Here is a 461,373-nt window from a genome sequence, read left to right as displayed (position 1 = left end):
TGGTGATGGCATCTAAAACCGGCATTCCAAAGGAGATATTCGGGACAAAAACGCCGTCCATAATATCAATATGAAACCAGTCGGCCTCACTGTTGTTAATCATTTCGATGTCACGTTGCAGGTTGGCAAAATCCGCTGCAAGGACAGAAGGGGCAATTATGTTATGTTTCATTGTGTTGTGTTTGTTTGCAAAGATAACGAAATGTTGGATTATGATTGCTGGAGAACGAAAGAATTGCGAAAGAAGAAAAAGGGTAAAAAAACAAAACTCCGGTAATCAGCCGGAGTTTCAATCATCAATCAAAAAACGAACAGTTATTGAAACTGTTGTTGCGTTTAATATTTTTAGTACGAATGTTCAATTTTATAAAGATAATAAACATTCTGTTTTTTCCTAATTTTTATCCTAAATATGTTTTTAGGATTTTACTTCTGGATGTATGTTTTAATCTGCGGATCGCTTTCTCTTTGATCTGACGAACACGTTCACGTGTCAGGTCGAAAGTTTCACCGATTTCTTCCAGTGTCATTGGGTGCTGATCACCTAAACCGAAGTAGAGACGAACCACATCAGCTTCACGAGGTGTTAAGGTTTCTAACGCTCTTTCGATTTCGGTACGTAACGATTCGTGAATCAATTCCCGATCCGGGTTTGGTGATTCACCGGAACGCAATACGTCGTAGAGGTTAGAGTCTTCTCCTTCAACTAACGGAGCATCCATCGACAGGTGACGACCGGAGTTTTTCATACTCTCCTTAACGTCATTAACGGTCATGTCCAGTTCTTTTGCGATTTCCTCTGCAGAAGGAGCGCGCTCGTTAGACTGCTCTAACAAGGCATACATTTTGTTGATCTTATTGATCGAACCAATTTTGTTTAAAGGAAGCCTTACAATACGGGATTGTTCCGCTAAAGCTTGTAAGATCGACTGACGAATCCACCAAACGGCATAGGAAATGAATTTGAAACCACGTGTTTCATCAAAACGTTGTGCCGCTTTAATTAACCCCAAGTTCCCTTCGTTAATCAAATCGGGCAAAGTCAAACCTTGATTTTGATACTGTTTAGCTACCGAAACCACGAAACGCAAGTTTGCCTTGGTTAGTTTTTCTAAGGCTCTCTGGTCTCCGGCTTTAATTCTTTGTGCTAATTCTACCTCTTCATCGGCGGTAATCAAGTCAACTTTTCCAATTTCTTGTAGGTACTTGTCTAAGGAAGCAGTTTCACGGTTAGTAACCTGCTTGGTAATTTTAAGTTGTCTCATTTAAGAATCTCCTCTTTTTAAGTATTCAGTAATTATACGTAACCGGTTGTAAAAAAGTTACACAATTTTTAAAAATATTTTAAAATAGCGTAAATTCTGTGTAAAGCACTTATTTTTAGCTGGTTGTTTTTGATGTTTGCAGCATTTGATTACCGCTTATCAGACAAATATTGGTAGCCTTTTAAAAATCGATGGTAATCTCGTTTTTTAAACGCTCGATGTAGAAATCAATTTTGTGTAGTGATTTGTTAAAGAATTGTTTGCGGTCTTTGGTACCGGATACGTTGAGTGATTTAGAGTTTTTAAGCTGATTTAAAAAGAAACGGAGCGTACCGGAACAGGTTTCCTGATCGTCGGTTATAAAATACCCCAACATGGTATAGGGAATAAATAATGCCTGTTTTTTAGGATCCGTAACTAATACATTATTATTTAAAATCAGCAATTCATTATAATAGATATTGTATCGTGGATCCTGAACACATTTTTCTTCGGCTTTCTGTATAATGGCTTTTAAATCGTCATATAGCGCAATTGCATTTTGTAAGTTAACCAGTCCGGCTTCAAAGAAATACAGGATTTGTTGTAGTGTACTGTTGATAGTCGTATCGTTCCAGATTTCATGTACTTCAACGGATTCGTATACTTTTTTCAGCGTTTGCGTATATTCGGACAACTGACCGTCGATTGAAAATTTCTCGAACGATTCCTGATTTTGATCCCCATTTAGAAGATTCATCCATACATATAGTTTGAATTTGGACAATAAGGTACCATCTGCCGTATAAAAGAGCGGAATATCTTTGGCCGAATAATACATTTTGGTTTCGGAAAGAGACTTGAATAACTGTAATTTTTCGGACGAATGTTTGAAATACGCAATCATATCGGTCATGGAATGGATCTCTCTGGTTTTTTCGACGATTACTTTCTGATCCTGAAAAAACAATTTATCCATAGAGATTTTATAATGCCCACAAAGGGTAACGGTTTCTTCTATGGTAAATTTACTTTTTTGTGAAATCCGCCGATGTGCGGCATCATAGCTGATATTTAAAACGGAAGCGAGTTCGCTAATGAGCGAAGTGTGATCCGATAGTTGTTTTCGGATTGCTTTTAAAAGGATTTCCTGTTCTTTCATGATTTGCGATAATCACAAATTTAAAATTTTTAAATAACATTAAGTACAATTTTGTGTGTGAAAAATGCAATAGGTTTGACTATCAATTTTAAACCCTAAAATTATGAAACTACAATTCACCGCTTTTTTGATGCTGTTGCTTTCCAACATGGTTTTGGCACAGGATACGATAACGGTTACTACCGAAAATCGAATGCTACCATTGGCAGGTGAGGAACATAAGGAAGTATATGCTAACGAACAATCTGAAAGTATGAACACGCGGGACAGTATTCGGATATTTAGTCTTTCTCCGATTCATAGACGTGTTAAAAAAGTAAACGGATTGACTTTAGGTGTGGGGCATTTTCGAAACAGTAGGATAAAATTTCAGGAAGTAAATGGTTTGAATATCGAGGCAAGTCCTATAGCCGCAGGGTTGATTACATTTGGGATTGGTATTACTATTGAAAGTTTTTTTGTGGCGGCAAGAAAGGATCCTTTTGAAAGTTTTTCTTTAAGTAGGACTGTTTTGAAGCAGGATGATGATATACTAAACATCCGGGTTAACGGATTAAATATAAGTTCGGGTGGATTCCTGCAGGGCGCGCAGGTTAATGGTTTTAATATTTGTGTGGTTTCGGTAATGAATAAGATGAATGGTGTTTCGGTTACCGGAGCGATTTTGAGTGCGGGAAAGATGAATGGGATTTCGGTGTGTGGGATTGCAAACATGGCCGAAACCGGGAATGGATTGCAACTGGCTATTTCGAATGTGGCCAGAGATTACCGCGGATTGCAAATCGGTTTGTTTAATAATGCTAAAAACCTGAGAGGCGTTCAATTTGGCTTATGGAATACAAACGGAAAACGAAGACTCCCTTTGGTGAACTGGCAATTTAAAAGTTAGACGATGAAAAAGATTCCTATTCTACTGATCGTATTCCGACTCCTTTTAGGGCCGGTTATGATTGCGCTGACGTATCGTTTTGGAGCAACCATACGTTTTGAGTTGGTTGTTTTAATCGTTCTGGGTTTGCTATCGGATATTTTCGACGGAATCGTAGCGCGAAAAACAGGCGTATCGTCTGCGCAATTACGACGTATGGATAGTCAGACGGATTTGGTTTTTTGGTTGTGTGTGGGATGGTGTTCGTGGTTGCTACATCCGGAAATTATCCTGGAACACAAAATTCCGATAGCAATTGTCTTTGTGATGGAAGTAATGACCTATGGGATTAGTATCGCAAAATTTGGAAAAGAAACCTGTACGCATGCTTTGTTGTCGAAATTATGGGGATTGACGTTACTCACGGTTTTTGTTTCAATCATTGGTTTTGGCTATGGTGGATGGTCGATGAAAACAGCGGTTTTTTTCGGATTACTATCGCATATCGATGTCTTTTTGATCATTTTGTTATTACCCAAATGGACCTATGACGTTCCCAGTTTTTATCATGCGTATTTAATCCGGAAAGGGATTGCTTTTAAAAAGAATGCCCTTTTTCATGAATCGGAAAAATAAAAAAGGCTAATACAAATGCAGTACTAGCCTTTTAATAAAACGTTGCTATTCCTATTCTACCCAGAAAGGAGGTATTATATTCGACGAGAAAGACGTACAATCACCACATGCTGCGGGCGTTAAAGTATAAGAGATTGGTGCATTATGAAAATCATAAATAGTCATAAGGTTATTAGTCAGAAAGGAATTTACAGCAGGAGCAGAACATAGACCACCTCCATAACAATATAAAAATTCTGTGAGATAACAATCTACTTTGTAAGGCGGTAATGCCTCGCCCGGGAAAAGATCGGCATAGTTAAAGAAAATTCGCTTGGATGAAACGGTTGAAACATCGAAGAAACCGATTGCTTTTTCATTCGGATTATTTACCGATGTAATATTTCCGCGGAGGTATCCGGGTTGATTCGGTGAAAAGATAGTTCCGCCATCGGATATTTTTTTTAAGTTTTTGTAATAATTGTACGCATGTAGGTTTTGTACATATTGCCGCACCAGAATCGTATAGCGGTGACTCATAATATAATTCTGGTTACTGATAAAACGCACCGGGAAATCGACACTGTTTTCTATGGTTTTGCCTTTGTCAAACAATAAGATTTCGGTGGATTTATCGGTACTGTAACAAATTCGGGCTTCTTCCGTACGCGGAACCATCGTTATTTCAAGTTCATACAGACTTGGACCGTGAACAAATGCTTTAACAGTTAGCCATCTTGGTGCGATCACTTTATAACTCTCTTCATATTCGTAACGGTAAAATTGCGACGCGTTATTCGGATCTGGACTTTTCGCCCGAATTTCCACGCCTCTTATATTGTCAATGGTTGTTACATTGGCGGTTACGTCTTCTAACGGATTGTCTGGCGGCAAAATCTCTTTAGTGGAGACATATTTTTTACCGTCGCTGGTAATCACCGTTAGTTGGTACTGTTTTCCGGGAACGGCCTGAAAAGCATTAACTGAAGTATAGGTACGGTTACTTTCTGCAAAAGGATATTCATTTCCGTCGCTGTCGGTTATCGTCACATCGGCATTTTCTTCAAATACCGGTCCGAAATCTTCAAAGCGATAGGTTCGGAATACTTTTACGGTTTGTTTTTCAAGAATATTGGTGATGGTGGCTTCAATCACCACGGCATCTTCAAAAGTGTCCGTTTTCATTTTATACGGATCGGTACAATTGGTCAGACCAAAACCGATCAGTAGCAGGAATACAAGTTGGGTTACAAATTTTGTTTTCATAACGTATGGGTGTCATTAAATGGTGAAATATAGGGAATAGAGGAGCCCGGACATTCCGAAAACGGAACATCAATTATGATTTACGCTATAGATAAGATAAGCCGGTTTATATGGCCGGCTTATCTGTAAGATTGAAATTCTAAGAGAATATTATGGTACTTCGATATACTCTTTGGTATAAACCGGTTCACCTTTTTCGGTAAAACCTTCCAGAATAATTTCGAAAACCCCTTTTATGTCAGAAGTGTAAAAAGAAACGTTCATCGGTTCCTGAGCAACGTTCAGATTTGGGAACCAGGCTAACTGGTAGCGATAATCCGGAATTCGGTCCAGATTTTGCGTTCCGTCGTATTTCGGACTGTAATAGGTTTTCTTTTTCTGAGGTCTGTTGATTTCTGTTTTTTTAATAAAATCACCCGAAGCTTTTGTCTGATAGTCGAAATTTTTAGTAATGATATTTACAACACCACTATACATAATTGGCCCATAGATGTATGCCTTATTGATAAGGGATATTTTATGAATATTATAGGTGTTGTACTGAAATAATTCATCACTATTCTGAAGCAACAATCCATCAACCATGATCAAAGGATTATCAATCGAACCATCGTTAGTCGAGGTATTACGAAGGTGAAGGGAATACTTACCGCTATTTTCGCGGAAAAACAGTTCCGGTACAACTTCGGTTACCGTTTCTTTAAAAGAAGAAAAACGGGTATAATCGTCCAGGAAATAATCTTTTTGCAACGGATGGTAAAAAGGCTGCGTACGCGGTGCTATTTCGAGACTATCTCTTTTTCTGGCGTAATAGGCATTTTCCACCTGATTGGCAGTAGAACGCTCTTCGATAGCGGCTCGATAGGCGGGATTCAGCATAAAAGCTTCCGGAAAACGCAACTGCGACAGGTCGACATTTTGCATATCGGTTAGTACAACGCTGTAGTCATCATGTTCGGCGTCGACCACTTGTATTACTGCATTATTGGTATTTGGAAAACGATCCAGTGTAAAAAAGAAATTTCCGTCTTTATCGGTAACGGCCATCTTCATTTCGAACGATTTTCCGGGCAATGATAGTGCTATGTTTTTATTTTGTACTTCCTGGTTGCTTTTCGACGTAATTTTACCGGTAAGCAATTCACCTCTCAGTTCCGGAATATGGACAGTTCCACCGCCGGCCACAGGTGTGTTATTCGCATTCGAAATAAAAGATTGCGGTGTTGCTTCGGATGGGTTTGTAAGTGCATCTACTTTTCGTACTGAAAGCGAATAAATACCTTTGCTGCCATTGGTCAGCGGATTAATGGTAAGATTGATCTTTTCGCGATTTCCATAGCTTTTTTTATCACTGTTAAGTGCGATAAAATTGCTGGAAACTTTGTCATAGGTGTTTTTAAGGGGCAGATTTTCTTTGGAAACCGGATTTTTTCCTGTCAGAAATGGATTGATCACCACCAGATCCTGTTGGAAAAATGCAGCTGCATTATTGTTGAGCATCCAGTTGGTATAGGCAATTAGCTTATAGTTCCCGGTTTTTAAGGTGGTAGGGATAAAGAAATCGCCCTGAGCCACACCATTGTCCAAATGTATTTTTTGTTTTAAAACACTTTTTTTATCGGCATCGATTACTTCGATATAGGCGATTTTACTAATCGTACTGCTCGTGTTATTACCGGCATTAAGGCAATACAGATTATAAAAGCAGGATTCGCCGGATAAAAGCATGGTAGTATTAGCGTGCACATAAATACGTTCCAGAGCCGCAACGGTCAGGTTACTTTTTTTGGAACTGCCTTGCGCGATACTGTTATGACTAAAGAAGCAGCTTGCTCCTATTAAAATCAGGGGTAAAATATTTTTTCTCATTCCCAGAATGAAGGTATTACGTTAGACGAAAAAGAGGTGCAATCACCGCAGGGTGCTGGTGTTAAAATATAAATAGGAGCGTCATCGAATTTATAGATCACCATGACGTTGGTATTGATGTAACCTACAACCGAAGGACCATTACAGGAGGGATCTAAAGTAGAGAAACAATATTTTTGTGACAGCTCAGTGCAGTTTACTTTGTAAGGAGGTAAAGGTTTACCCGGAAACAGATCGGCATAATTAAAGAAAATTCGTTTGGTGGAAACCGCCGATACGTCAAAATAACCGATTACTTTTTCACTTGGATTGTTTACCGATTTAATATTTCCGATTAAAAATCCCGGCTGATTAGGAGACAGGATAGTTCCGGAACCGGATAGTTTTTTTAAGGATTTGTAATAATTATACGCATGTGAGTTTTGAACGTATTGACGTACCAGAATACTGTAACGGTGACTCATAATATAATTCTGATCACTGATAAAACGCACCGGAAAATCCACGCGATCTTCTGTGGTTTCATTGGAATTAAATAATAGAATTTCCGTTGATTTATCCGTGCTGTAGCAGATTCGGGCTTCTTCCGTACGCGGCAACATGGTTAATATGGGCTGATTCGGATTTGGTCCGGAAAAATAGGCTTTAGAAGTAATCCATTTCGGGGCTACAATTTTATAGGTCTCCTCATATTCGAAACGATAATATTGAGAAGTGCTGTTTGGATCGTAACTTTTTGCGCGAATTTCAACACCGGTAACGTTATCGATGGTTTGTACCGTGGCGGTCACATCGTCTAACGGATTATCGGCTGGCAAAACCTCTTGGGATGAGGTGTATTTTTTACCATCGCTGGTAATCACCGTTAGTCGGTATTGTTTACCGGGTTCCGCCTGAAAGGCATTCACCGATACATAGGTGTTGTTACTTTGTACAAAAGGATATTCATTTCCGTCGCTATCGGTTACGAGAACATCGGCATTTTCCTCAAATGATGGCCCGAAATCTTCAAAGCGATAGGTTCTGGAAACTTTTATGGTTTGCTTTTGAAGTACATTGGTAATGGTCGCTTCCACTACTAAAGCATCTTCAAAGGTGTCGGTCTGCATTTTATACGGATCGGTACAGTTGGTTAAGCCGATACAAATCAGTAGCAGGAATGTTAGTCTGGTTAAAAATATTTTTTTCATAACGTATTAATCGCGTTAAAATCTGAAATTATAAGTAATAGTAGGAATAGGGATAGAGAAAATAGAAGTTTTATATCCTTTAACCTGTCCGTCTTCAGTTACAAAGTATACGGAATACGGGTTGTTACGTCCCAGAACGTTGTAAACCGAGATATTCCAGAAACTGTGTGCCAGTTTTTTAATTTTATGATTGCCTTCAATGTTTATACCGATATCCATACGATAATAATCTGGAATTCGGAATTCATTTCGATCGCTATATAAGGTGTATTCTGCATTTCCAAACTGGTACTTTCCTACTGGATAGGTAATGGGTCTACCGGTTTGATAAATGAAATTCATAGATAAGCTGTAACGTTTTGTAAATTTATAATTTAAAACGGCACTAAAATCATGTGGTTTATCAAAATTAGCAGCAAAGAAAGCTCCGTTGTTTACTTTTTCGGCATCAAACGGACTATCCAGTTTGATCAAGGTTCTGGAATAGGTATATCCAATCCAACCGTTCAGTTTTCCGGCCGTTTTCTTTAGTAACAATTCCACACCATAGGCTTTTCCTTCACCTTGTAACAATTCGGTTTCGATGTTTTTGTTTAACATGATTTCGGCTCCTACTTTATAGTCCAGAATGTTGTTCATACGTTTGTAGTAACCTTCCAGGCTCACTTCATACATTTCATCTTTAAATGTTTTGTAAGCACCCAGAGAGAACTGTTGTGCATCCTGCGGTTTTACATTCAGATCGGATAATTTCCATACATCGGTTGGCGACTGAGTCGTGTTACTCGATAAAAGGTGCATGTACTGATACGTTTTATCATAACCGGCTTTGATCGAAAACTCGTCGGTAAAGGCATATTTAATGGCTAATCGAGGCTCAAAACCGCTATAGGTCTTTACCACTTCATTGTTACCAAACGTACGAACTTCGGCAACGGTTTCATTACTTTTTGGTAATCCGTCTTCATAAATACGCTGGTTAGAAGCGCCTAAAGCAGCAAACATGGAATAACGTAAACCAATATTAAAGGACAACTTGTCATTGAATTTAAAGTTATCGGCAATATAAATAGCCGATTCCAATCCTTGTTGTTTGTCGAGTGCAATAGGAACCAACTTCGAATTTTCGCCGATAGGATCCAGGAATCCTGGGTTTACACCATACAATTTACTGGCGATACCATAATTGAAAGTATGTTTTTTATTGTAATCATAGTTAAACTTCAACTGCAATTGTGTTTCGTCAATTTTATAACCATAGTTAAACGCTTTCTGACTTTCGGCTTTGTCAAAATCAATATTGAATTTATATTCCGAATTGGTCAGGACTAAAGCCCCTTTGTGTTTCTCATTAAAATTGTGATTCCATCGCAACGTCGCCAGTCTGTTACTGTATTTGTAAATCGAATCGGAAGTAATACTAAAAGCATCACGGCTGTAATAAAAAGTCGCCTCAATATCGTTATTGGCGTTAATTTTATGATTGTATTTTGTAATAACGTCATAGAAATTCGCCTGACTGTTTTTTAAAGACGGCTCGTTAAGCGATTTTAAAATCCAATCGGAATAGGTCGCACGACCACCAACCAATAAGCTGGATTTCTCTTTTACAATCGGAGTAGTGACCATTAAATTACTGGTTACAGGACCAATACCACCTTCTCCGGAGAATTTGGTTGTATTTCCGTTTTTAGTGGAAATATCGAAAACCGACGACAATCTTCCTCCGTACTCAGCCGGAATACTACCTTTATAGATATCGGCTTTGTTAATGGTATACGGATTGATAGCGGAGAACAAACCGAAGAAATGCGCCGGATTATACAATGTGGCATCATCCAACAGGAAAAGGTTTTGGTCTTCTTTACCACCGCGAACGTTAACGCCTGAAGAACCTTCACCAGCCGATTTAATACCCGGAATGGTTGTGGCAATTTTCAGGATATCCCGCTCTCCCAACACGGTAGGAACGTTTTTAAGATCTTTTATGTTGATCGAGGTTACACCGGCGATAGCACCTTTAACACTCTCCCTTTTTTTACCGCGTACGTTCACTTCTTCCAATAGCGTAACGTTTTCGGTGATGTTTAAATTAAGTGTACCGTTATTGTACATCATAATCTTCCGTGTCACTTTTTTATGGGTAAACGATTCTACTTCCACCACATTTAAACCCGACGGAAGTTGTAGGCTATAATGACCGGTATCGTCGGTCATTGCTGTAGCTTCGTTATTTGGTGTTTTTATGATCACATTGGCAATAGGCTCTCCGTTTTTGGTGTTTTTGATATAACCGGAAAGCTCAAACGTTTTTCTTCCGGTTACTTGTGATTCCTTTCCGATTAGTGAAACGGAATTGCCTTTAGAATCGCCACTGGTAGCGTCGTCATATTGTTGGTAAAATACGGGATCACCCTGAATCACCACTTCGTCACTTTTACGCGTAGTGGTTTCACCGAAATAATTGTCGGCCAGTTTGGAATAAATAATACTATTGTTGGTAAGAATCACATTATTCTTATCTACAAAAAAGTTAAGGTCGGTATCGCTGAAAATTTCAGTCAGGATTTCATCCAGAGATGCCTGATTAAAATTTTTGGTGATCCGTATGTTTTTATAAATCTCCAGCCAGGAGTTGTCGAAATAGAATTTATAGCCTGAGGTAGCTTCTATTTTGTTCAAGGCAGTCGGGACATCAGAATTGTTCAGTTCCAGGGATAATTTTTGTTTTTCCTGAGAAAAGGCAGCCTGACTGTACACGAGAATGAACAGAGCAAGTAAAATTTTCTTCATTACGGATGGTTAGTTTCGAGTAGGGAATTGATTTTGTGGATTAGATCGTCATAGAAAAGATATTTGTTTTCCTTTTCCTGAGACTTGTTTTGACTGTATAAGTCGTTAATTTTCTTTTTCAGATCGGGAAACAAGGCGATAAGATCGCTCTTGGAAGCTATTTTGTGGTAGGTGTCATTACGATAGATATAGTAGTCATTATTATCTTCAAACTCATTATAGGTACGGGTACCATTTACAATCTCGCGTCTGTCTTTATGATGTTTGATATAGAAACTAAAATTGTTTCCTTTTAGATTTTCTTCATAATAGCCTTTTATAAAAGTGATCATTGGAGAAACTTTTTTTCCAAGGTTGACAAACTTTTTGTTGTTGATTGTAAACGCATCTACATTTTGCTGAATAAGTTCGATTCCTACATTTCCGGATTCGGCCGATGGTTTGTAAACTAAATTATCCTGATATAGATCGTATTTTATGTCTATGTCATAATAATATTGATTTTCATACAAAACAGATGCCTTAAGCGGTGTGTCTGATAAATAATAGCGATGCTTCCCGTTTAAAAGAGGATAGGGATTGGTGTGATAGTAACCATTGTTAATGGCTAAGCCTTGTTTACCAACAAGACTGTCATGCATTTTTGTAATGTACCGTTCTTCAGATTGTGCCTGGGTTTTATAAAAACCAAAAAATAGGGTATAAATTATTATAATGCATAATTGTTTGGGTGGGTTTTTGAGGATCATTTATAAAATAAAAGTTTTGATTGATAATATAGCAGATTGCCAAAAGTATAAATTATATCGTCTCAAAAAATTATTTTGAAAACTTTAACATTTATTTCCCGATCTAGTGAAATAAAGTAAAAGCCCCGACTCAATTAAGAGTCAGGGCTTTTTATGAATTAATTTTATAAAAATTAACCTTGTTGTGGCGTGTCTTTTTTCTCCTCCGGTTTGTTCTCTCTCGGAGGTCTTGGCAATAAAGCTTTCTTAGAAACTTTAGCTTTTTTAGTTTTCGGATCGATACCCATGTATTTAACGTCAAAAACATCTCCGATTTTAATGACATCGGCTACATTTTCTACGCGTTTCCAGTCTAGTTCCGAAACGTGAAGTAAGGTTTCTTTACCCGGTACAAATTCAACAACTGCTCCGAATTCAAGAACTTTAACCACTTTTACAGTGTAGGTTTCGCCTTCTACAGGAGCGAAAATTGTATTTTGGATCGAGCTGATTGCTTTTTCCATTCCGGCAGCATTGGTTCCAAGGATTTCAATGATACCAAGATTACCTTCTTCATTGATAACGATAGTGGTTTCGGTTTCAGCTTGTAAAGCCTGGATATTTTTACCACCTGGTCCGATAACAGCACCGATGAAATCTTTAGGGATTTCAATTTTGATGATTTTCGGAGCTTTCGGTTTAACGGTAGGGTTTGGCTGCGCAATAGTTTCGGTAATTTTACCTAAAATATGCAGACGTCCGTCACGAGCCTGTTCAAGGGCTTTCTCCATGATGTCGTAGGCCAATCCTTCGATTTTGATATCCATTTGACAAGCCGTAATACCATCGGCAGTTCCGGTAACTTTAAAGTCCATATCCCCTAAATGATCTTCATCACCAAGGATGTCGGATAATACAGCCCAACGGCCTGTTTTATCGTCTGAGATAAGTCCCATTGCAATACCCGAAACCGGCTTGCTGATTTGAATACCGGCATCCATCAACGAAAGGGTTCCGGCGCAAACCGTAGCCATCGAAGAGGAACCGTTCGATTCCAATACTTCTGATACCACACGAATCGTGTATGGACAATCGGCAGGGATCATGTTTTTTAAAGCACGTTGTGCTAAGTTTCCATGGCCTACTTCTCGACGGGAAGTTCCTCGTAAAGGTTTTGCTTCACCGGTTGAGAATGGTGGGAAATTATAGTGAAGATAGAATCTTTCTTCTCCTTGTTCAGAAGGTAAATCAATAATATTCGCTTCTCTTGAAGTTCCAAGAGTAACGGTAGCTAATGCTTGTGTTTCACCTCTGGTAAATACAGCCGATCCGTGTGTTGATGGTAGATAATCTACTTCACACCAGATAGGACGGATTTCAGTTGTTTTTCTTCCGTCAAGACGTAATCCTAAATCTAAAATTACATTACGAACGGCTTCTTTTTGTGTTTTAGAAAAGTATTTGGAAACCAAATCTCCGTTTTCTGCTAATTCTTCTTCAGTAAACAGGGCGATTACTTCTTCTTTAACAAGGGCGAATTTCTCACCTCTTTCTTGTTTTGAAGTTCCTTCTTGTGCGATTGCATAGCATTTGTCGTAGGCCGCTTCTTTTACTTTTGCATAAATAGCCTCGTCATTTTTCTCTTGCTCATACGTACGTACTTCGGTAAGACCTAAAGCGGTACGTAGTTTGATTTGTGCGTTGATTTGTGTTTTAATGGCTTCGTGTGCAAATTTGATTGCTTCCACCATTTCTTTTTCGGAGATTTCTTTCATTTCTCCTTCTACCATGGCAACGGAATCCAAAGAAGCTCCGATCATCATATCGATGTCCGACTTTTCTAAATCCTGTTTGCTAGGGTTGATGACCAATTTTCCGTCAATACGACCCACGCGTACTTCAGAGATATACGTTGTAAATGGAATGTCGGAAACAGCTAATGCAGCAGAAGCAGCCAAACCGGCTAATGAATCGGGCATTACGTTTTCGTCGTGCGACATTAATTGGATCATTACCTGCGTTTCGGCATGGTAATCGTCCGGGAATAACGGGCGTAAAACACGGTCAACAAGACGCATGGTTAAAACTTCGCTATCGCTTGGACGTGCTTCACGCTTAAAGAAACCACCCGGGAAACGTCCGGCTGCGGCAAATTTTTCGCGATAATCTACTGTTAACGGTAGGAAATCTACTGGACTGGCGGTACGGGCAGATACAGCAGTTGCTAATAACATTGCATCGCCCATACGAACCACGACAGAACCGTCTGCTTGTTTGGCTAGTTTTCCTGTTTCGATAGTGATTGTTCTTCCATCACCTAAATCGATAATTTCTTGGGTAACCTTAGGAACCATAAAATTAATTTTAATTCTTAATTAGACAAATGGGTTTTAGTTGTGTTGTTGTTGTCGTTGTTGTTGTAGTTGTCTAATACCCAATGAAAAACCAAACTTTTTTCTGTCAAAATATACAAAACAAAAAGAGGCGCGCAGGCGCCTCTTTTCAGTGATTATTTTCTGATGTTTAATTCTTTGATAATCTCACGATATCTGTTGATATCTTTTTTCTTTAAGTAGTCAAGAAGACTTCTTCTTTTACCTACCAATTTCACTAGCGAACGCTCGGTGTTATAATCATGACGATTAATTTTTAAGTGTCCGGTTAAGTGGTTAATTCTGAATGTGAATAACGCGATTTGCCCTTCTGCAGAACCTGTGTTAACTGCGGCTCCACCGTGTTTTGCGAAAATATCCGCTTTAACTTCTTTAGTTAAATACATGCTAATATTATTTAAATGATTATTATGTAGTGAATTAGGAGTGTTCCTATTTCGTGTGCAAAGGTAGCTTTATTTTTGGAACTAACAAATAAAAACAGGAAACAATGTTAAAAAAGTTGTGCAACCTCCTGATTTACAAATTCCAGAAAACGCTCATCTGCAGCTGTAAACGGATCCAGAACATGCGAGTCGATGTCGATCTGACCGATGTTAACACCATTTACAAAAAGCGGTACCACGATTTCGGATTTTACCGTAAGGCTACAGGCAATATAGTTGTCCTGTGCTTTTACGTCGGGAACCACAAAATTCTGATTGGAAACCGCCACTTGTCCGCAGATACCTTTTCCAAACGGAATCACGGTATGGTCGGTTTCAGCACCTACATAAGGTCCTAATACCAGTTCTTCTTTATCGCCGTTGCGGAAATAAAAACCAACCCAGTTGTAATATTCAATATGATCCTGTAAAAGCTGACAGATGTTTTTTAGTTTTTCATCCCGGCTACTATGGGTGTCGGCAACAATTGCGGTCACTTTTGGTTCTAATTCTTGAAATTTCATAACATTCTTTTTGCAAAAGTATTTATTCGGAGCGTTTTAATTTTTATATTTTTGTTAAAAATAAAGCGGTTTGAAAAATCTATTCTTCCAATATAAGCCATTTTTTATCTTTCTGATAAAATTTCTATTGCTCTATGTTATATTGACAGTAGTGTATAAAGGATACCTCGGACAGTATGATGCCGAAAAATTTCAAACCGATGGAATTACGACTTCAGTGGCTCTTCAGGTCGAAAAAACACTGTACTTTTTAGGGGAACCGGTAACAACGGCTCCAAGCACTCAGGATGCATCGGTGGTAATCCTGTTACGCGACAAACCGATTGTGCGAATCATCGAAGGTTGTAATGCGGTGAGTATTATGATACTTTTTGCGGCTTTTATTTTTGCCTTTTCTTCCGGATGGAAAAAGACCTTCCTTTATATTGTTGTTGGAATTATCCTGATTCATATCCTTAATGTGATACGAATTGTATTGTTAACGATGGCTATAGATCGTTATCCGGAACAGGAACATGTACTACACGGCGTGATTTTTCCGTTGTTTATCTACGGCGTTGTTTTTTTGTTATGGGTACTTTGGGTTCAAAAATTCTCCGGTTATGCTACAAAACGTGTGGAAAAATAAACAAACCATTTTAGGGATCGTGTTGGCGGTTATGTTACTGGCTGTAATCCGAGCTTTCGAAAACCAGCTTTTTTACGATCCGTTTTTGGCTTTTTTTAGAGGCACTTTTCAAAATGCAGTTTTGCCAACCTACGAAACCGGCCGATTAATAATTAGTCTGTCGCTACGGTATTGGTTAAATACTGCAATATCTTTAGGTATTATTTATATCGTTTTTAGAGAAAAATCACTACTCCAATTATCTGGGTTGCTTTATGTATTCTTTTATATAGGATTGTTAACTGCTTTTGTAATAGTGTTAAAAAGTTCCGACAAACCGGATTATATGACCTTGTTTTATATCCGTCGATTCTTAATTCAGCCATTGTTACTGCTATTATTCCTACCGGCATTTTATTATCAAAAGAAAAAATCGTAATATTTTTTGTACCTTTAAAGAAGTGTAAAAAGCGATTTAAAGGATGAAAGTTGTAAAACAGTCGGGAGATATCGTAAAATTCGACAGTGAAAAACTGAAACGTTCCCTGCAAATGTCCGGAGCCAGTCCGGAAAAGATAGAGGAGATTCTCAATATAATTGTCAATCAGCTTTATGATGGTATGCCTACCCGGAAAATAAACCGTCAGGCTTTTCAGTTGTTAAAAAAAACATCAAAAGTACATGCGGCCCGTTATAATCTAAAAGCGGCAGTTCAGGCTTTGGGACCAGCTGGTTTTTTCTTTGAAAAATATGTAGCATTATTGTTTGAAAACGAAGGATATGTTGCCAAAACCAATCTGGTTTTAAACGGGAAGTGTGTGACACATGAAGTAGATGTGTTGATTAAGAAAGATCAGCGGATCGGAATGGTTGAATGTAAATTTCATAGCCGGAATGATATTAAATCGGATGTAAAAGTACCGATGTATATTTTGTCCCGGTTTAACGATTTGAAAAGTAAAACCCATTCTATTTTTAGTCAGAGCGATACGATCACCCGATGTTGGGTGATTACCAATAACCGTTTTACAACCGAAGCGCTACAATTTGGCCGGTGTTCCGATTTAAGGATGGTGAGCTGGGATTATCCTGAAAAGGAAAGTCTGAAATTTAAGATAGAGGAAAGCGGACTTTTTCCGATTACCTGTCTGACCACCCTGACACAAAGTGAAAAGGAGAAATTATTGATCACGGGAGCTTTACTGGCATCAGATATATTGGATAATAGTCAGTTACTGGAAGATATAAATATACATTCGAGCCGTATTAAAAATATTATCCGCGAAGCTTCAGCCTTATGTGAACACCTCGGGAATCAATGTAAAATTTTTAACGATTAGCGTATGAAAGTTCAGTTTTTAGGTGCCGCTGGTACGGTAACCGGTTCCAAAACACTTATCGAAAGTGATAATGGTACCCGTATTTTAGTAGATTGCGGTTTGTTTCAGGGTGGAAAATTATTGCGGAGTTTTAACTGGAATCCGCTATCCGTATTGCCGTCCACTATCGATTATGTATTGCTCACACATGGCCATTTGGATCATTGCGGATGGTTGCCACGATTGGTTAACGAAGGCTTTGATGGGAAAATCTTCTGTACCGGGCCTACAAAATCGATCAGTAATCTGATTTTACAGGACAGTGCCAAGATTCAGGAAGAAGAAGCTGAAAAAGCCAATAAAGAACATTATTCAAAACACGATCCGGCCGAACCGCTCTATACAGTTGAACAGGCCGATAAAGTGCTGCCGTATTTTAAAGTCATCGCCATCGATACGCCTTTTGAATTGGAAGAAGGTATAACGGCTACCTATTTTTATGCGGGGCATATTCTGGGGGCTTGTTCCATTACATTGGAGATTGATGGAAAGAGACTCGTGTTTTCAGGCGATATCGGGCGCGACAATGATGTGTTGTTGTATCCGCCCGTACATCCAAAACAAGCCGATTATATTTTTCTGGAAAGTACCTACGGAAACAAAAAGCATCCGGACAACGATCCGAAAGCCGAACTGGAAGCCTGTATTAACGAAACCTATGAACGTGGTGGTAATGTCGTGATTCCGAGTTTTGCAGTCGAAAGAGCACAAAGTATCATGTATCTGATCTGGCAACTTAAAAAAGAAGGGCGAATACCCGATATGCCGTATGTTATTGATACGCCGATGGGAATAAAAGTACTGGATATTTTTACCGATAACGGAAAATGGCACAAACTGAAATGGGAGGAATGTACCGCAATGTGCGAAATGTTTACGATGATCTCCAATTATGAAGAAACGATCGAAGCAATTTACGACGATCGCCCGAAATTAGTCATTGCTGCAAGTGGGATGATCACCGGTGGACGGGTTTTAAGTTATCTGGAACGGTATATCGTCCGACCGGAAACAACCGTTGTTATTGTAGGCTATCAGGCGGAAGGAACCCGTGGCCGAAAATTGTTGGAAGGCGAAAAAGAAATAAAAATTTACGGGCGCTATTATCCGGTGGAAGCAAAGGTTATTGAAATTGAAGGATTATCGGCACATGGCGATCAGGACGATTTGGTAAACTGGCTGTCGGAACTGGAGAATAAACCGAAAAATATATTTCTGGTACACGGCGAAGCGGATAGTTTTACCGAATTAAAAGCGACCATCGAAGCACGGTATGGTTATGAATGTATCATTCCGGAACTGGAACAAAGTGTCGAATTATAAAGGTATTAACACACTACTACAAAAAAAGTACTATTTTTGTGGCAATGAAAATTAAAAAGCACATTAGTTTATTGATAGCGATGCTGATATTGGTCTCCAATGTCGGACTGGCTTTTAATGTGCATTATTGTGGTGGTGAAATCGCCTCGGTTTCATTGGCCTACAAATCGGAAATGCCATGTATGGAGACCTCCGATTCGGAAAGTTCCTGTTGTGCCGCCACCGAAAAAAAAGACAGCTGTTGTTCGAATAGTAAAGTCGACTTAAAGAAAAATACTACCGATAATATTATCGTAAAAAGCTTCCAGCTTGATTTGGGGTCTTTTACAATAGTCGATAACTGGAAACCGGTAGTCGATAGCGAAGAGGAGGAAGTAATCGTAAAAAGTGATGTTGCGTCTTTTTACTGCGATAGTAATGCGCCGCCGCTTTTTAAACTCTACTGCCAATATATTTTTTACGCCTGATTTTTAATGCTTTGAAATCCTGCGCACGCTGCGCATACCTTACATTCAAACATTAAAAATTAAATTATGCACAAGAACTTTATGTTTTTTCTGTTGCTGTTTGTCAATTTTATAACAGCACAAGAAAATGTAACAGGTACGATTACCGATGAACACAATCTGCCTGTAATTGGAGCTTCCGTTACCTGGAAGGATACCACAATTGGAGTAACCACCGACGAAGATGGAGCTTTTAGTCTACCGTATTCAAAAGAAAACCATTTATTGGTGATCAGTTATGTGGGTTATGAAACGCAAACAGTTGAAATTCACGAACCGAAAGCGGTTAAAATAAATATTAAACCCACCAAAACACTGGGTGAGGTTGTCGTACAAACCAAGCGAAACAGTTTACAGAAATCCTATGTAAAAACGGCAAATGTTGTTACGATGAGCAGTAAAGAACTGCTTAAAGCGGCTTGTTGTAACCTTTCCGAAAGTTTTGAAACCAATCCGTCGATTGATGTAAACTTTTCAGATGCGATTTCCGGAAGCAAACAGATCAAAATGCTGGGACTAACGAGCCCGTATATTCTGATTGCCGAAGAGAATATTCCTTCTGTTCGTGGTGCCTCGCAGGCCTACGGGTTATCCTTTACACCGGGAACCTGGGTTGAAAGCATACAGGTAACTAAAGGAGCCGGAAGCGTGGTAAACGGATATGAGAGTATCTCCGGGCAGATTAATACCGAGTTGATCAAGCCTGCTAATGATATTCCATTCTTTCTTAATGCCTATGGTTCGACCGACAGTCGTTATGAACTGAATACCCATTTCAATAAAAAAATATCCGATAAATGGAGTAGTAGTCTTTTCCTGCATGGGAATGCCCGTGTTGCCAAAAACGATATGAACCACGATGGTTTCCTGGATAATCCTTTGGGAAAACAAATTAACGTACTCAATCGTTGGCAATATAGTGATGCCGAAAAAGGATGGGTAAGCTTTATTAACCTACGGTATATGCGTGATGAAAAGCAAACCGGACAGGTAGAATTTGATCCGAACCGGGATAAATTTACCACTAACTATTGGGGATCCGAAATCAATACCGATAAAGTAGATCTTTCCACAAAAATCGGATATGTATTTCCGGATATGCCCTACCAGAGTATCGGTTTTCAGAATTCCTTTAATTATCACAAACAGGAATCTTATTTTGGTTTTAACCAATATAATATCCAACAAAACAGCTTTTATTCCAATTTGATTTTTAACTCGATTATCAGTAATACGCTGAATAAATTTTCAACCGGGTTAAATTTTACGTCCGATGATTATAATGAATATGTATTTGTTGGATCGGGTATGGATGTGAGCCGTCGCGACAATTCCATCGGAGCCTTTTTCGAATACACTTATGACAATACGGATAATTTTAGTCTGGTAGCCGGAGCGCGTTATGATATTCACAACCGGTTGGGTGCTTTTTTTACACCGCGTTTGCACCTGAGATACAATCCGTGGGAAAAAGCGGTTTTCAGAGCATCGGCAGGAAGAGGAAAAAGAAGCGCGAATATCTTTGCCGAAAACCAGCAATTATTTGCTACATCACGAGCGTTTAACATCCTGAATACGGGTGGAAAAATTTACGGATTGGATCCGGAAATTGCCTGGAATTATGGAGTGAGCTTTATGCAGGGCTTTAGTCTTTTTGGCAAAACAGCTGAGGTAAGTGTCGACTTTTATCGTACCGATTTCGAAAATCAGGCGGTAGTCGATTTATATGCGAGTCCGCAACAGGTATTATTTTATAATTTAGAAGGGAAGTCGTATGCAAACAGCTTACAATTGGAGTTTAACTACGAATTTTTCAAACACCTGAATCTGCGTACGGCCTATAAATATTATGACATCCAGACGGATTATTTAAGCGGAGCCAAAGAGCGTCCATTGCAAGCCAAACACCGTGTTTTTGCGAATCTGGCTTACGAAACGCATATCAAAGAAAAAGGGCAGCAATGGAAATTTGATTTTACCTATAACTGGATGGGAGAACAACGTTTACCAAATACAGCCGATAATGCTTTATTACGGGATCGCCTGCCGGATTATTCACCGTCATTTTCGGTAATGAATGCGCAAATTACCCGAACATTTTCGAGTACGTTTGAAGTATATGTAGGAGGTGAAAACATTGGAAATTATAAACAGAAAAAAGCTATTTTAGGGGCAGAAAACCCATTTGGCCCGTCGTTTGATAGTTCAATCATCTATGCACCGGTATTTGGACAGATGTATTATGCCGGATTGCGATTTAAAATTAAATAACTAAAATTAGAAACAATGAAAAAAATAATAGTAATACTTTTGGTGTCGTTAGTAGGATTTGTGGCACAGGCACAGGAAAAGAAAAACAAAAATGCAAAACACGATATTGCAGTAAAAGGAAACTGCGAGATGTGTAAAAAACGTATCGAAAAAGCGGCTTATGGTGTTCCGGGTGTTAAATCGGCGATATGGACAGCCGATAGCCAGTCGTTACATGTGATTATGAATGAAGAAAAGGCGACGCCGTTACAATTACAGGAATCGATAGCCAAAGCAGGACATGATGCCGGCGAAGTTAAAGCCAGCGCTGATGATTATGGGAAGCTGCACAGTTGTTGCCAATATGAACGATAAAATAAAAATCCCGATTCGAAAGAATCGGGATTTTTTTATGAAAGAAGCGAAATAACAATACTGTGACTAAATCATCATTGTAAAGGACAAGAAGGGAATTGCGTTGTGTCGAGCTGTTGTAAATGAATATATTGTATTTTGCTTTAAGATGGACGGAGTGTTAAATGATTTTAAAAGTTCGGATAATTACAGAACTTTTTGTACTTTTGAGATGAGGATAATAGGACGGAAAATAATTTTAAAATTAAAATGGAAGAATATCGGAAATAAAAAACTGTGCAACGCAATTGATCAATTACTCGCAGATTTAGAAACATTCGATTTTAAAGTAGCGACTATAACGGATATTAGAAAAGATGCAGATTGTGTACATAACGAAGGTTTTTATTTTTTTAATATTCATATCCATAGGACGTTAATTTTAATCGAAATGGATGATGAAGGAGAGGCAACCATAGTTTGGGCCGGATCGCATCAGGAATATGAAAGGACTTTTAAAAACAATAAAGTGACCATTACAAAATGGTTGCGTACTAAAAATTATATCGAATGATGAATACCGATTTTACAATAGACGAATTTATAAGAAAAGGCATCATTACCGATGAACTGGAACTGGAGCGTGCGCTAATTGCCGATCGGAAATTGCGACTGCTGGCAAAAGACAACCTGCATTTTAAAAACCTTAGAAAAAAACTAAGAAATTTAATTGAAGCATACGAACGCAAAGAATGGTCGGATGTGGGACAACTAACAGACGGCAAACTGGCGGAAAGTAACTTTTGGGAAACTGTAGCGGAACAGGAACGGATTTTTATGGAAAAAAGAAAACACCTTATTCGAAAAGAATTAAAAATTCGGAAGCTGACGCAACAAGATTTAGGACATCTATTAGGGCATAAAAGTAAAACACATATGTCGGAATTAATGAACGGAATAAAACCGTTTACGTTAAAAGATTTGGTGTTGATAAATCAATTGTTGCGGATTGACATAAAAGAATTGATTCCAGTTTTTTTGTCAAAAGAAGATAGGATTCGGGTACAATCAGCGATAACAGAACTCGGAAAACCACAGATCAAATTATGCGGTTAGAATACAATATTGAATAAACAACAGCTACTTGTTCTATAATATAAACGAGAGACCGTTATCCTAGTGCAGGAATGAAAAATAAAAATCCCGATTCTTTCGAACCGGGATTTTTGTTATAAAAAACATAAAAACACCTGAAAAGTAAAGATTGCGACTATGCTTTCCATGGCTTTTTGCTCTGAAAAAGGTATATTTGTGACAATAGGTCGGGTGTGATAAAAATCCATTTTTAGAGGATCAATGTTATGGAGAGGGATTTTCAAAACCGACTGCCTATCGCCTGAAAACTCACTTTACTACATTATGAAAACAACTAACATTTTAGCGACAGGATTGCTGCTGCTAGGGTTTTGTATGCCACAACACTTGCAGGCTCAGGACTTTTTTAAAGACAGGAAGCTTAACCTGAACGAAGACGGTTCGAATTATGTGAAATTTACATTTCTTACGCAAGCCTGGTTACGCCATCAGGATTTTAACCCAGGATCAACGATCAACGGAGTAGCGCAGGATAACGGTACTGATATTGGGATCCGTCGTTATAGAGTACAAATGTACGGTCAGTTAACCGAACGGGTCTTTATCTATACCCAATTTGGGGAAAACAATTTTAACAATATGTCCGATCGGAAAGTAGGCTTTTTTGTACATGATGCGATGGGAGACTATGCGATAGACAAAGAAAAGCTATCTTTGGGTATGGGATTATCGGGCTGGAGCGGACTGGCGCGTTTTGCATCACCTTCGGCCGGAACGATTCTAGGCGTAGATGCGCCTTTATACCAACAAAGTACCAACGATGTAACCGATCAGTTTTTACGGAAGTTATCGGTATTTGCCAAAGGTAAACTAGGAAAACTGGATTACCGAATTGCGATGGCCAAACCAATGAATATTCAAAAATCGGCAAACTATAATCCAACTGTTACGGCTAATGCGACTTTTTCTTCCGAACCGCCCAATATGCAATGGAACGGATATTTTCAGTATCAGTTTAAAGATCAGGAGTCCAATCAGACGCCTTATATGACCGGAACCTATTTAGGAAAGAAAAAAGTGTTGAATGTTGGTGCGGGATTTATCTACCAAAAAGACGCTATCTGGCGACTGGGAATAACCAATGATACGATTCGTGAAAATATGGTGCATTTGGCGGCAGATGTATATTACGATGCTCCGATAGGAAGTAGCGGGGAAGCGATTAGTGCTTATGGTAGTATCACGCATTATGATTTTGGTAAAAACTATACCCGGAATGCGGCTGTAATGAATCCTGCAAACGGTACCAAAGACCCGACTATTTTAAATGGAAGTGGTAATGGTTTTCCGATGTATGGAACCGGAACCATTTTGTATGGTCAAATCGGATACAAGCTAAAAGACAATTTGATTGGAAAAACGACTTTAATGCCGTATGCTTCGTTGCAACACGCGAATTATGAACGACTCCATCGTGCGATGCAGTTTTACGATGTAGGTGTCAACTGGTTATTGTCCGGGCATACTTCCAAGTTTACCGTTGCTTATCAAAGTCGGCCGGTTTACCATACAAACGGTGATTACCTGGATCGAAAAGGTGCGATCATTGCGCAATATCAGGTGTTCTTTAATTAAGACTATAAAAAAAACCGAAGTGCAAGCTTCGGTTTTTATTTTATAACTGGATTGTTTTTTCTTCGGAAATAAGTTCTCCGTCAGGACCAATGCCTTCAATCTTTACTTTAATGCTTTTCTGGTTGTAATTCGGAATAGAAAAAAGGAAATCCCCATTTTGATCCGTTCGTACATCCGGAATCCAGTTAATCGTTCCGTAGTTGATAAACCCTTCACCATAATCCTGATAATACGGATTTTTAAAATCTTTCGGATCCTGAGCGGCTCTTTTTACAACATAAGATTGGGCTTTTGATGCTGCTTTATCAGTTCCCATATAACGCTTGGTATAAATACGAATAAAACCGCTTCCGCCATCTATGCCCATTCCATAGCCACTTTTACTGATATAGATTTCGTCGACCATATCCAATGACATTCCAATAAGCATTGTTAAATCCGGTTGTAATGGTACATCATCTACAAAAACGGCAGGTGAAGGATTGCCTCTTAGGGATCGGGTAATTCGGTTGTTGATATAAACAGAACCGTTTTTATAGACCACATCAAAACCGTTGGCACCGATAAACGAAAGGATTTCGCGATACGAAGCAAAATCACCACTGCTGATTTTGTAGCCTCTGGCCATGGAGTTGTTATACCGGCCTATGTTTTTTAAAGGAGGTGGTGTTTTGGCTTTTTTCTTAATAATCACATTATCCAGCTGAATTGCTTTTTTATTTTGAATTTGGGGTATTGCGAGCGTTTCAGTTTCCATAATTGCATCGGTAGGACATTGAAAATCTGGTTTTGGAAGCGGTTTTAAAAACGGACTTTGTCCGTCGAGAACCTGAATGGACATCGGGAGATTTTCGGTCATCCCATTTTTGTTATATAAGGTTAAGGATACGGAAGCCGAATCGTACAGGATAGCATTGTTAAAAATAAATTCGTTTTTATCGTTGATAGCCGATTTTTTTCGGACACTATTATAAAAAGACCCCATTTGTACGTAGTAGTCACTTTTATTGGTGATTTTTTTATTGATCGTTCCTTTGATTGTAACTCCAACTTCAGATTTATAGGTTTCGATCGGAATGGGAGATTTTGATATTGTTTCAAAATCGTATTTCGATTTTTGTGTGATCAGATATGTATCCAATTCGTAGTGTTTCCCTTTTGAAAAATCGGAAAGATAATAGGATGTATTGGTTATCATAGGGTTGTCCAGATAGGTCGAAAATACAAAGTTGTCGTATAGGGATCGTGCATTTCCGATAGCGGCTGTTTTTTCGGGCAAGACAGATATGCTTAGACTGCCAAAAGGAATAGGGGACTTGCCTTTAAAATAGAGTGTATCATTTCGGGTTTCCGACAAGGATATTGTTGCTTTTTTAACCAGGTCATACGGTTTAAAAATAAGGCGCTCGGCTAATTTTTTATTGTTGGCATCAATCAGAGTCAGCGTGTTGATTCCGTTGTAAAAATACTGGTTATCGATAGTGAATGTGTCTTCCGTTATGCCTTTTTTAAGAGTAAGTTTTTCAATCAGGGAAACTTTTTCATCCTGTTGGATTATAAGCGAAAGTGTCACATCGGAATAGGACGGACTTGAGGTTTTGAGTGTTAAGAAAGCTCTTTCGGACGATGTATAATTATTGATGCTAAATGTAAAATTTGAGGTTTTAAAAGACGGTAATGCAAAAGTTTGGGTGTTGTTTCCGATGGTAAAAACCGCTTTGTAAGGCGCATTATAATTTTGCAGTAAGTCAAATCGGCCGATACCTTTTTCATTAGTCGAAAAACTGGTTACCACAATTCCTTTGGCATTTAAGACAGAGCCGTTTTTAATGGCAATGGGATTTCCGTTACAATCGGTTATTTTAATAGCGATTGTGTTCGAATTGTTTTCTAAAAAAGCACCGCTTTCAGGGAAGAATTGTACTGTAAGCGTCTTCGGGTTCGCAACGGTATTGGTGTTGAAAGTAGTTGCATCAACGGGATTTAAGATCGTAATGGGGTATACCGTTGATTCATCTTCCTGAAAATTATTCATAAAGTTTGTATACGCCCTGATATAATACTTTCCGGATTTCATTTTTTTATCCGGACGAATATAGCCCTCGAAGGTTCCATAACCGAGATAGTACAATTTTGATTGTATTTTAAGGCCTTGTTCGTCTAGTAAATCAATATAGATATTGGTTGTTTTGGTGGATGGGATTTTGCTTTTTTCTTCGATAAAATAGCCTTTAAACCAAATACTTTCTTCATTCAGATATACCGTTTTGTTGAGATGCAAGTGAATTTTTTCCCGATCGGATTTAAAATAATTAGTGTAGTTTGTTGTAATCTCTTTTTCCCTTTCGGTTTCCAGTGTAGTTTGTGCGAGACTGCCGTAGTGTGTGAACATGGCGAGTATAAAGAAAACGGAAAATTTATTCATATTTATTTTTTTTCTCTGTATTGTGAAAATAAATATACAAAAAAAACCGCCACAAAATTGTGACGGTTTTTGAATATAAGTTATTTGGAATTTTACATCATTCCTGGCATTCCGCCACCCATTGGCATGGCACCAGCAGCGTTTTCCTCTTTGATTTCAATTAAGGCACACTCCGTGGTCAGGATCATACCCGATACCGAAGCAGCATTTTCAAGTGCCACACGGGTTACTTTTTTCGGATCGATAATTCCGGCTTTTAGCATGTCTACGTATTCGTCTGTTTTAGCGTTGTATCCGAAACTGTCTTTACCTTCGGCTACTTTTGCTACAACAACCGAACCTTCCAATCCAGCATTTTCAACAATAGTACGTAACGGCGCTTCAACAGCACGGGAAACAATCTGAACTCCGGTTGCTTCGTCAGCATTGTCGGCTTTAATATTTGCTAAAACCGTTTTAGCACGTAGTAAAGCAACACCACCACCGGCAACAATTCCTTCTTCTACTGCTGCACGAGTTGCATGTAAGGCATCATCCACACGGTCTTTTTTCTCTTTCATTTCCACTTCAGAAGCCGCACCAACATATAATACCGCTACACCACCAGCCAATTTAGCAAGACGTTCCTGTAATTTTTCTTTGTCGTAATCGGATGTAGTTGTTTCCATTTGAGCCTTAATCTGGTTCACACGGTTTTTAATCATATCCGCTTCACCGGCACCGTTTACGATAGTCGTATTGTCTTTGTCGATGGTTACTTTTTCACAGGTTCCCAACATATCCAACGTTGCGTTTTCCAGGTTGTATCCGCTTTCTTCCGCGATAACAGTTCCACCTGTCAGGATGGCAATATCTTCCAACATCGCTTTTCTTCTGTCGCCAAAGCCTGGTGCTTTAACGGCAGCGATTTTTAATGCACCTCTTAGTTTGTTTACCACCAAAGTAGAAAGCGCTTCACCATCTACATCTTCAGCAATGATCAATAGTGGTTTACCCGATTGTGCCACTGGTTCCAGGATCGGTAATAACTCTTTTAAAGACGATACTTTTTTGTCGTATAAAAGAATATACGGTCTTTCTAATTCCACTTCCATTTTTTCCGGATTGGTCACGAAGTAAGGTGATAAATACCCTCTGTCGAACTGCATTCCTTCTACCACATCCACGTAAGTGTCGGTACCTTTTGCTTCTTCAACGGTAATAACACCTTCTTTTCCAACTTTTCCGAAAGCAGTAGCGATCAAATCACCAATTACATCATCGTTGTTGGCAGAAATTGAGGCAACCTGTTTGATTTTGTCGGTTGAGCTGCCTACTTCCTGTGCCTGTTTCTGAAGATCGGCTACAATAGCTTCTACCGCTTTGTCGATACCTCTTTTTAAATCCATTGGATTGGCACCAGCTGCTACGTTTTTAAGACCTTCTTTTACGATAGCCTGTGCCAAAACCGTTGCAGTGGTAGTACCGTCACCGGCTAGATCATTTGTTTTGGAAGCTACTTCTTTTACCATTTGTGCTCCCATGTTTTCCAAAGTGTCTTTTAATTCCACTTCTTTTGCTACAGAAACTCCATCTTTTGTTACGGTTGGTCCGCCAAACGATTTACTGATGATTACATTACGTCCTTTAGGACCTAAAGTTACTTTTACTGCGTTTGCCAATGCGTCTACACCGCGTTTTAAACCATCGCGTGCTTCAATATCAAATTTTATATCTTTTGCCATTTTATGTATTCTTTAATTTTACGTATTCGTTTTTATGGTTTGTATTAGATGATCGCTAAAATGTCATCTTCTCTCATAATCAGGTAGTCCTTACCTTCGAATTTTAAATCGGTTCCAGCATATTTTCCGTATAAAACAGTGTCACCAACCTTAACGGTTAGCGGTTCGTCTTTTTTACCGTTTCCAACAGCTACCACAATACCTTTCTGAGGTTTTTCCTTAGCTGTATCAGGGATGATAATACCGGAAGCGGTTTGCGTTTCAGCAGCCGCAGGTTCCACGATAACGCGATCTGAAAGTGGTTTGATGTTTAATGCCATAATACTATATTATTTTATGTTATGATTATTTAGATGCAAATTACTTTTCAGAAAGTATGCCAATTGCTAAAACTGACAGTTTTTTGTAAAAAAAAATGCCAGCACTGACAGGCTGGCATTTTCTAGGGATTGTTATATCTTATTTTTTAGCTTCTTCAGTCGGAGCTGCGGGAGCTGCTGCGTCAGTCGCTGTCGGAGTTTCAGATGCTGCTGCCGGAGCCGCTGCTTTATCAGCTGCTGGTTTTGCCGGAGCCGGAGCTGCTGGAGCTGGTGTACTATTGTCAATTAATTTAGAACCGTTATCTCCCATGCTTCCTGTAAAGCTCAAGCTGGATAATAAAATCAATACGATTAAGGCTGTAGCCAACGTCCAGGTACTTTTGTCAAGGAAGTCATTTGTTTTCTGAACACCACCCATCATTTGAGAACCACCAAGGCTTGATGATAATCCTCCACCTTTAGGGTTTTGAACCATGATAACCACAATAAGTAAAAAACAAACGATTGTTATTAGTACTAAAAAAACTGAAAACATATTTTAATTTTTTAATTGTTATTTTGTTGTAATATCTTAATATCCGAAATTCGGTCTGCAAAGAAATGACTTTTTTCTGGATATTTCAAAATTAATATTTCATAAGCTTGAATTGCTTTCTGATATTTTTTTTGTTCAAGGTAAACTTTAGCCAGTGTTTCGGTCATCAGATAGGAGGTGTCTTGTGAAGATTTCTCAATGTTTACGGGAGCTGATGGCGTATTTTTGACTGGCGTTATTTTTGGATTTGTCTCGATAAATTTGTCGATTAAATCTGATTTTTTCTTTTTCTCCGGATCAATTTCTTCTAAATCGGCCGGCTTTTCACGGTCAATAGGGCTGAATTTGGCCAGTTGTAGCCATTCCTGGAACGAATGTTTTTCTTCTTTTGAGAACTCCAACGGCTTGCCGATTTCGAGTTTTTCCGTAGCTGCTTCGATTGTTGCAGCTTCTTCAATGATTGGTTCCGGTTCCGGCAATACGACTTCTGCCACAGGTTCGGGTTCGGCTACGCGTATAGACGAACGAATGGATTGCTCCAATGCTGTTTCGACTTTGGGTTGTTCGGTAACGGAAGGTTCTGCTTCCGGTATTTCAATTTCCACTTCGGCTTCCTTAATAGATGAGCGTATGGATTGTTCCAGAGGATCGACCTCGGGGATGGTTATTTTGTCTTCTTCCGGTATAATAACTTTATACTGGTTGACAATAATATCGTGGATTGCAGCTTCTTTTTCTTCAAAAAAGGCCTGTTGAATTGCAGTGAAATTTTTCGAAGTAATAAATTCAAACAGAATACTACGGTCGGTAGTATAGGCGGCTGTCTTTTTTAACTCCTGATTATAACGATAACTATTTTCGTCGTAAAGCCCTTTAAGATGTATGGCACGAGCCGCCTGGAAATAGGGGAACTGATGCAAAACCGCCTCCAGTTCGACAGTTTGCCGGGACCGGATGTTTTGGGGGTTATTGAGTAAATATGATAAATCGTTTACGTTCAAAATGACAGATTTAGAGTGTTACCACTTTGCTAGTGACTGGTTGAATACATCCTGAGTAATCCTTTCGAAAACAACATTCAGGGCTTCCGATAAACGGGAGCCTACTAATTGATCATTAGCCGGGAAATCATAATAGAAAGAGAATTTTCTTTCGAAATCATCGTCCGATTTATTTTTATTGGTAAAGCGTACGTTAATTGTGATCGACAGTCTGTTCTGATCGGCGCCCTGATTGGCGTTCGACCCCATAGGTGTAATACGGTAATCGGTTATTTCACCTTCATAGATCAGGTCACCACCGGTATTGGTAAGACTCAGGTTAGTTTGATTCTGAATAATCTTTTGCAGTTCGAGTGTAAAAGTTCGTTCGATACCCGGTTCAACCAAAGGAGCATTATTTTGAAAATAATTCACCTGAAATGTTTTGGCGTCTATTTTTCCGGTTCCGGTAAAATTATAAACGGAACAGCCGGTTAATACTAACAGGATCGGTATAATTAGGATGTATTTAATAGCTTTCATGGTATTACAAATCGAATTGCTTGATTTTTCGGTATAAAGTTCGTTCGGAAATTCCCAGTTCGTCTGCGGCGGCTTTTCGTTTTCCTTTGTTACGTTCCAGTGCTTTTTTGATCAGTTCGATTTCTTTCTGATCCAGTCGAAGGGAATCTTCTTCCTCAATAGCCTCAGCGATAAGATAATTTTCATCATCATCATCGTCAAATTCTTCCTGTATGGTTTCCGATGGCATTGGAATGACTTCCAGACTGGTTTGTTTTTCAAACGGAATCTCGTTTTCTTCTGTGGAGCCGTAAATACGTTGAATCAGGGTTTTATTACTTTCCTGTACCTTGTTGGTATTTCCGTTTTGCATTAATTCCAACGTCAGTTTTTTCAGATCGTTCAGATCGCTTTTCATGTCGAAAAGAATTTTGTACAGGATTTCCCGTTCGGAACTGAAATCACTGTCGGCTTTTTTCTCGCTGATCACTGAAGGCAGATTACTACCTTCCATCGGTAAATACGATTGTAAGGTAGCGAGTGAAATATCACGGCTAGTCTCCAGTACAGAAATTTGTTCGGCTACATTTCGCAATTGACGGATATTTCCGCTCCAGCGGTATTTGGTGAGCCATTGGACAGCCCCTTCGTCTAATTTTAAAGGCGGCATTTTGTATTTATGGGCAAAATCGGATGCAAATTTTCGAAAAAGCAGATGGATGTCTTCTTTTCGTTCGCGTAAGGGCGGAAGATTAATTTCTACGGTACTCAAACGATAATAAAGATCCTCCCGGAATTTTCCTTTATCGATAGCGCTAATCATGTTAACATTGGTAGCCGCAACAATTCGCACATTGGTTTTTTGTACCTGTGAGGAACCTACTTTGATAAATTCTCCGTTTTCCAGTACCCGTAGCAAACGCACCTGAGTGGTTAGTGGTAATTCGCCTACTTCGTCAAGGAAAATCGTACCACCGTCGGCCACTTCAAAATAGCCTTCACGGGTAGCGGTTGCCCCGGTAAACGCCCCTTTTTCGTGTCCAAATAATTCGCTGTCGATCGTTCCTTCGGGAATAGCACCGCAGTTTACGGCGATATATTTTCCGTGTTTCCGGTGGGAAAGGGAATGGATGATTTTCGGAATACTTTCTTTACCTACACCGCTTTCACCGGTTACCAATACCGAAATATCGGTTGGAGCTACCTGTATGGCTTTTTCGATGGCGCGATTGAGTTTCGGGTCATTCCCGATAATCTCAAAACGCTGTTTTATGGCTTGGATGTTTTCCATGACAGAGGTTGTTTGGGTTATATTGATGAATGGACCGGTTTACAATTAATTCATGTCGGAATAACCGGTTGCTTCTCCTATTAGTGTAGCGGTAGTACAATCGTTGATTTTTACCATAACAAAATCACCTACTTTGTAGTTTTCTTTCGGGAAAACAACGACCACATTCTCAGAATTTCTTCCGGACCAATGGGCGTCCGATCTTTTGGATGTTTTTTCGATCAATACTTCTACCGTTTCGTTTAGGAAACGCGAGGTTCGTTTATGACTTAGTTTTTGTTGTAAATCAACAATTTCCTGTAAGCGACGTTTTTTAACTTCTTCCGGAACGTCATCTTCCATTTTACGGGCTGCCAGTGTTCCTGGTCTTTCGGAATAGGCGAACATATAACCAAAGTCATATTCTACATATTCCATCAGGCTTAAGGTATCCTGGTGATCCTCTTCCGTTTCCGTTGGGAAACCAGTGATCATGTCCTGAGAAATAGAACAACCCGGTATAATTGTTTTGATTTTATCGACCAATGTCATATACTCTTCACGGGTATGCTGACGGTTCATTTCCCTTAAAATTCGAGTACTTCCGGATTGTACCGGTAGGTGGATATAATTACAGATATTTGGATGTTTAGCAATGATGTGTAATACTTCTTCGTGCATATCCTGTGGATTGGAAGTCGAAAAACGGAAACGCATTTTGGGATGTGCGATGGCACACATGTCCAATAACTGAGCAAAATCGACTGCAGTAGCTTTTTGCATTTCGGTTGCTTTTTCAAAATCTTTTTTCAATCCGCCACCATACCATAAATAACTATCCACATTCTGACCTAAAAGCGTTACTTCTTTGAAGCCTCTGCTGGCCAGATCGTTTATTTCTTCGAGGATACTTTGGGGTTCACGGCTACGTTCGCGACCACGGGTAAATGGAACTACGCAAAACGTACACATATTGTCGCATCCTCTAGTGATGGATACAAAAGCGGTAATTCCGTTACTGAGTAAGCGGACAGGAGAGATGTCTCCATAGGTTTCATCCTTAGACAAAATAACATTGATAGCATCACGACCTTCGTCTACCTCTTTTAAAAGGTTTGGAATATCTTTATAGGCATCCGGACCAACCACCATGTCCACGATTTTTTCCTGTTCGAGGAACTGACTTTTCAGACGTTCGGCCATACAACCTAAAACGCCGACTTTCATACCCGGGTTTATTTTTTTTACGGCATTGTATTTTTCAAGACGTTTACGCACGGTTTGTTCTGCTTTGTCCCGAATAGAGCAGGTATTAACCAGAACCAAATCGGCCTCTTCCAGTTTTTGGGTTGTATTATACCCTTCGTTGGCCAAAATAGAGGCAACGATTTCACTGTCGGAAAAATTCATGGCACAGCCATAGCTTTCGATAAAAAGCTTTTTAGAATTTCCTTCTTTATTTTCGAGAACAAGACTGGTTCCCTGTTTATTTTCTTCAATAATCTTTTCCATATAGCACTATAGAGTGAAAATCTTCATAATCTGCAAAGATAGTATTAAATTTTATTTTCTGACAAGATGACAGATTTGTTTAACACAGATTTTCAATTGTGCTGAAAAAGGCCTGAAATGACTATTCCGGCTATCTTCTGAAAAGATCCCGGAACTGATATAACAGGCGTTCCAGTAGGCGAAGATCTTCGGTGATAATATCAGCAGTTCCACCCATTTCCTGTTGGAAGGTAATTTTTTTATGGTAGGATGTATTTAAACCTTTAGGAAGGGAAACATCAATTAATAAAAGGCCATCTTTGTCGGGTGTTAACGAAATGGATTTTACTTTTCCTTTCACAACACCGAATTCGCGATCGGGATAATTTAGTAAACGAATATTGACATCCTGATTGGGTTTTAGTTTTCCGGCATTGACTGTTCTCGCTTTGACTTTACCGATATATTGAGTAGAGGATTCCGGAATAACGGTAAATACATTTTCGCCCACATTGATCGTTTGGTTTTCCTTCCAGATTTGCAGATAGGACACTTCGCCCGGAATGGACGCCCGAAGTACATACGCCAGATCCCAGTCGGCAATAGCCTTTCGTAACTGATTATAGGATTGTGCCATATTCCGGAAAAAAATGATCTGATCTTTAGTCTCGTTGATCTTCGTTGTTTTGCTACTGCGATTGAGTTCGTTTAATGATGAATGCAATTGTGAGATCTGAGAATTCAGGCTTTTTATGTTTTTTTCGTTCTGTAGGTAATCGATATTTTTGGTTTCCCACTCCTGTAATGCGATTACACCATTGTCGAATAGTTTTTTATACCGCTCCAGTTCTTTTTTCTTAAGCTGTAACTCGGTTTGTGCAATCGATGCCTGTTGTTCCAAAAGCCCTAAGCGTTCTTTTAGCTGAATGGCTTCATACCGTTGCGCACTGTTTTCCACACGATAGGGTTGTAAATCTTTATTCAGTTCGTAATTGGCATAGTCTTTTTCGAAAAGAGCAAAAACGCTGGAAATATCACCTAGTTGTAAGGTGGTTAATTTTTCAAAAGGAAATTTAAACTCCGGATTGATTTTTAACGTATCGGTAATGCTTTTTAAAAGAAAAACATCCGGATAACTGGCCGTATTTTCAATAACGGCCAAAGGAGTGTCTTTTTTAACTTTGCTACGATCCGGAACCAATATTTTTTCGATTCGACCCGAGGTTCGGGCGATCAGTTTTTCGGGAGGTGTTTGCGTTGTTATGGAAATTTCGGCAGTCACGATATCCGGATAACGGACAAACCAGGACAGGATTAACATTAATGATAGGATAATGAAAATAACAATATTGCCCCATCGGATCATCCAATGTGGTACCTGCGATAGTATTTCCTGAACTTCTTCGCTTCTTAACTTTATATCTGTATTTCTATGTTGCGGCATTTGATCGATTTTTATTTTAATTGCCCAGTTGTAACTGGTTTTTAACCAAGCGGTAGTAATTTCCGCGACTATCAACAAGCTCGTCGTGACTTCCGACTTCAATAATCCGTCCTCTGTCCAATACCACAATCTGATCGGCATTCATAACAGTACTCAGCCGGTGAGCGATTACCACTACGGTTTTATCCCGAAAAAAGAGATCCAGTTTTTGCATAATTTCCCGTTCGTTGTTAGCATCCAGAGCGGAAGTTGCCTCGTCAAAAAACAACATCTCCGGATTTTTATAAACGGCACGGGCAATTAGTAAACGTTGTTTTTGTCCGGTACTCATTCCGGTACCTTCCATCCCGATTTTAGTGTTATAACCCAATGGAAGTTCTTCTATAAATTCCTGTATATTGGCCACATCGGCGGCATAGGCCAAACGCGCTTTATCCACTTTATCGACTCCGAGTGCAATATTATTCGCAATCGTATCGTTGAAAATATAACCTTCCTGCATCACAGATCCAATATGCGAACGCCAGGTTTTTTGAGACATATTTTTAAGATTGGTCCTGCCTAAAAAGATCTCCCCGGAATTCGGATCGTAGAACTTTAATAAAATTTTCATTAGTGTAGTTTTTCCGCTACCACTAGCCCCTACAATGGCGGTTACCTTTTTGGCCGGGATAGTCAGGCTAACATCTTCCAGCACCGGAACGTCGGAACCGGTATAACGAAACGAAAGATTTTTGATATGCAGCGTCTCGTCTTTTGGGAAATCGTGAATTTTTTCATCTTCATCCTGAGTTTCATCGTCTTTTTCGTGTATTTCCGATAAACGCGCCAGGGAAATCTTCGCATCCTGTGCTTCCCGAATAAAACTGATCAATTGTATAATAGGACCATTCAAGCTTCCTACGATAGAACTGATCGCCATCATCATCCCCAGCGTAATAGCCCCGTCGATAACCAATTTGGCCGAAAGGAAGATGATCAAAATATTTTTAAGCTCGTTGATAAAATTGGACCCAATCGACTGGGTTTGTTCCAATACCAGACTTTTCATAGACACTTTAAACAAACGCGCCTGTATGTATTCCCAACCCCATCGTTTTTGTTTTTCGGCATTGTGGAGTTTAATCTCCTGCATTCCGTTGATCAACTCAATGACTTTACTCTGTTCCTGGCTGACTTCCGAGAAGCGTTTGTAATCGAGATCCTCCCGTCTTTTCAGGAAAAGTGTTACCCATAGGAAATAGAAAAAACTACCAATAAAGAAAATGGCAAAAATGGTCAGATTGTAATAAGCCAAAACCGCTCCCATGATGATCATGTTTACAAAAGAAAACAATACATTTAGGGAAGATGTGGTTAATATCCGTTCGATCCGGTGATGATCACTAATACGTTGCATAATATCCCCGGTCATTCGTACGTCAAAAAATGAAATGGGCAGATTCATCAGTTTGATAAAGAAATCCGAGATCAGGGAGATGTTAATGCGAGTAGAAAGATGCAGTAAAATCCAACCTCGGATAAACTCCAGTCCGGTTTTTCCGAAAAACAAAAACAACTGCGCAAACAAAACCATGTAGATAAAATGGATGTTCTGATTTTGTATTCCTACATCGACCACACTTTGGGTTAAAAAGGGGAAGATCAGTTGTAGGCAACTTCCGGCCATTAATCCAATGATCAACTGAACAAGAAAGGTTTTATAACGTAGGATATATTTGGAAAGTAATCCGAAACCAAAAGCTTTATTATTGGAGTCGGATTCAAATTCACTCTGGTAAAACTTCGGTGTTGGCTCGATTAACAATGCAATTCCTTCTTCGGTTGTTTCAGTAACATTATTGCCGATCCAGAATTTAAGAAATTCCTCTTTATCGTACTCCAAAAGTCCATGTGCCGGATCGGAAACATAGAGTTTGTGTTTTTTTACTTTATAGAGCACCACATAATGGTTGTTATTCCAATGCAAAATACAAGGAAGCGGTACTTCCTGTAGTTTTTCCAGCGAAATACGCACACCCAATGTACGGAAACCGATTCTTTCGGCGGCATCACTCAATGATAACAAATTGCTTCCTTCCCGGGTTGTTTCGGAAAGTGCTCTTAGCTTCTGAATATTGATAACCTTTTTATAGTGCTTGGCAATTATTTTAAGACATGTAGGACCACAGTCTTTGGAATCGGCTTGTTTATAGAATGGGAATTGCGACATTATTTGTTTGTGTTGATTCTAATGATGCATAATGCGATCATGTTTGTGTTCATTTTGCGGATAATTCTCCATATTCACAAATATATAAATATTGTTAAGGAAAGCTTTAAATTTATTTTTTTTATTCAAAAAGTTAAATAGTATCTTTTGAGTTGAACTTTATAAGGAATAATGTTTTATAGTGTTTTGTTTTAATGGGTTTTATGCATGTTTAACCAAAGCTGTTTTCATAAGATTTATCTACAGTCCCAAAAACCGGAAAAAAGTTTAAAGCCATATTTTATTTCATAGTCCTTCTTTTTGGCATCAACCATGGTTGAAACAATAAGCATTTTCTTTCTCATTGCATTTACTGTATCTAAGTTTATGTTTTTTATATGCCCTAAAGCCGCGGGATTTAAAAGATAGGCTCCAGTTAATTTAATTTTGTCACAGTAATAAGGGAATTTGGATTTATAGCGGTAGGCATTATCATAAATAAGACCAACATCTCTTGGGTGAATATTTCCTTTTTTGATTTCGTTTAATAAGGTTTTTTTTAGGAGGTAATACGAGCAAGGGTTGTGTACAAGGATGATTTGTGCCCATACTGTGGATAAACTTTCTTCTTCTGAGTTCATATAGAATAGTTCTTTATGTTTTTTTCGCTGCTGATATAGATCCAAGTACGATTTTCCAATTTCACGAAAGATAGAGTTGTCTTCGATGCCGATTAGTTTATCACCCGGAAACCCTTTGTTTTTTTATGTACTTGAGAAGTTTTTGTGTGGTTTGGTATACAATGTTATGGTATTTAGGTTTCTGTTTGTTCAATTGATCTTTAATAGCGAGGTAATAAATAGTATTTCGATAATAAAAGTCAATTCGGGCAATATATTTTTTCTGTTTTGATTATACGTTTTGATGAGTTTAGTGTCTTTTTGTAATTTCTGCAATTCTTTTTTAAAGAGCGGATAATAGTTTAAATGCGCTATTTTTAATCCCTGTTCAAACCCCTTTTCAATATAAAAACGATAGGGTCTTTTTTCGAAAAGAGCGATTTGAGCAGCGTTGACCAAATCTTTAACATATATAAAGTTGTATTCTTTAAAAACCTGATTGTAGTAAAACAGAGTGCTATCCGTTTTGTGTTCCATAAAGTAAAGTTCCTCGGCTTTATTTATCAGGGTATGATACTTGGTGTAATCATCGGTTTGAGAAAAAACAAGGCAAGAATAGAGACCCAATAAGAGTAGTACCTTTTGTTTCATAACAAGCTATTTGAACTGATAACGTTGACAATATCAACGCTATCAGTTATTAATGTTAGCATTCCCGATACCAAAAATCCCGGGCAGCACCACCTCCATCAACGGATCCGGTTTCATTTGTGCGGTAATCGTAACAATCCGGATTACCACCTCCATAGGTTGTAGCTACTTTTGCACCTCCAATAATTGATTTCATTTTCTTTAAAGGATTGAAATCGATCCTGTTCTAAACTTTCTAATTTTTTCATGATGCGTAAACTTTATAGATTGTTTTTTAAAATAAATGTTTAGATATTATATATTCATTCAGTTGATAATAAACATTCAAGAATAGACTTAAAACAAGTTTTGTTGGCATCCTCATATTCCAAATGTAGGAACAGTTTTTTAGCATTTACTAAAAGAGTACTACGCAAAGACACGCAGCAAAACACGCAAATGCACTCAGTAACGCAGCAAAACGAAAATAAAGCTATAGATGTAGCTAAAAGAGAAGTGAGAATAAATAAGAAACCCTATAAACCGTGTTCGGCAGTTTGTAGAATTTGAAAGCTAAAATTATAAGGGAGAAAGGGAAGCGTTAATAGTAATAAAAAGTTTTTATATCTGCTTATATTGAGTTTATCCATATATCAGTATTTGTTTTTTTTACTTTTTTCAGATCTATTGAAAAAAATATCTTATTGGAAATTACTCCAATTTCTTCTAACGATTTGTAATCTTTGTCTCCTTTCCATTTCGAAATGTAGGGGTTATAGGGGCATTCCTCTTCAAAATAATAGGCTTTGTTGTTTCTTTTTTTTGGAGTTCTATTATCAATACACATATATCGGAACTCACAGTCTTTACAAATATCAATTTTATCTTTGTTAATATTCCATAAGTTTTTGTAGTTCTTGCTTTGAACTATTTCTGCCAAATCGACATTTTTAGTAAGATTTGAAAAAATACGTTTTCCTTCAATACCATTCTTGATGTTTCCATCTTTGTCAATGTATAGTTTTCGATTGTAATAAGAATTAAATCGTAGCGATTCTGAAAAGATATTGATGTTAATGAGGAAAAAAGGGCTAAAAACAGAAGGAATAGTGTCTCGTTTTTTATTGTAGAAATTAATATCCGTGATTTGTTTTATTTCTTTTTTAATACTCTTCTTAAAAGATGAAAAGCTTGTGTCAGGTTTTTTTCTAATGTGTAAATCAATTGATTTAAAGGTTGTAGTACCGATTTTTTCTTTAAGTAATGAGTATAATGCTTCCAGATTTTCGTAATTATCAATTCTAATTAATACATGTTTGCAGTTAAGTTCTTCTACTATTTTAAAATCAAAACCAGAAGTTGTTTGACTGATGTCGATGATTGTATTACTTATTAATGAAGGATTAGTCCATTTGAAATTTATTTTCGGAAATGCATCTTTGAATTCTTGAGGTATAAAAAAACAATATTCTTTTTCGATTAAATAGTTTAGCCATAATTTTTCATTGGTATCAAGTTGATCAATTATAGTGTCCCGATTCATGTTTTCAAAAGAATAAAGTTTGTTTACAATGGCTAAAGGCAAAAAATCATAAGTATTTCTAGGTAGGTCATATATACATGATCTGTTAAAGCCATTAATAACTGGAGTTTCGGCATGAAACTTTAAAATCATGGCATTTGTAAAATTAGTGGTTTGTGATACTTCATTTTTAAATAGAGATCGGTTGCGTATGATTTCGATACAATGTAGTTCTCTGAGTATATCGATTTTTGATTCGGTTCAAATTTTCCAAGCCTAAAAAACAATGGTAATGATTCAATTTGTGAGTGTTCCATATTTTGAGATTTTATTCAATTCTTTAGCGATCTGTTTTTCGAGATAATAATTACAAGGTTTTGAAACTTGTCCAAATTGCCCAATAGGGTTGACTTCCAAAAAAACGTATTCATTATTTGAAGAAACAAGCATGTCTATAGAGCCGCTGTTTAGTTTTAAGACTTTCATTAGTTTTTTTAATTTTATTTCTATAGTTGCAGGTAACTTAAATGGAGGAGTTCTATTCGGTTTTTCCTTATTATAGTTTCTAAAATCTACGGATGTTTTTGGGTCGTTTTGAGAAAATATGGCGCTTGAATAAAAAGTACCCATTAAGTAAAAAACCCGTAATTCAAATAATTTATTAATATGTTCTTGAAATAAACTGGGAAAAAAATATTCGGGTAATAAATTGAAAATTTCTTCAGTGACAATGTTTGTTATTGCGTTAAAAGATTCGGTTTTATTGTGAATGAAGATTCCCTGAGAAAAATTTTTAGTGATAATTTTTGAATGTCTTCTCATAAAATGAGAAACGGCGGTTCTTTTGGTAGCGATTATGGTATCAGGAATTTTTAAACCAATAGTAGTCGCTAGTTTCAAAACAGCTAATTTGTTAATCGTAATATCACGGTGATTATTGATTGATTTTTTACAGATATAATTTGTGAATAGTTTGTGAATTTCATTTGCTTCAACTTGCAAGTGCCTGTTGATTTGTTTACTAATGATATCGTTCTCAATAATTTTAGGAATGAAAATACTGTAATGACTTCTTCTGTACCAAAAAGCGGTGAAATCGTGCAGATTATAACTTTTTTTATTAATCGAAAATTCAATGTCAAATTTAGAATTACCAATAGTAACCGACTTATAGGTTATAGTGTCATTAACCGAGATTCGTAAAAAAGGAATATTGTAATGCCTTAACCAGTCGATTACATCATTCGTCGACAAATCATCGGGTGAACTTAAAATCAGTACCATTTAAATTCGGATTTAATTTTTTTTGCAAAATCAGGATCTTTTATAGGAATTTCGTCATTGCTTTTCCAATGATCCGGTATGTTTTTAATACTGATCAAGCCGAAAACCTGATACCCATAATGCAAATAGGAGAGGTTGTCGTAATTTCTAAAAATCATATAGTCAATCTGATCTTTTAAATAGGCTTTCTTGTAATAGGGATAAAATAAGGTCCAATAATTATCGTAATTAGCCTTGGCCTGTAGATTGTGGATTGTAACGATCCCATAACCGTTTTGAACTAAAGCAAACGATTTAGCGGTTGGTAGATTATGGTATTTTAGGCTTACATTATGTAGCGTACTGGCATTCTTGTAGAAATAGCTGGATAGTAATTCCATATTTCTTTCTTTCTGAATGGAGTCTAAACCTGGTATTTGCGAAACATTAGCGGCATAACTATTTACAAGCTGGTCTTTCATAGCCAACTCATTTAATATTCGAAGGTCAATCTGTTTTTCAAAATTATTTTTCAACCATTTTGTATGACATTTGAGATACATTTTTTTAAACCATTTTGATAAATCACCTTTCATTATGGCATTATAATACTTTTCGTCTCCAGACATATAGGCCACATTAAAACCGTATTTTTCGACTAATAGGGACAATTCCTTTTTAAAAAAAAGAATGTCGTTATGGGTAAAACTGCTATTTAATAACCTGTATTTAAAATCTGGCTCATAACCGCCGCTTTGTCCTTCCAACTTTAAAATATTTTTTTTCAGTATGGCATATTCTATTTTACTTGAAATAGAATCGTGTATAAAAACATCTCTTGTGTTTTGACTTACGGAATAGAAACAGATAAAACATAAAATGAGTGTGAAGTGTGTTTTTTTCATAAATTTTTTCGTCTCATTTTGAATGTTAATAATGCATTTTGTTAATCACACCAATCTTGTCCTACTTGTGTAGGTGTCGAATCGGAAAAAACATCAGTGCTTCCAACATTGTCTCCGCAGTCTTGTCCACCCATCGTACACTCTGTATCCCCGGTTGCTTCTGATTCCACTGGTCCTGATAACATATGACCACCATTGATTTTCTGTTGCGATTGTTTAAGAATTCTCGCATCTTCAAACTTTTCGAATAATTTTGATCCAAATTTTTCCATAACATATAGATTAGATTAATTAATGCTTTTTATCACCAGTTTTGAGGTACTCAGCAAAAAAAACAGGGTTTAGTTAGTCCATTAATATTTATTGTGGACTAGAAATTAATTCAAGAAAATAAAATAGATTGGAAGGAATAAAACTAGTTCTACCCAAATGTAGGAACAGTTTTTAAGCATTTACTAAAAGAGTACTACGCAAAGACACGCAGCAAACACGTAAAGACACTCAGTAATAGTGTGAAACGAAAATAAAGCTATAGATGTAGCGAAAAGAGAAGTGAGAATAAATAAGAAATCCTACAAGCCGCGCTCTGCGATTTGTAGGATTTGAAAGGTGAAATATAATGTAACGTTATCCGACTTTAATTCGGATTAACTAAAATGCCGACTCCTCGAAATTCCCCGATCATTTCATCGGCAAATAATATAAACTCCTGTGTTTTGTATTCATTTGGATACTGATAGCTATTGATAAAGGTAGCTGGAGTATATAAAATTCCATTGGCATCACACCAGGAACGATGGGACTGAAGCAACTGTAACTTTTCCGGACTTGGATTCCCGGATTTATGTTCCCATTCCGAAATATTCTTTTTCTCAAACCAATCCTTTAATAGGAGTAAAGCCTGTTTTGGATTCTGAGAATAGGCTTCCAATACCTCCAATACAATTTTGGTCGAAAGGTTGTCGGGTTTCTCATACGGAACACTAAAAATAAATTGGATCTGAATATCCGTTCCGTGTTTTTCCAATAACGAGAAATAGGCTTTAAAAGCGTCAGTACAATAACCGCATAAAGGATTGGTAACCGCCTGGATCGTAAGAACCGGATTATCGGAGCCAAATCGTACTTCATGATGTTGTGGAATAGGACTAGTATTCGGCAATTGTTTCTTATATAATAAGGAGGTGAAAAGTCCGTAGTTGCGTTTGAATTTAAAGAAATCCATTTCACTTTTCTTTAAAGCGATGTTTTTTTCGATTAGCACTTTTATATAGTGTATTCCTAAACCAACCAGTGTAATACATAATAACGCTTTAATCCAGTAGGTCGCGTTAAAGGTTAAAAGGAGTGGTGTTGTAAAAACAACGCCCATTTCCAAAAAAAGTAGCAAAGCAGTTGCTAAACAAAGGGCGCACCATTCTTTTAAAACAAACGCCTGACTGTATAAGGAATACAAAACGGCCGGTATTGCGGCTAATAAAGCAATTGAAAAAAAAGTGACGTCAAAACCGATAAAGAGTAAGATCGGCAATTGGGATGTAAAGAAGATACCGGTAGCGGTACTAAGTGAAATCAGTCCCAAAAAACGGACTTTAGAATTAATGATGTTCGAGCAACTCCCTTTTTCGTTTAGTGTGCTACACAAAGTGGCTGTAATTGTGTCCCGGATGCCCAATTCTTCTTTGGTGATCAGCCAGCTTATATAAATGCCGATAAGTGTCAACAAACCGATAAGTGCTGATATAAGTGAAAAGGGATAGAGTAGCGTCAGTAGTGTTAAAGCAGCAGCGATTCCTAAAACGACTAATATTTGTCTGTTTTTGGCGTTTGATGGCACCGTATTCTTTTCTACAACGATAACCGTTCCGGACCAAATCGTCTTAAAATCGGCATAGCTATATTGTTGTGATTTCTTTTCCGTGCTCTTACAACTAATGCGGTTTTGGGTTTTATGTACCGAAACAAAAATGCTTTTACCTTCCATATTGATTAAGGTCAGGAAAAACTCTGGAAGTTGTTCTAATGCTTCAACAGGGACGGTAGCGGCCAGGTTTTCAATGCCGAAATAATCGAATGTATCCGAAACCGATCGAAAACTAGGGTAATCCTCATGGGATAATAGTTGGAGATTCAGATCCTCTTTATTTAAGGAGTGTGAATTTTTGAGTAGAAAATCATTTATAAGGTTTATGAAAGAGGGCATATTGTAATTTTTTGGTAAGAAATGTGAATTATTTTTTCAAAAATCATCATAAAGTGCGTTTGTCCAAAATTTTAAATGTTAATTTTTTTAACTTTTTTGGATTATTTATAAATAAAAGTGGCGATAATGTGTAAAATGTATTCCCGGCGTTGTTTTTGGAAGTCAGGTGGGATAAGTGGTGGTTTAATTTTTTTAAATCAGGTGGTTTAAAACGACTATCGGAATGGAATAATTGCTGTTATTACGGATCGTTATTAACAAAGAAATGGGAATAAATAAATAGGTTTTAAAAAATCAAAAAATGTAATATTTAAAAAAATCATATACTTTTGCGGAACAAACAGAAGAAGTATGGCAAAGAATTTAGTGATTGTGGAGTCGCCTGCCAAGGCAAAAACGATAGAAAAATTTCTAGGAAAAGACTACCAGGTGGAATCAAGTTACGGACATATAGCCGACTTGCCATCAAAAGAAATCGGTGTAGATATTGACAACAATTTTAAACCGAAATATGAGGTTTCCTCCGATAAAAAAGCGGTAGTAAAAAAACTAAAAGATCTTTCCAAGTCAGCAGAAATTGTTTGGTTGGCTTCCGATGAAGACCGCGAGGGAGAGGCTATTGCATGGCACTTGGCGGAAGAACTAAAATTGGATCAAAGCAAGACAAAGCGTATCGTTTTTCACGAAATCACTAAAACAGCTATTCAAAAAGCAATAGAAAACCCGAGAGGAATCAATTACGACCTTGTAAATGCGCAACAGGCGCGACGTGTTCTGGATCGTTTGGTAGGATATGAATTGTCGCCGGTTCTTTGGAAAAAAGTAAAAGGGGGTTTATCAGCCGGACGGGTACAATCGGTTTCCGTACGTTTAATTGTAGAGCGCGAACGCGAAATTCAGGACTTTAAAGCGGAAGGATCTTATAGTGTTACGGCCGAATTTGCTAATGAAGCGGGAAAAGCATTTAAGGCCAAACTGCCACATAATTTCAAAACAAAACAAGAAGCGGAAAACTTCTTAAAACAAAATATAGGATCGGACTATAAAGTTTCCGATCTGGAAACAAAGCCAACCAAGAAATCGCCGGCTGCACCGTTTACCACATCAACCTTACAACAGGAGGCGGCTCGTAAGCTGTATTTTCCGGTAGGAGTAACCATGATGTTGGCGCAACGCTTGTATGAGGCCGGATTGATCACTTATATGAGAACGGATAGTGTAAACTTGTCGCAGGAAGCTATGGCGGCAGCCGAAGCAGAAATCATCCGTTCTTATGGAAAAGAATTCAGTAAGCCGAGAAACTATGCGACCAAAACAAAAGGAGCGCAGGAAGCACACGAGGCGATCCGTCCTACGGATATGTCGTTGCATTCGGTAAATATCGACCGTGATCAGGCGCGTTTGTACGACCTGATCTGGAAACGTACACTGGCGTCGCAAATGAGTGATGCGCAGTTGGAACGAACCAATGTGAAAATTGTAGCAAGCAATCATAAAGAAGTATTTGGAGCGGTAGGCGAAGTGTTACTTTTTGAAGGCTTCCTAAAAGTATACCTGGAAGGAAATGACGAGGAGGAGGAAGAACAGGAAGGAATGCTACCGGCTTTAAAAATCAACGAAAAGTTAACGAACAATTATATAACGGCAACCGAACGTTTTTCGCGACCGCCGGCACGCTATACCGAGGCGGCACTGGTAAAGAAATTGGAAGAATTAGGTATCGGACGTCCGTCGACGTATGCACCGACCATTTCAACCATTATCAACCGAAATTATGTTGAGAAAGGAAGTTTTGAAGGTCAGGAGCGTAAATATGTCCTGTTAACATTAAAAGGTAATAAAATTGCGGATCAGGAATTAAAAGAAAATTTTGGTTCGGATAAAGGAAAATTAGTCCCAACCGACATCGGGATGATAGTAAATGACTTTCTGGTTAAAAACTTCGAAACCATTTTGGATTATAACTTTACAGCCAAAGTAGAGCAGGATTTCGATGAGATAGCAGCCGGAAATGAAGATTGGGCAACCATGATGCGTGTTTTCTATGATCATTTCCATCCCACCGTGAAAAATGTCGAAGAAAATGCAGAAAGAGAATCCGGGGAACGTATTTTGGGAGTTGATCCAAAATCAGGAAAACAGGTAAGTGTTCGTTTGGGTAAATTCGGACCGATGGCACAGATCGGAGATGTGGACGATGAAGAAAAACAATTCGCCAGTTTACGACCGGAACAGAATATTGGAAACATTACATTGGAAGAAGCTTTAAATTTATTTCTGCTACCTAAAAATCTGGGTACCTATAAAGGAGAAGAAGTAGAGGTGAATAATGGCCGTTTTGGACCTTATGTTCGTTTTGGAAGTGTGTTTATTTCGTTGCCTAAAGGCGAAGAACCATTAGATGTTTCATTTGATAGAGCTGTAGAGTTGATCAAAGAAAAAGAACAAGCTGATGCGCCTATCGGGATCTATAAAAACGAACCGGTACAAAAAGGGGTGGGACGTTTTGGGCCATTTATCAAATGGAATGGAATGTTTATCAACGTAAATAAAAAATACAATTTTGATAACTTGTCACAGTCGGATATTGTAGCATTGATCGAAGAAAAATTGCAAAAAGATATCGATAAAGTACTACATAACTGGGAAGAAGAAGGTATCCGTGTTGAGAAAGCACGATGGGGACGTTCGGTAATCCTGAAAGGAAAAGTAAAAATTGAGCTTCCGAAAGATGTGGATGCGTCGAAGTTGACTTTGGATGAGGTAAAAGAGATGATCGAGAAAAAAGCACCGGCCAAAAAAACAGCTGCTAAGAAAACAACGGCCAAAAAAGCAACAACCAAGACAGCTACCAAAAAAGCAACAACAACGGCAAAAAAGAAATAAGCAATGGCATTTGATTATATTCAACCGGTAGATGCCGATTTTTTAGAATTTATACAGGGGCTAAACGTCCAGACCTTAGGTCGAAAAGTGGTATTCCATACCGAAACGGAATTTCCTAATATTGAAAGTGCTGCGATAGCTATTATCGGAGTGATAGAAAACAGAGGATTTGCCGGTCATAATGATACGATTGAACTAACCGCGATACGGAAAGCGTTTTATCAGCTTTTTCCCGGAAACTGGGGTGCCGAAATCGTAGATCTGGGGAATATTGTTGCCGGAAGTTCTTCCGAAGACACCTATTATGTATTGAAAACAGCAGTCGCACACCTGATCAAAAATAAAGTAATTCCGGTAGTGATCGGAGGTTCTCAGGATCTGACTTATGCAATCTACAGAGCATACGACCAGTTGGAGCAAATGGTAAACCTTGTTGCCATTGACAATCGTTTTGATTTTGGAAAAGAAGAAGAGCAATTGGCTGGTCATTCGTATTTGACGAAAATGATTGTTGAAGAGCCCAACAACCTCTTTAATTATAGTAATGTAGGGTATCAGACCTATTTTAACTCACAGGAAGAAATTGACCTGATCGAGAAATTGTATTTTGACGCCTATCGATTAGGAGAAATCAGTAATAATTCGACTATTGCAGAGCCGGTTTTCCGCGATGCTGATTTGGTCAGTTTGGATCTGACTTCGGTCAAATCGAGTGATTCGGGGAACTTTACTCAATTTATGCCGAATGGATTTAACGGTAAAGAAATCTGTATTCTTTCCCGTTATGCCGGGATTAGCGATAAGGTGTCTTCTTTTGGTATTTTTAATCATAACAGTACCGAAGGAGAAGCCATGTTGGTGGCGCAAATTTTATGGTACTTTATAGAAGGCTATCATTACCGTTCGAAAGAATATCCATTTGGAAGTCGGGAGGAGTATTCCCGCTATATTGTGCCGTTGGAAGACGAAGAATTGATTTTCTATAAAAGTGATAAAACGGACAGATGGTGGATAGAAATACCCTTTTTAACAAGTTTTAACAATAAATTAAAAAGAAATACGTTATTACCTTGCACATATGAGGATTATTTGGGCGCAACAAACCATGAAATCCCGGAAAGATGGTGGAAGGCGCAACGTAAAAATATGGTTTAATTAACATGTTCGTAACGTTGAATGTTTAAAAAACGTTTATTTAAACCCTAAATTGTGTTTTATTGTTTTTTTTAAGTTTTTTTTAATAAATTTTTTGCTTTTTAGAAAATAAATAAATAGGTTTACGCCCTTAAAAATATAAATACTATTAACCCAAATTTATATGAAGAAGTTCATTGCATTAACAGCTGTTGTATCCTTGTTTTTCAGCTGTGGTTCTAACGACAGAGGTGAGCTGGTAGGAGTTAAAGGAAAGAAATGGCATCCGGAAAAGCCGTATGGTATGACTTTGGTTCCTGGTGGCGCTTTTATCATGGGTAAGTCAGATGATGATTTAGCCAACGTTCAGGACGCACCGACAAAAACGGTAACAGTTCGTTCCTTTTACATGGATGAGACGGAGATTACGAATAGTGAATATCGTCAGTTTGTCGAATGGGTAAAAGATTCTACAATCCGTGTTCGTTTAGCTATCTTGGCTGATGAGCAAGGGATGAAGCCAGGTTCTGGAGGAAATAAAGGTGGAAGTATTGGAGATTTCGCTTTTAGTGACCAGGATCCTGCAAAAATGTCTGCATACGACAAATACATGTATGAGAATTATTACAGCGTAGGAACGGATGAGGATCCTTATGCTGGAAGACGTCTTAACAAAAAAGTAAAGTTACATAAAGACCCGCAAAAATACCCGGATGAGTATTATGTTGAGGTTATGGACTCTTTGTATTTGCCTGCAAGCGAGTCGTATAACGGTTTGAGAACTTTCGACGTTTCGAAGTTGAAATTCCGTTACACCTGGATGGATATTCAGGCGGCTGCTAAAGATAAAAGCACTACGAGTAGCAGATCGAAAAGAAGTAAATTTATCAAAACAGAAAATCAGTTAATCTATCCGGATACTACCGTTTGGATTAAAGACTTCGCGTATTCGTATAACGAACCAATGCACAATGATTATTTCTGGCACCAGGCTTATGGAGATTATCCAGTAGTTGGAGTTAGCTGGAAACAGGCGAAAGCTTTTTGTGCCTGGAGAACGTTAAACAAAAACTCCTATATCAAAAAGAAAAAAGGAAGAGATCAGGTGAACTCATTCCGTTTGCCAACAGAGGCAGAATGGGAATATGCTGCCAGAGGTGGTTTAGAATCTGCAACCTATCCTTGGGGAGGTCCATATGCTAAAAATGACAGAGGATGTTATTTGGCAAACTTCAAGCCAAGCCGTGGAGATTATGCTGCTGACGGTGCACTTTACACTGTTGAGGCCAAATCATACGAACCAAACGATTTCAATTTATACAACATGTCGGGTAACGTAGCCGAGTGGACGGATTCATCTTACGATGCAGCTGCTTATGACTATGTTTCGACAATGAATCCAAATGTACCGGATGCTAAAAACCAACGTAAAGTAGTTCGTGGTGGATCTTGGAAAGATGTATCGTACTACCTGCAGGTAGGTACCCGTAACTTCGAATATGCGGATACAGCGAGAAGTTATATCGGATTCAGAACGGTACAGGATTATATGGGAGCGCAAGCTACCGGAAACAGACCGAACTAAAAATTCACAAAATAATTCAACTTAACTCAATTTTAAAATTTAACCAATTTTTATTTATAATTAACTTAACTAACTAAAATTTTATTTTATTATGGCACTACCTAAAAAAGTTATGAATTTTGCCTATGGTATGGGGGCAGCAGTGGTAATCGTTGGAGCTTTATTCAAAATTATGCACTGGCCAGGTGCGAGCCCGATGCTTATTATTGGTCTTGGAGTTGAGGCGTTCATCTTCGCATTATCAGCTTTCGATCCAGTTGAAAAAGAATTAGATTGGTCTTTAGTTTACCCTGAATTAGCAGGTGGAGAAGCTAAAAAGAGAGATGTGAAAAAAGCGGATAACCCAACTGAAGCGCAAGGATTATTATCTCAGAAATTAGATAACATGTTAAAAGAAGCTAAAATTGACGGTGAGTTGATGTCAAGCTTAGGTAACAGCATCAAAAACTTCGAAGCTGCTGCTAAAGGAATCGCTCCAACTGTTGATTCAGTTGCTTCTACTAAAAAATATGCTGAAGAAATGTCATTAGCTGCGGCTCAAATGGAATCTTTAAACAGCATGTACAAAGTACAATTAGAAAGTGCTACTCGTAATGCAGAGATCAACAAAGAAGTTGCTGAAAACAACTTGAAATTAAAAGATCAAATGCAATCATTGACTGCAAACTTATCTTCATTAAACAACGTTTACGGCGGAATGCTTTCTGCAATGAGCAACAGAAACTAATTAGTTGCATTATTTATTAATCTTTAAAACTAATTAGAAAGAAATGGCAGGAGGAAAATTAACCCCTAGACAGAAGATGATTAACCTGATGTACCTGGTTTTCATCGCAATGTTGGCATTAAACATGTCAAAAGAAGTATTATCCGCTTTTGGTTTGATGAACGAAAAATTCGAAACAGCTAATACAGCTGCTACAGAAACGAATTCACTTACATTAGGCGCGTTAGGTACGAAAGCTGCTGATAACCCGACGCAATTTGGAGAAGCTAAGAAAAAAGCAGATCAGGTAGCGGTTATTACTAAAAATTTCTACGATTATATCGGAAAATTAAAAGCTGATGCAACCGCAGGAGTTGAAAAAAACAAAGACGGAAAATTGCCTTACGAAGCAATGGATAAAGGTGACAAAATCGACGAAGGTTGGTTTAGTGGTGACGGATATTCTGCTAAAGGAAAAGAAATCGTTAGCACTATGGACAAGTACAGAGCTGATATGAAAGCAGTGCTTGGAAATGATCCAAAATACAAAGCAATCATTGCTGAAATCGATTCTAAATTCAATACAGCTGATGTAAAAGACGGAGAAGGTGTCACTAAAAAATATTTAGATTACAACTACAAAGGATTCCCATCAATCGCTTCTTTAACGAAGTTATCAGCATTGCAGAATGATGTAAAAGTTATCGAAGCAGAACTTTACAACGCATTTTTAGGAAACACTGCAATGGCAGCGGCTTCTATGAAAAACTATAAAGCGTTCGTAATGATGGATAAATCAGCGTTCTTCCAGGGAGAACAAGTTACAGGACGAGTAGTATTAGGTCGTTATGACGAATCTACTGTGCCAAAAGCAGTTTCTGTAAACGGTGCTACTACTTCAATTGAAAACGGATCTGCAGTATTCAAAATGGCTGCTGGAAGCGTTGGAGATAAAGATATCAAAGGTAAGTTTACTTTCATGGAAGATAACAAACCGGTTGAAATCGAAATCGCAGGTAACTATGTTGTAGTTCCTAAGCCAAACCAGGCTATCGTTTCTGCTGATAAAATGAAAGTTGTTTACCGTGGTGTACCAAACCCTATTTCGGTTTCTGTACCAGGTATCTCTTCTGATAAAGTAAAAGCGTCTGCTCCAGGTATGGCTGCTGCTGGAAAACCAGGTCAGTATAACCTTACTCCAGGTGCTGGAAGTGATGTAACGATCAACGTTACGGCTACTATGCCTGACGGAAAATCATTCAGCAGTAAAGAAGTATTCCGTATTAAAGGATTACCTTCTCCAACTGGAAAAATCCGTGGTGAAGTTGCTGCTAAAGGAGCGAAATCTAACTTAGAGGTTTGTACAATCTCTGCTGAATTAGAAGATTTCGACTTCCCGGTTACTGTTAACGTTACACAATTTAACATCAAAGTTCCAGGTCAGCCAACTATCGTGGTTTCCGGAAACAAAATGGATGCACGTGCAAAGGCAGCAATTGCTAAAGCGAGCAGAGGTGATATCGTTGTTATCTCTGAGATCAAAGCTAAATTCGTTGGTTTGGATCAAATGCCAAAAAGAGTTGCACCTTGTACATTTGAAGTACAATAAAAACGACCAGGTTTGAGTTTATAATTACTTAAATAGTATATAAAGAATAAAAAATGAATTGGAGAAATTTTTCATTAGTAATTGCATTTACTTTTAGCTCAATTGCAACTTTTGCACAGTCTAATCTTTTAAATGCAAAAACCCCGGCTGAAATCGGTAAAAAAACCGCAGCACAATTAAATGCAGATAACGACAAGCCGCTACCATACGGATATGTGGATGACCGTGATGTATTAATGGGGAAAAAGATTTGGGAAATTATCGACCTTGATGAAAGAGTTAACTTCCCGTTATATTACCCTATAGAAGGAAACTTAGGTCCGGATAGAAAACCATTATACGATGTGTTGGTAGAAGGAATTAAGTCAGGTAAGCTTACCGAAATCTATGATGATAGTTATTTTACAACTAAAAAATCATTAAAAGATATCGAAGCTTCCCTATTCAGAATCGATACAACTGATGCCGGTAAAGAGCAGTACAACAGCTTCACGGCAAAACAGAAAAAAGCAGGTGCTAAAATTTCTGAAGAGTATATCAACAAAACAGAAATCGCAGCTGTTCACGTATCCGATTATAAAGTTGTAGGATACTGGTATTTCGACACCCGTCAGGGCGAATTAAAATACCGTATTTTAGGAATTTGCCCAATTGTTCCGGACGTGTATACAATGGACAAAGAGGAGAAAGAATACATCGAATTGTTTTGGGTTTACTTCCCATCGGCAAGAGATGTATTACACGCCAGCAAAGCCTTTAACGATAAAAACTCGGCAATGCCAATTACGTTCGACCACCTGTTAAATTCAAGACGTTTCAACGGTGTGATTTACAGAGAAGAAAACGTTTATGGAGACAGACAAATTGACGAGTACGTAAAAGAAAATGCACAGATGCAATTATTGGAATCAGAACGTGTAAAAGAAAAAATCCGCAATTTCGAGCAGGATATGTGGAATTACTAAAAAATAATTTCTCCAATTTCATAAAAACTCTTACCCAACCGGTAAGAGTTTTTTATTTTTGTAGTATGGTAGATTATTTGATTGTAGGTTCCGGAATTGCCGGTATTTGTTTCGCAGAAACATTATTGCAAAACGGAAAAACCTTTAGGGTTTTGGAAGATAATTCCACATCGTCGTCGCGAGTGGCGGGAGGATTGTATAATCCGGTTATTTTAAAACGTTTTAGCCAGGTTTGGATGGCTACGGAGCAATTGGACTACGGTTTGCCTTTTTATGCGGCTATTGCCAAAAGAATCGGTGCGGAATTTGATTTTAAAATACCGATCTACCGGAAGTTTGCTTCCATAGAAGAACAGAACAATTGGTTTCATGCGGCCGATAAACCGAATCTGGCTCCGTATCTTTCATCTGATATCATCCATCGGAAATACCAATCGATTACATCCGATTTCGGTTTTGGTGAAGTACGTATGACGGGTTATGTCGATACGGCCGTACTATTGAATTCCTATAATGATTACCTCGACGAAAACAACTTGTTACTTAAAACACATTTCGACCATTCGAAATTGGTAATCAATGATGATTTTGTGCAATATGAGACACTATCCGCGCGGCATATCGTTTTTGCCGAAGGTTTCGGGATGATTCACAATCCGTTTTTTAATCATCTGCCATTAGATGGAACCAAAGGCGAATTACTGGTCATTAAAGCGCCGGATTTAAATCTGGATGTAGTTTTAAAATCCAGTATTTTTATCCTTCCTATCGGTAACGATTTGTTTAAAGTAGGGGCGACCTATAATTGGGATGATAAAACCGATTTGCCTACCGAAGCCGGAAAACAGGAATTAGTAGAAGAGCTGAAAACGCTGATCGATTGCGAATTTGAAATTGTCGACCATTTTGCCGGTGTACGACCAACGGTAAAAGACCGGCGTCCGCTCATCGGAACGCATCATGTATATCCTAATGTACACCTGTTAAACGGGCTGGGAACCCGTGGCGTAATGTTAGGGCCATTTCTGGCGGATAAACTCTTTGAATCGATCGAACAGAAAACAGCATTAGATGCTCAAATTGACATCAAACGTTTTTATAAAAAATTAGGAATCCGTTTGGATTCCTAAGCTTATATTGTGTCGTTTTTATCGATATGTTGTCTCCAGTTTTTGTCATAATGCACAAAAATGTTAATCCAGATGTTTCGGGACAAACGCATGATTACCGGCATAAAAACGATTAAGGTTGCTATAATAGCTATAAATGCAGTTTTAAGACTGGTTCCCAGAAAAATATGGGAAATAACAAAAGCAGCTACTCCAAAAGCGATACCAACACCATAACTCACATACATGGCACCGTAAAAAAAAGAGGGTTCGATTTTATAATAGATTCCGCAATGACTGCATTTTTCGTGCATGGTAAAAACATGGCTTAGTTTATACGGATTTTTCTCTACATACATGTTTTCTTCCTGGCATTTTGGGCAACTACCCGTTAAAATGCTGTTGAGTTTGCTTCCTTTTTTAAACATTTGTAAAAATTTTTGTAAAGGTACATCTTTAAAAAATTACCTTTGTAACCTTTGTAACAAAATTATGCTAAATATACACAATTTATCGGTTTCTTTCGGGGGCACCTACCTGTTTGAAGAAGTAACTTTCCGATTGGGAGCAGGGGATCGCGTTGGGCTTGTAGGAAAGAACGGAGCCGGAAAATCGACCATGCTTAAAATCCTGTCACGGGAATTGGCTCCCGATTCAGGAAGTATAGCTACAGAAAAAGAAGTAAAACTTGGTTTTCTAAAACAGGACATCGACTTTGTAAAAGGAAGAACCGTTCTGGAAGAAGCCTATCAGGCCTTTGAGGATATAAAAAATGCAGAGCTAAAGATGGAAAAAATCAACCATCAGTTAGTGACGCGTACCGATTATGAAAGTGAAAGCTATTCGGAACTGATCGAACAGTTAAGCGATGTAACCCATCATTACGAAATATTAGGTGGTTATAACTATGTAGGTGATACCGAAAAAGTATTGCTGGGATTGGGTTTTAAACGCGAGGATTTTGATCAGCTCACGGATACCTTTTCCGGAGGATGGCGTATGCGTATCGAATTGGCCAAACTATTATTGCAAACCAACGATATATTGCTACTGGATGAGCCTACCAACCACCTCGATATCGAGAGTATCATCTGGTTGGAAAGCTTTTTGCGAAACTTCCCGGGCGTAGTGGTTATCGTTTCGCACGATAAGATGTTTTTGGATAATGTAACCAATCGGACCATTGAAATTTCATTAGGAAAAATATACGACTTTAGTAAGCCTTATTCGGAATACCTGATACAACGTCAGGAAATTCGTGAAAAGCAGTTGGCTACGCAAAAAAACCAGGCTAAAAAGATCGAAGAAACGGAAAAACTAATCGAAAAATTCCGGGCCAAAGCCTCAAAAGCTTCGATGGCGCAATCGTTGATCAAAAAGCTGGATAAAGTGGAACGCATTGAAGTTGACGAAGATGATAACTCCGTAATGAGTATTTCGTTTCCGGTTTCGGTTACGCCGGGTCGTGTAGTGGTTGAAGCCGAACACGTGACCAAAAGCTACGATGAGAAAACCATCTTAAAAGACATTTCGTTATTGGTCGAGCGTGGGAGTAAAATCGCATTTGTTGGACAAAATGGTCAGGGGAAATCGACTTTTATTAAAGCGATTGTGAATGAATTCGAATACGAAGGAACCGTCAAACTCGGACATAACGTACAATTGGGGTATTTTGCGCAAAATCAGGCCGAATATCTGGATGGGGAGAAAACCCTTCTCGATACCATGATCGAAGCGGCAACCGATAGCAATCGGTCGAAAGTACGCGATATGTTGGGCGCCTTTTTATTCCGTGGTGATGATGTTGAGAAAAAAGTAAAAGTATTGTCTGGAGGTGAACGAAACCGATTAGCCCTTTGTAAGTTATTGTTACAACCGATTAACGTGTTGGTAATGGATGAGCCGACAAACCACTTGGATATTAAGTCTAAAAACGTTTTAAAAGCCGCTTTACAGAAATTCGAAGGAACGTTATTGTTGGTGTCACACGACCGTGATTTCTTACAGGGAATGGCGAATATCGTTTATGAATTCAAAGATCAAAAGATACGCGAATACCTGGGTGATATTAATTTCTTCCTGGAACAGCGCAATGTGCAAAACATGCGTGAAGTAGAGAAGAAAGATATTGCCAAAGAAACAGTGGTACAGAAAGATAATAAAGCCCTTTCGTATGAGGAGCAAAAGAAACAAAAAGCACTTCAGAACAAGCTGAGTAAAATTGAAAGTCAGGTTCAGGAACTGGAAAAGGAAATCCGAAAAGACGATAAAGCTTTGGCGGAACACTATGAAAAATTAATGCAGGATGCGTCTTTTTTTACAGCTTATGAAAAGAAGAAAAAAGAATTGGAACAGCTTTTGGAAGAATGGGAAAATGTTCAGGCAGAAATAGAAAGCAATAGCTAAAAATACAGAAAGAGTGGTTTACAGCCGCTCTTTTTTATTTAAACGGATTGCGTTCCTGCCAAAGTGTTTCCGGTTCCAGTGAACGGAATAGTTTTGAAATATAACGGTTGATAAAAGAATTTTCGTGTTGAATATAACCAAACATTTTCTCCGGTTTTGCACCTACGGAACTCTTGATTTCAAGAGCCGTACGGGCAAAAACAATTTTTGTAAAGCCTTTATTCACCGAATAGCCAATCATATCGTAAAGCATATTCAGATACAACATTTTGTCCCGTTGGTATTCGTCGTCATATCCCAGAAAATACGTGTCGATGGTTGAACCGTTTTGGATCAATGTATTAAAACCAATCAGTTTATGATCCAGAAAATAACCGTAAAATAAAAACCGATCACCCAGTAATTTTTTGAGCTTAAAAAAATGATTTTCGGCCAGGAAAAAAGTATTAAAAGGCGCATTACGCGCTACATTCTGATACAAACAATGAATGGTATCGGAATGTTTTTGGATGTCATCCAGACTAAACTTTTGTTTAACAATGTCTGTTGCCTTTTTTCGCGCTCTTTTATATTGATCCCGGTATTTTTTAGTCAATGCCTCTACATAATCCGTTTCGTAATTCCAGTTTTCCGGGATGTTAAAAAGCATATTGGGTTGAGTGGTGAACCGGTAAAATGAAGCGAATTCGGGAATTGCAAAAGAAACGGTATCATATTCGGAAAAATCCTTAAAAACAGTCAAATGGATTTTTGTTTTTTGTTTTCGGAAGTGTTCCTTTAATGCTTCTGTTGCCTGTAGTAATAGTGTAATAGCCTGCGACGGTTTCATTTTTTCGTTTAAAACAAAAGCATTCTGACCGGTAAGCATATTATTTCCAATAAAAAGCACATGAGCGCTAAAGTTTCGGAATATAAAATTGCGGGCTGACGTTTTAAGACAACTATCTCTTTCGCCAAATGATTCGACTTTGTTTAAATCCAAAAACTGCGATAAGGCAATTCCGCATAATTCGTCTTGTCTGAATAAACCGATATAATGGCAAACCATATTGGCTGGAGCCGATTTCTCCAGGACTTTAATATACGCTTTGCTAAGAAAAATATTGGTAACAGCGATATCATCCCAGTTTTTAGGGAGTTCGCCGGCAGTAGTATAAATTTTATAGGTAAAGTCTGTTATCACAAAATAAGAATCGCTCCACAAATGTAGAGCGATTAGTATATAAATAAGTGTTAAAAGATAAAAATTTCTATTTCATAGCACAAATTATTCCCCCCATAATCATACAGCTAACCACCCAGAAACCACCGGCGATTAAAGTATATTTCCAGGATCTGCGTTCAAAAAGGGCGCCGGTTCCTACTACTGGTAAAGCAAAAAATAATCCTGAGAAAAAGCCGTGTAGCATTCCGTGTTTAAAAGTGCGGAAAGCCTCGCCATAATCGGCCATAAAAGCTTGGTAGGACGGTTTTGCAACAGTAGGATCACCTCCAATCATTCCCAATGCTCCGAATTGGTGAATAGTCAGCATCTGAAGAATAAAAGAAATAAAAAAGGCATAGACAATAGCCATCCCGAATATAACAGCCATATTGCCTGTTTTTACCTGTTCTTCTGTTAAGTGTGCTTCTTTCATCCAGATAATACCGAAAACTTTAGGATTGTACCATATAAATCCAACTACAAGAGTGGATAATGCAGCTAATAGTAGCGCTAAAAAGTTAATTTCCATAATTTTTTGTTTTTTGTTGTATAAAAGTATGAAAATTAACACATTCTTTTTGATATTTTGTTTTAAATGATTTTTTTGACTGAAAATAGAATAGTTTAATAGCTATTTAACAGACAGGAGTATTACAAAATCAGTATACGCAAATCCACTCAAAAATTGATAAATTAAGTATATAATATATTGATTTTTAGTATGTTATTGTTTTTTTTTACTCTTGAGTATAGGTGCGTAGTTGAATTTTTTTTTCGCTGTTTTTTTTGCTATTACTTTGCTCTGTAAATGATTCGGAAATCACGTATGGATTATACAAGATTAAAGATTTCGGAGTCAGAGCGTTTATTAAAAGAGTGGAACACGTTGGAGAGTGAGTACCTTCTATACTAAATCTGATTTTGTTACAACTTAATAAAGAACAAAAGATGTTCTTTAAGGTGATTGTTATGTAATTATTTAAAATTAAAGTTTTTAGGGTTAAGTTGTTAATGAGTTGCCCATGTGAATTCTTGAAATTGATTGGAGGAATCAGTTTTGAAGTAAGGGAGTCTCTTAACTATTTAAATTATAAAAATTGTATCACCTGAAAAAAGTAAATAAGACAGTTTTATAGATGAAAAACAGATGATTTGAAAATAAAGTTTTTTGGAGTTAAACAGTTGTTAATGAGGTACCCTTTAGATTTTTAAAATTGATTGGGGAGTCAGTTTTGAAGTAAGGGTGTCTCTTAACTATTTAAAATGTAAAAATTGTTATCATCTAAAAAAGGGAATACAGTTTTTATAGATGAAAACAGATGATTTGAAAATAAAGTTTTTTGGGGTTAAACAGTTGTTAATGAGGCACCCGTTAGATTTTTAAAATTGATTGGGGAGTCAGTTTTGAAGGAAGGGTGTCTCTTAACTATTTAAAATGTAAAAATTGTTATCACCTAAAAAAAGGAATACAGTTTTTATAGATGAAAAAAACAGATGATTTGAAAATAAAGTTTTTTGGGGTTAAACAGTTGTTAATGAGGCACCCGTTAGATTTTTAAAATTGATTGGGGGAGTCAGTTTTGAAGGAGGGTGTCTCTTAACTATTTAAAATGTAAAAATTGTTATCACCTAAAAAAGGGAATACAGTTTTTATAGATGAAAAACAGATGATTTGAAAAATAAAGTTTTTTTGGGGTTAAACAGTTGTTAATGAGGCACCCGTTAGATTTTTAAAATTGATTGGGGGAGTCAGTTTTGAAGGAGGGTGTCTCTTAACTATTTAAAATGTAAAAATTGTTATCACCTAAAAAAGGGAATACAGTTTTTATAGATGAAAAACAGATGATTTGAAAAATAAAGTTTTTTTGGGGTTAAACAGTTGTTAATGAGGTGCTCTTTAGATCTTTAAAGTTGATAGGGGAGTCAGTTTTAACGAGAGAGTACCTCTTAACTATTTTATCTTAAATGATTTTTGCGAGGCAAAGGTATATTCTTTTTTTATATACTTCTAAAGAAAGATATTGTTTGTCGGTAAGTGACAATAGAATGTCTCGAAATGACTTTAGTGGTTGTGGTGTTGAAGGTTTTATTTCTTCGACTAAAAACCAGGTGAATTTCATTGCATTTGTTCGGTAATCTGATAGTTGGTTTCAGGAATAATACGACGTAGTTTCAAAATAATTGTTGGGGAAAGAGTATGGTTTTTTTACGATAATAGGTGCGATGGCTGTCGATGCAATCATAATGCTGTTTTAAAATGTAGGTTCGTTGCTATAAGTGTTGCTTTTAATTTGGGTAAAGAATGCTCACGCATACCATGAAAAAGCATCATTTTTTTTCGTTACAATGAGACAGATATTTAACCGAATTACTGTTGTTTTCCAGAGTTCATCTTTCCGGAGCCGAAAATTGTGCTAAAAATTAATTTTTAGTTTTTTGGATTTTTTTACATACAGCGTACACCAGATAATCGTTTTTTTTTGTAATAACGTTACCCGTTTTTACAGGTATGAAGTAACTTTTTCACGACTGCTTTTTCAGTATTTTTTCTTGTTTTGAAAGCAACAATAGTTTTGATATGCATCAAAGATAATTGTATCGATCTTTTAGTACTCTTATTAGGTCGAAAATTCGTTTTTAAAAGGCTTAATTCCAAATGGTTCTGGAATAGAAGCCTAATGATATTGGTATAGGCAGCAAAATACACTACATTTCTATGTGATTTAAAGTAGACATACTATAGCTGATTACTTCTTCGGCTACTGGTATAACATCTTTAGTCGTATTGTGAAAATGATTTAGAAGTAGCTGAATTTTATTTGGAAAATCCTTGATATAATGGGCAATTTCTTTCAATGGTTTCAGAACCGGTAATTTTTAAGTTATAATTATAAAAATTTATATTCGACAGCCATTTTAATGAGCTCTGCTACATTTTTAGCTCCGAATTTCTGAAGCAGATTGCGTCTGTGAGTTTCAACTGTTAGCGGACTTACGAAAAGTTCATCAGCAATTGTAACTGTAGTTTCGCCATTCGCAATTTTCTGTAAAATCTGTTTTTCTCTTTTTGTCAATGTTGGAATCGCTTTCCATTCGTTTTGCGATGGTTTCATTATGATTTCTTTCGCTTCTTTGCTAAAAGCCAGTTTTCCTTCCAAAGCTTCGGAAATACAGTTTAAAAGTTCGTTTGCATCCGCATTTTTTAGTACATAACCACCGGCACCGTTTTGAAGTAGTTGCATCATAATGCTTCGTTCCGCCTGATTACTCAAACCTAAAATAACCGTTTCTGGTGTTTTTTTCTTGATGATTTTGCAAAGCTCAATCCCATGGTAGTCGGGGAGCATAATGTCAAGCAATACAATATCCACCTCATTACTTTCGAGAAAATTGATAAAAGACTCCCCATTAGTAAAACTAACAGCAGTAATGCGTAAATTACTCTTTAATAATGTTTTCAGGCCTTCAATAACAATTGGATGATCATCTACAATGGCCAGGATAATTTTTGAAGTATCAGACATATAATTCGATGTTTATAGTGGTTCCCTCGTGAGGAGCCGAATGAATTTCAACAGTTCCATTTAGGTATTTAGCTCTGTTTTCAATATTGGTAATACCTATTCCTTTCTTCTGATCCAGAATATTTTTATCAAAACCGTAACCATCGTCTTCAACAGTGATGAAAAAAGTTTTTCCATTCTGACTGCATTGTACCATAATATTTTGGGCGTTTGCATGGCGGATGGCGTTGGATAGTGCTTCCTGAATAATACGGTAGATGATCACCTGGGTAGAAATCACCATTTCGGTATCCAAATTAAATGACTCATAACTAATGGAAATGTTCTGAGATTCTAGGGATTCACATAGATCTTTCAGGGCAGTTTCGAGACCAAAACGAAGTAATGTTTCCGGCATCATATTACGAGCTATACGACGTAATTCGGTAACCGCATTGTCGAGCTGACCGATGATTTTATGAATTTCTATGGGATTGGGATTTTTATCACCACGGCTCATTTCACCGGATAATTTTATTTTTATTCCGGCCAGCATTCCGCCTAAACCGTCATGAAGGTCGCGCGCTACCCTTCGGCGTTCCCGTTCTTCGCCTTCCAGCATGGCCTCGGTTGTAGATAGAAGTTGTTGTTGGTGTAATTCTTTTAATTGTTGCTGGTGATTGATTTCTTTTTGTTCCGATAGTTTTTTCTGATTTCTATAGAAAGCAAAAGCCAGTAAGGCGATGGCCAGAAAAAATAATGTTGATGCGCCAAGCAAACTACTAAAAAGCCGATTGTTGCGTGCTGCCAAGTCGGCTTCTTTTTTATCGGTTTCCAAAGCGGTGATTTTTTTCTGATTTTCTGCGTTTTGAAACTGCACTTCCAGCTCATTGATTTTCTCTTTGAGCTTACTGTCGTTAATACTATCACTCAGTTTACTGTATTGTGTCTGCCATTGATATGCTTCTTTCAGGTTTCCCATTTTTTCATTAACAGCGGCCAGTTGGGTATAAAACATTTTCCGATTGTTTACTTCGGCGGACAGATTGCCTTCCTTTAAAAGTTTTACTAACAAATCCCGGGCATTTTTATATTCTTCCAATTGCAGGTAAATATCATACTTTCTAAACGTAAGCATTTGCAATAAAGTCGGTTGGTTTAGACTTTGAGCCAGTATAATTCCTTTATCGATACTTTTGATAGCATTGTTAAAATAGCCTTTCGAAATAAGATACAACCCTTCGTTGTAATAGTAATAGGGATACTGTGTCGATTCTTGATGCGGCTCCAGGATAACTTTAGCCTTGTCCAATAAGATTTTAGCGGTTTCACTATCACCTTTGTAAATGAAATTACTTACCGCACCGAGGTAGGCGAGCATAAGTTCGGAAGATCCCGGTTTCTTTTTTTCGAGCAAATCGATAGCCTTTTTATTATAAACTTCGGCTTTATCAAATTGGGCGTTATACATAAAAAGAGTGCCCAATTGTGAATAATAATGTGCCATTTTTTCGGATTTACCGGATTGTTGTGCAAGCGGAATTGATTTGTTTAATAAAATATTAATTACGAATGGATCTCCTTTTTTATTTCGTTGCAATATACCATAGTTGTACCAGGCTGCTGCTGCTGCTTCATAACTGGCTGCTGTACGGAAGGCCATTAGTTTTTGAGTGGCTTTGTATAGGGATATTTGTGCCTTTTCCGGATGGATTGCCGATAGATGTTGGCCTTCATAAAAAAAATACAGCGCATTTAGATAGGGATTTTTAGCACTCAGTTGTTTGCCTTTGGTTAGGAACATCCGACTTTTTACAGTGTCTTTTGCCCGCCAGTAATCGGAAAGCAAAAAACTGGCATTGGCTTTACTACTATCGGCTGATCTGGAATAAACAATCTGACGAAGACTATCGGCATAGTTTTTTTCGTTGACGGGTAATAACTGTTGTGCAGTAACGGAAAAGAGAAAACCGTGTAGTATTAAAAAAAGCCATAAAAGCTTGCGGAGGTATGAGGACCGTTGCATGGGAGTGTATTGATTTTTGAGTAATAAACAAGAATTTTCTTTCTAAAAATATTCTTTTAAAAGCAAATTCTTTCAAAGATTGTAAAAACATCGCAAAAAGCCATGTGAATGTGATAAAATACCGGAAAACCATTAGAAAAAAATACTCATTTCCTGTTATTGTTGCTGTTTTGGCGGGAATCTAACTTTGCTTCAGAAAAAGATTGTTAACCATTTAGACATTTTATATTATGAGAAAGAAGATTTTAGCGACGTTAGTATTGACCATGGCCTTCGGATTAATTTCCACATCGTGTAGCAGCGATAGTGACGGGTCGGGAAATGGCAGCGGATCCGGAGGAACCAACAAAATGGTGCGTTATAAAGCAATAGCATCCGATAATGCCACAATTGATGTAATTGCCTATACCAATGCGCAAGGGGATATGACGACCCATACGGATATAAATGCAACTACTTGGGAAAGTCCGGAAATTAACATGCCGGCATCGGTACAGGCCATTTCGTTTGGAGGATCTGCCAATGTAGCGACACAAGGAGAAACAGGCACACTAAAAGTACAGATTATTATAAACGGCGAGGTGGTTAAAGAAAATAGCTCAACCGGATCGGTTATGTCGGCATCGACAACATTATATTAATATAAAAACAATACTACCCTCCGTTTATTTTTATCCGATAAAAAAGCCGCTTTACTAAAGCGGCTTTTTGGTTTTGTGGTATGTCCAATTTAGAATATTATTAGGAGCCATGTTTTGCGCTATATAAATTGTTCAAATTGTAGATTTTATTTTTTTTCGACCGTAAAACGCACATAAGGACTGTCGCCTGTGCTAATGGATCCGGTTATTCCAAGTCCTGCGGATTTTCGATAGATCCAGGGGCGGGTACTATTGTAGTATAAATTGTTATAGTCAATTTCTTTAAAATCGACCAATACATTATTGGTGTATACCCACGACCATGGGACATATGTTCCAAAGCTAATTTTTTGATTGTTATATAGATAGGTTAGCTGGTTGTATACTCCGGTTGCTTCCCCAGTATCGTGTGACGCTAATATAAGCCCATACTCTCCGGGAGGGATGTTGGGAGGTGAATTAAAAAAGGTGCTGTTGTACCAAGTAGCTTTACTTTTAAAAGTAAGTGTTTTGTCCGTTTTATTGTGGATTAAAATTTTTGCTGTTAGACCAGTCCCATATCCCGCCTTTAGATGGTCAATTTTTTTTAGAGCCTCCTGATAGCTTTTTGCCAGGTTTGAGCGGAAAGGGAATACGGTGTTTTTTATAAGGATAAGCTGACTTTCAAGCCCATAATGATCAGAACAGGATGCGTTAGCTATTAGAGACTCTGAATAATAACGACAATGTTCGATTACTTTAGAAGAATGAGCCGTCCATCCACTCGAAAAGAGGATATAATCTAAGCGTTGTTGATAATCATTGGACGAGCAATAATAGTGTGCCAAATGATTTGTTGCGCTGTTATAAGTATAGCCGGGGTTGTTTGGATTACTTTTTCTATAGGAATCCTGATAGTCAGGGAATACGGATTTTAAAATGTCATAATATTCATCAGATTCTCCGATAATATTTAAATCACCAACAATAATACTCGGAACCTCTAAATCGGACATATGATTTCTCATTTGTTGCAATTGTTTTTTGCGAGTAGCACTGTATGTTTCATCAGACTGGGTATGGGTAAAAAAAGAGACGAAATCCCCAAATGGAGTCGTGAATCGGGTTTTATGAAAGCCTTTTGGTGCAAACCAATCCCAACCGGCTCCATTGCCAAACACGGTAAATTCATTATCGGATATTGGAAATTTGGATAATACTAATAGCCCATCACCCTGATTGAGATTACACGCATTAGAATGGATGGAAAATGGAAACAATTCTTTTAAATTATTGAGCATACTGTTTTTGGTCCAATCGTTCCAGACTTCGGTTAGGAAAAGGACATCAATGTGAGCAAGGGAAGACTTAATAAACGTTTCAATTTGTTCCTGACGTACGGCGTCTTCAAAAGGAGCGGGTCCTAAATATAAGTGGAGGTTATAGGTGGCAATTTTTAGGGTGTGGTTCTGATTATTGAAAGCAGTTTTGGCTTTCAAAGCCATTATGGATTCACCTTCTTTTGAAAATGACGGTTCATCCTGACAGCCAATAAACACAAGTATACACAATAGCGCTGCAAAGAATAAAACTTTAGACTTCATAATATAATAGTTATAAAAAAATAAAATGAAGGGGATAGGTACGTTTAAAACCGGGTTTTTTAAGGGGAATTAAAAATTGATTGTAATCACTATTCGATCTCCAGAAATCGGAATAAAATAAATTGTAATTTCGAAGGTGAAGGTAGCTATAAGTGGTTAATAGAATGGGATAAGAAGTTTTTTTGTGTATCGGTGACTCTATTTGTCCTTAGTATTCCACCTGACTTTTGTATATTTAGTATATAAAACCGCAATAATGAAAATATACATAGGGTTGTTCGTACTGGTATTAACGTGTCTGGCTTGTCAGAATACAGAAAAAACGAATCCGATCGAAAGGCAAAAAGAAACCAGAAAGGTCATGTCTTTTGATAAGGAAAAATGGGCGGTTAAAAGTGATGCCGCCTATGCTTATAGGGCGATGATGCTTCAGGATTTGATCGATAGTAAGCGGTTAAAACAGCTCAAAAAAGCAGCTGTTTTGGAATTATTAGGAACACCCGACCGAACGGATAGCTTATATCTCTTTTATACCATTCTACAGAAACGGGCACTGTTTTTTCCGTTGCAAACCAAGTCGATGGTTATAAAACTAAAGGAAAATGATAGTGTCGAATGGGTAAAAATACACGAATAGTAAAATAAAAAACGGTAGATTTTATACTAAAATAAAGTAGGATGCCATTAGAAATAAGGAAAGAAGATAAAAATGATTTTGAGGCAGTTTCTAATCTCATTGAAAATGCTTTTAAGAATGTCGTATTCAGTGACCATCAGGAACAATTTTTAGTGGAACGCCTGCGGAATTCGGATGCTTTTGTTCCGGAATTGGCTCTTGTTGGAATTCTGGAAAGGAAAATAGTGGGGTATATTTTGCTAACGAAAATAGTAATCAAAGCCAATAATGGAGTTGAAGCCGAATCGTTGGCATTGGCGCCTGTAGCGGTTTTACAGGATTTTCAGGGAAAAGGTATTGGAGGACAGTTGATTCGGGAAGGACATCGTATCGCAACAGAAATGGGATTTGGATCGGTGATACTGTTGGGACATGAAAAGTATTATCCAAAGTTTGGTTATCAAATGACAAGTCAATATGGAATACGATTGCCTTTTGATGTGCCTCCTGAAAATTGTATGGTGATTGAACTGATCCCCGGAGCACTAAAGGACGTGTCGGGAGTTGTGGTATATCCAAAAGCGTTTTTTGAGTAGAAATGCGTAGTATGTCCGGGTGAAATTGTAATAACTACGAATTTCGGTTTTCCGGATTTAATAAAATAGTAATAGCATTTTCAATGTCCAGAATTGTTCCGTTGTCGGATTGTTGGTTGTAGAATATTACTTTGGCGTCATAATGTGCTACAAAATTATAAACGGGCGCTACTATTATTTTATTGCTGTTAGATATAAGCCCCCATTTTCCGCCTTGAACACCCCAATGCCCTTTATCGTCTTGTATATAGCGGGAATAATAGAGCAGACCGGTTGGATTAATTAAAAACAAGGTACTGTCAAAGGTTGGTTCTATCCAATTGTATACAAGCGGGATTTGTAAATTTTGGTTATAATCAAAAACAGCGCATTTGCCACCGTCTAAAACAAAAAACGAATCCAACGATGGTGAGTTTACAAAATCATGATCAAAATTGGGTGCTGCATTTTTCCGATCGTATACAATAATGGAGGTACGCCCTTGAAAAATCATATCATAAACAGGAGGGATGATCATATTAAAATTGCGATCCAAAAGTCCTCGATTTCCGATCATATCCGTATGGTCATAATAAACATCAGAACGGACTTTAGTATCATAGATCGTATAATAGGAAGGATCGTTTTCAAATGTAACCAGACCGTATTCAAGCTTTTTTAAAAATCTTCCAGTTTGATCAAAAAGATGATAAACAGCATGATCTCCATTGTTAATCACTTCCCGGGCTTTAAAAACTTCTAATGTCTCATTATATTCGATTTCCCGGAATGTAAGAGGGATGATCATTTCAAAAGTGGTCGTCATAACGCCGCAAAACGATCCGTTGGAAACCCGAAAACTTTTAGGATTTAGCTCCTGAAAGCTGTCAAAAATAGCGGGTAATATGATTTCAAAATTTTCATCGAGAATACCGGTTTTGGTTTGGGAATATCCGTCTGTTTTTTCAACAAAAGCACTAAAAAACAAAATGTTTTTTTTTGGTGTGCGACTGATTAATGGAATAATAATCGGTTGTGTCGATGAGTATTTCGCCCCCTTCCGATACTTTTAAAGCCCGGTTGGTGTTTGTAATTGTATCGAAAAGGTTTAAAACCGCAAATCCCCGGGTGTCATAAAACCCGAAAAAATCCCCTTGTTTTAAATTCAGTTTTTTACAAATAGAATCAAACACCTTTCGGATGCGTTCCATTTCAAGGAACTTTTTTTCGGCAATTGCTATTTCTTCCGGATTCATGATTTCTGAGGTTTCAGGTAATCTCAAAAATAAGGTAAAAAAAGGAGAAAAAGAGTGCTGAAGGCTGTTTCTTTTAGGGGAAAGGGGGGAGGTTTAAATCAAAAAAGCCCCTATAAAAATATAGGGGCTTTCTGAGTAGCGGGAACAGGACTCGAACCTGTGACCTTCGGGTTATGAGCCCGACGAGCTGCCTACTGCTCTATCCCGCGCTGTGCGTTTGTATTCTCAGTATGTTTTCTTAGTAGCGGGAACAGGACTCGAACCTGTGACCTTCGGGTTATGAGCCCGACGAGCTGCCTACTGCTCTATCCCGCGATGTTTCGAGTGCAAAACTACAACGAATATTTGGATTGACAAGGCTTTTTTTAAAAAAAATAAAAATTTCACTCTTATTCGCCTGATATGCCTACCTTTGTAGGCTAAAATTTTTACTATGGCACACAAAGCAGGTTTTGTTAACATCATCGGGAATCCCAATGTCGGTAAATCGACATTGATGAATGCCTTTGTTGGCGAACGCCTTTCTATTATAACGTCTAAAGCACAAACCACCCGTCACCGTATTCTGGGAATTGTAAACGGAGACGATTTTCAAATCCTGTTTTCCGATACACCGGGAATCATCAAACCGGCGTATGAATTACAGTCGTCGATGATGGATTTTGTAAAATCTGCTTTCGAAGATGCCGACATACTGGTATATATGGTCGAAATAGGAGAGAAGGAATTAAAAGACGAAGCGTTCTTTAACAAGATCATCCACGCCAAAATCCCGGTATTGTTGTTGTTAAACAAAATCGACAAATCCAACCAGGAACAACTGGAAGAACAGGTAAACCTTTGGAAAGAAAAAGTGCCGAATGCCGAAATTTATCCAATTTCAGCCCTTGAAAATTTTAACGTAAGCACCGTATTCGACAGAATTATTGAATTATTACCGGAATCGCCGGCCTATTATCCGAAAGATGCGTTAACCGATAAGCCGGAACGTTTCTTTGTAAACGAAACCATTCGTGAAAAAATTCTGTTGCATTACGAAAAAGAAATTCCGTATTCCGTAGAAATCGAAACCGAAGAATTTAAGGAAGACGATGATATCATACGGATCCGGGCGGTGATCATGGTAGAACGCGATACGCAAAAAGGAATCATCATCGGACATAAAGGTGCTGCGATCAAAAAAGTAGGAATCGAAGCCCGACAAGACCTTGAGAAATTTTTTGGAAAGAAAATCCATATCGAAATGTTCGTAAAAGTGAACAAAGACTGGAGAAACAGCAGTTACCAGTTACGTCGTTTCGGATACAACAATAAATAAAAATACCAAAATAGAAACAGTGTTGTAGTTGGGATAAGGCCGCTACAATTAAAATAATGTACTTTTGCAAAAAATAAAGAAAGATGAATAATATCGTAGCCATAGTAGGAAGGCCCAATGTAGGAAAATCCACTTTTTTCAACCGATTGATTCAGCGTCGTGATGCCATTGTCGATTCGGTAAGTGGTGTTACCCGCGACCGTAACTACGGAAAAAGTGAATGGAATGGAAAAGAGTTCTCGGTGATCGACACCGGAGGATATATTAAAGGTTCCGACGATATTTTTGAAGGCGAAATCCGCCGTCAGGTAGAATTGGCTATCGATGAAGCCGACGCGATCATTTTTATGGTCGATGTGGAAGAAGGCATCACCCCGATGGACGATGAAGTGGCAAAACTGTTGCGTAAAGTGACCAAACCCGTTTTGCTTGCCGTAAACAAAGTAGACAATGCCATGCGTGAAAAAGACGCATTCGAATTTTATAACCTTGGGCTGGGCGAATACTATACTATTGCCGGGATGAACGGAAGTGGAACCGGTGAATTACTGGACGCTTTAGTCGAATTATTACCGGAACTTCCGGATGCAGTGGAAGAAGAAAATCCGCTACCGCGTTTTGCTGTAGTAGGACGACCAAATGCCGGAAAATCGTCGTTTATCAATGCGCTGATCGGTGAAGACCGTTTTGTGGTAACCGATATCGCCGGAACAACCCGTGATGCGATCGACACCAAATACAACCGTTTCGGATTTGAATTTAACTTAGTAGATACGGCCGGAATCCGTAGAAAAGCCAAGGTAAAGGAAGATTTGGAGTTCTATTCCGTGATGCGTTCCATTCGTGCGATTGAGCACAGTGATGTTTGTATCCTGATGATCGATGCTACCCGTGGTTTTGAAGGACAGGATCAGAGTATTTTCTGGTTGGCCGAAAAGAACCGAAAAGGAGTGGTAATTCTGGTAAACAAATGGGATTTGGTTGAAAAAGACACTATGTCAACACGTGATTATGAAGCGAGAATCCGTCAGGAGATTGCACCGTTTACCGATGTGCCGATCCTGTTTGTATCTGCATTGACCAAACAACGACTTTTAAAGGCTCTGGAAACCGCTGTTGAGGTTTATGAAAACCGTAAGCAACGTATTGCGACTTCAAAATTCAACGAGTTGATGTTGCCTATTATCGAGCATACGCCACCACCGGCTTTAAAAGGGAAATACATTAAAATTAAATACTGTATGCAGTTGCCAACACCAACGCCTCAGTTTGTGTTTTTTGCCAATTTGCCACAGTATGTTAAAGATCCGTATAAACGTTTTATTGAAAACAAATTACGTGAGAATTATAACTTTTCAGGTGTTCCGATTGATATTTATTTCAGACAGAAATAGTTTGTTAAAGTTTCTATAAGGGCTTCTGTTTTTATATACGAAATCATTTCTTTTGCGGTTATTATGTTTACATATTAACCGCAATTTTTTTTATACAAATGCAAAAATTCACCTTACTTTTTGCGTTTTTGTTGATAAGTTGCCTGTCTTTTGCTCAGAATAATATGATGTTAAAAGGAAAGGTAATAGACAAAAACTCAGGATTACCAGCCGAATCGGTTACCGTTTATCTTTCGGTTGCAAAAGATTCTACACTTATTGACTACACGATTACCAACAAATCGGGTAATTTTGAATTTAGCGTTAAAAAAAATAGCCAACCGGTTTTTCTAAAGGTATCGATGATCGGGTATCAGGATTATAAGCAGGAATTGGATGGGATAACTGCATCCCGGGATTTTGGAACCATTGCAATAGTCGAATCGTCTAAAGTACTGGATGAAGTGATTGTAAAAACCGAAGCACCGCCCATTCGGATTAAAAAAGATACTTTAGAATTTAATGCCGCCTCGTTTAAAGTGCGTCCGGATTCCAATGTCGAAACATTATTAAAACAATTACCGGGTGTTGAAGTCGATAACGGCAAAGTAACGGTCAATGGAAAGGAAGTTAACCAGATATTGGTAAACGGCAAACCGTTTTTCGATAAAGACGGTAAGATTGCTTTACAGAGTTTGCCATCCGAAATCATCAATAAAATACAGGTAACCGATACCAAAACGAAAAAAGAAGAGCTCTCCGGACAAAAAGCCAGTTCGAATAATGCTACAATTAACCTGACGATAGATGAAGATAAAAACAAAGGATTTTTTGGAAGGTTTACCGGGGGATATGGAACTGACAGCCGCTACGAAAGCAGTGCGTTGATCAATTATTTTAAAGGAAACCGTAAAATCAGTTTTTTAGGATCATCAAATAATATCAATTCGGCCGGATTTTCAATGAATGAAATTTTCGACAATATGAGTGGCGGACGTAATGCTTCGGTGAATATTGGTGGAGATGGCAGTTTTGGAGTGAACGGAATGAATTTTGGTGGTGGAAAGGGAATTACCCAATCCAATATGGCGGGGTTAAATTATGCCGATCAGTTTTTCAAAGGATTTGATGTAAGCGGTAATTATTTTTATACCGATGCCACGTCAAAGAATGACAATAAAAGCCGGTATCAAAACTTTCTTCCGGATCGGACAATTATAACCGAATCAGTCGGAAACACGCGTGAAGATAAGTATATGCATAATGGAAGTCTTATTATCGAATATAAGATCGATTCGACGGCTACTGTATATGTTTCGCCACGATTTTCCAAAGGCAACACCAAATACAAAAGCCAGTCGGAAGAGGCGACGATGAACGAAAACAATCGTGTTTTGAACGATAGTGACAGTAACTTGTATAATGAAAGTGATAGTCAGAATTTTTCAAATTCCATTAGTTTTAATAAACAATTTGCAAAAAAAGGAAGAAGTCTTGGGATTGATCTCGATAATTCCAATTCCAAAGACATCGGAAGCAATCTCAACCAATCGAAAACCCGTTTTTATGACGACAACGGAGCTTTGCTTCGAACCGATAACCGGGATCAGATTCGGTATAACCGGAACTTTAACGACCGTGTGGAGATCGACCTGGAATATCTGGAACCGGTTATGGATTCCGTACGTTTAAAGCTGGCGGTAGATTATAGCTGGAATAAAGTATTGGATAATAAAACGGCGTATAACTATGATGCGACTACGGAAGATTATACGATACAAAACGATACGCTTTCCAATTTCCTTCGATCTACAACGACTACGATAAGTCCGAAAGCCGGAATCAATATCGAAAAAAATAAATTCTTCCTGAGTAGTTATTTCGGGACCAATATTACCCGTTTGGATAACGAATCGTATTACCTGTATCGAAATACCAAATTGATACGGGATTATATACTGCCCTCAGCTTCGCTATATATGAGCTACAAACTGTCGAAAGCCAAATCGTTTTCGATGAACTATTCCTATCGGGTTTCATTCCCGTCGGCCGTTCAGATGTTACCGGTAGATGACCCGTCAAATGCTTTGGTGAGTTATATTGGAAACCCGGATTTAGATCCGGCCACAAGCCATTCAGCGGGAATTTATCTTCGAAATTATAATTATGCTACCCGATCGGGTTATAGCTTTTCGGTTACAGGTCAGTATTACGACAGCCAGATTATAGCGTCAACCATTTATGATGAAAGCGCGAAACGTTATACAACTTATCAGAATATATCCGGAGGATTTAATCTTACAGGAGGCGGAAACTGGAGCAAAAGCCATATCATTGATATGCATAAATTCCGAATGGGTATTTCTCCGAGTCTAAGCCTTACAAAAGATAAAGGCTATACTAACGGAGAACTGTTTGATGCGTTCAACTACCGTTTTCGTACCCGACTTAATTTAAACTGGGATTATGGCGAATTATTGACGGTAACGCCATCGTACACGTATTCGTATAACGTGACGAATTATACCAATTACACAGTTAATTCGGCATCCAACTACACGCATCAGTTCAATCTGCAAACCACAAGTTACTGGCCTAAAGGATTGGTAATTGGAAATGATTTTGGATATACGTATAACTCGGCTATTTCCGACGGTTTTAAAAAGGATTTTTACCTGTGGAATACCAGTGTGGGCTATAATTTCTTTGATGACAGAATGTTGTTTAAAGTTAAAGTTTATGATTTGCTAAACCAAAATCAAAGTGCCATCCGAACAATTGGAGCCACCAGTATCCGGGATGAGGAGAATACGGTATTAAAGCGTTATGCGATGTTTTCGCTGACCTATAAGATTGAAAAATTTGCCGGAAAAGAGAAAAAAGGCAGCGGAAGAAGACCGGGTGCCTTTTAAGACAAAAAAAGAAGCTCAGAAAACGGCTTCTTTTTTCTGTTAGTCCCGAAGTATATTTGCAAAAAAATTGAAAAAGAAAGATGAAATATTTTTATGCCGGAATTGTGCTCTCCACCTTATTTGGATGTGAGCCCGAACGAAAGAACTACGATCTCAGGATGTTGCCGCGGGAATGGGTGCGGCTCACCAAAACAGCAAAAGGTCTGGTAGTCTATAATACCTGTGATTCCGGGAATTTATTGCTAACGATTACACATACCGGTGAAAATTCGGAAATCTTCCTTCACGGTCAGCAGGAAGATCAGGAATATCAGGTTTTAAACACCTACCAGTCGGGCGATACGATAGTAGCGGTAACAAAATGGAAAAACGGAAAAGAGGTACAGAGTTTTAAATTCCTTCCGGCCGAGAAGGAAAAACACCTGGGACGTTGGATGACAACGTTTCCAACCGGATTTACATCCGATAATATGTTTGTAACCACCGAAAAACAAAATCATTATCCCAAAGTCGACCAACCCTGCCGGGAATGTTGGGGTGATGAATGTGATTAGCCTACAGTATAAAACCTCACAGGTCTCAAAGACCTGTCAGGATTGTTATAGATATAGAAAGCGACTTAAAGTCGCTTTTTCCGTATAAATACCTGTTTTTAGATGGTAGCGACAACAGTATGGAAGTATTTTCGAAATGGATTAATATTGATCCTATAACTTGTTGAATAGAAAATGCCATGACAAAAAATACAACACGATTACTTTCCAATTTGCCAATTGAAGAATTAACTTCAGAAACCGATTTTTTAAATATTCTGGGTAAAGGGATATTTACGGTTTGGATATCGAAATTATTACCAAACAATCAGAGCAATTATAGGTAAAAACAGTTCATTGATTAGTGAAATATAGAATGGAAAATAGAAATTAGAGCACGAATCAAAATTGTATAGTAATGAATCTAAAACTATTTTTAATTACGTTACTCCTTAGCATAGGAATATTGAGTAATGCACAAACCAGAGCAACTGTTCTTTTCGAGGACGATTTCGAAAAATATGATGATTTTATTATTTCGAATATTGGGTCTTGGTTAACATTGGATCTGGATAAAACGAGAACACTACATCTAACCCAAAATTGGAAGAATTGCGGAAAACCACAGGCTTTTATTATTTTTAATCCATCCGCTTCGGGAATCGAAATGGCACGTTATACTACAAAAAGTGGTGAAAAATATGCTGCTTGCTGGACTTCGGAAACAAAGAAAAATGATGATTGGCTAATCAGTCCGCCTATTGCATTAGGAGCTTTGGCTAATGAAGTGAGTTTTTATGTAAAATCACCATATCAGGCTTATCTTGAAGAATATGAGGTAGGCATATATACCGGTACTGGTACGCCATCTGGTTCAGCGGATTTTACGATAATCTCCGGGAATACACCATTAAGGGCACCATTGAATTGGGAACAAAAGAAAATGAGTCTGGATGCCTATGCCGGGCAAACGGTAAGAATTGGAATCCACTGTGTTTCGCATAATAAAACCTGCTTTATGGTTGACAATTTTAAAGTTACTACAGATAAAAAGCTGACAACGGTGGATTTTAGTACAGAAAATTTTTCTGTTTTTCCCAATCCGGCTCAAGAAGTATTATATCTCCGATCAAAAAGCGGAATACGGATTAACGATATACGAATTTTAGATATAAACGGGAAAACAATTAAAAAAGTACCGCAACAACAGGAATCGGAAATACAAATCGCTATAGCCGACTTAACTGCCGGGATTTATTTTCTTTCCATTCAAACTGATGAAGGATTCGGGAGTTTCCGGTTTTTAAAAGAATAAAAGTTCAAACCCGACAGGTCTTAAAGACCTGTCGGGTTTGTGTTATTTAGATCTTTTTGAATTACCACTTTTTCGGGTTGTGCTATAAGTGGTTGAGGGGTTCTTTTCTGCCTGTTTTTTTGTTACATATCTGCCAGATTCAGCACTTCTGTATTCTTTTTTTTTCTCTTGAGCATTTGCTGTAACTGTAGCAAATGTGGTCAAAGCAATAAGTAAAATTAATTTTTTCATATTCGTTGTTATTTTATTGATTTTAAGTGAATTTACGAAAAAAAAGTAAGATCACTATACCTTAGTGATTTCAAACCTGACAGGTCTCAAAGACCTGTCAGGTTTAGCAATAAAAAAGGGTTGTTTCACTTTGGAGGCAGCCCTAACTTTTTAAAATTTATTCTCCTTTGAGTATTCTAAATATTCATAGAAATAGCCGTTTTCCAGTATAAAAAAATAAGCATGATTTTTATACCCCATTTCCTCTTCTAATGTCTTAGATAACGTGTTGTTTACTTTTTGCAGTGCTTCCACTACTGTTTCCTGTCGCATCAATACTTCTTTGAAAGCATCTTCGTTGTTTTTAGAATCCATATTTTAAGAATTTAAAATAAAACCCCCATACTTTAGCAGTCCTACACTTCTCACGGTGTTACGGTTGTTTCCAATACCGTCTGCATGGCATGAGGGAAATTTTTTGTAACTCTAAAGTGAGAACTTAGGAATCATTAAATTTACCATTTTTAACTTATTTTTTATTGTAATGTATTGATATATAGCGATTTTTAGATTAAATATAAATCAAGCCATTTTAATAAAAAGATATACAATAAAGCTGCTTTTTGAACCAGAAAAAGAAAAGGAAAGAATAAATATAGTATATAATTCGCAGTATGATTTTTAGGGAAAAATAAAAAGCCGGAACTTGTCCGGCTTTGTCTCATATTGTTTCAGTATGTTACCTTAAAACCTGAAAGATCTAAAAGACCGTAAGGTTTAGAAATAAAAAGGGCTGTTTTACTTTTGGAGCAGCACTGACTTTTTAAAATTCATTTTCTTTCTAGTATTCTAAATATTCATCGAAATACCCTTTTTCGGGTATAAAAAAATAAGCATGATTTTTATACTCAATCTTCTGTTCCAACACCATAGATAAATTGTCGTTTACTTTTGGTAAGGTGACAATCATAGCTTTTTGTCGTATGGGGAAATCTCTTGATGATTTTTGTTTTTTTCTTAGAATCTATATTTTGAGAATTTAGGAAATAACCACACCTACCTTATCTGCCCTACACTTCTCACGGTGTTGCGGTTGTTTCCAATACCGTCTGCCTAGCATGGAGCAATTTTACACTTAAAATGGATAGTTTTTCAGTAAACAAAATGAATAGTAACGGGGGATGACCTTAAAAAATCATACTTATTAAAGAAATATTTCTTCTCGGCATCAGAATCAGTACACAATATTTTGGATACTATTTGATATGTTGTTTTAATGATCAAATTATTGATGACAATGATAGTGTTATCGATTTTTTTGATTTTTAAATGTTTATAAACTATTGAGAGGTCAAAGCTATACAAAATGGGTTCAAGTATAGATGTACTTGGATTTTCCGTCTACGGGTTTTGTAAATTGATGATAGGTATAAAGTGCTTTTATCACTGTTTTGTTTGTTTTTCTCTAAATATAGATATGAAATTTTTAAACATTTAATATGAAAACAATAGTACAAAAAATTAAAATTGGAGTTGTTGTTTTAAGTACAACAGTATGGTGTCTTTCCTGTAGTAATGAGATGGAGAATTACAAGGAAAATCAGCAAGATCAGTTAAAATCGGCTTCAGGCAGGTTAATTGAAAGGGAATCAGTTACGGAGACATTAAATAAAGAAGAACTGGATAGGCTTTTGGAAGGAATGAAATTAGAATTTATATATACAGTTCCTATTATTGCAGAATATCGTCTGAAGGTACCTGAGAGTAAGGGTAGAGTAGTTCTTAGGGAGAAAGTGACACCGGATCATATCAAGCAATTGGGGTATACTACCGAAGAACAAGTATTGGAAGTCTTTAAAGTTAAAAGACACCAAATGGAAAAACCGAGTGGAGTTACGATTAATGATTATCAAACCTGTGCTATTCGTGAAACACCTATAGCTGTTAATGGAGGTCCTTGTAAAATTTTCGAACCATGTAAAGATAATGGTGGAAATTATTGTGTTTATCTAACAATGGGAGTACCGAAAATTACCCCTATGGGTGATGAAAATTCGGAATATAAAACAACCAGAACCATCATTGATAATGATTCGGATGAGGAAGATTTGTTTAAAAAAACGTACACCATTACTCAGGGGACATCTACAAAATGGGACGTAGAAAGATCTATCGGACTTAAATTGGGATTGAAAGTAGGGATGTCATTAGGAGAAACTTCTATAGAAGTTTCTGTAGGGATGACGACGAAAAAAGGAGGAACTAAAGACGAAAAAAGAGAAATAAAAGAGGAGTATACAACTAGAATACCCGCAAGAAAGAAAAAACAAATTCTTATAGTAGAAGAAATAAAAACACAATATCTTAATTATCAGATTCCGGTTAAAATGAATGGACTTGCAGGGTTACTAATGCATCGACGACCTTTTAGAAGATTTGCTCGGGCGTCAACTTTATTAAAAGGTAATAACATGATAGAAAAAGGAACCATTAAGGTCGAAAAGGCAACCGATTTTTATATTTATTCTAAAATACTCCCCTAAAGAATGTCTTTTCATTCTGAAAATAGAAATGCAGAATGTTATTATTCAGGGAGAGCCTATTAGAACAAAAGCCGGAACGAGTCCGGCTTTGTCTTATATTGTTTCAGTATGTTACCAACTTCCTCCGGCTCCGCCACCGCTAAATCCGCCGCCGCCAAAGCCGCCACCGAATCCACCGCCGCCAAAACCGCCACCGGAACTTCCGCCTCCAAAACCACCTCCGCCACCACGGCCAAGGCTGCTCAGGATGATCATGTCCAGTAAATCAGGTCCGCCACCACCGCCAATGCCTCCATTACCGCCACCACCGGACTTACGTCCACGCGCTAACACGATAATCAGGATAATGACAATAAAGATAAAAATAAAGATACCAGCTACACCATCGTCGGATTTATCCCCTTTTCGGGTGCCTTTGTATTTTCCTTTCAGTACCTCCACAATTGCGTCGGTGCCTTTATCGAGTCCGTTATAATAACTACCGGCTTTAAATTGCGGGATAATGACTTCCCTCGTGATTTCGCCAACGATACCGGCAGTTAGCCGATCTTCCACGCCATAACCCGGGGCAATCCAGATACGGCGCTCGTTTTTGGCTAACAGTATAAAAACACCATTATCCTCTTTTGCCTGTCCGATACCCCATTGATGTGCCCATTTCGGGGTTAATATCCCGATATCCTCGCCTTTTAACGACTCGATAGTAGCGACTACAATCTGTGTTGAGGTCGAATCGGAATAACGAACCAGTTTTTCTTCCAGGCTTTGTTTTTCCTGCGGACTTAAAAGATTAGCATAATCGTAAACGCTCGTTTGAAATTTTGGCTTTTCCGGTATGGTAAACTGTGCCGAAACCGGTTGCAGCAGTAAAAAGAATACCGGCAACAACAGGCTTTTAATAAATTTAGCAATACAATGTGTCATTTATCCTTTGGATATTTCGTTCGATAATTCGTTGGTATCGTCACTTTCAAAAGGAAAATACTGTTTTAAACGTTCGCCGGCTTTGATGATACCATCTACCAAACCGTCTTTATAACGTCTGTTTTTGAAGTGTGCTATCACGATGTCTCTGGTACAGTCCCAAAAATCGTCTTCCACGACCTTATGAATGCCTTCATCACCGATAATGGCAAAAGTATGATCGGAAACCCCTATGTAAAACAAAACGCCGTTTCGGGCTTTGGTTTTGTCCATGCCAAGGGAGTAAAAAACCTCCTGCGCTCTTTCGACCGGAGGTTTTTCGCTATGATCTTCCAGATGGACTCTGATTTCCCCGGAAGTATTTTGTTCGGCAATCTGAATCGCGTTCACGATTGCACGTTCTTCTTCTGGAGTCAGGAAATTTTCAGTAGCCGACATCATTTTTAGAATTTTACTTCAACCGGTTTTTCAGCACCTTCTACGGCATTGAAATACGCTTTTTCTTTAAATCCGAACATTCCGGCAAAAATGCTGTTCGGGAACATTTTAATATGACTGTTGTAGCCTTTAACCGACTCGTTAAAACGGGTTCTGGCTGTTAAAATCTGATTTTCGGTACTCGCCAGCTCGTCCTGAAGTTTTAAGAAGTTCTGGTTCGCTTTTAAATCCGGATATTGTTCAACGGTAACCAATAAACGCGATAAAGCCGAAGAAACACCGCTTTGCGCTTTGTTAAACTCCGCCAATTGTTCTGGTGTAATATTCGAAGGATCGATTGTAGTTTTGGTCGCTTCCGAACGGGCTTTTACTACTGCTTCCAGCGTACTTTTTTCGAAATCGGCAGCCCCTTTAACCGTGTTTACCAAATTACCGATCAGGTCATTTCGTCGTTGATACGAGGTTTGTACGTTACCCCATGCTTCCTGTGAAGCCTGGTCCATTTGAACAGCAGTATTGTTGATGCCTTTAGCCCAAAAATAGACTACAATAATCAGGAATACAATAATTCCGGGAACTAACCATTTTTTCATAATTACTTTTTTTAGATTGTTTTTTGTACTATTAGTCGTATGTTGGCCTGATGCGTTACAAACAGGCTTTCTTAAAGAATTGTTATAATTCGTTTTTAATATTCAATAATTGAATTTTGATAGCTTCTAATTTACGAATGATTTCGAATTTATCCAGCGTTTTTTTCTGTGCTTCCTTTAAATGGATTTTGGCTCCTTCGAGTGTAAAGCCGCGTTCTTTTACCAGATGGTAAATCAATTGCAGATTTTTGACATCTTCCGGCGTAAACATCCGGTTTCCCTTTGCATTTTTTTTCGGCTTCAGAATATCGAATTCCTTGTCCCAAAAACGAATCAGGGAAGCATTTACGTTAAAGGCCTTGGCGAGTTCGCCAATACTGTAATATCTCTTTTCTGGTAAGTCTAAATGCATTAGTCGAGCGATTGGTTTTCTTGGTTAGCTAATTGTGAAATTAAAACATATTCTTTGGCCGAAATCGAGCCGTAATAGAAATTCAGCGGGTTCACCACTGCTCCGTTTTTATGAACTTCATAATGGAGGTGAGGTGCTTCCGAACGTCCGGTACTCCCCACATATCCGATAATGTCGCCTCTTTTAACACGTTGTCCCGGTCGAACATTGTATTTGCTCAAATGGGCATATAAGGTTTCATAACCATAGCCATGGGTGATTTCGATATGATTCCCGTATCCGGAAAGGGAATTATCGGCTCTGCGCACCACTCCGTCGCCGGTAGCAAAAATCGGAGTTCCGGTTTTAGCTGAAAAATCCATTCCGGCATGGAACTTCCGCACTTTGGTAAACGGATCACTCCGGTATCCGAAACCGGACGCCATATGTTTTAAATCTTCATTTTTTACCGGTTGGATAGCCGGAATAGCCGAAAGAAGCTTCTCTTTGTCTTTGGCCAGTTTTAATATTTCGTCGAGCGAACGCGATTGAATTACCAATTGTTTGGTGATCACATCCACACGGCGGGTGGTATTCATCACCAAATCCGAATTGTTATAGCCTTCCAATGCTTTGTAGCGATTGATTCCGCCAAAACCGGCGCGACGCTGCTCATCGGGAATCGGAGAACTGTTAAAATAAACCCGGTAAAGATTGTTGTCACGCTCTTCCAGATCGCTTAATACATCGTCCAACTGATCCATCTTTCGGTTCAGAATGGCATAATTGATTTTTAAATTCTCGATTTCACGGGCTTGTAATTTATCTTTCGGCGTTTCGAAAAAAGGGGTGTTAATCAGTACGACAAAACACAAAAAACCGAATAAAGCCGATGCGACTAAAAACAAACTGATATATCCCACACGGCGCCCTTTTTTGGGTTTGATTTTTTGATAGGCTAATTTTTCAGAATCGTAATAATATTTTACCTTCGACATTTTCTAAAATATACTATTTTTGCACCTTATAAAAAGTTAAACGGCAACCTTTTGTAAGGTTAGACGAACAAATTTAATAAATGTTTCTGTAAAATACTTTCCCGAAGCAACATTTAGCTTGTTTCTTGCGTGTTAGGTAATGGTATGTTAAGTGTAAGTTGATGATAACAGGAGGTATAGGTCGGAAGGTTTATTTAATTTTAAGAAGAATTTAATACAATACGGGCGAAGTCAATTCGCGTCAAACAATGCAGTATATGAAATCACAAGACGTCAGAAAACAGTTTCTCGACTTTTTTCAAAGCAAAGGCCACCTGATTGTGCCTTCGGCTCCGATCGTTCTAAAAGACGATCCTACTTTGATGTTCAACAATTCCGGAATGGCTCAGTTTAAAGAGTTTTTCCTGGGGAATGGAACACCAAAAAGCGCCCGTATAGCCGATACACAGAAATGTCTGCGCGTATCCGGGAAACACAACGACCTGGAAGAAGTAGGAATCGATACCTACCACCACACGATGTTCGAAATGTTAGGAAACTGGAGTTTCGGCGATTATTTTAAAAAAGAAGCGATCAATTGGGCCTGGGAATTATTAACCGAGGTGTATAAGATCGATAAAGATATTTTATATGTAACGGTTTTCGAAGGTAGCAAAGAGGAAAATGTTCCTTTCGACCAGGAAGCCTACGATATTTGGAAAACCCTTATTTCGGAAGATCGTATCCTGTTAGGAAACAAAAAGGATAACTTCTGGGAAATGGGCGACCAGGGACCATGCGGACCATGTAGCGAGATTCACGTGGACATCCGTTCGGCAGAAGAAAAAGCTAAAGTTGCAGGGAAAGATTTGGTAAATGCCGATCATCCGCAGGTAGTAGAAATCTGGAACAACGTATTTATGGAATTCAACCGTAAAGCCGATGGTTCTCTTGAAAAATTACCGGCACAACACGTCGATACCGGAATGGGATTTGAGCGTTTGTGTATGGTATTACAAAACGTAAAGTCGAATTATGATACCGATGTGTTTTCGCCGCTTATTGAAAAAGTAGAAAGCCTAACCGGTGCAAAATATACGATTAAAGCAAAAGACGAAGACGAAGAAAAAATAAACATTGCCATCCGCGTTATCGTGGATCACGTGCGTGCGGTAGCCTTTGCTATTGCCGACGGACAATTACCGTCTAATACCGGTGCGGGTTATGTAATCCGTCGTATTTTACGTCGTGCAATCCGTTATGCGTTTACCTTCTTAGATAAAAAAGAGCCATTCATTTATGAATTGGTACAGGTGTTAAGCGATCAGATGGGCGCATTCTTCCCGGAAATCACGGCTCAGAAAACATTGGTGATGAATGTGATCAGAGAAGAAGAGGCGTCGTTCCTTAAAAAATTAGAACAAGGATTACATCTGTTGGAAAACGTAATTGCCGAAACAAAAGGTATTGTTATTTCCGGAGACAAAGTATTCGAATTATACGATACATTCGGTTTTCCGAAAGATTTAACCGAGTTGATCTTACGAGAAAGAGGTTATAATTATGATGAAGCCGGTTTTGAAGCGGCAATGAAAAAACAAAAAGACCGTTCGCGTGAGGCTTCCGAAGTTTCGACAGATGACTGGACGATTTTGGTAGATGGAAATGTTGAAACCTTTGTAGGCTATGATCAAACGGAAAATGAGGTTAAAATCACCCGTTTCAGAAAAGTAGACAGTAAAAAAGACGGAAAATTATACCAGATTGTTCTGGATAACACGCCTTTCTATCCGGAAGGTGGTGGACAGGTTGGTGATAAAGGTGTTTTGGTATCGGCAAACGAAACCATCGAAATTATTGACACCAAAAAAGAAAGCAACCTGATTCTGCATTTTACGAAAAAATTACCGGAAAATATAAACGGTACCTTTGACGCAAAAGTTAATAAAGAACTACGCAATCAGTCGGCAAATAGTCACTCGGCGACACACTTATTGCACCAGGCTTTGCGTTCGGTTTTAGGAACGCATGTGGAGCAAAAAGGATCGTTGGTCGCTCCAAATTACCTTCGTTTTGACTTTTCGCATTTTGCAAAAGTGACCGACGAAGAATTAAAACAGGTTGAAAATTTTGTAAATGCGCGAATCCGCGAACAATTGCCTTTAATCGAAAGAAGAAGCATTCCGTTTTCACAAGCGATCGAAGAAGGCGCAATGGCTTTATTCGGTGAAAAATACGGTGATAACGTACGGGCCATTAAATTTGGTGAAAGTATGGAGCTTTGTGGAGGAATTCACGTGCCGAATACCGCCGATATCTGGTATTTTAAAATCACAAGTGAAGGTGGTGTTGCAGCCGGAATCCGTCGTATAGAAGCGATCACAAACGAAGCCGTAAAAGACTTTTTTGCATCGCAGGAAACTACCTTAAAAGAGATCAAAGAAGCGTTGAAAAATCCACAGGATACGATTAAAGCGGTTGTTTCGTTGCAGGATGAAAATGCGAAACTGAAAAAACAGTTGGAAGCCTTATTAAAAGAAAAGGCGAAAAACCTAAAAGGAGCATTAGTTGGAGAACTTCAGGAAATCAATGGTGTTCAATTCTTAGCGAAGCAGGTAGATTTAGATCCAAACGGAGCGAAAGACCTGGCTTATGAATTAGGAAACTTAGGGACTAATCTATTCCTATTATTGGCAACTGCCGACGAAGGGAAGCCGATGTTAACCTGTTATATTTCGAAAGAACTGGTAGCCGAAAAAGGACTTAACGCCGGACAAGTAGTACGCGAACTTGGAAAATACATCCAGGGTGGTGGAGGTGGACAACCATTCTTCGCAACGGCAGGAGGGAAAAACCCTGGCGGAATTAAAGAAGCCTTGGAAAAAGCCATTGATTTCATAAGATAGATTTAAGATCACTAAAGATAAAAAAGACCCGAAGCATGCTTTGGGTTTTTTGTTTGCGTTAAACTGAGGTAATATCCTTAAGTTTGTAAAAACAAATACAACCATGCAATTCAGAACCCAAATACCCATTTGCAAGAGTGATAATCCGATCGATTATACGGCGCGGGTGGTGTCTTTGGGTTCGTGTTTTGCGGTGAATATGAGTGAAAAGCTGGATTATTTCCGATTCCGGAATTATTGCAATCCGTTTGGGATCTTATTTCATCCGCTGGCGATCGAAAAAAGCATTGCTTTCGCCCTACAGGAAAAACAATTTACCGAAACGGACATCTTTTTTCATAACGAACAATGGCATTCTTTTGACGCCCATTCGGACCTGAATGCAACCGATCCGGAAGTTTTGTTGGAAAACCTGAATCGCGCCACTTCCGTAACCCGAAACCAGCTTACCCATGCGACACACGTTTTGATTACATTAGGAACGGCTTGGGTGTATCGAAAAATAGAAGATGGTAAAATAGTTGCCAATTGTCATAAAGTCCCGCAAAAGCAATTTAAAAAGGAATTGTTGACAGTGGAAGCCATTCGGGAGAGTTTAGAAAAGATAATTGCGGGTGTTTCGCAATTAAATTCCAAAGTGAACTTTGTTTTTACCGTTTCGCCGGTACGCCATATAAAAGACGGTTTTGTAGAAAATCAATGGAGCAAAGCCAATTTGATCACGGCTGTTCATCAGACGATTTCGGAAGTACCCAATGCGGTTTATTTTCCGAGTTATGAAATCATGATGGACGAATTGCGTGACTATCGTTTTTATGCCGACGACATGCTACATCCCAATGGAATTGCGATCGATTATATCTGGCAGCGTTTTACCGAAACCTGGATCGCAGAAACGACCTGGCCGGTTATGAAGGAAGTCGATAGTATTCAAAAAGGACTGGCGCATCGTTCGTTTAATCCCGATTCGGAACAACACCGCCGTTTTCTGGAAAACCTAAACGGAAAGATTACTAAATTAGTAGCAGAATATCCTCATATTGCTTTCGGATAGTTATTCGGAATTTTCCGTAAAATAAAAGACCTATCATTACAATATGACAGGTCACTTTACCGACCGGGAGACACCCCAATCCATTACAAATGGAGCGAAATATATTCAGGAAACCAATTTTTGATTACCTTTAAAGTCAGGTAGATTAAACTCTTTTAAAGCTATGATGGTAGTGGAAAAAAGAGGTTCGTTTTTTACAATGCCGTATCGATTATATATAATTATTGCGTTTTATTATGCCACGAAAAACTTCAGAAGAAACACAGATCAAAAACATGTTAGTGCCCATAGTACAGGCGATGGCGCGTTCCGGGAAAATTATGTATTTGCTGATTTTTATCATCATCGGATTTGTAATCTATAAATGGGTGACTTCTGAAAAGAATACCACTTCGACCGAATACAATACCAATTTGATTCAACAGCAGATTAAAAATGTTGGAAAGCTGGTGGTGACAGAAGGGCATTATGCCCAGGTGATGACCTATAAAGACCAACAGAAATACCTAATGAACCTGTTGACGTTCGAAAAGAAAGCTTTGATCGTGATCAATGCGGATGTGACGGTGGCTTACGATTTACGTCAGGTAAAGTACGATATCGATGAAAAGAATAAAACCATTACGATCGTCAATATTCCGAAAGAAGAAATCAAGATTAGCCCGGATATTCAGTTTTATGACGTGGATCAGAGTCGGATGAATCCGTTTACCGGAGACGATTACAATAAAATCAGCAAAAAAGTAAAAGCGGACTTGGCGCGTAAGATGGAAACATCGACCTTAAAATCGAATGCCAAAAACCGATTGATCAGCGAATTGTCTAAAATTTTAATTCTAACCAATTCTTTGGGATGGAAATTACAATATGAAAATCAGGTGTTGGAAAACGAACAACAATTGAGCGAACAAGTGCAATTATAAAAGAAGCTTCTTCTAATAAAAATCCCTGTTAGGAATTAAAACGAACAGGGATTTTTTATACATTTTAAAACGAAAATGGCATTATAGTTTGCTTTCCAGACTATTCCAGCCACCACCATTAATCACTTCGATATTGTTTTGCTTTAAGACTGTCGCGGCTTGTGCGCTTCGCATTCCGGAACGACAGCAGGTAATCACTGGTTTGTTCCATTTTTTGATGGTAGCGATTTCGGTAGTGATCCGTTGTAACGGGATATTTTTCGAATTTGAAATATGTCCGCCGGCAAATTCTTCCGGTGTTCGTACATCAAGAATGATTGCACCTTTGGCTACGAATTCCCGAATCATCTCGTTTTTATTACCCAATCCTAATAAATCTAAAAGTCCCATAACTTTAATTTTTATCAAAGGTACGGGACTTTCATGTATAGGGTTGTAACAAATGTTACGGATTTATTTTACGCTTTCGTTTTCGAAAATCAATTCGAGTCCGTTGCTGATCAACAGTGCTACTTCCGGACGTGTTGTTTTTAACTGTTCCAAATGCGCCAAAACCTTGCTTTCCAAAGTGTGGTCGTTGTTTTTATGGGCCAGTTCGGCAATTTCAACAGACAATAACCAATCTTTCGGATGTTCGCTTTGTAGCGTCTCGAAAATGGCATCCGGGTTTCCGGTTGTTTTTCCTTCGCGGATATCGCGGATATCTTGGTATAACGCTTCCAGTTTTAAACGTTCGGCTGTTTTTTGTGCTTTAATGGTTTGCGAGGAGGGCACATGTGTGATCAAATCAAAACTTCTAACATCGGCCGGACCTGAAAAAGCGGAAGTGATTTTCTTTCCGACGGCCATATCATAAATGCCCCATTCCGGATGAAACAATACGGTATCGTTATGTGTCACCGTGCAGTTTTTAAAGCTGATGGTGATGATTTTTCCCTGTAAGTTTCGGGAACCAGTAATGATTTCTCCGGAAACTTTGATATTTCCTTCAAATTCCAGTGTAACAACCTGTCCTTCGAATATGGCATAGGCACTTAAATCCCTTGGACTCATATCTTCGATAGCCAGATTGATTCCTTTTAATTTTCCAACCGGACTTCCGAAACCTTCGGAATGGTATTCGGTACCATGACCAACCAGTTCTTTCTCGCGGTAGGATAAGGCTGTTTTTCCGGTTGTCTGAATATAAACCGGTTTGCCTTCGTGTTCGATTACATTGGTAAAAACACCGGAAACCTGAATGCCGGTGCTCAATTCTATGGTTCCTAAGGCTTTGGAATGAATTAATTTCTGAATCCCGGATAATCCGCCGGTGCGCAATGCCATTTTATTAGCAAACTCTTCCAGTACCAGATTGAGGTGCGCAAAATCAGGAGTGACATACAATTGCGGTTGCGGTTTGGTGATGTCAAAACTCTGATTGGCCGCACTAATATCGTAAGGAATTTTGGTTACATTATCGGTCATACACCAGGCACTTTCTCCAATAGAGGATAAAAGTCCGGCGCCATAGATTTTCGGATTGTCTACGGTTCCGATTAAACCGTATTCCACGGTCCACCAGTGTAAGTTTCGGATCTGTGCCATTTCAGACAATTCACCCATATCGTTTTGTAATTCATCGACACGTTTTTCGGCGGCTTCGATTTCGTTTTTCGGCGTACCTTCGGCTTCTTTCAGAATCGAAAGTAAACGGATCGCTTCATACATTTCGTAATCCCGTGCCGATGAAATAGCCTTACATCCGATTTCACCGAAACGGCGCAGGTATTCGGCATATTCCGGATTGGCAATAATAGGGGCGTGGCCGGCTCCTTCGTGAATAATATCGGGAGCAGGTGTATATTCGATATGTTCCAGCTGACGGATATCGGACGCAATAACCAATACGTTATACGCCTGAAATTCCATAAAAGCATTGGGCGGGATAAAACCGTCTACGGCAACAGCGGCCCAGCCGATTTCTTTTAGGATACGGTTCATGCCGTACATATTCGGGATGCTTTCTATAGAAATTCCCGTTTGGCGAAGACCATCCAGATACGAGCTGTGGGCTACTTTTCCGAGGTAATCCACATTTTTACGCATCACATAGCGCCAAACGGCCTGATTAATCGGAGTATACTCGTCATAATCCTGCGGTTTGATAAATTGCTTCAGATGCTTGGGTAAGCGCTCAATTAAGGGATTGGTTTCAAACGATGGATTCATGATTACAAATTGTTGCTGTTTGGTGTAAAATTACGAAATCTTTAGGGAGTTAGCAATTGGAATTTCAATCCCGGAATTATATTGTATTATTTTTAATGTATTCTATTTTAGAGTGAAACATAGCTGCCATTTTTGCAGCCCTTTCTTTGGCTTCTTCGGCAATTGGTCCGACAAAAAGGGAATCGATCGTAGTGGTAAATAGGGTAAGCCAACGGTTAAAATGTGTGGCATCTACGGGTAAAAGTGCATGTGGTGGGAAAGGTCGGCCGGAATAGGTATGGTTATCCAGTAAAATACTTTCCCAAAACCGATACATTTTGGCCAGATGTTCCGGCCAGCGATCCTGTATTTTACGATTAAAAACCGGTCCGATATAATCGTCCTGCTGAACTTTTCCGTAGAAAGTATTCACCAGTGCTTGTATATCCTCAAAAGTGCTGATATCGTTCATAATAGTTATAAAAAAGCCTACACAACAGGGTAGGCTTTATAGTTTTATAGTGAATTACATTATTTTTTTTGCGGTGGAAACTGCATCAGAATTTTAGAAACAAATTCGTTAATGCGCTCTTCTTTTCTTTCACGGTCTCTGGTTAAAACACCGGTTCCAATACCTTGCCAGATCAATTCTTTTTTACGGGCATCAATCAGGTCGATATAAAGTGTTCCTTCGGTAGTGGTGCTAACAGTACTGTAGGAAGGACCCCATCCCCAGCCATAGCCCCATCCGCCGTAACCCCAACCATAGCCGGCATTAAACTGGCTTACGTTGACCTGTTCACTGGATTTGGTGAAAATATTAACCAACATATCCGGATTGTCGCTTTTTGTAAAGCCTTTGGCAGTCATCTGATCGTCAATAGCGCGAAGGATACGTCGTTTGTCTAAATCGGAGATCTCAACTTTATCGATTCCATCTTTATGAAAGGCATAGGTTTTATACTGACTAAAGTCGGTTCTGTTGTCAAAATCGGATGCTACTCTAACGGAGCTACAAGAGCTGATGACCAAGAGCAGTAGTATCGGAAGGTATTTTATTGCTTTCATAATGTAATTAGGTTTTATGATTAACTAAAATAAAGATTCATCAACAAAATTCGGGAGAGTCACTTTTAGTAATGGCTGCGATTCCATGGCTCTTTTAATAGCAAAAACTGCGCCTTCGTTTCGCGCCCAGCTTCTTCTGGCAATCCCGTTGTTAACATCCCAGAAAAGCATTGATTCTAAACGTTTTGATGCTTCTTTAGTACCGTCAAGAACCATGCCAAATCCACCGTTAATTACTTCGCCCCATCCAACGCCACCACCGTTGTGAATGGATACCCAGGTTGCTCCCCGGAAACTATCACCGATTACGTTGTGAATCGCCATATCGGCTGTAAAACGGGAACCGTCATAGATGTTGGATGTCTCGCGATAAGGAGAATCGGTACCGGATACATCGTGGTGATCGCGTCCTAAAACCACATATCCGATTTCGCCACGGGCAATCGCCTGATTAAAAGCCTCGGCAATTTTGGTGCGTCCTTCGGCATCGGCATACAAAATACGCGCCTGCGAACCAACCACCAGTTTGTTTTCCTGTGCACCTTTGATCCAACGGATATTATCGGCCATTTGTTGCTGGATTTCGGTAGGAGCGGTTTGCATCATTTCTTCCAAAACCTGACAGGCGATAGCGTCTGTTTTGGCTAAATCGTCCGGATTTCCGGAAGTACAAACCCAACGGAACGGTCCGAAACCATAGTCAAAACACATGGGTCCCATAATGTCCTGAACATAGCTTGGATATCTGAAATCGATACCGTTTGGCGCCATGACATCGGCACCGGCTCTGGAACTCTCCAAAAGGAAAGCATTTCCATAGTCGAAGAAATAGGTGCCTTTGGCAGTGTGTTTGTTGATTGCTGCCGCATGTCGGCGTAAGGTCTCCTGTACTTTTTCTTTGAAAAGTGTCGGTTCGTTAGCCATCATGTCGTTGGCGTCTTCAAAAGAAATTCCGACAGGGTAGTAGCCACCTGCCCACGGATTGTGTAAGGAAGTCTGATCGGAACCTAAGTCGATATAAATATTTTCGTCGTAAAAACGCTCCCAAACGTCTACCACATTACCAAGGTAGGCAATAGAAACGACTTCTTTGTTTTGCTGTGCTTTTCGAACGCGGATGATCAGTTCATCAATATTTTCGATTACCTCATTGATCCATCCCTGTGAGTGACGGATATGGGTGATTTTTGGATTTACTTCGGCACAAACGGTGATACATCCGGCGATATTACCGGCTTTAGGTTGTGCACCACTCATTCCGCCCAAACCGGATGTCACGAAAACTTTACCGGCCAGATCTTCGCCTTTTTTAGCGATTTTTCGTCCGGCATTCAATACGGTAATTGTCGTTCCGTGAACAATTCCCTGTGGGCCGATATACATATAACTACCGGCTGTCATCTGACCGTATTGTGTAACACCTAAGGCATTAAAACGTTCCCAATCGTCCGGTTTGGAATAATTCGGGATCATCATACCGTTGGTTACGACCACTCTTGGTGCTTCTGCGTGCGAAGGGAATAATCCCATCGGATGACCGGAATACATTACCAATGTTTGTTCGTTTGTCATTTCGGCCAGGTATTTCATGGTTAGGCGGTATTGTGCCCAATTGCTAAAAACCGCTCCGTTGCCACCATAAGTGATCAATTCGTGTGGATGTTGTGCCACGGCATAATCCAGGTTATTCTGGATCATTAACATGATGGCTTTCGCCTGATCGGATTTACCCGGATATTCGGATAACGGTCGGGCATACATTTTATAATCCGGACGAAGGCGGTACATATAGATACGACCATAGGTTTCCAATTCGTCCGAAAATTCTTTGATCAATTCGGCGTGATGTTGGGGTTCGAAATAACGCAGGGCATTTTTTAGTGCCAGTTTTTTCTCGTCGTCCGTTAATATTTCTTTACGCTTTGGCGCGTGGTTTATAGTGCTTTCGTACGGTTTTGGTTGTGGTAATACAGAAGGAATTCCTTCTAAAATCTGTTCTTGAAACGTCATGATTGTTGTGTGAATTTCGTGTATTATAAAATGATAAAAATGCGCAGGTAATTCCCGGCTATGGATAGCGGATATCCGACCTGTGGTAGGATTTGTAAATTTTGATCTTATAGCGGACTAAAATGGCATCCATTTTTTATTTTTTTATCGTTCCGGTGTTTTTGTTGAATCCATACGGACAATGGCGGCATCCGTTTTTACAGCAATAGCCTCTTTTTAAATGAAAGGCTTCTGTGAACACTTTATAGCCTTCCGGGGACAAATAATAGTCTTCTCCGGGGATTAATTTATTTTTAGTATTTTGGTTGTCCATACGGACAAATTTAGGAACTTTACCGTTAATGATTGTACTTGTATTAAAATATTTAACGCCAAAAGGGTTTCGGGGCATTACCATTTTTCCTTTTGTGTTTGTGGCGAGGAAGGAGGATAAAAATGATGCAGTATTTCTGAATCATGAAAAGATCCATATCCGGCAACAATTGGAATTGCTGATTGTTCCTTTTTTTATTGGGTATGGGATCGAATTTCTGATCCGATGGCGGCAGTATGGTAATCGGCATACGGCTTATCGGAATATCAGTTTTGAACGGGAAGCCTATGCGAACGAAGCCAATCCGGATTATCTGTCGAAACGACCATTTTGGCATTTTATAAATTACCTAAAAAACCAATAACCCCGATGATCGATCATCGGGGTTATTGGTTTTTATTCGGAAGTTATTAGAAAATCGTTTTACGATCTACCGTAGCTCCGTTTTCAAGTGTGATTTTTAAGAGAACAACACTTGATGATTTTTTTACATTTTTCAAGGCGATTTCGTTTTCACCTACATTTTTATACTCGTCAATTTTTCGTCCTAAAACATCGAATGCGGTGATGTTTTTGATTCTTTCGTTAGCCGAGTTTACAGCCAATTCGTTTCCGCGTAATACTTTGATGCCATTTTCAAGACTAAAGTCACCGTTTCCTAATGTACCATTGTTAAAACGCAATACAAAACGTTCGTTAAAAGTACCGGCAGCCGATGTGAACGAGTATGGTGCTGTTCTTAAATCGTGGATTGTATTGGTTGTTTTATCTTCCAGATAAATTGCATGTGTATCAAAAATTCCATCTAAGTGATCAATTCCGATTTGGTAGGTATTCTGAGCGTTGGCATTGAAACCTAATGGAATCTGATCGGCTTGGTTAAACGGTAAAGGACGTGCCTGAATGGTCAGGTTCATGTCTGGAATAGTCGAGTAGAAGGTTACACCGTTTCCACCGAAAGACTGTCCATCAAGACCTCTGTCGAAATCCATAGTTGCTTCTTCATCATATCCTACTAAGATTTGGCTAAAAGCACCATTCTCATTCGCTAAATTCAACCAAATACGGTGTTTTTCCGATTCCCCACCGGCAACCGATTGTGTTTCCGGATTGATTGGTGTACCACCGTTTTTCATGAAATTATCATTCTTACCAGTAACACGCATACTGTTTGTAAACTTCGCATTTCCGTTGGCTAAACCTTTTACGAAGAAAGCCTGTCCGGAAGCGATATAACGGCTTGGTGCGCTTCCACCGGTTGCAGCGGTTGCTGTTGCTCCGAATTTATTTACGGTAGCATAATCAGCAGCAGTATAGTTATAGGCATATGTACCATAGAACGGGCTAGGGTTTGTGTTGCCTATAGGTGTATTGTGCGTCCAGATATAAACCGTACCGTCTACCAATGTTTTGTTGGTGTTGTCTGTCAGGAAAGACACCACATCGATAGCCGATGCATAAGGGTTTCCGATTAAGTTCCACTGATCATCATCTACAGTTACACCTCCGCCAACGTTTGCGTCTGTTCCGATAGCAATTGGAATTGTAATATCTCCATTGTTTGGTGTTCCTACGAAAGTAGCCGTATAGGTAGTTTTGTTGTTTGGATTAAGATCGAACGTTTGTGGCGCTCTTACGATGTAACCCATTCTTGGATCCATAGCGGTCGAATTGTTTACGCTAATCCAGTTTCCGTAACCACCATTGATAGTTGGTTGCCATTTCATGTATTTGTCACCCAATGTGTTTGGAGATAACATTGCTAATGTATATCCGGAAGCTAATGTTACCGGTGAATTCCAGTAGGTGAAATCATAGCGATACATCGGTTTTGTTGTACGTCTGATATTTACATTTCCAGAATTTTCTACATTGTCTACCTGTACGATACTAGCGTTATTGTCTATATTTAAGGTACCGTTATTTTTTACGTCAATTTTATTAACCACTTTGATTCCGTTAGTTGCCGGAATATCCAAACGACCATTCGTACGAACCGTTAAGGTTTTAGCCTGCGCTTCATAATTGGTTCCATTAATGGTTGAGGAATTGCTGGTTGGCTTAATGATCACACAGTTATCACTTGTAGGAACTCCTACCGGTAACCAGTTGTTCGGATCATTCCAGTTGCCATTATTACCCTGCCATACTTTCGATTTGTTAGTAACACTCACCGGTTTAGAAGCAGTACAACCATTGGTTAATTGAACATTAGCTGTAAAGGACCAGTTACTTACTTCTAATTGTGCTGTAGAGGGTTTGATGTATACCGTGTTTACAGCCTGATTGGTATAAGGTATTGTTCCGTTGGCATCGATATACGCATCGATAGTTGCTCCCGACCATGTAAAGTTGGAGGTTAACGGACGGTGTCCTGATAAAACTACGTCGTCGATAGCCCATCCATCGCAGTATCCTGCCTGGTAACGGAATCTGATTTTTAGATTGCTTACTCCGATATAGTCGTTTAAGTAAATAATAGTATTCACAAAACGGCTAGGAGCACCTTGGCTATTCGTATAACTTACCACTCTGTTCCATGTGGATCCATTGTCTTTTGAAACTTCTACGCTGGCAGTCTCTCCATTTCCATAGTACGAATAATACTGACGGAACGTTAAGGTTAAATCCAGATACGTTGAAGTATTATATGCATTTGTTGTTGTTAAGATAATGTCTTTTCCGCTAGTGGATACATCGGCAGTTGTGAAGGCAAATTTATTACCTGTAGTTCCAGTGCTTGAATTAATCGCAGGTTTCCAGTTGGCCGTTGTAGTGGTATAAATACTGGTTTTTTGTTGCCATTCGGTAGTGCTGGTTCCATTACCGGATTTAGTGAAAAGACCCAATCCGCTACCTTCAAAATTTTCATTAAAAAGCTCTACCAATTCTGTGCTACCTGCAGCAGAAATCTGTACAAAGTTATCATCACCACAAATTTCCGGAGAAGAAGGTGTGATGGTAACGTTTGGTACCGGTTTGATTTTTGCGGTGATAGCTCTTCGAACCAACGATTCGCAAGAACCGTTTACAGCGGTAACATAATAAGTTGTCGACATTGATAGCGAAGGTGTTGTATAACTTGCTGATGTTGCACCTGCAATTGGAGAACCACCGGTTTCGCTGGTGTACCAACGATAAGAAGTTACTCCTGCCGATCCAGTTACGGTTAAGGTTACAGGACCTTCGCCACAAGATTCTACTGTTGGTGCAGTAAGGATTTTTGCAGGACAATCGGCAATAACAGTAAGGATATAATCTTCGGTTTCTCCATTTGAATAACTTCCACAAGGAGCAATACCACCAGCATTAGCCGAACGAATACGTAATCGATAGTTACCCGGAGTTGTTCCTGCCGGGATTACAAATCCGAAAGTAGTCGATAAAATACCAGTACTTGAAGCATATACTTCTTCTCCGCTATCGGTGAAATCGTTGTTTTTGTTCCAGTCAACCCAAGCCTTGATAAATTGTCTGTCTGTTCCAGGGCTTGTTAGCACCACACTGATGTTAAGGTCACCACCGGCAATTTGCTGCGCAGCGTCCAAACTGGTAAAATCACCATATCCAGAAGTACTGTATCCGGAATTGTTGTTTACAGCATCTACAATAGCACCTGTTGTTTTAAAACTGGAGATATAGTAATTGCTTGATGTTGATGTAGCCGTACAGTATACGAATGTTTTAGCATTTCCGGTTAAAGGAGACGTTGTTCTGTATTTTGTACCTCCTGTACAGTTTGAGTTAAAAGAGTATACAAAGAAATAATACGTTGTATTGGCTGTAAGTCCGGTAGCGCTAAAAGTAGTATTGCCGTCGTTATCGATTACAATATTAGTGCTTCCTAAGTTTTGTCCGATAGAATAGTTCGTTCCGTTGGTAATTGTTGGAGCCGTACCGGTTGTATTGGCAATAACAAGGTAGTTGTCCGGAGCAGATGCTGCTGCGGTAAAGGAACCGTTTATAGAATTAGCTGTGATGCCATTTAACGTAAGTGCTGAAGGTTGTGCGGTAGGAGCAGTACAAGCCGCTGCTGGAGTCCAGGTATACAAAAGATTTGTATTTGGATATACATTGTTACGTGTTCTTACGGTTGCATTATTGGCTGTTCCGGCAGATGTATTTCCAGCCCAGGTATTGTTGCTTGAAAGGGATCTATTGTTATAATCGCTGTTGTTGCTTCCTCTTAAACCAACCTGAACATTCACATTGTTGTTGTTGGATGGATCACAAGAACCGTACGAAATGGATACAACATTTGTCGTCTCACTTAAACGGATCTGAAAATTAAAATCACCACCACGGGCACTACGCTCAGCATTAGTCCACTGTACTACAAAAACACGGTTTGGTGCGCTTCCAATCGTTTTATAGGTAATCGCATTTCCGTTGTTTACCATGTCAATACCCACAGCACTTACCGCACCGGCATATCCGGTACTAGAAGAAATAGGACTGTATTCTGAAGATGATGAAGTTGTTGATCCGAATGTGATAAACCCGTTTGAGTTAATCGAACAGGTGGTATAGTTGGTTCCGTTAAAATTAAACGTAAAACCAATTGCGATATTGTTTGCGGATACGTTGTCGTCCCAGTTGCTGTTAAAAACAGTAGTAGCACCGGAAAGAGCTGTGTAATTTGATGAGCTTTCGGAAAAAGTATAGTTGCTTACCTGACTGAAGCCGGTAGCGCAAACAAGTAAAAGCAGCAACGAAAGTAGGTTGCTTTTTGAGTTGAAAAAATTTTCAATTTTAAACGTAAATCGGGGGCGAATTAACATACTAAAAAATCTTTGGGGTTATTTTTACGGTGCGAAAATATGTACTAAGAAGCAGACAGAAGGTGTCTCGGAACCGAATTTCGATGAAGGTTTCTGTTTAATCGATAAAGTGCATTTTTGACCTCGACATGACCTTTTATGATACAGCCTTATTTTTGATTTGTATTGTTTTTCTGATGGTTATCTGTTTTTTGGATTCGGAGATTTGGGCGGTTTGTTTTTTGCTTTTTACAAGGTTTTTCTGTGTAAAAAAAACGTAGAAAAGGGTTTGGATGGAGGAGTTTGAGGCACCATTCCAAAAGATTATTTTGTTTGAAACAAAACGAAATAAAGTGGATTTGTTACAAAATAAAAATCCCCTGAGTAAACAGGGGATTGGTCTTGAAATGTTGTTAATTGTTTAGAAAATCGTTTTTCGGTCTACGGTAGCACCGTTTTCCAATGTGATTTTTAATAATACCACGCTGGACGATTTTTTAACGTTTTTCAATATGATATCGTTTTCATTAGTGTTTTTATATTCATCGATTTTACGGCCTAAAAGATCAAAAGCTGTAATATCTTTGATTTTTTCGGTAGCCGAATGTACTGCCAATTCGTTGCCGCGTAATACTTTGATGCCGTTTTCAAGGCTAAATTCACCGGTTCCTAAAGTACTGTTCGCAAAGCGCAATACAAAACGGTTGTTGAATGTTCCGGCAGCGGAAGTAAAGGAATACGGCGCTGTTCGTAAATCAAAAATCACGTTTAGCATTTTATCTTCCAGGTAAATGGCATGGGTGTTAAAAATGCCATCCAGATGATCAATACCAATTTCATACGTGTTTTGCGAATCGGCATTAAAGCCTAATGGGATCTGATCCTGTTCGTTAAACGGTAAGGCACGGGCCTGAATGGTCAGATTCATTTCCGGGATTATTGAATAGAAGGTAACCCCGTTACCACCAAATGACTGACCGTCCAAACTTCTGTCAAAACCCATTGTAGCTTGTGCATTATAGCCAACCAAAATCTGACTAAAAGCGCCGGATTCATTAGCTAAGTTTAACCAGATACGATGTTGTTCCGGTTCGCCTCCGGCTACACTTTGTGTTTCCGGATTGATTTTGGTGGTATCGGCCGCTTTTAAAAAACTGTTATTTTGTAAACTCACGCGCATGCTATTGGTAAATTTGGCATTTCCGTTTGCCAGACCTTTAACGAAAAAGGCTTGTCCTGAAGCGATATAACGGCTTGGCAGACTTCCTCCTGTGGCAGCCGTAGCAGTTGCACCGAATTTGTTTACCGTTGCATAGTCGGCCGACGTATAATTATAGGAATACGTACCATAAAACGGACTTGGCGACAGTGCAGATGGCGGAGTGTTATGCGTCCAAAGATATACGGTACCATCCATTAAAGCACTGTTGGCAGGGTCGTTTAAAAAGCTTACAATATCGATTGCAGACGCATACGGATTACCGATCAGATTCCATTGATCATCATCTACGGTTACACTACCGCCAACATTGGCATCGGTTCCCACCGCTATGGGAATAGTGATGTCGCCATTGTTTGGTGTTCCGATAAAAGTTCCGGTATAGGTCGTTTTAGTAAGTGGATTAACACTGAAAGTTTGTGGTGCCCGTACGATATATCCGATTTTTGGATCCATAACGGTGCTGGAGCTTACTGTAGCCCAGTTTCCGCTTCCACCACTAATAGTGGGCTGCCATCTCATGTATTTATCGGATAACGTATTGGGAGATAACATTCCCAAAGTAAATCCGGAAGCTAAGGTTACCGGTGAATTCCAATAGGTATAATCGTAACGATACATCGGTTGGGTAGTACGTTTAATGTTAACAATACCGGTATTGATAGTACTGTTTACCTGTACGATGCTTGCGCTGGTATCCAGGTTAAAAGTTCCGTTTGTCACTACATTAATTGTGTTAACCACTTTAATGCCGTTTCCGGTTGGGATATCCAATCGGCCATTAGCCTGAACGGTTAGAGTTTTGGCTTGCGCTTCAAAATTAGAACCGTTTACAGTCGAATAATTCGTCGCTGGTTTAATGATTACACAATTATCATTTGCCGGTACACCCACTGGTAGCCAGTTGTTCGGATCATTCCAGTTGCCATTAATTCCCTGCCATACTTTTGTTTTGTTGGTAACAGTTACGGGTTTCGTTGCGGTACAACCATTGGTGAGCTGTACATTGGCATTAAACGACCAGTTGTTCACTTCCAGTTGGGAAGCCGATGGTTTGATATACACCACGTTTACAGCCTGATTGGTATAAGGAGTGGTACCATTGGCATCAATATAGGCATTGATCGTTGCTCCGGTCCATGTAAAATTGGACGTTAACGGACGGGTACCGGATAGTACCACATCATCAATGGCCCAACCGTCGCAGTAATCGGCTGCATAACGGAAACGTATTTTTAAATTGGCAACACCTACATAAGCGTTTAGTGGAATACTTTCGGATGCGAATTTACTGGGATAGCCTTGTGTGGAGGTATAGGTTTTTACGGTTGTCCAATTGGTTCCGTTATCGGTTGATACCTCGATATTAGCTGTTTCACCACTTCCATAGTAAGAGAAATAGTGTCTGAAATTAAGTGTCAAATCGATAAAATTAGTGGTGTTCACCGAATTGGTTGTGGTCATAATCAGAATTTTACCGGTAGTGTTTACATCCGATGTGGTAAACGCGAATTTATTGCCAACCGATCCGGAGTTGATAGCCGGTTTCCAGGTAGCCGTTGTCGTGGTAAACACACTGGTTTTTTGCTGCCATTCGGTAGTGGTAGTTCCATTACCCGATTTGGTAAAACTGCCCAATCCGGTACCTGCAAAATTTTCGTTTAACAATTCGACTACTTCCGTGCTACCGGCTGCCGAGATTTGTAAATAATCGGAATCGCCGCATATTTCCGGAGACGCCGGTGTAATGGTGATATTCGGAACCGGTTTTATTTTAGCGATAATGGGAGTACGGGTAAGCGATTCGCAAGTGCCGTTTAAGGCTGTCACATAATAAGTTGTCGTAGTACTTAACGATGGCGTTGTATAGGATGCAGCGGTTGCGCCCGAAATAGGAGAACCTCCGGTATCGGTAGTATACCAGCGATAGGATGTTACGCCCGATGATCCGGTTACCGATAAGGTTACCGGGCCTGTGCCACAAGATTCAACTGTTGGAGCACTGGTGATTTTAGCACCGCAATCCGGAATTACTTTGATCAAATAATCTTCTGTTTCACCATTGGAAAGACTTCCGCACGATGAAAACGAAGAGCTTGATAAATAAGATCGAATACGTACACGGTAATTACCGGGATTGGTTCCGGCTGGAATCACAAACCCAAATGTTGTAGAACTGACACTAATCGTAGGCGAAAAGACCGTTTCTCCGGCATCGGTAAAATCACCGTTTTTATTCCAGTCGACCCAGGCTTTAACAAATTGAGTAGTACCGGAACTTCCGGATAGTATTAACGAAATATTGATATCCGATCCGGCAATTTGCTGAGCCGGAGCAAGACTGGTATAGTCACCATAACCACCGGTACTGTAACCGGAAGTGTTGGACGCCTCCACAATAGCACCAGTAATTTTATAACTGGAAATATAATAGGTCGACGAGGTAGAAGCCGGCGTACAGTTGGTGTAGGTGTAATCCGGCGGATACCAGGAATACACCAATCCGTTGTTCGGATAACTGTTACTTCGGGTTCTGTTGGTGTTGGTGTTGGAAGTTCCGCTTGACGTATTACCATACCAGGTGCTGTTTGAACTCTGTGATCGGTTATTATAATCGGCATTGGTAAGACCTCGCAATCCTACTTCGGCATTTAATGTCGTTGTGCTGCTTGGCGAACAGGAACCATAAATGATTTGTATGATATTGGTTGTTTCGCTTAATCGGATTTGGAAATTAAAACTCCCGGACTGAGATACGCGTCGTACATTATTCCATTGTACGATAAAAGTCCGGTTTGGAGCGGTTCCGGTAGTGGTATAGGTAATTGCATTCCCGTTGTCTTTAAGATCCATCCCCAAAGCACTGATTGCTCCGTCAAAACCGGCTCCGTTTACCGAAATCGGGTTGTATCCGGCTGCATCGCCTGCTACAGTAGTTCCAAAAGTGATAAAACCATTGGACAAAATAGAACAGGTGGTGTAATTCGTGCTGTTGTAATTAAACGTAAAGCCGATAGGGATGTTAAGGGCGGCGTTATTATCCCATGAAGTGGCAATGGCGGTCGTTCCGGATATGGACGAGTAGGTCGCGGTATTTTCCGAAAAAGTATAATAACTTACCTGTGCCTGTCCGATTTGGAAGCACAATAATAAGCCGGCTACTATTTTGAATAATGGAGTGTTTTTAACGGTAAGAGGAGTTGCGTTAAAAGCACCGGAAACTTTAAAAAAGTTGCCGGTTTTTTGGTTGTTTTGGTAGCTGTTTAACATACTTGAAAATATTAAGTGGTTCATTTTCAATACTAATTTAGCTACTAAAAAGGGGGTGATAAATGCGTTTTGACCGAATTTCGATAAAGGTTTCCGTTTAATCGATAAAGTACGTTTTTGTCTACTTTTTGACCTTTTGTTTCCGCATGTTAATTGTGATTTTGAGTATGTTTTTTGTATTTATTTATGATTTTTGGTTTTAAAATAATAGTGTTAATTGTTTTTAGGTGTTTATTTTTTAATTTAAGAAAGTGCTTTTTTTAGCGAAAAGTACCAGAATAGCAGGTGTAGGAAGCTATAAACAGATCGGATTTTAATATGCCTAAAAAGTTTAGATTGCAGAAAGAATAATAGCAAAGTTGCGATATAAAAAAAGACATCCTTTACGAAACAGAGGATGTCTTTTACTTTATTCATTAAAAATTTTAGAAAATTATTTTTCGATGCAGTATGCTATTGTCATCCAATGTTATTTTGAGGAGTAATATGCCAAACGTTTTTTTTATGTTTTTCAAAACAACTTCATTAGCGGAAACATTATAATATTGACCGATTTTACGACCTAGTAGGTCATATATGACAATATCTTTAATTTTTTTGGATGCTGAGCTTATGGTCAGTTCCTCTCCGCGTATGATTTTGATGATACTCTCCTGACTAAACTCCGGGGTGTTTAAAGAGTTACTGTTAAAACGAAGTACAAAACGGTTATTGTGAACCCCGGCTTCTGAAATAAAAGTATAGGGTGTAATTCGGAGGTCATGTATGCTGTCGAGTAATTTGTCTTCCAGATAAATTGTATGAGTATTGAAAATGCCGTCCACATGATCAATTCCGATTTGGTATTTGTCATGTGCGGTGGCATGATACCCCAAAGGAATCTGATCCTGATCGTTAAAGGGTAACGGACGTGCCTGTATGGTTAGATGCTTATCCGGGATGGTTGAATAGAATGTGACATGGTTTCCACCAAATAATTCGCCATCCAGTCCGCGGTCAAATGCCATGGAGGCATCCGAATGATACCCTACCAGGATCTGGCTAAACGCACCGGATTCGTTTGCTAAATTCAGCCAGATACGGTGTTCTGTAGGAGCAGGAGTATCCTGAGGTTGACTTTTGAGAGTCGTTTGGGGATGCTGAGCAGCTTTCATAAAGTTGTCATTCCGGCTACTCACCCGCATATAGTTGGCGAATTTAACATTTCCGTTAGCAAGACCTTTTACAAAAAAAGATTGACAGGAAGCGATAAAGCGGCTTGGATAGGAACCTCCGGTTGTTGCTGTAGCAGTTGCTCCAAATCGATTAACAGTAGCATAATCGGCCTCGGTATAATTATAAGTAAAAGAACCGTAAAAAGGATTTGGATTTGCTTCCGATGTTGGGGAGTTATGCGTCCACAGGTAAATAGTGCCGTCCAAAAGCGAACTGTTATCCAGATCGTTGAGAAAAGAGAGCACATCAATAGCCGAAGGATAGGGATTTCCAATTAAATTCCATTGATCGTCATTTGCTGTCACATTCCCGCCCACATTGGCATCAGTTCCGACCGCAATGGGAACAAGGATGTCACCATTGTTGGGAGTACCGCTAAAAGTTGCGATATAGTGAATTTTGTTGGCCGGATTGGGATCGAACGTTTGTGGCGCACGAACGATATATCCCATTGTAGGATCCATTGGAGTTGCAGGACTAAGCGTGATCCAGTTGCCATTACCTCCGTTAATTGTTGGTTCCCAACGCATATATTTATCTGATAAGGTATTGGGCGACAACATGGCGAGCGTATACCCGGAGTTTAGTGTAACGGGCGAATTCCAATAGGTGTAATCATAACGGGACATAGGCTGGGTAATCCGTCTGATCGTGACCATTCCGGAGTTGGGAACGTCATTCTCCTGGATTATTCCGGAATTATTGCCAACATTGAAAATACCATCACTTTCCACATTGATGGTATTGACCACCCGGATGCTATTGCCATCGGGAATTTCCAGATGACCATTTGGTTTAATCGTTACACTCTTTGACTGAGCCTCAAAATTGGTGCCGGTAATAGTGGGATAACTCCCGGCAGGTTTAATGATCACGCAATTAACATCGGTAGGAGTGCCCAATGGAAGCCAGTTGTACGGATCATTCCAGTTACCCGTGTAACCCTGCCATACTTTCGATCTGTTATTCACGGTTAGAAATTGTGAAGCGGTACAGCCATTGGTTAGTGCTATATTGGCGGTAAAAGACCAGCTGTTTACCTCCAGTTGGGAATCGGTAGGTTTTATATATACCACATTGGTCGGTTGGGAAATATAGGGAATGGTACCATTCGGATCAATAAAGGCATTAATAATTGCCCCGGTCCATGTGAAATTGGAAGTTAGCGGTCGGGTACCAAATAAAACGATGTCGTCAACGGCCCATCCGTCGCTATAATTGGCAGCATAACGGAAACGGATTTTTAGATTAGCCACATTTATATATCCATTTAACGGAATACTTACAGCAGCAAATTTACTGGGATATCCCTGACTGGAGGAAAAGGTTCTTACGGTTGTCCAGCTGGCTCCGTTGTCTGTCGAGATATCAATGTTGGCTGTTTCGCCTCCATCATAGAAAGAAAAATAATGTCTGAAAGTAAGAGTCAGGTCGATGAAATCGATTGTGCTAAACGAATTGGAGGTAGTCATGATCAGGTTTTTACCATTCCCGACAACATCAGACGTGGTAAAAGCAAATTTATTACCAATGCCTCCGGAATTTATGGCTGGTTTCCAGGCAGTGGTAACGGTGGTATACACACTGGTTTTTTGTTGCCATTCGGTTACCGAATTTCCGTTTCCGGATTTGATAAAACTTCCTAAGCCGGAACCTTCAAAGTCTTCGTTTAAGAGTTCCACGATTTCGGTACTTCCGGCAGCCGAAATCTGAAGGAGATCCTTGTCGCCACATATTTCAAGGGTTGTAGGCGAAATGGTAATATTTGGAACCGGTTTTATTTGGGCAATAATAGGCGTGCGGGTTAGTGATTCACAGTTGCCGTTTAGCGCAGTAACATAATAAGTAGTCGTAGTACTTAGTACAGGAGTGGTGTAGGTAGCTGTGGTTGCGTCTGGAATTGGAGAACCTCCGGTTTCGGTGGTATACCAGGCGTAAGAAGAAGCACTTGGAGATCCGGTTACCGATAAAGTTACCGGTTCGGCGCCACAAATGGTTACAGTTGGGGCATCGGTTATTTTGGCAGGGCAATCTGGAATGACTTTTATAATATAGTCTTCTGTTTCACCATTTGTCTGATTGCCACAAGGGGAAGGGTTGTTGAATAAACTGGCCCGGATTCGCAAACGATAATTCCCCGGATTAGTTCCGACAGGAATAACAAAGCCAAATGTAGTCGAGTTAACAGAAACCGAAGAAGAAAAAACGGTATCGCCAGTATCGGTAAAGTCTCCGTTTTTATTCCAGTCGACCCATGCTTTGATATATTGTGTTGGAAACGGTACCGGGCCACTTGCAACAGCGATCGAAATATTAATATCGGATCCGGGGATTTGTTGCGCAGGTGTTCGTCCGGTATAATTAGCGTATCCACCGGAAGTGAATCCGGAATTATTTGACGCTTCAACAATAGATCCGGTGATTCTGAAACTAGAGATGTAGTAGGTCGAAAAATCTGAAGACGGATTACAACTGGCAGTAGTATAATCAGGAGGATACCAGGTGTATGTTAAACCATTATTAGGATAGCTGTTATCTTGAGTTATACAGGTGTCGGTATTGGAAGTTCCTGGATTGGTGCTGCCATACCAGACAGCATTGGTGTTCTGGATCCTGTTATTGTAATCGCTGTTGGAAGCGCCTCGTAGTCCTACTTCTGCATACAAAGGGGTTGAGCCGTTAGGAGAACAAGAACCGTATACGATTTGTATTAGGTTGCTGCTTTCTTTTAATTGGATCTGGAAGTTAAAATTTCCCGATTGCCCAATTCTCCGAACATTTGCCCATTGTATGATCAGGGTTCGGAAAGGAGAAGAACCAGTAGTGGTATAGGTAATGGGAGATCCATTGTCCCGGATATCCATAGTCAGAGCGCTAATGGCTCCGCTAAAACCAACACCATTCACTGAAATGGGATTGTAACCCAGAGCATCATTAGGAACGGTAGTCCCAAACGTGATAAAACCATTTGACAGAACCGAAAATGTAGTGTAATTTGTACCATCATAATTAAAAGTAAAACCAATAGGGAGGTCAATAGCTGAGGCATTATCCCATGGAGCCGCTATTGCGGTTGTGCCACTTATGGAACTATAGGCCGAAATGCGTTCCGAGAAGTTATAATAACGCACCTGTGAGTGTCCGGTATGGAAGCATAATGATAGGCCTGTTATTGCATAAAATAACAACATGTTTTGAATTTTCGAAGCAATAACATAAAATCGAACGAGAACTTTTGAAAAGCCACTCGAACCTCTTTCTTTTTTGTAGCTGTTTGACATATATTTAAGTGTTAAGTTGTTCATTATCAGTTCTAATGTAGTAATTAAAAACAGCTTTTAAAGAGGGCTTTGAATGAATTTCGATAAAGGATTTTGTTTAATCGATAAAGTACGATCTTGAAAAAAAAGGAAAAAAAGGGGTGAGTGTAAACCTGCGATTTATCTTATTTTTTTAGTTAAAAAAGAGATTATTTTAGAGCTATTGTTATAAAATTATTTGTGTTAAAATAATTTTTTATGATAAAAAATAATTAATTTTAATGAATAAGGGAAGTGTCGTGGAGTTGGTATTGTGATGATTGTAAAAAGGAAGGTGGATTATAGGTGAGATGACAATTTTATCCCTTTTTTGTGACAGTTTATCCCTTGATAATAGATGACGAGTTTAATAGTGTATATTTATAACTACTTAAAAAACAATGATCATGTTACGAAAAGGTCTTTTACTTATAACAGTATTGGGTAGTACTTGTTTAAGTTATGCCCAGGTTTATGTAAGTCCCAGCAGTTATGTTTTTGTAAATAATGAATTACTATTTGTAAAACAGGATGTGGTTTTGGCCTCAACAGCCGGAAATGAGGGCAATATTTTTCTTAGGAGAAACGGACAATTACTACAGGGAGTAGCAGGGAGTACTGTAAATAGCGGAGGAGGAAAAATTTCTGTTTTTCAGGAAGGAACATCCGATAATTACGACTATAACTACTGGTGTTCTCCGGTTGGGAGTATTGCTTCCGGACAGGAAAGTTTTCTTGGGAATGTAAATGGAAATGTAAACAATCTTTTTTATCGGGCAGTTGATATTACCAATAGTACAACGGCAACTATTCTGCCTTGGGGATCCCATGACGGACAGGCCAATCCACTGAGTATTTCTTCCCGCTGGTTATGGAAATTTATCAATGGTACGACATATTCCCAATGGGTTCATGTGGGTAACGGTCAGCCAATTGCTCCGGGTGAAGGCTTTACAATGAAAGGAACAGCCGGTACAGATGCCAATAATGTAGACGGGATTGTAGCGAATAATCCGGGTAGCCGGCAACGAATCGATTTTAGAGGACGTCCCAATGATGGCAATATTATAATCCCTTGTCTCGTAGGACAACAAACTTTAACCGGAAATCCATACCCTTCGGCAATTGATTTGAGTTATTTTCTGTTGGATAATACAGCCTGTAGTGGTACTGCCCAGTTTTGGGAACAGGACAAAACAGTAAATTCGCATACACTGGCAAATTACAAAGGCGGTTATGGAACATTCTCACCAGCAGCAACACTTTCGCAGGTAACAGCCGGTACGGCCGGAATGGGAATTTATACTCCTGCGATTTTTTACTCGTATGATTCAGGCGGAAATCAGGGGCCGATAGCTTCAACTCCCGGTAATCAATATAAAAGACGCTTTTCTCCTGTCGGGCAAGGATTTCTTATCACAGGAGCGGGTGTGGGTGTAGTGACGATGCGAAATCAGTACCGTGTTTTTGTAAAGAAAGGAGCGGCGAATAACTCAGAATTTGAAAGAAATGTAACTCCGGCAACATTGGCAAATGTGAATGCGACTTCTTATGATCCGCATGTGGCAGAACTGGCCTTTCCGGTAGTTTTATCGGTTTCCGGTATCGACTATACCACCGAATCGATCCGACCACAACCACAGGTTCGTATGAATACGCTAATCGATAATCAGGGAGTTCGGCAAAGTGTAATCGGTTTCCATCCTGAAGCTACCGATGGTGTCGACAGAGGAATGGATGCGATTTCTTCCGATGATGGATTGCCTTCGGACATGTTTTTTGTAATTGATGATAAAGAATACATAATCAACATGGTGGCTTTTGATGAAAATAAGCGTCTTCCGCTTGGTTTTAAAAATACAGCGCCGGCAAATTATAAAATAACGGTACAGGAAATTATTAATGCCGATGATGTCGAAAATGTATACCTGCACGATAAAGTAAACAACCTGTATTATGATATTAAAAATGGGGTACATGAGTTGAATTTACCTGCTGGAACAAATAAAACAGGTTACGAAATTACCTTTAAACGGGATAGTAATCTGGGATTGGGTGAAAATATTAAAAATAGTTTCCAGGTATATCAGAACAATTCCGAACATGCTTTACAGGTTTCCAATCCAATGGCTTTAGATTTGAGCGCAATAGTTTTATACGATGTGGTTGGAAAAGTTATCTTCGAAAAAACGAAACTGGGTAATAATACATCCTATTCATTTCCAACGGCAAACCTGAGTGATGGAATATATATAGTAAAAATGGTTACAACGGATAATCAGGAAATAAGTAAAAAAATCATAATAAAAAATTAAAATTTATAGATGATATTTAAAAACAGCTCCGTATTTGGAGCTGTTTTTGTTTAAAATGATATTTTTGCAATTATGAAAAGTTACAACCAGGTATTGCCTTTTTCATTTCCGGACGGAATTACGCTTACGGTAAAAAGAGAAGACCGGGTGCATCCTTTTTTATCCGGAAATAAATACCGGAAAATGAAGTACAATCTCGAGCAGGCCCGAAAGGAAGGCTATACAAAGTTGTTGACTTTCGGTGGGGCATTTTCAAATCATATCGCAGCGGTAGCGGCGGCAGGAGCACATTTCGGATTGGAAACCATTGGTGTGATACGCGGCGAAGAGCTGGAAAGCGAAATAGAAGCCAATGCAACCTTGCGTTTGGCGCAGGAACAAGGCATGAAATTTGATTTTGTATCGCGGGAAAGCTATCGCGCTAAAGAGGATCTGATTTTTTTAGAGAAACTCAAGGAAAAGTACGGTGCTTTTTACCTGTTGCCCGAAGGCGGAACCAATACGTTGGCGGTAAAAGGATGTGAGGAAATATTAGAAACAACCGATAAGACACAATTTACCCATATTTGCTGTGCCGTGGGAACCGGAGGGACTATTTCAGGTTTGATCAATTCCTGTGGAGAAAATCAAAAAGTAATTGGCTTTCCGGCGTTAAAAGGTTCGTTTTTATCTGATGAGATTTGTAAATTTGTAAACAACGACCGTTGGGAACTGATAAATGACTATCATTTTGGAGGTTATGCAAAAATAAATGAGGATCTGATTCGTTTTAATAATGACTTCTACGCTCAGACAGCGGTGTTGTTAGATCCGGTATATACCGGGAAAATGGTCTATGGAATAATAGATCGGATTAAAAAAGGATATTTCCCTGGCGGATCCACAATTTTAATGATTCACACCGGAGGATTACAAGGGATTGAAGGAATGAATAAGATACTGGCTCGGAAAAAGATGCCGTTGCTTATAGAAAATATAGTCTGTAAAAAAGAGAATAATGATTAAAAAAATTTGCCTGCTGCTAACGCTTGTATTGCTTTATAGCTGCGGATCTTCGTCAAAAGTACGTACGACACCAACGAAGATTACGACAACCAAGAAAAACACAACAGTAAAAACACACTCGGGTTCAACGAGAACCAATGCTTCATCTTCGGAAAATTCCAAACCATCGGAAGTTCTCGAAGCGACTTCAAAGATAAAAGTAACGACTGAGATCGTAAATGCCTATATCGGTAAGTTTAACGAAACCGCAAAAGAAAACATGCGAAATCATGGTGTTCCGGCGAGTATCACACTGGCTCAGGGGATTTTGGAATCCGGTGCCGGAGTGGGAACCTTATGCGTAAAAGCAAACAACCATTTCGGAATCAAATGTCATACCGGTTGGACGGGAGATAGTGTACGCCATGACGATGATTCCGAACAGGAATGTTTTCGTAAATATAGTGACCCGGCCGAATCGTTTCGGGATCATTCATTATTCCTGACAACCAGAAGCCGTTATTCGGCCTTGTTTAAATTGCCAAAAGGCGATTATGTAGCCTGGGCAAAAGGACTTAAAAGTGCCGGATATGCCACCGATCCGAAATACCCGGAAAAATTAATCGGACTTATCGAGCGTTACGAACTCTACAAATACGACTCGGAAGTTATTGGTGGTGGCTATACAAAACCGGTGATCAAAAAAGATACCGCTACGGTAAATGCTGAAGTAAGCGGATCGACTTATAAAGTAGCACAAGGGGATACACTATATTCCATTTCCAGAAAATTCAATGTAACGGTAGACGAATTGATAAAAATCAATAATCTTACCTCAAACGCAATAGCAATAGGACAAATCATAAAAGTAAAATCATAATGTTATATACAAGAAGCAGTCAGCTGTTTGCTGAAGCGTCAGAAGTGTTACCGGGCGGTGTGAATTCACCCGTTCGTGCCTTTAAATCGGTTGGAGGAACACCAATTTTTGCCAAAGAAGCCAAGGGGGCCTATTTGTATGATGAAGATGGAAATCGTCTTATCGATTATATCAATTCCTGGGGACCGATGCTTTTAGGGCATGCCTATGAACCCGTAGTAACGGCAGTAATTGAAAAAGCAAAAAAAGGAACCTCATTCGGAATGCCAACAGAATTGGAAACGGAAATCGCCAAACTGGCCATTTCGATGGTACCCGGAATCGAGAAAATCCGATTTGTAAATTCCGGAACCGAAGCCTGTATGAGTGCTGTCCGACTGGCACGTGGTTTTACCAATCGCGATAAAATCATAAAATTTGCCGGATGTTACCACGGTCATTCCGATTCGTTCCTGATTCAGGCCGGAAGCGGCGCCATTACATTTGGAGCTCCAAACAGTCCCGGAGTAACACAGGGAACCGCAAAAGATACTCTTTTGGCCCGTTACAACGATCTGGATAATGTACGTTCGCTGTTGGAAGCCAATAAAAACGAAATCGCGGCCATTATTATAGAACCGGTTGCCGGAAATATGGGATGTGTGCCGCCACAGGAAGGCTTTTTAAAAGGATTGCGGGCACTTTGCGACGAACATGGGGCTTTGTTGATATTTGATGAGGTAATGACCGGATTTCGTCTGTCAAAAGGTGGTGCACAGGAATTGTTCGGAATTAACGCCGATATCGTAACATTTGGAAAAGTAATCGGTGGTGGTTTGCCGGTGGGTGCTTTTGCCGCACGAAATGAAATTATGAATTATCTGGCGCCATTAGGACCGGTATACCAGGCGGGAACTTTGTCCGGAAATCCGTTGGCAATGGCGGCAGGTTTGGCCATGTTACAGGATATCAATACCAATGAAGGACTTTTTGAACGATTGGAACAAAAAACGGCTTATCTGGAAAAAGGAATCCGTGAACAGTTGGAAAAAGCAGGTGTTGTATTTACGATTAATCGTGTCGGTTCAATGATTTCGGTTCATTTTGACGAAAGACCGGTAGTGGATTTCGATACCGCTAAAAATGGCGATAATGAAAGCTTTAAAAAATTCTTCCACGGATTGTTACAGGAAGGAATCTATATCGCACCGTCGGCCTATGAAACCTGGTTTATTACAGATGCATTGACCTACGAAGATCTCGATTTTACAATTGCAGCCGTAGGAAAAGTAGCCGCGACACTTTAAAAGAAAATAGCTATAAACGAAAAACGCACCTTTACGGTGCGTTTTTTATTATTCGGAAACCAGTTGTTTTACCAACTTCGGATTCGCGTCCAGTTTTTGAAGTTGTGCTTGTGTTAAAGGGGCACGTAAATAGTGATCCACCACTTTTACCAACTCTTTTTTTCGTCCTTCCGACAACTCCGGGCTCAGATTTTGATGTTTCATTACCAATCCTTTTTCGATCTCAACTTTTTGTGCATCAGATAGTGGGATATATGCGGTAAGTGCCGTGATGTCGTTTTGAACTTTTTTAGCGATTTCTTTTTGACGATCCTGCGCATTGGCAGCTACCGAAAAGGAAACAATCATAAAAAATAACGCAATAAATTTTTTCATTGTCAGATAGATTGGCTGATTATAGAGCCAAAGCTAATTTATTTTGCGATATATTGCTAAAAAAACAATCAAAAATTATTCAGGAGCATTGTTTTTAAAGTTTCGGGTTCTTTTTGTGATTTTTTCCTGGCGCATTTCACTCTGTTTTTCCCATTTCTCCATCTGACCGGAATTCAGGATTTTTTTCATTTCGCCTTTAAACGCAATTTTGTCGTCCATACGTTTGTTTTGAAGCGCAAAACGTTCGTCGGCAGTCATCTCTTTGTAATTTTTTCGGACATCACCCTGTGTAGCTCGTGCTTCTTCGCGTTTTTTGCTCTGATCCATTAATAGCTTTTCAACCTCTTTTTGTTGTTTGGCTGTCAGATCCAGATCCAAAGTCATTTTTTTAACCTGTAACTGTACTTGTCGTTCCGGAGCCATACGCTCGCGACCACCTCTCGATTCTTTTTCCTGTGCAAAGCCTAACATAGTTGCGCAAAGGCAAACGGCTAAAACTAATTTTTTCATAATGCTTTTCTTTTAAAGTTGTTACGATGCTTTGACCGCGGGAATTTCAAAAGGTTTAAAACCTGTCGCTCTAAATAAAAGTTAAAAAAAGGCTGAAATGTTGGACTTCTGTTAAAATAGAGCCGGATATTTTTTGGAGTTACCATTTTTGGGGGTTACCTTTGCCACGTGAAAAAAGGAATTGTAATACTCGTTTTTTTTGTCCTCTTTAAACCGATATTGCCGGTTTTTGAGTATATGATCAATTACGAATATATTACGAAAACCCTTTGTGAAAACAAAGCCAAACCTCAAATGGCCTGTAACGGAAAATGTCACCTGATGAAAGAGCTGGCCAAAGCTTCCGAATCGGAAAAACCGTTGTCTACCGACAAAAAAAATGTAAGAGCCGAAGTAGAAGTGCTCTTTTGCGAAATCCAGAAAAACTTTGATTTTAATCCGGCGTCAGTAACCGAAAAAGTTGCGGAAAACTTTTCGTATACCAATCTGTACCAACATCTGAACGTGGAAGGAATCTTCCATCCGCCGGCATTTATTTTTTAAAATTCAACCCGTTTAAGCGTTTTTTCTTTTTGACAGGAAGTCAAGAGGATCGCTATGTCGTATTTTAAAAAATAAAAAAAATGAAATTCAAATTATTAAACACTGTTATAGCGGTAGCATTGGCTATTGCATTGGGATCTTGTAGTACTGATAACGATGTGGTAAACTCCACCGAAGGAAGCGGAAGCTTAAAAATAAAATTTGACCACCGTTATGGGGATGTCGATTTTATCATGGGCGCGCCGTATACCACCTCTCAGGGTGAGACGATTAAAGTAGATAACATCAAATATATTGTAAGCAATATTGTGCTGACAAAAGAAGATGGATCGGTCTATGTATACCCAAAAAGCAAAAGCTATTTTATTATAAAAGAACAAACGCCAAGTTTGTTTACCATCGAATTAACCGATGTTCCGGCGGGGAATTATAAAACCGTAAAATTCGGTATTGGTGTCGATCAGGAGCAATTTAACTTAGGAGCTGCCGGTCAGGGCGATTTTCTGGCACAAGCACAATCCGAAGGCATGATGTGGTCGTGGAGTGCGGGTTATAAATTCCTGGCTTTCGAAGGTAATTTTACCTCGGCTACCGTAACCGATCCGACACTATTTAAAGTACATACGGGACAAACCGGAACGAACTATAACTACACAGAAGTTTCCTTAAACATGCCGGATAAAGCATTGGTACGACCAACCATTACCCCGCAGGTTCACGTGATGGCCGATTTGTCGAAAATCCTGGATGGAGCCACAAAAATCAACTTGTCACCACAACCAAATATCATGGGTGGTGCTGTTTTGGCTTCGATTACAGCCAATGTGGCTACCATGTTTTCTGTTGATCACGTTCATAATGACTAAATAAAATCAAAAAAGCTGTCGGTAGTGACTATTGACAGCTTTTTGAAAAACAAATCATTATGAAAAGAATCAGAACACTACTATTCCTGTTGCTGCCGTTTTTATGGAGCTGCTCGAATGATGATAGTCCTGAAGCCTACCAAAACATTCCGATCGATTTTAAAGCACCGACCAATTTCCCGGCCTTGAGCTATAATTTGCAAAACAATCCGCTAACGGAAAAAGGTTTTGAATTAGGGAAAAAACTGTTTTACGACGGTCGACTGGCATCGGACGGATTGGTATCCTGTGGTTTTTGTCACATTCAGGAAGATGCGTTTACACATCACGGACATTCTTTTAGTCATGGTGTGGGCGATAATATCGGAACCCGTAATGCACCACCGATCCAAAACCTCGCTTTTCAGCGGGCTTATATGTGGGACGGAGCAACAACACATCTGGATTTACAACCGTTGATTCCGCTAACCAGTGAAATCGAAATGAACGGGAATCTGGCGGAAATTGTCAGTATGATGAAAGGCGATGCGACCTATCAGAAACTATTCAGACAGGCGTTTCCCGACGGAATGATCAATTCTGAAAACATGCTCAAAGCATTGGGGCAATTTATGGTCATGTTGACCTCGTCCAATTCAAAATTTGACAAATTCAGAAGAGGAGAACCGGGCGGGACTTTAAGCGCTGACGAACAGGATGGCTATGGGATTTTTAAGCAAAAATGTGCCGGTTGTCATGCTACGGATTTATTTACCGATGATACCTATCGTAATAACGGTTTACCGATTAACCCGATGATCAATGATGTGGGGCGCTACCGCGTAACCGAGTTGCCACAGGATAATTACAAATTTAAAGTGCCAAGTTTGCGGAATATCGAAAAAACGGCACCTTATATGCACGACGGACGTTTTTCGACACTGGAAGCGGTTTTAAATCACTATTCCAACGGTGTGTTGGATTCGCCTACATTGGATCCGGCATTAAAGGCTAATGGCGCTTTAGGAATTCCGTTAACGGCAACTGAAAAAACGAAACTTGTAGCCTTTTTGAAAACACTAACGGACCACGAGTTTTTAACGGATCGCCGGTTTTCGGAATTTTAAAAATAACAAACACTTTTCTAAATTTTAGAAATAAGATTTGGATTGAAAAGAAAAATAAAATGAAAAAATATTGTCTATTAGTAGTACTTTTTTGGAGTGTGTTTACCTACGCGACAGAGAAGGATAGTTTGGGGATAAATCCGTATCAAAACTATTTTCGCTCACTCGAATATTTCGAAGAATGTGATGCCTGTGGTTGTTCGGCCAGTGGTGGAAGTCTGGGGTTTTCGTCGATGCTGAATACCAATTTTGTAGGGATACGCTATTTTAACCAGCGGTATAAAAGTAACGACGGATTGTTTTCGGATTCGCCGTGGTATGAAGAGAATTTTAATACCATTCAGGTGTGGGGACGCATTCCGATTGTGAAAAAAGTTCAGGTTTCCGTATTGGTGCCGTATCATTTTCATAATCGGGAAACCGTAACCGGCAAGCAGGATATATCCGGTTTGGGCGACCTTACGGTATTGGGGATGTACACGGTATATGAAACGGTTAAAGATAGCGCAGTGTTTTCGCATTCGATACAATTAGGTGCCGGAGTAAAAGCGCCTACTGGAAAATATCGCGAATTTACCAATGGAAGTGTAAACCCGAGTTTTCAGGTGGGAACCGGAAGTTGGGATTATATTTTTGCGACAGAATATGTGTTAAAAAAGGGGGCTCTCGGATTAAACACTATGGGGAGTTATACCGTTAAAACTGAAAATGAGAAATATTATCGTTTCGGAAATCAGTTTAATTATTCGTCAACAGTATTCTATTTTTTAAATAGTGAGAAGTATGTATTTGTACCGCAATTGGGTGTTGCCGGAGAAGTGTACGGGAACAATTATCAATACAAACAATTGCTTCGAAATACGGCGGGAGATATCCTTTTTGGAAAAGCGGGAATCGAGATCGGACGGGATAAGTTTTCGTTTGGCGCCAATCTGATGGTACCGATAAATCAAAATCTTACCGGTGGCAGAGTGGAAGCACAATACCGTTGGAGTGTGAACTTAAATTATACTTTATGATTTACACCAGACAGGTTTTTTAATACAACGCTGATAAACCTGTCAGGTGTTTTTGGATAAGTGTCGCCAGATAGGTTTTTCGAGGCGAGAACAGAAATCTGTCTGATATAGTAAATACAAACACCTGACAGTTTTTAAGTGAGAAAATGCTAAGACGGTCAGGTGTAGGCAACCGGATTAAAGTATAATCCGGTTTAGTGTAACAGAAACAGGCTGTCTCGAAAAAGAGGCAGCTTTTTTTTAAGGCTTATTTTGGGTAGTTGCTTTTTGCGGTTGATTTTGGAATCGTTTTTTATAAACGGCATCCCATTTGTCTTGCTGTTCCTGAGTGAGAATTGCTTTTAGATTCGTTTTCAGGGTTTTTAGACTTTCGATATATTCGGTTTTTAAAGCCTGATTTTCTTCCGGTTTAGCCGATTGTAGGCGTACTTTAATATCGTCGGTTTTTCGGTTATTTTCCGTGAGTACTTTTTCGAGTTGTTGCTGTTGTGTGGTCGTCAGGTTAAGATCGGTTGTCATACGTCTGACTTCCAGTTTGGCTTTTTGTTCTGCCGTCAGGGTTGGTTGCGCCTGTTCGGACGACTGGGCGTAGGTTGCCAGTGATAAAAAACTTACAATCAGGATAAAGAATGCTTTCATAATCCTATCGGTTTAAGTGGTAAACTCCGTGATATGTCTATTAAAAGTAAGGAATAAAACCGAAAAGGATGATGATTTTCTGTAAAGTACGATTTTTGTCGATAAAGGTCGTTTTCAGGGCGTTAAAAATAAAAAGGCCGACTAGTACTAGTCGGCCTTTTGGTTGTATATCGAAAACTTAGGATTGTAATTCTACGACTTTACTGTCGCCGGCTACAACCACTTTGGTTAATCCGTGTTGTGCTAAAGCTTTCATGGCTTTATCCCATTTTTTACCACTTAATCCGGCCTGATTTTTTAATTCGGCTAATTCCAGTGTGTTGGCATTTTTCTCTAAGATCGCAATAATTGCTTTTTCTTCGTCTTCCAATTCGATTTGTACGGCTTTTTTCTCCGGACGCATTTGTGGGAAAAATAGCACTTCCTGAATCGATGGATTGTTGGTTAAAAACATAATCAGACGGTCCATACCGATACCTAAACCAGATGTTGGGGGCATTCCGTATTCTAATGCACGTAAGAAATCGTTATCAATAAACATCGCTTCATCATCACCTCTTTCGGATAAGGCCAACTGCGATTCAAAACGTTCCCGCTGATCGATTGGATCGTTTAGCTCGGAATATGCATTGGCGATTTCTTTTCCGCATACCATCAATTCGAAACGCTCGGTTAATTCCGGGTTGTCGCGGTGTTCTTTGGTTAGCGGACTCATATCTTTCGGATAATCAGTGATAAAAGTTGGCTGGATAAAATTACCCTCACATTTTTCACCAAAAATCTCGTCGATCAATTTTCCTTTACCCATCGTATCATCTACGGCAATTCCCATCGATTGGGCTGCAGCCCGTAATTCGGTTTCTGTTTTTCCGGTAATATCAAAGCCGGTAAAATGTTTGATGGCATCTGTCATCGAAACACGTGCATAAGGTGCTTTAAAATCAACCGTATGCTCGCCGAAAGTAGCTTTTGTAGTACCGTTCACCTGAAGGGCGCAATATTCCAAAAGATTTTCGGTAAATTCCATCATCCAATTGTAGTCTTTATAAGCTACATAGATTTCCATAGCGGTAAACTCCGGGTTATGGGTTCGGTCCATTCCTTCGTTACGGAAGTTTTTGGAGAACTCATATACACCGTCGAAACCACCTACGATTAGTCTTTTTAGATACAATTCGTTGGCAATTCGCATATATAGGGGAATATCCAGGGAATTGTGGTGCGTGATAAACGGTCTTGCGGCCGCACCACCCGGGATTGACTGTAATATTGGCGTTTCTACTTCAAAATAACCTTTGTCGTTAAAAAACGTACGCATCGCATTGAACAATTTGGTTCTTTTGATAAATACTTCTTTAACCTGCGGATTTACAACCAAATCGACATAACGCATACGGTAACGCAATTCCGGATCGGTAAAAGCGTCGAAAACATTACCATCGGCATCTACTTTAGGTAATGGTAAAGGACGTAAGGTTTTGCTTAATAACGTGATGTTTTTGGCGCGTAAGGTTTTTTCGCCTACCTGAGTGGTAAACAATTCTCCTTCGATCCCGATAAAATCACCCAGGTCGATTAGTTTTTTGAAAACCTCGTTGTAAAGTGTCTTGTCATCGTCCGGACAAATCTCATCGCGGTTAATGTATAACTGGATACGGCCTTCGCTATCCTGTAATTCGGCGAAAGAAGCTTTCCCTTGTACGCGGGCAGACATCAGACGGCCGGCCACAATTACCTTCTTTCCTTCCTCAAAAGTTTCCTTGACCTGCTTCGACGTGTGGTTCACGGGAAACAAATTGGCGGGATATGGGTTTATTCCAAGTTCTTTCAACTTACCCAGTTTTTCTCTTCTGATGATTTCTTGTTCTGAAAGTTGCATAATTGTGATTTTTTTAAGTGGGCAAAGATAGACATATTTTAAAAAGGAATCAATTTCAAATTTTGAAAATGATAATAAAGGTATTGCAGATGGAAAATCGTATCTTTGAAAGCAAATTTGAAGCCTGAATTTATGAAGAAAAAAATCCGATTTGTCCTTACTTTGGTTGTTGCAGTTGTGATGACTGCGTGTAATTTTACAGAGACTATTTATTTGAATCCCGATGGAAGCGGTAAATTTTCGTTGGATGTCGATGCGTCGGCGATGATGAGCATTGCGGCTGAACAAGGCGATCGGAAAATTGATTCGACGTTTACCTTAAAATCATTGATGGACGAACGAAAAGATAGTATTGCCAAATTGCCATTGGCAGAACAGCAACGTTTGAAAAACCTGGAAAGCTTTTCGGTTCGGACGCATGTGGATCAAGTGGAAAAATCATTTTTGTTTACACTTTTCAGTGATTTTAAAAAACCATCGGATTTGGTTGATGCGTTGTCGGTTGTAAAAACGATGGACGATTTGAAAACGAATGGAAGCGGAGAGAAAGGCAGACTATCGGATATGGATAAGATGACTACCGATTTAAAGTATTCGTTCGACGGGAAAAAATTTACCCGTAAGGCGGCGGTAAAAGATCCGGCCATTCAAAAGCAGCTCACGGATAGCCTGGCGACGATCCGGCCGATGATAGAGGCTTTTACGTATACCGTAAAATACCATTTTCCGAAAAAGATAAAATCGATTACCGCAAAAGATCCGGTTTTTAGTGACGACAGAAAAACGGTAACCTTGCAATATCCGTTTATAGATTATATAGAAAGACCCGAAGTGATGAACTTTGAGGTGGTTCTGGAGAAAAAATAATGACGATGAACAAACAGATTGTATTACGGGATCTCGGATTAAAAGATTATAAAGAGGTTTGGGATTATCAGGAATCTTTATTTAAAGAGATTCTGGATATCAAGATTGCTAACAGGAGAGAAGAAAAAGAGGAGGTAACGCCCAATTATTTTTTATTTGTAGAACACCCACATGTGTATACGCTTGGGAAAAGTGGTGACTTTGCGAATCTGTTGCTTAATGAAAAACAGTTGGCCGATAAAGGTGCTTCTTATTATAAAATTAACCGTGGCGGTGATATTACCTATCACGGACCGGGACAAGTGGTTGGTTATCCGATTCTGGATCTGGAGAACTTTTTTACCGATATTCATAAATACCTTCGTTTTCTGGAAGAAGCTATCATTCGAACCCTTGCAGAATACGGATTGCAGTGTGAGCGAAGCGAAGGGGAAACCGGAGTATGGCTTGGGGTAGGTACGCCGTTTGCGCGAAAAATATGTGCGATGGGAGTGCGCGCTTCGCGATGGGTAACGATGCATGGGTTTGCGCTAAATGTAAATTCTGATTTGGGTTATTTTGATAATATCATCCCATGTGGCATAAAAGACAAGGCGGTTACTTCCTTACATGTAGAGTTGGGTGTTGCAAAAGTGGATGAGGAAGAAGTAAAGGCAAAAATTAAAAAACATTTTGCGGCCTTGTTTGAGGCAGAAATCAAAGACTAAAAATTATAGTATTTTATAAAGAAAAATCCTGATAAAATTTTATCAGGATTTTTTTTGTGGTTATAATTCCAGTTTTAATTGTTCCGGAAGTAGGCGAAACGACTTCCGGTGATAAGGTGTGGTTCCGTATTTTCGAATCGCTTCCCGGTGTTCGATAGTAGGGTAGCCTTTGTTTTTTTTCCAGTTGTACATGGGATATTCTTCATGTATGCGATTCATATATTCGTCGCGATAGGTTTTGGCCAGAACCGAAGCAGCAGCAATACTTAGGTATTTGCTATCGCCTTTAACGATACAGCTATAGGGAATGTCCTGAACCGGTTTAAAACGGTTGCCGTCCACGATAATATAATTGGGAGTTGGGTTTAGGTTGATAAGGCAGGTTTGCATGGCTTGTATCGAAGCATTGAGGATGTTGATCTCGTCGATAATCTCGGGTTCGAGGTGAATTACTTTAAAACACAGCGCTACTTCTTCTATTATGTGTTTTAGTTTTTCCCGTGTAATTTCGGACAATTTCTTCGAATCGTTTAGCTTTTCGATGATCACATTATCCGGTAAAATCACGGCTGCAGCGGTAACAGGACCGGCTAGACAGCCTCTTCCGGCCTCGTCGGTTCCGGCTTCCAATGTTAACTTAGAGTAATTCTGTAGCAGCATTTTTGTTTTTGGTAAATGTACAAAAAAAACACAAATATTTTGAGTAAACCGCAGTATAATAAGGGAGTTTTTTTGATATAGTGTATTTCTAAATGGCTTTTTTTAACACAAATAAAATGCTATAATTCCTATATTATATTTGTTTATTTAAGAAATTATTAAGAAGTTTGCGGAATAACTAACTCAAATAAATTTAATATGAGATCGAAGTTTAAATGGATTTTTACGCTTTTACTAGCGTTTTCGATGCAGTTTTCGTTCGCACAACAGGAGAAAACTGTTACAGGTACAGTGACCGAAGGAGGTTTACCGTTACCTGGTGTTAGTGTTGTTATTAAAGGAACAACACAAGGCACACAAACTGATATGGATGGTAATTACTCCATCAAAGCAAAACAAGGACAAGTGTTAGTGTACACATTTGTTGGAATGGAGACTTCTACTGTAACAGTTGGAGCTTCAAACAAAGTTAACGTTGCGTTGCAATCAGAAGCAAAACAATTAAACGAAGTTGTTGTTGGAGCTTTAGGTATCAAAAAGAGACAGGATGCAATCACTTCAGCTAACCAGGTTGTTAAATCGAAAGAGTTAACACAGGCAGCTTCTCCGAATGCGATTCAGTCATTAACTGGTAAAGTATCTGGTTTACAAATCAACCAGACGAACTCTGCAGTTGATGCAACTACAAGAATCGTTATCCGTGCTCCTAAATCAATCACTCAGAACAACCAGGCTTTGGTTGTAATTGACGGAGTTATCTCTACTGCTGCTGTATTACAGCAGTTGCCAACAGAGGTTATCGAGTCGGTTAATACAATTAAAGGTTCTCAGGGAGCTGCGTTGTATGGATCTGATGGTGTTAACGGGGTATTGATTGTTACTACTAAAAAAGGATCAACTCAAGGTCAGAAAATGTCAATCTCGGTTAACTCTTCAATTGACTTTTCTACAGTTGCTTACCTTCCGGAAAGACAAACAAGATACGGACAAGGATGGGATGGACAACACTATTCTTATGAGAATGGTACTTGGGGACCAGAATTTGATGGTTCTATCCAGCCTACAGGTTTGCCACAGGCAGACGGTAGCTTCTTTATGTTGCCTTACCGTTCTTTAGGAAGTGATAATATCAAGAAATTCTTCAAAACTGGAGTGTTAACACAAAATGGTGTTTCATTATCTTCAGGAAACGAGGATGGATACCTTTTCTTTACAGCTAACAAATTAAGAAACGAGTTTATCGTTCAGGATGACGTTTTGGATAGAACAAACTTCCAATTCAAAGCTGGTAAAAAAATCGGAAGATGGAATGTTGAGGGGAATGCTCAATATACTACACAAGAGTCTAGAACTACAAGTTCAAGTTTATACTATGATTTATTACAAACGCCAACAAACGTTCCAATCGAAATGTTTGAAAACGGAGGTAACTTACATGGATATAGCTACTATATGAGAAACCCTTACTGGGTACGTGATAACGTAAGAAACCAGTCGAATGCAGACGTTTTCAACGGAATTGGAAAAATTGGTTTTGAAGTAAACAAAAACATCAACGTTTCGTACACTGCAGGTGTTAACCTTTCTAGTACTAAAACGTTAGGTTATACCAATGATTATGTTGATCCATACCGTTACGGAAATGGTAACCAGTCAGTTATTTCTTCATTGTCTACATCTAACGGATCTACAAGAAGATTGTATGCTGATTTATTGATCAACTTTGATTATGATTTAACAAAAGACCTTAACTTAAAAGTTAATATTGGTAACAACGTACAAGATGTTTATGCTACTTCAACTGGAGCATCAGGATCTCAGTTAGCAATCCCTGGATTATACAATATCTCTAACGTATCAAGTGTACCGAATGCTACAAATTCATTCGCTAGATCAAGAAGATTTGCATTCTTTGGAAACGTTGACTTAGGTTATAAAGATTATTTATTCTTGAACTTAACAGGAAGAAATGAGTGGGTATCTTTCTTAGATAAATCGAACAACAACTTCTTCTATCCATCTGCAGGTTTATCTTTCATTCCTACAAAAGCGTTTGAATCATTAAAAGATAACAACGTTCTTTCTTACGCTAAAATTACAGCGAGTATCGTAAAAGTAGGTAGTGCAAATAATATTGCTGCTTATGAGATCAATAACCTATATACAAGAAGTACAGGTTATCCATTCAATGGAATTAACTCTTATGTGCCAAACGTACAGCCAACAATCGCTTACAACTCAAGAACGAATCCTTATATCAAGCCAGAGTTTTATGTAACGAAAGAGGCTAGTATTAACTTAGGTTTCTTAAAAGATAGAATTACTTTAGATGTAGCAGGTTATTTAAGTGACAATACTGATTTGATCACAACAACAAGTGCTTCTTACGCTTCTGGTAACCCTAACTATACAACAAACATTGGTGCTACTAAAACTAAAGGTATTGAGATTGACTTAGGTATTACACCTATCAAAACGAAAGATTTCACATGGGATGCTAAATTCAGCTTCTCTAAAACGAAAACTACAGTAGAAAAAGTTGCTGACAATACAAACTCAGTAGCAATCTACTCTCCTTATGGAACTTACGGTATCTTCGCTGAAGAAGGTGAAGAATATCCAATCATCAAAGGTTTCGGATACCAAAGAGATGGAGAAGGACGTATCATCGTTGATCCAAACACTGGTAACCCACTTAAATCTACGGAGTTAATGAAGTTAGGTAAAACTACTCCGGATTACATCTTAGGTTTAAATACCTCTATTGATTTCAAAGGATTACGTTTAGCAGCTGTAATGGATTACAGAACTGGACACCAGTACTATTCAGGTACTAAAAATACATTAACTAACTTCGGTTATTTAGTTGATTCAGCTGAAAACGGAAGAGGTGGATTCATTATTCCTAACTCTTCTTACTTAGATGCTAACACTGGAACTTACGTGGCGAACAACTCTGTAGTTACAGGTGGTGGTTCTTCAATCGGAGTACAACAGTATTATGCAAACATTTATTCAAACATCGATGAGAACTACATTTTAGATGCTACTGCTTTCAAAGTACGTGAGTTATCTTTAAGCTATGCAATTCCAGCTAAAATGTTAGAAAGAACAGGTTTAACTAGCTTAAGAGTTGGTGTGAATGCGAGAAATCCATTTACAGTATTAGCTAGAGAAAACAGAGGATATGACGATCCTGAATCATCAATTAATAATGGTAATGCTGTAGGTTTAGCTTCTGGTACTAGTAATAGTGGAGCAGGAGGAACTAACCAGTATCCAAACACTAGAACTGTTGGTTTCAGTCTTAACTTAACGTTTTAATTAAAAGAAGTATGAAAAAGTACAAAATACATTTATTTTCATTAGTAGCAGCATTAGGATTGTCCTCTTGTGACGATTACTTAGATATCAATCAGTCACCTAACAACCCTACTTATGAAAACGTAACGCCGAACTTAGCTTTAAGTGGAGCGATCACTCAGCCTTACCGTTCATTTTCTACAATGCCAAATGCATTAGGAAACTTATTTATGAACAGCTGGGGTGGAAACGTTAACTCGGTAACGGGTATTTATACTGTAGAGTTTGACTTAAATATCGATAACTCATTCTATTCAAGAATTTGGGAGAATTTGTTTTTAACGACTTTAGGTTTAACAAACATCCAGAATTTCCCTGCTGATAATTACGACAACCACAAGGCTATCGCAAAAATCATGAAAACGTTCTACTTCCAGTATTTAGTAGATTTATATGGTGATATGCCTTATTCTCAGGCGCACAATCCATTAAACACTACACCGGTTTATGATAACGCACAAACTATTTATAGAGATTTAGTGGTACAGTTAGAGGATGCAATCGAAATGATTGATAATGCTCCTGCCGGAACAAATGCAGTTGGATTAGAAGATCCTGTATTTAAAGGAAACATGACAAACTGGAAGAAATTAGCAAACACAATCAAATTAAGATTGTTAATCAGAGAATCTGGTGTTGCTGCTAGTCAGACTTACTTAAATGCTGAGTTCGCTGAATTAGCTGGTGCTGATTTCATCACAACTGATGCTACGGTTAACCCTGGTTATTCAAATGCGAATAACGACAGACAAAACCCGTTCTATAACACGTACGGATTCCAAATCAACGAAACTACAGAAAGAGCTTCTTATACTTCTACTGTAGCTACGGACAACGCGATCAAATCGCTTAACGGTAGTAAATATGGTGTGCCAGACGGACGTTTAGCTAGATTATTCAAACAAAACGGTGGATCTTGGGCTGGAGTTATCCAGGGGCAAACTGGTATCGAAGCTCCGGACAACTTAGCGAATCTTGGTCCTGGTTTGATCAAAAATTCTGCGCAAGACGGATATATCTTTACTGCTGCTGAAAGTTATTTCTTGCAAGCTGAAGCGGTACATAGAGGTTACCTATCTGGTTCTGCTCAAGGCTTATTTGAAGAAGGTATTAAAAAATCTTTCGTTCTTTTAGGATTAACAACAGCGGATGCACAGACTTATATCGATCTTTCAAATGCAGGAGGTGCGGTTAGCCCTAAAATTGGATGGGTAAATTCAACTAATAAAATTGAAACCATTATGATTCAGAAATGGATTGCTTTAATGGGTATCAATGGTATCGAGTCTTGGATCGAGTATACAAGAACTGGTTTCCCTGTAACGGATTTAGCTTTAACAGCTACAAGACCTGCAAAACCAGTACGTTTAATGTACCCGAACTCGGAGTATACTGCAAATGGTAACAACGTACCTAGTCAGTCTCAAAATGATGCATTTAATAATAAAATCTTCTGGGCATTACCATAATTGGTGATAACCTCAAAATACTATTAAATATGAAAAAAATTAAATTATTATTATTGTTTGTTGCAACTGCCGCTGTGTCGGTATCGTGTGACCTAGGCGATGAAGCACCATACTTTGGTGATTCAAGAGCTATCGTTGGATTTTCCAAAACTTCTCAAAGTAATGGAATCGTAACTGACGGAACTGATAAAACGGTTAATATGGTTGTCGAATTAATCGGAGGTAACCAAAGTTTACCTGCTGATAGCGATATCGCTGTTACGTATGATTTTGATGCAACTAGTAGTACTGCTACATTAGGACATGAGTTTGATTTTGCTTCTGCTAATCATACTGCAATTATTCCTGCTGGAAGCAAATCGGTTGTAATTCCTATTACGGTTCACAGTAACAATGTTGTTGTAAACGATGATAAAACTATTGTAATTAAACTTACAGGAGCTTCTTCTTCTAGCGCAACTGTTGTAGGATCAAACTACAGCAAATTAACAATTACTTTAGTAGGTTCTTGTTTCTCTAACTTAGCAGGTAATTATTCGGTATCATATACTTCAGGGACATTCCCGATTGTAGTTACGGAGGTTGGAGTAGGTTCTTACAAATCTAATATTACACCGGGTTATACACAGTATGATATGTTTTTCTCAGATCTTTGTGATACATTAACAATCACTGATTGGTATGCTAATAGCCAATACCCAATCTCTGGAACAGGTACAGTTGAGGCAAATGGTGATTTAAGATGGACTAGTGTTACAATCACAGGTATCTACTCAAACAGAGCGTACCTATTCAGAAAAGTGAATTAAATAATAATAGAGAAATATGAAAAAAAATAAAAGATATTTAAGTTCAGCTTTTGCATTATTGTTCACAGGATTAGCTTTTGTATCCTGTAACGATAATGATCCGGACTTTGTTTACAACGAAAAACCAGCAATTTCCCCTGAATTTTCTGCCTATACGGTAAATGAAGGTGATGCGGTTACGCTTGTACTTAAAACGAGTAAAGTGTCTAACGTTCCAATGGAAGTTAAACTGGAAGTTTTAGGAAACAGTACGGCAACTATAGATGATGATTTTACATTACCTGGAGTAGCAGTTGGAGCTGAGGATGGATTAGGAACGGATGGGTTTTTAGTAACTTTCCCGGCTAACACATCTACCTATACAATTACAATTCCAACTGTCCTTGATGATGAGTATGAGCAAGATGAATTACTTGCTTTAAAACTTACAGGGGCTCACAACATGAACGGAACAATTGACCAAACGGTTAATATTACGATTAAAAACGTAGTGAAAGACGAATTAGACTTAACACTTGCTTGGGATAAAACATTCGAAGCTGGAGGTCAGACGTATTCACTTTGTGATATCGAGTATGACGTAGACATCTTGGTTTTTGATTCTGGTTTCAACCCAGTTGGAGACGGAGCACAAACTGGTGACTGTCCGGAGCATTTAGTAATGCCATTGGCTGATTATCCAAATGGTACTTACTTAATCGTTGGATACCTTTATGGTGATGCAGGAGTTCCTGCTGCTGGTTTACCAGAATTCAACATTCCAATCACTGTTGATTATATCAGAGGTGGTTCTGCTACTTTACAGGCAGGTTCTTACACACAAACTACAGGATTCCTGACTTCGAACTCAGAAGGTGAGAATACTGCAGGTGCTGGAAACGGTGATATTACTATCATCGCTGCTGTGAAAGTAGAAAATGGTGTGTTCACGATCTTAAATCCAAATGACAATAGTGTTATTGCTCAAGGTAGATCTGCATCAACTGTTAACAAAATGGCTGCTGCTTTCAAAGCAAAAGCTAGTTTGAAAAAGAACAAAAAATAATTTTTAAATAAATATATTTTTAAGCGCCCCAATCTGGGGCGCTTTTTTTTTTGACAAAGCGATAAATTATAGCTCATTTTACAGAATAGCTGCATTATTTGTAAATTTCTAATACCTTTGCGATTCTAATATAGAATTATGAAGCATCTTTTTATAGCGGTAGTACTGTTATGTTCTTTTGCGATGTTGGGTCAGGAGCAGATAAAGGATTCAATAAAGCCGAAAAAATCACTTCGGGGCTCGGACAATAAAACCCATTTTGCGCCAATCGACCAATATAAAATTATTACGTTGGATCGCGATACTACCTTTGTGGATACTTCATTAACCATTAAAAAGGATTATGAACTAAACTACCTGCGTAAGGATATTTTCGGATTGATGCCGTTTCCAAACGAAGGACAAACCTATAATACACTGGACTACGGTCTGACCGCTTATAATGCTTATCCGGAATTCGGATTTAAAGCCAAGACATTCAATTTTATGCGGGCCGAGGATATTAAATACTATTCGATGCCCACACCAATGACCGAGCTTTACTATAAGTCGGTCATGGAACAGGGGCAAAACCTGGACGCTTTTATCTCATTGAATACCTCTAAGAATCTGAATTTTTCCATTGGGTATAAAGGACTGCGTTCGTTGGGTAAATATGTGAACCAGCTTTCGAGTACCGGTAATTTCCGATTCATAACCAGTTACCATACTACCGATAACCGTTATAATTTAAAATTTCATGTAGCCATCCAGGATATCCTGAATCATGAAAACGGAGGCGTAAAAAATCTGGAAGAATTCGAAAACAGTATTCCTCCTTATGACGACCGTGCGCGTCTGGATGTATATTTTAGCGACGACACCAAATCGTCACTCGAAGGAAAGCGGGTGTTTTTTGATCATAGTTTCCGACTCAATAAAAATAATCCGAACAGTCTGGTTTTTTTGCATCGTTTTAATTATGAATATAAATTTTTCGATTATTCGCAACCAACCGCCAACGAACGTTTCGGCGATTCCTATACCAGTACCATCAGTAATAAAACAAGATTTAACAGCCTCTATAATAAAGTTGGGGTAGCCTATTCCAATCAAAGTGTTGGTGATCTGGAGTTTTATCTGGAGGACTATCGTTACAATTATTTTTATAACAGTACGGTTATGAATGACGATGGCTCGATTAAGGTGCCAAACCGTCTGAACGATAAGATCAACTCCTATGGCGCACAATATACCTACTATAAAAACAAGTGGAAGGGAACCTTGTTAGTATCCAATTCTATAACCGACCAGTCACTGGCTAAAATAGAAGGTACGGTTCGTTATAACTGGGATACACGTAACGTTTTTACATTGCGTTTCCAAAACATGAACAAACTGCCCGATCTGAACTACAATTTATATCAGAGTGGTTATATCTTCTATAACTGGACGAACAACTTTAAAAACGAAAAAATTAAAAACGTTGAATTTGATGCCAAAACACAATGGTTGGATGCTTCGGTAAAATATAGCATTTTGGATGATCATTTGTATTTTGCAGATACGAGTACCGATGCGACTCAAGTGCTGGTTTCGCCACAACAATACGGAAATACGATCAATTACTTCTCGGTTAAAGTGGGACGTGAATTTAAAGTTGGTAAATTCGGTTTAGACAATACCTTTTTATACCAAAAAGTAGATCAGACAGACAAAATACTAAACGTACCGGAATTCGTTACGCGTAACTCCTTATATTTTAATGATCACTATTTCTCAAAAGCCTTATACCTGCAAATGGGAATAACCTTAAATTATTTTACAAAATATTACGCGAATACCTACAACCCATTATTGGGCGAATTCTATATCCAACAGGAAAAAGAAATCGGAAACTTCCCGATGCTCGATTTCTTTATCAATGCAAAAATCAAACGCACGCGAATTTATTTAAAAGCAGAACATTTTAATTCCAGCTTTACAGGCTACAAATATTATTCCGATCCGAATAATCCGTATCATGATTTTATGGTGCGATTCGGACTGGTATGGAATTTCTTTAGTTAAGGATGCGTTCGTAACATTTTATAATACGCCAAATAGCAATATCTTTGGCAAACAAAACAGACTTTTTTAGAAATTATAGACTAATGAAATACGCAAAAAACATATTGGAAACCATAGGGAACACACCTTTGGTTCAACTAAATAAAGTAACCAAAGAAGTAGATGCCCTGGTATTGGCAAAAGTAGAAACCTTCAATCCGGGGAATTCGGTAAAAGACCGTATGGCCGTAAAAATGATCGAAGATGCGGAAGCCGACGGACGTTTAAAACCGGGCGGAACCATTATCGAAGGAACTTCCGGAAATACCGGGATGGGATTGGCTTTGGCTGCGATTGTAAAAGGATACAAGTTGATCTGTGTGATTTCGGATAAACAATCCAAAGAGAAAATGGACATCCTTCGTGCTGTGGGAGCCAAAGTAGTGGTATGTCCTACAGACGTAGAGCCAACGGATCCGCGTTCATATTATTCGGTATCAAAACGTTTGGCCGAAGAAACACCAAATGCATGGTATGTAAACCAATACGACAATCCGTCGAATGCGATTGCACATTACGAACAAACCGGACCGGAAATCTGGGAACAAACCGAAGGGAAAATCACACACTTTGTAGTAGGTGTAGGAACCGGAGGAACCATTTCCGGAGTAGCAAAATATTTAAAAGAGAAAAACCCGAATATTAAAATCTGGGGAATCGATACATATGGTTCGGTATTTAAAAAATACCATGAAACGGGTATTTTCGATGAAAACGAAATTTATTCCTATATCACCGAAGGAATCGGAGAAGACATCCTTCCTAAAAACGTTGACTTTTCACTAATCGACGGCTTTACCAAAGTAACCGATAAAGATGCTGCGGTGTATACCCGTAGAATTGCATTGGAAGAAGGAATCTTTGTAGGAAACTCAGCCGGAGCCGCTATAAAAGGACTGATCCAGTTAAAAGAGCACTTTAAACCGGAAGATGTGGTAGTAGTGTTATTCCACGATAGTGGTAGCCGTTATGTTGGAAAAATGTTTAATGACGACTGGATGCGTGAGAGAGGTTTCCTGGACGAAGAAATAACCAAAGCAGAAGACTTGATCAAAGAGCATATCGATAAACCATTGGTTGTGGTACGTACGGAAGAATTAGTATCGCATGCGATAGAAAGAATGCGCAAACACAAAATTTCGCAGATTCCGGTAATTGATGTTACAGGATTTGTAGGTTCTGTAGACGAAACGGATTTATTCCAGAGTTATGTAGCCGATAAAAATGTAGCGGATAAACCAATCCGTGAAGTAATGGGGGCTGCTTTCCCGATTGTAAAACTGGGAACTCCGATTGACGAAGTATCAAAACTGATCAATAAAGATAATCAGGCAGTTTTGGTTGATTTAGGAAATGGGAAACACCATATTATCACCAAACACGATATTATCAATTCGATAAAATAATTACAACCTGACAGGTTTCGAAAACCTGTCAGGTTTATAACGATAAAAAAGTGCCGTTTGTAATTTACAAACGGCACTTTTTTAATTTCCGATCAGGACTCCCGAAACATTCCACGAACTGAAACTATTTCCTTCCGGTGCGCCTTGCGGAATCCGAATCTGTATCGTATGTTTACCCGCTTTCAGATCGCCCAAAGCTATCATAACCGGATTGGTTACGGTTCCCGGACACCAGTTCGAACGACTGTAATCGGATGAAGACAAGCCGTTGTTAAAATTCCCCGAAGCAGGATTAAACAATCGGTACGAACCACAATCCTGTCGCCAGGGTATAAAAGCAAATACTTCCTGTTGATCCAGGAAAATCCGGTTCTTTTTAGGGACAAATTCATCACCGTTTTCCCAACCGCCATGACCTGTGGTTATATAGCGAAGCTGTGCATTCGCAACATCGTTCGGTAAATCGAACGTAACCTCGAGGCCTTTGTCGGTATTAAACAGGGTCGCATAATCCTGTCCTGCCATTTCCATCACGTTAGTGGTATTAAACAACGGTAAAACAAAACGATTGGCAGTTGCTGGCTTATCTCCTTTATGGATGGTAATGTCCAAACTGATTTTATGACCGCCTTTATCGTAGTTCCCGATAAAAGTTCCAATCCATACCGTTTTAGTACTTAAAGTACTTTGTAATTCCGAAATATCCTGACGATACGGGACAATCTCATGCCATTTTTTATCTTTTAAGGCGATATGATTGTATTGTTGGATACCAAACGGAGTAAAGAAACGCATCAATTCCAATAACGGACTATAATTAGTAGTACGAACAATGCCCTGATACTGTTTTCCATTTCCGTTGTCATAAACCGGAAGGGATTTTACACCATTTTTCAAACCGTCTAAAAAGGAATGCGGCTGATCTTCCGGAATCACAAAAACGGAACCGGTACGATCGTAAGCATCACCATTGGATTGTTCCTGTAATTCGGTAAAAATCAGACTACCGGCAGGAATCTCCGGAAAGCTTACTTTTTTCAGAATAACGGTACCATTGGCATACCGGAAAATGCTATCATTAGATTTGGACTGATCGGAGAAATTGATGATCTCGTTTTTAAAAACAGCTATCGTGGTAAACCGACTTTTCCAAAGTAAATCGCGATAGGTTAAGAGATCGGTTTTCGGGCCGTTAAAATTATTAAAGGCCATCTGGTAAGGTGATATTTTCTTTTGTTTTTCAATTTTAGTAGCGGTAATCACATAATTATTGTTGCGTACCATTTCCAGAACCAATCCCAGGTCGGCTCCCAATACGGTTGGCGCACCTTTTACTTTTAAGTCGGTGGTGAACCAAAGTTCTATCGTGTTGGAATTGATAATTGTTTTGGCTTTTCGGCATTGGTAGCCCAGTATTATCTTGGTTTCCGGGCTAAGGTCAAATGTTTGCTTGGATAGTGAAATACTATCAGTAGTCGCTGCATTTTTAGCCTTGTTCCAAAAGGCCAGTTGTGTGAAATTACGGGTGTTCAGATCGATAAACGTTTGTTCATAAGGAAAATCCGCTTTACCGGATTGAATGCTGGTACTCGAGAGTAAAGTTGTTTGATCAGTTGCGGCAAAAACCAGAATCGGATCCTGATTTTCGAGTGCTTTTCCATTCGAACTTTTTAAGTAGGTTATCCTATAACCGTTGGACGGGATTATATCCCGTTGTGCGTACAGTATTCCGAAATGTAATACTAATACGATCGCGAATAATTTTTTCATTTTTTGTTGGTCGAGACACAAAGATAATTTTTTCTTAAATTAGAGATTTACTTTATATGCCATGCAGGAGATTTTTTTACATTATATCTGGCAATACCAGAAGATTACCGCATTGCCGCTAAAAACAATTCAGGGGGAAGCACTACAAGTGCTCAATCCCGGGTACTACCATAAAGAAGACGGGCCGGATTTTTTCAATGCCTGTTTAATTATAGAAAACCAACGATGGGCGGGTAATGTGGAGATTCATTTAAAATCGTCCGACTGGTACCATCACCGACACGAGATTAATAAAAAATACGACAATGTAATTCTGCATGTGGTCTGGGAACATGATATTGCTGTTTTCCGTCCTGATGGTTCCGAAATTCCGGTATTGGTACTAAAGACATATGTTCCGGATCATTTTTTAGCGGATTATTATCGATTGATGAAAGAGAAAAACTGGATTCTCTGTGAAAAAGACCTGCTTTTGGTCGAACCGATTTTCTGGATGAAATGGAAAGAACGCCTTTTTTTAGAACGCCTGGAGCAAAAAGTAAAACCAATTGAACTGCTTTTAAAAGAAAATAAAAACGATTGGGAGGCAACGCTGTTTTGTTGTCTGGCCAAAAGCTTCGGATTAAATACCAATAGTGAAGCTTTTTATCAGATTGGGAAATCCATTCCGTTTACCATTGTACAAAAAGAACGCTATATCGAAGGTAATCTGGAGGCGCTGTTTTTAGGAATGGCAACATTATTAGATGACAATAAGGAAGATCGGTATTTTTGTAGTCTTAAAAGAAAATGGAAGGAACTAAAGAAAAAGTATGGGCTTAACCGGAGGAGTAGGGTTCCATTGCAATTTTATAAAGTACGACCCGATAATTTCCCAACGATCCGATTGGTACAGCTGGCCGGATTGTATCAAAAACATTCGAATTTGTTCGATACTGTAATGCGACAGCATACACTCGCAGCGTTTTATGAAACTTTCAATATTGAAATGCCGGAATATTGGAACACCCATTATCGGTTCGATACGATGAGTTCGGGAAAAAGAAAAGTCAAAAAAATGAGTACTGCTTTCAGGCAACTGTTGTTTGTAAATGCCATATTGCCATTGCGTTTTTTGTATGCCCGTTATCAGGGAGAAGATTTTTCCGAAGAATTACTGGACATGGCTCGGCAAATCGTGCCGGAACAGAATAGTATAACCGACCGTTTCAAACAATTGGGAGTGAAAATTGAAAGTGCTTTCGATAGTCAGGCCATACTACAGTTAAAAAAAGAATATTGTAATTATAAACGATGCCTGCATTGTGATATCGGAAAAAAGCTATTGGGATAATCAACAGGAAAAACGTATTTTTGAATCAAATTAAAAACAGATGAACCTGATCACCAACATACGTCATTTTTTTGAAAAGCACGGATTCGAAGTGTCGTCACGATTAGCCGACCGGTTAGGGATGCGGGCAACCAGTGTTCGCCTGTTTTTTATTTACCTGTCGTTTTTTACGGTCGGCTTGTGGTTTGGCGTCTATCTGACGCTGGCATTCTGGTTGCGCTTAAAAGACATGGTTTATACCAAACGGAGTTCCGTTTTTGACCTCTGATAAAAAATGGACAGCAACAACAAATACGGGCTAAAATTCACGCGGGCGCAGCGAAGTGGTGTTTTTGTATTGTTGCTACTACTACTGGGAATACAACTTCTGATTTATTTTACCGGACAATTACAAGACACTCCTGAGATAAATCCGGAAGCCGAAAAATGGTTGTCACAGCAAATGGCGATCGACAGTCTCAAACGGGAAAATCAAACATCCAAAATGCAACTACAACCGTTTAATCCGAATTTTATTTCCGATTATAAAGGATATATTTTAGGAATGACGGTAGCCGAAATCGATCGGTTACAGGCTTTTCGGGCCCAAAATAAATATGTCAACTCAGTAGCGGAATTTCGTCAGGTTACCCAAATGGACGAAAAACGACTTGCCGAAATAGCACCCTACTTTAAATTCCCGGAATGGGTTAATCAAAAAATACACAAAACACAATCCGTTTCATATCCGATAGCAAAGCGACAGGAAAAAAAAGACTTCCAAATCGATATCAACAAAGCCACCCGTGAAGAGCTGCGAAAAATATACGGAATAGGGGAAGCTTTATCCGAACGGATTCTAAAAGAAAAAGAAAAATTCGGTGCCTTTGTCAGTGCAGAGCAATTCCGTTATATCTGGGGATTGTCGGATGAAGTGATCGAACAACTGATACAGCATTTCCCGGTGATCAATTCACCGGAAATAACAAAGATTGATATTAATAACGCCTCACTGAAAGAATTGGCACAGTTTCCGTATTTTCGATACGGGATTGCAAAGCAGATTATCACCTATAGGAGTATGACTGGCCCGATAAAATCCAAAGAAGACTTAACAAAAATTAAAGAATTCCCAGTTGAAAAAGTTGATATAATTGCCTTATATTTGGATTTTTAAACAAACAAACAGCAAAATGAATTTTGAATACAATGAAACGCAAGCTATGATCGCTCAGTCGATCAGAGATTTTGCCGAACAAAACATTCGTCCTAATATTATGGAATGGGACGAAGCGCAGACTTTTCCTGTCGATTTATTCAAAAAATTAGGAGAAATGGGATTCATGGGGGTTTTAGTACCGGAAGAACTGGGCGGATCCGGTTTGGGTTACCATGAATACATTACTATTGTAGAAGAAATATCAAAAGTAGATCCTTCAATTGGTTTATCGGTAGCAGCACATAACTCGCTTTGTACAAACCATATCCTGACATTCGGAAATGAAGAGCAGAAAAAGAGATGGATTCCAAAATTAGCAACCGCCGAATGGATTGGAGCTTGGGGATTAACGGAACACAATACAGGTTCGGATGCAGGAGGAATGAATACCACTGCGGTTAAAGATGGTGATGAGTGGGTGATCAACGGAGCAAAAAACTTTATCACACATGCGAAATCGGGTAACGTTGCGGTAGTAATCGTTCGTACCGGTGAGAAAGGGGATTCCAGAGGAATGACAGCTTTTGTAATCGAACACGGAACACCGGGATTCTCAAGTGGAAGAAAAGAAAACAAACTGGGAATGCGTGCCAGCGAAACGGCAGAGTTGATTTTTGACAATTGTCGTATCCCGGATGCAAACCGATTGGGAGAAGTAGGCGAAGGATTTATCCAGGCTATGAAAATTTTGGATGGCGGACGTATTTCAATTGGAGCTTTATCGTTAGGAATTGCGAAAGGAGCTTATGAAGCGGCTTTAAAATATTCGAAAGAGCGTCACCAGTTTGGAAAAGCGATCAGCGAATTCCAGGGGATTTCCTTTAAGCTGGCGGATATGGCGACCGAAATTGAAGCATCGGAATTATTATTACACAAAGCGGCGTTCCTTAAAAACAACCACAAACCGGTAACAACATTAGGAGCTATGGCTAAAATGTATGCATCAGAAGTGTGTGTTAAAGTAGCCAACGAAGCTGTTCAGATTCACGGTGGTTATGGGTATACTAAAGATTTTCCGGTTGAGAAATTCTATAGAGATTCCAAATTATGTACAATCGGAGAAGGAACCACTGAAATTCAGAAACTGGTTATCTCCAGAAATATCTTAAAAGGATAATAAATTGATCATATTATATTAAAAACCCGGTCTGCAGATCGGGTTTTTTATTGTGCCTGATTTTGCACCTGACAGGTTTTAAAAACCTGTCAGGTGTTTTTAATAAGGTCGGATACGTTATTTATAAGCTAAAGAAGAGTCATGTTTGACTAAGAAAGTTTAATAAAAGTTGTTTTCTGTTTTGTAATCAAAAATAAAGTTATACTTTTGCACCCATTAACGAGAGGAGGTGTTATATTATGTTGATTATACCAATTAAGGACGGAGAAAATATTGATAGAGCGTTAAAACGTTACAAAAGAAAATTCGACAAAACGGGAGTTGTTAGACAATTAAGAAGTCGTCAGGCATTCACGAAACCGTCAGTAACAAGAAGAGCTCAAATTCAAAAAGCAGCTTATATTCAGACACTAAGAGATTCTTTAGAGAATTAGTAGTTTTTGAATTTTACTATAGCCGTTAGTAGCAAAGTTTTTTAACTTTGTTGCTAACGGTTTTTTTTATTTTTATGCGAACAACTTTACAGGCCTATCAGGACTATCTTCAGAAAGAGAAAAACTACTCGCGACATACATTGACGGCTTATGTGAATGATGTACAGTTTTTTACAGCCTTTCTGGAAGAACAGGGTTTTGGGGTGACACTGGAAAAAGTGAACTACAGTCATGTCCGATCCTGGATTGTAACGTTGGTCGAATCGGGAATGGCAACACTCTCGGTAAACCGCAAAGTGTCTTCTTTAAAGTCGTTCTATCGGTTTTTATTAAAAACGAAACAAATAGAAGTTAATCCGCTTCAAAAACATAAGGCGTTAAAAGTGGCGCGAAAGGTTCAGATTCCGTTTTCGGAAAAAGAACTGGATCGGGTTTTTGAGGTGTTGGGAGAAGAGGATGGGTTTGAGGAAATCCGCAACCGTCTGATAGTAGAGCTTTTTTATACGTTGGGGTTAAGACGTTCGGAATTAATAGGGTTAAAATGGGTGGATTATAATGTGCATTCGAAAACGTTAAAGGTTTTAGGGAAGCGCAATAAAGAGCGTTTGTTGCCCGTTTTAGATTGTACAGACAGGTTAATTAATCGTTATCTTACGGAAAGAAAAAAGTTAATTTCAATAGTGGATAATGATTTGTTAATATTGAGCCAAAAAGGGAACAAAGTCAGTGAATCGTTTGTTTATCGATTAATAAATGATTACTTTAGTACTGTCTCTGAAAAGGTAAAAAAGAGTCCCCACGTTCTTAGGCATACCTTTGCGACGCATTTGCTGAACAATGGTGCCGATATAAATTCAGTTAAGGAATTGTTAGGACATGCTAGCTTGTCGTCGACCCAAATTTACACGCACAGCAGTCTGGCTGAGTTAAAAAAAGTATACCGGGACGCGCATCCCAGAAGTCGTGATAATTCCGAAAATTAACCCATTAAAAGTTTTTATTATGAAAGTAAATGTTCAGGCTGTCAATTTTAATGTTGACAAAAAGCTAATTGGTTTTGTTCATGACAGATTAGGGAAATTAGAAAAGTACTACGACAAAGTTGTTTCTTCCGACGTGTTTTTGAAAGTTGAAAATACCAGCGATAAAGAGAATAAAATAGTGGAAGTAAAAATCAGTGTTCCTGGAGATGAATTTGTGGTGAAAAAACAAAGCAAAAGTTTTGAAGAGGCAGTCGACCTGTCTGCGGATTCTTTAGAGCGTTTATTATTAAAAAGAAAAGGTAGGATAAGAACACATATTTAAGCAATGGGATTCTTTTTGAGGGCTTTATGAATTTGTTTCTAAAATAAATTTAAGAAGAAATAAAAAAAAGATGAAAAATGTTTTGATTAAAAAATAAATTCTATACATTTGCAGTCCGTTAGAAATAGCGGACTTTTTTATTACTGATGCCGGTGTAGCTCAGCTGGCTAGAGCAGCTGATTTGTAATCAGCAGGTCGTGGGTTCGAGTCCCTCCATCGGCTCAAAGTTTGGTAACTGTAATAAAATTGTAGGGGAGATACTCAAGCGGCCAACGAGGGCAGACTGTAAATCTGCTGACTAAGTCTTCGCAGGTTCGAATCCTGCTCTCCCCACCAGGTTCCGGAAACGGAAAACACCAGCCGGTGTAGCTCAGGGGTAGAGTGCTTCCTTGGTAAGGAAGAGGTCACGGGTTCAAATCCCGTCATTGGCTCAAGGTTTAGAAGAATTTGAACACTAATTATATAACTAAGATTAAATTATTAAATCATGGCAAAGGAAACTTTTGATCGTTCCAAACCCCACTTGAATATTGGTACTATTGGACACGTAGATCACGGAAAAACAACTTTGACTGCTGCTATTACTAAAGTATTGGCTGATGCAGGTTTATCTGAGGCAAGAAGCTTCGATCAGATTGACAACGCTCCTGAAGAGAAAGAAAGAGGTATTACTATTAATACATCTCACGTAGAATATGCTACTGCTAACCGTCACTATGCGCACGTTGACTGTCCAGGTCACGCGGATTACGTTAAGAACATGGTTACAGGTGCTGCTCAGATGGATGGTGCTATCTTGGTAGTTGCTGCTACAGATGGTCCAATGCCACAAACTCGTGAGCACATCCTTTTAGGTCGCCAGGTAGGTGTTCCAAGAATGGTTGTTTTCATGAACAAAGTAGATATGGTTGATGATGCTGAGTTGTTAGAGCTTGTTGAAATGGAAATCAGAGATCTATTATCTTTCTATCAGTATGATGGAGATAACGGACCAGTAGTTAAAGGATCTGCTTTAGGAGCTTTGAATGGAGAGCCTAAATGGGTTGCTACTGTAATGGAATTGATGGAAGCTGTTGATAACTGGATCGAATTACCACAACGTGATGTTGATAAACCATTCTTGATGCCGGTAGAGGACGTATTTACAATTACAGGTCGTGGAACTGTTGCTACAGGTCGTATCGAAACTGGAGTTGCTAATACTGGAGATGCTGTTGAAATCATCGGTATGGGAGCTGATAAATTAACTTCTACAATTACAGGAGTTGAGATGTTCCGTAAAATCCTTGATAGAGGTGAAGCTGGAGATAACGTAGGTTTATTATTAAGAGGTATTGACAAAGCTGATATCCGTCGTGGTATGGTTATCGTTAAGCCAGGATCTGTTAAACCACACGCTAAATTCAAAGCAGAGGTTTATATCTTGAAAAAAGAAGAAGGTGGACGTCACACTCCATTCCACAATAACTACCGTCCACAGTTCTACGTACGTACAACTGACGTAACAGGTACTATCTCTTTACCAGCTGGTGTAGAAATGGTTATGCCTGGGGATAACTTGACTATCGAAGTACAATTATTAAGCCCAATCGCATTAAGCGTAGGTTTACGTTTCGCTATCCGTGAAGGTGGTAGAACAGTAGGTGCTGGTCAGGTAACTGAAATCTTAGACTAATTTCATTTTGAAATAAAAAACCAGTGTCGTTAAACGACGACGCTGGTTTTAACAAACGGGTGTAGTTCAAGGGTAGAATAGCGGTCTCCAAAACCGTTGATGGGGGTTCGAATCCCTCCACCCGTGCAAAAACAGAATATGATGACAAAAGTTGTTAATTACATATCGGAAGCATTTGTGGAATTAAAATCAAATGTGACCTGGCCAGAGTGGTCTGAAGTACAACGATTAACCATCATTGTTGCGATTTTCTCGATTTTATTCGCGTTGGCAACATGGGGTGTAGATGTTGTTTTCGCCAAAGTGCTGGGAGGATTCTTTAATTTATTAAAAAAGGCTTAATTTTTTTGATATGACTGATAATAATGTCAAAAAGTGGTATGTAGTTAGAGCGGTTAGCGGTCAGGAGAATAAAGTTAAAAACTATATCGAGACGGAAATTAACCGTCTTGGTATGAGTGATTATATTTCTCAGGTGCTTGTTCCTACAGAAAAAGTAGTACAGGTACGTGATGGTAAGAAAATAAGCAAAGATCGTGTTTATTTCCCGGGATATGTGATGATAGAAGCAAATCTTACGGGAGAAATTCCGCATATAATAAAATCAATAACAGGAGTTATTGGATTTTTAGGGGAAACAAAAGGTGGTGATGCAGTACCGTTACGACAGTCGGAAGTAAACCGTATGTTAGGTAAAGTAGATGAGCTTTCTGTGAAAACCGATACCGCTGCAATTCCGTACTCAGTAGGAGAAACGGTAAAAGTAATCGACGGACCTTTCAATGGTTTCAATGGAACGGTAGAGAAAGTGAACGAAGAGAAGCGTAAACTTGAAGTAATGGTTAAGATTTTCGGAAGAAAAACACCATTGGAATTAAGTTTTATGCAAGTAGAAAAAGTATAAATTTTTGTTACATACAAACCACATCATTCGCTTCCAATGAAGATGTGCTAAATTTTTTTAAAAAATGGCAAAAGAAATTAGTAAAGTAGTTAAACTACAAGTTAAGGGAGGTGCTGCGAATCCGTCGCCACCGGTTGGACCTGCTTTGGGGGCTGCTGGGGTTAACATCATGGAGTTCTGTAAGCAATTTAATGCGAGAACACAAGATAAACCTGGCAAAGTATTACCAGTACAAATTACTGTGTATAAAGACAAATCTTTTGAATTTGTTGTTAAAACGCCACCTGCTGCAATTCAGTTATTGGATGCTGCAAAGTTGAAGTCTGGTTCAGGTGAACCGAATCGTAAGAAAGTAGCTAGCGTTACTTGGGATCAAATTAGAGCTATTGCTGAAGACAAAATGCAAGATCTTAATGCTTTCGAAATTGAGAAAGCAATGAGTATGGTAGCAGGAACAGCTAGATCTATGGGGATAACTGTATCAGGAAACGCTCCTTTTTAATCGTAAAAAGAAAAAGACATGGCAAAATTAACAAAAAAGCAAAAAGAGGCTGCTTCAAAAATTGAGAAGAACAAATTATACAGCTTGAAAGATGCATCTGCATTGATCAAAACTGTTGCTTCTGCAAAATTTGATGAGTCTGTTGATATCGCAGTTCGTTTGGGAGTAGATCCTAGAAAAGCGAATCAAATGGTTAGAGGTGTGGTTACATTGCCTCACGGTACAGGAAAAGACGTTCGCGTTTTAGCATTAGTTACTCCGGATAAAGAAGCAGAAGCGAAAGCTGCTGGTGCTGATCACGTAGGATTAGACGACTATTTGCAAAAAATCAAAGACGGTTGGACAGATGTTGATGTAATCATCACGATGCCGGCTGTAATGGGTAAATTAGGACCATTAGGACGTATTTTAGGTCCAAGAGGTTTAATGCCAAACCCTAAAACCGGAACGGTTACTATGGACGTAGCGAAAGCAGTTCAAGAAGTGAAAGCTGGTAAAATTGACTTTAAAGTTGACAAAACTGGTATCGTTCACGCTGGAATCGGAAAAGTTTCTTTTGAGGCTGATAAAATTTCTGAGAACGCTCACGAAATTATTCAAACGTTAATCAAATTAAAACCAACTGCAGCAAAAGGTACTTATATTAAGAGTATCCATATCTCATCAACAATGAGCCCTGCTATCGCCTTAGATCCTAAAGCGGTATAATTGGTAGTTAAAAATTTTTAGTATGACTAGAGAAGAAAAATCAATCGCGATTGAAGATTTAACTGCACAGTTAGCTGGTGCTAATATTGTTTATTTAGCAGATATTTCTGGTTTAAACGCAGATACTACTTCAAACTTAAGAAGAGCTTGTTTTAAGGCAGGTATTAAATTGGAAGTTGTTAAGAATACATTGTTGGAAAAAGCAATGGAAGCTTCAGATAACAACTACGGTGAATTACCAACAGTTTTAAAAGGAAACACTTCTATTTTAATTGCAGACATCGCAAATGCTCCTGCAAAAATTATCAAAGAATTCCGTAAAAAATCAGATAAGCCTTTATTAAAAGGAGCTTATATCAACGAGGAAATCTACATTGGAGATAACCTGTTAGATTCATTAGCTTCTCTTAAATCGAAAGAAGAGGTTATCGGAGAAATCATCGGATTACTTCAGTCTCCGGCACAGAGAGTTATCTCTGCTCTTAAAAATCAATTTAAGGACGAAGAAGGAACTGAGGAATAGTATTCCAACGAACGCGCATAATAAATTATATAATTACAAATCATTTTAAAAGATAGAAAAAATGGCAGATTTGAAACAATTCGCAGAACAACTAGTTAACTTAACAGTTAAAGAAGTTAACGAATTAGCAACGATATTAAAAGACGAGTATGGAATTGAGCCAGCTGCAGCTGCTGTAGTTGTATCAGGTGGTGGTGATGTTGCTGCTGCTGAAGAGCAAACAGAATTCACTGTAGTATTGAAAGATGCTGGAGCTTCTAAATTAGCAGTAGTTAAAGCTGTTAAAGAATTAACAGGTTTAGGTCTTAAAGAAGCAAAAGATTTAGTAGACGGTGCTCCTTCAAATGTTAAAGAAGGTGTTTCTAAAGACGAGGCTGAAGGTCTTAAAAAATCTTTAGAAGAGGCTGGAGCAGTAGTTGAGCTAAAATAAGCTAAGCTTACTCTAAAAAGCTAGGTTTAGGCCTTGAGAAAAAATCTCAAAGGCCTAAACCATTTTGCGTATAATAAAATTATGGTAACTTCCAGAGTACAATAATTTAAAATACAATCCCTTTTAATCGGTACGAAGAAAGAAAATGAAATATAACTTTCTGTTCATTTTCAGAGATGTATCGGTTTAAAAAAGAAAGTACAATTACACTGTGTATTTACACAAAATTACTTTTTTTTAATCAAAATTTTGTCCATTGATGTTAACAAATCAGACTGAAAGATTAAATTTCGCCTCGACGAAAAACATCCCTGACTATCCGGATTTCCTTGATATTCAGGTAAAATCTTTTAAAGATTTCTTCCAATTGGAAACCAAATCTGACGAAAGAGGTAACGAAGGTCTATATAATACCTTCATGGAAAACTTCCCAATTACAGATACAAGAAATCAATTTGTATTGGAATTCCTTGATTACTTTGTTGATCCGCCACGTTATACTATTGAAGAGTGTATCGACAGAGGATTAACCTACAGTGTGCCGTTAAAAGCACGTTTAAAATTGTATTGTACCGATCCGGAACACGAAGATTTCGAAACGATTGTTCAGGATGTATATTTAGGTACAATTCCATATATGACACCAAGCGGTACATTCGTAATCAACGGAGCCGAGCGTGTTGTTGTTTCTCAGTTACACCGTTCACCGGGTGTGTTTTTCGGACAATCTTTCCATGCGAATGGAACAAAATTATACTCTGCCAGAGTAATTCCTTTTAAAGGATCTTGGATTGAATTCGCTACCGATATCAACAGCGTTATGTACGCCTATATCGATAGAAAGAAAAAATTACCAGTAACGACTCTTTTCCGTGCTATCGGATTTGAAAGAGATAAAGATATCCTGGAAATCTTTGACCTTGCTGAGGAAATCAAAGTTTCTAAAACAGGTCTTAAAAAATATATTGGTCGTCGTCTGGCTGCACGTGTATTGAATACATGGCATGAAGACTTCGTAGATGAGGATACAGGAGAAGTAGTATCGATTGAGCGTAACGAAATTATCTTAGATCGGGATACGATTTTGGATAAAGACAATGTAGAGGAAATTATCGATGCCAACGTAAAAGCCATCTTGTTACACAAAGAAGATAACAACCAGGCCGATTACGCGATTATCCACAATACCTTACAAAAAGACCCTACCAACTCTGAAAAAGAAGCCGTAGAGCACATCTACCGTCAGTTGCGTAATGCAGAACCGCCTGATGAAGAAACTGCTCGTGGTATTATCGATAAATTATTCTTCTCCGACCAACGTTATAACTTAGGTGAAGTGGGTCGTTACAGAATGAATAAAAAATTAGGTTTGGATATCCCAATGGAAAAACAAGTGTTGACCAAAGAGGATATCATTACAATCGTAAAATACCTGATCGAATTGATCAACTCTAAAGCAGAGATTGATGATATCGACCACTTATCAAACCGTCGTGTACGTACCGTTGGTGAACAATTGTCGGCACAATTTGGTGTAGGTTTAGCCCGTATGGCCAGAACCATCCGCGAAAGAATGAACGTTAGAGATAACGAGGTGTTTACACCAATCGATTTGATTAATGCGAAAACATTATCATCGGTGATCAACTCTTTCTTCGGTACCAACCAGTTATCACAGTTTATGGACCAAACGAATCCATTGGCTGAGATCACACACAAAAGAAGACTGTCTGCCCTTGGACCTGGAGGTCTTTCGAGAGAGAGAGCCGGTTTCGAGGTACGTGACGTTCACTATACGCACTACGGACGTTTATGTCCGATTGAAACACCAGAGGGACCAAACATTGGTTTGATTTCATCTCTTGGGGTTTATGCGAAAGTAAATGGAATGGGATTCATCGAAACACCGTACCGTAAAGTAGAAAACGGTAAAGTGAATCTGGTTGAAACACCAATCTATTTAAGCGCAGAAGAAGAAGAAGGTAAGATGATCGCACAGGCGAATATCGAAATGGACGAGAACGGAACGATCACTGCCGACAGAGTTATTGCCCGTGAAGAAGGTGATTTCCCGGTTGTGGAGCCAAACGTTGTTCACTATACCGACGTAGCACCGAACCAGATTGCATCGATTTCGGCATCGTTAATTCCATTCCTGGAGCACGATGATGCGAACCGTGCGTTGATGGGATCGAACATGATGCGACAGGCAGTTCCTTTATTACGACCGGAAGCACCAATTGTTGGTACCGGATTAGAGCGTCAGGTGGCGTCTGATTCCCGAGTATTGATTAATGCGGAAGGAAGCGGAACTGTTGAGTATGTTGATGCGAACATGATTACCATTAAATACGACAGAACCGATGCGGAAAGAGCGGTTAGCTTCGATCCGGACGAGAAAACGTATCAGTTAATTAAATTTAGAAAAACCAACCAGAGTACGTCAATCAACCTGAAACCAATCGTAAGAAAAGGAGACAGAGTGGCAAAAGGACAAGTACTTTGTGAAGGATATGCAACGCAAAACGGAGAGCTTGCTTTAGGACGTAACCTACAAGTAGCGTTTATGCCTTGGAAAGGGTATAACTTCGAGGATGCGATTGTAATTTCCGAAAAAGTAGTTCGCGACGATATCTTTACGTCAATCCACGTAGATGATTATTCATTGGAAGTGCGTGATACGAAATTGGGTAACGAAGAGTTAACCAACGATATCCCGAACGTAAGTGAGGAAGCGACTAAAGATTTGGATGAAAACGGTATGATCAGAATCGGAGCCGAGGTAAAACCTGGTGACATCCTGATCGGTAAAATCACACCAAAAGGAGAATCGGATCCAACTCCGGAAGAAAAACTTTTACGTGCGATCTTTGGAGACAAAGCGGGTGATGTAAAAGATGCTTCATTAAAAGCGTCTCCATCATTACACGGTGTGGTATTAGACAAAAAATTATTCGCAAGAGCGGTAAAAGATAAACGCAAACGTTCTAAAGATAAAGACGATTTAGCACTATTGGAAACCCAATTTGAAGTGAAATTCAATGAATTGAAAGACAGATTGGTAGAGAAATTGTTCGACATCGTTAATGGAAAAACATCTCAGGGTGTAATGAACGATTTAGGTGAAGAAGTATTACCAAAAGGTAAGAAATTCTCACAGAAAATGTTGTATGCAGTTGAAGATTTCGCACACTTAACAAAAGGTCAGTGGACTACAGACGATGAAACCAATGCCATGGTGAACGACTTGATCCACAACTATAAAATTAAGTTAAACGACCTTCAGGGTGCTTTGAGAAGAGAGAAATTTACCATCACTGTTGGAGATGAATTACCATCCGGAATTTTAAAACTGGCTAAAGTTTACATCGCTAAGAAACGTAAACTGAAAGTGGGTGATAAAATGGCGGGACGTCACGGTAACAAAGGTATTGTTGCTAAAATCGTTCGTCAGGAGGATATGCCATTCTTAGAAGACGGAACACCGGTAGATATCGTATTGAATCCACTAGGGGTACCTTCCCGTATGAACATCGGTCAGATTTATGAGACCGTATTAGGATGGGCAGGACAGAAACTAGGTAAGAAATTTGCAACGCCAATTTTCGACGGAGCTTCTTTGGAAGAAATCAATGCCTTGACAGACGAAGCCGGAATTCCAAGATTCGGACATACCTACCTGTATGACGGAGGAACCGGAGAACGTTTCCACCAGCCGGCAACGGTAGGAATCATCTACATGTTGAAATTAGGACACATGGTTGATGATAAGATGCACGCACGTTCTATCGGACCGTACTCATTGATTACGCAACAGCCTCTTGGAGGTAAAGCGCAATTCGGAGGTCAGCGTTTCGGAGAGATGGAGGTTTGGGCACTTGAAGCATATGGTGCTTCCAGCACATTGAGAGAAATATTGACTGTTAAATCGGATGACGTTATTGGTAGAGCGAAAACTTACGAAGCTATCGTTAAGGGAGAAACTATGCCGGAACCAGGATTACCGGAATCATTCAATGTATTAATGCATGAATTGAAAGGTCTTGGATTAGACATCAGATTAGAAGAATAAATTTACACGGGAGTAGTCTTCGGATTACTCCCTTTTATAGCGTTTTAAATAAATCGATAGTATTCATATCATGACGAGATTAAAAGATAAAAATACCGTTAAAAGATTTAACAAAATTTCGATAGGTCTTGCTTCTCCGGAATCTATTTTGGCAGAATCAAGAGGTGAGGTTTTAAAACCGGAAACCATCAACTATCGTACCCATAAACCAGAGCGTGATGGTCTTTTCTGTGAGCGAATTTTCGGTCCGGTAAAAGACTTCGAATGTGCCTGCGGAAAATACAAAAGAATCCGTTATAAAGGAATCGTTTGTGACCGTTGTGGAGTTGAAGTTACTGAGAAAAAAGTACGTAGAGACCGAGTAGGACACATTAACCTGGTAGTGCCAATCGCACACATCTGGTATTTCCGTTCCCTTCCGAATAAAATCGGTTATATCCTTGGATTACCATCCAAAAAACTGGATATGATTATTTACTACGAAAGATACGTAGTAATTCAGCCGGGTATTGCAAAAGGACCAGACGGAGAAACCTTAAAGACCCTGGATTTCTTAACGGAAGAAGAATACCTGAACATTCAGGATAGCCTTCCAATGGAAAACCAATATTTAGACGATACCGATCCGAACAAATTCATTGCTAAAATGGGTGCGGAGTGTATCATGGACTTATTAGCACGTATTGACCTGGATTCGTTATCCTACGACCTACGTCACGCGGCCAATAACGAAACGTCTAAACAACGTAAAACGGAAGCCTTAAAACGACTACAGGTAGTAGAATCGTTCCGTGAAGCGAACAACAACCGCGAAAACCGTCCGGAATGGATGATTTTAAAAGTAATCCCGGTTATCCCGCCAGAATTACGTCCGTTGGTGCCGCTTGATGGAGGACGTTTTGCAACATCCGATTTGAACGACCTTTACAGACGAGTAATCATCCGTAACAACCGTTTAAAACGATTAATGGAAATCAAAGCTCCGGAAGTGATCTTGAGAAACGAAAAACGTATGCTACAGGAATCGGTAGACTCGTTATTCGATAACACCAGAAAAGCTTCTGCAGTAAAAACAGAATCAAACCGACCATTGAAATCCCTATCGGATTCCCTAAAAGGAAAACAAGGGCGTTTCCGTCAGAACTTATTAGGTAAACGTGTGGATTATTCAGCGCGTTCGGTAATTGTTGTTGGACCGGAAATGAAATTATTCGAATGTGGTCTTCCAAAAGATATGGCTGCCGAGCTGTACAAACCATTCGTTATTCGTAAGTTAATCGAAAGAGGAATTGTTAAAACGGTAAAATCAGCGAAGAAAATTATCGACAAAAAAGAGCCGGTAGTATGGGACATCCTTGAAAACGTAATTAAAGGACACCCGGTATTACTAAACCGTGCTCCTACGTTGCACCGTTTGGGTATCCAGGCATTCCAGCCAAAACTAATCGAAGGTAAAGCGATCCAGTTACACCCGTTAGTGTGTACGGCGTTTAATGCCGATTTCGATGGTGACCAGATGGCGGTTCACTTACCGCTTGGACCGGAGGCTATTTTGGAAGCACAATTATTAATGTTGGCTTCACACAATATCCTGAACCCGGCGAACGGAGCCCCGATTACGGTACCTTCTCAGGACATGGTTTTGGGTCTGTACTACATGACCAAAGAACGTTTGTCTACGGAAACGCACAAAATCTTAGGAGAAGGATTAACATTCTATTCTGCCGAAGAAGTAAACATCGCGTTAAACGAAGGAAAACTGGAATTAAATGCCCGCGTTAAAATCCGTGCAAAAGATTTTAACGAAAACGGAGAATTAGTATACAAAATCATCCAGACAACTGCAGGTAGAGTACTATTTAACGAAGTAGTACCGGAAGCAGCTGGATATATCAACGAAGTATTAACTAAGAAAAGCTTACGTGATATTATCGGTAAGATTTTAAGTGTTACCGATGTACCAACAACGGCTGCCTTCTTGGATAATATGAAAGATATGGGATACCGATTCGCTTTCAAAGGAGGATTATCCTTCTCATTGGGAGATATCAAAATCCCGGATCAAAAACAAGATTTGATCGCCGATGCAAACAGTCAGGTTGAAGGAATTTCCATGAACTATAACATGGGTCTTATCACCAACAACGAACGTTACAATCAGGTAATTGACGTGTGGACTTCAACGAATGCATTATTAACGGAGTTAGCGATGAAAAACATTAGAGAAGACCAGCAAGGATTCAACTCGGTGTATATGATGCTTGACTCTGGGGCGAGGGGATCGAAAGAGCAGATCCGTCAGTTAACCGGTATGCGTGGATTGATGGCAAAGCCTAAAAAATCGACTGCTGGTGGTGGTGAGATTATCGAAAACCCGATCTTATCGAACTTTAAAGAAGGTCTTTCGATCTTAGAATACTTTATTTCGACGCACGGTGCCCGTAAAGGTCTTGCGGATACGGCTCTTAAAACGGCCGATGCCGGATACTTAACCAGAAGGTTACACGACGTATCTCAGGATGTAATCGTGAACTCAGTGGATTGTGGTACATTACGCGGTGTTGAAGTATCGGCATTGAAAAAGAATGAAGAGATCGTTGAAACATTAGGAGAAAGAATCTTAGGTCGTGTAGCGTTACAGGATGTAATCAACCCGCTAACAAGCGAAGTATTGGTTGCTGCTGGTGAAGAAATCACCGAAGCTATTGTAAAAGCGATCGATGCCTCTCCGGTTGAAAAAGTAGATGTTCGTTCGCCATTAACATGTGAAGCCGGAAAAGGAATCTGTGCGAAATGTTACGGACGTAACCTGGCTACCGGAAAAATGACTCAAAAAGGTGAAGCTGTCGGAGTAATCGCAGCACAGTCTATTGGGGAACCGGGAACACAGTTAACACTTCGTACATTCCACGTGGGAGGTACCGCAGGTAACATCTCGGAAGAATCAAGCATTGTAACGAAATTCCGCGGAAGATTAGAAATCGAAGATTTAAAAACGGTTAAAGGTGAAGACAACGAAGGTAACACTACCGATATCGTAATTTCACGTTCTACCGAGTTGAAATTGATCGACGAAACAACCGGAATCGTATTAAATACACACAATATTCCTTATGGATCAAGCATCTTTGTAAAAGACGGAGATATTGTGGAAAAAGGAACAACCATCTGTAAATGGGATCCATATAACGGGGTAATTATTTCCGAGTTTACCGGTAAAGTAGCTTATGAAGATATCGAGCAAGGACAAACGTTCATGGTTGAAATCGATGAGCAAACCGGATTCCAGGAAAAAGTAATCTCTGAGGGAAGAAATAAAAAATTAATCCCTACCTTATTGATCTACGGAAAAGACGGTGAATTGATCCGTTCGTACAACTTACCGGTGGGTGCCCACCTTATGGTTGATGACGGAGAGAAAATTAAAGCCGGTAAAATTTTAGTAAAAATCCCACGTCGTTCGTCTAAAGCGGGTGATATCACGGGAGGTCTACCAAGAATTACCGAGTTATTAGAAGCACGTAACCCATCGAACCCGGCTGTAGTATCTGAAATCGACGGAGTAGTATCTTTTGGAAAAATCAAAAGAGGTAACCGTGAGATCGTGGTAGAGTCGAAATTTGGTGAGATTAAAAAATACCTGGTAAAACTATCCAACCAGATTCTGGTTCAGGAGAACGATTATGTAAGAGCGGGTATGCCATTATCGGACGGAGCCATTACTCCGGATGATATCTTGAGAATCCAGGGACCATCGGCTGTACAACAGTACTTGGTAAATGAAATCCAGGAAGTATACCGTTTACAAGGGGTAAAAATCAACGACAAGCACTTTGAGGTTGTAATTCGTCAGATGATGCGTAAAGTACAGATTCAGGATCCGGGAGACACCCTGTTCTTAGAAGATCAGTTGGCTCATACCAGCGACTTTATCGTAGAAAACGACAAATTATACGGAATGAAAGTGGTGGAAGATGCCGGAGATTCCGATACCTTAAAAGCAGGACAAATCGTATCGCCAAGAGAATTGAGAGACGAAAACTCAATCCTGAAACGTAACGACAGAAACCTGGTTGTAGCAAGAGACGTAGTTCCGGCAACGGCTACTCCGATTCTTCAGGGTATCACAAGAGCTTCGTTACAAACGAAATCGTTTATCTCGGCAGCATCGTTCCAGGAAACAACAAAAGTATTAAACGAAGCCGCAGTAGCTGGAAAAGTGGACGGACTGGAAGGACTAAAAGAAAACGTTATCGTAGGACACAGAATCCCTGCCGGAACCGGTATGAGAGATTACGATAACATCATCGTAGGTTCTAAAGAAGAGTTCAACGAATTGATGGCTGCTAAAGAAGAATTTAATTACTAAGCATCATGAGTGAGAATAAGCAACAAGGTCAAATCAATATTGAGTTGGATGAACAAACGGCAGATGGGATTTATTCCAACCTGGCGATCATCAACCACTCGAATACCGAATTTGTAATTGATTATATCAATATCATGCCAGGTGTGCCAAAAGCGAAAGTAAAATCCAGAATTATACTAACGCCACAACATGCCAAGCGTTTATTGGGGGCTTTAGCCGAAAATATCAATCGGTTTGAAGCCGCTCACGGTGAAATAAAAGAAGCAGAAATGCCTTCTATACCATTAAATTTCGGACCAACAGGTCAGGCATAATAGAAAGCCTCTCAGTTTTGAGAGGCTTTTTTTTTTGATACACCTGTCAGGTTTTTAAAACCTGACAGGTGTTTTTTTATTACAAAATGCATTGTTTTTTAAGAGTTTTATTTTTAAAAGATCAGGTATTATCCTCTTTTTATCAGAATGTAGTCACAAAAAGAATATTTTTTTTAAACTAATTGTGAAAAATTAAAAATAATAAATATTATTTGTGATATGCTTTGTGTAATGTTAATGTTATTAGAAGATGTTTAAAAATTTAGTAATTTAACCTACTAAATTATTTTGTATGAATAAAAAATACTATTCATTAGGCAATGAATCCGATTCATTGTTTAATCAAAAAGGAAATCGTAATTATTTACGGCTTAAGAACATTCGACAGCAGGCCTGTTTAATGTTCTTTTTGTTTTTAGCTGCGTTTGTAGGCCATGCACAGGTTACTACAAACGGGGGCTCGGGACTTAATCCTACCTATCCGTCATTAGCAGCGGCTATAACGGCATTAAATGGAGCGACAATTACAAGCCCGGTGGCCATTACGTTAACCGGAAATGAAACTGCTCCGGCAGGAGGATATGTAATTACAGCCGAAGGAAGTTCGACAAATGTAATTACCATTTCAGGAAGCACCAGTACGATTATGGCACCTACGCCACAAACATCCGGAGCATTAAACGATGCCATCTTTAAATTGGTAGGAGCCGACTGGGTAGTAATTCAGGGTTTCACCATGACCGAAAACCCGGCGAATACCACAACAACAGCCGGTACGAACAACATGACCGAATGGGGAATCGCCTTACTTTATGGTTCTGCGACAAACGGAGCGCAAAATAATGTTATTCAGAATAATACCATCAGCTTAAACCGTACCTATCAGAATACTTTCGGAATTTACAGTAACTCGACACACTCGGCTACAGCTGTAACCACTTCCAATCCGGCTACGGGAACAAACGGAGGGAATCACAATTTAAAAGTCTATACCAACGACATCAGCAATGTAAATATTGGAATTTTGGTTGTAGGACCTTCGGCTGCTGCCGACCATAATATGGGGCTGGATATCGGAGGAGGAACAACAGCAACGGGAAACAGCATTACGAATTTCGGAACAACCGGAACGTTTTCAAGTTATGCTAACGTATCGGGTTCTGTAAACGGCGTTTTAGTGCGTAATACCCGAAACCTTAACGTTTCCAATAATATCATCACCAGTTCAAACGGAGGGGTGACATCGGGAACCTTACGAGGCGTATATGTACCGTCATTTTCAAATACGCCAACCGGTACTACATTGATCGTAAATTCGATCGATGCCAATACCATTTCACTGCGAACGGGCACTGCTGGAGGTGTGATCATGGGTATTGCCTACGAAGGCTCTACCGTAAATACAAACACCACGTTAAATATCAATAATAACGACTTCAATACGTTTGGACATACAGTCGCCGGAACAGGAGCTATTACCCTGATTAGTAATACTGCGGCAACACTTAACACGAATATTGGTGCCAATAAATTTACCAACCTTTCGGTAAATACTACTGGAAACTTCACCTTTATCAGTAATAGCGTAACGCACGCAGCCGGTTCGGTGACCAATGTAAACAACAATCTTATCGTAACGGCTTTTAGTAAAACAGGAGCCGGTGGAACAGTATATTTTTACGATTCCTTCGGAAGTACCGTAGGCGGAACCGAGATCAACCAAGGGAACAACTTTTCCAACGTAACCCTTACCGGAGCGACTACTTTAGGAGGTTTCCGTACGGCAGATGGAAACACGCCAACCTATCCGACGAAAATTGTAATGAACAATACGTTCAATAACATTACAACTGGAAACGGAACGATGACCATCTTAAACGCGGGATACAGTTTAGTGGGCGGAACGAGTAACGTATCCGGAAACGTGATCAGTAATATCACCGGAGCCAACTCGATTGTAGGGATTACTTCCGCAGCCGGAGATCAGAATTTCTTTAATAATACCATTTCGGGTTTAACAACAACCGGAGGCAGTACCGTGAGTGCGATAGCAATTACCGGTGGGACATTACAAAATATATATAAAAATAAAATTTACAATATCGAAGCCAATAATGCTTCGGGAGTTGTAAACGGAATTTTAGTAAGTGGAAGTACCACTGTAAATCTGTCTAATAATATCATTGGCGATTTAAGAACACCAATTTCCAATGCAGCCAACCCATTAGTGGGGATTAATATTACAGGCGGAACAACGGTCAATGCGTCTTACAATACCGTACGATTAAATGCAACCAGTACCGGAGCATCGTTTGGATCGAGTGCGATTTCGGTATCTACAACACCAACCGTATCATTGCGCAATAACATCTTTGTAAACCAGTCAACGCCTAATGGAACGGCATTAGCAGTGGCTTTCAGAAGATCGGGAACTTCATTGACAACCTATGATGCAGTATCGAATAACAACCTGTATTTTGGTCCGACATTATTTGCCGATGGAACCAATACCGATACTGTATTGGCAACCTTAAAAACCAGAATGGGTGCACGCGATAGTGCTTCGATATCAGAAAATCCAACATGGACATCTACCACAGGAACGAATGCAGGCTTCCTACATATCAATACAACGGTGCCAACTCAGATTGAAAACGGAGGAACACCAGTTGTTGGAATTACAGACGATTTCGATGGTGATGTTCGTAATGCTACGACACCGGATATCGGAGCCGATGAATTTGCGGGAGTTCCTATGGATCTTACACCACCGGTAATTGCACATACTGTTTTGGCAAATGTTTGTACCGTTGGAACCCGAAACATTACGGCAACTATTACAGATGCCAGTGGAGTGCCTACATCAGGAGCCGGATTGCCGGTAGCCTACTGGAGAATTAATGCCGGAACGTATACAGCAGCTACAGCTACGAGTTTAGGAGCCGGACAATATCAGTTTGCAATTGGAACCGGAGCAGTCATAGGCGATACGGTAAGTTATTATTTCGTAGCTCAGGATAATGCCGGTACACCAAATGTAACCGCATTGCCGGCACCGGGAGCAGCTTCATTTACGATTAACCCGCCAGCAGCCGGTACGCCGCCAACAACACCATTCTCCTATAGTCTGACAGCGCCGTTAAACGGAGTGTACACCGTTGGAGTAGGTGGTGCTTATACAACCATTACGGCAGCTGTTGCCGATTATAATACACGATGTTTATCCGGTCCGGTTACCTTCTCTTTAATAGATGCAACCTATCCTGCAGAAACCTTCCCGATCACGATCAATTCCAATGCTGATGCTAGTGCTGTCAATAGATTAACAATTGTACCGGCTACAGGAGTGACACCAACAATTACAGGGTCGAATGCCACAACAATCTTTAAACTTTTCGGAGCGGATTATGTGACTTTCGATGGAAGTAACAACGGAACGACAACACGTGATTTAACAATTGCCAACACCAACGCAGGAGGTGTAATCGTATGGGTGGCATCGGTAGATGCATCCAATGGAGCAACGAATTCGATTTTCCGAAATATAAAATTCGTAGGAAATGCATCAACAACAACGGTAGCTGGTTTGGTAGTGAGTGGATCTACTTTAGGAGCCGCAGCAGAGTCGCCAAATACAAGCTTTACATCGATTAATAATACCTTTAACAAAATGCAGAATGGAATCTTTGCTATTGGAAATGCAACAACGCCGGATCAGGGATTTGTAATTTCCAATAACGTATTTGGTTCTACTGTTACAGCTGATAAACTTGGTTTCCGAGGTCTTGCAGTGCAAAATGCACAGGCGTTTGTGATTTCCGGTAACGATATTAAAGGGGTTATTACGACAACAACAAGTACTTCTTCCGGTATTTTGGTGGGAGGAGTTGCGATAAACGGAAATGTATTTAATAATAAGATTGCGGATGTTAAGAATACCAATTCAACCGGATATGGATGTAACGGTATTTATCTGAATTCCAATAGTGTGATAGCAGCGATCAACGTATATAACAACTTCGTTAGTGATATAGCCAGTTATGGATATTCTGCCGGAGGTGCCGTTGCGGATAACGGTTATGGTATTATTGTCGGACAAGGAGCGGGGTATAACATTTACCACAACACGGTGGCGATGAATACCAACCAAACCGTAAGTGGAAGACCGGCAGCAATAAACATTACTTCGGGTGTAACCTTGCCGGGAGCAATCAACCTGAGAAATAATATTTTTGCCAACTCGCAAACACAAAGCGGAGCGCGTTATGCGATCTATTCGGAGGCTGCGAACACGGTTTTTGCAGCAATCGATTATAACAACTATACGTCAACAGGTACTAACCTGGCCTATATCGGATCGGACAGAGCCGATTTAGCCGCATTGGTAACGGGTTTTGGTGGAAATGTGAATTCGAAAAACGTAGTACCGGTATTTACATCGGCAACCGACTTACATTTGGTTCCGGCATCGAATATTTACCTGGATAACACCGGAACACCAATTGCAACGGTAACAACCGACATTGACGGTAACACCCGAAGCATTACCACTCCGGATATGGGAGCGGACGAATTTACGTCGCCGGTTTGTACGGCAGCGGTTGGAGGAACGGCTACTGCTACGGTAACAGCCATTTGTACTTCTGGTACTTCAACAATTCAGGCAACCGGATATTCAACGGGTGAAACCACAACGTATCAGTGGCAATCGTCTTCCGATTTAGCCTTTACAGCACCGGTAAACGAAGGAGCAGCTACGGCAACGTATGCTGATCTGACAACCGGTACCCTTACACAAACCACCTATTACCGTTTGGTCGTAACCTGTGCAGCATTGGGATTACCGAGTTTTTCCAGCGTAGCGACAGTAACGGTAAATGTAACAGCATTACCAACAGCTGCGGCACAATCGTTTTGTAGTGGTGCGACAGTAGCCAACCTTGTTGCTACGGGAACCGGAATTCAATGGTATGATCAACCAACAGGAGGAACCGCTTTAGCGCCAACAGCAGCTTTGACAACAGCACCATACTATGTGACACAAACCATCGCAGGATGCGAAAGCGCCCGATTCCAGGTAGATGTTATTGTAAATGTAACGGCACAACCAACAGCAGCGGCACAATCGTTTTGTAGTGGTGCAACAGTAGCCAATCTTGTTGCTACGGGAACCGGAATTCAATGGTATGATCAACCAACAGGAGGAACCGCTTTAGCGCCAACAGCAGCTTTGACAACAGCACCATACTATGTGACACAAACCATCGCAGGATGCGAAAGCGCCCGATTCCAGGTAGATGTTATTGTAAATGTAACGGCACAACCAACAGCAGCGGCACAATCATTCTGTAACAGCGCGACCGTAGCCAATCTTGTTGCTACGGGAACCGGAATTCAATGGTATGATCAACCAACAGGAGGAACGGCTTTAGCGACTACAGCTACTTTGGCCACCGGTACGTATTATGTAACCCAAACCATCTCTGGATGTGAAAGCCCAAGATTAGCAGTAGCGATCACCGTAAATGTAACGGCACAACCAACAGCAGCGGCACAATCGTTCTGTAACAGCGCGACCGTAGCCAATCTTGTTGCTACGGGAACCGGAATTCAGTGGTATGATCAACCAACAGGAGGAACGGCTTTAGCGACTACAGCTACTTTGGCCACCGGTACGTATTATGTAACCCAAACCATCTCCGGATGTGAAAGCCCACGATTAGCGGTAGCGGTTACAATAAATACGGTAGGTGCGCCAACAGGAGCGGCAACGCAAGTTATCGCGGTAAATACACCGGCAGAAGCCACGATTGCCAGTATTGTAGTAACCGGAACCAATGTAATCTGGTATCCAACTTTAGTAGATGCTATGGCGGGAACAAACCCGTTGGCTGTAGGAACACAATTGGTGAGTGGAACAACTTACTATGCGATGCAAACCGTAGGTGGCTGTACGAGTGCGGCTCCATTAGCCGTAACGGTAACCGTAACCTTAGGTACTTCGTCATTCGACAAAGCCGCGTTAAAATACTATCCTAACCCAGTATTGGATATCATCACGATCAGCTATTCCGAGCCAATCAGTAATGTGACGGTATACAATATGTTAGGACAGAAAGTGATTGTTAAAAATAGTGTGGAAACACAAGTTGCTATCGACATGAGCGACCTGGCATCAGGAGCGTATATTGCCCATGTAAAATCGGGCGATGCGATGCAGGAAATCCGTATCATTAAGAAATAACCACTAAATTAACGTATCCGATATGAAATCGCCCGGTGAGAAATCGCCGGGCGATTTTTTTTAGAAAAAATTGTAAAATATATTGTGAAATTTAAAGTAGATATGATTTGATTTTAACTTTAAGAAGTTATACTGTTAAGAAAATGCGAGGTTTTTATTTATTTCAGATTTTTAATTGTTAAAAAATATTTGAATCCTTTTCAGTGTTATTATTTTGTTAAATTAGCTGCCTGTAAAAACTAATGACACTATTATGAAAAACTCTACTTATTTAAGTACGTTTCGATGGCGTAATGCATTGAAACTGCACTTTAAACTAAGTTGTTTGTTACTGATGGCATTGCTGGCGGGACACCAGGCAAATGCACAGGGGACACAAACAACCGTTTTGATTAATCCCAATGCCGAAGGAGGCTTTGAGAATGGTAGCACATTCGCCGCAAACGGATGGACTACTGTAAATGCATCCCTTAACACCTGGAATGTAGGAACCGTTCCGGGGTGGTTTACGGGTACTGGAGGTGCTTATGTTTCCAACAATTCGGGTACCGCATGGGCCTATGGAAACGGAACGGCAAACCGTTCTCATTTCTACAGAGATGTTACGTTTCCCGCTGGAGTATCCGTGGTAAACCTAAAATTCGACTGGAGAGGTAACGGTAACGACGGAAACTACGACAACCTACAGGTGTATATTGTAGACACCAACATTACTCCAACTACATCAGGACCAACAGGTACCAATACGACTACTACCGGATGGACAAACTATACCGATGGTACTACCGGATACTATTTGTTAAGTCAGAATGGAACCGTAGCACCGACTACTACCACCAACATTACGTTTAACCTTACTGCGGCGCAACTTGCTTATGTAGACGGTAAGACCAAACGTTTGGTTTTTGTATGGAAAAATGACGGATCGGGAGGGACAAATCCACCGGCTTCTGTAGATAATATTTCCTTAACCGCAACCGTACCAACGTGTTTAAAAGCATCAAACGTATTGATTTCGGCTATTACGACGACTTCAGCAACGCTTAACTGGACGGCTTCGGCATCGACTCCTAGTGGCGGATATGAATATGAAATCAGAACCAGTGGTGCTGCGGGAAGTGGCGCTACAGGACTAGCAAACAGCGGAGCAACAGCAGCAGGAGTAACTACTGCAGCGATTACAGGATTGGCTACTTCAACGAATTTTTCAGTATATGTGCGTGCCAACTGTGGCGGAGGCGATATGAGTGACTGGACAACGGCGGCAACGTTCCGAACCGGACATTGTGTGCCTTCGTCAACATCATCTGCGACCTACATCAACAGTTTTGTAACTACTGGTGGCGCTACGAATATTTCGAATACCGCTTCCGGATATACAACCGGAGGGTATCAGGATAATTATGCTACGGCAACCGTTAGTCAGTATGCTACGGGATCGATCGGTTTTACAACTACCATTACAGGTGGAACTGTAGGAACTGCAATCTGGGTTGACTGGAATAACGATTTAGTATTCGATACAACCGAACGCGTATATGTTACGACAGCCTATGGAAACGGTCAGACAGGAAGTTTTGTAGTACCGGCAGGAACAGCACTTGGAGACTACAGAATGCGTGTACGTATTGACTTCAACAGCATTACTCCGGATCCATGTTCGAATGTAAATGCAAGAACAGAAGCGGAAGATTACAAACTAACTGTAATTGCAGCACCATCATGTGTGCCACCTACAGCCGTTAGCGCTGTTGGCAACACGACTACAACGGCAACCGTAAACTGGACTGCATCGACTTCGACACCGGCAAACGGATACGAAATTTATTATGCGACAACCAACACAGCGCCAACAGCGGGTTCAACCGCCAATGCAACGGCAGCAGCGGGAGCTGTAACCGCACCACTTAGCGGATTGACACCTTCTATGACGTACTACGTTTGGGTACGTTCTAATTGTGGATCAGGAACCTATAGTACCTGGGCAGCCGGAGGATCATTCTATACCGGATACTGTGTACCTTCGTCGACCTCATCATTGACTTATATCAACAACTTTACCACTACAGGTGGATCGACCAATATTTCGAATCTTGCTTCCGGATATACAACCGGAGGATACCAGGATAACTATGCTACGGCAACCGTTACACAATACCCTACAGGAACAATCAACTTTACGACTGCTATTGTAGGAGGAACAGTTGGAACCGCTATCTGGGTTGACTGGAATAACAATTTAGTGTTCGAAACAAGCGAACGCGTATATGTAACTACTGCTTATGGCGATGGTCAGACAGGAAGTTTTGTAGTACCGGCAGGAACTGCTTTAGGAGACTACAGAATGCGTGTACGAATTGACTATAACAGTTCTACACCGGATCCTTGTTCGAATGCAAATACAAGAACAGAAGCTGAAGATTATAAATTAACAGTAGTAGCGATCCCATCGTGTATGCCTCCAACAGCAGTAACTGCAACGGCAAACACCGCTTTTACAGCCACTGTAAACTGGACCGCTTCGGTATCGACACCGGCAAACGGATACGACATTTATTATTCTGAAACGAATACAGCGCCAGGAGTAGGTACAACACCGAATGCAACGGCTGCTGCTGGAGCGGTTACCGCACCATTATCCGGATTATCGGCTTCAGCAACTTACTATGTTTGGGTGCGTTCTAACTGTGGAACTGGTAACACCAGTACCTGGACGACTACAGCGGTAACCTTTACAACGCCATGTAATCCACCGGTAATTTCGGCTACAACGCCAGCAAGTATTTGTGGACAGGGAACAGCAACTTTAGCGGCAACAGCCAACGAAGGAAATATTAGTTGGTATGCAGCACAAACAGGAGGAACGGCGCTTGGAACAGGAGCTTCGTTTACAACACCAGTAATTTCAGCAACGACATCCTACTGGGTTGAATCCAGCCGAGTAAATGGTACTGTAGCTGTAGGACCGGTTTCGCCAACTGCACAGGGAGGAACAATCGGAGTACAAACAACGGCGTGGGAAAATAACTTTACCGTTTTAAAAAGCACGAAATTAACTTCAGTAGATATCTTCCCGGTAACATCCGGACAAACCGGAGCGATTATAGTTCGTAGTTCATCAGGAGCAGTAATTGCAACCTATCCGTATACGACAAACGTAAGTGGAGGAGCAACAGCACAAACCATTACGTTAAACCATGCTTTAGCGCCAGGAAACTACCAGTTATATCCAACATTACCAACAGCTGGAGTAAGCCGTAACACTACAGGGGCCGTATATCCGTATACTTCTTCGGTAGCAAAAATCAACGGAAACGGTTACGACCCGGCTTATTTTATGGGAATGTATAACTGGAAATTCGAAGATTCTTGTACATCAGCCAGAACAGAAGTAGTAGCAACGGTAACGGCACCACCGGCATTAACCCTAAGCACAGCCAGTACAACAGTAGTTTGTAGCGGATCATCCAGTGCAGCAGTAACGATTACTGCAGGTGCTTCAGATTATGATACCTATACCTGGACACCGGCAACCGGAGTAACCGGAGATGCAACAAACGGATGGACATTTAATCCAACTGCAACAACTACGTATACCTTAAAAGCAGTTAACACTACCAGCGGATGTAATATCGAAGCTACTGTAGTAGTAAATATTAACCCGGCACCGGTAGTAAACGTTTCGGGAACACCATCTACAATCTGTGAAGGAAGTACGGCTACCCTTGTAGCAACGACTACTACATCGGCACCTGGGACCATCACAATTGGAACCGGAACCACATTAACCAGTGAAACTGCACAACCAACAGCATTCTGTAACCGTTGGGCACAATACTGGAATCAAACAGTATTTACAGCAGCTGAGTTAACAGCGGCTGGATTAAAACCTGGAAACATTACTTCGATCGCTTATAATATTACCACATTAGGAAGCGGAACGAACGTAACGAACTTCACAGTTAGAATGGGAACGACCACCAATACTGCCTTAACAGGATTTACAACAACCGGATTAAACTTAGTTTACGGACCGGCAACCTATACGCATGCAGTAGGAGTTAACACCATCACGTTTACCACACCATTTGTATGGGATGGAGTATCGAACATCATTGTAGATATCAGACAGGATGGAGCCGATTCAACAAATAATGCGATTACGTATTATACGGCTACAACCGACAATACTACGGTATCGGCTACAACCAGTACATTATCATCTACAACCGTTTTAGCAACAACTAATCCGACACCAAGTTTGTCTAAAAACAGATTAAACGTAGTATTCGGAGGACAGATAGCTTCAACAGGAGCAGGTAACTTAAACTGGACCTGGATGCCGGGTAACTTAACCGGAAGTTCTGTAACAGTAACACCAGCTACAACGACTACTTATACGGTAAGAGGAACAAACCCAACAACAGGATGTTATACCGAGTCTACCGTAACTGTAAACGTTAACCCTGCACCGGCAGCGCCAACAGGAAATGCGACACAAATAATCAATGCGGATACAGCAGATCAGGCTACTATTGCCAATCTTACAGCAACCGGAACAGCAGTGGTATGGTATGCTACCGAAGCAGATGCTTTAGCAAATGTAAACCCATTAGCGTCGACTACGCAATTGGTGAACGGAGCTACTTACTATGCAATGCAAACCGTAGGTGGATGTAGAAGTACTGCACCATTAGCGGTAACCGTAACGGTAACATTAAGAACAGGATCATTCGATATGCCAGGATTGAAATACTATCCAAACCCGGTAGTAGACGTATTTACGGTAACGTATACGAACGACATTACTTCGGTTGAGGTATTCAACTTAGTAGGACAACGCGTAATTTCAGTTCGACCAAATGCTACCACAGCATTAGTAGACATGAGTGTGTTGCCAACTGGAGCTTATATCCTTCAGATTAAAGCAAACGGACAATCACAATCTGTAAAAGTGATTAAGAAATAACATATTCGTTATGTGATGAATACGAAAGCCTCCCATTTGGGAGGCTTTTTTTGTACTCTGGATTTTGAAATTTGGTTCGGCAGGCGTTTATAGGATTTCTGATGTTTGTTTATCGGTAATAAAAAATTAAGCAACAAAAAATAGTTTTAAATATAACTTTATGTTTTGTTTTTACGGTTAATTGTTTTAAACTGGTATTTTTGTAACACTACTGGAAAGCACGTTGTGTTAATAACCATAAATAACCTAATATTTAATTTTTATGAATACAATTACATTATCATTACACCGATTTAGAACCAATAAAAAAGAAACCTTTAAACGAAGTGTTTACTGTTGGGTGGTATTGCTTTTGGGATTGAGTCAGTCGATAAATGCACAGGAGGCACCTTGCGACAATTTGCCGTCCTTGCTACTAGAAACCAATTCAATCACAATATGTAGTGGCAACGCTACTCCCGTAGTACACCTCAAATCCAGGGTTGGTGATTATGATAGTTATGTCTGGTCGCCGGTCGCCGGCGTAACAGGAAATGTTTCCACAGGCTGGGTATTTGATCCGGCAGAAACGACTACCTATACCTTAACCGGATCACAATTTGAAGAGGGTTGTACTAAAACAATTACAATTAAAATATACGTTCTGCCTAATCCGGACATGAATATTTTACCGGTTCCGACGATCTGTAAAGGGGGAGCGGCTAATCTGGTGGTTACAACAAATGGTAATGTACAGGTAGGAAGAGGTCAGAGAAAGACAATGGGATTTGAAGAACATTCGGCTTTTTGTAGTAATAAAGCGCAGTATTGGAATCAGACAGTCATTACGGCTGCAGAGTTAAGATCAGCTGGATTAAGACAGGGTACCATTACCGCGATTGGCTACAATCTTGCCGATAGTGGCAACAATGGACAGGTAAAAAACGTTACTGTTAATATGGGAACTACTACCAATACAACCTTATCCGGATTTGTAACGACAGGATTGGTTCAGGTTTTTGAACCTTCTGTTTACAACTATCATAAGGGCTGGAATATAATTCCCTTTTCAACACCCTACCTGTGGGATGGAGTGTCTAATATTATTATTGATATCAGACAGGAAGGTGGAGACAATTTCCGAAATCCGGCAACCTATTATACAGAAGCCGAAAATACAACGGTATGGGCTGCAACCGATATACCATCATCATCAAGTGTACTGACGGCAATGACCCCAACACCTACTCTATCCAAAAAAAGGTTTGATGTGCGAATTGAAGGACAGGTAATGACAGAGGGCACCTTATTTGCCTGTAATTGGACACCTGGTAACTTAACGGGAAGTCCTGTAGTAGTTTCTCCTTCAGAAACGACAACTTATACTGTTAGGGGAGTAAACAGTTCGGGATGTTTTGCTGAGAAAACAGTTACAGTACATGTGAATGCTACCGAAGCGCCGGAATCACCAACCGGAGCGACCGAACAAATCATCAATGTAGACAAATTATCCCAAGCTACTATCGCAGGAATTGTGGTCGCCGGAAAAAATGTATTATGGTATGCTACTGAAGAAGATGCCTTAGGGAATGTTAATCCGTTATCTGCGGATACGCCATTATTAAATGGTAGAACCTATTATGCGGTGCAGACTGTGGGGAGTTGTAGTAGTACTCCATTGGCGGTAACAGTAAAAGTAACGTTGGGAGCAACTTCGTTTGTCATCCCGGGATTGAAATACCATCCCAATCCGGTAACCGATCTATTTATATTATCCCATACGGATGCTATTGTTTCGGTTGACATATTTGATTTCGTTGGACAACGTGTGGTTTCCATTCGGCCGGATCAAACAAAAGTATCGGTTAATATGAGTGCTTTGCCAACTGGAGTCTATATTGTAAAAGTCCAGGCCAGTGGGCAATTCCAGTCAATAAAGGTGATTAAAAATAAGTAATCCGTTTTTGCTATAAACAAGGGCTGTATTTATGAACTGCCTCCAAATAGTGTCTAACTTTTTGGGTGCACTCTATTACGACAGCTCTTTTTTATTGAAATCGATTCGTAAAAACGGGCAGCGGGTTTTTTGAAGTGATGGTAATGTTTGTTTGTAAGAGAAGTCTTTTTAGAAAAACCAGATTTATTATAAAATAAACAATAAGTTAATATAATATATATAGTGTTTTTATTTTGTTATAATGTTGTTTTTTATTTATTAAAATGCTAATTTTTTATAATATATGATCAATATTTGCTTACATTGGTGCTAATAAACTGTTAATATTATATTTATGAAAAAAACTACTTTATTAAGCAAATTTGGATGGCATAAAAAACCGACACAGGGTTGGAGTGCTTTTTGTTTGTTTATGCTAACGCTTTGGCTAGGACAGTTACAAGCCCAGACGGTTTTAATTAACCCTACGGGAGATGGCGGTTTCGAAACCGGGACCACACTGGCCGCTAACGGATGGACGGCTTTAGATGATACAACCAACAAATGGGCTTTAGGAACAACTCCGGGATGGTTTACCGGAAACAGAGGAGCCTTTATTTCCAATGATGGAGGAACAACCTGGAATTACAATACAACCGCTACCAGTAGATCCTTTTTCTATAGGGATATTGCATTTCCGGCCGGAGCGACGGCGGTAAACCTTTCGTTCGACTGGCGTGGAAACGGAAATGACGGAAATTATGACAACCTGATGGTTTATATTATCGATACGAATATCACGCCAACCAATGTTGGACCAACCGGAACCAATACCACTACTACAGGATGGACAGGGTATACCAATGGAACAACAGGTTATTATCTGTTGCAACGTGCGGGAACAGCCAATCCGACAACAACAACAGCGGTAGCTTATGCGTTCACTACGGCACAGATGAACTATGTGGCCGGAAAAACAAAACGATTAGTATTTGTATGGAAAAATGACTCGTCCGACGGAACCAATCCACCGGCATCATTGGATAACATTTCATTGACCTCTACGGTACCAACTTGTTTTGCACCAACAGCGATTGTGTCAAGTGCGATCACCAAAAACAGTGCTACAATTGCGTGGACAGCACCGGCAACAGCACCGGCAAGTGGTTACCAATACGAAGTAAGAAGTAGTGGTGCGGCAGGAAGTGGTGCAACCGGCTTGGGAGCATCGGGAACTTCACCGGCAGGAGTGGTAACACAAAATGTTACCGGACTGGCACCATCAACAACCTATACGGTTTATGTGCGATCCGACTGTGGAAGCGGCGATTTTAGTGCCTGGACAGCTTCTGCTACCTTTACAACCAAATGTGATTATTTTGATATAACCGGAACAACACCGGGAACGGTATGTGGAACCGGATCGGCAGTACTTACGGCTACAGCCAGTGGCGGAACCATTAACTGGTATGCAGCACAAACCGGCGGAACAGCTCTCGGAACAGGTGGAACGTTTAATACGCCGGTAATTGCAACAACAACATCGTTTTGGGCAGAAACAAGTGTTCCGGGTACTACAAGTGTGGGGCCGGTTTCACCAACAGCACAAGGCGGTACAATTGGAACACAAACCATCGAGTGGGAGGTAAACTTTACGGTTTTACAAAATACAAAACTGATTTCAGTTGATGTTTTCCCGCAAACAGCTGGACAAAACGGAGCTATTATTGTTCGTAGCTCATCAGGAACTGTAATTGCTACCTATCCATATGTAACTAGTGTAGGAGGAGGAGCAACAGCACAAACCATTACGTTAAATCACACGTTAACACCAGGAAGCTATCAGTTATATCCAACGTTACCATCTGGTGGAGTAAGTCGTAATGTATCCGGAGCAACATATCCGTATACATCTGCGGCAGCAAACATCACTGGAAACGGATACGATCCAACCTATTTTATGGGCTTCTATAACTGGAAATTCGACCTGTCATGTGCTTCTCCAAGAACTGAAGTAGTAGCAACGGTTACTTCGGCACCGGCTATCACGTTAAGTGCAAACAGTACAGCGGCAGTTTGTAGCGGATCATCAAGTAGTGCCATTACACTTGCAACAGGAGGATCAAACTACGATACCTATACCTGGTCGCCTGCAACCGGAGTAACCGGAAATGCGACAAATGGATGGATATTTAACCCTGCGACAACTACAACCTATACGGTAACAGCATCGCAATCGGCGGGAAGTTGTGCTACAACTGCAACAGTGGTTGTAAACATCAATCCGAATCCGGTAGTGAATGTTGCAGCAACTCCGGCAACAATTTGTGAAGGAACATCATCATCATTAGCAGCGACAACGCAAACAGTAGGTCCTGGAACGGTAACCGTTGGAACCGGAACTACGTTAACAGGTGATACAACACAACCAACAGCTTTCTGTAACCGTTGGGCACAATACTGGAATCAGACGGTATTTACGGCAGCCGAATTAACGGCAGCCGGATTAAAACCAGGAAATATTACGTCACTTGCTTACCGAATCACATCATTAGGAAGCGGAACGAACGTTACCAACTTTACAATCCGAATTGGAACAACAACCAATTCATCGTTAACAGGATTTACAACAACCGGATTAAACCTGGTTTACGGACCGGCGACTTATACGCATGCGATCGGATTAAATACCATCACTTTTACAACACCATATGTATGGGATGGAACATCTAACATCATTATTGATATCAGACAAGATGGTGCAGATTTAACGTATAATGCGATCACGTACTATACAGCAACAGCCGATAATACTACGGCATCGGCTACAACAAGTGTATTGTCATCGACAACGGTATTGGCAACAACAAACCCAACACCGGCTTTATCTAAAAACAGATTAAACGTAGTATTCGGAGGTCAGACAAATACAACAGGACCTGGCGACTTAAACTGGACGTGGATGCCAGGAAACTTGACCGGAAGTACGGTATCGGTATCACCGGCTACAACAACTACTTACACTGTTAGAGGAACAAACCCGACTACAGGATGTTATACCGAGTCGACTGTAACTGTAAACGTAACAGCGGCGCCAGCAGCACCAACAGGAAGTGCAACACAAACGTTCAACGTAAATGCACCGTCTGACGCTACTGTAGCGAACCTTGTAGCAACAGGAACAGCAGTAGTATGGTATGCTACTGAGGCAGATGCTATCGCAAATGTGAACCCATTGGCGCCAACGACACAATTGGTAAACGGAGCTATTTACTATGCAATGCATACTGTTGGAGGGTGTAGAAGTTTAACGTCACTGGCTGTAACGGCTACGGTAACGTTAGGATCGGCTTCTTTCAACATGCCAGGATTAAAATACTATCCTAACCCGGTAGTAGATAAGTTTACAGTAACCTATACAAATGACATTACTTCAATTGAGGTGTTTAATTTAGTGGGACAACGCGTAATTGCGGTACAGCCAAACGCTACAACTGCCTTAGTAGACATGAGTGTGTTACCAACAGGAGCTTATATCCTACAGGTTAAAGCAAACGGACAATCACAATCTATTAAAGTGATTAAAAAATAATAGTTTTTTGAATAGCATGCCGAAGAGCCTCTCAATTGAGAGGCTTTTTTTATGGATTTATGCGATGAGTTAACAGAATGATAACCTTATGCATAGTATATGATAATGTGGTAATTAGTGTCTGGTTATTAGGGTTCTATATTTTTGTATGGCTCAAAATGAATGGGTAGAATACAATAAAAAAGAACTTATTTGAATGAAATTATTACAATTCAACATATCAAAATTAATTTGTAAACAAAGCTTTTTCGGAGTACTGGCATTAATGTTGTTCGCGGTGAACACCACACAGGGACAGGCAATTTTTAGCAATCCGATAACCGGGACAAATCCGAATACGGCCAATCCGTATACGACCGGGCAAACGGTAAGTCCAAATATTACCGTTTCGGGTATTGGCCGCGGATCGGGAATTACCGGAACCAATACCAACAACCGGTATAATGCTACGGGTTGGAATTCCGGAACCCTTTCGAATACCAAATATTTTGAATTTACACTCACACCATCGTCGGGTTATCTTATAAAATTTGTCAGTTTTGAATACACGGCACAAGCTTCCGGAACCGGGCCGACATCCTTTTCGTTTCGATCGTCATTAGATGGTTATGGAACCAACATCGGTGCGGCAAATGCAAACGGAACGACCATCAGTTTGGCGGCAGCAGCCTATCAGAACGTTACAGCTCCAATTACCTTCCGACTTTATGCCTGGGGCGCTTCTGCGGCTGGAGGAACGTTTAGTATAAACGACTTTGCTTTTAACGGAATTATAACCACAGCTTGTACGCAACCCACAGTAACCAGTTTTCTGCCAACATCGGCACCGGTTAACGCCCTGATCAAAATCAACGGTAGCGGATTTATGAATGGATCCGGAACTTCGGCAGTTTTGTTTAACGGTGTACCGGCAACGTCTTTTACCGTTATTTCAAATACGCTTATCGAAGCCGTAGTACCGGTTGGAAGCACCACGGGTGCGGTGAGTATCACGACCAACAACTGTACGGGGACTTCACCGGTTTTTACCGTACTTCGATCGACTTGTACCATGTTGTATTCCGATATTTTTATTTCGGAATTATACGATGCGGATCGTGGTGATGGCGGAATTATCGAACTGTATAACGGAACAGGAGCAACCGTCAATTTATCACAATATGCTGTTCTACGATACGGAACGGCCGGTGATCCGGTGCCTTCCTATACGATAAACCTGTCCGGAAATTTAGCATCCGGAAGCCTGTATCTGATCCGAATTGGAAACGATGCTCCGATTTGTACGTTTCCGCAAAATATAGCATACCAGACCGGATTTAATGCAGACGACGGCTTTGAACTGGTTAAAGGTGGAAATGTAATCGATGCGGTTAATGCGCCGGATAATACCGGGTATACCATGATCCGCAGAAACGACGTAGTAGCGCCAAACAGTGTTTATGTGCCGAGTGAATGGAATTCGTCATCAATAGAAAGTTGCGACGATATTGGGATTCACAATTATACGGTATCCAATACCACCTCAATAACCACGCAACCGATAGTACGTATGGTATGCGAAGGACAATCGGCTACTTTTTCGGTGGCCATGAATAATCCAACAGGAGTAACCTATCAATGGAAAATGCTAAATAGTGCCGGAGTCTGGGTAAATGTAACCAATGCAGCGCCTTATTCCGGAGCGACAACAGCAGTATTAACGATCAATAATGTTCCAATCGGATTTAACGGGAATCAGTATTACTGTTTTGTGACCACGCCGAGCTGTCAGGAACATTCCTATGCCGCAACGGTAAAAGTAGTGCCAAAACCAACTACCATGGGGATTTATTACAATTAACAAGAAACTCATCAAAAAACTCAATAATGAAAAAGAACTATTTTAAAGCATTAATTTTCACGATAGTGATGTTGGCTACCTTAGGAACGTATGCGCAACAAACCATCTGCGTAGGCGCAACAAAGAATTATAGCGTAAATACTCCGGGTACAGGGCCTGCGGGATCGACTTATACATGGACGGTAACACCGGCCACATTTGCCGGAACTATTACCGGAACACCCAATGTAAATACCAACGCGATCACGATTAACTGGGGAACCACCCCGGCGGGCGTATATACCCTTCAGGTTATCGAAACCAATGCTTCGGGATGTCCCGGAACGCCAGTAAACCTTACTGTTACGATAGAAGCGGCACCAGCCAATCCGGTTGTAACATTGGTTCAGCCAACCTGTACTGTAGCAACGGGAACCATTACGGTAACACCGCCAGCCACAGGAACCGGATATACCTATAGTATTGATGGTGTAAACTACCAGGCATCAAATGTTTTCAATAACGTAACAACAGGATCGTATACTGTAACCATCAAAAGTGCCGGAGGATGTATTTCAGGAAGTACACCAGCTGTGATCGATCCGCAACCGGCATTGCCATCGGCACCGGTAGCTTCGGTAACACAACAACCAACCTGTACGGTAGCTACGGGAACGATAACGGTAACCGCACCAACCGGAACGGGTTACGAATACAGTGTTGACGGAACAAATTATCAGACAGGAATGCAGTTCACCGGGCTTACGGCAGGAGCAACGTACAATGTTACGGTAAAAGCACCGGGCGGATGTATTTCTACAGCAACGACAGTAACCATCGATGCACAGCCGGTAGCACCGGTAACACCTGCAGTAATAGTAACACAGCCTACGTGTTCGCAACCAATGGCTACTATTGAAGTGACCGCGCCACTGGGAACCGGATTAACGTATAGTATCGATGGGGTGAATTATCAGACCAATCCAATTTTTAATAACGTAGGACAAGGTTCGTATTCGGTAACGGTACAAAACGCTGGCGGATGTTTTTCACCGGTACAAAACGAAACCGTAAACCCGCAACCATCGGCACCAACCACATCAGCAATCATTTTCAATTAGTAAACCGATAGCGATCGGCAGATTGGAAAAAAACAAAAGAATGAATCAAAAAAGAAGTCATAAAATAATACGCGCTGTGAATCCGAAACTACGAAAACTTGTTCTGAATACCTGTAGTAGTATCCTGTTGGGTATGGGGATTACAGGTTATGCCCAACAGGTCATCTGTCAGGGGATGAGTTCTTCGGTATATAAAGTCGATGCTGCCGAAAACAACGGATTGGGAACACCGGGTTCGGTATATAGCTGGACCATTCCGAATCCGAACTTTTCCGGAGCAATAAGCTTTTCGAATCCGGCGGGTACCAACGAAATAAAAGTCAACTGGGGGAATTCACCGGCGGGAACCTATACGATACAGGTTCAGGAAAAAGACGCGGCAACAGGATGTTTGGGGCCGATGCAACAACTAACCGTATCGTTGAAAAATGCCCCGCAACCTCATTTAGGAAACCAGTCGACTTGTGTAAACCCGGTAACCGGAAATCTGGTGGCTCCTGTTATTTTAAATCCGGGAATTCCGGCAAGCGGTTATACTTTTGTATGGACGTTTAACGGAGGAACCTTACCCAATACCACGCCAACCCTTTCGGTAAACCAACCGGGGAATTATACGGTTACGGTAACCGATACCGCTACCGGTTGTCAGGGAGCAGCTTCGGCAACGATCACGGTTTCGTCGACGGCTGTCGTACAGGCCATCGTAAAAGAAGCATTCGATCTGGATCAGATCATCGTAGTTTCGGCACAGGGATCGGGAGATTACGAATACCAGTTAAACGATGGACCGCTCCAGGATAGTCCGGTTTTCCAGGTAAGCACGGCGGGTTATTATACCGTACGGGTACACGATAAAAAAGGATGTGGCGACAGTCCGCTACGTGTATTGGTGTTGAACTACCCGCGTTACTTTACGCCAAACGGGGATTCGTACCACGATTACTGGAATATAAAAGACTTACCCAATCCGGAGAAGGCGACTATTACCATTTTTGATCGTTACGGAAAGTTGATCAAGCAACTTTCTCCTAAAGAAAGAGGGTGGGATGGTACCTATAATGGTTATCCGCTGCCTTCGACCGATTATTGGTTTGTATTGCATTATTATGACGAAGGAGTGCAAAAAGAATTTAAGGCACACTTTAGTATGAAGCGATAGTTTTTATTTTTGAGAGGAATAATTATGATCCTGTTAGAGAACCATTATGGATAATCTGACAGGATTTCCTTTTTTAGGCTGAAAAAAAATCGAATATCATAATGAAATAATGCGATAAAAAGCATGAAAAATGCGATAAAAAGTATTTTTGGGTGTTAATTAATATATTGGTAACATACTCATTTTCAAAATAGGTAACATCTTTATATCTTTGAAGTCTCAAAAAAACAAAAGTAAATTTATGAAACAAAAACTACATCAATTCTCATTGAAATATGCCCTATTCCTCGTGGTATGCTTTATGGGACTTAACACGTGGGGGCAGGTGAGTATTACTGCTTTACCTTACACCAAATCGGACAATTTTGATGCTTACAACCCATCAAATGCAACAAATGCGACTAATACGCTTCCAGCAGGTTGGTCTTTATCAGGTCCTACATCTTATAACGGAAGAAGTACGGGTACAGCAAATGGAGGAGGATTTTATGCCTATGGCGTAACAACTCCATCAGTCAACTTTAGTTTGGGGGCTTTACCATCGAGTACTAATACATACACGTACACCGTGAGTTTTGTAAATAATTCAGGATCTGCTATTACCTCATTAAAACTTTCCTGGGATTATCAGCAATGGCGTTATGGAGGTGCCAATACTTCCGGATGGGATCTTACCGGTACCGGAGCATTAGCTACGAATACAACTTTAAATGGAAAAGATTTCTCAGGAGTAGCGACAGGGACAAATGGTAACGTTGCTACAACACCAGTAGCTGAATTTACCTTAACCGGATTAAATATTGCTCCCGGAGCATCTTTTGGTATGTCTTGGGTATCGACAAATCTTTCAGGAACCGATAACGGAGTATCGATCGATAACTTTAACATGACCGCTACAGGTTTACCACCAGTGGCGCCGGTAGTAACAGGAGCTACTTTTAACGGAACCGTAGCAACCGCTTTTAGTCAGACGATTTCGGCTACAGGTAACCCAACAAGTTATACCTTGTTAACAGGTACTTTACCAGCTGGATTATCTTTAAATACAACAACAGGAGCGATTACCGGAACACCAACAGCAGTTTCATCGGCTTCGGTAACAGTAAAAGCAACCAATACTGTCGGGGATAGTGACCCGGCAACGATCAATTTTAATATTGGAAAAGGAAGCCAGACGATAACCTTCGCCAATATTAACAAACAATATGGTGACGCGGATTTTGCCTTAACAGGAACATCCAGTTCCGGATTGGCGGTTTCGTATAGCAGTAGTAATCCGGCAGTAGCAACTATTTCCGGAACTACCGTAACGATTATCGGAGCAGGAACAACCAATATTACTGCTTCTCAGGCAGGTGATGCCAATTATAATGCGGCTACCGATGTAGTGCGTACTTTAACAGTATCTAAGAAAAATGCAAACATTACTGGTGTAACGGCAAACAATAAAGTAGCCGACGGAACTACAGCAGCAACCTTATCGGGAACGCCAACACTAACAGGAATATTAGCAGCAGATGTAGCCAATGTAACTTTAGGAGGAACTCCGGTAGCGACATTTGCTTCCTCGGCGATTGGAAACGGAATTGCTGTGACGGTAACCGGATATACCATCTCCGGGTCGGCAGCAGCCAACTATAACGTAGTACAGCCAACCGGACTTACGGCTAATATTACAGCAATTGCTGAGCCGGTAGCAACAGCAGCAACGGCAGTAAACGCAAACGATTTTACAGCACATTGGAGTGCGGTTCCACAGGCTGATGCCTATCTTTTGGACGTGAGTGAATACGCTTCATTTTCAACTTCGGCAACTGCTAATATTTTAGAAAAATTCGAATCAGGATTAAGTACCAGCGGTTACGGGTTCGGAACTGTAACACTTACATCAGGAGTCTGGAGTATAAATGCGGTTCTACGAGCGGCTGTGTCTAGTGCCTATGATGGATATGGAGCACAATTACGAGCTAGTGATGGTAAAATGACATCACCAAGTTTTTCAAAAGTAACGTCGGTAACGTTCTTTGCTAAAAGAGGATCAAGTGCCAGTACTTTAAAAGTAAGTAAAATCGTAGGCGGGGTTACCACTTTATTGGAGTCATTCCCGTTAGATAATCTCGGATTTGATGAATATACCGTAGCGGTTAACGAAACGGCAAGCGATGTGAAAATCGTATTTGAAAACGGAAGCGGTGTTGGTTATATCGATGAGGTAACCATTAACTACACTACTACAGCACCTTCGTTTGTAACCGGGTATGACGGCAAAAACGTAGGGAATGTTACTTCTTATGTAGTAACCGGATTAAACCCAAATACAACCTACCACTACAGAGTTCGCGCAAAAAACACATCGACAACATCGGCCAATTCCAACGTAATTGATGTAACAACAGCTTTGACAACCGTAACCTGGAATGGAACGGCATGGTCGAATGTTTCCGGACCAACAGCAACAATCGAAGCCGTTATTGCCGGAGCGTATAACACCAATACGAACGGCGTGTTTACCGCTAAAAAACTAACGTTAAACTCGGGATCTTTCCGTTTGGCATCTGGAACCAATATTACCGTTGTTAACGATGTGGTAAACAATATGACGGCAGCAGATTTCGTAATCGAAAACAACGCCAACTTAATCCAAACAAACGCAGTAGCAAATACAGGAGCGGTAACCGTACATAGAAATTCTGCACCGATCGTAAGACTTGATCATACATTATGGTCAGCACCGGTTGAAGGACAAAACCTTTTTGGTTTCTCACCAAATACGCTGACAAACCGTTTCTATACCTATCAGACTACAACGAATACTTATGTGAATACAGGTTTAACCGCTTCTTCTACATTTGTACCGGGTAAAGGATTTGCAGTACGAGCGCCAAACAATTATCAAACATCTCCGGCTGCAGCTTGGGAAGGAGTTTTTGTTGGAAAACCAAATAACGGAAACGTTACGTTTACTTTAGAAAACACCGGAACAGGATACAACCTTGTAGGAAATCCTTACCCATCGGTTATCGACGGAACGGCTTTCTTAGGTGGAAACGCAACAATCGACGGAACATTATATTTCTACGCACATACCTTAACGATGAACGCTCAGGGACAATTTCCGGCGGGAACCAACTATGCTACATGGACACCGGGATCGGGAGGAGTTGCGGCTACTTTGGGAACTTCGGGAGTTCCGGCCAATGTGCCAAACGGTAAAATCCAGGTAGGACAAGGATTTATTGTGAAATCCATACCAGCTGGTGGAAATGTGAGCTTTGTAAATACGATGCGTTCGACTGATAATAATGATCAATTCTTTAGAGGAGTGGCTGGTGCTACTACCGCAACACCGGAAGAAATCGAAAGACACCGTATCTGGTTAAATCTAACCAATGATTCCGGAACGGCTTTCAATCAAATCTTAGTAGCCTATGCACAAGGTGCTACAGAAGGAGTAGACAGAGGATACGACGGATTGGCTTTTGGAAACACGGGAAGCAGCTTGTCTTCGAAAATTGAAGCAGCCGATTATACCATTCAGGGGCGTGCGTTGCCGTTTAATGACAACGATGTGGTAGCCTTAGGATTTAAAGCGGCTACTGCTGGAAACTACACCATCACCTTGTCTTCATTCGACGGATTGTTTGCTGGAAATCAGGATGTTTATATTAAAGATAATGCCAACAACGGAGCATTACACAACCTGAAAAACGGAGCGTATACCTTTGCATCGGCAGAAGGAACTTTTGATAACCGTTTTGAGATAGTGTACAAAACTACCTTGGGAACAATCGATGCTACATTGGATGCCAATGCAGTGGTTGTATACAAACAAAATACAAGCTTACATATCGAAACGAAAAATACTTCAATCAAAGAGGTAACCATTTTCGATATCAACGGACGTATGGTATATCAAAAAGCAAAAGTGAACAACAACACCTTGGTGATTTCAGATCTTTCTGTAGCGCAACAAGTGTTATTGGTTCAGGTAACGGCTGAAGATAACAAAACGACAACAGTAAAAGTAATTTATTAAATAAAATAGAAATCGGGTATGGTAAATATGTTACTTTACCCGATTTAATCCCATATATTATGAAGAAGATAGGAGTATACAGCTACATTTTTATTTTTACATTATTAGCTAATGTGGTAGCATTTGCAGAAGAAGATCCTGGAGATTTTGGTGGAGATCCTGATGATAACCCATTGGATACGCCAGTGGTGCCAATTAACGGATACGTGATATGGATGGCATTTATTGCAATCGCTTTTGCGATATTTGTGATCAATAAAAGAAGAGCAGCATTGCGTAACTAGAAATAAAAAAACCGGCTTAACTAGCCGGTTTTTTTATGCCTTGTTTGTATTTGCTTTTCGATAGTATTTTCGGATGAGTGAGAACGCTAGAATGATCGCCATAATAGCCAATAGTAAAGTGTATTGGTTTATCGGAACCGGTACTACAGGGTCTTCCTCACCCGGAGGATCATTAGGGGATAATTCATCAGCAAATAATGAAATGTAAGAAAATAATGAAAAAATAATCATCCATTTTTTTTGTAAAAGTGCGCTCATAAAACTTAATTAGGGAGCATAAAAATAGGAAAAATCCGGATAATATGTTAAATTTTACTATTAAATTAAGTGTCTTGTAAAATAAAAAAGCGTAAACTTTTGGTTTACGCTTTTTGGATATAAAGAAGTCTTTTTTAGTTTAATTCCGATGTAAAATGAAGTTTTACGGTAGGATATTTACTCTGTGTCATCTGAATTGAGAAATCCGAATCGGCAAGAAATACCAGTTGTCCGTATTTGTCTTTTGCCAGGAATTTTTGTTTGATTCGTTTAAACTCGGCAAATTCTTCGTTTTTAGTGTCTTCCGGACGTACCCAACAGGCTTTAAATGCCGGGAAGTTTTCGTACGAACATTTAGCGCCATATTCGTGTTCCAAACGGTATTGGATTACTTCATACTGAAGTGCGCCTACGGTTCCGATCACTTTACGGTTGTTCATTTCCAGTGTAAACAACTGTGCCACACCTTCATCCATAAGTTGATCAATTCCTTTTTCAAGCTGTTTGGCTTTCATTGGATCGGCATTGTTGATATAACGGAAATGCTCCGGTGAGAAACTCGGGATTCCTTTAAAGTTCATTAATTCTCCTTCGGTCAGGGTATCGCCGATTTTAAAGTTTCCGGTATCGTGTAATCCCACAATATCACCCGGATACGAAATATCCACAATCTCTTTCTTTTCCGCAAAAAAGGCATTCGGACTTGAGAATTTTAAGTTTTTACCCAAACGCACGTGTAAATACGGTTTGTTTCGTTCGAATACACCCGATACGATCTTAATAAATGCTAGTCGGTCACGGTGTTTCGGATCCATATTAGCGTGAATTTTAAACACAAATCCTGAAAATTTGTCTTCGTCCGGTTTTACGTTACGCGTATCCGAATCTTTCGGTCTTGGTGATGGCGCAATCTCGATAAAACAATCCAACATTTCGCGAACCCCGAAATTGTTTAAAGCCGAACCGAAAAATACCGGTTGCAGGTTTCCTTCAAGATAGGCATCGCGATCAAACGGAGGATATACTTCATCGATAAGCTCCAGTTCTTCACGTAATTTATTCGCCGGTTTTTCACCGATTATCGTTTCCAGTTCCGGACTGTTGATATCCGAAAAAGCAATGGTTTCTTCTATGTTTTTACGGCTGTCACCTTCAAAAAGATTGATGTTCTTTTCCCAGATGTTATAAATTCCCTGGAAATCGTATCCCATACCGATAGGGAAACTAAGCGGTGTTACTTTTAAACCCAGCTTTTTTTCCACTTCGTCCATCAGGTCAAAAGCATCCTTACCTTCACGGTCTAACTTATTGATAAAAACGATCATCGGGATATTACGCATACGGCATACTTCCACGAGTTTTTCGGTTTGTTCCTCAACCCCTTTGGCCACGTCAACCACCACAATCACACTGTCGACTGCTGTTAAGGTACGAAAGGTATCTTCGGCAAAATCCTTGTGACCCGGAGTGTCCAGGATATTGATTTTTTTGTCTTTATAATTGAACGCTAAAACGGAAGTTGCCACCGAGATCCCTCTCTGGCGCTCGATTTCCATAAAATCCGAAGTTGCTCCTTTTTTGATTTTATTGCTTTTTACAGCACCCGCTTCCTGAATAGCACCACCAAATAGTAACAGTTTTTCCGTTAATGTGGTTTTTCCGGCATCCGGGTGAGAGATAATACCAAAGGTTCTTCTGCGTTGAATTTCTTTTTGAAAGCTCATTTTAACAAAAATTAAGGACTGCAAAAGTAGCTATAATTTATGAGAACTTTTTAATCGGTTTAAAAATAAGAGCCTTACATCCCGCGATAATTTTTTGTTAATAGTAAAACGCATAGTTGTATAATGTAATTGAATTGTTATTTTTGTTGATTGCTAATCAACTAGTATAATGGCAATCGCTTTGGTGGTTGTAGATTTTTTTCGAGACTATAAATTATTTAAAATATTTTGAAAGAATGAGGTTAAAATATGTTCTGTTAGGTCTTTGTGTAGCAGCGACTGCCATGTCGTATGCACAGGATAAAACGAAAAAAGTACTTTTCAATATTGATAATCATCCTTATTATACCGACGAATTTAGCCGGGTGTACAAGAAAAATCTGGATTTGGTAAAAGACGAGTCACAAAAAAATCTGGATCAATATCTGGATTTGTTTTTGGGATATAAACTGAAAATTCAGAAAGCCAACAAGCTGGGATTACAAAATGACGCCAATTATTTAGCGGAGTTAAAATCGTATCGTACGCAATTGTCGCGTAACTACATGACCGATACTAAAGTGACCAAAGAGCTTGTAGATGAAGCCTATCAGCGTTCCCTAAAAGAAATCAAAGCTTCTCACATATTGATTACGGTCGATGAAAATGCATCGCCGGCTGATACATTAAAAGCCTATAATCAAGCTATGGATATCCGCAAAAAAGCGGTGGCAGGTGAGAGTTTTGACGATCTGGCGACACGTTATTCGCAAGATCCTTCTGCAAAAGATAACAAAGGTGATTTAGGTTATTTTTCGGTTTTCAGAATGGTATACCCATTTGAAACGGCAGCCTATAAAACCAAAAAAGGAGAGGTGTCCCTACCGGTTCGTACGCGATTCGGTTATCACCTGATCAAAGTAAACGATATCCGCGATAACAGAGGACAGGTTTCCGTAGCACATATTATGTTGATGAAAGCCGAGAATCCGGTTGAAGGCGAATCGATTAAAAACAATATCGACGACATCTATAAAAAAATCAAACAGGGCGAAAACTTCGAAAGTTTGGCACAACAATTCTCACAGGATCGTTCTTCTGCCGGAAAAGGCGGGCATTTACAACGTTTCGGATCGGGAGAGTTGAGTTCTGAAAAATTCGAAGACGTTGCTTTTTCACTTAAAAATCCGGGTGATATCTCCGAACCATTTCAAAGTCAGTTCGGATGGCATATTATCAAACTGATCGAAAAAACCCCGGTTCGCAGTTTTGCTGATGTACAAACGGAAATGGAATCCCGAGTACGTAAAGACGATCGTTCCAAACTGATCGATGCTTCGTTAAGTGAAAAACTGGCTAAAAAATACAATATAGAGAAAAATCCAAAACTATATGCAAAAGCAGCCAAATTAGTAACCGACAAATTTTATGAAGAGGCTTGGGAAGTTCCGGCTTCCACTCCGGAATTGGAAGGTACTCTTTTGGTGATCAATAAAGATAAAAAAGTAAGTGCGCTTGACTTTTTAGATTTTGTCAACACACAACAAAAAACAAAATGGGGTATCCGTCCGATCGGAAAAGTGGTTGACCAGTTGTATGGTAAATTTATCCACAACCAGTTAATGAACTATTACAACGACAATCTGGAAAAAGAGAATCCGGAATTTGCCAACGTAATGGACGAATACCGCGACGGATTGCTATTGTTTGATTTGATGGAAAAAGAAATCTGGAACAAAGCGAAAACCGATACCTTAGGGTTAAAAGCATTCTACGAGAAAAACATTGCCAATTACCAATGGCATCCGCGAGTAGAAGCTAATGTGTTTTCCTCGACCCAACAGGATGCAATCCAGCAGACCTTAAAATTTCTGAAAAAGAAAAAATCCATCGATTTTATCAAAGAACAACTGAATAAAGACAACAAAGTGTCTATTATGGTGAAGACTGGCGTTTTCGAAGAAGGAAGCGAAGCCTTACCAAAATACCCGAAACTAAATGTGGGGATTTCGGATGTGATCAAAGACGGAAATTACTATTTCGTAATCGACGTGCTTAAAAAAATGCCAAAAGGACCGAAAACATTTGAAGAAACCAAAGGGAAAGTAATTAACGATTACCAGCAATACCTGGAAAGCAAATGGGTGGACGAACTGAAAAAAGAGTTTACCATCAACATTGATAAAGGTGTATTTAGCGAGGTAAAACAGGAATTACAGCAATAAATAGATGAATAAAGCCGCTGTACTGTTTTTAATAGTGTTTTCGGTTTGGTCCTGCGACTATATCCGACCGAAACAAAAGCCCGAAGCAATTGCACGGGTAAACGATTCCTATCTGTATGCAGACGAAATCAAAGGATTGGTTCCTGCCGGAACCTCCAAAGCGGATAGTCTGATGATTGTTAAAAATTATATCGACAGATGGGCAACGCGTACACTATTGATGGATGCGGCCGAAGTGAATCTTAGTGATAAGGAAAAAGCCTCTTTTGACGTTTTGATCCAACAATACACAACCGATCTGTATACGGGTGCTTATATTGAACAAGTCGTGAAACAGGCTATTGATACGACGATAACAAAAGACGAATTGTTGCGTTATTATCAGGCAAACAAAGAAAATTTCAAAACAACCGGGACATTAGTCCGGTTAAAATATATCAATCTGACCAAAGATAATCCTAAATTTGCAGTCATCAGAAGCCGATTCAACTCATCCCGTAAAGAAGACAAAAAAGCATTAGAAGGAATGACGATACAATTTAAGAGCTATGCTTTTAACGACACGGTATGGGTCGATATGAATCAGGTGTATCGAAACCTACCGTTTGTAAACCCGGATAATCGGGACCGTTATATAACCGACGGAATCTCGTATGAATATCAGGACAGTCTTTCGGCCTATCTGGTAAAAGTGAATAAGGTTTTAGATCGGAACCAAACGGCGCCGTTCGAATATATAAGCCCAACGATAAAACAAATATTATTAAATAACAGAAAATTAGAATACATTAAGAAATTTGAAAAAGAGATCACTAATGATGCCATTAAAAATAAGAAATATGAAGTTTATAAATAAAAAGGCGGCTTTGATTTTCGGGTTGTCTCTGGCGTTCTTCGGAACAGCTCAGGCGCAACAAACCCCGAAAAAGAAGATTGACGGAGTGGTAGCCGTAGTTGGGGAATATGTTGTATTGGATTCGGATATCGACAAAACATTTGTCGAGTTACAGGCACAAGGGATTGACATCAAAAATATCACGCGTTGTGAAATGTTCGGGAAACTTTTGGAAGATAAATTATATGCCCATCAGGCCGTTCAGGATAGTATCGTGGTGACCGATCAGGAGGTGCACGACTTTATGAACTCGCAGTTAGACCAGATGGTAGAGCAGGTAGGTTCGATTGATAAAGTAGTGAAATTCTACAACAAAAAGAATCTTGAAGAATTTAAAACCTACTTTTTCGACATCGTAAAGATGAACAAACTAACCTCGCAAATGCAACGTAAGGTAGTGGATGCGGTAGAGATTACTCCGGAAGAAGTGCGTACGTTCTTTAAAGGGATTCCAAAAGAAGAATTACCGGTTTTCGGAGCCGAAATGGAAGTAGCGCAAATTGTGATTAACCCTAAGATTTCCGATGCTGAAAAACAAAGGGTAATGAATCAGTTACGCGAAATTAAAAAAGATGTAATGGATAATGGTGCCAGCTTTTATAGTAAAGCGGTATTGTTTTCGGATGATAAAGCGTCGGTACCAACAGGAGGTTTTTATAAAATCACCCGAAAAACACCATTCGTAAAAGAATTTAAAGATGTGGCTTTTAGTTTGGCGGAAGGAGAAATTTCCGAACCGTTTGAAACTACTTATGGGTATCATATTATCTACCTGGAGAAAATCCGTGGTCAGGAACTGGATTTAAGACATATTTTGATCATTCCGAAAGTATCGGATGAGGCAATGAAAGAAGCTAAAGAAAAAATCGAAAAAATCCGTCAGCGTATTGTAAGCGGAGAGATTAAGTTTGCCGATGCGGCGCGCGCTTCTTCCGATGAAAAAGAAACCCGTAACAGCGGTGGACTTTTAGTAAATCCAAGAACGTTGGAAACCCGTTTTGAGTTGACTAAAATGGATCCGGCGCTTTACAGCCAGGTGGCCGATTTAAAAGATGGAGCGGTATCGTTGCCGTTGGTGGATGCAGATGAAAAAGGAATGAAGCATTACAAATTATTGACGGTTACCAATCGTTATGATGAGCATACGGCCGATTATGCTAAAGATTACCTTAAAATCAAAGAATTGGCTTTAAAGGAAAAACAAATTAAAGCCATCGCCAAATGGACCGAAGAGAAAATTAAAGAAACCTATATTAAAATCAACGGAGATTACAGAGACTGTAAATTCACGAATAACTGGTTGAAAAAATAATTTTTAAAAAATAATTAAAAGAGTTAGTTTTATGAATTTAAAGCTAACTCTTTTTTAATTTAACAGATACGAATAAAATATTATGTCAGACGTTGCAGCAATTCAAAACCTGGTTCAGAAACAAAAAGCCTTAAAAGAGGAAATCGCTAAAATTATCGTGGGTCAGGAAGAAGTGGTGAACCAGATTGTATTGAGCATTTTTGCCGGAGGACACGCCTTGTTGGTAGGGGTTCCGGGATTGGCCAAAACATTAATGGTAAACACCATTTCACAGGCTTTGGGATTGGACTTTAAACGAATTCAGTTTACACCCGATTTAATGCCGTCTGATATTCTGGGAAGCGAAATTCTGGACGAATCGCGGACTTTTAAGTTTATTAAAGGGCCGGTTTTCTCCCATATCATCCTTGCCGATGAGATCAACCGTACACCGCCAAAAACCCAGGCGGCACTTTTGGAAGCCATGCAGGAAAAAGCGGTAACCATTGCCGGGCATCACTATAAATTGGATTTGCCGTTTTTTGTATTGGCAACCCAAAACCCGATTGAACAGGAAGGTACCTATCCGTTACCGGAAGCGCAGTTGGATCGTTTTATGTTTGCGATCAAATTAAATTACCCGACTTTTGAAGAAGAAGTACAAGTAGTAAAAAGTACTACTTCGGATGTAAGTGCTACCATAAATCCATTGTTTACCGCTCAGGAGATCATCGATTTCCAACATTTGATCCGTCGTATTCCGGTAGCGGATAACGTGATCGAATATGCCGTTACTTTGGTAAGTAAAACCCGACCGGATAATGCGTTGGCAACCGATTATGTAAAAAATTATCTGGATTGGGGAGCTGGCCCACGAGCTTCGCAAAACCTGATTTTGGCAGCGAAAACAAACGCCGCTTTAAATGGAAAATTTTCTCCGGATATCGAAGATGTAAAAGCGGTAGCTACCGGAATTTTACGTCACCGTATTATTAAGAATTATAAAGCAGATGCCGAAGGAATTACGGAAGAGATGATTGTTGCGAAATTATTATAATTTTTTTTGATTTATTACGTTTTTGTTAGGACGAACCAGAAACTGTTATCAAATGAAAAATATTGTAAAGAATCTGCCGGAATATGCCTTGATGGGATTGGCGGTTTTCAGTTTTGTAGAAACGCTAATTGTAAAAGGGCAAATCAGTTACCTGATGATTGTAGTGCTGACCATTATGGCGGCGCAAGTCGTCTTTAAAAACCGCTATCTCGGAATTTTTATTGGACTGATCATGGGATTGGTGTCTTTTGGATTATTCCTGGCCGTACTATCCGATTATCGAAAGTTTCCGGAAGTGACCACGAAAGCTATCGAACTGATAACAGTGGGAAGTTTACTATCGTTGACCGGAGCAATACTTGCAGCGGTGATGATTTTTAAATATTTTAATCAGGAAGAAAAAGTAGCGGTAACGCAATAAATAAATCAAAATAAAACAAAAAGCGCCTTTTCAATACTTTCGAAAAGGCGCTTTTTTGTTTGTAGAGAAAATCTATTTTGAGGTGATTTTCTGTTCCAATTCGCGGTCGTAAAAAAACAAAAACATACTGCCCATCATATCCTGTTCGGATGCGGAAGTGTTGTTGACATTTAAAACCAATTCGTATTCGTGGTTGCTGTAAAGCCACACACCGGTTTCGGAGTGGAATGGCTGGATTTCCTTTAGTCCAATCTTGTCTTTATAGTTGGTCACCTTACAGCTAAAAACGGTTTTGCCGGTTGTCTTGTCGTAAATGCCGATCGCGGTTGCAAACGGATGTACGTGCGGTGCCGAAAAATGCAAACGCGCACTATCTTGAATTTGTAATTGTTCGGTGATACTGCTTCTATAGGTAGCGATACCGGTCGGAATTACCCAATGACCGGACAATTTGTTTCCGTTTTTATCTTCATATGTGTGATTTTTGGTTTCCACGGGAATACATTGGTTACTTCCCGGATCCAACGGACCTTTAAAGGGATCGTGCTTGTCGAAAGGTAATTGTATAAAAACGGTTTTACTCATCAACGGTTTTATGGCTTTTGGCGAAGCCTCGTATTTTACGGTGATTTTGTGTTTTACCTTTTTAAAGATATCCGGTATATTCTGATTCAAAGTCTGCGAGGTCACAAAAAGAAAATCATTACCGATAATCGGAACGCCATAGCCTTCCGGAAAATCAAAACGCTCCAATCCTTGCGATAAAGAAGTAAGGCGCGGATATTGTTTGCCGATGCGGTCGTCTAACTGCCAGTGGTTATAATAGTTTACATCGTTAATATCAACATTCATATGACAGATATAATCATTGGATAACGGCGCATTCGTGTTGGCATCAAACGCCTGTACGTCAAAACCTTTAATCCATAATAATTTTTCGGTCTGATTCAGTTGGATATAACGGGAGGCTTTCGGACCTTCCATTGATTTGTAGATGCCGTCAATAAGAAAAGTGGGCGATAGCATTTTGTACTCCTGTATGCCATTGGTTACTATCCAATCACTGTCCAGTAATCCGGTAAAATGTAAAACCTGTGTCTTTACAATTGCCTTATGCCGGTTGGTGAGTTGGGAGTATACGATTCCGATCACAGCTAAAATAAAGACAATCAGGATTGTGAAATATTTATATATCTTTGATTTTTTCATAAGAAAATGCAGTATAAAACAAAAATAGATAAATAAAATGAATGCGACCACAATAACAGGAACGGAACGTATTTTCGGATTGGATGTGATGCGGGCTACGGCAATCTTAATGGTGTTGGGCGGTCATTTGTTGTGGATTTATCCGGATTGCCCGGGAATTTTAGGACAACTCTTTACGCTGTTTGGGTTTTGGGGTGTGGAATTGTTTTTTGTATTAAGCGGATTTCTGATCGGAGGTATCTTATACCGTCTGTTTGTAACGACGGATTTTAACCGTACTACTTTTTTTTATTTTCTGCAACGAAGAGGATTTCGAACATTACCGAATTACTATTTAATATTGCTACTGAATTGCGGTTTGGGACTCTTGTTTGGCTTTCAAATGGAACAGGCGGGCTATTATTTTCTATTTCTGCAAAATTTTGCGACCACCATGCCGACCTTTTTTCCGGAATCCTGGAGCTTGTCGGTGGAAGAATTTGCCTATCTGATTGGCGCGCTGGCATTTTTTATAGCTGCCTTGGTGTTTCCGCGGAAAAATAAATCCCGTCTTTTTTTAGCGGTGGTTTTAGGATTGATTCTATTGTTTATAGGTGCCAAAGTCGGATACTATTTTTGGACTTCCAATACCACTTTGATACAATGGAATGTATCGTTAAAAGTAGTCGTAATTTATAGAATAGATTCTATTTTAATCGGAATGGCCTTTAGCTGGCTGTATATTAATTATTCGGAATTCTGGCTAAAACACAAACTGAAAATCGCCGTTTTGGGTTGTGTGCTGATGGTGTTTATGTTTGTCGGCGTGGGATTTTTTCAGATTTTAATCGAAAACTATCCGTTCTTTTGGAATGTACTTTATTTGCCCATTACCTCGTTGACCTTTGCGTTGTTTCTGCCACTTTTGTCCGAATGGAAAACGGCACCATCCTGGTTTGCTAAGCCTGTTACCTTAATAAGTCTGATTTCATATTCAATCTATCTGATTCATTACAGCCTTGTTTTACAACTGCTTAAATATTGGATCGATACGGTTTCTTTATCGGGTTGGCAATTGCATCTTTTTACAGTATTCTACCTTACGATTACTTTTTTACTGAGTTATCTGTTGTATCGTTATTATGAAAAACCGATAATGGCGCTCAGAAAGTAAAATACGGATCGACTTTAAAATTTTTTTTCATTTTTTTTGACGGATAAAAACACTTGTTTCGACCTGTTTATGGGCTTTTTCGGGTGTCCTGATTTTGGAATTTATTAGTAAATGAGTGGTTTTTTTTAGGAATCGACAATATAAAATTAAAAAATTATGAATTTATCGCTTTTAGGGGTTATTTCTAGGAATCGTTGAAAAATATTCATCAAAATAGAATGTTTATAAATAATAATTCTTTGAATTTAAAGAAATACTAAAAATTTTCAAATCTCATTAGGATTGATTAAATTTGTACCGCTTTAAGTAAACAAACAAATAATAACATAACTCATTCATAGTATGGCTTTTGATATAGAAATGATTAAAAAAGTGTACGGAAACATGGCTGAACGTGTGGATAAAGCACGGGAACTTGTTGGTCGTCCGCTAACATTATCTGAAAAGATTTTATATGCTCATCTTTGGGAAGGAACCCCTTCTCAGGCATTCACAAGAGGTAAGGATTATGTGGATTTTGCACCGGATCGTGTTGCTTGTCAGGATGCTACGGCACAGATGGCTTTATTGCAGTTTATGCATGCCGGAAAAAACAAAGTAGCGGTTCCAACAACGGTACACTGTGATCACCTTATCCAGGCGAAAGTAGATGCTAAAACCGATTTGGCAAGAGCAAAATCACAAAGTAGCGAAGTATTCGATTTCTTATCGTCTGTTTCAAATAAATACGGTATCGGATTCTGGAAACCGGGAGCGGGAATTATTCACCAGGTAGTATTAGAAAACTATGCTTTCCCTGGAGGGATGATGATCGGAACCGATTCGCATACGGTAAATGCCGGTGGATTGGGAATGTTGGCCATCGGAGTTGGTGGAGCGGATGCGGTAGACGTAATGTCCGGAATGGCCTGGGAATTAAAATTTCCGAAATTAATCGGTGTTAAATTAACCGGTAAATTATCAGGATGGACAGCACCAAAAGACGTAATCTTAAAAGTAGCCGGTATCCTTACTGTAAAAGGGGGGACGGGAGCTATCGTGGAATATTTTGGAGAAGGAGCAACGTCAATGTCATGTACAGGTAAAGGTACTATCTGTAATATGGGGGCTGAAATCGGAGCGACAACTTCAACTTTCGGATACGACGAATCTATGGATCGTTACCTGCGTTCTACAGGACGTGCGGAAGTTGCTGATGCAGCCAATGCAATCGCAAAATATTTAACGGCTGACGAAGAAGTATATGCGAACCCGGAACAATACTTCGATCAGGTAATCGAAATCAACCTTTCGGAATTAGAGCCACACTTAAACGGACCATTTACTCCGGATTTAGCGACGCCAATCTCTAAAATGAGAGAAGAAGCCGAGAAAAACAACTGGCCTTTAAAAGTTGAAATCGGATTGATCGGTTCTTGTACGAACTCCTCTTACGAAGATATTGCACGTGCTGCATCTTTAGCAAAACAGGTAGCCGACAAAAAATTAAAAACAAAAGCACAATTCACCATCACACCGGGGTCGGAGCAGGTGCGTTACACGATCGAGCGTGACGGATTTATCGATACGTTCGATAAAATCGGAGCAACCGTATTTGCCAATGCATGTGGACCATGTATCGGTATGTGGGATAGAGAAGGTGCTGAAAAAGAAGAAAGAAATACAATCGTTCACTCGTTCAACCGTAACTTCTCAAAACGTGCCGATGGTAACCCGAATACATTAGCATTCGTAGGATCACCGGAATTGGTAACGGCTTTGGCTATTGCAGGAGACTTAGGATTTAATCCGTTAACCGATAAGTTAATCAACGAAGACGGAGAAGAAGTAATGTTAGACGAGCCAAGTGGTGATGAATTACCAAAACAAGGATTCGCAGTAGAAGATGCCGGATATCAGGCACCTGCTGAAGATGGATCTGGAGTTCAGGTAGTGGTTGCGCCAACATCAGAGCGTTTACAGTTGTTAGATCCGTTCCAGCCTTGGAATGGTGAAAACATCACCGGAGCGAAGTTGTTGATCAAAGCTTTTGGAAAATGTACAACGGATCACATTTCCATGGCAGGTCCTTGGTTACGTTTCCGTGGTCACCTGGATAATATTTCCAACAATATGTTAATTGGTGCGGTGAATGCTTTCAATCAGAAAACAAACAACGTGAAAAACCAATTGACAGGTGAATACGGTGAAGTACCGGCTGTACAACGTGCTTATAAAGCGGCTGGAGTACCTTCAATCGTTGTGGGTGACCATAACTACGGTGAGGGATCTTCACGTGAGCACGCTGCAATGGAACCACGTCACTTAGGTGTGAAAGCGGTATTGGTAAAATCGTTTGCCCGTATCCACGAAACCAACCTTAAAAAACAAGGTATGTTGGCATTAACGTTTGCTAATGAGGCCGATTACGATAAAATCCAGGAGAATGATACTATCAATTTCTTAGATTTAAAAGAATTTGCGCCAGGTAAACAATTAACGTTAGAGTTTGTTCATGCCGATGGTTCAAAAGATATCATCATGGCAAACCATACCTACAACGAAGGTCAGATTGGCTGGTTTGTAGCAGGTTCTGCTTTAAATTTGATCGCCGCTGGTAAAGCATAGTCAAATCATAACTATAGTAAAAGGGCTGTCTGAAAAGATGGCTCTTTTTTTGTGTGTAACATCTGACAGGTTTTTAAAACCTGTCAGATGTGGAAAAAATAAAGGAATAAAAAAAACGCCCCGAATTTAATCGGGGCGTTTTTATAATGTTGCAAAGCAAACGATTAATAATACATATAACGTCTTACTTTGGCGATATATTTTGCCAGACGAATTACCTGGTGGCTGTAACCGTATTCGTTGTCGTACCAAACATATAATACTACATTTTTACCATCGGCAGAAACAATTGTCGCATTACTGTCGAAAATTGACGGAGCAGAAGTTCCTACGATGTCCGAAGAAACCAACTCATTGTTTAATGAATATTTGATTTGCTCAACCAATTCACCTTCCAGAGCATATTGTTTCATGATGTCGTTAACACCTTCTTTAGAAGTTTCTTTTCCAACTTCAAGATTCAATACCACTAATGAACCGTTTGGAACCGGTACACGGATCGCGTTTGAAGTTAATTTACCGGCCAATGCAGGTAATGCTTTGGCAACGGCACTTCCGGCACCTGTTTCGGTGATTACCATATTTAAAGCGGCAGCTCTTCCACGACGGTATTTTTTGTGCATGTTGTCAACCAGATTCTGGTCGTTGGTATACGCGTGGATTGTTTCTAAATGTCCTTTTACTACTCCTAAAGTGTCTTCAACAGCTTTTAAAATTGGCGTGATTGCATTCGTAGTACATGAAGCAGCCGAGTAGATTTTTACTTCATCCGGATTGTAATCCGTGTGGTTTACACCGTATACGATGTTTGGAACACCTTTACCTGGAGCAGTAAGTAATACTTTGTCGGCTCCTTTTGAAGTCAGGTGACGGCTAAGTGCTTCTTCGGTTGTAAAAGCACCGGTATTATCGATGATCAACGCATCGTTGATACCGTATTGTGTATAGTCGATTTCTTCCGGAGCATTAGCCGTAATAATATGTACGGTTGTTCCATTGATGATCAATGCATTGTTTTCAGGATCTGCGGTAACCGAACCTTCGAAATCACCATGAACAGAATCGTAACGCAATAAAGAAGCGCGTTTTTCTAATAAAACAGCATCGTTTTTATCGCGGGTCACAATCGCACGCAAACGCAATTGTTGTCCTTTTCCGATTTTCGACATTAATTCACGGGCTAATAAACGTCCGATACGTCCAAAACCATATAATACCACATCTTTTGGTTGGATATCTTTGGTTTCTTTTGCATGTTTCAGTTTGTCTACTACGAAAGCAGTAGCGTCGTTATATTTATCGTCTTCTAAATGGTATTCGTATGTTAATTTACCGATGTCAATTCGGGAAGGAGGTAAGTCCAAAGCTTCAATAGCTCTGGCGATCTCCACAGAATCAAAAATGTTGATTGGTTTTTGAACAAATTCACCGGCATATTCATGTAAGTTGATGATGTCGCTTACATTTCGGTCGATCAATTGGTTTCTGAAAAGAACCAATTCAATAGACTTGTCATACCATAGGTCGCTAATGATTTTGATAAATTCAACGCCGGCTCTTCTTCTGTCTGCCTGAAAAGCCAACTCTTTCTCGTAAACAGCACTGTTGTTGTTCATTATAGTTAAAAAGTTAGGATTGTGTTGTTAAATAAAATTGGTGCAAAAGTATTGATTTTTACTGAATTTATTTTTGCAAAAAGCAACTTTTTTAAAATTAAAAACCCTGCTTTTTAGCAGGGTTCATTTTGGGAGGATTTTTACTGGGTAATCACCTGTACTAAGGCTCCTTTTCGGGTAATCAGTTCCATTCGAACCGATTGTCCTTCGCCTTTTCGGGACAACGCTTGTGACACCGTTTCGATGTCGGTCGCCTTCGCACCGTCTACATTCAGGATGATACTTCCTTTAAGGTCATTCGCATATTTTAGCAGATTGCCACTGGTGATGTCTTTTATTTTGACGCCATAATTGATGTTAAACATTTTTTTCTCTGCCGGTCCGATATCTTCCAGTTCCAGACCGTTAAAATCATAGTTGAGTAATTCGCGTTTGGTCAGTTCTATTTTGATGTCTTTACGGCTTCCTTCGCGGATGATTCCGGCAATCACTACATCATTCGGACGTTTGGTGTTTACATAGGACGACATATCGGCATACGAATTAATCGGTTGATTGTCGAGTTGTACGATAATATCACCTTTTCGCAATCCGGCTTTTTCGGCACCCGATTTTTTAGAAACAGCGGTTACGTAAAAACCTTGAGTTAGTTTTACACCAAATTCTTTAGACGCTGTGCTGTTGAGTTCGGCACCTTCCACACCCAATACACCGCGTTGTACGTTACCGTATTCCATCAAATCCTCAACAATTTTACGGGTGATGTTAGAAGGAACGGCAAAAGAGTAGCCGACATACGATCCGGTTACCGATGAAATCATGGTATTGATTCCAATTAGCTCACCACGGGTGTTTACCAGGGCGCCACCACTGTTACCCGGATTAACAGCGGCATCGGTTTGAATAAAAGACTGAATGCCATTATTAGCCAAATTACGTGCTTTTGCAGACACGATACCGGCTGTTACTGTCGATGTCAGGTTGTATGGATTACCAACGGCCAATACCCATTCGCCTACCTTAATATTATCGGAGTTTCCGAAAGTGGCATACGGTAGTTTTTCGTCGGAATCAATCTTAAGTAAGGCAATGTCCATTTTACTGTCCGTTCCAACCAGTTTGGCTTTATAGGTTTTATTGTTGTTTAAGGTAACTTCCAGGTCGGTCGCATTCTGAATTACGTGATTGTTGGTCACGATATAACCGTCCTGGGTAATGATAACACCCGAACCGGTTCCGATCTGAGTTTGCTGCTGGTCACCGCGGTAACCGTAGAAAAACTCCATTAAAGGATTCGTTGGGATTTTAGATACAGAAACATTTTTCACGTGTACAACCGAATGTACGGCACTTTCGGCAGCAGCGGTAAAGTCTAAATTTTCGGCAGCACCAAGGCTAACATTTCGGGTATAGTTGGGCGCGATAGAAAGTTGGGAATCAGCTGGAGCAGATGGGTCAAAAAAGAGTTTGTAAGCTCCGAGGGTTGTAGCTCCACTTAACAGGGAGACTAAGAATAAACTTGATAATCGTTTCATATTCGCTGGCATATTTAATTATTTAACAGTAAAATTATAAACTTCAACAATTCGAAAAAAGGGTTTAACTCTCGTTTAACAATCTTTAACGTGTCATTAATATTTGTACTTTTGTTTATCCGTAACTTCGTAATAATAATAAGGAACAGACGTTTTTAATAATACAGAATGCGCCTTGAAAAAGCCTTACTTGTCAGGACAAATGAAAATACAATTTTATAAATATCAGGGAACCGGAAATGATTTTGTGATGATCGATAACCGGCAATTAACATTCCCCAAAAATGATACCAATCTGATTAATACTTTGTGTGACAGACGATTTGGCATTGGTGCCGATGGATTAATACTGTTGGAGAATGACGAATCGACCGATTTTCGTATGGTGTATTATAATTCCGACGGAAACGAAAGTTCGATGTGTGGAAATGGTGGCCGTTGTTTGGTTGCTTTTGCCCGTCAGTTGGGGGTTGTTGATAATCAGGCGACCTTTATTGCGACCGATGGTCTGCATCATGCTTCAATTGATGATAAAGGAATCGTGTCACTGCAAATGAAAGACGTGGATACGGTCGAAGAACATTCGAATCACGTATTTCTAAATACGGGCTCGCCGCATCATGTGGAACTGGTAGATGACCTAAAAATATTTGATGTAAAAAACGAAGGCGCGCGTATCCGGTACAGTGAGTTGTATGGAAAACCCGGGAGTAATGTAAACTTTGTTTCGCAACTCGGGAACGATCGTTTTGCGGTGCGAACCTATGAAAGAGGCGTGGAAGATGAAACCTTATCCTGCGGAACCGGAGTGACAGCAGTAGCTATCGCTATGAAAGCGACCGGAAAAACCGATAGTTCCACAATCACGCTTGATGTGGAAGGCGGGCAATTGGAAGTGAGTTTCCGGGAAAAAAACGGATTTTATACCGATGTTTTCCTGAAAGGCCCGGCTACATTTGTTTTTAACGGTGAAATAAATCTGTAAAACGTGATAACTTTAACCGGAACTACCATTTACCTGCGGGCACTTGAACCGGAGGATCTGGAATTTGTATACGCGATCGAAAATGATGAAAGTATCTGGGAGGTGAGTAATACCCAGACACCCTATAGTCGTTTCCTGATCCGACAGTATCTGGAAAATGCACAACAGGACATTTACGAGGCCAAACAACTGCGACTGGCAATCTGTCAAAAAGGGACTTTTGAAGCCATTGGGCTAATCGACCTTTTTGATTTTGATCCGAAGAACCAAAGAGCTGGTGTTGGGATCGTTATAAAAAGTAGCGACGACCGTAACCGCGGAATCGGAAAAGAGGCTTTGCAATTGCTTATCGACTACGCATTCAGTCAGTTACAACTGCACCAGTTGTATGCAAATATTAGTCAGGAAAATGTAGCGAGTATCAAGCTTTTTACTACTTTTGGCTTCCAATGTATCGGAGTAAAAAAAGACTGGGTGCGCACAGGGCGTCAGTTTACCGATGAAGGGATATATCAGTTAATTCATCAATCTTAAATCGTATCTTATTTTGAAAGTAAAAAAAATCATCAGCATTTTTTCGGTAGTATTGCTATTCGTTGCTTTGATTTACGGTTATGTACTGTATAACAAAGTATTTTCTGCCAATACAAAATTCTCCGAAAACGAAACATTTGTCTATGTTCCGACAGATGCAACCTATCCGCAAGTGCAAAAAATACTAGAACCTTATATTGAGAATATGGAGCATTTTGACTTTGTAGCGTCCAAAAGAGGCTATGAGCAAAACGTGGTTTCCGGAAAATTCCTGTTAACAAAAGGAATGAGTAGTTTTGATATTGTACGTTCGCTTCGCAAAAACGTACCGGTAAAAATGGCGTTTAATAACCAGGAATCGCTAGGGAAACTGGTACAGCGTTTATCGAGTCAGATTGAACCGGATAGTCTTACTTTGACCAATACCTTTACCGATTCGACTTTTATGGCTGAAAACGGTTTCAATAAAGAAAACATCCTGAGTATGTTTATTCCAAATACCTATGAGTTTTACTGGAATACAACCGCTACTAAGGTACGTGATAAGATGATCAAAGAATATCGCAGATTCTGGAATGAGGATCGCTTGCAAAAAGCCAAAGCTTTAGGGTTAACACCAATTGAAGTATCAACTTTAGCAGCGATTGTGCATAAAGAAACGGCCAAAGTTGATGAGCGTCCACGTGTAGCCGGAGTATATCTGAACCGTTTAAAAGTAGATATGCCATTACAAGCGGACCCGACGGTTATTTTTGCGGTAAAAAAAGAATCCAATGATTTTGATCGTGTGATCAAAAGGGTGTTGTATGAAGATCTTAAAATCAATTCGCCTTATAATACCTATATTCATACCGGTTTACCTCCGGGGCCAATTGCAATGCCGGATATCAATGCTATTGATGCGGTTTTAAATGCCGAAAAACACGATTATATCTATTTCTGTGCGAGCGTGGAGAAGTTCGGATATCACGAATTCGCGTCGACTTTAGCGCAGCATGGTGTTAATAAAAAGAAATATGTGGAGTGGTTGGCCAAGCAGGGTATCAACCGATAACCAAAATAGCTAAAGCAAAAAAAATAAGGCCTTCTGATTCGTTCGGAAGGCCTTGTTTTTTGGGAAGTTAGCAGTGTTATATTTATTTAGTCCAAATCTTTATTCCTGCTGTAGTTGCATGGCAAAAACCATTTTTTGTCTCTTTTTTGGTTTTTTTGGGAAGCGTCAAAATGACGGCTCATCCATTGGGAGTCAGCGGTATCAGGGCGTTAAGCAAGCGTTAGCTTGTTGTTAAGTTTATTTTTGGATAACTTTAACAGCTTGATTTTCAGGTTTATAAAAAATGTCTTATATTTGCAATCAGAAATTTCAAGATGGTGACAGGGCTTGAGAAATCAAAATTTATGATAAAAAAATGGACGTACTTTTTAGGATTGATACTCCTAATCACCTTAATCAGTTCGGGATTTAAAGTCTTCGAAGTAGAAAAGTTAGAAGGATTCCATATTGAGGATGATGAAGTAATCACGTATTTAGTTCCCACCGAAGAAGAAACCAGCAAAGTATTTTTTAATTTCCCGTTTACCGGAAAATCATATGTAGGTTTTAAGCAGGCGATCGCTATTAAAGAATCGCTCGGATTATATAACCTGGTGAATCCGTTTGGTTATATGGGGAAATACCAGTTCGGAAAGAGCACTTTAAGAACGGTTGGTATTTATGATGTTGCCGGGTTTCTAAAAAACCCAAGAATGCAGGAAAAAGCCTTTAAAGCACTTTTAGCGCGAAATAAATGGGAGCTCCGTAAGGAAATCGACCGTTATGAAGGAAAAGTGATTAAAGGGGTGAAAATAACCGAATCGGGTATTCTTGCTGCGGCTCACTTAGGTGGTGCAGGTTCGGTGAAAAGCTTTCTTAAGAGCAATGGTAATAATGGGTTTACCGATGGTTTTGGAACCTCGTTAAAAAGTTATCTTAGAAAATTCGGAGGGTATGATACCTCAAACATTGTGGCCAATCCCAATGCAAAGGTTAAAATGAATTAATTCATTTTGTGAATAATAAAAATACAAGGTCGATTGTGTAAATCGGCCTTATTTTTTTTCCATTCATTAACCGTGCGGGTTTTGATAAATTCGGTTGGTAATGTAATGTCGCAGGCGATACACAGGTGCGTGCCGGGTTGTAAGGTCTGCAATAAATCTTCAAAAAGTTTGTTGTTTCGATACGGTGTTTCGATAAAAAGCTGAGACTGGTTTTTATCGGATGACAGCTTTTCGAAATTTTTAAGAGCCTGTTTTTTATCCGATTTATCAATTGGAAGGTAGCCGTTAAAGGCAAAACTCTGTCCGTTCATTCCGGAAGCCATAATGGCCAGTAAAATGGAAGAAGGACCAACAAGAGGTACTACCTGAATTCCTTTTTCGTGCGCCAGTTTTACAATTGCAGCACCGGGATCGGCCACACCGGGACAACCGGCTTCACTCATCAATCCGATATGCTGACCTTCTAAAAGCGGCTGGATAAAAGCATAGTGCTCCGAAGTTTCGGTATGCTTGTTCAGTACGGAAATTTTTAATTCCGGCTGTTTTTTTTCAGGATACACGCTTTTAATAAAACGACGGGCTGTTTTTTCGTTTTCAACGATATAGTGATCAATAAAGTCGATACTTCTTTTTATGGTTTGTGGCAAAACATCTTCCGGGTTCATTTCGCCCAGAGTGGTAGGGATGAGATACAGTTTGCCGTAAGAAGTAGCCGCTTTCATAGATGTTGTGTTTTTAATTTATTGGCAATAATGTCGCAGGCTTCGTCAAGTAGGTTAAAAACCTGTTCAAAGCCGTTTTGTTCGCCATAATAAGGATCGGGAACGGGGATATTCTCGCCGGGATATAATTCGTTTAGGATAAGACGGACTTTGTTTTTGGAAGTCTCGTCTGGTGCCAGTCGGATAATGTCCTTATAATTGGAATTATCCATGGCGAAAATATAGTCAAAATTCTGAAAATCGGCCAGTTTGAACTGTCTGGCGCGTTGCTTGGAAATGTCAATTCGATGATTTTTAGCCGTAAGAATCGAGCGCTTGTCCGGATGTTCGCCGGCATGCCATCCTCCGGTTCCGGCAGAATCGACTTCAAAAGCATCTGCTGGGAGTTTGCTTTTTAAGATTCCCTCAGCTAAAGGGGATCGGCAAATGTTCCCCAGACAAACCATCAGAATTTTTGTAGGCATGGGTTATAGGGATAACTTTTTGTGTATATCGTCTACGTATTTTTTAAACTGTTTATCGGTGGCAACCAGATTGTCAACCGTTTTACAGGCGTGCAATACAGTCGCGTGGTCTCTGTCGCCAATTTGTGATCCAATATTAGCCAAAGAAGCCTTGGTGAATTTTTTAGCAAAAAACATGGCCAGTTGTCGCGCCTGAACCACGTCGCGTTTTCTGGTCTTCGATTGTAAGGTTTCGATATCCAACTGGAAATAGTCGGATACAACTTTTTGAATATAATCGATGGAAACTTCTCGTTTTACATTTTTCACGAATTTTTCCACAACCTGTTTAGCCAGTTCGGTCGTTACTTCCCGTTTGTTAAATGACGATTGTGCAATTAAGGAAATAATAGCACCTTCGAGTTCCCGTACGTTGGTTTTGATATTTTTGGCTACATATTCTACGATTTCATCCGGCATTTCAACTCCGTCACGGTATAAGATGTTTTTTAGGATGGCGATTCGGGTGTCATAATCCGGTTGTTGGATTTCGGCCGAAAGTCCCCATTTAAAACGCGAAAGCAAACGCTGTTCGATATCCTGCATATCTACCGGTGCTTTGTCGGAAGTCAGGATTACCTGTTTACCATTTTGGTGTAAATAGTTGAAAATATGGAAAAATACGTCTTGTGTTCCTGCTTTACCGGATAAGAATTGTACGTCGTCAATGATCAATACGTCAATTAATTGGTAAAAATGGATAAAGTCGTTACGGGTATTCTTTTTAACGGAATCAATATATTGTTGTGTAAACACTTCTGCTGAAATGTATAGCACGGTTTTTTCCGGGTGTTTTTCTTTGATTTCAACACCAATAGCATGAGCAAGGTGTGTTTTACCTAATCCCACACCACCAAAAAGCAATAGTGGGTTAAAAGAGGTTCCTCCGGGTTTGTTGGCTACGGCCATTCCGGCAGAACGCGCCAGGCGGTTGGATTCCCCTTCCAGGAAATTGTCAAAGCTGTAATTGGAGTTTAACTGGGATTCGATTTTTACATTTCGGATGCCCGGGATAATAAACGGATTTTTAAGTTCCGGGTTTTTATTTTGAATCGGAACGTCAACTTCCTGAGGTTTTACCTGCGGACGGCTAACACTTGGCAATTGTTCGGTAAACGGTTGTTTGTTGCCATAAGTGTTTTCCATTTTGATTTTATAAAGTAACTTTGCGCTCGCACCAAGTTCTTTTGTCAGGGCAACTTTCAGTAATTTTACGTAATGCTCCTCCAACCATTCATAGAAAAATTTACTAGGAACCTGAATATATAATGCGTTATCAGTAAGCTCAACAGCTTTGATTGGCTCAAACCATGTTTTATATGCTTGGTCCTGAATATTGTCTTTTATGAACGATAGACAGTTATCCCATACCGATTGCGCAGTTTTATTCATATATTCGGGCATAATTAACGTTTTTTTTATGTTGAATGCAAAAAGCAAAAGTCAGATACTTTCGCTGAAATTGGAGAGACAAATATGTGGACAATTTTCCCAAAAAAAAAATATAAGTCATATTGATTTTGTGAAAAAAAAATTGTAAGTACATTTAAAAATCTTTTTAAAATAAATTAACAAAAAATTAATATGAAAGAATATCAATTTCAGGTTCGCGTCCGTTATGCCGAAACGGACCAAATGGGAGTCGTTTATCACGGTAATTATGCGCAGTATTTTGAGATGGGACGCGTGGAATGGCTTAGAAATCTGGGACTTTCTTATAAATGGATGGAAGAAAACGGAATTATGCTTCCGGTGGTTTCGCTAAGTATGAATTATCGGAAACCGGCCCGTTATGATGATCTGCTGACGGTGAAAACAATCTTTAAAAGTCAGATCTCTGTAAAGATCGAATTTGACTACGAAATATACAACGAAGCAGGTGAGTTATTAACAACCGGGACCTCCGTTTTGGTGTTTGTGGACATGAAAACGGGAAGGCCGACTTTGCCTCCGGCCTATGTTACGGAAAAGTTAACCGCCTTTGTTGAAAATTAAAAAACTTATTCTTTTTCGAGAATTTCAACCTCATAAAGATTCGAAAAAATGTCGAAAATCATTTCGGCATTTTTTTTTCGCGTAGCGATTTCGATCTCGCAACTCATCTCCATTTTCTGTGAAATAATGTCCAGGTTTTTTTCTTTTATGACCCGCATGACCTTATTCATGTTTTTATAGTCAAAACGAATCAGGTAGTGAATGTCTATCGTTTTTTCGACAATGTCTGAAACTTCCAGAGCCATTTGCGCTGCTGTTTTATAAGCAGCGATTAATCCGCCAACACCCAGTTTGACCCCGCCAAAATAACGAACAACAATAACCAGTACATTAGTTACCTCAAAGGACTGTATTTGCCCGTAGATAGGCATACCGGCCGAGTTGTTGGGTTCGCCGTCGTCATTGGCACGAAAATAGACTTTGTCAGTACCGGTTTGAAAGGCATAACACCAATGGCGTGCCGAATGATGCTGCTTTCTAAGATCATCCAATAGGGGCTTGACGTCGTCTTCCGAAGTGATCGGAAAGGCGTAACCAAAAAATTTACTGTTTTTTTCTTTATAAAGAACCGCTTCCGAAGGAGCGGCCAGGGTTTTGTATGTATCTTTTTCCAATGCTAAAAATTACCAGTTTTTATCCAGCAAATCAACGACATCTTCTTTGCCAACCTGTAAGTTCCAGATGTTAAGACCTAAATTGGCGGCCACATCGGTATTGTGCTTGTTGTCGTCTACAAAAAGGGTTCTTTTAGGGGATAATTCGTGTTTGTTGATGATGTAATTGAAGATCTCAGGATCGGGTTTTCTAAGGCCGATTTCGAATGAAAAATAGACTTTTTCAAAGCATTGGTAAAACTCGCGACTAAATGTTTCTCCGACCTTATTTTCAAACTTTTCAATATGTGTGGCGTCGGTATTACTCAAAAGGAATAACCGGTATTTGGCCGATAATTTCTGTAAAAACTCCAGTCGGTATAAAGGGAAATCCAGCAAAATGGCATTCCAGGCATCACGGATCTCGATCAGACTTTTGTTCGGGATATATTTTTGCAATCCGCCAAAAAAATCGGATTCTTTTATTTTTCCTTTTTCATAGCGTTTGTTCAGGTTGTCCAGATCTTCATTCCAGCAAACCAGCCCGGCTTTTCGCATATGTTCAAAAGGGGCTTCTTCGGCCAGGTTGATAAAAACATTACCAAAGTCGAATATAATAGTATCAATCATGGTGTCTGAAAATTAGAAGTTCGTCGTTCATAATCTGCTGTCGGTTGCTCATCGTACCTTTTAAAACCGGTGCTTTTATACCTTCGTTTAGCATTATAGCGCCTTTAAAAACACGTGCTTCATCCCATAATCCGGCATCAATAAACAACTGCAATGTCTTTTGACCGCCTTCTATCTGCAACGACTGAATATTGTGCCGGTATAGTGCTGCCATGATCGTATGGGGAAGTTTCATATCAAAGATACAATTTTCAAAAAAAAGGGAAGCGGTATTTTGCATATTTTCAACCTCGGTAAAGATGATGGTCTTTACAGACCCGTCTTTTACGGCAGCATTGTCAGGAATCCGTCCTGTTCTGTCTAATACGATGCGGATCGGATCGTTACCGGACCAGTCTCTTGTATTTAATTTCGGATTGTCGTCTATAACCGTTTGTGTGCCAACCAGAATAGCCTGTTCTTCACTGCGCCATTTGTGTACCAACTGTCGGGAATAGGTGTTCGAAATCCAAACCGGTTTTTGCTCGTCTTTATGTAGCGGAGCGATAAAACCATCCTGACTTTCGGCCCATTTTAGGATGATATACGGGCGTTTTTTTTGGTGGAAGGTAAAAAAGCGTTTGTTTAGTTCGTTACAGTTGTCTTCCAATATGCCAACGGTAACGTTTTTTCCGGCTTCTACCAATTTGCGAATGCCGTTTCCGGCGACTTTAGCAAACGGATCTACCGTGCCCACTACAACATTCGGGATTTTATGATGAATGATCAAATCACAACACGGTGGTGTTTTTCCAAAATGGCTACACGGTTCCAGGCTTACATAAATAGTGGCTTCCGATAGTAGCGATTTGTCCTGTACTGAATTTACAGCATTGACTTCCGCATGGGCTTCGCCGGCTTTTTGATGCCAGCCTTCTCCGATAATGGTACCGTTGTGTACAATAACACTGCCCACCAGCGGATTCGGATAGGTTGTCCCCAGTCCGTTTCGGGCCAGTTCGATACAACGGTTGATATACTGTTCGTGCGTTTTCAAGAAAATGTCCTGTTGTTATTATAATTTTTTTGTAAATGTTTATGAACTGTCAGCCAAGCTGCTTACATTCGCTACGATTTGCAACAGGCAAATGTAATTCCTGTAGACTAATCTGCAAAAAATAAGTTACTCAAAAAATGAATACAATCGAAATACGAGTCCTAAAAAAAAGTGATAATGCTACAGTAGCGGCACTAATCCGAAATGTTTTATTGGAACACGATGTCCCAAAAGTGGGTACAGCCTATGCCGATACGGCTTTGGATTGTATGTTTGAAACCTATGCGGTACCGCGGTCGGTTTATTTTGTAGCTTTGGTAAACGGAAAAATCATCGGAACGGCCGGAATAGCGCCTTTGGCAAATGGATCGGCAACTGTTTGCGAATTGCAAAAAATGTATTTCCTTCCGGAATCCAGAGGATTGGGATTGGGAGCTACGATGATTAAAAAATGCCTCGAACAGGCAAAAGCACTTGGATTTGCGCAATGCTATCTGGAAACGCTGCCCAATATGAAGGCCGCTCAAAAATTATACGAAAAAACCGGATTTTATTATTTGGATGCGCCACTGGGAAATACCGGTCACAGTTCGTGTCCGATTTGGATGATCAAAGATTTATAAGATGCTGTTAAAAGAATACCGAGATTATTTTAAAACCGAATTAAAACCGATTTACGACGAAAAGGAAATCGATAGTTTTTTCTATATCACGTTGGAGGCGTTTCATCAGATGAAACGAGTGGATCTGGCGTTACAACCTGCTTTCGAATTGGATGGTATGCAATTGTTGCAATGGGAAACCGTATTACATCAGTTAAAAGAACAGAAACCAATCCAATATATTTTTGAGGAAACCGAATTTTTCGGGCTGTCGTTTTATGTCAACGAAAATGTGCTGATTCCACGGCCGGAAACGGAAGAATTGGTCGAATGGATCCTGAATTCGGTATCCGGATTGTCCAGGGATCGGAAAATAAGAATACTGGATATCGGAACCGGAAGCGGTTGTATTGCGGTTTCACTGGCTAAAAATCTGCCGGAAGCCGAAGTGTATGCTATCGATGTTTCGGAAAAAGCACTGGAAGTTGCCCGGAGAAATGCCCGACAATTGGAAGCACCGGTTACTTTCTGGTATAAAGATATTCTGGAAACAACAATCCTACCGGAAATGTTCGATATTATTGTGTCGAATCCGCCCTATGTGCGCAACCTGGAAAAGCAGGAAATTTCGAAAAATGTATTGGAATTTGAGCCACATCTTGCTTTGTTTGTGGACGATCACGATCCATTATTGTTTTACCGTAAAATAACCGAACTGGCGACAAAAAACCTGAATCGCGACGGATTATTGTTTTTTGAAATCAATCAATATCTCGGGTCGGAAATGCAACATTTATTAGAGTCCAATACGTTTTTACAAATTGAACTCCGCAAAGATATTTACGAAAACGATCGGATGACCAAAGCCGTTTGGGGTTCTTATTCGTAGCGCAAGGCTTCTACCGGATCCAGCTGAGATGCTTTAATGGCCGGGTACAATCCGGAAACGATTGCGACAATAAAGGTTGTAGCAAAAGCAGCAAAAATAGCCATCCATGGAACGACAAAGCTAAACTTGATGGCAACCGATATCAGAAAACCTACGGAAATTCCGAGTAGGATACCAACCAGTCCACCCAATTGACCGATAACAAGTGTTTCGGTAAAAAACTGCCACGCAATCGTACTTTTTTTGGCACCGAGTGATTTACGAACTCCGATTTCACGAGTTCTTTCGGTAACCGATACCAACATGATGTTCATCAAAGCGATAGACGAACCAAAAATGGTAATCACACCAACACCCCATGCAATATAACCTAAGAATTGTGTATTGGATAATAAAGTATTGATCAAATCATCACTGCGTTCGATTCCAAAGTTGTTTTCCTCTACCGGGTTTTGTTTTCGGATTTTGCGCATGGTAATAATCGCATCGTCCACAGCCTGATCAATCATTTCTTTCTGACCGATCATAACGCTTAGGTCGTAATTGATATTTGGTGTGGAAAAGATCGAACGGGCAATCTGATTGGGAATTAACACTCTTAAATCCTGACTGTTTCCAAAAGTGGAACCTTTTTCTTTTAATACGCCAATCACTTTAAAACGAGCGCCACGAATGGAAATCGTTTTATCGATGGCATTGGTGTCTTTAAAAAGGCCCTTTTCAAAATCGGAACCTAAAATGCAGACAAAATTGTTGTTTTTGATGTCAAAACCGGTAAAATTCCGTCCTTTTGTTGCTTCCAGTCCCTTGTTTGGCAGGAAGTTTTCATCGACACCTACAATAGTGATTTCCGGATCGGTTTTTTGAGATTCGTATTTTACTTCGGCCTTGCTGGTTGCGGTAAACGAAAGCGAAGTGGTCGATAACGGATAATTGTATTTTTCCTGAAAAGCACGGGCTTCCGGATAACTGATAATCGGATTTATTTTTCGATTCGGATCGTTGTTGTTAATCTGCGACGACATATCGTATTGACTGATCGAAAAGGTGTTGGCACCCATCGAGGCAAAATCTTTTGCAATTGTATTTTCAAGGGCCGAAACCACCGTTAGGATTCCCACCAAGGCGGTGATTCCGATTGCGATAATCATTACGGTAAGAATGGTACGCAACAACTGACTTTTGATGGCACCTAAGGCGATTTTTGTATTTTCTTTAAATAGTCCGAACATCATGCTAATTTGTCACTAAAATACAGATTTTGTTACATACTATCCGTTAAAAAGTGTAGGAATACTATCCGGATCAGATGGAAGCGGTAAAACAACCCGAAATGTGTTGCTTTTTTTTAAAAAGGGAACGGAGATCATTTGAAAAAGTAAGATATTTGCAAAACACGAGAACCGGAAAGCATTTGCTGTTTTTCCGATGTTTTTCCAATTCAAATTTCAATTCTAAAATGGCACAGAAACCAAGTATACCGAAAGGAACCCGCGATTTTTCACCGTTAGAGGTAGCAAAACGGAATTATATATTCAGTACGATCAAAACCAATTTTGAACGATTCGGATTCCAACCGATCGAAACACCTTCTTTTGAAAATTCCGAAACCCTTATGGGGAAATACGGCGAAGAAGGGGACCGTCTGATTTTTAAGATTCTAAATTCAGGCGATTTTCTGGCTAAGGCTAACGATGCTTTTCTGGAAACAAAAGACAGTTTAAAACTAACGGCTCAGATTTCGGAAAAAGCCTTGCGTTATGACTTGACAGTTCCGTTTGCGCGTTATGTGGTACAACATCAGAATGAAATTGAATTCCCGTTTAAACGCTATCAGATTCAACCGGTTTGGCGAGCGGATAAACCTCAGAAAGGACGTTTCAGAGAGTTTTACCAATGTGATGCCGATGTAGTCGGATCAAATTCCTTATGGCAGGAAGTAGAACTGGTACAATTGTATGACAGTGTGTTTTCGGCTTTGGGATTGGATGGCGTAACAATTAAAATCAACAATCGTAAAATATTATCGGGTATTGCTGAGGTGATCGGAGCGAAAGACAAACTAATCGACTTTACCGTAGCATTGGATAAATTGGATAAGATCGGTGAAGATGGTGTGAAAAAGGAAATGTCCGAAAAAGGGATTTCTGAGGAAGCCATCGCAAAAGTACAACCGTTGTTCCACTTTACCGGATCGATTTCCGAAAAGATCGAAAAATTATCCGCTTTGCTGGCGACTTCCGAGGAAGGATTAAAAGGAGTGGAAGAGTTGCGATTTATTTGTGAAAATGTAACGACTTTAGGTTTGGATAAATCCGCGTTGGATTTGGATGTAACGCTGGCTCGTGGTTTAAATTATTATACCGGAGCTATTTTTGAAGTATCGGCACCTAAAACCGTAAATATGGGATCTATAGGCGGTGGTGGCCGTTATGACGATCTTACCGGTATTTTCGGATTGAAAAATATGAGTGGTGTCGGAATTTCTTTTGGATTGGATCGTATTTATCTGGTATTGGAAGAATTAAACCTGTTCCCGGAAACGGTTACGGCGACTTCGCGTGCGTTGTTTCTGAATTTTGGAGATGCGGAGGCATTATATGCGATGCGTGCGATTGGACAATTGCGCAAAGCGGGAATCAAAGTAGAATTATACCCGAGCAATGCTAAAATTGGAAAACAATTTCAATATGCCGATAAGCGCGGTATTCCTTACGCGGTTATTGTGGGTGCGGAAGAAATCGCGAATAACGAATTTGCGGTAAAAGATCTGGCCTCTGGTGAACAGACTAAAGTGAGTTTGGAGGAGTTAAAAAATAGGCTACAATAAAAAAACACCAAACACCTGGCAGGTGTGGGAAATAAAAAAGGCTGTCGTACGACAGCCTTTTTTATTTGGAGTTATTTCTATTTCCGAACTTGTTTTAGCATCCAGTCATAAACGGCATCTTTTCGGAAGATGTTTTCCACATTACTGTGATTTCCGCCCGGGATAATCGTAAACGTAACATCGGCATCGGGTTTACAGGCTTTGATGGCTTTTACAATTTTTTTGGATTCCGATAACGGAACAATAAAATCTTTATTTCCATGCTGAATCCATAACGGGATCGTAGCCAGTTTACAGGCATCGTTTACATTACCACCGCCACAAATAGCCACGGCAGCGGTAATTTTATCGGCATATTTTCCGGCAAAATGCAGGGTTCCGTATCCGCCAAGGCTCATTCCGCAGACATATATGCGCGACGGATCGGTGTTATAATTTTGTTGGACATATTCCAATACGTTTAAAACTTTATCGGGATCCCAGGGACCGGAAGGCAATTGAGGTGCTACTACGATAGCCGGGATTTTTTTACCGTTTTCAATTGCTTTTAATACGCCGTAACGCCGTACTCTTTCGAGATTGGTTCCTGAAAGACTTCGGCCGTGTAAAAAAATGATAACCGGTGCTTTTTGATCCAGGACTTCCTGTTCCGGCAGGTTGATATAAAACGGATACTCGGTTTTATCGGTAATGGCTTGTAATTGTGCCCGTGTCAGGGTGATTGAAAAAAGACAAAAAAGGATTATAAAACAGGTTTTCATGCGAATAGGGGATTGGAATGCAAAGGTACTTGATTACAATAGAAAAATCAAAGTGTGTAAAAGTAGAAATCCTTTAATGACGCTTAGTTTTTATATTTAAAATTTTTCCCACCTTCCTGCACTTCAATTTTTGAGATGCTGTCGAGAGGAATACTCTTGGTTAAACTGGGTATAAAACGGGAACGAGATGCTTTTAAAATATCGTTTTCTAAAACGACTGTATCAAAGTAAAAAATATATCTTTTTCCGTTTTTATGGGTTATCCGCATCTCGAGTGAAGGCGAATTGGGAATCGTTAGGAAATTACCTTCTTTATCACGTACGACAAGATTCTTAATATTATTCGCTTTATAGCTTAAGTTTCCATATAACAACGGGTTGTTTATCTGGACTTCTTTGGTTTCGAACTGTTCGGTTTTAGTGAATTGTTCTTTAAAACTGTCTGTAGGTATTGTATAGGTTTTACAGGAAACAAAAATAAATAAGGATAATAGGATTAGGGCTTTGAATCGCATTTTGAATGTATAAAGAATGAGCAGTTTTTATTTGAATCACAAAGGTACAAAAGTAACTCTGATCTAAAATGAGATCAAAAAATAAGCCTCAATTATTGAGGCTTATAATAAGAGTTATTTAATGATGGTTTTCCTACTGATCGAACCTTTGTTGGTGTCGACTTTAATAATATAGGCTCCGGTGCTGACATTATGTACCGGTAACAAAATTTCACTCTGTTCCAGCGTGTTGGTGCGCCACGAACTGATTTGTTGGCCTAAAATAGTATAAAGACTTACGTGTTCAACTACGGTATCGGCCAGATCGTTTTTAATACGGATCTGATTATTCCCCTGCAGATACGTTACATTTATGTTTTCGAGCGTGTTATCGGTAACCGAAAGTCTTTTTATTTCGAAGCATAAGTAGAAACGATTGTTGTTTTCGCCAGCTGGTATGGCTATTTCAAAAGCCGAGTTACGAATGTCATAGTAATGACCGGTGCTGTTATCATGAATGTAAATCGGTTGCTCCGGATTGAAATTTTCCAACGCATCCACTTCGATTTTTATCATACCCGGGTTGTCCGTTTTTACGTATAGCGGGTAGAAAGAAGCACTATTAAAATGACCAACTCCCTGAATTACCAGTTTTTTGTCGCCCAAAAGGAATAACATATCCTGCGGTAAATCCTCGTCGATTACAATACCGTCATAACCGTAATCCCAGCCATCGGTAGCCATATCGCCCATAAAAGCCAATAGAATCTGACGGTGGTTACCGGTATTCGACGTAAAGCCTAAACGGATTTTACTGTTTGAAGTCACTGTTACCGGATCGTTATCGTTATTGTTAAAATGATCCGAAGTTGGCATGGCTGTTATGGCGGTATTCGTATTGCGGAACATCACGTTCGATGTGGCAGCATCTTCTTTTACAAAAGCCCTTTGGTTGTTGTTAAATACAATTGTTCCGCCCGTGGCATTGGCGCGTATAAAAAAGCCTAATCCTACAGGGATAAAGCGTCCCGGTATGCGGGAACTGGAACCTTGCCCGCTGATACCCGGAGGAGAAACCGGAGGTGTTCCACCGGAAAGATTACGAGTTGCGTAGCCACCCTGATACTGTTGCAATATGTGGGTTGTATTGGTAGAATAATGTTCCCAGAAATAAATTGTACCGTCGGTCGTTGCTGTATTGTCTGTAATAAATTGCTGCGCATCTAAAGCCGAAGCATATGGGTTACCGCTCAGATTAATATTGTTTGGCGTTATGGTATTGGTAATACGACCGTTATACGGTTTTCCGACAAATACATAATTCTGAGTAGCTGTAGCGGCACCACTTCCTTTTAGAGTAAATCCGCTGGAAGGTGTGAGCGTACCGGTTTCGAATATTTGTGTCCAGTTGGCATACAAATCGGAAAGGTTCTGAAATTTATAAATCCAGTATCGCGCCAGACTGATCGGTGTGGTAGGAGAACCGTCATATCCGTTTACCCAGTTGATAGTAGCCGGAGCCGCCGCATTGGTACCGTCTCTTAATATACCCGTTACGGTATAATTATTGTTATTGGTAGTGGCATTGATAGGACCAACCGGCGACGACCAATAGTTGTAATTGTATTTATTAGACTGTCCCTGTTGATCCCGTTCAATCGATCCGGAACTGGTTGGATCCAAATCGGAGTTATAGGTTTGTACCAATTGGGAACGGCCTTGCAGGTCAATTTTACCGTTTAATCGTAAAAAGTGACTTACCTCTATTTTAGAATCGTTGGTTGCAAAAACTGTATTGGCGTTTACAAAAAAGCCTAACATGGTTTTATTCCCGGTAGACGTTATATCGTGGGATGTTCGTACAATATTCCAGTCGATGGAGGTCGTACCATCTACGATTGATAGTGAATACGGTAAATCCTGAGTTGTACCATTAGTCCACGTAGCGGTATTGCTCCACAAACCGGTTGCATTACTGTCGTAAGGCATTGGTGCCGTTTGCGTGTTGATATCGATCTTACTTGGATTCACAAGGTTCCCCCGGTTCTTATTTAAGGAATTATCATTGATATGCGTTCCGATATACGAATTCATCGAATAGTAGGCCATTAAACTCGCCCATGTTAGCATGCTGATATCATTTTTCGTCACCGTCGACGGCATGATTTTACCCAATGTATTCGCTCCGGAACTTGTAATTTCCTGATTCATAATATAGCGAATTTCACTTACAGATAGTCCACGGTTCCAGATACGCAATTCGTCGATATCACCTTTAAAGATATTGACAATACTGTTTTTATTGCGGTATTCCGCACCAATGGTAAAAATACTGGTGGTAGCTGTAGGAGCCGCCATTGTTGCGGATCGATCCAATACCCCGTCGATATAAAGACTTAGCGTTCCGGCATTGTAAACCGTCGCGATGTGATGCCAGCTATTATTCGGAAGCGTCGTATTCGATATCAGGGAACTACCGTTCCATTCCATACGGATTTTGTTATCGTTTTGGATAACCAGTCGGTAGCCGGTTGTTCCATTGTGTTTGGAAACAATTGTCTTGTCGGATGCGGCATTATTGGCTCCCGTAGGACGTGCCCACGCCATGATGGTAAACGCACCGGTAAGGTCGTTTTTGTTGTCTACGCGAACGGCATCGTCTATACCGTCAATAGTGATATGACGTGATAATGTTACTTCGTGTGCCACACCAAAAGCGATGTATTTGGTTCCGTCGAAATCGTAGAAACATTCCTGATTGGTTCCATTGGTGTTTAGAAAAACCATATCAATACCGGTTGTAAAGGCCGCATCACTTGCGATGATCATCACATAAGCATCATTTCCGGAAAGTGCCGGCAAGCTGGCAAGATCAGTGGTTGCTAAGGATACTTTTACAGTGGCTACATCACCACCGGTTTCCACGACTTTCCATCGTTTGTTGGTGATATCGGTTGTGGTTGTCACCGTCGAAGGGCCGAACGTAACGGTTAACGGTGTGGAGCTGGTTGTCATACTCTGACCGTTGCTTCCCCAAACCAGATATTTTCGGTCGGCATCAAAGGTATTGGTATTGGCCGAATTGGTGGTTAAGATATCGCCCAATCCCATTGTAATTACCGCACCGGAATTGATACTTTTGGATTGTTTCTGATTTAATTGTGCCGCATCGTCGCGTCCGATTCCGGCAATATCATAGTTAAAACCGGTTGGCGCAATGTTCCAGATCGTGGTTCCGGCGGAGTTTACATAATTCTGGCTCACACCGTTTGTTCCCAAGGTTATTCCATATTTTATAGCCAGATAGGATTCGATACGGTTACGTTCGGTCGCATCGTTTTTTCGTGCCGAATAGGAGATTACCTCAGCGATACGACCACCAAAACTACCGTCAAAAACCTGACTTCTTCCCAGCCAGTAACGACGGTTTTGTAAGGTAATCCATTTTGGAACACCTACTTCGGTATTCGAAATACTCAAAGCATTACTGTATAATTCCTGTTTGGTAGCGGTACTGTTGTGACGACTGTTAATAATGTTAACTCCGGTATACGTACCGTTTAATTGAGCCAATCCGTATCCTCTCTCGTTGACATCGGTGGGGGTTGGTTCCGGTGTGCTTCCGATACAATAACTAACCACCTCATTATCGAAGCGTATGGAATATTTTCCAAAACCAATTCCGGTACCATCTTTTTCGTAAGGGTTTGTAGCTGAAGACTGCGCGCAAAATAAATCGACACTGGGCGAATTGGGATCAAGAATGGCCGGATTGTCATTGATCACCACAATAAACAGGTCGTGGGAATAAAAACCGGAGGTACTCTGCATTTCGGCTCTGTTCGAAAGATAGGTATAGTTGGAAGCAGAAGTAGCAGGATTATTTCCAAATTCCACTACGGGATTGAAATTAATGTTTTTGGTTGCACTGTTACGGTAAATCGGACGTACGGTTAGTGCGGCATTAGAGGCATCGATTACTTTGGCATCGTTACCTTTACCGCGATCGGTCCAGATATTCACATTGGTACCATCGGTTCCTACGGTCGATCCATTCACCTGATCGGCCCGTAACCAGGTTTCCAGATTGGCGGTAATTCCGCCCGGACCGGTAGCAATGGTATTGTTAATAGTCCCGGTGATGGTTACATAATCTATAAAGAACTGCCGGGAAGTACTACCGGTAGTCGTTACAAACCGAAACTGACTTGTTGCCGAAAAAGTTGATGAGGTCGAAAAAATGGTTCCGAACAGGGCATGATAATTGGTGTTGTCATTAATGTCCCGAACATTGGTACCCCCTCTTTCGACTACTCTCACATCGGTCCAGGCTGCAGTGGCATTGTCGCGGTATTGCAGCGTTATTTTATCTGCGCTATTGAGGTTATTTCCTCGGACAAAGAAACTGACATCTATTTTATTATAACCACTGGTACTAATAACCGGAGAAGTGATAGAACTCCCGTTAACCGGGATCTGTGCTTTATAAGTTCCTCGGTAGGCATTAGTAGTCGTTAGGGTTGCTCCGGAGAGCGTCCAGGTTGAAGTAACTTCGAAATTCTCCTGATGGAGTTGCGTGGTTTGTCCCGATACTAATTTAGGTAAAAGGATGATTACCAATAGCAGTAATTGCCTTGTAATAGATTTTGTTGATCTCATAGGGGTAAGTAGTTTTGTTCATAAGTTTATATTATTGGGGCTTTAGTTTGGTTGTCTATAGGCTCCCTTTTCAGAGAGCCTGATAGTTATAGTACTTTTTTGAAAATAGTCTGGTTGGAAGTAGTAATTACTTTAACCAATAAAACGGCTTCGCTGGTAAATAGGTTGGTTGTAAAAGTCGCCGTACCAATTTTCGGAGACTGATAAATCAATCTTCCTAATAAATCATATACCGATACCGACTGTAAATCTTCTTTAGCCGATTGTACCGTTATGGCATTGTTGTCTTTGTAGATACTGATGGGAGCATTATCGGCATCAAAATTCGGGTTGTTTAGTAAAGTATTTTTAAAGACCAGTTCAAAACGGTTATTTGTGACACCTTCTTCAGTTGAAAAGCTATAATTGTTCAGCTTCAGATCGTGTACGATATTCAACAGCTTGTCTTTTACAAAAATAGTTTGCGAACCATTGAACAATCCGTCGAAATGATCAATAGAAATAGTATAGGTTCCGGAAGCAGGTAGGTTAATCCCTAACGGAACACTGTCGTTGTCGTCAAACGGAACCGGACGTCCCTGGATGGCATAGGCGTCGTTTCCGATTGTACTGTATAAAGCAGCACCACTGGCGCCAAAATCTTTTGCATCGATACCATAATCGGCTTCAAAAGTCGCTCCGGTCATATAACCGATCAAAATCTGACTAAAGGCATCGTTTGCACCGCTCATGTTTAACCAGATACGGTGTTTTTCAACAGCATCCTGCTCCACCATTGCCAGGGTGTGGTTGCTTTTAAAGAATTGATTTGCATTATTGATCAATCTCATGTTGTTACGGAAAGCAATACTTCCGTTGGTTACGGCATTCACAAGGAATCCCTGTCCGACCTGAATAATACCGTTTGGAACAGCACCACCGGCCTGAGCCGCAGTTCCACCCAGTTTGGTGTATTTCGCATAATTGTTAAGCGGATATAAACCGGTTGAAGGACTGGAAGGGGTGGCATGTGTCCAGAAATATAAACTTCCGTCGATAGTGGTGTTTACTGTTCCGGTACCGCTAATATTGGCGTTGATAAAATCAATCGCATTTATTGTAGAGGGATAAGGATTTCCAACCAGATTATAACCGGTAGTCGCACCGCGCTGTACGGCAATATTGATGTTTCCGTTGTTTAAAACACCGGTAAAATGACCTGGATAAACGGTTGGAGTGGTTGCACTCCAGTTATTCGGCGTACGAATCAGGTATCCTTTGGCCGCTGTAAAGGAATTGGCACTCGGATTAATCGTTTCATATGCACCGATTGGTCCGTTTAGCGGATTATAAATATAAAAACGGTTGGTCAGGGTTTGTGGTGAAAAAGCCAGTAGATTCTGAGCCGCCACTGGCGAAGCCCAATTGGTATAATCCAAACGGATCATCGGGGAACTGTTTCGGTAGACATTACTGTTACCGGTATTGGTGGCATTTTCCACCTGTACCAGATTGGCATTATTCTGAATAATCAGATTGGCAGTAGGCGCCACGGCAACTTCACGGTTGATGATAAAGTTATGACCCGATTGGATCGTAACAACAGCCGTGCCGTTAATGGTAAGCGAGCAGGCTTCCAGATTGGCCGATGAGGTGAAATTCCCGTTTATGATCGCGTGTACGTCGTTATTCGGAGCATTATTACTCCAGCTACTGCCATTCCAGGTGGTAGAAGTAGCGCACGGAACACCCTGTATCGTAAAGTTGGTAGTTGGGGTTACGAAGTTGTTACAGGTGTTGATCACACTTACAGTTGCGGTACCGTCATTGGCGATATCGGCAGCGGTAATAGTAGCCGATAATTGTGTATTGCTGATAAAAGTAGTGGCTTTATTGACACCATTCCATCGGATAATCGATTCACCGCTTACAAAATTGCTTCCGTTTACGGTCAGCGTAAAGTTGGAGCCACCTTCCAAAGCAGTATCAGGCGTTATTGAAGTGATAGCCGGATCCGGTTTTACGGTTACCGGAACTTCTTTTCGGGCACTTTTTAGTGGTGCGAATTTCCAGTTGAAAAACTGAAAGAACGTTCCGGTTCCGCTATTACTTTTAATACTAACGATGTTGTTGGTCATCGGATAGGTAATACCGGATGTGGCAACAGTAAGGTTAAAACCATTGATCTCACGGGAAACCAGTCGCAGGTTGTTTTGAGCCGGGAGGTAAAAATCCAGATCAATCTCCTGTGTTGAGGTGGCAGTAATACGGATCACTTTCGATTCCAACATCGCACCCGAACTATCCTGTAGTTCGACTAATATTTCTCCGATTGCACTGGCTCGTACACTAACCGATTTTAATCTCGTTGGCGTTGTACAATCGAATACAAGATATTTGTTGGCTACGGTTGCTTTAGCAGTTGCTGTCCCTGTTGGTGTAGCTGGTCCTACATTTGAAAGCGCCACTTCACGTTCCACAAAATACGAACGCGTAGCGGTTAAAGCCGGAGTAGTATAGGAAGTCCCGGTTGCCAGCGCTGTTGTACTGTTTGCGGTATCATACCAACGGATTGTACCGGAATCGGCTGTAGACAAACTGGCTGTTTTTCCTTTACAGATTGTAGGACTGGCTACAGTTGGTTCGGCGGTAGTAGCTACCATCTGTACATTTAGAATGGTCGTCGCATTATTCGTAACTGTTGCCGCTAAGGTTTGTGAAACATAACCCGGAGCTTCAAAAGTGATGTTGTAATTTCCGGCGATCAGCAATTTGTAATAATCACCGTGAAGGGAACCGGTTTTAACCCAGGCACCTTTTAAATCGTAACCCGGAATATAAACTTTAGCGTTAATCGGATTACCGGAGGCATCGGTTACTTTTCCTTGTACGCCATAATTGGCCTGTTTAATATGGTCTAAAAAAGCTTGTTTATTATAATTCCAGAAATTAGGAAGTTCGGAAGCGGCCGGAAACTTCGTAGTCGAGATCTCGATGGTTACTTCTTTATTGTGCATATAATAATTGTTGTAATCCTGACGGCCACCGCTTACGGTATACCAAAGCGAACCATTGGTAGTTCCGGGATACTGACCGGCAAATACGTCGTCCATATAGCCGTTGTTATTACTGGCGGTCTGACAGGATTGTGCATAATTTTTGGAGATAAACTTAAAATAATTATCGTGCGGATGCAGGTGATTAGGCGAAGCATAGGCGTCCCAAGGATAATTCACTACCTCAACACCACCGTGGAAATTGGCTGCCATCACAAAATTTCTGGTTTTTTCAAAAGCAAGGAAGGCCAGTGTTTCCGGCTGATACGCATAGGTATCCGGGTGTAACCCGTTTAGCGGATCCGGATAATTTCGGTTTAAATCCCTTCCGTTAGCATTGGCTCGGGTAGCTGTGTTGCCGGTTGAATTCATCACATCGTTCCCGGCGGTTTTAAAAGAGCCATCCGGATTGGAAAGCGGACTAATATAAATTTCGGTGGTATTGACCAAGTTGGTTGCTTCCGGGTCGGTTCCGTAACGGGTAACCAGATAATCGATCAGACGCATCATCAACGGGAAACCGGTGATTTCGTCACCATGCATGGACGAAGAATAGAAAAATTCCGGTTCGGCCTCATCGGTCTGACAATTGTCGGATATTTTTAAAATCCACAAATTACGGCCATTAGGAGTACTACCAATGTTTTCCAGCTTACATAAATTGGGGTATGTATCAGCATAATACTGCATTTTTGCGACATATTGGGAATATGTCGGATAGGCATCCCAGGTAGTATCCCATTGTGCATTCGGAGCCATGGCACTTTTGCTGGCTTCAGCACCTGGAATTTCATTATCTGCAGTGCTAACCTGAAACGGAATATTGTATTTGAGGAATTTTTCAAAATCAAGTTTATCGGCATAAGCCTCAGCTTTCAGATCGTCTTGATTGACCCTTTTGTGACTTAACGACAAAAAAGAAGCCAGCTTTTTAAACTGCAGTTGGTTGGCAGCCTGAAAAGTGAAAATAACTTCTCCTTTGGTTTTTAAATAATGTTGTGCTTTGGCAAGATTTGTTTCTGTTTGGGCAAATACATTAGTTAAGGAGGATAGTAGAAATAAAATAATTAATGTAGTTTTTTTCATATAATTATGCTTTTGGGTTTTCAAAATTAATGAAAAAAAATTAACATAACTTTATATGTAAGTATTGTTTATTAAATAAAAAAATACAGATAGTTGTGTTATTTTAAATAAATGATGTTTTATTGTTATCAAAAGGTTATTTTAAGATTCAACAGTATGTATAGTAAAAACAACAAATTGTAACAATGTGTTATTACAAAATGTGATATATTTTTATAAAAATACAAATTTGTTTGATGAAGTGTGCTATGTTTAAGTGTTAAATGCTAACTATTACGGTAAAATGAGAATAAGAAATAGTATGATAATCGGAGTTATTTAACCCGTTCGATTTTGATGCTTTTTAAATTTTTTACATAACGTCTTCCGGTGGCGAAATCGGTCGGTGTAAGAATCACGATGCCGTCTTTTTGAGATGAAGTGGGAATGCCGTTAACTTCGGTTAGAATTAAGGTATGTTCGCCGGTAGGACTGTTAAAAAGTTCATTCCAGGAAAAAACGACTTTGTATCCATCGGACGCAATACAAACAATGTAGTATTCACTTAGTGCTTTTGGTGATGGAGTATCAAATGCTACGTCGCTTAATAGTTCTTTAAGAAGTACACCTTTACAGTTTTTTAGCGTGCTTTTGTATTGAAGTATATGATTCAGTATTCGAAGGCTGTCCAATGAATGCATAGTATAGGTTTTAAGATGCTCGTAAGTCACAATAACGGGTTTGGCGGTTGGTGTTTCCAGAGTAATGCTATTGGAATTCTGAGCGATACCGCTAAATCCGAGAAGAAGGAGTAATAGTAGTAGTTTTTTCATTGTTATGCGGTTGTGAATAATAATTTGTAGGAAGCCATTACCAATACTGTGACAAGCAGATATTTTAATGCGTCCTGATTGAATTTTCGGGCACCTAGATAAGCACCCAACATTCCTCCGGTAAAAGCAATAATGATATAAAAAGTCATGTCGGTTGTAATGGAAACCTCCTGAGTGAGCATTCCGGCCAGTCCGGCGAGGGAGTTTACAAATATAAAAGCAGCACTAATGGCTGCGGTTTGTTTTTGGTTGGTCCACTGTAATAACAGTAAAATAGGTGATAAAATGATGCCGCCGCCAATACCAATCATTCCGGAAAACAGTCCGATGCTACCTCCGGTTATAATCGCTACAGTCCGATTGCACGGTTTTAGATGTGTATCAGGCGTGTTTTTAAAAAAGAAAAAACGCAGAATTGGAAATAACAATAAAAAACCAAGTATGCGTTTGTAGAGTGTTGCTTCTAAGTGAATCATACCGCCAATAAAGGCCATTGGGATGGAAGCGCTGGCAATGGGAAGAAATATTTTTTTTAGAAAATAACCCCGTTTGTGATATTGGATAAAAGAAGTGAGTGATACAAAAAGGTTTAAAATAAGTGCGGTTGGTTTCATTTCTGCCGGAGTAATACCATATAACGCCATTAACGCGAGATAGCCACTGGCACCGCCATGTCCAACCGATGCATATAAAAAGGCAACGAGGAATAGGATAAGATAAAAAACTTCCTGTGGCATGACTGGGTATTATACAAGTCTGCTAAATTTAGTGCTTTCGTAGATAAGGAAAGCAGGAGCGGTTTAAATTGAACTTAATCTGACCGTAAATGTCTTTTTGTGCGGTATGATACTTTTAACGGTTGTTTTGATTAAAGGATGAGGTGTTGGTTTTATTCTAAAAAAAAAGAGCTCACAGTATCACTGCAAGCTCTTTTACTTTTGTAGTCCGTAGGGGAATCGAACCCCTGTTACCAGGATGAAAACCTGGCGTCCTAACCCCTAGACGAACGGACCGTAATCTCAATAAAAACAGTATTAACCGCGTAATACTTTTCGTAGCGAAGACGGGAGTTGAACCCGTGACCTCAGGGTTATGAATCCAAATAAAAAGCCTTTACGCTTGTAAGTAATTGGAAATCAATAACTGTTTTTATTGAGTTTTGCACAAAATGTATGCGGCTTTATATTCAGTTTTAACTATATTATTTTGTAAGCTATGTTTTTTAAATTCATTGTATTAGGCGCCGGAAGCGTATATCGAGTAGGTTGTTTTACCCTTTTACATTACGCGGCTTGCCTTTGTGTTTTTTTATTTTTTTTGTTGTTGTCCTGGGGGAGTGGCCTGCTTTCTGTGTAAACACTATTCTAAATAATTGGGGATATTCAAAGTATTTTTGTCAACTCATGGAATTAATCCGGATACTTGCTTTGACTAGCGCCATGGCATTAATATTAGCAATTGATATATCCTTGTCGTCGTAATTTGTATTTTGACTTACCAATTTTACAAAATCGTCTCCGCGGTCGCTCTTTTGTACGTACTTAATCGTAATCATCTCGTCGCTTTCCGTCTTAAAGCTGATTAGGTACATTTCGCCAAAAAATATACTTTCCCGGATATTATGAACCTGTTTGTACATGATTATATCTCCACTTTTTAAGAGCGGGTACATAGAATCGCCGGTTATGTAAATTGCGCCGTCGCACTTTGGCAAGTTGGGGATTTGGATATGATTGACCGGCTCGTTTTCATACGAGTCATTAAATAAAGCAACTATCCCAGCGGAAGCTTCTATATTGTATAGCGGTATTGCCTGGTTGTCAACTAGGTGATCTGATTTTGATTTAAAAACATTTGTAGAAATGTTTTTTTTCATATCTCCGTTACCGGTTAGCAGCCATTCGATACTTATATCAGGATAATTTATCAAAATCTTCTCTATAGCATCGGAATTTAAACTCCCCTCTTTAGCTTTTCCTTTAAAACTACCATAGGTCATATCTATAGACTTCAGGAAAAACTCTATACTAATATTTTGCTTTTTGGCAAAATACAGCACCCTTTCTTTGATGTTATTTTTTTTCTCTAAGGACTGTTTAAGCTCCTCATTGGTAGTCATTTCTCCTTTTCCGGTTAATATCCAGTTAGGGTTATATTGAGGAAAGGTTTCGACAAGTTTAATCAGCCACTTACACTGAATGTCTGTGCTGTTAGCTATAGCCTTGGACAGAACCCCCTTGCTTGCTCCAATTTTTTGTTCAAGCTTGTAAATTGTAATGCCTTCGCTGTTGGCTATTTGTGAAAAAACGTCTAACACGTTTCTCTCGGGTAAGGTCTTTGGTTTGATATTTTTGAATTCTGTATTATTTATCATCTCTCCATGTCCAGTTAGCAGCCAATGTGCATTGAGGTCTTCGCATGAAAACAACAATTTAGACACGTTGTCTAATGATAAAAAACCTCTTTTTCTTGCTTTTCCTATCAGGCCGTTTGATAGGCCGCTAATTTTAGTTAGCTTATTATCATTTAGCCCTTTGAAATCAATGTATTTATCCAGTCTTTCGAAAAAATCGGTCATTTTGTAGTTTTTAAGAAATATAGACGGCTTTCAGCTTGTGAGTAAGGGTTTACTTGAATTTTATTAAAATTCCTTTAAAATTTTGGCCGGTTCCGTCATCTTCTAGAATTATTCCATCAAACTGTATGCTTGATTTTTGTGTTTTTTTTACTAGTTTCTTTTTTAGTGTTTGATAACTCATGCCATTGTAAAGTGTTCCTAGTTTTTCCTCTCCAACAATTTCATAATTTTTATTTGTTGGTTGGCAGTCGGAAAAGATCAATTTGCCTTCATATTCGTTAACCTCTGCTTGTTTGTTGGGGTTAAACACGTTGAAAGCTAAAATGAAACTAACGCTTAAGCCGAGCGTAAAGAAAAGTATGTTTTTTTTCATAAATTATATTTATAAAGTTTTTCGAAAGTTATGCAATTCTGATTAAAAATGCCTATTGTTAACTCATAGAGTTTATTCGGATACTAGCTTTGACTAATGCCATCGCGCTAATATTGGCTATTTGTATATCCTTGTCGTGATGGTATTTATTTTGACTGACCAGCTTTATGAAATCATCTCCTCGATCGCTCTTTTGCACATACTTAACTGTAACCATTTCGTCCCCCTCCACGTTGAAACTGATTAGGTACATTTCACCAAAAAATATATTTTCTCGGATATTATGAACCTGCTTATACATGATTATATCTCCGCTCTTTAAAAGTGGATACATTGAGTCTCCAGTCACATAGATAGCTCCATCGCACTTCGGTAAATTAGGAATTTGAATATAATCGACCGGTTTAGCTTCTGAGGAATCGCTAAACAAAGTAACTATTCCTGCCGAAGCCTCTATATTGTAAAGTGGGATTGCTTGATTTTTAATTGTTCTGTCGGATTTTAGTTTAAAAACAGAGGCGTTCTCAATTTGTTCACCCCTTTTGCTTTTTAACATTTCTCCTTTGCCAGTCATGATCCAATCCGCGGAAACATCTACAAACTTGTTTATAATCGCTTGTGTTATTTCGAATGAAACAAGTGGGTATTTATTGCTTCTCGAATCAATGCTAAACAATCGATTAATTCTAGGTTGACTTACGCCTATTTCCCTGCTAAATTGCAATTCATTACCGTTGCAATAATATTTTATTATCTCCTTAATTCTTTGATTTTCAATAGGTAATGACATATGCTATAAAAATGTTTATATATTTGCTTTGAAATTAAAAACTTGTTTATATATTTGTATTGTAAAACTGAAACAATACGGAATTGCAACAACGGCAATTCCGATAAAAAACGGAAAATAAAAGTAAGCTATTTGTACCAAAATGTACCAATAATAAAAATTTTTTTTCCGCTCAAAAAAAAGGCAATGTAAAGCCGTTGGAAAGCACCGTTTAAAAGGTGTTTCCAATTGAACATTTTGATTTTTTGTAAGACAACTATTATGCCAATAAATGTATGATTAGTAGAGTAGAGCAGGATAAGATAAAAAAAGTACTGGGTTCGAAATATTCCCCGGTAATTATCGACCGCTTAAACAGGCGGAAAATTACAAACACAAAGGGTAATCCATATTCCCCGGAATCAATTCAAAAGATTGTTACCGGAAAAATAGAAAACCAACGTGTTGAACTTGAGATTGCAAAGCTTGTTTTTGAAACGGCAGAAGCAAAAAAGAAAACGGAAAAAGAAAAACAAAGGTTATTAAAATAAAATGATACAAGCAGAAACCGCATATAACATCGTTCAGGCGCTCACTCCCAGTGAGTTTGAAAGATTATGCGGAATGATGCGAGTTGAAAAAATTGATAAACCTAAAAGAAAAATAAAAAAGAAAGCCTGTCCTGTAGAAGCGGCCGGCTGGACCAAAGAGAATGTCATTAAAATGTTGTTGGCCAATTTCGCTAACAAAAAACGTTAATTGAAATCTTGAACCGCTATAGACAAAAAGAACGGGATTGCTTCGATATGTAATAGACATGATGCTGTCGCATTACGTTGAGATGGGCCTCTTATTGAATCGTTTTTTTAGTGCATTCATGATTTAATGGGGCGAGTGGTTGGCAGACCCGGCTTTCAGATATAGCGGTTTGTTTTTTATTGAAAGAAGTTATTTGAAATACTTGGAACCGCTTGAAAAGGATAGAAACTACCCTTTTCGTTTATTAGATTTTATTTCGGTTGTTGGCAATAACAATTCCAACAGCAATACCTAAACAAAGGACTGCCAACGCTTGCGATGTGCAAACTGTAAACCTGAAATTAAAATCGTTGCTAGTAATACTAATTTGAGTAGTATACATAGTCGAGTACCGCAAGGTTTTGGTTCTCCTTGCGTATTTTTTAAAAGCGGTTTCAAGTTTTTTTTGAGAATACAAGCAAAGGTTTTGCAAAGACAGGTTCGAGTCCTGTTATTCTCACATCGGGCGCAATGCGTTTTTTAATTCCCCTAAGCATGGGAGTAGCTGAAAGTTTGGACGCCGACACTACTCCCTACGCTATGGGTTAACCATCTAAATATTGACAAGTAAATGGAAAAAATTTTACATCAAAGTATTGCAAAGCTTTTGCAACTGGAATTTATTGTTGGTTGTTTAAACCATGATTGGAACTTTGAACAAAAAGTTGTTCAAGTTTCTTTTACAAATATAGACGAATTTGACTTAAAAGCAACGCTTAAATGTATTCCGGTAGAATGTATCTACTCAATCCGGATAATACCAGGCACAAATACCGCATTCATCTACCTTAACGCTTTACCTTAAAATTTATAGTTATGGAATTTACAGACAACTTCAATTGTCATGTTATGGCATGGCCTACATCGGAAAAAGAATACAAGCTAAGGTCTCTAATTTCTTTTTTAGTAAAGAAAAATGAAAAGGTAAATCTTAACGATACTGTAAGCATTGTAAAAGCCAACACAAAAGGAAAACAAAACACTACATATCGTATTTGCGAGATTCAATCGGATAGTAAAAGCCATCGCACCGGCTATCGTCAAATCATATGTAAAATAGAGAAGCTTAATTAACATGTCAAATAATATCGATCCCAACGCTGTAATCAACAGCAAAGTCTTTGCAATGCTTGGCGGAATCGGCTCAACCGAGAACCGTGGTAAAGGCGCGCAAAACGATGCCGACAAGCAAAGCATTGCCGAAACAAACAATACTTGCATCATGGCCGTTTACCCGGCCATGACCAGCGAGTGCATTGCGGCTACAATGGATAATTTCCGCTTGTTTGTGCCAGGTTACAACGCTAAGGTATTTGAAGAAAATATCGCCATTGCCAACCATAATAGCGAGGTTATTGAAAACATAAAAGACCTAAACCCGGTACAAGCCGGATTTAGACGCGTCTTTATGCTTAAATACGGCCGGTGGACAAAGTACCTGGATAAAAAAACACTTGAAATCAAAGAGCGTTACCAGCTTAATGATATGAATGCGCGCGAGTACAACGCCCTTGCAACGGAGTTTTGCAACACCTACGGCAACATCGTTGAACTAATGCCTTTGCAGACCATAAAATACGCTACGGAAATGTTTTTCATGCAGTTCCTGCATGCCTACAACGGCCAGTTGAGCAAGAAAAACGCGATCCATATGAAAATGAACATCGCTTATAAAAAGCCACTGCCGCCGGTAGAGATCAATAGCTTGCAAATAACGAGCCTTACCCGAAATGGAGTAAAAAGTATCAACGTGTGCAAGAAAACCGTTAGAAACCACCGCAAACGCCTTGAAGAAGCCGGAATATTGCTTGATTATAAATATCAAGGCTTTTACCGAGGTACTTTACACCAATTCAACCCGGAAATTTTGCAAATCATTGACCTTGCAACCGGAAAAAATGCCAACACTGAAAATCAGCGCTTTACCTCCCCGAAAAGGAAAGAACTTACTGAGTTCAATGATACTACTGGAACAATAAAAGATCAGTATGAAATAAAAGAGAATGTTGATAACAGTTCTCTGTCCAAAAGGAGTTCGCTCGGTTCCTCGCTCACGAGTTTTAATTCTACTTTCTACCGGAACACCGGGTGCAATGTGCTGAATATTTCACCAGGGGGCGCGGCCGAAAATGTTAAAAATGATGCGGTTGACACGGTAGAACTGACAGTGAGTGAAAAATTACAGCGATCGATCATTCACCCGCAGCAATTGGCTGAAGAATTAGCCAGCGGTGAACATTGGGATTATTCACCGATAGATATCCGGGTATTAAAGGATGAAGCTTACGGAGGAACAATGACTACCGATGAGTTTAAGCAGTTATTGATCCAAGACTTTTTAAAAACGTCAGCGAAAATATGGCGTGGAAAACGGGTTTATGTTGGCTCTTGGAAAAATGCGATCAATATTTTTTATGATCAATTTTTTGTGAATGGTCAAAATAAAACATTTGCCAAACAATACCAGTTTGATTATCTGCAGGAATACCGCTGGCGAATTAACCATGCTCGTAAATGGTTCCTGTCTAAACCGGATTTTAACCCGCTATTCCCGTCCGATTATTTCGACCGTACTCGAACCGATCGTAAAGAAGTTGGTTTCGGCTACACAACAAAAGCCTGGAACCGCCATTTAAAATACATGGAAAACCGTGCGGTCAAGCAGCGCAAAGCGGAAAATAAAACACAAACCCGAAAACAAAGCCTATCCGCTGCCAAAGCGGTTGAAACGAAAATCAAGCTGTATCTGAAAGGACGTGTATCGGTTGAGAACCTATACAGCTTTGTTCAAAATAAATACCCGGCATTCCTTGATAATCTTTCGTCGATGGTTTGGAAAATACAAAGTTATAACCTCAAAAACAATAATTAATCAATGGCCTTTGCAAGTAAAGAAAAATCACGTATTAAGATGGTTGCATTAACAATCAACGGTGTGGACAACATCACCTGGTATTCGCCGGAGCGCGGCAATTCAAAACCGGATGATGTGATTATAAACGGAATGTTGTCGCGATTTAAAAACCGGCCGGAAATTAAATACGTGAACAAAATCCAATTTTTCAATAATACGCCTGGTGGCGCGATGATTAGAGAGTTTCAGGTACGATAAACTAAAAAAAAACGGTAGTAATGAAAAAAATCACACTTCAAAACCTTGCGGTATGCGATTTATGGTTGTTGCAAGATCGGATAAATCAAAAAATAGAATCCCTAAACGCTAAATCGCTCGATGATTTATTGAAAATGGACCTGTTACGAGACTTGTTTTTTGATTTGAGAAGAAAACAGGAACAGTCAAAAAACAAGCAAAAAAATACAGTTTCCCTACGCGTGAGTATTGCCGTTGTTTTATTGGAACTCCTTTGGGAATTAAGAAAAAATAAAAACAGAGGTGAATACGAAAAATATTTATTCAATGATCTATCCGATAAAATCTATAATCAAATAGTCAATCTGTAAAAAGTAGATTTTTTATAGTGCTGCCCAGCTGGATATCCAGGATAAAAAAAATAAAAAAATCTACAATTCAATAACCGTAATTGAAAATGATAAAAGAAACAGCATACATCCGAAAATTTTCTGAAAGACAAAAAGCAGAATTGCAAAGGATTTCAGATCAGACAGGGATTAAATCAGTGACCAAAATTCTTTTCTACGTCTTGGAAAAATTTTCAGAGTTGCAACAAGACAAAGCCAGGTTGCAACGGATAATCGAAATGAAGCAAAAAAAAATTGAACAAAAACAAAACGAAATAGACTTCTATAAAAGCCACGCAAAAGCAATACAAGAATTAAGCGCGAAATTAAATATGTAGAATAACCACCCAAGCCAGCTGCCAAAAATGAAAGAATTATACAATATCAGAACCAAGTCCCAACTATACCGGCTTTATCGATCGCAAATGCCGGAACGGGAAATAAGAGCCGAGATCAACGAAATAATACGCGAACACCGCCCGAAAAATACCTTTCCGGATCGGCCGCATTTTGCTCGCGCACTCAGAACGATAGAGGTAATTACTTTCATTGATGTAAATGGTACGCCTGACGGTTATAAGCTGTCGGAAGAACTGCAACACAAACTAACCGAGTACCGGAAAGAAGTTTCGGCCGGTAAATCAGTTTTAAAACAAAAAAAAATCTAAAACCATGAAAACAGCAACAGCTTTGGAAAAGCAAACGGAAAAACAAAGATTAAGCAAAAGTCCATTGTATGGATTCAGGAGACCAATAACGAATGATTGCGGTACTTGGTGTAATTGTTTTATTCCGAACCTTGTAAAGTCAGGGGTTGAATCAAAACAAGCTTATTGTTTACGATGTGGAAATTATTGGTATAACTAAAACTGCAAATTTTGCAAAAACCGAAAAAAAAACTAATCAGACTTATGACAAAACAAGAAAAAATACAGCATGCTTACGGCGGCCAATGGGATCGCTTAAAAGACAAGATCGACGATAACGGTTGGTCGACTGAAAAATTAAGTTACGAAGGCTCCGACGGTGATACTTATGGCTTTTTCGATTACGATTCGAAAGACTTTAACGGTAAAACAATGTACCGGCCATTTGATTTAAGAGGTATTGAAGATAACAACGGTTGGTTTGAAATAAATGAAAACACGGTTTTCTCACCTGGGTTATATTGGATTGTATGTGAATTTTATTTGTTTGGAACTTTAGATCGTAAATGCATTGCACATTATGTTGATAAAAGTAACCCTAAGTTTTATCAAAACAACGATAAAACAACCAGATACACGCATTATAAAAAAATACCTGAACCAACAAAACTACCACTTTATTAACCAATAAACATTTAAAACTATGTTAGACTTTTTATATCCTTTAGGCCTTTTTTTATTAATACTCGTATTAGGGTGTCTGTTTGTTATTACTGTTATTTTCATTCTTGCAAGTGCTGGCAGAATACTTGAAAAAATTTTAGAAAAATATGATATGTAATCTTATCCTCTAAAGTTGTTGGAATTAAAATTACCGATGGTATAGCCAATAATAGAACCAAACAAAGTACCAAGAGTGCAATTATCTATTTTGTCGTAATAAGACAGTAATAATACAGAACCCATTATTATGATTAGTATTATTACTTCCTTCCAAAATTTTCGGGTAGTAAACTGTAGGTTTAATTTGTTGAATTCATTCTGTGCCTTTAATTTTTCAACCTCGAGAGTTTCTCCTATTTTCTCTCGTTCAATTTGTGACCTTGCCTCTCTATCAGCTTTTTTGTCAAAGAAATTGGTAATTGTTTCAACCAAGGCATTTACGTTTATACTCTTTAAGAGTTCAATTAGCAGTGTGGAATTATTGTCTTTAGACTCTGTATTTTCTGTATTGTTTTCCATGTTTTTTTTATTCAAAAAAAGCATTTTACCACAATAAAGACAAGAGGTAAACATCTAAAAATATCAAAATCAGTAATAATACGCATCGAAATCAGTGTTAACCCTTAATCAAAAAAAAACATGCTTGAAAACGTTCTAAAAATAATCGACAACATCTATTTCAAAATGATCTACTTCCTGTGTTTAGGTTATACAGTGATGTATATACAGTTTTGGTTCAACAATCTTAACGATCCGCCATTTGAACAATTATCGGCGATCGTGATAAAGTTTACCGTAGCCGCAACGGTGTTTGCAATGATCATTGCAAGTGCTGTTTTGATAAAAGAAAAAATAATTAATCAACAAAAAAGAAAAGGTGGTCGCTAGGACCACCTGGTTTCAGGGAGGAATTTAACTCAATGGAGTTTGCCTTTTTATTTTAAATGATTTCTAACAAAAGTTAGACTAAGATAATAAAAACGCTTAAAAAACACAACTTTTTTAAAAATTAAACTATTGAAAATATGTTATTTACAATTTATTTGCTTCATCGGTATGTTTATCCTTGTATTTGGAGTATTCTTTCAAAAAGAGATAAAGAAGTAATTATTAATCAATAAAATCATAAAATATGCTACTTACACTTTCTTTGCCGAGTAATTCTCATTTTGAACAAAATCCTGAAAACGCTGATATTATCATATTCTGTACTGTAATGCTTTTACTTCAAGGTTTATTGACTCTGCATTATTTTAAACATCGTTTTTGTGGTTGTAAAAGAGACTTCTGGCCGGTTCTCAGAGATTCTTTTTTTGTGGTGCTCGCACTTTATCTTCTGCTTATTTTCCTTTTGTATTTCAGGTAATCGATGTAGGCTAAAAACCTAAGAAAGCCTATAAAAGCAAAAATTATAAAGATAAAATAAAAGATATGCACCCTAATAAAGCAATTAATAATCATAAATACTAATAGAAAAAAAATGGAATCAACCGCACTTCTTTTGAATATCGTTTTAGGATCAGGACGTTCGTATTTTATATAATCGGTTTCTTTCATATCATTTGGTGCCTTCATTAATGCGCTAGTTAACATTAAATAATTTGTTCTGTAAACATTCATTATGTACCAAAGTGCAGAAACTACAATACATAAAATTAAAACTATATAAAAATCAATATCGCTAAACATATTGTCTCCAATAGGTTTTATCATACTTGGCCAAAAAAAATAAGCGCTGACAAAAAAAAGTGGAGTTAACAAAAGTGTTGCTATGATGATTGCTTTGTATTTGTACTCCAAGCTAGTAAAATCTTCAAATTTAAACATGTTCTTATTTTTTAAATTTCACTCGCAATTTCAACAAACCTTTGCAAAGTTGAAATCAGTATTTATACGTAAAAAAACAAGTGAGAACACGTATTTTTTCACTTAATAGTTAATACTACTTTTGGAAAAAATACGTGTTTAACTTTGTATATTTATAAAAATTATAATCCAAAAAATGGAAAAGCAAATTGTGTTTGAAATCTATAGGTTTCATTTGTTACCAATATCAACGAATCAGATATCATTATTTAGTGAGGAAATAACATATGAAGAATTAGTAAGTAAAAAGAATGCTTTTTTTGACGAAATCATTCAAGACTTACAAAATAAGCAAGAAGATTTTCCAATTGAACTTTATAGCACTGAAGATAAGAGCTATCTTTTTAGGCTAGCTAACCCTAAAACAACCAAGATTTATAGGAATTTCTCTGAGATTGAAGAGAATACAGAACCGTACATATATATAATTTTTAATACTGATCCGAATATCCAAAAAATAGCTATAAGTAGAAATACTGATGCTTTTTCCACTCCTAATGCCTCTAAAAATGTTTTACTCAAGCTTTTGAATAAATATTTATCGCCATACAAGTTAGTTATAGAATTCGAGCAGCTTTTTGAGTCAAACACTTTTTGGAATTATGCCAGAAAATACGATGGACGAATCAAATCAATAGACTTTGAAATAATTAAACCGAATTTATCTAAAATCTCTTATACAATAAAAGATACTTTGAAGCCATTAATTGAAAGTACAAATAGTCATAAAACACATTTAAAACTTGATGCTCCAAAGGAGGGGGTTTTGGAACACATAAACAAAGACAATAAATTGATTGATGGATTAGTTAGTTATTCAAGTGAGGGCGGAGGCAATATATCATTGAATATAATTGGTATGAAATCGAAAATTAAAACTGATAAAATGTCAGAAACTAAAAAAATTAATGAAATACAAATAAAAGGATCTCCCGATCAGGTTATCAAGATGTGGAAAGATATAACAGAATAATTTGAGCTACATAAAAGACATATCGCTTTTTTTGATAATAGCATTAGCTATAAATATTTTATCTCATTTCATTGGGACGGATTTTTTATTGGAATATTTAAAAGGCAATTTAACAACCGTTCAATTAGGTCTTATGGCTATAAATACAGCTACCTGCGGGCTGGTTGTTTCAAAATTACAAGAGATTAAAGATAAATATAAGAGCTTAGATATTAAACCTATTACAAAACAACTTCTACTCTCATTAAAGGAACAAATTATATTAATTATTGTCGGAGTCATTATATTGTTATTGATAAACAGTGATATTTTTAATACGCTTACATATTGTGAATATATCAAGTTTGGTTTAAATAACTTACTAATAGCGGTTTTTATAAATTCAGTCCAGGTTTTGTGGGACACCGGTAAGTCTATTTTTGTATTAACTGATATAATGGATGAAATCGGTAAAAACGAATAAAAACAAAGCAATGAATTTAGAACAACCCTTCTCTATCAAATAACAACAAGCGGCAAATTAGCCGCTTTTTTTATACCACAAAGGTCAATTGCAACAATTGTTGCAATTGACCTTTTCTTTTTTATAACAATCCGTTGATGTAAAGTTACAAAAACACGCTCTAACCTGACGTAACCTGACATAACGTGACCTATCGTGACGTAACCTGACGTATCGTGACACGCTTAATCCGGCTTATCCCAACTTTGCAATGTAATCATTAAGGATAAAAAAGAGGTGAGCGATAACTTGTACAGGCCATTACAGAACGGGAGTCAATACGATCATTTAATACCGTTGAGATTTTGCGAAGCAACTGATCTCGGTACCGGTACTACTGCCTATAGCGTTGACCAAATGGCTGCCTGGATAAAAAAACATTTCAGGCAAATGGAAAAAGTCGCTCCTCTTCTTTTGCAACCAACATTGCAACAAACCGTTGCAACGGTTCATTACTGGGCTTACAGTCACTTTCAATACAAGAGAGATAGTACAGAACAGTTATTGAAATCACCGGCCTGTGCATGGTTCTCCCGCACAAAGGGTATGGATTGCAAAAGCTTTTCAATTGTTTGCTCATCGATCTTGCTTAACCTCGGAATCAAGCACTATATCAGACGAATCAAGCAACCTGCAAGCAAATACCCTAATGATTACACACATGTATACCTGATTGTTCCTGTGGATCAAAAAACAGGCAAATTAACAAGTGGGTATTATACACTTGATGCGACAACAATAGAAAATAAAGAACCATTATTCACAGAACCTAAAGATTTATTTATGGATTTTCCACACACAGGTTTAAATGGCGTCGCACGCCCGGGTCCCGGAGGCCTCGGAATCTCTCTAGGAGATATTAAAAGTTTCAATTTCGGAAATGTATTCTCCGGAATGTCTTGCTGGGGCGGTTCAGCCTACAACGCAAGCGACGTTCAGGCAAAAGTTCCCGGAATCGTAAAGAAATACGAGAAAATTTACAACGATGTAAATATCGCCGTTGCAACAAAAGACATGGCGAAGTTGTCCCAGGCGGTTGCATATGCTATGGCATGGCCGCACGCTTGTTGGAATAAGTTGCAAAACATTTTCATGGGCAACAATTGGAATGTATGTACCGATGATAGTATCCGCATTACACAGCAAGTACACACGGATTTTAACAACAAGGTAAACACGTTACTGGCGGCCTATATCGAAAAGTACTTTATCAAAACCTTATCAGGAACCGCTAAAGTAACCGCATGTGCCTACGACGTTTACCCGGATGAGTACGCCGCTATGTTCTTTTCGGATATCGGTCCTGATGGTTGTCATACCGTTGATGTGTATACCTACATGGTAAAACCCGGAATTTCAATTGTTCCAAAATTTGAAATCACTCCGGATTTGATAGCATCAATTAATAACGGGACAGCGCCGCCGCCGGCACCAACGTTTTTGCAACAGTTGCAAAACGTTGCTGCAACCTTTGGAACAACGGCGCCACCAACCGGCAACAGTTCAACTCCGGGCGGTAATTACACGCAAGACCCGGCAGCAGGTGGCGCGCAAACACCCGGAACCGGCACGCCAAACAATGACGATAACAAAGGTATTGGTTTGCTTGGATGGACTGCAATTGGTGGAGTCGTAATCGGCGGAGCGATCTTGATTTCTAAACAAATGAAGAAAAATGGAGCAAAGTAAGTTTTTTGGTAAAGGAGGTTGGTTGGCTCGGCAGTTTAGAAGAGCATCTAGTTTTATAAGGGATACCCCGATATTAAGAGATTTTTTCGGACAAGTAGCTATGGGATTAGATTTTGCCGCAGATGGTGCAGAAGCTATGGGTTTTACAGGTCTTAAAACATCGGTAGCCAATATTGATTTAACACCTCTCGAAGAACAGCAATTAGATCAATGGATTAACAATTTCACGGCGCAACTAAAACCAAAACTGGAACAGTTTGCAAGGTATAACGATCAGTACACGAATCAACAAAAAATCGATTCGATAAACGATATGTATAGGCAGCTGGGGGCGATTCAAGCACACTTTTCCGCTCCGGTTGCTGGTTATTCAACAAACCAAATCGCAGCCCGGAAACAGTTTGTCGATGAGTTAACCAAGCAAATCAGGTTAAAGGTTGAGTTTTTAACGACGGACTTGCCATTTGCAATTTCGGTTTCAAATAAAAACGTATTCATGAGTTCAATTGATACAGGTGGAATTACATCCGGTTCACCGGTGGTTAGCGTTGTTGTACCACAAATAACAACGAGTGTAAAAACCACAACATCAAGTCCGGAACTTATTGTTCCGAACATTCCAAATACAGGAATTTATTTCAATCCCGAATCACCTGTTAAAGATGTCGCAACATCGGAACCAATTAAGGTTGATCCTTCAAACCCCGTTGCAACAAACCCAACAAATGTTGCAACGGGTGGTAAAAAAAGCAATGTTCTGTTAAAAGGATTGGGACTTGTGGCAGCTGGATACGTACTGTATAAAGTTATCGTAACGGACGAAAAACCAAAAAACAAAAAGAGCAACAAAAAATAAAAAAAAAACAACTTTTAAATCTGAATATAAAATGAGTTTAGTAAAAAACCTAAAACAAAATGCTGGTATGGCTTTGGTTGCGGGAGGAGCGGGTGTCGGTGGTGCTTTTGCTGGTCGTATGCTTGCGGATTCCATTGGCTCACCAAATGGAGGTCAGGTCACTGAAACCTTCCTGGCAAATGCTAGAAAAAGATTAAACATTACTCGCGGTGTAATGGTCGCGTTTGGTATTGCTGGTTTTGCAGCTGTCAAAGGTACTGACACTGTTTCAACAGCTATAAAATCAGCCGCGCTCGGAAATGCAATTGTAAACGGTCTTGACTTAGCTGCCGACCTATTAAAATCAGAGGCAAACGCGCTTCCGAATAATACAGCAGGAAAGGCTTTACGCGCTGGCTTAGGCCTTGGTTGTCCTTGCAACAGTGGTGGAGCCGTTGAAAATCGCTACTACCCTTCACTTGCACAGCCTATCATTGACCCGATGGAAGGAATGACAATGAGTGAAAGAATCGCCTACCGCGATGCTATGCTAGGAAGAAACAGTGGTAATCCATTATTGCAAGTGAACGAAAACGCATGGCAAACGGCTATTGCATCTTAAATCAAATATCAACTAAATAAAAATTTAAAAAATATCTCAAATGGGACAAGATAGACAGGCGGCTTTAAACCGCGCGATTGCGATCGCTCAATCAAAAGGAATTGATGTACGTACAGCAAGATTTGTAGACAAAACTGTTTACGTAAATTTTGATGCGAAAGGGTTAGGAGGTTCTTACGAACTTGTAGATTCAACTACTAAAAAAGAAAGAGGGATTACAAATCTTGACGGTAATGTGCTGAACAAAGGAAAGTATGTCATCATTGATAGTTTCCGTGCTTTGGGCGAAAATACAGCAACAGAATTTGCAGACGCTAAATGGAGAGATGAATTACACCCACGTCTTAAAAATTGTGATTTAAGCCTTGTTCAAAGAGGGGTTTTAATCGACGATATGCCTTTAACGGATGTTCAAAACTCTGGTAATTCATCTAGTAACGATGATGATTTCAGAGTCCTTGCTACCGCTCCGTGTATTGAACCGGAATTAGAATACAGAATGACGTTGAATTTTGTTAAAGGACAAGGTGTTCCGAGTTCAGTAACTTCAGCTTTAACGAGATTAGAATTCAGAATTTTCGAAGTATTCACAGCTTAGTATTGTTTTCGTATTAATTGAATTATTGGTTAATGTAAAAGCCCTGGTTACCGGGGCTTTTAAAACAAAAAAAAACTTAAGCTATGACTAAAGAAGAAGTACTATCATTTAAGGTTCCGGCAGGTCAAACCTTCGATGCTTTCAAACAGGTATTACCTGCTGGAAATTTGCTAGGGGTTGTAATTTACCACAACGATACAAACAGTAATTATATCCAAGCATCAATTAAGGACGATGCTTCTATCGAAATGAGCAAAATGCAGCACATTGACAATTACAGATCGAGAAATGCGCCTTACGAGCAAGGGATGAAGCCAATCCCAATGAACCCAATGGGAAAAACCTATACCCTTGAAATCAAACTGGCGGAAGCCCTTACAACCGATTTTATTGGACAGGTAATTTTTATCTACAAACAAAACGAGTGTTATTAATCTATGGACAAAACAGGCTACAATTATCGTCGGGTAACCCGAAACGAAAGATTCGTTCTTAAAGGTGTTACCAGTATTACAATTTCCAACTGCGGAGATTCTGATGTTGATGTTTTCGGAAGAACCTTACCGGCAATGGTTGGGGTAAATCCGGCCTGTTTTAAAATAGATGGGGACGGAAGTCAGACTGACCTTGATTTTACTATTGAATTCGATGGTGATAAAGGTGGTTTGGTGTACATCGATTACCGAGCAATCATAAACTGTTAATTAAAAATGCGACAACAAAAAGAACAGCAAATGTTAGATATAATCCACAAACTCGAAACAGACCAGTATTACGCCGTAAAGGTGGTTGATACGAATACTAATGAAGAGTTGGGAAACAATCTAACAGGACAAAAAATGATTTCAGACTTTGGAAGTGTTGAAAGCTTTTTCAAATACCTGATTTCAAAAGGTATCAATCGAATCACAGTGTATCCAAAGCGTAAAAACGGATCGACGTTCGTTTTTAAAGAGCATCCGATTATTTTTAAAATCAGCGACAGCAATGACTATCAAAGGGAATTGCAACCAGCTGCAAAGCCTTTGCAACAAACGCCTGAACCTTTGCAACAAAATGTAATTCAGATGCCTATGCCAGCAGTACAGCCAGCTTTAAACGGTCCGTTTGGACTTGGTTTTCCTGAGTATGTTGGACTGCATGTAGCAGCCAACGACAAAACTCGCCTTGAAACCGAAAACGAATTCCTTAAAAAAGAAAATGAACGGTTAAAGAATGAAAACCAAGAACTAAAGGAAGAACGCCTCAAAAAAGAGTACGACACCGCTAAAGCTACCGGTAATAAGGAACTCCTTATGGGGCTTGGGGAAATTTTAGGCCCTATCGTTGGTAAGTTTATCGGCGGTGGCGCTGCGGCTCCATCCGGCTTAAACGCTCCGGAATACAATCCACAACAGGCTGTTCTTAACGAGTCGCCGCAACTGGCTTATCTAGCCAAGCAATCGCCGGACTTTTTACAGTATATAACAGGAATCTGCCACGCGATAAACACGCTACCAGGCTTCTATGATGAATTAAATCAGTTAATCGAAAAATATCAAACCAATGACAGTAACGATACAAACACAGGCAACTAATCCAGTTGACCTAAAAGCTATAGAAAAGAAATTAACAATAATCGCCCAATTGCCGGCAGATGACCTGGACAGGCTTTATCAGATTGCAGAAAATCCAAAAGCACGAAAGGCATTAAAAGACAGATGGGCCGCGCTAAAAACAGCGGTAACTTTTATGTCTTAGTATGAAATTTAAAAAAAATACAGGGCTTAACGAACCGGTTGACGTTGAAAATGTTGTCGCATACGGCTCAACCGGGGAGGCGCCCCAAAAATTAGGCTTGGGTAATCCCGAATCACAAAGTCCGGGCGCTCGTGAAAAAGCGTTCGATAAAAGTCTTGATGTTTTGCCTTGGTTAATCAAAACCGGGGTGATTGTAAGTTTAAGTTCTCTTACGATTTACTTGATCTACCGCGCGGTTACCAACCGATTTGAAAAAAAGGCTTTTGTTAGTAGTTATCCGCCTGCCAATATTAGTGACTCTGAGGCTGAAACACGGGCAAATGCATTATTTCAGGCCATGCTTGGACCCGGTAACAACCTGGATGCTGTTGCTGATCAAATCATCGGTTTGAATTACAATGCATTCATTAAGGTTTATAACGCATTCGGTAAAAGGCAGGGTGTTATTCCTTTTTCAAAGGAAATGACACTCACAGAGTGGATTTTGGACGAATTCAACGAGACGGATTTAAGCTATTTACGTGGTCTTATGGGTGGATTTTTCAGAGGTGTAGGTACAGCTAGTCCGGTATTAACAATAAAACAATAACATCAATGCAACTAACAGACAAACAGAAAAAATATGGCTTAATCGCTATCGGTGTGATTGTTATTGGTACCGGTGCTTATTATATATACCAAAAAACAAAGTCGGCTAGTCCTGGCGCAGCAGCTTCCGATCCAACTGGAAACGGAACTGTAACCAATCCGACATTGCCGACACAGACGTTTAATCCGGCGCGAATTGCTGATGATCTATACAATGCGATGAAAAGTTCAGGCTATGCGTCGTTTTTAAATCCTAATGAGCGTGACCAGATTTTCAAAGCATTAGAATCTGTAAAAACAGAGGCTCAATTTCAACAAGTGTCTGATAAATTTGGATTGAAATCATATAATACTACCTACGGAAACCAAATTAATTTTAATCCATTTTCCTCGTTACCACTTAAACCGCTTAAGGTTTGGCTGGAAACTGAACTGGAGTATGAAGATTACTTTAGATTAAAGAAAAAATATCCTAATAAACTGTAACAATGAGTGAGAAGCAAATTTATATCGGAATTGGAGTGGCTGCTGTAGTTGTATTGGGGGGTTATTATTATGTTAGATCAAAAAAAAATCAGTCCGCACCTACAACCGATCAACCGGTTATAATTCCTACAAGTCCAACGCCAACCACGCCAACACCAACGGTTATTGATCGAAATAAGGTGTTGAAAAAAGGCGGTACCGGCGCGGAAGTTAAAGAACTGCAAAGGTTGCTAGGTGGTTTAACGGTTGATGGTTCGTTTGGGACAAACACCGAAAACAGGTTGAAAACGGTTAAAGGGGTTACTCAAATAACCTTAAATCAATACAGTGCAGCACCAAGTAATAACACCAATGTTTATCCTAATGGTACGACAGTTTATGCTGCAAAATCTGCTGGTGCAATCCTTACTACTGCTAAAGTGCGTGAAGATGGCGCTTTTTTAGATACAGGAGCGGTTTACCGAACCATACCACGTGGAGATGTAGTAGGTGTAATTGTTTCGAGAGTGCCATCCGGTAATTACTATGTGGTTCGTAGACCGTATTTAGATGTGTTTGTTTTTGTTGCGGCGACAGATGTGACTAAACTATAAAAAAGACAATGAAAGGATTTTACATTTTCACAGGGACGGCGGCAGTGTGTTTGCTAGGGTATTGGATATACAGTAAATCTAAAACACAATCAAATGCAAACGATACCGTTTCCCCAGGAGCGCAATTAGATTACAATAAAGTATTGAAATCCGGTGTACGCGGCATTGAAGTTTCTGAAGCAACAACGTTTAGGCGGTCTTGCAGTAGACGGGATATTCGGACCAAAAACCGAAGCGCGATTAAAAGCGGTAAAAGGAGTAACACAAATCACTTTAGCACAATTATAGCATGATTATTAGCGGAACAGTTTTTTTGAAAGACGACGGAAAGTCGGTGTACGATGGAACGGTAACGGTTAAGTCAACTGGCCAAACTGTTCGTACCAATTTAGATGGAACGTTTTCCGTTAATGTTCCTGATTTTGATAGTGTTTTGGTGTTTGATTTTGCAGGGCTTACGCTTCCAAAAGAATTACCTGCGCGCGATATTGTTGGTCAAGTGGTTTGGCTTCAACTCGACCCAACTGACCCAGGCGCGCAAATTCAGGTGAAAAAGGATTACAAGCTTGCATATTGGGGAGTTGGTATCGCTACTGTACTAGGAATTACCGCATTGATTTTAGTAGCAACAAAAAGCGATTCAAAACCCGAAAAAAAAGAAGTTAAACCAGCTAAAGAAGTCGAAGTATAAAAATTATGGCAAAATCATACTTAAATCAAGCCGGCTTACCTCTAGGATTGAGAAATAATAACCCGGGTAATATTGTAAAAACAAATATTGCATGGGACGGAAAAATACCGGTATCGCAAAACCCGGGAGCATTCGAACAATTTTACGAATTGAGATACGGTGTTCGTGCGCTGTTAAAACAGTTGGTTACCGATATGAGCCGTGGATTAACAACTATTTCTTTGATAATCAATAAATATTCGCCGCCCCATGAAAACAACACGGCCGGTTATATTCAAACGGTTTCTAGTGCAATGGGAATTGGAGCGAATCAGGCGATTACTACGCTTAATAAAGCTTTTTTATTAAAGCTGGCTAAAGCTATTGTATCGGTTGAAATCGGAGCTAATTATGCGAGCTATGTGACTACGCAAGATTACGAGGACGCTTTTGCGATATCGGGTTTAAACCTTGCAAATATTAAGCTTCCGGCTCCAAAAAAAAAATTGATTTAATCATTCCGATTGCTTTTGCATCGGTAGCGCTTTTTTCCATTTATAAAATTTTCAAATCCGCAAAAGAATGATAGGTGTTATTGTGCCGGAAGCTGCTTCCGATAACAACAAAGAAGATAAGGTAAATAAAGTGTATGATTGGGATATCATACAGCCGGAGTTGTACCCATCGGTTCCATTAACTTACGAATCGATTAAGGATTTACAGAACCAAATAGATAATATTTGGACACCTCGGACGCACACACTTCGTTATACGGCTAACGCAGTGTTATCTGCACAAACGCTATGGCAGACTCACATTAGAGATTCAGCACATTTTCAGAACCCGGCTTTTACCTATACAAATTTCAATCCGAATAATGTTAATGGTACATCTTTCGATTGGCGAACGTTCAATGATATCGTGCCGTTTAACTGTAAAATCAAATCGGCGCGTGTAAAATTTCAATCAGGAACAACGGCCGCGGTAGATTTTGCGGTTTACACAGCCAACCTGCCGCAAGGTAGCGCATTATACCCGACGGAACAAGGTACTAACCGTACTGTCAACGTCCGGGAAACCTTGTCCCTAACGGCTACAAATGCATTTTCGCATAAGATCATTAGTCCGACCAATATTACTGATAGCATAATTCGAGAAGGTGCATTTTTAACTGTCTTATTTAATACCGGAAATCTCGCCGTGAATCTCTATTCGTTCACGTTAATCCTTAACCTTGAAGAAATACAGTTATGATGAGATATGTTTACAATGAAGCCGGTTTTTACGTCGAGTCAGTTACCTCAGATGAAATCGTTGGAAATTCTACTTCGGTAACACCTGTGGGTATTATAAAACCTAAAATCGAGGTTCCTGGTGATCCTGACAGTAATTGGATCGATGGCCGCACACCTGATGAGATTAAGGCTTACAAAGCCTCTCAAATTTTACAAATTGATGATAAATATACCAAGTTAATTACCAAGTTATTATCCAAACATATTGAGAAGAAATTAATTGAGGGAATAGATATTCCTGAAGAAATTCTAACAGAGCGACAACGCCTGATTGATGAATGCAATTTATTGATATCGGAGATTGATTCCGATGGCAATGAGTATAAGTGAGAATAAAACCAACCAAAACCAAAACCAAAAATGCCAATAGAACAAATCACCTTATTGCTAAACTATATTCTTGGTAGTACGACTATTATTTCTATTTACATCGCGTGGAAATCGCGTAAATCAGAAGTAAAAAAAGCGGAAGCGATTGCGCTTGAAAACATGCAGACCGTTTACGATAAGTTTACAGAGCAAACCGATCGAAAATTTGAAGAAATGCAAACCTTAATCAATAAGCAATCGGAAGAAATTAAAACTTTAAAATCACAAATCGCGGACTATGAAAAACGATGCAAACACTGTCAGAAGTAGGTTAATAATTGGGGTGTGTTTTTGGATATTGGTTTTTGCCGCTTTATTCGCAATGATCAGTTGCGGAACCACACGAAAGAAAACGGAAATCACCGACTTATCAAAAATCACTGATACGACGGTTTATAAGAAAACAATCGTTCCAAAAGATTCTTCGATCGTAATACCTGGAGCAATTTTAAAAGTTTCGGTTCCAACAGCACAGATTGACAACGGCCAGCCGGTGGAAACGCAAACAGATCGCGGACGGGTAATACTCCAAAAAAAAGGCGAAAATATTGAGGCGACCTGTATGATCGATGATCTGGTTAAAGTGATTCAATTGCAAAACACTGTAATTGAGAATTACCAAAAAATATCCAGCGAGAAAACGAAAACAGAGAAAACAGAAACGGTTAAGGTGCCGTTTTGGACTTCACTTTTTTCGGATTTAGGGGTTGCTTTATTGCCTATTTGTGTTGTACAATCAATAATCATGGTATGGATAATGAGAAAAAAAACAACTACTTAGTCCCTGTTTTTTGGGGAATCACAGTAACAGGATTAATAATACTATTAACTATGACAGCAAAAAAAGCATTCGCGGCCATCGTGCCAAATCAAAAAATAAGAGGTTGTGACGCTTACGGTTGTGGTTCCTTTGGTGCATCCCGAGGCGGTCGTAAACATGAAGGTATTGACATTGTAGTAAGTCCGGGAACAAAAATTTTATCTCCAATAACAGGCAAAGTAATTCGATATCCGTTTCCTTATCCCGGAGATATTTTTTACAAAGGTATCTTAATCGAAAACGAACAGTATAGCGTTAAGATTTTTTACTTGAATCCAACCGCTATTCAGAACACAACAGTAAAACAAGGTGGTGTTATCGGAGTCGCGCAAAATATTGCGTCAAAATACAGTCCAGGCATGACAAATCATGTGCATATGGAGGTTCGTGACGCAAAAGGAAATTTACTGAATCCAACAAATATGTTTATCTAATGGGAACTGCAAAAAAAATATTGATTACCGGTGCCGTTATTCTTGGCGGACTTATGCTTGTTGGATGGAATAAGGCCAAAAACTTAACGAAAGTTTTTTCAAAAATGGACATTTTTCCGTCAGGAATAAAAGGTATTGATTTAAACTGGAAGCGTTTGTTTTTTAAACTGGACGTAACCTTTATGAACGGCTCAAATGAGGACCTATCGTTAAATGGGTATGTTGTAACCTTGAAACGGTTGGATATTTACTATAATGGTAAATATGTAGCTTCCGCCTACCCGTATTTAACATCAATCTCAATACCGGCAAATAATTCACTAATTGTACATGATATTCCAGTGGAAATACCACTAACAGCGCTGCCGAATATTTTACTACAAATCACTGATTTCAATGTTTCGTTGTTAAAGGTAAACGCAACAGTAGACGTCTTAGGTAAGGAATATTTAATAACCCAGGATTAACGAAAAGATATGAGTGCGACAACAGAATTTAACGCCTTAAATGGTAAAGAGGTTTCCCGGGTGTATTTAACCGGATTAATCAGCCGCGGACGAAAGGAAAAGAACTCCGATGTAGTTACCAGGCTAACGACTTTGTTAAAAAATAACCCGGGTATTGATCGATTTGTAATTAAAATCACAAATCAAATCAAAGAAAATCCGGCAAAGAAAAAACTAAAACCCACAACGGTTAAGCGTAAGCCGGCACCAAAACAAAAGCCTGTTGCAAAACCATTGCAAAGACCTGTTAGAAAGCCAAAAAAAACCGGTTTAAATAGCCCGGAAGTTCAAAATAGCAATCCTAATTCATTAGCATACAGATTGGCTAATAAGCCGGAAAATGTAGAGTATTACAATATAGCTGATCACGATATCTCCGAATATTTAGGCGAAATTGAAAAAAAGGAAAAGGAAAGTGTTGTGATTTCTCTTACTGGTGGACAAGGGTCAATGAAAACCCGTCATTGTTTCCAACTTATGAATGCTTTCGGGCAAAATTACAAGATCGGCCATGCTTCTATTGAGGAACACCCGGAAAGTAAATTATACCTTGACAAAGCGACACAGTATCTTAATAACCAGGCTTTGCAAAGTATTGTTGCTCCGGAAATCAAAACAATGTCCGATCTGGACAAACTTATCCGGGAGAACGATGTAATCATTATCGATTCGTTTACCAAGGTTCAAGAAATTTGCAAAGGTTTTGAAGTTGATAAGGATCTGCGTAAAAAATACAACGGCAAATTATTCATTGTCATTTTTCAGCAAACAACAGACGGGAAAATGCGAGGTGGATCCAAAAGCCAATTTGATGCGGATATAGTGTTATTTACGGAAAAGAAAGATGATTACCGGGATAACTACATATATGCCGACAAAAACAGATACCAGGACAAGCCGCTTGATGGTTTGCATTATAATATTTTTTCCGGTTCACTAATCAGAAAACCGGAACCAAATCGAAAACTATCGTTTAACGTAAATTAAAACAACCATGAAGAAAAAAGCAAAGACAGCCCCAAAAAAGAAAACAGTAACAGTTAAAGGTGTCGCTGGAAAGAAAAAAGCAGCTGCGAAAAAGAAAAAATCAACCGGATTAAACGGACCAGCATCGTCCACGAAAACCGTAAAGGTTTCGAAAGCTGCCGGAACCCGAGCGGATGGAACTTTGAAAAAAGGACATCGATACGTTAAAGGTGGTGGTGTTGTTAAAGTGACTAAAAAATAAAACCTCGGAATTCCGAGGTTTTTTATATTTAACAATTGTATAACTGGACTAACCAATTATACCCCATCGTAATCTAATTTGAATGCGTTCGTTTTCATGATTTTTTTTTTAAAGAGTTAGAGGCTAATTTTTATCAAAAATACAATTTTTTTTAATGCTTTGTTTCTTCTTTCCATTTTTTAACAAGCTTTTGGTAATTAGCCCAGCTTTTAGGACTTTCTTCTTGTCGATATGATATATAGTCTTGTAAAAGAATATAGTATCGGCCAAAAAGACTTCCAAAAAGCCTTTGGACTATTTCGTTATCTAAATCTCCGGCTAAAACCATTGCGGAAATGCTTTCAAAATAATTCAAAGTAAGAACCAGAGATTTTCTATATTTTATATTTTTTTCTTTATTTAAAAATTTTTCAAATTTTTTTATTCTTCCTTTGGAAAGGTTTTTTGTTTGTAAACTCACTAGCAGCTTTCTTACATCCTCGTTGATATCCATCATCATTGGTCTTCTAAAATCAGAGCATATATCATAAGTATGTTTCGCTAAATTTTGCTTATTACTTTTTTGTTGTGTTTTTATTTGATTTTCTAAATTGTGGAGATGATACAAAAGAGTGCATAATGCCAAAATTGTTAAAGATATTTTTGAGGTATAATCAAAAGAATCTTTATAACTCCATCCTAATACAAATTTAAAGGTTATAGCTAGAATGATTACAAAAAAAATAAAAACGACAGTTATAAGCCATACTAAGCGAATAGAATACCTTCTGTTAAAAAAATTTTCCATATTTAAAAATCTCCATTTGCGGGTAAATGTATTAAACTTAATTATAAATAATTTACGTATTAATACGTATTTTTTCACCTGTCAAGAGGCTTGTTTTTTTTAGAAAAGCTGCAATGCAAATCTATTAAATGGGATTTATTGAGTATGCAATTTTAAAGCCTTAAAACCGTCTTTGCAGTAAGTGATTTTAGGTATCTTCAGGCAAAGGGTTCTTAGTAAGCCACTCATTGGCTTTTATTAGCGCAGTGGAATAGTCATCAGGTAAAACAGCATCAATGTCGCGTAAGTACTTTTCAAGGGCCAGCATTGTAGAGTGACCGGTTATCAGCATTAGCTTGCTTTTTGCTTCAAAAGGAGTGCTTTCGCGGACAAATTCATAATACAGCTTAGTTATATATGTGTGTCTCCAACTGTATAGGCCGTATTCTTCTCCTAAATCAAATTTTTCCTTTACTTTTTTAAATCGTTTTCCGAAATAATTACGACGATTTGTTTCCGCTGTATCCCAGTCTAACCCAAAACCTTCAGGGGTGAAAAAATAGTTTGAAGGATTTAGGTTTTTTAAGTCGGGCAACTCCTTAAGCAGGATATCGGGAATAATCTTAGTTTTTACCGGTTGGTTCTTTGCCTTAAAGCGCATCTTTTTACCGATCACATCGATATCCATTACACGTAGTCTTGAGGCTTCAACTGGTCGTAAAAAATTATAGCTGATAAACTTTATGAATAGATCAAGAATTTTGTCATTGTGAAACAAATAATTTAATATTTCTCTTTCTTGGGTTGGGGTATAGGTCCTGTTTTTTTTAGGTGGTGCCGAAAGTACCTTTATATCGGCTACAAAATTAGAATCTGCATATTCATCCTCTTTCAATAGTCCAAAAAAAGCAGACAAAACAGCTCGATGGTTGTTGCGATTTTTTGGGCTTGTTCGGGAAAGGACGTCGTTAAGGTAGTCGACTACAGTTCTTTTTCTGATTTTTGAAATACAAACTTCGTTATGATTATGTTCGATTAGCCACTTTTCAAATTGGTTTATACGCCCTTTGTAATCAGGGTAGGTGTTTTCACTAAGAGTGCTTTCCCAAATTTTTAAAGCATACTTAATAGCTTCAGAAATAGTAAATGTTTTCGCGCCTTCCTCTAATGTTGTTTTTGAAGCGGTAATGTTAAGTTTTTTCAATATAGATTCTACATCTATGTTTGCGTCATAAGGGTTAAAATCTGCCTCCAGTAATGCCGACATAGCTTCTTGTACTGTTTTGGCAGCTTTCTTTCTGTCTCTAAAATTGTCCCAGCTGTTTATGTTTAAATAAATTGGCGCTTGCCGCACTAAATTCCCGTTAGGTTTCGGTCTATAGCTATAATACACGTACCAGCGAACTTTTAGGCTTCCGCCGCCGTCAAAAATCTTAGGGTTTGAATATCTTTTTTTCAAATCGTATTCATTTTTGTATTCATTTTTACAAATAGCATGTAAAAGTGCGGTGATTTTAGACATAAAAAAAGCGGTTTTAAATTTCTTTAAAACCGCATACTTTTGTAGTCCGTAGGGGAATCGAACCCCTGTTACCAGGATGAAAACCTGGCGTCCTAACCCCTAGACGAACGGACCGCAATCTCAATAAAAACAGTATTAACGACTTAATACTTTTCGTAGCGAAGACGGGAGTTGAACCCGTGACCTCAGGGTTATGAATCCTGCGCTCTAACCAACTGAGCTACCTCGCCATTTTGGTTTGTGTTACATCCTTGAATGCGGGTGCAAATATAAGACTAAATTTGAACCTTCCAAACATATTTTGAAAAAAAATATTTTTTTTGAATTTCTTTTTTTTTGTATGTATTATTCTATATATTTCCGGAAAATTTTAATATATGGAAGGTAAAATAAAATATGAATTGGAGTTCCCGATAATGTCTTCTCCTCAATTATTGTATCAATATATTTCAACACCTTCCGGTTTATCAGAGTGGTTTGCAGACAATGTGAATTCAAGAGGCGAATTTTTTACATTTATTTGGGACGATTCTGAAGAAAAAGCACGATTGGCTTCTAAAAAGTCAGGCGAAAAAGTAAAGTTTCGCTGGGTGGACGATAATGATAAAGACAGTGAATACTATTTTGAATTGCGAATACTGGAAGATGAAATTACCAAAGATGTTTCGTTAATGGTTGTGGATTTTGCCGAACAAGGCGATTTGCACGAAGCCAAACTGTTATGGGAAAATCAGATTTCCGATCTGAAACATGTGATCGGTTCCGCGTAGTTTTTAAGATATATAAAGTATATTTGCCCTGAAATAAAAATCAGGGCTTTTTTTATGGTTAATTATAACGGTGCGATAGTTGAAAATTCCGAAGTACTCATCGAAGGGAACAGAGGATTTCTATATGGAGATGCTATTTTTGAAACGCTAAAAGTATTGGATGGTAAGATCTTGTTTTTGGAAGATCATTATTTCCGATTGATGGCTTCTACGCGAATTGTACGGATGGATCTTCCGATGAATTTTACGATGGAATATTTCGAAGAGCAGGTAAAAACACTATTGCAGTCAAAAGAAGCTGCTGCGGCCTACCGTGTACGATTTACAGTTTTCAGACAAAGCGGAGGGTTTTATTTGCCCAAAACAAACGAAACGGCCTTTCTGGTTACTGCCGAACCGTTGGAAAATCCAATGTACGTTATTGCAAACAATACCTATGAAGTGGAATTGTTTAAAGATTTTTATGTCACCAAACAATTGTTGTCTACGCTAAAAAGTACCAATAAAATGGTGCAGATTACCGGAAGTATCTTTGCCGATGAGAACGGTTATGACAATTGTTTGCTGTTAAATGACGAAAAAAATGTAGTGGAGGCTTTACAGTCCAATCTTTTTATGTTGTTAAACGGAAAATTAATTACACCGCCGGTAACAGACGGATGTTTAAATGGAATCATGCGGAAGCAAATCCTGGCATTAGCCCGTAAAATGGAAGGTATTGAAGTGCTAGAGGAATCCGTTTCGCCGTTCGAGCTACAAAAAGCGGACGAAATTTTCCTGACAAACGTTATCAAAGGAATTCAGCCGGTTACAAAATACCGTAAAAAAGAGTATAAAACCGATTTGGCAACGGAACTGCTTAAAAAATTAAACGCCCAGATCCGATTGGGTTAGTTTAATACCGGATTTTCCGGAGCATTCGACCAAATCAGGTAATCGCCACCCTGTTCCATGATCTTTTCTTTCCAGAAATGAGCGGTCGGTTTGCCGATGATTTTGTTTTTATAGCTATTTTCGCTAACAATCCATGCGTTGTCTTCCAGTTCATCTTCCAACTGATGACTGTTCCATCCGGTATATCCCAAAAAGAAACGGATGTTGTTTTTCTTGATTTTTCCTTCGTTAATCAGTTCTTTGGTTAATTCGAAGTCGCCGCCCCAATAAATTCCATTGGAAATTTCGATACTGTTGGTGATCAGTTCCGGGACATTGTGAATAAAATACAGGTTATCCTGTTCTACTGGTCCGCCGTTGTAAATTTTAAAATTGGCATTGATTTCGGGGATCAGGTCATGGATCGTATAGCCTAAGGGTTTATTTAGGATAAATCCTACCGATCCTTCGCTGTTGTGATCGGCCAATAGAATAACGGATCTGTTAAAAGACAAATCTCCAATTATCGAAGGTTCTGCAATGAGCAGGTTTCCTTTTTGAGGCTTAACTGAAATCATTTTAGCGATAGTTTAAAATTAAATTTAACAAAAAAAAGGCAATTGTACCAAAAAAAAACGTTGAAGGAATAAAAAAAACCTCTCAAAGAGAGGTTTTCTATTTTTTTTTAAATGTATTTTATTTATTTACAGAACCTTCCAGTTCAGCACCCGCTTTAAATTTTACAACATTTTTAGCGGCAATTTTGATAGTTTTTCCTGTTTGAGGATTTCTTCCTTCTCTTGCAGCTCTCTTAGAAACTGACCAAGAACCAAAACCTACTAAAGATACTCTTCCACCTTTAGCTAAAGTTCCTTCAACATTGTTTAAAAAAGATTCCAAAGCTAATTTGGCGGCTGCTTTAGTGATACCTGCATCAGCAGCAATTGCATCGATTAATTCTGATTTGTTCATAATTCTAGTTATTAATTGTTTGGTTAAAATTAATTAAATGTCTTACAAATTTATGCGGATTTACCAATTACGCAAGTCTTTTCGATCTTTTTGCATAAAAATGTTGATAACTAAAGCTGTTTGTTAATAAACTTAGTTGCTTTTTTCGTTTTTTGTGCAACTATTAGTGTTTGTGCGGCTTAGAAAGCGATGGCGCTTTCCGAAAGAATAATTCCGTTTAGCAATTCGGAGGCTTTCATTCTTTTCTTGCCTGGGAACTGTAATTGTAGCAAATTGATATAACCGTTTGATACGGCAACTTTAATTTCTTTTTTGGTCGTTTGAATGGTTCCGGATGCCAGCGAATGATTTGCCGTTTCGAAGGCTGTTTCGTAAATTTTGACGTTCCATTCCTGTCCGTTATCTTTAATATAACACCAGGCGGCTGGGTACGGACTAAGACCGCGAACCAGATTGTGAACGGTTGCCCCGTTTTGATTCCAGTCGATTTTGCAATTGTCTTTGTTAAGCTTATAAGCGGTTTTGATTTCCGGGCTATCGGATTGTATCGTTGTAGTGGCTTCTCCTTTTTCGATAAGCTGTAACGTCTTTAAAACAGTATCCTGCCCGAGTACCATCAGGCGATCGTGTAACTCACCGGCGGTTTCGTTGGCTCCGATTTCGGTTTCACCGCGTAAAATCATCGCTCCGGTATCGATTTTATCATCAATAAAGAAAGTGGTTACACCTGTTTTGGTTTCTCCGTTGATCACTGCCCAATTAATAGGTGCTGCCCCACGGTATTCCGGTAATAAGGAGGCGTGAAGGTTAAAAGTACCCAATGATGGCATTTTCCATACGGCCTCCGGTAGCATTCTAAAAGCAACCACAACCTGTAAGTTGGCGTTAAGGCTTTGTAATTCTGCCAGAAACTGCGGATCTTTTAAGTTGGTAGGTTGTAAAACCGGCAATCCTTTTTCGAGGGCGTATTCTTTTACAGCCGAATATTTGATTTTTTGTCCTCTTCCGGCCGGTTTGTCCGGAGCAGTAATTACGGCTGCAATGTCATAATGGTTTTGATATATGGTGTCGAGAATTCCAACGGCAAATTCGGGAGTTCCCATAAATACGATACGTAATGCCTTCATTATTTTAGAATGTATTGGTTTTGTTTGTTAATGGTGATGCGGTTGTGTTCCAGTAAAAGCTGGAGTACAAAGATAGTCGCATCCGGACTTATATCCAGCGTGCTTTCGATTTCTCTTGAAGTCAATGCGCCGTTTTGTAATAGTATGGTGATTTTTTCGGCCAGTGCAGCCGGATTGGCATATTCCTGTTTTTTGCTCATGCATACCGAACAAATACCGCATTCCGGAATGTCGGTTTCTCCAAAATAATGGAGTAGAAACTGACTTTTGCACTGTTTTTTGTCGGATATATACGCGATAACCGAATCGAGCTGCGTTATTTTTAGCTGGTTTTGCTTTTCAAGGAATTTCGCAAGTCGGTTAATAACCCGATCGTCTTCGCGCACTTCGTTAAAGGTAAGCTGACTATCATTGGCCTGACTTTTATAGTTGATGATGGCTTTTTCCTGTAAAATGTTTAAAACATAATGCACCTTGTCTTCGGAAGTGTTGGCTTTCCGGGCAATTAAATGGGTGTTGATACCCACTTCCATATCGTACACACCGGGATAATTCCGTAAAATAGACACGATAATGTCCTCATGTGACTTATTTAAACTGATATACCGGATGATTTCCTTGCTGGGTAATAAAAACTGAATGCTGATCTTTTCGGAGAAATTGGCCGAAAGACTTAAAACGCCCTGTCGGTCCAAAAACTGTAAAGCGTTGAATGTTTTTAAAACCGGAAGTTGGTATTGCGCGCAAAACCGATTGAGGTTAAAAGCGAATGTCTCGTTATAGCCTTCACCATAAGCAATCTGGAAATAATTATTTAGTTTTCGGTAAACGGTTTTCAGATAGTCCTTATCGGGAAGTACTTCAATAAACTGGCTTTTAGAAGTGGCAATATCCGATGGAGCCACCAATAATACGGCAAAAGCTTTGGCGCCGTTTCGTCCGGCGCGACCGGCTTCCTGATAATAATTTTCAAGATTGTCCGGTAATTGGGTATGAATGACTGTCTTAACGTCGGGTTTGTCAATTCCCATTCCGAAAGCATTGGTGGCAATCATAACCTGAGCGGTATTGTTAAGCCAGCGTTGCATTTGTTGTTCTTTGTCTTTGGAGGGTAAGCCTCCGTGATAATAGGCGGTTGTAAATCCAAGGCTATTAAGCTGAGAAGCCATATCGTGACAGGCTTTCCGGTTTCGGACATATATAATGGAAGACTCCTGATTTTTGGTCAGTATTTGTTGTACCCGGTATAATTTGTCTTCTGTTTCGAATACCATATAAGCGATATTCGGACGGGTAAACGAGCTTTTAAAAATCGCAGGTTGATCCAATCGGAGTTCTTTGCAAATATCCTCCTGTACTTTAGGTGTAGCCGAAGCGGTAAGTGCGATAAAAGGGACTTTTGGAAAAAAATCTTTTAAATCGGAAACCTTTAAATAGGCTGGTCGGAAATCATGTCCCCATTGCGAAATACAATGTGCTTCATCTACGGCAATAAGGCTAATGGGTAAACTTTTAATGCGTTCGACAACCCATTCCGATTGCAGGCGTTCGGGTGATACATACAGGAATTTGTAATTTCCAAACTGGCAATTATCCAATAAATCAATAAGTTCATCGGTTGGAATTCCGCCGGTTAAGGCAATCGCTTTGATGTCTCTTTTTTGCAGATTTTGCACCTGATCTTTCATTAGTGCTACCAAAGGGGAAATTACCAGACATATTCCCGGCAATACCATAGCAGGAACCTGAAAACAAATCGATTTTCCACCACCGGTTGGCAATAGGGCAAAAGTATCCTTCCCGTCGAGAACAGACTGAATAATGGCGTCCTGCGGGATCCGAAAACGATCGTATTTCCAGTATTTCCGGAGTATCTGTAAAGCTTCGGACATCAAATTAAATAGTATGGAAAACCTTTAAACGGATTGGTAAAGGTCCATCTGTTGTTATGAAAGTTTGTCTAAGATAAAAAGAATTCTGTTATCTACAGTATCGCGCGGCACTTCAATCAGGTTATAACCGTATTTTTCGTAGGTTTCTACCAAATGCTCGTGAATTAAAACCGCTTGTTCGTAATTTTCGTAACGGGCGTCGTCACTGATATAAATGTCTTTCCAGGGTGGAAGGATAAAGATTCGGGTGTAAAGGTGTTCGCGACAGGCAGCATCGAAAAAAGCCGGATACGAATCGCCGATATAATGCATATAAGCCAGAACATCGGGAATGCCGCGATCCAAAAAAACAATATCGGCTGCTTCTTTGGTAGCGTTGATAAATTGTTTTTTTCGACCTTCCAATAGTAATTCGCTGAATAAAAGTGGTTTTTCAAGAAAAAGCTGTTCGATTCCTTGCTTGCGGGCTTCCAGGGTTACCTCACGTGAGATCTCGGGATAACAGGTGTATCCTTTATCCGTAAGTCCATTAATCAGTGTGGTTTTCCCCGATCCAGGTCCGCCAATTATAACGATGATTTCCTTATCCACTTTTTGAAAATAAGGCGCAAATTTACATTTTTTTGTGGAAACAACAGAAATAGTTTCTAAATTTATGATTTCGGTCGGCTTCAAATTATAGGAGCAGACCTTGATTATTCACAACTCTACCGTATATTTGCTTTTATTTTTATGAAGATGGATAAAAAAACCGAGGAATTTTACCACAGACTTAAAGAAGAGTTAACCAACTCGACACTATGGCCTTCCGAATATTTGTTTAAGTTTATTGTGCCAACCGATACAGAAAAAGTAAGCACTATAGAAAAATCGTTCGACGGGATGGGTGCAGTAATCCAGACCAATCATTCGAAAACCGGGAAATACACCAGTGTTTCGATAAACGTAACGATGCCGAGTGCACAAAGTGTAATCGATAAATATTTAGAACTGACAGCAATCGAAGGCATCATTTCGCTATAAAGACAAGGAATTATGAGATACAATCCAGAAGAGGCAATACATTTTCTTGAATACAATGCCGAAAGGCCCCATTTGATCATTCCGGAATACGGACGTCATTTGCAAAAGCTGATCGACCAGGCTACGGCGATTGAAGATCGCGACGAACGCAACAAAGCAGCCAAATACATTATTTCGGTAATGGGGAGTTTAAATCCTCATTTACGGGATGTGCCCGATTTTCAGCACAAGCTTTGGGATCAGTTGTTTATCATGTCCGATTTTAAATTGGAAGCCGATTCACCGTATCCGATTCCGAATAAAGAAGTATTGAATCAAAAACCGGAAAAACTGGCCTATCCGCAAAATTTCCCGAAATATCGTTTTTATGGGAACAATATCAAATACATGATCGACGTTGCCAATAAATGGGAAGATGGTGAATTAAAAAGCGCCCTGATCATGGTTATTGCGAACCATATGAAAAAATCGTACCTGAGCTGGAATAAAGACACCGTAAAAGACGAGGTGATTTTCGAACACCTGTACGAATTGTCCGGAGGTCAGATCAACCTGCTTAAAACAGATGAGGAGTTGTCCAACACAACCGATCTGATGCGGGTAAACAAAAAACAATCCAATAAAACACAGTTTGGAAGTAAGCCGAATAATAATAACAACAATAACAAAAAGAATTATTCGAACCCGAAAAACAATAATAACAACAAAAACAATAACCGAAAAGCTTAATTTTCTTTCGAAACATGGGAACATTTAAAATAGAAGGGGGAATCAAATTAAAAGGAGAAATTACCCCTCAGGGAGCCAAGAATGAGGCTTTGCAAATATTGTGTGCAGTATTGCTAACGCCGGAAAAAGTGACTATTTCGAATATTCCCGATATCATTGATGTTAATAAATTGATCACCCTATTAGGGAATCTGGGTGTAAAAATCCAGAAAATCGGATCGAATGCCTATACGTTTCAGGCCGATGAAGTGAACCTGAATTACCTGGAGTCCATTGATTTTAAAGACGAAGGAAGAGCCTTACGCGGTTCTATCATGATCGTTGGGCCGTTATTGGCGCGTTTCGGAAAAGGATACATCCCGAAACCGGGTGGAGACAAAATCGGACGTCGTCGTTTGGATACCCACTTCGAAGGATTTATCAATTTAGGAGCAAAATTCCGCTATAATAAAGAAGACTATTTCTACGGAGTAGAAGCCGAAAAACTAAAAGGTACCTATATGCTTTTGGATGAAGCTTCTGTAACCGGAACAGCCAACATCGTAATGGCAGCTGTTTTGGCCGAAGGAAAAACGACCATTTATAACGCTGCGTGTGAACCGTATTTACAGCAATTGTGTAAAATGTTAAACGCGATGGGCGCTAAAATCACCGGAGTAGGTTCCAACCTGTTGGAAATCGAAGGAGTGGAACGTTTGGGCGGATGCGAACACCGAATTCTTCCGGACATGATCGAAATCGGTTCGTGGATTGGTTTGGCAGCGATGACACAAAGTGAAATCACCATTAAAGACGTAAGCTGGGATAACCTGGGTGTTATTCCAAATACGTTCCGCAAACTGGGAATCACCTTAGAACGAAAAGGAGACGATATTTATATTCCGGCTCATGTGGACGGCTATGAAATCAAAACCGATATCGACGGATCGATCCTTACGATTGCCGATGCACCTTGGCCGGGATTCACACCCGATTTGCTAAGTATTGTTTTGGTTGTGGCAACACAGGCTAAAGGAGAAGTACTGATTCACCAGAAGATGTTCGAAAGCCGTTTGTTCTTTGTCGATAAACTGATCGATATGGGCGCTAAAATTATCCTTTGTGATCCGCACAGAGCGACTATCATCGGACATAACTTTAAATCGCAGTTAAAAGCAACTACAATGTCCTCACCGGATATCCGTGCCGGTATTTCATTACTAATCGCGGCATTATCAGCCAAAGGAAGCAGTATCATTCAGAATATCGAGCAAATCGACCGCGGATACGAAAAAATTGACGAAAGATTACGCGCCATCGGAGCCAACATCGTTCGCGTATAATATAATTAAAGCAGTATAACAAAAGAGCTGAATCCAAATGAGGATTTGGCTCTTTTTCTTTTGGAATATGGAAACGATTACTATAGTATTACTTTGTGTAGCTGCCTTTGCGGCTGGTTTTGTAGATGCCATTGTGGGTGGTGGTGGATTGATACAAACTCCGGCGGCTTTGATCTTGTTACCACATTATGCGGTATCATCGGTGATTGGTTCGCTCAAAATACCGGCCTTTTGCGGGACATCATCGGCAGCGTATCAATATATTAAAAGAGTAACGGTTAAATGGCGGTTATTGCTCTTAATGGCTGTTTTGGCCTTTGTATCGGCTTTTGCCGGCTCGCAGGTACTTACAATGGTGAGCAATGATTTTATGAAACCGTTGTTATTGGTGATTCTGATCGCATTGGCGATTTATACCTTTCTTAAAAAAGACTTTGGTCAGCGTAAGGAACAGGCAGCAATCAGCCCTCGGACAATCGTAATACGTGCCGCGATCATTAGCTGCATTGTTGGATTTTATGACGGATTTATCGGCCCCGGAACCGGAAGCTTTTTTGTGGTCGGTTTTATTTCCCTGTTGGGAATGGATTTTTTACAAGCCTCAACCAATGCCAAACTGGTCAATCTGGCAACCAATTTCGGATCGATATGTCTGTTTTTATTAAAAGGAAAAATTATCTGGATGATCGCTTTGCCAATGGCGGCCAGTAATGCTTTGGGCGGATGGGTTGGCGCCAAACTGGCACTTAACAAAGGAAACGGTTTTATCCGGATCTTCTTTTTGGTTGTTGTTATCGGAACACTGATCCGTTTTGCATATGATATCTTTATAAAAAAATAAAACCTGTCGGATATAAATCAGACAGGTTTTAAATAGTATTGTTATTCGACTATATTAAGGATCTTCAGACCAAAAACAACACCATCGGTTTGGAAACCATTCTGATAGGAGCGTACATAATCCACACGGAACATACGGAATTTACCCCATCCGATATTGTCGAAACCGGCAGTAAACTCCTGATACGGTTTGGTATTCGGTACATTAATCTGATGAAATCCAACTACCAGATTCCATTGTAATTTGTTTAACAACGGGATTTTATTCATAATATACCCTTTAAAATCGTGTTCGATATGCGTTTCTAAATACGCATCATTCGTACTGTTGGAATAGTACGGTAACAGGTTGAATACATTCAGATAGCGGTCGCTGGTTCCGATATGCGTCTGATTTCCGTTAAAATGTTTATAGTCGACAAATGAAATATTATCGGCATTAAAAAATTTACCAGCTTTAAAACGGATTCCCAAATCCCCTTTATTTCCCAATCGGGTGTTGTAATCGATAGCTCCGGAAACAAGGTCGTAATTGTAATTGTCGGAACTTCCGGCAAACGCTTTTTCATAAGCCAGCGATAGTGTCGGATATTTTTCGTTCGGAATGTTCACTTTTCGATCGGGTCTGGAGATGTATTTCTGACCAAATCGGATTCGGGTGGCAATACTTGCTTTTACAAGATTGTGTTTTTCCAGTGCTGCGATCGTATTGTCATCCGGAAGTAACGGATTGTTTGAGGTATACGGTTTGTCGCGTTTAAAAATAACATAATCCGTATTGTTGAATAACGGTTTTCGGGCGGAATACTCCAATTTACCATTTAAGGTAATACCATTAACAACCTCTTGTCCGTAATGGATACTGATAAACTCCTTATTATAGAACTTCGCAAAGTTGTTTTTAAAGAATAAGGTTGTCACCGAATTCAGGATATTGCTAATCGGTTGTGCCGCGTTAAACTGCTGGATACTGCTTCCTCCGGTAATATTTAGCGACGCATTATTAATCGCATTAAAACGGTGGTAAATGTTACCCACAACGCGCAAACGGTTTTCGGCAAAACCATAATTCAGTTTAGTGCTAATGGTGGTAGCACTACCTTTTTCATCATCCCAGGTACGGAATGACAAACCGGAATTCAGATTCCATCCCTGTACAGTATTGAAATTAACAGAAGTCGGATCGATGATACCATCGTAGCTAAAAATTTGCTTTTTAAACGAATTACGATGGGTATAGCCAAAAAGAATATCACTCAGGCTGAATTTATTTTTTTTGGCATCAATGGAATCCAGATAAACACGAGAGGTTCTCAAGGTTTGGATACTATCTTTTTTATGATAATCGGTTACTTCCTCGTCGGTTAACGGAACCGGGCGGAACGTATCCCAGTACGTATTGTCTTTTTTGTTGGCTTCTTTCTGAATCGTAACGATTTCGTTTCGGAAGGTTTTCTTTTCAAAGCTATCGCGGAAAACATAATTATTAAATACATGCGTAAACTTTCCGGTAAATTTAATCCCGAAAATCCCCGCTGTAAAATCCATCGTCTGAATATTTTTGGCCCAGATTCCGGTTCCGGTATTATAGGTGAAATTCTGAGTTAGTTTCATCGTTTCCATCACCGGTTCCTGCATACGATAACCTTTTATGTCCAGATCTACGGCATAAATGGCCCAGGTGTCTTCTACGATATAAATATACCCTTCAAAAACAGGCTCTTTATCGCGTTTTGGCATGACCTTTATTTTATTGATCAAATGATTATAGTTATCGAAAAACGTGCTTTCCAGTGTGTACCTATAATAATTAAACGCATTATTCGCGATAGGCGATACCATATTGATTCCGAAATTGACATAATTCTCGTAAAAATCGTAATGCGTACCACGAGCGGTGTTATAGCTAAAGCCTTTGTCGTTTCCACTCACTTTGGAGGCGATGATTTCCTCGCGAAGGTTATTGGGTTTTTCGAACGCGATTTTTGAAACGGTTTCCGATAAATAGATGATGCCCGATCCGGTTGAATCGATGGAGCCATTCATATCGCCAATTTCCTGTCCTAATATTTTTTTCGGCATATCCTTGACACGGAAAATTCCACGGGAATAAAAATCGGCTTCAAACTTATCCGATTTGGCCATGTTCTTTTTCCGACTCGCAATGGCGCTGCGAATAATAGCATTGGCCGGATTTTCTTTATTGTTGATAACGACCTCGTTCAGAATAAAATTTTCATCGGCCAACGTAATATCCTCTACTGTATACGGTAGCCGGTTGGCATTAATGGTTATTTTTTTGGTTTTAAAACCCAGACATTGGTAAATAAGGGTATAGGTTCCCAGATCCTTTACGCTGATTTCGTAGAAACCGTTGTCGTTGGTTGAGGTACCATTATAGGTATTCTCAATCAGTACGCTGGCATAGGGTAACGGCTGACCGCTACTGGTAACCACTTTTCCGCGGATCTGGGCCATGGAGAGGAACGTACATAAAAGAGTGAGTAGTGTAATTGTTTTTTTCATCGGAATTGGGTATTAAGGCGTTTCATTATACTAATGACGCTTTAAAATCCAAAAGGGTTGCATGGGCTATAAAAAAGATTGCAATGCGAGATCATAGCTCTGCAAACCGAAACCGATAATAACCCCTTTGGCGTTGGGTGAAATATAGGATTGGTGGCGGAAAGACTCTCTGGAAAAAGTATTCGAAATATGCACTTCGATCACCGGAGTCGTCACGGCTTTAATCGCATCGCCAATGCCAATGGAAGTATGGGTATAGGCGCCGGCATTTAGGATGATGCCGTCAAAATCAAACCCTTTCTCCTGGATTTTAGAAATCAGTTCACCTTCGATATTGCTCTGATAATACTCCAGATGAATATCGGGAAAGCGGTTTTGCAGAATCTTGAAATAATCCTCAAAAGTTTGAGAACCGTATATTTCGGGTTCGCGTTTTCCTAAGAGGTTTAAATTCGGGCCATTAATAATGATCAGTCTCATGAATGCTTTTTTTTGTAAAAATAACTAAAAATACAACACCTGACAGGTTTTAAAAACCTGTCAGGTGTAATAAAAAAGGGATTGTCTGAAAGAACAATCCCTTGATCAAATAATATAAGTGATGTTAAAACATATAGCCTAGAGAAAACTGGATGGTCGAGTTTTTGACATCCGCATCTTTAGAGACTTCGGTAAGACCGAGGGCATAGCGGCCCTGAATAAAAATACTATTGGTTATTTTGTAACTCAAACCACCGGCAACGGCAAAATCAAAAGTTTTGGAATCATTTGAACTCACTTTGTTGCGTTCGCTTACGAGGAAGGAAGCCTGCGGACCTAATTCCAGACTAAGTTTGTTTGAAGTCAGATAGAACTTGGCCAGTACCGGAATAGAGATATAGCCCAATTCATTTTTAATCTGATCCCCTAATCCTTCCAGTTTGGCACCCTGAGTAGAATACAAAAGCTCCGGTTGGATGGAAAGGTTTTCTAGTAATTTAATCTCCGAAACAATCCCGGCATGATAGCTGGTTATGGTTTTAAAGTCATAACCTTCGACATTGCCACCGGTAAAATTGGCGAAATTCACTCCGGCTTTCACCCCAAATTGGATCATTTGGGCATAAAAAGGAGTACAAAATAAGGTGAATACTACTAAAAAAAACAGATTTTTTTTCATAAAAACAGATTTTAAGGTTTTTTTAATATTCTTGTAAGATATTGTTGATCAAATATATAACGTTTTTTTATGAAAAATAGTATTAAAATTATTTTTCTTTTGGACATATGTCTTGATCATCGAATAGTTTTTTTTATACATTTGCCTCGTTAATTTTAATAAACAAAACAATCATGAAAAAGATTATTTTAACAGTAGCAGCAGTATTCGCTTTCGGATTTGCGAACGCTCAGGAAGAAGCTAAAGGTGAAGGTTTCTCTAAAGGAGATGTATTCATTTCTGGTTCTGTAGGAATTAAATCTTCTAAACAAGGAGATGATAAAAGTACAGGTTTTGAAGTAGCTCCTAAAGTTGGATATTTCGTAACTAATAATATTGCAGTTGGTGCAAAATTAGGATACGAAAGCATCAAAACTGAGAACGCTATCGCTACAACTGCTGATGAGAATACTTTCAAAGTAGGTGTATTCGGTAGATATTACACTACTCCATCTTCAAAATTCTCTTTATTCGGAGAACTAGGAGCTGAGTACTGGACTGGTAAAGATAAAATTGCTGATGTTAAAGAAAATACTTTCGACATCGCTTTCAGACCAGGTATTAGCTATTTCGTATCTAACAACTTCGCTTTAGAAGCTACTGTAGGTAAATTAGGTTACAACTCTGCTAAACTTGATGTTGATGGAGCAGAAGCAAGAAACACTTTCGATTTGAATGTTGATTTTTCAAGCATCACTTTCGGTGTTTTATACAAATTCTAATCTGATTTAGATTTTATAAAAGAAAACCTCCCATTGGGAGGTTTTTTGTTTTATAAATATGTTGAAAAAAATGATACAAATTGCGATGTTTTGAGTAGGATTTTCTTTGATAAATTTTTATTTTTAATAATAAAAATATTATTAATATGAATCTAAAAGTAACACTTTTCACTTTGCTGGCTGCTAACGCAGTGGGAGCGCAAAGTTTTTGCCCGCCAAATGGGATTTCTACGAATCCGGCAAATCCGGTAAATCCGCTACAAACGAATTACCGGAATTTTTTTGATTGGACCACAACCAATGCAGTGTATCCGATTAATTCACAGTGTAATCCCAATTCCTATACGCCAAATCCGTTTGAGTCGAATCAGCTTGAATTATTGCCGCTTTCTCTGGATAAAGATATGAAACCGGAAAATGGTTGGGAAATGGTAGCCTATAATATGGGGTATGATAACAATAATAACCCGTTATTGGCTCGTCCAGAACATACCTACATTATGATGTATAATAAGTATACCGGAATAATGCGTATTCTGGTAAAATGGTGTCGAAATGTGAATTATAACGGAGCGATGCTAACTTTAAAATTCGCACCCGGATTCCAGACGAATGTGTTGGATATGGCTAATGTTGAAAAAGCGTTGGATACACCACACGTACAGAACCCGTCGATGAGTACGGCGCTAAAGTTTTACAATGACAACAACTCCTGGGCGTATGCCGAGTTTAAAATGAATTACGATCCGTGTACCTGTAGTTTTACCGATTCATCGCGATTGTTGTTGTATTCAGAACTGATCAGCAATTCGTCGGTTGAATTAACAGGGAAAATAACCGGAACGATTACTACAATTTCAAACGGACAAGGATCTGCTTCATCAGATGGGAATTTCTGGAAAACGGCAAACAACATCAATAATAAGATGATGAAGGTGCATAAAGGTGTCGATGGTTTTGTAGAAAACTATGAAAAAATATACAAAAATCTATCTGATAACGGGGTAACCATTAATGCGATCAAATCGATAGGTGATGCAATGAAGGGAAGTCAGTTCCTAAAAGCAGGATTAAAAGCAATTCCGTATGTGAGTGAAGGCGTTAAGTTTTTGAGCGGATTATTTGGCGGTGGTTCCAGTGGAAACGGACCAATGAAGTTGGCACCGTTAAGTGTAAACCTGGATGTGAAAATACAGGGGACAATTTCGACACAGGATCCGATGCATAACCAGACGATCGGACTTCCGGGATCACAAAAACAGAATTTATTGACAGGAACTACCGGAGGGCAACCGTTATATAACGAAACGATGGGTGTTTTTTCGTTGATCAATGCTCCGGTGATGTATTATACCGAAACTACGGAAGCCAAAGAGTTTATTAACAGAGAAGTGATTAATGGTGTTTTTAATGCACCGACGGAGTATTGGGAGATTAAAAGTAAATACAACTTTCTGAAAAGAAATTATAAATTGTCAGGAGATGCGCTTAAATATGCTATCAATCCGGCAAGTGGATTGGTTTTGCAGGATGCGGAAGTAATGTTGATTACGGAATATGTAAAACCTTCGGTGTTATATGCGAGAGCTTATCCGAGTCCTAAGGTAATCAATGTGGATGTGGATATGAGTAATGGGGTGGACATTGCCGGTACTACAAAAGGACCGTCAGTTGATGAAGGGATAGCTCTTTTTCAGAATAGTTATGGTTCTATAGGTATTAAAAATTATAAAAATGATTATGCATTTACATATTTATATGATATAACTCAAAAAGTAGGTGAGAAAAGAAGATTGAGCTACAATCAGTTTGCACCTTTTCCGTCACAAAGGTTTTCCTGTTATAATTCTTCCAGTCTAATTTGTCCTTGGGATATAGCAAGTAGCAGACCGTTTAGTTATAAGCAAAATGACCCGCAGGCAAATAGTCTTACATTTTTAGAAACTAGTCATTTTAAATCGAATACATCAACATTTTTAAATCCTAACTTAATCACACCTAAAGACGACTTTTTAGCACCTCGAATCAAAACATTTAAGCTTAAATTTATCTTAAACTTAAAACGTACAGACAACCCGAATGCGCAAAACGTATTGTATGTGGTAACTTATCCGGTTGAATTAAAACCAGCTCCGGTAGGTTATAATATGACAGGATCGAATTATATTACCGATGCACAGGCTTATGCAGCTCAGGGTGGGTTTAATCCGGTGGTACCAACTAACAAAGTTATTCCGGTTACTCAGGCAGAATTGGCTACAATATGTGCGGCTACAGCCTATAAAAACAATAGAATGTCGACCAGTGGTAAAATGACTGGTGAGGCATTAGGTCTGGAAATGGCTAAAGAAAATAACATGGATGTAAAACCATTGTTGTACCCGGTTCCGGTAAAAGAACGATTGAATATTGAAGCGAATAACAACGAATTGCTTTCAATTGTCGATTTTTACGGAAAAACGGTATATACTTTTGAATCAACTTCAAATCAGGAAAAAGGGCAAATGCTTTCAGTAGATGTGTCCCGATTTGCTACAGGAGTTTATATGATGACCTATAGAAATCAATCCGGAGAATTGAAAAGTAGCAAGTTTACAATCGAATAAAGATTGATCTTGCATAAAAGAAACGCCTCTCATTCGAGAGGCGTTTTATTAGAATTTAAATCCAAGTCCAACCTGGAAGACTTTGTTTTTGGCATCGGTATCTTTTACAACCTCATTTAAGCTATAAGTATAACGACCGGTTAAAAATAAACCGTTATCAAAGTTAAAGGATGCGCCTATTGCCAAAGCAGTGTCGAATTTGTTGACTTCATTGGTTTCAATGGAGCTGTCATTGGTATCATGACTTTCGTTTAGTTTAAACCCGAATTGCGGACCAGCTTCCACACTAAGTTGTTTGATGATGTACAATTTGGCTAAAACCGGGATATTCAGGTAATCGATTTTGTGTTTGGTGGTATAGGATGTTCCAAGTAGGTTGTAATTGCTCTCAAAGCCCTGTTGGGAATATAAAACCTCCGGTTGAATGGAGAATACGTTGGAAACGATTGGAACTTCACCGACTACACCAATATGGAAACCGGTACGATTGTCCGGGCCATCTTCGAATTTACCTTGAGTTACAGTGGAAAAGTTCATCCCACCTTTAATACCAAAACTTGCTTTTTCCTGTGCATTAGCGGTAGTGATTGCGGCTAAAAATAACAGGCTGGCTGATAAAAATTTTGTAAATTTCATAGTGTTGAATTTTAAGTTTTTTAACTTTATCCAGAAATCATGCCAAAATTACTTACAGATTGTTTTTGATGCAAACACTACTTGTGAATGACTAGCTGGAAATCGTATATAAAAGAATATAAATCGTATCTGAAACTCGAAAGAGGATTGTCGGAAAATACGATTGCCAATTATGCTTTCGATGTCGAAAAACTCGTGTTACACCTTGAAAACACTAAGCAGGAGGTGTCGCCCTTAAAAATTGACGAACAGGCTTTACAGGGCTTTATTTATTCGATTTCGGGCGTGGTTAATGCGCGATCGCAAACCCGGATCATTTCGGGACTAAAAAGTTTTTTCAATTTTTTGATTTTTGAAGGTTATCGGGAAACGACACCGTTGGAGCTGATCGAAATACCCAAAGTGGGGCGAAAATTACCGGATACTTTATCGACGGAAGAAATTGATATGCTTATCGGAGCGATTGATTTGTCTAAAAACGAAGGTGAGCGGAATAGAGCGATGTTGGAAACGCTATATAGTTGTGGGCTTCGGGTTTCGGAATTGGTGACGTTAAAGCTGTCGGATTTGTTTTTTGAAGAAGGTTTTATTAAAGTAACCGGAAAGGGAAATAAACAACGTTTTGTGCCGATTGGTACGGCGACTCAAAACTATATTGTACGGTATAAAGACAGTGTTCGGAATCATCAGGCGATTAAGAAAGGATTTGAAGACACCTTGTTTTTAAACCGTAGGGGAAGCGGATTGACACGGGCGATGGTTTTTACGATTATCAAAGATCTGGCTGTTAAAATTAACCTGCAAAAAACGATTAGTCCGCATACGTTCCGGCATTCTTTTGCGACGCATTTACTGGAAAACGGTGCCGACTTACGGGCGATTCAGATGATGCTTGGTCACGAGTCGATAACGACAACCGAAGTATATATGCATCTGGATCGCAAACATCTTTCAAAAGTTTTAAATACCTATCATCCGCGGAATCATTAGAGGGTTACATAAAAAAAAAGCATTTCCATTGGAAATGCTTTTGTCTTTTTATGCAGGTGAATTTATTTGGCAATATTAACCGCTCTGGTTTCACGGATTACGGTAATTTTTACCTGACCCGGATACGTCATTTCCGTTTGAATTTTCTGTGAAATATCGAACGATAGCGTAGAAGCCATTTCGTCGCTCACTTTTTCACTTTCTACGATTACCCGTAACTCACGTCCGGCCTGGATCGCATAAGCGTTTTTAACACCGTTAAATCCGTAAGCGATTTCTTCAAGATCTTTCAGACGTTGGATATAGGAATCCAATACCTGACGTCTTGCACCTGGTCGTGCTCCCGAAATAGCATCACAAACCTGAATAATCGGTGCGATAAGCGATTTCATTTCAATCTCGTCGTGGTGTGCTCCAATAGCGTTGCAAACCTCTTCTTTTTCGCCGTATTTCTCCGCCCACTGCATCCCTAAGATAGCGTGTGGCAGTTCGCTTTCGGTTTCCGGTACTTTTCCGATATCGTGTAATAAACCAGCTCTTTTGGCTAGTTTTACGTTTAATCCTAATTCAGCAGCCATAACACCACAAAGTTTGGCAACTTCTCTCGAGTGTTGTAACAGGTTTTGTCCGTAAGACGAACGGTATTTCATACGTCCAACGATTTTGATAAGCTCCGGATGTAAACCGTGGATACCTAAATCGATAACGGTACGTTTACCCACTTCGATAATCTCGTCGTCAATTTGTTTCGCCGTTTTAGCGACTACTTCTTCGATACGTGCCGGGTGAATACGACCGTCGGTTACCAGTTTGTGTAATGCAAGACGGGCAATTTCACGGCGAACCGGGTCAAAACAGGAAAGGATAATCGCTTCAGGGGTATCATCTACGATGATTTCGACTCCGGTAGCGGCTTCCAGGGCGCGGATATTACGACCTTCACGTCCGATAATACGACCTTTAACATCGTCGGATTCAATATTGAATACCGAAACGCAGTTTTCAACAGCTTCTTCCGTACCAATACGCTGAATCGTGTTGATGATGATTTTTCTCGCCTCCTGATGTGCGGTTAATTTCGCTTCTTCAATTGTTTCCTGAATATGCGACATTGCACTCGATTTTGCATCTGCACGCAGGCTTTCTACCAATTGATTTTTAGCTTCCTCGGCAGAAAGACCGGAAATGACTTCCAGTTGTTCTACCTGACTTTTATGAAGCTTTTCGATTTCGGCTTGCTTTTTATCAAGAACATCAATACGGTTGTTGTAATCGGTAATTTTGTTTTCCAGTTCATCGTTGCTTTTTTTGGCTTTAGCCAGCTCGTTCGATACCTGTGATTCTTTGTCGCGGGTTCTTTTCTCAGCTTCGGCAATTTTTTTGTCGCGACCTAAAATTACCTGTTCGTGTTCTGCTTTTAATTCAATGAATTTTTCCTTCGCCTGAAGAATTTTATCTTTTTTGATCGCTTCACCTTCTGTTTTAGCGTCTTTTATCAGGGAAGCTGCTTCACTTTTTGCATTTTTAATCAATGTGGAAGCATTGATTTTTTCTAAATACTTAGCAATTCCAAAACCGATTCCTGTTCCTGCAATACAGCAAATAATTATTATAAGTGTTGTGCTCATGGTGTGTTTGAAAGTTATATATAAAAAAAAGCCTACATTAGGGTTATTGCATAAACTCGTAAAGACAAGTTTTGAGCTAACTCGTTGTTCAAGGATCTGTTCAGGACAGCTTGCTTTAGAAACGATGATTCGCTCATTTTAATTTGTTAGTGTTGAGTTTATCAAATAGGTACTAATGTAGGCAGTATCTTAATCTATTTAAAGAACGTGTTTATTTTGATAGAATCGAATTCAGATGGTCATCCATTTTTTTTAAGCGATCAAAAGCATCTTGAAAATCGGTGGATTTGTCAATTTGTTTTTGTTCTAATTGTGAGGCAAACTGTAAAGCACACATGGCTAAAACGTCCTGTTTGTCGCGCACGGCATAGTTTTCCTCGAATTGTTTAATCATTGTATCAATCTTTTTGGAAGCACTTCGTAGTCCTTCTTCCTGTGTGTAATCCACAGTTAGCGGGTAAACCCTGTCGGCGATAGATATCTTTATTTTGAGCTTGTCATCCATAAGCCTTCTATTCCGATAGCTGTGCTATACAATAATCAATTTCGCGTATTAATGAATTTATTTTGAGTTTCGTTTCTCTCTTGTTATCTTCACTGCCTAATAATGAATTCGCCATTTTCAGGTTTTCATACTGCGCCTGTAGGGCGGTAATTTCCTCTTTTTGACGGTTTATTGCTGCTGTTGATCTCGATAATTCATTTCGCAATTCCTGATTCTGTTTTTCAAGGCCATCCATTTTTAGGAGGAGCCTGGAAAACTTATGTTCAAGAGAATCAATGATTTCCGATAATCCATTCATTGCAGACTGATTTCATTATATGATTTTACAAAGTTAGCATTCCTGATGAGAAATACCAATAGTTTTGCTAAAAAAAAGGAAAATCTTTGGCTGTATTTGGTAATAATTTGTCTTATAGTTAGTTAAGTTTTTGCAGTATTTTTAGTTTGTTTTATATTTGTTTTTTATATTAGCCTAAATTCGTTTTATGAGACTGTTGTTGTTTTTCTGCTTCTCTTTTTTGTGTTGTTTTTCGCAAAATCAATATCCAAAGGATTATTTCCGTTCACCACTTGACATTCCGTTACAATCGTCCGGAACTTTCGGAGAATTGCGGGGCAATCATTTTCATTCGGGACTGGATTATAAAACACAACAGCGTACGGGTTTGCCGGTTTTTGCCGTAGCCGATGGCTATGTTTCCCGGATAAAAGTTTCTACGTTTGGTTATGGACATGCATTATACATCACACATCCCAATGGAGTGACTACGGTATACGGGCATTTAAAGGCATATTCCGGTAAAATCGGGGAGTATGTGCGTAAAAAGCAATATGCTCAGAAAAAATTTGAGATCGAAATGTTTCCGTTGGCTTCGGAATTGCCGGTTACCAAAAGCGAGTTAATTGCATTATCCGGAAATACCGGTGGATCGGGTGGTCCGCATCTGCATTTTGAATATCGGGATACCAAAACGGAAAAAACACTCAATCCGTTACTGTTTGGTATGGATAAGGAGACAACCGATACCAAAGCGCCGACCGTAAATGGAATCGTCGTTTATCCGATCAGTGATGACGCCGTGGTAAACCAGTCGCAAAACCCGATATTGGTAAACTTATCGCTTCAAAAAGACGGTTCTTATACAGGGAGTAAAGTCATGGCAAAAGGTGCTGTTGGTTTTGCTTTGGATGCCTATGATACGTCCGATAATAACTATAGTAAAAACGGTATTTATAAAGTAGAAACCTTTTTAAATGGTACCAAACTTTATGGCTATCAGTTTGATGCTTTTTCGTTTGACGAATCGCGTTATATCAATAATTTTATCGATTTCGAACGTTATAAAAAAACAAAACTCCGCTATCAAAAGCTGTTTTATAAAAAGAGCTATCCGTTTTCGATTATCAGTGATAATACCAAAAACGGACAAATTGCGGTAAAAGAAAAAGATGCATTTTCCTACCGTATCGAAGTGTCCGATTTTCACAATAACAAAACGATCATTAATATTCCGGTAGTTTATTCGGATCAGCCGGTAAAATTCCCGCGTAAAGAAGTTACCACACCCTATTTTATCAAAGCGAGCAACGATCATAATTTTACAAAAGACAATATCTCGGTATTCGTACCGGCAAATGCTTTCTACGAAGATTTTTACCTGCGTTTTGATGTGAAAAACAACGTGCTGGATTTGCATGATGATACCGTTCCGGCACACAATAATATTACGATCACGTTCGATGTGAAAGGAATACCGCATCTGGATTATAAAAGAAGTTTTATCGGACGGATGGATGGTAGTAAGCCCGAATATTTTACGACAACCAAAAAAGGAGATTTGTTTTCAATCCGTACCAAAGACCTGGGGAAATTTATGTTGATGCAGGATAGTGTCGGACCGAGAATCTACAAACCGAATTTTGCCACCGGTAGCACGATTGATAAATTGGATACGATTAGCGTACATATTCAGGATGATTTATCCGGAATTAAAGAATACAATGGTTACCTGAATGGCAAGTGGATTTTAATGAAATACGATTATAAAACCAAATTACTGGTACACGATCTGAACGATATGATTTATGACGACGGAAGGAATGATTTGAAAATTATTGTGTCCGATAATATAGGAAATTCCACTACCTTTGAAACGCACTTTTTTAAAACCTTAAAACCAACCTCTCTTGAAAAGAATAATTGATTTTATTGCGATTTGTATTGTATTTATTGGTTTGAGCTCCTATGCACAAACGGCTCGCGTAAAAGGAATCCTTTTGGACGAATCGAACAAACCAATAGCAAAAGCATCGGTTAAAGCCAATACGACTTCCGTTATATCGAATGAAAACGGTTTTTTTCAAATCACGGTACCGGCCAATCAAAAGATAACGATTGAGATTACCCATGTTAGCTACAAAAAAGTAGCAACGGTTCTTTCGTTAAAACCCAATGAAGATTATGAACTAAACGTGGTGTTAAACCAGCGTGCGGAACAATTGGGTGAAGTGGTTGTTTCGAAAGGAGGGCGAAAGAGAGTAGAAGGAATTACAACCATTGCACCGGAAATAATCCGAACCATTCCCGGAGCCAATGCCGGAGTGGAAAATATATTAAAAACCCTTCCCGGGGTTTATTCTAACAATGAACTAAGTACGCAATATGCTGTTCGAGGTGGAAATTATGACGAGAATTTAGTATATGTCAACGAAATTGAAGTATACCGCCCGTTTTTGATTCGTTCCGGTCAGCAGGAAGGATTGAGTTTTACCAATACGGAAATGGTTCAGAATGTCGACTTTTCTGCCGGAGGATTCCAGGCGAAATACGGCGATAAATTATCATCGGTTCTGGATATCACCTACCGTCGTCCAACCAAATTTCAGGCGGCTTTCGATGCCAGTTTGTTAGGCGGAAGTGCTACGGTGGACTGGGTTTCCAAAAATCAGAAATGGAGCAGTATTACCGGAGTACGTTACCGCGACAACAGCCTTTTGGTGAAAAGTCAGGAAACCGAAACGAACTTCCGGCCAACATTTGTTGACGTACAAACATTGATCAATTTTGATGCATCCACCAAATGGCAATGGAGCTTTTTGGGGAACATCTCACAAAACCGCTATAACTACCAACCGATATCCCGTCAGACGAATTTCGGAACGATTGATAATCCGATTGCTTTACAAGTTTTCTATAACGGACAAGAAAAAGACCGCTATCTGACTTTATTTGGGGCGTTGAAATCCGTATATCAGGTAAGCGACGATTTTAAACTGAAGTTTATCGGATCGGCTTATCATACGCAGGAACAGGAACATTTCGATATCCAGGCGCAATATGCTTTGGGCGAAGTGGATAGTAATATCGGATCGGAAACCTTTGGGGATGTCGTATATTCCCGTGGGGTTGGATCGCAATTAAGCCATGCCCGTAACAATCTGGATGCGCTTATTTTTAACGGAGAAGTAAAAGGATTTCATTCGTCCAAAACCAGTGAACACCAGGTGGAATGGGGTGTGAAGTTTACCAAAGAAGATATTCGTGACCGTATTGTAGAATGGGAAGCGATCGACTCGGCTGGGTTTTCATTACCGGCACCGATTTTAGATATTCCGCATGATCAACCATATACACCGTATACCGGACCTTTGGCACCGTATCAGAATGTGCGGGCGACCAATTTTGTACAAATCAACCGTTTTTCGGGTTATGCCCAATGGAATTACCGCGGGGAAATCGGAACAGCCGAATATTGGGTGAATGCCGGAGTTCGGGCGCATCAATGGCAGGTGAGTGGCGATAATATTACTACCGGCGACAGTCAGTTTGTGATTAGTCCGAGAGCGCAGTTTGCTATAAAACCGGCCTGGGCAATGGATATGTTGTTCCGTTTGTCGGGAGGAGTCTATCATCAACCGCCATTTTATCGTGAGTTACGTGACGCCAATGGTGTGGTACAACCTAACGTAAAAGCGCAACAATCCGTTCATATTGTATTGGGGAATGACTATAGTTTTAAAATGTGGGGAAGGCCGTTTAAGTTGATATCAGAGGCCTATTATAAAAACCTGTCGGATGTAAATACCTATACGATTGACAATGTGCGCATTCGTTATAGCGCCAATAATGATGCTACGGCCTATGTATATGGAGCTGATTTCCGTTTAAACGGGGAATTTGTTCCCGGAACGGAATCCTGGTTTAGTTTTGGCTATCTGAAAACGGAAGAAAATCAGGACGGCCGTGGTTATATCGCCCGACCAACCGATCAGCGTTTAAAATTCGGATTGTTGTTTCAGGATTATATGCCGAACATTCCGAACCTGAAAATGTACCTGAATGTAGTGTATAATACCGGATTACCCGGTGGTTCGCCTTCTTATGCCGATCCGTATAACTATCAGTTGCGATTAAAAGACTATCGTAGAGCCGATGCCGGTTTCTCCTATGTTTTTAAGGATACCGCAATCAAATCGGATAAAAATTGGTTGAAACCATTCCAGGAAGTGGCTTTGGGATTTGAAATTTTTAACCTTTTCAACAACCAGAATGCCATTACCAATACCTGGGTACGCGATGTTTATACGAAGAGCCAATACGGAATTCCGAATTATATGACAACCCGTACGTTCAATTTAAAATTGAATGTAAGATTGTAGTTCCAGTGTAAAAGTTATATATTTGAAATACCATTTAATTCCCGAAGATGAAAAAGATTGTAACCTGTACCGCTTTACTTCTGACATTTCTTTTTATTGGATGTAAAGAGCCGGAAAGTAATAAGCCAAAGGTAATTTACGATGCCACGAAAAATGCGGTAAACAATCCGGTAAAAAGAGATTCTTCACAAATTAAGATCGCCGATTTGCCGATCTATATGGAAGGAACCAAATACCTGATTCATGCTATCGGGGATATTCGGGTGTACGACGGTCCGGGAAGCAGTTATGGCTCGAGTAAAACCAATTCGGTGAGTTATGCGATTTCCAATTACAACCGTTTTGAGATTACCGGGTACTTTCAGAATTTAAAATTCCAGCATGTTGATTCGACGGCAATGCGCAGCCTTACCGATAAAGCGATTCAGATTCAAACAGCGACTTATTTAAATACCATAGCCGATAAAACCAAAAAACAGATTTTGGCCTATTCGTTAGTCGATTCAGATACCAATCGCGACGGGAAAATCGATTCGAATGATATCAAATCCTTATACCTGAGTAATTTTAACGGAACCCATTTCACCAAATTATCAGATGACTTACAGGAGTTGTTGGATTGGAATGTGGTAGAAGTTCAAAATCGATTGTATTTCAGAACCATTGAAGACATCAATAAAAACGGTGCTTTTGATAAAAATGATAAAGTACACTATTTCTACGTTAACCTAATGGATAAGGAATGGACGGCGGAAGAATATATGCCGATCTAATCCTATCCGCGACTACATTTTTTTATATTTATTACTTTAATTTTTACATGAAACAAATTTTACTTACACTGGCAGGCGTATTTTTTATAAATACTGCGCAAAGCCAGGAACTTTCCTATGGTTTGGTATTAGGAGGGAATTTTTATGAGGCAAATAACGGAAATGGAAGAAGTTCAATGGAATCCAAAGAAAATTTTAAAGCTAACTTAGGGGGCTATGTTGAATATGGTTTTACCAATAATATTGGGGTTAAAACCGAAATTACCTATACGAGCAAAAATATTTCAACTACCAATATCAGTCCTTTACCAAAAACTGATTTTGAATTCAATTATATTGAAGTTTCTCCGGCATTTAAATACGATTTCGGAGACGAATACCGAAAAGGATTTTATATGACATTAGGGCCACGTTTTTCGTTTATGACTTCGGCAAAATCTAAAGGAGAAGACGTTAAGGATTTGTTTGAAAAAATGGATATTGGCTTACAGTTGGGGTTAGGACAACGATTGTTACAATATTTCGATTTACAGGCAAAATTAGATTACGGAGCTACTCCATTTTTTCAAATTAAAGAGTTAGATGCTAAATCAAGCTTTTTGGGGGCGTATGTTTCCTTAAATATCGATTTAGAGCGAATGATCAATAAGAACTAAATCAGGATATCGCTTTCCAGATCAGATTTTTCAATCTTAAAATCAAAACCGAGCTTGGCCACGAGTTCGGTTACCAGTTTTTTATACCAGTTTTCCGATTTCGGATGGATATAAATGGTTTCGATCAGCGTATTAATATCAACATTGATTTTTAAACCTTCATTGATGGAAAGTTTTTGGGAAGTCACATCCGAAATAATCCGGATTTCCTTTTCATACTGAAAGCTTTTTCGTTTAAACAAAAACGGAAAGAACGCATCGTCAAAGGGGATATACTCCTTTTTATAGTCGATATAGTGGACTTCGCCGATATATTGTTCAAAATGTTTTTCCGGTGCCAGGGCCTCTTTTAAGCGGCCTATGGTCGACTGGATGGCCAGGCCTTCATTGTTTTTGGTGAAAATTTGCCACATCGCGAAAGATTCGTATTCGTTGGTATGCCAACTGCTGATTACGACGTTTTCGCGATGTGACTTATAATATTGCAGGAATTTCGGGTTGTTCTCTGCTATTTTTTTTATCTCTTCAAAAGTAGGTTCGCTAAAAGTACCTTCATACTGATCTTCAAATTTATCCGACCGCGACATAAACATTTTCTGATATAGCAACAGATCCAGAAACTTCGACAAATCGAGATACTTCCAGATAATGGTATCCGGGTTTTCAGGAAGTGTGATATTCGGACTCTGTCGGTACATAGGCTGTTTATTCGAACGATTGCATCATCACCAGTTTGGAATACGTTCCGTTTAGGGCTAACAATTCATCGTGTGTTCCCTGTTCTACGATTTCACCTTTTTGCATTACTACGATCTTATCGGCTTTTTGAATGGTCGAAAGGCGGTGTGCAATAACGACCGAAGTACGGTTTTGCATCATGTTTTCCAACGCCTGTTGTACCAAACGCTCACTTTCGGTATCCAGAGCCGAAGTCGCTTCATCCAGGATCATAATCGGTGGATTTTTCAAAACGGCTCTCGCGATAGACAAACGTTGCTTCTGACCACCGGATAGTTTATTTCCGCTATCTCCAATATTGGTATCAATACCATTTGGCAGGTCTTTTACAAACTCGTAGGCATTGGCTACTTTTAAGGCAGCAATGATCTCATCGTCGGTAGCGTCCTGTTTTCCTAAAAGGATATTGTTTTTAATCGTATCGTTAAACAAAATGCTATCCTGTGTTACCAATCCCATTAGACTGCGTAACGCATGTAAATCGTAATCCTTAATATTGATGTTGTCGATTTTGATTTCCCCTTCCTGAACATCGTAAAAACGCGTTAGCAAATTGGCGATAGTACTTTTTCCGGAACCGGATTGTCCTACCAAAGCTACGGTTTTACCTTTTGGTACTTCCAATGAAAAGTTTTTCAGGACATTATCCTCTTCATAACGGAAATTGATATTCTCAATTTTAATCGAATCGTCAAAAGTGCTTTTCTGAATCGCATTTGGCTTACTGGTAATTGGATTTTCTTCTTCCAGAATTTCCAGAACCCGTTCGGCAGCTGCATTTCCTCTTTTAATATCGTAAGATGCTTTAGAAATAGCTTTAGCTGGCGTTAGAATATTGTAGGCCAATCCCATATAGGCGATAAACTGCGCGCCCAATAAGGTTTTTTCAACCAATACCATATGACCGCCAAACCATAATAAGATGGCGATAACCATAATTCCCATAAATTCACTTACCGGAGACGCCATGTTCTGACGGTTCATGATTTTGTTGGAAAGGCTAAAATAACGATCGGTCGACGAACTGAATTTTTTATTAAAATAAGCTTCCGAGGTAAACCCTTTGATCACTTTTAAGCCACCAAGGGTTTCTTCAACGATCGATAAAAACATGCCCTGTTCCTGTTGTGCTACAGTCGACTGTTTTTTTAATCGCTTACCGATTAACGAGATTACAAAACCCGAAACCGGAATAAAAATAAACACGAAAATGGTCAGTTTTACACTAATGATTAGCATCCCCACAATGGTAAAGATAATCGTTAGCGGTTCTTTTATGATCAGCTCCAATATCGAAAGGTAGGAGCTCTGCACTTCTCCCACGTCCCAGGTGATACGGGAAATGGTGTCTCCTTTTCGTTTTTCGGAAAAGAACGAAAGCGGTAATTCCACAGCCTTTTTATACATCGCATTCCGAAGATCGCGCAGCATTCCGTTTCGGAGGAAGGTAGCGAAAAACAAGGCCAGGTAGTTAAAAAGATTCTTTAATAAGAAAATGGAAATAATGATCACGACTAATATGCCGAGTGTATAATCGATACCTTTAGCTTCGGAAGTAGTTGTCACAAAATAATTAAAATAATCTTCTGCAAAAGGTTTAATGTTTTCGATACCGGTATACTGTGGTGCTTCGGTGATTTTTTTGGTTTCTCCGAATAAGACCGACAACATCGGGATCAGTGCCATAAACGAAATGGTACTGAATAAAGCATAGAGGATATTGAACGCAATATTCAGGTAAGCGTATTTTAAATAAGGGATCGCAAAGCGAAAAATTTGTTTAAAGTAGGTCATTTTATGATAAATTCATTCCGGTAATAATGTTCTCGATTTTATTGTCCAGAAATTCTTCCGCAGCGGCAATTTCGTCGAGACTTTCTATTCGCGCATTCACGCTAAAATAGAATTTGATTTTAGGCTCCGTACCACTTGGGCGGGCGCATATTTTACTACCGTCTTCCAGGTAGTAAATCAGTACATTCGATTTTGGAATATCCAGTGTTCCGGTTTCTCCGGTAAACCTATTTTTAGTAGTCGAATTTTGATAATCCTCTATAAAAATCACCCGTTCACCATTAATTTCGTCCAGCGGATTGTTTCTTAAATCTGCCATCATTTTTTTGATTTCGTTCGCACCGTCGATTCCTTTTTTGGTAATGGAGATCAGGGATTCTTTATAAAAACCGAAATCCACATACATTTGTAGTAATTCTTGGTATAAAGAACTTCCGTTGGCTTTCGCCTGAGCTGCGATTTCACAAATCAGAAGGGTAGCGGTCACAGCATCCTTATCGCGAACGGCATCACCGGCCATAAAGCCAAAACTTTCTTCACCACCACCGATAAATTTTTGTTCCGGGAAATCTTTGATCATTTTAGCGATCCATTTAAAACCGGTTAATCCGACTTTACATTCGATTCCGTAAACATCGGCCAATTCCAGCATCATTGGAGTCGATACAATCGTTGATCCGATAAACTCAGTTCCGGTAATGCGACCTTGTTTTTTCCATTGTTCCAATAAGAAATGTGTCATGAGTACCATGGTCTGGTTACCGTTTAACAATAGCAACTGTCCTTCGGTATTGCGAACGGCCACACCAAGTCGATCGCTGTCCGGATCAGTTCCGATTACGATATCGGCTCCGGTTTTTTCAGCCAGTGTCAATGCCATGGTTAAGGCTTCCGGTTCTTCCGGGTTGGGCGATTTTACCGTTGGGAAATCGCCGTTTGGTTCGGCTTGTTCTTTAACGATGGCTACATTAGTATAACCGGCTTTTTCCAACACATCCGGAACCAGTTTGATGGACGTTCCGTGTAGCGATGTAAAAACGATTTTTAGGTTTTCTTTTGCCGAGGCAGGAGTGTTAAAACTTCCGTTTTCGATAGCCGAATTAATAAAGGCTTTGTCAACAGCGGTATCGATATATTCGATCAGGTCGTTATTCGCTTCAAATCGGATTTGATCGTATTGTAAGGCTTCGATGGTTTGTATGATTTCATGGTCTTGCGGCGGAACCAATTGGCCACCATCCTGCCAGTACACTTTATAACCGTTGTATTCCGGCGGATTGTGTGAAGCCGTTAATACAATTCCGGCGTGACACTCCAGATGTTTTACGGTAAACGATAACTCTGGTGTTGGACGCATATCCGAAAATAAAAACACCTTAATGCCATTGGCAGAAAATACATCGGCAACCACTTTAGCCAGTGTGTCGCTATTGTGACGGCAATCGTAAGCAATCGCAACTTTAAGTGCTTCGCCCGGGAATGATTTTTTTAAATAATCTGAAATTCCCTGTGTATTTTTTCCTAAAGTATATTTGTTGATTCTATTGGTGCCAACACCCATGATGCCGCGCATTCCTCCGGTACCAAATTCCAGGTTTTTATAAAAACTATCCTCCAGTTCTTTTGGAGAAGACGTCATCATTTCCTTGATTTTTTCCTGAGTTTCCGAATCAAATACCGGACTGTTAAGCCAGATATTGACTTTATCGAGTAGCTGCTGTTCGATGTGCATGTTACATTTTTTTACGTTGTTATAAACTAAATATTAACCTTTTCGGCAATTTTATAGCGTTCTTCGTTGTTTTTGGTACGAAGAATAATTTCGCCTAAAAAGCCGGCTAAAAATAGTTGTGTTCCAATGATCATGGTAGTTAGAGCAATATAAAACCACGGATTGCTGGTCACTAAAATAGTGTGCTGGTGGTGGTAGAGTCGGAACAGTTTACTGAAACCGATATATCCGGCTGACAGAAAACCGATGCTAAACATCAGTACGCCCAGGGCGCCAAAGAGGTGCATGGGTCTTTTTCCGAACCGGGATAAAAACCAGATGGTAATCAGATCGAGAAAACCGTTGATAAAGCGCTCCATTCCGAATTTGGTTGCGCCATATTTTCGGGCCTGATGAATGACCACCTTTTCGCCAATTTTGGCAAAGCCGGCGTTTTTGGCCAGTACCGGGATATAACGGTGCATTTCACCGGAAACCTCAATATTTTTGATTACGATATTTTTATACGCCTTTAGTCCGCAGTTAAAATCATTTAACTGGACACCCGATGTTTTACGAGCGGCCCAGTTAAACAATTTTGAAGGTAAATTTTTGGCTACGACCGAATCGTAACGCTTTTTTTTCCAACCCGACACCAGGTCGTACTGTTGATCGGTAATCATATGATATAACTCCGGAATCTCGTCAGGACTGTCCTGTAAATCGGCATCCATAGTGATGATGACATCACCCTGGGCTTTTGCAAAACCGGCATGAAGCGCCTGCGATTTTCCGTAATTCCTTAAAAAGCGGATTCCTTTTACATTGGGATCCTGAGCCGATAGTGTTTCGATCAGCTTCCAGGAATTATCGGTACTGCCGTCGTCAATAAAAATCACTTCGTAGGAGAAATGGTTGGCTGTCATGACACGGACAATCCAGGAATGCAGTTCCGGGAGCGATTCGCTCTCGTTTAATAAAGGAATTATTATGGATAAATTCATTTAAATTTTTATTCTAATGTATTGGTTTTGTTTTTGAAAATCAACGCCAGGATAGCACCGAAAATAGCACTGAAAACAAAACTGAAAACCAATCCTTTTAATTGATTAGCGATACTGTAATTATCAGTCTCTTTCATTTTTTCAACCGTCTCTTTGATAGCAGCAGTAGGTGTGTTGAATTTTTTAAGCATATCGACGGTATATTCGATAGACATTTGGCTGATGGTTTCTTTTACTGACGGATCGATAAAATTAAACAAAATGATGTTGAAAACCACCCCTAAAACAGCACCGATAGCCGCAGCAATAAAGTAAACGGTAAAAGCTTCCTTAAACGTGATACCGCCCAGTGCTTTTTTGGTTTTGGAAAGCAGTACAACTCCTAAAACGATATAAATGATAATGCTTGCAATTCCGATCCAGGGATTAACAAATAGCGATACGTCAATGGCATAAATTAAAGTAGTGACTAAAATGGAAAATACACCCATTATGATACCAAAATTAATCCCGTTTTTTTTGATTGTAGCATTCATAAAAATTTAGTTTTTGGTTAATTAATTTACAAATATAAGAATTACCTTTATAGGAGCGTTAAAAAATATAAACTGTAAGGATTCAAAAAAATAGAGGGAAAGATTTGATATTTCAAAATTAATTGTAAATTTGCAGCCTTAAATAAAAAGATTATAAACAAAAAGTTGTAGACCGTTTATACCTTTTGAAAGACAAAAGCTTCAAAACGGGTTGCAGCCACAAATAAAAAAGATTTACATCATGAAAAAAGGAATTCACCCGGAAAATTACAGATTGGTAGCATTTAAAGATATGTCAAACGAAGACGTATTCATCACTAAATCTACTGTAGATACGAAAGAAACAATTGAAGTTGATGGTGTTGAATATCCAGTGTTTAAAATGGAGATTTCAAGAACATCTCACCCATTCTACACAGGTAAATCAAAACTTATCGATACGGCTGGACGTATTGATAAATTCAAAAACAAATACGCTAAATTTAGTAAGTAATAAGTGTTCAAAATTTATAAGAAGCTTCCCTTTCGGGAGGCTTTTTTTATTTTTATATCTGACGGAAAACTTTGTAACTTTGGTAACGAATCATACGGCACTAACAGATGAACTACATCCTTTTTGACGGAGCAGTCCGACAGGCACTGCTACCGTTTACGTTTACCCGACCTGTAGCGGACATCCGGATCGGAATATTAACCATCCGCGAAAAATGGGAAAAATACCTAGGGTATACAACCACAACTATCACCGAGGAATACCTGATGGAAAAATTCCCAATGGTCGAAATGCAGGAAAATATTATGATTAACGCTTCGTTTCTTCCGAATGAAATACTGACGGAGATGATTGCGAATCTGGAACCCAATCAGGCAATTTTTCATCACGAGGATGTGATCGCGTTCTATACACAGGATTCGCAGGAAGAAGTGGATTTTGATACCTATGAGATTATAGACTATACGGACGATTGTATCAAAATTGAACATACGTGGGACATTTTCAAAAAAAATGACAGCGCTTTACGCGAAGATTTCGAATTGCTTACCGAAGGGCGTACGTCGCAACCGATTCCGAAGAGTGTGAATGTAATCGCACCGGAAAATATTTTTATCGAAGAAGGAGCCAAACTGGAGTTTGTTACCTTAAATGCGGCTACCGGCCCGATCTATATCGGGAAAAATGCGGAGATTATGGAAGGAACCGTAATCCGCGGGCCATTTGCATTATGTGAAGAAGCGGTGGTAAAACTGGCTACCAAAATATATGGCGCGACAACCGTTGGTCCGCATTGTAGAGTAGGTGGCGAAATAAGCAATTCCGTATTATTTGCCTATTCGAATAAAGGACATGATGGCTTTTTAGGGAACTCCGTTTTGGGCGAATGGTGTAATATGGGAGCGGATAGTAATAATTCTAACCTGAAAAACAACTATGAAGAAGTAAAATTATGGAGCTATGAAACCGAAGCAATGGAAAAAACCGGTTTGCAGTTTTGTGGTTTGATGATGGGCGATCATAGTAAATGCGGAATCAATACCATGTTTAATACCGGTACGGTAGTAGGCGTATGTGCAAATATTTACGGCGGCGGATTTCCGAAAAACTTTATACCGAGTTTTTCGTGGGGCGGCGCCGATGGATTTACGGAGTACATTCCGGAAAAAGCATTTGCTACAGCCGAAAACGTAATGTCCCGACGTCATGTGAGCTTTACAGAACAGGATAAAGCGATACTGGAGCATGTATTTGAAGAAACGGCAAAATGGCGCTAAACCATTTTTTAAAATAAATCGGAAAACCACAATCGTGTGAAACGGTTGTGGTTTTTTGTTGGTTGTTGTTGCAAATTTAACGCAACAGTATGGTAAAACTTTAAAATAAGCCTTATCTTTAAAGTACAGTAACCCAAAAATAATCTTACAATGTATAGAGTTGAAAACGACCTGTTAGGGGATTTGAATGTTCCTGAAACGGCCTATTATGGGATTCAAACCCAACGTGCAATTGACAATTTCCATATTTCCGGAGTACGCTTGTATCAGTATCCTGAGTTTATTAAAGGACTGGCCTATGTAAAATGGGCGGCTGCCGAAACCAATTTTACATTAGGATTATTGGACGAAAAACTAAAAAATGCGATTGTTGCGGCGGCTAAAGAAGTAATCGAAGGAAAATTCGACAAAGAATTTCCGATCGATATGATACAGGGAGGCGCGGGAACATCGACCAATATGAATATCAATGAAGTATTGGCCAACAGGGCGCTGGAAATTATGGGCTATCAGAAAGGGGAATACCAATATTGTTCGCCTAATGATCATGTTAACCTGTCGCAATCGACTAACGATGCCTATCCAACTTCGATCAAACTGGCGGCGATCAATTCGAATATCAAACTGATCGGGCATTTAAAATTACTGATTGCCTCGTTTCGAAAAAAAGGAGAGGAATTCAAATCGGTATTAAAAATGGGACGTACCCAATTACAGGATGCGGTACCCATGACATTAGGGCAGGAGTTTGAAGCGTTTGCAGCCAACCTGGAAGAAGAAATCGAACGACTCAATCAGAATTCGGCCTTATTTTTTGAAATCAATATGGGCGCTACGGCCATCGGAACCGGATTAAATGCCGTTCCGGGTTATGCGAAGTTATGTGCCGAAAATCTGGCAAAAGTATCGGGACATCCGTTTGTATCGGCACCCAACCTGATTGAAGCGACTCCGGATACGGGATCTTATGTGATTTATTCGTCTGCTTTAAAACGAATGGCAATCAAGATATCTAAAATATGTAACGATTTGCGACTGCTTTCGTCCGGTCCGCGTTGTGGTTTAAACGAAATTAATTTGCCACCGATGCAACCGGGATCTTCCATTATGCCGGGGAAAGTAAATCCGGTAATTCCGGAAGTGATGAATCAGGTGTGCTACCGTGTCATCGGGAACGATCTTACGGTGACGATGGCAGCCGAAGCCGGACAATTACAGTTAAACGTAATGGAACCGGTGCTAACGTATGCGATTATGGAATCAATGGAATTACTGGCAAACGGTATGGATACGTTACGACTAAAATGTGTTGACGGTATCACGGCTAATGTCGAACATTGTCGTGAAATGGTATTGCACAGTATCGGTATCGTAACAGCTCTTAATCCGTATATAGGATATAAAAACAGTACCAAAATTGCCAAAGAAGCTTTGGAAAGCGGTAAGAGTGTGTACAACCTTGTTTTGGAGCACAATATATTGTCCAAAGAACAACTGGACGATATTCTAAATCCGGAAAATATGTTGGCACCAAAAGGATAAGCGAATTAAATATTTAGGTGTTTGATTATCTTTTTTGAAAACCTATTAAAGAAGCGGATTTTTAGGAATAGTATAAAAATCCGCTCTTTTATTTTATGAAGGATTCATAGTCCCATTTCCATTTGTTGGTAAATGGATCATAACCACATTTTTGTGGTTTGGAATAGATATTTTCAGGAGCCACCAAATAGGCTCTACAATCAATACATATATAACGAAATTCGCAATACATACAGGTTTCTATTTTATCTTTTGAGATAGTCCAATATTTATTAAAATCAGGATTTTCGATAATTGAGTCGAGTGTTTTTATGGATTTAATATTTCCAAAGCTTTGTTTCATTGAGGGACAGTTTTTAATGTTTCCGGATTTGTCGATACTTATTTTACGATTCAGACAGGAATTATAGCATAAAGATTCGGTATAACTTTCGATAGTAATATTGAAATAATCAGGGTGAATGATGCCACAATGACTTTCTGAAGTTATTTTTTGTCGGGTTGTCACCACAATGCCAAAACCGTAATTTTCCTTTTGGATTACTTTGTTTTCTTGGGAAGAATGTAAGACCAGACTTTTGATTTTACGATTATTCTCAACCCATTTCATTATTTGGGTATAGTCTTGTTCAAAAGAGTCTTTTATAATAAATTCGACTGATTTTATAAAACAATGGTTAATTTCTGTTATTAGAGTATCGAAAAAGATACTATCCATATCTTCAAAACAACGTATCTGAATGTGTCTGCAATTATATGGAATAAGGAAGTACTGAATAATATCTTTGATAGTAGTATTGGAGTTTTTGTCAAAATCGATAATGGCATTCGTGATTTTGGCTGGATATTCAAATTTCAGCTGTAATTGTGGGAATCTTTTTAGTTCTTTTTTAGAACAGGAAAAAATGAAATTATGATCTTTTAATACGGCTACGTACTCATGAAAAATGCTTAGATTTTCTTGGTCAAATATTCTTGGAGCTTCCTTTAGATTGTAGTAACGTTGTTTTGAAAATAAATCGGCAAAACTATTTGGAATTAGAACATACTTACTGCGTTGTAAATCACAGATCACAGATCGAGAGATCCCTTTTGTGATCAGACAGTTTGCAAAAAGATGGATGTAATTTCTATTCTTCATTTAGGATTGACAAGATTACAATTTTAGAAATAGGTTTGTAAAAAGGGATCGCATATGCGCCTTCCGTTTTAAAATGACCGTATGTTATTGGATTTATCGGATTTGAAGACTTCGTAGGAATCACCTCTATATCCCAAAACCGCGCTATAAATGGCAAATCCTTTAGATTGTCATTTATATAGTGCTGAATATAAATTTTTATCTTTTTTTCCATTTTTTAAAATCGTTTTAGCGATTGTTTTTTCTATCGAATAGTTGCAATTTCTACTAAGCCATTGAAATTGACCAACAGGATTGATCTCCAGAAAATAATACTCACCTTCGGGAGTGTAGATAATGTCAAACGAGCCGCAATTCAATTTTAATCGCAACATTAATTGATGTAGTTTTTTTTCTAATTTTTTAGGTAATATATAAGGAACACAACGATTTGGATTTTTATGGTCGTAATTTCTGTAATCGATTTTTGTTTTTTCGTTTTGTTGACTAAAAATGACCATGCTTTTGAAAATACCGTTCAGGTAAAAACTTCTAATTTCAAATTGTTTAGGGATATACTTTTGAAAAAAAGAAGGCGAAAACGAACAACTACTTTTAGGGATATCTTTTAGTGTTACTAATTGAGTCGGAGTCGAAAAATAAGCTTTGTAGTTTTGGTTTATATTCAAGGAAAAAAATGGATTCTGAATCGATTTTGTAATTATCATTTTATTTTCGGAAAGAAATACATTCAATTCATCACTATTAGTTGTGATCAAAGTGTTTGGAATTTTTATGTTTAAATCCAGACAATGTTCCAAAACGGTAACCTTATTTATGAAATTGTCATTAAATCGATTTATAAGGTTGAAGTGAAAAAAACTATTTAAATATGAAATTAATGGAACCAAAGCGACCTTTTCCAGATTTTTTCGAAACGATTTGTTTCGGTGATTAGATGTTATTTTGTATTCACCTCTCCGATACCAAAAAGAACATTTATTTATCGGGATATTGTTAATTTTTACTGCCTTCTTTTTTTGATCGGAAAAAAGTAATGAAAAATTTTCTATGGCATAATCATTAAAAAATAAATGAATTTTGTTGAAGTTCCCATAATAGTATAGCCACATTAAAACCGTGTCGGTACTGCTGTCAAAAGATTGTGATTGTATGATTATAGAAGCTTTTTTCATAAGATTATCGGCAATTCCAGAAACCCCAAAAGAGTTTAAAACCGTGTTTTTTTTCGTATTCTTTCTTTTTTTCATCTACTTCCATAGCAACCATAAATAAATCATGTCTCATTTTATTAATATCCTTGCGTTTCCATTTTTCACCATAGCTAACAAACGGATTAGTATGATAAACACCCTTAAGTGTTGAAAAACCAGGATTCGTAGAAGATCTATAGGTGTTGTCATGTAGCAATGCCACATCCCGAGGATGTATATTCCCTTTTTTTATTTCGGTTAACCAATACTCTTTCAATTTATAATAAGACGAAAAATTATTAATTAAAACCAGAACCATCATTTTTTCGGTTAATTCCTGTTCGTTGCAGGAAAAATAATCCCATAATTCTTTATGAGGTTTAACCCTATCGTAAAAATTGGGCTTTTTGCTTCCTAGTTGTCTGAAAATTGTCGAATCGGCAATACCAATTAATCGATCACCTGGAAATCCTTTTTTAACGATCGAATCGGTTAAGGTTATTAAAATTGATTTTTTTCTTTTTTCATATACCTTTCGATCTAAAAATCGTCCCCTTTGATCCCAAAAACCTACTGTATAAACATAATCCAAATAATTTACATCGATACGGGATAGATAATCCCGACGTTTAATAGAATATATTTTTTTTAGTTTAGTATCGGCACTTAATTGTTTATAGATTGTTTTGAAAAGGGGAATGTAACGAATATGGTCAATTTTAAGGCCATATTCAAAACCTTGTTCAAGGTATTGCCGATAAGGTTTCTTGCAGAAATAGGCTATTTGTGCAGCATTTACGAGATCTTTGACAAAGACAAAATTATAGGATGTAAATACTTTATTATAAAAATAAAAAGTACTGTCAATATCACTTTTTATAAAATACTGTTCTTCAGCTTTGTTAATCAGTTTGTGATATTCAAAATAATTGCCTTGAGAAAAACAATTAAATGATATCAGTAAACCAATGCACCATCGCATCCATTTTAATACCAATCTGTTCTCGGATCCCATGATGTCAATTTAAAGTCAATATCTGCACCACCATCTATCGGAGCTGTGTTAGGATGTAAAGGTTCGGCGGTGGGACAGGTTTCGGAATCATAGCTATCTGTACCAGTGTATCGGGCATTTCTATAGCAGGTGGCTTCTGGTTCGATAAGCCCTCCTAAAATTTGCAATGGATTTTTAACTGTATTACCTTTGAATTTTTCAAACGTGTCATTTTTTAAACTTTCTAACTTTTTCATTTTTAAATAGTTTAGTGTTAATAATTATGATTAAAGTCGAAAAGGCAAATGAAATACTAGGGCTTATGCAGAGAGAGATAGTAGTTCCACCTTTTATAGGGAGAATGAATTTTCACTTTTTGATTGAGGAACTACAATTTACAAGCTTTGTTTTTAAAACCAAAATTCGGATAAAATAAAAAACCGAACATTTAGTTCGGTTTTTTTATGATTTTTGATTAATCATCTACTCTTAAAAATTCGCCTTTGGAATTGAATTTTAATTCCAGACCATTGTTTAGATCTACTTCATAATCCCAGGCTCCTTTGTCGATTTTTACGATTGCGGCACCTTTATAATGGGTTTGAACATACGTCAGAATGGGTGCCGGAACAACGCTATTCGGAATGGTATTTTGGTTACCATCCACTTCTTCCCAGTTTCCTTTACGGTCAAATTCAATTTCGGTACCGTCGGCCAACTGTACTTTATAGTCCAGAGAAAAGGTTTCTTCGTCCTTTAGAATGTAATTGGGCGTTTGTTTTGGAAAATGTTTTTTCAGGAAATTCTGTGCATTAGCTGGTAATTGCGCCATAGTAATACTGCTTTTTTGTGCCTGAGCGGTAAAGCCGGTTAAAAAGATCATAAAAAGCGCGATAGCGGTTAATCGGAAATTCAATATTGTTTTCATAGTCGAATTGATTTTAAAATTTGATACAAGATTACAACCTGAATTAGGAAACAATTGGGAAAAAATAAAAAGCGCTTATTTTTTATGGGAAAGTGATGTTAAATACATGTTCCCCGTCGAAAGCGTATCCAATATACAAATTATAATTGGAACTAATCGATTTTACGATCGCTAATCCGAGTCCGGTAGAGTTTTCGTTCGTGCTATGTCGTGCAAAGCGGTTAAAAACAAAATCGGGATTCAAAGGTTTTTCGGAACCGGAATTTCGTATTGTCAGTTGTTTTTCAGACAAAGCTATAGTAACCGTACCGTCGGGACGATTGTGCAGAATCGCATTTTTGATCAAATTGCTTAACAAAGTCAGGGCGAGTCCTTTGTTCATGTTAAAAACCAATGGTTCATTCTGAATAATCTGTAGCGAAACCGATTTAAAAGCGGCAAAATCTTCAAAATCGGATAAAACCTGCGTGGTCAGTTCGTTAAAGTCGACAGCCGTTTCGTCCGGAAATTGCTTGTTTTCAATTTTGGAAAGCATTAAAAGCGACTTGTTTAATTTTACGAGTCGGGAAAGCGTATCGGTTATTTTTCCGACCGCATCCATTTGTTCTTCCGTTAAAGTGTTGTTTTCGGCAAATAACTCCAATCGGTTGATACTAATCGCCAAAGGTGTTTGTAGTTCGTGCGACGCATTTTCGATAAACTGTTTCTGACTCGCATAGGTAGCTTCATTCCGTTTTAATAAGGCTTCCAATTCTTTTCCGAGGATTTTAAACTCGTCGATAGGGGAAGGCGGAGCTGTAAAAGCCGTTCCGGTTCCGAGTTTAAAATGACGCAGTTTATCCAGTAACGAATAAAACGAACGCCATACTTTTTTTAGGATAAAATAATTGATGATCACAATGCTCACGACCAACATAATGTAAAGCGCGATTAAGGCAGTCATCAAATCTTCCATTAATTCATCTTCCTCCACCATCGAAGCGGTGATTGTAAGTTCATACGGATTGCCGTCCGAGGCCATAAAAACCGTTTTTAGGACGCGTACCGGTTCGTAATCATCGTCGTATTCCATGTATTTATGATCATTGTAGATCACATTCTGATGATCGTCATCATCGTCATCGTCGCGATTATTTCGGGCAATATAGCGTCCCATCGGAACCGGTTTTATCGTAAACTGGTTGATTTCCGATTCGTGATTGGTGAGTAACTCCGGACTTTGTTGGGCTTTTCGGATGATCAGTAACTTGGAATTTTTTAGTCCGTCGTCAATATTATCGTAGACTTCTTCCAGAATGACCATATAAAACAAACTCGCCCATAGCGCGATAACGCCCAATAAGGCGATAAGAAGGTAGCGTAATGTATAAACCTGGAGTTTCATAATCAGCTCATTCGGTAACCAATGCCATAAACCGCTTGAATGTCGATTTCGGCTGCGGCATCTTTTAGTTTTTTGCGTAAATTTTTAATCTGAGAATAGACAAAATCGAGATTATCCGCCTGATCAATATAATCGCCCCAGACATATTCGGCCAAAGCAGTTTTGTTGATCAATCGGTTTGGATTTGTGATAAAATAGTATAACAAATCGAATTCCTTACGGTTGAGCGTCAGTTCGGTATTGTTTACGCTAACGGTGCGCTGTTCGGGCGAAAGGATAATGTTGTTCCAATGAATCTGGTTATCGCCGTTATGGCTTTTTCTCCGGATTGCTGATTTGATTCGGGCATGGAGTTCGGCCAGATGGAACGGCTTACTCAAATAATCATCGGCACCGATATCCAAGCCTTTGACTTTATCGTCGACCGAGTCTTTGGCCGAGATAATGATAATTGCCTCTTTTTTATGTAAGGCTTTGATTTTCGAAATCAAATCGAGTCCGTTTCCATCCGGTAGCATAATATCTACGACTACGCAATCGTACTCATAACAACCCAGTTTATCGAGTCCGTCGTTAAAGTTGGCAGCCGTTTCTACGATAAATTTTTCTTTTTCCAGCGATTGTTGGATGACTTCACGAAGTCCGTTTTCGTCTTCTATTATCAGGATTTTCATTCGTTTCAAAGGTAATGATTACATAAATGGACGCAATTTAATCCGCGATTTGGGAAAGAATTAGGAATGATCCGGTAGCTTTTTTACTTTTTTCAGTTGTAGCAGGTTTAACGGATTAATTCCCAGATTGACTACATTTTTACGGGTGAATCGCGCGACTCTATCGTAAAATAAAGGAATGATTGGCGCTTCATCGATGATAAGCGCATCCATTTCGCGGTACAGCTCATTTCGTTTGGTTACATCGTTTTCTAAAAATGCCTTTTCATACAAAGTGTCGAAAGCAGGACTTTTAAAATGCGTATAATTCGGGCCGTTAGGGGCAAAATTCTTACTGTAAAACAACGAAAGGTAATTTTCGGCATCGGGATAATCGGCAATCCAGCTCGCGCGGAAAAACGAAACTTTTCCAGTCGCAATGGCCTGTCGTAACGTCGCTGGAGGCGTTACATCGACCTGAACATTCAGACCAATTTTTTGCCATTCCCGTTGTAAATATTCCGTGATATCAATATAGGTAGCGTTGGTCGACAAATAGATGGTCGGATTCGGATTGCCGGTCGCTTTTTTATAATCGGCAATTAATTTCCGGGCTTTTTGCAGATCGTAATCATAGCCTTTCAGATTGGCATAACCCGGTAATCCGGCCGGAATAATACCACTGGTAGCCGGTGTTCCCATTCCGTTACGCAGGTAAAGAATCATCTTTTTTCGGTCGAAACCATAATTCATCGCCTGGCGGATGCGCTTGTCTAATATGGTTTTATCGGTACCATCCATTCGGAATCCGAGGTATTCGGTATTCAGATAGGCACCCGTAATCAAATTAATATCGTTTTGATATTTGGGCTGTAATTCGCCTTTTTGAGTCAGAATTTCGTCTTTATAGGAAGGATCCAGTCCGGAAACAAAATCCAGCTTACCTTGTACAAATTGTAGAAACCCGCTTTGTTTGTCCGGTAAAAAGGTAACGGCAACGGCTTCCAGGTAGGGAAGTTGTACACCTTGTTCGTCTTTTTCAAAATACAACGGGTTTTTACGCAACACCAGTTTGACGTTTTCCTCCCATAATTTGAACTGAAAAGGACCGGTTCCTACAGGCTTGGCCCGGAAATCATAACCTGGCGTTTCGACGATTTCTTTTGGAACCACCGACGCATATTTCATCGACAACAATCCTAAAAAGGCCGGAAATGGTTTTTGTAAGGTGATTTCGAAGATGCTGTCGTTTTTAGCTTTGATATCGGCTACGGTTTGCAGAATCCAACCACCGGGTGAGGCAACTTTTTCATCGCGCAATCGTTTTAAACTGTATTCGAAATCAGTAGCGGTAACGGTTCGGGTACTGTCTTTTCCGAAAAGTGCACTTTTATGAAAATAGACATCCTTGCGAAGGGTAAACGTATAGGTTTTTCCATCGGACGAAATCGTCCAGTTTTTGGCAATATCCGGCTGAATATGCAGGCTGTCGTCCAATTGTACCAATCCGTTAAAAATAAGATTGCAGGGCCAGATTATCGCCTGACTCTTGGAAAAAGCCGGATCAAGAGAGCTGATATTAGCACTTTCGTTATAACGGAAAACCAGATGATCCTTGTCTTCGGTACTGTTTTTACCACAGGAAACCATCAAAAACAAAAGACAAAAGGCTGATATGGAAAAGATTATTGATCGCATTGAGAAAAATAGGTTTCTGTTTAACCGGTTGTTGTAAAGTCTTAATATAATGTGAATTAGGAATATAAATCTCCCAATGGATTTTACCAAACCGAATTTTGTATGTAACTTTGCAAACTCTTTTTTAAAAAGATGTAAATATAACTAAAGTTACTACTTTATAGGTAGCTTATCATTATGGAAAACAGAAAAAAAGTTGCTTTTTATACACTGGGATGTAAGCTGAATTTTTCAGAAACATCAACCATTGCGCGTAGTTTTCAGGACGAAGGCTTCGACCGTGTGGATTTTGAGGAAATAGCCGACATATATGTTATCAACACTTGTTCGGTAACGGAAAATGCGGACAAACAGTTCAAGCAGATTGTAAAGAAGGCGCTAAAGCATAATGATAAGGCATTTGTGGCGGCTGTGGGATGTTATGCACAGTTAAAACCGGAAGAACTGGCAGCAGTGGATGGTGTGGATCTGGTTTTGGGAGCTACCGAAAAATTTAAAATTACCGATTATATTAATGACCTGTCGAAAAACGATATGGGCGAGGTGCACTCCTGCGAAATTGAAGAAGCCGATTTTTATGTTGGAAGTTATTCGATTGGTGACCGAACCCGTGCTTTCCTAAAAGTACAGGACGGATGCGATTATAAATGTACCTATTGTACGATTCCGTTGGCAAGAGGAATTTCCCGTAGCGATACGATGGAAAATGTGATGAAAAATGCGAAGGAAATTTCGCAACAAGGGATCAAAGAAATCGTGTTAACCGGTGTTAATATTGGTGACTACGGAAAAGGGGAATTCGGAAATAAAAAACACGAACATACTTTTTTTGAATTGGTTCAGGCGTTGGATAAAGTAGACGGAATTGAACGTTTGCGAATTTCATCGATTGAGCCGAATTTGCTAAAAAACGAAACAATTGAGTTTGTATCGCAAAGTCGTACGTTTGTACCGCATTTTCATATTCCGTTACAATCTGGTAGTAATACGATTCTGAAAAAAATGAAACGCCGTTATTTACGCGAATTATATGCCGACAGAGTGGCTAAAATCCGCGAAGTAATGCCGCATGCTTGTATTGGAGTGGATGTAATTGTGGGATTCCCGGGCGAAACAGACGAATTGTTCCTGGAAACCTATAATTTTTTAAATGAATTGGATATTTCGTACCTGCATGTGTTTACGTATTCCGAAAGAGATAATACCGAAGCAGCTGATATGGAAGGTGTAGTACCAATGAATGTGCGTAGTAAACGAAGTAAGATGTTACGCGGACTTTCGGTTAAAAAACGACGCGCTTTTTACGAAAGTCAGTTGGGAACGAATAGAACGGTGCTGTTTGAAGGTGAAAATAAAGAAGGATATATCCATGGGTTTACCGAAAACTATGTAAAAGTAAAAACCCCGTGGAATCCGGAGTTGGTGAATACCTTACACGATATCCAGCTTACTAAAATAGACGAAGACGGATCGGTTCGTATGGACTTTATAAACGTTCCGGTATAATAAAATACCTGACAGGTTTCAAAAACGAGTCAGGTGTAATGATATAAAAAATGGCTGCCTTATATCAGGACAGCCATTTTTTATGGATTATATTTTTATTCCCGGTGGCAATAATTCCTTATAAACGGGATTTTTTCTAAAAAAAGAAGTGATTTTAGGATGCGTCGGTACGACGCGTAATCGTTTTTCTTCGGCGTTGTTCATGATGGCTTTTAAAAAAGCATCGATAGTTTCAGGGTCTTCCTTTTCGGTATGGTTCAGTTTGGTTAGAAAAAGCTTGCGTTCCTGAAGGGAATACTCGACTGATAATAACCCGTTTTCAGTTTGATTTTCGAATTGACGTAATAATTCGTTGTCTTTAATTTCCATGATATAGCGTATTCATAGGGGAGAAATAATTGATTATAATTTAACCCGGAATGTGATTGTAAAATCACCCGGAATGGATTATTTTTATACAAATTTCGGAAAAAAACATAAGATTCTACGTTATTGAAGCGTTAAAACAGCAGATAATGAGCAAAATACCCGTTTATTTAATGCCGGGACTGGCAGCCAATCCTACCATTTTTGAAAATATAAAACTACCGGAAGACCAATTTGAGGTCCATTGGCTGGAATGGTTTTTGCCGGAATCAAAAGAAAGTTTGGAAACGTATGCGAAAAGAATGGCCGAAAAAATAACGGATGAAAACCCGGTTTTGATCGGTGTTTCTTTTGGAGGCATATTGGTTCAGGAAATTGCCCGGATTATTCCGGTTCGGAAAACCATTATTATTTCCAGTGTTAAAACAAACGTGGAATTTCCGAAACGAATGAAATTTGCCAAAACAACCAAAGCTTATAAGTTGATCCCTACGGGTATGTTTGCGAATATAGAAGTGCTGGCTAAATATGCTTTCGGTGAAACAGCCAAAAGTCGGATCAAATTATATGAAAAATTTTTATCGATGCGCGACAAACGCTACCTGGATTGGGCGTTGGAAACAATAATCTCCTGGGATCGTAAAGTAGCCGATGACAAAATTGTCCACATTCATGGGGATGCCGATGAGGTGTTTCCGATAAAATATATCCATGATGCCATCATTATAAAAGGCGGCACTCATGTGATGATTATAAATAAATACCGCTGGCTGAATAGTCATTTGCCGGCTATAATTTTAGGAGAAAATACAAACAAAAATACGGAAGATGAATAAAGTGAAAAGAATGGCTATAGTAGCTGCTGTGATACTAACAAGTGGTGTTTTGGTTTATTGGACTAACGCCGGAACCGGAACGGATGTAGATGTAAAAAACCATGTGTATTTGCCGATGAATATCGATTTTGCAGGTGAAAGAGTGCCTATGACGCTTTCGGATGTGAAAGAAAGAATGGATCGGGAACTGTTGGTCAATATAAATCTGCATGCGACTACAGCGTTGATCATCAAAAGAGCCAATCGCGCTTTTCCTGTAATTGAACCCATTTTACGACAGTATGGTGTTCCGGATGATTTTAAATACCTGGCCGTTATCGAAAGCGGATTAATAAATGCAGTGTCTTCGGCCGGAGCAAGAGGCGTATGGCAGTTTATGCCGGAAACAGCGAAGGAAAAAGGTATGGAAGTAACCGAAACGGTAGACGAACGCTATCATTTGGAAAAATCGACCGAAGCAGCTTGTAAATATTTGTTGGCCGCGAAAGAAAAGTTTGGAAACTGGACTTTGGCCGCGGCTTCTTATAACGGCGGGATGAACGGTGTAAACAAGCAAATCGACAGTCAGAAAGTAAGTGATTATTACGATTTGTTGCTTAATGATGAAACGGCGCGTTATGTTTTCCGAATTCTGGCTTTAAAAGAAATTATGACGAATCAGGCGAAATACGGCTATGATCTGCCTAAAGACGTTTTGTACCAGCAAATTCCGGTGCGAAAAGTAGAAGTAACGGCTAATATCGACGATCTGGCTGGTTTTGCAATAGAACAGGGGGTTAATTATAAGATTCTAAAAATTCACAACCCGTGGTTACGCGATAAAAAACTGGTGATCACGCCAAATAAAAAATATACAATCGATATTCCGTTAGAAGGTTATAAGCGTTAATTCTTGGCCAGTATCGGTGAATCGTTAGTGTTTAAAAGGCAGCTGAGGTTGTCTTTAAATACCTTATAGTTGGCATCAAGTGCTTTGCTGTATGTTGCTCTCGGAATGTGTAGGGCTGTATTGCGCTTGATGGCAACAACGGTTCGGTTTTTATCCAAATAGTATAAGATCGGAAATCCCAGACTGTGTTTTAAGGTAGAAACCAGATAGGCATCTTTATTGTAAGTTTCGTGAGCGTAGCAAATCGCGATATGATGATCAAATTTTTTTGACAACTTTTTTAAATTCGATTTTCGATCCCAGTATAATACTATAAATTGGATATCGTTTCCATATTGTCGGGCCAGTTTGTTTAGTGCCGGGATTTCTCCTTTGTTAGGGACACACCAGGACGCATAAGTGATCAGGAAAATAGGTTTTTCAAAAGCGCTGATCCGTTGTCGGCCTTTATGAAACCGCTTTAAGTTAAAATCGTCGAAAGTGGTACCTATAAGTTGGTACCGAACCAGGGAATCAAATAAAAAATTAGCACGATCTATATTGTCGTTTCGATAGGCTATATCCGACTTTTTGGAGTAATTTTTTAAGTTCCGGTGTAGGGTGTTTGAAAACAAAAAACTAGTGTTATCTTGAGCAGTAACTGTAGAAGATAGCAGGATCAGGATGATAATTGTAAAGTAGAAGTCTCTCATAGGCAAATACATTTTTGGGGTACTTGTTGGGGGAAAACATTCTATTACAAAGATACAGTCAATATGGGAAGGTTGCGTAAAAAGCATAAAAAAAACGCCTTTTTGGGCGTTTTTTCATGGTATTTTCTATTTTTTTGGATTACATTTTCTTCATCTGATCTTTCATCATCTTGATCTGATCTTTCAACATATTCTGTTTGTCGAGTTTTTTGGCTTCGTTTAAAAGATTGGTTGCTTCCAGCTTTCTTCTGCGGGTCATCGCGATACCGGCAAGGTTTAATTTTGCCAAAGCTAAATCCTGGTCCATATTTAAACCCAATTCAATGGCTTTTTTGAAATATTTTTCAGCCGCTGATAAATTGGTTTGAGAAACCATTAATCCGTTTAAATAGTTATAATATCCCTGTTGTTTGCGAACCAAAGCCGTTTCCGGGTTTTTGATATAAGCAAGCCATTTTTGGGCACCGGGAAAATCCTGTTTACGAAGTTTTAAAAACGCTAATAAAATAAACTCGTTTTTGAAATACAATAAAATAAAAATAGACGAAAGCAGTAGTAAGAAAATCCCGTTTCCGATGTTACTTTCGGTGAATTGCCAGATACCAAGCGCAATGATTAAAGCGGCTATAATCAGTTTAATATTTCTGTGAAACATAATTGTTTTTGTTTTAAGTTTGCAAATGTAATAAAATGAAACGAGCGGGCGAAATTAAGTTTTCCGAAGCCGGTTTAGAAGCAAAAGCAGCTCGCGGTAACTACTAAAGGGCAAAGCAGTTAACAGAAATAAAAATATTTTTTTAAAAGGGCTTGCCAGAAATAAAACTCTTTGTATATTTGCACTCGGTTTTGAAGCGAGAGAATTTCAAAGCTGATCCTATTTAAAAACACGATTTAAAGATAAAAGCAATGAGTAAGAGAACGTTTCAACCATCAAAAAGAAAAAGAAGAAACAAGCACGGTTTCATGGAAAGAATGGCTTCTGCTAACGGAAGAAAAGTATTAGCACGCAGAAGAGCTAAAGGAAGACATAAGTTAACGGTTTCATCAGAGCCAAGACATAAAAAATAATGATTTTTAAAATCATAAATAAAGGTGTTACTTATTTAAGGTAACGCCTTTTTTTATATCTTTTCGTTAAAAATAAATAACTACATACAACACAACACAATGCCTAAAGACAATTCAATAAAATCGGTTTTAATTATTGGTTCAGGGCCTATCGTAATCGGACAGGCCTGTGAGTTCGACTACTCCGGATCGCAATCGGCACGATCGCTGCGCGAAGAAGGAATTGAAGTCATTCTGATCAACTCCAATCCGGCAACCATTATGACGGATCCATCCATGGCCGATCATATTTATTTAAAACCTTTAACTACAAAATCCATTATCGAAATCCTAAAAGCGCACCCGCAAATTGATGCGGTTTTGCCAACTATGGGAGGACAAACTGCCTTAAATCTATGTCTGGAAGCAGACGAAAAAGGAATCTGGCAGGATTTTAACGTACGATTGATCGGTGTTGATGTAAATGCCATTAATGTAACCGAAGATCGCGAGCAGTTTAAACAATTGCTGGCGAAAATCGATATCCCGGTAGCACCGGCGAAAACAGCAAATTCCTTCTTAAAAGGAAAAGAAATTGCACAGGAATTCGGTTTCCCGTTAGTAATCCGTCCGTCCTTTACATTGGGTGGAACCGGGGCTGCTTTTGTACATAAAAAAGAAGATTTCGACGATTTATTAACCCGCGGACTAGAGGCGTCTCCAATCCATGAGGTACTGATTGATAAGGCTTTATTAGGCTGGAAAGAATACGAATTGGAATTGTTGCGCGATAAAAACGACAACGTAGTGATCATCTGTACGATTGAAAATATGGACCCGATGGGAATCCATACCGGAGATAGTATTACAGTGGCGCCAGCGATGACTTTATCCGATAGAACATTCCAGAGAATGCGGGATATGGCGATTTTGATGATGCGAAGCATCGGAAATTTTGCCGGCGGATGTAACGTACAGTTTGCCGTTTCTCCGGATGAAAAGGAAGATATCGTAGCGATCGAAATCAATCCGCGTGTATCGCGTTCTTCGGCATTGGCTTCGAAAGCAACCGGATATCCAATCGCAAAAATTGCTACTAAACTGGCTTTGGGATATAGCTTAGACGAATTGCAAAATCAGATTACAAAATCGACTTCGGCCTTATTTGAACCGACGTTGGATTATGTAATCGTAAAAATACCACGTTGGAACTTCGACAAATTTGAAGGTGCCGACAGAACTCTCGGATTGCAGATGAAATCCGTAGGGGAAGTAATGGGAATTGGGCGTTCGTTCCAGGAAGCGTTACACAAAGCAACACAATCGTTGGAGATTAAACGAAACGGATTAGGAGCTGATGGTAAAGGATATACCAATTACGATCAGATTATTGACAAACTGACCTATGCGAGTTGGGATCGTGTATTTGTAATTTACGATGCAATTGCTATGGGAATTCCGTTGAGTCGTATCCACGAAATCACTAAAATCGACATGTGGTTCTTAAAACAATACGAAGAACTATATGCATTGGAAAAAGAAATTTCCAAACACAATATCGACACCTTAACTAAGGATTTGTTACTGGAAGCGAAGCAAAAAGGATTTGCCGACAGACAAATTGCCCATATGTTAGGATGTCTGGAAAGTCAGATTTACAAATTGCGTGAAGACTTAGGTGTAAAAAGGGTTTACAAACTGGTAGATACCTGTGCCGCCGAATTTAAAGCGCAAACACCATACTATTATTCCACTTTTGAAGCGGAAATCGAAAAAGCCGACGGAACCCGTTATGTGGATAACGAAAGCGTGGTATCCGACCGTAAAAAAGTAATCGTTTTAGGTTCCGGGCCGAACCGTATCGGACAAGGTATCGAATTCGATTATTCGTGTGTTCACGGGGTATTGGCAGCATCGGAATGCGGTTATGAGACAATTATGATCAACTGTAACCCGGAAACGGTATCCACCGATTTCGATACAGCGGATAAACTATATTTCGAACCGGTTTTCTGGGAACACATTTATGATATTATCCGTCATGAAAAACCGGAAGGGGTGATCGTGCAGTTAGGAGGGCAAACGGCCCTAAAACTAGCTGAAAAACTGTCAAAATACGGAGTTAAGATCATCGGGACCAGCTTTGATGCTTTGGATTTAGCGGAAGACCGGGGACGTTTTTCGGAATTACTGGAAGAATTAAAAATTCCTTTCCCGAAATTCGGAGTAGCCGAAAGTGCCGAGGAAGCTTCAAAATTGGCGGATCAACTGGACTTTCCGTTATTAGTACGTCCTTCTTATGTATTGGGTGGACAGGGAATGAAAATTGTGATCAACAAACAAGAACTGGAAGAGCATGTGGTAGACTTACTACGTAAAATTCCGAATAATAAACTATTGCTGGATCATTATCTGGACGGGGCGATTGAGGCGGAAGCCGATGCGATTTGCGACGGTGAAAATGTATACATCATCGGTATCATGGAGCATATCGAACCGTGTGGAATCCACTCCGGAGATAGTAATGCGACCTTGCCACCGTTTAACCTGGGCGAATTTGTAATGCAACAGATTAAAGACCATACGAAGAAAATCGCACTGGCTTTAAAAACGGTTGGACTTATCAATATACAGTTTGCGATTAAAGACGATACGGTTTACATCATTGAAGCCAATCCAAGAGCTTCACGTACGGTACCGTTTATTGCAAAAGCTTATGGCGAACCGTATGTAAACTATGCGACTAAAGTAATGTTAGGTGTGAATAAAGTAACCGATTTTGATTTTAATCCGCATTTAAAAGGATACGCGATCAAACAACCGGTATTCTCATTTAGCAAGTTTAAAAATGTAAACAAGGCATTAGGTCCCGAAATGAAATCGACAGGGGAAAGTATCCTGTTTATTGACGATTTAAAAGACGATCAGTTCTACGAATTGTACTCCAGACGAAAAATGTATCTGAGTAAATAATAATATTATATTTATCCAAAGCCTCACTGCTACAGTGGGGCTTTTTTATTGAAGTAGCTTTCAAACTGATTTTTTATTAGCTTTACTTAAAAATTACTATGGCATTCCTAAAGCGCATCAGTTCCAGAGCTAAAGCAGATGAAAATACCGGTTTTGGGAGTAATGCTTCCATTTATGGGGCACGATTTGTAAACAAAGATGGAAATGCCAATGTCCGGAAAGTGGGAATCGGTATAACAGAGCGTATCAGTTGGTACCATGCGATGATCGATGTACCACGCTGGAAATTTATGTTTATCATTTTCGCCTTTTATCTGATCGTAAATTTTATTTTTGCCTGTATTTATTTTTTACTTGGTGTACAACATTTACAAGGAATTAATGCCAATACAGATGTTGATCAGTTTGGGCAGGCGTTCTTTTTTAGTGCGCAGACCTTTACTACTGTAGGTTACGGACATATTAGTCCGACCGGTTTTATGACCAGTTTTGTCGCTTCAGTCGAAGCCTTATTCGGATTGTTGAGCTTCGCTATTGCTACCGGTTTATTTTACGGAAGGTTCAGTAAGCCCAAAGCTTTGATCCGTTTTTCGGATAATGCGGTCATTGCGCCTTATAAAGAAGGAAAAGCGTTAATGCTGCGAATGACACCCTATAAGAATACCAACCTGATGGAAGCCGAAGCTAAGGCAACAATTGGATTAAGTCTGGAAGAAGACGGTAAAAAAGTCAATAAGTTTTTTTCACTTGATCTCGAATTGGACAAAATTAATATGCTAACATTAAGCTGGACGTTGGTACATCCCATTACCGAAAATAGTCCATTATATACCTTTACCGAAGCGGATTATAAAAATCAGAAAGGCGAAATTCTGATTTTTGTGAAAGTTTTTGACGATATGTTTAGTACTACCGTCGTAAAACGCACTTCGTATACTTTACGCGAAGTAATTTATGACGCCCGTTTTTTACCGATGTTTGAAGCCGACCGTGATAGTGATGAGACAATACTGTATGTGGATAAACTGAACGCCATCGAAAAGATACAGTTGTAGGGCGTAATCCGTATTTATTTCTTTAAAATATAATACTTTTGCAGTCTCAATGATGTATCGCCAATGAAGCCGACAACAATTTTTCTGATCACACCACCTTTTACGCAGCTCAATACCCCATATCCGGGCACGGCCTATGTAAAGGGATTCCTGAATACCAAAAATATTTCCTCCTTTCAGGCGGATTTGGGGATTGAAGTTATCTTAAAATTGTTTTCAAAAGAAGGGCTAACCCAAATGTTTGCCGAAAGCGAACGGAAAACAGAAACGTTATCAGATAACTGTCAGCGGATTATAGCGTTACAGGATGAATATATCAAAACGATTGATTCGGTTATTTTGTTTCTTCAGGGGAAAAATCCGACGTTGGCACATTTGATATGTCAGGAGGATTTCCTTCCGGAAGCGTCTCGTTTTGCACAATTGGAAGAATTGGATTGGGCTTTTGGTACCATGGGAACACAGGATAAGGCCAAACATTTGGCAACGCTTTATCTGGAAGATATTTCCGATCTGATCGTAGAATGTATCGATCCTAATTTTGGTTTTAGTCGTTATGCAGAGCGATTGGGACGTTCGGCCAATTCTTTTGACGAATTGTACAACTATCTTCATCAGGAATATACTTATATCGATAAAATTACCTTACAGTTATTGGAAGAAAGGTTGAATGTAATAAATCCGAAAATTGTAGCTTTTTCAGTCCCTTTTCCAGGCAATTTGTACAGTGCCTTCCGATGTGCCCAATGGATTAAAAAACACCGACCGGAAATTAAAGTAGCGATGGGAGGTGGTTTCCCCAATACGGAATTACGATCGTTAACGGATGTCAGGGTAATGGAGTTCTTTGATTTTATTACACTCGACGACGGAGAAGCACCGGTAGAAAACATGATCGCCTATGTAGCAGGCAAAATCAGTAAAGATGAACTGAAACGAACCTTTATACTGGACGAAGGTAAGGTGGTTTATAGCAATAACGCAGCCTGTCGGGATTACAAACAATCGGAAGTGGGAACACCGGATTATACCGATCTGTTGCTGGATCGTTATATTTCGGTTATTGAAATTGTAAATCCAATGCACCGAATGTGGAGTGACGGACGCTGGAATAAACTCACGATGGCACATGGATGCTATTGGGGGAAATGTACTTTTTGCGATATTTCATTGGACTATATTAAAGTTTACGAACCTGTCGCGGCCAAAATGTTAGTGGATAGAATGGAGGAGCTGATTGCGCAAACCGGGCAAAATGGCTTCCATTTTGTAGACGAAGCAGCACCGCCTGCCTTGATGCGCGCAGTAGCACTGGAGATATTAAAACGAAAACTGGCGGTGACCTGGTGGACCAATATCCGGTTTGAAAAAAGCTTTACCAAAGACTTGTGTTTGCTGTTAAAAGCGTCCGGTTGTATTGCTGTTTCCGGCGGATTGGAAGTGGCTTCCGACCGTTTACTGGAGTTGATTCAGAAAGGAGTGACGGTAGCGCAGGTTGCCCGGGTAAATCGCAATTTTACCGAAGCCGGAATTATGGTACATGCGTACCTGATGTATGGCTTTCCGACGCAAACGGCACAGGAAACTATCGATAGTCTGGAAATGGTACGGCAATTATTCGAACTTGGAATTCTACAATCCGGATTTTGGCATCAATTTGCGATGACGGCACATAGTCCGGTAGGAATGTATCCCGAAAAATTTGGTGTACTAAAAGAAACGGAGACAATCGGATCGTTTGCCAACAATGATATTGCTCATGTTGATAGAACCGGTACGAATCACGATAAGTTCAGTTTTGGATTAAAAAAATCCTTGTTTAATTATATGCATGGAATCTGTTTTGATTACCCTTTGCAGGATTGGTTTGATTTTAAAGTACCGCGAACAAAAGTTTCGCCGGATTATATTTACAATGCTTTACAGAATGAGGATACTTTTACCGTAAAACCAACGGCTAAAATTGTCTGGACAGGGGGTAAACCGGTCGTGTCGTATTTTACCAAAAATAAAAAAGGAAGGCAGTTTGAAATGGCAAGTCTGACTTTTCACGATAAAAAAGAAAGTTTTGCGATTCAGGTTAATAAAGATGATGCCGATTGGCTAACAACAGTTCTATCCAAAATTTCGGTCACTCAAAATAAAATATTCACATTTAACGAGGTAAAAGCCGATTATGAAAATGCAGATCGTGAAGATTTTGAATTATTCTGGTATTCAAAGCCAATCAATACCTTACGAAGTTCCGGACTTTTGGTATTGTAGTATATTTAGGCTTTGATATTAAATTTAAAACCGATACCATGCAGGTTTTCTATTTGTATACCGTCTTCTTCCGATAACAGTTTGCGAAGTCTGGAGATAAAAACATCAAGACTACGCCCCATAAAATAATCATCGGTACCCCATAAGGCCGTGAGTATCTGTTCCCGTTTCAGTACGGTATTTTTGTTATCCAGGAATAATTTTAAAAGCTCGGCTTCGCGTTGTGTCAATACTGTTTTTGATGAACCCTTACTCAAGGTATAATTTTCAGCATCAAACTCAAAAGCGCCAACAGTATAGCTGTTTTTTTCGGGTAAGACTTTCTTTTGCGAGCGTTTTAGAAAAATCTCAATTTTTAGCAACAATTCCTCGATGCTAAAAGGCTTTACAAGATAATCATCGGCACCCAGACGTAATCCTTTAATCCGATCTTCTTTTAAGGTTTTAGCCGAAAGAAAGATGATCGGGATCTCTGTATCGATTTGCCGAATGGCAGAAGCCAGTTCAAAACCGTCGATTTTCGGCATCATAATATCCAAAATACAAATGTCAAAAGAACCTGATTTAAATTGTTCGAGACAATTTTCCCCGTTCGGACAATGAAAAACGGCATAACCATTTAGTTCCAAATTATCTTTGGTTAGAAAAGCCAGGGTTTCATCGTCTTCAGCGTATAGGATTTTATATTTTGACATTATTTTTCAGGTATTAACAGGGTTATGGTTGTTCCTTTTCCTAGGTGACTTTTGGCGGTTATTTTCCAGTTATGAAGCTTGCAGATTTTATGTACATAGTACAATCCTAATCCGAAACCGGTCACTTCGTTACTTTTTGTGCTTGGAATCCGGTAGAACTTGTCAAATATAAAAGAAATATTTTTTTGAGAAATACCAATTCCGTTATCGGTAAATACCAGTCGGACGCGATGGGCTTCCCGGCTAACAGTAATATGAATTTCCGGGGCGATTTCGCAATATTTTACAGCGTTATCGATCAGGTTGTACACAATATTGGTAAAATGGAATTCATCGCCATAAATCTGTAACGATTCGTCGGGGTTTGCCACTGTAATATGTGCCTCCGGATAACGCAATTGTATATTTTCGGTGACATCCTGTAATACGGAAGCCAACAGAATGTCATTTTTTTGTAGTTTTAATGGTGTATCGTCCGACTTCGCAATATTCAATATTTTTTCGATATGATGGTTCAGTTTTTTACTCTGTTCAATAATGATAGCAGCATATTTATCCAGTTTTGGGTCCTTTTGTATCGGTTCCTGTTTGCTGAGGTAATTTGAGGCAATCAAAATCGAAGAAAGTGGTGTTTTAAACTCATGCGTCATATTATTAATAAAATCGCGTTGTAACTCCGAATATTTTTTCTGCTGTAATAGCGTGAAAATGGAATATACATAGACAATCAGGATCACAATCAGGGCAAAAGAAAGTATAAACCAAAATTTCAGGGAACTGAAAAGATAGGACGTTTCATTGGGAAAGCGAACGGCAAAATAATAGACCAGGTTTTTGTGTTTTGGGAAATAAACTGAATTCTCCTTTTTAGAAGTGTCGCTAATCGCGACATAATTTCCATAAACCATTTCATCACTTTCGCAATTGTACATGGCATATTCGAAATCGGTGGTAATATTAAACTTTTTAAAAACCGTTTTTAAATAATATTCGAGTATTTCCGGTTCAAAATCATTGTCGACATTAACGATATAATAGTCATTAGACACTTTATTAATCGGACTGTTGGCCGGAAGTTCATGATTCTTACCTTCGTAAAGTTTTTTAGCGACTTCGAGTAATGCGATATGTACTTTTTGAGTGAACTTCTTTTCTTCCAGATTAAAAGCCTCTTTGGTCCAAAGCAATTGTGCGATGATAATTCCCACAATGGCTATCAATCCGAGAATAATGATACTGTTTAGTCGGTTAATTTTCAAAATCGGTACTGTTGAATGATGTAATATTACTGAAAAATATACTTTTTTTGACCTGTTAACAAGTCATTAACAAACTTTTAAAAACGGTTAACAGCAATCCTGGCAAGACTGAGATACTTTTGAACTATCACAATGAACCAACAAAATAATAATAATTAAAACCACAAAATTATGAAATTGATCAAACTTTCAGTTTTAGCACTAGCATTAGGATTAATGTCATTTGCTGGTAACCCGGTAAAAACAAACGAAACAGTTACTGTTTCAGTAAATGCAGGATCACCAATCCAATGGAAAAGTGAGACAATTGATTTAGGAGAGATCCCACAAGGAAAACCAGCTAAAATCGATTTCGAATTTAAAAACACCGGAAAAACTGCTGTGATCATTACCAATGTAAAAGCGTCTTGCGGATGTACGGCAACGGATTATACGAAAACGCCAATCGCACCAAACGGAAACGCAAAAATCACTGCTACTTTTAACGCTGCTGCAAAAGGGGTGTTTACCAAAACGGTAACGGTAACAACCAATGCAGAAGAAGCACCAAAAGTACTTGTATTCAAAGGAACAGTTATTTAGTTCATAATTATTAGATTGAAATGCGAAAACCGCCTTGGAATTCCAGGGCGGTTTTTTTATACCCGATTGTTTTTTTAATTTATTTTCTCGGCATTGTGATATAATAAGGTCGGGTTGATTTTTTTTTAATTATTGTTTTGTTTTTGTTGTAATTAAAGTGTTTTAATTGTTAAAAAAATGTATATAGTTTAGTTTTTAACTTTTTTAGTTACATTTGAGGCCTACGCATGATTGTTTTTAAACGTTGGGGACGAAATAGTAGAGGTGGAAGTGCAATTATAGCGGTCTGGCGGAATATCCAATTTTGAATGACGAATGGTTAACTAAAAATACTATATGAAAAAAACACTACTTGCTTTTACGCTATTAAGTTCTCTTAGCGCATTTACTCAAAATTTCACCCTGGTTTCCAATTCCGGAATTGTTCCGGTTCAATATAGTACCTGTAAGTTTGCTGATATTGATGGCGATGGCGATCTGGATTTATTCGCCATGGGTGGAAGTCCGAATGCCGGTAGTAGCCGGATGTATAAAAACGACGGAACCGGTCATTTTACTTTACACGATGATCAAACATTTATTAAAAGTCGTGAAGGCGGTACTGCTTTTGGCGATGTGAATGGAGATGGCTTTCCGGATTTAATAGTTTCGGGAAATGCCAACGGCGTAAATACAAAATTATATTTAAATGACGGAGCCGGCAACTTTAGTTTGTCGCCAAATTCGAACTTTATCGGGACAATGAATGGTGATGTGAATATGGCCGATTTTGATAACGATGGCGATCAGGATATTCTGATAACCGGAATGTACACCAGTAATGGTTTTGCGATGGCGTTATATACCAATGACGGGACTGGAGTATTTACGCGTAATCTTCAAAGCGGATTGGAATCCTACGGTATGTATCTGGCTTCTGTGGTAGTGGCCGATGTGAATGGCGATGGGAAACAGGATATTGTAACATCGGGAAAAGTTGGTATTAATGCTACGGCTACTAATATCAGAATATTTCTAAATCAGGGAGATGGCGTTTTTGCACATCATCCGCAACCGGCTATAACGGCTTTATTGGGAAAGGTGGCTTTGGCGGATGTGGATAACGATGGCGATCAGGATTTACTGATAGCCGGGAATATGCCTTCGTCGTCCGGTAATCCGGCACTTTGGTTCCGTATGCAATTGTATTATAATGACGGAAATGCGAATTTTACAATGGCGGAAGGAATGCCATTTGTAGGGATAGGCGATAATTTGGCGATCGCTTTTGCGGATGTGAATAATGATGGTTACCAGGATATTCTTTCGATGGGGCGGAAATATTCCGAAACGACGGTTGGAAACAACATACAGGAGGCGAATTTATATCTGAATGATGGAACGGGTGGTTATATAAAAATGGAAGATATGCCGTTTACCTCGCATTCCACCGGAAATATTGTATTTGCCGATGTGGATAATGATGGCGATCAGGATGTTTTGATCACTGGTATTGGTACGGGAACGACAGCTGTCGCTAAATTATACCGGAATGGCCAGGTTTTAAGTACCGATGATCATAATGCAAAAACGATAGCGGTTTATCCGAATCCGGTTCAGGATAAAGTATATTTGACATTGCCGGATCAGGTTATTCAGGAGATCCAGATTTATACGCTTAGTGGTGCCTTGGTAGGAACCGAAAAACCGAATGCAACAATGGCTTCTTTAGACTGTAGTCGTTTGAGTAGTGGGGTATATCTGGTAGCGGTAACAACAGTCGATGGAAACAAAAGCTGGACTAAAATCGTAAAGCAATAGCGATATCAGAGACGAGAAAAAAGAAGAAATAGAAAAGAAAAAGAACACCCGTCAGGTTTTTAAAATCTGACAGGTGTTATAGATAATTAAAAAGCTACCTAAAATAGACAGCTTTTTGTTTTTTATGTTTATACCGGTTCCCCGTATAAGTCGAATTCTGTGGCATCCGTGATTTTGATCATCGTAAAATCACCGGTTTTTAAATAATGTTGCGTCGCATCAATCAAGACCTCGTTATCCACATCCGGACTGTCAAATTCGGTACGTCCGATAAAGTAACCACCTTCTTTACGATCGATAATACAACGGAATGTCTGTCCGATTTTTTCCTGATTCAGATCCCATGAAATTTGCGCCTGAATATCCATGATTTCTGCAGCACGTTGTTGTTTTACTTCTTCCGGAACATCGTCTTCCAGTAAATACGCATGGGTATTCTCTTCGTGTGAATACGCAAAACAACCCAAACGCTCAAAACGCATTTCTTCCACCCAGTTTTTCAGGATTTGGAAATCTTCTTCGGTTTCTCCCGGATAACCTACGATTAGCGTAGTACGGATAGCCATTCCCGGAACGGCTTCGCGGAAATCTTTTAGCAGTTTGGTCGTTTTTTCATACGTTGTTCCACGGCGCATCGATTTAAGGATATTGTCAGAAATATGCTGTAATGGAATATCAATATAGTTACAGATTTTAGGTTCGCGTTTCATCAGGTCTAATACATCCATCGGAAACCCGGAAGGGAAGGCATAATGCAAGCGAATCCATTCGATTCCATCTACTTGTACCAGATTTTCCAGTAACTCGGCTAAATTTCGTTTTTTATATAAATCCAGTCCGTAATAGGTTAAATCCTGAGCGATTAAAATCAGTTCTTTTACACCTTTGGCAGCTAAACCTTCAGCTTCTTTTACCAGTTTTTCAATGGGTTGTGAAACGTGTTTTCCGCGCATGAGCGGAATCGCGCAAAAACTACACGGACGGTCACAACCTTCGGCAATTTTCAGATAAGCATAGTTTTTAGGTGTTGTCGTTAGACGTTCTCCTAAAAGTTCGTGTTTGTAATCGGCTCCCAAAGCTTTTAAAAGCAATGGCAATTCGGTAGTACCGAAATAACGGTCCACATCCGGGATTTCTTTTTCAAGATCCGGGCGGTATCGTTCCGACAAACATCCGGTTACAAAAACCTTATCTACGATACCCTGTTCTTTTTTGTCGACATATTCCAGAATCGTATTAACAGATTCTTCTTTGGCATTATTGATAAACCCACAAGTGTTGATCACAATAATGTTTCCTTCATCATTTTTAGGTGCTTCGTGTTGCACGTCCTTCCCGCTGGCTTTTAACTGACCCATCAGTACTTCACTGTCGTAAACATTTTTAGAACAACCTAAAGTGATGACATTGATTTTGTTTTTCTTTAAAGACTTGGTTCTCATAGAATTGAAAAATTGGAGTGCAAAATTACGTTTTTTATAATTAGCATCACTATGGTTTACTAAAATTTATGAAGTTTTAGTGGTAAGCTGTTAATTAATAGGCGATAAAGGGTGAAGGGTATAATCTCATTGGTAGTATTCTTTTTAGGAAGGTTTTAGTGTTGAAATCCTTCAAAAATCAAAAATAAAACAGACAATATAAGACAACTCGGGTTGATGTGTGTGAAATTTTGAAAAAAAGATTTAAACGGTTTGATAAGTGTTTTTTTAGGTTTTATATTTATAAGTATAAATCGTTTGTTTTTTGAACAATGTTTTTGTTTGAACTAATTTAAACAGCAAATGACTTCTTTAAATAGGACACTTCTATTTTTATCGATTATCTTCTATGTTACGCCAATTGAATAACTCCTTTTTAGATATTGGTTTGATGTATCGGTTGTATAAAGAAACAGTTGTACAACATATTGATTTTGAAACTTTCCCTGGAAAATAGAATACTACAAAATAGCAAGATATGCATTTAGATGTATGTTCTATTTATAGTAACGGAATATTAATCATAAAAATAAAATGATGAAAAACAAAATTACATTATCGGAGAAATTATGGATAATAGTTTTCTTTTTTACAGGGAATCTTTTATTGTTAGCACAGCAAGCTCCTCGGATTGAATGGCAAAAAACATTGGGAGGAACTCAAACGGATAGGGCACTATCAATACAAAATACTTTTGATGGTGGGTTTATTACGGTTGGGAGTACCCGTTCTACAGATGGAGAGGTAACGGGGAACCATGGGGAAGCCGATTTTTGGGTTGTAAAATTGGATAAAAGTGGCGACCTGGAATGGGAATACGCCTTTGGGGGTTCTGAAGATGATGTAGCAAACTATGTTCAACCAACTTCAGACGGAGGATATGTTATCGTCGGTTATACTCGTTCTGATGACGGACAGGTTACCAAAAATCATGGAGGTGCCGATGTTTGGGTGGTAAAACTGGATCGTAACGGTAGTCCGGAATGGGAGAAAACATATGGAGGTACTAAAGATGATGTTGCAACTCATGTTGCTCCTACGTTTGGCTCTGGATTGATACTGGCAGGTTATACTTTTTCTAATGATGGCGATGTAGCAAAAAACCAGGGAAAATCGGATTTCTGGATTTTAAAATTAGATAGCGATGGTGAGATAGAATGGGAAAAAACATATGGTGGATCCGGTTATGATAAAGCAAGTTTTATTAAGCAGACTTCCTATGGACAATATATTGTAACAGGAACTACGAACTCCAAAAATGGCGATGTTACAGGAAATCACGGTAAGGATGACTTTTGGGTGTTAAAACTAAGTGGTTCCGGAAATAAAATTTGGCAAAAAACATTCGGAGGCTCTCAGGATGATCAGGCAACAGCTCTTTGGGAAACTTTTGATGACGGTTATATTATATGTGGGATTACAGACTCAAGTGATGGAGATATTACATATAATCACGGTATGCGCGATTTTTGGGTAGTGAAATTAGATGACGAGAGCAATCTGGAATGGCAGAAAACCTATGGAGGAACACATAGTGAAGAAGCAAACGGGATACAGCAACTACCCGGAGGGAGGTATATTGTTACAGGTGCAACGATGTCTGATGACGAAGATGTGCATGGTAATCACGGAAATTGGGATTTTTGGGTGATAGAGTTGGATAGCAAAGGAAAAATAGAGTGGAGTTCTACGTATGGGGGAACGGGTTATGATGATGCAAAACATATCGAACAGGTAGTGACCGGAGGGTATGTTATAGCAGGTGTTACGTTTTCCAATGATGGTGATGTCACGGGGAATCATGGTAAATCGGACTTTTGGTTGGTAAAGTTAAAAAGTGATATTAGCCTGATGTGGGAAAATACTTTTGGCGGATTAGAAAATGAACAGGCGAAATCAGTATCGGCTACCTTGGATGGAGGAAGTATAACTGCGGGATATACCGAGTCGAATGATGGAGAGGTTACAGGGAATCATGGTAAAACGGATTTTTGGATTACCAAACAAGGGGAAGAAGGTAATCTGGAATGGCAAAAAACATTTGGAGGAACACAGGACGATCAGGCCAATGCGATTGAATTGGTTGGTACAGGCTCTGTGGCGGTGGGCTATACAGAGTCAAACGATGGAGATGTTTCAGGGAACCATGGAAAAGCAGATTTTTGGGTAGTCAAACAAGATGCAAAAGGAAATTTAGAATGGCAAAAAACATTTGGAGGAACCGATATCGACAAAGCTTATTCTGTCGAGCATACGTCTGATGGAGGTTATATAGTAGTTGGTTTTACTTTTTCCAATGATGATGATGTTACGGGAAATCATGGGAAATCAGATTGTTGGGCTGTAAAATTAAACTCCAAAGGGAATTTAGTCTGGCAAAAAACATTTGGAGGAACTAATTTTGATTATGCAGTTTCTGTAAAAGAAACAACAGAAGGCGGATATGTAGTCGTGGGATATACTTATTCTGACGATGGTGATGTTACCAAAAATAGAGGCGATACAGATGTTTGGGTGGTAATGCTAACCAAAGCGGGAACCATAGCGTGGCAACAAACATATGGAGGTTCAAGTAGTGATTTCGGATCAGCTATTTATGAAACGGTTGATGGAGGATTTGTAGTAATAGGGACAACAATGTCTAATAGTGGCGATGTTTCGGGAAACCACGGCTATTCCGATGCATGGATGTTGAAAATAAGCGGAACCGGTAATCTGGAATGGCAAAAATGTTTCGGAGGAACGGATTATGACTATGGAAGAGATGTTTTACAAACAAGAGAAGGAAACTATATTTTTGTAGGAGAATCGCGATCCAATGATGGAGATATTATTGGTAATCATGGCGACTGGGATGGTTGGGTTGTAAAAACGGGTAATAATGGAAGTTTACTATGGCAAAGGGCATTAGGAGGAACTCGTGTAGATGAGTTAAAATCGATTTTTAAAAATTTAAAAGGAGAATATCTGGTTTCGGGTTTTACATCGTCTACTGACGGAGATGTTACAGGTAATCATGGTAAGGAAGATTTTTGGGTAATAAAATTAAAAAGTGAAGTCGATTTAACAAAAAAGGAATCGTCTGGTGGAAGTGGAGTTCCTAATGCAATTTATGCTCGACCTGATTTTTATGGAGGCAATATGACAACATGTATTGTTACACCGAATAATAAGGATACAAGTGGGAATTATGGTTTGGATTTCTTTTGGAATAGAAATGGTAAAATAGAAAAGATGGATGATCCGGAATCGTTACAATTTAGTGTGTGCCCTAATCCATTTCAGGATGTATTATATAGTAAAGATACTTATCGGATAGAGAATCTGAGTATAAGGAATCTTTTAGGTGAAGTGATAAAAGAGGTAAACGGAATTAATAAAAAAGAATATGTATTGGATACTGATGATGTGCCTAAAGGAATTTACATTCTTATGATAACTACGGGTAATAAAAGGCATATCCAAAAAATAATAAAAAATTAAAAAAAAGGCGGTTTCTCATAGAAACCGCCCTCTTTTCTTGTGTTTTTAATTTTAGAAACCAACCGTATAGGTAAGTGTAAAGGAGTCTATTTTACTATTAATTCTGGCAGAATCGGTCATGCTGGATAATAATGGAACATCCATTTCTCTTTGTGAATGACCATAGGAAAAATCCAATCGGGCAGAACCAAAGTTATAACCAATACCGGCAGAATAGCCTTTTAAGTCACCTACGATTTTTTCGTCTTTATACGGACTTTCTTCAAAACGGTATCCACCGCGAAGGCTCACCTGTTTGATTTTGTATTCGGCACCCACGCGGAATTCCTGTGCGGTGGTTAATGTATTTTTATAAACATCGTTTAAAGAGTTATTGTACGAGTTGTTTGGTTTAAATTTGATGTTGCTGTAATCTTTAACCCCGTAATCGAAGCTGATCAAACCTGACTTACCAAAGATATAGGCCAAACTTCCGGTGAATTTACCAGGTGTTTGAAGGGTATAAGTTGGGTATACGTTTATGATATTCGGATTAAGCGAAGCCGAACGCGTAGCACCCGGACTTGTTGGTGAATTGGCCGGAGCAACGTAAGTAGTGTATAAACTTTGCGACAATTCGTCTGTTAAACGGTACCATGTTGGCGATTCGTAAGCCGCACCTAAACGCAATTCATCGGTAATTTTAGCGATAGCACCAATGTTAAACGAGAAACCACTTCCATAAGTGTGTGTATCGTTGTTAAACTGAATCTGGCGAATCGTAGCGTAATTCGGATCGGTATTTACCGGGCCGTTATTGGATTCATAAACTGTTGAATTTTTGGTATAATCGGTAAAATGAGCATTCAGATTAAGTCCGATGTAAAGTCGGTCTTTGTAAGAGCTGGCAAAGTTAAAAGCCAGTTTGCCATTATAACCCTTTGTAGTAACGTAATTCTGATGGGCATAACTTCCGGTTTGCGGAACATTGGAAACATAGTTCGGATTGTCCGGATTAAACGGGTAGGTGCTGGTGTCGATAAGATAGGTTTGGTAAGCTAAATAGGCCTGCTGATCCTGAAAGCTCAGTTCGTCATATCGGTAATTGTTGTCGATCACACCAACCGGTAAGCCATTGGCCTGATTTAAGAAAAACTGATCGATTGAACGGGTACCGGTTCCTCTGTAATTAAAACTATTGTCAAAATTATTAGTATTGTCATAGGCGATACCAAAGGTGAATTTGGTCCATCCACTGCTAAGATCCTGATTGTGGAAAACAAAGATGCCACCGGCCTGATTCAGGTCGAATGAAGTATCCCGGTCATTTGTAGTGGTTCCGAAATAACGGGAATTACTTTTGGTACTTAATAAATTTAAAGTAGCCGCAGCTGTGTTGTAGTTAAAGATAGCACCACCGGCCGGATTAACATGTATAGCAGACATATCGCCACCAACGGCTCCGAAAGCACCGCTCATACCGCGGAATCGGGCAGTTCCGTTTAAATTGTCCATAGCATACCGCAGTCCGTCAGATGGAGCCAGCTCCTGTGCGGAGGCTATTACTGCTGATAGAGCAGTAATAGCTGTAAATATATATTTTTTCATGAGGATGTACTTTTAAAACTTACAGGATTTGATTAACGTCTTCCGCCACCGCCGGATCTTCCACCGCCGCCGCCGCCGCCGAAGCTTCCGCCACCACGGGAACCGCCAAAGTTACCTCCGGAATTATAGCTTCGTGTAGGAGCAGAATAGTTGCTGTTGCTACGGGTTCCGCTATTGTTGGAGTTGTTATAATTGTAATTACGGGTTCCTGAGTTATTATTGTTGTAATTATAATTACGGGTTCCGGAACTGTTCGTGTTGTTGTAATCCCGTGTAGCGCCATTGTTGTAATTTCGCGTTCCGTTATTATAGTTACGGGTTCCGTTGTTGTAATTGTTGTAATCTCTTGTTCCGGTACCGTAAGTTCGGTTAAAGTCAACATCTCTACGGCTGTTGTAATTGCGGGTTCCGGCATTATTATATCCATATATGGAGTTGTTATAGCGTCCGTTATAGTAGGCCGATCCGCCTCTTGTTCCGCCATAATAAACGCGGTTGTTGTAGTAGCCATTGTACCATCCCGGGCCATACCAACTGTTCCAGCCCCATCCCGGTCCGTACCAGTTATTCCAACCCCATCCGTAGTTTGGTCCATACCAGGAATTCCAACCCCATCCAAGACCGATGCTCCATCCGGAACCGTAGTAACCGCCATTCCATCCCCATCCGTAATAAGGAGTGTACCAGGAATTCCAGTAACCTCTGTTCCAGTACCAGGAATCGTTGTTGTATACGTTAACAGTAACATTACTTGAATTGTCACCCCATCCGGCATATCCGGTAGTGCCGGCATACTGATCGCGGTTTGCTGTTACACTTGAGATAGAATCCTGCTGACCTTGAGAAGAGTAATTGTCCACATCTGTAAAAATACCGTTGTTAGCATCTTTCTGAAGGTCGCTGAAGTAGTTTTTGTAATTATTGGCCTGCGCCATGTTCTGTTCGCTGTATCTGTTGTTGTAATCACTTCGCGGTCTTTCAGAACCGTAAACACCGTCATGATCGTAATAAGACGCGTTTTGGTAAGAACCACAGGAGGATACCACAAGTCCGAAGAATCCAATTACGGAGTAAATGGATAGTTTTCTGCTGGATAGGTAATAAGTTTTCATATCTCTGGGTATTTTTATTGTTGGACAACACAAAAATAGTTAGTTTTGTCAAACTATTTAGTTAAAATAAGTAAAACAATATTTGTGCCAAACTAATCAAAATGAGTAAGAACTTAACAAAACGATCAGAGGATTATTCGAAATGGTATAACGAACTGGTTGTCAAAGCAGACCTGGCTGAGAATTCAGGAGTTAGAGGTTGTATGGTTATCAAGCCATACGGTTATGCTATTTGGGAAAAAATGCAAGCCGAATTGGATAGAATGTTTAAAGAAACAGGACATCAGAACGCATATTTTCCGTTGTTTGTTCCCAAAAGTATGTTTGAGGCAGAAGAGAAAAATGCTGAAGGATTTGCGAAAGAGTGTGCGATTGTAACGCATTACAGGCTGACAAATGATCCTGAGAATAAAGGAAAATTAATAGTAGATCCAAATGCAAAACTGGAAGAAGAATTAATTGTTCGTCCAACCAGTGAAGCAATTATTTGGAGTACCTATAAAGGATGGGTGCAATCCTATCGTGATTTACCATTGTTAATCAATCAATGGGCGAATGTAGTGCGTTGGGAAATGAGAACGCGTTTGTTTTTGCGAACAGCTGAATTTTTATGGCAGGAAGGACATACGGCGCATGCTACGAAACAGGAAGCATTGTCAGAGTCGGTACAAATGATGAATGTATATGCTGATTTTGTAGAAAACTTTATGGCTATTCCGGTAGTAAAAGGAGTTAAAACGGAAACGGAGCGTTTTGCAGGAGCAGATGAGACCTATTGTATCGAAGCGTTAATGCAGGATGGGAAAGCATTACAGGCCGGTACGTCACACTTTTTGGGTCAAAATTTTGCCAAAGCGTTTGATGTGAAATTCTCCAATGCCGAAGGGAAACAGGAGCATGTATGGGGAACGTCTTGGGGTGTTTCGACCCGTTTGATGGGGGCTCTGGTAATGACACATTCCGATGATAATGGTCTGGTGTTGCCGCCAAACTTAGCGCCAATTCAGGTAGTTATTGTTCCGATTCATAGAAACGACGAGCAATTGGAAGCAATCTCGGCTCAGGTAAACGAATTGGTAAAGCAATTGCGTAAACTGAAAATTGCTGTAAAATACGACGACCGTACGACGCATAAGCCAGGATGGAAATTCAATGAATATGAGTTGAAAGGAGTGCCGGTGCGAATAGCTATTGGTCCAAACGATTTGGAGAATGGAACTTATGAAATTGCCCGACGCGACACTTTGACAAAAGAAGTGGTTGCGAAAGACGGTGTAGTGACGTATATTCAGGACTTGTTGGAGACGATCCAGGAAGAAATGTTTACACGTTCATTAGCATTCCGAAATACGCATATAACCGAGGTAAATACGTTTGAGGAGTTTAAAGACGTACTTGAAAATAAAACCGGATTTGTTTCGGCGCATTGGGATGGAACGGCAGAAACCGAAGAAAAGATTAAAGAACTTACCAAAGCTACGATTCGTTGTATTCCATTGGATAGAAAAGAAGAAGAAGGCAAATGTGTGCTAACGGGTTCGCTATCAAAAGGTAGGGTGTTTTTTGCGAAAGCGTACTAAAAAAAAATCGAAAAAAAATAGAGTTGTTCTTGCGAGATTGAAAAAATGTTGTACTTTTGCATCCGCAATAAAGCAATAAAGGTCCGTTCGTCTAGGGGTTAGGACGCCAGGTTTTCATCCTGGTAACAGGGGTTCGATTCCCCTACGGACTACAAAAGAGTATTACGCGGTTAATACGAAATTTATTGAAATAATGGTCCGTTCGTCTAGGGGTTAGGACGCCAGGTTTTCATCCTGGTAACAGGGGTTCGATTCCCCTACGGACTACGAAAAAAAGAAATGTAAAAAGACTTAATCAATTTTAAGAAAATGGCAAATCATAAGTCGGCTTTAAAAAGAATCAGAAGCAACGAAAAGAAAAGAGTATTAAACAGATACCAACATAAAACTACACGTAACGCGATCAAAGCTTTACGTATGGCAACTGATAAAGCAGAAGCGTCAGCTAAATTAGCTGCAGTTATCTCTATGATCGACAAGTTAGCTAAGAAAAATGTTATCCATGATAACAAAGCTTCTAACTTGAAATCAAAACTAACGAAGCACGTTGCTAAATTAGCTTAAGCTAATTGAAACACGATATAAAAACCAAGCTCTCTTTGACGAGAGCTTTTTTTGTTGTTATTATTTTGTTATTATTTTGCTAACTACTTAAAAATTAGCATGTTTATTAAAAAATAAATTGTAATTTCGCACCCTCAAAAATTATTTATGACTTCTATCAGAAACATTGCAATTATCGCTCACGTTGACCACGGAAAGACAACTTTGGTTGACAAAATCATGTATCACTGTCAGTTATTCCGTGAAAACGAGAATACCGGAGACTTAATTCTTGATAACAACGATTTGGAACGTGAAAGAGGGATTACAATTACCTCTAAGAACGTATCGGTGACCTACAAAGGGACAAAGATTAACATTATCGATACTCCGGGCCACGCCGATTTTGGTGGAGAAGTAGAACGTGTATTAAACATGGCCGATGGTGTATTGTTGTTGGTGGATGCCTTCGAAGGACCAATGCCACAAACACGTTTCGTATTACAGAAAGCGATCGACTTAGGATTAAAACCATGTGTGGTGGTAAACAAAGTGGATAAAGAAAACTGTACTCCGGAAGAAGTTCATGAAAAAGTATTTGACTTAATGTTTGAATTAGGAGCAGAAGAGTGGCAGTTGGATTTCCCAACCGTTTATGGTTCTGCTAAAAATAACTGGATGTCGACCGACTGGAAAAACCAGACGGAAAACATCGAGCCTTTACTAGACATGGTGTTGGAACATATTCCGGCTCCAAAAGTATCAGAAGGAACGCCACAGATGTTGATCACTTCTTTGGATTTCTCAAGCTTTACCGGACGTATCGCTATCGGACGTTTACAAAGAGGAGAATTAAGAGAAGGAATGAATGTGTCTTTGGTAAAACGTGATGGAAAAGTAATCAAATCTAAGATTAAAGAATTACACGTTTTTGAAGGAATCGGAAGACGTAAAATCGATCAGGTTGTAGCAGGTGATATTTGTGCGATCGTGGGATTGGAAGGATTTGAAATCGGGGATACTGTTGCTGATTTTGAAAATCCGGAAGCATTGGCAACTATCGCAATCGATGAGCCAACAATGAGTATGTTGTTTACGATTAACGATTCGCCATTCTTTGGAAAAGAAGGGAAATTTGTAACTTCCCGTCACATTAAAGACAGATTGACTAAAGAATTGGAGAAAAACCTGGCATTACGTGTGAATGAAACCAATAGTGCTGATAAATTTTTGGTTTTCGGACGTGGTGTACTACACTTGTCGGTATTAATCGAAACAATGCGTCGTGAAGGATACGAATTACAAATCGGACAGCCACAGGTAATCATCAAAGAAATTGACGGTGTTAAATGTGAACCGGTTGAGGAATTAACAATCGACTTACCAGAAAATCTTTCCGGTAGAGCGGTAGAATTCGTAACCTTACGTAAAGGTGAAATGTTGAGTATGGAGCCAAAAGGTGACCGTATGATCATTAAATTCTATATTCCGTCACGAGGAATTATCGGATTGCGTAACCAATTGCTAACGGCTACGGCTGGTGAAGCGATTATGGCACACCGATTCCTGGAATATCAACCGTTTAAAGGTGAAATCGCAGGACGTATTAACGGATCGTTAATTTCGATGGAAAACGGTAAAGCGATTCCGTATTCAATCGATAAATTACAGGATCGTGGTAAATTCTTTGTTGATCCAAACGAGGATATTTATGAAGGTCAGGTGATCGGTGAGAACTCTCGTGGAGATGATATGGTGGTAAACGTAACCAAAACGAAAAAATTAACCAACGTACGTTCTTCCGGAGCAGATGATAAAGCCCGAATTATTCCGGCAATCAAATTCTCTTTAGAAGAAGCATTAGAATACATCCAAAAAGACGAGTATGTAGAGGTGACACCAAAATCATTACGTCTTCGTAAGATTTATTTGAACGAAAATGATCGAAAACGATTTAAAATCGACTAATCATAAAAATAAAAAACCGCTTTTAAAGCGGTTTTTTTTATAGCTATAAAAAAAGACCGGATTTCCGGTCTTTTTTGTAATATATTATTCCTGTTGTTTTAAACTACGAATTTGTTTTAACTTATCTTTCCAGGTTTTTAATTCTTCCTTATGGCGATCAATGTTTTTGTTGATCTCTTTAATAAAAGGATTGTCTGCCTTGGCGTTGGAAATAAACTGAATGTTGTTCTCCAATTGGAAAATTTCGCTTTGAACTTCGTCAATCTTACGCATGATAAAGATCTGCTCGTTTTCCAGTTTTCGGGAGTCATCACTATCGGCCAATTGCTCCAAACGGTTGTTGAATTTCACCATTTCAGCTTCTTTTTTCGATAAGCTTAATTTGTCGAATAAAGCATCCAGTATTTTGTTGAATTTCCCTTCGATATGACGACGGGCGTGTGGCACGCGTCCAAAACCTTTCCAGTTCTCGATATGCAGTTTGATAGCATCAAGGTCGGCTTTGTGTTCTCCGGTTAACTGGAAGTCTTTTAATTGATCCAGATAGTTCTTTTTCTTTTCAAAGGCATCCACTTCTTCCGAATTGGCTTCGTTGCGCTTCGCATGTAATCGATCGAAATAATGATTACAAGCGTCTTTAAAGTCTTTCCAGATGCTATCGGAATATTTACGCGGCACATGTCCGATCTTTTTCCATTCTTCCTGGATTTGCTTCATGATCGGGGTTGTAGCATTAAAATCGTCGTTATCTTTTAAAGAATTGGCTTTTTCAACTAAAGCCAGTTTTTTATTCAGGTTGTCCTGTTGGTCTTTTTTGATGTCTTTGTAGAACGAGTTCTTCTGAGCGTTAAAATTGCGAACAGCGTTTTTAAAAGCAGTCCAGGTGTCTTCGTTTACTTCCTGTGGTACTTTTCCGGTTTGGAAGAAAGCCGTTCGTAAGGCTTCTATTTTTTCAATCTGACCTTGCCATGCGCTGTGAGCGGTAATAGTTTCATTGGAAACGGCTTCAATTTGTGCGATGATTTCCTTTTTCTTAGCCAGATTTTCTTCTTCTTTTTCTTTGGCTTTGGCTACCAGTGCTTCCCGTTTGTCGTGTAACTGACGGGTTAGTTCGCTAAATTTATTCCATAATTCCTCACGGTGTTCGCGGGATACGGGGCCAATTTCTTCTTTCCAGATTTTATGTAACGATTGTAATTCGCGGAAAGCTTTGGTTACATCGCTTTCGTTTACCAATTCTTCAACGCGTGCAATGATTTTTTGTTTTTGCTCCAGATTGTGTTTGAAATCCAAATCACGTGCCTCACGATCCAAATGCAGGTGGTCGTAAAAACGCTCGATATGGAAATGGAAATTATTCCATACGTGGTTGTATTTGTCACGCGGGATCGGACCGGCATTTTTCCAACGCTCACGCAATTCATTTACACTTTTTAGAGTGTCCTGAATGCTTTCTCCCGGATTGTCGATCAGACTTTTCAGTTCTTCAATAATTGCCTGACGAACATCCAGGTTGTGTTTCAGGTTGTTTTGAAGCTGTTTGAAGTGCTGGTTTTTTAAGTCTTTATAGTGATTGTAGATAGAGTCGAATTTGTTTTTTAACGGATAGTGATAGTCAAAACCGGTCACATCACCGTTATTTTCATGGCTGTATTCATCTCTTTTCTCATCGATAAAGTGATGGTATTTGTCCATAAAATCTTTTCTGATTTCCTCTACGTGGTTTCGGATGGATACCACCTTCTGATTGGTCATCAGTTTTTCAAGTTCGGCAACCAATTCCTCCATAGACATGGCTTCATAGTGAAGCATCGGGATATCATGACCTTCGGAAATGGCATCGTCTTCGCCTTCCTCGGCATTGGAATTTTCGATGGCTTCTATGGCAGATTGTTCTGCTGTTGGAACGGTTTCTTCGCCTTTAATTTGTTCCTGTCCGTCTGCCTCTGGCAGGTTATCATTCTTTTCTTCTAACATTGTTGAAATGCTTAAGTTTAACATTAATTGAGTGGAAAGATACTAAAAGCATACGGAAAAGGCAAAAGAAAAATGGGATAAAGTGCGTATTTTTTGCTATAAAGCGATATCTGATGTCAGTTTTTTTGCACTTTTGTAAGTGCTGATACCAAAAGTAAAAAAATAAAGACGGTTAAAAAGCCGTCTTTATTTTTGTTTTTCAGTCCAGATATCCCAGGCTTTTTCCGCCTGAAAAACGAGCATGTCGAAGCCATTTTTAATTTTGGCCCCTTGCGATCGCGCTCGTTTTAAGAATTCGGTTTCTTCGGGATTATAAACCAGATCAAACGCAATGTGTTTGTCGGTAAAAAGGGAGTAATTCAGTTCCGGACAATCCTGTATATTCGGAAATGTGCCTAGTGGCGTGGTGTTGATAATGATTTGATATTCGTTAAAAAGAGTATCGTTCAGTTCGCTATACGAATATTCACATTCGGTAGCATTCCGGGAAACGAAGTCGTATTCAATTTTTAATTTCTGTAACGCGTAGGCTACGGCTTTACTGGCACCGCCAGTTCCCAGGATAAGGGCTTTTTGGTGGTGTTTTTTAAGCATCGGTTTTAAGGCTTTTTTAAAACCGTAAAAATCGGTGTTATAGCCTTTGGTTTCACCTTTTTTGGTAATACGAATGGTGTTTACGGCACCAATTACGGCTGCATTTTTAGAAAGTTTGCCTAAAAACGGAATTACAGCCTCTTTATACGGAATGGTAACGTTCATTCCTTTTAGGTTTTTAGTTTCGGAAAGGATAGTGGGAAACGCTTCGATAGTAGCGATATCAAAATTGACATAACTATGGTTGTTAAGTCCGAGGTTTTCGAATTTTTCGGTAAAATATTTTTTCGAAAATGAATAACTGATGTTTTTTCCGACTAAGCCGAATTTCCTTTTCTTAACTTTTTTCATAATAAAAAACGGTTAATTAAATGAATCAATTAACCGTAAAGATACTGGTAAAATATGGTATTTGGATGCGTCTTATTCGTTTAATTTCTGATACTCTTCGATCTGTATACGAATCGCTTTCTGATTCCAGATTACCGGGAATAATTCTTCCAAAAGTGTATGATTGTTAAAGTTTAATCGCAAACCGTTACTTAAGTGGACTTTTCCTTTTTCTTCGTCGTGAAGCATATAGTACAATCCGGCCAAACGGTATTCGATTTCGTATTCTTCCGGGAAAAACTCCGATGCCTGCAATAAGGTTTGTACAGCACTGTCGAATTCACCTAAAAATTGCAGCAAATCAACCCAGAACAACCAGGTATCCAGTTGGTAATCGCCAAACTCTACGGCTTTGCGGTAACCATATTCGGCTTCTTCAAAAAAGCTCAACTGTTTGTTGATGGCGCCATAGCGTTTCCAATACAGTTTGTTTTCGTTGTCAATGCCAATTGCTTTGTTAACATAGTACAGGGCTTTCTGGAAATTGCGCTGACGGATATAAAAATCGGTTATTGCAATCCAGGCTTTATCCAACAACGGATCTTCGTGTACCGTTTTTAAATAAAACTGTAGCGCAACATCGGTTCTTCCAAGGCGTTCGTGGCATTTTCCGATGCGTAAAAGTGCAAAAGACGTCGGATCGTCCAATTCCATAGTGATGTTGTAACAATCGATCGCTTCCTGGTATTTTTTTAGTTTTTCCAGTGCTTTGGCTTTTTCGAGATAGGCCCCTAAAAAACTTTCATCAATTAGCGTGGCATAATCGAAAGCGCGAACCGCCTGCTCGTAGTTTTTTACCGTATAATACTGGCGACCTAATTGATGCCAGGCTACTTCACTATACGGATTACGGTCGATAAAACCGTTTAAGAAAAGAATCGCATCGTCGTTCTGATCCAGAAAATCGAAACAATAGACTACGTTGTATAAAGCGGAATGATCTTCGGTGTCGTTTTCCAGACACTTGATAAAGTTTTCCTTGGCCAGTTCCAGATTGTCCATAAAAAGGTACTCCATACCGATAAGCGAATATACATCGGCATAATCGTCGGTATAGCGTAAAGCGATCTGTAAAAGCTCTACGGCTTTGTCGTGCTGGTCTTTTTTGGAATAAATATTGGCTTTCTGAATATAGATTTCTTCGTTGGTTGGTTCGATAGCGTATAAATCATTTAATAATTTTTCGGCTATGTCCAGCTTGTCGTCAAAAACCAGAAGCTCCACCTGAACCAGTTTTAAACCGGTTGATTTTGGATGTTGTTCCAGCCCCAGTTTCAGGGCTTTTTTGGCTAAATTGATTTTACCCGTATCGAGATAATGAAGAATGATATCTTCAAACTCTTCGGAGTCAAAGAAGAATACCTTGTTAGTTTTCAACATTGATTCGAACTTTGATAAGGATAAACTATTATCTTCTTCCTCGTGACTCAAATTCATACTCCAGTTGTTTAAAATTATCCTTATTAAAATTAGGAAAGGTTTGTTGTTTTTTCAGAAATCGGGATGATATGTTGTGAACAATTTAATTAACAATTCTTGGTTGTTCACAAGGGATTACATCTCGTTCATGACTTCATTCATAGCTTCAATAATGATGCCACATCCTTCTTCGATTTCTTCGTTGGAAAGCGTCAGGGGAGGTGTAATGCGTATGGCACGGCCTTCAAATAATAACCAGAATAAAATCAATCCTTTTTCCTGACATTTAAAAATGACTTTATTGGTGATTTCAGGACTTTCTGTCATGGGAGCCAGCATTAAACCTTCGCCACGAATTTCGGTGATCAACGGATGTACCAATAATTTACGGAATAATTTTTCTTTTTCCAATGCCTGTTCCATCAAATCCGTTTCGACTAATTCCTGTAAAGTTGCCAGACACGCAGCTGCGATCACCGGATGACCTCCAAAAGTCGTAATATGTCCTAGTTTAGGGTCGTGACTTAAAAGATCCATATGCTTTTCGTTGGCTGTAAAAGCACCAACCGGCATACCGCCACCCATTCCTTTACCCATAACTACGATATCCGGAACGACATCGTAATTCTGGAAGCCGAATAATTTTCCGGTTCTTCCGAAACCGGGCTGGATTTCGTCTAAAATCATCATAGCACCCACTTCGTCGCAACGTTGGCGTACCTTCGTTAGAAAGCCGTCAAACGGTTGAACAAAACCGGCACCACCCTGAATGGTTTCGAGGATAATTCCGGCGGTTTTGGTTGTTATTTTTTGTAAATCTTCTTCGTTGTTAAATGTGATAAAATCCACATCGGGAATCAAAGGACGGAATACTTGTTTGCGCTCTTCAAAGCCCATTACGCTCATTGATCCCATAGTATTGCCATGGTAGGCATTAAAACAGGAGATCAGCTGACTTCTGCCGGTTGCACGACGGGCTAATTTTAGCGCGCCTTCAGTAGCTTCCGTTCCGGAATTAACCAAATAGGTCTTGTTTAATTTGGGTGGCATATTTTCAGCCAGCAATTTACAAAGAGAAACCGACGGATCCTGTGCATATTCACCATATACCATTACATGGGCGTATTTGTCCAGTTGGTCTTTAATAGCATTGGTTACACGTGGATGTTGGTGTCCTAATGTACAAGCCGAAACGCCGGCAACAAAATCGAGGTATTTTTTTCCTGTAGTATCGTAAATATAAGAACCTTTGGCGTGTGAAACTTCCATGGCTAACGGGTGCGGGGAAGTTTGCGCCTGGTATTTATAGAAATCCTGAATCATTTTTTCTTGGTGTTTTTCGCTTTTGCTTTCGCTTTTTCTTTTTTAGGAGGCTTGCCGTATTCTAATGTCTCTTTGCTGGCTTCCATTGGCTTTTCATTTTCGAGATCTTTAGCAAGGCTTTCTTTTAATATTTGTGCGTCCAAGGCGAGTTCTTCCGGTGGAAAGATGTCGTCTTTGGATTTGATGCGTTCGTCGCCACGCCAGACAAAACCGCGTAGTTTCCGTGCATTTTCCGGAAACTGATCCGGTGGATAACTGTCGCTTTTCGGATCGACATAGGCGGTCATGGTTTGTATTTTATTGTCTTCCAGTTCGAGATGTATCCGACTGCTAACGCCTTTGTCGATCATTTCCAGCTCGTTTTTGTCGTTATACATATAGTAGATCTTTTCGGTATTTTTGACTAAATCGACGGTGGAAAGTTTATTGTCTTTGAATTTACCGAATAAGTCTTGTCCTTTTACTTGATTATAGCCGGTTCCCAGTGTATCTTTTTGTACGATAAAAGCATTGTTGAGTACTTTTAAGGAATCCAGTTTTTCAGTTTGATTATTGCCGATAAGATGAATCACGTCGCCAGTCATTTGGCTTTCATTGTTCCACAGTACCGGTTTCCCAATAAGTTGGGTTAATCCTTTTTTCTGATCGGAATGAATCGAATCACATTTTCCGCTCATATCAATTTTGTAGATACGGGCGTTGTTAAAACCACGGACGATCCGTTCACCCTGTTTTCCGGTAACCAGTAATTTTTTGGCATGGATATACACCGAATCGTTTTCGACCAGACTGGAAAGTAGTGCTTTTTTGGTGATAAACATGGAATCCTGTTTTTTATACACTTCGGCATAATGTCCGCGGACAATCATTTTGTTGATGGTGTCGGTGATTTTGACATTGTCTGTGGCGGAGGAAAAATCCCGTTTCCGATCGTAAAATATCTTATCGCCTTTAATAAGCCTGTTGTCGTATTTAATCGTGGAATTTTTGGTTAGTGTTGCCAGATCCTTTTTGGTGTCGTAAAACCCTCTTTCGGTGTAAATCACATTGTCTTTACTCGTAATTGTAGACGGACCGAAAACATAGGCATGTCCGGAATTGTCGTAAAAATCCAGGTGATTGGATTTGATCACGCACTGTGGATTGGTTACGGTTACCGCGGTAAGGAACTGGTATTTTTTTTCGGTCAGAAAATAACGACCGGATTTGCTTTTTAGCGTATTGTCTTTGTTGATAATGGTACCGTAGGAATTGTAGTAAGCCTGTTGGATATTCCGGTCAAAATTTAACGTATCGGTGGTTAAAGTCGATTCGGGTGAACGCAAGATAACCTCACCGGAAGCATAGGCAAACTTTTCGTTGCCGTTGTATTCGGCATAACGGCTATTCATAAAAATGGTGTCGCCCTGGTTCATGATTACATTACCAAAAGCCTTGGCGTAATTTTCTTTTTCGAAAAAGTAGAGTTTGTTACAGTTGATCAATACGCCATCATGTTCGATCTGAACATTACCGGTAAGAATAGAAGCGCCCGGGATTTCATTTTGATTACTGTCGGTGAAATCCGTATGGATAATCTGGATTGTTTTTTTTTGTTGTGCCACTGCCGAAGTAGAACACCAAATACTGAAACTTATAAGAAAAAGAAAGAATTGCTTCAAAGTCTGAAATTTTGTGCCAAATTTAAGTAAAATCTACGAACGGGATTTTTAATTAAGAATAATTTATTAAATAATTAAAATATGGAAAAAATAAAAAAACGCCTCCGTTTGGAAGCGTTTTCAGATTATTTCAGAATCGTTTGTGTTCTGTCGGGACCAACCGAAATCACTTTGATTGGTACTTCGACTTCATTTTCGATAAATTCGATATATTCTTTTAATTCGGCCGGAAGTTGTTCGTAAGTGGTCATTCCGGTTAGGTCGGCTTTCCATCCTTTTTTCTCTACATAAACCGGAGTTACGTTTTCCGGTTCGATGTTATAGGGTAAATGGTTGATGGTTTCGCCTTTGTAAGTGTAACCTGTGCATACTTTTAAGGTATCGAAACCGGAAAGTACGTCGCCTTTCATCATATACAATTGTGTAACACCATTCACCTGAATTGCATATTTCAAGGCTACAAGATCCAACCATCCGCAACGTCGGGCTCTTCCGGTAACCGATCCGAATTCATTTCCTACACGTGCCATTGTTTGTCCGATCTCATCGTGAAGTTCGGTTGGAAATGGTCCGCTTCCTACGCGGGTAGTGTATGCTTTAAAAATACCAAAAACATCTTTTACCTTGTTCGGGGCGATACCTAATCCGGTACAGGCACCTGCGGCTGTAGTGTTGGATGAAGTCACAAATGGATAGGTTCCGAAATCGATATCCAAAAGGGAACCCTGAGCGCCTTCGGCAAGGATCGATTTTCCATCTTTCATCGCTTGATTTAAGAATGCTTCACTATCGATAAACGTAAGTGTTTTTAAAACCTCGATAGCGGCAAAAAACTCATCTTCCAGTTCTTTCAGGTTGTATTGCATGTCTACGTCATAAAACGAGATCATGGCCTCGTGCTTGTCGGCCAAAGTGCGGTAGCGTTCTTTGAAATCGGCAAGTTCGATATCACCTACACGCAAACCGTTTCTTCCGGTTTTGTCCATATAGGTTGGTCCGATTCCTTTAAGGGTAGATCCGATTTTGGCTTTCCCTTTGGAAGCTTCCGAAGCGGCGTCCAATAAACGGTGTGTTGGTAAAATCAAATGTGCTTTTCTGGAAATAAGCAAACGGGATTTGATATCCATGTTGAATTTTTCCAGGCCTTCCAGTTCTTTCTGGAAAACCACCGGGTCGATCACGACACCGTTTCCGATGATATTAACGGAGTTTTTGTGGAAAATACCGGAAGGAATGGTTCGCAGTACGTGTTTAATTCCATCAAATTCTAAAGTGTGTCCGGCGTTTGGTCCGCCTTGAAAACGAGCAATAATGTCGTATTTTGAAGTGAGTACGTCAACGATTTTTCCTTTTCCTTCGTCTCCCCACTGTAATCCTAGTAGCAAATCTACGGTCATTCTGTTGTTGTTTGTTGTTTTGTGTTTATATAGTTATTTGTCGTATGCGTAGTTGTTAATTCTCTTTATGCTGTTTTTTCTGTCCGTACAGGTATAACGAGTGGTTGTGAATTTCGATATCGAAAATTTCCTCAATCGTTTTTTTAATAGTCTGTATTCTCGGATCGCAAAATTCGATCACCTCGCCGGTATCGGTCATGATAATGTGATCGTGTTGTTTGTCAAAATAAGACTTTTCATAATGTGCCTGATTTTGTCCAAACTGATGTCTTCTAACCAAACCGCATTCCAATAATAATTCTATCGTGTTGTAAAGCGTTGCACGGCTCACACGATAGTTTTTGTTTTTCATTTTGATATATAGGGATTCGATGTCGAAATGCTCAGAGCTATCGTAAATCTCCTGAAGAATAGCATAACGTTCCGGTGTTTTACGGTGTCCTTTTTCTTCCAGATATTTAGTGAATACGCTTTTTACAATTTCCTGATTCTTATTATTTTCCATAGTAGGTTTGGTATGAAATACCCGCAAAGATAAGCTTTATTTTTTGGAGTGTAAAGTTTTAATCTGGTAATGTTCCGGAATCGGAAAATTTTAGTTTTTTATTAACGAAAACCTGAAGCGTCTTAAAAAGAAATAAGTACTTAACGGGAATTAAGTACTTATCTGAAGTGTGAATATAAAGCTTTTTTAGTTTTTGTGAACGCGGGTAACTTTGTCGATACCGTCAATTTTTTTGATGTTGTCGATCAGTTTTTTCAGGATCGTATTGTTTTGAACGATCACGGTTACCTGTCCGTTAAAAATTCCGGCTTCTCCGCTAAGGGCGATACTCTGAATGTTTACGTGCATCTGATTGGAAATAACCTTGGTTAGCTCGTTGGTTAGACCTAAGGTGTCCATACCGGTGATTTTAAGAATGGCTTTAAACTCTTCCTGAGACGAATCGATCCATTTGGCCGGAATAATCCGGTAGGCATAATTCGACTGTAAACTAATCGCATTCGGACAGTCTTTTCGGTGTACTTTAATCCCTTCGTTGATCGTGATAAACCCGAACACATCGTCACCCGGAATCGGATTACAGCAACTGGACAGTTTGTAATCCAGTTTTTCCTGTTCTTTACCGAAAACGAGTAAGTCGTAATTTTTTATAATCTCATTACGGTGCAGCTGTTCCGGTGCGACATTAGGGGAACGTTTGATCTTGTTCTTAAAGAAGTTGATCAATGTATTATTTTTCTGCGCGGCAAAATCTTTTAATTGTTGGTTATCGATCAGGCCGGCTCCGACACGGTAAAATAAATCGAGACTGGTTTGCAGTTTGAAATAGTTGACCAATTCGTTAACGGTGGTTTCGTTAAGCGTAATTTTTAAATGTTTTAATTTACGGGTTAACAACTCTTTACCATCTTCGGCAATTTTCTTGGTGCTTTCGTTCAGCACGCTTTTAATTTTATTGCGCGCACGGGATGTAGTTACATAATCCAGCCAGCTTGCCGTAGGCTTTTGATTTTGAGAGGTGATGATTTCAACCTGATCGCCGCTATTCAGGACATGATTAAGCGGTACGAGTTTTCCGTTAACGCGCGTTCCGCGGGTATGCATTCCGATTTCGGAGTGAATACTAAAGGCGAAATCCAGCGAAGTGGCACCTTTTGGAAGTGATTTGATTTCACCTTTTGGGGTAAAGATGTAAATTTCTTTGGAATACAGATTTAGTTTGAAATCCTCTACAAAATCCACGGCATTGGTTTCGGCATTTTCCAACGCTTCGCGCAATTGGTTTAGCCATACGTCAAGGCCATTTTCCTCGGTAGCACCTTGTTTGTATTTGTAATGGGCCGCATATCCTTTTTCGGCAATTTCGTCCATTCGTTCACTTCGTACCTGAATTTCCACCCATCGTCCTTTTGGTCCCATAACAGTAATGTGAAGGGCTTCATAACCGGTTGATTTCGGCGATGAAATCCAGTCGCGCAAACGGCTTGGACTCGGACGATAATGGTCGGTTACAATCGAGTAAATTTTCCAGGCCAGAAATTTTTCTTCCTGAGGCTTGGAACGATAGATAATCCGTAGGGCGAATTTGTCGTAAACTTCATCAAAGGTAACTCCTTGAACCAGCATTTTACGGCGGATGGAGTATATCGATTTAGGACGACCTTTCATGGTATAGTCAATGCCTTCTTCGTCCAGCGAATTTTTAAGTACATCGGAAATGGATTTAATGTAAGCTTCCTGTTCTTCTTTGGTCTCTTTCATTTTGCTTACAATATCCTGGTATACTTCCGGTTCGGTATATTTTAGTCCAAGATCTTCCAGTTGCGTTTTGATGTTGTACAACCCTAATCGATGTGCCAGCGGAGCATAAATATACAGGGTTTCCGAGGCAATTTTCGCCTGCTTATAATCGGCCATGCTTTCCATGGTCTGCATATTGTGTAAACGGTCTGCAATTTTGATTAAAATTACACGCACGTCGTCATTTAATGTCAATAGCATTTTACGGAAATTCTCGGCTTGCATCGAGATTTCCTGATCGGTTTTTACCTTGGCTATTTTGGTTAACCCATCAACAATTTGCGCGATTTTAGGATTGAACATTTTTTCGATGTCTTCAATCGTGATATCGGTATCTTCGACCACATCGTGCATTAGTGCTGCGGCAATGGAAGTGGCACCAAGTCCGATTTCGGAGGCGACAATTTTAGCCACGGCAATAGGGTGGAAGATATAGGCTTCTCCGGATTTACGACGTTGATCTTTGTGTGCATCGACAGCAACATCAAAAGCTTTACGGATCAGTTTTTTATCTTCTTCGGTAAGGGTTTGGTAACTAATGCGAAGTAGTTCTTTGTATTCTCGCGCAATTGCTTTGTTTTCTTGTTCTAAATCAATCTCAGTCATAACAATTCATTCAATTCCTAAATTTAGTGTAAAGAAATAACTTTTGCAAGTGCAGCACCTCGAATCGCAGCTAAATAATGTTAAAATTTGAGCCATAAAAAAAACGCTCTATAGAGCGTTTTGAGAATTTATTTGATACGATTGAAATCCAGATCCTGGAAATCATAACTAAAATCCGTTAATGGTGAAATGGCATCCATTTTAATATTCTGTAAGTTACCGTCATTATCATAGGTCAGGTACATAAAAGCATCGGCATTAAAATAACGGTTAAACCATTTTACGGCGTAGATGTTGTCTTTATAAAAGAATATTTCCCCGGATAATTGCGGTGAACGTTTGGAGATAAAATGCAGTTTTTTTCCTTTTGCTACAATGGACACTTCGCCCAGCCAGTTGTCTTTAAAAACTCCCGTTAGCTTGTCGTAATTGTGTTTGAACTTGCGATTTTTTAAATTGGAAGCCACCGTTTCCCATACTTCGTTGGTAACTTTATCGGCTTCGGCTTCCCGGGATATTTTTTGATGACTGTATTTGGATACATAATCAGTATACGGGATATTCAGATAACTGTCTTTTATGGTATTGGTAATGGCATTAAAAGCGGCACCCGACTGTTGGTTGGTAAAAACAATAATACCCAGTTCCAGTTCCGGAAGCAGGGTTACCTGCGTCACAATACCTTCCAGTCCGCCGGTATGGGATACCTGTAATTTTCCTTTTACATCGTTTAACTGCCATCCGAGACCGTAGGCTGTAAATAATGTATAATAAGGAGGCGTGGTACTGTTTGGTAAAATGGTCTGTGGTGTCCACATTTCGTCGTGTTGCTGTTCGCTAAACAATTGTTTTTCCTTGTTTGGACCATACTTTCCTTGTTGTAATTGAACCAAAGCCCATTTGCTCATGTCGTTAACACTGGAATAAATGCCACCAGCCGCATCGAGAATGGTACTTTTATACCGTTTGATCACCTGTAATTTACCGTCTATAGGGACATGAGGCACGATAGAATTGGTGGTGTCTTTTAAACGCGACCAGGAGCCGACACTATTATTCATTTCCAGCGGCTTCATAATATGCTGTTCCACAAACTCGGCCCAGCTTTGTCCGCTCACTTTTTCAATCACTTCCCCGGCAATGACATAAAGCAGATTATCGTAATCGTATTTGGTTCGGAACCCGGAAACCGGTTTTAGGTATTGAATGTTTTTTACAATATCCTTGGCGGTAAAATCATGACCGTCCGGCCAGATCATTAAATCGCCGGCACCAAGACCCAATCCGCTACGGTGTGTTAGTAAATCCAGAATGGTAAATTCGTTGGTTACATAGTCGTTATACATCCGGAATTCCGGGATGTATTTTTTGACCTTATCATTCCAGTCAAGTTTATGCTCGTCTACGAGTATGGCCAATGCGGCTGTGGTAAAAGCCTTACTATTGGAAGCAATTCCGAATAACGTATTTTCGTCTACTTTTTCTTTTGTTTTGATAGATTTTACTCCATAACCTTTGGAATGAATCACTTTTCCATTTTTAACAACGGCAACAGCAATTCCCGGGACATCAAAAGTCGTCAGGGTTTTTTTTACCAGTTCGTCTATTTCGGGCGAACTGATCTGGGCATAAATTGAAAAACTGGATAAGAATAAAAAGAAAAACTTTTTCATAATCATGCAATAATTAATTTTGTTTATGTGAGACGTTGTCTTTTGGCTTCAAAGATTAGAATTGCAGCGGCAACGGAAACATTCATGGAATCGATTTCCCCTTCCATAGGGATGATAATATTCTGCTTACTGGCGGTACGCCATGCTTCGGTAAGTCCGGTGGCTTCTGTCCCCACTACAAGCGCGGTGGCACCGGTATAGTCTTGTGTATGATAATAGGTAGAATCTTGTAAAGTCGCGCAGTAAATAGCGATATCCTGCTCTTTAAGGTAAGCGATTACGTCTTCGGTCGATCCGGTGGCGATAGGTCTGGTAAACAGACAGCCCACGCTCGAGCGGATGATATTCGGATTGTAAAGGTCGCTTTTGGGATTGGCAATAATAACGGCATCCAGATTGGCCGCATCGGCAGTTCGTAATAAAGCACCGATATTTCCCGGTTTTTCCGGAGCTTCGGCTACCAGAATAAGCGGATTTTTCCGCAGTTTTAAATCGGATAACGACAAGGATTTCGATTCGGCTATGGCCAGAATACCTTCCGTCGTATCACGATAGGCCAGTTTTTGGTAGACTTCTTTACTGATTTCGATAATTTCAGTATCTGATGTCGTTAGTTGATTAACAGCTGAAAGTGAAATTATTTCCGGAGAAAATAAAACAGTAATAAGTCGGTAACCACCTTTTTGTGCCAGCATTATTTCCCGCTGACCTTCAATAAGGAAAGTGCCGGATTGTTTCCGGTTTTTGGCTTTGTCTTGTAACTGGAGCAAGGATTTAATAAAAGGATTCTGTACACTACTAATCTGCTTCATTGTTGTAAAATGATGGATACGTTATTTTTTTAGGGTAAAAATAAACTTAAATTTATAAATATAACAAGGATAGCCGGAGGAATAACAGCTATCCTTGCTATTTTTATTTTTTAGAATAATCGATATCCTAAGATAAATGAAGTGGTATTGTATTTACTGTCGTATTGTGTTTGGGTATTAACAAGGCTACGGTTTGTTGCATAACGCAATTCAAAACTGAAACGCTCTAAGAAACGGAAACCGGCACCGATACCAAAATTATAAACAGGATCTACATTGACTTCTGTAGGTTGCTTGTAAACGGTGTAAACAAGTTTGGAACCCAAATCAATATTATAGCTAAAGATACCGTTGATAAATAAAGCGGATTTGTCGTTTAAGTGCATATAGTAACGAACACCAACCGGAATATCAAGCGATTTATAATCAAGCGAATGTGTGTAACCATCCTGAACGATTTCTGATTTGTAAGACTGGAAACTTGGTTCCAGAATCAGACTCCATTTGTTTCCGTATAACGGTAAAATATACTCTAATTCGGCACCAATTCGGAATGTCATTTTGTTACCAAAATCAACATAGGGCTCACCAAAGTTTTTAGAATTACTGTCAAAAGAAGCTGACGTCGTGTTTAAGCCGATTCGCGCACTAAGGTGTAAAGCGCTTTTTCGAACAATCTCCTGTTTAAAAGTAGTAGCGGCTTCGGATGGATTTTTACACGTATTGTATTTTTCAAAAAGGGCAATCAGATCGTTATCACGGTAACGAGTGGCACGTAGCAAATCACGGGTGATGGCTTCACATTTTAAGTTGGTATAGAGTTGGTTTTTATATTCCTCATTGGCTCTGATTTCAGTACCTTCAAGATAGGATTTGAAAATAAGCGGTTCGATTTCGGAACCATTATAGGAATAGAAAAATTTATACGAATTTTCATCTTCAAATAAATAAAGAGAAGCATCCCCTTGCACTAAAACTCTTAGGAATTGTCCTTCTTCGCTGTAAACAGGTTCCGAAGATCGGCTTAAAGAATTTTGTTTTTCGGAAGAACGATCCAGTTTAATCCAGGCACTGATAAACTTAACTTTTTGATTGGTAAAGCCGAACTCTTTAAGATTGGACCAATTGGCAGTTTCTACCGTACCATTTTCTTCGCGCTTGTATTCGATTTCTTTTGGATTGTTACGCCAGTCAAGATTTTTAATCCAGCAGCTCATTCGTTCATTACCTTTTTTAATAATGTATCCTTCTTCAAATTTAATTTGTGCTTGCGTAGTAAGGGTAGTAATCAGTAATAAGGCAAATAGTAAAATTTTTTTCATTAATGTTTTGTTTTAATGTTTTGTTTTGATGTTTGTTTAAAGTATTCCTCTTGATTTAATTTCTAAATATTTATTGATAGTGTCGAGTGTTAAGTGTTCGGGTTGGGTTAATACGGAATAGATACCGTATTTTTTAAGTTCGTTTACAATCAGGCGTTTTTCAAAGGCAAATTTTTCGGCGATAGTCTGGTCGTATACATCCTGTACGGTGGTTATTTTTTTATCGATCAGTTGGTTGAGTTCGGTGTTGTTAAAAAAGATCACAACCAGTAAATGGTTTTTGGCAATGCCTTTTAAATACGGAAGCTGTCTGTAGAGTCCGTCGAGTGTCTCAAAATTGGTATACAAAAGAATAAGACTACGTTGATTGATATTCTTTTTGACATCGACATACAATCGACCGAAGTCACTTTCGAAAAAATCTGTTCGGATATTGTAAAGTGCTTCCATGATGAGGTGCATCTGCGATTGACGTCGTTCGGCCACCACGCGGTTTTCAATTTTTTTGGAAAACGTCATCATCCCGGCTTTGTCCTGTTTTTTCAGAATGACATTCGACAAGGCGAGTGAGGCATTAATCGAATAATCCAACAGACTTAACCCGTTAAAAGGCATTTTCATCGTACGCCCTTTATCGATGATCATATAAACATTCTGCGATTTTTCGTCCTGATATTGGTTTACCATCAGCTGATTCCTTTTGGCTGTAGCCTTCCAGTTTAACGTACGAATATCATCGCCTGGAACATATTCCTTGATTTGTTCGAATTCCATCGTATGGCCGATGCGTCTTATTTTTTTTACACCATATTGGAACAGGTTATTCGAAAAAGCCATCAGATCGTATTTTCGCAACTGTATAAACGACGGATAGGTTGGAAGGGTTTGATTGTGATCAAAAGTAAAACGTCTGGCAACAAGGCGTAAAGGTGAGGCAACATAGACATTCAGATTGCCAAAAGAATATTCGCCCCGTTCGGTGGGACGGAGGAAATATTGGAAATGGTCTTTTTCGTGTCGGTTAAGCTTACGGTTCACTTCGAAATTACGTACCTGAAACTGGAACGGAATTTCATCGATAATCTTTAGCCGGATATCAAAAGAATACGCGCTTTTCAGTTTTACCGTAACGGGATTTTCATCGCCATTAGACAATTTTTCCGGAAGTACACGCGAGGCTTTTATCCCTTGCTTTGCGGTAAAGAGCAATAGGATATCAATGCCCGTAAAGGCGAGTAACAGCCAGAACAACAACCAGCTCACACGATACAATCCTTCGAAAAAGTAAGCCAACACAAAGCTTGCTATAATCCCGAGCAGGGTATAGAAAAAGAGGTTGTTGAGGTATAATCGTTTAAAGAAATTCAAAGCTATAATGATAAAAAATGAACAGTAACGACCTATCTTGGAATTTCAACCGTATCGACAATCTGTTTGATGATTTCGGCACTGGTGATGCCTTCCATTTCTCGTTCCGGACTCACCACCACGCGGTGTTGTAATACCGGTATCGCGGCTTCCTTAATATCTTCCGGACTTACAAAATCACGACCGCGTAACGCAGCAAATGCTTTTGATGCGTTTAGGATAGCAATCGAAGCCCTGGGAGAAGCGCCCAGATAAAGGAACGCATTTTCACGGGAATTCAGTACGATTTTAGCAATATATTCGATCAGGTTCGGTTCAATCCGTATTTGTTTGATCAGACTTTGATAATTTAGAATATCGCTTTGCGCGATGATTTGTTGTACCGATTCCAGTTTGTTACGGTCTTGTAAAGCATTTTCCCGTTGGATAATCGCGATTTCCTCTTCCAGATTCGGATAGTTGATGTTGATTTTAAAAAGGAAACGATCGAGTTGCGCTTCCGGCAAACGATACGTACCTTCCTGTTCGATTGGATTTTGAGTCGCGATTACCAAAAAAGGGGTGTCCAACAGATAGGTTTTGCCGTCAATAGTGATTTGGCGTTCTTCCATCACCTCGAAAAGTGCCGCCTGCGTTTTGGCCGGGGCGCGGTTGATCTCATCGATTAGAATAAAATTGGAAAAAATAGGTCCTTTTTTAAATTCAAAAGCCGATTTGGATAAGTCGAAAACAGAAGTTCCCAGAATATCCGAAGGCATCAGATCGGGAGTGAACTGAATCCGGTTAAATTGTAAGGCCAGCGTTTTCGAAAGAAGTTTGGCGGTAATGGTTTTGGCTACGCCGGGAACACCTTCCAATAATACGTGGCCGTTGGAAAGGATCGCTGCTAAAAGCTGATCAATCATTTTTTCCTGACCTACGATTACGGTCGCCAGTTCCTGTTTGATTCGGGTTACACTTTCTAAAAGCGCCGAAAGATCCAGTCGGGTTTCAAAGTTTACATTTTCGGTTTGTGCTTCGGTTGGGGTATTTTCAAAAGTATCCATATTACTTTAATTTTTCAATTGCTTTACTAATTTCAATGACATCGGCCTGAGTACTTACAAGCTGATTCCGGTGTTTTTGGATCAGACGTACTACTTTTTCGATTAGTACGGGATCTTTTCCGGTTTTCTGATGTAGCCTTTTAACAAAGGTTTCGTCCAGTTGGAACGTATCGATCAGGTATTCCGATCGTATTTTTTCGAGAAAATAAATGATCTTTTTTTCAATAATCAGATGATGACTACCTTCCTGAAGGTAAAGATTTCCGATTGTCTTGGTAAAATCGACTGTGGTATTCGGTACCGGTTCTTTTATTGGAATCACTCTTTGGCGGCGTTTAGCATTAAAGAGCATAAATACAAACATTCCGATCAGGAAAAGATACCAGGCCCATTTTAATGCGGGCTGACTCAGGATATAGCGCATTGGTGAACCGGAAATATGCTGATCGTTATAACTAAACGATTGCCAAAACAGTTCCCCTTTTGGGATGTACGATAAAAGGGCACTACAATATTCGGCATTTTTGTCTTTTAACAAGACATAATTCGAAAAAGCGGCCGGTTGGGTATGCAACAGAAAATAGCCCATACCGTAAGGAACCCGGATAAAATTGGCGTTTTTAACGGTATCCGTTTGCTGATAGCCCAATACATCGGTTGTAGTCGAATCGATCGAACTGAAACTTACATTTCCGCTACCTTTTCCAAAATTATAGTGTTGATCCTTAACGTTAGTCGCACTTAGTTTTTGCTGCATTTTATCCGTAAAAGATATACTCGTACTGTAATCAAATTTTAAGGAATCCATTAATTTTTTCGGAAAGGACTGCATACTTAAAAAAGCGGTATTGCCGTGTTCTACAAAATATAATAGCTCATCGGCTGATGTATCGTCTATTGTATTGCCATCGGAAATCATTAGTAGCGTTCCTTTAATGGCATAGGTCGAATCGGAATAACTGTATTTCGGATCCAGAAATTCATAAACCGTAGTACCGAAACGAGTTATTTTTTGTTTTGGAAAAAGGCTTGGGATTTCCTTATTAAATACATACAATCCAAAAGGAATTTTATCCTGGATCGTATAACTTGGCGTCCAGTTGATCGGTTTTGGCCTGCCGGAATCAATCACAATAATTCCAACAATGATCAAAACCAGAAAAGCGATATATAGTTTTAAAGTCCGGTTCATTTATAAGGAATTAAAGGTGTTTAGGAACGTTCTTTCCGATTGGATAAAAGCCGTTTCGTTTAGTTCAAATTCACCATACCAGCTATAATCGTAGATATAGGAAAGATAGGCAAAGTCGTGTCGTAATTTAGGATTGCTAATTTCATACAAATAATCGGAATTGGTTTTTTCAATATCCCATTCGATAAGTGATTTATCGGATAAACGTTTGAGTAACCACAGATAATAATAACGGATTGCTAGTCGGTAATCGTTATTGTTTTTGGAATCCCGTATTGCCTTTTCAAAGTTAATGGAATGAATGTCTTCGTCGATACTGTCGGAAGTTGCGATTTTCTTTTGCGATGATTTTCCAAAAATCCAGTTGCCTTCCTTATTAAGGATCGTTTTTACAATCATATAAACCACAAACAGTACGATCAGAATCGCAACAACTTTTAGAACAATTTCCAGGGCAGTCGGATTGGCACCGTCCATTCCCAACGAAAAAATACGACCCAGCCAATATTGCAACCAGGCCTTAAAATCATTCCAGGCACTGGTGTCGGGTGCTACGGTTTCATATTGAAAATCCGTTCCGGAATAGTTTTCTTTAAAATTAGACCGGAAGGGTAACGGTTGTATCGCCGTGGTATCCGACCATTTTTGAACCTCCGGATTTTTTTGGGCAACAACAGGTGGTTCCTCTAGTTCGACCGGTTGTGAAAAAACCGTGAAAGAAGATAAAAACAGGATAATATAAAGGAGAAATTTATTCACTTTGAGTACCAATCAAATCAATGTCATTTTTAGGAGTATTGTTTTCCGATTCTTCGCGGATGCTGTAATAAATCACTCCGTTATTAATCAGTAACAGATTCTGCATAAAGAAATTTAAGACTACCGACAGTACAAATACCAGTAACATCATGATCACAAAAAACGAAAACGGACTGGAAGAATCCGGATTAATAGCATCCGGATTCTCAAGAGTTGTAAATACCGAAGCGACTCCGATAATATACGGAACCATCGAAATCGTACCTACGATAGCCTGTACGATCAGGTACATCACAAAAGTAGAACCAATGATAGGCCAGAATTTACTTTTCATCATTTGGAACGCTTTGCTTAACGAGGCAAAATAATCGTCGTCGGTTGAAATATAATTATAGAAGCTCAGCGATAACCAGGAACCAGCCGCCGGGATCAGAAGAAGTATCAATGGAATTCCGATCAGGATAAAAACCAACGCAAACGACAACATAAAAGCTATAGCGATTAATGGCATGGCTGTAAACATCGAAAGGATGAAAAAGAGAAGCACCTTACCAATTTTAGATTTGACTGCCTGCGTGATCTCCGCCGTATCAAAATCTTTTTTTCGGGATAACAAATCCAGATAGACCACCGGATAGAGATAGCTGATCAAGCTAATAATTACTAATAAAAGAACCGACAATCCGCCGAAGCTCATAAACAGTAAAAAATTTTCGGCAATAAAACTGTCGAACTGATTCCCGGGCCCGCCATTACTTAAACCGGAAAGTGTTCCTTCGTAAAATATTTTAAAAAGGAAAAATGCCAGGACCAGTAAAATCAGCACAAAACCACCATTTACAATCAGGTAATTCCGGAAATAATGTTTTCCGTATAATTTGAAAAAGGAAAAAGTATCGCCAACTAATTCGTTGAAATTTCTTTTTTTATAAAGTTGAAACATGTTTTCGGGTTAATTTTTTATGGAGAATATAAGGATAAATCAGATAGTAAAAAGAAATAAGTGCCAGTGTACCGAGAATGATCAGAACATTTAGTGCTCGCGGCATATCAATCGAATACCGGGTGATAAAACCTTCGAGAAAACCGGCTGCAATGGTAAATGGCATGGTACTTAAAAAAATTTTAAGACTGTTTTTTAGTCCGGTTTTAAAAGAGGTAAGCCTTGAAAATGTTTTCGGGAACAATATACTGGCACCAAGAATAAAACCGGCAGCGGATTCGATAACAATGGCAAAAATTTCCATTGCTCCGTGAATCCAGATCCCACGTACACTTTCCCAGAATACCTTTTCCTGATAGAAAAAGTACTGAAACGATCCGAGCATAATGGAATTCTGAATCAGTACAAAAAAAGTACCGATTCCGGCAAAGATTCCATAGATATAGCAACGCATACCGACCATCAGGTTGTTAATTGTGATGCTGATAAAACTGCCCCAGTTGCTTCCGCTTTTATAAATCGCGACCGGATTCCCCTCCTTAATGTTTTCGAGTGTCATGTTCACATAACTATCGCCCAAAATAAGCCGTACAAAAGTAGCGTCATTATGAGCCGAAAGTACACCAATACCGGTACAGATAAAGAATAAAATAAAAGCATAAAACAGGTAACGCTGGTATTCGTATACCAAAAGCGGGACTTCGGTTTTAAAAAAATGCACCAGCCTGTTGGTCTCTTCTCTTTTGGTTTTATAAACCTTCTGATAGGTTTGTGAAGCGAGATAATTAAGGTAAACTACCGTCTTACTTTTGGGATAGTAGGTCTGTGCATATGCCAAATCATTCATCAGATGGATATACAAACGCGCCAGATCATCGGGATTTTTCTTAGATTTACCGAAAATTGCTTGCTCAAATTCAAGCCATTTTTCTTTATTTTGTTTTATAAATGCAACTTCTCTCATACATTCGCAAAAAGCTAAAGTATAAAATATGTCAGAATTATCAATAGTAACAACGCAAAATGTTAATATAAGTTTTAAAACGGCTTCAGTTGGTACAAGAATTGTGTCCGAGCTTCTGGATATGTTGGTGAAAATTGCCTATGTTGTGGTGATAATCTACGTGTTTTTCTATTTGCTGAACATCCAAAAATTCTTTGAAGGCGCTGATCCGTGGACATCGGGAGCGATTATGATGCTTTTTGGATTACCGGTAATGCTATATTCGCTGGTACAGGAAAGTTTGATGGAAGGACAAACAGTAGGGAAAAAGATAATGAAAATAAAGGTGATCAAAATTGATGGTTATCAGGCTGGTTTTGGCGATTACCTGATTCGCTGGATATTCCGGATTGTCGAGTTTGGTATCGGAAGCGGTGTAATCGGATTGGTTGCGATTCTGGCTAGTAATAAAAGTCAGCGATTGGGTGATATGGCAGCAGGAACCGCAGTGATCAGTCTAAAACGCGATATCAATATTGATCATACAATTCTTCAAGAAATCGACGAAGGTTATGTACCGATTTATCCATTGGTGATCAAGCTTTCGGATAACGATGTTCGGATTGTCAAGGAAACGTTTGAATCGGCATTGCGTGGCGAAGATTTTAAACTAATCTATCAACTACGGCAAAAAATAGAATCCGTAACGGGAATAAAAAACCAGTCCGGAAACGACAGTGATTTTATCCGGACCATTTTAAAAGATTACAACTACTATACGCGCAATATGTAGCGTTAGAACTACTAAAAACAATACTATGTTTCATTTATTGGATATTTTGGGGACGATGGCCTTCGCATTGTCGGGAGCCTTGACGGCAATGCATAAAAAAATGGATCCGTTTGGCGTGTTTATCATTGCCTTTGTAACGGCTGTTGGTGGCGGTACTGTGCGCGATGTATTGATTGGCCGAACACCGGTTGGCTGGATGCAGAATCTCGATTATGTCTATATGATTACGATCGGCTACTTTCTGGCATTGGTTTTTCGTAAAAGTCTCGATAAATTGCGAACCTCTTTGTTTTTGTTTGATACGGTAGGTTTGGGGGTTTTTACACTAATTGGCCTCGAAAAAGGAATCGCGATTCATCTGCATCCGATCATTTGTATCGCATTGGGTACTATGACAGCTTGTTTTGGTGGCGTTATTCGTGATATTTTATGTAACGATATACCGGTAATTTTCCGAAAAGAAATTTATGCGACCATCTGTATCATTGGTGGAGTGGTCTTCTTTCTGTTGCGCAAATGGAATGTGCAGGAGGATGTATTGTATTTGACAACATCGGTGGTGATCATTGTGATCCGTTTGATGGCCGTCAAGTTCGAATGGTCGTTACCGACACTGGAACACCGGAATCCGCCTAACGGGTAAGGTATACAAAGCCGGTAAGATCGTTCGGATTGTCCGGATCGTTAAGTTTTAAAATATAAAAATAAGTGCCTTCCGGAGCGAGTTCATGGCCAACACCGTCCTTTATAAGTCCGTTCCAGTCTTCCGTATACTGATCGCCTCGCCATACCAGTTTTCCCCATCGGTTATAGATATACAATTCGAAATTTAGGAAAATAGTTCGCAATCCTTCAATAAAAAAGGTGTCATTAAGACCATCTCCGTTAGCCGAGACGGCATTGTAAACTGTAGGAGGACAATTATAAGTTTGAAGGATAAATGACGTTACCGTAAAACAGTTGGCATCGCCTACGCGGACAAACAGTTCTTTTGGCGATAGATCGGATAGATAATGATGACTATTATAGATTGGATTTACATTCTGATTAGCATCTTCGGCGGTTTCATGAAAACTGACTATTTGCGAAGGGTTGGTTTTTACCAGTGTTTCATACCCCGAAAAATCGTAATACCCCGATCCGTATCCTTTATTACAAACTTTTAAGGAGGGTAACGGATTGACCTGTGGAGATGTGATAAGGGTAACTGTTGTGGAAGCCTCATTGTTGTCTTCGTGGATCTCAGCTACTGTATTGTCCGGATCTACAACAGCTTTTAAAGTAAAAGGAGAAACAATAGCTTCGGGTAAAACGACTGTAACCGAGCGGGTTTCGGATCCGTCTATAGGAATGGTTGTTAGTGTCTGATAGGTGCCTATAAGTGCTTCGTTGGCATATAGGTTTATTCGGGTACCTTGCGGTAACGGATTGGTGCTTTCCCGGTTATAAACGGTGAAATCGATGGAGACGGTTTTGGAATTACAACTAAGACCGATGTTGTCGATACTTACAGAAGCATCGGGTAACTGGCTGTTCAGTTTGGTTACAATTGCGTTGATCATAACGAAATCCTGACCGGAAGTCAGTTGTATGGTAGCAGAGGTGTCGCCAATGGCAATATTATTCTGAATATCGTAAACATCCAGGTCCATATTGTATAAGGTCGTACTTCCGGTTATACTATTGGTACCATTAAAAGCATTATTAGCCGGATTTAAAGGCGGATTGCTTAGAATATTTCCATTAATGCGCAATGTTTCGTTAATGAGGATGTCTTTATCGCCTTCCCAGGCCAGAAAACCAATTTTAGCATTTTGATTGTCGATAACATTCAGACTCGAAAGGGTAATATTAACCACGTCCGGAACAGCCTGCATTCCGTCATATATATTTAACTGATTTAAAGGTAAAGTCTCATTTTTGTAAACTATAATAATGGCCCAACCTGCAAAATTGGTTCTTCGGATAAAATGTTGCGCGATATAAGGCGAAACATCCAGATCGGAGATGGTGTATTGACCGTTCCCTATTTGTTGTACCAAGTCGGTAATGTCCTTAAAAGCACTGAAATAGTCCAGGATAATTCCGGTTGCATTGCGTTGATAACTAAAAGTTCGGTCGGGTCGGATAGGAATATTGTTGAGTTTTATGTCGAAATCACCCAGTCCGGAACCTGCCCAATACAAATAGGCTTTTTCGATCGTATTGCCGGATGCAAGATTTAATGTGGCCGACGAACTGGTGTAAACAGACGGTGCTAATTGAAAGGAATTTTCTTCCGGATTCAGCGTGTTTCCTATAAAAGTGAAATCATACCGTCCGTTAAACTGATTGTAAAGACTGATGTCCTGTGCTATTACCATAGGGGAAAATAGTACAGAAATAAAGTAAATAAGACAGCGTAATTTTCGATTCAAAGGCATTAATTTTGAATTTGACGGTTCTAAATTTAGTAATTATTTGAATGCCAAAATACTAATGGATGCCAAAATGAATGAAATCAAAAACAAAAAATTGGCAAAAAAGTAGTAAATTTCCAAAGTTTATGCAGCTTGCGTGGAAAATTTTAAGATAAGAAAATATAGCGAAAAAGATTATAATTTGTGGAATGATTTTGTGAATCAGTCCGAAAATGGTACCTTTCTTTTTCATCGGGATTTTATGGAATATCATAAAGACCGTTTTAATGATCATTCTTTATTGGTCTTCGAAAATGAAAAAATAGCCGCTTTATTGCCGGCCAATCGCAAAGCTACAGAACTCCACTCGCATGGCGGATTAACCTATGGTGGATTACTGATCAAAGAAAACCGCGGACATGCTTATCTTGAAAGCCTGTTTACCGCATTATGCGATTATCTTAAAGCGGAGCCACTGGAGCATTTGGTATTCAAATCAAGACCGTCTTTTTATACGGCAAGTCCGTATCGCGAATGGCATAACTTCCTGATCCGGAATGGTGCAACGCTTTATCGCAGCGATATGAGTATGGCGATCGATTATCAGCAACCGTTGCAAATAGGAAAAAGCAAATTAAAACGGTACCGAAAACCGGAAAATGAACGGCTTGAAGTGGTACAGGAACAGGATTTTACACCTTTTTGGAAAGAAGTTCTCGAACCGCGACTGGCCGAAAAATATGAGGCCAAACCGGTGCATACGCTGGATGAAATTACACTTTTAAATCGCAGATTTCCGGAGAATATTCAGCAGTACTCGGTATATCGGGACGGTCGCATTGTAGCGGGAATTACCCTGTTTATCGATACGCAGGTGGTAAAATCGCAATATGGTGCCACAACGGCAGAAGGTGAAGGACTGCGCGCACTGGATTACCTTTTTATCACGCTGATTTTAAAATTTAAAGCAGAAGGAAAATACTTTTTCGATATGGGAACCGTTAGCCAGAAAGAAGGGAAAGCCTATAATCCCGGATTGTTAAAACAAAAAGAAGAGCTGGGATGCGACATGTATACCCAGGATTTTTATAGTCTACCGTTATGAAAATACCCTTTTTAGATCTAAAAAAACTGAATAAGCCCTATGAATCCCGGTTTCAGGAAAAGTTTACTGCTTTTCTGGATAGCGGCTGGTATATATTAGGAAACGAAGTTCGGACATTTGAAGCCGGTTTTGCGGACTATTGTGGCGTAAAACACTGTATTGGAGTAGGCAATGGGCTGGACGCTTTAACCCTTATTTTTAAAGCCTATATCGCATTAGGAAAATTACAGAAAGGCGATGGCGTACTGGTACCGGCGAATACCTATATTGCCAGTATTTTGGCGATTTTACAGGCCGAATTGGTACCGATATTGGTAGAGCCCGAATTGGAAACCTATACTATAGATCCGTTGGAAGCCGAGAAAAAGCGAACCGAAACGACCAAAGCCATATTGGCGGTACATTTATACGGGCAATTATCAGACATGGTTCGGATCCATAAATTGGCAGAAAAGTATAATTTACTGGTTATCGAAGATGCGGCTCAGGCACACGGGGCGGTTTTAAACGGACGTAAAGCAGGTAATTGGGGAGATGCCGCCGGGTTTAGTTTCTATCCGGGTAAAAACCTTGGTGCTTTGGGTGATGCGGGAGCAATCACAACCAACGATTCGGAATTGGCAAAAATGCTGTATTCCCTACGGAATTATGGTTCGGAAATTAAATATGTAAATGATCATATAGGATATAACAGCCGTTTGGACGAATTTCAGGCGGGGATCTTAAATGTCAAATTGCCGGATGCCGATGTGGAAGCAACGGAAAGAAGAAGCATCGTAAAACGCTATCTGTCGGAAATTCAAAATCCGAAAATTGCATTGCCGTATTATGATTTTTCAGAAAACCATGTTTTTCATCTGTTTGTGATCCGAACCGAAAACAGAGAAGCGCTGGCCGGGTATTTAAAAGAAAAAGGAATCGGTACGTTAATTCATTATCCGATTCCGCCGCACCAGCAAAAAGCACTGCCACAATTTCACGGTTTGTCGTTTCCGATAACCGAAAAAATCCATCGGGAAGTCTTGAGTCTGCCGTTAAATTCAACTTTAACAACCGCTGAGGTCGATGCGATTATCCTCGCGTTAAACAACTATTAAGAGCGGAAAACCGTCTATGTCCGAAAGTCAATCTGCATATCGCAATATACTAAAAGCGACTTCCATTTTTGGAGGTGTTCAGGTATTCAGTATACTGGTTTCGATTATTCGGTCGAAAATTATAGCGGTGCTGATTGGCCCGGCCGGAATGGGAATAGCCGGATTATTAAATGCGACGCTAAATCTGATAAGCGGATTCACCAACCTCGGATTGGAAACCAGTGCCGTAAAAGATATTTCACAGGCAAAAACGACGACTAAAGACAATGTAGACCGGGTTGTTTCGGTATTGTCAAGAATCTTATTTTGGGCAGGAATACTGGGAGCCTTTTGTACGATCGTGTTATCGCCCTGGTTAAGTCAGCTTTCCTTTGGGAATTATGACTATTGCTATGCCTTTATACTGTTGGGCTTCGCCGTTTTTTTTAAGCAGCTGGCAACAACCAATACTACCATATTACAAGGACTACGGGAACATGCCTATTTTGCGAAATCGAACCTTTTTGGTAATCTTTTCGGATTGTTACTAATTGTACCGTTGTATTATTACTGGGAAACGGATGCGATTGCGCCGGCGATCATTGTGACCTATCTGATTTTGTATCTGGTAACGACGTTTTATATCCGGAAATTAGCATTAAAAAAAGTGCATTTAAGTTCAGGTGCGATCATACAGGAAGGAAAAAGTATGTTGCGTTTCGGTTTTATGCTAAGCCTGAATAGTATTTATATTTTAATTGCCGGGTATATTCTGCAGATTTTTATAAGCCATATCGGAAATATTAGTGAAGTAGGACTTTTTAATGCGGGCTTTGTAATCATCAATACCTATGTCGGATTGGTTTTCAATGCAATGGGAACGGATTATTATCCGAAATTGGCAGTCCTGTCCGGCGATCAGCAAAAAGTAAATACGTTTGTGAATCAGCAGATTCATGTAGCGGTTTTACTGATGGCACCGATCATTATTCTGTTTATTATCATCATGCCGTATATGATCATAGCCTTATATTCGGTTAAGTTCTTACCGGTTATAGCAATGGTAAAATGGGGAGTGTTAGGCATGCTTTTTAAAGCCGTTTCCTGGTCGTTAGGCTATATTATGATTGTAAAAAATGATTCCGCTTTATTTATAAAAACCGCACTGCTTTTTAACAGTTTGTCCATAGTGTTGAATCTTTTTGGGTATTATTATTACGGATTGGAAGGCTTGGGAATCAGTTCGTTGGTCTATTATGCGATACATTTGTTAATCATGATCATAATTGCACGGAAATATTATAAAGTATTTTTTGATACTGCTTTCAAAAAAGTATTTTTGTATAGTATCCTAATGTGTACCGCGGTTTTTATGCTAAGCTATATCGATACTAATGAGCCACTAAAATATGGTACTCAGATAGTGATTTTTCTAATGGCTTTAGGCTATTCCGGTTACCAATTGAATCAAAAAATGGATATAAAAGGAGCGATTAACCAGTTTTTAAATCGAAAAAAGTGATGGGTATTTATAAAAGCTTAAAAAAGATACACCATAAACTACTGTTTTTTAGTACGGTGAATTGGATTAAAACGCTGTATTTTAATTTTAAAATGTTTCCGTTTAACGAAGCGCGAAAACTTCCGGTTTTCTTTTACGGAAAAGTGAAATTTCAGAGTCTACGCGGTAAAATACAAATCAATGCACCGTTGGAATTGGGAATGATTGGATTTGGACAGCGGTATGAAATGAATACGGTTCATCAGGGAATTGCAGAATTGAACCTGTCCGGGACACTGATTTTTAATGGATATGCGCAGTTTGGAAAAGACTACTTTTTATATGTTGGAGATAAAGCCTGTTGCGAATTTGGAAATATGAATTCCCTGGCAACCAACAGTAAAACCATTTGTACCAACAGTATTACCATCGGGAATTATGTACAGACCGGAGCCGAATCGCAAATTATAGATACCAATTTTCATCCGCTGGAAAATAAAATAACAGGCGAGAAATATCCCGTATCGGCTCCCATTAAAATCGGGAGTTATGTCTATACCGGCAATCGCGTGTCGATCATGCAAAAAACCGTTATACCCGATTATTGCGCGATAGCATCCAACAGTTTATGCAATAAGGATTATTCGGAAATCGAACCACACAGTATCATCGGAGGACTTCCGGCCGAATTGAAAAAGTGCAATATTGGTAGGGACTGGGAATCCGAAAAAGCAAATATGGAAAAATGGCTGGTGGTTACCAATATTTTAAAAAACTACTAAAAATTAGTGCCATGTCTTCAAATACGTCTCAGCTATTGGGATATAATAATGCTCCTTTTCGATAAACTGCCGGGCGCGTTGTCCGATAGCGGTAATTTCATCCGGATTTTCGATTAAAAAGGACAATTCGGAGACAAGGACTTTCACATCAGGAACGGCATTTATGGCTACTTTTTCGGTTAGTTTATAATGATCATAGAACTCCGTTTCGGCACCGGTAAAAACCACTTTCCCCTTTGCCATTGCTTCGAGCGCATTATAACCCTGATCAAATCCATAGATCTGATCCAGTACGATATGGGCTTTATTATAGGAATTAATATAAACCGCATACGGAACATTTTCGGTCACAATAACCTCAATTTGGTTGGGGTATTTTTTTTGAATGATTTCAAGCGCTTTTTCAAAATAGGAAATCCCTTTTTTAATGTAGCTCAAACGATTAATACCCAGAAAAATAACAATTTTATCCGTAATAATATTGGACTGAAATGGGATCATATCACTATTAATCGGATTCGGAATAAAGGCAACGGTATAGCCCATAGTTTCCATCGGAATTTTATAGTCCAGATCGGAAACAAGTACCGTTTTGCATTGTTCGAAAACCCAATTAAAAAGCTTTCGATACTTCGGATAGGTATATTTTAACGAATATTCGAATTGTAATTCTAACGACCGGTCTTTGAGATAAGGAGTAAGCACCGAATATTTTAGTTTGTCTTGCAACAGATAATCATTGACCGGCGTTTCGTCTCCACAAACCAATAGCGAAACTGTAGCTTCCGGGTTTTGAGAAAACAGCTTTTGATAGAGCTTTTGACTCCAGTAAGGATGGGTTTCGAGTGCATCGGAGTTGATCAATTGAATATGGTCAAATCCTTTTAGCTGAGGAGTTACTAAATAAAACCGAATCGCCCGTTCAGTCATTTCCAAATTGAGTCCGGTAAAACGAAAAATAACATTTTTCAGTTTTCGGGGAAACCAATAGCGGGTTGTCCATGACGTTCGGATAGAATAGTCGACGGCATAATTTTTAAAATTATCACCAGAACCGACTAGTGTTACCTGATGACCCAATGCTGTCAGGCCTTCCTTTAACGAATTGTGAAGCCGGCTGTATTCCCCTACTAAAAGTATTTTCATTACCGATGCAGAAATTTTTATATTTGTGTAAATATAAAAACAAATTGGAGAACGAATTTAAAAATGATGATTTAGAAATCCTGATAGCAACAATGAATCGGGATTCGCTGGATTTTCTGAATCGTATTTTTACTTTTTCACCGTACCATACGTTTAATCTGTTGATTATTAATCAGACCACAGAAAAACAACTGCTGCATTCGGACTATCCCAACGTAAAGGTGATCAATGTTTTCGAAAAAGGCCTTTCCAAAAGTAGAAACCACGCACTTCGCCTGGCAACCGGTAAAATTATACTGATAGCCGATGATGACGTGGTATATCCGGAAGGATTTCAGGAAACCATTCTTAAAGCGTATAATGCAAATAGTACGGTTCCGATAATTTGTTTTCAGACGCTTACCACCGAAGGGAAACCGTTTAGCCGCTATGCTAAAACGCCTTTTTTTTTCGGAACAAACAACCTGAATAAAGTATTGTCTATCGAGGTAACGGCGCGATTGGAAGCGTTGCGAGATACAAATTGTATTTATAATGAATGGTTTGGACTCGGGGCTCGTTTTCAGGATGCGGAAACCCTGTTTTTTTTAAGAAGAGCCATAAAAAGCGGCTTACGGGTGTTGTTTTACCCGGAAAATATTGTCATTCACGAAAGTCATTCCTCGAGCGATGAGGTCACTTCCGATCGTTTGATTTATGCAAAAATGGCTGGATTCTACAAGCGTTTTGGAGTGGGAGCCTATTATTACCTGTTGAAATACCTGTTTTTTTTATGGCGAAAACGGTATGTGTCATTAGCCGGATTGTATCCGAAATTAAAAACAGGATTAAAAGGAATACAGGATTACAAGGAAATTTTAAAAACAAAAGAAGAAACGTTACATGGCTGATATAGAGCAAATAGGAACCTTTATTGCGATCCCTAAAATAACCGATCCAAGAGGTAATTTAGCGGTAATCGAAAAAGATACCGTTCCCTTTGAAATCAAAAGGATTTATTATTTGTATGATGTACCAAGTGGAGCCTATCGCGGTGGACATGCCCATATTGCTCAAAAAGAATTTCTGATTGCCTTAAGTGGTAGTTTTGATGTTTTGCTGGACAATGGAAGCGAAAAGGAAAAAGTAACACTCAATCGTCCGGATAAAGGATTGTTAATCCGTGAAGGAATCTGGCGGGAACTGGACAATTTTTCATCGGGCGCAATTTGTCTGGTGGTTTCCTCCGATGTGTATGAAGAACAGGATTATATCCGGGAATATACCGATTTTATAAACTCAAAACGCACCTAGTCGGATGTTTTTCTTTTCCAGATAGTTTTTAAATTGTTGCAACCGGATTAGAAAAAAAGCCGGAAGCTGCAATAGAAAACGTTGTTTTGGCAATAAATTGCTTTTGTCGATTTGTTGTGCCAATCGTTTAAAAGTAGTGCGATCACCATGGATTTTGCATTGTAGCGCCAACGAAAACCGATTGATGTCAATTGCTTTTTTGGCGATTGGATTTTCGCGTTCCATTTCGATAAACCGTTCGAAATTACAAAAATTACGACTGTTGAATTTTCGGTTCGACAGACTTCCCGGAACAAAAGTATGCCGTGCTGTAATACGGTTATACAGACCAATTTTATAGTTAAAACCGATACGAAACCAATATTCGGTGTCTTCTCCATTGGAAAGTGCCTCATTAAAAGGACCTACGTTTGTAAAAACACTTTTGTGAATGGCGGTGGTATAAGCCGACAAAAGGACGTGAGCCATACTGGTTTTAAAAAGATCGACTTCTTCCATAATGGTATCGGGCAAATTGCTGTAGTGCGCCGGATAAATCCCATTAGCGGTTTCAACTTCGAGTAATGTCGTAAAAACGCTCAGGTGATTCAGTGTTAGAATCGTCTCGTGCAGTTTTTCGAGATGCTGCGGATACCAGTAATCGTCGGCATCCATAAAAGCAAAATACATTCCGGAAGCGTGTCGCATCGCAACATTACGCGCAGCCGAAACACCTTGATTTTCGGTTGTGAATATACGAATCCGGTTATCGGAAAAATGCATTACTCTTTCCAGACTGGCATCGGTGGATCCGTCATTTACGATGATGATTTCAAAATCCGTAAAAGTCTGCTTCAAAATACTGCTTACCGTATTTTCAATGTAGTCCTGTTTGTTGTATAACGGGATAATGACGGAAAAAAAAGCCATATTCGATTAGTTTACCACACAAATATAACCCAAACGATATAAGTCCAGACAAAACAGACTGCGGTTTTTTCCTAAAATCATTTTGCGGAGCAAGGGTTCGGAAATCCGGAAAAAGAAGCCAACGACCTTGTCCAGACGCCACTGTTTTAATCGGCTGTAGTGTTTGATCAATGAATTGATGTTTTCAAGTCCGGGAAGTTCCGGAGCGAAATGCTTCCGTATTTTTACCGCTTCCAGGGATTTTCGAAAAAAAATCATATTCTCTTCCAGACCAAGATGCCAAATCGGATTGTCGATGTGGTATACTGGGATGGTGTTTTTATAGAGTTGATAGGAAAAATAACTATCCATACCGTAGCTGTTATTTTCCGGAAAAGGGAGATTTAGAAACGTATTTTTATCCATTAGTAGATTACCGGAAAAAATATAATGATACGGTTTTGTATTTCTGACAGCAGCCGTGTGTGACTCTCTGTAGCGCCCAAATTCCCATCGCAAAATCGTGGCTTCGTTTTGGTGTTCGGAACGATATTGATAACCACCAAAAAGAACAGGATAGTTGTTCGGAATTGCGGCAATATAGTTTTGTAAAAACGTATCTGATACGGGTAAAACATCGGAATCGAGAAACAGTACATACTCGTATTTAGCTTTTTGGGCCAGTAATGTCCGCGTTTGAGTACGTCCTAAATTGGATGCATTTCGAAAATAAGAATAATGTTCGGATTCCTGATGCAAAGCCTTATTGCGCTCCGAAATTATCGTATCAGTTGAACAGTCATCCCAACAGATAATTTCGAATGCCAATGGTAGCGCATTTGCTTCCCGAAGAAGAGTACGAACCAGTTCGCTGATATCATAGTTATAAGTTGGAATTAATATAGAAAGCATAAGGCATTCAAGTGTCTTGCGTAAAACAATTATACGACTGCAAGGTAGTTTTTTTTTGGTAATTATTGTTGGATTACAACCGTGGTATAGAAAGATGGTCGGATATATTAGTGTTTTCTCAACGGCAGATATCCTTTTCGGTTACCATACAATAGTACTACGATAACCATTAAAGATTCAAACGGATAACTAAAGCGGGAATTGTTTCCATAAGTACTGATGGCCTGAAGTACGGAAGTGCAAAAAATGATCATAGAGAAAACAAATTCGGGTGTGATCTTTTTTCGGGTAAAAAAGTCAAGCAACTGAAATGGAATCAGCACTACAAAAATGATTTTTAGCAATTGTAAAATAGCCATTTGAATATACCATATACCGATAAAAACCTTATTGATATAAGGAACTTTAAAATCGTGGTAATTCCAGTACATGTCGACTTTCCAGAAATCGACCCACGATCGGAAAAGCACCTGTTTTAGATAATCGACAGGATTATTTTGAATTGCGGTTTTGCCAAATTGGTTCAATTGATCCGAAAGTTCAATAAAAGACAAACCGGTAGCGTTCCGAAGATCAGCATAGGCAAACCAGATACTCATGGCGATGTCGGTATGCTCTTTTTTGGCAATTTCCCGATGCTGAACATAAATTTCCCGGATTGTTTTGAATTCATCCGGTGTTTTCTCGGCAAAATAAACACAATTCTGAGCAACATTGTAACCGTAAAAAGTCGTAGGAACAAAATGTCCGGTGTTGATTTTATTCACATACGACCATCCTAAAAAACTAACTATGGGAAAAATAAAAATAAGAATCCGCTTGTTGATGATTCGGCGGAAATGAAAATCTTTTAAGACATAAAAACCATAAAAAAGAAACGGAAGAAAAATATAAAACGGCTTGATAAAAACCAGATAACCCAATACAAAACCAAAAAATAAAAGAGCCTTTAACGACGGATTTTCCATAAAAGACCGGAGGTAGGAATACACGGCCAATGTCATGAAAAAAAGTGTTAATGCTTCGGTTAATATTGCAGTTTCATAGAAAATCACATGTAAAAAAGCCGACAGAAAAAGACAAAGCCATATTGCCGGTTTGGGATGAAATTTTAGCAAAAGCAGGTTTTTATATAGTAGTATTGAAGTGAAAATGCCGATTGTAAGCTGAAAAAAAACAGTAATAGTCAGATTGTTGCCGGCAACTGTTATCAATAACGGATAGCCAGGTGTTCGTTCACCAACATAACCGGAAAGTTGTAACTTACTTAAAAGACGACCTAAATAAATATAACCTTCCGAATCGGGGAAAATAGTAACGTGCTGGTAAAATAAAACAATGAATAAACGGAATAAAACACCGAATAGAATAAGGGTAATAAGGGGTTTTTGTGAGATACTATTGAAAAACCGTTTTAGCATAGTAAAAGCAATTACACGGTTCGTTGTACCACCTCAAACAAGGTTTTATCTTCGCATTTCAGGGTTTTGGAAGGATATTTCATTAATAACGCATAATCGTGCGTGGCCATTAAAATGGTTTTTCCGTTTTGGTTGATTTGTTTCAAAACCTCCATAACTTCCACACTGGTTTGCGGATCCAGATTTCCGGTTGGTTCATCGGCTAAAATTAACTCCGGATCGTTTAGTAAAGCCCGGGCGATAGCGATTCGTTGTTGTTCACCGCCAGAAAGTTGGTGCGGCATTTTATTCACAAAATTACGCATACCCACTTTGTCCAGTACTTCCTCAATCTGTACCTGCATTTCTTCCTTCTCAGCCCATCCGGTTGCTTTTAAAACAAACTCCAGGTTGTCGTGCACATTGCGGTCCGGAAGTAATTTAAAATCCTGGAAAACAATTCCCAGTTTACGTCTCAGATAAGGGATGTCCTTTTCTTTCAATGTTTTTAAATCATAATCCACAATGGTTCCTTCGCCTTCCGTTAGCGGTAAATCGGCATACAAAGTCTTCATAAAACTACTTTTTCCGGAACCGGTTTTTCCAATGATATAAATAAAATCGCCGTTTTTTACCTCAAGGTTTACATGAGCTAAAACAGCATTATTTTCCTGGTAAATGGTTACATCGGTAAGGGAGAGAATAGTTTGTGACATAAGTCTGTATGTTTTATTTTGGTAAAAATAAGAAGTTAAGAGAGTCCTGCAAAATTTAAAACGAAATTTACAACAATTTATTTCCGTAAGAAATTATTTGGTTTGGTTTTTGAGGGAACTCCTGCAATAAACAAAACCGGACAAACGTTAATACCAGTATATTTTGATATATTTGGTTTTTAAAAAAAGTAACAATGCGAAAATTAGATAGGCTATTATTTATTTCCTTAACGCTGGGTGCGATGAACCTCGCGGCACAACAATCGAACATCTATACGCACGATTTAGTGGACTACCAAAAAGCGTTGTCGCTTTACAAAGACAAACAGTACCAGGCAGCTCAAATCCTTTTTGATAAGGTAAAAAGCGCCAACAACAGTTCGGAAGTAAAAGCCGATTGTGCCTATTACAGTGCCAATTGTGCGATTCGTCTGGAACAATCGGGCGCCGATCAGATGATGGAAAGTTTTGTCGAAAACTATCCGACCAGTACGAAACAAAATCAAGCTTATATCGAAGTAGCACATTATTACTTTGATCAGGGAAACTATGTTCAGGCACTGAAATGGTTCGATAAAGTCGATGAAAATGCCATGACCTTAAGCGATAAGGAACGCTATAATTTCCAGAAAGGCTATAGTTACTTTACTGCAAAAAATAAAAAAGAAGCCGAAAAATATTTTAATAAGGTTGTTAATTCCAAAGAATATGGTTCACAAGCCAAATACTACCTGGGTTATATGGCCTATGAAACCGATAACTACAAAGATGCCACTCAGTTTTTTGATCAGGTAGCCGATAAGGACAAATACAAAGAAAAAATGTCCTACTTCCAGGCGGATATGAACTTTAAACTGGGGAATTTTCAAAAAGCAATCGATGTAGGAATCCCACAATTGTCCAAATCCGACGCCAACGAAAAATCCGAATTGTCCAAAATTATCGGAGAGAGCTATTTTAACCTGAAACAATACGACAAAGCCTTACCGTATCTATTGGAATACAAAGGCAAAAAAGGCAAATGGAACAACACCGATTTTTACCAGTTAGGGTATGCCTATTATAAAGCCGGCGATTATGAAAATGCGATCGCTCAGTTTAATAAAATTATCAACGGACAGGATGCGGTAGCGCAGAATGCCTATTATCATTTGGCGGAAAGTTACCTGAAAACCGATAAAAAACAACAGGCTTTAAATGCATTCAAAAATGCCTCTGAAATGGAATTTGACGCTAAAATCCAGGAAGATGCCTATTTGAATTATGCCAAACTGAGCTACGAAATCGGAAACCCGTACCAAAGTGTACCGGAAGTCTTGATGGGCTATCTGAACAAATATCCGAATACGGCGTATAAAGCCGAGATCGAATCCTTGTTGATCAACTCGTATATTACCTCGAAAAATTATAAAGAAGCGTTGGTATTACTTGAAAAGAGCAAAACGCCGGAGAACAAACTGGCCTATCAAAAGGTAACGTTTTACCGCGGATTGGAATTGTATACCGACGGGAATTATAACGAGGCACTGGCTTTATTTAAAAAATCGATTGCCGAACAACGCGATGCGAAATTTACCACACGTGCGACGTTCTGGAAAGCCGAAACCGAATATGTGTTGGGACAATTCAGTGATGCACTAATCAGCTTTAAACAATTTTTGGGAAGCGCGGAAGCCAAAAATACACCCGAATATAAAAATGCCAATTACGACCTGGCGTATACCTATTTCAAGCAAAAAGAATACGAACAGGCGGCAAAATATTTCCAGGAGTATATCAATAGTGCAAAAGACGATAAAGTACGTCTTAATGATGCCTACCTGCGAATGGCCGACAGTTATTTCGTGACAACCAAATACTGGCCGGCGATGGAAGCCTATAATAAGGCGATCGAGCTAAAAAGTGTTGACGCGGATTATGCCTATTTCCAAAAAGCGATCTCCTATGGATTTGTTTCCCGAAACGATAAAAAAGTAGAGGAGTTAAACGGATTCCTAAAAGCTTATCCCAAATCAAAATACGCGGATGATGCCTTATATGAAATGGGGAATACCTATGTAACCTTAAACAATACCGAAAAAGCCTTACAGGCCTACGACCGTTTGATTACGGATTACAAAGACAGTTCGTATGCGGCAAAAGCCATTTTAAGACAAGGTTTGATTTATTACAATGCGGAAAAAGACCAACAGGCGTTAACGAAACTGAAAAAAGTAGTAGCCGATTATCCGAGAAGCCAGGAGGCGATGGAAGCGGTTTCGACGGCACGTCTGATTTATGTCGATCTCGGAAAAGTAGACGAATATGCAAGTTGGGTAAGAACCCTTGATTTTGTAGAAGTTACGGATGCTGATCTGGATAAAACGACCTATGAAGCGGCGGAAAAACAATACCTGCAAAACAATTTAAAACCGGCGATTTCCGCATTTACTGGTTATCTGGCGAATTTCCCGAATGGAATTTCGGCTTTAAAAGCTAATTTCTATCTGGCACAAGCCTATTTTGCAGAAGGTCTTGGAAACAATGCGATTCCGAATTACGAATTTGTGATCGGAAAATCCCGAAATGAATTTACCGAACAGTCCTTGGCGCGTTTATCGGAAATTCATCTGAAGAAAAACGATTATGCCAAAGCAATTCCGGTTTTAAAACGATTGGAAACAGAAGCCGACTTCCCGCAAAACGTAACCTTCGCACAATCCAATCTGATGAAATCGTATTACGAGCAGAAAGATTATCCGAATGCGGTGATTTATGCCGATAAAGTACTGGCAAATACTAAAATTGAAGACCGTATTAAAAGTGATGCGCAGATTATCGTAGCGCGTTCGGCTATTAAGTCAAACGATGAGGCAAAAGCCAAAACAGCCTACGCAAAACTACTCACCATAGCCAAAGGAGAGCTGGCGGCAGAAGCATTGTACTACGATGCGTACTTTAAAAACAAGGATGGTAAATTTGAAGCATCGAATACCGCCGTTCAAAAACTGGCTAAAGATTATTCCGGATACAAATATTTTGGAGCCAAAGGTCTGGTGATCATGGCGAAAAACTTTTACGGCTTAAAAGACAGTTTCCAGGCAACCTATATCCTGGAAAGCGTAATCAAAAACTTTAGCACGTATCAGGATGTGGTAGAAGAAGCCAAAAAAGAATTAGACTTTATTAAATCGGAAGAAGCCAAACGCAATTCCTCAATAACCAATTAAAAGGAGCGTACTTTTTCGTACTAATAAATACAGCATATGACAAAGACCATTCAATATAAAATCGCATTCGTACTACTTTTAGCAGGAAGTCAGACGCTTTTCGCGCAAAAGAAAGACGAAAATCTGGGAACAGAAGTAGTAAACGTAGTAAAACCGTATACGCCAACGATTTCCGATGCTTTTAAAGTAAAAGAAACGCCAACGATAGACGACGAAGACAATACGCAGAAAAAGGAAATACAATACAATATTTTTTCCTTTCCGGTAGCGTCAACCTTTACGCCATCCAAAGGAAAAGCCGCCGGAGTAGACAAGGCACAAAAGGAAAAATTATATAACAATTATGCCACCTTGGGATTTGGTAATTACGCAGCCGTAAACGGCGAATTGTTTGTGACCAAAAACCTAAGCAATAACGAATATGTAGCCGGAATGTTCCGTCATATGTCATCGCAGGGTGGAATCAAAGATGTATTGCTGGATGATAAATATTCAAACACTTCGCTGGATTTAACCTATGGAAGCAAACAGCGGGATTTCGACTGGAATGTCGATTTAGGCTACCAGCATCAATTGTACAACTGGTACGGGTTACCAACCGATTACCTGACATTTGACGATCCGGATATGTTGGCGGCGATCAATCCGCAGCAAACCTATCAAACCTTAAAATTAGGCGGGCGATTGGGAATGAAAGACAGTTATTTTAACGAAGCCACATTGCAATTCAAACGTTTTTGGGATGCAAAAGGAAGCGCTGAAAACCGCTTCTTTATCAAACCGTCGATCGATTTCGAATTCAAAGACAATAAATTCAAAACCGATTTCGTAGTGGATTATGTAGGTGGGAATTTTGAAAAAGATTACTACAATCTGCCGGATAGCGAAATGAAATATAGTTACCTGAATTTTGGAGTACAACCGAGCGTTTTATTAAAAGAAGGTGATTTTTCGGTTCAGCTTGGCGCGGGACTTTTTTACAACATGGGAAAACTGAATAACGAAAGTGACGGGAAATTCTATGTGTATCCAAATGTAAAGGCATCCTATAAAGTAGTGGGTGATGTAATGATTGCTTATGCCGGTGCCGAAGGTGGATTAAAACAAAATACCTATGCCGATTTTGTTGGCGAAAACCAGTTTGTAGCACCTAATCTCGTGATCGCGCCAACCAGCGAACAATATGATATTTATGTTGGATTAAAAGGAAAACTGGCGAATAATGTAGCCTACAACGTTAGAGGATCGTATAAAAGTGACGACGATAAAGCGTTCTTTAAAAGTAATATATATGATACGGCCAATACCAATACCGAAGGTTATGTATACGGAAACTCGTTTGGTGTGGTATACGACAAGTTAAAAACCATTAGTTTTTTCGGAGAACTAAAAATGGACTTCTCTAAAAATGTAAGCTTCGGATTGAATGGTACGTTTAACAGCTTTACAACCGATTTGGAACAGGCGTGGAATATGCCAACGGTAAAAATTGGCGCGGATTTCGACTTTAACATCACCGAAAAATGGTATGCCGGAACGAATATCTTCTTTGTAGGCGATCGTAAAGACCAGTTTATGCATACCGATGTTTCGCTAACCGAACCGATGTTTAAAACCGTAACCTTAGACAGTTATTTTGATCTGAATGCACATGTGGGTTACAAGCACAACGAACGTCTTACAGCTTATCTGAAAGCCAACAATCTGGCAAGTCAGAACTACCAACGCTGGCTGAATTATCCGGTACAGGGATTCCAGTTCCTGATTGGAGCCAGTTATAAATTCGACTTTTAATTAAAGTGTTCAAATAAAAAGGGAAGCCTGCAAAACAACTGTTTTTGCAGGCTTTTATTTTGTTTCTTTGTATATCATTACAAGAATAGAAATGACATTTAAACAAAAAATTGTACAACATCATCTCGTTTTATTACAAGATAAAATTGATGTTTTCAGAGATATGATTTCCGGATTGGCAGAAGATGCACAAAACGATGCAAAAGGATCGGCTGGCGATAAACATGAAACCGCACTGTCGATGATGCATTTGGAACAGGAAAAATTAAGCGCCAAGTTACAGGAAGCGCTTCAGATGAAAGCCATATTGGAAAAGATCGATGCCACAGCAACTACCTCAAAAATTGCCGTAGGTAGCGTGATCAAAACCAATGGGATGTATTTGTTTATGAGTGCCGCTTTGCCTAAAATTGCGATCGACGGTGTCAATGTAATCGCCCTTTCGCCGCAATCGCCATTGGGAGTAAAATTAATGGGTGGCGGAATAGGAGAAACCTTCGAAATCAACAGTTCAAAATATACAATCGAAACAATCGATTAGCACACAAAAAATGAAAATAAAAAATATACTACTGACCGGATGTTGTCTTATTTCGGCCTGGATCAACGCCCAGAAAAAACAGGAAGCCGATCTGATCGTTTCGGATGCGAAAATCTATACGGTGAATAAAACATTCCAGACCGCAGAGGCAATGGCCGTTAAAGACGGGAAAATTATCGGCGTTGGAAGTAAAGCGGAAATCCAGAAAAAGTTTTCCGCGAAAAAAGCCCTGATCGCCAAAGACAAATATATATATCCCGGATTCTACGATGCGCACGCCCATTTTTACGGACTGGGAATGAACATGCAGGCGGTAAACCTGAGAGGAACCAAGAGTTTTCAGGAAGTAATCGAAAGGATTCAGGCGTTCCAAAAAGTAAAAAACCATACGTTTATCATAGGCCGCGGATGGGATCAGAACGATTGGAAAGAAAAAGAATTTCCAACGAAAGAGTTATTGGATCAGTACTTTCCAAATATTCCGGTGGTCTTAACCCGTATCGACGGACATGCCATGTTGGTGAATACAAGAGCTCTGGAACTGGCCGGAATTACAGCCAAAACCAAAACATCAGGCGGACAAATTGAAGTCAAAGATGGAAAATTAACCGGAATTCTGGTCGATAATCCAATGGAACTGGTATCGGTTATTATTCCAAAGCCGACCCGCCAGACGCAAATTACGGCCTTGCAGGAAGCGCAAAAAGAAATGTTTCACTACGGATTGACCACGATCAACGAAGCTGGTTTGGAACGCGATATCATTGATTTGATCGATAGTTTACAACAGGAAAACAAACTGGATATTAACATCTATGCAATGGTCATGGCGACCCGCGAAAATGTGGATCATTATACCCAATTGGGAATTTATAAAACCGACAAACTAAACGTGCGTTCCTTTAAATTTATGGGTGACGGCGCGTTGGGATCGCGTGGTGCGTGTTTGCATCAGGCGTATTCCGACAAGCCAAAACAATTCGGAGCCTTATTGTCGCCAATTCCAACGATTCGGGAAATCGCCAAGCAGATCGCCGAATCGGATTACCAGATGAATTCCCATGCAATTGGCGATTCGACGAATACCGTATTGCTCAAAATTTACAAAGAAGTATTGGAAGGCAAACCCGACCGTAGATGGAAAATCGAACACGCTCAGATTATGCGCGAACAAGACTTCGATTACTTTAAATTGGGAATCATTCCATCGGTACAACCTACGCATGCGACATCGGATATGTATTGGGCGGAAGACCGATTGGGTAAAAAAAGACTACAGTATTCATATGCCTATAAAACCATGTTGCAAAAAGCCGGATTAATCGCCTTGGGAACCGATTTTCCAATCGAGGAAGTTAATCCGATGTATACGTTTTATGCGGCCGTAGCGCGAAAAGATCTTAAAAACTATCCGGAAAAAGGATTTCAGTCGGAAAATGCATTAACCCGTGAAGAAACCCTAAAAGGAATGACCATCTGGGCGGCGTATTCCAATTTTGAAGAAAACGAAAAAGGAAGTTTGGAGGTGGGTAAATGGGCCGATTTTGTTATTTTCGATGCAGATATTATGACCATGGATATCGACGGTGTACCGTATGTGGTACCGGTCAATACCTATGTAAAAGGAAAACAGGTAAAATAAGAAACGATGATGTTAATAGCGATAGTGCTTTTTGTAGCCGGGATTGTATATGCTGTGATTCGAATCACGAGTCCGAAGTCGATGCATACCAAAGAACAAAATTATACGATCGATGAAAAGTATAATGCGGCCAAAGTTGAAAAACAAAAGGAAATCGACCGTATATTGGAAAAAATAAATAAAAACGGCGTACAATCGCTAAACAGTAGGGAAAAGCAACTGTTGGACGATTATTCCAAAAACTAAATAAAACCGGGCAATTGTCCGGTTTTTTGTTTTAAATACCCGGGATTAAGGTTGGAACTTATAGATTTTAACCCAAACGCTACAAATCGGATGCTTTACGTTATATATTACTTCTGAATTGCTTTTTTTGATTTTAAATTTAAACTAAAATAAAGTTTTTGCTTTTTAATTAAAACTGATATAGGCAATTTTGTGATGTAATAATAACCATTTAAAGCAAAAATAGCATGTGCGGGATAGTAGCAGTTATAGGAAAAGGAGTCGATGCGGAATTGGTACAACAATTGTCCAAAAGAATGTCGCATCGCGGTCCGGATGAAAGTGATTTGCATATCACGGAAAAAGGACATTTTTTAAGCCACGAACGTTTGTCGATCGTCGATTTGCAAACCGGAAAACAACCAATTCAGGGAACCAATTCGGCCTGGATGGTACACAATGGCGAAATTTATAACCACAAAAAACTACGCGATACCGTACTAAAAAACCATACGTTTCGCACGACATCCGATTCGGAAGTGATTGTGCATTTATATGAAGAATATGGCTATGAATTTTGTGATATGCTCGATGGGATCTTTGCCTTTGTTGTGATTGACGGTGATGAATTTATGGCAGGTAGAGATCCGTTGGGTGTAAAACCACTGTACTACGGAATTGACAGTCACGGAGCGATTTATTTTGCCTCCGAAATGAAAGCCATAGCCGACCAGTGTAAGTCGTTTGCAGCCTTTCCGCCGGGGCATTATTATTCGCCTAAAACCGGATTTGTCAAATACTACCAACCGCAATGGGAAGATGCTGCAAAAGCAGTAGAACCGCTTGATTTAAAAGCAATCCGGGAAACGCTTACAGAAGCGGTACGCAAACGATTGATGAGTGATGTGCCGATTGGCGTTTTGTTATCCGGTGGATTGGATTCGTCGTTAACCTCTGCGATTGCCTCCCGATTAATGACCGAAGCCGGAAGTCCGAAATTGCATTCGTTTTCCATCGGATTGGATAGCAAGGCACCGGATGTGATTGCCGCTCGTGCCGTGGCCGAATATCTGGGAACGGAACACCATGAAATTTACTTTTCGGTGGAACAGGGGATTGAAATTCTGGATACGTTAATCTGGCACCTGGAAACCTACGATGTCACCTCGATTCGTGCCAGTACGCCGATGTATTTTCTATCGAAGGCCATCACGGAAAAAGGAATCAAAGTAGTATTGTCCGGAGAAGGAGCCGATGAGATTTTTGGCGGTTACCTGTATTTTAGAAATGCGCCATCCGTAGCCGATTTTCAGCAAGAAACGATCGAACGCGTACAGAAATTAGCCACTGCTGATTTACTACGTGCGGATAAATCGACTATGGCGCACGGATTGGAAGCGCGGGTTCCGTTTTTGGATAAAGCCTTTTTAAGCCTGGCGATTAAAATCAGACCGGAAGAAAAACAACCCGCAACCTATGGCGGCGTAGAAAAATACATCCTTAGAAAAGCGTTCGACACACCGGAAAAACCCTATCTGCCGGATAGTGTATTATGGCGTCAAAAAGAACAATTCTCGGACGGCGTGGGCTATAACTGGATCGACGCCTTAATCGAATATGGTACGGCACAGGTTACGGATGAACAGTTGGCCAAAGCAGCCGAAGTGTTTCCGCACAATACGCCAACCACCAAAGAAGCGTATTATTATCGCACCATTTTTCAGAAACATTTCCCACAAGCGAGTGCGGCCAAAACCGTGCGCAAGTGGATTCCGAAATGGCAGGAAAACCAGGATCCGAGTGGAAGAGCCAATAAGGCTCACGTTAAGGCCGATACGAATATTGCCACCCTGAAAGCGACATTATGATCTTTCATATGTGATTAGTTTGTTTGTTTGAAAAGCACCGGAAATCTACCGGTGCTTTTTTGTTTTTTAGAGCGAATGTGAAATGTTAAAAAGTAAGAAAAATAGGCGGTAATTAAAGGCTTTTGTTGATAACTTACGGCTAATACGGGTTATTTTTAGTGTATAATCCTTTGCGTTTTCATATATTTGCCTGTTAGACGAAAAAATACATTTTTTAGAATATAAATTATGAGCGAAGAAGTTAAGAAAAACAATTATTCGGCAGACAGTATTCAGGCGCTTGAGGGAATGGAGCACGTAAGAATGCGTCCATCCATGTATATTGGAGATGTAGGAACACGTGGACTTCACCATTTGGTTTATGAGGTTGTGGATAACTCGATCGATGAAGCTTTGGCCGGACATTGTGATACCATATCTGTAACGATTAATGAGGATAATTCCATTACGGTTGAAGATAACGGTCGTGGTATTCCGGTAGATATTCATAAAAAAGAAGGCGTTTCCGCATTGGAGGTTGTAATGACCAAAATTGGTGCGGGAGGTAAATTTGATAAAGATTCCTATAAAGTATCCGGAGGTTTACACGGGGTAGGGGTGTCGTGTGTTAATGCATTATCCGACCATTTGCGTGCAACGGTTCACAGAGAAGGAAAAGTATACGAACAGGAATACGAAAGAGGTAAAGCGATTTATCCGGTAAAACAGATTGGTGAAACCGAAAAAAGGGGAACGATTGTAACCTTTAAACCGGATCAGACCATCTTTACACAAACAACGGAATATTCCTATGATACCTTAGCGGCTCGTATGCGCGAATTGTCATTCCTTAATAAGGGAATTACAATTACGTTAACCGATCGCAGAGAAACGGATAAAGAAGGGAATTTTGTGGGTGAAGTTTTTCATTCGAAAGAAGGATTAAAAGAGTTTGTTAAATTCCTGGATGGAAACCGTGAGCCGATTATCGGACACGTGATCAGTATGGAAAGCGATAAAGGAGAAGTGCCGGTTGAGGTGGCGTTAATCTACAACAGCAGCTATTCCGAAAATATCTTTTCTTACGTAAATAATATCAACACCCACGAAGGAGGAACGCACTTACAGGGATTCCGTAGTGGATTGACCCGTACGCTTAAAAAATACGCGGACGCTTCCGGATTGTTGGAAAAACTGAAATTCGAAATTTCGGGTGATGACTTCCGTGAGGGATTAACCGCGATTGTATCGGTAAAAGTATCGGAGCCACAATTCGAAGGACAAACCAAAACAAAATTAGGAAACCGTGAGGTAGTATCACCAGTAAGTCAGGCGGTAGCCGAAATGTTGGAAAACTACCTGGAAGAAAACCCGAACGATGCCAAGATCATTGTTCAAAAAGTAATTTTGGCAGCGCAAGCACGTCATGCGGCGAAAAAAGCCCGTGAAATGGTACAGCGTAAAACCGTTATGGGTGGCGGTGGATTACCGGGTAAATTATCCGATTGTTCCGAACAAGATCCGGCAAAATGTGAGGTATTCCTTGTCGAGGGGGATTCCGCGGGTGGAACGGCTAAACAAGGGCGTGACCGTGCGTTTCAGGCGATCCTTCCGTTGCGAGGTAAGATTCTAAACGTAGAAAAAGCCATGCACCATAAAGTATTCGAAAACGAAGAGATTCGAAATATCTTTACGGCATTAGGGGTTACGATTGGAACAGCTGAGGATAGTAAGGCTTTGAATCTTGAAAAACTACGATACCATAAAGTAGTGATCATGTGTGATGCCGATGTCGATGGTAGTCACATTTCTACACTTATTCTGACGTTCTTCTTTAGATACATGAAAGAACTGATCGAAAACGGATACGTATATATTGCAACACCACCATTATATATGGTGAAAAAAGGAAATAAAAAAGAATACGCGTGGACCGATGCGCAACGCGATGGAATTTCCGAAAGAATGGGCGGTGGAACGAGTATCCAGCGTTATAAAGGTCTTGGAGAGATGAACGCAGAGCAGCTGTGGGAAACAACCATGAACCCGGAATTCCGAACGCTACGTCAGGTGTCTATCGATAGCCTTGCAGAGGCCGATCGAATCTTCTCGATGTTAATGGGAGATGAGGTACCGCCGCGTAGAGAGTTTATCGAGAAAAACGCAGCATACGCTAAAATTGATGCTTAAATCGCAAATAAAAAAGGATGTCCGGGAAACGGCATCCTTTTTTATTTGATAGCAATTTAAAAAAATGTGATTTTTTTAAACCATGTATTTTGCGTACATAAAATTTGTATATTGGGTAACTCAATAAATCAAAAAAATTAATTTAATACTTATTTTACGAATATTATGAAAGTAACAATAGTTGGCGCAGGAAATGTAGGAGCAACTTGTGCAGATGTTATCTCTTATAGAGGAATTGCAAGCGAAGTGGTATTGTTGGATATCAAAGAAGGATTTGCAGAAGGTAAGGCGATGGACATCATGCAGTGCGCAACAACAACAGGATTTAATACACGTGTTTCGGGAAGTACGAACGATTATTCTAAAACAGCGGGAAGCGATGTGGTGGTGATCACCTCAGGTATTCCGAGAAAACCGGGAATGACCCGTGAGGAATTAATCGGAATCAATGCCGGAATTGTAAAATCGGTAGCGGAAAACGTGTTAAAATATTCTCCGGATACGATTATAGTGGTGGTGTCGAATCCTATGGACACGATGACCTACTTAACCTTAAAAGCGACCGGATTACCGAAAAACAGAATCATTGGTATGGGGGGTGCTTTGGATAGTTCCCGTTTTAAATATTATTTATCAAAAGCATTGGATAAACCGTCTAATGATGTTCAAGGTATGGTAATTGGCGGACATGGTGATACCACCATGATTCCGTTAACACGTTTGGCATCCTATAACGGAAGCCCGGTTGGCGACTTCCTGGCGCAAGACGTATTGGATAAGGTAGCGGCCGATACTATGGTTGGAGGAGCTACATTAACAGGGCTGTTGGGAACATCGGCCTGGTATGCACCGGGAGCGTCAGTGGCGTACCTGGTAGATAGTATTTTAAACGACCAAAAACGTATGATTCCATGTTCGGTTTATCTGGAAGGGGAATACGGTCAAAATGATATTTGTATTGGTGTGCCGTGTATTATCGGTAAAAACGGAATTGAAGAAATTGTAGCTATCGCCTTAAACGATGCCGAAAAAGCCCTTTTTGCGAAGAGTGCCGATGCGGTTAGAACTATGAATGGTGATCTTAAATCTGTTTTGGCATAGTCATTATAGAAGAAATAAAGAAAGGCTGCGTAGGGCAGTCTTTTTTTTTGATAATATTGGCAAATTAATTGGTTAATCTTTTGGTAAATTATATATTTGCTCGTTTTTGAAAAAAATGAATAATTAATATTTAGTAATAATGCAGAATAAAGGACTCATTAAATTTTTTGCAATACTTTTTGCACTGGTAAGTATTTACCAGCTATCCTTCACATTTGTTACCAATAATATCGAGAAAAAGGCGAAAGCCTTTGCGAACGGAGACTCTAAAAAAGAGTTGTTCTATCTGGACTCTATTGGTAAAGAAAAAGTTTTTTTAGGTCATACTTTTAACGAAGTACGTGCTAAACAAATTAATAAAGGTCTTGACTTAGAAGGAGGAATCAACGTGATTCTTCAGATCTCTGTTAAAGACGTGTTGAAAGGATTAGCGAATAATTCTAAAAATCCAGTTTTCAATAAAGCGCTTGCAGAAGCAACCAAAAACAGAGAAGGTAACCAAAGTTATTTGGATGCTTTCTTTATCGCTTTTGACAAAGAATCAAACGGAGCAACGAAATTGGCATCGCCAGAAATTTTTGGAAACAGAAATTTAAGTGATGTAATCAAATTCGATATGTCCGATGCACAAGTAAAAGCTGTGCTACGAAAAAAAGTGGAAGAGTCTGTAGAAAGTGCTTTCCGTGTATTGAGAGAGCGTATCGACAAATTCGGGGTTACACAACCAAACATCCAGAAATTAGGAGAATCAGGAAGAATCTTGGTTGAGCTTCCGGGTGCTAAGGATGTAGACCGTATTACAAAATTATTACAAAGTACGGCTCAGTTAGAATTCTGGGAAACGTATAAAACGGACGAAATCGGAAACTTCCTTTTGGCGGCTAACGAGACGTTAAAGAAAACAGAAAAAGCAACAGTTGAGACAAAAGAAGCTGCTAAGAAGACAGATATTGACTCATTATTAACCAATAAAGCAACCGATTCGGCTGCAGCAAAAAAAGGAAACAATCCATTATTGGATTTAGTAGTAGGTGGTGGACAACAAGGAAGTCCGGTATTGGCTTACTTTAATCCAAAAGATACTGCAAAAGTTAATTCGTATTTAAAAAGAGATGACATCCGTTCTTTATTACCGGCAGAACAGCGTTATGTACGTTTTGCATGGGGTAAATTAAATCCGAAAGCACCAAACGTAGTAGAATTATATGCATTAAAAGCAAACAGAGAAGGCATTCCCCCAATGAGTGGCGGTGTTATTACCGATGCTAGAGAATCATTTGACCAAATGGGACGTCCGTCTGTAACGATGCAGATGAACGCAACAGGAGCGAAGAAATGGGAAGAGTTAACCGGGAAAGCGTATACACAACAAAGTAACATCGCTATCGTATTGGATAACATCGTATATTCTGCACCGGGAGTATCTTCAGGACCAATCGCAGGAGGACGTTCTGAAATTTCAGGAGTATTCGACGTAGCGGAAACAAAAGACTTGGCAAACATCTTAAGAGCAGGTAAATTACCGGCATCTGCAGAAATCGTACAATCAGAGGTTGTAGGTCCGTCATTAGGACAACAAGCTATCGATAACGGTATTACATCCTCATTAGTAGGTTTATTATTAGTATCCCTATGGATGGTATTCTACTACGGTAAAGCAGGTTGGTATGCCAACATCGCTTTAGCAGTGAATTTATTATTCCTTTTCGGAATCTTGGCAAGCTTAGGTGCGGTATTAACCTTACCAGGTATCGCGGGTATCGTATTAACAATGGGTACTGCGGTGGATGCGAACATCATTATCTACGAAAGAGCAAAAGAAGAATTGCGATTAGGGAAGTCGTTAGACGAAGCGGTACGTTTCTCCTTTACATGGAGAGGTGCGATGTCGTCGATTACGGATGCGAACGTAACACACGTATTAACCGGTTTGGTACTATTGATCTTCGGAACAGGACCAATCAAAGGATTTGCTACAACATTATTGATCGGTATCTTTACTTCATTGTTTACATCAATCTTTATTACAAGAATGTTATTAGACTGGGGTGTAAGCAGAGGAACGAAACTACAATTCTCAACAGCAATTACTAAAAACTGGTTTACCAACTTCCACTTCGATTTCTTAAAAATCAAAAAATGGACGTATTTATTCTCCGGATTAGTAGTGGTGGTGAGTTGTATCTCTTTCGCAATCAACGGATTGGATGAGGGTGTGGATTTCGTTGGAGGTAGAACCTTCCAGGTGAAATTTGAAAAAGCGATCGAGCCATCTGAAATTGCTGACGCCTTATCAAAAGAAGACGTATTCGGAAGTGCTGAAGCAAAAGTATTTGGTGATGCGAATCAGTTAAAAATTACAACGAAATACAAAGTTCAGGAGACTAGTTCTGAAGTAGATAAAGAAGTAAACGAAAAATTATATAATGCTTTAAAACATTATTACTCAAATGATATTTCGTATGACAAATTTGTAAATACATTCGACGGTAAGAAAATCGGGGTATTACAAGCTTCAAAAGTAAGTGCAGCCGTATCAGACGATATCAAAACCAACTCATACTGGGCGGTATTGGGATCTATGGCAATTGTATTCGTTTACTTAATGATCTCGTTCCGTAAGTGGCAGTATTCATTAGGAGCGATCGCAGCAGTAGCACACGACGTTATCTTCGTATTGGGTATTTACTCATTATGTTACAAATTCATGCCGTTCCACATGGAGATGGACCAGCACTTTATCGCAGCGATCCTAACGGTTATCGGTTACTCGATGAATGATACCGTAATTGTATTCGACAGGGTTCGTGAGTACCTTGCCGGTAATACAAAAGGACACTTTAACGATATCGTAAACAAATCGATTAATACAACCTTATCAAGAACGATCAATACATCGTTAACATTACTATTGGTATTGTTAATCATGTTCATCTTCGGTGGTGAGTCAATCCGTGGATTTATCTTCGCGATGTTGGTTGGTATTACTGTGGGTACATACTCCTCTTTATTTATTGCAACACCGGTTCTTTGTGATACGGTTACGAAAAAAGAAAGAGAAGAAATCGAAGCACGTCACAACAAGACAGAAGAATAACATTTTTTCAAAATACAGAAAAGGCTCCGCAATGCGGAGCTTTTTTTATGCCGTAAATTTTTTACATTCAAAATACGCTTTCCGCCGAAATTTCGTTATTTATGGTATGGTAGTTGCTATTTTAAAAAGCAAATACTTATATTTAACCCCTATAAAAACGAATTTGTAAAACATGATTTTTAATTTTTTGTTGCAAGCGAACCCGGTTCCGACAGAACCAGTTGTAAATGAACCAGTAGTGGCCAATACAGCGATCGAATCCGTTAATTTTTTCCAGTTGATCATGAAAGGTGGGGTTATGGTAATCCCAATCTTTATCCTGTTTTTCCTAACGGTTTACATTATTGTGGAACGCTATCTGTATATCAAAAAGCAAACAAAATTGGATAACTCGTTGATTAATGAGGTGAAATACCAGTTAAATTCCGGAAACATCCAGTCGGCTGCAATGATTTGCGACAAATCGAATACGGCCTATGGAACGGTATTACGCAATGGTGTCAATACCATTGGCCGACCAATTAACGAAATTGACCTGGCTTTGGAAAAAAGCGCTAATATCGAAATGGGATTAATGGAAAAGAAATTAGGGTATTTGGGAATCGTAGCCGGTATTGCACCAATCTTAGGATTTATCGGAACTATTTCCGGGGTAATCAAGATTTTCTATACGATTTCGATCACCGAAAATATCAGTATCGGAAACATCTCCGGAGGTTTATATGAAAAAATGATCAGTAGTGGTTTAGGGCTAATTGTAGGGGTAATTGCCTATGCAGCCTATCACTTTTTTAATATGATGATCGACCATTTTGCACTCAATATGCAGCGTCAGGGATTAGAATTTATCAATGTTATTCAACAGCCAAATACGAAATAAACACAATGAGAATCAAAAGAAATAGACGTTTTCACGCCGAAGTAGCTACCTCTGCTTTGAGTGATATTATGTTCTTTTTATTGCTGTTTTTCCTGATTATTTCCACGTTGGCGAATCCGAATGTGATCAATCTGATGTTACCAAAAGCAGAAGCGAAGGAAACAACCAACAAGCAATTTATCAGTCTTTCCGTTACGGAAGATAAACACTATTTTGTAGACAAACAGGAAGTGCCTTTTGACGAACTGGAAACCAAATTGCTGGAAAAACTGGGCACACAAAAAGAACAAACCATAGTCGTGCGAATTCCATATAACCTACAGGTACAGGATTTAGTGGATTTGTTACAGATAGGTGTTCGGAACAAATTAAAATTTGTAATCGCAACAGCGAAAAGCTAATAATAAAATAGAGAAAAGTGGCGGAAGTCACTTTTTTTATGCGCATAAAACAATGAAACAAGTAGCATTATGGATCGTGCTTATGGCAGCAATTTCCAGCCCTAAATCCGATTACCGCGAAGTATTCCGGGAAGAGTTTAAAAATACCCGTTTAAGACAGTGGAAGCAAGTCAATGGCAGTTGGGAAGTAAACACCAGCGAAAAGACACTTGTTGGAAATAAAAACAAAGATTGGGCGATTGTAACGGCAAAGAAAGAATTGCCGGATAATTACGTGATCACATTTTCGACTTTGGTGGAACCATCGGCCTATTTGTTTGAAGTGATGCTGAACATTCAAAACGAAAAATACCTCGGCATTTTGTACAACCAGTTGGAAGGAAGAGTAGCAATAGAAGATCGTTCGTTTTTTGTTAATCCGGAACAGGAACGTGGTTATATCCGAACAACCGGACATGTTGGGAAATTACCCAAAGTAAAAATTTTAATGCCGGAACAATGGTTGGATTGGAAGATTCAAAAAACCGGAACTACTTTTTTTGTCTGGATCAATAACGAAGAAATCATAAAATTTACGGAACCTGCGGAAATGATCAAAAGCAACGGGAAGTTTGGATTTGCCATAAATGGTTCGGCACAGCTAAAAAATGTCGTACTGTATAAGCAAAAGAAAGTGAAAGTACCGGAGGGATTCATCGGGAAGCCTTATGAACAGCCGTTTTTCCTGTTTTCAGAATAAAAAAAGCCCGTTGTACTACAACGGGCTTTTTTAATGGGGATGTTAATTTTTATTTGCAATCATTATATTCGTTAACAATATTAATGAGATTTTCTGAGTTTTTCAAATCAAAAGCTCCTTTTTTTATCTCGGATGCTAAATTTTTACATCCGGATAGGTATTCTGCCAGTTGAATCGACAGTTTGTCGTTATTTCTTTTATCGACCATTTGTCCTTCGGGTTTCGATTTTAATTTGATCACAAAGCGATCGTCTTCCACCGGATCAACCAAAACCGAATTGTCTTTGCTGGTATAGATAACCCGATAAAAATAGGCATTGTTAAAACCTAGCGACATCGCGTTGGATAGTTTTTTCATCGCGTCTCCTTTTACTTTCATACCCTCGAAAGCCGTTTCGGTACCGTCGCTGTTTTTAACGTAGAATTTGATATTGTCCTTTGCCTGTAATGTGATCGTGCGTTCTCTTCCTTTTTCGTTTTTGTATTTGATGGACACATTTTTACCGTAATTATCGATCGCATCTACAACCTGAGTGTCTCCGGTCTGATTAATATCCAGTTTCTCAAATTGCGCCGTGATAATTCCGTCATAACGCACGCCTTTTTCGTCAAAGGCATATCCGTTTGCATTATAAATATTGCGGCTGCGCTCTTTGGCCAGTTTGATCTTTTCGTTTAATAAATTCTGGTTATAACTTTTAGCCTGGCGTCCCAGTGTAATATCGCGGTAAACCAGTTCGCCGACTAACTCTTTTACAAACGAACTATTATCCGGTCCGGCAAAGCGTTTTTCGGCATTATAGGTAAACTTACTGTTGTTAAACAAGGTAACTTCTACCTCGTTGTTCATATTGCCCGTAGCGTTCGCTGTAGCCACCTGAATATTATCCAGATCGTACACATTAACGGTATTGTTGTTACCAAAAGCGGTATAATTGGATGAGATCGCCTTTCCTACAATATTGGTTCCGGCCGTTCCGCCAAACATAATGGTTCCGTCCATTTTTACAAACGGTCGGTAGCGGGCAATTTTGTCTTCTTTCTCTTTTTTGGTAGCGATAGTCTCTATTTTGGTTTTTAGTGATTTGTCGCCAATACTTTCCCGTTGGGTATTGAAAAAGGTTTCGATTTTCGACGCGTTAAAACCGTTTTCGTCAAATAGTCCGTATTTGGCCGACAGCAGGTGAAACATAATCCGTGATGGGCTAAGAGAGTTGATCAACACTTCATACGGAATTTCCGTTTTTTTGGATTCATCGGCCGAAGTCAACAATAGCCATTGGTTGATGATGGTTTTGCCTTCCATCATGGTTTTGTATTCTACGGTAAATTGTTTGGTGCCTTTTAGATCGAATAATTGGTATTGATCCCGAACCGGTTCTTTATAGATGGCGACTTCTTTTTCGTCGAATAAAATGCGGTCTTTTTTGGTTTTGAGTTTTTGTGAAAACGCAAGAACCGGGACTAAAAGGAGAATTAGTAGATATTTTTTCATAAAAGTCTTAAATTGTCTAAAAGGTTAGTGGTTATATTTCAAATATAGTGTAAAAAATACAATATGCTAACTTTTGAATGTTAAGCCAATACGAATTATTGCAATTCGGAATAATATTCGAAACCAAAACCGGAGCGATTGCAATAAAAAAAGGCTGCCTAACGATAGACAGCCTTTTTGGTAATTTATGATTTGCTTAAACAGCAGCAACAATTGCGGCGAAATCATCGGCTTTTAAGGCTGCGCCGCCAATTAATCCACCGTCTACATCGGGTTTTGAAAAGATTTCTTTGGCATTATCCGGTTTTACGCTGCCCCCGTATAAAATGGAAACGTTTTCGGCTACTTCGCGACCGTATTTGTCTTCTACGGTCTGACGGATAAATTGGTGCATTTCCTGCGCCTGATCCGGAGTAGCGGTTTCGCCGGTTCCGATTGCCCAAACGGGTTCGTATGCCAATACGATGTTTTCCCAGGCTTTGGCATCCAAATGGAATAATCCGTCTTTTAACTGGTTTTCCACGATGTTAAAATGTTGTTGGTTCTGACGGTCTTTTAACTCCTCACCAAAACAGAAAATCACGCGTAATTCGTGTTTTAAAGCCGTATCGACTTTATTAGCCAATAAAGCATCCGTTTCATGAAAATACGAACGTCTTTCGGAATGCCCCAGAATTACGATATCCACACCGATATTTTTTAGCATATCGGCCGATATTTCTCCGGTAAAAGCACCACTTTCGGCCTGATGCATGTTTTGCGCCGCCACACCGATATTGGTAAATTCCAAATGTTGTACCGCTGAAGACAGATTTACAAACGTAGGCGCTACGATAATTTCCACCTCTTTATCGGAAGGTAATTTTTCGATCAGGTCGTTTAATAAATCCTCGGTTTCAGATGCATTTTTGTGCATTTTCCAGTTTCCTGCAACAATACTATGTCTCATTATTTTAAAGTTTTTAAAGTCGTAATCAGATTTTCGTCATCTGCTTCAATAGCTTTGAACAACGCAATTTTTCCTTTTTTGTCCACTACCATATAACGCGGAATCCAGTCCAGCTTAATCGATTTTCCGAAAGCACCTTTCATACCGTCGGTCAATAGGTAATGCTCGCCGTTTACATTGTATTTTTCAATTCCTTTTTTCCAGGCTTCCGGTGTTTTATCGGCTGAGATAAACAAATATACCACATCGGTAAACTCATTTTGCAGGTTGACCACTTTTGGCATTCCTTTGATACAATCCGGACACCAGGATGCCCAAACATCGATTACCACGGTTTTGCCTTTGTATTTTTTAAGCACGTCTTTAAAGGTAATTTCCTGACCTTCCGGGCTTACCATTTTATAGTCCAGGCTCTCTTTTGCGAATTCTTTCGGGGTTTGTGCATTGGTACAGGCGATCGATAAAACCAACATCAATGCCATAGCGACTATGTTTTTCATAAAAAGTTTTTTAGTTTATTACGGATATAAAAATATAAAATCTTCTGTGAAGAAAATGTTATTGTAATTTGATTTTCGGATCGAGATAGGCATAAATCAGATCTACCAATATATTGATCACCACAAAAGTGGTTGCAATTACTAAAACCGCGCCCATAATTACCGGAAGATCAAGCGTATTTAAAGCATCAACGATTTCTTTACCCAATCCGTTCCAGCCAAAAATATATTCCACAAAAACGGCACCGGCCAACATCGAGGCGAACCAACCGGAAACGGCCGTTACCACCGGATTTAAGGCGTTTTTCAGGGCGTGACGTTTAATCACCTGCAATTCGCTTAAACCTTTGGCTCTCGCAGTTCGGATATAATCCTGACTCATAACCTCCAGTAATGAGTTTCGCATTAACTGAATCACAACGCCTAACGGTCGGATTCCAAGTACCACAGCCGGTAAAATAATATTTTTCCACTGAATATAAGTCCCGTTTCCAAAATCGTCCACTTCATATAGGCTACCGGTCATATTCAGATGCGTATAACGGTGTAACAGGAATCCGAAAAACCAGGCAAACAGGATCGCACTAAAAAAGGAAGGCACACTCATGCCGAGCGTACTCACCAAAGCGATTAACCGGTCGAGCCAGCTGTCTTTATAAACTGCCGAAACAATTCCGAGTACGATTCCGATCAGGATGGCAATCACAATGGCAAAAAAGGCCAGGATTACCGTATTCGGCAACGTATCACCAATAACCTGAGTGACTTTTTTTCCGCTTTTCTGAAAGCTTTCCCGCAAATACGGTGTTTTTAAAACGACCGCTGAATTTCCAACCGAAAACAATGGTAAAGCGTTGTATTTTCCTTCCGAAAGAAAGGTATAATCCTCGCTGTTTTTACTGTGGAAGGAAATTGGAGAAAGGTCGTTCAGATAATACCAATACTGCGTTCCTATTGGCTTATCAAAACCATATTTCTTTTTGACCAACGCCAGCTGTTCGGAATTTTCATTCTGATCGAGCATCATTCGCGCCGGATCGCCGGGAAGGACATTAAATAAAAAGAAAATCACTGTTATCACTCCGAAAAGTGTTAACAGTGCATATCCGGTTTTATGAAGCAGGTAACGAAGCATTCGAGGTCGAAACTTATTTTAGTTCGACGGCGTCGATATCGTTCCAGTGTGCTTTCTGAACAATCGTTCCTTTTTCCAACACTACAATACTTGGATTGGCTCTTTCGATCGTTTTTAAGGTCGTTCCATCGCAGAAATAGTAATCGAAAGTTAATTTGTTATCCGCTTTTACTTTTTGGATTACTTCATCGTTCGAAGCTGTCATCCCGATGACTTTATAGCCTTTGGCGGTTGCTTTTTTATAGAATTCCTCGGCTTTTTGTAAACCTTTGGTATTGGCTTTATTCAGATCGTACGAAACCAGCATGATCAATTTTGGCTCGTGTAACATGGCTTCGGTATAACTTTCACCGTCTTTTTCGATGCTGAAATCGTGGATAGGCGGTTCGTATCCTTTCGAAATTAATTTATCGTCACGACGAACAAACTCAGCGCCTTCCGGCAGGTTCATCAATTGTTTTTCGTTGAAGTTTTGTTCTTGTCCGTTTACTTTGTACACAAAATTCATTTCATATACCGAACGCGGCGCACCCTCGGGAATTTCCATTCCTTTCTGAATGTTGGTTCCCACTTTATAGGCTCTGAAATCTTTTAACGGCAAATGATTCAATACATAATAACCCATAAAAAGACATAGTGAATAGCTCACAAAAACGGTAAGCGCATTTACGGTACCGCTAAATAACGGCTGAATCAGTTTTTGGTTAAAGAATAATATCAGGATAAAAAACAAGAGTACGAGATCTTTGGTAAACGATTCCCACGGCGTGAGTTTTAAGGCATCACCAAAACAACCACAGTCGGTTACTTTGTTGAAATACGCCGAATAGAATGTTAGGAACGTAAAGAAAACGATCATTAATAGTAAACTCCACATGGTGAATTTTGGCTTAAACCCGATTAGGAGTGCTACTCCCAAAACCACTTCAAATACCACTACAAAAACGGCAATAATTAGCGCGTAGGGAATAAAGAACGGAAGGTTTAAAACATTTTCGGCGAAATATTCTTCCAGTTTAAACGAAAACCCCATTGGGTCATTCAGTTTGATCAAACCAGATATAATGAACAGTACGCCAACAAACAGACGTGAAAAGTGAACTAAAAATTTCTTCATAACGGTAACTACTTTTTTTCGGTTTTGTAAATATAGGTAAGAACCCGTGGAATTAATTGTTAATGTTTCCTAATTAACAGGCTTATGTGGCTTTTCCCAAATGAATCAGGGCGAAAACGGCATAGTTCAGCATATCCTGATAATTGGCGTCGATTCCTTCGGATACGAGTGTTTTTCCTTTGTTGTCTTCGATTTGTTTTACACGTAATAATTTCTGCAGAATCAGATCGGTCAGGGAACTCACGCGCAAATCACGCCAAGCCTCGCCATAATCGTGGTTTTTGGCTTCCATCAGGTCTTTGCAGATTTTTACTTTTTCGTCGTATAACGCCACGGCTTTTTCCACACCAAGATCCGGTTGATCCGCAACGCCAAGATCCAACTGAATCAGCGCCATAATGGAATAATTGATAATTCCGATAAACTCAGACGTTTCATCTTCGTTGATCTTGCGGACATCATTTTCCTGTAAACTGCGGATGCGTTGTGCTTTGATAAAAATCTGATCGGTTAGCGACGGCAAACGCAAAATGCGCCAGGCACTTCCGTAGTCTTTCATTTTATTGCTATAGAGGTTGCGGCAAATAGAAATAACCTTGTCAAATTCCTGTGAGGTATTGCTCATTTTCTATGTATCTTTGTGTGATAATTTTTTCAAAAGTAAGGATTTTTCCGGATAAAAAGAGAAAGACCAGTCTACCCCGGGATTTCTTCCGGATTTCAAAAGTGAATCAGATGACAATCAATTGCAAAGGCCGACTGGTTAGTTTGGATACGCCACACTGTATGGGGATTTTAAATGTAACCCCGGATTCGTTTTACGATGGCGGAAAATATAAAAGCGACACGGCTTTTTTACAGCAAACCGAAAAAATGCTCACCGAGGGCGCGACTTTTATCGATATCGGAGCGTATTCATCCCGACCGAATGCGGCATTTGTAACGGAAGAAGAGGAGGTGCGTCGTATTGTTCCGGTAATCCGTCTTATCGCCGATCGGTTTCCCGAAGCACTTTTGTCGGTGGATACCTTCCGAGCCAAAGTAGCAGCCGAAGCGATTGGAGCCGGAGCCGCACTGATTAACGATATCGCCGCCGGATTACTCGATCCCGAAATGCTTCCTACCGTTGGTGCCTTGCGAGTACCTTATATTATGATGCACATGCGTGGAACGCCGCAAACCATGAATACGCTTACCGATTATACGGATATTGTAAAAGAAATGCTTTTTTATTTTTCGGAACGTATCCGGGAAGCAAGGCGTTATGGAATCCATGATATTATAGTCGATCCGGGCTTTGGTTTTGCGAAAACAACAGCACAAAACTACGAAGTGCTGCAAAAACTGGAATTATTCCAAAATTTAGAAGTACCTTTATTATCAGCTGTTTCCCGAAAATCGATGATTTATAAAGTATTGGAAAATACCGCCGGTGAAGCCTTAAACGGAACAACCGTACTCAATACGATTTCGTTGTTAAAAGGCGCCCGTTTGCTTCGGGTTCACGACGTAAAGGAAGCGATGGAATGCATTCGTCTCGTACAAAAAACACAAGGATTATGATCAGATACAGTTTTATTTTAGCGGCTTTTTTGCTGTTCGGTTGTGGAAAAGACAAACACATTTTATTGCCGAAATCGGGCAGAACGATTGTAAAAGACGTAGCCGATATTTCGCCGATTTATATGCTGTTTCAGGTTAACGGAAACGATACACTGGTTGAAGTGGATAAACAAACGATTATTTCCACGACCAACTGGATTTTTAATATCGACAAACGATTTCCGTTAAAAAAGATTATGCCGGAAGTGATCAAACTTCAAAACCGCAAGGGAAGTCATAAAGGGGAAGCGCAGGTTGAGAATTACTATTCCTATGCGGATAGTATCGGTAAAAATATGGCTTTTATTCCTTTTACGGATGTGGTATATACATTAGGGACGCAAAAAGATTTTGCCGAGGACGGAAAAGCGTCGTTGGTTTTAAAATTTGATAAACGGAACCAGCTTACGGTTAACGGTATCGCGGTAAAACCGGAAGAATTCCACCGTACCGTAGAAAAAATGTATACCAAACCAACCGTTTTATTTTTGCATTTCGACAAAGAACTGTCGTATGATCATTATATTGCGGACAAGATATTGTTGTCGTGGTGGAAACAACCCAATGTGACCATTTCGAACAAAGAATATATTTACTGATGGTGATACGGTTCGTTTCGTAGAATCGTAAAACCGCGGTATAGCTGCTCAATAAAAAACAAACGCACCATCTGATGGGAAAAAGTCATCAGGGATAATGAAATTTTTCCCTGCGCTTTTTTATATACGGCTTCCGAAAAACCATAGGGTCCACCAATAACGAACACTAATGTTTTAACACCGGAATTCATTTTTTTCTGTAATTCTTCTGAAAAGCCGACACTGGAAAAGGATTTTCCGTTTTCGTCTAATAAAATCAACTGATCGGTAGCTGATAATTTGGATAAAATCAGTTCGCCTTCTTTTTCTTTCTGCTGACTTTCGGACAGGTTTTTGACATTCTTGATATCCGGAATGATTTCCAGATCAAATTTGATATAAAACGACAAACGTTTGGTATAATCGTCGATTAAAGTCTGCAAAGCCTTGTTATCGGTTTTACCGATGGCCAGAAGTTTGATATTCATGGAACGGAGATTTGCTGCAAAAATAAGCCGTAAACCTGAAAAAGGCTATTTTTCGATCAATCTTTTCACGCGTAGGATCAGTTCTTTCGGGTTAAAAGGCTTGGCAATAAAGTCATCAGCGCCCAATTTAAAGCCATTAGTCACCGTATTTTCTTCTTCACCCAAAGCCGACAGGATAATCACCGGTGTATTTTTATAGTTTTCTTTTACAAAATTGGTGATCTCCAAACCGGATTTAAAAGGCAGCATGACATCCGTAATAACCAAATCCGGATTCACTTCCGGGATTTTTTCAATGGCTTCAGAACCATCTCTGGCGATCGTTAACGCATACCCTTCTTTCTTTAAAATAAATTCAAGAATGTTCATGGTAAGGTTATCGTCTTCAACAATAAGAATTTTCTTTCCGTTGCTCATGGTAATCGGTTAAAAATAATTTTTTGTTTACTTTGTACAAAAATAAGGATAATTCCTATGAATACTGTATTATTGGTGTTAATTAACATAGTAAAACAGGACTAAAATCGGTAATGTAAGCTAAAGTTAAGTTCTGTTTCGTTTTGTTTTAAACCCGGTAGATATTCCTGATTGTTATAGTTAACCTGAATACCGGCCAGGTAATTTTTCCATAATACGCGGTAGTAACCGGCACCAATGCGGTAGGAATTCATCGCGATTCGCTGTTCCAGCTGACCTAATACGGATCGTTCGTCCGGCGAAGTTCCATAACCCATGATAACGGTAGCATAATCAAAACGGGAATCGAAATAATAACGGGACGTTAGTGTAAAGGCCGGATACATTTTGCTGTTCTGATTTTGCAGGAACGTACGCAGGTTAATCCAGTACGAACCAATATATTTTCCAACACCGGCCACAACAGCGGTAAGATTTTCGTCTACGGTTTTGGTATAACGCCCGCCTAAATCGGCTTCCCAACCCTCGTTAAAATTGTAATAAAAGGAATAGCCCACACGCCATTTCGGGAAAACGATATCGTCACTATACGCCACACCAACATACGAATAGGCTTTTTTGCCGGTAAAGAAATAGGATTCAGCTTCATATTGAAGTCCACTGGCGATTGATGTTTTAAAAGACAAACGATTGGCATAATTTACCCGTCCGATCAACGAACCCCATTTGCGTTCGCGGATATATTGTGCACTTCCCAGATTCCATGGACCTACACCATTCCTGTCGAAAAACGTAATACTGTAGTTGAGACCCACACGGTCGTTGTTGTTCTTTTTGTCCAATAGAAACAAACGTTGTTTGATATCGGTATCATTCGGGAACTGCTTGTCCATTGTTTTTAGATAATCGTAGGCTTTATCATCTTCCTTTTGCAATTCGTAAATCGCCAGTTTTCTAAAATGAAAAGCCTTGTTTTCCGGATACAAAGCAAGTGCCTGATCGGTTACATTGTTCGCTTCCGGATAATTTTTAGCATTAACTTCCAATTGCGACCAATAGGTATAGGCATCCTCGTATTTCGGATTCTTTTCAACCACTCTTTTATAGTAATAGCGTGCACTGTCGATACTTTCCGAAAGTTGGTATGCACGACCTAAAAACAATTGAAAATCGAGATAATCCGGAGCGGCTTTAATTCCGACATGCGCTTTTTTGATCGCTTCCGGATAGTTTTTCCGAACATTAATGTCTTTGATCACCTCGGTAAGAAGGCTGTCGGTATTGATTTTTTGACCTAGCATACTGTTTGAGGCCAGTATTACTAGAGCAAAAAGGAATATTCTGGTATAATTAAGTTGTTTCATTTTCTTTTTTATTTTGGCTGTTAAAACCCAATCGAGGCATCTCTCCCCATTTTTGTTCCTTTTGTCTGAAAAAGTGCCAATATCCTTTTAATGAGGCGTATATGTTTACCGGATGATACGCGAATGGTTCTATAAAAGCCATTCCGGTCAGGATCAGGATCTCTTTCAGATTCGCATAATTGCGATATAAAATCTCATCCAGAAAAATCGAAACCAGTGTTAAAATCAGGTAGAATAAATATACAAATAAAGAAACGTAAAATAGAAAAACATAATCAATATCCAATAGATAAAAACCGATCAGCAATGAGAAAACGCCCAATAGCTCAAGAATCGGAACCATAAACTCGAACGAAAAGAAATAGGGAAGGATCAAAAAGGCAGTCTTTCCGTATTTTGGATTAAAGAACATCGTTCGGTGGATATACAACGTTTGTATGAGTCCTCTGGCCCAACGGCTGCGTTGTCGGATCAAAACCTTCGCATTGGCCGGAACTTCGGTCCAACATAGCGATTCCGGGATATATTTAATCGAAAACTTCTGTTTGGTATCGTACATATGTTTTCGCATCCGGGTGATCAGTTCCATGTCTTCGCCCAACGATTTGTGCCAATAACCACCAGCTGCGATGGCCACTTCCTTATCGAACATTCCCAATCCGCCGGAAACCAGTAACAAACCGTTAATCTGACTCCAGGCCATTCGCCCAAAAAGAAACGCCCGTACATATTCCAGTTCCTGGAAACGCGCATACCAATTGGTTGGGAAATGCACTTTTACCAGAAAACCGTCCTTTACCTCACAAGAATTGGATATGCGGATTCCGGCTCCGGTGGCGATTACCTTCCGCTTGCTCTCCATAAAAGGTTTAGCCAATTTGATAATCGTATCCTTTTTTAAGATACAATCCACATCGGTACACAAGAACAACGGATGCTTGGCCGAATTGATTCCGGCATTCGAAGCGTCGGCCTTACTTTTCCCATTTTCTTTATCCACCACCAATAACTTGGCATAAATCGGATTGGTTGACTTATAATGACCGCGCACTTTCTGCGTTTTGATCTTTTCCTTGTAATAGAAATCCACCTGAACCAGTTGAAATTCCCGTATCAGTTTTTCGAGTGTATCGTCGGTACTACCATCGTTTACAATGATCACCTCAAAATTCGGATAGGTAAGTGAAAGCAGCGACTTTACGTTAGAAACAATAGTTGCGCCTTCGTTAAAAGCCGGAGCGACTACCGAAACTCCGATCATAGTATTGGACTTTACCAATAAATCGTCGTGGATAAAATACTTGGCATTCAGGTGTTTTTTGATTGCCAGATACGAAAGCACGGCCAAAAACAGGTAAAATAAAATATAACTGGAAGAGAAAATCGCTACAAATGTCTCGTAGAATCTTTCGAAAGCCTCCAAATAGTATCTCGAAATCATAAGTAAGGATTTTTAACGTGTTTTTTAATTTTAATAATTTCGAAATCTTCTTTGAAATTGGATTTCAGATAGGAAGGATCGAGGGTGTCGAGCGTTCGTACCGCTTCGAGTTTGGTCGCCGGATTAACGGATCGGTGTAAATAATCGTCGATAAAAACAATCGATTGTTGATTTCCTATAACGGCGAGTGTTTGCAAAATAGCGATTTTATTTTCAATTTCCTCAGACGCGAACATGTCGATTAACAACGGTTCGGCTTCAAAAAGAAAGAGATCCTGTAAAGCAATGATCACCTCTTTTCGAATCATTTTATTATCCGATTGTAACAGCGATAATAAAGTGTCTTTTTCGACCGTATAATTATAATACACCATAAAACGAATGCCTAGTTTTACGATCGACGGGTTTTGCGCGGTGATCCAATCCTTGATGTTTTTTGGAATCGGGAATTTTTTATGGTACAGTAAGTCCATTACTTTTAATTCGTCGATAAGTGAAATCTCATACGGATAATCACTTAAAAAATCCAGTTTTTTCGAGGTTAACGATATAAACGCGATAAAAGCATTCGAACGCAGAATCCTGTTTTTATGATTCATATATTTTTTTACGAGGCTTTCGCCTTCTTCGTATTCGAGTACCTGGAAATGGTAAATCCCTTTGCATTTAATATACCAACGACGACTGTTAATCAGCTTTTCGCTAAAATTAGGTAGTCCGAAGCTCTTGTAGATATCCAGGATAGGCGCAGTAACTTCTCCTTTAATGTTTTGCTTTAACTCGATAATACTGCTGGTAACCATACTTTTGCACCACGTGCTACCGTAGGGAATCTGTTTTTTAAACTCTCTGATCCGGTATTCGTAATCTTCGGCATCGGTAAAAAGTAATTCGGTAAGGAAAGTTGTAATTTTCTGGCGTACTGCCGAACGGTATTGTTTGCTGTATTCATACACGATACGATCGCTTATTGTGACCAGAATGACCACAATAAGAAAAATGACCAAAAGAGGTACTATAAAATGAATTAAATAGTATTTAAATACTTCCAAACGAATGATTTAGGGTTAATCGCAAAGGTAGTAAATTTTATACGTTTTTGGCGTTAAATTTTTCTAAAGCCAAGGCGGATTGTGTGTTAAATGGTTGATTTGTAGAAGTGTTGCGAGTGTTTTTATATGGTCAGAAATTTCTGAAAAGGATTGAATCCGGTAGTGCTTTAATGATTCGTTAATAGAACTTTTTGTCGTGTAATGCTGTCTTCGTTCTGATTTTTATGGTTTTAATTTTATTTTTTCGTTAAGATTACGGTTTTCCGTAATGTTATAAACGGTAAAAATATGATATTTGATTTTATATAAAAAAGGTTATGATTGAGATTTCTTTTGCGGCAATAGTTTTTGTTTTGTGGACTTTTTTTGCTGTTTTGTATTATAAGAGGTACAAAAAGTACTGTGTTTCTAATGGGGATAAAAAACAAAAAAAATGGACCAATGAGTACATATTTGAAACAATACCATCGGTCTTTCCTACACTAGGGATATTTTGTACGGCGCTCGGAATTACAATTGGGATATGGGATTTTAATACCAATGATATCCAAGGTAGTATTCCTCAGTTATTAGGCGGTTTGAAGCTTGCTTTTTTGGCTACTATGGCGGGAATTGTTGGTCTGATTGTATTCCAGAAATGGGGAGCAATTATTCAAAAAGAAATAGAAGATAATCCGAATAAACAAAAAAAGTATACCGACGAGCTTAACGCGATATCGGAGTTGAATCTCTCCATTCATAAACTACATGAGGATAATAATAAGCATTTTGAAAAGCTATCGGATTCATTTGAGAAAGTATTGAATGAGAAAATCGAAGCTTTAGAGGGAGAATTGAAAGCAGTTGTAAAAACACTAAACACAAATCATAAGAGTCTGCTAAATAGTTCCGAGAACATTAATAATGGTATCGTTAAGTTGAGTGATGAATTTGTTGAAGGATCAGTAACGGCAAACAATAATACGGCACAAATTATTACGGCAATGACTAAAAACAATACACTTATAGCTAAAAAATTTGATGAGTTTTCAGAATTGCTGGCACAAAATAATACGGAAGCATTAGTTGAAGTAATGAAGAGTGTGACTGAGCAGTTTAATGCTCAGATGAATGAATTGATCAATAAATTGGTTCAGGAAAACTTCTCAGAGCTAAACGCAAGTGTGCAAAATTTGAACGATTGGCAAAAAGAAAATAAAGAACAGATTGCAAAACTGACAGAAAAGTTCCAGGAAACAACAGAAATGTTCGATACGTCGTCAAAAACACTATCTGAAGTTGCTGACAATGCCAAGTCATTAGTAGCCGATAATAGTAAGTTGGTACAATTGATTGATACATTGGATAAAGTAATGATTTCGGATAATAAATTCTCTGCGATTACGAGTAATCTGGTCGCTACAATAGATACGCTAAAAGAAACTACAGAAAGTTTTGATGAAACCACAAACAAACTGAACGAATGGGTGCGAACAGAACGGAATTTTAAAGATAGTGCCGATATATTGATTGTGAAGTTGGAAGAATTCAGAGATATGAATAGTGATGTTTGGAAAAAATACAGAGAGGAAATGGCCAATGCTGTCGGTATTATTAAAACTACAAGTACTTCCTTAGGTGAAGATTTAACCAATATTAATAATGAGTTTTACGACCGGTTAAGTGAAACGTTGACGAATCTCGATTTATGCATACAACGATTTATTCCAGCTAATACTTAGAAAATGGGCAATAAAAAAGAAAACTTTTGGATTCCGTATGCCGATTTGATGACTGTTTTAATGGTGGTTTTTTTGTTTATTTCGATTGCCTACATGGGGTTATTACAATATCAGAAAAATGAACAGGATAAAATATTTCAGGATTATAGGGCGACAAAAGAGAGTTTGTATAATGAACTGAAGAATGAGTTTAAGGATGATTTTAAAGAGTGGAATCTGGAATTGGATAAAGATTTATCGATTAAGTTTACCAATCCGGAAGTTTTATTTCAATCGGGAAAATCCGATATAACGGAAAAATTCAAATCAATATTATCAGAATTTTTTCCAAAGTATCTGTCAATCTTATTACAGGACAAATACAAAGGAAAAATATCCGAAGTTAGGATAGAGGGACATACTGATAACGTCGCCATACACGAAACCAATGATCCGTATATTGATAATATAAAATTGTCTCAGGACAGATCGCGAAAAGTGTTGTCGTTTTTACGAAGTCTGGGTTTTTATCAAAAACTTAGTCCGGAAAGAGAACAGATGCTTCAATTCTGGATTACGGCAAACGGACTTTCGTATGGGAGAACCTTGGATGGGGAAAAACACCTTACTTATATTTCGAATAAACCGGTACATAAAGAAAATTCAAGACGGGTAGAATTCCGAATAATTACATCGAGTGAAGTTTTAGTTGATAAGGTCTTGAAGCAAATGAAAGAGTAAAGGTTATGGATACAAAACAAAAGCTATACGATTTTACAGGTTTGTCCGATAAGTTGGATCAATCGGGTTATCCTAAACTAACAGAAAGCCGATTTCAAGTTGTTCGGAAAGATTTAACTGAGGAGGAAAAAAGGGGAAACGTAAAGTTTAAAGACGATGGTGTTTATCTTACTATTAATGGGATAGAACATAAAGGATATATGTATATAAAAGCGCCCGATGTAGCGCGTTATGGGTATCCGAGTTTTCATATTACAAACTGTCATGTAATTGATGATCAAAGATTCAAAGGAAGGTTTGATGGGCATTATTTTTGGCACAATTCGAATACGGTTGATTTAGAAGATAGAGTTACAAAAGAGCGACATGATCAGGTGGAGTTGCGGTTGTGTAGTAAATGCAGAGCGAAAGCCAGTGTCGAAAATTATAATAATTCCCAGGGCTTTTTTGATTTATTGGACATACAGGAGAAAAGTGATTTTAATGTCGAGCTGGATATTTTTGGCTATGTGAAAAGCTGGCGACAGATCAGTAAAAAGTTTCGAATTGAAAATAATTTTACATGCAATAATTGCAATCTAAAAATTGAAAAAATAATGGACCAACGTTATATACAGGTTCATCATAAAAATGGTAATAAGCAATTAAATGCAAGAGAAAATTTAGAATGTCTTTGTACACTTTGCCATGCGAATGTTGACGCAACCCATCAACATAACTTTCAAAGTAGAAGATCAATAATTGAAATTAGAAGCTTTGTAGCTAAATACAAAGAAGAATTACTGTCTTTAAATAATCCGTATATCAAGGATTATTTAGGCAACTAGTAGCTATTCACTCATTATACCTGACCCGTTTTTAAAAGCTTTTCAGGTGACGTTTTCCAAACTATTTCTCAAGTAGTTTTTCCAATAAAGCCACTTTTTCTTTTTCGGAAGTCACTAATTGCTTTTCGGTTTCCAATAAGCGTTCGTATAACTTTTTATTTTCATCGAGCGCCTCCAGCCATTTTTCAACCGGATTGATATTAAAAGTTGGATAATTGTTGTAAAGCGAATTGCCGGTAGCGGTATCGCTATTATTTACAGTATTAGAAATAATATTAATAGCCGACTCTTCATCAAAACTTTCGATAGCGTTAATTGGGATCTTTAAAATTTCGGAAAGCCTTTGTAGTATTTCTTTCTCTATAGTTTCTTTTTGTTCCAAAAGCGATATTTTTTGCTGATTCCAATCCTCGCCCATTTCAAATGCCAAAGCATCCTGTTTCATACCGAGCATCTCGCGGAACCGTTTGATATTACGTCCCTGATGAATTTTCTTGTTTTTGTCTTTCGTTGTTGTAGTCATGGCGTATAATTTAGAGCGTGAATTAAAGATACAACCAAATAATGGCTTATTAGGATTGTTAGCAGAAATGACTTATAGTAGGGTTTGATTGTCTTACTTTCTATACCTGACAGGTTTCAAAAACGGGTCAGGTATAGGGATTATTTGTTGAGTAACTTTTCCATTAAAGCCACTTTTTCCTTTTCAGTTTCCAATAAGCGTTCGTATAACTTTTTATTTTCATCGAGCGCTTCCAGCCATTTTTCAACAGGATTGATGTTGATGGTAGTATAATTCAAAGTGCCTGAAGCGGTATCGCTATTGTTTACAGTATTGGTAATAATATTGATAGCCGACTCTTCATCAAAATTTTCGATAGCGTTAATAGGGATCTTTAAAATTTCGGAAAGCTTTTGTAGTATTTCTTTCTCTATGGTTTCTTTTTGTTCCAAAAGCGATATTTTTTGCTGATTCCAATCCTCGCCCATTTCAAATGCTAAAGCATCCTGTTTCATGCCGAGCATTTCGCGGAACCGTTTGATATTACGTCCCTGATGAATTTTCTTGTTTTTGTCTTTCGTTGTTGTAGTCATGGCGTATAATTTAGAGTGTGAATTAAAGATACACCTAAATAATGACGTATTACAATTATCGGCCGCAATGACCTAGAGAAGGGGGGAGTTGTCTTATTACACCTGACAGGTTTCCAAAACGGGTCAGGTGTAGCAATCAGGTGTAGCGATCCTGTTTTATTTTTCGGGAATCAACGGTTCGGCATTTTGATAATATTCAAAACCATTCCAGGTAAAATTGGTCGCGTCGGTTCCGATATCCCAGGCAAAAATATCCTCCTGATAGGTTTGTACACTTGTGATCATAAAACAGCTACCATCGGGATAATACTCGAAATCATAAATGTTGACGTTATCTTTGTAGTAGCTTTTATCGGTAAGGACACAAGTTAATACGCCTTCTTTCGGTTCGTATTTTTTATAACAAATAATATTGGTATTCGCATCTTCAACCGTGATCCTTTTGTCGGTTAGGAGATGATCAATATAGGTTAAATTTTCGGTGACTTTATAGGTGTTTTGATGATACATAAAAGTAATAGACACCATGCCGTTTTCCGCATGTACCAGACGATCAATATCCGCTTCCGAATAGGCATAAAAGGAAATATTGGACAATTCGCCATTGATGTAGGTTTTTTTGTGGATAATAATGTCGTTTTCGGAATACGTCTCAAAAAGATAGTCCGGTAGGTAATCGGATGTCTCTTTTTCGATCGTTATTTTGATTCCGTTTGCATCGGTATAATGGTGAATGTAGGGTATCATTGCGATGATGTAAGGTGTTTTTATTTCCGAAGTATATCCTGATTGTATAAATTATTTTTTTCATCCGAAGTAAGATTCTCGAAGTCATATTTCATTTCCATCATCTGACGCGGATGTGTAAAGCAGTTAAAAACAATTTCTTTTTTCAATACACTGCTTTCTATTTTTTTAAAAAGCACCTTAAAATCGGAATTACTTTCGGTATGAGCTATTTCCTTAATGGATTCATCTAAAATCGCCTTCATACGAACGGCTACTTCTTCGACCACAAGATCGTTTAAATTTTGATCAAAAATTGTAATCTTTTCAATTAGTCGGTAATAGTGTTTTAGTTTACGATAGATATAGCCCTGTTCTATAAGCTTATCCCGCATTTGATTTTTGACTTCCTCTTCCTTATGATCAATGCTATAGTCATCGGCTAATGCTAACTCCAACATGATTTTTTGGGACATATCGTGATACAAAAAACCGGAGACAATATTAATTCCTTTATGGCAATTCGTACACGTACTTTCGTTTAATCTGCCTATCAGTATTTTATTTTTTAACTCGGGATTTAAGGTGACATTTACCGATTGGTAGTAGTTTAGCTCCTGCTCGGAATCGCAGTGTGGACAGTTTTGACGAGTTTTATTGTTGAGACTCATTGCTGGTAAAATTTTGCGATGATAGATGCTACACAAATATAATAATCTGACACAATGAGTGTGTTAATTTTTCTCAGAATTGAGAAAATAAAAAGTTGTTGGTATAGTAGGTATGTTGTACTACACCTGACCCGTTTTCAAAACGGGTCAGGTGTAAAAACGTACTAAACCCTACTTAAACCCCTCAAAAACGCCCAACCCAAACAACGCAAAGTCATATTTTACCGGATCGTTGGGATCCATAAGACGGAGATTGCGGTCTAATTCGGCTAAGGCTTTACCATCGTTTTGTTTACGGGTTAAAAGTCCGAGTTTGCGGGCGACGTTTCCGGAATGTACATCCAGCGGACAGGATAAGGCCGCAGGAGAAATCGATTTCCAGATGCCTAAATCCACGCCTTTGTTGTCGTTTCGGGCCATCCAACGCAGAAACATGTTGATCCGTTTGGCGGCCGATCCGTTTACCGGATCGGAAATATGCTTTTGCGTCCGATTTTGATGTTCGATTTCAAAAAAGACCCGTTTAAATTCCGAAATACCCGGCTGCATCGAATCGGGTTGCTGATGTTGTGCGAACACCGCTTCGAGTCCGTTATGATTGTGGTAGATGTTTTGCAGGCTTTTGATGAAAAAGACCATATCGGTACCATTAAACGTCCGGTGGACAAAGCTTTCCATACGTTCCAGCTGATCGTCGGTATGCGACATCACAAAATCATAAGGCGAATTGCCCATCAAATCCATCATCCGTTGTGCGTTTTTGATAATCATCTTACGGTTTCCCCAGGCGATCGTCGCACTTAGAAAACCGGCAATTTCGATATCTTCTTTTTGCGAATACAAATGCGGAATCTGGATCGGATCGGATTCGATAAAATCGGGATGATTGTACAAGGCCACTTTTTCGTTTAAAAACGATTGCAGCTCGTCAAGCGCCAGTTCCGGATGTGTGGTTTTCATTATAAAGATTGTCTGCTAATTTGTCCGTCCACCATCACCAATTTACGATCGGCCATATTGGCCAACTCTTCGTTATGGGTTACGATGACAAATGTTTGTCCAAATTCGTCCCGTAGTTTGAAAAACAACTGATGTAGGTTTTCGGCCGAATGCGTATCCAGATTTCCGGACGGTTCATCGGCAAAAATCACGGCAGGTTTATTGATCAATGAGCGGGCTACGGCCACACGTTGTTGTTCTCCACCAGAAAGTTCCCCCGGTTTGTGGTTCATCCGGTGGTATAATCCTAGATAATTCAATAATTTGATGGCTTCGTCTTCCACTTCTTTTTTTTCTTTACCAGCGATAAAAGCGGGAATGCAAACATTTTCAAGTGCGGTAAATTCCGGTAAAAGCTGGTGAAACTGGAAAATAAAACCCAGTTGTTGGTTACGGAATTTCGACAACGCCTTATCATTCATTTTCAGGATATCCTCATTATTGATCAGCAACGAAGTGCCGCTTTCCACGGTTGGTTTGTCCAACGTACCCAAAATTTGCAACAGTGTGGTTTTTCCGGCTCCGGAAGCCCCAACAATCGAAACGATTTCGCCCTTTTGGATATGCAGATCAACGCCTTTCAGCACATGAAGTTTGTCGTAATATTTATGAATATTCTTAGCCTGTATCATTTTAGTGAATTTCTACAAAGAAACGAAGATTTTGAGTAAAATGAAATCCGTAGCTCATATAATTCCGTATAGATATAAAGTTTCGTTAACAACAAAATATCTCCTTTCGGATTTGATTAATTTTGATAAAAACTAAAGCTATGAAAACTATTTTTGTATTACTCATTTCACTTGGGGCGCTGTCGTGCCAATCCAGTGATAAAAAAATAAGTGCCGAAAAAAACAAAGCGATAAATACAATGAACGAACAAAAAGGATTGCAAGTGGCCACGGTGGCCGGAGGTTGCTTTTGGTGTACGGAAGCCCTGTTTTTGGAATTAAAAGGCGTGAAAAAAGTAGTGTCCGGTTATACGGGCGGAACGGTTAAAAATCCAACGTATAAAGAAGTGTGTACCGGAACGACCGGTCATGCGGAAGCGATTGAGATCACGTTTGATCCGACGCAGATTTCATATGAAGATATCTTAGAGGTCTTTTTTGCGACACACGATCCGACTACGTTAAACCGTCAGGGTGCCGATGTAGGAACCCAATATCGCAGCGAAATCTTTTACCATGATGACGCTCAGAAAAAAGCCGCTGAAAATTTTATCAAGCTTTTAAATGATCAAAATATTTATGGTAAAAAGGTGGTGACAAAAGTAAGTCAGGCGACGACATTTTATCCGGCCGAAGATTACCATCAGGATTATTACAACCAGAACAAGTCGCAACCGTATTGTATGGCGGTGATTAATCCGAAATTAGACAAGTTACGTAAAAACTATAAATCGATGCTTAAATAATTTTGGCATTGATTTTGCGTTATATAGTCTAAAAAAAGTAGTAAAATGACTGAAATTCAGGTAAAAGCAGCCGCGGCCGACAAACAGCGGAAACTGATGTTGAGTATCCTTTTCGACCTGATCGGGTGTATGACCTATCTGCTTCCGTTTTTAGGGGAGTTTCTGGACATCGCCTGGGCACCAATTGCGGGTTTTATCCTCGCACGGATGTATAAAGGCACGATTGGTACGGTAGGAGGGATCTTTGCTTTTGTAGAAGAATTGATGCCCGGACTGGATTTTATTCCAACATTTACGCTGACATGGATTTACACCTATGTAATCCGAAAACAGGAATAACGATTAGATTATAGATGAAAGAAGAAAGAGAAAAGAGGCTGTAATAAGCCTCTTTTTTTATTCTATGTTACACCTGACAGGTTTTCAAAACGGGTCAGGTGTTGTGTTTTAGTCAGATGTTGTGAGTGATGCGATGTAATTTATTCTTTCTTTTTAAAAAGGAATCCGAGTCCCATATGGCGGAGCATCTTTTTAACGAAATTCCAGAAAAAGGTAAATTGACCAAAGATAGTTCCGATAATAACCAATAGCACTTTGTATACCGGAAGAATGATCACAATGCGTAACGGCCAGTAGAGCCACGGTGTGAGGTTGTCTTTGGTGATGCCAAGCCATTCCACTAACGGTTTCGACAGGTAAGAAGCTGTTGATCCGGTTATGGCAAATACGGTAAAAATGATGACTAACTGGAAGTTGGAAGAAACGCCCCAACGTCGTTTTAATTTTTCCATTGCTTTTGAAATAGGCTCAAAAATACAATTTTTATGGTCGCGGCGCAAAGCCTCCGAGGCGAATATTGTTTTTTAATTGGAAATAGACTAAATAATTATAGAGTAAATAGTTCACTTCATAACCATAATCGGTACCACTGTTATAATCGATGTTCATGGTAAATAAATTCTCTTGTCCCGGCTTTAAACCTGTAACGTGGGTATTCCATCCGGTTACCCAATCAAGATTCCGCACCTCCAGATATTTTTGATCATAAAAACCTCTTGGTTTGGCTCTGGCAATTAGCCAGGAATTAAAACCGGGATCGATAATGATGATCTCGTATTGCAATTCGTCATTAGCGATACGAATGGTGTCATTCGTTGTAGCTGTCGGATCAATTTCGGCGCGATCGGCCGCGGTAACGGGTCTGGGTGTATTACAACTCCAGAGAACAATCAGGAAAAACAAAATTCCGGAGTAAAGAAGCTTTTTCATAGGATTGTTTTCCTATAAAAATACTAAAAATGTGTAGGATAGCCACTGTTTTTAACAAAAAAAAGCCGGGTGATTACCCGGCTTTCTATAAAATGATATGATTTTATCTTCCGAAAAGTTTTCCAAAAATTCCGCCAATTCCGCCTTTTTTGGTTACGGCTGCCATGGCGTCGCTCATATCCACTTTTCCGTCGTTGTTCTGATCCAAACCAAATTGTCCGCCATATTTGGAAATGGCATCCATAAGTCCGGAGCTACCGTTTCCACCGGAAATTGAATTTACAATATCGGAAATTTCAAAACCTTTCTGGCTCGGGTCTTTTGCTTTATTGATCAACGAACCTAGGACATTTGGAATCAAACTACCGGCCACACCCGAAGCGGCTTCCGTGCTCAATCCGAATTTTTGTCCCAGATCACCGGTAAGTTGCTCGGATAATTGTTGTACCACCGGATTGGAATCCGATGCGGCATTATTACCCTGAAACAGCCCGGCTAATTGATCCATATTTCCTTCGGAAGCCATTTTTTGCAGTCCGCTAAAGATCGAACTTCCGGCTTGTTGCATGACTTCCTGGTTTAATTCGTTCGGGATAGCCTCGTTTTTAACTATGGCTTCACCACCATATTGCTGTACTAATTGCGTTAATTGTTCGAGCATAGCGTTTGATTTAGAGTTGCTTATCAAATGTACGCAAAAAAACAATTGCCCTGATTAGGCATCATTTTTTAATAAACTGATAATCTGTTCGGCCAGTTCGGTTCCGATACGCTCCTGTGCTTCCAGTGTGGCTGCTCCGATATGCGGCGTTAGGGAAATCTTTGGATGCATCAATACCTGAATGGCAGGAGTGGGTTCTTCTTCAAAAACATCCAATCCGGCAAAGAGTACTTTTTCGTCTTCCAAAGCGTCAATAAGTGCCACTTCGTCGATCACACCACCACGGGCACAATTAATGATACCGACATCCTGTTTCATCAGGTCAAATTCGGCTTTCCCGATAATGTAATCGTCCTGAGCAGGAACGTGTAAGCTGATAAAATCCGAATGACGTAACACATCTTCCATTGGTTCCGTTTCGATGTCGACATTGATAAACTGACCATTGTAGAAGTCGACTTTAATGGTTGCTTCTTCCACATATTTATCAGTAGCAATGACTTTCATACCCAAACCTAAGGCCATACGAGCCACTTCACGGCCAATACGTCCGAAACCGATAATTCCGATCGTTTTGCCGCGTAATTCGATTCCGTTGGCATAGGCTTTTTTCAGGCTGTTAAACTGCGTATCGCCATCCAAAGGCATATTCCGATTGGCATCGTGCAAAAAGCGCGCTCCGGAAAACAGATGGGCAAAAACAAGTTCGGCCACCGATTCGGAAGAGGCTGCCGGAGTATTGATGACATGTAATCCTTTTTCACGGGCATAAGCCACGTCGATATTATCCATTCCAACACCGCCGCGACCAATCACTTTTAAGGTCGGACAGCTGTCGATGATGTCTTTTCGTATTTTAGTGGCACTGCGCACTAATACTACGTCGATTAGATGTTTGTTGATATAATTGGCAACCTGTTCCTGGGCTACTTTGGTCGTGATTACTTCAAAACCGCCTGCTTCCAAAGCCTTGATACCGCTTTGAGACAGACCGTCGTTCGCTAATACTTTCATATGTTGGGTGTCATTAAATTCGTTAGGCAATTCGTTCTAATTCTTTCATGGCGTCGACTAAAACCTGTACGCTTTCCAATGGTAAAGCGTTGTACATCGATGCGCGGTAACCACCCACGGAACGGTGTCCGTTGAGTCCGGATACACCGGCGTTTTTCCATAAATTGTCGAAAAGTGCTGTATGGGCTTCGTTTTCGAGTAAAAAAGTAGCATTCATTTTCGAACGATCTTCTGTCGCAGCCGTTCCTTTAAACAAAGGATTACGGTCGATTTCGTTATATAACAGCGCTGCTTTTGCTTCGTTTATTTTTTCGATAGCCGGAATTCCGCCCAGATTTTGCAACCATTTCAGCGTTAGCAACGAGGTGTAAACCGCAAAAACAGGAGGCGTATTGTACATGCTCTCTTTGTCGATATGCTGTTGGTAGTTTAGGATATTGGGAATGGATCGTCCGGTTTTATTTAGCAGACCTTCTTTGATCACAACTAATGTTGTTCCGGCAGGGCCCATATTTTTTTGCGCTCCGGCATAAATCAGATCAAATTTTGAAAAGTCCAGTGTACGGGAAAAGATATCGGAACTCATGTCGCAGACCAACGGAACATTGGTTTCCGGAAAGGAGTTCATTTGCGTACCGTATATTGTATTGTTGCTCGTACAGTGAAAATAATCGGCATCGGTCGGAATTTCGAATGTTTTCGGGATATAATTATAATTTTCAGGTTTGGAGGAAGCGACTACTGTGGTTTCACCAAAAGCTTTGGCTTCTTTAATCGCACCGCTCGCCCAGGTTCCGGTGTCAAGGTAGGCCGCTTTACCGTTTACGGTCATCAAGTTGTAGGGAACGCGCAGGAATTCCATACTGGCGCCGCCTTGTAAAAATACAGCGTGATAGCCTTTTCCGCTAAGTCCTAAAAGATCGAGTGCCAACGCACGGGCTTCTTCCATTACGGCGACAAATTCTTTGCTACGATGTGAAATTTCTAATACGGATAAACCGGTACCGTTAAAATCTAAAACGGCTTCGGAGGCTTTTTGAAATACTTCTTGTGGTAAAATGCAGGGACCTGCACTGAAATTGTGTTTTTTCATTTGTAGCATTAATCTTTGAAAACCTGAATTACAACCTCTTTATCTACAAGATCGGTAAACTTACCGTTGTAGCGGGTTGCTTTAACTAAATGATTGTCGATCCAGTGGTAGTTGCCGCCACGCGGTTTACCCATCAGGATACTGTGATACCGGAAGCCGTGTTTTTGAAGCCATTGTTCAGTAACCTCACGGTGTGCTTCGGTTCGCGAGGTAAAAAAGCAAATTATATGACCTTCGTCATACCATTTGTTGATGGTTTCCAGCGCATCGGGAAAAGGTAGGCAGGTTGCCATTCGTTCCGGTTCCTCGTTTGGAATATCGTCGGTAATTGTACCGTCGATATCAATGAGGTAGTTTTTAATCCCGTCTTTTAAAACAGGACTAACATTGTCTTTGTGTTCTAGTTGCATTGAAGTGTGTTTAGGAGCGTAAATTTCCTAAAAAAAATGCTCGTAATCACAAAAACATTGCTAAAAGTTAGATCTTTATCAGGAAATCGATAGTGTCTACGTTATCGGCATAGTCCCAAAGCTTTGGTTTCTGGGTCTGACCGAAAGAAATACTGTCGGAAATGATACCGTTTGAAACGATGCATTGCAGTTGGTCTTTATCGGCTTCCAGTCGGGATTTCAGATTTTCGGGCGAATCGTAATATTCATAAAAAACTGACGAAATAGGCGAGGCATAGCTGCTGTCTTCCTTTAGAGTCATAAACTCGTTATCGAGCAGTTCAAACCGACTCATCAGGAATACGGCTTTGTTATAATCGTAGTTATTGGCGTATTTTTCGTAGTGGATGATGTCGCCGTATTCGAACATCGCTTCAAAAAACAATTTAAAATCATATCCTTTGGGTAAAAAAAGTTTTGATACGTTACGACATCCTAAGCCAAAATAGCGGAAAATATCCTCGCCAAGGTTGATCAGGTCTTCTTTGGTTTCGTTTCCGTTTAGAACGGCTACGGAATTTCTGTTTTTACGGATGATATTCGGTTTGTCTTTAAAATAATATTCAAAATAGCGTGCGGTATTATTGCTTCCGGTAGCGATTACAGCATCGAAATTTTCCAGTTTGCCTTCGGTAAACGTAATATAAGATTCCAGTTCCGGATTCACGGCAATCAGGTATTTTGCCAGAAACGGTAATAATTTCTGATCGTTGGATGACATTTTGACCAATACTTTATGACCGGATAGTACCACCGATAAAAAATCGTGAAATCCGACCAACGGGATATTTCCGGCCAGGATCAATCCTACGGTTTTGGGTTGGTGATCCGGGAAATCATATCGGGATAACCATTGCTCGATATTGGATTCGGTCAGAGCTTTGGCCCAGGATTGTAGCGCAAAGTAAACCTGTTCGGGCGTAAACCACCCGTTATGGGATTGCGACAGATGGATCAAGTCGATAAAAGCGTCATAAAAACGATCGTTGTGTTTTACCGCCGGATTGGGCGTGTTGCCGTTTGCAGTGAATTGACTTAAAAAGGTGCCTAATTCAATAAAACTTGCTTTTTTATCGCTTTGTCTCATGTCTGATTTGTTTATGAATGGTTTTGATTGTAATTTTGTGCAAAAATAATAAAATTAGCTATGGCAATCATTATAACAGACGAATGTATCAATTGCGGGGCTTGCGAACCAGAGTGCCCGAATACTGCGATCTATGAAGGAGCCGACGATTGGCGCTATAAAGATGGTACAAAACTAACCGGTAAAATTGTACTTCCGGACGGAACGGAAATCGATGCGGAAGCGGCGCAAACGCCTATTTCGGATGATATTTATTATATCGTTCCCGGAAAGTGTACCGAATGTAAAGGGTTTCACGAAGAACCACAATGTGCAGCGGTTTGCCCGGTTGACTGTTGTGTTCCGGACGATAACCACGTGGAAAGCGAAGAAGTACTTTTACAACGACAGTCGTTTTTACACAACGAATAAAAATACAAAACCCTCTGAATGTTCAGAGGGTTTTGCTTTTTTTTGAGAGTATTAATTCCGAATGATTTCGGCTTTTTCAATAATCATAGTGTCTGTTTTCGGATCGTAGGTTTCCATGATCAGGTTTCCGTTTCCGTCAAAATATCCTGTTGAAATTTTATTTTTAGCTTTCATGATATAGTGGTTGGTCAGAGATGTTTCGCGAAGAATACCCAATTGTTTTTTAGTATCGGGATTCATGATAACATAACCTACTTTATCCAGCATTACCTGATAACGTTGACCATTATAGGTATAATAAGCCGAACGGTCTACGTCTACATAACGGGTAACCCCGTCTACAGTAACCTGAACTTTAGACATCACCTGAGTTGGTCCCAGTTTCATTTCTTTGTTTAACGATTTGGAATTGGCATCTTTTAGTTCAACGTCCTGAACTTTATCCAGTTCCTCCGTTTTTACAATTTTGCGTTCTCCGTCGGAATCTTTAACGGTACGAACCGTTGTTTTTACTTCCGATTGCACGTTGGTATTCTGAGCGTATAGGCACGCTGAGAAAGCTAGTAATATCAAACTTAAAATCGATTTTTTCATATTATTTTTTATTTTAAGGTTACTATTTAACAAATATAAGCTATTGCGGTGTAAAAATTAAACAAATTGTATTAAAATTTTTATAAAAATCTATAGAACAGATGATCAAATGTTAAACGGAAATAGGTTGACTTTTAGGTAATAATCAATATATTTGCAGACTTTTTAAAACGCAAATTATGAAAGCCGGAATTGTAGGATTACCAAATGTAGGAAAATCAACCTTGTTCAATTGTTTGTCAAATGCCAAAGCGCAAAGTGCTAACTTTCCGTTTTGTACGATCGAACCTAATATCGGAGTGGTAAACGTACCGGATCCGCGATTGGAAAAACTGGAAGAGCTGGTACAACCGGAGCGCGTGCAACCGGCTACTGTGGATATCGTAGATATCGCCGGTCTGGTAAAAGGAGCGAGCAAAGGAGAAGGATTGGGGAACCAGTTCTTAGGAAATATCCGCGAGTGTAATGCAATTATTCACGTATTGCGTTGTTTTGATAACGATAACATTGTTCACGTAGACGGAAGTGTAAACCCGATCCGCGATAAAGAAACAATCGATATCGAATTACAGTTAAAAGATCTTGAAACCGTTGAAAAAAGACTTGAAAAAGTAAAAAAAGCGGCTAAAACAGGAAATAAAGAAGCACAGGTGGAAGAAGGATTGCTAAGCCGCATCCGTGAAGCCTTGTTGGCTGCCAAATCAGCGCGTACCGTAGTGCCGCAAACCAATGACGAAGAGGTTTTGATGGAAGGTTTTCAATTGATCACGGCCAAACCGGTATTGTATGTTTGTAATGTTGACGAAGGTGCTGCAGCAACCGGAAATGCCTATGTGGATCAGGTTCGCGAACTGGTAAAAGATGAAAACGCTGAGGTAATCGTTTTGGCGGTTGGAACCGAAGCCGATATTACCGAGTTGGAAACCTACGAAGAACGTAAAATGTTCCTGGAAGATTTAGGGTTAAAAGAACCGGGGTCGTCTGTGTTAATTCGTGCGGCCTATAAATTACTAAACCAACAGACGTATTTTACGGCGGGTGTAAAAGAAGTACGTGCGTGGACAATCAATATTGGAGACACGGCGCCAAAAGCAGCCGGTGTAATCCATACGGATTTCGAAAAAGGATTTATCCGTGCCGAAGTAATCGCCTATGACGATTATGTGAATTTCGGATCGGAAGCCAAAGTAAAAGAAGCGGGAAAACTACGTGTTGAAGGAAAAGAATATATCGTAAAAGATGGTGATGTAATGCACTTCCGTTTTAACGTATAAGTTTTTATTCCGATACTACTATAATATAAAGGTGCTGTTTTTATAGCACCTTTTTTTGTGGACTTCTGGCATTATTGTTACTTTTAACACAGATATCAAAAAAAACGTGAACCTATGAAAATAATTGCTTTCGGCGGGAGTAACAGCCATAGCTCCATTAATAAGAAATTAGCAACCTATGTCGCGCATTTATTCGAAAATGCCGATATCGAAGTTTTGGATTTAAACGATTATGCCTTGCCGGTTTTCAGTGTTGATTTGGAAAAGGAAATCGGACACCCAAAGCAGGCTGTGGATTTTTTGGAAAAAATAGGAAGTGCTCAGCTTCTGGTGGTTTCTTTGGCCGAAAATAATGGGAATTATTCGGTTGCTTTTAAAAATATTTTCGACTGGTGTTCGCGTAAACACAAAGATGTTTTTCAGGACAGACCCTTATTATTGATGGCGACATCACCCGGCGGACGAGGTGGTGCCAGTGTTTTGGAAATTGCAAAAAACAACCTGCCGCGATACGGTGCCAATATCATAGCAACGTTCTCATTGCCGAGTTTTTATGAAAATTTTGATGTAGATAAAGTTCAGATATCCAATATTTTATATGATAATCAGATAAAAGATATTGTAAAGGAATTCGCATTCTGATAAAAGCGGCCTGTAATTTGAAGAGGTTTTTAAAACGTAATTGCGAACCGTATGAAAATCGTTAAAAAGAGCCTTCAAATTGTATTCCGGTTCCTGCTTGGAAGCATCGCTTTTGTAATCGTGTATATAGTGGCGGTACTGCTGTTGTCGCGGATTCCTGTTAATTCAGATAGAACACATGATGCTGCTGAAATTCCCGTTTATATTATGACGAATGGCGTGCATACAGATATTGTTGTTCCGGTTAAAAACGCTATCGTCGACTGGACGCGGGAAATTCGTTTCGGGCATACCCGATCGCAGGACAGTATTGCGAATTATATCGCCTTTGGATGGGGTGATAAAGGTTTTTATCTCGATACGCCCGAATGGTCGGATTTAAAAGCAAGTACGGCTTTTAAGGCTATTTCCGGACTCGGATCGTCGGCGATGCATACTACTTTTTACAGAAAAATAAAGGAAGGAAACGATTGTCGCAAATTGCTGCTTACACAAGCGGAATACCAACAGTTAACCGCATATATAGCCGGGAGTTTTAAGCGAAATTCCGACGGGAAATTACAATGGATAACAGGGTATAGTTATGGTAAAAACGATGCTTTTTACGAAGCAAAAGGGGCTTATAATCTGTTTTATACCTGTAATACCTGGGCGAATAACGCTCTAAAAGCCGGACAGCAGAAAGCCTGTTTATGGACGGTTTACGACAAAGGAATTTTTTACCATTACGAAAAAGAAAAATAATGAAATTAAAGAAAAATACACTCTACCTGCTTTTGCTCTTTTTTGCCAGTTTCTTGGCTTATTTTATCGGAAAAGACTTCCAGTTCGATCCGCAGTTAAAAGTAGTTTTTACGGTGATGAAATATCTCGCGGCGGCCTTATTGTTTGTCTCGGTTTTTGCTTCGGTGTCAACCACGCGGGAAATGATTTCGGCAACTGAATTACAACCAAAGGCGTTATGGATTATTCTGGCATTACTACCGATTTTATTTTGCATCGCCATTTTTATACTGTCACTAACGGTATATAAACTTCAATTATTTTGATCATCAGATAATCAAAAAGTTACTGAAATCGTTTGATAACTTTATCCGGGCGTACTTTCATTTTTTCGGTAGAAATGTTATATTAGCAGAAAATCCGAAATTTCTTTATGCTAGAGCAAAATCAGTACACCGAAGACAACATACGTTCACTCGATTGGAAAGAACATATCCGTATGCGTCCCGGAATGTATATCGGGAAACTTGGAGACGGATCTTCGCCGGACGACGGTATTTACATCCTTCTGAAAGAAGTCCTGGATAACTGTATCGACGAGTTTGTAATGGGCGCCGGAAAAACCATTGAAGTCACGGTAAAAGACAAAATGGTGACCGTTCGTGATTACGGACGTGGAATCCCGTTGGGGAAAGTGATCGATGTGGTTTCCAAAATGAATACAGGAGGAAAGTACGACTCCAAAGCATTTAAAAAATCGGTCGGATTAAACGGGGTGGGAACCAAGGCGGTTAATGCCTTGTCGACCTATTTTCGTGTGGAATCCGTTCGGGATAACCAACAAAAAGCCGCTGAATTCTCGGGCGGTAACCTAACGTTGGAAGAAGATGTTGTGGAAACCACAAAACGCAAAGGAACCAAGGTTAGCTTTGTGGCCGACGAGACTATTTTTAAGCATTACAAATACCGTAACGAGTATATTATTAAAATGCTTAAAAACTATTGCTATCTGAATACGGGGCTTACGATCGTGTACAATGGCGAAAAGTTTTATTCCGATAACGGATTAAAAGACTTGTTGGAAGAAAATATTTCCGAAGAAGACATGATCTATCCGATCATCCATTTGAAAGGAGACGATATCGAAGTCGCCATTACGCATAGCAAAACACAATATTCCGAAGAATACTATTCGTTCGTAAACGGACAAAACACTACACAGGGAGGAACCCATTTAGGAGCTTTCCGGGAAGCAATTGTCCGCACGATAAAAGAGTTTTATAATAAAAACTTTGAGGCATCTGATGTTCGGAAATCCATCGTTTCGGCGATCTCGGTAAAAGTAGAGGAACCGGTTTTCGAATCGCAAACCAAAACCAAATTGGGTTCGACCGATATGGGGCCGGATATGCCAACGGTGCGTACCTATGTAAACGATTTTGTAAAAACCAAACTCGACAATTTCCTGCATAAAAATCCGGAAATTGCCGATGCCTTACTCCGCAAGATTTTACAAGCCGAACGCGAACGGAAAGAATTGTCCGGTATCCGTAAACTGGCCAAAGAAAGAGCTAAAAAAGCGAGTTTGCACAACCGGAAGCTACGCGATTGCCGGGTGCATTTAACCGACATCAAAAACCCACGTTACCTCGAAAGTACACTGTTTATCACCGAGGGGGATTCGGCTTCCGGGTCGATCACCAAATCCAGAGATGTCAATACGCAGGCCGTGTTCAGTTTACGAGGAAAACCGTTAAACTCCTACGGTATGACAAAAAAGATCGTATACGAAAACGAAGAGTTTAACCTGTTGCAGGCTGCTTTAAACATTGAGGAAGATATGGGGGATTTGCGTTACAACAACATTGTAATCGCAACCGATGCCGATGTCGACGGAATGCACATCCGTTTATTATTAATCACATTCTTTTTGCAATTTTTCCCGGAACTGATCAAAGAAGGACATTTATACATACTGCAAACGCCGTTATTCCGGGTGCGGAACAAAAAAGAGACGATCTATTGTTATAGCGAGGAGGAACGGGTAGCAGCCATAGAAAAACTAAAACCAAAACCCGAAATAACCCGATTCAAAGGATTAGGAGAGATTTCGCCGGACGAGTTTAAATATTTTATCGGAGAAGACATCCGCCTGGATCCGGTAATGTTGGACAAAGCGACCTCGATCGAGCGTTTACTCGAATTCTATATGGGAAAAAACACACCCGACCGTCAGGAGTTTATCATCAAAAACCTGAAAGTGGAATTGGATGTAGTAGAAGATAAATAAAGTGAATTTCAAATTTCAATTGCTGAAAAGAAAATAAATGGACGAAGAAAATTTAGATCCTATAGAAGAAGGTCAGTTTCAGGGCGAACATTTTTACGAAAATCAGGAGTCGGCAGACAGTAACGATACGATTACCAAGGTAACCGGAATGTATAAGGACTGGTTTCTGGATTATGCGTCGTATGTAATTCTGGAGCGTGCGGTTCCGGCCATTGAAGACGGATTTAAGCCCGTACAGCGCCGTATCATGCACTCGATGAAAGAGCTGGACGACGGGCGGTATAACAAAGTAGCCAATGTGGTTGGACATACGATGCAGTACCATCCGCACGGTGACGCGAGTATTGGTGATGCCATGGTGCAAATCGGTCAGAAAGACCTACTCATAGACACGCAAGGAAACTGGGGGAACATCCTTACCGGCGACGGTGCGGCGGCTTCCCGTTATATCGAGGCGCGATTGAGTAAATTTGCGTTGGAAGTACTCTATTCACCTAAAATAACCCACTGGCAATTGTCGTACGACGGAAGACGGAACGAACCGATCAACCTTCCGGTTAAATTTCCGTTGTTGTTGGCGCAGGGAGGAGAAGGGATTGCTGTTGGACTTTCGACCAAAGTATTACCTCATAACTTTAATGAACTGATCGATGCGTCTATAAAAATATTAAAAGGAAAACCGTTTACCTTGTATCCGGATTTTCCAACGGCCGGTATTGCCGATATTTCGGGCTATAACGACGGTATGCGCGGCGGACGGGTACGCGTTCGTGCGAAAATAGCGCAGTTGGACAAGCAAACGCTTGTCATTACACAGATTCCGTTTTCGACCAATACGACTACGCTAATCGACAGTATTCTAAAAGCCAACGATAAAGGGAAAATCAAGATCAAAAAAATCGAGGACAATACCGCTGCCGAAGTGGAAATTCTGATCCATCTTCCGCCAGGCGTATCGCCGGATAAAATGATTGACGCCTTATATGCGTTTACCGGTTGTGAAACCTCACTGGCACCGTTGGGATGTGTGATCCAGGATAACAAACCGTTGTTCACCGGAGTGTCCGATATGCTACGCGTTTCCACGGCACGCACGGTCGATTTACTGAAAAAAGAATTGGAAATTCAGTTGGAAGAACTCGAAGAGCAATGGCATTTTGCGTCGTTGGAACGCATCTTTATCGAAAACAGAATTTACCGCCTTATCGAGGAAGAAGAAACCTGGGAAGGGGTAATCAAAGCGATCGATAAAGGATTGGCGCCACACGTAGCCCATCTGAAGCGAGCGGTTACCGAAGAAGACATTGTTCGTTTGACGGAGATTCGCATCAAGCGTATTTCGAAATTCGATATTGAAAAAGCACAGGAAAAAATCGATGCATTGGAAGGCGAAATCGCACAGGTTAAACACGATTTGGCACACCTGATCGATTTTGCGATTGCTTATTTTACCCGCTTAAAAGAAAAATACGGAAAAGGAAGAGAGCGTCGGACGGAACTGCGTAGTTTTGATACGATCGAAGCGACCAAAGTGGTTTTACGAAACACCAAATTATATGTGAACCGCGAAGAAGGATTTTTGGGTACCGGGCTTAAAAAAGACGAATACGTTGGCGATTGTTCCGATATTGATGACGTGATCGTTTTCCTTCGGGATGGAAATATGATGATTACCAAAGTCGACGATAAAAAATTCGTTGGAAAGGATATTATCCATATTTCCGTTTTTGATAAAAACGACAAACGGACAATATACAATATGATTTACCGTGACGGAAAATCAGGGCCGTCTTATATAAAACGCTTTAATGTTTCGGGCGTAACCCGCGACAAATTATACGATCTGACCAATGGAGCCAAAGGTTCGCAGGTACTCTATTTTTCGCACAATCCGAATGGAGAAGCTGAAGTAGTGACCGTATTATTGCGTCAGGTTGGAAGTGTTAAAAAACTGAAATTCGACCTTGATTTTGCTACGTTAGCCATTAAAGGACGGGCGAGTAAAGGAAATACCGTTACCAAATATCCGATTAAAAAGATCGAGTTAAAAGAGAAGGGAATTTCAACCTTAAAACCACGTCGTATCTGGTTTGACGATACGGTACAGCGTTTGAATGTAGATGGAAGAGGGGAATTACTGGGTGAATTCCGACCAAACGACAGATTGTTGATCATTAACCAGTCCGGAAAACTAAAAACCATTATACCGGAACTAACAACTCATTTTGAAGAAGATATGGTTGTACTGGAAAAATGGATCCCTAAAAAACCGATTTCCGCGATTTATTTTGATGGAGAGAAAGAACGGTATTACGTAAAACGGTTCCTGATTGAAAATGAGAATAAGGAGGAGGTTTTTATTTCCGAACATCCGAATTCGCAATTGGAAATCGTTTCAACTGACTACCGACCGGTGGCCGAAATCGTATTTGCAAAAGTAAAAGGCGTACAAAAAGAGAATCAGACTATCGATCTGGAACAATTTATCGCCGTAAAAGGAATCAAAGCATTAGGAAATCAATTGACTACCGACAAGCTAAAGCAGGTGAACCTACTGGAATCACTGCCGTATGAACCACCGGTAGAAGAAATTCCGGAAGAAATTGAAGTAAAAGAAGAAGAGAATGTTTTGCTTGAAGAAGGAAACGTACAACTGGACGATGACGGACAGATTACGCTGAGTCTGGATTAATATAGTCAACACCTGACAGGTTTTCGAAACCTGTCAGGTGTAATCAAAATACTGCAATAAAAAAGTCCTCAATATTGAGGACTTTTTTATTATTTTCTTTTTCGGATTTTCATATTGATAAACTCCACGGCCAGTGAGAACGCAATGGCAAAGTAGAGATAACCTTTTGGAACGGCACCGATATGTTGTCCGGCTAATGTCGCTTCAGACAAGTGCATACTCTCCGTCATTAGCATAAACCCGATCAGGATTAAGAACGCCAGACCTAAAATCTGTATCGACGGATTGGCATTTACAAAATTACCTACCGGAACGGCAAATAACATCATTACACCGACTGATATTATGACAGCAGTGATCATAATCGTTAAAGCTCCGGTAATACCGTTGGTCATTCCGACAGCCGTTAGAATACTATCTACCGAGAAAATCAGGTCAATTAAAAGGATTTGAACGATAACACTTCCAAACGATTTGGCAGCCGCACTTTTTACATTGTGCTCTTCTTCACCTTTATGATCTACTTTTTCATGGATTTCTTTCGTACTCTTATAAATCAGGAACATACCTCCCAGGAATAAAATCAACGCCTGTCCGGTAAAATGCCCCTGGAACCATCCCCAATCCACACTAAATAAAGGTTCTTTCATGGCGATTAGCAATGTAATACCAAATAATAAACCGATTCGCATAAACATGGCCAGAAACAAACCGATTCGGGTTGCTTTTTTACGTTTGTCTTCCGGTAGCTTACCGGTAACGATAGAGATAAAGATAATGTTGTCGATCCCCAATACGATTTCAAGAAACGTTAAGGTTAACAGGGCTACCCATGCATCAGGGTTTAAGAATACTTCCATTTGTAGTTTTGATTTATTGTTTTTGGTTTAAATTCAGCTATTAAACGTAAACTAATCGATTTTTGTTACAGTTCCCTTTTGTTTTTTTGTGTCGCCCACAAAAGAATATTCAAAAGTATAGCCTTTTGCATTGGTTGTCAGGATCTTCATGCTAATTGCTTTTTTGTCCTGCATATTTTTCGGATGTATTTTTTGCAATACAAACTCACAATTATTAATCCAGCGGATCGAAGCCGTATCGGTTTTGCCATTGAAGGTTTCGATTTGTTGATTTTCGGTACGCTCAAAAACGGACTTCATTGGTTTTCCGTTGATTTCCTGTGTGAATTCGAATTTTCCGGTTTTATAATCGTTACAGTTGCGCTCCTGATTGTAGCAGGAAGTAAGGATAAAAGGCAATAAGGCTAAAGCAAATTTTTTCATTGTAATCGTTTTAATTCATCGTCGGTAAAATTCCGGATGGTTTTATCTTTTGAAAATTTATCGGCGTTATAGTCGTTGGATTTGTTTTTAGGAATAGACAAACTGTTCCATTCTCCTTTTTTGAGTAGTTTTGCGTAGAACACAATTTGACCAATGTGATATGGATAATGCGCCAATTGACGATTAATGGCTTCGACTACCGTATGGCCTTCATTTCGGATATAAATAACATTGGAAAGCTGATCGGGTGTAAGACTTTTTAAAGCTTCGAAAAGACAATTCCATCCTTTTTCCCAGATTTCTAGCAGCGTTTCTTTGTCTATTATCGTTTCTTCGAATTCGGAATCGCGGTTACGTCCTTCCTTTTCACCGTCGGTCGTCAGGAAATCGGTCCACCTTGAAAGCATATTTCCGGAAAGGTGTTTTATAATCGTAGCAATCGAATTGGTATTGTCGTTTAGTGCGACGGACAATTGTTCCGGTTCGAGTTGTGCCATCGCTTTATCGGCAATGGTTTTGTAATACAGAAACTGTTTCTGTACGCTTTCGAGATATTGCTTATTGATTTCCATAGGGATACTATTTGTCGAAAATACTGTTTGTTACGGTTCGTAATCCTAAAAACATAAACCACATTGCCGTAAGACATACTACGATTCCAAAACCTAAAACCGGATAAAACATTGGATTGTTTTGGTTTTTAAACGAACTGTGGATGATGACAGGACCTATAAATAACAAGGGAAGTGCCATTGCCAGATAGCGAATTCCTCTGTTTAATACTTTTTTGTTGGCCATGATTATTTTGTATTAGTATTGTGATAGCTTTCGATGGCTTTCCGGACGTTTTGATGTGTTTCGAGTAATTGTTGTGCCACTTCATACGGGACATCAATTTCACTCATGATCATACGGATACCACGGTCTACCAGCTTGTGATTACTCAGTTGCATGTCGACCATTTTATTGCCTTTTACTTTCCCTAATTGTATCATGGTAGCGGTAGAAAGCATATTTAAAACCAGTTTTTGCGCGGTTCCGGCTTTCATACGGGAACTACCCGTTACAAATTCCGGTCCTACGACTACTTCTATAGGTAAACGGGCGGTTTCGGCCAGCGGACTTCCCTGATTACAGGTAATGCATCCGGTTGCGATACCGTTGGTATTGCATTTTTCGAGGCCTCCAATTACATAAGGAGTCGTACCCGATGCGGCAATTCCCACTACCACATCATTTGGATTGATATTCCATTCCGAAAGATCTTTCCAGGCCTGTTCGCGGTCGTCTTCGGCAAATTCAACGGCTTTGCGGATGGCCATATCGCCACCGGCAATCAAACCGATTACCCAATCGAACGGCACGCCAAACGTAGGCGGACATTCTGAGGCATCCACAATACCAAGTCTTCCGGAAGTACCGGCGCCAATATAAAACAACCGGCCGCCCATTTTCATTTTGGAAACGATTTCTGTAACCAGAGCTTCAATTTGTGGCAGTGCCTTTTCGACCGCCAACGGTACGGTTTTGTCCTCGTTATTGATATTCGTTAACAGTTCCGAAACCGACATCTTTTCCAGATGTTCGTATTTTGAAGCTTGTTCGGTGGTACGTGTAAATGACATCGGTAACCTGATTTTTAGATACTATGAATAAGCGTAAAGTTACATAAAATAAGCCAGAATGATACCCAAAACGATAGCGGTAAGCTTCGCCAGGTTAAATTTATGGCCTTCGCTACTTTCAAAAATGATAGTAGAAGAAATATGAAATAAGATACCGATTACAATAGCTGAAATTTCGGTATAATACTGATTGACAAATGGTAGATATTCGGACAAAAAGGTTCCTAGCGGCGTCATACAGGCAAATACCATCATAAAGACAAAAATAGCCTTACGATTTAAGTGCGAATTGATAAAAAAGGTCGTCAGAATAATGGCAATCGGAAAGTGGTGGATGGCGATTCCCCAGGCCATATCGTGATGATGACTAACCGGTAGTCCTTCGAGTAAGGCATGCAAACACAAACTGATAAACAACGACCAGGGAATATGGTGCATGGTTTCGTGACCGTGAACATGACCGTGTTCGGCACCTTTGGAAAAATATTCCAAAATGATCTGAAATACGATTCCGACCATGATAAACAAGCCAACCGGGCTATGCGCATGATCATGTCCGTCGTGATTATGTCCCGCATCGGCCAAATAAACCTCCGGCAATAAATGCGATACGGTTAGTGCCAACAGAAACGATCCGCTGAAAGCCAGAAGCAACTTCAGGTTCTTTTTGTTTTTCGGACTAAAGAACGTAGCCGCTCCATAACCGAGGATTACCGAAAGCAGGGGAATAAGATAAGGCATCATACTATTTAAAGATCATTATCAGACGTTCAGAATCGTTTTTTAAGAATTTACGGAGTTTATAATCGCCAAAGACATCCAGTAAAAAGATACCGACTTCTTCCATCATGGTTTCAAAATCCTGTAGTGTCAGTGCTTTTACTTTTTCCGTAAAGTGGAAATGTTCCCCGTTATCGTCAAAATCAATTTCTTTAAAAATATGATTATCTTTCACATAACGTTTGATGTGGAAATCAATACCGTCTACACTTTTCACTTCTTCCGGAACCAGATTGTCTATCACATGGGTTACATTCATAAAGTCAATCACGGCAAAACCATAGTCTGTTAAACTCTCCTTAATTGCGTTTAAGGTGGTCAGATTATCCTCGTCATTTTCAAAATAACCAAAGCTGGTAAAAAGATTAAAAATGGCGTCAAATTTTTGATCAAAGGGAATCCGCATATCGTGTACTTCAAAGTGAAGAGTATCATTCGCGTGTTCGGAAGCCGTTTTTATACTGTTTTCCGATAAATCGGCGCCAGTTACATCATAGCCCAACTGGTTCAGATAAACGGAATGGCGCCCTTTACCGCAGGCCAGATCCAGGATTTTGGCATTGTCCGGCAGGTTTAGGTAATGGGTTAAATTGTCCATAAACAACTGGGCTTCGGTATAATCACGATCTTTATATAGAATATGATAATAAGGTGTATCAAACCAGGAAGCATACCAGGTGGTAGTATCTTTTTGCATTTCTTTTAATTTCAAAATATTTAATTTAAACCCGATTAAAAATACTATTTATTCGGGTCGGATAAACGAAAGTAAGTTAACTTTTACTTAAGCCAACAAATTTAGTGTATTTTTGCGGATGTAATTCCAAAATTGCACTGCAAGGATTGGAAATTATGATATATTTATAGGAATTTTAGTATCAAATGAAAGACTTTAAAATGGTAGCCAAAACTTTTTTTGGCTTCGAAGAAATATTAGCAAAAGAATTGCAGGTATTAGGCGCTCAAAAAGTAGAGCAGGGTACCCGTATGGTTAGTTTTGTAGGTGACACCGGATTTATGTATAAAGCCAATTTGTCCCTTCGTACAGCACTGAAAATTTTAAAACCAATCCACCATTTTAGAGCAGTCAACGAACTAAGTCTTTATAAAGGAATCCAGTCTATCGACTGGTCGCAGTACTTATCGGTACACCAATCATTTGTAGTAGACGTAACCTTACACTCCGATTATTTCAGCCATTCGCAGTTTGCAGCGTTAAAAACCAAAGATGCGATAGTAGACCAGTATCGCGACCGATTTGGAAAGCGTCCGAATATCAATAAGGATTTCCCGGATTTGCGGATCAATGTTCATATTCAGAATGATCAGTGTACAGTATCATTAGACAGTTCGGGCGATTCGTTACACCACCGTGGTTATAAAACCGCTACGAATATTGCCCCAATCAACGAAGTATTGGCAGCGGGAATGCTGTTATTGTCCGGATGGGATGGTCAGGGTGATTTTCTGGATCCGATGTGCGGAAGTGGTACGCTTCTGGCCGAAGCCGCGATGATAGCCTGTAATATTCCGGCGAATATCAACCGAAAAGAATTTGCTTTCGAACGTTGGAACGATTGGGATAATGAGTTGTTTGATCAGATCATGAATTCCCTGATGAAAAAGACCCGTGAATTTCATTATACGATAAAAGGATACGATAAAGCACCGTCGGCGGTAATGAAAGCCAAAGACAATATTCGCAATGCGAACCTCGATGAATATGTGAGTATTTCGCAGGCTAACTTTTTTGAAACCGAAAAAGAAACCCGCGGACCGTTGCACATGGTGTTTAACCCGCCTTATGGAGAGCGATTGGATATCGAAATGGAACGTTTTTACCGCGAAATCGGAGATACGTTAAAACAGCATTATCCGGGAACGAATGCCTGGTTTATTACGGCTAACATTGAAGCATTGAAGTTTGTCGGTTTAAAACCATCGCGTAAAATCAAACTGTTTAACGGTAAGCTGGAAACCCGATTTGTAAAGTACGAAATGTATGAAGGTAGTAAGCGTACCAAGTTTCAAAATAACGATAAGGATAATAATTAAACAATATTAGTATGGCAATGGCACCTAAAACCAAAGCATTTGTATACCAGTTAACGGCATTTGCAATCTTATTTATTCTGTTTCGCTACCTGGTTGGAACCTATACTCATTTGCAGGGATACTGGATTCCGGTTACCGCTTTTGTAGTAGCGACAATACTGGCACCGAAATTCCAGGCCGTAAAAACCAACGATGGCGAACGGCTTTTTATGAAATGGATCTTTGTAAAAGGTATCAAAGAAATTAAATAAAAAATCCCGGGGAACCGGGATTTTTTATATCCGAATCCGTCCTGAAATAGGTGGCTTAGACCATTGATTTCAGGACGGATTTATTTTCCCATGTCTGTCTTTTTTTGCCCTGTTATAAGTTAGATGTACTTTCTTTAAAACAATTAACTTGTAAAATAGCTATAGCAATACAAACGACGTAATAAGGAATAGCCATTCCTGTAGTCTCCCTCTAACCATATTTTCCTCGTGAATATTTTAATGATCTGCCATGAAACGACAGTTAAGAGGTTGGGGAATAGGGAGTATTTTTTGCTTTGCACTCCTTTTTACCGCCTGTGAATCAGAATCTTTTAAGGAACCGGAATCAAAGAACACAACCCGAGTTGTTGTTAAAACACTTTCGCTGGAAGAATTAGAAAACCAATTTCAGGTTATGGAAAAACTGGAAACGATTCTACCGGGTTTTCGAGCGACAACACCCTTTGATGGGCAACATGATTTTACACTAAACACCGATGAAATTGTTTATATCGAAAAAGGAAATCAGCATTCGTATACTTTTTCGATAATACGGAATGATCTTGCTCCGGGATTGGAAACCTTAGTTTTGCATTATAAAAGAGGAAAGAACACAGTTTATAGGATTACCTATGAGGCGACATCGAAATTTGGTATTAAGATGAAGACGGTTCAGTATCTGTCAACAGATCCGAAAGTAATCTGGAATGAGCTGGAAGATTATAAGTATCATTCCAAAGAATGGCAGGATGATTGGAGTCTTATTTTGTCGGTTTATAAAATGAAGTTTTATGACTACGGAATAGGAAAAAAAACAATACTGGAACCTCAACAGAAATGACGAAAAAACATATTTCTTATGGGGATGTGCTAAATGATCTTACTAAATTAGCAACTGATGGTAGCGAGCCAACTGATGTTGTACTTTTGGGTAGTGAAAGTCAAAAGGCTTTTGCGGAACTTCAAAAATCTGTTAGCGAAGAACTATCTTTAAGTATGGATAATAATGGTAACGTAACCTATACACAAAATAGCACAGGACCATTGACAGCAGATGCGACACAGTTAGTGAATGCAATTGATGATCATAGTATAACAGTTAATGTTACGGCTGAAAATACAAAAGTGACGAGTGAAGGTACCGAAATGTTAGGAGGAGCTTTTATGGGAAATACTGTCACCAACGATTTACTTATAAAACCAGATAGAGTATCTACAAGTCAGGAAATTAATCCCAACATACTTGAAACAATAAGTACTTATTATGAGAAGCCAGGAGCCGATACATTACATGAAGTAACAGAATCATATCAGGGAGGTAAAATAGCACAAGAAGCAGGTTATTCAACGCCAAGTACAACTAAGCCAAGAGGAATGGAAGTTTATAATTCTTCTCATGACGCAGCTACACCTCCATCAGGTGGTGTTTTTTTTGATTATAGAGATAGCGAAGGTAATGATACAGGAGAAGTGTTATATAAAAACGGAAGTGCAACATATTCCGTTCAGGATGGAAAAAAAGCACCTCAAATAATTCAAACTTACCCATAAATCGATAGGTATGATGCGCGTACTATTTAATGTGTTTTTAATTGTAGCTCTCTTTAACGGTACGGCCCAAAAAAACAATAAAATTCTGAGAGGAAAAAATGATGGTGTAAAATCAAGCAAAGCTGTTTATGAGATCGTGAGAATTGATTCTATTAAAAATGTTTACCTGATTTACGGAAAAAAGAATGATTCTATATTTAAGATAGTATCCTCGAAAACTAAAATACAAAACTGTATCCCAATAAAAGAAGGCGATACACTTGAATTAGTATTAAAATCATCGTTCCGTGAAAATTTTTATCAAAGAAAAGATATTACAGGTGTTAATTACAATGGAGTGTTAATTCGATTTGATAAAACTAAAGATGTTGTTTGGGACTTATTTACCACAGAAAATATCAAAGGGATTTGCTATATCAAATAAAACCAGAAGCCATTTTCAAACGATAAGAGTGTTTTACTTTGAGTCCAATTTGATTCTTTTTGTCTTATCTCTACCTAATAAATATAGTTCAAAACGACTAACTTGTAAAGTAGCTACAGCAATAGTATGATGTGATAAGGAACACGTTGTTCCTGTAGTGTCCCTCTCAAAGTATTCCCCCATAAATAATGTTAATTATCTGCCATGAAACGACAGTTAAGACGTTTGGGGATTGGGGGCTTTTTTTGTTTTGCACTTCTTTTTACCGCCTGCGAACCGGAATCTTTTAAGGAACCGGAACCGAACAATACAACGCGAATTGTGTGTAAAACACTTTCGCTGGAAGAATTACAGTACGAATATAAGGTCATGGAAAAACTGGAAACGATTTTACCGGGTTTTCGAACGGCAACACCATTTGACGGAGAACATGATTTTACACTAAACACCGATGAAATTGTGTATATCGAAAAGGAGAATCGGCATTCGTATACTTTTTCGATAATAAGGAAGGACTATGTTCCGGGATTGGAAAACCTGATTTTAAATTACGAACAGGGAAATTATACGGCCTACCGGATCCGATATGATTTTACAGCAGTACAATTGGCACATCCGGAGAATTTGTTAAACCAGGAAACACGAGTGATCATTACTCCATTTGATCCGGAATCATCGGTAACGGATCGGAAAAGGCCAAGCCCATGTGTTAAATGGGAAAAAAGACCGGTAGGATGGAACGAACAGGGACAGGTAACGCATAGTGAATGGATGCAAGTTATCGATCAGGATTGTATGGATCAGTTAAACAGTGGCGGGCAGACGAGTAGCACTGTTTCAGGAGGTTCATCCAGTAGTGGAACTTCCCATGGAGGTGTATCCAATGGCGGATGGGGCGGATGGATGGGAACCGGAGTCAATACCGGAGTTTACGATCCGCCATCGACGGCAGACAATTCGGGTTATACAGAAGGCAGTTCCGGCGGACATAACGGTGGGCATACAGGTCATAACACAGGTATTCCTAATTTGCCACCTCCGAAATTTGATAGCAGCGATTCTAATTCAGGAGCCGGTGGTATTACGGTTTTTACCAAACCTGTGTTTAAACTAAAATTTGCCTTGTATTTTAAACTATTTAAAACGAGAATGAAATCGGTTGTGCCTGATCCTTTATGGTGGCGAACGACTAATGGTAAAAAAATTGCTGAATACCTGCAGGAACATTTTGATAATCAAACTGGTTTAATGGATGTAAAGACTACGGAATTTGCGGTTTGGGCGATTGGTTATTTGGTGTCACATCCGGAGGTAACTTGGGAACAGTTTGAGAATTGGTTTTTGGGAGAGGTTGAAGGGCAAGACGGCGAATACGATAGTGAATTCTGGGATAACCCGGATCTTACATTTCCGCAACAGCAATTACCAAGTTTTTATGATTTTAATAGCGCATACCCGCGAATAAAAGGTAAGGAACTTGCTCAATTAATAGGAGGAGAAATTTTAGACCTATATACGAAATATCCTAATAGCGTTAGAGGATACTGCGCTCTTAAAGTCTCCCGGGCATTAAATTATTCTGGTATTACAATCCCGCATATAGTAACCACAAAAGATGATGCAGGAACGGTATCTGGAGATGATGGGAAGTATTATTTTCTCAATGCGAAGGCATTAAATAAATGGATGCAAAAAACCTTTGGGATTAGTCCAGATAATCCTTTTCATATACGGATTTCAGGTAGTGAAGGTGGAATAAAGGGTGAAAACTTTCCAAAACTTACAGCAAGTTTAAAAGGGATTTATTCGATGGTATCATCTAATTCCAAATGGGCGTCTGGCCATGCAGATTTGATAAAAGGAGATGGAACGTGTGTGAACGGATGTCATTTTTATGATACTCCACCAGCTCCAATTGCATATATAGATATTTGGATTTTAAATTAAAAATATGACAAAAAGTGTAGTATTGATATGTTTTTTTATCTGTTCTTGTTCTATAAATAGAAGAGAGAATTTTGATTATCAAAAAAGTAATAACGCTTGGATCATGGCCTATAAAGATTATGTTTTTTATGAATGCTTAAAAGAAGGTATTCAAAATGATACACTTTTTATGATAATGAGAAAGAGAGATTTATTTAATCCTTATGACGAAATTGATTTTTCAGAGATTGATTCTGCAAGACTATTAGGAATTGAGATCATTAAAAATATGCCTAAACCATGGCATTGTGATGATTGCGACGGAAATGAAAATTATATTTCTGCCAATTGTTTGCATTATTATGCAAGTAAGGATTTAGACATAGAGGCAAGAGCCGCCTATAAAAAACATATTAAAAAAAGAAAACAAGTATGGGGAAAGGATTATTAATAGTGAGGTGTCTATAAAAACATTGATATCTGGATTTTAGATTGAAATAAAATGAGTAGTATAAAATTTATTATAGTTATACTGTTGTTTTCCGCATGCAGCACTTATGAGCAATTAGGAACACGAAAATATAAAACGAAGATAGAGCGAATTAATATTGGCGAGTTTGATGCTCTGATAGAATATTTTAAATTTTATCATGGGAAGAAAAATCAGGAATACCTTTTGGATATGTGATGAAAGGGCAAAAGCCAGGTGCTGAAAAAGAAACAGATACCGTTTTTATTAAAGGAGTTCTGGAGGAGTATCCTGATAATAAAATCATCACTAAACAATTCAATATAAACGGATATGAAAAATTTACAAATACAGATTCTATAATTAAGATTTTTTTCAAAAAGAAGACGGCTCATTTTTCTTAAAAAATGTAAAATATTATAGAAAAGGGAAAGTAGTAGACCAGTATGACTTTTAGAAAACTCAGCGGTCATACCAGCTAATATAAAAAGAAATACAACTGCAGGAGTCTACTTCCATGTTTAGGAAACTGTAATTAAAGTTATTATGAAAACATTTTTTTTGAGCCTTATTTTAATATGCAATATCATATTTTCACAAGACAAAATCTGGTAAATGAATTTTGTAAAAGTATTGTTAATAATGTTGAAAATGAAAAAATATATAATGCTTTTATCAAACAAAGTACGTTACAACAACAAGAACGATTTAAATTATTTTCCTTACAGTTGGATGAAATCAAAAAGAAGATAACTTCCCAAACTTATACGGTTTATGCCTACCACGAAGCATTTAATAAAAAAAGATTAACTATGGATTTATAAATACAAATAAAGATTTTATCATTCCAATATTATTGGATAAGCAAGGTAAAATAATAGCTATAAGTACAATGGATAAAGGACAAATAAGAGTATTTATTTAAATTTAAATTGCAGTTAATAAAAACAGAATATATTATAATAAGGCACTTTAGCATGCATCAGAAAAAGAAAGCCAGCTTACAAAAAATAACAATACTATTATTTATACTACTAAATGTTTTACATGGTAGGGCACAGATTAAAAAGGATACGATTTTTTTAATCCATGATAAAATTCAAAAAATATATATAGAGCCTAATAAAGAATCGGGTTATTATATTTCGTTAACGGCCTTTTTTTATTTTAATGTAAAAGGGAGTAAAAAACCGAAAAAGAAAACCGAAAAAGAAAACCGAAAAAGAAAACCGAAAAAGAAAACCGAAAAAGAAAACCGAAAAATGGGTACCGCTATATCGATATCATAATAATTATTATTTGTATGCACCGTGCGATTTTGGATATCATAATCCGATTGAAATAACAGAAAAGAAATTACTTGTTGGTGGGATGGAAACAAGGTTGTATAAAATAGAGAAAAAAGAGAAACCATTAGAAAATCATCTGTTCAAAATCGAATATCACGATTACGATGGTAAAAGAAAGTATTTAGAATACACTATAATCGACAGACAAAAAGCGGTCGCGGTATTTAAATTTCAAAACGAATACCGATTTATGGTTCGAGTCGAGAAAGTAAAAGACTATCCGATTATTGTGAACGAATGTTTGCAGAACAAAGCATCGGAATTTGTATTTGATTCATTGAATTATAAAGATTTATTAAAACAGATGAATTAAAAAGTTTCTCTCATGCCCATTCTTGTCCTATCTGTAAATAGCAATATATCTCTGAAACAGTTAACTTGTAAAATTGCTATAGCAATACAAATGACGTGATAAGGAACTTCCCCATTCCTGTAGTGTTCCTCTCAAAGTATTCCCCCGTAAATTATCTTCATGAAACGACAGTTAAGACATAATGATGATTTTTTGCACGGTTGCCTGAATTTTATGATAGTATAAATCATATTTAAAAGGAAGGTGTCAAAAAAAATAAACATAACGATTCGTATTGATGAAAAAGAAACTTTTACTAGGTGTTTTGTTTTTTATGGTAGGCTGCCAAAGTTCTTTTAAAGAAGGTATAAGACGGCATAATAGTATATTGATTAAAAAACTTACATATGATAGAAGAGTCACAGACGAATGGGATGACTTATTATTGGAAGCTCCTAAAGTCAAAACACTATATGATCCGCTTTATGATTTTACGGTAAATATCGATACCGTGGTCTATATAGCGGATAAGAAACGTCACTCCTATAATTTTTTAATCACAAGAGATAAACCGAGTTTAGATTTTGAAAATCTGGTCTTAAATTATGAAGAAGGAGTTTATGAAGCTTATCTGACGACTTACCTCAGTGTTGGTTAGTCCGGTTTTTAAAAATGTAAACAAATAAAAGAAAGGCCAATATTTTAGAAAGCTTACCGCTGTGCTCTTTTATCTTCCGGTATATTAATAATACCCGAACCATCCACCAGAGATAGTTTTCCGTTTTGTACCACGCGCATAACCACTGCGAACTCTTTCCAGCTCTCGGAAGACACGGTGACAAAACCGGAAAGGGAATCGATCGCGGTTATAGTATAGTTGTTGTCCGGATAATCCTGACCGTCAAAAACGGGATCGAAGCCAAGACCTAACTCGGGATCTTCTTTCCAGGCTTCTTCCATGATATGACTATAGCGGTCTTTAAAACTGGATGTCAGGAGTTTGTTGTTTTGTATCCACGACAGTGTCGCTTTTGGATCGGTAGAATGATCAAGAAAATGAACATAATCCGATATAAATTGCGTTGCTACGGTATAGTCAATGGTGGCTTTAGAGGCTTCTGAAATGTTATTTTCGGGAGTGTCTGTATCTTTTTTGGGCTGACAGGAAAACAAGCCGATCATCAGAAGTAACACGATACTATTTTTCATTTTAAAAAGATTCATGGGTTTATATTATGGCTCCATAAATTCATAAGTTCCCTCGGTAAAAAACAGCTTAAAGTGAGGTAGTGTTTGACCTTCGACAGAAATTTCGCTGAGTTTCCCTCGCAGACTAATGTATTTTCCTTTCAGTTCTGCCTCCGATTCTGTAATACCGTTTTTAATGGTCACATATTCAAACGAAAAAATCTGCGTCCCTTCATTATTGTTTACTCCGGAAAAAAAAGTGTTTTTTCTGTCTTTATCCAAATGAACACAATTGATATAACAACTACTGTTAAAAGGAAGTACGCGCATGATCATCTCTTTTCCTTTTAAAGGTTTTATTTTGTCAAGCGCTTTTTCTTTCGATAGTTTTTTCTCATTTAGTAATCCGGCTACCGAATAAATATACATATAACGCAGCCCTTTTGCTTCCAGGTCTAATTCTGATTTGGGATCGGCATATCGTAGCAAATCGGAACTTAACTTTTCGGTAACTACCCAATCTTCTTTGTCCATATTGGCCAGCAAGGTATCGAAGTTGGCTTCAAAATTTTCTGCCGTTATGGTTTGCGAATAACCGGAAACGGAAAAAATAAACAGAATAAGGAGCAGAGGAAATCGTTTCATTTTAGCACTTTTGAAGTATTGAAAAGGAAAGATATAAAAAAAGTGGCTGGTAAAAACGACTATAAACAAAAAAAGCAACGGATTCCGCTGCTTTTCGATTATTTCTTTTTAGGAGTTTCGGTTTTTTTAGCCGTTTTATAAAGCGGAATAAAATAGGAAACGGAATAATTAAATCCGGCACCAAAATTTCCGTCGTACGTTCGGTTAAAACCCGGAATATATAAGTTGTCAAAACCTTCCGGTTTCTGATTTGAGATCAGATAATTCAGGCGAACACTAAAACCAAGAAACAGATTGCGGAAAATCTCGGCTTTTACTCCGGCCACAAATTCTACCCAATGCGCGGTCAAACCGTCAAATTTCTGATTGGGTTCCAGCGTGTTTTCTCCAAAATAAGGATTGGTATTGTAAATGGCATAAGAATTTAACTGCTGACTAAAGGTGCTCACACTATAGCGCATTCCGGCATAAATCATGTTTTCCATATCCAGCCAGTTGTCATACGCATTAAAATCGAAACCGGCTTTAAAATAACTTCCTTTAGTAGTATAACTCAATTGCGCTTCGTTATCGGTAAGGTCTTCATTTCCAATTTCCCCGGCGATAAAAATTTTTTTCGAAAGGCGATAATCCGCAACAAGCTCCAGTCCGCGGTAATCCTTTTCATAAAAAGAACGTGCCAAACGACTCAGATCGGCACCTACACGAATACCATAACGCTCCGTCTTTTTAGGAATGGAATCCTGAGCAACCGAAGTCAGTGATAACCCTAAAAGGACAATACTAAAAATAGATTTTAAGGTGTGTCTGATTCTCATTTTGAATATTGGATTGTTGGGTTATTTTTGAGCCAATCCATGGATTGGTATCATTTGTTGATAGCACGGGATTGTCGGCATTCAATTGGAAAACCGTTTTATAGCCACAGGCTCTGGAAACATAGATATCGGTTCTGGCATAAGAAAAACTAAGCGTATCTTCGTTCACCAGAGAAGGATTGGTACTATTAGCGTTTAAAATAAGACGATAGGTAGTATTATCCTCCGTGGTACGCAACGGTAATTTTATTTTATTTCCATTGGTCAGGTAACGGGAGTCGTCCTGCGCGGCAGTATTAAAAACAATACCTTCCGTCATTCCCAAAGCAATTACCTTAAGATTGGTTACATTTTTTAAAACGGTAGGATCATTAACATCATAAAACTCGACGATCACACTTGGCGTTGTAGGCGTACCGTCGGGGCAAATATCGTCTTTCTCACAACTCCAAAACGAATTGGCGAGTATAAAAGCGATAGCAAAAGTTTTTAGTTTTTTCATTGATCGATTATCGTTTTTCCAAAAGTACAACATTTTCCACATGATGCGTTTGTGGGAACATATCCACCGGACGTACACGGGTCACTTTATACATTTCGTCCATCAAAGCCAGGTCGCGTGCCTGTGTTGCCGAATTACAGCTTACATAAACAACACGTTCCGGGGCAATTTTTAAAATTTGTTCGACCACATCTTTATGCATACCGTCACGTGGTGGATCGGTAATGATAACATCCGGTTTACCATGCGTTGCGATAAAAGCCTCGTTGAAAACGACTTTCATATCGCCTACAAAGAAGTCGCAGTTTGAAATATTGTTGCGTTTTGCATTTTCTTTCGCATCGGTTATGGCTTCGGGAACGGCTTCCACGCCAATAACCTTACGGGCTTTTTTAGACACAAACTGGGCAATTGTACCCGTTCCGGTATATAAATCATACACCAGCTCATTTCCGGTTAGCCCGGCAAAGTCACGTGTAATTTTATAAAGTTCATATGCCTGATCGGAATTGGTTTGGTAGAACGATTTCGCATTGATGCTAAAACGCAATCCTTCCATTTCTTCCAGGATATAATCTCTACCTTTATATAGTTTAATATCCTGATCGTATAGCGTGTCGTTGGCTTTACTATTAATGACATATTGCAGCGAAGTGATTTCCGGGAAACGTTCCGCAAGGAAGTTTAATAATAATTCGCGTTGTTCAAGGTTTTCTTCGAAAAACTGTACCAATACCATTATCTCGCCAGTTGATGCCGTACGAATCATAAGGGTACGTAATAAACCTTCGTGATGTCTCGGATTAAAAAAGGGCAGATTATGCTCGTTGGCAAAACTACGAATCGCATTACGAATCGCATTCGACGGATCTTCCTGTAAATGACATTTGGTAATGTCCAGAATTTTATCCCACATTCGCGGAATATGGAATCCTAATGCATTCTGATTGCTGTAATCTTCTTCACTCTGGATTTCTTTTTCGGTTAACCAACGGGAATTCGAAAACGAAAACTCCATTTTATTGCGGTAGAAAAACTGCTTTTCCGAACCGAGTATCGGCTCGAATTCCGGTAATTCAATTTTTCCAATTCTTTTCAGATTGTTATAGACCTCCTGGTTTTTGTAAAACAACTGGCGATCATAGTTCATATTTTGCCATTTACATCCGCCGCAAGCGCCAAAATGATCGCAAACCGGATCAACTCGATATTCCGAAAATTGATGAAAATGGACAGCTTTCCCTTCGTAATAGGATTTACGTTTCTTAAAGGTTTGTACATCAACCACGTCACCCGGTACTACATTCGGAATAAAGATTACTTTTCCATCGGGTGCTTTGGCAACCGAAACACCTTTAGCGCCTGCATCCAGGACTTTTACTGTATCAAAAACGATTTTATCTGTTCTTTTTCTTCCCATGGGGCAAAAATAAGGATTGTTAGGATTGTAAAGTGCTAAAACCTACTTTTTTTATTTATGGTACAATTTGTAATGTTTGATTTTCTATATTTGAGACAATCAATGTCATAATTATTCACTGCCCTATGAAATTATACACCTGGTTGTCTAATATTCCATTTTTAAGAAAAAGTTATGCACTTAAATTCCTGTTTGTAGCTTTTTTAGGGATTCATATCCCATTAATAGGTATTGTTATATATATTCTTTTTCATCCCAATATCATTTCGCCGGGAGTATTGTTTACGATAACGCTCATTTTAACGCTGGTGGCAACCGGAATCACACTTTGGATTTTACGAAAACTGGTACAACCCATGGAAATAGCTTCGGAAGCATTGGTGCGCTATGGCGAGAGAGGAATAATACCATCGCTACCAACCCGTTATACCGATGAAGTAGGAATATTGCTGACCAACCTGCAAATGCGGATCAATGAAAATGAAGACCTCCTAAGTGAAAAAAAAGATCTCATCTCATTATTATCCCACGACTTAAAAAACTACGCTTCTACACCTCAGTTTTTAGCCCGGTTTATATTGGAAGAAGAACCATCGGATAAAATAAAAAACTATGCGGAACTGATTCTGGAATCGACAACACATCAATTGGGGTTTTTAGAAAGCTTTATTGCATTATTGCGGGAAGAAGAAGCCTTTTCGCGTACCGCAACCGAAAATCAGGAATACCGGCTGGATGAAATTATCGGACTGATCGAAAAAGTATCCGATCAGAAACTGAGCAATAAAAAACTGACTTTTCGAGTGGTAAAGGAAGTCGATAAGATTGATGTAGTGATGAAGGAAGAATATTTGCAACGTGTATTGATGAATCTGATAGATAATGCCATCAAATTCTCCTATACCGGTTCGGAAATTCTCCTATATATAATGGAAGAAAATGATAGTGTTGTTTTTGTTGTAAGGGACAAAGGGATAGGATTTGAAAACAGCCGGAAAGATGAGTTGTTTGAAAAGTTCAGTAAACTTTCCCGCCCGGGAACCAATGAAGAACCGTCAACCGGAATAGGATTGTATCTTTGCCGGAAAATAGTGGAACGCAGCAATGGCAGCATTTATGCCGAAAGCGAAGGGACGGACTTGGGGTCCAAATTCACGGTAATCTTAAAAAAACGCAACCATCATGCACACACATCTCATCCTGTTAAGAGGGATTAACGTATCCGGACAGAAAATCATCAAAATGGAAGACCTGCGTAAACTGTTAACGGAAGCCGGTTTTTCGAACGTACAAACCTATATTCAGAGTGGGAATGTTTTTGTTGATACACCCGAATCGGATCCGGAGAAAATTGAAAAACAGGTTACGACGCTACTAATGGAAAAATATGCTTTTCAGGTACCGGTTGTGGCGGTATCGGAAAACAGCCTGCTTCGTATTTTTAGGCACAATCCCTATTTAAACGAACCGGATATTCCCGTAAAACAGCTTTATGTCGCGTTTCTTGCTACCGAACCGACCGCCGAAAACAGTACACGTCTCGAACCGGAATTTGTACAGCCCGATACCTTTCAAATGGCAACCGACCGCCGAGCGTTATATCTGAATTATGTAAACTCGGCCGGAAATTCCAAAATGACCAATAATTGGATTGAAGGCAAACTCAAGGTAACGGCAACTTCCCGCAACTGGAATACGGTAACGAAGTTGATGGCTTTGTTTGAATCCCGAAAAAATAATACGCCAAAAGAAATCGGAACGGTTGTTAAAAAATAAAATTTGAACAGCTGTTGGTTTGTTTTACATTTGACAGATAAAGCAGCCAACTATGAACCGATTTGACCGCATTACGGCAATTTTAATTCAGTTACAGTCCAAAAGAGTAGTAAAAGCACAGGATCTGGCCGATAGGTTTAATATTAGTCTTAGGACGGTATATCGCGATATCCGTACGTTGGAAGAAGCCGGGGTGCCTCTTTACGGAGAAGCCGGAGTAGGTTACTCGATTGTCGAAGGTTATCGGTTGCCACCGGTGATGTTTACCCAGGATGAAGCCATGGCTTTTATAACAGCTGAAAAACTGATGGAAAAGTTGTCTGAAACTGCAATTCAAAATAATTTCCGTTCGGCAATGTATAAAATTAAGTCCGTTTTACGAGGTTCGGAAAAAGACCTGGTCGAAGGACTGGAAGATCATATTCATGTCCGTAAAAAGAAAAAAAATACAACAGCGCCGGAAAACAGCCTGGATGTACTCTTAAAAGCGATTTCGGAAAAACGCATTGTAAAAATGTCCTATCGTGCTTTTGGAAACGAACAGAATACGGAACGGCTCATCGAACCCATCGGAATTTACTATGAAAACGAATATTGGTATACTGTAGGCTATTGTCATTATCGTTCGGATTACCGGCATTTCCGTGCCGATAGAGTGGTTGCCATTCTGTTAACCGGAGAACCTTTCCGAAAGGAACACGCTTCCCTTCAGAAATATCAGGAGCAGATCAAACAGGATTTACATTTCAAAAGAGAAAAAGTCGTGATTCGGGTCGATAAAACCATAGGAATGTATTTGCAGGAACGAAAGCATTATTATGGTTTTGTGAGTGAAAAGATCGAGGGGAATGAAATTGAGATGACCTTCCTGACTGAATCGTTGTATGAAGGTTTTGCCCGTTGGTATATTATGTTTGCCGACTATGCTGAAATCCTGGAACCGACCTCGTTAAAAGTGCGTGTAAAAGAGCTGGCCGAAAAAATTTTACAAAAAGAATAAACTTTAAAAACCTGTTGACATAGGGTTGTCACCAACCGGTTGTTCCTTTGTATTGTTAAACAAAAAAACGATACATTATATGAAACTAATCACATTGTTACAGGAAGAATTAGTACAGGAAGCCGCTACAACCCGAAAAATGCTATCCATCGTGCCTACTGAAAAATTAGATTGGCAGCCACATCCGAAAAGTATGAAAATGGGAGTATTGGCAGCGCACATTGCCGAACTAACCGCATGGGTGGATATGGTACTAACCACCAGTGAACTTGACTTTGCAAACAATCCGTACGAGCCGAAAGACGTAAAAAATACGGCTGAGTTGCTGGAGTTTTTCGAGCAGTCGCTTGCAAAAGGAATCAAAGCGCTGGAAGACAATGATGAAGAAGAATTCTGGGAAGAATGGACGTTACGCAACGGAGATCAGATTTACAAAACCTCATCCAAATATGAAGTAATTCGTATGTGTTATTGTCAGATTGTACACCACCGTGCGCAGTTGGGAGTCTATTTACGATTGCTAAACATTCCGATTCCGGGAAGTTATGGCCCAAGTGCCGATGAGGTGATGATGTAGGATTTGTTATAATCCGGGTTACTAAAATAAAAATAGAAAAAGGGGCTGTCTCAAAAGGACAGCCTCTTTTTTTGATACTGCATGGAAGTACAGTTATCGGGAAACAAAACAATTCGCTGCTTAAGGACGATTGATAACTATTTTTTTGATAATTTTTGAATGATCATTACGCTCCAATACAATCAGATAAGTTCCAATAGGCAGGTTGGTGACACTGATGCTTTTGGTTCCGTTGAGACTAAACTGTTTAACGGGTTGCCCCTTTGTATTGATCATTGTTGCTCTTTTAAAAATGGTACTGTCGGCAGCTATTTTAAAACTGTTTCTGGCCGGATTTGGCCATATTTTTATAGTGGTGTCCGAATAGGTATCTTCAAATTCGTTGGGTTTGTCCGGAATGGTTTTGGTTACCGATTCCGGTTGGAACCGGGAAAGAATTGGTAGTCGGGTTCCGTCAGCTCCAACAGCATAGATATTCCCGGCATTTTTAGGGAAATAAACCAAGGTTGTTTTTCCGGTAAGATCGCCAGTGGCATAGGTCGTCACAAAAAGCACCTTTTTGTCGGCTGTAATTGTCTCGAAAGCGACGGCATTTTTCCAGACCGTATGCGCAATCCGATAATAGGTTTTTCCGGGAGCGATAGTATTGTCAATTGTAAATCCGGTGTTGATGGTGCCTTCCGGATTCAGATTGTTTTTATACATATACATATTTCGTGCGGTAATATAATGTAGTACCGGCGATCGGGGTTTGGGATATTTTTTGGCGGCAATATAGGCTTTTGTTGCCTCGATATTGGCTTGAGTGATCGTGATTTTTCCAGGCGTATAATCGTTTACAACTGCGTCAAATGGGATCAGGAATCCGGATTTAATAAAAAAATCGGTTAAGTCCTGCTGAACGGCATCACTCGCATATTTGACAAAATTCATCATTTGCTGACCGTTACTGACCGGCTTCCCATTGTACGGAGCATTCCGTAAAGACTGTGTGATTATACCGAGCCAGTTAGCATAATTGGTATTGCCGCCAATGTTATTGTTGGCTATTACCTGTTCCAGAGTTGGAGCGTTCATGCCGGCACCGGCAATGGAATAATAGAGCTGTAGCTGCCAGAAAGGTAATAGCCTTTCGAAAATATTGCTACGACTCATGATGTTTTTTTGTTTCAGACCAAATTCGTTGTAATAACTGTTATACAAATTACCGGGAAGACGAGCGCCAAGATACGGATCGTCTGTCGTTTCCAACCGCGTTAACCGGGAATGACTTAGAATATAACTGGTATAAGCAGAGTAAATCATGTTGGTTACCTCGAAAGTTCCGGTCCATTTCAAACCATTAGGAAACTGATTTTGTTGCCCAAACCTGTTAGCGATTGCCCATATATCGAGCTGATGCGGCGAAGTAAGAGCATTTTGATTCCAGCTGAGGTCAAAATGAGCGTGATGGTTTGAGGCATAATAGCCGCCTTTTGATTCAATCCAGGCGAACAACCGGTTACGGGGGACAAGATTATATTTTACCAATCCCATCTGATGGAATTGTATTGCAATAATAGAATCCCATTTCTGGACAAGTTCCGATCCTTTAAAAAGAGTATTTTGAATTAGCGGTTCCTTAAGGATGTTTATACCGATATGTTTTCCCACCAGATCTACTTTGGGATATGCTTTGTTAAGTAATGTTTTCTGCCATTCCTCAAAAGAAGAAGTGGCTGATAAAAAACCATTTACCGTTCCGGTCGTAATGTTGATTTTAACATCGGGTAAATCAGGAATATCACTGTTATACTCGATATACGCCAGTCCGCTATTGGTGACGGTAAATTTGTTCAGTCCGGGTTTGAGGAAATAAATACTTTCTTTAGCATCTGTTTCGTTGGCAAAATCCTTTATTTTTAAAGAAACACTTCCTTTGGATACATTGTAATCGGTAACAAATACAATCGCAATAGCATTGTTTTCAAAAGCAATACCCGTGGGATTCTGATAGCAACTGTATTCATGTGTATTCTTTAAAATCGTTTTGGTTTTTAGCGGAGACGGTACCGCTTGATAGTGTTGTACCCGGAACTTTTTGGGATCGGCTTTATCCAATAAATGCAATGCCAGTTTTTTAAAAAAAGGATCGGATATGGTATTGATGTCATTTGCCGTAATACCGGGGCGTAAATCAGAATAGAGTCGATCCGTAAAAATAGTCAGATACTGATCGGTTTGTTCTCTTTTCTGGTAAAATTCGATTTCGGCAATACTGGCAAAATTGTTGTATCCGCTCAATACGGTTATTCGCACCTGTGCAGGTTGTTTAAAGCTATGGGAAAACGGAATCATGGCCGAGGTGTTTTTGAACCCGCAGTCATAATTTTCCACCACGGTCTGGTAATTGCCGGTAGCCGTCCGGGCTTCGACCTTAATACGACCGAAGATACCGTTACGATTACCGTCTTGTCTCGGATGATAGACAATATAGTCCATCTTGTCGGCAGTGGAAAAATTATAGACCAATGAGTAGGGAAGCGCTTTATGGGTATGGTTGGAATGGTAAAGAGTACTTCGTTTTCCGTCAAAAGACTGGCTGATTCCTTCGTTGGCCTGATAGTTTGATGCGGAGGCACTGCTAACAGGAAGTTTTAGATCGTCTAAATGGGCTACAGAAGCTGCTTCAATTGAAAATGAATCCGGTTTGGTGTCGATTTGCGGTTGTGATGAATAGAAAGCCATTTCGGCCACACTCGAAAAATTACCATAACCGGATTTTACTATAAACCGTATGACGACAGGATTGTCGACTCCCGATCCGGGTAATGACAGCACTTTGACATTTTGCGTTTGTTGCCAGTTTACAGTCGTGATTGGTTGGAACTGAAAAGGATAATGGGTTGCGGCCCATATTTCGACTTCGCCCCATCTGCCATTGGTTGCCCCATCATGTCTGGGTGTATATTCGATAGAGCTGATGTTGGGAGCCTGAAAAAAATAGTAATCCAGCGTATCGGGTATTCCGGTTTTGGACCATTCGGACAGGTATATGGTCGCAGTATTGTTGTCACAACTTTTATCGGGACCTTGTCTGGGCTGAAACGGTCTGCTGGAAGTGACCTTATATGGTTTTACAGGGAAAACCTGAGCAGTTGCCAGAGTAAAGGATATCTCGGGAAGTAACAACGTGACAAAGAGGGTGAAAATTATTTTTTTCATTGCTGATCAATATATGAAATACGGAATAAATTTAAAATATTGTAGTACAGCTGTTTAATATTGTCTTGATATGACCTTTAAAAGCTTTTTTTGTCTAGTTGTTTTTCAGAATTGACAAAAAATAAGTAGCGAAAAAGGAATGACAGCGTTGGTTTCGGAATATTGTAAAAAACAAAAGGGATGGAATTGCAACATATTGTGATAAAATATGTATTTATTGTAAAAAGCTTAAAATAATTGCTTTTTTGTTAATAAAAACAGTTAAAAATTTGTTTTACTGTTAGAATTGTAAATAGAATTAGTAAATTGCACGGCATAAATAGGATGATTTCTCTCCTTACAAGAAGGAATATCAGATCACTAAACCAATACTATTTTACATGTCAGTTTTAGAAAAAATCAATTCTGCCGAAGCGATTGCTCTGGAAGATAAACACGGAGCGCATAATTATCACCCGCTTCCGGTAGTATTAAGCAAAGGAGAAGGTGTTTTTGTCTGGGATGTGGAAGGTAAGAAGTATTATGACTTTTTATCGGCCTACTCAGCCGTCAACCAGGGACATTGCCATCCGAAAATTGTTAATGCGATGATCGAACAGGCGCAAACATTAACATTGACGTCAAGAGCGTTTTACAACGATAAATTGGGAGCTTACGAAAAATTCGTAACCGGTTATTTCGGATTCGATAAAGTATTACCGATGAATACCGGAGCCGAAGCCGTGGAAACCGCTTTGAAATTATGCCGTAAATGGGCATATGAAAAAAGAGGCATTCCGGAAAACCAGGCGCAGATTATTGTTTGTGAAAACAATTTCCACGGTAGAACCACCACGATTATCTCTTTTTCCAATGACGAAAATGCCCGCAAGAATTTCGGGCCGTATACGGAAGGATTTATCCGTATACCTTATGATGACATTGCTGCACTGGAAAACGCGCTTAAATCGAATAAAAACATTGCAGGATTCCTTGTAGAACCTATTCAGGGGGAAGCAGGCGTTTATGTACCGGCCGAAGGCTATCTGGCCAAAGCGAAAGAATTGTGTGAAGCACACAATGCCCTTTTTATTGCCGATGAGGTACAGACGGGTATTGCACGCACCGGAAAATTACTGGCTGTACAACACGAAAACGTACAACCGGACATTCTGATCTTGGGTAAGGCCTTATCGGGAGGAGCCTATCCGGTTTCGGCAGTATTGGCAAACGATGCAATCATGAACGTGATCAAGCTAGGACAACACGGATCTACTTTTGGAGGAAATCCGGTAGCGGCTGCGGTAGCAATTGCCGCGTTGACTGTAGTCGAAGAAGAACAACTGGCAGTCAATGCAGAAAAATTAGGAGCATTATTCCGGGCGAAAATGAACGACTATATTGCCGGAAGTTCGATCTGTACATTAGTGCGCGGAAAAGGACTTTTAAATGCAATAGTGATCAACGATACAGAAGAAAGCGATACCGCCTGGAACATCTGTATGGCGTTACGCGATAACGGTCTTTTAGCCAAACCAACCCATGGAAATATCATCCGTTTTGCACCGCCTTTGGTGATGAATGAAGAGCAGTTGCTGGACTGTGTTGGTATTATCACAACCACATTAAAGCAATTCGAAAAGTAAAAATAATTTAGAATATTGTTTATATTGTAAAAGCAGCCTTCGGGCTGCTTTTTTATTGGAATTACGACAGAAGGTAAGTTGCTGGTTAGAAAAGAAGAGGAATGCAAAAGTTTGCTATTTTTGAATAAAATAAAACAAGTGATATGAAAACGATGTATATACTGTTGTTTTTCGGAATGGGCGCCTGGGCCTTGTACGAACAAACACAACCCCATCCAAACATCTGGGTGCAGATAATAGCAGTGGTGATTTTCTTTTACGGGATGATGAAACTAATGGAGAAAGTGCCGGGTAAAAATCAGGAAAAGGAGGAAGAAGATGTTTAATATAGGAGACCATGTTGCGGCACTTGATGAGGATATCAGTGGCGTGGTAAAAGAAGTAAAAAAGGATCAGGTTTTAGTGGAAACTAGTGATGGATTTTTGATGACATTTTTTGTCAACGAACTTATTAAGATGGATAAATCCAGTAAGTTAGATGTTTTTAATTCAGGTATGACTTTAGATGCTGTTTTAAAAGAAAAAGAGCTGCCTAAAAAGCGCTCTTTTGTAAAAGAAAAGCGTTCCCGTAAGGATGAATTTGTCCTGGAAATCGATTTACATATTGAAAAATTGGTACCCTCAAAACGAGGAATGTCAAACTATGATATCCTGACAGTGCAAATGGAAACGGCGCAACGTCAAATCGAATTTGCGATAAAAAACAGGATTCCCAGAATTGTTTTTATCCATGGTGTCGGGGAAGGAATTTTAAAAGCCGAGCTGGATTTTTTACTGGGACGATATGACTCGGTTGTCTTTCAGGATGCCGATTATCAGAAGTACGGATTGGGAGCGACAGCGGTTTATTTTAAACAAAATGCAAATCGCTAAGCATAAAAAAAGACCGGATATGTCCGGTCTTTTTTTATGCTTTTTAGAATATTGTTGTATTAGTTTGTGATGTAATCTCCAAAAGTATATTGCGGATGAGTGAAGGATTGCGTGCCTTTTTGGTAAACAATATTTTGGAATGTCAGGTTGTGTTTATATCCGATAACAGTTGTATTGGTCGGATCAAAAATTTCGGTTGTAACGATCGTAATACTACCTTGACTGGCGATCCATTCTTCGCTTAAAACAATCGGAGCGACAGGGGCACTTCCGGCGCAGGCAACAACGGCAGAATAGTCAGGATTCGACCCGGTAACCGACGAGGAATACATTCTGTAAATCACCTTTGCGGTATCTCCCAAATTGATGGTTTGCGTTCCGGCCTGACTTGGATACGAACCGGCAGGTAAATCGACCAGTAAAAATTGACCACCGTTTTTAAGATAAATTTTGTTGTCCGAGCAATTTTGCGGAACCGCTCCCGGAAACGAAAAACTTAAAGTGTTATTGGCCGAAGTGTAGGTCCCGAAAAGATAATCCGGGAATGAAAGCGTTGAAGTATTATTGCTAAACTGCGTGTTCTTAAATTTAATCAAATGACTATAGCTGATCTGGGTCGACAGGGAGGTAGGATCAACAGTTGGAATCATCGTGGTGGTTATTGCAACGGTTCCTCCGGGTTTTACATTAAATTCATCCACTACCGACGGGGTGGAAGGCGGTATGATCGAACAGATAGAGGAAGAAGTTACACTGCCTGAATACGTACGATAGATAATATCGGTCGGATTAAGAATTGTATAGACTCTTGGCGTATTAAGAGGTGTTTCTTCATTTTTGAAAAACGAAGGACTGATATTTAAAAGCATTAACTGATTACCACTGGTTTTCAATAAGATGTCATTGTTGGTGCATTTTTGAACGGCAACACTGCCAAAATCAAAGGTCTCCACGACAATATCACCGTCGTCACAGCTATTCAGAAGGAATAAGCATGCAAATGCGCTAAAAACTTTTTTCATTTGAGTATAGAATTTGCAACAAAAGTAACTTTTTTTGTATTTACTCCGGACGGATCAGATGAAATTCAACTTAATTGCTATATTTGAAACTCATAACTAATCTAAATCAAGTTCTTGTACTTATGGAAGTATCGCCAACTAAGACCAACTATCCGGCGCTGTATACCCTGATTAATGTGTTTTTTTTCTGGGGTTTTATCGCTGCGGGAAACAGTATTTTTATCCCCTTTTGTAAACATTATTTTTCACTCGACCAATTCCAGTCCCAGTTGATCGATTTTGCCTTTTATACGGCCTATTATACAGGAGCCTTGTTGCTGTTTATCTTCGGAACCTTTAAAGGGAGAGATGTCGTAGGGAACTGGGGATATAAAAAGAGTATTGTCTACGGACTTCTGTTTTCGGCCTTAGGAGCGGGAGCGATGATTCTGGCGGTTGAAAGCAATATATATCTGGGAATGTTGATCGGTCTTTTTATCGTAGCACTTGGTTTTTCGCTGCAACAAACAGCAGCCAATCCGTTTGCTATTTCACTGGGCGACCCCAAAACAGGAGCCAGCCGGGTGAATCTGGGAGGCGGTATCAATTCATTCGGAACCACTATCGGACCAATCATTGTGGGGCTTGCCTTATTCGGGACTACCGCATCGGTAACCGATGAACAGATCAAACACCTTGAACTCGACAAAGTAATCCTGTTATACATCTGCGTAGGATTGTTATTTCTGGGTGCAGCTGCCATGTTCTATTTTTCGAAAAAAGTACCGGCCGGAATTTCAGACGAACCAATGGAGAAAGCAGGTAAAGCAATGCGTTTCCTGATCGTGATGACGGTATTGCTGGTAGTTATTTTTGTTCCGGTTTTTAATAGTTATAAAAGCGAAGAAGCACGAAAAATTGAAGTGCTTAAAAAAGAAATTAAAGCAATAAAAGCCACTGTTTCGGAGGATGATGATCATGTAGAGGCCGATCGTGTGGTAAAAAAGATAGAGGCGGAGATAACTGTGCTTAAAGGACCGCTTGAAAAAAAGAGAATGTTCTGGTTGTCCGGCGGATTATTGGTAATTATCGGCGGCTTGTTATTTGTGAAACGAAGTGCCGTGAAAAAAAGCGAAGGCTGGGGTGCGATGCAATATCCGCAATTGGTTTTAGGGATGTTGGCCATCTTTACCTATGTAGGCGTGGAGGTAGCCATTGGAAGCAACCTTGGCGAGCTACTCGGGCTTAAGGAATTCGGAGGCTATAAGTCGTCTGAAATTGCACCTTATGTTTCCATGTATTGGGGAAGTTTAATGATCGGACGTTGGGCCGGAGCGATCAGTGTGTTTAATTTAAGTCAGACAAAAAAAATAATAGCATTAATCGCAGTGCCATTAATCGCATTTGTGATTGTTATACGACTCAATATCCTGGTAGGACAGGATGTGAAACCGCTGTATTATTATGTGATTTGCGTAGTAGCACAGATTGGGGCTTTCTTCCTGAGTAAAGACAAACCGGCAAGAACCCTGATGATTTTTGGATGTATGGGGCTTATCGCTATGGTAACCGGACTCATGACAGAGGGTATTGTTGCGATTTATGCCTTTCTGGCGGGTGGTTTGGCCTGTAGTATTATGTGGCCGGCCATTTTTAGCCTTTCCATTATGGGATTGGGGAAATACACGGCACAAGGATCGGCTTTTTTGGTGATGATGATTTTAGGAGGTGGTATTATTCCGCCTATTCAGGGGAAATTGGCCGATATTATCGGAATTCATAATTCGTATGTGATTCCGGTGATTTGTTTTGCCTACCTGACTTTCTTTGCGATCATTGTAAAATCGATACTGGCCAGACAAAATATAGACGTGGATGCAACAGAAGTAAAAGCAACGCATTAATAGATTAAGAAAAAGCTAAATTCAGATTCGGAGCAGGGGAAATCGTTACCTTTGCTCCGAATTTTATTTTCTGATGAAAGCAACAAAATACTACCTGGCTGCATTTGTGGCCTTTTTGATCTGGGGATTTTTTAGCCTCGGATTAAAACCAATCCACGATTATCCCTCACTGGATATTTTGTTTTACCGCGTCTTTTTAGGGGTGGTATTAATGTCGTTGATCAATATAGTATTTCGCAGAAGTATCATCAAAAAAGACTGGGCTAATTTTAAAAATATGCTACCCAATCATAAACGACAGATCCTGTTTCTGACGTTGGGAGGTTCCGTTTTGTTAATGGCAAACTGGTTCTTTTTTATCTTTGTGATGAACCATGTGAGTGTTAAGGCGGCTTCGTTTGCCTATCTGGTATGTCCGATTCTGACAACTGTTTTCGCCTATTTTATACTTCGCGAAAAGCTCAGTAACGCGCAATGGACAGCCGTAGGAATTAGTGTTTTTAGTTGTGTATTGTTATCGTACAATCACTTTATGGATATTTTTTACAGCCTGATTGTAGCGGCAACCTATGCGTTGTATCTCGTGAGCCAACGCAAAAATAGCGAAATGGATAAATTCCTGCTGTTAAATATACAGTTGTTGGTAGCCGGAATTTGTATGTTGCCGTTTTATCCGGTGTATAGTGGCGCTTTGCCAACAGAAGGTTTGTTTTATGGTTATTTATTGATCATTGTTGTGGTGTTCACGATAATACCATTGTTTTTAAATTTGTATGCGTTAAAAGGAGTTAGCTCGGCGACGGTGGGAATCATGATCTATATCAATCCGATCATCAATTTCCTGTTGGCAGTTTTCTATTTTAAAGAACCGGTAAGTGTACAGCAATTGTCGGCCTATTCATTGATTTTGGTTTCGATTGTGGTTTTTAATGAAAAGTTACTCTTCAGACGGCATAAAAAACAGTTAGAAGTATAGTTATGAAAAAAGTATATCTGGATAATGCATCCACCACGGCGATCCGGCCGGAAGTGGTACAGCAGATGGTAGCCGTTTTATCGGAAGACTACGGGAATCCGTCGTCGACACATAGTTTCGGGCGTAGTGCCAAAGTATTGTTGGAAACGGCCCGGAAATCGATTGCCAAACAGCTAAACGCCAATGCGCAGGAAATTATTTTTATGTCTTGTGGTACGGAAGCCGATAACTGGGTTTTGCGTTCGGCGGTTAAAGATTTAGGAGTGCACCGTATTATTACTTCCAAAGTGGAGCATCATGCCGTATTGCATACGGTGGAAGTGTTGCAACACGAATATGCCATTTCGGTCGATTATGTAAACGTATTACCAAATGGTGGAATCGATTTCGCACATCTGAGCGAATTACTCGGACAGGAACAAAAAACACTGGTGAGTTTGATGCATGTCAATAACGAAACCGGAACAATTCTGGATTTGGAAAGAACCGGGCGTATCTGTAAACAACACGGGGCTTATTTTCATTCGGATACGGTACAGTCGATTGGTAAAACCGAAATGGACTTGCAGGAGTTGCCGGTCGATTTTGTAGCGGCAAGTGCGCATAAATTCCACGGGCCAAAAGGAGTGGGATTCGCATTTGTCCGAAAAAATACCGGAATCCAGCCGTTGTTATATGGCGGCGAACAGGAAAAAGGATTGCGCGCCGGAACCGAAGCGGTACATCAGATCGTAGGGATGGCAAAAGCATTAGAATTGTCGTATGCCAATTTGGAAACCGAACGCAATCAGATCACCGAACTTAAACAATATCTGATAAACGCGTTGCAGACTGCTTTTCCGGGTACGCAGATCAACGGTGGTGAAAATGGATTTTATAATATTGCGAATGTATTGTTGCCGTTTTCTAATGATAAAACCGCGATGATATTGTTTAATCTCGATATGAAAGGGATTGCTGTTTCGCGCGGAAGTGCTTGTCAGTCGGGAAGTATCAAGCCGTCGCATGTATTGGCAGAAATACTTTCGGACGACGATTTGAAAAAACCAAGTCTGCGGATTTCATTAAGTCATTTCAATACAAAAGAAGATATCGATTTGTTGGTGGAAGCGTTGAAAACGGTGTAAACTTTTTCTTTCGGATTTCTGATTTAGTCTTATTTTTGCGGCCTGATAAAAAAAATATGAAAAAAGTAATTATGGCTGTTGCGGCCGTTTTTGGATTTGTAATACAGTCTGGTGCGCAGCAAAAAGGAGATGTAGAACTCGGAGCGAATCTGGGTTTTAATTATGCAACGGTGCAAAAAGGAAGTGAAGAGACAAAAGAGCACTATGGTATGAATGCGGGAGTGTCGATCGATTATTACTTTTCAGATCAATGGAGTATCAAAACAAAACTGACCTATGATCAAAAAGGATGGAATCGGGGATCAATCTATTTAATAGATACACCCTATATTACTTATGGAACCAATTACGATTTGGATTATCTGACAGTTCCGGTAACCGCAAGCTGGCATTTTGGAAAAAAGCGCAACTGGTACCTGGATCTTGGTCCTTATGTGGGCTTTTTATTAAGTGCGAAAGATTCGCGGTTTAAACGGGATGTAAAAGAGTATTTTAATCAAACCGATTGGGGATTGGCTTTGGGAGTTGGACTTAAAATCCCGGTTACAGACAAACTTAAATTATTTGTAGAATGCGATAGTCAATCCGGTTTTTCTGATCTGGCTCAAAAAAAAGAGGATAAGTCGTACCGAAATTCCAGAGTTGCCTTGAATGTAGGAATGAATTTTACAATAAAATAAAACGAAATAGGATACCGGATATGTTTTTACCCGGAATCTGTTAAAAGGGATACTTGTTTTTTCAGGTATCCCTTTTTTGTTTATTTTTTATAGATATCCGGCCGGTGAATCTCCATCCATTTCTCCGGACTGGCAATAGGTTTCCAACCGTATTTTTGGTACAATTCGTGCGCATCAGCGGTTAGTAATATCCAACGTCGCAAATCCTGTAATTCCGGATGTGACATAATGGTCTCCAGTAACCATTTTGATAATCCTTGACCGCGATAGGCTTCCAGTACAAAAACATCACCCAGATAAGCCATGGTCGAAAAGTCGGAGACAACTTTGGCATAACCCACTTGTTTGTTTTCGTGAAAAATACCAAAACAAAGTGCGTTTTCAATCGATTTCTGAATACGGGCTACCGGAATATCTTTACTCCAGTACGATTCCTGCGACAGATAGTGATGAATAACGTTGATGTCCAGTTTGGATTTGTCGGTAGAAATGGTAAAGGCACCTTTGGTTTGCGTGATAATGTTCATTCGTATAAGGTTTGGTTGTAAAAAATCCGTCTGAACGATTGGATCGTTGAAATGAAGCACGGATTAATCGTTCTAAAGTTAGGCATTTATAGTAAAATCAAAAGCAAATGATCCAATGATTTTAACCGGAGAAACTACTGCAAAACGGAAAGTCTTCCGGCGTTAATAAAGGTTTAAAATGGGTTTAAATTTTTAGGTTTTCAAAGGAATGCCTATTTTAGCATCTCAATAGAAAACAGATGATTTCAGAAGCACAATTTCAGCACGAACTAGATTTGATCATTACGAATGCGATCCGCGAAGATGTAGGAGACGGTGATCATAGTTCGTTAGCCTGTATACCGGAATCGGCTACCGGAAAAGCAAAATTATTGGTAAAAGACGACGGTATTTTAGCCGGAGTGGAATTTGCCCGTATGGTGTTTCAATATGTCGACCCGGGCTTGCAGATGGAAGTGTTTATTGCTGATGGGACTCCTGTAAAATATGGCGATGTGGCGTTTCATGTTTCCGGAAGTTCCCAATCGATACTAAAAGCGGAACGATTAGTGCTAAATGCGATGCAGCGTATGAGTGCGATCGCAACCAAAACAAAAGTATTTGTTGCGCTTCTGGAAGGTACCGGAACGAAAATACTTGATACGCGTAAAACCACACCAGGAATACGTGCAATCGAAAAATGGGCGGTAAAAATAGCCGGCGGCGAAAATCATCGTTTTGCGTTATACGATATGATTATGCTAAAAGATAATCATATTGATTTTGCCGGTGGAATCACCCAAGCCATTCAGAAAACAAATGCCTATCTGGCAGAAAAGAATCTTGATCTTAAAATTATCGTCGAAGCCAGAAATCTGGATGAAGTGCGTGAAATTCTCGAAAACGAAGGTGTATATCGCATACTGTTGGATAATTTCAATTACGAGGATACCCGTAAGGCTGTAGAAATGATCAATGGAAAATGTCTAACGGAATCGTCCGGCGGAATCAACGAAGAAACCGTACGTCATTATGCCGAGTGTGGTGTAAATTATGTTTCTTCCGGAGCACTAACGCATTCTATTTATAATATGGACCTGAGTCTGAAAGCGATTTAATTTGTATATTTCATCAAAATATAAAACGAAACGATAACGGTAGTGTCAAAAGAAATCGAAGAACAAATTGAAAAAATACCGGTGCTAAACAAGCTGATGGCTTTTATCAAAACGATAAAAGTTCCCGGGCTGGAAGGACTGTCTTTATATGACTTGTTGGAATTATACGGAATCGGTATCGCCAAAGGCGCCTTTTCGTATCGGGCGGGTGCTATTGCCTTTAGTTTCTTTATGGCGCTTTTTCCGTTCGCTCTTTTTATACTGAACTTGATACCTTATATTCCGTTAGAAGGATTTCAGGAGGATTTTTTAAAATTCGTATCCGATAGTGTACCGCCAAATACCTATGGAGCTATAGAAGCCATTCTGATGGATATTATGAATAATAGTTATAAAAGTCTCCTTTCTTCGGGATTCTTTTTGTCGATATTTTTAATGTCCAACGGATTAAATGCGGTTTTGGGCGGCTTCGAATCGTCCTATCATATTACGATTACCAGAGGTTATTTTAGGCAATATGCGGTAGCTATCGGGTTGTCGATTATTTTTTCCTTTTTCCTGATCGTAACGGTAGCGGCCATAGTCGTGTCGGAGGTCGTTATACAGATGTTGTCCAATCGACTATTGTTGGACGATGTGTTGTTTATCCAGTTGGCACGGTATGCTTTTATCCTGATCATGTTGTTTGTGTCGGCTTCATTTCTGTTTAAATTCGGAACAAGAGAAACCAAACAGATTCCGTTTTTTAATGCCGGAGCGATCTTTACTACGGTTTTAGTGGTGATTTCGTCTTATGTATTTGGGATTTATGTGGTGCGTTTTGCGCGGTATAACGAATTGTATGGATCGATTGGTACACTTCTTGTATTGATGTTTTATATATGGATAAACTGTATGATTTTGTTGTTAGGGTTTGAATTAAATGCGACTATTAACAAATTAAAAAGAAAAAATTTATATATTTAACAAAACGAAAAAACTATAATTATGAGAAAACAACTTTTGACGGTATTCTTTGTAGCATTTGTAGGACTGTTCTCAGTGCAGGCACAAGGTGTGGTGGGCAAATGGAAAACAGTTGATGATGAAACTGGTGAAGCAAAATCAATAGTGGAAATCACGGAATCCGGAGGGAAAATCTATGGTAAAGTGGTTGAGATTTTGAATCCGGCGAAGAAAAATGCGAAATGTAAAGATTGTAGCGGTGAAGATAAAGACAAACCAATCTTAGGATTGACGATTATAAAAGGATTGAAAAAATCCGGCGATGAATATACCGAAGGGAAAATCCTGGATCCAAACAAAGGAAAGCTTTATAAATGTACCGTAAAATTAGACGGTCACGATAAACTAAATGTTAGAGGGTATGTAGGGATTTCGTTAATTGGAAGAACGCAAACCTGGTCAAGAGTAAAATAAATAGCTGTTAAATAGTATAAAAAAAAACACTTCTCCCGGGAAGTGTTTTTTTATGGTCAGCCGTTATCTTTGTAATTTAAAACCAACCGATGTCCTATTTTGTAGAAGTTGTCTTGCCGTTAGCTTTGAATAAAACCTTTACCTATCAGGTTTCTGAGGCCGAATACGCATTTCTTAAAAAAGGAATGCGCGTGGCGGTACCATTTGGTAAAAACAAGATTTATACGGCACTGGCGATCGAATTACATCGGAACGAACCGCTATTGTATAAGGCGAAGGAAATTCATCAGATACTCGACGAAGTGCCTGTGGTAAACGAATTTCAGATTGAACACTGGAAATGGGTAGCCGACTATTATATGTGTAGTATTGGTGATGTGTATAAAACCGCATTGCCTTCTGGTTTTTTATTGGAAAGTGAAACGATTATTGCTGCGCCTCAAGACGGGTATACTCATAGTAAGGAGTTGGAGGATGATGAGTTTTTAATTTGGGAAGCGTTGCAACAACAATCGTCTTTAAAAGTGGAAGACATTATGGCGATTCTGGGAAAAAAGAACGTTTTTCCGGTATTAAACAGAATGTTGTCCAAAAATGTACTAACGCTTCAGGAGGAAGTAGTTGAAAAATACAAACCAAAAGTAACGAAGTACATCCGCTTGCAACCGGAGTTTTTACAACAGGAGCAATTGTCGGAATTGATGGAGTTGCTGTCCAGAGCGTCGAAACAACGGGAATTGGTTTTGCAATATTTTCAATTGCAGGCAACCGAAAAGAAACCGGTTTCGGTTAAAAAATTAATTGAAGTTTCCGGAGCGGGATCAGCGGCGGTTAAGGCATTGGTCGATAAAGCGGTTTTTGAAGAATACTATTTGTTGGAAGATCGGGTTCGTTTTGAGAAATCAGAGGATTCCGGTTTTGCGTTAAGTGATCCGCAGCAAATAGCGTTGAACGAAATTAAAGATAGTTTCGAAAAACAAAGTGTATCCTTATTGCACGGTGTTACGGCTTCCGGAAAAACGGAAGTCTATATCAAGCTGATCGAAGAATATATACAATCCGGGAAACAGGTGTTGTATCTGTTGCCCGAAATTGCGTTAACGGTTCAGTTGGTAAGTCGCCTTACGGCTTATTTTGGAAACCAGATCGCGGTTTACCATTCCAAATATACCAATAACGAAAGAGTAGAAGTCTGGCAACAGGTATTGCAAAATTCCGAAAAAGCCAAAATTGTAATCGGAGTACGTTCGGCTTTGTTTTTGCCGTTTTCGAATCTGGGACTTATTGTAATCGACGAAGAGCACGAGCAAACATTTAAGCAATTTGATCCGGCACCGCGATACCATGCCCGTGATGCGGCTATAGTACTGGCGGCAGCACACCGGTCAAAGGTGCTTTTGGGATCGGCTACGCCAAGTCTGGAAACCTATTATAATGTACAATCCGGAAAATATGGTTTGATCAATTTAACAGAGCGTTACGGAAAAGTATTGTTGCCCGAAGTTTTCCTGGTCGATTTAAAAGATAAATACAAGCGGAAACGGATGAAAGGGCATTTTAGCGATACGCTGATCGAGGCTATTTCGGAATCGTTATCGTTAGGTGAACAGGTGATTTTATTTCAGAACCGAAGAGGGTATTCTCCTTTTGTGGAATGTATGACCTGCGGACATGTACCGCAATGTCCTAATTGTGATGTAAGTCTTACCTATTATAAATATAAAAACCAGTTGCGTTGTCATTATTGCGGGTATTCGATTGCGAATCCTACGCATTGCCATGCTTGCCAGTCAGTGGATTTGTCGACCAAAGGGTTTGGGACGGAACAGATCGAGATGGAATTGCGGGAACTTTTTCCGGAAAAAAATATCGGTCGGATGGATCAGGACACCACCCGTGGAAAATATGGATATGAAAAGATAATCGATGCTTTTCGGGAACAGGAAATCGATATTCTGGTGGGTACGCAAATGTTGGCCAAAGGCTTGCATTTTGATAATGTAACGCTGGTTGGAATTATGAATGCCGACAATATGCTGAATCAACCGGATTTTCGTTCGCATGAAAGGGCTTTCCAGATGATGATGCAGGTAGCAGGTAGAGCGGGAAGAAGTGAAAAGAAAGGAAAAGTGATGATTCAAACCTATAATCCGTACCATAATATAATCCGGCAGGTAACAGCCAACGATTATATCGGAATGTATAAAGAGCAGGTTTATGAACGGCACAATTTTAAATATCCGCCTTTTTACCGATTGGTAAAACTGACGTTAAAGCACCGCGATTTTGATAAATTAAAAGAAGGTTCGATGTGGATGTATAATGTGTTGACACAATCCCTTCAAATCCCGGTTCTTGGTCCGGAAGAACCCGCTATAAGCAGGATTCGGAATGAATACATCCGTACCATTCTAATTAAGATTCCGCAGAAAAGCCATTTGGGGAACACCAAAAAAATGATACGGAAAATTGGAAGCAGTTTTGAGGCGATCCCGCAATACCGGGCGATAAAAGTCTCGGTTAATGTGGATAATTACTAAGCGTTTTCGATTGCTTTTACCAAATCTTCTTTTTTGTTCCGGCTCAATGGAATTTTATTGGTGCCGATTTCGGCAAATTTACTGTTGAATTTGTCGATTTTATCAATGTTAACAATAAAGGATTTGTGAACCCGGATAAACTTGTCTTTCGGGAGTTCGTTTTCAAACGCTTTCATGGTCGACAGTACCAGATGATTATCCTCGTCGGTAATTACTTTTACATAATCCCCGTAAGCTTCGATCCATTTAATCCTCGAAATGTAAATTTTAAGTTTTTTAAGGTTGCTCTTGATAAAGATAAACGGACTTTCCTCGTCGGAATTTTCTTTTCCGAGCAAAACAAAGTTCATTGCTTTTTTTACAGCAACATTAAATCGTTCGCGGGTAATGGGTTTGTGCAAATAATCGGTAGCGGCATAATCAAATGCTTTAACGGCATATTCCGTTTTTGATGTAATGAAAATCACCTGCGGTTTTGCCTTCAATCCGTCTAGTAAATCAAAACCGCTTATAACCGGCATTTCGATATCCAAGAAAACCAAATCCACATTTTTATTGGTAATGCAATTCTTTGCCTCAATGGCATTAGAGAATTCGCCTACAAGGGAGAGATTTGGGTTCTCGGTTACGAGTTTGGTAATGGTTAAACGCTGAATACTACTATCATCAACTACAATACAGTTTATCTTCATATTCTAATAAAAATCAAATAAGTTTATTTTAGTAATAAAAATAGCAAAACAGATCGGATTGACAAAGGATAGTTCGGATAAAAACAGTGTGGAAGGTAAAAAAAAGAAAATACCCTTGTAGATTAAATATAAATCGCTATTTTTGTACCCAATTTTATAACAAATAAATTTTATTCTTATGAATCATTATGAAACTGTTTTCATCTTGAATCCCGTTTTATCTGAGCAGCAGGTAAAGGAAACAGTAAGCAAATTTGAAGATTTTCTTACTTCTAGAGGAGCAGAGATGGTAGCGAAAGAGGATTGGGGCTTAAAAAAATTAGCGTACGAAATCCAACACAAGAAAAGTGGTTTTTATCACTTATTTGAATTCAAAGTATCTGGAGAAATCTTAGTTGCATTTGAAACGGAATTCCGTCGTGACGAAAGAATCATGCGCTTTTTAACTGTAAGTTTAGACAAACATGCAGTATCTTGGGCTGAAAGAAGAAGAGCAAAATTAAAATCTACAAAAGCTTAATTAGTATGTCAAGTATTGAGCAATCTGCAAAAGGAAAAAAAGACGGGGATATCAGATATCTTACGCCTTTAAATATAGAAACTAACAAAACTAAAAAGTATTGTCGTTTCAAAAAGTCCGGTATCAAATATGTTGATTATAAAGATGCGGACTTCTTATTAAAATTCGTGAATGAGCAAGGAAAAATCCTTCCTCGTCGTTTAACAGGAACTTCTTTAAAATACCAAAGAAAAGTATCTGTAGCGGTAAAAAGAGCACGTCATTTAGCATTAATGCCATATGTGGCTGATTTATTAAAATAAAAAAGAGGCGAGATTATGGAACTTATATTAAAACAAGACGTACAGAATTTAGGTTTTAAAGACGATGTAGTATCTGTTAAGCCAGGTTACGGTCGTAACTTTTTAATTCCTCAAGGAGCTGCAATTTTAGCTACTCCATCAGCTAAAAAAGTACTAGCTGAAAACTTAAAACAAAAAGCGCACAAAGAAGCTAAAATCGTTGCTGATGCGAAAAGTTTGGCTGAAGCGCTTAAAGCTTTAGAGATCAAAATCACAGCTAAAGCGGGTGGTGAAAAATTATTCGGATCTGTTACTAATGCAGATATCGCTGAAGTTTTAGAGAAAAACGGACATGCAATCGATAGAAAATTCATCACTTCAGGTATCGTTAAACGTACAGGAAAATACAATGCTTCTATCCGTTTACACCGTGATGTAATCGTAGAATTAGCATACGAAATTGTTGCTGAAAAAGCATAATTTTAGCAAAATAAAGCAAAAGCCTTCCCAATCGGGAAGGCTTTTTTTTTATACCTTTATGTTTTGCCGGCCATCGGAAGCATCCGGTTGCGGTACTAAAACAATAACAATGAGATATACGCGATTAACAAAAGAACAATTGGAAGAACTGCACCCGGAATTTGTGAATTTTCTGGCCACACAGTCGGTTGATAAAGCCGAATGGGATAAAATTAAAGCGCAAAACCCGGAAGTCGCCGAACAGGAGATCGATGTTTTTTCCGATCTGATCTGGGAAGGTGTGCTAACCAATGCCAAATACCTGGAACACTATTCGAAGCACCATATTTTTCTGTTTCATTGCAGTGATATTCACATGCAAACCATTGTAATCCATTCGCTGGTTGCGGAAGTCGATTTTTTAACCAAAGAAGGACTGGACTGGCTTAGTGATAATCTGTTTACGGATAATGTTGAAATCCAGAAAGGACAAAAGGTTTTTGTCGACGAACGCAACGACGAAATATTCGGACTGGTTCGTCAGGGAGCCATTCTGTGTGACGGCGATTTGTACCGCCAAATGGAAAATATACTCGAGTAATAGAAATTCGGAATTACATCCCGAAATTATCAGAAATTGGTTAAATTAGTTCCTTCAAACTGGTTTTCCCAATTTTTGTATTTTATGGACGTTTTACAGACTATTCAGGCGCTGAGAGAAGTATTGAATCAACACAATTATAATTATTATGTGTTGGATAACCCAACAATCTCCGACTATGATTTCGACTTGAAATTAAAAGAATTACAGGCGCTTGAAGAGCAGTATCCGGAATATTTTGACGAAGATTCGCCAACCCAGCGTGTGGGCGGTTTGGTGACAAAAAATTTCGAAACGATTTTACACGAATACCGAATGTATTCGCTGGACAATTCGTATTCCAAAGAAGACTTATTGGATTGGGAAAAAAGAGCGCAGAAAATCCTGGGTGATGTCCCGTTGGAATATACCTGCGAATTAAAATATGATGGAGCTTCCATTAGTATTACTTATGAAGATGGAAGGTTAAAACGCGCCCTTACGCGTGGCGACGGTTTTCAGGGGGATGATGTGACCAATAATGTTAAAACGATAAAAGCCGTACCGATCCGTTTAAAAGGGGATTATCCTCCGAAATTCGAAATTCGGGGGGAAATTATTCTGCCGTTTGCAGGTTTTGAAAAAATGAATCAGGAATTGATCGAAATAGGAGAAACGCCCTATTCGAATCCGCGAAATACCGCATCTGGAAGTCTGAAATTGCAGGATAGTTCCGAAGTTGCAAAAAGACCGTTGGATTGCCTGTTATATGCGCTTGTGGGACAACAATTGCCGTTTCAGTCGCAGTTCGAAGGCTTGGAAAAAGCACGTCAGTGGGGTTTTAAAGTGCCAAAACAAGCACAATTGGCTCAAAGTATGGAAGAAGTTTTTGCGTTTATCGATTATTGGGATACACACCGCCATACGTTGCCGTACGAAACCGATGGTGTGGTGATCAAGGTAAATAGTTTGCAATATCAGGACGAATTGGGGTATACGGCAAAATCACCGCGTTGGGCGATTGCTTATAAGTTTAAAGCCGAACAGGTGTCGACCCGATTGTTGTCGATTTCCTATCAGGTAGGACGAACCGGAGCGATTACGCCGGTAGCCAATCTGGAACCGGTTCAGTTGGCCGGAACGATTGTAAAACGCGCTTCGCTACACAATGCGGATCAGATCGAAAAACTGGATATCCGAATTGGAGATACGGTGTTTGTGGAAAAAGGCGGCGAGATCATTCCTAAAATTATCGCTGTTGATGAAACGCAACGCCCGGTCGATTCACAGCCTACTATTTATATTACGCATTGTCCGGAATGTCAAACCGAATTGGTGCGAAAAGAAGGAGAGGCGCAACATTATTGTCCGAATTTCTATGGATGTCCGCCGCAAATCATAGGGCGAATCCAACACTACATCTCCCGAAAAGCTATGGATATTGAAGGCTTGGGAGGGGAAACGGTGGCTTTATTGTACAATAACGGACTGGTACACGATTATGCCGATTTATACGAATTGACGAAAGAGCAGGTGATTCCGTTGGAGCGAATGGCTGAAAAATCGGCCGATAATTTGATCAAAGGAATTGAAAAATCCAAAGAAGTGCCGTTCGAACGGGTGTTGTTTGCACTGGGAATCCGTTATGTGGGAGAAACCGTAGCTAAAAAACTGGCCAAACACTATAAAACCATCGATGCATTGGCACAGGCAAGTCTGGAGGATTTGGTTCTGGTTGATGAAATCGGAGAACGAATCGCACAGAGTGTGCTGGAATTTTTTGCAAACGAAGCTAATAAAATTATCATCGAACGATTGCGAAGTTTTGGGGTACAACTGGAAATGGCTGCGCATCACGATACGGCCGTTTCGGAGCTGTTGTTGGGTAAAACGTTTGTAGTGTCCGGTGTTTTTGAAAAATTTTCCAGAGATGAACTTAAAAAAGCGATAGAAGATAATGGTGGAAAGGTGGGGAGTTCCATATCGAAAAAAACCGATTATGTAGTGGCCGGAGCCAATATGGGGCCATCGAAATTGGAAAAAGCGAGTCAGTTGAATATCCCGATTATCACGGAAGATGATTTTTTGCTAATGCTTCAATAAGTGTTTTATTGTCAGATGAATTGTAGAAATTAACGTTTTTTTTTGATCCTAATCGATGGAATCTGCTTTTCCCGGAATTTTTGCGTTATTGTAGGACGTCCTATTGTAACTTGCGGCAAAAATCTTTCATTTTTAATCTGTTATGTGGTGTAGTATGGAGCAAAAAGTAAAAGACGGAATAAGTGGGATTCTGATTTTGTTTTATTTTTTGATTGGCGGGATTTCGGTATTGAGTGAATATATGCAGGATCATTTTTTGACGTATATTTCGAAACCCTTCCTGATGCCAATATTATTTTATCTCTATTACCTGAACTCCGAAAAGCGGAACAATGCTTTTGTACTCGCACTTTTTTTTAACTGGATAGCCAATATTGCCTTTGTGGCGGCGACAAAAGACACGGTTTATTTCGGATCGCTGTTTTTTCTCTTGTACCGCGTGATGGTAGTTTATATGTTGGTGGAGCGGATTGCTTTTCCAAAAATTATCCCATTTTTGATAGGTTGTATCCCGTTTTTCTTTATTTATATTACCGTTACAAGCCTTGTCAATGCCGAAATTGAAAACGGAATTTATCTGTTTTGGGTGAATGGAATTTTTATGATTTTTCTGGGTGGTTTTACCCTCGCGAATTATATCTTAAATAACAATAAGGTAAATACCCTGTTACTGATAAGTACCTTATTGTTTACGTTTATCCAGTTTCTCGTAACGATCAACCTGTATTATCTCACGTTGCCGTTGTTTCAGCCGATTTCACTGGCGATGTTTGTCGTGGCGCAGTATCTGCTTTATAAATCCGTTTTGATAATGGATTATAAAAGAGTGTTATACGACAATACTTCTTCCGGAATGTGATTTCGTTTTGTTCGCGTCGAAATAAAAATCGATACGCCCTAAGTTGATACCGTAACAGCCCACTTGATTGATCAATACTTCCTTGCCATCCAGGTTTTTCTCAATAACCGGTTTGCTTAGGAATGTGTGTGTGTGTCCACCAATGATTAAATCAATGTCTTTGGTTCTTCGGGCCAAAAGAATATCGCAGATACGCTCCGGCTCGTTGTTATATTTAAAACCGATATGGGATAAACAAATCACCAGATCGCATTTTTTCTCGTGTTTCAGGATACGGGTCATTTCGGTTGCGGTTTCCACCGGATCGATGTAAACGGTTTCCTTATAAAGCTTTTTGTCTACAAGTCCCTGTAGTTCGACACCCAATCCAAAAACGCCGATTTTAATACCGTCTTTTTCGAATATTTTATACGGTTTAACAATGTCGTTTAGAACCGTGTTTTTAAAATCGTAATTGGCAGAAACGAAATCGAATTTAGCATGGGGTAATTGTGCGTAAAAACCGTCAATTCCGTTGTCGAAATCGTGGTTACCCATAGTGGCCAGGTCGTATTGCAGCATGCTCATCAGTTTGAATTCCAGTTCGCCGCCATAATAGTTAAAATAAGGGGTTCCCTGGAAAATATCACCGGCATCCAGTAGTAATACATTTGGATTTTCTTTGCGGATTTCCTGTATCAGACTGGCACGACGCGCTACACCACCCATATTCGGGTTTTTGGGATCTGTGGCTGGAAACGGGTCGATATGACTGTGAACGTCATTGGTATGTAATATTGTAATCTTTTTAATATCCGGGGCAGTTGTAAAGCTGCTTAGTGAAAGGCCTCCAACGGTAACCAGAGCGGAACTCGCCAATGTGCCTTTTAAAAATTCTCTTCTTTTCATCTTCTTAGTCTTTTATTCCAGGATAATTCTTTCGGTTGTGATAACAGGTATAGTGTCAACTTTTTTAAAGTAATCGATCAACAGGTTGCGGAGTTTATAATCCATATCGTAGGATTGAATTCCTTTTTTAAAGAAATTCATACTGTCGCCGCCATTGGATAAATAATCGGATGTGGCAACATAGTATACCTGATCTTCCTGAAGAGGTTTTCCGTTAACGCTTAACGATTTGATGCTTAAATTGTCTTTGTTGGCTACGATTTTTAAACCGGATAGCGGATGCGGTTTGCGTTCTTTTAAAATATATTCGGCCATTTCACGAATCTGAGCGCCTTTTAATGCGATAATGATCAAACTATTTTCAAAAGGCATGATTTCAAAAGCGGTACGCGTAGTTACATCGCCTTTAGGTAGTGGCGCACGGATTCCGCCATGGTTTAACAGACAGATATCAATGTTTTTTTTCTCGCGTGACTGGAAAATCGGGTTGCCCATTTCGATGGTCACATCGGCCAATAGGTTTCCGATGGTTGTTTGCCAGGTTCCTTTGCTTTTGTCTAAGGTCTCCGGGCAATAGGCCAGTACATGGTCGAGTTCCTGGTTGATGTGATCACGGTAAGGCGCTACATAATCTTCGATAGATTTAACATCCGGATAGGCATTTGTGACACCGATTTGTTTTCCTTCAATTTTGGTGTTGTAGTACTTTTGAGTGGTACAGGAAACCGATAAAAAAAAGCCCGTAAGGACAATAATTGAAGTTAAAATACGGTTATACTTTCTTAATTTTGTCATTTGTTATAATCCTTATTTAATTAACTTTGTATTCCAAGTAAAAGTACTATGTTTTTAAAAACAATAAAGGATTTTTTCCTAAAAAAAATCATTAAAAAAAGATTACCAAACTATAAACTTACCGTTACAACAGAGAAAATACAAACGATTGGTTTATTGCTGGATGAAAGTTATTTTTCGGCTCAGGACAATCTGATAAAGGAGTTGGTTGCGCAGGGAATCCCGGAAAAAAACATTTCTATTTTGATATATAAAGATAAGATTAAGAAAAAAGAGGTCTTTGATTATCCTTTTTTTAGCAGAAAGGATATCGCTTTGGGAGGAGAACCGGTTAAAAAGGAAATACTGGATTTTTGCGAAAATCCGTTCGATATGCTGATCGGCTATTATGATGTGGAAAAAGCGCCGCTGGTTTGGGTGACCTTACAGTCGAAAGCCAAATTTAAAGCCGGATTTGCTACGATCGATAAACGATTGCATCACTTTATGATCGGAACTGTGGCCGAAAAGTACCAGGAATTTGTATCGGAGTTGTTCCGATACCTGAAAATTTTAAACAAAATATAAAAAATAACCATGCAATCATTAATAGGAACCGGTGTTGCGCTTGTGACACCATTTAAAAAAGATTTTTCAGTAGACACCGAAGCATTGATCCGAATTGTAAACCATGTTGTGGATGGTGGCGTAGAATATTTGGTCGTTTTGGGAACAACGGGCGAATCGGCAACATTAAGCCATGACGAAAAAGAACTGGTAATCAAAACGGTTATCGAAGCAAACAAGGGTCGCTTACCATTAGTATTGGGTGTTGGTGGAAACAACACGCATAAAGTGGTGGAAGAGTTAAAAACACGTGATCTTTCGGCTTTTCAAGCGATACTTTCTGTATCACCTTACTATAATAAACCGACTCAGGAAGGAGTTTACCAACACTTTAAAGCGGTAGCGGAAGCATCTCCGATACCGGTTATTTTATATAATGTACCGGGAAGAACGGCGAGCAATATGTTGCCATCGACGGTAATCCGATTGGCAAATGATTTTAAAAATATTATCGGAATCAAAGAAGCGGCAGGTGACATCGTGCAGGCTATGAAATTGATTCAGCACAAACCGGAAGGCTTTTTGGTGATCTCCGGGGACGATATGGTTACACTACCAATGGTTTTAGCCGGTGGTTCCGGAGTGATCTCTGTAATTGGTGAAGGATTTCCAAAAGAGTTTTCAGAAATGGTACGTTTAGGCTTGGAACGAAAAGTAGATGAAGCCTATAAATTGCATTATCTGTTGGCCGATAGTATCGATATGATTTTTGAACAAGGCAACCCGGCCGGTATCAAAGCGGTGTTTAAATCACTGGGAATATCGGAAGATACGGTGCGTTTGCCGTTGGTAAATGTTAACGAAGATTTAGCAAAACGCATTGACGATTTTGTAAAGAAAATAGTAAATTAGCCTTTAATTAAAAAAAAGAAATATATGTTATCAAAAACTATTGAAGCAGCTGTTAATAACCAGATTAAGGTAGAAGCGGATTCGTCACAAATTTACTTGGCAATGGCGTCTTGGGCTGAAGTTCAGGGTTTTGAGGGGATTGCAACATTTATGTATGCACAATCGGACGAAGAAAGAATGCACATGCTAAAGCTTGTGAAATATGTAAACCAACGTGGCGGTCAGGCACAAATTCCGGCCGTTATTGAGCCGTCATTGGACTATTCGTCTTTTAAAGCATTGTTTACACAATTGTTCGAACACGAAGTAATGGTGTCGGCAAGTATCAACGAATTGGTTCACGTTTCATTGTCGGAAAGAGACTATGCAACCCATAACTTCCTGCAGTGGTATGTTTCGGAACAAATCGAAGAAGAAGCTACGGCACGAACTATTTTAGATAAAATCAATCTTATTGGAGATGATAAAGGAGGATTGTACCTGTTTGATAACGATATGAAAAATTTCAGCGGGAATCAGCCAACATCGGCACAATAATAGTATAAAAAACAAGTTTAAAGAAGATGTCATTTTACGGACATCTTTTTTGTTTTTCGGCTGAAAAAAAAAGATTTTGTAATCTCTAATTAATAACTAAATTTGCATTTGCTTTCGGAAAAAGACTTTTTCGGGTTTTGAAGGCATAAAAACTGATAAATAAAATGAGTAAATTTCTATACGTTTTTCTTGTTGCGGTTCTGTTAACATCTTGTAGCCAGTATCAAAAAGCTTTAAAATCGGAAGATTTGGCTATGAAATATGAAGTGGCAACCAAAATGTACGACGCCGGAAAATATTCAAAAGCGATCCGTTTGTTCGAACAGATTGCAGCACCAAACCGAGGAAAACCTCAGGCTGAAAAACTGTTTTATATGTTTGCACAGTCGTATTATCAGACCAAACAGTACTATTTGTCAGGATATCAGTTCGAATCGTTTGTGGCGGGTTATCCGAAAAGTGAGAAAAGAGAAGAAGCAGCTTTTTTAGGCGCGAAAAGCTTCTACCAATTGTCACCGGTTTATTCGATAGACCAGACCGATACGCAAAAAGGTATTGATAAATTACAAGAGTATATTAATACCTATCCGGATTCGCCAAACATGGCCGAAGCGAATAAAATGATCACGGAATTGCGTCAGAAGCTGGAGAAAAAAGCATTCGAAATCGCAAAGCAATACAACACTATCGGAGAATGGTCACGTGATTATAATGCAGCGATCAAGGCATTGGACAATTTTATCGTTGACTATCCGGGAACAATTTACAAAGAAGATGCTTTGTTTTATAAGTTCGATTCAACCTATAAACTGGCAATAAACAGTATTCATTCGAAAATGGAAGACCGTTTGCATACGGCTAAAACAGCCTATTCGGCACTGATCCGTTTTAAGGAAGATACCAAATACAAAGCAAAAGCCGATGAAATGTTGGCTACTATTGATAAAGAATTACAACAATTTTCTAAATAATTAAGAACGTCATGGATTTAAAAAAGACTACTGCTCCGGTTAACACGATTACCTACAATAAGAGTAAGATTGAAGAACCGACAGGAAACGTGTATGAAGCGATCACCATTATGGCAAAAAGAGCAAATCAGATTAATTCCGAAATCAAAAAAGAATTGATCGATAAGCTTGACGAGTTTGCTACTTACAATGACAGTCTTGAGGAAATTTTTGAAAACAAAGAGCAAATCGAAGTTTCCAAGTTCTACGAAAAACTACCAAAACCACATGCTTTAGCAGTGCAAGAGTGGTTGGATGGTAAAATCTATTACAGAGACTCAAATAAATAATCCTAATGTCTGTTTTAAGCGGTAAAAAAATAATACTGGGTGTTTCTGGTGGAATAGCCGCATATAAAACGGCAACATTAGTTCGACTTCTTATCAAAGCAGGTGCTCAGGTCCAGGTGATCATGACACCTGCTTCTAAAGATTTTGTAACCCCCTTAACGCTATCGACTTTATCCAGGCGACCGGTTTTTTCCACTTTTTTTAACGAAGAAGATGAGAATGCCGTTTGGAACAACCATGTCGATTTGGCGCTATGGGCCGATCTGATAGTAATTGCACCGGCTACGGCCAATACCCTTTCTAAAATGGTAAATGGCAATTGCGATAATCTCCTCATTGCAACCTATCTTTCTGCAAAATGTCCGGTTTATTTCGCTCCGGCGATGGATTTGGATATGTATAAACATCCGTCTACGATCGCGAGTTTTAACGCTTTGCGGGATTTTGGGAATCATATTATTCCGGCCGAAAAAGGCGAATTAGCCAGTGGGCTTTCCGGCGAAGGTCGTATGGCCGAACCCGAAAACATTGTCGCTTTTCTCGAAAAAGACCTGGAAGATCAATTGCCATTACGCGGAAAAAAAATACTGGTAACAGCAGGTCCTACATACGAAGCAATCGATCCGGTGCGTTTTATTGGAAATCATTCGTCCGGAAAAATGGGCTATGATATTGCCAAAGCGGCCGCTGATGCCGGAGCCGAGGTGATTTTAGTATCGGGACCAACGCATTTGGATATCCAACATGAACACATTCAGATCCGACGGGTGCAATCGGCACAGGAAATGTATGACGCGTGTCACGACTGTTTTGATCAGGTCGATACGGCGGTTTCGGCTGCTGCGGTTGCCGATTATCGTCCAAAAAATATTGCCAGTCAGAAAATAAAAAAGAATGATGCTGCGTTTTCCATAGAACTGGAAAAAACAAAAGATATACTCGCTTCGCTGGGCGAGGTCAAAAAAAATCAGTTTTTGATTGGATTTGCACTGGAAACCGAAAATGAAATTGAGCATGCCAAGCAGAAAATTCAGAAAAAAAACTTAGATTTGATAGTTTTAAATTCATTAAACGATACCGGTGCCGGTTTTGGTAAACCCACCAATAAGGTAACGTTTATTGATAAGGATTTTTTAGTCGAGCCGATGGAACTTAAAACCAAAGAAGAAGTCGCTCAGGATATTGTCAACAAAATAATAGCTCATTATGCGTAACTGGATACTACTTATACTTACTTTTTTATCGTTAAACAGCTTTGCGCAGGAACTGAATTGTAGTGTAAGTGTAAATTACAGTCAGATTACAAACGTAAACCCGCAGATTTTTAAAACCCTGGAAAAGCAGGTGACGGAGTTTATGAACAATACCAAATGGACCGAAAAAACCTTTAAGCAAAATGAAAGAATCAACTGTGTGGTTTTTATCACGGTAAACGGTTTCGATTCCAACAACTTCGATGCAACCATTCAGGTGCAATCATCCCGACCAATTTATAACTCGACCTATTCGTCACCGGTGTTTAATATTAACGACAAAGATTTTAAATTCCGTTATGTCGAATTCGAAAACATGTACTTTAATCCGAACAGCTTTGATTCCAATCTGATTTCTGTTTTGGCATTCTATGCCAATATGATTATCGGAATCGATGCCGATACCTATCAGAACATGGGCGGTGCAAAATATTTGGATGCGGCTTTGGCAATTGCCAATGTGGCACAATCCAGCGGTTATGAAGGATGGGTACAATCGGAAAAACGAAATACGCGTTACTATTTGATCAATGATATGCTATCGAATACCTATGCACCATTTAGAGAAGCGATGTACCAGTATCATTTACAGGGATTGGACCGAATGGCTGAAAATCAGAAAACAGCCAAGGAAAAAGTAATCGCTTCGATTGAAACCCTTTCGAAAGTACACGACGTGCGTCCGAATTCATTCCTGATGCGGGTGTTTTTCGATGCTAAAGTGGACGAATTGGTGAGTATGTATTCCGGCGGACCAAATGTGGATATTGTACAACTGACCGAAAAATTAAATAGAATATCTCCATTAAATTCTTCTAAATGGAGTAATATAAAATACTAAATTTGTGTTTTACTAAACCGCTGCACAAATTATGTTAACATCCTTATCGATTAAAAATTTTGCTCTGATTGAACAGTTGGATATTTGTTTTTCTAACGAGTTTTCAATTATAACCGGAGAAACCGGAGCAGGAAAATCGATCTTATTGGGTGCGTTAGGCCTGGTGTTGGGACGCCGTGCGGATTTAACCTCCTTAAAAGATAAAGAACAGAAATGTGTGATCGAAGCACATTTCGAAATCCAACCGTACGCCTTACAACCTTTTTTCGAGGAAAATGATCTCGATTACGAAGCGACGACCATCATTAGACGGGAAATCCTGCCATCGGGTAAATCCAGAGCTTTTGTCAATGATAGTCCGGTAAACCTACAGGAATTACAGGAGTTAGGCGATTTTCTACTGGATATTCATTCGCAGCACCAAACAAGGGAATTAACCGATGAGGCCTATCAGTTACAAATTCTGGATGCCTTAGCCGGTCATCAGGATTTGTTGCAGGAATATAAAACCCGTTTGTCGCGTTATAAAGCCATTCGTTCGCAATTAAAACAATTGCAGTCGGAAAAAGACGCCTTGTTAAAAGAGCAGGATTATAATAGTTTTTTATTGGAAGAGCTATTGGCAGCCAATTTAAAAGACGGTGAACAGGAAGAACTGGAAGCTGCTTTCGAACGACTAAACAACGTGGAGTTTATCCGGGAAGCTCTGGACAAATCGATAATGATCGCCAATGAAGAACAAATCGGACTTATTCAGAACTTAAAAGAAGTCAAAGCGACCTTGCTAAAAATAGCACCGTTGTCTATAGAATATCAGGATTTGTCCGACCGGGTTTCCAGTGTGCTGATTGAGTTTGATGATATTGCCGATGAATTACAACGGCATTCCGAAGCCTTGATGAGCGACCCGGAACAATTGGAGTTGACCAATCAGAAATTACAAAATATCTATTCGCTTCAGAAAAAACATCAGGTGAATACCGTTGCCGAACTATTGGAAATCCAACAGGCGCTTGACCAAAAAGTCGTTCAGGCGGACGATATGGATAGCCGGATTGACACCTTAAACCGGGAAGAAACGGAGTTAAAAGAAAGTTTAAACGGATTGGCGGAAACGATTTCGGCCAACCGGACAAAAGCAGCACCGGTTTTAATCGGACAAATAACCGAAATACTCGCGGAACTGGGTATGCCAAATGCCCGTTTTGAATTCGATATCCGCCCGTCGGAAACGTTTTTACCATTGGGAAAAGACGAAGCACAATTGTTATTTTCGGCCAACAAAGGAACCAGTTTCGGATTGCTGAAAAAAGTGGCTTCCGGAGGGGAAATGTCGCGGATTATGCTGGCTGTAAAAGCCATACTGGCCAATTATACCAAATTGCCTACTATTATATTTGATGAAATCGATACCGGAGTTTCCGGGGAAATTGCCCATAAAATGGGGGATATTATGAAAAAGATGAGTCGGAAAATGCAGGTTTTTGCCATTACCCATTTACCGCAAATTGCCGCCAAAGGAAACCAGCATTATAAAGTATTCAAATTCGTTCAGGGAGAAACTACAGTTTCCGAATTAAAACTGCTGACCAATGAGGAGCGTATTGTGGAGATTGCGGAAATGCTATCCGGAAAAGATATCTCCGATTCGGCACGTAACCATGCCCGATCGTTATTAATGGATTAAAAGGATTTTGTTTTGGAAGAAAATATTAGTTACTACGAAAATCAGTTCATCAGGGCTGATGCTTTGATTTCGGATGGAAATGTGTCCGAAGCAAAAGAAATACTCGAAGAAATCCTGGGTCAGTATCCGGATTTTGGAAAAGCACACAATCACCTGGGGTGGATCTATTATACAAAGCTGAGTAATCACGAAAAAGGGGCTTATCACTACAAACTGGCCATGCGTTTTGATCCGAATTACCCGGCGGCTTACCTGAATTATACTTATTTATTAGTCGATCTGGGACGATTGGAGGAAGCCAAAGAGCATATCGCCGAAACGCTAAACACACTTGAAGGAGCGGATAAAGCATCCTATCATAGCGAATTGGGACGGATTTATGAAATGGAATTTAACCTGATTCCGGCTTACGAAGCCTATAAAAAAGCAGCATCCTACGGATTTGGCGCTCAGTTTATTGAGAATATGAAGATGAATATGAACAGGGTAAAAGATAAAATGACTATTTTTGAAAAATTAAAATTGAAATTTACTTAAAAACATAGCTATGTACAATTTATTAAAAGGAAAAAGAGGGATCATTTTTGGAGCGTTAGATGAGAATTCAATCGCCTGGAAAACGGCAGAGCGCGTACATGAAGAGGGTGGAACATTCGTTTTGTCCAATGCTCCGATTGCAATGCGTATGGGTACGATCAACCAGCTGGCAGAAAAAACAGGTTCCCAGATAATTCCGGCCGATGCTACTTCCGTTGAAGATTTGGAAAACCTGGTAGAAAAGGCAATGGAAATCCTTGGTGGTAAGATTGACTTCGTTTTGCACTCCATCGGGATGTCTGTAAATGTAAGAAAAGGAAACCATTATACGAATCAGAATTATGATTTTACAGAAAAAGGATGGGACGTATCTGCGGTATCCTTTCATAAAGTAATGCAGGTTTTATACAAAAAAGACGCCATGAACGAATGGGGAAGTATTGTAGCTTTAACCTATATGGCGGCGCAACGTGTATTCCCGGATTATAACGATATGGCCGATAATAAAGCCTATTTAGAATCGATTGCGCGTAGCTTCGGATATTTCTTCGGAAGAGATAAAAAAGTACGTGTAAACACGATTTCGCAATCACCTACACCAACGACTGCCGGTCAGGGAGTAAAAGGTTTCGGTGGATTTATTGCTTTTGCCGATAAAATGTCACCGCTAGGGAATGCTTCTGCTTTAGATTGTGCCAACTATACCGTAATGATGTTCTCGGATCTTACTAAAAAAGTAACCTTACAAAACCTGTTACACGACGGAGGATTCTCGAATATGGGGGTAAGCCAGGAAGTAATGGAAGCTTTCGAAGAAGGATTAGCCAATAAAAACGACTAAAAGTATAGCGTAATTGAAAATAGAATTACTCGTGAAAACCATCTCTTTGAGGTGGTTTTTTTCTTTTTATAAAGTTTATCTTTGTTAAAAAATAAAGAACCCATGTATTTTTCATTGATAATTCCGGTTTATAACCGACCGGATGAAATTGAGGAACTGTTGCAAAGTTTGGAGCGACAGAATTATAACGAAGCTTTCGAAGTTGTGATAGTGGAAGACGGCTCTACTATTCCGTGTGAAACGGTTGTAGACGCGTTTAAAAGCAAATTGTTTATTTCCTATTACAACAAACCCAACTCCGGACCGGGCGATTCCCGTAACTATGGAATGCGAAAAGCTATTGGACAATATTATATTATTTTGGATTCCGATTGCATCTTACCGGAAAATTACGTAACTTCCATAGCCAATAACCTACAAAAAAACTATGTAGATTGTTTTGGCGGGCCTGACAATGCTTTGGATTCTTTTTCAGACATTCAAAAGGCGATTAATTTTACGATGACATCATTTTTGACCACGGGCGGTATTCGTGGTGGTTCCGAAAAAATAGGCAAATTCCAGCCGCGTAGCTTTAATATGGGCTTGTCTAAAAAAGCATTTGAAGCATCCGGTGGTTTTGGAAACATTCACCCGGGAGAAGATCCGGATCTGTCGATACGACTGTGGGAAATGGGATTTGAAACCAGATTGTATAAAGATTCGTATGTATATCATAAAAGGCGTATTGATTGGAGTAAATTCTATAAACAGGTCAATAAATTTGGAAAGGCAAGGCCGATATTGGATTCCTGGTACCCAAAATACCGGAAAATAACCTTTTGGTTTCCAACCTTATTTTGCTTAGGATTCCTGGTTGCCATAGCACTTTATGCCTTTGGAATTTCGTTGCTTTTTCAGTGTTATGCATTATATTTTGCGATTTTATTCCTGTCCGGAATCATTGAAAATGCGAGTTTAAAGATTGGATTTTTAGCCGTTATAGCTGCTATAATTCAATTTTATGGCTATGGAATCGGCTTTTTCAAATCGTTTTTTAGGATAACTGTACTAAAAAAACAACCGGAAAAGGCATTTCCGGAATTATTTTTTAAAAAATAAGACATGACAAAAATTGTAGGACTCACCGGTGGGATCGGAAGTGGGAAATCGACCATCGTAGCATATATCCGTTCGAAAGGTATTCCGGTTTATATAGCTGATGATCAGGCAAAAAAGATAATGGACGATCCTGAAATTATAAAAAAAGTCCGGGGAATTTTTGACGAGAATGTTATAGAAAATGAAAAGTTAAATCGCAAAAAAATTGCAGAATTAGTGTTTTCTTCACCTAATTTATTAAAAAAATTAAATGAAATTATACATCCTGCTGTTAGAGAAAATTTTGATAATTGGTTAAAAAATAATGAAAAAAGTAGTTTTATAGTTAAAGAAGCTGCAATTCTTTTTGAGAGTGGCAGTTATAAAGATTGTGATAAAATCATATTGATAACGGCTCCGCAAGATATTCGTATTGAGCGGGTTATGAATCGGGACAAAGTAAGCCGTGAACAGGTGCTTGACCGGATGAAAAACCAATGGGACGATGCGAAGAAAGCAGAATTTAGCGATTATATAATAGACAACACCGATTTGTCGGTTTCTTTAAAAGAAGTGGAATTAATTCTTAAAGAATTGAATAAAATGTAAAAACCGTCATAGATGTTAATCTTTGGTTAATGTTTTTAAGGAATAAATGTTAAAATGTTAATTTTGTTTTGATGAATAAAACGAGATTCCTCTTATTGATAATCCTAATGAGCCTGTCGTTGGTGGGTATTATTCTGGTACAGTTATTCTGGATTAATACTTCCTACAAGAACAACGAAGAACAATTCAAGTACCACGTACAACAGGTTATCGGAAGTGTAGCGAATAAACTACAACAACAGGAGTACTTTGAGTTCTATGAAAAGTTCAACAAGTTAAAGGATAGTATTGGAAAAGTGCCACGACAAAGCGATTTGTTAGAGTATTTTTATGTGAAACGCGATCCGAAAACCAACGAGCAAATCATTTACTCCAACACCATCGTTTTAGAAGATTACAATTTAAATCGTTCGTTCTTTGATAAAAGATCTGACTCCGTTTCGCTCAAAAGTTTCGTAGCGAAGCGAAAAACAGAAATCTATAATGGAAATGTGGTCGATAATGCCGCAACTTTTCAGAAAGCGCCGATGCCGGATGTAACGATCGAAAAAGAAGGAAATCTCGATATCCTGGATAAAGCCCAGTTTGAGATCTACTTTAAGGATATCGTCGGTTTAAAGCCTATTCAGGAGCGTGTTTCGAAAGAGAAATTGCATAGTATGTTGCAAAACGAACTCAGTCAGTACGGTGTGAATACGCCCTTTGAGTTTGGAATTTACAGCAATATGTTGGCGACCAAAGTAAAATCGGAAAATTTTAATTACGATAAAAACTCAACCTATAGTATTCCGGTGTTTCCGGATAACGAAGGCCAAAGCAAATACCAGCTTTTGTTGAGTTTCCCGCAAAAAAATAAATTCCTTTTTTCGTCATTGGTCGGTATAACCACGCTTTCCATCATCTTTACGTTGGTCATTATTGTAGCCTATTTTAGTGCACTAAACCAGCTAATACGACAAAAACAGATTTCGGAGATCAAAACCGACTTTATCAACAATATGACCCATGAGTTTAAAACACCTATTGCCACGATCAATCTGGCTTTGGATGCGATTAAAAACCCAAAGATCATTGACGATAAAGAAAAAGTACAACGCTACCTGCAAATGATACGGGATGAGAACAAACGAATGCACGCTCAGGTAGAAAATGTACTCCGGATTTCCAAACTCGAAAAACGGGAATTGGAAATCAGCAAAGAACCAACAGACGTTCATTCGATTATAGAAGATGCAATTGAACATGTTAACCTGATTGTGGAAGACCGTGGCGGGATCATTAAAGATCACTTGAATGCCAAAAGAACCACAATATTGTTAAACGACGTACATTTTACGAATGTAATGGTTAACATACTGGATAATGCGATAAAATATTCACCGGAAGCACCGATAATTGATGTGACAACAGAAAATGTCAAGGATTTTATACTGATCAAAGTAAAAGATCACGGAGCGGGAATGAGTAAAGTAGCTCAAAAAAGAATTTTTGAGAAATTTTACCGGGAACATACCGGCGATTTACACAATGTAAAAGGACACGGGCTTGGATTAGCCTATGTAAAGCGAATTGTAGATGACCATAACGGTCAGATATTCGTTGAAAGTGAGAAGGGAAAAGGAAGTACCTTCATTATAAAAATGCCACTAATAAATTAATGATATGGATACGACTAACAAAAAAATTCTTTTAGTAGAAGATGACCCCAATTTTGGAGCAGTGCTCAAAGATTACCTTTTAATAAATGATTTTGAAGTTACTTTAGCCAAAAACGGAATGGAAGGTTTCGAAAAATTCAAAAAAGACAACTTCGATTTATGTATTTTGGACGTAATGATGCCTTACAAAGATGGTTATACCTTAGCGAGAGAAATCCGTGAAAAAAATAAAGAAGTGCCGATTATCTTTTTAACGGCCAAATCAATGAAAGAAGACGTTTTAAAAGGCTATAAAGTAGGTGCAGATGATTATTTGAACAAACCTTTTGACTCGGAAGTATTATTGATGAAGATCAAAGCGATCATTCAACGTAAAGCATCTGAAGTAAAAACAGACAATACAAAATTTGAATTCCAGATTGGTAAATTCCACCTGAACTCCAAATTGCGATTCCTTTCGTTCCAGAATGAGGAGCCGATCAAATTGTCACCTAAAGAAAATGAATTGCTAAAAATGCTGGCCTTACATGAAAATGATTTGATGCCAAGAGAATTAGCATTAACCAAAATCTGGAGAGACGACAACTACTTTACCTCAAGAAGTATGGACGTTTATATCGCCAAATTGCGTAAATACCTGAAACAGGATGAGGATGTTGAAATCCTGAACATCCACGGAGAAGGTTTCCGTTTGGTAATTAAAAATAAAGTTACAGAATAAAAAGCACCCAAGCTACTTAGAAAAAAAGAAGCGCCCGGATTCAAATCCGGGCGCTTCTTTTATGATTTATTTAGTTACACCTGACAGGTTTTCGAAACTTGTCAGGTAGTTGTATTTATTTCCAATCCAGTTGTAACGCAAAACAGGTTTTATCGGCTTTAGTAACCGAAAAATAAGTTGGTTTCACTTCCGGTGTTTTATGAATTGAAATCGCATCATTCAGGTTCAGTTCCCGTAAAAAATTCATTTCAAAACTTTTGATTTCCTGTTTTAAGACAGCTTTGACATCGAGCGTATCCAAACACCATTCCAGGTATTTTACATTGTTAACATGATTCACAATGTCCAGATCAGACAATACCACATTTCGGTTGTCTACTGTTTCTGTATCGCGGGAAACATTAATTTTAGAAAAGTGCTGTTCGGTGGCATGCCATTCCGGATATTTTTCAAAATGTTCATGTGGTAAGGCCAAGGCCTCGGCTTTTCTGATTTTAGTATTAAAAACAGCCCAAAAAGTAGAAGCTCCGGCTACTTTTTTTCCATTCAGATACATTTCGATATTTCGGATGGAACGCGAACCCTGTAGGTCTTCGATCCAGGTTTTAACCGTTACTTTGTCCATCCATTTGGGAAGAACGTCGGTTATTTCTACACGAATACGACTCAAAACCCAGGCCTGATCGTGTTGTTGCATATCATTAAAACTCAATCCACCGTGAATGGAATGTTCTGCTGCTGTCAATTGTAATATATTGCACAAATCAACATATTTCAGGTAACCAAAAGGAGTGCATTGTGTAAAATTAATTTCCCATTCGTGTTCGTAAACGGAAGTAAAATCAGGCGATATAGGCATTGTTATGTATTTTGGGTTTGTTGATCCGCATACGCAATAATCTGCGCAACGGGAGTATTATAATCGAACCATCGAGTGTTTTCGGTACGTTTAAACCAGGTAATCTGCCGTTTGGCAAAACGGCGTGTATTCTTTTTAATCTCTTCGATGGCAAAATCGAGCGTGTAATCTCCATCAAAATAACTAAATAATTCCCGATAACCGACGGTTTGTAAGGCGTTTAACGTTTTATTGGGATAAAGCAATTGGGCTTCTTCAAGCAAACCGGCGTCCAACATCAGATCCACACGACGATTGATACGGTCGTACATCACCTCGCGCGCGGCTTCCAGTCCGATAACGACCGGAATAAAATTGCGTGCATTTTTTTTCTGATTCAGAAAGGACGAATACGGTTTTCCGCTACCCAGGCTAACTTCCACAAAGCGCATCATACGCTGTGGATTTTGTAGTGTTTGCGGATTTTCGCAACTGATTTTACGATAATATTCCGGATCAAGTCGTTCGAGTTGCTCCTGAAGGTAGGTAATACCGCTGTTTTCGTAATTTTTCCGAATGTTTTCCCGTACCGATGGATCGATGTCCGGAAAATCGTCAAAACCTTTTAAAATAGCATCTACATACAAACCGGAACCGCCCACCATAATCTGCACAT

418 protein-coding genes, 11 tRNA genes and 1 other RNA gene (2 of these 430 cut by a window edge) are annotated in these 461,373 nt (G+C 39.3%); 240 read left to right on the top strand and 190 right to left on the bottom strand.

The features are described 5' to 3' along the window. From rpe to ABFU83_RS12305, 3 genes are all read right to left on the bottom strand, one after another. Positions 1-172 carry the start of a ribulose-phosphate 3-epimerase gene (gene rpe, locus ABFU83_RS12315; RefSeq protein WP_347066307.1) on the bottom strand. 491 nt of this gene lie to the left of the window's left edge, so only the first 172 of its 663 coding nucleotides appear in the window; its start codon is at positions 170-172; its stop codon lies beyond the left edge, outside the window. A gap of 229 nt (positions 173-401) precedes the next feature. After that, positions 402-1,265: an RNA polymerase sigma factor RpoD/SigA gene (locus tag ABFU83_RS12310; protein WP_020212501.1), complete on the bottom strand. Its 864-nt coding sequence runs from the start codon at positions 1,263-1,265 to the stop codon at positions 402-404. Positions 1,266-1,446: 181 nt separating this feature from the next. Next, complete coding sequence (locus ABFU83_RS12305; RefSeq protein ID WP_347066304.1) at positions 1,447-2,406, bottom strand: hypothetical protein; 960 nt, start codon at positions 2,404-2,406, stop codon at positions 1,447-1,449. A gap of 103 nt (positions 2,407-2,509) precedes the next feature. Here ABFU83_RS12305 and ABFU83_RS12300 point away from each other — a divergent pair, with 103 nt between their 5' ends. Then, positions 2,510-3,295 carry a hypothetical protein gene (locus ABFU83_RS12300; protein WP_347066302.1) on the top strand — a complete coding sequence of 262 codons (786 nt, stop codon included), beginning with the start codon at positions 2,510-2,512 and terminating at the stop codon, positions 3,293-3,295. A gap of 3 nt (positions 3,296-3,298) precedes the next feature. Beyond that, positions 3,299-3,910, top strand: a complete 612-nt coding sequence (locus ABFU83_RS12295; RefSeq protein ID WP_347066300.1) for a CDP-alcohol phosphatidyltransferase family protein — start codon at positions 3,299-3,301, stop codon at positions 3,908-3,910. A gap of 51 nt (positions 3,911-3,961) precedes the next feature. On the opposite strand, the gene ABFU83_RS12290 is transcribed toward ABFU83_RS12295, so the two are convergent. The 8 genes from ABFU83_RS12290 to ABFU83_RS12255 all read right to left on the bottom strand — a co-directional run bounded on the left by ABFU83_RS12290 (position 3,962) and on the right by ABFU83_RS12255 (position 15,077). Further along, positions 3,962-5,155 carry a DUF4249 domain-containing protein gene (locus ABFU83_RS12290; RefSeq protein WP_347066298.1) on the bottom strand — a complete coding sequence of 398 codons (1,194 nt, stop codon included), beginning with the start codon at positions 5,153-5,155 and terminating at the stop codon, positions 3,962-3,964. 150 nt (positions 5,156-5,305) lie between these two features. After that, positions 5,306-7,024 (bottom strand): hypothetical protein, encoded by a 1,719-nt coding sequence (locus tag ABFU83_RS12285; protein WP_347066296.1) that lies wholly within the window; start codon positions 7,022-7,024, stop codon positions 5,306-5,308. After that, complete coding sequence (locus ABFU83_RS12280; protein WP_347066294.1) at positions 7,021-8,214, bottom strand: DUF4249 domain-containing protein; 1,194 nt, start codon at positions 8,212-8,214, stop codon at positions 7,021-7,023. Before ABFU83_RS12280 ends, ABFU83_RS12285 begins: the two co-directional genes overlap by 4 nt. A gap of 15 nt (positions 8,215-8,229) precedes the next feature. Beyond that, positions 8,230-11,007, bottom strand: coding sequence for a TonB-dependent receptor (locus ABFU83_RS12275; protein ID WP_347066292.1), 2,778 nt, complete (start codon positions 11,005-11,007; stop codon positions 8,230-8,232). Beyond that, on the bottom strand, positions 11,007-11,648 hold the full coding sequence (locus ABFU83_RS12270) for a hypothetical protein (RefSeq protein ID WP_347066290.1): 642 nt from the start codon (positions 11,646-11,648) through the stop codon (positions 11,007-11,009). Before ABFU83_RS12270 ends, ABFU83_RS12275 begins: the two co-directional genes overlap by 1 nt. A gap of 281 nt (positions 11,649-11,929) precedes the next feature. Continuing rightward, on the bottom strand, positions 11,930-14,089 hold the full coding sequence (locus ABFU83_RS12265) for a polyribonucleotide nucleotidyltransferase (protein WP_347066288.1): 2,160 nt from the start codon (positions 14,087-14,089) through the stop codon (positions 11,930-11,932). A 155-nt stretch (positions 14,090-14,244) separates the two neighbouring features. Beyond that, a complete protein-coding gene (rpsO, locus tag ABFU83_RS12260) occupies positions 14,245-14,514 on the bottom strand; it encodes a 30S ribosomal protein S15 (protein ID WP_347066287.1) in 270 nt (89 codons plus the stop codon). A 107-nt stretch (positions 14,515-14,621) separates the two neighbouring features. Further along, the gene (locus tag ABFU83_RS12255; RefSeq protein WP_347066286.1) at positions 14,622-15,077 is read right to left on the bottom strand and encodes a GAF domain-containing protein; all 456 of its coding nucleotides are present in this window, start codon (positions 15,075-15,077) and stop codon (positions 14,622-14,624) included. Positions 15,078-15,147: 70 nt separating this feature from the next. Here ABFU83_RS12255 and xrtF point away from each other — a divergent pair, with 70 nt between their 5' ends. The 10 genes from xrtF (at position 15,148) to ABFU83_RS12205 (ending at position 24,226) form a co-directional block, all read left to right on the top strand. Next, complete coding sequence (gene xrtF / locus ABFU83_RS12250; RefSeq protein WP_347066285.1) at positions 15,148-15,705, top strand: exosortase family protein XrtF; 558 nt, start codon at positions 15,148-15,150, stop codon at positions 15,703-15,705. Then, positions 15,680-16,123: an exosortase F system-associated protein gene (locus ABFU83_RS12245; protein ID WP_347066284.1), complete on the top strand. Its 444-nt coding sequence runs from the start codon at positions 15,680-15,682 to the stop codon at positions 16,121-16,123. Before xrtF ends, ABFU83_RS12245 begins: the two co-directional genes overlap by 26 nt. 43 nt (positions 16,124-16,166) lie before the next feature. Further along, positions 16,167-17,024: an ATP cone domain-containing protein gene (locus tag ABFU83_RS12240; RefSeq protein WP_347066282.1), complete on the top strand. Its 858-nt coding sequence runs from the start codon at positions 16,167-16,169 to the stop codon at positions 17,022-17,024. Positions 17,025-17,027: 3 nt separating this feature from the next. Then, the gene (locus ABFU83_RS12235) at positions 17,028-18,386 is read left to right on the top strand and encodes an MBL fold metallo-hydrolase (protein ID WP_347066281.1); all 1,359 of its coding nucleotides are present in this window, start codon (positions 17,028-17,030) and stop codon (positions 18,384-18,386) included. 44 nt (positions 18,387-18,430) lie between these two features. Further along, the gene (locus ABFU83_RS12230; RefSeq protein ID WP_347066280.1) at positions 18,431-18,853 is read left to right on the top strand and encodes a hypothetical protein; all 423 of its coding nucleotides are present in this window, start codon (positions 18,431-18,433) and stop codon (positions 18,851-18,853) included. 66 nt (positions 18,854-18,919) lie between these two features. After that, complete coding sequence (locus ABFU83_RS12225) at positions 18,920-21,163, top strand: TonB-dependent receptor (RefSeq protein WP_347066278.1); 2,244 nt, start codon at positions 18,920-18,922, stop codon at positions 21,161-21,163. 15 nt (positions 21,164-21,178) lie between these two features. Next, positions 21,179-21,517, top strand: coding sequence for a cation transporter (locus ABFU83_RS12220; protein ID WP_347066276.1), 339 nt, complete (start codon positions 21,179-21,181; stop codon positions 21,515-21,517). 211 nt (positions 21,518-21,728) lie between these two features. Next, entirely contained in the window at positions 21,729-22,070 is a 342-nt protein-coding gene (locus ABFU83_RS12215; protein ID WP_347066274.1) for a type II toxin-antitoxin system HigB family toxin, read from the top strand. Continuing rightward, positions 22,067-22,612, top strand: coding sequence for a helix-turn-helix transcriptional regulator (locus tag ABFU83_RS12210; RefSeq protein WP_347066273.1), 546 nt, complete (start codon positions 22,067-22,069; stop codon positions 22,610-22,612). The genes ABFU83_RS12215 and ABFU83_RS12210 overlap by 4 nt, the downstream gene beginning before the upstream one ends. Positions 22,613-22,915: 303 nt before the next feature. Continuing rightward, on the top strand, positions 22,916-24,226 hold the full coding sequence (locus ABFU83_RS12205; protein WP_347066272.1) for a hypothetical protein: 1,311 nt from the start codon (positions 22,916-22,918) through the stop codon (positions 24,224-24,226). A 40-nt stretch (positions 24,227-24,266) separates the two neighbouring features. Here the strand turns inward: ABFU83_RS12205 and ABFU83_RS12200 are convergent, their stop codons facing one another. From ABFU83_RS12200 to ABFU83_RS12115, 18 genes are all read right to left on the bottom strand, one after another. Next, complete coding sequence (locus ABFU83_RS12200; protein WP_347066270.1) at positions 24,267-26,651, bottom strand: hypothetical protein; 2,385 nt, start codon at positions 26,649-26,651, stop codon at positions 24,267-24,269. Between the two features lie 92 nt (positions 26,652-26,743). Next, the gene (gene groL / locus ABFU83_RS12195) at positions 26,744-28,375 is read right to left on the bottom strand and encodes a chaperonin GroEL (protein ID WP_136402231.1); all 1,632 of its coding nucleotides are present in this window, start codon (positions 28,373-28,375) and stop codon (positions 26,744-26,746) included. A 44-nt stretch (positions 28,376-28,419) separates the two neighbouring features. Next, positions 28,420-28,695: a co-chaperone GroES gene (gene groES, locus ABFU83_RS12190; protein WP_136402232.1), complete on the bottom strand. Its 276-nt coding sequence runs from the start codon at positions 28,693-28,695 to the stop codon at positions 28,420-28,422. A gap of 139 nt (positions 28,696-28,834) precedes the next feature. Then, a complete protein-coding gene (gene secG, locus ABFU83_RS12185) occupies positions 28,835-29,230 on the bottom strand; it encodes a preprotein translocase subunit SecG (RefSeq protein WP_347066268.1) in 396 nt (131 codons plus the stop codon). Positions 29,231-29,241: 11 nt separating this feature from the next. Then, on the bottom strand, positions 29,242-30,231 hold the full coding sequence (locus ABFU83_RS12180; protein WP_347066267.1) for a hypothetical protein: 990 nt from the start codon (positions 30,229-30,231) through the stop codon (positions 29,242-29,244). 18 nt (positions 30,232-30,249) lie between these two features. Then, entirely contained in the window at positions 30,250-30,753 is a 504-nt protein-coding gene (locus tag ABFU83_RS12175; protein ID WP_347066266.1) for an LptE family protein, read from the bottom strand. Positions 30,754-30,757: 4 nt separating this feature from the next. Next, the gene (locus tag ABFU83_RS12170) at positions 30,758-32,023 is read right to left on the bottom strand and encodes a sigma-54 dependent transcriptional regulator (protein WP_347066264.1); all 1,266 of its coding nucleotides are present in this window, start codon (positions 32,021-32,023) and stop codon (positions 30,758-30,760) included. 45 nt (positions 32,024-32,068) lie between these two features. After that, the gene (gene miaB / locus ABFU83_RS12165) at positions 32,069-33,514 is read right to left on the bottom strand and encodes a tRNA (N6-isopentenyl adenosine(37)-C2)-methylthiotransferase MiaB (protein ID WP_347066262.1); all 1,446 of its coding nucleotides are present in this window, start codon (positions 33,512-33,514) and stop codon (positions 32,069-32,071) included. 130 nt (positions 33,515-33,644) lie between these two features. After that, positions 33,645-34,937, bottom strand: a complete 1,293-nt coding sequence (locus ABFU83_RS12160; protein ID WP_347066260.1) for an HlyD family efflux transporter periplasmic adaptor subunit — start codon at positions 34,935-34,937, stop codon at positions 33,645-33,647. A gap of 16 nt (positions 34,938-34,953) precedes the next feature. Continuing rightward, entirely contained in the window at positions 34,954-37,149 is a 2,196-nt protein-coding gene (locus ABFU83_RS12155) for a peptidase domain-containing ABC transporter (RefSeq protein ID WP_347066258.1), read from the bottom strand. A 236-nt stretch (positions 37,150-37,385) separates the two neighbouring features. Beyond that, entirely contained in the window at positions 37,386-37,769 is a 384-nt protein-coding gene (locus ABFU83_RS12150; protein ID WP_347066256.1) for a hypothetical protein, read from the bottom strand. A gap of 189 nt (positions 37,770-37,958) precedes the next feature. Next, the gene (locus ABFU83_RS12145; protein ID WP_347066255.1) at positions 37,959-38,399 is read right to left on the bottom strand and encodes a hypothetical protein; all 441 of its coding nucleotides are present in this window, start codon (positions 38,397-38,399) and stop codon (positions 37,959-37,961) included. A gap of 55 nt (positions 38,400-38,454) precedes the next feature. Continuing rightward, entirely contained in the window at positions 38,455-38,595 is a 141-nt protein-coding gene (locus ABFU83_RS12140) for a hypothetical protein (RefSeq protein ID WP_347066253.1), read from the bottom strand. A gap of 414 nt (positions 38,596-39,009) precedes the next feature. Further along, a complete protein-coding gene (locus tag ABFU83_RS12135) occupies positions 39,010-40,053 on the bottom strand; it encodes a hypothetical protein (protein WP_347066251.1) in 1,044 nt (347 codons plus the stop codon). A 144-nt stretch (positions 40,054-40,197) separates the two neighbouring features. Further along, the gene (gene gwsG / locus ABFU83_RS12130) at positions 40,198-41,184 is read right to left on the bottom strand and encodes a grasp-with-spasm system ATP-grasp peptide maturase (protein ID WP_347066250.1); all 987 of its coding nucleotides are present in this window, start codon (positions 41,182-41,184) and stop codon (positions 40,198-40,200) included. Next, positions 41,175-42,068: a hypothetical protein gene (locus tag ABFU83_RS12125; RefSeq protein ID WP_347066248.1), complete on the bottom strand. Its 894-nt coding sequence runs from the start codon at positions 42,066-42,068 to the stop codon at positions 41,175-41,177. The genes gwsG and ABFU83_RS12125 overlap by 10 nt, the downstream gene beginning before the upstream one ends. A gap of 41 nt (positions 42,069-42,109) precedes the next feature. Next, a complete protein-coding gene (locus ABFU83_RS12120) occupies positions 42,110-42,340 on the bottom strand; it encodes a hypothetical protein (protein ID WP_347066247.1) in 231 nt (76 codons plus the stop codon). Between the two features lie 365 nt (positions 42,341-42,705). Next, the gene (locus tag ABFU83_RS12115; RefSeq protein ID WP_347066245.1) at positions 42,706-44,271 is read right to left on the bottom strand and encodes a vitamin K epoxide reductase family protein; all 1,566 of its coding nucleotides are present in this window, start codon (positions 44,269-44,271) and stop codon (positions 42,706-42,708) included. A gap of 351 nt (positions 44,272-44,622) precedes the next feature. Here ABFU83_RS12115 and topA point away from each other — a divergent pair, with 351 nt between their 5' ends. The 7 genes from topA (at position 44,623) to ABFU83_RS12080 (ending at position 54,286) form a co-directional block, all read left to right on the top strand. Then, positions 44,623-47,157 carry a type I DNA topoisomerase gene (gene topA, locus ABFU83_RS12110; protein WP_347066243.1) on the top strand — a complete coding sequence of 845 codons (2,535 nt, stop codon included), beginning with the start codon at positions 44,623-44,625 and terminating at the stop codon, positions 47,155-47,157. A 3-nt stretch (positions 47,158-47,160) separates the two neighbouring features. Beyond that, positions 47,161-48,312, top strand: a complete 1,152-nt coding sequence (locus ABFU83_RS12105) for a formimidoylglutamase (protein ID WP_347066241.1) — start codon at positions 47,161-47,163, stop codon at positions 48,310-48,312. A gap of 163 nt (positions 48,313-48,475) precedes the next feature. Then, positions 48,476-49,876, top strand: coding sequence for a gliding motility lipoprotein GldK (gldK, locus tag ABFU83_RS12100; RefSeq protein ID WP_136402246.1), 1,401 nt, complete (start codon positions 48,476-48,478; stop codon positions 49,874-49,876). An 88-nt stretch (positions 49,877-49,964) separates the two neighbouring features. Next, on the top strand, positions 49,965-50,603 hold the full coding sequence (gene gldL, locus ABFU83_RS12095; protein ID WP_347070215.1) for a gliding motility protein GldL: 639 nt from the start codon (positions 49,965-49,967) through the stop codon (positions 50,601-50,603). 43 nt (positions 50,604-50,646) lie between these two features. Next, positions 50,647-52,191, top strand: a complete 1,545-nt coding sequence (gldM, locus tag ABFU83_RS12090) for a gliding motility protein GldM (RefSeq protein WP_347066240.1) — start codon at positions 50,647-50,649, stop codon at positions 52,189-52,191. A 53-nt stretch (positions 52,192-52,244) separates the two neighbouring features. After that, positions 52,245-53,156 carry a gliding motility protein GldN gene (gene gldN, locus ABFU83_RS12085; RefSeq protein ID WP_136402249.1) on the top strand — a complete coding sequence of 304 codons (912 nt, stop codon included), beginning with the start codon at positions 52,245-52,247 and terminating at the stop codon, positions 53,154-53,156. 65 nt (positions 53,157-53,221) lie between these two features. Then, positions 53,222-54,286, top strand: a complete 1,065-nt coding sequence (locus ABFU83_RS12080) for an FAD-dependent oxidoreductase (protein WP_347066238.1) — start codon at positions 53,222-53,224, stop codon at positions 54,284-54,286. 2 nt (positions 54,287-54,288) lie between these two features. Here the strand turns inward: ABFU83_RS12080 and ABFU83_RS12075 are convergent, their stop codons facing one another. Beyond that, positions 54,289-54,693 (bottom strand): DUF983 domain-containing protein, encoded by a 405-nt coding sequence (locus ABFU83_RS12075; protein ID WP_347066237.1) that lies wholly within the window; start codon positions 54,691-54,693, stop codon positions 54,289-54,291. Positions 54,694-54,757: 64 nt separating this feature from the next. Between ABFU83_RS12075 and ABFU83_RS12070 the strand changes: the two genes are divergently transcribed. Next, positions 54,758-56,671, top strand: a complete 1,914-nt coding sequence (locus ABFU83_RS12070) for an ABC-F family ATP-binding cassette domain-containing protein (protein ID WP_347066235.1) — start codon at positions 54,758-54,760, stop codon at positions 56,669-56,671. 34 nt (positions 56,672-56,705) lie between these two features. Here ABFU83_RS12070 and ABFU83_RS12065 read toward each other — a convergent pair whose 3' ends face one another. The 4 genes from ABFU83_RS12065 to ABFU83_RS12050 form a co-directional block, all read right to left on the bottom strand. Then, on the bottom strand, positions 56,706-57,854 hold the full coding sequence (locus ABFU83_RS12065) for an 8-amino-7-oxononanoate synthase (RefSeq protein ID WP_347066234.1): 1,149 nt from the start codon (positions 57,852-57,854) through the stop codon (positions 56,706-56,708). Between the two features lie 67 nt (positions 57,855-57,921). Beyond that, the gene (locus tag ABFU83_RS12060) at positions 57,922-58,404 is read right to left on the bottom strand and encodes a DUF1761 domain-containing protein (RefSeq protein ID WP_347066233.1); all 483 of its coding nucleotides are present in this window, start codon (positions 58,402-58,404) and stop codon (positions 57,922-57,924) included. A 2,359-nt stretch (positions 58,405-60,763) separates the two neighbouring features. Further along, the gene (locus ABFU83_RS12055; RefSeq protein WP_347066231.1) at positions 60,764-61,399 is read right to left on the bottom strand and encodes a response regulator transcription factor; all 636 of its coding nucleotides are present in this window, start codon (positions 61,397-61,399) and stop codon (positions 60,764-60,766) included. After that, entirely contained in the window at positions 61,392-63,404 is a 2,013-nt protein-coding gene (locus ABFU83_RS12050) for a sensor histidine kinase (protein ID WP_347066230.1), read from the bottom strand. Before ABFU83_RS12050 ends, ABFU83_RS12055 begins: the two co-directional genes overlap by 8 nt. 230 nt (positions 63,405-63,634) lie before the next feature. Here ABFU83_RS12050 and ABFU83_RS12045 point away from each other — a divergent pair, with 230 nt between their 5' ends. Then, on the top strand, positions 63,635-64,045 hold the full coding sequence (locus tag ABFU83_RS12045) for a hypothetical protein (protein WP_347066229.1): 411 nt from the start codon (positions 63,635-63,637) through the stop codon (positions 64,043-64,045). A 146-nt stretch (positions 64,046-64,191) separates the two neighbouring features. On the opposite strand, the gene ABFU83_RS12040 is transcribed toward ABFU83_RS12045, so the two are convergent. Beyond that, the gene (locus ABFU83_RS12040) at positions 64,192-65,628 is read right to left on the bottom strand and encodes an endonuclease/exonuclease/phosphatase family protein (protein WP_347066227.1); all 1,437 of its coding nucleotides are present in this window, start codon (positions 65,626-65,628) and stop codon (positions 64,192-64,194) included. Between the two features lie 256 nt (positions 65,629-65,884). Between ABFU83_RS12040 and ABFU83_RS12035 the strand changes: the two genes are divergently transcribed. Together ABFU83_RS12035 and ABFU83_RS12030 are read left to right on the top strand one after the other, a co-directional pair. Next, the gene (locus ABFU83_RS12035) at positions 65,885-66,265 is read left to right on the top strand and encodes a hypothetical protein (protein WP_347066226.1); all 381 of its coding nucleotides are present in this window, start codon (positions 65,885-65,887) and stop codon (positions 66,263-66,265) included. Between the two features lie 41 nt (positions 66,266-66,306). After that, complete coding sequence (locus ABFU83_RS12030) at positions 66,307-66,840, top strand: N-acetyltransferase (protein WP_347066224.1); 534 nt, start codon at positions 66,307-66,309, stop codon at positions 66,838-66,840. A gap of 34 nt (positions 66,841-66,874) precedes the next feature. Here ABFU83_RS12030 and ABFU83_RS12025 read toward each other — a convergent pair whose 3' ends face one another. The 4 genes from ABFU83_RS12025 to ABFU83_RS12010 all read right to left on the bottom strand — a co-directional run bounded on the left by ABFU83_RS12025 (position 66,875) and on the right by ABFU83_RS12010 (position 68,390). Next, positions 66,875-67,807, bottom strand: coding sequence for a WG repeat-containing protein (locus ABFU83_RS12025; protein WP_347066222.1), 933 nt, complete (start codon positions 67,805-67,807; stop codon positions 66,875-66,877). After that, positions 67,797-68,075, bottom strand: a complete 279-nt coding sequence (locus tag ABFU83_RS12020) for a hypothetical protein (RefSeq protein ID WP_347066221.1) — start codon at positions 68,073-68,075, stop codon at positions 67,797-67,799. The genes ABFU83_RS12025 and ABFU83_RS12020 overlap by 11 nt, the downstream gene beginning before the upstream one ends. 136 nt (positions 68,076-68,211) lie before the next feature. Further along, a tRNA-Met gene (locus ABFU83_RS12015) sits at positions 68,212-68,284 on the bottom strand. A 33-nt stretch (positions 68,285-68,317) separates the two neighbouring features. After that, positions 68,318-68,390: transfer RNA gene (locus ABFU83_RS12010), tRNA-Met, on the bottom strand. 118 nt (positions 68,391-68,508) lie between these two features. On the opposite strand from ABFU83_RS12010, the gene era reads away from it, so the two are divergent. The 5 genes from era (at position 68,509) to ABFU83_RS11985 (ending at position 75,526) form a co-directional block, all read left to right on the top strand. Further along, on the top strand, positions 68,509-69,393 hold the full coding sequence (gene era / locus ABFU83_RS12005; protein WP_347066219.1) for a GTPase Era: 885 nt from the start codon (positions 68,509-68,511) through the stop codon (positions 69,391-69,393). An 83-nt stretch (positions 69,394-69,476) separates the two neighbouring features. After that, positions 69,477-70,787 carry a ribosome biogenesis GTPase Der gene (gene der / locus ABFU83_RS12000; RefSeq protein ID WP_347066217.1) on the top strand — a complete coding sequence of 437 codons (1,311 nt, stop codon included), beginning with the start codon at positions 69,477-69,479 and terminating at the stop codon, positions 70,785-70,787. 164 nt (positions 70,788-70,951) lie between these two features. Beyond that, positions 70,952-73,678: an outer membrane beta-barrel protein gene (locus ABFU83_RS11995; RefSeq protein ID WP_347066215.1), complete on the top strand. Its 2,727-nt coding sequence runs from the start codon at positions 70,952-70,954 to the stop codon at positions 73,676-73,678. An 80-nt stretch (positions 73,679-73,758) separates the two neighbouring features. Further along, complete coding sequence (locus tag ABFU83_RS11990; protein WP_347066213.1) at positions 73,759-74,232, top strand: hypothetical protein; 474 nt, start codon at positions 73,759-73,761, stop codon at positions 74,230-74,232. A 397-nt stretch (positions 74,233-74,629) separates the two neighbouring features. Further along, positions 74,630-75,526, top strand: a complete 897-nt coding sequence (locus tag ABFU83_RS11985; protein WP_347066211.1) for a choice-of-anchor J domain-containing protein — start codon at positions 74,630-74,632, stop codon at positions 75,524-75,526. 42 nt (positions 75,527-75,568) lie between these two features. On the opposite strand, the gene ABFU83_RS11980 is transcribed toward ABFU83_RS11985, so the two are convergent. Together ABFU83_RS11980 and ABFU83_RS11975 are read right to left on the bottom strand one after the other, a co-directional pair. Beyond that, positions 75,569-75,757 (bottom strand): hypothetical protein, encoded by a 189-nt coding sequence (locus ABFU83_RS11980; RefSeq protein ID WP_347066209.1) that lies wholly within the window; start codon positions 75,755-75,757, stop codon positions 75,569-75,571. Positions 75,758-75,907: 150 nt separating this feature from the next. Continuing rightward, positions 75,908-76,111, bottom strand: a complete 204-nt coding sequence (locus ABFU83_RS11975) for a hypothetical protein (RefSeq protein ID WP_347066207.1) — start codon at positions 76,109-76,111, stop codon at positions 75,908-75,910. Positions 76,112-77,235: 1,124 nt separating this feature from the next. On the opposite strand from ABFU83_RS11975, the gene ABFU83_RS11970 reads away from it, so the two are divergent. Beyond that, entirely contained in the window at positions 77,236-78,279 is a 1,044-nt protein-coding gene (locus ABFU83_RS11970) for a hypothetical protein (protein ID WP_347066206.1), read from the top strand. A gap of 111 nt (positions 78,280-78,390) precedes the next feature. Here the strand turns inward: ABFU83_RS11970 and ABFU83_RS11965 are convergent, their stop codons facing one another. The 5 genes from ABFU83_RS11965 to ABFU83_RS11945 all read right to left on the bottom strand — a co-directional run bounded on the left by ABFU83_RS11965 (position 78,391) and on the right by ABFU83_RS11945 (position 81,623). Further along, a complete protein-coding gene (locus ABFU83_RS11965; protein ID WP_347066204.1) occupies positions 78,391-79,203 on the bottom strand; it encodes a TPM domain-containing protein in 813 nt (270 codons plus the stop codon). Next, the gene (locus ABFU83_RS11960) at positions 79,204-79,641 is read right to left on the bottom strand and encodes a TPM domain-containing protein (protein ID WP_347070214.1); all 438 of its coding nucleotides are present in this window, start codon (positions 79,639-79,641) and stop codon (positions 79,204-79,206) included. 5 nt (positions 79,642-79,646) lie between these two features. Next, complete coding sequence (locus ABFU83_RS11955) at positions 79,647-80,234, bottom strand: LemA family protein (RefSeq protein ID WP_347066203.1); 588 nt, start codon at positions 80,232-80,234, stop codon at positions 79,647-79,649. Between the two features lie 82 nt (positions 80,235-80,316). Beyond that, positions 80,317-80,646 carry a MerR family transcriptional regulator gene (locus ABFU83_RS11950; RefSeq protein WP_300487915.1) on the bottom strand — a complete coding sequence of 110 codons (330 nt, stop codon included), beginning with the start codon at positions 80,644-80,646 and terminating at the stop codon, positions 80,317-80,319. Next, positions 80,646-81,623: a M23 family metallopeptidase gene (locus ABFU83_RS11945; protein ID WP_347066201.1), complete on the bottom strand. Its 978-nt coding sequence runs from the start codon at positions 81,621-81,623 to the stop codon at positions 80,646-80,648. The genes ABFU83_RS11950 and ABFU83_RS11945 overlap by 1 nt, the downstream gene beginning before the upstream one ends. A gap of 257 nt (positions 81,624-81,880) precedes the next feature. On the opposite strand from ABFU83_RS11945, the gene alaS reads away from it, so the two are divergent. The 3 genes from alaS (at position 81,881) to ABFU83_RS11930 (ending at position 86,485) form a co-directional block, all read left to right on the top strand. Further along, a complete protein-coding gene (gene alaS / locus ABFU83_RS11940) occupies positions 81,881-84,508 on the top strand; it encodes an alanine--tRNA ligase (protein WP_347066200.1) in 2,628 nt (875 codons plus the stop codon). A gap of 103 nt (positions 84,509-84,611) precedes the next feature. Beyond that, entirely contained in the window at positions 84,612-85,562 is a 951-nt protein-coding gene (locus ABFU83_RS11935; RefSeq protein WP_347066199.1) for a GSCFA domain-containing protein, read from the top strand. Between the two features lie 320 nt (positions 85,563-85,882). Beyond that, the gene (locus tag ABFU83_RS11930) at positions 85,883-86,485 is read left to right on the top strand and encodes a DUF4230 domain-containing protein (protein WP_347070213.1); all 603 of its coding nucleotides are present in this window, start codon (positions 85,883-85,885) and stop codon (positions 86,483-86,485) included. Between the two features lie 81 nt (positions 86,486-86,566). Here the strand turns inward: ABFU83_RS11930 and ABFU83_RS11925 are convergent, their stop codons facing one another. The 6 genes from ABFU83_RS11925 to ABFU83_RS11900 all read right to left on the bottom strand — a co-directional run bounded on the left by ABFU83_RS11925 (position 86,567) and on the right by ABFU83_RS11900 (position 92,066). Beyond that, complete coding sequence (locus tag ABFU83_RS11925; protein WP_347066197.1) at positions 86,567-86,875, bottom strand: rhodanese-like domain-containing protein; 309 nt, start codon at positions 86,873-86,875, stop codon at positions 86,567-86,569. A gap of 63 nt (positions 86,876-86,938) precedes the next feature. Then, positions 86,939-88,696 carry an aromatic amino acid hydroxylase gene (locus ABFU83_RS11920; RefSeq protein ID WP_347066195.1) on the bottom strand — a complete coding sequence of 586 codons (1,758 nt, stop codon included), beginning with the start codon at positions 88,694-88,696 and terminating at the stop codon, positions 86,939-86,941. Between the two features lie 76 nt (positions 88,697-88,772). After that, positions 88,773-89,147 carry a group III truncated hemoglobin gene (locus tag ABFU83_RS11915; protein WP_347066193.1) on the bottom strand — a complete coding sequence of 125 codons (375 nt, stop codon included), beginning with the start codon at positions 89,145-89,147 and terminating at the stop codon, positions 88,773-88,775. Between the two features lie 59 nt (positions 89,148-89,206). Then, entirely contained in the window at positions 89,207-89,743 is a 537-nt protein-coding gene (locus ABFU83_RS11910; protein ID WP_136402274.1) for a DUF4136 domain-containing protein, read from the bottom strand. A 24-nt stretch (positions 89,744-89,767) separates the two neighbouring features. Further along, positions 89,768-91,753, bottom strand: a complete 1,986-nt coding sequence (locus tag ABFU83_RS11905) for a urocanate hydratase (protein WP_347066191.1) — start codon at positions 91,751-91,753, stop codon at positions 89,768-89,770. A 136-nt stretch (positions 91,754-91,889) separates the two neighbouring features. Further along, positions 91,890-92,066 carry a DUF5522 domain-containing protein gene (locus ABFU83_RS11900; RefSeq protein WP_300486042.1) on the bottom strand — a complete coding sequence of 59 codons (177 nt, stop codon included), beginning with the start codon at positions 92,064-92,066 and terminating at the stop codon, positions 91,890-91,892. Positions 92,067-92,094: 28 nt separating this feature from the next. Here ABFU83_RS11900 and ABFU83_RS11895 point away from each other — a divergent pair, with 28 nt between their 5' ends. Further along, complete coding sequence (locus ABFU83_RS11895; RefSeq protein ID WP_347066189.1) at positions 92,095-92,430, top strand: hypothetical protein; 336 nt, start codon at positions 92,095-92,097, stop codon at positions 92,428-92,430. Between the two features lie 46 nt (positions 92,431-92,476). Here the strand turns inward: ABFU83_RS11895 and ABFU83_RS11890 are convergent, their stop codons facing one another. From ABFU83_RS11890 to ABFU83_RS11880, 3 genes are all read right to left on the bottom strand, one after another. After that, a complete protein-coding gene (locus ABFU83_RS11890) occupies positions 92,477-96,847 on the bottom strand; it encodes a GEVED domain-containing protein (protein WP_347066188.1) in 4,371 nt (1,456 codons plus the stop codon). Positions 96,848-97,247: 400 nt separating this feature from the next. After that, positions 97,248-101,315 (bottom strand): GEVED domain-containing protein, encoded by a 4,068-nt coding sequence (locus ABFU83_RS11885; RefSeq protein ID WP_347066186.1) that lies wholly within the window; start codon positions 101,313-101,315, stop codon positions 97,248-97,250. A gap of 425 nt (positions 101,316-101,740) precedes the next feature. Continuing rightward, positions 101,741-105,811 (bottom strand): GEVED domain-containing protein, encoded by a 4,071-nt coding sequence (locus ABFU83_RS11880; protein WP_347066183.1) that lies wholly within the window; start codon positions 105,809-105,811, stop codon positions 101,741-101,743. A 425-nt stretch (positions 105,812-106,236) separates the two neighbouring features. On the opposite strand from ABFU83_RS11880, the gene ABFU83_RS11875 reads away from it, so the two are divergent. From ABFU83_RS11875 to hemL, 4 genes are all read left to right on the top strand, one after another. Further along, on the top strand, positions 106,237-108,144 hold the full coding sequence (locus ABFU83_RS11875) for a T9SS type A sorting domain-containing protein (protein WP_347066181.1): 1,908 nt from the start codon (positions 106,237-106,239) through the stop codon (positions 108,142-108,144). Positions 108,145-108,216: 72 nt separating this feature from the next. Next, on the top strand, positions 108,217-109,149 hold the full coding sequence (locus ABFU83_RS11870) for a pyridoxal-phosphate dependent enzyme (protein ID WP_347066180.1): 933 nt from the start codon (positions 108,217-108,219) through the stop codon (positions 109,147-109,149). Further along, positions 109,142-110,008 (top strand): glucosaminidase domain-containing protein, encoded by an 867-nt coding sequence (locus ABFU83_RS11865; protein ID WP_347066179.1) that lies wholly within the window; start codon positions 109,142-109,144, stop codon positions 110,006-110,008. Before ABFU83_RS11870 ends, ABFU83_RS11865 begins: the two co-directional genes overlap by 8 nt. Further along, positions 110,008-111,294, top strand: coding sequence for a glutamate-1-semialdehyde 2,1-aminomutase (gene hemL / locus ABFU83_RS11860; protein ID WP_347066177.1), 1,287 nt, complete (start codon positions 110,008-110,010; stop codon positions 111,292-111,294). Before ABFU83_RS11865 ends, hemL begins: the two co-directional genes overlap by 1 nt. 48 nt (positions 111,295-111,342) lie before the next feature. Here hemL and ABFU83_RS11855 read toward each other — a convergent pair whose 3' ends face one another. Both ABFU83_RS11855 and ABFU83_RS11850 read right to left on the bottom strand, forming a co-directional pair. Beyond that, a complete protein-coding gene (locus tag ABFU83_RS11855; RefSeq protein WP_347066175.1) occupies positions 111,343-111,669 on the bottom strand; it encodes a hypothetical protein in 327 nt (108 codons plus the stop codon). Positions 111,670-111,744: 75 nt separating this feature from the next. After that, on the bottom strand, positions 111,745-112,179 hold the full coding sequence (locus ABFU83_RS11850; RefSeq protein ID WP_347066173.1) for a hypothetical protein: 435 nt from the start codon (positions 112,177-112,179) through the stop codon (positions 111,745-111,747). A gap of 168 nt (positions 112,180-112,347) precedes the next feature. Between ABFU83_RS11850 and ABFU83_RS11845 the strand changes: the two genes are divergently transcribed. From ABFU83_RS11845 to ABFU83_RS11830, 4 genes are all read left to right on the top strand, one after another. Further along, positions 112,348-112,722: a hypothetical protein gene (locus ABFU83_RS11845; RefSeq protein WP_347066172.1), complete on the top strand. Its 375-nt coding sequence runs from the start codon at positions 112,348-112,350 to the stop codon at positions 112,720-112,722. A gap of 80 nt (positions 112,723-112,802) precedes the next feature. Continuing rightward, positions 112,803-113,588 (top strand): MbnP family protein, encoded by a 786-nt coding sequence (locus ABFU83_RS11840; protein ID WP_347066170.1) that lies wholly within the window; start codon positions 112,803-112,805, stop codon positions 113,586-113,588. 59 nt (positions 113,589-113,647) lie between these two features. Beyond that, the gene (locus ABFU83_RS11835; protein ID WP_347066168.1) at positions 113,648-114,694 is read left to right on the top strand and encodes a cytochrome c peroxidase; all 1,047 of its coding nucleotides are present in this window, start codon (positions 113,648-113,650) and stop codon (positions 114,692-114,694) included. Positions 114,695-114,753: 59 nt separating this feature from the next. Next, on the top strand, positions 114,754-115,713 hold the full coding sequence (locus tag ABFU83_RS11830) for a transporter (protein WP_347066167.1): 960 nt from the start codon (positions 114,754-114,756) through the stop codon (positions 115,711-115,713). A 240-nt stretch (positions 115,714-115,953) separates the two neighbouring features. Here the strand turns inward: ABFU83_RS11830 and ABFU83_RS11825 are convergent, their stop codons facing one another. Together ABFU83_RS11825 and lysS are read right to left on the bottom strand one after the other, a co-directional pair. After that, positions 115,954-116,352, bottom strand: coding sequence for a hypothetical protein (locus ABFU83_RS11825; RefSeq protein WP_347066165.1), 399 nt, complete (start codon positions 116,350-116,352; stop codon positions 115,954-115,956). Between the two features lie 178 nt (positions 116,353-116,530). Beyond that, positions 116,531-118,231, bottom strand: coding sequence for a lysine--tRNA ligase (gene lysS / locus ABFU83_RS11820; protein ID WP_347066163.1), 1,701 nt, complete (start codon positions 118,229-118,231; stop codon positions 116,531-116,533). Positions 118,232-118,363: 132 nt separating this feature from the next. Here lysS and ABFU83_RS11815 point away from each other — a divergent pair, with 132 nt between their 5' ends. Further along, the gene (locus ABFU83_RS11815; protein WP_347066162.1) at positions 118,364-119,098 is read left to right on the top strand and encodes a hypothetical protein; all 735 of its coding nucleotides are present in this window, start codon (positions 118,364-118,366) and stop codon (positions 119,096-119,098) included. A gap of 5 nt (positions 119,099-119,103) precedes the next feature. Beyond that, positions 119,104-119,805, top strand: coding sequence for a lipoyl(octanoyl) transferase LipB (lipB, locus tag ABFU83_RS11810; RefSeq protein ID WP_347066161.1), 702 nt, complete (start codon positions 119,104-119,106; stop codon positions 119,803-119,805). 60 nt (positions 119,806-119,865) lie between these two features. Here the strand turns inward: lipB and ABFU83_RS11805 are convergent, their stop codons facing one another. Then, a complete protein-coding gene (locus tag ABFU83_RS11805) occupies positions 119,866-120,465 on the bottom strand; it encodes a ribonuclease HII (RefSeq protein WP_347066159.1) in 600 nt (199 codons plus the stop codon). A 198-nt stretch (positions 120,466-120,663) separates the two neighbouring features. On the opposite strand from ABFU83_RS11805, the gene ABFU83_RS11800 reads away from it, so the two are divergent. The 6 genes from ABFU83_RS11800 to ABFU83_RS11775 all read left to right on the top strand — a co-directional run bounded on the left by ABFU83_RS11800 (position 120,664) and on the right by ABFU83_RS11775 (position 130,645). Then, positions 120,664-123,789: a SusC/RagA family TonB-linked outer membrane protein gene (locus ABFU83_RS11800; RefSeq protein WP_347066157.1), complete on the top strand. Its 3,126-nt coding sequence runs from the start codon at positions 120,664-120,666 to the stop codon at positions 123,787-123,789. Between the two features lie 11 nt (positions 123,790-123,800). After that, a complete protein-coding gene (locus tag ABFU83_RS11795) occupies positions 123,801-125,297 on the top strand; it encodes a SusD/RagB family nutrient-binding outer membrane lipoprotein (RefSeq protein ID WP_347066156.1) in 1,497 nt (498 codons plus the stop codon). A 29-nt stretch (positions 125,298-125,326) separates the two neighbouring features. After that, positions 125,327-126,106: a hypothetical protein gene (locus ABFU83_RS11790; RefSeq protein ID WP_347066154.1), complete on the top strand. Its 780-nt coding sequence runs from the start codon at positions 125,327-125,329 to the stop codon at positions 126,104-126,106. A 16-nt stretch (positions 126,107-126,122) separates the two neighbouring features. After that, positions 126,123-127,151 (top strand): hypothetical protein, encoded by a 1,029-nt coding sequence (locus ABFU83_RS11785; protein ID WP_347066153.1) that lies wholly within the window; start codon positions 126,123-126,125, stop codon positions 127,149-127,151. 138 nt (positions 127,152-127,289) lie between these two features. Then, positions 127,290-129,200 carry a putative porin gene (locus ABFU83_RS11780; protein WP_347066151.1) on the top strand — a complete coding sequence of 637 codons (1,911 nt, stop codon included), beginning with the start codon at positions 127,290-127,292 and terminating at the stop codon, positions 129,198-129,200. A gap of 83 nt (positions 129,201-129,283) precedes the next feature. Further along, on the top strand, positions 129,284-130,645 hold the full coding sequence (locus tag ABFU83_RS11775) for a pyridoxal-phosphate dependent enzyme (protein WP_300491434.1): 1,362 nt from the start codon (positions 129,284-129,286) through the stop codon (positions 130,643-130,645). Positions 130,646-130,726: 81 nt separating this feature from the next. On the opposite strand, the gene ABFU83_RS11770 is transcribed toward ABFU83_RS11775, so the two are convergent. Beyond that, positions 130,727-132,415 (bottom strand): GLPGLI family protein, encoded by a 1,689-nt coding sequence (locus ABFU83_RS11770; protein WP_347066149.1) that lies wholly within the window; start codon positions 132,413-132,415, stop codon positions 130,727-130,729. Positions 132,416-132,476: 61 nt separating this feature from the next. On the opposite strand from ABFU83_RS11770, the gene ABFU83_RS11765 reads away from it, so the two are divergent. The 31 genes from ABFU83_RS11765 to ABFU83_RS11615 all read left to right on the top strand — a co-directional run bounded on the left by ABFU83_RS11765 (position 132,477) and on the right by ABFU83_RS11615 (position 176,646). Beyond that, positions 132,477-133,748 (top strand): DUF2851 family protein, encoded by a 1,272-nt coding sequence (locus ABFU83_RS11765; RefSeq protein ID WP_347066147.1) that lies wholly within the window; start codon positions 132,477-132,479, stop codon positions 133,746-133,748. A 40-nt stretch (positions 133,749-133,788) separates the two neighbouring features. After that, a complete protein-coding gene (locus ABFU83_RS11760; protein ID WP_211089520.1) occupies positions 133,789-134,016 on the top strand; it encodes a PspC domain-containing protein in 228 nt (75 codons plus the stop codon). A gap of 6 nt (positions 134,017-134,022) precedes the next feature. After that, complete coding sequence (locus tag ABFU83_RS11755) at positions 134,023-134,904, top strand: helix-hairpin-helix domain-containing protein (protein WP_347066146.1); 882 nt, start codon at positions 134,023-134,025, stop codon at positions 134,902-134,904. A gap of 16 nt (positions 134,905-134,920) precedes the next feature. After that, positions 134,921-136,063 (top strand): acyl-CoA dehydrogenase family protein, encoded by a 1,143-nt coding sequence (locus tag ABFU83_RS11750; protein ID WP_136402303.1) that lies wholly within the window; start codon positions 134,921-134,923, stop codon positions 136,061-136,063. Between the two features lie 239 nt (positions 136,064-136,302). After that, complete coding sequence (rpsU, locus tag ABFU83_RS11745) at positions 136,303-136,497, top strand: 30S ribosomal protein S21 (RefSeq protein WP_136402304.1); 195 nt, start codon at positions 136,303-136,305, stop codon at positions 136,495-136,497. Positions 136,498-136,571: 74 nt separating this feature from the next. Next, on the top strand, positions 136,572-137,480 hold the full coding sequence (locus ABFU83_RS11740) for a tyrosine-type recombinase/integrase (RefSeq protein WP_347066144.1): 909 nt from the start codon (positions 136,572-136,574) through the stop codon (positions 137,478-137,480). Between the two features lie 19 nt (positions 137,481-137,499). Continuing rightward, on the top strand, positions 137,500-137,802 hold the full coding sequence (raiA, locus tag ABFU83_RS11735; protein ID WP_136402306.1) for a ribosome-associated translation inhibitor RaiA: 303 nt from the start codon (positions 137,500-137,502) through the stop codon (positions 137,800-137,802). 148 nt (positions 137,803-137,950) lie between these two features. Continuing rightward, a tRNA-Thr gene (locus ABFU83_RS11730) sits at positions 137,951-138,024 on the top strand. 29 nt (positions 138,025-138,053) lie between these two features. Further along, positions 138,054-138,138 (top strand) — tRNA-Tyr (locus ABFU83_RS11725). 23 nt (positions 138,139-138,161) lie between these two features. Further along, positions 138,162-138,233: transfer RNA gene (locus tag ABFU83_RS11720), tRNA-Thr, on the top strand. 56 nt (positions 138,234-138,289) lie between these two features. Further along, positions 138,290-139,477, top strand: a complete 1,188-nt coding sequence (gene tuf / locus ABFU83_RS11715; protein ID WP_136402307.1) for an elongation factor Tu — start codon at positions 138,290-138,292, stop codon at positions 139,475-139,477. A gap of 55 nt (positions 139,478-139,532) precedes the next feature. Continuing rightward, positions 139,533-139,603: transfer RNA gene (locus ABFU83_RS11710), tRNA-Trp, on the top strand. 15 nt (positions 139,604-139,618) lie between these two features. Then, positions 139,619-139,819 carry a preprotein translocase subunit SecE gene (secE, locus tag ABFU83_RS11705; protein WP_136402308.1) on the top strand — a complete coding sequence of 67 codons (201 nt, stop codon included), beginning with the start codon at positions 139,619-139,621 and terminating at the stop codon, positions 139,817-139,819. Positions 139,820-139,829: 10 nt separating this feature from the next. Beyond that, the gene (nusG, locus tag ABFU83_RS11700; RefSeq protein ID WP_136402309.1) at positions 139,830-140,381 is read left to right on the top strand and encodes a transcription termination/antitermination protein NusG; all 552 of its coding nucleotides are present in this window, start codon (positions 139,830-139,832) and stop codon (positions 140,379-140,381) included. A gap of 64 nt (positions 140,382-140,445) precedes the next feature. Beyond that, complete coding sequence (gene rplK, locus ABFU83_RS11695; RefSeq protein ID WP_136402310.1) at positions 140,446-140,883, top strand: 50S ribosomal protein L11; 438 nt, start codon at positions 140,446-140,448, stop codon at positions 140,881-140,883. 18 nt (positions 140,884-140,901) lie between these two features. Beyond that, positions 140,902-141,591, top strand: coding sequence for a 50S ribosomal protein L1 (gene rplA / locus ABFU83_RS11690; RefSeq protein WP_136402311.1), 690 nt, complete (start codon positions 140,902-140,904; stop codon positions 141,589-141,591). 22 nt (positions 141,592-141,613) lie between these two features. Then, a complete protein-coding gene (gene rplJ, locus ABFU83_RS11685; RefSeq protein ID WP_136402312.1) occupies positions 141,614-142,114 on the top strand; it encodes a 50S ribosomal protein L10 in 501 nt (166 codons plus the stop codon). A 61-nt stretch (positions 142,115-142,175) separates the two neighbouring features. Beyond that, positions 142,176-142,544, top strand: coding sequence for a 50S ribosomal protein L7/L12 (gene rplL, locus ABFU83_RS11680; RefSeq protein ID WP_136402313.1), 369 nt, complete (start codon positions 142,176-142,178; stop codon positions 142,542-142,544). 259 nt (positions 142,545-142,803) lie between these two features. Beyond that, a complete protein-coding gene (gene rpoB, locus ABFU83_RS11675; RefSeq protein WP_347066139.1) occupies positions 142,804-146,616 on the top strand; it encodes a DNA-directed RNA polymerase subunit beta in 3,813 nt (1,270 codons plus the stop codon). A 70-nt stretch (positions 146,617-146,686) separates the two neighbouring features. Next, a complete protein-coding gene (gene rpoC / locus ABFU83_RS11670; RefSeq protein WP_347066138.1) occupies positions 146,687-150,985 on the top strand; it encodes a DNA-directed RNA polymerase subunit beta' in 4,299 nt (1,432 codons plus the stop codon). Positions 150,986-150,990: 5 nt separating this feature from the next. Further along, on the top strand, positions 150,991-151,299 hold the full coding sequence (locus ABFU83_RS11665) for a DUF3467 domain-containing protein (protein ID WP_136402316.1): 309 nt from the start codon (positions 150,991-150,993) through the stop codon (positions 151,297-151,299). A 292-nt stretch (positions 151,300-151,591) separates the two neighbouring features. Continuing rightward, positions 151,592-157,543: a T9SS type A sorting domain-containing protein gene (locus tag ABFU83_RS11660; protein ID WP_347066136.1), complete on the top strand. Its 5,952-nt coding sequence runs from the start codon at positions 151,592-151,594 to the stop codon at positions 157,541-157,543. 253 nt (positions 157,544-157,796) lie between these two features. Next, entirely contained in the window at positions 157,797-162,512 is a 4,716-nt protein-coding gene (locus ABFU83_RS11655; protein ID WP_347066135.1) for a GEVED domain-containing protein, read from the top strand. Positions 162,513-162,774: 262 nt separating this feature from the next. Then, positions 162,775-164,448 carry a T9SS type A sorting domain-containing protein gene (locus tag ABFU83_RS11650; protein WP_347066133.1) on the top strand — a complete coding sequence of 558 codons (1,674 nt, stop codon included), beginning with the start codon at positions 162,775-162,777 and terminating at the stop codon, positions 164,446-164,448. Between the two features lie 334 nt (positions 164,449-164,782). Continuing rightward, positions 164,783-168,019 carry a T9SS type A sorting domain-containing protein gene (locus ABFU83_RS11645; protein ID WP_347066131.1) on the top strand — a complete coding sequence of 1,079 codons (3,237 nt, stop codon included), beginning with the start codon at positions 164,783-164,785 and terminating at the stop codon, positions 168,017-168,019. A gap of 196 nt (positions 168,020-168,215) precedes the next feature. Beyond that, a complete protein-coding gene (locus ABFU83_RS11640; protein ID WP_347066129.1) occupies positions 168,216-169,859 on the top strand; it encodes an IPT/TIG domain-containing protein in 1,644 nt (547 codons plus the stop codon). 26 nt (positions 169,860-169,885) lie between these two features. Next, on the top strand, positions 169,886-170,959 hold the full coding sequence (locus ABFU83_RS11635; RefSeq protein ID WP_347066127.1) for a hypothetical protein: 1,074 nt from the start codon (positions 169,886-169,888) through the stop codon (positions 170,957-170,959). 40 nt (positions 170,960-170,999) lie between these two features. Next, positions 171,000-172,118 (top strand): T9SS type B sorting domain-containing protein, encoded by a 1,119-nt coding sequence (locus ABFU83_RS11630; RefSeq protein WP_347066125.1) that lies wholly within the window; start codon positions 171,000-171,002, stop codon positions 172,116-172,118. A gap of 241 nt (positions 172,119-172,359) precedes the next feature. Then, entirely contained in the window at positions 172,360-176,154 is a 3,795-nt protein-coding gene (locus ABFU83_RS11625; RefSeq protein WP_347066124.1) for a YDG domain-containing protein, read from the top strand. Positions 176,155-176,213: 59 nt separating this feature from the next. Next, positions 176,214-176,438 carry a hypothetical protein gene (locus ABFU83_RS11620; RefSeq protein ID WP_136402325.1) on the top strand — a complete coding sequence of 75 codons (225 nt, stop codon included), beginning with the start codon at positions 176,214-176,216 and terminating at the stop codon, positions 176,436-176,438. 73 nt (positions 176,439-176,511) lie between these two features. Then, positions 176,512-176,646: a hypothetical protein gene (locus ABFU83_RS11615; RefSeq protein WP_347066122.1), complete on the top strand. Its 135-nt coding sequence runs from the start codon at positions 176,512-176,514 to the stop codon at positions 176,644-176,646. Between the two features lie 184 nt (positions 176,647-176,830). Here the strand turns inward: ABFU83_RS11615 and ABFU83_RS11610 are convergent, their stop codons facing one another. Further along, complete coding sequence (locus ABFU83_RS11610; RefSeq protein WP_347066121.1) at positions 176,831-178,420, bottom strand: peptide chain release factor 3; 1,590 nt, start codon at positions 178,418-178,420, stop codon at positions 176,831-176,833. A 236-nt stretch (positions 178,421-178,656) separates the two neighbouring features. On the opposite strand from ABFU83_RS11610, the gene ABFU83_RS11605 reads away from it, so the two are divergent. From ABFU83_RS11605 to ABFU83_RS11585, 5 genes are all read left to right on the top strand, one after another. Beyond that, a complete protein-coding gene (locus tag ABFU83_RS11605; protein WP_347066119.1) occupies positions 178,657-180,624 on the top strand; it encodes a peptidylprolyl isomerase in 1,968 nt (655 codons plus the stop codon). Between the two features lie 4 nt (positions 180,625-180,628). Further along, positions 180,629-181,480 carry a hypothetical protein gene (locus ABFU83_RS11600; protein ID WP_347066117.1) on the top strand — a complete coding sequence of 284 codons (852 nt, stop codon included), beginning with the start codon at positions 180,629-180,631 and terminating at the stop codon, positions 181,478-181,480. After that, the gene (locus tag ABFU83_RS11595) at positions 181,464-182,831 is read left to right on the top strand and encodes a peptidylprolyl isomerase (RefSeq protein WP_347066115.1); all 1,368 of its coding nucleotides are present in this window, start codon (positions 181,464-181,466) and stop codon (positions 182,829-182,831) included. Before ABFU83_RS11600 ends, ABFU83_RS11595 begins: the two co-directional genes overlap by 17 nt. A gap of 82 nt (positions 182,832-182,913) precedes the next feature. After that, a complete protein-coding gene (locus ABFU83_RS11590) occupies positions 182,914-183,867 on the top strand; it encodes a MoxR family ATPase (protein ID WP_347066114.1) in 954 nt (317 codons plus the stop codon). Positions 183,868-183,919: 52 nt separating this feature from the next. Further along, positions 183,920-184,288 (top strand): hypothetical protein, encoded by a 369-nt coding sequence (locus tag ABFU83_RS11585; RefSeq protein ID WP_347066113.1) that lies wholly within the window; start codon positions 183,920-183,922, stop codon positions 184,286-184,288. Positions 184,289-184,360: 72 nt separating this feature from the next. On the opposite strand, the gene ABFU83_RS11580 is transcribed toward ABFU83_RS11585, so the two are convergent. Continuing rightward, positions 184,361-185,497: a hypothetical protein gene (locus ABFU83_RS11580; RefSeq protein ID WP_347066111.1), complete on the bottom strand. Its 1,137-nt coding sequence runs from the start codon at positions 185,495-185,497 to the stop codon at positions 184,361-184,363. 37 nt (positions 185,498-185,534) lie between these two features. On the opposite strand from ABFU83_RS11580, the gene ABFU83_RS11575 reads away from it, so the two are divergent. Together ABFU83_RS11575 and ABFU83_RS11570 are read left to right on the top strand one after the other, a co-directional pair. Further along, positions 185,535-186,650: an acyltransferase gene (locus ABFU83_RS11575; RefSeq protein ID WP_347066109.1), complete on the top strand. Its 1,116-nt coding sequence runs from the start codon at positions 185,535-185,537 to the stop codon at positions 186,648-186,650. A gap of 342 nt (positions 186,651-186,992) precedes the next feature. Beyond that, positions 186,993-189,257 carry an aconitate hydratase gene (locus ABFU83_RS11570; protein WP_347066107.1) on the top strand — a complete coding sequence of 755 codons (2,265 nt, stop codon included), beginning with the start codon at positions 186,993-186,995 and terminating at the stop codon, positions 189,255-189,257. 164 nt (positions 189,258-189,421) lie between these two features. Here ABFU83_RS11570 and ABFU83_RS11565 read toward each other — a convergent pair whose 3' ends face one another. Beyond that, on the bottom strand, positions 189,422-190,873 hold the full coding sequence (locus ABFU83_RS11565) for a glyceraldehyde-3-phosphate dehydrogenase (protein WP_347066105.1): 1,452 nt from the start codon (positions 190,871-190,873) through the stop codon (positions 189,422-189,424). Positions 190,874-191,013: 140 nt separating this feature from the next. Further along, positions 191,014-192,408, bottom strand: a complete 1,395-nt coding sequence (locus ABFU83_RS11560) for a trypsin-like peptidase domain-containing protein (protein WP_347066103.1) — start codon at positions 192,406-192,408, stop codon at positions 191,014-191,016. A gap of 202 nt (positions 192,409-192,610) precedes the next feature. Here ABFU83_RS11560 and dapF point away from each other — a divergent pair, with 202 nt between their 5' ends. The 4 genes from dapF to ABFU83_RS11540 all read left to right on the top strand — a co-directional run bounded on the left by dapF (position 192,611) and on the right by ABFU83_RS11540 (position 195,967). Then, positions 192,611-193,393 carry a diaminopimelate epimerase gene (gene dapF, locus ABFU83_RS11555; protein ID WP_347066102.1) on the top strand — a complete coding sequence of 261 codons (783 nt, stop codon included), beginning with the start codon at positions 192,611-192,613 and terminating at the stop codon, positions 193,391-193,393. Positions 193,394-193,396: 3 nt separating this feature from the next. Beyond that, complete coding sequence (locus ABFU83_RS11550; protein WP_347066100.1) at positions 193,397-193,927, top strand: GNAT family N-acetyltransferase; 531 nt, start codon at positions 193,397-193,399, stop codon at positions 193,925-193,927. Positions 193,928-193,940: 13 nt separating this feature from the next. Beyond that, positions 193,941-194,981, top strand: coding sequence for an endolytic transglycosylase MltG (gene mltG, locus ABFU83_RS11545; protein WP_347066098.1), 1,041 nt, complete (start codon positions 193,941-193,943; stop codon positions 194,979-194,981). A 344-nt stretch (positions 194,982-195,325) separates the two neighbouring features. Next, on the top strand, positions 195,326-195,967 hold the full coding sequence (locus ABFU83_RS11540; RefSeq protein ID WP_211089522.1) for a peptidoglycan-binding protein LysM: 642 nt from the start codon (positions 195,326-195,328) through the stop codon (positions 195,965-195,967). Here the strand turns inward: ABFU83_RS11540 and ABFU83_RS11535 are convergent. From ABFU83_RS11535 to dnaA, 3 genes are read right to left on the bottom strand one after another with little or no spacing between them, the layout of a single operon-like run. Next, the gene (locus ABFU83_RS11535) at positions 195,964-196,689 is read right to left on the bottom strand and encodes an SAM-dependent methyltransferase (protein WP_136402340.1); all 726 of its coding nucleotides are present in this window, start codon (positions 196,687-196,689) and stop codon (positions 195,964-195,966) included. The genes ABFU83_RS11540 and ABFU83_RS11535 overlap by 4 nt on opposite strands. After that, positions 196,686-197,153 (bottom strand): low molecular weight protein-tyrosine-phosphatase, encoded by a 468-nt coding sequence (locus ABFU83_RS11530; RefSeq protein WP_347066096.1) that lies wholly within the window; start codon positions 197,151-197,153, stop codon positions 196,686-196,688. The genes ABFU83_RS11535 and ABFU83_RS11530 overlap by 4 nt, the downstream gene beginning before the upstream one ends. Positions 197,154-197,156: 3 nt before the next feature. Next, a complete protein-coding gene (gene dnaA / locus ABFU83_RS11525) occupies positions 197,157-198,584 on the bottom strand; it encodes a chromosomal replication initiator protein DnaA (protein WP_136402342.1) in 1,428 nt (475 codons plus the stop codon). Positions 198,585-198,776: 192 nt separating this feature from the next. Here dnaA and ABFU83_RS11520 point away from each other — a divergent pair, with 192 nt between their 5' ends. Next, positions 198,777-199,187 (top strand): thioesterase family protein, encoded by a 411-nt coding sequence (locus ABFU83_RS11520; protein WP_347066094.1) that lies wholly within the window; start codon positions 198,777-198,779, stop codon positions 199,185-199,187. Between the two features lie 5 nt (positions 199,188-199,192). Here the strand turns inward: ABFU83_RS11520 and ABFU83_RS11515 are convergent, their stop codons facing one another. From ABFU83_RS11515 to ribD, 3 genes are read right to left on the bottom strand one after another with little or no spacing between them, the layout of a single operon-like run. Beyond that, the gene (locus ABFU83_RS11515) at positions 199,193-199,801 is read right to left on the bottom strand and encodes a YigZ family protein (protein WP_347066093.1); all 609 of its coding nucleotides are present in this window, start codon (positions 199,799-199,801) and stop codon (positions 199,193-199,195) included. A 9-nt stretch (positions 199,802-199,810) separates the two neighbouring features. Next, the gene (locus ABFU83_RS11510) at positions 199,811-200,410 is read right to left on the bottom strand and encodes an HAD family phosphatase (RefSeq protein ID WP_347066091.1); all 600 of its coding nucleotides are present in this window, start codon (positions 200,408-200,410) and stop codon (positions 199,811-199,813) included. Next, positions 200,403-201,446 (bottom strand): bifunctional diaminohydroxyphosphoribosylaminopyrimidine deaminase/5-amino-6-(5-phosphoribosylamino)uracil reductase RibD, encoded by a 1,044-nt coding sequence (gene ribD, locus ABFU83_RS11505; protein ID WP_347066089.1) that lies wholly within the window; start codon positions 201,444-201,446, stop codon positions 200,403-200,405. The genes ABFU83_RS11510 and ribD overlap by 8 nt, the downstream gene beginning before the upstream one ends. A gap of 137 nt (positions 201,447-201,583) precedes the next feature. Between ribD and ABFU83_RS11500 the strand changes: the two genes are divergently transcribed. After that, positions 201,584-202,069, top strand: a complete 486-nt coding sequence (locus tag ABFU83_RS11500; protein ID WP_347066087.1) for a GNAT family N-acetyltransferase — start codon at positions 201,584-201,586, stop codon at positions 202,067-202,069. 1 nt (position 202,070) lies between these two features. Next, entirely contained in the window at positions 202,071-202,937 is an 867-nt protein-coding gene (prmC, locus tag ABFU83_RS11495; RefSeq protein WP_347066085.1) for a peptide chain release factor N(5)-glutamine methyltransferase, read from the top strand. Here the strand turns inward: prmC and ABFU83_RS11490 are convergent. After that, on the bottom strand, positions 202,928-204,169 hold the full coding sequence (locus ABFU83_RS11490; protein ID WP_347070212.1) for an ABC transporter permease: 1,242 nt from the start codon (positions 204,167-204,169) through the stop codon (positions 202,928-202,930). The two genes, prmC and ABFU83_RS11490, sit on opposite strands and share 10 nt — an antisense overlap. A 227-nt stretch (positions 204,170-204,396) precedes the next feature. Here ABFU83_RS11490 and hisS point away from each other — a divergent pair, with 227 nt between their 5' ends. After that, complete coding sequence (hisS, locus tag ABFU83_RS11485; protein ID WP_347066083.1) at positions 204,397-205,767, top strand: histidine--tRNA ligase; 1,371 nt, start codon at positions 204,397-204,399, stop codon at positions 205,765-205,767. Positions 205,768-205,844: 77 nt separating this feature from the next. Here hisS and ABFU83_RS11480 read toward each other — a convergent pair whose 3' ends face one another. The 10 genes from ABFU83_RS11480 to ABFU83_RS11435 all read right to left on the bottom strand — a co-directional run bounded on the left by ABFU83_RS11480 (position 205,845) and on the right by ABFU83_RS11435 (position 220,355). Then, complete coding sequence (locus tag ABFU83_RS11480) at positions 205,845-206,528, bottom strand: prolyl oligopeptidase family serine peptidase (protein WP_347066081.1); 684 nt, start codon at positions 206,526-206,528, stop codon at positions 205,845-205,847. Positions 206,529-206,611: 83 nt separating this feature from the next. Beyond that, positions 206,612-207,043 (bottom strand): hypothetical protein, encoded by a 432-nt coding sequence (locus ABFU83_RS11475; protein WP_347066079.1) that lies wholly within the window; start codon positions 207,041-207,043, stop codon positions 206,612-206,614. Positions 207,044-207,157: 114 nt separating this feature from the next. Further along, positions 207,158-211,681, bottom strand: a complete 4,524-nt coding sequence (locus ABFU83_RS11470; RefSeq protein ID WP_347066077.1) for a LamG-like jellyroll fold domain-containing protein — start codon at positions 211,679-211,681, stop codon at positions 207,158-207,160. An 86-nt stretch (positions 211,682-211,767) separates the two neighbouring features. Further along, positions 211,768-215,802, bottom strand: coding sequence for a M14 family zinc carboxypeptidase (locus tag ABFU83_RS11465; RefSeq protein WP_347066075.1), 4,035 nt, complete (start codon positions 215,800-215,802; stop codon positions 211,768-211,770). Positions 215,803-216,116: 314 nt separating this feature from the next. Beyond that, positions 216,117-216,614: a molybdopterin-binding protein gene (locus ABFU83_RS11460; RefSeq protein ID WP_347066074.1), complete on the bottom strand. Its 498-nt coding sequence runs from the start codon at positions 216,612-216,614 to the stop codon at positions 216,117-216,119. A 2-nt stretch (positions 216,615-216,616) separates the two neighbouring features. After that, a complete protein-coding gene (locus tag ABFU83_RS11455) occupies positions 216,617-217,351 on the bottom strand; it encodes a sulfite exporter TauE/SafE family protein (protein WP_347066072.1) in 735 nt (244 codons plus the stop codon). 204 nt (positions 217,352-217,555) lie between these two features. Then, positions 217,556-217,627 (bottom strand) — tRNA-Glu (locus ABFU83_RS11450). Positions 217,628-218,010: 383 nt separating this feature from the next. After that, positions 218,011-219,192, bottom strand: coding sequence for a S24 family peptidase (locus ABFU83_RS11445; protein WP_347066071.1), 1,182 nt, complete (start codon positions 219,190-219,192; stop codon positions 218,011-218,013). 49 nt (positions 219,193-219,241) lie between these two features. Beyond that, complete coding sequence (locus ABFU83_RS11440; protein ID WP_347066069.1) at positions 219,242-219,565, bottom strand: hypothetical protein; 324 nt, start codon at positions 219,563-219,565, stop codon at positions 219,242-219,244. A 58-nt stretch (positions 219,566-219,623) separates the two neighbouring features. Continuing rightward, positions 219,624-220,355 carry a S24 family peptidase gene (locus ABFU83_RS11435; RefSeq protein ID WP_347066067.1) on the bottom strand — a complete coding sequence of 244 codons (732 nt, stop codon included), beginning with the start codon at positions 220,353-220,355 and terminating at the stop codon, positions 219,624-219,626. Positions 220,356-220,886: 531 nt separating this feature from the next. On the opposite strand from ABFU83_RS11435, the gene ABFU83_RS11430 reads away from it, so the two are divergent. The 9 genes from ABFU83_RS11430 (at position 220,887) to ABFU83_RS11390 (ending at position 225,943) form a co-directional block, all read left to right on the top strand. Next, positions 220,887-221,093: a hypothetical protein gene (locus tag ABFU83_RS11430; protein WP_347066065.1), complete on the top strand. Its 207-nt coding sequence runs from the start codon at positions 220,887-220,889 to the stop codon at positions 221,091-221,093. Between the two features lie 610 nt (positions 221,094-221,703). After that, positions 221,704-221,937, top strand: a complete 234-nt coding sequence (locus tag ABFU83_RS11425) for a hypothetical protein (protein ID WP_347066063.1) — start codon at positions 221,704-221,706, stop codon at positions 221,935-221,937. Between the two features lie 11 nt (positions 221,938-221,948). Continuing rightward, positions 221,949-222,206 carry a hypothetical protein gene (locus tag ABFU83_RS11420; protein WP_347066061.1) on the top strand — a complete coding sequence of 86 codons (258 nt, stop codon included), beginning with the start codon at positions 221,949-221,951 and terminating at the stop codon, positions 222,204-222,206. 1 nt (position 222,207) lies between these two features. Next, entirely contained in the window at positions 222,208-224,004 is a 1,797-nt protein-coding gene (locus tag ABFU83_RS11415; RefSeq protein ID WP_347066060.1) for a hypothetical protein, read from the top strand. Between the two features lie 39 nt (positions 224,005-224,043). Continuing rightward, entirely contained in the window at positions 224,044-224,244 is a 201-nt protein-coding gene (locus ABFU83_RS11410) for a hypothetical protein (protein WP_347066058.1), read from the top strand. 20 nt (positions 224,245-224,264) lie between these two features. Then, complete coding sequence (locus ABFU83_RS11405) at positions 224,265-224,594, top strand: hypothetical protein (RefSeq protein WP_347066056.1); 330 nt, start codon at positions 224,265-224,267, stop codon at positions 224,592-224,594. A gap of 86 nt (positions 224,595-224,680) precedes the next feature. Continuing rightward, the gene (locus ABFU83_RS11400) at positions 224,681-224,950 is read left to right on the top strand and encodes a hypothetical protein (RefSeq protein WP_347066055.1); all 270 of its coding nucleotides are present in this window, start codon (positions 224,681-224,683) and stop codon (positions 224,948-224,950) included. A 27-nt stretch (positions 224,951-224,977) separates the two neighbouring features. After that, positions 224,978-225,280, top strand: a complete 303-nt coding sequence (locus ABFU83_RS11395; protein WP_347066054.1) for a hypothetical protein — start codon at positions 224,978-224,980, stop codon at positions 225,278-225,280. A gap of 243 nt (positions 225,281-225,523) precedes the next feature. Further along, positions 225,524-225,943 (top strand): hypothetical protein, encoded by a 420-nt coding sequence (locus ABFU83_RS11390; protein ID WP_347066052.1) that lies wholly within the window; start codon positions 225,524-225,526, stop codon positions 225,941-225,943. Positions 225,944-226,102: 159 nt separating this feature from the next. Here the strand turns inward: ABFU83_RS11390 and ABFU83_RS11385 are convergent, their stop codons facing one another. Beyond that, the gene (locus tag ABFU83_RS11385; protein WP_347066050.1) at positions 226,103-226,501 is read right to left on the bottom strand and encodes a hypothetical protein; all 399 of its coding nucleotides are present in this window, start codon (positions 226,499-226,501) and stop codon (positions 226,103-226,105) included. 120 nt (positions 226,502-226,621) lie between these two features. On the opposite strand from ABFU83_RS11385, the gene ABFU83_RS11380 reads away from it, so the two are divergent. Next, positions 226,622-226,870: a hypothetical protein gene (locus ABFU83_RS11380; RefSeq protein WP_347066048.1), complete on the top strand. Its 249-nt coding sequence runs from the start codon at positions 226,622-226,624 to the stop codon at positions 226,868-226,870. A gap of 441 nt (positions 226,871-227,311) precedes the next feature. Here ABFU83_RS11380 and ABFU83_RS11375 read toward each other — a convergent pair whose 3' ends face one another. Further along, positions 227,312-227,809 (bottom strand): hypothetical protein, encoded by a 498-nt coding sequence (locus tag ABFU83_RS11375; RefSeq protein WP_347066046.1) that lies wholly within the window; start codon positions 227,807-227,809, stop codon positions 227,312-227,314. A 175-nt stretch (positions 227,810-227,984) separates the two neighbouring features. On the opposite strand from ABFU83_RS11375, the gene ABFU83_RS11370 reads away from it, so the two are divergent. The 24 genes from ABFU83_RS11370 to ABFU83_RS11255 all read left to right on the top strand — a co-directional run bounded on the left by ABFU83_RS11370 (position 227,985) and on the right by ABFU83_RS11255 (position 241,796). Next, positions 227,985-228,821 carry a hypothetical protein gene (locus ABFU83_RS11370; protein ID WP_347066045.1) on the top strand — a complete coding sequence of 279 codons (837 nt, stop codon included), beginning with the start codon at positions 227,985-227,987 and terminating at the stop codon, positions 228,819-228,821. A 31-nt stretch (positions 228,822-228,852) separates the two neighbouring features. Further along, positions 228,853-229,284, top strand: a complete 432-nt coding sequence (locus ABFU83_RS11365) for a hypothetical protein (protein ID WP_347066043.1) — start codon at positions 228,853-228,855, stop codon at positions 229,282-229,284. 396 nt (positions 229,285-229,680) lie between these two features. Beyond that, positions 229,681-231,012, top strand: coding sequence for a hypothetical protein (locus ABFU83_RS11360; protein WP_347066041.1), 1,332 nt, complete (start codon positions 229,681-229,683; stop codon positions 231,010-231,012). Then, complete coding sequence (locus ABFU83_RS11355) at positions 230,999-231,868, top strand: hypothetical protein (protein ID WP_347066039.1); 870 nt, start codon at positions 230,999-231,001, stop codon at positions 231,866-231,868. Before ABFU83_RS11360 ends, ABFU83_RS11355 begins: the two co-directional genes overlap by 14 nt. Positions 231,869-231,899: 31 nt before the next feature. Next, a complete protein-coding gene (locus ABFU83_RS11350) occupies positions 231,900-232,469 on the top strand; it encodes a hypothetical protein (protein ID WP_347066037.1) in 570 nt (189 codons plus the stop codon). Between the two features lie 40 nt (positions 232,470-232,509). Further along, complete coding sequence (locus ABFU83_RS11345; protein ID WP_347066036.1) at positions 232,510-233,067, top strand: hypothetical protein; 558 nt, start codon at positions 232,510-232,512, stop codon at positions 233,065-233,067. Positions 233,068-233,150: 83 nt separating this feature from the next. Next, the gene (locus tag ABFU83_RS11340) at positions 233,151-233,501 is read left to right on the top strand and encodes a hypothetical protein (RefSeq protein ID WP_347066035.1); all 351 of its coding nucleotides are present in this window, start codon (positions 233,151-233,153) and stop codon (positions 233,499-233,501) included. Between the two features lie 3 nt (positions 233,502-233,504). Further along, positions 233,505-233,771: a hypothetical protein gene (locus tag ABFU83_RS11335; RefSeq protein ID WP_347066033.1), complete on the top strand. Its 267-nt coding sequence runs from the start codon at positions 233,505-233,507 to the stop codon at positions 233,769-233,771. Positions 233,772-233,777: 6 nt separating this feature from the next. Further along, on the top strand, positions 233,778-234,644 hold the full coding sequence (locus tag ABFU83_RS11330; RefSeq protein ID WP_347066032.1) for a hypothetical protein: 867 nt from the start codon (positions 233,778-233,780) through the stop codon (positions 234,642-234,644). Continuing rightward, complete coding sequence (locus ABFU83_RS11325) at positions 234,613-234,807, top strand: hypothetical protein (RefSeq protein ID WP_347066030.1); 195 nt, start codon at positions 234,613-234,615, stop codon at positions 234,805-234,807. The genes ABFU83_RS11330 and ABFU83_RS11325 overlap by 32 nt, the downstream gene beginning before the upstream one ends. Before the next feature lies 1 nt (position 234,808). Further along, positions 234,809-235,396, top strand: a complete 588-nt coding sequence (locus tag ABFU83_RS11320) for a hypothetical protein (protein WP_347066028.1) — start codon at positions 234,809-234,811, stop codon at positions 235,394-235,396. A 5-nt stretch (positions 235,397-235,401) separates the two neighbouring features. Then, entirely contained in the window at positions 235,402-235,881 is a 480-nt protein-coding gene (locus tag ABFU83_RS11315; RefSeq protein WP_347066026.1) for a hypothetical protein, read from the top strand. Between the two features lie 2 nt (positions 235,882-235,883). Further along, complete coding sequence (locus ABFU83_RS11310) at positions 235,884-236,474, top strand: hypothetical protein (RefSeq protein ID WP_347066024.1); 591 nt, start codon at positions 235,884-235,886, stop codon at positions 236,472-236,474. 165 nt (positions 236,475-236,639) lie between these two features. Beyond that, entirely contained in the window at positions 236,640-236,762 is a 123-nt protein-coding gene (locus ABFU83_RS11305; RefSeq protein WP_347066022.1) for a hypothetical protein, read from the top strand. A 1-nt stretch (position 236,763) separates the two neighbouring features. Continuing rightward, complete coding sequence (locus tag ABFU83_RS11300; RefSeq protein ID WP_347066020.1) at positions 236,764-237,165, top strand: hypothetical protein; 402 nt, start codon at positions 236,764-236,766, stop codon at positions 237,163-237,165. 5 nt (positions 237,166-237,170) lie between these two features. Continuing rightward, positions 237,171-237,659 (top strand): hypothetical protein, encoded by a 489-nt coding sequence (locus ABFU83_RS11295; RefSeq protein ID WP_347066019.1) that lies wholly within the window; start codon positions 237,171-237,173, stop codon positions 237,657-237,659. 67 nt (positions 237,660-237,726) lie between these two features. Further along, positions 237,727-238,398: a hypothetical protein gene (locus ABFU83_RS11290; protein WP_347066018.1), complete on the top strand. Its 672-nt coding sequence runs from the start codon at positions 237,727-237,729 to the stop codon at positions 238,396-238,398. After that, positions 238,398-238,769, top strand: a complete 372-nt coding sequence (locus tag ABFU83_RS11285) for a hypothetical protein (RefSeq protein ID WP_347066016.1) — start codon at positions 238,398-238,400, stop codon at positions 238,767-238,769. The genes ABFU83_RS11290 and ABFU83_RS11285 overlap by 1 nt, the downstream gene beginning before the upstream one ends. 30 nt (positions 238,770-238,799) lie before the next feature. After that, on the top strand, positions 238,800-239,078 hold the full coding sequence (locus tag ABFU83_RS11280) for a hypothetical protein (protein WP_347066014.1): 279 nt from the start codon (positions 238,800-238,802) through the stop codon (positions 239,076-239,078). After that, entirely contained in the window at positions 239,047-239,589 is a 543-nt protein-coding gene (locus tag ABFU83_RS11275; protein ID WP_347066013.1) for a hypothetical protein, read from the top strand. The genes ABFU83_RS11280 and ABFU83_RS11275 overlap by 32 nt, the downstream gene beginning before the upstream one ends. Further along, on the top strand, positions 239,559-240,062 hold the full coding sequence (locus ABFU83_RS11270) for a M23 family metallopeptidase (protein WP_347066012.1): 504 nt from the start codon (positions 239,559-239,561) through the stop codon (positions 240,060-240,062). Before ABFU83_RS11275 ends, ABFU83_RS11270 begins: the two co-directional genes overlap by 31 nt. After that, a complete protein-coding gene (locus ABFU83_RS11265; RefSeq protein WP_347066010.1) occupies positions 240,062-240,529 on the top strand; it encodes a hypothetical protein in 468 nt (155 codons plus the stop codon). Before ABFU83_RS11270 ends, ABFU83_RS11265 begins: the two co-directional genes overlap by 1 nt. Before the next feature lie 9 nt (positions 240,530-240,538). Next, positions 240,539-241,555: a hypothetical protein gene (locus ABFU83_RS11260; protein WP_347066008.1), complete on the top strand. Its 1,017-nt coding sequence runs from the start codon at positions 240,539-240,541 to the stop codon at positions 241,553-241,555. Between the two features lie 7 nt (positions 241,556-241,562). Further along, entirely contained in the window at positions 241,563-241,796 is a 234-nt protein-coding gene (locus tag ABFU83_RS11255; protein WP_347066007.1) for a hypothetical protein, read from the top strand. A gap of 151 nt (positions 241,797-241,947) precedes the next feature. On the opposite strand, the gene ABFU83_RS11250 is transcribed toward ABFU83_RS11255, so the two are convergent. The 4 genes from ABFU83_RS11250 to ABFU83_RS11235 all read right to left on the bottom strand — a co-directional run bounded on the left by ABFU83_RS11250 (position 241,948) and on the right by ABFU83_RS11235 (position 244,314). Beyond that, positions 241,948-242,661: a DUF4760 domain-containing protein gene (locus ABFU83_RS11250; protein ID WP_347066005.1), complete on the bottom strand. Its 714-nt coding sequence runs from the start codon at positions 242,659-242,661 to the stop codon at positions 241,948-241,950. A 109-nt stretch (positions 242,662-242,770) separates the two neighbouring features. Further along, positions 242,771-244,084, bottom strand: coding sequence for a site-specific integrase (locus ABFU83_RS11245; RefSeq protein WP_347066003.1), 1,314 nt, complete (start codon positions 244,082-244,084; stop codon positions 242,771-242,773). 42 nt (positions 244,085-244,126) lie between these two features. Next, positions 244,127-244,198, bottom strand: a tRNA-Glu gene (locus ABFU83_RS11240). Positions 244,199-244,240: 42 nt separating this feature from the next. Continuing rightward, positions 244,241-244,314 (bottom strand) — tRNA-Met (locus ABFU83_RS11235). 147 nt (positions 244,315-244,461) lie between these two features. Here ABFU83_RS11235 and ABFU83_RS11230 point away from each other — a divergent pair. After that, positions 244,462-244,854 carry an START-like domain-containing protein gene (locus ABFU83_RS11230; RefSeq protein WP_256551290.1) on the top strand — a complete coding sequence of 131 codons (393 nt, stop codon included), beginning with the start codon at positions 244,462-244,464 and terminating at the stop codon, positions 244,852-244,854. Positions 244,855-244,908: 54 nt separating this feature from the next. Beyond that, positions 244,909-245,748 carry an aminotransferase class IV gene (locus ABFU83_RS11225; protein WP_347066001.1) on the top strand — a complete coding sequence of 280 codons (840 nt, stop codon included), beginning with the start codon at positions 244,909-244,911 and terminating at the stop codon, positions 245,746-245,748. Here ABFU83_RS11225 and ABFU83_RS11220 read toward each other — a convergent pair. The 5 genes from ABFU83_RS11220 to ABFU83_RS11200 form a co-directional block, all read right to left on the bottom strand. Beyond that, positions 245,745-246,305 (bottom strand): YqgE/AlgH family protein, encoded by a 561-nt coding sequence (locus ABFU83_RS11220; RefSeq protein ID WP_347065999.1) that lies wholly within the window; start codon positions 246,303-246,305, stop codon positions 245,745-245,747. The two genes, ABFU83_RS11225 and ABFU83_RS11220, sit on opposite strands and share 4 nt — an antisense overlap. 118 nt (positions 246,306-246,423) lie before the next feature. After that, positions 246,424-246,699 carry an HU family DNA-binding protein gene (locus ABFU83_RS11215; RefSeq protein WP_136402359.1) on the bottom strand — a complete coding sequence of 92 codons (276 nt, stop codon included), beginning with the start codon at positions 246,697-246,699 and terminating at the stop codon, positions 246,424-246,426. A gap of 179 nt (positions 246,700-246,878) precedes the next feature. Continuing rightward, complete coding sequence (gene fmt / locus ABFU83_RS11210) at positions 246,879-247,826, bottom strand: methionyl-tRNA formyltransferase (RefSeq protein ID WP_347065997.1); 948 nt, start codon at positions 247,824-247,826, stop codon at positions 246,879-246,881. After that, complete coding sequence (locus ABFU83_RS11205) at positions 247,826-249,718, bottom strand: ATP-dependent DNA helicase RecQ (protein ID WP_347065996.1); 1,893 nt, start codon at positions 249,716-249,718, stop codon at positions 247,826-247,828. Before ABFU83_RS11205 ends, fmt begins: the two co-directional genes overlap by 1 nt. Before the next feature lie 54 nt (positions 249,719-249,772). Further along, a complete protein-coding gene (locus ABFU83_RS11200) occupies positions 249,773-250,309 on the bottom strand; it encodes an AAA family ATPase (protein ID WP_136402362.1) in 537 nt (178 codons plus the stop codon). Positions 250,310-250,450: 141 nt separating this feature from the next. Between ABFU83_RS11200 and ABFU83_RS11195 the strand changes: the two genes are divergently transcribed. From ABFU83_RS11195 to ABFU83_RS11180, 4 genes are all read left to right on the top strand, one after another. Continuing rightward, positions 250,451-250,741, top strand: a complete 291-nt coding sequence (locus ABFU83_RS11195) for a DUF493 family protein (RefSeq protein WP_300487660.1) — start codon at positions 250,451-250,453, stop codon at positions 250,739-250,741. A 12-nt stretch (positions 250,742-250,753) separates the two neighbouring features. Beyond that, the gene (locus ABFU83_RS11190; RefSeq protein WP_347065993.1) at positions 250,754-251,470 is read left to right on the top strand and encodes a DUF4290 domain-containing protein; all 717 of its coding nucleotides are present in this window, start codon (positions 250,754-250,756) and stop codon (positions 251,468-251,470) included. A 14-nt stretch (positions 251,471-251,484) separates the two neighbouring features. Continuing rightward, complete coding sequence (gene murA, locus ABFU83_RS11185) at positions 251,485-252,792, top strand: UDP-N-acetylglucosamine 1-carboxyvinyltransferase (RefSeq protein ID WP_347065991.1); 1,308 nt, start codon at positions 251,485-251,487, stop codon at positions 252,790-252,792. A gap of 67 nt (positions 252,793-252,859) precedes the next feature. Continuing rightward, positions 252,860-253,633, top strand: coding sequence for a TSUP family transporter (locus ABFU83_RS11180; protein WP_347065989.1), 774 nt, complete (start codon positions 252,860-252,862; stop codon positions 253,631-253,633). Between the two features lie 41 nt (positions 253,634-253,674). Here the strand turns inward: ABFU83_RS11180 and ABFU83_RS11175 are convergent, their stop codons facing one another. From ABFU83_RS11175 to ABFU83_RS11165, 3 genes are all read right to left on the bottom strand, one after another. Then, positions 253,675-256,158 (bottom strand): DUF5686 and carboxypeptidase regulatory-like domain-containing protein, encoded by a 2,484-nt coding sequence (locus ABFU83_RS11175; RefSeq protein ID WP_347065987.1) that lies wholly within the window; start codon positions 256,156-256,158, stop codon positions 253,675-253,677. A 66-nt stretch (positions 256,159-256,224) separates the two neighbouring features. Next, positions 256,225-256,638 (bottom strand): type II 3-dehydroquinate dehydratase, encoded by a 414-nt coding sequence (gene aroQ, locus ABFU83_RS11170; protein ID WP_136402368.1) that lies wholly within the window; start codon positions 256,636-256,638, stop codon positions 256,225-256,227. A 124-nt stretch (positions 256,639-256,762) separates the two neighbouring features. Beyond that, positions 256,763-257,317, bottom strand: coding sequence for a porin family protein (locus tag ABFU83_RS11165; protein ID WP_300489225.1), 555 nt, complete (start codon positions 257,315-257,317; stop codon positions 256,763-256,765). Between the two features lie 173 nt (positions 257,318-257,490). Here ABFU83_RS11165 and ABFU83_RS11160 point away from each other — a divergent pair, with 173 nt between their 5' ends. Both ABFU83_RS11160 and ABFU83_RS11155 read left to right on the top strand, forming a co-directional pair. After that, positions 257,491-258,078, top strand: coding sequence for an outer membrane beta-barrel protein (locus tag ABFU83_RS11160; protein ID WP_347065984.1), 588 nt, complete (start codon positions 257,491-257,493; stop codon positions 258,076-258,078). 146 nt (positions 258,079-258,224) lie between these two features. Beyond that, positions 258,225-260,684 (top strand): T9SS type A sorting domain-containing protein, encoded by a 2,460-nt coding sequence (locus ABFU83_RS11155; RefSeq protein ID WP_347065982.1) that lies wholly within the window; start codon positions 258,225-258,227, stop codon positions 260,682-260,684. Between the two features lie 48 nt (positions 260,685-260,732). On the opposite strand, the gene ABFU83_RS11150 is transcribed toward ABFU83_RS11155, so the two are convergent. Continuing rightward, entirely contained in the window at positions 260,733-261,320 is a 588-nt protein-coding gene (locus ABFU83_RS11150; protein ID WP_347065980.1) for a porin family protein, read from the bottom strand. Between the two features lie 87 nt (positions 261,321-261,407). On the opposite strand from ABFU83_RS11150, the gene xerD reads away from it, so the two are divergent. Then, on the top strand, positions 261,408-262,310 hold the full coding sequence (gene xerD, locus ABFU83_RS11145) for a site-specific tyrosine recombinase XerD (protein ID WP_347065978.1): 903 nt from the start codon (positions 261,408-261,410) through the stop codon (positions 262,308-262,310). A gap of 62 nt (positions 262,311-262,372) precedes the next feature. Here xerD and rny read toward each other — a convergent pair whose 3' ends face one another. The 4 genes from rny to ABFU83_RS11125 all read right to left on the bottom strand — a co-directional run bounded on the left by rny (position 262,373) and on the right by ABFU83_RS11125 (position 264,741). Continuing rightward, positions 262,373-263,938 (bottom strand): ribonuclease Y, encoded by a 1,566-nt coding sequence (gene rny, locus ABFU83_RS11140; protein ID WP_347065976.1) that lies wholly within the window; start codon positions 263,936-263,938, stop codon positions 262,373-262,375. Positions 263,939-263,990: 52 nt separating this feature from the next. Next, positions 263,991-264,096, bottom strand: a non-coding RNA gene (gene ssrS, locus ABFU83_RS11135) — 6S RNA. 53 nt (positions 264,097-264,149) lie between these two features. After that, positions 264,150-264,443, bottom strand: a complete 294-nt coding sequence (locus ABFU83_RS11130) for a cell division protein ZapA (RefSeq protein WP_136402375.1) — start codon at positions 264,441-264,443, stop codon at positions 264,150-264,152. A gap of 7 nt (positions 264,444-264,450) precedes the next feature. Beyond that, entirely contained in the window at positions 264,451-264,741 is a 291-nt protein-coding gene (locus tag ABFU83_RS11125; RefSeq protein WP_347065974.1) for a hypothetical protein, read from the bottom strand. Between the two features lie 187 nt (positions 264,742-264,928). On the opposite strand from ABFU83_RS11125, the gene ABFU83_RS11120 reads away from it, so the two are divergent. The 4 genes from ABFU83_RS11120 to ABFU83_RS11105 are packed head-to-tail and all read left to right on the top strand — an operon-like array spanning position 264,929 to position 270,531. Continuing rightward, positions 264,929-266,647, top strand: a complete 1,719-nt coding sequence (locus tag ABFU83_RS11120) for a M23 family metallopeptidase (RefSeq protein WP_347065972.1) — start codon at positions 264,929-264,931, stop codon at positions 266,645-266,647. After that, positions 266,631-269,102 (top strand): carboxypeptidase-like regulatory domain-containing protein, encoded by a 2,472-nt coding sequence (locus ABFU83_RS11115; RefSeq protein ID WP_347065970.1) that lies wholly within the window; start codon positions 266,631-266,633, stop codon positions 269,100-269,102. The genes ABFU83_RS11120 and ABFU83_RS11115 overlap by 17 nt, the downstream gene beginning before the upstream one ends. A gap of 47 nt (positions 269,103-269,149) precedes the next feature. After that, entirely contained in the window at positions 269,150-269,875 is a 726-nt protein-coding gene (locus ABFU83_RS11110; protein WP_347065969.1) for a hypothetical protein, read from the top strand. A gap of 47 nt (positions 269,876-269,922) precedes the next feature. Further along, a complete protein-coding gene (locus ABFU83_RS11105) occupies positions 269,923-270,531 on the top strand; it encodes an outer membrane beta-barrel protein (protein WP_347065967.1) in 609 nt (202 codons plus the stop codon). Here the strand turns inward: ABFU83_RS11105 and ABFU83_RS11100 are convergent. Genes ABFU83_RS11100 through ABFU83_RS11080 form a run of 5 tightly spaced genes read right to left on the bottom strand, consistent with a single transcriptional unit; the run spans position 270,528 to position 276,314 of the window. Further along, positions 270,528-271,229 (bottom strand): hypothetical protein, encoded by a 702-nt coding sequence (locus ABFU83_RS11100; protein WP_347065965.1) that lies wholly within the window; start codon positions 271,227-271,229, stop codon positions 270,528-270,530. The two genes, ABFU83_RS11105 and ABFU83_RS11100, sit on opposite strands and share 4 nt — an antisense overlap. Positions 271,230-271,236: 7 nt before the next feature. Beyond that, positions 271,237-273,063 carry an ABC transporter ATP-binding protein gene (locus ABFU83_RS11095; protein WP_347065963.1) on the bottom strand — a complete coding sequence of 609 codons (1,827 nt, stop codon included), beginning with the start codon at positions 273,061-273,063 and terminating at the stop codon, positions 271,237-271,239. Between the two features lies 1 nt (position 273,064). Then, on the bottom strand, positions 273,065-274,795 hold the full coding sequence (locus ABFU83_RS11090; RefSeq protein ID WP_347065961.1) for a phospho-sugar mutase: 1,731 nt from the start codon (positions 274,793-274,795) through the stop codon (positions 273,065-273,067). Between the two features lie 26 nt (positions 274,796-274,821). Further along, the gene (locus tag ABFU83_RS11085) at positions 274,822-275,778 is read right to left on the bottom strand and encodes a glycosyltransferase family 2 protein (protein ID WP_347065960.1); all 957 of its coding nucleotides are present in this window, start codon (positions 275,776-275,778) and stop codon (positions 274,822-274,824) included. Positions 275,779-275,786: 8 nt separating this feature from the next. Further along, positions 275,787-276,314, bottom strand: coding sequence for a DUF4199 domain-containing protein (locus ABFU83_RS11080; protein ID WP_347065958.1), 528 nt, complete (start codon positions 276,312-276,314; stop codon positions 275,787-275,789). 241 nt (positions 276,315-276,555) lie between these two features. Here ABFU83_RS11080 and ABFU83_RS11075 point away from each other — a divergent pair, with 241 nt between their 5' ends. The 3 genes from ABFU83_RS11075 (at position 276,556) to aspA (ending at position 279,626) form a co-directional block, all read left to right on the top strand. After that, a complete protein-coding gene (locus ABFU83_RS11075) occupies positions 276,556-276,807 on the top strand; it encodes a type B 50S ribosomal protein L31 (RefSeq protein ID WP_136402384.1) in 252 nt (83 codons plus the stop codon). Positions 276,808-276,914: 107 nt separating this feature from the next. Beyond that, the gene (locus tag ABFU83_RS11070) at positions 276,915-278,084 is read left to right on the top strand and encodes a GlmU family protein (protein ID WP_347065956.1); all 1,170 of its coding nucleotides are present in this window, start codon (positions 276,915-276,917) and stop codon (positions 278,082-278,084) included. 150 nt (positions 278,085-278,234) lie between these two features. Continuing rightward, positions 278,235-279,626: an aspartate ammonia-lyase gene (gene aspA, locus ABFU83_RS11065; RefSeq protein WP_347065954.1), complete on the top strand. Its 1,392-nt coding sequence runs from the start codon at positions 278,235-278,237 to the stop codon at positions 279,624-279,626. Between the two features lie 88 nt (positions 279,627-279,714). Here the strand turns inward: aspA and gwsS are convergent, their stop codons facing one another. The 8 genes from gwsS to ABFU83_RS11025 all read right to left on the bottom strand — a co-directional run bounded on the left by gwsS (position 279,715) and on the right by ABFU83_RS11025 (position 287,617). Next, a complete protein-coding gene (gene gwsS, locus ABFU83_RS11060) occupies positions 279,715-280,767 on the bottom strand; it encodes a grasp-with-spasm system SPASM domain peptide maturase (RefSeq protein WP_347065952.1) in 1,053 nt (350 codons plus the stop codon). A gap of 170 nt (positions 280,768-280,937) precedes the next feature. Next, a complete protein-coding gene (locus ABFU83_RS11055) occupies positions 280,938-282,017 on the bottom strand; it encodes a hypothetical protein (RefSeq protein WP_347065950.1) in 1,080 nt (359 codons plus the stop codon). Next, a complete protein-coding gene (locus tag ABFU83_RS11050; protein ID WP_168732762.1) occupies positions 281,947-282,975 on the bottom strand; it encodes a hypothetical protein in 1,029 nt (342 codons plus the stop codon). Before ABFU83_RS11050 ends, ABFU83_RS11055 begins: the two co-directional genes overlap by 71 nt. Continuing rightward, positions 282,948-283,211, bottom strand: a complete 264-nt coding sequence (locus ABFU83_RS11045) for a hypothetical protein (RefSeq protein ID WP_136402390.1) — start codon at positions 283,209-283,211, stop codon at positions 282,948-282,950. Before ABFU83_RS11045 ends, ABFU83_RS11050 begins: the two co-directional genes overlap by 28 nt. Positions 283,212-283,429: 218 nt before the next feature. Then, the gene (locus ABFU83_RS11040; protein WP_347065947.1) at positions 283,430-283,882 is read right to left on the bottom strand and encodes a PepSY-like domain-containing protein; all 453 of its coding nucleotides are present in this window, start codon (positions 283,880-283,882) and stop codon (positions 283,430-283,432) included. A gap of 82 nt (positions 283,883-283,964) precedes the next feature. Beyond that, on the bottom strand, positions 283,965-285,266 hold the full coding sequence (locus tag ABFU83_RS11035) for a HAMP domain-containing sensor histidine kinase (RefSeq protein ID WP_347065945.1): 1,302 nt from the start codon (positions 285,264-285,266) through the stop codon (positions 283,965-283,967). Positions 285,267-285,268: 2 nt separating this feature from the next. Further along, positions 285,269-285,940: a response regulator transcription factor gene (locus ABFU83_RS11030; protein WP_347065943.1), complete on the bottom strand. Its 672-nt coding sequence runs from the start codon at positions 285,938-285,940 to the stop codon at positions 285,269-285,271. A gap of 60 nt (positions 285,941-286,000) precedes the next feature. Next, on the bottom strand, positions 286,001-287,617 hold the full coding sequence (locus ABFU83_RS11025; RefSeq protein ID WP_347065941.1) for an ABC transporter substrate-binding protein: 1,617 nt from the start codon (positions 287,615-287,617) through the stop codon (positions 286,001-286,003). Positions 287,618-287,794: 177 nt separating this feature from the next. Between ABFU83_RS11025 and mtaB the strand changes: the two genes are divergently transcribed. Then, positions 287,795-289,123, top strand: coding sequence for a tRNA (N(6)-L-threonylcarbamoyladenosine(37)-C(2))-methylthiotransferase MtaB (gene mtaB, locus ABFU83_RS11020; RefSeq protein WP_347065939.1), 1,329 nt, complete (start codon positions 287,795-287,797; stop codon positions 289,121-289,123). An 87-nt stretch (positions 289,124-289,210) separates the two neighbouring features. Here mtaB and ABFU83_RS11015 read toward each other — a convergent pair whose 3' ends face one another. Beyond that, positions 289,211-289,492 (bottom strand): N-acetyltransferase, encoded by a 282-nt coding sequence (locus tag ABFU83_RS11015; protein ID WP_347065937.1) that lies wholly within the window; start codon positions 289,490-289,492, stop codon positions 289,211-289,213. 146 nt (positions 289,493-289,638) lie between these two features. On the opposite strand from ABFU83_RS11015, the gene ABFU83_RS11010 reads away from it, so the two are divergent. Together ABFU83_RS11010 and ABFU83_RS11005 are read left to right on the top strand one after the other, a co-directional pair. After that, positions 289,639-290,325 (top strand): alpha/beta hydrolase, encoded by a 687-nt coding sequence (locus tag ABFU83_RS11010; protein WP_347065935.1) that lies wholly within the window; start codon positions 289,639-289,641, stop codon positions 290,323-290,325. After that, on the top strand, positions 290,318-291,214 hold the full coding sequence (locus ABFU83_RS11005; RefSeq protein ID WP_347065933.1) for a lytic transglycosylase domain-containing protein: 897 nt from the start codon (positions 290,318-290,320) through the stop codon (positions 291,212-291,214). The genes ABFU83_RS11010 and ABFU83_RS11005 overlap by 8 nt, the downstream gene beginning before the upstream one ends. Here the strand turns inward: ABFU83_RS11005 and ABFU83_RS11000 are convergent. Both ABFU83_RS11000 and ABFU83_RS10995 read right to left on the bottom strand, forming a co-directional pair. Next, entirely contained in the window at positions 291,211-291,906 is a 696-nt protein-coding gene (locus ABFU83_RS11000) for a redoxin domain-containing protein (RefSeq protein ID WP_347065931.1), read from the bottom strand. The two genes, ABFU83_RS11005 and ABFU83_RS11000, sit on opposite strands and share 4 nt — an antisense overlap. Positions 291,907-292,045: 139 nt before the next feature. After that, a complete protein-coding gene (locus ABFU83_RS10995) occupies positions 292,046-292,561 on the bottom strand; it encodes a DUF2892 domain-containing protein (protein WP_136402399.1) in 516 nt (171 codons plus the stop codon). A 251-nt stretch (positions 292,562-292,812) separates the two neighbouring features. Here ABFU83_RS10995 and rpmH point away from each other — a divergent pair, with 251 nt between their 5' ends. The 4 genes from rpmH (at position 292,813) to ABFU83_RS10975 (ending at position 299,246) form a co-directional block, all read left to right on the top strand. Then, positions 292,813-292,974 (top strand): 50S ribosomal protein L34, encoded by a 162-nt coding sequence (gene rpmH, locus ABFU83_RS10990; protein ID WP_026979292.1) that lies wholly within the window; start codon positions 292,813-292,815, stop codon positions 292,972-292,974. Between the two features lie 99 nt (positions 292,975-293,073). Continuing rightward, a complete protein-coding gene (gene carB / locus ABFU83_RS10985; protein WP_347065928.1) occupies positions 293,074-295,926 on the top strand; it encodes a carbamoyl-phosphate synthase large subunit in 2,853 nt (950 codons plus the stop codon). 98 nt (positions 295,927-296,024) lie between these two features. Then, positions 296,025-296,981: an ion channel gene (locus tag ABFU83_RS10980; RefSeq protein WP_347065927.1), complete on the top strand. Its 957-nt coding sequence runs from the start codon at positions 296,025-296,027 to the stop codon at positions 296,979-296,981. 63 nt (positions 296,982-297,044) lie between these two features. Then, on the top strand, positions 297,045-299,246 hold the full coding sequence (locus tag ABFU83_RS10975; RefSeq protein WP_347065925.1) for a B12-binding domain-containing radical SAM protein: 2,202 nt from the start codon (positions 297,045-297,047) through the stop codon (positions 299,244-299,246). Between the two features lie 5 nt (positions 299,247-299,251). Here the strand turns inward: ABFU83_RS10975 and ABFU83_RS10970 are convergent, their stop codons facing one another. Together ABFU83_RS10970 and ABFU83_RS10965 are read right to left on the bottom strand one after the other, a co-directional pair. Beyond that, positions 299,252-299,941 (bottom strand): response regulator transcription factor, encoded by a 690-nt coding sequence (locus ABFU83_RS10970; protein ID WP_347065924.1) that lies wholly within the window; start codon positions 299,939-299,941, stop codon positions 299,252-299,254. Continuing rightward, positions 299,941-301,200 (bottom strand): HAMP domain-containing sensor histidine kinase, encoded by a 1,260-nt coding sequence (locus ABFU83_RS10965; RefSeq protein WP_347065922.1) that lies wholly within the window; start codon positions 301,198-301,200, stop codon positions 299,941-299,943. The genes ABFU83_RS10970 and ABFU83_RS10965 overlap by 1 nt, the downstream gene beginning before the upstream one ends. Before the next feature lie 171 nt (positions 301,201-301,371). Here ABFU83_RS10965 and ABFU83_RS10960 point away from each other — a divergent pair, with 171 nt between their 5' ends. Beyond that, positions 301,372-301,782 (top strand): DUF1573 domain-containing protein, encoded by a 411-nt coding sequence (locus tag ABFU83_RS10960; protein ID WP_347065920.1) that lies wholly within the window; start codon positions 301,372-301,374, stop codon positions 301,780-301,782. A gap of 336 nt (positions 301,783-302,118) precedes the next feature. Continuing rightward, positions 302,119-303,582 (top strand): T9SS type A sorting domain-containing protein, encoded by a 1,464-nt coding sequence (locus ABFU83_RS10955; protein ID WP_347065918.1) that lies wholly within the window; start codon positions 302,119-302,121, stop codon positions 303,580-303,582. 128 nt (positions 303,583-303,710) lie between these two features. On the opposite strand, the gene rimO is transcribed toward ABFU83_RS10955, so the two are convergent. After that, entirely contained in the window at positions 303,711-305,024 is a 1,314-nt protein-coding gene (gene rimO / locus ABFU83_RS10950; protein WP_347065916.1) for a 30S ribosomal protein S12 methylthiotransferase RimO, read from the bottom strand. A 576-nt stretch (positions 305,025-305,600) separates the two neighbouring features. Between rimO and ABFU83_RS10945 the strand changes: the two genes are divergently transcribed. Then, the gene (locus tag ABFU83_RS10945; RefSeq protein WP_347065914.1) at positions 305,601-308,546 is read left to right on the top strand and encodes a T9SS type A sorting domain-containing protein; all 2,946 of its coding nucleotides are present in this window, start codon (positions 305,601-305,603) and stop codon (positions 308,544-308,546) included. 51 nt (positions 308,547-308,597) lie between these two features. Here the strand turns inward: ABFU83_RS10945 and ABFU83_RS10940 are convergent, their stop codons facing one another. Further along, on the bottom strand, positions 308,598-310,133 hold the full coding sequence (locus tag ABFU83_RS10940) for an outer membrane protein transport protein (protein ID WP_347065912.1): 1,536 nt from the start codon (positions 310,131-310,133) through the stop codon (positions 308,598-308,600). A gap of 32 nt (positions 310,134-310,165) precedes the next feature. Continuing rightward, a complete protein-coding gene (locus ABFU83_RS10935) occupies positions 310,166-311,245 on the bottom strand; it encodes a hypothetical protein (protein ID WP_347065910.1) in 1,080 nt (359 codons plus the stop codon). A gap of 101 nt (positions 311,246-311,346) precedes the next feature. Between ABFU83_RS10935 and proS the strand changes: the two genes are divergently transcribed. The 5 genes from proS (at position 311,347) to typA (ending at position 315,336) form a co-directional block, all read left to right on the top strand. Then, entirely contained in the window at positions 311,347-312,825 is a 1,479-nt protein-coding gene (proS, locus tag ABFU83_RS10930; RefSeq protein WP_347065908.1) for a proline--tRNA ligase, read from the top strand. Between the two features lie 80 nt (positions 312,826-312,905). Next, a tRNA-Glu gene (locus ABFU83_RS10925) sits at positions 312,906-312,977 on the top strand. Positions 312,978-313,020: 43 nt separating this feature from the next. Beyond that, positions 313,021-313,092 (top strand) — tRNA-Glu (locus tag ABFU83_RS10920). 42 nt (positions 313,093-313,134) lie between these two features. Further along, complete coding sequence (gene rpsT / locus ABFU83_RS10915; protein WP_347065907.1) at positions 313,135-313,389, top strand: 30S ribosomal protein S20; 255 nt, start codon at positions 313,135-313,137, stop codon at positions 313,387-313,389. Positions 313,390-313,536: 147 nt separating this feature from the next. Beyond that, positions 313,537-315,336 (top strand): translational GTPase TypA, encoded by a 1,800-nt coding sequence (gene typA / locus ABFU83_RS10910; protein ID WP_136402412.1) that lies wholly within the window; start codon positions 313,537-313,539, stop codon positions 315,334-315,336. Positions 315,337-315,420: 84 nt separating this feature from the next. Here typA and ABFU83_RS10905 read toward each other — a convergent pair whose 3' ends face one another. The 17 genes from ABFU83_RS10905 to ABFU83_RS10825 all read right to left on the bottom strand — a co-directional run bounded on the left by ABFU83_RS10905 (position 315,421) and on the right by ABFU83_RS10825 (position 337,087). Beyond that, positions 315,421-317,313: a DUF349 domain-containing protein gene (locus tag ABFU83_RS10905; protein ID WP_347065905.1), complete on the bottom strand. Its 1,893-nt coding sequence runs from the start codon at positions 317,311-317,313 to the stop codon at positions 315,421-315,423. A gap of 186 nt (positions 317,314-317,499) precedes the next feature. Then, a complete protein-coding gene (aroE, locus tag ABFU83_RS10900) occupies positions 317,500-318,258 on the bottom strand; it encodes a shikimate dehydrogenase (RefSeq protein WP_347065903.1) in 759 nt (252 codons plus the stop codon). A gap of 72 nt (positions 318,259-318,330) precedes the next feature. Beyond that, positions 318,331-319,734, bottom strand: a complete 1,404-nt coding sequence (locus tag ABFU83_RS10895; RefSeq protein ID WP_347065901.1) for a tetratricopeptide repeat protein — start codon at positions 319,732-319,734, stop codon at positions 318,331-318,333. Positions 319,735-319,851: 117 nt separating this feature from the next. Continuing rightward, on the bottom strand, positions 319,852-321,039 hold the full coding sequence (locus ABFU83_RS10890) for an aspartate aminotransferase family protein (protein ID WP_347065899.1): 1,188 nt from the start codon (positions 321,037-321,039) through the stop codon (positions 319,852-319,854). Next, complete coding sequence (locus ABFU83_RS10885) at positions 321,036-322,700, bottom strand: OstA-like protein (protein WP_347065897.1); 1,665 nt, start codon at positions 322,698-322,700, stop codon at positions 321,036-321,038. The genes ABFU83_RS10890 and ABFU83_RS10885 overlap by 4 nt, the downstream gene beginning before the upstream one ends. A 125-nt stretch (positions 322,701-322,825) precedes the next feature. Further along, positions 322,826-324,097, bottom strand: a complete 1,272-nt coding sequence (locus ABFU83_RS10880) for an adenylosuccinate synthase (RefSeq protein ID WP_347065895.1) — start codon at positions 324,095-324,097, stop codon at positions 322,826-322,828. A 55-nt stretch (positions 324,098-324,152) separates the two neighbouring features. Next, positions 324,153-324,602 carry a transcriptional repressor gene (locus ABFU83_RS10875; protein ID WP_347065893.1) on the bottom strand — a complete coding sequence of 150 codons (450 nt, stop codon included), beginning with the start codon at positions 324,600-324,602 and terminating at the stop codon, positions 324,153-324,155. A gap of 186 nt (positions 324,603-324,788) precedes the next feature. Continuing rightward, positions 324,789-327,008, bottom strand: a complete 2,220-nt coding sequence (locus ABFU83_RS10870; protein ID WP_347065891.1) for a RelA/SpoT family protein — start codon at positions 327,006-327,008, stop codon at positions 324,789-324,791. Between the two features lie 128 nt (positions 327,009-327,136). Then, on the bottom strand, positions 327,137-328,681 hold the full coding sequence (locus ABFU83_RS10865) for a serine hydrolase (protein ID WP_347065889.1): 1,545 nt from the start codon (positions 328,679-328,681) through the stop codon (positions 327,137-327,139). A gap of 23 nt (positions 328,682-328,704) precedes the next feature. Further along, complete coding sequence (locus ABFU83_RS10860; protein WP_347065888.1) at positions 328,705-329,493, bottom strand: RNA methyltransferase; 789 nt, start codon at positions 329,491-329,493, stop codon at positions 328,705-328,707. Between the two features lie 110 nt (positions 329,494-329,603). Next, positions 329,604-330,815, bottom strand: coding sequence for an outer membrane beta-barrel protein (locus ABFU83_RS10855; protein WP_347065886.1), 1,212 nt, complete (start codon positions 330,813-330,815; stop codon positions 329,604-329,606). A 36-nt stretch (positions 330,816-330,851) separates the two neighbouring features. Further along, positions 330,852-332,183 (bottom strand): DUF58 domain-containing protein, encoded by a 1,332-nt coding sequence (locus ABFU83_RS10850; protein ID WP_347065884.1) that lies wholly within the window; start codon positions 332,181-332,183, stop codon positions 330,852-330,854. A gap of 32 nt (positions 332,184-332,215) precedes the next feature. Further along, positions 332,216-333,229, bottom strand: a complete 1,014-nt coding sequence (locus tag ABFU83_RS10845) for a MoxR family ATPase (RefSeq protein ID WP_347065882.1) — start codon at positions 333,227-333,229, stop codon at positions 332,216-332,218. 1 nt (position 333,230) lies between these two features. Then, the gene (locus tag ABFU83_RS10840) at positions 333,231-334,421 is read right to left on the bottom strand and encodes a DUF4350 domain-containing protein (RefSeq protein WP_347065880.1); all 1,191 of its coding nucleotides are present in this window, start codon (positions 334,419-334,421) and stop codon (positions 333,231-333,233) included. After that, a complete protein-coding gene (locus ABFU83_RS10835; RefSeq protein ID WP_347065878.1) occupies positions 334,422-335,180 on the bottom strand; it encodes a DUF4129 domain-containing protein in 759 nt (252 codons plus the stop codon). Further along, positions 335,173-336,123, bottom strand: a complete 951-nt coding sequence (locus tag ABFU83_RS10830) for a hypothetical protein (protein ID WP_347065877.1) — start codon at positions 336,121-336,123, stop codon at positions 335,173-335,175. Before ABFU83_RS10830 ends, ABFU83_RS10835 begins: the two co-directional genes overlap by 8 nt. Beyond that, the gene (locus ABFU83_RS10825) at positions 336,107-337,087 is read right to left on the bottom strand and encodes a stage II sporulation protein M (RefSeq protein ID WP_347065876.1); all 981 of its coding nucleotides are present in this window, start codon (positions 337,085-337,087) and stop codon (positions 336,107-336,109) included. The genes ABFU83_RS10830 and ABFU83_RS10825 overlap by 17 nt, the downstream gene beginning before the upstream one ends. A 28-nt stretch (positions 337,088-337,115) precedes the next feature. Between ABFU83_RS10825 and ABFU83_RS10820 the strand changes: the two genes are divergently transcribed. Together ABFU83_RS10820 and ABFU83_RS10815 are read left to right on the top strand one after the other, a co-directional pair. Continuing rightward, entirely contained in the window at positions 337,116-337,859 is a 744-nt protein-coding gene (locus ABFU83_RS10820; protein WP_347065874.1) for an RDD family protein, read from the top strand. Positions 337,860-337,884: 25 nt separating this feature from the next. Next, positions 337,885-338,502 carry a trimeric intracellular cation channel family protein gene (locus ABFU83_RS10815; RefSeq protein WP_347065872.1) on the top strand — a complete coding sequence of 206 codons (618 nt, stop codon included), beginning with the start codon at positions 337,885-337,887 and terminating at the stop codon, positions 338,500-338,502. On the opposite strand, the gene ABFU83_RS10810 is transcribed toward ABFU83_RS10815, so the two are convergent. Then, complete coding sequence (locus ABFU83_RS10810; protein WP_347065870.1) at positions 338,492-340,222, bottom strand: gliding motility-associated C-terminal domain-containing protein; 1,731 nt, start codon at positions 340,220-340,222, stop codon at positions 338,492-338,494. The genes ABFU83_RS10815 and ABFU83_RS10810 overlap by 11 nt on opposite strands. Before the next feature lie 193 nt (positions 340,223-340,415). Between ABFU83_RS10810 and ABFU83_RS10805 the strand changes: the two genes are divergently transcribed. Genes ABFU83_RS10805 through ABFU83_RS10790 form a run of 4 tightly spaced genes read left to right on the top strand, consistent with a single transcriptional unit; the run spans position 340,416 to position 344,722 of the window. Beyond that, on the top strand, positions 340,416-341,363 hold the full coding sequence (locus ABFU83_RS10805; RefSeq protein WP_347065868.1) for a GNAT family N-acetyltransferase: 948 nt from the start codon (positions 340,416-340,418) through the stop codon (positions 341,361-341,363). Next, positions 341,360-342,460: a DegT/DnrJ/EryC1/StrS family aminotransferase gene (locus tag ABFU83_RS10800; RefSeq protein ID WP_347065866.1), complete on the top strand. Its 1,101-nt coding sequence runs from the start codon at positions 341,360-341,362 to the stop codon at positions 342,458-342,460. Before ABFU83_RS10805 ends, ABFU83_RS10800 begins: the two co-directional genes overlap by 4 nt. A 16-nt stretch (positions 342,461-342,476) precedes the next feature. Further along, positions 342,477-343,961: an oligosaccharide flippase family protein gene (locus ABFU83_RS10795; RefSeq protein WP_347065865.1), complete on the top strand. Its 1,485-nt coding sequence runs from the start codon at positions 342,477-342,479 to the stop codon at positions 343,959-343,961. A gap of 56 nt (positions 343,962-344,017) precedes the next feature. Beyond that, positions 344,018-344,722: a transferase gene (locus ABFU83_RS10790; RefSeq protein WP_347065864.1), complete on the top strand. Its 705-nt coding sequence runs from the start codon at positions 344,018-344,020 to the stop codon at positions 344,720-344,722. Between the two features lie 3 nt (positions 344,723-344,725). On the opposite strand, the gene ABFU83_RS10785 is transcribed toward ABFU83_RS10790, so the two are convergent. Beyond that, complete coding sequence (locus ABFU83_RS10785; RefSeq protein ID WP_347065863.1) at positions 344,726-345,868, bottom strand: glycosyltransferase; 1,143 nt, start codon at positions 345,866-345,868, stop codon at positions 344,726-344,728. A gap of 5 nt (positions 345,869-345,873) precedes the next feature. Between ABFU83_RS10785 and ABFU83_RS10780 the strand changes: the two genes are divergently transcribed. Then, complete coding sequence (locus ABFU83_RS10780) at positions 345,874-346,758, top strand: glycosyltransferase (protein ID WP_347065861.1); 885 nt, start codon at positions 345,874-345,876, stop codon at positions 346,756-346,758. After that, a complete protein-coding gene (locus tag ABFU83_RS10775) occupies positions 346,751-347,161 on the top strand; it encodes an FdtA/QdtA family cupin domain-containing protein (protein WP_347065859.1) in 411 nt (136 codons plus the stop codon). Before ABFU83_RS10780 ends, ABFU83_RS10775 begins: the two co-directional genes overlap by 8 nt. On the opposite strand, the gene ABFU83_RS10770 is transcribed toward ABFU83_RS10775, so the two are convergent. From ABFU83_RS10770 to ABFU83_RS10755, 4 genes are all read right to left on the bottom strand, one after another. Continuing rightward, positions 347,147-348,070 (bottom strand): glycosyltransferase family A protein, encoded by a 924-nt coding sequence (locus tag ABFU83_RS10770; RefSeq protein WP_347065857.1) that lies wholly within the window; start codon positions 348,068-348,070, stop codon positions 347,147-347,149. The genes ABFU83_RS10775 and ABFU83_RS10770 overlap by 15 nt on opposite strands. A 6-nt stretch (positions 348,071-348,076) precedes the next feature. Then, positions 348,077-348,961 (bottom strand): glycosyltransferase, encoded by an 885-nt coding sequence (locus ABFU83_RS10765; protein WP_347065855.1) that lies wholly within the window; start codon positions 348,959-348,961, stop codon positions 348,077-348,079. A 107-nt stretch (positions 348,962-349,068) separates the two neighbouring features. Further along, positions 349,069-350,382, bottom strand: coding sequence for a phospholipid carrier-dependent glycosyltransferase (locus ABFU83_RS10760; protein ID WP_347065854.1), 1,314 nt, complete (start codon positions 350,380-350,382; stop codon positions 349,069-349,071). Positions 350,383-350,393: 11 nt separating this feature from the next. Next, complete coding sequence (locus tag ABFU83_RS10755; protein ID WP_347065852.1) at positions 350,394-351,077, bottom strand: ATP-binding cassette domain-containing protein; 684 nt, start codon at positions 351,075-351,077, stop codon at positions 350,394-350,396. A gap of 194 nt (positions 351,078-351,271) precedes the next feature. Between ABFU83_RS10755 and ABFU83_RS10750 the strand changes: the two genes are divergently transcribed. From ABFU83_RS10750 to ABFU83_RS10695, 12 genes are all read left to right on the top strand, one after another. Beyond that, on the top strand, positions 351,272-354,286 hold the full coding sequence (locus tag ABFU83_RS10750) for a tetratricopeptide repeat protein (RefSeq protein WP_347065850.1): 3,015 nt from the start codon (positions 351,272-351,274) through the stop codon (positions 354,284-354,286). A gap of 36 nt (positions 354,287-354,322) precedes the next feature. After that, positions 354,323-356,080: a TonB-dependent receptor gene (locus ABFU83_RS10745; protein ID WP_347065848.1), complete on the top strand. Its 1,758-nt coding sequence runs from the start codon at positions 354,323-354,325 to the stop codon at positions 356,078-356,080. 91 nt (positions 356,081-356,171) lie between these two features. Continuing rightward, positions 356,172-356,621, top strand: a complete 450-nt coding sequence (locus tag ABFU83_RS10740) for a hypothetical protein (RefSeq protein ID WP_347065846.1) — start codon at positions 356,172-356,174, stop codon at positions 356,619-356,621. A 10-nt stretch (positions 356,622-356,631) separates the two neighbouring features. After that, on the top strand, positions 356,632-358,263 hold the full coding sequence (locus ABFU83_RS10735; protein WP_347065845.1) for an amidohydrolase: 1,632 nt from the start codon (positions 356,632-356,634) through the stop codon (positions 358,261-358,263). Positions 358,264-358,269: 6 nt separating this feature from the next. Then, positions 358,270-358,509, top strand: a complete 240-nt coding sequence (locus ABFU83_RS10730; protein WP_347065843.1) for a DUF6576 domain-containing protein — start codon at positions 358,270-358,272, stop codon at positions 358,507-358,509. Positions 358,510-358,736: 227 nt separating this feature from the next. Further along, positions 358,737-360,356, top strand: coding sequence for an asparagine synthase B (gene asnB, locus ABFU83_RS10725; RefSeq protein ID WP_347065841.1), 1,620 nt, complete (start codon positions 358,737-358,739; stop codon positions 360,354-360,356). 228 nt (positions 360,357-360,584) lie between these two features. Further along, the gene (gene gyrB / locus ABFU83_RS10720) at positions 360,585-362,525 is read left to right on the top strand and encodes a DNA topoisomerase (ATP-hydrolyzing) subunit B (protein WP_347065839.1); all 1,941 of its coding nucleotides are present in this window, start codon (positions 360,585-360,587) and stop codon (positions 362,523-362,525) included. A 165-nt stretch (positions 362,526-362,690) separates the two neighbouring features. Continuing rightward, positions 362,691-363,626 (top strand): malate dehydrogenase, encoded by a 936-nt coding sequence (mdh, locus tag ABFU83_RS10715; protein ID WP_347065837.1) that lies wholly within the window; start codon positions 362,691-362,693, stop codon positions 363,624-363,626. A 139-nt stretch (positions 363,627-363,765) separates the two neighbouring features. Continuing rightward, complete coding sequence (secDF, locus tag ABFU83_RS10710; RefSeq protein ID WP_347065835.1) at positions 363,766-366,723, top strand: protein translocase subunit SecDF; 2,958 nt, start codon at positions 363,766-363,768, stop codon at positions 366,721-366,723. Positions 366,724-366,895: 172 nt separating this feature from the next. Continuing rightward, entirely contained in the window at positions 366,896-367,603 is a 708-nt protein-coding gene (locus ABFU83_RS10705) for a MotA/TolQ/ExbB proton channel family protein (protein ID WP_347065833.1), read from the top strand. A gap of 5 nt (positions 367,604-367,608) precedes the next feature. Then, entirely contained in the window at positions 367,609-368,004 is a 396-nt protein-coding gene (locus ABFU83_RS10700) for a biopolymer transporter ExbD (protein ID WP_300487233.1), read from the top strand. A gap of 52 nt (positions 368,005-368,056) precedes the next feature. After that, positions 368,057-368,743, top strand: a complete 687-nt coding sequence (locus ABFU83_RS10695) for a hypothetical protein (protein WP_347065831.1) — start codon at positions 368,057-368,059, stop codon at positions 368,741-368,743. A gap of 49 nt (positions 368,744-368,792) precedes the next feature. Here ABFU83_RS10695 and ABFU83_RS10690 read toward each other — a convergent pair whose 3' ends face one another. From ABFU83_RS10690 to ABFU83_RS10665, 6 genes are all read right to left on the bottom strand, one after another. Then, the gene (locus ABFU83_RS10690; protein WP_347065829.1) at positions 368,793-370,238 is read right to left on the bottom strand and encodes a hypothetical protein; all 1,446 of its coding nucleotides are present in this window, start codon (positions 370,236-370,238) and stop codon (positions 368,793-368,795) included. A gap of 196 nt (positions 370,239-370,434) precedes the next feature. Next, positions 370,435-371,187: a triose-phosphate isomerase gene (tpiA, locus tag ABFU83_RS10685; RefSeq protein ID WP_347065828.1), complete on the bottom strand. Its 753-nt coding sequence runs from the start codon at positions 371,185-371,187 to the stop codon at positions 370,435-370,437. Continuing rightward, positions 371,187-371,687, bottom strand: coding sequence for a TlpA disulfide reductase family protein (locus tag ABFU83_RS10680; protein ID WP_347065826.1), 501 nt, complete (start codon positions 371,685-371,687; stop codon positions 371,187-371,189). The genes tpiA and ABFU83_RS10680 overlap by 1 nt, the downstream gene beginning before the upstream one ends. 58 nt (positions 371,688-371,745) lie before the next feature. Then, on the bottom strand, positions 371,746-372,822 hold the full coding sequence (locus ABFU83_RS10675; protein WP_347065824.1) for an ABC transporter permease: 1,077 nt from the start codon (positions 372,820-372,822) through the stop codon (positions 371,746-371,748). A gap of 13 nt (positions 372,823-372,835) precedes the next feature. Then, positions 372,836-373,939, bottom strand: a complete 1,104-nt coding sequence (locus ABFU83_RS10670) for a BT_3928 family protein (RefSeq protein WP_347065822.1) — start codon at positions 373,937-373,939, stop codon at positions 372,836-372,838. Between the two features lie 82 nt (positions 373,940-374,021). Further along, positions 374,022-374,564 (bottom strand): DUF1599 domain-containing protein, encoded by a 543-nt coding sequence (locus tag ABFU83_RS10665; protein ID WP_347065821.1) that lies wholly within the window; start codon positions 374,562-374,564, stop codon positions 374,022-374,024. Between the two features lie 110 nt (positions 374,565-374,674). Here ABFU83_RS10665 and folP point away from each other — a divergent pair, with 110 nt between their 5' ends. After that, positions 374,675-375,502, top strand: a complete 828-nt coding sequence (folP, locus tag ABFU83_RS10660; protein ID WP_347065819.1) for a dihydropteroate synthase — start codon at positions 374,675-374,677, stop codon at positions 375,500-375,502. Then, positions 375,499-376,140 (top strand): hypothetical protein, encoded by a 642-nt coding sequence (locus ABFU83_RS10655; protein WP_347065817.1) that lies wholly within the window; start codon positions 375,499-375,501, stop codon positions 376,138-376,140. Before folP ends, ABFU83_RS10655 begins: the two co-directional genes overlap by 4 nt. On the opposite strand, the gene rlmH is transcribed toward ABFU83_RS10655, so the two are convergent. From rlmH to ABFU83_RS10630, 5 genes are all read right to left on the bottom strand, one after another. Then, on the bottom strand, positions 376,134-376,607 hold the full coding sequence (gene rlmH, locus ABFU83_RS10650) for a 23S rRNA (pseudouridine(1915)-N(3))-methyltransferase RlmH (protein ID WP_300487261.1): 474 nt from the start codon (positions 376,605-376,607) through the stop codon (positions 376,134-376,136). The two genes, ABFU83_RS10655 and rlmH, sit on opposite strands and share 7 nt — an antisense overlap. Positions 376,608-376,652: 45 nt before the next feature. Next, complete coding sequence (locus ABFU83_RS10645; RefSeq protein WP_347065814.1) at positions 376,653-377,024, bottom strand: response regulator; 372 nt, start codon at positions 377,022-377,024, stop codon at positions 376,653-376,655. A 101-nt stretch (positions 377,025-377,125) separates the two neighbouring features. Beyond that, positions 377,126-378,388: a YaiO family outer membrane beta-barrel protein gene (locus tag ABFU83_RS10640; protein ID WP_347065812.1), complete on the bottom strand. Its 1,263-nt coding sequence runs from the start codon at positions 378,386-378,388 to the stop codon at positions 377,126-377,128. Then, positions 378,375-379,829, bottom strand: a complete 1,455-nt coding sequence (locus ABFU83_RS10635; protein WP_347065811.1) for a glycosyltransferase — start codon at positions 379,827-379,829, stop codon at positions 378,375-378,377. Before ABFU83_RS10635 ends, ABFU83_RS10640 begins: the two co-directional genes overlap by 14 nt. After that, a complete protein-coding gene (locus tag ABFU83_RS10630; protein WP_136402467.1) occupies positions 379,826-380,881 on the bottom strand; it encodes a HEAT repeat domain-containing protein in 1,056 nt (351 codons plus the stop codon). The genes ABFU83_RS10635 and ABFU83_RS10630 overlap by 4 nt, the downstream gene beginning before the upstream one ends. A 317-nt stretch (positions 380,882-381,198) precedes the next feature. On the opposite strand from ABFU83_RS10630, the gene ABFU83_RS10625 reads away from it, so the two are divergent. From ABFU83_RS10625 to ABFU83_RS10615, 3 genes are read left to right on the top strand one after another with little or no spacing between them, the layout of a single operon-like run. After that, positions 381,199-382,602 carry a MotA/TolQ/ExbB proton channel family protein gene (locus ABFU83_RS10625; RefSeq protein WP_347065808.1) on the top strand — a complete coding sequence of 468 codons (1,404 nt, stop codon included), beginning with the start codon at positions 381,199-381,201 and terminating at the stop codon, positions 382,600-382,602. Between the two features lie 3 nt (positions 382,603-382,605). Then, positions 382,606-383,322 carry an OmpA family protein gene (locus ABFU83_RS10620; RefSeq protein ID WP_347065807.1) on the top strand — a complete coding sequence of 239 codons (717 nt, stop codon included), beginning with the start codon at positions 382,606-382,608 and terminating at the stop codon, positions 383,320-383,322. Positions 383,323-383,327: 5 nt separating this feature from the next. Beyond that, on the top strand, positions 383,328-384,149 hold the full coding sequence (locus tag ABFU83_RS10615; RefSeq protein ID WP_347065805.1) for a hypothetical protein: 822 nt from the start codon (positions 383,328-383,330) through the stop codon (positions 384,147-384,149). A 61-nt stretch (positions 384,150-384,210) separates the two neighbouring features. Here ABFU83_RS10615 and ABFU83_RS10610 read toward each other — a convergent pair whose 3' ends face one another. The 6 genes from ABFU83_RS10610 to ABFU83_RS10585 form a co-directional block, all read right to left on the bottom strand. Further along, positions 384,211-384,672, bottom strand: a complete 462-nt coding sequence (locus ABFU83_RS10610; RefSeq protein WP_347065804.1) for a helix-turn-helix transcriptional regulator — start codon at positions 384,670-384,672, stop codon at positions 384,211-384,213. A 140-nt stretch (positions 384,673-384,812) separates the two neighbouring features. After that, positions 384,813-385,244, bottom strand: a complete 432-nt coding sequence (locus ABFU83_RS10605) for a helix-turn-helix transcriptional regulator (RefSeq protein ID WP_347065802.1) — start codon at positions 385,242-385,244, stop codon at positions 384,813-384,815. A gap of 156 nt (positions 385,245-385,400) precedes the next feature. After that, complete coding sequence (locus tag ABFU83_RS10600) at positions 385,401-385,991, bottom strand: hypothetical protein (protein ID WP_347065800.1); 591 nt, start codon at positions 385,989-385,991, stop codon at positions 385,401-385,403. A gap of 20 nt (positions 385,992-386,011) precedes the next feature. Beyond that, positions 386,012-386,641, bottom strand: a complete 630-nt coding sequence (locus ABFU83_RS10595; protein ID WP_347065799.1) for a CpXC domain-containing protein — start codon at positions 386,639-386,641, stop codon at positions 386,012-386,014. A gap of 171 nt (positions 386,642-386,812) precedes the next feature. After that, complete coding sequence (locus tag ABFU83_RS10590; RefSeq protein WP_347070211.1) at positions 386,813-387,580, bottom strand: TIGR02757 family protein; 768 nt, start codon at positions 387,578-387,580, stop codon at positions 386,813-386,815. Positions 387,581-387,600: 20 nt separating this feature from the next. Beyond that, positions 387,601-388,272 (bottom strand): ABC transporter ATP-binding protein, encoded by a 672-nt coding sequence (locus ABFU83_RS10585; protein ID WP_347065797.1) that lies wholly within the window; start codon positions 388,270-388,272, stop codon positions 387,601-387,603. 140 nt (positions 388,273-388,412) lie between these two features. Between ABFU83_RS10585 and msrA the strand changes: the two genes are divergently transcribed. Together msrA and ABFU83_RS10575 are read left to right on the top strand one after the other, a co-directional pair. Next, a complete protein-coding gene (gene msrA, locus ABFU83_RS10580; protein ID WP_347065795.1) occupies positions 388,413-389,057 on the top strand; it encodes a peptide-methionine (S)-S-oxide reductase MsrA in 645 nt (214 codons plus the stop codon). Positions 389,058-389,102: 45 nt separating this feature from the next. Then, positions 389,103-389,396 (top strand): hypothetical protein, encoded by a 294-nt coding sequence (locus ABFU83_RS10575; protein WP_300487289.1) that lies wholly within the window; start codon positions 389,103-389,105, stop codon positions 389,394-389,396. A 140-nt stretch (positions 389,397-389,536) separates the two neighbouring features. Here ABFU83_RS10575 and ABFU83_RS10570 read toward each other — a convergent pair whose 3' ends face one another. The 7 genes from ABFU83_RS10570 to ABFU83_RS10540 form a co-directional block, all read right to left on the bottom strand. Beyond that, positions 389,537-389,848 carry a DUF6787 family protein gene (locus ABFU83_RS10570; protein ID WP_136402476.1) on the bottom strand — a complete coding sequence of 104 codons (312 nt, stop codon included), beginning with the start codon at positions 389,846-389,848 and terminating at the stop codon, positions 389,537-389,539. A 31-nt stretch (positions 389,849-389,879) separates the two neighbouring features. Continuing rightward, a complete protein-coding gene (locus tag ABFU83_RS10565) occupies positions 389,880-390,326 on the bottom strand; it encodes a DUF6146 family protein (RefSeq protein ID WP_347065792.1) in 447 nt (148 codons plus the stop codon). A 103-nt stretch (positions 390,327-390,429) separates the two neighbouring features. After that, complete coding sequence (locus tag ABFU83_RS10560) at positions 390,430-390,987, bottom strand: hypothetical protein (RefSeq protein ID WP_347065790.1); 558 nt, start codon at positions 390,985-390,987, stop codon at positions 390,430-390,432. A 54-nt stretch (positions 390,988-391,041) separates the two neighbouring features. After that, positions 391,042-392,001, bottom strand: coding sequence for a D-2-hydroxyacid dehydrogenase (locus ABFU83_RS10555; RefSeq protein ID WP_347065788.1), 960 nt, complete (start codon positions 391,999-392,001; stop codon positions 391,042-391,044). 22 nt (positions 392,002-392,023) lie between these two features. Beyond that, complete coding sequence (gene serC, locus ABFU83_RS10550; protein ID WP_347065786.1) at positions 392,024-393,094, bottom strand: 3-phosphoserine/phosphohydroxythreonine transaminase; 1,071 nt, start codon at positions 393,092-393,094, stop codon at positions 392,024-392,026. 8 nt (positions 393,095-393,102) lie between these two features. Continuing rightward, entirely contained in the window at positions 393,103-393,504 is a 402-nt protein-coding gene (locus ABFU83_RS10545; RefSeq protein WP_136402481.1) for a phosphoheptose isomerase, read from the bottom strand. Between the two features lie 67 nt (positions 393,505-393,571). Then, a complete protein-coding gene (locus ABFU83_RS10540) occupies positions 393,572-394,630 on the bottom strand; it encodes an acyl-CoA reductase (protein WP_347065784.1) in 1,059 nt (352 codons plus the stop codon). Positions 394,631-394,690: 60 nt separating this feature from the next. Here ABFU83_RS10540 and ABFU83_RS10535 point away from each other — a divergent pair, with 60 nt between their 5' ends. Further along, entirely contained in the window at positions 394,691-395,041 is a 351-nt protein-coding gene (locus ABFU83_RS10535; RefSeq protein ID WP_136402483.1) for a 4Fe-4S dicluster domain-containing protein, read from the top strand. Positions 395,042-395,092: 51 nt separating this feature from the next. Here ABFU83_RS10535 and ABFU83_RS10530 read toward each other — a convergent pair whose 3' ends face one another. Continuing rightward, entirely contained in the window at positions 395,093-395,635 is a 543-nt protein-coding gene (locus ABFU83_RS10530) for a hypothetical protein (RefSeq protein ID WP_136402484.1), read from the bottom strand. A 179-nt stretch (positions 395,636-395,814) separates the two neighbouring features. On the opposite strand from ABFU83_RS10530, the gene ychF reads away from it, so the two are divergent. The 6 genes from ychF (at position 395,815) to ABFU83_RS10500 (ending at position 403,256) form a co-directional block, all read left to right on the top strand. Next, the gene (gene ychF / locus ABFU83_RS10525; protein ID WP_347065781.1) at positions 395,815-396,909 is read left to right on the top strand and encodes a redox-regulated ATPase YchF; all 1,095 of its coding nucleotides are present in this window, start codon (positions 395,815-395,817) and stop codon (positions 396,907-396,909) included. Between the two features lie 114 nt (positions 396,910-397,023). Continuing rightward, positions 397,024-397,551, top strand: coding sequence for an NAD(P)H-dependent oxidoreductase (locus ABFU83_RS10520; RefSeq protein ID WP_347065780.1), 528 nt, complete (start codon positions 397,024-397,026; stop codon positions 397,549-397,551). Between the two features lie 51 nt (positions 397,552-397,602). Next, positions 397,603-398,295 (top strand): TIGR02117 family protein, encoded by a 693-nt coding sequence (locus tag ABFU83_RS10515; protein ID WP_347065779.1) that lies wholly within the window; start codon positions 397,603-397,605, stop codon positions 398,293-398,295. Beyond that, positions 398,295-398,600, top strand: a complete 306-nt coding sequence (locus tag ABFU83_RS10510) for a hypothetical protein (RefSeq protein ID WP_347065777.1) — start codon at positions 398,295-398,297, stop codon at positions 398,598-398,600. The genes ABFU83_RS10515 and ABFU83_RS10510 overlap by 1 nt, the downstream gene beginning before the upstream one ends. A gap of 107 nt (positions 398,601-398,707) precedes the next feature. Further along, positions 398,708-400,564 carry a DNA topoisomerase IV subunit B gene (locus ABFU83_RS10505; RefSeq protein WP_347065775.1) on the top strand — a complete coding sequence of 619 codons (1,857 nt, stop codon included), beginning with the start codon at positions 398,708-398,710 and terminating at the stop codon, positions 400,562-400,564. A gap of 37 nt (positions 400,565-400,601) precedes the next feature. Continuing rightward, entirely contained in the window at positions 400,602-403,256 is a 2,655-nt protein-coding gene (locus ABFU83_RS10500; protein ID WP_347065774.1) for a DNA gyrase/topoisomerase IV subunit A, read from the top strand. An 89-nt stretch (positions 403,257-403,345) separates the two neighbouring features. Here ABFU83_RS10500 and ABFU83_RS10495 read toward each other — a convergent pair whose 3' ends face one another. From ABFU83_RS10495 to ABFU83_RS10465, 7 genes are read right to left on the bottom strand one after another with little or no spacing between them, the layout of a single operon-like run. After that, positions 403,346-404,116 carry a TerC family protein gene (locus ABFU83_RS10495; RefSeq protein WP_347065772.1) on the bottom strand — a complete coding sequence of 257 codons (771 nt, stop codon included), beginning with the start codon at positions 404,114-404,116 and terminating at the stop codon, positions 403,346-403,348. A 51-nt stretch (positions 404,117-404,167) separates the two neighbouring features. Further along, positions 404,168-404,539 carry a DNA topoisomerase IV gene (locus tag ABFU83_RS10490; RefSeq protein ID WP_347065771.1) on the bottom strand — a complete coding sequence of 124 codons (372 nt, stop codon included), beginning with the start codon at positions 404,537-404,539 and terminating at the stop codon, positions 404,168-404,170. Continuing rightward, complete coding sequence (locus ABFU83_RS10485) at positions 404,536-405,111, bottom strand: DUF1572 family protein (protein WP_347065770.1); 576 nt, start codon at positions 405,109-405,111, stop codon at positions 404,536-404,538. Before ABFU83_RS10485 ends, ABFU83_RS10490 begins: the two co-directional genes overlap by 4 nt. Before the next feature lie 7 nt (positions 405,112-405,118). Continuing rightward, positions 405,119-405,337 carry a DUF6095 family protein gene (locus ABFU83_RS10480; RefSeq protein ID WP_136402494.1) on the bottom strand — a complete coding sequence of 73 codons (219 nt, stop codon included), beginning with the start codon at positions 405,335-405,337 and terminating at the stop codon, positions 405,119-405,121. 2 nt (positions 405,338-405,339) lie between these two features. Continuing rightward, positions 405,340-406,164: an N-acetylmuramic acid 6-phosphate etherase gene (gene murQ, locus ABFU83_RS10475; RefSeq protein WP_347065768.1), complete on the bottom strand. Its 825-nt coding sequence runs from the start codon at positions 406,162-406,164 to the stop codon at positions 405,340-405,342. A gap of 39 nt (positions 406,165-406,203) precedes the next feature. Continuing rightward, entirely contained in the window at positions 406,204-406,905 is a 702-nt protein-coding gene (locus ABFU83_RS10470; RefSeq protein ID WP_347070210.1) for a ZIP family metal transporter, read from the bottom strand. Between the two features lie 4 nt (positions 406,906-406,909). Next, positions 406,910-407,641, bottom strand: coding sequence for a class I SAM-dependent methyltransferase (locus ABFU83_RS10465; protein WP_347065766.1), 732 nt, complete (start codon positions 407,639-407,641; stop codon positions 406,910-406,912). Between the two features lie 185 nt (positions 407,642-407,826). On the opposite strand from ABFU83_RS10465, the gene ABFU83_RS10460 reads away from it, so the two are divergent. The 11 genes from ABFU83_RS10460 (at position 407,827) to ABFU83_RS10410 (ending at position 415,919) form a co-directional block, all read left to right on the top strand. Continuing rightward, positions 407,827-408,999, top strand: a complete 1,173-nt coding sequence (locus tag ABFU83_RS10460) for a THUMP domain-containing protein (protein ID WP_347065764.1) — start codon at positions 407,827-407,829, stop codon at positions 408,997-408,999. A gap of 17 nt (positions 409,000-409,016) precedes the next feature. After that, complete coding sequence (locus ABFU83_RS10455) at positions 409,017-409,250, top strand: hypothetical protein (RefSeq protein WP_347070209.1); 234 nt, start codon at positions 409,017-409,019, stop codon at positions 409,248-409,250. A gap of 250 nt (positions 409,251-409,500) precedes the next feature. Next, positions 409,501-410,091, top strand: a complete 591-nt coding sequence (locus ABFU83_RS10450) for a hypothetical protein (RefSeq protein ID WP_347065762.1) — start codon at positions 409,501-409,503, stop codon at positions 410,089-410,091. After that, positions 410,088-410,801: a type IV secretion protein Rhs gene (locus tag ABFU83_RS10445; protein WP_347065760.1), complete on the top strand. Its 714-nt coding sequence runs from the start codon at positions 410,088-410,090 to the stop codon at positions 410,799-410,801. The genes ABFU83_RS10450 and ABFU83_RS10445 overlap by 4 nt, the downstream gene beginning before the upstream one ends. 10 nt (positions 410,802-410,811) lie before the next feature. Then, positions 410,812-411,225 carry a hypothetical protein gene (locus ABFU83_RS10440; RefSeq protein ID WP_347065758.1) on the top strand — a complete coding sequence of 138 codons (414 nt, stop codon included), beginning with the start codon at positions 410,812-410,814 and terminating at the stop codon, positions 411,223-411,225. 204 nt (positions 411,226-411,429) lie between these two features. Next, positions 411,430-413,172, top strand: coding sequence for a T6SS effector amidase Tae4 family protein (locus tag ABFU83_RS10435; protein WP_347065757.1), 1,743 nt, complete (start codon positions 411,430-411,432; stop codon positions 413,170-413,172). Positions 413,173-413,176: 4 nt separating this feature from the next. Beyond that, positions 413,177-413,602: a hypothetical protein gene (locus tag ABFU83_RS10430; RefSeq protein ID WP_347065756.1), complete on the top strand. Its 426-nt coding sequence runs from the start codon at positions 413,177-413,179 to the stop codon at positions 413,600-413,602. Positions 413,603-413,838: 236 nt separating this feature from the next. Next, positions 413,839-414,024: a hypothetical protein gene (locus tag ABFU83_RS10425; RefSeq protein ID WP_347065754.1), complete on the top strand. Its 186-nt coding sequence runs from the start codon at positions 413,839-413,841 to the stop codon at positions 414,022-414,024. Positions 414,025-414,597: 573 nt separating this feature from the next. Then, complete coding sequence (locus tag ABFU83_RS10420; RefSeq protein WP_347065752.1) at positions 414,598-414,909, top strand: hypothetical protein; 312 nt, start codon at positions 414,598-414,600, stop codon at positions 414,907-414,909. 82 nt (positions 414,910-414,991) lie between these two features. Then, a complete protein-coding gene (locus tag ABFU83_RS10415) occupies positions 414,992-415,282 on the top strand; it encodes a hypothetical protein (RefSeq protein WP_347065750.1) in 291 nt (96 codons plus the stop codon). A gap of 277 nt (positions 415,283-415,559) precedes the next feature. Further along, complete coding sequence (locus tag ABFU83_RS10410) at positions 415,560-415,919, top strand: hypothetical protein (protein ID WP_347065748.1); 360 nt, start codon at positions 415,560-415,562, stop codon at positions 415,917-415,919. Between the two features lie 53 nt (positions 415,920-415,972). On the opposite strand, the gene ABFU83_RS10405 is transcribed toward ABFU83_RS10410, so the two are convergent. The 5 genes from ABFU83_RS10405 to rlmD form a co-directional block, all read right to left on the bottom strand. Further along, a complete protein-coding gene (locus tag ABFU83_RS10405) occupies positions 415,973-416,470 on the bottom strand; it encodes a hypothetical protein (protein WP_347065747.1) in 498 nt (165 codons plus the stop codon). 24 nt (positions 416,471-416,494) lie between these two features. Further along, entirely contained in the window at positions 416,495-417,094 is a 600-nt protein-coding gene (locus ABFU83_RS10400; protein ID WP_347065745.1) for a hypothetical protein, read from the bottom strand. 98 nt (positions 417,095-417,192) lie between these two features. After that, complete coding sequence (locus ABFU83_RS10395) at positions 417,193-417,912, bottom strand: DUF6048 family protein (protein WP_347065744.1); 720 nt, start codon at positions 417,910-417,912, stop codon at positions 417,193-417,195. Continuing rightward, positions 417,878-418,414, bottom strand: a complete 537-nt coding sequence (locus ABFU83_RS10390; protein WP_347065742.1) for a DUF6452 family protein — start codon at positions 418,412-418,414, stop codon at positions 417,878-417,880. The genes ABFU83_RS10395 and ABFU83_RS10390 overlap by 35 nt, the downstream gene beginning before the upstream one ends. Positions 418,415-418,421: 7 nt before the next feature. Beyond that, positions 418,422-419,834 (bottom strand): 23S rRNA (uracil(1939)-C(5))-methyltransferase RlmD, encoded by a 1,413-nt coding sequence (gene rlmD / locus ABFU83_RS10385; protein ID WP_347065740.1) that lies wholly within the window; start codon positions 419,832-419,834, stop codon positions 418,422-418,424. A 125-nt stretch (positions 419,835-419,959) separates the two neighbouring features. Here rlmD and ABFU83_RS10380 point away from each other — a divergent pair, with 125 nt between their 5' ends. From ABFU83_RS10380 to ABFU83_RS10365, 4 genes are all read left to right on the top strand, one after another. Continuing rightward, complete coding sequence (locus ABFU83_RS10380; RefSeq protein ID WP_347065739.1) at positions 419,960-421,051, top strand: HAMP domain-containing sensor histidine kinase; 1,092 nt, start codon at positions 419,960-419,962, stop codon at positions 421,049-421,051. After that, entirely contained in the window at positions 421,017-421,610 is a 594-nt protein-coding gene (locus ABFU83_RS10375; RefSeq protein WP_347065738.1) for a DUF1697 domain-containing protein, read from the top strand. Before ABFU83_RS10380 ends, ABFU83_RS10375 begins: the two co-directional genes overlap by 35 nt. Positions 421,611-421,662: 52 nt before the next feature. Continuing rightward, a complete protein-coding gene (locus tag ABFU83_RS10370; protein WP_347065736.1) occupies positions 421,663-422,610 on the top strand; it encodes a YafY family protein in 948 nt (315 codons plus the stop codon). 79 nt (positions 422,611-422,689) lie between these two features. After that, on the top strand, positions 422,690-423,187 hold the full coding sequence (locus tag ABFU83_RS10365) for a DinB family protein (RefSeq protein ID WP_347065735.1): 498 nt from the start codon (positions 422,690-422,692) through the stop codon (positions 423,185-423,187). A 120-nt stretch (positions 423,188-423,307) separates the two neighbouring features. Here the strand turns inward: ABFU83_RS10365 and ABFU83_RS10360 are convergent, their stop codons facing one another. Then, positions 423,308-426,391 (bottom strand): M60 family metallopeptidase, encoded by a 3,084-nt coding sequence (locus ABFU83_RS10360; RefSeq protein ID WP_347065734.1) that lies wholly within the window; start codon positions 426,389-426,391, stop codon positions 423,308-423,310. A gap of 380 nt (positions 426,392-426,771) precedes the next feature. Between ABFU83_RS10360 and rocD the strand changes: the two genes are divergently transcribed. From rocD to ABFU83_RS10345, 3 genes are all read left to right on the top strand, one after another. Next, positions 426,772-428,016, top strand: coding sequence for an ornithine--oxo-acid transaminase (rocD, locus tag ABFU83_RS10355; protein ID WP_347065732.1), 1,245 nt, complete (start codon positions 426,772-426,774; stop codon positions 428,014-428,016). Between the two features lie 143 nt (positions 428,017-428,159). Next, positions 428,160-428,342: a hypothetical protein gene (locus ABFU83_RS10350; protein WP_136402512.1), complete on the top strand. Its 183-nt coding sequence runs from the start codon at positions 428,160-428,162 to the stop codon at positions 428,340-428,342. Then, positions 428,335-428,889 (top strand): Smr/MutS family protein, encoded by a 555-nt coding sequence (locus tag ABFU83_RS10345; RefSeq protein ID WP_347065730.1) that lies wholly within the window; start codon positions 428,335-428,337, stop codon positions 428,887-428,889. The genes ABFU83_RS10350 and ABFU83_RS10345 overlap by 8 nt, the downstream gene beginning before the upstream one ends. Before the next feature lie 59 nt (positions 428,890-428,948). Here ABFU83_RS10345 and ABFU83_RS10340 read toward each other — a convergent pair whose 3' ends face one another. Continuing rightward, positions 428,949-429,911, bottom strand: a complete 963-nt coding sequence (locus ABFU83_RS10340; RefSeq protein ID WP_347065728.1) for a hypothetical protein — start codon at positions 429,909-429,911, stop codon at positions 428,949-428,951. A gap of 122 nt (positions 429,912-430,033) precedes the next feature. Here ABFU83_RS10340 and ABFU83_RS10335 point away from each other — a divergent pair, with 122 nt between their 5' ends. The 4 genes from ABFU83_RS10335 to ABFU83_RS10320 all read left to right on the top strand — a co-directional run bounded on the left by ABFU83_RS10335 (position 430,034) and on the right by ABFU83_RS10320 (position 434,577). After that, positions 430,034-431,794, top strand: coding sequence for an MFS transporter (locus ABFU83_RS10335; RefSeq protein WP_347065726.1), 1,761 nt, complete (start codon positions 430,034-430,036; stop codon positions 431,792-431,794). Between the two features lie 73 nt (positions 431,795-431,867). Then, positions 431,868-432,770, top strand: coding sequence for an EamA family transporter (locus ABFU83_RS10330; RefSeq protein ID WP_300487394.1), 903 nt, complete (start codon positions 431,868-431,870; stop codon positions 432,768-432,770). A gap of 2 nt (positions 432,771-432,772) precedes the next feature. Then, positions 432,773-433,897 carry a cysteine desulfurase family protein gene (locus tag ABFU83_RS10325; RefSeq protein ID WP_347065724.1) on the top strand — a complete coding sequence of 375 codons (1,125 nt, stop codon included), beginning with the start codon at positions 432,773-432,775 and terminating at the stop codon, positions 433,895-433,897. Positions 433,898-433,953: 56 nt separating this feature from the next. Next, on the top strand, positions 433,954-434,577 hold the full coding sequence (locus tag ABFU83_RS10320) for a porin family protein (protein ID WP_347065723.1): 624 nt from the start codon (positions 433,954-433,956) through the stop codon (positions 434,575-434,577). An 80-nt stretch (positions 434,578-434,657) separates the two neighbouring features. Here the strand turns inward: ABFU83_RS10320 and ABFU83_RS10315 are convergent, their stop codons facing one another. Beyond that, the gene (locus tag ABFU83_RS10315; RefSeq protein ID WP_347065721.1) at positions 434,658-435,104 is read right to left on the bottom strand and encodes a GNAT family N-acetyltransferase; all 447 of its coding nucleotides are present in this window, start codon (positions 435,102-435,104) and stop codon (positions 434,658-434,660) included. Positions 435,105-435,343: 239 nt separating this feature from the next. On the opposite strand from ABFU83_RS10315, the gene nadC reads away from it, so the two are divergent. The 4 genes from nadC to priA all read left to right on the top strand — a co-directional run bounded on the left by nadC (position 435,344) and on the right by priA (position 440,160). Next, a complete protein-coding gene (gene nadC, locus ABFU83_RS10310; RefSeq protein WP_347065720.1) occupies positions 435,344-436,201 on the top strand; it encodes a carboxylating nicotinate-nucleotide diphosphorylase in 858 nt (285 codons plus the stop codon). A gap of 42 nt (positions 436,202-436,243) precedes the next feature. Then, positions 436,244-437,167: a YihY/virulence factor BrkB family protein gene (locus tag ABFU83_RS10305; protein WP_347065718.1), complete on the top strand. Its 924-nt coding sequence runs from the start codon at positions 436,244-436,246 to the stop codon at positions 437,165-437,167. Positions 437,168-437,188: 21 nt separating this feature from the next. Further along, complete coding sequence (locus ABFU83_RS10300; RefSeq protein ID WP_347065716.1) at positions 437,189-437,620, top strand: DUF2147 domain-containing protein; 432 nt, start codon at positions 437,189-437,191, stop codon at positions 437,618-437,620. A gap of 89 nt (positions 437,621-437,709) precedes the next feature. After that, the gene (gene priA, locus ABFU83_RS10295) at positions 437,710-440,160 is read left to right on the top strand and encodes a primosomal protein N' (protein WP_347065714.1); all 2,451 of its coding nucleotides are present in this window, start codon (positions 437,710-437,712) and stop codon (positions 440,158-440,160) included. On the opposite strand, the gene ABFU83_RS10290 is transcribed toward priA, so the two are convergent. After that, complete coding sequence (locus tag ABFU83_RS10290) at positions 440,157-440,852, bottom strand: LytTR family DNA-binding domain-containing protein (protein WP_347065712.1); 696 nt, start codon at positions 440,850-440,852, stop codon at positions 440,157-440,159. The two genes, priA and ABFU83_RS10290, sit on opposite strands and share 4 nt — an antisense overlap. Positions 440,853-441,030: 178 nt before the next feature. On the opposite strand from ABFU83_RS10290, the gene rpsF reads away from it, so the two are divergent. The 6 genes from rpsF to ABFU83_RS10260 all read left to right on the top strand — a co-directional run bounded on the left by rpsF (position 441,031) and on the right by ABFU83_RS10260 (position 445,654). Next, complete coding sequence (rpsF, locus tag ABFU83_RS10285; protein ID WP_347065711.1) at positions 441,031-441,372, top strand: 30S ribosomal protein S6; 342 nt, start codon at positions 441,031-441,033, stop codon at positions 441,370-441,372. 5 nt (positions 441,373-441,377) lie between these two features. After that, entirely contained in the window at positions 441,378-441,674 is a 297-nt protein-coding gene (rpsR, locus tag ABFU83_RS10280; RefSeq protein ID WP_347065709.1) for a 30S ribosomal protein S18, read from the top strand. 15 nt (positions 441,675-441,689) lie between these two features. After that, positions 441,690-442,133 carry a 50S ribosomal protein L9 gene (rplI, locus tag ABFU83_RS10275; RefSeq protein ID WP_347065707.1) on the top strand — a complete coding sequence of 148 codons (444 nt, stop codon included), beginning with the start codon at positions 441,690-441,692 and terminating at the stop codon, positions 442,131-442,133. Positions 442,134-442,242: 109 nt separating this feature from the next. Then, positions 442,243-442,713: a DUF6495 family protein gene (locus ABFU83_RS10270; RefSeq protein ID WP_347065705.1), complete on the top strand. Its 471-nt coding sequence runs from the start codon at positions 442,243-442,245 to the stop codon at positions 442,711-442,713. Positions 442,714-442,797: 84 nt separating this feature from the next. Further along, positions 442,798-444,795, top strand: a complete 1,998-nt coding sequence (gene ligA / locus ABFU83_RS10265) for an NAD-dependent DNA ligase LigA (RefSeq protein WP_347065704.1) — start codon at positions 442,798-442,800, stop codon at positions 444,793-444,795. 154 nt (positions 444,796-444,949) lie between these two features. Next, complete coding sequence (locus ABFU83_RS10260) at positions 444,950-445,654, top strand: lysoplasmalogenase family protein (RefSeq protein ID WP_347065702.1); 705 nt, start codon at positions 444,950-444,952, stop codon at positions 445,652-445,654. Here ABFU83_RS10260 and ABFU83_RS10255 read toward each other — a convergent pair. Together ABFU83_RS10255 and ABFU83_RS10250 are read right to left on the bottom strand one after the other, a co-directional pair. Further along, on the bottom strand, positions 445,625-446,542 hold the full coding sequence (locus ABFU83_RS10255) for a metallophosphoesterase (protein WP_347065700.1): 918 nt from the start codon (positions 446,540-446,542) through the stop codon (positions 445,625-445,627). The genes ABFU83_RS10260 and ABFU83_RS10255 overlap by 30 nt on opposite strands. 12 nt (positions 446,543-446,554) lie before the next feature. Continuing rightward, the gene (locus ABFU83_RS10250) at positions 446,555-447,337 is read right to left on the bottom strand and encodes a 5'-nucleotidase (RefSeq protein ID WP_347065698.1); all 783 of its coding nucleotides are present in this window, start codon (positions 447,335-447,337) and stop codon (positions 446,555-446,557) included. A gap of 48 nt (positions 447,338-447,385) precedes the next feature. Here ABFU83_RS10250 and ABFU83_RS10245 point away from each other — a divergent pair, with 48 nt between their 5' ends. The 14 genes from ABFU83_RS10245 (at position 447,386) to ABFU83_RS10180 (ending at position 459,859) form a co-directional block, all read left to right on the top strand. Next, positions 447,386-447,904 (top strand): hypothetical protein, encoded by a 519-nt coding sequence (locus ABFU83_RS10245; protein WP_347065696.1) that lies wholly within the window; start codon positions 447,386-447,388, stop codon positions 447,902-447,904. A gap of 9 nt (positions 447,905-447,913) precedes the next feature. Beyond that, on the top strand, positions 447,914-448,795 hold the full coding sequence (gene dapA / locus ABFU83_RS10240) for a 4-hydroxy-tetrahydrodipicolinate synthase (protein WP_347065695.1): 882 nt from the start codon (positions 447,914-447,916) through the stop codon (positions 448,793-448,795). A gap of 24 nt (positions 448,796-448,819) precedes the next feature. Then, positions 448,820-449,332 (top strand): ferritin, encoded by a 513-nt coding sequence (locus ABFU83_RS10235; protein WP_300488445.1) that lies wholly within the window; start codon positions 448,820-448,822, stop codon positions 449,330-449,332. Between the two features lie 164 nt (positions 449,333-449,496). Next, positions 449,497-450,303 (top strand): outer membrane protein assembly factor BamD, encoded by an 807-nt coding sequence (locus ABFU83_RS10230; RefSeq protein ID WP_347065693.1) that lies wholly within the window; start codon positions 449,497-449,499, stop codon positions 450,301-450,303. Between the two features lie 11 nt (positions 450,304-450,314). Then, positions 450,315-450,632: a DNA-directed RNA polymerase subunit omega gene (locus ABFU83_RS10225; protein WP_347065691.1), complete on the top strand. Its 318-nt coding sequence runs from the start codon at positions 450,315-450,317 to the stop codon at positions 450,630-450,632. Positions 450,633-450,637: 5 nt separating this feature from the next. Continuing rightward, positions 450,638-451,846, top strand: a complete 1,209-nt coding sequence (gene coaBC / locus ABFU83_RS10220) for a bifunctional phosphopantothenoylcysteine decarboxylase/phosphopantothenate--cysteine ligase CoaBC (RefSeq protein WP_347065689.1) — start codon at positions 450,638-450,640, stop codon at positions 451,844-451,846. Beyond that, positions 451,839-452,726, top strand: a complete 888-nt coding sequence (locus tag ABFU83_RS10215; RefSeq protein ID WP_136402539.1) for a DUF4835 family protein — start codon at positions 451,839-451,841, stop codon at positions 452,724-452,726. The genes coaBC and ABFU83_RS10215 overlap by 8 nt, the downstream gene beginning before the upstream one ends. 31 nt (positions 452,727-452,757) lie before the next feature. Then, on the top strand, positions 452,758-454,413 hold the full coding sequence (recN, locus tag ABFU83_RS10210) for a DNA repair protein RecN (RefSeq protein WP_347065688.1): 1,656 nt from the start codon (positions 452,758-452,760) through the stop codon (positions 454,411-454,413). 12 nt (positions 454,414-454,425) lie between these two features. Further along, positions 454,426-454,950, top strand: a complete 525-nt coding sequence (locus ABFU83_RS10205; protein WP_347065686.1) for a hypothetical protein — start codon at positions 454,426-454,428, stop codon at positions 454,948-454,950. 10 nt (positions 454,951-454,960) lie between these two features. Further along, complete coding sequence (locus ABFU83_RS10200) at positions 454,961-455,791, top strand: SDR family oxidoreductase (protein ID WP_347065684.1); 831 nt, start codon at positions 454,961-454,963, stop codon at positions 455,789-455,791. 102 nt (positions 455,792-455,893) lie between these two features. Beyond that, positions 455,894-456,892 (top strand): glycosyltransferase, encoded by a 999-nt coding sequence (locus tag ABFU83_RS10195; RefSeq protein ID WP_347065682.1) that lies wholly within the window; start codon positions 455,894-455,896, stop codon positions 456,890-456,892. A gap of 3 nt (positions 456,893-456,895) precedes the next feature. Continuing rightward, positions 456,896-457,480: a dephospho-CoA kinase gene (gene coaE, locus ABFU83_RS10190; RefSeq protein ID WP_347065680.1), complete on the top strand. Its 585-nt coding sequence runs from the start codon at positions 456,896-456,898 to the stop codon at positions 457,478-457,480. A gap of 71 nt (positions 457,481-457,551) precedes the next feature. Beyond that, on the top strand, positions 457,552-459,138 hold the full coding sequence (locus tag ABFU83_RS10185) for a HAMP domain-containing sensor histidine kinase (RefSeq protein ID WP_347065678.1): 1,587 nt from the start codon (positions 457,552-457,554) through the stop codon (positions 459,136-459,138). Between the two features lie 4 nt (positions 459,139-459,142). Further along, positions 459,143-459,859, top strand: a complete 717-nt coding sequence (locus ABFU83_RS10180; RefSeq protein ID WP_136402546.1) for a response regulator transcription factor — start codon at positions 459,143-459,145, stop codon at positions 459,857-459,859. 115 nt (positions 459,860-459,974) lie between these two features. On the opposite strand, the gene ABFU83_RS10175 is transcribed toward ABFU83_RS10180, so the two are convergent. Both ABFU83_RS10175 and miaA read right to left on the bottom strand, forming a co-directional pair. Further along, positions 459,975-460,718: an acyl-ACP thioesterase domain-containing protein gene (locus tag ABFU83_RS10175; protein WP_347065676.1), complete on the bottom strand. Its 744-nt coding sequence runs from the start codon at positions 460,716-460,718 to the stop codon at positions 459,975-459,977. A gap of 2 nt (positions 460,719-460,720) precedes the next feature. Beyond that, positions 460,721-461,373: the 3' portion of a tRNA (adenosine(37)-N6)-dimethylallyltransferase MiaA gene (miaA, locus tag ABFU83_RS10170; protein WP_347065675.1), read on the bottom strand. 277 nt of this gene lie beyond the right edge of the window; only the last 653 of its 930 coding nucleotides appear in the window; the start codon falls outside the window, past its right edge; the stop codon is at positions 460,721-460,723.

The organism is Flavobacterium sp. WV_118_3, from assembly GCF_039778605.1.
GTDB lineage: Bacteria > Bacteroidota > Bacteroidia > Flavobacteriales > Flavobacteriaceae > Flavobacterium.
This window is presented reverse-complemented; position numbering and strand designations above follow the sequence as displayed.

Bases quoted from the DNA above. Each gene is read 5' to 3' on its own strand.
- ABFU83_RS12310 (WP_020212501.1), bottom strand. From the start codon at position 1,265: ATGAGACAACTTAAAATTACCAAGCAGGTTACTAACCGTGAAACTGCT.
- ABFU83_RS12305 (WP_347066304.1), bottom strand. From the start codon at position 2,406: ATGAAAGAACAGGAAATCCTTTTAAAAGCAATCCGAAAACAACTATCG.
- ABFU83_RS12300 (WP_347066302.1), top strand. From the start codon at position 2,510: ATGAAACTACAATTCACCGCTTTTTTGATGCTGTTGCTTTCCAACATG.
- ABFU83_RS12295 (WP_347066300.1), top strand. From the start codon at position 3,299: ATGAAAAAGATTCCTATTCTACTGATCGTATTCCGACTCCTTTTAGGG.
- ABFU83_RS12290 (WP_347066298.1), bottom strand. From the start codon at position 5,155: ATGAAAACAAAATTTGTAACCCAACTTGTATTCCTGCTACTGATCGGT.
- ABFU83_RS12285 (WP_347066296.1), bottom strand. From the start codon at position 7,024: ATGAGAAAAAATATTTTACCCCTGATTTTAATAGGAGCAAGCTGCTTC.
- ABFU83_RS12280 (WP_347066294.1), bottom strand. From the start codon at position 8,214: ATGAAAAAAATATTTTTAACCAGACTAACATTCCTGCTACTGATTTGT.
- ABFU83_RS12275 (WP_347066292.1), bottom strand. From the start codon at position 11,007: ATGAAGAAAATTTTACTTGCTCTGTTCATTCTCGTGTACAGTCAGGCT.
- ABFU83_RS12270 (WP_347066290.1), bottom strand. From the start codon at position 11,648: ATGCATGACAGTCTTGTTGGTAAACAAGGCTTAGCCATTAACAATGGT.
- ABFU83_RS12265 (WP_347066288.1), bottom strand. From the start codon at position 14,089: ATGGTTCCTAAGGTTACCCAAGAAATTATCGATTTAGGTGATGGAAGA.
- rpsO (WP_347066287.1), bottom strand. From the start codon at position 14,514: ATGTATTTAACTAAAGAAGTTAAAGCGGATATTTTCGCAAAACACGGT.
- ABFU83_RS12255 (WP_347066286.1), bottom strand. From the start codon at position 15,077: ATGAAATTTCAAGAATTAGAACCAAAAGTGACCGCAATTGTTGCCGAC.
- ABFU83_RS12245 (WP_347066284.1), top strand. From the start codon at position 15,680: ATGCTACAAAACGTGTGGAAAAATAAACAAACCATTTTAGGGATCGTG.
- ABFU83_RS12240 (WP_347066282.1), top strand. From the start codon at position 16,167: ATGAAAGTTGTAAAACAGTCGGGAGATATCGTAAAATTCGACAGTGAA.
- ABFU83_RS12235 (WP_347066281.1), top strand. From the start codon at position 17,028: ATGAAAGTTCAGTTTTTAGGTGCCGCTGGTACGGTAACCGGTTCCAAA.
- ABFU83_RS12230 (WP_347066280.1), top strand. From the start codon at position 18,431: ATGAAAATTAAAAAGCACATTAGTTTATTGATAGCGATGCTGATATTG.
- ABFU83_RS12225 (WP_347066278.1), top strand. From the start codon at position 18,920: ATGCACAAGAACTTTATGTTTTTTCTGTTGCTGTTTGTCAATTTTATA.
- ABFU83_RS12220 (WP_347066276.1), top strand. From the start codon at position 21,179: ATGAAAAAAATAATAGTAATACTTTTGGTGTCGTTAGTAGGATTTGTG.
- ABFU83_RS12215 (WP_347066274.1), top strand. From the start codon at position 21,729: ATGAGGATAATAGGACGGAAAATAATTTTAAAATTAAAATGGAAGAAT.
- ABFU83_RS12210 (WP_347066273.1), top strand. From the start codon at position 22,067: ATGATGAATACCGATTTTACAATAGACGAATTTATAAGAAAAGGCATC.
- ABFU83_RS12205 (WP_347066272.1), top strand. From the start codon at position 22,916: ATGAAAACAACTAACATTTTAGCGACAGGATTGCTGCTGCTAGGGTTT.
- ABFU83_RS12200 (WP_347066270.1), bottom strand. From the start codon at position 26,651: ATGAATAAATTTTCCGTTTTCTTTATACTCGCCATGTTCACACACTAC.
- groL (WP_136402231.1), bottom strand. From the start codon at position 28,375: ATGGCAAAAGATATAAAATTTGATATTGAAGCACGCGATGGTTTAAAA.
- groES (WP_136402232.1), bottom strand. From the start codon at position 28,695: ATGGCATTAAACATCAAACCACTTTCAGATCGCGTTATCGTGGAACCT.
- secG (WP_347066268.1), bottom strand. From the start codon at position 29,230: ATGTTTTCAGTTTTTTTAGTACTAATAACAATCGTTTGTTTTTTACTT.
- ABFU83_RS12175 (WP_347066266.1), bottom strand. From the start codon at position 30,753: ATGAAAGCTATTAAATACATCCTAATTATACCGATCCTGTTAGTATTA.
- ABFU83_RS12170 (WP_347066264.1), bottom strand. From the start codon at position 32,023: ATGGAAAACATCCAAGCCATAAAACAGCGTTTTGAGATTATCGGGAAT.
- miaB (WP_347066262.1), bottom strand. From the start codon at position 33,514: ATGGAAAAGATTATTGAAGAAAATAAACAGGGAACCAGTCTTGTTCTC.
- ABFU83_RS12160 (WP_347066260.1), bottom strand. From the start codon at position 34,937: ATGCCGCAACATAGAAATACAGATATAAAGTTAAGAAGCGAAGAAGTT.
- ABFU83_RS12155 (WP_347066258.1), bottom strand. From the start codon at position 37,149: ATGTCGCAATTCCCATTCTATAAACAAGCCGATTCCAAAGACTGTGGT.
- ABFU83_RS12150 (WP_347066256.1), bottom strand. From the start codon at position 37,769: ATGAACTCAGAAGAAGAAAGTTTATCCACAGTATGGGCACAAATCATC.
- ABFU83_RS12145 (WP_347066255.1), bottom strand. From the start codon at position 38,399: ATGAAACAAAAGGTACTACTCTTATTGGGTCTCTATTCTTGCCTTGTT.
- ABFU83_RS12140 (WP_347066253.1), bottom strand. From the start codon at position 38,595: ATGAAATCAATTATTGGAGGTGCAAAAGTAGCTACAACCTATGGAGGT.
- ABFU83_RS12135 (WP_347066251.1), bottom strand. From the start codon at position 40,053: ATGATTTTAAAGTTTCATGCCGAAACTCCAGTTATTAATGGCTTTAAC.
- gwsG (WP_347066250.1), bottom strand. From the start codon at position 41,184: ATGGTACTGATTTTAAGTTCACCCGATGATTTGTCGACGAATGATGTA.
- ABFU83_RS12125 (WP_347066248.1), bottom strand. From the start codon at position 42,068: ATGAAAAAAACACACTTCACACTCATTTTATGTTTTATCTGTTTCTAT.
- ABFU83_RS12120 (WP_347066247.1), bottom strand. From the start codon at position 42,340: ATGGAAAAATTTGGATCAAAATTATTCGAAAAGTTTGAAGATGCGAGA.
- ABFU83_RS12115 (WP_347066245.1), bottom strand. From the start codon at position 44,271: ATGCCCTCTTTCATAAACCTTATAAATGATTTTCTACTCAAAAATTCA.
- topA (WP_347066243.1), top strand. From the start codon at position 44,623: ATGGCAAAGAATTTAGTGATTGTGGAGTCGCCTGCCAAGGCAAAAACG.
- ABFU83_RS12105 (WP_347066241.1), top strand. From the start codon at position 47,161: ATGGCATTTGATTATATTCAACCGGTAGATGCCGATTTTTTAGAATTT.
- gldK (WP_136402246.1), top strand. From the start codon at position 48,476: ATGAAGAAGTTCATTGCATTAACAGCTGTTGTATCCTTGTTTTTCAGC.
- gldM (WP_347066240.1), top strand. From the start codon at position 50,647: ATGGCAGGAGGAAAATTAACCCCTAGACAGAAGATGATTAACCTGATG.
- gldN (WP_136402249.1), top strand. From the start codon at position 52,245: ATGAATTGGAGAAATTTTTCATTAGTAATTGCATTTACTTTTAGCTCA.
- ABFU83_RS12080 (WP_347066238.1), top strand. From the start codon at position 53,222: ATGGTAGATTATTTGATTGTAGGTTCCGGAATTGCCGGTATTTGTTTC.
- ABFU83_RS12075 (WP_347066237.1), bottom strand. From the start codon at position 54,693: ATGTTTAAAAAAGGAAGCAAACTCAACAGCATTTTAACGGGTAGTTGC.
- ABFU83_RS12070 (WP_347066235.1), top strand. From the start codon at position 54,758: ATGCTAAATATACACAATTTATCGGTTTCTTTCGGGGGCACCTACCTG.
- ABFU83_RS12060 (WP_347066233.1), bottom strand. From the start codon at position 58,404: ATGGAAATTAACTTTTTAGCGCTACTATTAGCTGCATTATCCACTCTT.
- ABFU83_RS12055 (WP_347066231.1), bottom strand. From the start codon at position 61,399: ATGTCTGATACTTCAAAAATTATCCTGGCCATTGTAGATGATCATCCA.
- ABFU83_RS12050 (WP_347066230.1), bottom strand. From the start codon at position 63,404: ATGCAACGGTCCTCATACCTCCGCAAGCTTTTATGGCTTTTTTTAATA.
- ABFU83_RS12045 (WP_347066229.1), top strand. From the start codon at position 63,635: ATGAGAAAGAAGATTTTAGCGACGTTAGTATTGACCATGGCCTTCGGA.
- ABFU83_RS12040 (WP_347066227.1), bottom strand. From the start codon at position 65,628: ATGAAGTCTAAAGTTTTATTCTTTGCAGCGCTATTGTGTATACTTGTG.
- ABFU83_RS12035 (WP_347066226.1), top strand. From the start codon at position 65,885: ATGAAAATATACATAGGGTTGTTCGTACTGGTATTAACGTGTCTGGCT.
- ABFU83_RS12030 (WP_347066224.1), top strand. From the start codon at position 66,307: ATGCCATTAGAAATAAGGAAAGAAGATAAAAATGATTTTGAGGCAGTT.
- ABFU83_RS12020 (WP_347066221.1), bottom strand. From the start codon at position 68,075: ATGAATCCGGAAGAAATAGCAATTGCCGAAAAAAAGTTCCTTGAAATG.
- era (WP_347066219.1), top strand. From the start codon at position 68,509: ATGGCACACAAAGCAGGTTTTGTTAACATCATCGGGAATCCCAATGTC.
- der (WP_347066217.1), top strand. From the start codon at position 69,477: ATGAATAATATCGTAGCCATAGTAGGAAGGCCCAATGTAGGAAAATCC.
- ABFU83_RS11995 (WP_347066215.1), top strand. From the start codon at position 70,952: ATGATGTTAAAAGGAAAGGTAATAGACAAAAACTCAGGATTACCAGCC.
- ABFU83_RS11990 (WP_347066213.1), top strand. From the start codon at position 73,759: ATGAAATATTTTTATGCCGGAATTGTGCTCTCCACCTTATTTGGATGT.
- ABFU83_RS11985 (WP_347066211.1), top strand. From the start codon at position 74,630: ATGAATCTAAAACTATTTTTAATTACGTTACTCCTTAGCATAGGAATA.
- ABFU83_RS11980 (WP_347066209.1), bottom strand. From the start codon at position 75,757: ATGAAAAAATTAATTTTACTTATTGCTTTGACCACATTTGCTACAGTT.
- ABFU83_RS11975 (WP_347066207.1), bottom strand. From the start codon at position 76,111: ATGGATTCTAAAAACAACGAAGATGCTTTCAAAGAAGTATTGATGCGA.
- ABFU83_RS11970 (WP_347066206.1), top strand. From the start codon at position 77,236: ATGAAAACAATAGTACAAAAAATTAAAATTGGAGTTGTTGTTTTAAGT.
- ABFU83_RS11965 (WP_347066204.1), bottom strand. From the start codon at position 79,203: ATGACACATTGTATTGCTAAATTTATTAAAAGCCTGTTGTTGCCGGTA.
- ABFU83_RS11960 (WP_347070214.1), bottom strand. From the start codon at position 79,641: ATGTCGGCTACTGAAAATTTCCTGACTCCAGAAGAAGAACGTGCAATC.
- ABFU83_RS11955 (WP_347066203.1), bottom strand. From the start codon at position 80,234: ATGAAAAAATGGTTAGTTCCCGGAATTATTGTATTCCTGATTATTGTA.
- ABFU83_RS11950 (WP_300487915.1), bottom strand. From the start codon at position 80,646: ATGCATTTAGACTTACCAGAAAAGAGATATTACAGTATTGGCGAACTC.
- ABFU83_RS11945 (WP_347066201.1), bottom strand. From the start codon at position 81,623: ATGTCGAAGGTAAAATATTATTACGATTCTGAAAAATTAGCCTATCAA.
- alaS (WP_347066200.1), top strand. From the start codon at position 81,881: ATGAAATCACAAGACGTCAGAAAACAGTTTCTCGACTTTTTTCAAAGC.
- ABFU83_RS11935 (WP_347066199.1), top strand. From the start codon at position 84,612: ATGCAATTCAGAACCCAAATACCCATTTGCAAGAGTGATAATCCGATC.
- ABFU83_RS11930 (WP_347070213.1), top strand. From the start codon at position 85,883: ATGTATTTGCTGATTTTTATCATCATCGGATTTGTAATCTATAAATGG.
- ABFU83_RS11925 (WP_347066197.1), bottom strand. From the start codon at position 86,875: ATGGGACTTTTAGATTTATTAGGATTGGGTAATAAAAACGAGATGATT.
- ABFU83_RS11920 (WP_347066195.1), bottom strand. From the start codon at position 88,696: ATGAATCCATCGTTTGAAACCAATCCCTTAATTGAGCGCTTACCCAAG.
- ABFU83_RS11915 (WP_347066193.1), bottom strand. From the start codon at position 89,147: ATGAACGATATCAGCACTTTTGAGGATATACAAGCACTGGTGAATACT.
- ABFU83_RS11910 (WP_136402274.1), bottom strand. From the start codon at position 89,743: ATGAAAGCAATAAAATACCTTCCGATACTACTGCTCTTGGTCATCAGC.
- ABFU83_RS11905 (WP_347066191.1), bottom strand. From the start codon at position 91,753: ATGACGTTTCAAGAACAGATTTTAGAAGGAATTCCTTCTGTATTACCA.
- ABFU83_RS11900 (WP_300486042.1), bottom strand. From the start codon at position 92,066: ATGGACAACCAAAATACTAAAAATAAATTAATCCCCGGAGAAGACTAT.
- ABFU83_RS11895 (WP_347066189.1), top strand. From the start codon at position 92,095: ATGATTGTACTTGTATTAAAATATTTAACGCCAAAAGGGTTTCGGGGC.
- ABFU83_RS11890 (WP_347066188.1), bottom strand. From the start codon at position 96,847: ATGTTAATTCGCCCCCGATTTACGTTTAAAATTGAAAATTTTTTCAAC.
- ABFU83_RS11885 (WP_347066186.1), bottom strand. From the start codon at position 101,315: ATGTTAAACAGCTACCAAAACAACCAAAAAACCGGCAACTTTTTTAAA.
- ABFU83_RS11880 (WP_347066183.1), bottom strand. From the start codon at position 105,811: ATGTCAAACAGCTACAAAAAAGAAAGAGGTTCGAGTGGCTTTTCAAAA.
- ABFU83_RS11875 (WP_347066181.1), top strand. From the start codon at position 106,237: ATGTTACGAAAAGGTCTTTTACTTATAACAGTATTGGGTAGTACTTGT.
- ABFU83_RS11870 (WP_347066180.1), top strand. From the start codon at position 108,217: ATGAAAAGTTACAACCAGGTATTGCCTTTTTCATTTCCGGACGGAATT.
- ABFU83_RS11865 (WP_347066179.1), top strand. From the start codon at position 109,142: ATGATTAAAAAAATTTGCCTGCTGCTAACGCTTGTATTGCTTTATAGC.
- hemL (WP_347066177.1), top strand. From the start codon at position 110,008: ATGTTATATACAAGAAGCAGTCAGCTGTTTGCTGAAGCGTCAGAAGTG.
- ABFU83_RS11855 (WP_347066175.1), bottom strand. From the start codon at position 111,669: ATGAAAAAATTTATTGCGTTATTTTTTATGATTGTTTCCTTTTCGGTA.
- ABFU83_RS11850 (WP_347066173.1), bottom strand. From the start codon at position 112,179: ATGAAAAAATTAGTTTTAGCCGTTTGCCTTTGCGCAACTATGTTAGGC.
- ABFU83_RS11840 (WP_347066170.1), top strand. From the start codon at position 112,803: ATGAAATTCAAATTATTAAACACTGTTATAGCGGTAGCATTGGCTATT.
- ABFU83_RS11835 (WP_347066168.1), top strand. From the start codon at position 113,648: ATGAAAAGAATCAGAACACTACTATTCCTGTTGCTGCCGTTTTTATGG.
- ABFU83_RS11830 (WP_347066167.1), top strand. From the start codon at position 114,754: ATGAAAAAATATTGTCTATTAGTAGTACTTTTTTGGAGTGTGTTTACC.
- ABFU83_RS11825 (WP_347066165.1), bottom strand. From the start codon at position 116,352: ATGAAAGCATTCTTTATCCTGATTGTAAGTTTTTTATCACTGGCAACC.
- lysS (WP_347066163.1), bottom strand. From the start codon at position 118,231: ATGCAACTTTCAGAACAAGAAATCATCAGAAGAGAAAAACTGGGTAAG.
- ABFU83_RS11815 (WP_347066162.1), top strand. From the start codon at position 118,364: ATGAAGAAAAAAATCCGATTTGTCCTTACTTTGGTTGTTGCAGTTGTG.
- lipB (WP_347066161.1), top strand. From the start codon at position 119,104: ATGAACAAACAGATTGTATTACGGGATCTCGGATTAAAAGATTATAAA.
- ABFU83_RS11805 (WP_347066159.1), bottom strand. From the start codon at position 120,465: ATGCTGCTACAGAATTACTCTAAGTTAACATTGGAAGCCGGAACCGAC.
- ABFU83_RS11800 (WP_347066157.1), top strand. From the start codon at position 120,664: ATGAGATCGAAGTTTAAATGGATTTTTACGCTTTTACTAGCGTTTTCG.
- ABFU83_RS11795 (WP_347066156.1), top strand. From the start codon at position 123,801: ATGAAAAAGTACAAAATACATTTATTTTCATTAGTAGCAGCATTAGGA.
- ABFU83_RS11790 (WP_347066154.1), top strand. From the start codon at position 125,327: ATGAAAAAAATTAAATTATTATTATTGTTTGTTGCAACTGCCGCTGTG.
- ABFU83_RS11785 (WP_347066153.1), top strand. From the start codon at position 126,123: ATGAAAAAAAATAAAAGATATTTAAGTTCAGCTTTTGCATTATTGTTC.
- ABFU83_RS11780 (WP_347066151.1), top strand. From the start codon at position 127,290: ATGAAGCATCTTTTTATAGCGGTAGTACTGTTATGTTCTTTTGCGATG.
- ABFU83_RS11775 (WP_300491434.1), top strand. From the start codon at position 129,284: ATGAAATACGCAAAAAACATATTGGAAACCATAGGGAACACACCTTTG.
- ABFU83_RS11770 (WP_347066149.1), bottom strand. From the start codon at position 132,415: ATGAAAAAATTATTCGCGATCGTATTAGTATTACATTTCGGAATACTG.
- ABFU83_RS11765 (WP_347066147.1), top strand. From the start codon at position 132,477: ATGCAGGAGATTTTTTTACATTATATCTGGCAATACCAGAAGATTACC.
- ABFU83_RS11760 (WP_211089520.1), top strand. From the start codon at position 133,789: ATGAACCTGATCACCAACATACGTCATTTTTTTGAAAAGCACGGATTC.
- ABFU83_RS11755 (WP_347066146.1), top strand. From the start codon at position 134,023: ATGGACAGCAACAACAAATACGGGCTAAAATTCACGCGGGCGCAGCGA.
- ABFU83_RS11750 (WP_136402303.1), top strand. From the start codon at position 134,921: ATGAATTTTGAATACAATGAAACGCAAGCTATGATCGCTCAGTCGATC.
- rpsU (WP_136402304.1), top strand. From the start codon at position 136,303: ATGTTGATTATACCAATTAAGGACGGAGAAAATATTGATAGAGCGTTA.
- ABFU83_RS11740 (WP_347066144.1), top strand. From the start codon at position 136,572: ATGCGAACAACTTTACAGGCCTATCAGGACTATCTTCAGAAAGAGAAA.
- raiA (WP_136402306.1), top strand. From the start codon at position 137,500: ATGAAAGTAAATGTTCAGGCTGTCAATTTTAATGTTGACAAAAAGCTA.
- tuf (WP_136402307.1), top strand. From the start codon at position 138,290: ATGGCAAAGGAAACTTTTGATCGTTCCAAACCCCACTTGAATATTGGT.
- secE (WP_136402308.1), top strand. From the start codon at position 139,619: ATGACAAAAGTTGTTAATTACATATCGGAAGCATTTGTGGAATTAAAA.
- nusG (WP_136402309.1), top strand. From the start codon at position 139,830: ATGACTGATAATAATGTCAAAAAGTGGTATGTAGTTAGAGCGGTTAGC.
- rplK (WP_136402310.1), top strand. From the start codon at position 140,446: ATGGCAAAAGAAATTAGTAAAGTAGTTAAACTACAAGTTAAGGGAGGT.
- rplA (WP_136402311.1), top strand. From the start codon at position 140,902: ATGGCAAAATTAACAAAAAAGCAAAAAGAGGCTGCTTCAAAAATTGAG.
- rplJ (WP_136402312.1), top strand. From the start codon at position 141,614: ATGACTAGAGAAGAAAAATCAATCGCGATTGAAGATTTAACTGCACAG.
- rplL (WP_136402313.1), top strand. From the start codon at position 142,176: ATGGCAGATTTGAAACAATTCGCAGAACAACTAGTTAACTTAACAGTT.
- rpoB (WP_347066139.1), top strand. From the start codon at position 142,804: ATGTTAACAAATCAGACTGAAAGATTAAATTTCGCCTCGACGAAAAAC.
- rpoC (WP_347066138.1), top strand. From the start codon at position 146,687: ATGACGAGATTAAAAGATAAAAATACCGTTAAAAGATTTAACAAAATT.
- ABFU83_RS11665 (WP_136402316.1), top strand. From the start codon at position 150,991: ATGAGTGAGAATAAGCAACAAGGTCAAATCAATATTGAGTTGGATGAA.
- ABFU83_RS11660 (WP_347066136.1), top strand. From the start codon at position 151,592: ATGAATAAAAAATACTATTCATTAGGCAATGAATCCGATTCATTGTTT.
- ABFU83_RS11655 (WP_347066135.1), top strand. From the start codon at position 157,797: ATGAAAAACTCTACTTATTTAAGTACGTTTCGATGGCGTAATGCATTG.
- ABFU83_RS11650 (WP_347066133.1), top strand. From the start codon at position 162,775: ATGAATACAATTACATTATCATTACACCGATTTAGAACCAATAAAAAA.
- ABFU83_RS11645 (WP_347066131.1), top strand. From the start codon at position 164,783: ATGAAAAAAACTACTTTATTAAGCAAATTTGGATGGCATAAAAAACCG.
- ABFU83_RS11640 (WP_347066129.1), top strand. From the start codon at position 168,216: ATGAAATTATTACAATTCAACATATCAAAATTAATTTGTAAACAAAGC.
- ABFU83_RS11635 (WP_347066127.1), top strand. From the start codon at position 169,886: ATGAAAAAGAACTATTTTAAAGCATTAATTTTCACGATAGTGATGTTG.
- ABFU83_RS11630 (WP_347066125.1), top strand. From the start codon at position 171,000: ATGAATCAAAAAAGAAGTCATAAAATAATACGCGCTGTGAATCCGAAA.
- ABFU83_RS11625 (WP_347066124.1), top strand. From the start codon at position 172,360: ATGAAACAAAAACTACATCAATTCTCATTGAAATATGCCCTATTCCTC.
- ABFU83_RS11620 (WP_136402325.1), top strand. From the start codon at position 176,214: ATGAAGAAGATAGGAGTATACAGCTACATTTTTATTTTTACATTATTA.
- ABFU83_RS11615 (WP_347066122.1), top strand. From the start codon at position 176,512: ATGAGTGAGAACGCTAGAATGATCGCCATAATAGCCAATAGTAAAGTG.
- ABFU83_RS11610 (WP_347066121.1), bottom strand. From the start codon at position 178,420: ATGAGCTTTCAAAAAGAAATTCAACGCAGAAGAACCTTTGGTATTATC.
- ABFU83_RS11605 (WP_347066119.1), top strand. From the start codon at position 178,657: ATGAGGTTAAAATATGTTCTGTTAGGTCTTTGTGTAGCAGCGACTGCC.
- ABFU83_RS11600 (WP_347066117.1), top strand. From the start codon at position 180,629: ATGAATAAAGCCGCTGTACTGTTTTTAATAGTGTTTTCGGTTTGGTCC.
- ABFU83_RS11595 (WP_347066115.1), top strand. From the start codon at position 181,464: ATGAAGTTTATAAATAAAAAGGCGGCTTTGATTTTCGGGTTGTCTCTG.
- ABFU83_RS11590 (WP_347066114.1), top strand. From the start codon at position 182,914: ATGTCAGACGTTGCAGCAATTCAAAACCTGGTTCAGAAACAAAAAGCC.
- ABFU83_RS11585 (WP_347066113.1), top strand. From the start codon at position 183,920: ATGAAAAATATTGTAAAGAATCTGCCGGAATATGCCTTGATGGGATTG.
- ABFU83_RS11580 (WP_347066111.1), bottom strand. From the start codon at position 185,497: ATGAAAAAATCAAAGATATATAAATATTTCACAATCCTGATTGTCTTT.
- ABFU83_RS11575 (WP_347066109.1), top strand. From the start codon at position 185,535: ATGAATGCGACCACAATAACAGGAACGGAACGTATTTTCGGATTGGAT.
- ABFU83_RS11570 (WP_347066107.1), top strand. From the start codon at position 186,993: ATGGCTTTTGATATAGAAATGATTAAAAAAGTGTACGGAAACATGGCT.
- ABFU83_RS11565 (WP_347066105.1), bottom strand. From the start codon at position 190,873: ATGAACAACAACAGTGCTGTTTACGAGAAAGAGTTGGCTTTTCAGGCA.
- ABFU83_RS11560 (WP_347066103.1), bottom strand. From the start codon at position 192,408: ATGAAACGATTATCAAGTTTATTCTTAGTCTCCCTGTTAAGTGGAGCT.
- dapF (WP_347066102.1), top strand. From the start codon at position 192,611: ATGAAAATACAATTTTATAAATATCAGGGAACCGGAAATGATTTTGTG.
- ABFU83_RS11540 (WP_211089522.1), top strand. From the start codon at position 195,326: ATGATAAAAAAATGGACGTACTTTTTAGGATTGATACTCCTAATCACC.
- ABFU83_RS11535 (WP_136402340.1), bottom strand. From the start codon at position 196,689: ATGAAAGCGGCTACTTCTTACGGCAAACTGTATCTCATCCCTACCACT.
- ABFU83_RS11530 (WP_347066096.1), bottom strand. From the start codon at position 197,153: ATGCCTACAAAAATTCTGATGGTTTGTCTGGGGAACATTTGCCGATCC.
- dnaA (WP_136402342.1), bottom strand. From the start codon at position 198,584: ATGAATAAAACTGCGCAATCGGTATGGGATAACTGTCTATCGTTCATA.
- ABFU83_RS11520 (WP_347066094.1), top strand. From the start codon at position 198,777: ATGAAAGAATATCAATTTCAGGTTCGCGTCCGTTATGCCGAAACGGAC.
- ABFU83_RS11510 (WP_347066091.1), bottom strand. From the start codon at position 200,410: ATGATTGATACTATTATATTCGACTTTGGTAATGTTTTTATCAACCTG.
- ABFU83_RS11500 (WP_347066087.1), top strand. From the start codon at position 201,584: ATGAATACAATCGAAATACGAGTCCTAAAAAAAAGTGATAATGCTACA.
- prmC (WP_347066085.1), top strand. From the start codon at position 202,071: ATGCTGTTAAAAGAATACCGAGATTATTTTAAAACCGAATTAAAACCG.
- ABFU83_RS11490 (WP_347070212.1), bottom strand. From the start codon at position 204,169: ATGTTCGGACTATTTAAAGAAAATACAAAAATCGCCTTAGGTGCCATC.
- hisS (WP_347066083.1), top strand. From the start codon at position 204,397: ATGGCACAGAAACCAAGTATACCGAAAGGAACCCGCGATTTTTCACCG.
- ABFU83_RS11480 (WP_347066081.1), bottom strand. From the start codon at position 206,528: ATGAAAACCTGTTTTATAATCCTTTTTTGTCTTTTTTCAATCACCCTG.
- ABFU83_RS11475 (WP_347066079.1), bottom strand. From the start codon at position 207,043: ATGCGATTCAAAGCCCTAATCCTATTATCCTTATTTATTTTTGTTTCC.
- ABFU83_RS11470 (WP_347066077.1), bottom strand. From the start codon at position 211,681: ATGAGATCAACAAAATCTATTACAAGGCAATTACTGCTATTGGTAATC.
- ABFU83_RS11465 (WP_347066075.1), bottom strand. From the start codon at position 215,802: ATGAAAAAAACTACATTAATTATTTTATTTCTACTATCCTCCTTAACT.
- ABFU83_RS11460 (WP_347066074.1), bottom strand. From the start codon at position 216,614: ATGAAAAAACTACTACTATTACTCCTTCTTCTCGGATTTAGCGGTATC.
- ABFU83_RS11455 (WP_347066072.1), bottom strand. From the start codon at position 217,351: ATGCCACAGGAAGTTTTTTATCTTATCCTATTCCTCGTTGCCTTTTTA.
- ABFU83_RS11445 (WP_347066071.1), bottom strand. From the start codon at position 219,192: ATGACCGATTTTTTCGAAAGACTGGATAAATACATTGATTTCAAAGGG.
- ABFU83_RS11440 (WP_347066069.1), bottom strand. From the start codon at position 219,565: ATGAAAAAAAACATACTTTTCTTTACGCTCGGCTTAAGCGTTAGTTTC.
- ABFU83_RS11435 (WP_347066067.1), bottom strand. From the start codon at position 220,355: ATGTCATTACCTATTGAAAATCAAAGAATTAAGGAGATAATAAAATAT.
- ABFU83_RS11430 (WP_347066065.1), top strand. From the start codon at position 220,887: ATGATACAAGCAGAAACCGCATATAACATCGTTCAGGCGCTCACTCCC.
- ABFU83_RS11425 (WP_347066063.1), top strand. From the start codon at position 221,704: ATGGAAAAAATTTTACATCAAAGTATTGCAAAGCTTTTGCAACTGGAA.
- ABFU83_RS11420 (WP_347066061.1), top strand. From the start codon at position 221,949: ATGGAATTTACAGACAACTTCAATTGTCATGTTATGGCATGGCCTACA.
- ABFU83_RS11415 (WP_347066060.1), top strand. From the start codon at position 222,208: ATGTCAAATAATATCGATCCCAACGCTGTAATCAACAGCAAAGTCTTT.
- ABFU83_RS11410 (WP_347066058.1), top strand. From the start codon at position 224,044: ATGGTTGCATTAACAATCAACGGTGTGGACAACATCACCTGGTATTCG.
- ABFU83_RS11405 (WP_347066056.1), top strand. From the start codon at position 224,265: ATGAAAAAAATCACACTTCAAAACCTTGCGGTATGCGATTTATGGTTG.
- ABFU83_RS11400 (WP_347066055.1), top strand. From the start codon at position 224,681: ATGATAAAAGAAACAGCATACATCCGAAAATTTTCTGAAAGACAAAAA.
- ABFU83_RS11395 (WP_347066054.1), top strand. From the start codon at position 224,978: ATGAAAGAATTATACAATATCAGAACCAAGTCCCAACTATACCGGCTT.
- ABFU83_RS11390 (WP_347066052.1), top strand. From the start codon at position 225,524: ATGACAAAACAAGAAAAAATACAGCATGCTTACGGCGGCCAATGGGAT.
- ABFU83_RS11385 (WP_347066050.1), bottom strand. From the start codon at position 226,501: ATGGAAAACAATACAGAAAATACAGAGTCTAAAGACAATAATTCCACA.
- ABFU83_RS11380 (WP_347066048.1), top strand. From the start codon at position 226,622: ATGCTTGAAAACGTTCTAAAAATAATCGACAACATCTATTTCAAAATG.
- ABFU83_RS11375 (WP_347066046.1), bottom strand. From the start codon at position 227,809: ATGTTTAAATTTGAAGATTTTACTAGCTTGGAGTACAAATACAAAGCA.
- ABFU83_RS11370 (WP_347066045.1), top strand. From the start codon at position 227,985: ATGGAAAAGCAAATTGTGTTTGAAATCTATAGGTTTCATTTGTTACCA.
- ABFU83_RS11360 (WP_347066041.1), top strand. From the start codon at position 229,681: ATGGCTGCCTGGATAAAAAAACATTTCAGGCAAATGGAAAAAGTCGCT.
- ABFU83_RS11355 (WP_347066039.1), top strand. From the start codon at position 230,999: ATGGAGCAAAGTAAGTTTTTTGGTAAAGGAGGTTGGTTGGCTCGGCAG.
- ABFU83_RS11350 (WP_347066037.1), top strand. From the start codon at position 231,900: ATGAGTTTAGTAAAAAACCTAAAACAAAATGCTGGTATGGCTTTGGTT.
- ABFU83_RS11345 (WP_347066036.1), top strand. From the start codon at position 232,510: ATGGGACAAGATAGACAGGCGGCTTTAAACCGCGCGATTGCGATCGCT.
- ABFU83_RS11340 (WP_347066035.1), top strand. From the start codon at position 233,151: ATGACTAAAGAAGAAGTACTATCATTTAAGGTTCCGGCAGGTCAAACC.
- ABFU83_RS11335 (WP_347066033.1), top strand. From the start codon at position 233,505: ATGGACAAAACAGGCTACAATTATCGTCGGGTAACCCGAAACGAAAGA.
- ABFU83_RS11330 (WP_347066032.1), top strand. From the start codon at position 233,778: ATGCGACAACAAAAAGAACAGCAAATGTTAGATATAATCCACAAACTC.
- ABFU83_RS11325 (WP_347066030.1), top strand. From the start codon at position 234,613: ATGACAGTAACGATACAAACACAGGCAACTAATCCAGTTGACCTAAAA.
- ABFU83_RS11320 (WP_347066028.1), top strand. From the start codon at position 234,809: ATGAAATTTAAAAAAAATACAGGGCTTAACGAACCGGTTGACGTTGAA.
- ABFU83_RS11315 (WP_347066026.1), top strand. From the start codon at position 235,402: ATGCAACTAACAGACAAACAGAAAAAATATGGCTTAATCGCTATCGGT.
- ABFU83_RS11310 (WP_347066024.1), top strand. From the start codon at position 235,884: ATGAGTGAGAAGCAAATTTATATCGGAATTGGAGTGGCTGCTGTAGTT.
- ABFU83_RS11300 (WP_347066020.1), top strand. From the start codon at position 236,764: ATGATTATTAGCGGAACAGTTTTTTTGAAAGACGACGGAAAGTCGGTG.
- ABFU83_RS11295 (WP_347066019.1), top strand. From the start codon at position 237,171: ATGGCAAAATCATACTTAAATCAAGCCGGCTTACCTCTAGGATTGAGA.
- ABFU83_RS11290 (WP_347066018.1), top strand. From the start codon at position 237,727: ATGATAGGTGTTATTGTGCCGGAAGCTGCTTCCGATAACAACAAAGAA.
- ABFU83_RS11285 (WP_347066016.1), top strand. From the start codon at position 238,398: ATGAGATATGTTTACAATGAAGCCGGTTTTTACGTCGAGTCAGTTACC.
- ABFU83_RS11280 (WP_347066014.1), top strand. From the start codon at position 238,800: ATGCCAATAGAACAAATCACCTTATTGCTAAACTATATTCTTGGTAGT.
- ABFU83_RS11275 (WP_347066013.1), top strand. From the start codon at position 239,047: ATGAAAAACGATGCAAACACTGTCAGAAGTAGGTTAATAATTGGGGTG.
- ABFU83_RS11270 (WP_347066012.1), top strand. From the start codon at position 239,559: ATGGATAATGAGAAAAAAAACAACTACTTAGTCCCTGTTTTTTGGGGA.
- ABFU83_RS11265 (WP_347066010.1), top strand. From the start codon at position 240,062: ATGGGAACTGCAAAAAAAATATTGATTACCGGTGCCGTTATTCTTGGC.
- ABFU83_RS11260 (WP_347066008.1), top strand. From the start codon at position 240,539: ATGAGTGCGACAACAGAATTTAACGCCTTAAATGGTAAAGAGGTTTCC.
- ABFU83_RS11255 (WP_347066007.1), top strand. From the start codon at position 241,563: ATGAAGAAAAAAGCAAAGACAGCCCCAAAAAAGAAAACAGTAACAGTT.
- ABFU83_RS11245 (WP_347066003.1), bottom strand. From the start codon at position 244,084: ATGTCTAAAATCACCGCACTTTTACATGCTATTTGTAAAAATGAATAC.
- ABFU83_RS11230 (WP_256551290.1), top strand. From the start codon at position 244,462: ATGGAAGGTAAAATAAAATATGAATTGGAGTTCCCGATAATGTCTTCT.
- ABFU83_RS11225 (WP_347066001.1), top strand. From the start codon at position 244,909: ATGGTTAATTATAACGGTGCGATAGTTGAAAATTCCGAAGTACTCATC.
- ABFU83_RS11220 (WP_347065999.1), bottom strand. From the start codon at position 246,305: ATGATTTCAGTTAAGCCTCAAAAAGGAAACCTGCTCATTGCAGAACCT.
- ABFU83_RS11215 (WP_136402359.1), bottom strand. From the start codon at position 246,699: ATGAACAAATCAGAATTAATCGATGCAATTGCTGCTGATGCAGGTATC.
- fmt (WP_347065997.1), bottom strand. From the start codon at position 247,826: ATGAAGGCATTACGTATCGTATTTATGGGAACTCCCGAATTTGCCGTT.
- ABFU83_RS11205 (WP_347065996.1), bottom strand. From the start codon at position 249,718: ATGTCCGAAGCTTTACAGATACTCCGGAAATACTGGAAATACGATCGT.
- ABFU83_RS11195 (WP_300487660.1), top strand. From the start codon at position 250,451: ATGAAGATGGATAAAAAAACCGAGGAATTTTACCACAGACTTAAAGAA.
- ABFU83_RS11190 (WP_347065993.1), top strand. From the start codon at position 250,754: ATGAGATACAATCCAGAAGAGGCAATACATTTTCTTGAATACAATGCC.
- murA (WP_347065991.1), top strand. From the start codon at position 251,485: ATGGGAACATTTAAAATAGAAGGGGGAATCAAATTAAAAGGAGAAATT.
- ABFU83_RS11180 (WP_347065989.1), top strand. From the start codon at position 252,860: ATGGAAACGATTACTATAGTATTACTTTGTGTAGCTGCCTTTGCGGCT.
- ABFU83_RS11175 (WP_347065987.1), bottom strand. From the start codon at position 256,158: ATGAAAAAAACAATTACACTACTCACTCTTTTATGTACGTTCCTCTCC.
- aroQ (WP_136402368.1), bottom strand. From the start codon at position 256,638: ATGAGACTGATCATTATTAATGGCCCGAATTTAAACCTCTTAGGAAAA.
- ABFU83_RS11165 (WP_300489225.1), bottom strand. From the start codon at position 257,317: ATGAAAAAAAATCTGTTTTTTTTAGTAGTATTCACCTTATTTTGTACT.
- ABFU83_RS11160 (WP_347065984.1), top strand. From the start codon at position 257,491: ATGAAAAAGATTATTTTAACAGTAGCAGCAGTATTCGCTTTCGGATTT.
- ABFU83_RS11155 (WP_347065982.1), top strand. From the start codon at position 258,225: ATGAATCTAAAAGTAACACTTTTCACTTTGCTGGCTGCTAACGCAGTG.
- ABFU83_RS11150 (WP_347065980.1), bottom strand. From the start codon at position 261,320: ATGAAATTTACAAAATTTTTATCAGCCAGCCTGTTATTTTTAGCCGCA.
- xerD (WP_347065978.1), top strand. From the start codon at position 261,408: ATGACTAGCTGGAAATCGTATATAAAAGAATATAAATCGTATCTGAAA.
- rny (WP_347065976.1), bottom strand. From the start codon at position 263,938: ATGAGCACAACACTTATAATAATTATTTGCTGTATTGCAGGAACAGGA.
- ABFU83_RS11130 (WP_136402375.1), bottom strand. From the start codon at position 264,443: ATGGATGACAAGCTCAAAATAAAGATATCTATCGCCGACAGGGTTTAC.
- ABFU83_RS11125 (WP_347065974.1), bottom strand. From the start codon at position 264,741: ATGAATGGATTATCGGAAATCATTGATTCTCTTGAACATAAGTTTTCC.
- ABFU83_RS11120 (WP_347065972.1), top strand. From the start codon at position 264,929: ATGAGACTGTTGTTGTTTTTCTGCTTCTCTTTTTTGTGTTGTTTTTCG.
- ABFU83_RS11110 (WP_347065969.1), top strand. From the start codon at position 269,150: ATGAAAAAGATTGTAACCTGTACCGCTTTACTTCTGACATTTCTTTTT.
- ABFU83_RS11105 (WP_347065967.1), top strand. From the start codon at position 269,923: ATGAAACAAATTTTACTTACACTGGCAGGCGTATTTTTTATAAATACT.
- ABFU83_RS11100 (WP_347065965.1), bottom strand. From the start codon at position 271,229: ATGTACCGACAGAGTCCGAATATCACACTTCCTGAAAACCCGGATACC.
- ABFU83_RS11095 (WP_347065963.1), bottom strand. From the start codon at position 273,063: ATGACCTACTTTAAACAAATTTTTCGCTTTGCGATCCCTTATTTAAAA.
- ABFU83_RS11090 (WP_347065961.1), bottom strand. From the start codon at position 274,795: ATGCACATCGAACAGCAGCTACTCGATAAAGTCAATATCTGGCTTAAC.
- ABFU83_RS11085 (WP_347065960.1), bottom strand. From the start codon at position 275,778: ATGAATTTATCCATAATAATTCCTTTATTAAACGAGAGCGAATCGCTC.
- ABFU83_RS11080 (WP_347065958.1), bottom strand. From the start codon at position 276,314: ATGAATGCTACAATCAAAAAAAACGGGATTAATTTTGGTATCATAATG.
- ABFU83_RS11075 (WP_136402384.1), top strand. From the start codon at position 276,556: ATGAAAAAAGGAATTCACCCGGAAAATTACAGATTGGTAGCATTTAAA.
- ABFU83_RS11070 (WP_347065956.1), top strand. From the start codon at position 276,915: ATGAACTACATCCTTTTTGACGGAGCAGTCCGACAGGCACTGCTACCG.
- aspA (WP_347065954.1), top strand. From the start codon at position 278,235: ATGTATAGAGTTGAAAACGACCTGTTAGGGGATTTGAATGTTCCTGAA.
- gwsS (WP_347065952.1), bottom strand. From the start codon at position 280,767: ATGAAGAATAGAAATTACATCCATCTTTTTGCAAACTGTCTGATCACA.
- ABFU83_RS11055 (WP_347065950.1), bottom strand. From the start codon at position 282,017: ATGAAAAAAAGAAAGAATACGAAAAAAAACACGGTTTTAAACTCTTTT.
- ABFU83_RS11050 (WP_168732762.1), bottom strand. From the start codon at position 282,975: ATGGGATCCGAGAACAGATTGGTATTAAAATGGATGCGATGGTGCATT.
- ABFU83_RS11045 (WP_136402390.1), bottom strand. From the start codon at position 283,211: ATGAAAAAGTTAGAAAGTTTAAAAAATGACACGTTTGAAAAATTCAAA.
- ABFU83_RS11040 (WP_347065947.1), bottom strand. From the start codon at position 283,882: ATGAAAACAATATTGAATTTCCGATTAACCGCTATCGCGCTTTTTATG.
- ABFU83_RS11035 (WP_347065945.1), bottom strand. From the start codon at position 285,266: ATGAAACTCCAGGTTTATACATTACGCTACCTTCTTATCGCCTTATTG.
- ABFU83_RS11030 (WP_347065943.1), bottom strand. From the start codon at position 285,940: ATGAAAATCCTGATAATAGAAGACGAAAACGGACTTCGTGAAGTCATC.
- ABFU83_RS11025 (WP_347065941.1), bottom strand. From the start codon at position 287,617: ATGCGATCAATAATCTTTTCCATATCAGCCTTTTGTCTTTTGTTTTTG.
- mtaB (WP_347065939.1), top strand. From the start codon at position 287,795: ATGGAAAACAGAAAAAAAGTTGCTTTTTATACACTGGGATGTAAGCTG.
- ABFU83_RS11015 (WP_347065937.1), bottom strand. From the start codon at position 289,492: ATGGAAATTAAAGACAACGAATTATTACGTCAATTCGAAAATCAAACT.
- ABFU83_RS11010 (WP_347065935.1), top strand. From the start codon at position 289,639: ATGAGCAAAATACCCGTTTATTTAATGCCGGGACTGGCAGCCAATCCT.
- ABFU83_RS11005 (WP_347065933.1), top strand. From the start codon at position 290,318: ATGAATAAAGTGAAAAGAATGGCTATAGTAGCTGCTGTGATACTAACA.
- ABFU83_RS11000 (WP_347065931.1), bottom strand. From the start codon at position 291,906: ATGAGAGACTTCTACTTTACAATTATCATCCTGATCCTGCTATCTTCT.
- ABFU83_RS10995 (WP_136402399.1), bottom strand. From the start codon at position 292,561: ATGTTTCACAGAAATATTAAACTGATTATAGCCGCTTTAATCATTGCG.
- rpmH (WP_026979292.1), top strand. From the start codon at position 292,813: ATGAGTAAGAGAACGTTTCAACCATCAAAAAGAAAAAGAAGAAACAAG.
- carB (WP_347065928.1), top strand. From the start codon at position 293,074: ATGCCTAAAGACAATTCAATAAAATCGGTTTTAATTATTGGTTCAGGG.
- ABFU83_RS10980 (WP_347065927.1), top strand. From the start codon at position 296,025: ATGGCATTCCTAAAGCGCATCAGTTCCAGAGCTAAAGCAGATGAAAAT.
- ABFU83_RS10975 (WP_347065925.1), top strand. From the start codon at position 297,045: ATGAAGCCGACAACAATTTTTCTGATCACACCACCTTTTACGCAGCTC.
- ABFU83_RS10970 (WP_347065924.1), bottom strand. From the start codon at position 299,941: ATGTCAAAATATAAAATCCTATACGCTGAAGACGATGAAACCCTGGCT.
- ABFU83_RS10960 (WP_347065920.1), top strand. From the start codon at position 301,372: ATGAAATTGATCAAACTTTCAGTTTTAGCACTAGCATTAGGATTAATG.
- ABFU83_RS10955 (WP_347065918.1), top strand. From the start codon at position 302,119: ATGAAAAAAACACTACTTGCTTTTACGCTATTAAGTTCTCTTAGCGCA.
- rimO (WP_347065916.1), bottom strand. From the start codon at position 305,024: ATGAGAACCAAGTCTTTAAAGAAAAACAAAATCAATGTCATCACTTTA.
- ABFU83_RS10945 (WP_347065914.1), top strand. From the start codon at position 305,601: ATGAAAAACAAAATTACATTATCGGAGAAATTATGGATAATAGTTTTC.
- ABFU83_RS10940 (WP_347065912.1), bottom strand. From the start codon at position 310,133: ATGAAAAAATATATATTTACAGCTATTACTGCTCTATCAGCAGTAATA.
- ABFU83_RS10935 (WP_347065910.1), bottom strand. From the start codon at position 311,245: ATGAAAACTTATTACCTATCCAGCAGAAAACTATCCATTTACTCCGTA.
- proS (WP_347065908.1), top strand. From the start codon at position 311,347: ATGAGTAAGAACTTAACAAAACGATCAGAGGATTATTCGAAATGGTAT.
- rpsT (WP_347065907.1), top strand. From the start codon at position 313,135: ATGGCAAATCATAAGTCGGCTTTAAAAAGAATCAGAAGCAACGAAAAG.
- typA (WP_136402412.1), top strand. From the start codon at position 313,537: ATGACTTCTATCAGAAACATTGCAATTATCGCTCACGTTGACCACGGA.
- ABFU83_RS10905 (WP_347065905.1), bottom strand. From the start codon at position 317,313: ATGTTAGAAGAAAAGAATGATAACCTGCCAGAGGCAGACGGACAGGAA.
- aroE (WP_347065903.1), bottom strand. From the start codon at position 318,258: ATGAAAAAAGTTAAGAAAAGGAAATTCGGCTTAGTCGGAAAAAACATC.
- ABFU83_RS10895 (WP_347065901.1), bottom strand. From the start codon at position 319,734: ATGAATTTGAGTCACGAGGAAGAAGATAATAGTTTATCCTTATCAAAG.
- ABFU83_RS10890 (WP_347065899.1), bottom strand. From the start codon at position 321,039: ATGATTCAGGATTTCTATAAATACCAGGCGCAAACTTCCCCGCACCCG.
- ABFU83_RS10880 (WP_347065895.1), bottom strand. From the start codon at position 324,097: ATGACCGTAGATTTGCTACTAGGATTACAGTGGGGAGACGAAGGAAAA.
- ABFU83_RS10875 (WP_347065893.1), bottom strand. From the start codon at position 324,602: ATGGAAAATAATAAGAATCAGGAAATTGTAAAAAGCGTATTCACTAAA.
- ABFU83_RS10870 (WP_347065891.1), bottom strand. From the start codon at position 327,008: ATGACTGAGATTGATTTAGAACAAGAAAACAAAGCAATTGCGCGAGAA.
- ABFU83_RS10865 (WP_347065889.1), bottom strand. From the start codon at position 328,681: ATGAAAAAGTTTTTCTTTTTATTCTTATCCAGTTTTTCAATTTATGCC.
- ABFU83_RS10860 (WP_347065888.1), bottom strand. From the start codon at position 329,493: ATGAAGCAGATTAGTAGTGTACAGAATCCTTTTATTAAATCCTTGCTC.
- ABFU83_RS10855 (WP_347065886.1), bottom strand. From the start codon at position 330,815: ATGAAAAAAATTTTACTATTTGCCTTATTACTGATTACTACCCTTACT.
- ABFU83_RS10845 (WP_347065882.1), bottom strand. From the start codon at position 333,229: ATGGATACTTTTGAAAATACCCCAACCGAAGCACAAACCGAAAATGTA.
- ABFU83_RS10840 (WP_347065880.1), bottom strand. From the start codon at position 334,421: ATGAACCGGACTTTAAAACTATATATCGCTTTTCTGGTTTTGATCATT.
- ABFU83_RS10830 (WP_347065877.1), bottom strand. From the start codon at position 336,123: ATGTTTCAACTTTATAAAAAAAGAAATTTCAACGAATTAGTTGGCGAT.
- ABFU83_RS10825 (WP_347065876.1), bottom strand. From the start codon at position 337,087: ATGAGAGAAGTTGCATTTATAAAACAAAATAAAGAAAAATGGCTTGAA.
- ABFU83_RS10820 (WP_347065874.1), top strand. From the start codon at position 337,116: ATGTCAGAATTATCAATAGTAACAACGCAAAATGTTAATATAAGTTTT.
- ABFU83_RS10815 (WP_347065872.1), top strand. From the start codon at position 337,885: ATGTTTCATTTATTGGATATTTTGGGGACGATGGCCTTCGCATTGTCG.
- ABFU83_RS10810 (WP_347065870.1), bottom strand. From the start codon at position 340,222: ATGGTAATAGCACAGGACATCAGTCTTTACAATCAGTTTAACGGACGG.
- ABFU83_RS10800 (WP_347065866.1), top strand. From the start codon at position 341,360: ATGAAAATACCCTTTTTAGATCTAAAAAAACTGAATAAGCCCTATGAA.
- ABFU83_RS10795 (WP_347065865.1), top strand. From the start codon at position 342,477: ATGTCCGAAAGTCAATCTGCATATCGCAATATACTAAAAGCGACTTCC.
- ABFU83_RS10785 (WP_347065863.1), bottom strand. From the start codon at position 345,868: ATGAAAATACTTTTAGTAGGGGAATACAGCCGGCTTCACAATTCGTTA.
- ABFU83_RS10780 (WP_347065861.1), top strand. From the start codon at position 345,874: ATGCAGAAATTTTTATATTTGTGTAAATATAAAAACAAATTGGAGAAC.
- ABFU83_RS10775 (WP_347065859.1), top strand. From the start codon at position 346,751: ATGGCTGATATAGAGCAAATAGGAACCTTTATTGCGATCCCTAAAATA.
- ABFU83_RS10770 (WP_347065857.1), bottom strand. From the start codon at position 348,070: ATGGCTTTTTTTTCCGTCATTATCCCGTTATACAACAAACAGGACTAC.
- ABFU83_RS10765 (WP_347065855.1), bottom strand. From the start codon at position 348,961: ATGCTTTCTATATTAATTCCAACTTATAACTATGATATCAGCGAACTG.
- ABFU83_RS10760 (WP_347065854.1), bottom strand. From the start codon at position 350,382: ATGCTAAAACGGTTTTTCAATAGTATCTCACAAAAACCCCTTATTACC.
- ABFU83_RS10755 (WP_347065852.1), bottom strand. From the start codon at position 351,077: ATGTCACAAACTATTCTCTCCCTTACCGATGTAACCATTTACCAGGAA.
- ABFU83_RS10750 (WP_347065850.1), top strand. From the start codon at position 351,272: ATGCGAAAATTAGATAGGCTATTATTTATTTCCTTAACGCTGGGTGCG.
- ABFU83_RS10745 (WP_347065848.1), top strand. From the start codon at position 354,323: ATGACAAAGACCATTCAATATAAAATCGCATTCGTACTACTTTTAGCA.
- ABFU83_RS10740 (WP_347065846.1), top strand. From the start codon at position 356,172: ATGACATTTAAACAAAAAATTGTACAACATCATCTCGTTTTATTACAA.
- ABFU83_RS10735 (WP_347065845.1), top strand. From the start codon at position 356,632: ATGAAAATAAAAAATATACTACTGACCGGATGTTGTCTTATTTCGGCC.
- ABFU83_RS10730 (WP_347065843.1), top strand. From the start codon at position 358,270: ATGATGTTAATAGCGATAGTGCTTTTTGTAGCCGGGATTGTATATGCT.
- asnB (WP_347065841.1), top strand. From the start codon at position 358,737: ATGTGCGGGATAGTAGCAGTTATAGGAAAAGGAGTCGATGCGGAATTG.
- gyrB (WP_347065839.1), top strand. From the start codon at position 360,585: ATGAGCGAAGAAGTTAAGAAAAACAATTATTCGGCAGACAGTATTCAG.
- mdh (WP_347065837.1), top strand. From the start codon at position 362,691: ATGAAAGTAACAATAGTTGGCGCAGGAAATGTAGGAGCAACTTGTGCA.
- secDF (WP_347065835.1), top strand. From the start codon at position 363,766: ATGCAGAATAAAGGACTCATTAAATTTTTTGCAATACTTTTTGCACTG.
- ABFU83_RS10705 (WP_347065833.1), top strand. From the start codon at position 366,896: ATGATTTTTAATTTTTTGTTGCAAGCGAACCCGGTTCCGACAGAACCA.
- ABFU83_RS10700 (WP_300487233.1), top strand. From the start codon at position 367,609: ATGAGAATCAAAAGAAATAGACGTTTTCACGCCGAAGTAGCTACCTCT.
- ABFU83_RS10695 (WP_347065831.1), top strand. From the start codon at position 368,057: ATGAAACAAGTAGCATTATGGATCGTGCTTATGGCAGCAATTTCCAGC.
- ABFU83_RS10690 (WP_347065829.1), bottom strand. From the start codon at position 370,238: ATGAAAAAATATCTACTAATTCTCCTTTTAGTCCCGGTTCTTGCGTTT.
- tpiA (WP_347065828.1), bottom strand. From the start codon at position 371,187: ATGAGACATAGTATTGTTGCAGGAAACTGGAAAATGCACAAAAATGCA.
- ABFU83_RS10680 (WP_347065826.1), bottom strand. From the start codon at position 371,687: ATGAAAAACATAGTCGCTATGGCATTGATGTTGGTTTTATCGATCGCC.
- ABFU83_RS10675 (WP_347065824.1), bottom strand. From the start codon at position 372,822: ATGCTTCGTTACCTGCTTCATAAAACCGGATATGCACTGTTAACACTT.
- ABFU83_RS10670 (WP_347065822.1), bottom strand. From the start codon at position 373,939: ATGAAGAAATTTTTAGTTCACTTTTCACGTCTGTTTGTTGGCGTACTG.
- ABFU83_RS10665 (WP_347065821.1), bottom strand. From the start codon at position 374,564: ATGAGCAATACCTCACAGGAATTTGACAAGGTTATTTCTATTTGCCGC.
- folP (WP_347065819.1), top strand. From the start codon at position 374,675: ATGACAATCAATTGCAAAGGCCGACTGGTTAGTTTGGATACGCCACAC.
- ABFU83_RS10655 (WP_347065817.1), top strand. From the start codon at position 375,499: ATGATCAGATACAGTTTTATTTTAGCGGCTTTTTTGCTGTTCGGTTGT.
- rlmH (WP_300487261.1), bottom strand. From the start codon at position 376,607: ATGAATATCAAACTTCTGGCCATCGGTAAAACCGATAACAAGGCTTTG.
- ABFU83_RS10645 (WP_347065814.1), bottom strand. From the start codon at position 377,024: ATGAGCAACGGAAAGAAAATTCTTATTGTTGAAGACGATAACCTTACC.
- ABFU83_RS10640 (WP_347065812.1), bottom strand. From the start codon at position 378,388: ATGAAACAACTTAATTATACCAGAATATTCCTTTTTGCTCTAGTAATA.
- ABFU83_RS10635 (WP_347065811.1), bottom strand. From the start codon at position 379,829: ATGATTTCGAGATACTATTTGGAGGCTTTCGAAAGATTCTACGAGACA.
- ABFU83_RS10625 (WP_347065808.1), top strand. From the start codon at position 381,199: ATGATTGAGATTTCTTTTGCGGCAATAGTTTTTGTTTTGTGGACTTTT.
- ABFU83_RS10620 (WP_347065807.1), top strand. From the start codon at position 382,606: ATGGGCAATAAAAAAGAAAACTTTTGGATTCCGTATGCCGATTTGATG.
- ABFU83_RS10615 (WP_347065805.1), top strand. From the start codon at position 383,328: ATGGATACAAAACAAAAGCTATACGATTTTACAGGTTTGTCCGATAAG.
- ABFU83_RS10610 (WP_347065804.1), bottom strand. From the start codon at position 384,672: ATGACTACAACAACGAAAGACAAAAACAAGAAAATTCATCAGGGACGT.
- ABFU83_RS10605 (WP_347065802.1), bottom strand. From the start codon at position 385,244: ATGACTACAACAACGAAAGACAAAAACAAGAAAATTCATCAGGGACGT.
- ABFU83_RS10600 (WP_347065800.1), bottom strand. From the start codon at position 385,991: ATGATACCCTACATTCACCATTATACCGATGCAAACGGAATCAAAATA.
- ABFU83_RS10595 (WP_347065799.1), bottom strand. From the start codon at position 386,641: ATGAGTCTCAACAATAAAACTCGTCAAAACTGTCCACACTGCGATTCC.
- ABFU83_RS10585 (WP_347065797.1), bottom strand. From the start codon at position 388,272: ATGATACAGGCTAAGAATATTCATAAATATTACGACAAACTTCATGTG.
- msrA (WP_347065795.1), top strand. From the start codon at position 388,413: ATGAAAACTATTTTTGTATTACTCATTTCACTTGGGGCGCTGTCGTGC.
- ABFU83_RS10575 (WP_300487289.1), top strand. From the start codon at position 389,103: ATGACTGAAATTCAGGTAAAAGCAGCCGCGGCCGACAAACAGCGGAAA.
- ABFU83_RS10570 (WP_136402476.1), bottom strand. From the start codon at position 389,848: ATGGAAAAATTAAAACGACGTTGGGGCGTTTCTTCCAACTTCCAGTTA.
- ABFU83_RS10565 (WP_347065792.1), bottom strand. From the start codon at position 390,326: ATGAAAAAGCTTCTTTACTCCGGAATTTTGTTTTTCCTGATTGTTCTC.
- ABFU83_RS10560 (WP_347065790.1), bottom strand. From the start codon at position 390,987: ATGCTCGAACAATTAACGCAATTAGTACAGCAATATGGTGGTGAAGCC.
- ABFU83_RS10555 (WP_347065788.1), bottom strand. From the start codon at position 392,001: ATGAAAGTATTAGCGAACGACGGTCTGTCTCAAAGCGGTATCAAGGCT.
- serC (WP_347065786.1), bottom strand. From the start codon at position 393,094: ATGAAAAAACACAATTTCAGTGCAGGTCCCTGCATTTTACCACAAGAA.
- ABFU83_RS10545 (WP_136402481.1), bottom strand. From the start codon at position 393,504: ATGCAACTAGAACACAAAGACAATGTTAGTCCTGTTTTAAAAGACGGG.
- ABFU83_RS10540 (WP_347065784.1), bottom strand. From the start codon at position 394,630: ATGAGACAAAGCGATAAAAAAGCAAGTTTTATTGAATTAGGCACCTTT.
- ABFU83_RS10535 (WP_136402483.1), top strand. From the start codon at position 394,691: ATGGCAATCATTATAACAGACGAATGTATCAATTGCGGGGCTTGCGAA.
- ABFU83_RS10530 (WP_136402484.1), bottom strand. From the start codon at position 395,635: ATGAAAAAATCGATTTTAAGTTTGATATTACTAGCTTTCTCAGCGTGC.
- ychF (WP_347065781.1), top strand. From the start codon at position 395,815: ATGAAAGCCGGAATTGTAGGATTACCAAATGTAGGAAAATCAACCTTG.
- ABFU83_RS10520 (WP_347065780.1), top strand. From the start codon at position 397,024: ATGAAAATAATTGCTTTCGGCGGGAGTAACAGCCATAGCTCCATTAAT.
- ABFU83_RS10515 (WP_347065779.1), top strand. From the start codon at position 397,603: ATGAAAATCGTTAAAAAGAGCCTTCAAATTGTATTCCGGTTCCTGCTT.
- ABFU83_RS10510 (WP_347065777.1), top strand. From the start codon at position 398,295: ATGAAATTAAAGAAAAATACACTCTACCTGCTTTTGCTCTTTTTTGCC.
- ABFU83_RS10505 (WP_347065775.1), top strand. From the start codon at position 398,708: ATGCTAGAGCAAAATCAGTACACCGAAGACAACATACGTTCACTCGAT.
- ABFU83_RS10500 (WP_347065774.1), top strand. From the start codon at position 400,602: ATGGACGAAGAAAATTTAGATCCTATAGAAGAAGGTCAGTTTCAGGGC.
- ABFU83_RS10495 (WP_347065772.1), bottom strand. From the start codon at position 404,116: ATGGAAGTATTCTTAAACCCTGATGCATGGGTAGCCCTGTTAACCTTA.
- ABFU83_RS10490 (WP_347065771.1), bottom strand. From the start codon at position 404,539: ATGAAAAAATTTGCTTTAGCCTTATTGCCTTTTATCCTTACTTCCTGC.
- ABFU83_RS10485 (WP_347065770.1), bottom strand. From the start codon at position 405,111: ATGGAAATCAATAAGCAATATCTCGAAAGCGTACAGAAACAGTTTCTG.
- ABFU83_RS10480 (WP_136402494.1), bottom strand. From the start codon at position 405,337: ATGGCCAACAAAAAAGTATTAAACAGAGGAATTCGCTATCTGGCAATG.
- murQ (WP_347065768.1), bottom strand. From the start codon at position 406,164: ATGTCATTTACACGTACCACCGAACAAGCTTCAAAATACGAACATCTG.
- ABFU83_RS10470 (WP_347070210.1), bottom strand. From the start codon at position 406,905: ATGCCTTATCTTATTCCCCTGCTTTCGGTAATCCTCGGTTATGGAGCG.
- ABFU83_RS10465 (WP_347065766.1), bottom strand. From the start codon at position 407,641: ATGCAAAAAGATACTACCACCTGGTATGCTTCCTGGTTTGATACACCT.
- ABFU83_RS10460 (WP_347065764.1), top strand. From the start codon at position 407,827: ATGAAAGACTTTAAAATGGTAGCCAAAACTTTTTTTGGCTTCGAAGAA.
- ABFU83_RS10455 (WP_347070209.1), top strand. From the start codon at position 409,017: ATGGCACCTAAAACCAAAGCATTTGTATACCAGTTAACGGCATTTGCA.
- ABFU83_RS10450 (WP_347065762.1), top strand. From the start codon at position 409,501: ATGAAACGACAGTTAAGAGGTTGGGGAATAGGGAGTATTTTTTGCTTT.
- ABFU83_RS10445 (WP_347065760.1), top strand. From the start codon at position 410,088: ATGACGAAAAAACATATTTCTTATGGGGATGTGCTAAATGATCTTACT.
- ABFU83_RS10440 (WP_347065758.1), top strand. From the start codon at position 410,812: ATGATGCGCGTACTATTTAATGTGTTTTTAATTGTAGCTCTCTTTAAC.
- ABFU83_RS10435 (WP_347065757.1), top strand. From the start codon at position 411,430: ATGAAACGACAGTTAAGACGTTTGGGGATTGGGGGCTTTTTTTGTTTT.
- ABFU83_RS10430 (WP_347065756.1), top strand. From the start codon at position 413,177: ATGACAAAAAGTGTAGTATTGATATGTTTTTTTATCTGTTCTTGTTCT.
- ABFU83_RS10425 (WP_347065754.1), top strand. From the start codon at position 413,839: ATGAAAGGGCAAAAGCCAGGTGCTGAAAAAGAAACAGATACCGTTTTT.
- ABFU83_RS10420 (WP_347065752.1), top strand. From the start codon at position 414,598: ATGCATCAGAAAAAGAAAGCCAGCTTACAAAAAATAACAATACTATTA.
- ABFU83_RS10415 (WP_347065750.1), top strand. From the start codon at position 414,992: ATGGAAACAAGGTTGTATAAAATAGAGAAAAAAGAGAAACCATTAGAA.
- ABFU83_RS10410 (WP_347065748.1), top strand. From the start codon at position 415,560: ATGAAAAAGAAACTTTTACTAGGTGTTTTGTTTTTTATGGTAGGCTGC.
- ABFU83_RS10405 (WP_347065747.1), bottom strand. From the start codon at position 416,470: ATGAAAAATAGTATCGTGTTACTTCTGATGATCGGCTTGTTTTCCTGT.
- ABFU83_RS10400 (WP_347065745.1), bottom strand. From the start codon at position 417,094: ATGAAACGATTTCCTCTGCTCCTTATTCTGTTTATTTTTTCCGTTTCC.
- ABFU83_RS10395 (WP_347065744.1), bottom strand. From the start codon at position 417,912: ATGAGAATCAGACACACCTTAAAATCTATTTTTAGTATTGTCCTTTTA.
- ABFU83_RS10390 (WP_347065742.1), bottom strand. From the start codon at position 418,414: ATGAAAAAACTAAAAACTTTTGCTATCGCTTTTATACTCGCCAATTCG.
- rlmD (WP_347065740.1), bottom strand. From the start codon at position 419,834: ATGGGAAGAAAAAGAACAGATAAAATCGTTTTTGATACAGTAAAAGTC.
- ABFU83_RS10380 (WP_347065739.1), top strand. From the start codon at position 419,960: ATGAAATTATACACCTGGTTGTCTAATATTCCATTTTTAAGAAAAAGT.
- ABFU83_RS10375 (WP_347065738.1), top strand. From the start codon at position 421,017: ATGCACACACATCTCATCCTGTTAAGAGGGATTAACGTATCCGGACAG.
- ABFU83_RS10370 (WP_347065736.1), top strand. From the start codon at position 421,663: ATGAACCGATTTGACCGCATTACGGCAATTTTAATTCAGTTACAGTCC.
- ABFU83_RS10365 (WP_347065735.1), top strand. From the start codon at position 422,690: ATGAAACTAATCACATTGTTACAGGAAGAATTAGTACAGGAAGCCGCT.
- ABFU83_RS10360 (WP_347065734.1), bottom strand. From the start codon at position 426,391: ATGAAAAAAATAATTTTCACCCTCTTTGTCACGTTGTTACTTCCCGAG.
- rocD (WP_347065732.1), top strand. From the start codon at position 426,772: ATGTCAGTTTTAGAAAAAATCAATTCTGCCGAAGCGATTGCTCTGGAA.
- ABFU83_RS10350 (WP_136402512.1), top strand. From the start codon at position 428,160: ATGAAAACGATGTATATACTGTTGTTTTTCGGAATGGGCGCCTGGGCC.
- ABFU83_RS10345 (WP_347065730.1), top strand. From the start codon at position 428,335: ATGTTTAATATAGGAGACCATGTTGCGGCACTTGATGAGGATATCAGT.
- ABFU83_RS10340 (WP_347065728.1), bottom strand. From the start codon at position 429,911: ATGAAAAAAGTTTTTAGCGCATTTGCATGCTTATTCCTTCTGAATAGC.
- ABFU83_RS10335 (WP_347065726.1), top strand. From the start codon at position 430,034: ATGGAAGTATCGCCAACTAAGACCAACTATCCGGCGCTGTATACCCTG.
- ABFU83_RS10330 (WP_300487394.1), top strand. From the start codon at position 431,868: ATGAAAGCAACAAAATACTACCTGGCTGCATTTGTGGCCTTTTTGATC.
- ABFU83_RS10325 (WP_347065724.1), top strand. From the start codon at position 432,773: ATGAAAAAAGTATATCTGGATAATGCATCCACCACGGCGATCCGGCCG.
- ABFU83_RS10320 (WP_347065723.1), top strand. From the start codon at position 433,954: ATGAAAAAAGTAATTATGGCTGTTGCGGCCGTTTTTGGATTTGTAATA.
- ABFU83_RS10315 (WP_347065721.1), bottom strand. From the start codon at position 435,104: ATGAACATTATCACGCAAACCAAAGGTGCCTTTACCATTTCTACCGAC.
- nadC (WP_347065720.1), top strand. From the start codon at position 435,344: ATGATTTCAGAAGCACAATTTCAGCACGAACTAGATTTGATCATTACG.
- ABFU83_RS10300 (WP_347065716.1), top strand. From the start codon at position 437,189: ATGAGAAAACAACTTTTGACGGTATTCTTTGTAGCATTTGTAGGACTG.
- priA (WP_347065714.1), top strand. From the start codon at position 437,710: ATGTCCTATTTTGTAGAAGTTGTCTTGCCGTTAGCTTTGAATAAAACC.
- ABFU83_RS10290 (WP_347065712.1), bottom strand. From the start codon at position 440,852: ATGAAGATAAACTGTATTGTAGTTGATGATAGTAGTATTCAGCGTTTA.
- rpsF (WP_347065711.1), top strand. From the start codon at position 441,031: ATGAATCATTATGAAACTGTTTTCATCTTGAATCCCGTTTTATCTGAG.
- rpsR (WP_347065709.1), top strand. From the start codon at position 441,378: ATGTCAAGTATTGAGCAATCTGCAAAAGGAAAAAAAGACGGGGATATC.
- rplI (WP_347065707.1), top strand. From the start codon at position 441,690: ATGGAACTTATATTAAAACAAGACGTACAGAATTTAGGTTTTAAAGAC.
- ABFU83_RS10270 (WP_347065705.1), top strand. From the start codon at position 442,243: ATGAGATATACGCGATTAACAAAAGAACAATTGGAAGAACTGCACCCG.
- ligA (WP_347065704.1), top strand. From the start codon at position 442,798: ATGGACGTTTTACAGACTATTCAGGCGCTGAGAGAAGTATTGAATCAA.
- ABFU83_RS10260 (WP_347065702.1), top strand. From the start codon at position 444,950: ATGGAGCAAAAAGTAAAAGACGGAATAAGTGGGATTCTGATTTTGTTT.
- ABFU83_RS10255 (WP_347065700.1), bottom strand. From the start codon at position 446,542: ATGAAAAGAAGAGAATTTTTAAAAGGCACATTGGCGAGTTCCGCTCTG.
- ABFU83_RS10250 (WP_347065698.1), bottom strand. From the start codon at position 447,337: ATGACAAAATTAAGAAAGTATAACCGTATTTTAACTTCAATTATTGTC.
- ABFU83_RS10245 (WP_347065696.1), top strand. From the start codon at position 447,386: ATGTTTTTAAAAACAATAAAGGATTTTTTCCTAAAAAAAATCATTAAA.
- dapA (WP_347065695.1), top strand. From the start codon at position 447,914: ATGCAATCATTAATAGGAACCGGTGTTGCGCTTGTGACACCATTTAAA.
- ABFU83_RS10235 (WP_300488445.1), top strand. From the start codon at position 448,820: ATGTTATCAAAAACTATTGAAGCAGCTGTTAATAACCAGATTAAGGTA.
- ABFU83_RS10230 (WP_347065693.1), top strand. From the start codon at position 449,497: ATGAGTAAATTTCTATACGTTTTTCTTGTTGCGGTTCTGTTAACATCT.
- ABFU83_RS10225 (WP_347065691.1), top strand. From the start codon at position 450,315: ATGGATTTAAAAAAGACTACTGCTCCGGTTAACACGATTACCTACAAT.
- coaBC (WP_347065689.1), top strand. From the start codon at position 450,638: ATGTCTGTTTTAAGCGGTAAAAAAATAATACTGGGTGTTTCTGGTGGA.
- ABFU83_RS10215 (WP_136402539.1), top strand. From the start codon at position 451,839: ATGCGTAACTGGATACTACTTATACTTACTTTTTTATCGTTAAACAGC.
- recN (WP_347065688.1), top strand. From the start codon at position 452,758: ATGTTAACATCCTTATCGATTAAAAATTTTGCTCTGATTGAACAGTTG.
- ABFU83_RS10200 (WP_347065684.1), top strand. From the start codon at position 454,961: ATGTACAATTTATTAAAAGGAAAAAGAGGGATCATTTTTGGAGCGTTA.
- ABFU83_RS10195 (WP_347065682.1), top strand. From the start codon at position 455,894: ATGTATTTTTCATTGATAATTCCGGTTTATAACCGACCGGATGAAATT.
- coaE (WP_347065680.1), top strand. From the start codon at position 456,896: ATGACAAAAATTGTAGGACTCACCGGTGGGATCGGAAGTGGGAAATCG.
- ABFU83_RS10185 (WP_347065678.1), top strand. From the start codon at position 457,552: ATGAATAAAACGAGATTCCTCTTATTGATAATCCTAATGAGCCTGTCG.
- ABFU83_RS10180 (WP_136402546.1), top strand. From the start codon at position 459,143: ATGGATACGACTAACAAAAAAATTCTTTTAGTAGAAGATGACCCCAAT.
- ABFU83_RS10175 (WP_347065676.1), bottom strand. From the start codon at position 460,718: ATGCCTATATCGCCTGATTTTACTTCCGTTTACGAACACGAATGGGAA.